Below are 461,373 nucleotides of genomic sequence, written 5' to 3'. Positions count from 1 at the left end.
TGGGCTTCGGGCGCACCGGAACCCTGTCGCTCAAGAAGGCTCTGGAGCGGCTCGGGTTCGGCCCGTGCCATCACATGCTGGGCCTGTTCGAGGACCCGGACACCGTTGCGCTGTGGCAGGCCGCCGCACGCGGGGAGCCGGTCGACTGGACGCGGGTGTACCAGGGTTACCGGTCGGGCGTCGACTGGCCGGGCGCCGCCTTCTGGCGGCAGATCACCGCCGCCTTCCCCGAGGCGAAGGTGATCCTCACCGAACGCGACCCGGACGCCTGGTACGCCAGCGCCGAGAGCAGCATCCACGCCGCCGCCGTGGCGCCGCTGCCCGATGACGCCGATCCGCTGTTCGCCCGGGTGCGGCAGATGTCGCTCGACGTCGTCTGGGACGGCGTCTTCGGCGGTCGGTTCACCGACCGGCAGCACGCCCTGGACGTCTACGAGGGGCATATTGCCGCGGTCAAGCGGGAGTTGGACCCCGCACGGCTGCTGGTCTTCGAGGTCGGCCAGGGCTGGGAGCCGCTGTGTGCGTTCCTCGGGGTGCCCGCCCCCGACGAGCCCTTCCCGCGCAGCAACGACCGGGCGGCCTTCACCGCGCAGCTCGCCCGGCTCAGGGCCGCCGGCAGCACGGCGGAACCGGCCGGGTGAGCGCGTTCCTGGGACAGGCCGACGTGCCCGCGGCGGGGCTCCCCCGCCTCGGGCACGTCGGTTTTTCCTTACGGTGGCGTGCCGTTCTCGTCGGCCCGTGCCGTCACCTCTTGCGAGGCCCGGAGGGTCCGTTGTGGTGGTGGACCGGCCCGGGACCGCCCAGGCCCTGCGCCGTCGGCACCGTCCGGGCCGCCGCCCGGGGGCGGGCCGTGGTGATGGAAGATCGGAGGAGGCCCGCCGGGGACGGCCCGGCTGAGGTCCGGCGCACCGGCCCCGGGACCGAAGTGGTGGTAGCCCGGACCGGGGGCGCCCGCGGGTTCGGGAGTACGCTCGGGCGCCGGCTCCGGCAGCGGCGCGTCGTCGTGCCGCGAGAACTGTGTGCGGTACAGCTCGGCGTAGAGGCCGTTGCGCGCGATCAACTCGTCGTGCGTGCCGCGCTCCTGGACCTGCCCGTCGTCGATGACGAGGATCTGGTCGGCGTCCCGGATGGTGGAGAGCCGGTGTGCGATCACCAGCGAGGTCCGGCCCGCCAGCGCGGTCTTCAGCGCCCGCTGCAGCGCCGCCTCCGACTCGGAGTCGAGATGTGCGGTGGCCTCGTCGAGCACCACGATCGGCGGTGCCTTCAGCAGCAGCCGGGCCATGGCGATGCGCTGTTTCTCCCCGCCCGACAGCCGGTAGCCGCGGTCGCCGACCACGGTGTCGAACCCGTCGGGCAGCGACTCGATCAGCTCCCAGATCTGCGCCGCCCTGCACGCCTCGATCATGTCCTGTTCGGTCGCCTCCGGGCGGGCGTAGAGGAGGTTCTCCCGCAGTGTGGTGTGGAAGAGGTGGGCGTCCTGGGTGACCATGCCGACCGTGTCGTGCAGCGACTCCAGCGTCAGGTCGCGGATGTCGCGCCCGCCGATGCGGACGGTGCCCTCCATCGGGTCGTAGAGCCGTGGCACCAGGTGGGTGATGGTCGTCTTGCCCGCGCCCGACGGGCCGACCAGCGCGGTCAGCTTGCCCGCGGGCGCGGTGAAGTTCAGGTCGCGCAGCACCCATGCGTCACTGTCGCGTTCCCGCGTCGGCATCGCGATGGACTCCAGGGAAGCCAGCGAGACCTCCGACGCCTTCGGGTAACGGAACGACACATTGCCGAACTCGATCTCCGGCGCCTTCTCCTCCGGTGCGGCTCTGGACGGCAGTGCCACCGCGTCCGGCTTCTCCGCGATCAGCGGCTTGAGGTCGAGCACCTCGAAGAGCCGGTCGAAGCTGACCAGCGCGGTCATCACATCCGCCTGGGCATTGGACAGTTGGCCGATCGGCGCGCCCAGCCGGGTGAGCAGCGTGGCCATCGCCACCAGCGTGCCGATCTGGAACGCGCCGTCGATGGCCATGGACCCGCCGAAACCGTAGACCACGGCCGTGGCCAGCGACATCACCAGCATGTTCGTGATGAACAGCATCTTCATGGACACGGAGTTGCGCACTCCGACGTCCCGGCTCCGGCCCGCAAGACCGGCGAAGAGCCGTGTCTCGCTGTGGGGACGGCCGTAGAGCTTCGCCAGGAGCGCCCCGGTGACGTTGAAGCGCTCGTTCATCATCGAGCCCATCTCGGCGTTGATCTGCATGTGCTGGCGCAGCAGCCGTTGCAGTCGGCGGCCGACGATCCTGCCCGGCAGCACGAAGAACGGCAGCAGCAACAGCGAGATGACGGTGATCTCCCACGACAGATAGAACATCGTGACGAGGACGAAGACCAGGGTGAGGCTTGCGGAGACCACCGTGGCGAACAGGTTCGTCAACGCCTGCTGCGCTCCGACCACGTCGGTGTTGAGCCGGCTCACCAGGGCGCCGGTCTGTGCCCGGGTGAAGAACGCGATCGGCTGCCGCTGCACATGGTCGAAGACGCGGGTCCGCAGGTCGTAGACGAGGCCCTCGCTCACCCGTGCCGAGAACCAGGATTCGGCGTAAGCGAGGAAGGCCGCCGCGACGGCCAGTACGCCCACCGCGACGGCGATCCACACGACGACGGACTTGTCGTGGTCGGCGATTCCGTCGTCGATGAGGTACTTGAACATCAGCGGCATCGCCACGGTGATGCCGGCGTTCAGCGTGGTAATGGCCAGGAGAGCGCTGATGATGCCGCGGTATGGCCGTGCGTAGGGGACGATCCGTTTCGCCGTGCCGGGCTTGACCCGCATCTTGCCCGAGGGCGTCTCCGGCCCTTCCCCGTGGATCAACACCGGTCCCGGGCCACCCATCATGGCCACAGATACCACCTCTGTCTTGTCTCGGGATTGCTGTCGGGAACGGGCCGGTTCAGTTGGCGGTCTCGTACTTGCTCATCTCGTCGATGAGGCTCTGCGGACGCATGTCCGTCCAGTTCTCCTCGATGTAGTCGAGGCACTCCTTGCGGCTGCTCTCGCCGAAGACGGTCCGCCAGCCCGCCGGTACCTCGGCGAACACCGGCCAGAGCGAGTGCTGGTTCTCGTCGTTCACGAGCACCAGGAAGGAGCCGTTCTCGTCGTCGAAGGGGTTGGTCATGATCACTCCCGTCAGATGGTTGTCGCACGGAACGTGCGCAAATGCCTTGGGAAACACGTGTGTGTTATGCGGCGAAGAAGTCGACGATCGCGGAATTCACCGCTTCCGGCTTCTCCAGATATCCGTAGTGGCCGCACCCCGCGATCTCGGTGTAGCGGCACCGTGGGATGGCGTCGGCCACTTCCCTGGCCAGACGGGGCCGCATGACCAGGTCGTCGCCGAATCCGATCACCAGGCACGGACATGCGATGGCCCGGTACGCGGGCCGCCGGTCCGGGATCATCTGGAGCGCCAGCTGTCCGCGCACGCTCGCGAGGTCGACCATCGACATCTCGAAGACGTCGAGCCAGTCTCGCAGCCGGGCCTCGTCGTTGAGCGTGGCGGGCGAGAGGTTCTGCAGCGCCTGTACGTAGGCCGCGTAACGCGGCGGGACCTTGATGTCGCTGTCGCAGAGTTCCAGCTCAGCGGCTGTCATGGCGTCGGTGAGGGCGTCGGCTCTGGCCGTGGTGGCCATCAGCACGGCCTGCCGCACCAACTCCGGCCGAGCCACGAGCAGTTCCTGGACGACGACGGCCCCCAGCGAGAAGCCCACGATCCGGCACGCGCCGATGCCGAGGTGGTCGATGAGCGAGGCGACGTCCGCCGCCATGGCGTCGAGCGTGAATCCGTCCGGGCACGGATCGCTCGGCGGGATGCCCCGGTTGTCGAGTGTGATCACCCGGTGGCCCGCCGCTCTGAGGGCGGGCACCTGGTGGGTGCGCCACATCCGGCCCGGCGCTCCGGTGCCGGTGACCATCACGACGGGATCCCCCGTGCCGTGGTCGTCGTAAGCGAGGTTGATCCCGTTGATGCGGGCAACCGGCATGTCCTGTACCCCCTTTCATCCGCCGGGTTCGGTCACCCGGCGCGCCCCGCGAACCTGCCGACCTTGTTGATGACGTCCTCGCCGTACAGACGCAGTGCCTGTTGCAGCGCGAACTCGGCCATGTAGCGCCGGAAGTCCTCCGGCGGGTCCTCGGCGACGCGCAGCATCCTGCGGTTGGGCACCACGGCCGGCGCGCTGAGCCGGTCCGCGGCCCGGGCCGCGGCGGCGTCGAGTTCCTCCGGCTCCACGGCCTCGTCGAACAGGAACCGCGCGTCCGGCTCGGTCGCGAAGACACGGCGGCCCTGGAGGATGATCTGGCGGGAGCCTCGCGGCCCCAGCGCCCGGCCGAGGCGGAAGTTGCCCGCGCCCGGCACGATGCCCTCCCGGGCGGCCGGCAGGCTGAAGTACGCGTCCGACGCGGCCGCCACATGGTCCAGGACAAGGAGCAGTTGGGCCCCGCCGCCGATCGCGAAGGTGTCGACAGCGCCGACCCACGGCTTCTCGATCGTGGGCGACCGCCAGGAAGCCGCCTCGTCGACCAGCACACCGCGCACGAGCTTGTGGATGTAGCCGATCTCGCGGCGGAGCAGAAACCCGACCAGCGAGATGTCTCCGGCGTGCAGGCTCTTGAGGTTGATGCCCGCGCTGAACACCCGCCGCCCACGGTAGCGGGGGTGGGTCATCTTCCCGCCGCGCAGCACGCCCACGGACACGTCCGGGTCGAGCAACGCGATGTCGACGGCCGTCTCCATGTCCTCGACCTGGGCCTCGTCCTCGGCGTTGAGGCAGTCCTGCCGGCACATGGTCAGATGCGCCACGCCGTCGCGCCGCTCGAGCCGCACCGAGCGCAGTTCGAGCCGGCCGGTGGTACGGAACTCCGGCAGCAGCTCCAGCGCCCGCGGCGTCGGCCGCAGCATGGCGTCGAGCAGGTGCGCACCGGCCACCGGCGACCGCAGGACCGCCCTGAGGAAGATCCCCTGGTCGATCTCGTAGCCTTCCTTGCCGGCCTGGCGGTTGGCACGCTCGGACGCCAGCTGCGCTGCCGTCGGCACCAGGCCGGGGCAGGCGTCCGCCGCGGCCTCGACCAGCTCCGGCAGCCGCAGGAAGACCGAGCGGCTGTCGGTGAGTTCGTCGTAGACGGCCTCGGCATGCCGGTCCAGGAACCGGGCCCTCTCGGTGCGGGCCACGTCGTGCGCCGCGGCGATCTCGGCCCGCTGGGCCGGAGTTCGCTCGGCGGGCTCCGGCAGGGCGGCGACCAGCTCCGCCACGCGTGCGGCGGCTTCGCCGATGCCCTGCGGCACACGGAACCCGGTCTGCTCGGCGACCCGTACGACGGTCATGAGGCCTCCTTGGCGGCGATCGTGCGCAGTTGGCGGTCGCAGGCCGCCAGATGGGTGCCCAGCGCGTCCTCGAAGCTCGTGGTCGCGGCGTCGAAGAGCAGCTGCCGCCGGATCGCGATCTCCTTGCCGGACAGGCCGCTGACCAGCCCGGCCGTGGCGGCCACCGCGCTCGCCGGGTCGACGACCAACTCGTCGACGATGCCCAGCGACACCAGTTCGGGCGCTTCGAGCGACAGCCCGAAGAGCACGGCCTTGCGGATCCGGGCGGTGCCGGCGAACCGGACGAGGCGGTAGCCGGCCATACCGGGCCAGGTGGCCTCGCCGTCGTGCGGTATGCGCAGCCGCATACCGGGCGTGGCCACCCGGATGTCCACGGCGAGGAAGGCGTCCAGCGCCGTACCGCCGCAGTCACCGCGGGCCACCGCGACCGTCGCCACGGGCAGCCGCTCCAGTCTGCGCAGGGCACGCTCCCACTTGCTCACCAGCATCACGTCCAGACCGTCGGCCCAGTCGTCGCCGGGGGCGCCGGCCACCTGCACGCAGACGATGCCGCCGCCGCGGTCCTCGGCCTCGTCGCAGAGCGAGGCCAGTGCCGCGACCGTCGTGGCCGTGGGCGGCCTGGTCCCGTCGATCACCAGCGTGAGCGGTTCGCTCATCACGCCCTCCGCGCTCACCATCGGACCAGCGCCGTCTCGATCGTGGAGCCGGGCCCCATCGTCATGAGGACGCCGTACTCGCCGGGCCTGGTGACGCCTTCGTCGAGGAGCCGCTCGTAGGAGAACAGGAACGAGCCGCTGGAGACGTTGCCGTGGTCGCGCAGCACACCGCTGGTGTGGCGCACGTCGTGCCGGGTCAGCCCGAGGTTCACGGTGACGGCGTCGATGACCTTCTTGCCGCCGGAGTGCACCAGCCAGTGCCGGATGTCGCTGCGCCGCAGCCCGGTGTCCTCCAGCAGGCGGTCGACGACGATCTCGGCATGGGCTCCGACCACATACGGGATGAGGGGGTCGAGATAGAAGCTGAACCTGCCCTGGTCGCGGTCCCATTCGTAGCGCATGGCGTCGACCGCTTCGGGGATGATGCAGCTGGCGAACTTCAGGATGCCGGGGCCCTCGCCGCCGGCCGCCCCGCCCGGCCCGTGGGCGCCTTGGCTGATCAGCGCGACGGCGGCGGCGCCGTCGCCGAAGAGGCTGTTGACGACGGCGGTGCGCATCGTCCCGTCCATGGCGTACGCCGAGGAGCACGCCTCGGCGCACAGTACGACGGCGAGCTCGCCCGGGTGCGCGGCGGACCAGCCCGCCACCACGTTCAGGGCGTTCAGGCCCGCGTTGCAGCCCATGCCGACGATGTCGGAGCGGCCGCAGTGGCGGTCGATGCCGAGTTCCTTGATGAGCAAGGCGCTCAGCCCGGGGGTGAGGAAGCCGGTGGAGGTGACGCAGCACAGATGGCGCAGGTCGGACAGCTCGGCGCCGGCCCGCTTCAGACAGGCCCGCAGGGCCTCCGCCCCCATCTCGACCGCCGACCGCTTGTGCTTGTCGAGGAGATCGCCCTGCGGCTCCGAGACCCGCACCCCCGTCTCGTCCGCGGGGGGCAGCACCAGGTGCCGACGCTCGATCGCGCTGTTCATGAAGACCGAGCGGATCCTGAGATCGGTGATGGCGAAGGCGTCGAGCACCTCCTGCTGCGTGTACGAGGTGGCGGGCGCGGCCGTACCGACGCCGATCATCCGCGGACGGGCCGCGGCCGGGTCGAGGCGCACGCCGACCGGGACCGGGGACCCGAGCAGATCCGCTTCCGGCGCTTCAGGAATTGCGACATTGACGGTCATCGGAAAGTCCAACCCCACATTCGCGGCTTGCTGAACAGCCGTCGCCGCCGAGTGACACGAACGCTGATCACGTGCATGCCTTTCTGAATCGATCGCGAATTGGTATGGATACACCTGCGGATAGGTGTGCGAATACGTGTCAGGACGCCTCTGCTTCCGCTTCGATGAAGCGGACGAGCCGCCCGATGCCCTCTTCTATTTCCTCGGGCGTCAGATAGCTGGTGGACAGGCGGAGGGCGCGATGGCCGCCGCCGTGCGGATGAAAGTTGCGCATCGGCGTCCAGATGACACCGAATCCCTCCGCGGACCGGGTCAGAGCCGCGTCGTCCGCCTCGAAGGGCACCTCGACCCGCAGAAAGAATCCGCCGGTGGGCCTGTTCCACCGCACGCCGAGGGTCTCCCTGCGGGCGGCGGGCAGGCGCCGATCGAGCTGTTCGAGCGTGGCGCGCATGGAGCCGCCGTAGTACGCGGCGGGGCCGGAGTTGAGCTCCGACACCCGGCCCCGGGCAGCCAGCAGGGTGCCCGCGACAACGGCCTGGCCGAGGGACGAGGTGTTGACCGTCACCATGCTCTTGATCTTGGCGAGTTCGTCGGCGAGCAGTCCGGTGCGGCCGGAGTCGTCCACGACCCGCTGATCCGCGACGACGAACCCGACCCGGGCGCCGGGGAAGACGGTCTTGGAGAACGAGCCGAGGTGCACGACACGGCACGCTCGGTCGAGCGACTTCAGCGTCGGCAGCGGCGGCCCGGGGCTGACCAGCCGGTACGGGCTGTCCTCCAGGATCAGGATGCCGTGCCGGTCGGCCAGTTCCAGCAGTTCGGTACGGCTTTCGAGGCTCAGCGTGGTCCCGGACGGATTGGAGTGGTCGGGGACCACGTAGAACGCACGGGGCCGGCGCCCTCGGGCGCGCTCATCGTGGATCGCGGCCTCGACGTCGGCACAGTGGACCCCGTCCGCGCGCTCCTCGACGCCACGCACGGGGACGTCGAGCAGCCGGGCCGCGCCGGTGATGCCCACGTAGCACGGGCTGGCGTGCAGCAGCACGTCCTCGGGCCGCGCCATCAGGGCGCGCAGCACGAGCAGCATGGCCTCCTGGGCGCCGACGGTCACCACGAGGGACTCGGCGGGGACGTCGATGCCCTCGTCGACGCGCAGGGAGTCGGCGAGGATCTCACGGATCCGACCGGCGGTCGGGCCGTACTGGTACATCGCGGTGCGGATGTCCTGCTCCGAGGCGCCCTGTTCGGCCAAGTGGTCCAGATAGCCACGGACGTGGGTGAAGATCTGTTCGGTGGCGAAGAACCCGTCGTAGGGGCGGCCGGGTGCGAAGGAGATCGCGTCGGGGTAGCGGAACGTCACCTCGTTGAGGAAGTTCATGGTGTCCAGGACCGGGTCCGAGACGCTGGCGTGCAGGTCTGTCTTGCGCAGGACGGGCGGAGGCTGCGGCCCCGCCGCGGCAGGGGCCGGATGCGCGAAGTGGGCCGCGACCACGGTGCCCAGTCCGGCCACCACCTCGGGCCGTACGTCGGCGACCGTGCCGGTTCCGGTGAACGCCATGGCCTCGGTCAGTTCCGCGACGAGGCGGTCCAGGGCCCGCGGCAGGCCCTCGGGCCCGTCGGCGAGCAGTTCGGCAACGGCCAGGTGGCCGAGCAGCACCGCGTCGGCTCCGTGGGCGAGGGCCACCAGCACATCGGCGCCGCGCCGGATGCCGCCGTCGAGCAGGACGGGGCAACGTCCCGCGACGGTCGCCGCGATCTCCGGCAGCGTGTGCAAGGAGGCGGCCAGGACGCCCTCGGCACCCGCGTCGAGCGCTCGTACGACGTCCACGGCCGTGCCGATGCCCGCGGCGAGGAGCGGAAGTCCAGCGGCCTCGCGTACTGCCACGAGGGCAGGGAGCCCGAGGTGGTCGGGCGTCGCCAGCAGTGCGCCGAACCCGGCTGCCGGCGCGCGGCGGGCGAGGCCCAGGGCCGCCTCCCGGTCATCCACGCCGGGGAGTCGCAGCCAGGGGGCCGGGCCGACGGCCGCCGTCACGTCAGGGAGTTCGCGTGCGCCGTACGCACTGACGACGGCCGGGAGACCAGCGGCGCCGGCCGCCTCGACCACGGCGATCTCGTCCTGAAGACGGGTCGGCGCGGCGAAGGGCCCGACGGCCAGCGGCGCGACCCACGTACGGTCGAGGATCTTGGTCGCCGTATCGGGCAGGCCGGCCGCTCCCGAAGTCCCCTGGCGCAGCCCCGCCCGGGACAGCGCCTCGCGGTTCGACGCCCAGGCGCGCTCCTCTGCGGCCAGGACGTCGTCCGGCACGCGGGCCGTGCCATGCCGTGCCGACGTCGTCCCGCCGGCCCCCCGTACCGCCATGAATTTCCCCCACAAGCAGCGGCCAATTGCGTTCGCTTTCCGGTGATTAGATTTTCATGAGCGACGCGCGTCTACAACGGCGTCCAACTCACCGGAACGCAACAGCACCCATGCGACGGGGGACTGTTCCTGCTTATTCTTGTGGGGGACCCAATTCAGCGGAATCGTAAATTCCGTGAGAGCCGTGGGCCGGGTGTCCAACCGTGAAAGGCGGACGGTTGGACGGCACGGCCGGGCGTCGTGGAGCGGTGGCCGTGCAAGCGGTGCTCCTGCGAACGGGGGGACATTCCGGCACGAGCACCGCGGCCTAGTGGGCGGCCAGCGCCTCGGTCGGAGGCAGTCGGGCCGCTCGTACGGCCGGATAGAAGCCGGCCAGACCGCCGATGACCAGGGTGGCCCCGACGCCCCCCGCCATCGCCCAGACCGGCACGATGGAGGGCCAGTTCTGGTAGGCGGCGTAGCCGCCGGTGACCGCGATGCCCAGCAGCACCCCGCCGACGCCGCCGAGGCCGGACAACAGCAGCGCCTCGGACAGGAACTGGGTGCGGATCTGGCCGCGGGTCGCGCCGAGGGAGCGGCGCAGCCCGATCTCGGCGCGCCGTTCGAGGACGGAGATGACCATGGTGTTGGCCACGCCCACCCCGCCGACCAGCAGCGCCACGCCGCCTAGTCCCAGCAGCAGGCCGCTCAGGGCGTCGTCGGTGGCCTCCTTGGCGGCCAGCGCGTCGGAGGGCCGGGAGACATCGACCTCGCCGGGGCTCTCCGGGTTGGCCGTGGCGCCGAGTACGCCCTGGACCTCGGTGACGGCGGACTCGTCGGCCCGCGTGTAGATCGTCGTCGGGTAGCCGTCGAAGTCCAGCTGCTTCTCGGCGACGGGCCAGCCCACCAGGGCCACGGAGTCCATCGCGGGCAGCAGTTCGTTGGGGGCGAGCAGACCGACGACGGTGTACCAGCGGCCGCCGAGCCAGACCCGTACGTCGGATCCCGCCCGGTAGACCCCCAACTGCTCGGCGGTGTGGGATCCGAGGACCACCGCGGGGTAGCGGCTGCTCGCCTTGTTGAGCCACTGACCGTCGACGACCTCGCCGCCGATGGACTTCAGCAGGTCCAGGCGTGCGGCGTTGACACTGAGGCCGCCGGTCTCCTCCTTCGGCATGTGGTCGTTGCGGTAGATCTTGGCCGTCGTCTTGCCGACGGCCGAGACGGACTCGACGGACGGGTTGTTGGCGATCATCCCGATGGACTCCTCCGGCAGGTGCGCGGAGTCGCCGGCCAGGGTCTGGCCGGGGGTGACCGTCAGCAGGTTGGTGCCGAGTGCGGCGAGGCGGCGGTTGAGGTTCTCGGTGGACGAGCTGGAGATGCCGACCACGCCCACCATGGCGGCGATGCCGATCGCGATGCCCAGCGCCGACAGGAACACCCGCATGGGTCGCGAACGCAGTCCGGAGCCGCCGACCCGCACCACGTCCGCGAACCCCATCCGGGCGGGCTTGGGCCGGCGGGGCGCGGGTGCCGTGGGGCCGTCGGACCCCTCGGGCTTGCTCGTGATGTCCAGCGCGCTCATCCCGCAACCTCCTCGGTGACGCGGGCGAGCGGTATCGGCCGACGTCCGGAATCGTGCTCGATCCGCCCGTCCTTGACCCGTACCTCTCGGGGCAGGGACGCGGCGATGTCGCGGTCGTGGGTGATGACCAGGACCGTCGTCCCGGACGTGTGCAGCTCGTGCAGCAGCGCCATCACGGTCGCTCCGGAGCGGGAGTCCAGCGCGCCGGTCGGTTCGTCGGCGAGCAGCAGCGGCGGGTCACCGACCACGGCCCGGGTGATGGCCACCCGCTGCTTCTCGCCGCCGGACAGCTGGTGCGGCTGGTGGTAGAGCCGGTGGCCGAGGCCCACCCGCCGCAGTGCGCGGGCCGCCAGCCGCCGGCGCTCGGAGCGCGGCATGCCGCTGTAGAGCAGTCCGTCCGCGACGCTGTCGAGTGCGGGGACTCCGGGCGCGAGGTGGAACTGCTGGAAGACGAAGCCGATGGTGCCCGCGCGCAGCGCGGACAGTTCGCGGTCGCTGAGGTCGTCGATGTCGTGGCCGTCGATGCGCACCGTGCCGGCCGTCGGGCGGTCGAGCGTGCCCATGATGTTGAGCATCGTGGACTTGCCCGAGCCCGACGGGCCGACGATGGCGAGCAGTTCGCCGCGCTGGATGACCAGGTCGACGGCGTGCAGCGCGACCACGTCGCCGTACGTCTTGGAGACCCCGGTCAGATCGACGATGGGTCGGGTCACTTGGGGACCCCCACTTCCATCCCTTCGTGGATGCCACTGCCGGACACCTCGACCAGGCCGTCGGCGAACATGCCGGTCTTGACCGGGACGTACTCGACGCCCTTGTCCGTGACGGCCTCCACGGAGTACTGCCCGCCGGGCTGGACGACGAGCGCGTTGATGGGCACGGCGAGCACGTTCTTGCGGGTCTGCGACTTCAGGGTGACGTCGACGCCGGCCGCCTGGTAACTGCCGAGGTCGTGCTGGTTCTTGACCTTCAGTTCCACGGGCAGAGTGGGCGTCTTGCTGTCGTTCGAGTCGCTGCCGCTGCCGGAGGAGTCCTTGTTGGCGGGCGCGGTCGGGCTGCCGACGTCCGTCACCTCGGCATCGACCGTGGTGTCGTCGGGGAGGGCCACGGTGGCTTTGACGCCCTTGTGGACCAGGCCCTCGTACTGGACGTCCAGGTCCACGGTGATGACGCGTTCGGTTCCCGTCCAGGACAGCACGGTGCCGCTCGACTGGTCGCCGGGTGAGGCGTCCACGGCGGAGACCCGCCGTGCGCCGGATGCCACGACGGCATCACCGGGCTGTACGACGCCGGTCTCGTCCCGGCCCAGGTCCTTCTGCCACTCCTTGACGGCGTCGGCGGTGCCGGAGGTGTACTCGTCGTCGACGGTGAATCCGGTGTAGCCGAGCTTGGCGAGGTTCTGCTCCAGGACCTTGACGTCGTTGCCCTCCACACCGTCCTTCAGGGCGCGGTAGAAGGGCACGGATCCGTAGAGCAGCGGCACCGACTCCTCGTCGACCTTGTACACGGGTTTGCCGCGCTTGATGACGTCGCCCTCGCCGGGCGTCCAGGTGATGGTCCCGGAGGAGGAGTCGCCGCCGGAGGTGCCGCTGCCTGCCGAGCCGTCGCCCTGCGAGGACTGCCCGCCACCGCTGGCACCACTGCTCCCGCCGGAGGAGCCCGGGGCCTTGACCGTGGTGACGTCGCCGTAGCCGAGGTTGCCGTCGACGGTCTCCGTGCTGGTGAGCGTGGTGCGCTTCACCTTCGCCGTGGCCGGCGGGCCCGATGGGGCCGCGGCGGCGGACCCGCCGCCGTCACCGCCGAAGGCGCCCGAGGCGGCGGCACCGGCCGCCGCGGCGACCGCGATGGCGATCACCACGATCATCGCGAGACGGGCGGGCCGACGCGGCCGGCGGGCGCCCGGCGCGGGCGTCTCGTCGCCGCCCTCACCGCCCTCGCCGCCGTCCGCGACGGCGAGGGTGCCGTCGTCGCCCTGCGCGGCCAGCGCCTTCGAGGTCTCGCGCGCCGCCTCGGCGTTCTCGTGGAGTTCGAGGGCGCCGCGCTCACCGCCTGCCCGGTTCAGCTCATGCGTGCCTTCGGACGTCACTGGGGACCGCCAGGACCCGCGAGCCTGAGCATGCCGCCGGGGAACTTGTCCTGGCACGCCTGCTGCGCCTTCTGGAACGCGGGGTCGCCAGGCGTGATGCCGGAGTCGCCGACGTTCACGACCAGTTCGTTGCCGTTGATCTCGGGGTCGGGCATCTTGGGCAGACCGTTCTTGCGCATGCACTTGGCCCACTCCGCGGCCTTCGCCGAGTCGACGGTGCCGCCGTTGGGTCCGCCCTGGCCCTGCGGCATCTTGTCGCGGCAGGCCGACATCGCCTTCTGGAACTCCGGTGAGTTCGGGTCCACGCCGCTGCCGGGACCGATGCGGACACGGCCGTTGCTGTCCGGCTCCGGGTCCGGGTACTTGGGCACGCCGTTCTCACGCATGCACTGCGCGAAGGCCACGGCCTGGTCGGCACCGGAAGTGGACGACGAGGAACTGGGATTGTCATTGGTCTGGGCCTCCGACTCACCGGAGCAGCCGCTCAACCCAAACCCGAGGATGACTGCGGACATGGCCACTAAGGTCTGCGAGATGACTCGCTTGCGTGTCGTGAACATGGGCCAAGTTCTACGGTGCGGGCGGTCACACGCCGGGCACAAAGTCCCGGGCACCCGATGAGGGCGAAATCCCGTGGGCGCACATGGCGGCGCCCCCGCCCTCGGATGATCCATCGGGCGGGGGCGCGCGGGCCGGTCAGCTCGCCTCGGAGGCGCTGGGCTGCTTCGTGTGCTCGTCGTCGTGCCGTAGCGTGATCGCGCCGGCCGGGCATCTGGCGGCCGCCATCCGTACCGCCGTGACCTGTCCGGGGCCGGGTGACGCGGTGTGCAGGAGCACCTTGCCGTCGTCGTCGGACTGGTCGAAGACCTCCGGCACCGCCATCATGCACTGGCCGGTGCCCAGGCAGGTGTCGCGGTCGACCCGTACCTCCATCCTCTCTTCTCCTCTCACCAGGTGACGGGCAGGACTTCGAGGCCGTACTGGGGTGCCAGCGGGCGGAAGCGCAGTTCGCCCGGCGGGACGGCCAACCGGAGATCCGGGAAGCGGCGCAGCAGTGCCGCATAGGCGATGCGCAGCTCCATTCTGGCGAGGGCCGCGCCCACGCAGAAGTGGATGCCGTGGCCGAACGCGAGATGGTTGGTCTGTTCGCGGGTGATGTCGAACCGGTCGGGCGGCGCGCCCGGCGGCTGGATGCGATTGGCCGCGAAGAGCGAGACGTCCACGAGGTCACCGGCCTTGATGACCTGGTCACCCATGGGCACATCCGCGAGCGCGGTGCGGGGTGAGGCGGTGGAGACGACCGAGACATGACGCAGCAGCTCCTCCACCGCACCGTCCGTCAACTCCGGCTGTTTCCTGAGCAGTTGGAGCTGATCGGGGTGCTCCAGCAGTACGAGGGTGCCCAGCGCCAGCATCTCGGCGGCGTTCTCGAAGCCGCCCGCGACGAGCGAGGCGCAGACGCCGCCCAGTTCCCTGTCGTCCAGGTCCTCGCCGTGCCCGAGGATCAGCATGCTCAGCAGGTCGTCGCCCGGCGCGCGGCGGCGCTGCGCCACCATCCTGACCATGTAGGCGTTGAACGCCTTCATGGCCTGGATGTTCTTCTTGCCCCGGCCGGAGGAGCGGATGTCGAGGGTGCGGGCCAGCTCGGCCTGGTCGTCCCGGGGCACGCCGACCAGCGCGCAGCCGACCAGGCCGGGCACGGGACGGGCGAAGTGCCGCATGAGGTCGGCGGGCTTTCCGGCCCGCTCCAGGACGTCCAGCCGGTCCTCGACGATCCTCTCGATCAGCGGCTCCATCCGCCGCATCCGCCGCACCGTGAACTCCGGCGTCAGCATCTGCCGCAACCGCGTGTGCTCCGGCGGGTCGTACTGCAACAGGTTGCCCGGCTCGACCAGCCGACGGGAGGCCTCGGCGGTCTCCGCCGGCGGTCTGGTGGTGAACCGCTGTGCGTCACCGAGGACCGCGCGCGCCTCCTCCCGGCCGGAGACGACCCAGTCGTTGGCCCCGGGCCCGTCGTCGCGGACGAGAGGCGTCCGGGCCGCCATCCGACACAGCTCGGGCACGGGGTCCACTCCGTCCCGGATCCGGTGGACGGGCACCTCGGGTGGCTTCGGCATGGCAGGCATCCTCACCAGACGACGGGGAGTGTCTCGACGCCGTACTGGGGCGCCAGCGGTTTGAAGCGCAGCTCCTCCCGGGGCACGGCCAGCCGCAGCCCGGGGAAGCGCCGCACCAGCGCGGCGAAGGCGATACGCAGATTCAGCCGCGCCAGCGCGGCCCCCACGCAGAAGTGGATGCCGTGGCCGAACGCGAGATGGTTGGGGTGCTCACGGGTGATGTCGAGTCCGTCCTGGTCCTCCTCTCCCGGCTGCGCCCGGTTGGCCGCGAACAGGGAGCAGATCACGCTGTCGCCCGCCTTGATCACCTGGTCCCCGATCCTCACGTCCTCCAGTGCGGTGCGCGGGGAGGCCACGGGGATGACGGACACGTAGCGCAGCAGTTCCTCGACCGCCTGGTCCATCAACTCGGGCTTCACCCGCAGCAGTTCGAACTGCTCGGGGTGGGCGAGGAGGGCGAGGGTGCCCAGGCCCAGCATGCCGGCGCTGTTCTCCCAGCCGGCGGCCATCTCCGAGGCACAGATGCCGATCAGCTCCTCGTCGGTGAGTTCGTCGCCGTGCTCGCGGAGCAGCATGCTGAGCTGGTCGTCGGCCGCTCCCGGGTCGCGTCGCTTCTGCGCCACGAGCCGGCCCATGTAGCTTTCGAACGCCTTGGCCGCCGCCTGCTGCCGGGTGCGGTTGGCGCTGCGGCTGAGGTCGAGGTTGCGGGCCAGCTCGGCCTGGTCGTCACGGGGCACTCCGAAGAGCGCGCAGCCGACCAGGCCGGGCACGGGCCGGGCGAAGTGCCTCATCAGGTCGGCCGGTTGTCCGGCCCGCTCCAGCACGTCCAGCCGGTCCTCGACGATCCTCTCGATCAGCGGCTCCATCCGCCGCATCCGCCGCACCGTGAACTCCGGCGTCAGCATCTGCCGCAACCGCGTGTGCTCCGGCGGGTCGTACTGCAACAGGTTGCCGGACTGGGTGCGCCGGGCCAGCGAGGCGCTCGCCTCCGGCGGCCGGTTGCTGAACCGCTCCGCGTCACCGAGGACCGCGCGCACCTCCTCCCGGCCGGAGACGACCCAGTCGTGGAACCCGGAGCCGGAGTCTTCGAGGACCGGCGTCCGCTCGGCCATCCGGCGCAGCCCCGGCAGCGGGTCCATCCCGTCACGGCCCTGGTGCAGGGGAATGTCTGTCGGTTTCGGCATGGGTGGATCCCTTCCTTCATACACCTCGTGGAGCCGCCGGACGTGCCGTTCCGCTACCAGGCGACGGGCAGCTTCTCGACGCCGTACGTGGCCAACAGCGGCGGCCGGAAGCGCAGTTCCTGACGGAGCACGGCCAGGCGCAGACCCGGAAAGCGGCGCAGGAGTCCCGTATAGGCGGTCCGCAGTTCCATCCGGGCCAGTGCCGCGCCGACGCAGAAGTGGATGCCGTGCCCGAAGGCCATGTGCGAGACGTTCTCGCGATCGACCCTGAACTCGTCCCTGTCGGTGTCGTCGAGCTGCGCGCGGTTGACGGCGAGCAGGGAGCAGGAGACGATCTCGCCCTCTTTGATCTCCTGGCCGCCGATGGTCACGTCCTCCAGCGCGGTACGCGGCGAGGCGATCGGTACGACGGCGACGTACCGCAGCACTTCCTCGACCGCCTGATCCATCAACTCAGGCTTCTCCCGAAGCAGTTCGAGTTGGCCGGGGTGGTCGAGGAGTGCCAGGGTGCCGAGGCCGAGCATGCCGGCGACGTTCTCCATGCCGGCGGCGATGACGGACGCGCAGATGCCGACGAGCTCCTTGTCGGTGACGTCGGCGCCGTGGTCCTGGATCAGCATGCCGAGCATGTCGTCGCCCGGGTCGCGGCGCTTCTGCTTGACGAACCTGGCCAGATAGCCGTCGAACGCGTTCACCGCGGCCTGCCGCAGTTGCCAGTTGCGGTTGGCGCGTCGGCTGAGGTCGAGGTTGCGCGCCAGTTCGGGCTGGTCGTCACGGGGCACGCCGAGCAGTGTGCAGCCGACCAGGCCGGGAATGGGCCAGGCGAAGTGCCGCATCAGGTCGGCCGGTTGTCCCGCCCGCTCCAGCACATCCAGCCGGTCCTCGACGATCTTCTCGATCAGCGGCTCCATCCGCCGCATCCGCCGCACCGTGAACTCCGGCGTCAGCATCTGCCGCAACCGGGTGTGCTCCGGCGGGTCGTACTGCAGCGGATTGCCGATCTGGGTGATCTGCCGGGACTCCTCCTCACTGTCCGCGGGCGGCCGGGTGGTGAACCGCTGCGCGTCACCGAGGATGGCCCGCACCTGTTCCCGGCCGGTGACGATCCAGTCGTGGATGCCCGGTCCGGTGTTCTTCAGCATCGGTGTCTCGGCGCTCATCCGGCTCAGTTCGGGCAGCGGTTCGAGACCGTCCCGCGTGTGGTTCTGCAGAACTTCCGGCGGCTTCGGCATTGGCGGATCCCTTTCGTCGACTTCGTCGCGTTCGTCGCCGCGCCCGGTCAGGCGTCGGTCCCGGACCGGAGCGTCTCGGTGATGACGCGCCCGATGTCCGCCAGATGCGCGGACTGCAGCATGTCGTTGTGGGCGGCGGCGATCTCGTGCGCCACGACGTCCCCCGCGGTGTAGGGACGCCAGCTGTCCACCGCCTCCGCCACCGGCAGGTCCTCGGGCCGGTCCTCGGTCGCGACGAACAGCAGGACGTCACCGCCGAAGCGAGGGGGCGTGTGGTTGCGGGAGATGCCGACCGCGTTCCGCATGACCTCCTCCATGCTGGTCATCAGCGGACCGCTCACGCCCATCGGCATTTCGCCGCCGTCCGGGGAGGTGTGGAACTCGCGCCGCTGCTCCGGCGCCGAGTGGGTCTCCCCCGCCTCGTCGTCGCCGACGAGGGCCCGGCCGAGCCCGGCGGGGTACGAGTCGAGCAGGGCGACCAGGGCGGTCTGCTCACCGAGTTCCTCCAGACGAGCGGCGATCGCCTGCGCGATCACACCGCCGAAGGACCAGCCGAGGAGGTGGTACGGGCCGCTGGGCTGCAGCCCCCGGATCTGCTCGACATAGTCGGCGACCATCTCCTCCATGCTCTGCGGCAGCGGCTCGGGCCCGGCCAGCCCACGCGCCTGCACGCCGTAGACCGGCAGGTCCGACGGCAGGTGCTGGAGCAGGGCCGCATAGCCCCAGCTGAGACCGGTGCTGTGGTGCACACAGAACAGCGGCGGGCGGCTGCCCTCGGCCCGCAGCGGCAGCAGCACCTCCAGGTCGTCGCGATTGCGGACCTTGCGGCGCGCCGTCACGGAACCTCCGTACCGGTCCTGCCTCTTGTCCCGCAGGGCGATCAGGCCCTCGGCGGTGCGTTTCGCCCGCTCGCCGGTACGGACCATCCGCGCCCCCGCGGGCCCGAACGGACATGCCACGAAGCGCGAGCCCGTCCGGCCGGGCCAGCCCGCACAGCCGCGGGCCAGCGAGGCACCCGCCACATACAGGTCGCCCACCGCTCCGGGCGGTACCGGGCGCAGGAAGTCGTCCAGCACGAACGCGCGGGTGTTGGCGACAGGACCGCCTGCGAGCGGCTCCGCCGACAGTGTCCCGGAGGAGGCTCGCTCCTCGCCGGAGGAGGCTCGCTCCTCGCCGGAGGGGGTGCGGTTCTCCCACCACGCCCAGCCGGTCTCGGCCGCGCCCTGGACGGTCACCAGCCTGGACTGCGAGTGTTCCGCCCGCCGCCTGTGCAGGTCCTCCGCGACCACCGGGGTGCCGTGACCCATCGCCCACACTTCCGTGAACTCCCGCCCGCCGTCGGGCATCTGCCCGTCCGGCAGCTGACCGGCGGTGGTGACCAGCACCGCGGTGCCGTCCGTCGTGGCCGCCACCGGCCGCGCACCAGGTGCGCCGAGTCGTACGGTCACGCCCGCGCACAGCGCCGCGAGCGCCGGTGCGAGCAGGGCGGCCTGCGCCTGGACCGGGGCCCGCCCGTCGAGCACCAGCTCCGCCGACTCCGACGGCAGGGCCCGCATCCGTTGGGCCACCAGATTGAGCAGTGCCCGGTGCTCGATCACCGTGACCTCGCTGAGGCCGTCCTCCGGCGAGACGGGCAGCAGCAAGGCCGCGCTGCCCGGCCGCGGCCGCCTCGGCACCGCCACACTCTCCCGGACCCCGGTCGCCTCCTGCTCCTCCTCCAGCGCGACCACCGGGATCGTCACGTCCTCGGGCACCACCCCGGCGATGGTCGCAGGGCACACCAGCGCCGCGGCGCCGGACTCGCGCACCAGCTCGCCGACCTCCTCCACGGGCCGGTCCGGTCCCGCGAACAGACAGGCGGCACCGGCCTCGAGCACACCGAGCGCGCCGACCACGACGCCGCTGCTCGGCGGTACGGCCACCATCACGACGTCGTCGGCCCCGATGCCCCGCTCGGCCAGCCGCCGCGCGAGCCGCGAGCCCACGTCCCGCAGTTCCGCGTACGTCAGTGCGCTGTCCTGGCCCTGCTCCACGAGGGCGACGGCGTCCGGGGTCCGGGCCGCCCGGGCTGCCAGCAGCTCGACCACGGTGCCCGTCGGCACCTCGGCCGCGGTGGCGTTCCACGCCTCGACCACCTGTTGGTACTCGGCCGGGTCCAGGAGCACGTCCACCTGGCTCAGGCGCAGCTCGGGATCGGCCGCGACCTGTTCGAGCACCCGCACCAGCCGACCGGCCAGAGCCTGGACAGTGGCCCGGTCGAACAGCTCCGTCGCGTACCGGATCACGCCGTCGATGCCGTCCGGCGTACCGTCGTCGTGGCTCCGCTCGGTGAGGCTGACGGTCAGATCGAGCTCGGAGGACTCCGTCCCCACGTCCAGGCGCCTGGTGCTCAGACCCGGCATCTCGGAGGTGTCCCACTTCTCCGCGTCGTCGTCGTGCACCTCGAGCAGGACCTGGAACACGGGGTGGTGCGGCGCCGCCGGGTCGGGCAGGGGCAGCACCTCCACCATCCGCTCGAACGGCAGGTCCCGGTAGAGCAGCGCCTCCTGGTGGGCGTCCCGTGACCGGCCGATCAGCTCCAGGAAGGTCGGGTCGCCGGAGGTGTCCGTACGCAGCGGCAGCGGGCCGGCGAACGGGCCCACCACACCCTCCAGGCTGTCCTCGGCCTCATGGCGCGGCAGCACGGTACCGAGCGTGACGTCCGTGCCCGCCCCCAGCCGACTGAGCAGCAGCGCGAGCGCCGCGTGCACCACGATGAACGCCGAGGGCGAGCCGCCGGACTGCGCCGCCTCCATCAACCGGTCGTGCGCCTCGGCGCCCAGGCGCACCGGTACCGAGTCCACGCGACGCGACGGCGACGCCTGCCGCGGCCGGTCGGCCGGCAGCTCGGTCTCGGCGCCGACGCCCGCCAAGGTCTCCCGCCAGTAATCCACCTGATCGCTGATCAGGCTGTCAGGCCGCTCCTCGCCCTTGAGCAACTCCCGCTCCCACAGCGCGTAGTCCGCGAACTGCATGGGCAGCGGCGCCCGTTCCGACACCCGGCCCTCGCGCCGCGCGCCGTACGCCGCGGCCAGGTCCCGGACGAGCAGGTCGAGCGACGCGTCGTCCGCGGCGATCCGGTGGACGACGAGGAGCAGCACGCTGTCGTCCTTGGACAGCGGGAAGAGGTACGGCCTCCAGGGTGTCTCCCGCGTCAGGTCGAACCGGTGTGCGGTGTGGGCGGCCAGCAGTTCCGGCAGCTCCTCCTCGGTCGCCGACGTCACCGTGAGCGAGGGCCGGGCCTCATCGGGGTCCAGTACCCGCTGGTGGGGCACGCCGCCGACCTCGGGGAAGAGCGTCCGCAGCATGTCGTGCCGCGCGGCGACGTCCCCGAGCGCCGCCCGGAGTCCGTCCTGGTCCAGTGGGCCGCCCAGGCGCAGCGCGACCGCGGTCTGGTAGGCCGTCGCGTCCTCGAGGCGTCGGTCCATGTCCCAGGTACGGAGCTGGCCTGCCGTGAGGGGGATCTCCGCCGGGCGCTCGTCGGCGGGGCGGAGTGCGGGGCGCACCTTCGAGCCGAGCAGCCGGGCCACGCCGACCGGGGTCGGTGCGCCGAAGAAGTGGCGCATGCTCAGCTCGGCACCGAGCTCGGTGCGGATCCGTCCGGCGAGGCGCATCGCGAGCGCCGAGTTGCCGCCCAGGTCGAAGAAGTTGTCGTCCGCGCCGATGCGTTCGACCTCAAGGACCTCGGCGAACAGTCCGCACAGGATCTCTTCCACCTCACCCTGCGGCATCAGCGCGGACACCTGGCCGCCGAAGTCGGGGGCGGGCAGGGCGTCGCGGTCGAGCTTGCCGTTGGGGGTCAACGGCAGCGCGCCCAGCGGCACGATCACGGCGGGCACCATGTACTCCGGCACGGCCTTGGCGATGTGCTCGCGCAGCAGGGCCGGGGCGAGTTCGTCGCCGGCCGTGGCGGGGACGGCATAGCCGACGAGCTGCGGGTCACCGGGCCCGTCGGTGCGGGCGACGACCGCGGCCTGGCCGACGTCGGGGTGGGCGGCGAGCACCGCCTCGACCTCCCCAGGCTCGATGCGGAAACCGCGGATCTTGACCTGCTCGTCCGCCCGCCCCGCGAAGTGCAGCTGTCCGTCCGCGGTCCAGCGAGCCAGGTCTCCGGAGCGGTACATGCGTCGGCCGGGTGCGAACGGGCAGGCCACGAACCGCTCGGCGGTCTGCCCCGGGCGTCCGACGTAGCCGCGGGCCAGCCCCGGCCCGGCGATGTAGAGCTCGCCCACCGCGCCGACAGGCACCGGCTGGAGGAAGTCGTCCAGCACATACACCCTGGTGTTGGCCAGCGGGCGACCGATCGCGGGCGGCGCGTCCCCGGGGCGGATGCCCTCGTCGAGCGGGACGGCGGTGGTGATCACGGTGGCCTCGGTGGGCCCGTAGGTGTTCCACACCGTCGCCTGCGGCCTCCACCGCGCGGCAAGGTCCGCACTCAACCGCTCGGCACCCAGCACCCAGTTGTCCACGCCGGGCACGGTGGCCGGGTCCAGCACGCCGAGCAGCGACGGCACCACGCTGGCCGCGCCGACCCCGGAGCTACGGATCATCTTCGCCAGCGCGGCCGGGTCGCCCCGCTCCTCACTGGAGGCGATGGCCAGTGTGCCGCCCGCCGCCAGGGTGACAGCCACGTCGAGGACGGCCGCGTCGAAGCTGAACGAGGCGAACTGCAGCGTGGTGATGCCCTGTTCGGCACCGAGCACCGGGCGCATCGCCTCGGCCAGGTTCACCAGACCGCCATGCGCGAGCGCCACTCCCTTCGGACGGCCGGTCGAGCCGGAGGTGTAGATCACATAGGCCAGTTGGTCAGGGGTCGGTGGCGCCTCCAGCGGTCGGCCGGAGCGGGCCGCGACGGCCTCGGCGACCTGGTCGAGCCGCACCACGTGTTCGGCCTCCAACGGCAGCCCGGCCGACGCCTCGGTGGTGGCGAGTATTACCGCCGTACCGCTGTCGGCAACCATGAACGCCAGCCGATCCGCGGGGCATTGCGGATCAAGCGGTACGAACGCACCGCCCGCCTTCCACACCGCCACTTCGCTCACGATCATGTCGACACCGCGGGGCAGACACAGCCCCACCCGGGACTCCCGGCCGATCCCCAGGTCGCGCAGATGGCGGGCCAACCGGTTGGAGCGCGCCTCCAACTCCGCGTACGAGAGCATCTCGTGCCCGCAGCGCACGGCCACCACATCCGGCGCCAGCTCCGCCTGCTCGGCGATCCGCTGCACGAGCGTGCCCGGGGGAACCGGGCCTGTGGTGGCGTTCCACTCCTCCACCACCCGCGCACGCTCGGCCTCGCCGAGGAGGTCGATGGCGCTCAGACGGGTGTCCGGGTCGGCGGCGACCTGCTCCAGCACCCGGGCCAGGCGTACGGCCAGACCCTGGACGGTGCCCTCGTCGAACAGGTCGGCCGCGTACAGGATGCCGCCGCCGAGACCGGCCGGGGTGCCGTCGGCGTCGCGTTCCTCGGCCAGGGTGACCGACAGGTCGAACCGGGCCGGCGGCGCCTCGGCAGCCGGTATCGGGGTGATCTCGAGTCCGGGCAGCTCCCAGCGGGAGTCGGGGACGTTCTGCAGCGTGAGCATCACCTGGAAGAGCGGGTTGCGCGACAGCGAACGGGCCGGGTTCAGCTCGTCCACCAGCCGCTCGAACGGCACGTCCTGATGTGCGTACGCCGCCAGATCCGCCTCGCGCACCCGCCCCAGCAGCTCGGCGAAGGTCGGGTCGCCGCTGAGGTCCGTGCGCAGCACCAGGGTGTTGACGAAGAACCCGGCCAGCTCCTCCAGGTGTGTGTCGCCACGCCCCGCGATCGGAGTGCCCAGCGGGATGTCGTCCCCGGCGCCCATGCGGGACAGCAGCACCGCGAGCGCCGCGTGCACCACCATGAACATCGTCGCCCGGCCCCGCCCCGCCAGCTCCACCAGCGAGGCGTGTGTGGCCGCGTCCACGCCGACCGGTACGCTCCCGCTGCGGAACGAGGAAGCCGCCGGTCGCAACCGGTCGGCCGGTAGCCGCAACTCCTGCGGCGCTCCGGCCAGGACCTGCTTCCAGTAACCCAGTTGACCGCTGACGACGCTGTTCGGATCGTCGAGCTCGCCGAGAGCGTCCCGCTGCCACAGCGCGTAGTCCGCGTACTGCACCGGCAGCGGTTGCCAGTCCGGCAGCCGCCGCTCAAGACGCGCGGCGTACGCGGCCCGCAGATCCCGCGCCAGCACCCCCATCGACCAACCGTCCGACGCGATGTGATGCGTCACGACCAGCAGCACATGCTCACTCGGGGACACCCGCAGCAGCCACACCCGCCAAGGCAGCTCCTTGCTCAGATCGAAGCCCCGCTTGGAGTACGTGGCCAGCCGATCCGCCAGCTCCTCCTCGTTCGTCTCGACCACGGACAGGCGTGGGCGGGCGGCCGGGCCGTGCAGGATGCGCTGTCGCGGCACGCCCTCGGACTGCGGGAAGACCGTGCGCAGGCTCTCGTGCCGCTCCGCGACATCGCCCAGCGCCGCGCGCAAGGCGGTCGCATCCACCTCACCGGACAGCCGGAGCGCCAGCGGCAGGTTGTAGGCGGCGGCCGCGGCCGCGCCGGAGTCGCCCTCGTCCAGCCGGTTGAGGAACCACATCCGCTGCTGGGCGTACGACAGCGGCAGCACCTCCGGCCGTACCCGCGGCCGCAACGGCAACCGGCTGGCCCCGGAGGCACCCTCGATCAGTCGCGCGATCCCGGCCACCGTCGGCGCACCGAACAACTCACGGATGCTCACCTCCGCATCCAGCACCGACCGCACCCGCGCCAACAACCGCATCGCCAGCAGCGAATCACCACCCAGACCGAAGAACGACGCCTCAGCACCGACCCGCTCCAGACCCAGCACCTCCGCGAACAGTCCGCTCAGCACCTCCTCGGTGGGCGTGGCGGGAGCACGGCTCTCGTCGCGGGTGGCCTGGTCGAGGGCGGGCAGGGCGATGCGGTCGAGTTTGCCGTTGACGGTCAGCGGCAGCGCCTCCAGCTCCACCACGGCAGCCGGGACCATGTACTCCGGCAGGGACTTGGCGATGTGTTCGCGCAGCAGGGTGCTGTCGAACTCGGCGTCGGTGGCCGGGACGGCGTACGCGACGAGTTGCCGGTCGCCGGGTCGGTCCTCGCGCACGACGACGGCGGTCTGGCCGACGTCGGGGTGAGCGGCCAGCGCCGCCTCGACCTCGCCCAGCTCGATACGGAACCCTCGGATCTTCACCTGCTCGTCCGCCCGGCCGACGAAGTGCAGCTGCCCGTCGGCCGACCAGCGGGCCAGGTCTCCGGAGCGGTACATCCGCCGGCCCGGTGCGAACGGGCAGGCCACGAACCGCTCCGCGGTCTGCCCCGGGCGTCCGACATAGCCGCGGGCCAGCCCCGGCCCGGCGATGTACACCTCGCCCACCGCGCCGACAGGCACCGGCTGCAGGAAATCGTCCAGCACGTACACCCGGGTGTTGGCCAGGGGGCGACCGATCGGAGGGGGCGCGGCCTCCGGAGACAGAGTGTCCTCCAGGAGAGTGGCGGTGCTGATGACGGTGGCCTCCGTGGGCCCGTAGGTGTTCCACACCCGAGCCTGGGCCCGCCAGCGGGCGGCCAGGTCGGCGCTCAACCGCTCGGCGCCCAGCACCCAGTTGGACACCCCGGGCACAGCAGCCGGGTCGAGTACGCCGAGCAGGGAAGGCACCACACTGGCCACCGAAACGCCCGAGGTGAGCAGCATTTCCGCCAGCGCGGCCGGGTCGCCCCGCTCCTCGCTGGAGGCGATGGCCAGGGTACCGCCCGCGACAAGGGTGACAGCCACGTCGAGGACGGCGGCGTCGAAGCTGAACGAGGCGAACTGCAGCGTGGTGATGCCCTGTTCGGCACCGAGCACCGGGCGCATCGCCTCGGCCAGGTTCACCAGACCGCCATGCGCGAGCGCCACTCCCTTCGGACGGCCGGTCGAGCCGGAGGTGTAGATCACATACGCCAGCTGGTCAGGACTCGGTGACGACCCCAGCGGCTCCTCCGACTCCGCGGCAATCGCCTCCACCGCCTCGTCCAGCAGCAGCACGTGCTCGGCCTCCAACGGCAGCCCGGCCAGCGCCTCGGAGGTGGTGAGCACCACCGCCGTACCGCTGTCGGCCACCATGAACGCCAGCCGGTCGGCCGGGTATTCGGGGTCCAGCGGCACGAACGCGGCGCCCGCCTTCCACACCGCCAGCTCACCCACGACCATGTCCACTGCACGCGGCAGACACAGCCCCACCCGCGACTCCGCGCCAACGCCCAGGCGGCACAGGTGGCGGGCCAACTGGTTCGCGCGCGACTCCAGTTCACCGTACGAGAGCGCCTCGTCCCCGCAGCGCACAGCCGTGGCCTGCGGAGTGTCCTCGGCCCGTGCGGCGATGAGGTCCACTGTCGAGCCGGACGGCAGCGGCCGCGCGGTGTCGTTCCACTCCTCCACCACCCGCGCACGCTCGGCCTCGCCAAGCACGTCGATGTCGCTGAGGCGCAGCTGCGGTGTGGCCGCGATCTGCTCCAACACCCGGGCGAGGCGCTGGGCGAGCCGCTGGGCCGTGTCCTCGTCGAACAGGTCGGCGGCGTAGAGGATGCCGCCGCCGAGACCGGCCGGGGTGCCGTCGGCGTCGCGTTCCTCGGCCAGGGTGACCGACAGATCGAACCGGGCCGGCGGCGCCTGCATGGGCGGCAGCGGCGCCACCCGGAGTCCGGGCAGGTCCCACTGCGCCTCCGGCACGTTCTGCAGCGCCAGCATTACTTGGAACAGCGGGTTCCGTGAGAGGGAGCGCGAGGGGTTGAGCTCGTCCACCAGCCGCTCGAACGGCACGTCCTGATGTGCGTACGCCGCCAGATCCGCCTCGCGCACCCGCCCCAGCAGCTCGGCGAAGGTCGGGTCGCCGCTGAGGTCCGTGCGCAGCACCAGGGTGTTGACGAAGAACCCGGCCAGCTCCTCCAGTTGAGGCTCGCCCCGGCCGGCGACCGGGGTTCCGAGCGGGATGTCGTCGCCCGCGCCCATGCGGGACAGCAGCACCGCGAGCGCCGCGTGCACCACCATGAACATCGTCGCCCGGCCCCGCCCCGCCAGCTCCACCAGCCGGGCGTGCGTGGCCGCGTCCACCCCCACCGGCACGCTCCCACTGCGGAACGAGGCGACCGCGGGCCGCGGCCGGTCGGTGGGGAGGGCGATCTCCTCGCCGAGGCCTGCCAAGGCCTGCTTCCAGTAGCCCAGTTGGCCGCTGATGATGCTGTCCGGGTCGTCGAGGTCGCCGAGCGCCTCGCGCTGCCACAGCGCGTAGTCCGCATACTGCACCGGCAGGGGTTGCCGGTCCGGTGTCCGGCCTTCGAGACGCGCGGCGTACGCGGCCCGCAGATCCCGCGCCAGGACCCCCATCGACCAGCCGTCCGACGCGATGTGATGCGTCACGACCAGCAGCACATGCTCACTCGGCGACACACGCAGCAGCCACACCCGCCACGGCAGTTCCTTGCTCAGCTCGAAGCCCCGCTCGGACAGCTCGGCGAGCACCTGCACGACCTCGTCGGCGGCGGTCTCGACCACCGTCAGTGACGGCCGTGCCGCGTCGCCGTCGAGGATCCGCTGCCGCGGTACGCCCTCGACGCTCGGGAAGACGGTGCGCAGGCTCTCGTGCCGCTCCGCCACATCGCCCAGCGCCGCCTCCAGGGCCGTCGTGTCCAGTTCACCGGACAGCCGGAGCGCCAGCGGCAGGTTGTAGGCGGCGGCCGCCGTGCCGGAGGCGGTCTCCTCCAGCCGGTTCAGGAACCACATGCGCTGCTGGGCGTACGACAGCGGCAGCACCTCCGGCCGTGACTGCGGCCGCAACGGCAACCGGCTGGTGCCGGACGCACCCTCGATCAGTCGCGCGATCCCGGCCACCGTCGGCGCACCGAACAACTCACGGATGCTCACCTCCGCATCCAGCACCGACCGCACCCGCGCCAACAACCGCATCGCCAGCAGCGAGTCACCGCCCAGACCGAAGAACGACGCCTCAGCACCGACCCGCTCCAGACCCAGCACCTCCGCATACAGTCCGCACAGCACTTCCTCGGTCGGGGTCGCCGGTCCCCGTCCGCCCTTGACCACCAGGTCGGGCGCGGGCAGCGCGGCGCGGTCGAGCTTGCCGTTGACGGTCAGCGGCAGCGCGGCCAGCACCACGACCGCGGCCGGGACCATGTAGTCGGGCAACGAGGCCGCCATGAACTCCCGCAGTGCGCCGGTGTCCTGGGTGCCGTCCTGGCCGTTGGGGACGGCGTAGGCGATCAGGCGTGTGTCGCCCGCCCCGTCCTCACGGGCGATGACCGCCGCCTGGCCGACGTCGTGATGGGCGGCGAGCACGGCCTCGACCTCGCCCGGCTCCACTCGGTGCCCTCGGATCTTCACCTGCTCGTCGGCGCGTCCGGCGAAGTGCAGTTGACCGTCCGCGCTCCACCGGGCCAGGTCGCCGGAGCGGTACATGCGCTGACCGGGCAGGAACGGGCAGGCCACGAACCGCTCCGCGGTCAGCTCCGGGCGCCCGACGTAGCCGCGTGCCAGGCCCGGCCCGGCGATGTACAGCTCACCCACCGAGCCCAAGGGGACGGGCTGGAGGAAGCCGTTCAGCACGAACACCCGGGTGTTGGCCAGCGGGCGGCCGATCGGCGGGGGCGGGTCCTCAGGGGTGGTGCCGCCGTCGACGGGGGTGGCGGTGGTGATGACAGTGGCCTCGGTCGGACCGTAGGTGTTCCACACCCGTGCCCGCGCCTGCCAGCGGGCGGCCAGGTCGGCGCTCAACCGCTCGGCGCCCAGCACCCAGTTGGACACCCCGGGCACAGCGGCCGGGTCCAACACCCCGAGCAGCGAAGGCACCACGCTCGCCACGCTCGCACCCGCCGTACGGATCATCTCCGCGAGCGCGCCCGGATCGCCCCGCTCCTCGCTGGAGGCGATGGCCAGCGTACCGCCCGCCCCCAGCGTGACGGCCACATCGAGGACGGCCGCGTCGAAGCTGAACGACGCGAACTGAAGAGCCGACACACCCTGTTCCACGCCCAGCACCGGGCGCATCGCCTCCGCCAGATTCACCAGACCACCGTGCGCGACGGCCACGCCCTTCGGCCAGCCCGTCGAGCCGGAGGTGTAGATGACATACGCCAGCTGGTCGAACTCCGGGGACGACTCCGGCGCGTCCGCGGGTTCCGCGGCAATCGCCTCCGCCACCTCGTCGAGCAGCACCAGGTGTTCAGCTTCCAGCGCCGGCACATCGCCGAGCGTGTCACGAGTGCTGAGCACCACCGCCGTACCGCTGTCGGCGACCATGAACGCCAGCCGGTCCACCGGGTATTCGGGGTCCAGCGGCACGAAGGCACCGCCCGCCTTCCACACCGCCAACTCGCCCACGACCATGTCCACCCCGCGCGGCAGACACAGCCCCACCCGCGACTCAGCCCCAACGCCCAGTCGGCGTAGATGGCGGGACAGCCGGTTGGCGCGGGCCTCCAGATCGCCGTACGAGACCGTCTCGTCCCCGCACCGCAGGGCCACCGTCTCCGGTGAGCGCCGTACCCGGTCCCGGAACAGGTCGAGCAAGGTGTCGGACGACACCGGACGGGCCGTGTCGTTCCACTCCTCCACCACCCGCGAACGCTCGGTCTCGCCGAGCACGTCGATGTCGCAGACCCGGATCCGCGGATCGTCCACGATCTGCTCCAGCACCCGCACCAGCCGGTCGATGACCGACATGGCGGCGTCGCGGTCGAAGAGGTCGGGCCGGTAGTCGAGCTTGAAGTGCATCCGGTCGGCCGGGACCGCGACGAGCGTCAGCGGATAGTGGGCCGCTTCCTGCGCCCCGCCGGCGCGGATGGCGAGGCCGTCCGGGCTGGGCGGTCCGGCGGGCGGGCGGGGGTAGTTCTCGTACACCACAAGGGTGTCGAAGACCGCGCCGGCACCGGCGAGGCGCTGGACCTCGGGCAGCCCGAGGTGCTGGTGCGCCATGAGCGCGGACTGCCGCGCCTGCAGATCGGCCAGCAGCTCGGCGACAGGCTGGGCTGCGTCGAGTCGCGCCCTTACCGGGAGGGTGTTGAGGAAGAGACCGACCATCGACTCCACGCCGGGGAGTTCCGTGGGCCGTCCCGCCGACGTGGCGCCGAAGACCACGTCGGTGCGTCCGGTCAGGTGTGCCAGCACGATCGCCCACGCGCACTGGATCACGGAGTTGACCGTCAGCCCCTGGCCACGGGCGAGTTGCACCACCCTTTGGGTCAGTTCCTCGGAGATCTCGTGGATCAGGTTCTCCGCGGCAACCGGCGGCCTGCCCGGGTCGGCCGGAGCGACCAGAGTAGGCTCCTCGACCCCCGCCAGCTCCGCGCGCCAAGCCGCCCGTGCCGCGGCCTTGTCCTGGCGGTTCAGCCACGCCAGGTACTCACGGTAGGAGGTCGTGCGGGGTAATCCGGCGGTGGTGCCGCCCGCCGCGTACACTGCGGACAACTCGGTGAGCAGGACCGGAATGGACCAGCCGTCCATGAGCACATGGTGACTGGTCATCACCAGCCGGTGCCGGTCCTCGGCCAGCCGGACGAGCAGCAGCCGCAACAGGGGCGCCACCGCCGGATCGAACTTCTCCGCGCGCTCCTGTTCAGCCAACCGCTCCAGTTCGGCGGCCGCATCGGCTGGCGGGAGGCTGGAGACGTCGGCCTCGTGCCACGGCAGGACGACCTCACGCGCGATGACCTGGACCGCCTCGCCGGACTTGCGCCGACGGAAGCTCGCCCGCAGCGCCGCGTGCCTGTCCAGCAACGCATCCCAGGTCACTCGCAGTTGACCGGCGTCGACCGGCCCGATCAGATCGAGCATGCGCTGCCCTTGGTACACATCGGGGCCCTCGTCTCCGAAGGCGGCGTGGAAGAGCAGCCCCTCCTGCAACGGCGACAGCGGCCAGACGTCCTCGACACGAGATCGGGTCACAGCTCCATCTCTCCTTACAGCGACTCAAAGCGCGCGTTAGATGTGGTCCTCGGCGAATTCGGACTCGAGCTCGTCAACTTCTTCTTGTGCAAGGTCGAGGAGGGGGAAGTCGGACGGGGTGTGGCCGCCCGCGGCCGGGTCGGTGGTGTGCGCGGCCAGGCCGTGCAGCATCTCCAGCCACAGCCCACCGAGGCGTTCGGCCTCGGATTCCTCCAGCAGCCCGCCGGCCCAGCTGAGCGTGACGGTCAGCTCGGGGCCGTCCGGGGTGTCGCGGACGACGGCGCCCGCATCGAGGGGGTGCGTGACGGGCGCGTCGGGGTCGGCGGCGCCACCGACCGCCGTCTCGCCGGCCATCTGCCAGGCGCGGACGGGGCCGGACCGCTCACCGGCGGTGAACCGGCCCAGGTAGTTGAACCCGACCTGGGCGGAGGGGAGTTGGGCCAGCACCTCGGCCGTGTCGGGGTTGAGGTGACGCAGCAGACCGTAGCCCAGTCCGTCCCCGGGCACGGCGCCCACCTGCTCCTTGACTGCCTTGAGCAGCGCCCCGGCAGCCGGGCCGCCGGAGCGGGCCTGGGGCAGGTTCACCCCGGCGGTGTCCAGCCGGAGGGGGTGGACGTCGGTGAACCAGCCCATCGTGCGGGACAGGTCCACCCCTTCCACCGGCTCGCGGCCGTGGCCCTCGACGTCGACCAGGACCCGGCCGGCCGGGCCGGGCCGCCAGGAGGAGATCGCCCCGGCCAGGGTCGCGAGCAGCATTTCGTGCAGGCCGCAGTGGAACACGGCCGCCGTCCGCCCGGCCAGCACCGCCGCCTGCTCCACCGGCACCGTCCAGGAGCGGTGCCTGAGCGTTCGTACGGTGTCCCGGGTCGGATCCAACTGCCGGACACCGAGCAGCGGTTCCTCACCCCGGAGCAGTTCGGTCCACCCCCGCAGTTCGGCCCGCCGCTCGTCGCTGCGGGCCCAAGTGGTCAGCAGCTCCGCCCAACGGCGGAACGACGTACCCGTCGGATCGAGAACCGGTGTCTCGCCCGCGGCCACGGCCTCGTACGCGCCCTGTAGGTCCGGCAGCAGGATCCGCCACGAGACGCCGTCCACCGCCAGGTGGTGGACCACCAGCGCCAGGCGGCCCGCTCGTGCCGGCCCGGCATCGGCCCACACCACCTGCAGCAGTACGCCCGAGGTGGGATCCAGCCGCTCCACCGCTTCGCGGGCCGCCCGGCCCACCACCTGATCCAGGTCGCCGTCGGTGGCGTCGACGCGGCTGATCAGTGCGGCCGCGTCCACCGACCCGGGCTCGCGTACCACCAGCCGCGATCCGCCGTCCTCGACGCGGGCGCGGAGCACGCCGTGCGCATCGACGACCGCACCGACGGCCGTGCCGAGCGCAGCCCGGTCCAGCCCAGCCGGAGCGCCGACGACCATCCACTGCGCGAACCGCGGGTCGGCAGCCCGTTCTCCCATGGCCTTCATCGCGGGCGTCCGGGCAAACTCGCCCACGCCGTCGTCGGCGTCATCGTGCGACTGGCCGTCGACGGGCTGGGCAACGAGAGCCAGGCGCTCGACGGACTTCTCCTCGAAGACCTGCCGTGGCGTGATCACCCATCCGGCACGCCGGGCCCGCGACGCCAACTGCATGGACATGATCGAATCGCCGCCCATTTCGAAGAAGTTGGCGTCAGCAGCGACCTCCTCCAGCCCCAGTACCTCGGCGAACAGCCCGCAGAACAGCTCCTCTTCGGGCGTGATCGGAGCCCGACCCGCCATGCCCCTAGGTGCCTCGGGTGCCGGCAGGGCGGCCCGGTCCACCTTCCCGTTGACCGTCAGCGGCAGCGCCTCCAGGGCCACCACCGTGGACGGAACCATGTACTCGGGCAGCGTCTTGGCGACGTGCTCGCGCAGCAGCGCGGTGTCGAGTCCGGCGTCGGTGGCCGGGACGGCGTAGGCGACCAGCCGCTTGTCGCCCGGCCGGTCCTCACGGGCGACGACCACGGCCCGGCCGACGTCGGGGTGAGCGGCGAGCACGGCCTCGACCTCGCCGGGCTCGATACGGAACCCGCGGATCTTCACCTGCCCGTCCGCCCGCCCGGCGAAGTGAAGTTGCCCGTCCCTGCTCCAGCGCGCCAGGTCGCCGGATCGATACATCCGCCCGCCGGGTACCAAGGGACAGGCCACGAACCGCTCCGCGGTCTGTGCCGCGCGGCCGACATAGCCACGGGCCAGACCGGCACCGGCCACATACAACTCGCCGGTGATGTCCGGGGGGACCGGCCGGAGGAAGTCGTCCAGGACGAAGACCCGGGTGTTACCGATGGGGCGGCCGATCGGCGGCGCCGGGTCCTGCGGCCGGATGCCTGGGTCCAAGGCCGTCGCCGTGGTGATCACGGTGGCCTCGGTCGGGCCGTATGTGTTCCACACCTGCGCCTGGGCCGCCCAGCGGGCGGCCAGGTCGGCGCTCAACCGCTCGGCGCCCAGCACCCAGTTCGTCACCCCGGGCACGGCTGCCGGATCCAGCGCACCGAGCAGCGACGGCACCACACTGGCCACGCTCACACCCGCCGTACGGATCATCTCCGCCAACGCGCCCGGGTCGCCCCGCTCCTCGCTCGTCGCGATGGCCAACGTGCCACCGGCGGCAAGGGTGACGGCCACGTCGAGGACGGCCGCGTCGAAGCTGAACGACGCGAACTGCAGTGTGGTGACGTTCTGTTCGGCACCGAGCACCGGGCGCATCGCCTCCGCCAGGTTCGCCACGCCGCCGTGGGCGACGGCGACGCCCTTCGGACGTCCGGTCGAGCCGGAGGTGTAGATCACGTACGCCAGTCGGCCGGGGCTCAGTGACGGCCACAGTGGCTCCGCCGACTCAGCGGCCCTCGCCTGGTCGATCTCGTCGAGCAGCACGACCCGCTCCGATGCCGGCGGCAGACTGTCGAGCGCATCGGTCGTACCCAGGGCCACGGTGACCGCACTGTCGGCGATCATGAACGCCAGCCGGTCGGCCGGGTACTGCGGATCCAGCGGTACGAAGGCACCGCCGGCCTTCCAGACGGCCAGCTCAGCGACGACCATGTCCACCCCGCGCGGCAGGCACAGCGCCACCCGTGACTCCGCACCGACCCCGAGGCGGCACAGATACCGGGCCAGTTGGTTGGAGCGCGCTTCCAGCTCCGCGTACGACAGTTGCTCTGCCCCGCAGCGTACGGCCACGGCTTCCGGCACGCGCCGCGCCCACTCCTCGAACCGCTCCAGCACCGTGCCCGTCGGCATCGGCCGGGCGGTGTCGTTCCACCGCTCCACCACCGAGGCCCGCTCCTCGTCGTCCAGCACGTCGATCTCGCCGACCCGGCGCCGAGGGTTCACCGCGATCTGCCGCAGCACCCGTACGAGCCGACGCCCGGTCCGGGCTGCCGCGTCCCGGTCGAACAGGTCCGGCCGATAGGTCAGTTCGATCTGGAGTCGGTCGTGCGGGGTGATGCCCAGGGTGAGCGGAAAGTTGGTGGCCTGGCGCGTCTCCAGGCCGCAGAAGGTGAGCACGTCGGGATCGGACGGCCGTGCCGGGGGGCGGGGGAAGCTCTCGTACACCACCAGCGTGTCGAAGAGCGCCCCTGCTCCGCCTAGCTTTTGGACCTCGGCCAGGCCGAGGTGCTGGTGTGCCAGCAGAGCGGACTGCCGCGCCTGCAGTTCGGTGAGCAGATCGCCCACCGGCTGGGCGGGGTCGAGCCGCACGCGTACGGGGAGGGTGTTGATGAAGAGGCCGACCATCGACTCGACACCCGGCAGCTCCGGCGGCCGCCCGGCCACGGTCGCGCCGAACACGACGTCGCGGCGGCGGGCAAGGCGCGCCAGCACCAGCGCCCAGGCACACTGGACGACGGTGTTGACCGTCACCCCCTGGGCACGGGCCAGCTCCTCCAGCGCCCCGGTGGCCTCCTCGGACAGCTCGGCGGCGAACTCCTCCGGCAGGACCGCCACCCTGGCCGGGTCGGCCGGCACGATGAGCGTCGGCTCATCGGCCCCGGCCAGTTCCGCCCGCCACGCGGCCCGCGCCGCCTCTTTGTCCTGGCGGTTCAGCCAGACCAGGTGGTCCCGGTACGACGCCGCCGCAGGCAGGGCCCGGGTGTCCCCGCCTGCCGCGTACACCGTGGACAACTCACCCAGCAGGACGGGCATCGACCAGCCGTCCATCAGTATGTGATGGGTCGTCATGACGAGGCGGTGCCGGTCCGCGCCGAGGCGTATCAGCATCAGCCTCAGCAGCGGCGCGACCGCCAGGTCCAGCCGCTGTGCCCGCTCCTCGGCGGCCAGGGCGTCGGCCCGGGCGGACATGTCCGCCTCAGGGAGGTCCGAAAGGTCGACCTGCTGCCAGGGCAGCGTCACATCGCGGGTGATGAGCTGCACGGGCTCGCCCGATTTACGTTCGTGGAAACTCGCTCGCAGGGCGGCATGGCGAGCCACCAGCGCCTCCCACGACGCCCTGAACCGGTCGGCGTCCAGAGGGCCGTCGACCGCCAGGACGCACTGCATGGCGTAGACGTCGGGTCCTTGGTGATCGAAGGCGGCATGAAAGAGCATCCCCTCCTGCAAGGGCGACAGCGGCCACACTTCGGCCAGGGCAGAGCCCTTGGCGGCGGTCGGCGACTTCACAGGGACCGTCCTCCTTCGAGTCGTGCGGCTATTGCTTCGAGTTCTTCGACCTCGTCCTGTGAGAGATCGAGGAGGGGGAAGTCGGATGGGGTGTGGCCGCCCGCGGTGGGTTCGGCGGTGGTGTGTGCGGCCAGGCCATGCAGCATCTCCAGCCAGAGCCCACCGAGGCGTTCGGCCGCCGCGTCGTCGAGGAGGCTGCCGGGCCAGCTGAGCGTGAGGGTCAGTTCCGGGCCGTCCGTGGTGTCGCGTACCACGGCTCCGGCTTCCAGGGCGTGCGCCACGGGCATGTCGGGGTCGGCCGCGCCGCCGACCGCCGTCTCGTAATCCATCTGCCAGGCCCGGGCGGAGCCGGACTGCTCGCCCGCGGTGAACCGGCCCAGGTAGTTGAAGCCGATCTGGGCGGAGGGGAGTTGAGCCAGGACCTCCGCGGTCTCCGGGTTGAGGTGGCGCAGCAGGCCGTAACCGAGTCCGTCACCGGGCACGGAACGCACCTGCTCCTTGACCGCCTTGAGCAACACACCGGCCGCCGGACCCCCCGCCAGCGCCTCAGCCAGGTCAGCAGGTGTCGTGTCCAGGTAGACGGGGTGGACGTTGGTGAACCAGCCCACCGTGCGGGACACGTCCACCCCCGGCAGCGGCTCACGGCCGTGACCCTCGACATCTATCAGCGTGTAGGGGGTGTCAGTGGGGCGCCAGTGGGTGACCGCTCCGGCCAGGGTCGCGAGCAGGACTTCGTGCAGGCCGCAGTGGTACATCGTGGGGGTCTGTCCGGCCAGCACGGCTGCCTGCTCGGCGGGTACGGCCCATGAGTGATGGTGCAGGGTGTGGACGGTGTCCCGGGCCGGGTCCAACGGACGTTCTGCAAGGGGTGGTTCGTCGCCTTGGAGGAGTTCGGTCCAGGCTTGGAGTTCGGCGTGCCGTTCAGCGCTGCGGGCCTGGGTGCTCAGTAGCTCCGCCCACCCGCGGAAGGACGTGCCCACCGGGTCGAGCGCGGGTGCTCCGCCCGCGATCACTGCCTCGTACGCGGCTTGCAGGTCAGGCAGCAGAATCCGCCACGACACGCCGTCCACTGCCAGGTGGTGGACCACCAGCACCAGGCGGCCGGTGCGGCACCGTCCCGCATCCACCCACACGACCTGTGCCATCACGCCAGATACGGGATCCAGGCGCTCCACGGCTTCGCGGGCCGCGCGACCTGCAACCTCGTCCAGGTCGCCGTCCCCCGCATCGGTCGCGTCCACGTCGTGGATCAGCTCGGCTGCCGTCACGGTTCCCGGCTCACCGACCATCAGCCGCGTCCCGTTGTCCTCGACACGGGCGCGCAGCATGTCGTGGGTGTCGATGACCGCGCCCAGGGCGATGGCCAGTGCCTCACGGTCGAGCGCGGCCGGCGCGCCGACGACCGTCCACTGTGCGAAGCGGGATCCGATGACCGTCTGCTCGCCAAGTGTCCGCATCACCGGCGTCCAGGGCACCTCGCCGATTCCGACGTCGCTCGGGGCGACGGACTGGCCGTCCACCGGCTCTGCCACCAGTGCCAGGCGTTCGACGGTCTTCTCCTCGAACACCTGCCGCGGGGTGACCACCCACCCGGCGCGCCGGGCCCGCGACGCCAACTGCATCGACATGATCGAATCGCCGCCCAGCTCGAAGAAGCCGGCGTCGGCCGCCACCTCTTCCAGGTTCAGCGCCTCGGCGAAGAGCCGGCACAGGGTCTCCTCGACCACACCTTCCGGCGCCCGCCCGGATTCCCGCTGCGCGAAGTCCGGTGCGGGCAGGGCAGCCCGGTCGACCTTGCCGTTGACCGTCAGCGGTAGCGCCTCCAGGACCACCACCGCGGACGGGACCATGTACTCCGGCAGCGTCTCGGCCGCGAATGCACGCAGCGTGTCCGACAGATCTTCCTCGATCTGGTCAGAGAGATCCGCGACAACGTAGGCGACGAGTCGGCTGTCACCGGGGGTGTCTCCGCGTGCGATCACGGCCGACTGGGTGACTCGCGGGTGGCTGTCGAGGGCGGCCTCGATTTCGCCGGGTTCGATTCGGTACCCGCGGACCTTGACCTGTGTGTCGGCCCGGCCGAGGAACACCAACTCCCCCTCATCCGTCCACCGCACCACATCCCCGGTCCGATACATCCGCACCCCGGCAACGAACGGACACGCCACAAACCGCAGCCCCGTCAGCCCTGGCCGTCCGGCATACCCACGCGCCAGCCCCGGCCCCGCCACATACAACTCACCCGCCACCCCCGGCGGCACCGGCTGCAAGAACCCATCCAGCACAAACACCCGCACGTTGTCGACCGGCCGCCCGATCGGCACCACACGCCCACCCGGCACCAACACCCCACTCATCGCCGCACAGACCGTCACCTCCGTCGGCCCATACGCATTGACCAAACGCCGCCCCACCGACCACCGCTCCACCAACCCCAACGGCAGCGCCTCCCCGGCAACCACCACCGTCTCCACCCCAGCCGGCAACTCCTCCTCCACCGCCAGCACACTCGGCGGCACCGTCACATGCGTCGCACCCGACCGCTCCAACGCCACACCCAACGGCACCTGAGGAGGCAGCTCCCCTGCCGGTGCCACCACCAAGGCGGCCCCGGACAGCCACGCCATCAACAGCTCGGAAACCGCCGCATCAAAACTCAACGACGCGAACTGCAACACCCGCGCCCGCTCATGCACCCCGAACCGGTCAATCTGCGCCCGCGCCAGATTCCCCAGCCCCGCATGCGACACCACCACACCCTTCGGCCGCCCCGTCGAACCCGACGTATAGATCACATACACCGCATTCGCAGGGGTCAGCGCACCACGCCGCTCACCCGGCAACACGAGACCGGGCGCGCACGCCGCGATGTCGCGGGCGACTGCCGGGTCATCGATCACCAGCACCCGTGCGCCCGGCCGGTCCGGCACCACCGACCGCGTCGCCCGACTGCACACCACCACCACCGGACACGCATCCCCCAACACAAACGAGATCCGCTCCGCCGGATACGCCGGATCCACCGGCACAAACACCCCACCAGCCAGCGAAATCGCAAGCACCACCACCGCCATCTCCACCGACCGCTCAACCACCACCCCCACCCGCACCTCAGGACCCACACCCAAACCCATCAGATACCGAGCAAACCGCCCCGCCTCACCCGCCAACCCGGCATACGACAACGACCGCCCACCCGACACCACCGCCACCGAATCAGGCGAACACCCCACCCGATCCGCAAACAACTCCGGCAACACACCCGACGACACCGACCGCGCCGTCGCATTCCACTCCCCCAACACCCGCTCACGCACCACACCACCCAACACACCAACACGCCCCACCAACCCCCACGGATCCCCCACCACCTGCTCCAACACCCACAGGACTGAGGCAAGGACGTCTCCCGCCCGAGCGCGCTCGAACACGTCCGGCCGGTAGACGAATTCACCTTCCAGCCGCTCGCCGGGGATCACTATCAGGGCCAGGGAGTAGTGGCTCGTGTCCTGGCTCGCGCCTGCCGGGCGAATGGTCAGAGATTCGTCGTCCGACACCGCCAGCGCATGCGGGTAGCTCTCGTACACGACGAGGGTGTCGAATTCCGCGCCCGGACCGGCGAGCCTCTGTATCTCGGCCAGACCGATGTGCTGATGGCCCATCAGCCGTGCTTGCCCTCGCTGGAGTTCGGTCAGCATCTCGATGATCGGCTGTCCCGCGGTCAGGTTCACCCGTACCGGGAGCGTGTTGATGAACAGGCCGACGGCCGAGTCCGCACCGGGCAGGTCTGCGGGGCGTCCGGCCACGGTGGCGCCGAAGACCACGTCGTTGCGCCCGGCCAGCCGTGCCAGCACCAGTGCCCAGACACCCTGGACCACGGTGTTCACGGTCAGGCCATGGCTTCGCGCCACCTCCCCCAGCTTCCGGCTCAGGTGCTCAGGGAACGTGAAGCGGATCGGCTCGGGCAGGACCGATGCGCGTACGAGATCCGCGGGCACCACCCGCGTCGGCTCGTCGGCGCCGGCCAGCTCGGCCTGCCATGCGGTACGGGTCTCTTCCTTGTCCTGCCGGGCCAGCCAGGCCAGGTACTCCCGGTACGACGTCGGCGCAGGCAGTCCCCGAGCGTCGCCGCCCGCCTCGTACGCGGCCGACACCTCGCTGATCAGCAGTGGCAGTGACCAGCCGTCCATGATGATGTGGTGACTTGAGAGGACGAGGTGATGCCGGTCGGCGCCGAGGCGGATGAGCAGGACGCGCAGCAGCGGCGCCGTTGTGAGGTCGAAGCGCCGCGCCCGCTCCTCGGCGGACAGCCGCTCGACCTCGGCCGACGCATCGGCCTCCGCCAGGTCGGAGACATCCGCCTCCCGCCACGGTAGCTCCACACTGCGGGCAATGACCTGAACGGCTTCGCCGGAGGCGCCCCGGTGGAAGCCGGCCCGCAGGATCGGGTGCCGGTCGACGACCGCCTGCCAGGCCGCGCGCAGCCGCGCCGTGTCCAGCGGACCGTCGAGCGCCAGCGCCCGCTGGCTCGCGTACACGTCCGGACCCTCGTCATCGAAGGCTGCGTGAAAGAGCATCCCCTCCTGCAGCGGCGACAGCGGCCAGACGTCCGTCAGGCTCGGGACCGCTGCTTCCAGCTCCTCGACCAGAGCCTGGTCGAGTTCCACCAGCGGGAAGTCGGATGGGGTGTGGCCGCCCGCGGTGGGTTCGGCGGTGGTGTGTGCGGCCAGGCCATGCAGCATCTCCAGCCAGAGCCCACCGAGGCGTTCGGCCGCCGCGTCGTCGAGGAGGCTGCCGGGCCAGCTGAGCGTGAGGGTCAGTTCCGGGCCGTCCGTGGTGTCGCGTACCACGGCTCCGGCTTCCAGGGCGTGCGCCACGGGCATGTCGGGGTCGGCCGCGCTGCCGACCGCCGTCTCGCCGGCCATCTGCCAGGCCCGGGCGGAGCCGGACTGCTCGCCCGCGGTGAACCGGCCCAGGTAGTTGAAGCCGATCTGGGCGGAGGGGAGTTGAGCCAGGACCTCCGCGGTCTCCGGGTTGAGGTGGCGCAGCAGGCCGTAACCGAGTCCGTCACCGGGCACGGAACGCACCTGCTCCTTGACCGCCTTGAGCAACACACCGGCCGCCGGACCCCCCGCCAGCGCCTCAGCCAGGTCAGCAGGTGTCGTGTCCAGGTAGACGGGGTGGACGTTGGTGAACCAGCCCACCGTGCGGGACACGTCCACCCCCGGCAGCGGCTCACGGCCGTGACCCTCGACATCCACCAGCACCCGGCTGGCCGGACCGGGCCGCCAGTGGGTGACCGCTCCGGCCAGCGTCGCGAGCAGCACTTCGTGCAGGCCGCAGCGGTACATCGCCGGTGTCTGTCCGGCCAGCAGCGCCGCCTGTGCTACCGGCACCGTCCAGGAACGGTGCTTGAGCGTTCGTACGGTGTCCAGGGCCGCATCCAACGGGCGGTCACCGAGGGCCAGTTCCTCGCCCTGGAGAAGTTCGGCCCACGCCTGCAGTTCACCGGACCGCTCGTCGCTGCGGGCCTGGGTGCTCAGTAGCTCCGCCCACCCGAGGAAGGACGTGCCCACCGCATCCAGCACCGGTGCCTCACCCGCGACCACAGCCTCGTACGCGGCCTGCAGATCCGGCAGCAGAATCCGCCACGACACTCCGTCCACTGCCAGGTGGTGGACCACCAGCACCAAGCGGCCGGTCCGGGACGATCCCGCATCCACCCACACAACCTGCGCCACCACACCAGATGCGGGATCAAGCCTCTCCACCGCGTCGCGGGCCGCACGACCGGCAACCTCGTCCAGGTCACTGTCCCCTGCGTCGGTCGCGTCCACGTGATGGATCAGCCCGGCTGCCGTCACGGTTCCCCGCTCACCGACCCTCAGCCGCGATCCGCCGCCCGCGACACGAACGCGCAGCATGTCGTGCGCGTCAACAACCGCACCCACAGCCGTGGCCAGCGCCTCCCGGTCCAGCCCCGCCGGTGCACCAACGACCATCCACTGCGCGAACCGCGAGCCGACAGCCCGTTCACCCATGGCCCTCATCGCAGGCGTCCAGGCCACCTCGCCCACACCGTCGTCACCCGAACCACCGGTGGACTGACCCTCCACAGGCTGAGCGACCAGCGCCAGGCGTTCGACGGTCTTCTCCTCGAACACCTGCCGCGGGGTGACCACCCACCCGGCGCGCCTCGCCCTCGACGCCAACTGCATCGACATGATCGAGTCGCCGCCCAGCTCGAAGAAGCCGGCATCCGCCACCACCTGCTCCAGCCCCAGCACCTCGGCGAACAGGCGGCACAAGGTCTCCTCGACCACACCTTCCGGCGCCCGCCCGGACACCTGCTCCGCGAAGTCCGGCGTCGGCAGAGCGGCCCGGTCCACCTTCCCATTGACCGTCAGCGGCAGCGCCTCCAGCACCACGATCGACGACGGCACCATGTACTCCGGCAACCGCGCACCGGCGAACTCCCGCAGTTCCGCGATGTCCACCTCGCAGTGCGCGGCCGGGACGACGTACGCGACCAACCGCCTGTCACCGGCCTGGTCCTCGCGCACGATGACCGACACTTGGCCGACACTGTGGTGCCCGGCGATCACTGAGCCGACTTCCCCGGGCTCGATACGGAACCCACGGATCTTGACCTGCTCATCGGCACGCCCAGCGAAGTGCAGTTCACCGTCGGCCGACCAGCGAGCCAGGTCGCCGGAGCGATACATCCGTTGCCCCGGTACGAACGGGCAGGCCACGAACCGCTCGGCCGTCAGGTCCGGACGTCCCACATAGCCCCGCGCCAGCCCCGCTCCGGAGATGTAGACCTCGCCGACGCCATCGACCGGCATCGGCCGCAGGAACTCGTCCAGGACAAAGACCTGGCTGTTGGCCAGCGGACGGCCGATCGCGGGCGGTGCGTCCTGCGACGTGATGCCCTCACCGAGCGGAGTGGCAGTGGCGGTCGTGATGACGGTGGCCTCGGTAGGACCGTAGGTGTTCCACACCCGCGCCCGCGCCCGCCACCGCGCGGCCAGGTCGGCGCTCAACCGCTCAGCGCCCAAAACCCAGTTGGACACTCCAGGCACCGACGCCGGGTCCAACACCCCGAGCAGCGACGGCACCACACTCGCCACCGACACACCCGCCGCACGGATCATCTCCGCCAGCACCGCAGGATCAGTACGCTCCTCACTCCCGGCAATCGCCAGCGTGCCACCCGCGACAAGCGTCACCGCCACGTCCAGCACCGCCGCGTCAAAGCTGAACGACGCGAACTGCAACGCCGTCACACCCTCATCCACGCCCAGCACCGGCCGCATCGCCTCCGCCAGGTTGGCCACGCCACGGTGCGCAACCGCCACACCCTTCGGCCGGCCGGTGGAACCCGAGGTGTAGATCACGTACGCCAGTTGGTCCGGATCCACGACCGTGTTCAACGGCTCCGCCGATTCCGCGGCCAGCGCCTCCGGCGCCTCATCGAGCAGCACCACGTGCTCGGCCTCCAGGTCCGCCGAGGTGGTGAGCACGACCGAGGCCCCGCTGTCGGTGACCATGTAGGCGAGTCGATCGGCGGGGTACTCCGGATCCAGCGGCACGAACGCGGCCCCGGCCTTCCACACCGCCAACTCGCCCACGACCATGTCCGCCCCGCGCGGCAGGCACAGGCCAACCCGGGACTCCGGCCCAACCCCCAGGCCGATCAGATAGCGCGCCAACTGGTTGGATCGCGCCTCCAACTCCCCGTACCTGATGACCTCTTCACCGCACCGGACAGCCACCGCCGTCGGCGATCGCCGCGCCTGTGCTACGAACAGCTCCAGTACCGACCCCGCCGGAACCGGCCGCGCCGTGGCATTCCACTCCCGGACGACCCGGGTGCGCTCGGCCTCGCTCAGAACCTCTATCCGCCCCACCAGGATCGACGGGTCGGCAGCCAGTTGCTCAAGCACCCGCAGCAGGGAGGCCAGGATCTCCTCCGCCTCGCCGTGCTCGAACACATCCGGGCGATAGGAAAGTTCTGCCTCCAGCGCGTCGCCGGGGTTCACCACCAGACTGAGCGGGTAGTGACTCGCGTCCCGGCTCGCCCCTGCCGGGCGAATGGTCAGCGCGTCCTCGTCGGCTTCAGTGGCTTGGCGCGGGTAGTTCTCGTAGACGATCAGGGTGTCGAAATCCGCGCCGGGGCCGACGAGTCGTTGGATCTCCGCCAGGCCCAGGTGCTGGTGCGCCATCAGCGCAACCTGGCGCGCCTGAAGGTCGGCAAGCAGCTCCGCCGCGGACTGCGCGCCATCGAGCCGCACCCGCACGGGAACGGTGTTGATGAACAGCCCGATCGCCGACTCCGCGCCGGGCAGGTCAGCGGGACGTCCGGCCACGGTGACACCGAAGACCACGTCGTGCCGTCCGGCCAGCCGCGCCAGCACCAGCGCCCAGGCACCCTGCACGACGGTGTTCACGGTCAGACCACGGCTGCGCGCCAACTCCTCCAACTTTTGCGTCAGTTCGTACGAGAACTCGATGCGCGCGGGCTCGGGCATGACCGGCGTCCGTACCAGGTCCGCGGGCACGACACGGGTCGGCTCCTCGGTCCCGGCCAGCTCCGCCCGCCAGACGGTTCGCGTCCCCTCCTTGTCCTGATGGGCCAGCCACGCCAAGTACTCCCGGTAGGAGGTGGGCGCGGGCAGCGTACGCGGGTCGCCTGCCGTCGCGTACAGCGTGGAGAGTTCATTGAGCAGGACCGGCAATGACCAACCGTCGATGACGATGTGATGGGTCGTCATCACCAACAGGTGCCGGTCGGCGGCGAGGCGGATGAGCAGCAGCCGCAGCATTGGTGGCGCCGTCAGATCGAAGCGCTGTGCCCGCTCTTCGGCGGACAACCGCTCGACCTCGGCGGACAACCGCTCGCCCTCGGCCGACGCGTCCTCCTCCAGCAGGCCGGAGACATCCGCCTCCCGCCACGGCAGCTCCACCTCACGGGATATGGCCTGCACGGCATCCCCCGAGGCACCCCGGTGAAAGCCGGCCCGCAGGATCGGATGCCGGTCGACGACCGCCTGCCAGGCCGCCCGCAGCCGGGCCACGTCCAACGGCCCCTCGAGCGCCAGCGCCCGCTGCCCCTCGTAGACGTCCGGGCCGTCGATGTCGAACGCGGCGTGGAAGAGCATGCCCTCCTGGAGCGGCGACAGCGGCCAGACGTCCACCAGGTTCGGGATCGCCGACTCCAGTTCGTCCACGCCCTCCTGCGTCAACTCCACGAGCGGGAAGTCGGAGGGGGTGTAACCGCCCGCGATGGGTGCGTCGGTGGTGTGTGTGGCCAGGCCGTCCAGCAGCTCCAGCCACAGTCCAGCCAGCCGCTCGGCCGCCGCGTCGTCCAGGAGTCCGCTCGGCCAGTTGAGTGTGAGGGTGAGCTCCGGCCCGTGCGCCGTATCGCGTACGACGGCACTCGCTTCGAGGGCGTGCATCACCGGGGTGTCCGGGTCTGCCGCTCCGCCGACCGCGGTCTCGCCGGCCAACTGCCAGGCGCCGATCGGCCCCGTCTGCTCACCGGCGTCGAACCGGCCCAGGTAGTTGAACCCGATCTGGGGGGATGGGAGTTGAGCCAGGGTCGTGGCCGTGTCGGGGTTGAGATGGCGCAGCAGGCCGTAGCCCAGCCCGTCACCGGGCACGGAACGCACCTGCTCCTTCACTCGCTTGACCAGCGCACCCGCCGCCGGGCCGCCCGCGCGTGCCTGGGCCAGATCGATCCCGTGGGGATCGAGCCGGACGGGGTGGATGTCGGTGAACCAGCCCACCGTCCGGGACAGGTCCGTCCCGTCCCCGTCCATCGGCTCTCGACCGTGACCCTCGACATCGATCAGCAGCCCGGGGGCAACGTTCGGACGCCAGTCGATGACAGCACCGGCCAAGGTGGCCAGCAGCACCTCGTGCAGCCCGCAGTGGAACGCCGCTGCCGTGCGCCCGGCCAACACCGCCGCTTGCTGGACCGGCACCACCCACGAGCGGTGCCGTAGCGTCTCGATGGTGTCCCGGGCCGGGTCCAGCACCCTGCTCCCGAGCGACGGCTCCTCGCCGTCCAACAGGGCAGCCCACGCCTTCAGCTCGGCACGGCGCTCTTCGCTCCGGGCCCGGTTGGCCAGCAGCTCCGCCCACCGGCGGAAGGACGTACCCGTCGGATCGAGGACGGGCGCTCCGCCCGCGATCACGGCCTCGTACGCGGCCTGCAGATCCGGCAGCAGAATCCGCCAGGACACACCGTCGACGGCCAAGTGGTGGACCACCAGCACCAGCCGACCGGTGCGGGACGGCCCGGCGTCCGCCCACACGACCTGCGCCATCACGCCAGATACGGGATCCAGCCGGGCCACGGCGGCTTGCGCCTGCTCCTCGACCAGACGATCCAGCTCACCGTCCGCCACATCGGCCGCGTCCACCCGGTGGACCAACCGAGCCGCATCCACCGACCCCGACTCGCCCACCGCCAGGCGCCGTTCGCCGAAGCCCTCGACGCGGGCGCGCAGCATGTCATGCGTATCGAGGACCGCGCCCACAGCCGTGACCAGCGCCTGCAGGTCCAAGTCGGCCGGCGCACCGACGACCGTCCACTGCGCGAACCGCGTGCCGGTCACCGCCGACAGACCGAGCGCCCGCATCACCGGCGTCCAGGGCACCTCGCCGATCCCCACGTCGCCCGGGGCTGCGGCCCGGCCGTCCACCGGCTCCGCCACCAACGCCAGCCGCTCGACGGTCTTCTCCTCGAACACCTGCCGTGCCGTGACCACCCACCCGGCGCGCCGGGCCCGGGACGCCAGTTGCATCGACATGATCGAGTCGCCGCCCAGCTCGAAGAACGAGTCCTCGGCGCTCACCTGTTCCAGCCTCAGCACGTCGGCAAAGAGTGCGCCAAGGGCCTCCTCGACCTCGCCCCGCGGTGCCCGCCCGGACGCCTTGCCCACGAAGTCCGGCGCGGGTAGCGCGGCCCTGTCCACCTTTCCGTTCAGCGTGATCGGCAGCGCGTCCAGCACCACGACCGCGGCCGGGACCATGTATTCCGGCAGTTCGGCCGCCACGAAGTCACGCAGCGCCGCGCCCTCGACCGCACGGGCACCACCGTCGCCGGTCGGGACGACATAGGCGACGAGCCGTTTCTCGCCCGGCCGGTCCTCGCGCACCACGACCGTGACCTGGCCGACGCCGGGGTGTCCGGTCAGGACCGCCTCGACCTCGCCCGGTTCGATCCGATGTCCACGGATCTTCACCTGCGCGTCGGCCCGGCCGACGAACTCCAGCTCGCCCACGCCGGTCCAGCGCACCACGTCTCCGGTCCGGTACATCCGCGCACCCGGCAGGAACGGGGAGGCCACGAACCGCTCGGCGGTCAGACCCGGCCGTGCCGCGTAGCCGCGCGCGAGGCCCGCCCCCGCGATGTACAGCTCGCCTCCGACCCCGACCGGTGCGGGCCGCAGGAAACCGTCGAGCACGTACACGCGCATGTTGTCCAGCGGACGGCCGATGGGCATCTGCAGCGGGGCCGGTGCGTCCGGCTCGATGCGGTACGACGTCGCGAACGTGGTCGTCTCGGTAGGGCCGTAGCCGTCCACGACCACCAGGCCCGGGCACGCCTCCCGCACCCGGTGGACCGCATCCGCCTGCACGGCATCACCGCCGGTCCAGACCTCGCACAGCCCCGCCAGACACCCGGGGTCGTCCTGCGCGAAGAGGTGGAACAGCGCTGCCGTCAGCCACAGCGCGGAGACCCCGTGCCGTCCGATCAACTCCCGCAGTTGCGCCGGCGTCGGCACGCCCGGCGGCGCGACGACGACCCGGCCGCCGGACAGCAGGGGCACCCACAGCTCGTACGTCGACGCGTCGAACGTCTGCGGAGAGTGGAACAGCACGGTCTCGTGCCCGTGTACGAACCGGCTGTCCCGGACGAGCGCGGCCACGTCCGCGTGCGTGACCGCCACACCCTTCGGGACACCGGTCGACCCGGACGTGTACATCACGTACGCCACATCCTCGGGTCCGGCCCCGGCGACGGCCTCGACTCCGTCGTCGGCACCGGTCATCAGCGCACCGACCCGCACCACGTCCGCGGGTTGGTCGGTCAGCTCCTGATCGGCGACGGCCAGCCGAACGCGCTCCAGCACCACACGCCGACGCGCCGCGGGCCAGTTCGCCTCCACCGGGACGAACCCGGCGCCGGCCTTCAGCACACCCAGCAGTACGGCGACCAGCTCGGCCGACCGCTCCATCGCCACGCCGACCAGGTCACCGCGGGACACGCCGCGCTCGGCCAGGCCGTACGCCACTCGGTCGGCGATCCGGTTCAGCTCGGCGTACGACCACTGCGGGCCGCCCTCGCCGACGACCGCGACCGCGTGCGGCGTCCGCCGTGCCTGTGCCGTGAACAGCTCCGGCAGGGATACGGGGGACAGCGGACGCGCGGTGTCGTTCCACTCATCGAGCATGCGCGAGCGCTCGACCTCGCTCAGGCCGTCGATCCGGCCCACCGGCAGCGAGGGGTCGGCCGTCAGCTGGTCGAGGACCCGCAGCAGGGAGGCGAGGATCTCCTCGGCCTCGACGCGCCCGAACACATCCGGCCGATAGGACAGCTCGCCGCCCAACCGGTCACCGGGGTTGACGATGAGGGTGAGGGGGTAGTGGCTGGCGTCCTCCGCCTTGCCCTCCGGGCTGATGGCCAAAGCTTCGGCGTCCGACGCGGCCGGACTGTGCGGGTAGCTCTCGTACACGACCAGGGTGTCGAACTCCGCGCCGAGCCCGGCGAGCCGCTGGATCTCGGCCAGGCCCAGGTGCTGGTGCGCCATCAGCGCCACCTGCCGCGCCTGAACGTCGGCAAGCAGCTCCGCCGCGGACTGCGCGCCATCGAGCCGCACCCGCACGGGAACGGTGTTGATGAACAGCCCGATCGCCGACTCCGCGCCGGGCAGGTCAGCGGGACGTCCGGCCACGGTGGCACCGAAGACCACGTCGTGCCGTCCGGCCAGCCGCGCCAGCACCAGCGCCCAGGCACCCTGCACGACGGTGTTCACGGTCAGACCACGACCGCGGGCCAGCTCCTCCAACGCCCCGGTCTGTTCACCGGTGAGCTCGAACAGCACGGGCTCGGGCATGACCGGCGTCCGTACCAGGTCCGCGGGCACGACGCGGGTCGACTCTTCGGCTCCGGCCAGCTCGGCCTGCCACGCGGCGCGGCTCGATTCCTGGTCCTGGCGGGCCAGCCAGGCCAGGTACTCGCGGTACGACGTCGGCGCAGGCAGTCCCAGAGCGTCGCCGCCCGTCTCGTACGCCCTCAGCAGCTCTTGGAGCAGGACCGGCAGCGACCAGCCATCCATGAGGATGTGGTGGCTGGAGAGGACGAGGCGATGCCGGTCGGCGCCTAGGCGGACGAGCAGGACGCGCAGCAGTGGTGCGGTCGTGAGGTCGAAGCGTTGTGCCCGTTCGTCGGCGGACAGCCGCTCGATCTCGGCCTGCGCGTCGGCTTGCGACAGGCCGGAGACATCCGCCTCCCGCCAGGGCAGCTCCACGTGCCGGGCGATGACCTGGACTGCCTCGCCGGTCCTACGACGGCGGAAGGCGGCCCGCAGGATCGGGTGCCGGTCGACGACCGCCTGCCAGGCCGCCCGCAGCCGGGCCGGGTCCAGCGGTCCGTCGAGTGCCAGCATCCGCTGACCCTCATAGACGTCCGGACCCTCGTCGTCGAAGGCGGCGTGGAAGAGCATGCCCTCCTGCAACGGTGACAGCGGCCAGACGTCCACCAGGTGCGGGACCGCGGCCTCGAGCTCCTCGACTTCGTCCTGTGAGAGGTCGAGGAGGGGGAAGTCGGACGGGGTGTGGCCGCCCGCGGTGGGGGCGTGGGTGGTGTGCGCGGCCAGGCCCTGAAGCATCTGCAGCCACAGCGCGCCGAGGCGTTCGGCGGCCGCCTCGTCCAGGAGTCCGCCCGGCCAGTCCAGGGTGAGGGTCAACTCCGGTCCGTCAGCTGTGTCGCGTACGACGGCGCCTGCGTCGAGGGCGTGCGTGGCAGGAGCGTCCGGATCGGCCGCGCCGCCGACTGCCGTCTCGCCGGCCATCTGCCAGGCGCGGGCGGGGCTGGACTGCTCGCCCGCGGTGAACCGGCCCAGGTAGTTGAAGCCGATCTGGGCGGTGGGGAGTTGGGCGAGGATCTCGGCGGTCTCCGGGTTGAGGTGGCGGAGCAGGCCGTAACCGAGTCCGTCACCGGGGACGGAGCGCGCCTGCTCCTTGACCGCCTTGAGCAGTGCACCGGCCGCTGGGCCGCCCGTCAGGACCTCAGCAAGGTTGCCAGCCGATGTGTCCAGGCGGACGGGGTGGACGTTGGTGAACCAGCCCACCGTGCGGGACAGGTCCACTCCGGCCGCCGACTCACGGCCGTGGCCTTCGATGTCGACCAGCACCTTGCCGGCCGAACCGGACCGCCAGTGGGTGACCGCTCCGGCCAGGGTCGCGAGCAGGACTTCGTGCAGGCCGCAGTGGTACATCGTGGGGATCTGGCCGGCCAGGACCGCCGCCTGCTCTACCGGCACCGTCCAGGAACGTTGCTTGAGCGTTCGTACCGTGTCCAGGGCCGGATCCAACGCGCGGTCGCCGAGCGGCGGTTCGTCGCCTTGGAGGAGTTCGGTCCAGGCTTGGAGTTCGGCGTGCCGGTCGTTGCTGCGGGCCTGGGTGGTCAGCAGCTCCGCCCAGCGGCGGAAGGACGTGCCCACCGGGTCGAGCGCGGGTGGTCCGCCCGCGATCACTGCCTCGTACGCGGCTTGCAGGTCAGGCAGCAGAATCCGCCACGACACGCCGTCCACTGCCAGGTGGTGGACCACCAGCACCAGGCGGCCGGTGCGGCACCGCCCCGCATCCACCCACACGACCTGTGCCATCACGCCAGACACGGGATCCAGCCGGGCCACGGCGGCTTGCGCCTGCTCCTCGGCCAGACGGTCAAGCTCGCCGTCCCCCGCGTCGGTCGCGTCCATGTGGTGGATCAGCTCGGCTGCCGTCACGGTTCCCGGCTCACCGACCATCAGCCGCGTCCCGTTGTCCTCGACACGGGCGCGCAGCATGTCGTGGGTGTCGATGACCGCGCCCAGGGCGATGGCCAGTGCCTCACGGTCGAGCGCGGCCGGCGCGCCAACGACCGTCCACTGTGCGAAGCGGGATCCGATGACCGTCTGCTCGCCGAGTGTCCGCATCACCGGCGTCCAGGGCACCTCGCCGATTCCGACGTCGCTCGGGGCGACGGACTGGCCGTCCACCGGCTCTGCCACCAGTGCCAGGCGTTCGACGGTCTTCTCCTCGAACACCTGCCGCGGGGTGACCACCCACCCGGCGCGCCGGGCCCGCGACGCCAACTGCATCGACATGATCGAATCGCCGCCCAGCTCGAAGAAGCCGGCGTCGGCCGCAATGTGATTCAGACCCAGTACCTCGGCGAACAGCCCGCAGAACAGCTCCTCTTCGGGCGTGGCCGGCGCCCGGCCCACCATGCCGCCAGGTGCCTCGGGCGCGGGCAGTGCGGTCCGGTCGACCTTGCCGTTGACCGTCAGCGGCAGCGCGTCCAGGACCACCACCGCGGACGGGACCATGTACTCCGGCAGCATGTCGGCCGCGTACTCACGCAGCGTCGCACCGTCCACGGCACGGTCCGCGGCAGGCACCACGTATGCGACGAGCCGCTTGTCGCCCGGCCGGTCCTCACGCACAACGACCGCGATGTGAGCGACATCCTCCTGCTCAGACAGGACTGCTTCGATTTCGCCGGGTTCGATTCGGTACCCGCGGACCTTGACCTGTGTGTCGGCCCGGCCGAGGAACACCAACTCCCCCTCATCCGTCCACCGCACCACATCCCCGGTCCGATACATCCGCACCCCGGCAACGAACGGACACGCCACAAACCGCAGCCCCGTCAGCCCTGGCCGTCCGGCATACCCACGCGCCAGCCCCGGCCCCGCCACATACAACTCACCCGCCACCCCCGGCGGCACCGGCTGCAAGAACCCATCCAGCACAAACACCCGCACGTTGTCGACCGGCCGCCCGATCGGCACCACACGCCCACCCGGCACCAACACCCCACTCATCGCCGCACAGACCGTCACCTCCGTCGGCCCATACGCATTGACCAAACGCCGCCCCACCGACCACCGCTCCACCAACCCCAACGGCAGCGCCTCCCCGGCAACCACCACCGTCTCCACCCCAGCCGGCAACTCCTCCTCCACCGCCAGCACACTCGGCGGCACCGTCACATGCGTCGCACCCGACCGCTCCAACGCCACACCCAACGGCACCTGAGGAGGCAGCTCCCCTGCCGGTGCCACCACCAAGGCGGCCCCGGACAGCCACGCCATCAACAGCTCGGAAACCGCCGCATCAAAACTCAACGACGCGAACTGCAACACCCGCGCCCGCTCATGCACCCCGAACCGGTCAATCTGCGCCCGCGCCAGATTCCCCAGCCCCGCATGCGACACCACCACACCCTTCGGCCGCCCCGTCGAACCCGACGTATAGATCACATACACCGCATTCGCAGGGGTCAGCGCACCACGCCGCTCACCCGGCAACACGAGACCGGGCGCGCACGCCGCGATGTCGCGGGCGACTGCCGGGTCATCGATCACCAGCACCCGTGCGCCTGGCCGGTCCGGCACCACCGACCGCGTCGCCCGACTGCACACCACCACCACCGGACACGCATCCCCCAACACAAACGAGATCCGCTCCGCCGGATACGCCGGATCCACCGGCACAAACACCCCACCAGCCAGCGAAATCGCAAGCACCACCACCGCCATCTCCACCGACCGCTCAACCACCACCCCCACCCGCACCTCAGGACCCACACCCAAACCCATCAGATACCGAGCAAACCGCCCCGCCTCACCCGCCAACCCGGCATACGACAACGACCGCCCACCCGACACCACCGCCACCGAATCAGGCGAACACCCCACCCGATCCGCAAACAACTCCGGCAACACACCCGACGACACCGACCGCGCCGTCGCATTCCACTCCCCCAACACCCGCTCACGCACCACACCACCCAACACACCAACACGCCCCACCAACCCCCACGGATCCCCCACCACCTGCTCCAACACCCACAGCAGGCGGTCGATCAGAGCCCGCGCAGCTGTCTCGTCGAAGAGGTCCGTGCGGTAGGTCAGCTCCATCCGCAGTCCGTCGATCGGATCCACCACCAGACCGAGCGGATAGTTCATGGATTCGCGCATCCCGGCCGCGACAAGGCGCAAACCTCCGGACCCGGTGTTCTCCGTGTCCTCGCTCACCGGCTGTAGGCCATTGGCCCCAGAACGGAAGTTCTCGAACGCAAACAGCGTGTCGAACACCGCGCCCTGACCGGCCAGCCGCTGGATCTCCGCAAGGCTCAGATGCTGGTGGTCCAGCAACGCTGCCTGCTGTGACTGCAGTTCGGTCAGCGCATCGGCAATAGGCTGCGCCGGGTTCAGCCGTACCCGTACCGGAATGGTGTTGATGAAGAGGCCGAGCATGTCCTCCATGCCCGGCAGGTCGGCGGGTCGTCCCGCCACTGTGGCACCGAAGACCACGTCGTGCCGCCCGGCCAACTGCCCGATAACCAGCGCCCAGGCAGCCTGCACCACCGTGTTCAGTGTGACGCCCTGCCTTCGAGTCAGCTCGTCGAGGGCTGTGCGCAGCGTGTCGTTCGCCTCGGCCGAGACGACAGCGGAACCGGCTTCCGTGTCCCGGTCGATCGGTGCGATGAGGGTGGGTTCGTCGGTGTCGGCCAGGGCCTGCTGCCAGGCGTCACGTGCGGCGGGCTTGTCCTGCCGCGCCAGCCACGCCAGGTACTGCCGGTAGTCCGGCACCGGCGGCAGACCGGCTCCGCTCCCCTCAGCGTCGTAACACGCCCACAGCTCACGCATCAGGATCGGCAGGGACCACCCGTCCAGCACGATGTGGTGCAGCGTCACGACCATCCGGTGGCGCTGTTCGCCCAGCTTGACCAGCAGCACCCGCAGCAACGGCGGCTGCCCCAGATCGAAGCGCCGCGCCCGCTCCGCAACCTCCAGCCCCTCCAACGCCACCCCGGCCTGCTCCACCCCGAGCCCGGACAGGTCCTCATCCCTCCATGGCAGCTGGACCCGTTCCACGACCACCTGCACCGGCTCAGCCACCCCGGCCAGCTGCCGGAAACCCGCACGCAGACTCGGATGCCGGTCGATCAGCGCCTGCCACGACCCCCGCAACACCGCCCCGTCCAGCGGCCCCTCCAAGTCCAGCAGCATCTGCTCGACATACACATCCCTGCCCTGCTCGTCATACAGGGCATGAAAGAGCAGACCCTCCTGCAACGGCGCCACCGGCAGCACATCCACCAGCCCCGGACACGCCGCCTCCAACTCCTCCACCCGCGCCTGCTCCAACGCCACCAGCGCAAAATCAGAAGGAGTAAACCCACCAGCAGACCCATCAACGGCATGCGCGGCCAGACCGGACAGCATCGCCGCCCAGCCCTCCACCAACCCCCACGCCTCCGCCTCACCCAACAACCGACCCGGCCACGCCACACTCAACACCAACACCGGACCGTCACCGCCCTCGTGGACGGCTGCCATCACTTCCAGGGCGTGCATCACCGGCACGGAACTGTCGGGGCTCTGGCCCAGGCCGATCCCACCGATCGGCTGCCAGTCCTGATCACGGCCTGAGACACGGCCCAGGTAGTTGAAGCCGATCTGCGCCTTGGGCAGCTGTGCCAGGACACCGCCGGTCTCTTGGTTCAGATGGCGCAGCAGGCCAAAGCCCAGTCCATCACCGGGGACGGAACGCACCTGCTCCTTGACCGCCTTGAGCAGCGCACCCGCTGCCGGCCCGCCGGCCCGTACCTCTGTCGTTTCGAACGTCCCGGGCGCCAGTCGCACGGGGTGGACGGCGGTGAACCACCCCACGGTCCGGGACAGTTCCACCCCTGCGGACAACGGCTCACGGCCGTGGCCCTCCACGTCCACCAGGATCCCGCCCTCGATGCCCTGGTCACCGCGCCACGCCGCCACCGCCGCGGCCAGCCCGGTCAGCAGAACGTCGTCGACCCCGGCATGGAAGGCCGCCGGGACGCCGGTCAGCAGGGCCGACGTGATCTCCGCCGACACGGTGATCGAGGCCTGCCGTACGGTGCCCTCGACATCCCGGGCAGGATCCATCGGCTCATCGGTCAGCAGCGCACTCGCGCCTTCCAGCAGCTCGGTCCAGGCCTCCAGCTCCGCCACCCGTTCGTCGGCGTGGGCCTGGGCAGTCAGCTGCCTCGCCCAGTGCCGGAACGGGATCGGCACCGACCCGAGCGCCGCCTCCCGACCATCCGCCGATGCCGCGTAAGCCTCGGCCAGATCCGGGAGCAGCACCTGCCAGGAGACGGTGTCGATCACCAGGTGGTCGGCCACCAGCAGCAGCCGCCCAACGGCCTCCGGCCCGGCGTCGAACCACACCACCTGCAGCATCACTCCGGCCTGCGGATCGAGCCGGCCTGCCGCCGTCCGTGCCTGATCCTCGACCAGCCGGGTCAGTTGCTCGTCGTCCAGGCCCGCCGCGTCCAGGCGCCGCACCCACGAATCAACCGCAACCGTGCCCGGCTCCGGCACCACCAAGCGTCGCGGCACGATCTCCAGGCGCGCCCGCAACACCTCGTGGTGGTCCACCAGGGTCTGGACCGCTGCGGCAAGCGGTGCCAGCCGCACCTCGGCCGGGCTACGCACCACACTTGCCTGGACGACCTGCCGGATCCGGTCGACCCCGACCCGGTCGAGGACTTCGTGCATCACCGGTGTCAGCGGCACGTCACCGATGCCGGGCTCCACGCGGCTCGGTGCAAGCTCCTCCGCCACACCGACGACGGCCGCAAGCCCCTCGGGAGTGCGCCGCTCGAACACCTGCCGAGACGTGATCACCACACCCGCCCGCCGGGCACTGGAAACGAGCAGCATCGACAGAATCGAATCGCCGCCCAGCTCGAAGAAACTCTCCTCGACACCGACTCGCTCCAGGCCCAGCACCTCGGCGAACAGGCCGCACAACAGCTCCTCGACCGGCGTGACAGCGGCACGGCCACTCCGGGCCTCCACGGCAGGCGCGGGCAGGGCCGAGCGGTCGAGCTTGCCGTTGACCGTCAGTGGCAGCGCATCCAGCACTACCACCGCGGACGGAACCATGTACTCAGGCAGACGGGCCGCCACGAACTCCCGCAGCTCCGCGCCATCCGACGCCCGCTCACCAGCCGGGACTACGTACGCGACCAGCCGCTTGTCGCCTCCCTGCTCCTCACGCACGATGACCGCCGCCTGGCCGACGCTCCCGTGCGCACTCAGCACCGATTCGATCTCACCGAGCTCGATACGGAAGCCGCGTATCTTGACCTGCTCGTCGGCGCGTCCGGCGAAGTGCAGCTGACCGTCCGCACTCCAACGGGCCAGGTCGCCGGAACGGTACATCCGCTGACCGGGCAGGAACGGGCAGGCCACAAACCGCTCCGCGGTCTGCCCCGGGCGGCCTACGTAGCCCCGGGCCAGCCCCACTCCAGCGATGTAGACCTCGCCCACGGCACCGATGGGCAGGGGCCGCAGGAGGTCATCGAGCACATACACCTGGGAGTTGGCGAGCGGGCGGCCGATCGCGGGCGGTGCGTCCTGCGACGTGATGCCCTCACCGAGCGGAGTGGCAGTGGCGGTCGTGATGACGGTGGCCTCGGTAGGACCGTAGGTGTTCCACACCCGCGCCCGCGCCCGCCACCGCGCAGCCAGGTCGGCACTCAACCGCTCAGCGCCCAAAACCCAGTTGGACACTCCAGGCACCGACGCCGGGTCCAACACCCCGAGCAGCGACGGCACCACACTCGCCACCGACACACCCGCCGCACGGATCATCTCCGCCAGCACCGCAGGATCAGTACGCTCCTCACTCCCGGCAATCGCCAGCGTGCCACCCGCGACAAGCGTCACCGCCACATCCAGCACCGCCGCGTCAAAGCTGAACGACGCGAACTGCAACGCCGTCACACCCTCATCCACGCCCAGCACCGGCCGCATCGCCTCCGCCAGGTTGGCCACGCCACGGTGCGCAACCGCCACACCCTTCGGCCGGCCGGTGGAACCCGAGGTGTAGATCACGTACGCCAGTTGGTCGAGCTCCGGCAACAACCCCAACCGTTCCCCGGACTCCATGGCAATCGCGTCGGCCACCTCATCCAGGAGCACGGCCTCGAGCGACAGCGCGTCCAGCACCTCGGATGTGCTGAGCACCACCGCCGCACCGCTGTCGGAGACCATGAACGCCAGCCGGTCCGCCGGGTATTCGGGGTCCAGCGGCACAAAAGCGCCCCCGGCCTTCCACACCGCCAACTCGCCGACCACCATGTCCACCCCGCGCGGCAGGCACAGGCCAACCCGGGACTCCGGACCGGCCCCCAGCCCGCTCAGATACCGCGCCAGCCGATTCGCCCGAGCCTCCAACTCCCCGTACGAGACCGCCTCTTCACCGCACCGCACAGCCACCGCCGTCGGTGACCGCCGCGCCTGGTCCTCGAACCGAGCCAGCACCGACCCTGCCGGCACCGCCCGGGTGGTGTCGTTCCACTCCTCCACCACCCGCGCACGCTCGGCCTCACCGAGGACGTCGATGTCGCCGAACCGCGCCTGCGGGTTGTCCGCCATCTGCTCCAGGATGCGCACCAGTCGCTCAGCCAGCGCCCGAACCGTGTCCTCGTCGAGCGCATCGGGGCGGTAGTCCAGCCGCAGCGTCAGGTCATCCGGGTTCACGCCCAGGGTCAGGGCGAAGTTCGTCGACTCACGCAGGCCGGTACCGGTGAGCGTGACCGCGTCCAAGGCGGGAGGGGCCGACGGATCGCCCGGATAGTTCTCGAATGCCATGAGGGTGTCGAAAGTGGCACCCGGCCCGGCGATTCGCTGGATCTCGCTCAGGCTCAAGTGCTGGTGATCCAGCAGCACGGACTGCTGCGCCTGGAGATCGGTCAGCATGTCGGCGATGGTCCGCGCCGGGTCCAGTCGCACCCGTACCGGAACCGTGTTGAGGAACAGCCCGAGCATGTCCTGCATGCCCGGCAGTTCGGCGGGCCGTCCCGCCACCGTTGCGCCGAAGACCACGTCGTGGCGCCGGGCCAGTTGGCCGACCACCACCGCCCAGGCCGCTTGCAGCACGGTGTTCACGGTGACGCCGTGCCTGCGAGCCGACTCCCTCAGGGCCGTGGCCAGCCGCTCACCCGGCTCGGTGGTCAGAATGCGGGTCAGCACAGGGGTGTTGGTCGACACGTGGGGGGCGATGAGGGTGGGTTCGTCGGTGCCGGCCAGGGCCTGCTGCCAGGCCTCACGTGCGGCGGGCTTGTCCTGCCGCGCCAGCCACGCCAGGTACTGCCGGTAGTCCGGCACCGGCGGCAGACCGGCTCCGCTCCCCTCAGCGCCGTAACACGCCCACAGCTCACGCATCAGGATCGGCAGGGACCACCCGTCCAGCACGATGTGGTGCAGCGTCACGACCATGCGGTGGCGCTGTTCGCCCAGCCTGACCAGCAGCACCCGCAGCAACGGCGGCTGCCCCAGATCGAAGCGCCGCGCCCGCTCCGCAACCTCCAGCCCCTCCAACGCCACCCCGGCCTGCTCCACCCCGAGCCCGGACAGGTCCTCATCCCTCCATGGCAGCTGGACCCGTTCCACGACCACCTGCACCGGCTCAGCCACCCCGGCCAGCTGCCGGAAACCCGCACGCAGACTCGGATGCCGGTCGATCAGCGCCTGCCACGACCCCCGCAACACCGCCCCGTCCAGCGGCCCCTCCAAGTCCAGCAGCATCTGCTCGACATACACATCCCTGCCCTGCTCGTCATACAGGGCATGAAAGAGCAGACCCTCCTGCAACGGCGCCACCGGCAGCACATCCACCAGCCCCGGACACGCCGCCTCCAACTCCTCCACCCGCGCCTGCTCCAACGCCACCAGCGCAAAATCAGAAGGAGTGAACCCACCAGCAGACCCATCAACGGCATGCGCGGCCAGACCGGACAGCATCGCCGCCCAGCCCTCCACCAACCCCCACGCCTCCGCCTCACCCAACAACCGACCCGGCCACGCCACACTCAACACCAACACCGGACCACCAGAACGGTCCTGAACCAGCGCCTCCGCCTCCAAGGCATGGAGTACGGGGAACTCTCCGCTCACGCCCTCGCCGGGCTCACTGTCATGGACCGGTGTCCAGTCCCGGTCCAGTCCCTGAGCGGCTCGCATGGCGGCGACGCGGCCCAGGTAGTTGAAGCCGATCTGGGCCGAGGGAAGCTCGGCCAAGACGTCAGCCGTGTCCGGGTTGAGGTGGCGGAGCAGGCCGTAGCCCAGTCCGTCACCAGGGATGGAACGCACCTGCTCCTTGACCCGCTTCAGCAGCGAACCCGCAGCCGAACCACCCGCCAGCACATCGGCCAGATCCACACCCGCGGCATCCACCCGCACCGGATGCACACTGGTGAACCAGCCCACCGTCCGCGACAGATCCATCCCCTCGACCAAAGCCTTGCGGCCATGGCCCTCAACGTCGATCAGGACACCGCCCTCAAGTCCCCGACCGCGGCCTAGCCGCTCACCCAGGGCTCCCGCCAGACCGGCAAGCAGCACATCGTCGACCCCCGCATGGAAGGCCACAGGCACACCGGTCAGCAACGCCGACGTGACCCCCGCCGGCACGGTGACCCTCACCCGCCGGACGGTGGAGTCAAGGTCCCGGGCCGGGTCCACGGGCTCGTCGGTCAGCCCTGTCTCCCGGCCCTCCAACAGCCTGCTCCACGCCGGAAGTTCCGCCACCCGCTCCTCCGCGTGAGCCTGGGCCGACAGCTCCCCCGCCCAGTGCCGGAAAGAGATCGGCACCGACCCCAATTCAGGCTGACTGCCACCGGCCAAAGCCGCATAGGCCTCGGCAAGATCCAGCAGCAGCACTTGCCAGGAGACGGTGTCGATCACCAGGTGGTTGACCACAAACAGCAGCCGCCCAACGGCCTCGGGGCCGGCGTCGAACCACACCGCCCGCACCATCACCCCGGCAACAGGGTCGAGCCGTGCGACAGCCGCCTGCGCCTGCTCCTCGATCAGCCGGGTCAGTTCCTCCTCGTCGAGCCCCACCGCATGCACCCGCCGGACCCACGCATCGACCGCGAGAGTGTCCGTCCCCGGCACCACCAGCCGCCAAGGCCCGGCCTCCAGCCGCGCCCGCAAAATCTCATGCCGATCCACCACAGCACTCAACGCACCTGTGAGAACAGCAAAGTCCGTTCCCGCCGGGGCCGTCACCAGAGCCGACTGAACGACCTCTCTCACCTGCTCTGCCCCGACTCGGTCGAGAACTTCGTGCATCACCGGGGTCACCGGTATCTCGCCGACACCGGGCACAGCACGGCTCGGTACGAGCTCCTCCGCCACGCCGACGACAGCCGCAAGCCCCTCGGGAGTGCGCCGCTCGAACACCTGCCGAGACGTGATCACCACACCCGCCCGCCGCGCGCTGGAGACCAACAGCATCGACAGAATCGAATCGCCGCCCAGCTCGAAGAAGCTGTCGTCGACACCAACCCGTTCCAGGCCCAGCACCTCGGCGAACAGGCCGCACAACAGCTCCTCGAGCGCTGTGGCCGGGGCACGGCCCTCGCCACGGCCGGACACCTCCGGCGCGGGCAGGGCGGCACGGTCGAGCTTGCCGTTGACCGTCAACGGCAGCGCCTCCAACACCACCACCGCGGACGGAACCATGTACTCAGGCAGACAGTCAGCCGCGTACGCCCTGAGCTCCGCGACATCGAGTTCGCCGCTGTCGGCCGGCACCACATAGGCGATCAGCCGCTTCTCGCCCAGTTGGTCCTCGTGCACTACAACCGCCGCCTGACCGACCCGCTCGTGCCCGGCGATGACTGAGGTGATCTCGCCCAGTTCGATGCGGAAGCCACGGATCTTCACCTGCTCGTCCGCGCGACCCGCGAAGTGCAGCTCTCCATCTGCCGACCAACGGGCCAGGTCGCCGGAGCGGTACATCCGCTGCCCCGGCACGAACGGGCAGGCCACGAACCGCTCCGCCGTCTGCCCCGGACGGCCTACGTAGCCCCGGGCCAACCCCAACCCGGCGATATAGACCTCGCCCACGGTGCCGATGGGCGCGGGCTGGAGGAAGTCGTCCAACACGTACATCCGGGTGTTGGCGAGGGGGCGGCCGATGGAGGGTGGTGCGTCCTGCGAGGTGGTGCTCTCACCGAGCGGAGTGGTGGTGGCGGTGGCGATGACGGTGGCCTCGGTCGGCCCATAGGTGTTCCACACCCGAGCCTGTGCCCCCCACCGCGCGGCCAGGTCGGCACTCAACCGCTCGGCTCCCAGAACCCAGTTGGACACTCCGGGCACCGACGCCGGGTCCAACACCCCGAGCAGCGACGGCACCACACTCGCCACGCTCACACCCGCAGCACGGATCATCTCCGCCAACACCGCAGGATCAGTACGCTCCTCACTCCCGGCAATCGCCAACGTCCCGCCCGCAGCCAGGGTGACCACTACATCCAGCACCGCGGCATCGAAACTGAACGACGCGAACTGCAACGCGGTGACACCCACATCCACACCCAGCACCGGCCGCATCGCCTCCGCCAGATTCACCAGGCCGCGGTGCGCAACCGCAACACCCTTCGGGCGCCCCGTCGACCCGGACGTATAGATGACATACGCCAGCTGCTCATCCGTCAGAGAGACATTCAGGGCTTCTGCCGACTCCTCGGCGATGGCCTCCGCGGCCTCGTCCAGCAGCACCACATGCAGGGCCTCCAGCGTCAGCCCTTCCAGTGCCTCGGACGTGCTGAGCACCACGGCTGCCCCACTGTCGGCAACCATGAACGCCAACCGATCCGCCGGATACTCCCGATCCAGCGGCACGAACGCACCGCCCGCCTTCCACACCGCCAACTCGCCGACCACCATGTCGACACCACGCGGCAGACACAGACCAACCCGCGACTCCGGACCAACCCCCAACCCGATCAAATACCGAGCCAACCGATTCGCCCGAACCTCCAACTCCCCATACGAGACCACCTCAGCCCCGCACCGCACCGCAACCACATCCGGCGCAACCCCAACCCGCGCCGCGACAAGGTCCAACACCGAACCCACCGGCACCGACCGCGCCGTGGCATTCCACTCCCCCACCACCACAGACCGCTCCGCCACACCCAGCACATCAATCTCGCTGAGCCCGAGAAGCGGGTTGGCAGCAACCTGCTCCAGCACTCGCAACAGCCGGCCGGCCAGGGTCTGAGCGGCGTTGGTGTCGAAGATGTCCTTGCGATAGTCGAGACGGAGCCTCAGCCCGCCGATCGGCTCCACGCCCAGGGTCAGCGGGTAGTTGGTCGACTCCCGCACGCCGGTCTTGGAAAGCCGCAATGGCTCGGGAGGGGTGTTCTGGCCGGCGCGGTAGTTCTCGAAGGCCATGAGGGTGTCGAAACTCGCGCCTGGCCCGGCGATTCGCTGGATCTCGCTCAGGCTCAAGTGCTGGTGGTCCAACAGCGCGGACTGCTGCGCCTGCAGTTCGCCCAGCATGTCGGCGATGGTCCGCGCCGGGTCCAGTCGCACCCGTACCGGAACGGTATTGATGAAGAGGCCGAGCATGTCCTCCATGCCCGGCAGTTCGGCGGGCCGACCAGCCACTGTGGCACCGAAGACCACGTCGCGGCGGGACGTCAGCTTGCCCACGACAATCGCCCAGGCGCCCTGCACCAAGGTGTTCTGTGTGAGGTCATGCCGGCGAGCCGTCGCTTCGAGGGCACCGGTCAGCTCCTCGTCCGGTGTGATGACCACCTGGCCGGTGTCCCCCGCCGCTTCGGGTTCGTGCGGCGCCACCAGCGTCGGCTCCTCGGCACCGACGAGGGCCTGCTGCCAGGCGTCACGTGCGGCGGGCTTGTCCTGCCGCGCCAGCCACGCCAGGTACTGCCGGTAGTCCGGCACCGGCGGCAGACCGGCTCCGCTCCCCTCAGCGCCGTAACACGCCCACAGCTCACGCATCAGGATCGGCAGGGACCACCCGTCCAGCACGATGTGGTGCAGCGTCACGACCATGCGGTGGCGCTGTTCGCCCAGCTTGACCAGCAGCACCCGCAGCAACGGCGGCTGCCCCAGATCGAAGCGCCGCGCCCGCTCCGCAACCTCCAGCCCCTCCAACGCCACCCCGGCCTGCTCCACCCCGAGCCCGGACAGGTCCTCATCCCTCCATGGCAGCTGGACCCGTTCCACGACCACCTGCACCGGCTCAGCCACCCCGGCCAGCTGCCGGAAACCCGCACGCAGACTCGGATGCCGGTCGATCAGCGCCTGCCACGACCCCCGCAACACCGCCCCGTCCAGCGGCCCCTCCAAGTCCAGCAGCATCTGCTCGACATACACATCCCTGCCCTGCTCGTCATACAGGGCATGAAAGAGCAGACCCTCCTGCAACGGCGCCACCGGCAGCACATCCACCAGCCCCGGACACGCCGCCTCCAACTCCTCCACCCGCGCCTGCTCCAACGCCACCAGCGCAAAATCAGAAGGAGTGAACCCACCAGCCACCGGATCAACGGCATGCGCGGCCAGACCGGACAGCATCGCCGCCCAGCCCTCCACCAACCCCCACGCCTCCGCCTCACCCAACAACCGACCCGGCCACGCCACACTCAACACCAACACCGGACCACCAGAACGGTCCTGAACCAGCGCCTCCGCCTCCAAGGCATGCATCACCGGCGCCTGGGCGGCGATCCCCTCGCCCAGCCCGTCCTCAGCCAGCTGCCATTCCTCCTCACGAGCGGCGAATCGGCCGAGGTAGTTGAAGCCGACCTGCGCGGACGGCAGTGCAGCCAGCTCCGAGGTGGTCTCCGGGTTGAGGTGGCGGAGCAGGCCGTAGCCCAGTCCGTCACCGGGGATGGAACGCACCTGCTCCTTGACCCTCTTCAGCAGGACACCCGCAGCCGTACCACCCGCCACGACATCGGCCAGATCCACACCCGCGGCATCCACCCGCACCGGATGCACACTGGTGAACCAGCCCACCGTCCGCGACAGATCCATCCCTGCGGACAACGGCTCCCGGCCATGGCCCTCAACATCGACGAGAACCCCGCCCTCAGAGGCCCGGCCACCACCGAGCCGCTCACCCAGGGCCCCCGCCAGACCCGCAAGCAGCACATCGTCGACCCCCGCATGGAAGGCCACGGGCACACCGGTCAGCAACGCCGACGTGACCCCCGCCGGCACAGTGACCCTCACCCGCCGGACTTCGGCGCCCCGGTTCAGCTCCTCGTTCAGCGGCCGGTCCGTCAGCAGCGAATCGCCGCCCTGCACCAGCTCTGTCCACGCCTGAAGTTCCGCCACCCGCTCCTCGGCGTGAGCCTGGGCCGACAGCTCCCCCGCCCAGTGCCGGAAAGAGATCGGCACCGACCCCAACTCAGGCTGACCGCCACCGGCCAATGCCGCATAGGCCTCAGCCAGATCCGGTAGCAGGACACGCCACGAGACGCCATCCACCACAAGGTGAGCGACCACCAGCAGCAGCCGGCCACCGGCGTCAGTTCCGGCGTCGAACCACACCGCCTGCACCATCACCCCGGCAAGAGGGTCGAGCCGCGCGACAGCCGCCTGCGCCTGCTCCTCGATCAGACGCGTCCGCCCGGTGTCGTCCAAGCCACTCGCGTCGACCCGCCGGACCCACGAGTCGACCTTCACCGTGCCCGCCTCGGGCACCACCAGCCGCCAGGGCCCGGTCTCCAGCCGCGCCCGCAAAGCCTCATGCCGATCCACCAGCGCCTGTACCGCATCCACCAGCGCTGCCAGATCCAGACCGGTCGGCACTGACACCAGCGCCGACTGGTACACCTCGCCCAGATCCTCCGGGGCCACCCGCGCCAGCAGCTCGTGCATCACCGGCGTCAGGGGCACCTCGCCCGTGCCGGACACCGCCTCGCCGGCCGAGGCGCGGTCGGTCGAAGGAACGGCCACCGCGGCCACCGCGGCCGGGGTGCGCAGCTCGAACACCTCGCGAGTGCTGATCGCCACGCCTGCCCGCCGGGCACTGGAGACCAACAGCATCGACTGGATCGAATCGCCGCCCAGCTCGAAGAAACTCTCCTCAACGCCTACCCGCTCCAGGCCCAACACCTCGGCGAACAGTCGGCAGAACAGCTCCTCGTCGCGCGTCGCCGGTGCACGGCCCTCACTGCGGCCGGACACCTCCGGCGCGGGCAGGGCGGCACGGTCGAGCTTGCCGTTGACCGTCAACGGCAGCGCCTCCAACACCACCACCGCGGACGGAACCATGTACTCAGGCAAACGCTCGGCCGCGACCTCCCGCACCACAGTGCTGTCGAGTGCATCACCGGCAGGGACGACGTAGGCGATCAGCCTCTTCTCGCTCTGCTGGTCCTCACGGACCACTACGGCGGCCTGTCCGACATCGGCATGGGAGGCCAACACGGTCTCGATCTCACCCAGTTCGATACGGAAGCCGCGGATCTTCACCTGCTCGTCCGCGCGACCCGCGAAGTGCAGCTCTCCATCTGCCGACCAACGGGCCAGGTCGCCGGAGCGGTACATCCGCTGCCCCGGCACGAACGGGCAGGCCACGAACCGCTCCGCGGTCAGATCCGCACGTCCCACATAGCCCCGAGCCAGGCCGGAGCCCGCGATGTACACCTCGCCCACGACACCAACCGGTGTCGGCCGCAGGAATGCATCCAGCACATACACCTGGGTGTTGGGTAGCGGTCGGCCAATGGCGGGTGGTGCGTCCTGCGAGGTGGTGCTCTCACCGAGCGGAGTGGTGGTGGCGGTGGCGATGACGGTGGCCTCGGTCGGCCCATAGGTGTTCCACACCCGAGCCTGTGCCCCCCACCGCGCGGCCAGGTCGGCACTCAACCGCTCGGCTCCCAGAACCCAGTTGGACACTCCGGGCACCGACGCCGGGTCCAACACCCCGAGCAGCGACGGCACCACACTCGCCACGCTCACACCCGCAGCACGGATCATCTCCGCCAACACCGCAGGATCAGTACGCTCCTCACTCCCGGCAATCGCCAACGTCCCGCCCGCAGCCAGGGTGACCACTACATCCAGCACCGCGGCATCGAAACTGAACGACGCGAACTGCAACGCGGTGACACCCACATCCACACCCAGCACCGGCCGCATCGCCTCCGCCAGATTCACCACGCCGCGGTGCGCAACCGCAACACCCTTCGGGCGCCCCGTCGACCCGGACGTATAGATGACATACGCCAGCTGGTCGAGCTCCGGCGACGACCCCAGCGATGCCCCGGACTCCGCGGCTATCCCACCCGCCGCCTCATCGAGCAGCAGCACATGCTCCGCGCCCAACTCGAGCCCATCCAGCGCGTCGGATGTGCTGAGCACCACGGCTGTCCCACTGTCGGCAACCATGAACGCCAACCGATCCGCCGGATACTCCCGATCCAGCGGCACGAACGCACCGCCCGCCTTCCACACCGCCAACTCGCCGACCACCATGTCGACACCACGCGGCAGACACAGACCAACCCGCGACTCCGGACCAACCCCCAACCCGATCAAATACCGAGCCAACCGATTCGCCCGAACCTCCAACTCCCCATACGAGACCACCTCAGCCCCGCACCGCACCGCAACCACATCCGGCGCAACCCCAACCCGCGCCGCGACAAGGTCCAACACCGAACCCACCGGCACCGACCGCGCCGTGGCATTCTCATTGAGGTGGAGCCGTGGGTTGGCGGCGACCTGTTCCAGGTAGCCCACGATGTAGCTGTGGGCCGCGCGGGCCCAGTCGGCGTCGTAGCGGTCGGGGTTGACGTCCACGGTGACCCGTACACCGGTCTCGACCGACCAGTCGCTCACGCGCACAGCGAACTCCGCGACCTGCCGAACCGGCAGGTGGTCCACGATGCTGCCGTGCTCCCCGAAGCGGAGTTCCTCATCGATCGGCGTGATGTTCACATGCGGGCCGACGTCCGCTTGTTCGCCGGACGACCGGATCGCCATGAAGGACGCGACCGCCGCGACGATGAGGCTGGACCAGCGTGTCTCACCGTGGGGTGTCGCCGTACGAAGGGTCGCCACCGTTTCGGGCGGTACGAGGCCGGTCTCGCGCAGGACGGAGGCACCGGGCCGCGGATCATGTGCATAGGGCTCGGAGGCCCCATGGAAGGCCGGCTCCCCGCGAAGCAGGTCCGTATAGATCTCCGCGACTCGGCGCGCGATCAGCGAGCAGCCAGAGCCTGAGTCCGAGTCAGAGCCAGAGTTGTCCAGCAAGTCGTTCAGCAGCTGCGGGTTGTAGCAGTGAAACCAGATATGGCATTCCGGGGAGATCCTGAAGAGACCGAATGAGTAGAGCCGGTCGCCGGCTGGGTTCTTGACCTGCTGAAGTTCTACCTGCATCAGCATCTCGGCGACCCCGCGCGGGTCGCTCTCGCCAGTCAGGTCGACGGCCTGGAAGTTCCAGTCGGGAACTGGACCGATGGCCTGTATAACGACCTGCCTGAGCGCCGACTCGAAGGTTGCACTGTCGATCTCACCGAATATCTCGACGCGCTGACCGACATTGATGTGACCGGCGTGGCCGTTCATCGTTCCCCTTCAATAGAAAGACAACCAGCTGAAAAACAACCTGCTGCCGACAAGAGGCAACCCGCTACCAACTGGTCCGGCATTCGGAATCGGACCATGACGTCATCCGGTTTTGGGCATGGGTGAACCGGTCGAAGAACACGGAGACGACTCTGTCTCCGTTTCCGTCGACTGCCCCATTCCTACGCCCGGATTTCCGGCTCTGAGTATCTGTGCTCCAGCGGCCCGCCGTGCCGGCCCTGGCGGGTGGCTCGCCTGGTGGGCACGGTGTCCAACTGGCCGGCTTCCACGCTTGGACGCGCCGGCGGTGAGCTGTGTGTTTCGGCCATCCTGCGTTCCACCCGCAGTACGAGTTCCGCCCACATCCCCGCGCATTCGCTGGCCAGGTCGGCCACGATGCCGCCGCAGTGCGACGGGACGTTGTCGATGATCTCTTGCCACTCCTCGGTGCTCATGGCGTGGATGTTGAGCAACCGCAGCAGCGCGCGACCGGTCTCGCTGAACCTCAGGGCCGGGTCCGCCTTGAGGCGTTCCACGGCCGCGGTGCGGTTCTGTACCGGCGTTCGATCGGTCGCCGCGAGGATTGCGGAAGTTGCGGGACTTGCGGGACTTGCGGTCGTTGTGCCGGGGGCGATTGGTGTGCTCGCGGATGCCTGTTCCGTGCTTCTTCTGCGGCTTGATATGCGCAGAGGATCTTCGCCGCGGCTCATTCGGTTTCTCACATCCCGTGCGGTCTCTGGCGATATGGCGGCCGCGCGGGCGATCTGACGTAGCGACAGACCTGGATCCTGGGCGATGAGTTCGCTGGCGAGCCTGCGCCCCTCGTCGCTGTTGAGTGGACGGACCCTGCCGTCCTTGCCGAGCCGGCTCGGCTGTGTGTTCGGGCCGCCCGATGATTTTCTGCGCAGTTCGGCGATGGTTCCGGGGGCGAGGCCGGTCACCGAGGCGATCATCCGGTCCGACCAGTGCGGGTGAGAGGTGACGATGCGGCCGGCCGCGTGTTTTCGGTCCGTCATCGTCAGAGGGAGTCCGTGAGCGATGTTGGATTCCACTGCCAGTACAAAGGCATCGGATTCGGTGCCGTCGAAGAATCGGACCGCGATCGTTTTCTGACCACGCCGTTCGGCGGCCCGCAGCCGGTGCAGGCCGTCGATGACGCGCATCGTGGCCCGGTGCACGATGATCGGGGGCAGGGTCGTCTCTGCCGCGACCAGTGCTTCCACGTGCTCCGGGTCCGTTCCGCGGCTGCGAGGTGAGTAGGTCGTCGAGAGCGAGTCGATCTCCACCTCGACGACCGTGTTCTGATCGAATTGCGCGTGCTCAGGTTTCAACTGCAGCTCCCCGTTGCCCGTTCGGATTCATCCGCGCCCGTTCACGTCTCCAGAGCGCCGGCAGGCGCAAATATGACGTGCACAAGACACATCAGCCCCGCCGTCGGCCGTGCTGAATCCGAAGGCTGCTGCTCAGCCCGTTCGTTGGCACACATCTCGAATTACTTGATTTTTGTACCCCAGTCGCATCTGGCTGGAGTACCCCCCTACCGCCCCTATCGGCTCCGTTGCGTTTCTGATCAAGCGGGGCCTTCATTGAGCATGGTGAGACGCACGATGAACAAGCGCCTCATGGAACACGGCCCCCGGGCGAAGCCCGGCGTCCGGTCACCGTACGTGATGGCACCGCAAGCCGCGATGCCATTCGGATCACTGTAATCCGCTCATCAAACAGACCGGCACCAACTGCATTTATGCAGCAGGCACATGTCGTATCCTTGTGGTAGTCGCCTATTCGCTGTGGCAGAATCGAGTCGGACACAGCCGAATCCGATAGTTGGCTTCGGTTCCGTGGATCGCTGTCCGACGATCAGGCGTCAGGATGGTTACGACGGGGGACTCATAAATGAGGATGGTTGAACGCGACAAACAATTAACAATCATGGAGGACATGCTTGACGCATGCATTGCGGGGCACGGCGGAGTGGTGTTTGTCAGCGGGCCGGCGGCAAGCGGGAAGACGGCGTTGCTGCACAGTTTCAGGGAGCGCGTCGCCACCTCGGGTGCACTGTTCCTCCAGGCCACGGCCTCGAGTGCGGAACGTGATCTACCGCTCGGCGTAATGGAGCAACTGCTCCTCGGCGCGAATCTGCCGGCGGCTGAGGACGCGCGCACGGCCGAGTTGCTGGAGCGGGCGGCACGCGCTCCGCAGGCATCACCGGATGTCATTTCACGGCTGTGCGGAATTCTTTTGGCGAAAGCCAGGAGAACTCCACTGGTACTGACCATTGATGACAGCCATCATGCTGATGGGCAGTCCATGGAATGCGTGCTTTATCTGGCACGGCGAATCGCGATCAGCCGGGTACTCGTGGTACTCGGAGAGATCAACAGCGTGCCTTCCGGAAATCTTCACTCACGGGCCGAGCTGTTACGACTGCCCGGCTGTCGGAGTATCCGGCTCGATCTCCTCTCGTGGCGCGGAGTGACGGAGATGATCCAGTCGGCCCGGGACGAGTGGCCGGCCCGCGCGTTCCCCGGGGACTTCCACTGGAGGGACTTCCATCGGATCAGCGGCGGCAACCCACTGCTGCTGCGCTCGCTGATCGACGACTACAGCACCGCGGCCGGGGCGGGCGCCGTCGAGCCGGTGCCGGGTGCCTTCTTCGCACAGGCCGTGACGACGTGTCTGTACCGCATCGGCACATCGCTCGGGAACACCGCGTGCGCGCTGGCGGTGCTCGGCCCGCACGCTTCGCCGGCCGAGCTTGCCGACGTACTCGGCATCGACTCGGACTCCGCCCGGCGCAACCTGGGCGCGCTCGCCGAGACGGGCCTGCTGCACTCCGGCTGGTTCCGGCACGAGGCGGCCCGCGACGCGGTGTTGCGGAGCATGGATGCCGCCCAGCGCTCCCAGGTGGAGACGTGTGTGGCCCAGGTGCTCCACGACCACGGCAACTCGGCGACCGATGTGGCGCGTCATCTGATCGCCGCGGTCAAGCCCGGCGAGGCTCCGTGGATGCTGCCCACCCTGCTGGAGGCGGCGGACCGGGCGCTGGCCGATGACGATGTCGACCTGGCCCTCGACTGTCTGCGCGTGGCACGCGACATCTGTACCGACGAGCGGGACGCTCTGGCGATCAGAATCGGGCTGGCCCGGGCGGGCTGGCGGGTCAACCCGTCCGCCGCGGCCGCGCATCTGCCCGAGCTCACCGCCGCCGCGCTCGCGGGCCGCCTCCCGGCCGGGCACGCCCACGCCCTGATCGGCTACCTCCTCTGGTTCGGTCAGGTGGACGAGGCACTCGCGGTCTTCGACACCCTGGGCAAGCGCGGCACCATGGTGGCCGGACCGTCGGCGGAGCCGTGGGAGCCGCAGTCGTCCGACCGCGTCCGGCTCTGGATGGCCTACGGCTATCCAGGGTTGCGGAGCACTGTCCGGCCCGCTGTGCCCGGCGTACCCCAGCAGGGCTCCGCACCGGCCCTGGCCCCGGCGCAGAGCACAGTGCGGCGCGTCGCGGATCTGCTCGGCTCGGTGTTCGGCCGCCGGGCGAGCGACGACGTGGTGGTCCGGACGGAGCAGATACTCCAGGGAGCCCGGCTGGACGACAACGTGCTGGCGTCCGTCCTGACGGCCCTGGGCTCGCTCGTGCTCGCCGACGGACTGATCCGAGCGGCCTACTGGTGCGACACGTTCCTGGCGGAGGCCACGGAACGCCGAGTTCCCATGTGGCAGGCGCTGTTCGCGTCGGTCAAGGCCCTCATCGAGATCAGGCTGGGCAGACTGGAGGCGGCCGAGGAGGCGGCTCGTACTGCGCTCACCCTGGTCTCCCCGGAGGCCTGGGGGGCGGCCGTCGCACTGCCGGTCGCTTCCTTCCTCCAGGCGAAGACGGCGCTGGGGCGGCTGGACGAGGCGGCCGCGCAGCTCAGCATCCCCGTGCCCGAGGCCGCGTTCCAGACCCCGGCCGGGCTGCTCTGTCTCAGGGCACGCGGTCAGTACCGTCTTGCGGCCGGACACCCCTACCCCGCGCTCGACGACTTCCACGCGTGCGGCGAACTGATGGCCCGATGGGATCTCGATCTGCCCGGGCTGGTGCCATGGCGGACCGACGCGGCCGAGGTCTATCTGTCGCTGGGGGACGGCGGCCGTGCTCGTGCGCTGGCGCAGGAGCAGCTCTCCCGAGTGGGCACCGGGCGCCCCTGGACACGTGGCGTCTGTCTGCGTGTGCTCGCCGCCACCGTCGAGCCGCCGCAGCGGCCGAACCTCCTCGGAGAGGCCGTGGAGATCCTCCGGGAGCGGGGGCACCGACTGGAGCTGGCCCGCGCGATGCACGATCTGGCCGGTGCCCACCGGGACCTCGGGGACGAAGGGGGATCGCGGACGCTGGCGCGCCAGGCGCAGCAGTTGATGCGCGAGTGCGGTATACAGCCGGCGGAACCGGAAGGTGCGGCGAGCGGCGACAGGGCGGCGGTTTCCTTCGCCGACCGGACGTGGACACGGGGCGTCCATCCCGAGCTCGTCGGTCAGCTCAGCGATGCCGAGCTCCGCGTGGCGAAGCTCGCCGCGCGGGGGCACACCAACCGGCAGATCGCGAGCAAGCTGTTCATCACGATGAGTACCGTCGAGCAGCATCTGACCCGCGTCTACCGCAAGCTCAGGGTCCGGCGCACCGACCTGGCAGCCCGATTGCAGTCGGAGGAGCCGGACGGCGCGCACTGGACCGGCGACGAGCGGCCGAGTGCCGGTGTCACCGACGCCCGGGAACGCATGCGCTGTTGAGCCCTCGCCACCGAGGTGCGGCGCGACCGGAACTCCGCGCCGCACCTGCGGGCTCTCCGGGGCGTGCGTCACGCCGGTCCTCTCCTCAGCCACTGTGTGAGCCTCCTGGTGGTGGGACGGGAGGTCGACTGGAACCCATTTCTACGGGGCGTCCGGTCACACCGCGGTCCGAAGCCGCCTCGGGACGGCTGAGCGTGACCGTCAGGAGTTGCGAGTCACGAGTTGTGAGGGGCGAGTCGCGAATGGGAGGCGCAGCCCAGCCGGATGTTCCGGCCCTGGCCTCGGGCCGGCGGGTATCGTCTGGAGGCGAAAGGGCCGACACGACGACGCACGACATAGCGACACGAGAGCTGTGACCGGTCTGTGACCGGGCGTTGGGCACTCTTCCCAGAGTGATCTGTCTCCACCGCCCCGTTCCACCGGTCGCGGCACGACTCGCCGGGGGTGGGCGATGAGAGTGCTGGTGGCCGAGGACCATGTCGAACTCGCCGATTCCGTGGCCAGGGTGCTGCGCCGCGAGGGCATGGCCGTGGACGTCGTCTACGACGGCATGGACGCGCTCGAACACACGTCATTGGTCGACTACGACGTCGTCATCCTCGACCGGGACCTGCCCAAGGTGCACGGCGACGAGGTCTGCAGCGCGCTGGTGCGGCAGCCACAGCATGCCCGGGTGCTCATGCTGACCGCGTCGAGCACCATCGCGGACCGGGTCGAGGGACTCAGCATCGGCGCGGACGACTATCTTCCCAAGCCCTTCGCATACGCCGAGTTGGTGGCACGCATCCGTGCGATCGGCCGGCGTCCGCACACGGCCATGCCGACGGTTCTCGTCCGGGGCGAGCTCCGGCTCGACCCCGCCCAGCGGATCGCCACCCGGGCGGGCGAGCGGCTGCCGCTCAACCCCAAGGAGTTCGCCGTACTCGAGTATCTGCTCGGCGCCGACGGCCGGGTCGTATCGGCGGAGGAACTGCTGGAGCGGGTGTGGGACGAGGCGGCGGATCCGTTCACCACGACCGTGAAGGCCACGATCAACCGTCTGCGGTCGAAGCTGGGCGACCCTCCGTTGATCGAGACAGTTCCCAGGGGCGGTTACCGGATTTGAGGGGTCCATGCGTCTGTCAGTCCTGACCAGGGTGCCGCAGTCCGCGTATCGCCTCCTGGTCCCGAAGCGGATTCGGCTGCGTCTGACCCTGCTGTACGGGTTTCTCTTCGTCCTTTCGGGTGCGGTGCTGCTGGTGATCACCTATCTGCTCGTCAGCAACGCCACGAGCAGCTTCATCACGGTCGAGTCGAAGAGTGCCGGGCCGCGATCTTCCGGAGGCGACTCCGACAAGCCGTCCCCCGGCCTGCCGCCGGACATCGGTGGAGTGGCCCGGCAGTTCGGCGAGCAGTCGGTCCGGCAGCACGGGGCCCAGATGCACGACCTGTTGGTCCAGTCGGGGATCGCGCTGGCCATCACCACGGTGATCTCGATCGCGCTCGGCTGGGCGGTGGCCGGGCGCGTGCTGCGCCCGTTGCGCACGATGACCTCCACCATCCGTCGTATCTCCGCACGTAATGTGCACGAGCGGCTGGCCTTCGGCGGACCGCGCGACGAGCTGACCGAACTCGCCGACACCGTCGACGGATTGCTCGGCCGACTGGAGACGGCGCTCGACTCCCACAAGCGTTTCGTCGCCAACGCGGCACACGAGTTGCGCACTCCGCTCACGCTGGAGCACGCGCTGCTGGAGGAGTCGCTGATCGATCGCGAGGCCACTTTGGATTCGTTCCGGGAGAACTTCGAGCGTCTATTGACGATCAGCAAGCAGCAGGCGCGCCTGCTGGAGTCGCTGCTCACCCTGTCCAGCAGCGAGCGCGGCGTGGATCGCCAGGAGCAACTGGACCTGGCGGTACTCACCCGGCAGGTGGTGGACACCTTCCGTCCGCAGATCGAGCGGCGGGGGCTGCGGCTGGAGGCGTCGGTCGAGTCGGCGGCCGTCACGGGAGACTCCGCGCTCGTCGAACGCCTGGTGGCCAACTTGCTGGACAACGCGGTGGACTACAACGTTCCCGGCGGAGTCCTGGAGTTGCGCACGGCGGTCGAGAACGGACGCGCGGTGGTGTCCGTCGCCAATACGGGGCAGGAGATCTCTCCCGAGCAGGTGGACCGGTTGTTCGAGCCGTTCCAGCGGCTGCACCGTACCGCGGGCGACGACCACCACGGCCTGGGCCTGTCGATCGTACGAGCCATCGCCGCCGCGCACGGCGCCACCCTCACCGCGCGCGCCCGCCCGGACGGCGGTCTGTCTGTGGTGGCCGCCTTTCCGCTGCGACGCGCGGACGCGTCTCACGGGCCGCGCGGTCACCAGCCGCCGTATGGGACGAACGCGCGCACCGGCGATTCACTCCTCGCACGGGCGCCGGAGCGCGGCTGAGCAGGTCACAGCGTCTGGGGCACGATCGCCACCGGGCAGTCCGCGTGGTGCAGCAGGGCGTGGCCCACCCGGCCGATCTGGAGACCGGCACGGCCGTGCCTGCGTTCGGCGCCCACGATCACGAGGTCGGCGGCGGCCGAGCGGTTCACCAGGACCCGGTGAGCAGGTCCCTCGACCGTCACACTGCGCACCCTGACGCCGGGGTGGTCGGCCATGGTGTCGTGCAGCAGCGCGTCCAGCAGGGCCGAGGCCCGCTTCTCGTGGTGCCGGGCGGGTTCCTCGGCGAGTGCGGGGTGGTCGGTGCTCTCGTGTGCGGGGCAGCGCCAGGCGCGGACTACGTCCAGGGTGCATCCGCGTGCCTCGGCCTCGCGGAAGGCGAACCGTACGGCCTCCGCGCCGGTGGCCGGGTCCCCCGCGCCGAGCAGGATCCGTTCGTGGCTGCCGGCCAGGCCCGCCTTGTCGCCCCGGACCACGATCACCGGGCACTGCGCACGGGCCGCCACGGCCAGGCTGACCGAGCCGAGGAGCAGACCCTTCAGCTCGCCGCGGCCGCGCGATCCGGTCACCAGGACGGAGGCGTTGTTGCCCTCGTGCAGCAGGGCGTCCACCGGGTCGTCGGGGAGGATGTCGGTGGTGGCCTTCACCTGCGGGTTGCGCCGTGCGGCACGCTCCGCCGCCGAGGCGACGATGTGTTCGGCCAGTACGCGCTCGGAGGCACGTTCCAGGGTGTCCGACGGCGTGCCTGTCTCGTAGCGCTCCCAGCGGGAGGCGTAGACCAGCCGCAGCGGTGCGTCGCGGCGGGCGGCCTCGTCCACCGCCCAGTCGACCGCCAGCAGGCTCCCGTCCGATCCGTCGACGCCTACGACCAGGGGAAACGTCATCGTCCCCACCGCCTTTCGTCGGACTGCCACGTCGTGCAGCAGGGGTCCGATTCCACGGTCGCACCCGGCATCGGCCATGACGAGGGGCAGGCCGGCCCTCGTCGGGGACATTCGGCCCATGCCCGCGTCCGCTGTGTGGGCCGCACGGTCGGGGCGGGGATCGCCGCTCAGCAGTGCGCGGACATCCGGTGGTCGTTCTGTTCCGGCCGGTGCGGTGTCCGCGGCGTCGTGTCGTGCGGGCGGCGGCTGCGCAGACGGACGGTGAGCGCGTCGAAGGCCGTCGTGAACACCGCGGTGAGGATCGCCGTCATGCCCACCGCCACGACCAGCAGCACCGAGAAGCGCTCCCAGAACTCCGGTGTGAGGCTCGTGCCCACTGTCCTCGCCCTCCCTCATCGGGGTCGTTTTCGCTCGCTCACAGCCAACTCCGTCGGCGGGCCGGCCGCATGAGCCGAGCGGTCCCGGACAGGGGCCCGGGACGTCCTTGTCGCGGGGGGCCGTACGGCCCTGGAAGCCGGGTGGCCCGCGGGGAAGGAGCGGCGCAGCGCTCAGGACGCCCCGAGCTTGATCCTTGAGGTGGGGACCGTTCGGCCCTGGTGGCGCGGTCGTTTCCGTGGTGTGCTGGAGGTGGCGGGAAGGACCCGACACAGACGCGGGGAAGCGGCCGGCGGCGGTCGCGCACCGCGCTATCAGGATCCGCGAGAAGCGGGTGAGTCCTTCCCGCCCTGTCATGCCCGACCGTGCCCCCTGTCCCGGACCGTGCCCCGACGGGGCCGAACGGCCCGTTGCCGTGCCCGAGCGGCCCGTGGTCCGCGGGCCCCGGTCGGCACATGCTGGGATGAGGGGGCGGACGGCATTCCGGAGGGGAACGACAGGCCGTCGTACGACCGCTGTCCTGGTCCGGACCGCCCGGTCGGCGATCCGCGAAGGCGACGCGAGCGACGAGGTGTTGTCGGCCCCACCCGGCTCTCCGAGGAGGACACCATGTACGACAGCCCGCGCACCGTGAGCGATGTGATGACACACACCGTCGTCGCCGTCGGCCGCGACGCCGCGTTCAAGGACGTCGTCGAACTGATGGAGCAGTGGAAGGTCAGTGCCCTTCCCGTGCTGGAGGGCGAGGGCAGGGTGATCGGCGTCGTGTCCGAGGCCGATCTGCTCCCCAAGGAGGAGTTCCGGGACAGCGACCCCGACCGGTTCACCCAGCGGCAGCGGCTGGCCGACCTGGCCAAGGCCGGCGCGCTGACCGCTGAGGAGCTGATGAGCGCGCCGGCCATCACGGTGCACGCCGACGCCACGCTGGCGGAGGCGGCGCGCATCATGGCCCAGCGCAAGGTCAAGCGGCTGCCGGTCATCAATGACGTCGGCATGCTCGAAGGCGTGGTCAGTCGCGCCGACCTGCTCAAGGTGTTCCTGCGCAGCGACGAGGAACTCACCGAGGAGGTACGCCAGGAGGTCGTCGAGCGTCTGTTCCCCCTGTCCGCCGATCACATCCAGGTCGAGGTCACCGAGGGTGTCGTGACCCTGACCGGGTGGGTCGACGGCACCACCCTGGTCGGGGTGGCCGAGCGGCTGGCGCGTGCGGTGGAGGGCGTCGTCGACGTCCGCTGCCACCTCGCCCCGGCGTCCGCGCGAAGTGACCCACAGTGATCGCATACGTCGACGAGTGACGTGACCGGCCCTGGTCCGGCGGCTTCGGCCGGGCATCGAGGATCTGCCGGGCGTCGACGGGCAGGGCGGGTGCGCCCGTGCCCTGTCGACCGTTCGACGCCGAGGTGCTCGGAGCCTACAGTCGGACGGAGGAGACCGGTGTCATGGTCCGATATGTGTACAACTTCGCCGAGGGCGGCCGTGACATGGCCGACCTGCTCGGCGGCAAGGGCGCGAACCTCGCCGAGATGACCCGGCTGGGGCTGCCGGTGCCGCCCGGTTTCACCGTGACCACCGAGGCCTGCCGGGCCTTCCTGGCCACCGGCGTCGAGCCGGAGGGCATGGCGGACGAGGTCTCCCGCCGTCTGTCCGACTTGGAGGCCGCCGCCGGGCGGTCGCTTGGGCAGCGGGACGATCCGCTGTTGGTGTCCGTGCGCTCCGGTGCGCGCTTCTCCATGCCCGGCATGATGGAGACGGTCCTGGACATCGGCTTGAACGACGACTCCGTCCTGGGCCTGGCCAAGGCATCGGGCAGCGATCGTTTCGCCTGGGACTCCTACCGGCGTCTCGTCCAGATGTTCGGCAGCACGGTGATGGGTGTCGACGCGGCCCTGTTCGAGGAGGCCATCACGCGGCTCAAGGAAGCCCGCGACGCCCCGGACGACGTCCATCTGGACGCGAGCGACCTCGCCTGGCTCGTGGAGGCGTACCAGCGTCTTGTCCGTGAGGAGACAGGGCGGGACTTCCCCCAGTCCCCTACCGAACAGCTGCGCCTGGCGATCCTCGCGGTGTTCCGCTCCTGGAACGGCGAGCGCGCCCGGCTCTACCGGCGGCGTGAGCACATTTCCGACGACCTGGGCACCGCGGTCACCGTGCAGCGCATGGTGTTCGGCAACCTGGGTCCGGACTCGGGCAGCGGGGTCGCCTTCACCCGTGACCCGGCCACCGGGCGTCCGGGCCTGTACGGCGACTATCTGCCCGACGCCCAGGGCGAGGACGTGGTCGCCGGCATCCGCAACACCGTGACGCTGGCCGAGCTGGAGCGCCTCGACCCGCGCGCGTATCTGCAGCTGCGCGACCATATGCGGACCCTGGAGCGGCACTACCGGGACCTGTGCGACATCGAGTTCACGATCGAGCGTGGCCGGCTGTGGATGCTGCAGACCCGGGTCGGCAAGCGCACCGCCGAGGCCTCGTTCGCCATCGCGGCCGAGCTGGTGGAGGAAGGTCTCATCACCCAGGACGAGGCGCTCGACCGGGTGAGCGGCGAGGGGCTCGCGCGGCTGATGTTTCCCCGCTTCGACGCCGCCGCGACCGGCACCGCCCTCGCCCATGGCATCCCCGCCTCTCCGGGCGCGGCGGTCGGCGCGGCGGTCTTCGACTCCGCGGAGGCCGTACGGCGCGCTGCCGACGGCGAGCGGGTGATTCTCGTACGCCAGGAGACGACCCCCGACGACCTGCCCGGCATGGTCGCCGCGCAGGCCGTGCTGACCAGCCGCGGCGGCAAGACCAGTCACGCGGCCGTCGTCGCCCGCGGCATGGGCAAGGTCTGTGTGTGCGGTGCGGAGGAACTCGCCGTGGACACCGGGGCACGGCGCTTCACCACCCCTGACGGCACGGTCGTGGAGGAGGGCACGGTCATCTCGGTGGACGGCTCCGCCGGCGCGGTGTATCCGGGTTCCCTCACGCTGGTCGCGTCCGCCGCGATGCGGTATCTGGAGACCGGCGAGCTGTCGGACGGTGTCGTCGCGGCGGTGGCCCGTGCTCTGGAACAGGCCGACGCGGTACGGCGGCTGGGGGTGCGGGCCAATGCCGACACCCCCGAGGACGCGGCACGCGCCCGCCGGTTCGGCGCGCAGGGCATCGGGCTGTGCCGCACCGAGCACATGTTCCTCGGCGAGCGGCGCAAGCTGGTGGAGGAGATGATCCTCGCCCGTGACGACGCCGGGCGCGAGCGGGCGCTCGCGGCCCTTCTGCCCCTCCAGCGGCAGGACTTCATCGGCATCCTGGCGGCGATGGACGGCCTGCCGGTCACCATCCGCCTCCTGGACCCACCCCTGCACGAGTTCCTGCCCGACCGCACCGAACTCGCCGTCCGCATCGCCGCCGCCGAGGCGCTTGGTGATCAACCGGCCGCGCACGACAGGGAGTTGCTGGACGCGGTGAACCGTATGCACGAAGAGAACCCGATGCTCGGCCTGCGCGGGGTGCGCCTGGGTCTGGTGGTTCCCGGCCTTGTCGCGATGCAGGTACGGGCGATCGCCGAGGCGGTCGTGACACGCACCCGGGCCGGCGGCTCCCCACGTGCGGAGATCATGGTGCCCCTGGTCGGCGCCGTCGAGGAACTCCGGCTCGCCCGCGCCGAGGTGGAGCGGGTGCTGGCCGAGGTCGCCGAGGAGTCCGGCGTGCCCGTCGCGTGCCCGATCGGTACCATGATCGAGCTGCCGCGGGCCGCGCTGACCGCGGGCCGGATCGCCGAGGCGGCGGAGTTCTTCTCCTTCGGCACCAACGATCTGACCCAGACCACCTGGGGTTTCTCCCGTGACGACGTCGAGGCGGCGTTCTTCTCCGCGTACCTCGACAAGGGCGTCTTCGCCACCTCCCCCTTCGAGACGATCGACCGCGACGGCGTGGGCCGGCTGGTCCGCATCGCCACCGACGAGGGCCGGGCCACTCGCCCCGGCCTGAAGATCGGCGTATGCGGCGAGCACGGCGGCGACCCGGAGTCGGTGCGCTTCTTCCACGCCGCGGGACTGGACTACGTCTCCTGCTCGCCGTTCCGGGTCCCGGTGGCCCGTCTGGAGGCGGGCCGGGCCGCCCTGCCGACGACCGGCAGCAGCGACAGCCGGTGAGCCGCACCGGACACTAGACGCGGCTCAGTTCGTCCGCGACATGCGCCGCCCACGTCTCGATCGCGCCGAAGTCCCGGAAGTCACCGCCCTTTCCGGAGCGGAGGATCATCGCGGCCATCCGCCCCTTGGCGCCGTCCTCGAGGCAGCCGCCGAAGGTGATGTGTTCCCGGACGTCCAGCCGCGTCATCGCGCGCCGCACTCCGGGCACGGGCGGGATGTCCCGCTCGCAGGCGGAGGCGTCGAGCGGACCGCTGCTGAAGAACCACACGGGTCGTTCGGCGAGTGCGCGGCGGTGGCGGCGGACGAACCGGCGGGCGTCCTTCTGCCAGCGGCCTGCGTACAGCCCGCCACCGACCACGACCGCGTCGTACGGCTCCACACTCCCCACGGACCGGGCCGGCAACACCTCGGTCGTCAGGCCGGCCTTGCGCAGGACGGCCTCGATGGTCTCGGCGATCCTCGCCGTCGATCCGTTCGTCGTTCCATAGGTGACCAACACGGTGCCGGTCATGGCGGCACGCCTCCTTTCACGGTCCACGCAGCCAGTCGTCGGCCGCGCCGTGCAGGGCCTGTTCCGCGCGTATGCGCGCGTCGTCCAGGTGGTAGGTCAGGTGGTCCACCACGTCGACCACGCCGTCGATCTGACGGGTCATGGAGACGGCGATCTCCGTGGCGGACTTGCGTTCCATGCGGCCGGTGAGCGTGACGACGCCTTGTGTCACCGAGACGTCGACGCTGCGCGGCGGCAGCCACAGGATGCGTCCCAGGATGCCGTCGATCACCTCGTCGCGGATCTCCCGGTCCGGGCGCAGGAACACCTGGAGCAGGTCGCGCCGGGTGACCATGCCGACCAGCCGGTCCTCCTCGTCGAGCACGGGGAGCCGTTCCACATGCCGAACGGCCATGGTCCGGGCCGCTTCCACGATGGTGTCGTCGGCATGCACCGTGACGGGCGGCCGAGACATCAGCCGCCCGGCCGTACCGGCCTTCGCCTTGGCGGCCTGCCTCCGGGCACCGCGGGTCAGCTGCGCGAGCCCCGCGCGGCGCCTCGGTTCACAGGGCCCGGGTGTGGCCGCCTGCCGCACCACGAGGTCCGTCTCGGAGATGACGCCGATGACCTTGTCGTCCTCGTCGACGACCGGCAGCCCGCTGATCCGGTGGTCCGCGAGAAGCCGCACGACCTCCTTGAACGGGGTGGCGTACTCGGCGTGGACGACGTCCGTCGTCATCACGGAGCCGACCTTGTCGTGCTTCATGTCCGTCAACCTCCTCAGCGGAGCCGGCGCAGATAGGGGTCCTGGGGCCCACGGGGCAGCAGTTGCACGCGCGCGTCGAGGACGGTGACCCCGCCCGGTGCCGCCAGGACCGGGTTGAAGTCGGCCTCGGCGAGCTGCGGCAGGTCCGCCGCCATCCGGGACAGCCGCAGAAGCACCTGCTCCACGCCTTCCAGGTCGATCGGCCGGTGGCCGGCCGTGCCGAACAGCAGGGGCGCGCAGCGCGGGGATGTGATCAGGTCGTGCACGTCGTGGTCGGTGAGCGGGGCGAGCCGGGCCGCGTGGTCGGCCAGCACCTCGGTGGCCGTGCCACCGAGGCCGAACAGGACGAGCGGGCCGAAGACCTGGTCCTGGACGACACCGGCGAACAGTTCGGTGCCACGGTCGGCGAGGGGCTGCACGACCACCCCGGTCAGCAGGCCGGCGAAGCGCGTGTCCAGGTCCCGGAACGCGGCCCGGACCTGGAACTCGCCCCGCAGATCCAGATGGACGGCGTGCTGCTCGCTCTTGTGGACCAGGCCCGGCCAGTGCGCCTTCATCACGACCCGCCCGTCGGCGCCGTGCAGGCGCTCGGCGGCGCGTACGGCCTCGTCCTCGGTCTCGGCCCACGCCCAGGGAATCTGCGGGATGCCGTAGCAGGCCAGAAGGTCGGCGCAGACGTCCGGGTCGAGCCAGCCGCCGTCCGGGTGTTCGGCCAGGTGGGCGTCGACGATCGCGCGGGCCCGATCGGAGTCAACGTCTTCGAGCTTCGGTACGGTGCCCGCGGGGCGGGCGAGCCAGGCCGCGCGATGAGCGGCGTGGGCCAACGCGCGTGCCGCGGCCTGCGGTTCGGCGTAGGCGGGGACGGTGCCCCCGGAGACGGCGGTGAGCAGCCGGACCGGCAGGTCCTGCTCCAGGCGTACGACGGCCACCGGCTTCGCCCGGCGTGCGGGTGCCCCGGTGACGGCCCGCACCAGATCGTCACCCGTGGCGACGGCGACCGCCGTGGGGACGAGGGCGACCAGCACGGCGTCGATGCCCGGGTACCGCATGAGCCGGTCCACGCATTCCGTGAGCTGTTCCTCGGTGACGGAGGCGGTGGCGTCGACGGGGTTGCCGACGGCCGCCCCCTCGGGCAGTACGCCGAGCAGTTCGTCGGTCATCGCGGGGGTGAACGACGGCAGGGCTAGTCCCGCCTCCGCGCAGGCGTCGGCGGCCAGCACTCCGGCTCCGCCCGCGTTGGTGACGATGGCGACATGGGTCCCCGCGGGCAGCGGCTGGGAGTGCAACAGGGCGGCAGTCTCGAGGAGTTCGCCGATCGAGCGGGTGGCGGTGATGCCGGCCTGGGTGAACAGGGCCCCACGGGTCATGGTGGGGGTGGCGGCGGCAGCGGTGTGCGAGGCGGCGGCGCGCCGTCCGGCCACCGACCGGCCGGCGTCCACGGTCAGCACCGGCATACGGCGGGTGACCCGGCGGGCCGTGCGGGAGAACGCCCGCGGGTTGCCGAAGGACTCCAGATGCAGCAGGGCGAGGTCGGTGCGGCAGTCGCTCTCCCACCACTGGAGCAGATCGTTGCCGCTGACGTCGTACTTGTCGCCGAGCGAGACGAAGGACGACACGCCGATGCCGAGCCGGGACAGCCCGTCCAGCAGGGCGATGCCGACACCGCCGGACTGCACGGCGACGCCCGCGGTGCCGGGCCTCGGGTGATCGGCGGCGAAGGTCGCGTCGAGACGCAGTTCGGGGTCCGTGTTGGAGATGCCCAGGCAGTTGGGGCCGACCAGGCGCATGCCGTAGCCGCGGCAGGCGGCCAGCAGTGCCTGCGCCTGGTCGTGGTCGAGTCCCGCCGTGATGACGACGAGCGCGCGCACGCCCGCTGCGCCGCACTCCTCGGCGGTGGCCGGGACCGCCGCGGCCGGGACCGCCACGACCACGAGGTCCGGGGTCCTGGGCAGGGCGCTGATGGACGGGTAGCACTGCACGCCCAGAACCGACGACATGCTCGGGTTCACGGCGAACAGGCGGCGCGTGAAGCCGCCGGAGTGCAGATGGTGCAGGATCGCCCGGCCGACCGAGCCGGGCCTGCGTCCGGCGCCGACGACGGCGATCACGTCGGGGCGCAGCAGCGGTTCGAGGCTGGCCACGTCGGCCGACCGGCCGCGGGCCTCGACCGCCGAGAGGTAGGTGTCGTCCTCGTCGAGGTGGATGGTGCAGCGCACTTCCGGTCCCTCGTAGCGGCGGACGGTGCGCAGGCCGAGGTCGGCGAAGAGCCGGAGCACCTTGTTGTTCTCGCTCAGCGCGTCGGCCGTGAAGGTGGTGATGCCGTCGGCGCGGGCCGCGGAGACCAGGTGCTCGACGAGCAGGGTCCCCACGCCGCGGTGGTGCAGTCCGTCGGCGACCGCGATGGAGATCTCCGCCGGGCCGCCCTCCTGTCCGGCGGTGTCGTATTCGGCGAGGCCGAGCACCTGGTCCTTGGCCTCGGCCAGCAGGGCCCGGTAGCCGGGACGGGCGGGGGCGCAGGCCCGGTCGGCGGCCATGGCGGCCGACCGGCGGCTGGGTACGAAGAACCTCAGACGGAGGTTCTCCGGGGACATCTCCTCGTAGAGCCCTTCCAACTGGTCGTGGTCTGCGAGTGTGACAGGCCGGATGCACACGGTGGTCCCGTCCGCGAGCAGGGCGTGGGCGGGGGGTCGGTCGAGCAGGTGGTCCCTCATCGCGGGTCTCCTCCAAAACCGGTTGCCACTTCGAGCATCCGGCGGGGTGGCGTGTCGTCCCATGGGCTGTCCGGGACGGAGTTTGGGCCGTTCGGCCCTGATATGTACTCCGTCCCGGAGCCGGTCATTCGTCGGCCACGAGGGCCGTGAGGTCGAGGAGCCGGTTGGTGTAGCCCCACTCGTTGTCGTACCAGCCGAAGATCTTGGCCAGGGTTCCGTTGGCCTGGGTCAGGGCGGGGTCGAAGACGCAGGAGGAGGGGTCGCCGATGACGTCGCGGGAGACGATGGGGGCCTTCGAGACGCGCAGGATGCCGTTGAGCGGGCCCTCTGCCGCCGTGTCGAACGCGGCGTTGATCTCCTCCGGTGTCACCTCGCGGTTCAGCACGACCGCGAGGTCGGTCAGTGAGCCGTCCTCGACGGGCACACGGACCGCGATCCCGTCCAGCGCCCCGGCCAGTTCCGGCACCACCAGGCCGACGGCGCGTGCGGCGCCGGTGCTGGTCGGGATGATGCTCAGGGCCGCCGATCGTGCCCGACGCAGGTCCTTGTGCGGGCCGTCGAGGAGGGACTGGTCGTTGGTGTAGCCGTGGATCGTGGTCATCACGCCGCGTTCGATGCCGAAGGCGTCGTCGAGGACCTTGACCATGGGGGCGACGCAGTTGGTGGTGCAGGAGGCGGCGGAGACGATCCGGTCGCGGTGGCGGTCGTAGGTGCTGTCGTTGACGCCCATGACGATGGTGGCGTCCACGTCCTTGCCCGGCGCCGACAGCAGCACGGTGTGGGCTCCGCCCTTGAGGTGCAGGGCGGCGGAGTCCCGGTCGCGGAAGCGTCCGGTGGACTCGATCACGATGCCGGCGCCGTAGTCGGACCAGTGCAGGGCGGCCGGGTCGCGCTCGGCGGTGACGGCGATGCGCCGGCCGTCGACGGTGATCGAGCTGTCGTCGTGTGTGACGTCGCGTCCGATGTGGCCGAACGTGGAGTCGTACTCGAGCAGGTGGGCGAGGGTGGCGGGCGAGGTGATGTCGTTGATCGCGACGACCACGACGTCCTGGGTGCCCGCTTCGGCGCGGTCGAGTGCCGCGCGCAGGTAGGTGCGGCCGATGCGGCCGAATCCGTTGATGCCGACGCGTACGGTCATGGTGGTGGGTTCCTTTCGGCGTCAGGGGTGCGTCAGGGGTGTTCGGGCGTTGCTGCTCCGGTCGGTGACCTCGGCGTCGGTCATGGCTGCTCGGGCACGACGACGACGGGGCAGGCCGCGTGATGCAGGACTCCGTGGGCCACCCGGCCGAGCTGGAGCCCGAGGTGCTCCGGGTGGCGCCGGGCGCCGACGACCAGCAGGTCGGCACCGTGGGAGGCGGCCAGCAGGACTCGGCGGGGGTGACCCTCGACGGCGTGCGGGCGCAGTCGTACGTGCTCCGGCGCGTCTGTCAGCGCCTCCTGGAGCGTTTCCACGGCCCGCTCCTCGTGCAGTCGGGCGGGTTCTCCGGCCAGCAGCGGGTGGTCGGTCGTCTCGTGCGCCGGGCACCGCCAGGCGCGTACGGCCTCCAGCTCGACGCCGCGCAGTTCGGCCTCGCGCAGGGCGAAGCGCACCGCCGCGGAGCCGGCCGCTTTGTCGCCGACGCCCACCACGATGCGGCCGTGCGTCGCGGAGCGGGCCTGGTTGTCGTGGCTGCCGCGGAGCACGACGACCGGGCAGTGGGCGTAGGCGGCCACGGTCAGGCTGACCGAGCCGAGCAGCATCTCGACCATGCCGCTGCGGCCCCGGGTGCCCATCACCAGCGCGGAGGCGTCGCGGCTCGCGCGGACCAGCGCGTATTCGGGTTCCTCGGCCAGGACGTCGGTGGTGATCTTCACGCCGGCCTGGCGCCGCGCCGCGCGGCGGGCCGCGGCGGCGACGATGTCCTCGGCCCTCACCTGCTCCGACGGGCTGCCCACCACGTCCTGCGCCAGCGAGGTGCCCTCGTAGCGCTCCCACAGCGAGGCGTACACCAGCCGCAGCGGCACCCCGCGCATGGCGGCCTCGTCGGCCGCCCAGTCCACCGCGCGCAGGCTCGGCTCGGAGCCGTCGACGCCCACGACCAGTGGCAGATCCACCGCGCTCACCGCCCCGCTCCGAGATCGAACACGATCCGTGCCTTGACCTGTCCGCGCAGCACCTCGTCGATGGACTCGTTGACCGAGGACAGCGGCCGGGTCTCGCAGATGACCCGTGTCCGCCCGGCGGCGTGCAGTTGGAACACCTCGGCCAGGTCCTGCCGGGTGCCCACGATCGAACCGATCACCGACGTCCCGTTCAGCACCGTGTCGAAGATCGGGACGCGCACCGTGCCGTGTGCCGGCAGCGCCACCATGACCAGCCGGCCGCCGCGCCGCAGCCCGGCGTTGGCCGCCTCGAACGCGGCGTCGTTCACCGCCAGCGCCAGCGCCGCGTGCGCCCCGCCGTACCGCTTGAGCACCTCGCCCACGTCCTCCGTACGGGCGTCGATGACCAGGTCCGCGCCCAGTTCGGCGGCCAGTTCCAGCTTGTCGTCGGTGACGTCGATCGCGGCCACCTGCGCGCCGGCGATCTTCGCGTACTGCACCGCCAGATGCCCCAGCCCGCCGATCCCCGAGATGGCGACCAGCTGCGCCGGCCGCACCTGTGCGACCTTCAGCGCCTTGTAGGTGGTCACCCCGGCACAGGTCAGCGGGGCCGCCTCCACCGCGCTGATGCCCGGCGGCACCGGCTGCGCGAAGTCCGCCCAGGCGAGCATCTTCTCCGCATAGCCGCCGTCACAGCCGTACCCGGTGTTGACCTGCCGCTCGCACAGCGTCTCCCAGCCGGACAGGCAGTGCTCGCACCGCCCGCACGCCCAGCCCAGCCAGGGCACCGCCACCCGCTCGCCCACCCTCAGGTGTGTGACGCCCTCGCCGAGTTCCTCCACCACGCCCACGCCCTCGTGGCCGGGCACGAACGGCGGGTTCGGCCGGATGGGCCAGTCGCCGTGTGCCGCGTGGATGTCGGTGTGGCACAGCCCGGAGGCCTCCACCCGGATTCGCACCTGACCGGCGCCCGGCTCGGGATCCGGACGCTCCTCGATCACCAGGGGCTCACCAAAGGCCCGTACGACCGCTGCCTTCATGATGTCTGCTCCTCAGCAAGTGGGTCAGCCGTGGGCCACGACGGCGACGGGGGCGGTGGAGTGGTGCAGGACGGCGTGCGTGACGTGGCCGATGTGCGCGCCGAGGGGGCTGCGGCGGATCCGCCGGCCCACGACCACCAGCGAGGCCGCCTGCGAGGCCTCGACGAGGTGCACGGCGGGGCTGCCGTACCGGGACTCCTCGGTGACCTCGACGTCCGGGTACTTGTGCCGCCAGGGGCGCAGCGCCACGGTCAGGTTCTGGGCGTCGTTCAGGGCCAGCGCTTCGTTGAGGGCGGGATTGGCGGGTGTGCCGTATGCGTAGTACGGCGGCGGGTACCAGGCGTGCACGACGCGCAGGGAGGTACCACGGCGTACGGCTGCGTCGAAGGCGAACCGGATCAGTGTCTCGTCTGGGTGGTCGGTGTCCAGGCCCAGGACCACGGGCTGGAACGGTGTCGCGGCGGACGGGATGCCCGCCGGGTCCATCTCGTGTTCGTCGGCAGCCTGTTCACCGGCTCTGATCAGTACGACGGGGCGTTCGGCGTGGGCGACGACGCTCAGTCCGACGGAGCCGACCATGAAGCCGCCGACCCCGCCGAGGCGGCGCGAGCCGAGGACGAGCAGTTCGGCGCTCTTCCCCGCCTCGGTCAGCGCCTCGCCGGGGCTGCCGGAGAGCTGCTCGCTGGTCACCTCGACGCCGGGGTGGCGCAGACGGAGGCCGTCGGCCGCCTCGCGGGGAATGCGTTCGGTCCAGTGCTGGTGGGTCTCGGTCCCGAGCAGCGGGGCCTGTGCCATGGGCTCGGGGACCGGCTCCCAGACATGGACGATCTTCAGCGGCAGATCGAGCAACTTGGCTTCGCGAGCTGCCCATTCGGCCGCGGCGCGGCTTTGGGGCGAGCCGTCGAGACCTACGGTGACGGTGCGGGGCATGGTCTCCACCTTCTGGCGCGGGGAATCAGGTTCCGGAGTCGTGTTCGGCTGTTGCCTGACACACCTCACTCTGGCGCTCCACGGGGCGGCGCACCGGATGCCGAAGGTCGGTGGCCGTTGGGCTGAACGTCCCGGTGTGCAAGGCCTGTTGCCGAACCGCTGCGGCCTGAGCAGGTCAGTGGGCCGCCACACCCTGGGCACGGAACTGCTCTCGCACCCGCTCGATGAGTTCGGCGGACGGGCGGGGGGTGTTCTCCAGGGGGAAGGGAATGCCGAGCGAGGCGTACTTCGCGGCGCCGAGTCTGTGGAACGGAAGGATGTCGACGCGCTGGACGGCGGGGAGCCCGGCGACGAAGTGGGCCAGGCCGTCGACGGGTTCGGGTGCGTCGGTCCAGCCGGGGACCAGGACGTAGCGGATCCACATCGGGACGCCGAGCCGGTCGAGGCGGGTGGCGAAGTTCAGGGTGGGTGAGAGTTCGCCTCCGGTCAGTTTTCGGTACGTGCCGACGTCGAAGGACTTGATGTCCAGCAGGACCAGGTCGACGTCCGCGAGGAGTTCGTCGGTGGCGCGGGCGCCGAGGAAGCCGGAGGTGTCGAGGGCGGTGTGCAGTCCCGCCTCCTTGCAGCGCCGGAGCACCGCCGCGGCGAAGGCGGACTGGAGGAGCGGCTCACCGCCGGTGAGGGTCACTCCGCCGCCGGCCGCGGTGACGAACGGCCGGTACTTGTCGATCTCGGCCATCACCTCGTCGACCGTGACCTCCTTGCCGTCGCGCATGTGCCAGGTGTCCGGGTTGGCGCAGTACAGGCAGCGCAGCGGGCAGCCGCTGAAGAAGAGGACGAACCGGGTCCCGGGACCGTCCACGCCGGTGGACAGGTCCCAGGAGTGGATCCGGCCTTTCGTCGTCGTGCTCACAGCGATCCGTGGAAGGTACGGCTGATCACGTCGAGCTGCTGCTCACGGGTCAGGCGGACGAAGTTCACGGCGTATCCGGAGACGCGGATGGTCAGGTCCGGGTAGTTCTCCGGGTGTTCCATGGCGTCCTCGAGCTTGGCGCGGTCCAGGACGTTCACGTTCATGTGGAAGCCGCCGGCCGCCGTGTAGGCGTCGAGGATGCCGACCAGGTTCCCGGCGCGTTCCTCCGGGCGGTGGCCCAGGCCTTCCGGGGTGATGGTCGTGGTCAGCGAGATGCCGTCGCGGGCGTGCTCGTAGGGCAGCTTGGCCACCGAGAGCGCGGACGCGGCCACTCCGTGCCGGTCGCGGCCGTTCATCGGGTTGGCGCCGGGTGCGAAGGGCTGACCGGCGCGCCGCCCGTCGGGGGTGTTGCCGGTGTGCTTGCCGTAGACGACGTTGGAGGTGATGGTGAGGACCGACTGGGTGTGTTCGGCGTCGCGGTAGGTGGGGTGCTTGCGCACCTTCGCCATGAAGGAGTCGACCAGGTCGACGGCAAGTGTGTCGGCGCGGTCGTCGTTGTTGCCGTACGCCGGGTAGTCCCCCTCCACCTCGTAGTCCACCGCGAGTCCGGTGGCGTCCCGGACGACCTTCACGCGCGCGTGCTTGACAGCGGAGAGGCTGTCGGCGGCGACGGACAGACCGGCGATGCCACAGGCCATGAAGCGGTGCACGGGGTAGTCGTGGAGGGCCATCTCGAGGCGCTCGTAGGCGTACTTGTCGTGCATGTAGTGGATGACGTTGAGGGCGTTGACGTACGTCCGTGCCAGCCAGTCGAGCATCCGGTCGTACGCGGCGGCCAGCTCCTCGTACTCCAGGTACTCACCCGTCAGCGGCGGTGCGGCGGGGGCGATCTGTTCACCGGTCATCTCGTCCCGGCCGCCGTTGATCGCGTACAGCAGTGCCTTGGCGAGGTTGACCCGCGCCCCGAAGAACTGCATCTGCCGTCCCACCGCCATGGCGGAGACGCAGCAGGCGATCGCGGTGTCGTCGCCGGTGCACGGTCGCATCAGCTCGTCGGACTCGTACTGGACGGCACTGGTGTCGACCGAGACCTGTCCGCAGAACCTCTTGAAGCCGGACGGGAGCCGGGGCGACCACAGCACGGTCAGGTTCGGCTCGGGTGCGGGCCCCAGGTTGTACAGGGTCTGCAGGAAGCGGAACGAGGTGCGGGTGACCAGCGGGCGGCCGTCCGTTCCGATGCCGCCGATGGACTCGGTCACCCAGGTGGGGTCGCCGGAGAACAGGGCGTCGTACTCGGGGGTGCGCAGGAAGCGCACGATCCGCAGCTTGATGACGAAGTCGTCGACCAGTTCCTGGGCGCGTGTCTCGTCGATGATCCCCTCGTCCAGGTCCCGCTGGAGGAAGACGTCCAGGAAGGTCGAGGTGCGGCCCAGCGACATGGCGGCGCCGTTCTGCTCCTTCACCGCGGCCAGGTACGCGAGGTACAGCCACTGGACGGCCTCGTGCGCGGTGGTGGCGGGGCGGGAGACGTCGCAGCCGTATGTCGCCGCCATGCGGGTCAGCTCGCCCAGTGCCTTGATCTGTTCGGCGAGCTCCTCACGGTCGCGGATGATGTGCTCGGTCGACGGCTCACCGTCCAGCCGGGCCTTTTCGGCCAGCTTGGCCTCGATCAGCCGGTCGGTGCCGTAGAGCGCCACGCGCCGGTAGTCGCCGATGATCCGGCCGCGTCCGTAGGCGTCCGGGAGGCCGGTGATGACGGCGGCCTTGCGGGCGGCGCGCATCTCCGGGGTGTAGGCGTCGAAGACGCCGTCGTTGTGGGTCTTGCGGTAGGTGCCGAAGACCTTGGTCACGAAGGGGTCGGGCTCGTAGCCGTACGCCTTGAGGCCGTTTTCCACCATCCGCAGCCCGCCGGCCGGCATGATCGCCCGCTTCAGGGGCGCGTCCGTCTGCAGGCCGACGATCAGCTCGCGGTCCCGGTCGATGTAGCCGGGCGCGTGCGAGGTGATGGTCGACGGGGTGGCGGTGTCGACGTCGAGGATGCCCCTGCGCCGCTCTTCCGGGAAGAGCGCGCTCACCTTGGCCCAGACGGCGCGCGTGCGGTCGGTCGGACCGCTCAGGAAGCGGGCGTCGCCCTCGTACGGGGTGTAGTTGGCCTGTACGAAGTCGCGTACGTCGATGCCCTCGCGCCAGTGGCTGCCCGTGAACCCGCGCCAGGCGTCCGTCGTGCGGTTCCCGACTGACATGGTTGCGGTCATCGTCGGTTCTCTCCTCGCCTCAGCGCTCTCTTGTACTTCGGATCCTTGTCGCTCGTGACGGTCACGGGGAGTGCCGACAGGGACACATGCGGGGGCGCCGGTGGGCCTGTCGGCCTGGTACTTATGGACCGGGCAGGCGACGATCGTCATGGAGGCCGACGGTTTGTCGTCCTTGCATCCGGGGAACAAGGGATCGTCATGACGCAGACACGCACTTTCACAGAGCAGGACCCGATCCGCGTGTTCCTGCTCGACGACCACGAGGTCGTACGACGCGGCCTGACCGACCTGCTCGACGCGGAGCCCGACATCTCGGTCGTCGGTGACGCCGGCACCGTCCAGCAGGCACTCGCCCGGGGCCCCGCCCTGCGGCCGCACGTCGCCGTCCTCGACGTCCGTCTCCCCGACGGCGACGGCATCACGGTCTGCCGGGAGCTGCGCAGCCAGATGCCGGAACTCGCGTGTCTGATGCTGACCTCGTTCGACGACCAGGACGCGCTGCTGGACGCGATCATGGCCGGGGCGTCGGGCTATGTCCTCAAGCAGATCAAGGGCTCCGACCTGATCTCGGCGGTGCGCACCGTCGCCTCGGGCCAGTCGATGCTGGACCCCGCGACCACGGCCCGCCTGATGCGCTCGCTGCGCACCGAGCCCGTGAGCACCCCGGAGGTGCCGGCCGAGCTGGCGAGCCTGTCGCCGCGCGAGCGGGAGATCCTCGCCCTGATCGGCGACGGCCTGACCAACCGCGAGATCGGCAGGAAGCTCTACCTGTCCGAGAAGACGGTCAAGAACCACATCTCACGGATGCTGGCCAAGCTGGGCGTGCAGCGCCGCGTCCAGGCCGCTGTCCTCGCCTCCCACCTGGAACAACCCGATTCCCAGGACCGTCCGCCTCAGCGGTGAAGGCCCGATGGCCCCACCCCCAGGGCCTGACAGCCCTGTACCGCGGAGGGTGCTGGCAGAAGTCTGGATCTGCCCAACGATCTCAAGGAGCGGATCCCATGACTGCCAAGTACACCGGCACTCACGTCAGCACGACCGCCGACCTGCGGGTGCGCACGGAAGGCGAGGTGGGCGAGGAAGAACTCGCGTATCTGCGGGCCAAGGTCGACGCGGTCCTCGGCCGCCCCGGGTTGCCGGCCGCCCGCGGTGCCCTGAGGGTCGTCAAGGCGGTGGCGCACCACGCCGAGCAGCCCTGGTTCGCCGGAGCGGAGCTCGTGGTGGGGAACACCCTCGTCGTGGTGCACGCCCGGGAGGCCACGGCACATGAACTGGCGGACGCGTTGGCGGACCGGCTGCGCGGCCAGCTGAACCGGTTCCTGCACCGCAAGGAGGGGGCGCGCAGGTCGGCCACCCCGCCGCCGTGGCGCGGCGGCCGGGCCGGGGCCGGATCGGACCAGTAGGGCCCCAAGTACCCTGGCCCGCCGTGCCGGTCAGTCCCCGACAGGGACCATCGGCATCTGGGAGCGGCGGGCCGGGCCGCACGAAAGTGGGAAGTACGAGCGGCACCGGCCCTCTCGGTGCCGCTCCGGTCTGCACAGCCGGCCGACCCCGCCGGCTCTCGTCAATGGAGGCGTATCCCCATGACCCGTCACGACGCCGGAATCGAGGCCACGGCCACCGCCGGGGCGCCGTCCGACATCGCCATCGCCGTGGACCAGTTGGTCAACCAGGGACTCAAGGCACTGGCCGACTACGAGGCCTTCACACAGGAGCAGATCGACCACATCGTCAAGAAGGCCTCGGTCGCCGCCCTGGACCAGCACACGGCGCTGGCCCGTCTCGCGGTCGAGGAGACGGGGCGCGGCGTCTTCGAGGACAAGGCGGCCAAGAACATGTTCGCGTGCGAGCACGTCACGCACAGCATCGCGCCCATGAAGACCGTCGGTGTGATCGCCCGTGACGACATCGAGGACATGACCGAGGTGGCCGAACCCGTCGGCGTGGTCTGCGCGATCACGCCCGTCACCAACCCGACCTCCACCACCGTCTTCAAGGCCCTGATGGCGCTGAAGACCCGCAACCCGGTCGTCTTCGCCTTCCACCCCTCGGCACAGCGGTGCAGCACCGAGGCGGCGCGGATCGTACGGGACGCGGCCATCGCCGCCGGCGCGCCGGAGCACTGCATCCAGTGGATCGAGACCCCGTCGGTCGAAGCGACCAGCGTCCTGATGCGGCACCCCGGCGTCTCCCTGATCCTCGCCACCGGCGGCAACGCCATGGTCAGGGCCGCCTATTCGGCGGGCAAGCCGGCCCTCGGCGTCGGCGCGGGCAACGTCCCCGCCTATGTGCACAGGAGCGCGAAGCTGCGCCGGGCCGTCAATGACCTGGTGCTGTCGAAGTCCTTCGACAACGGCATGATCTGCGCCTCCGAACAGGCCGTCATCCTGGACGAGGAGGTCTACGACGCGGCACTGGCCGAGTTCCGCACCCTGCACGCCCATCTGGCGACCGCCGAGGAGAAGGCGAAGCTGGAGGCGTTCCTGTTCCCCGGCCAGGCCGCGAACTCGGGGTGCGAACCCAAGGTCAACGCCGCGGCCGTCGGCCAGAGCCCGGTGTGGATCGCCGAACAGGCCGGCTTCACCGTGCCCGCCGACACCTCGCTGATCCTCGTCCAGGCCGAACACGTCGGTCCGGACGAGCCGTTGACCCGCGAGAAGCTCTGCCCGGTGCTCGCCGTGCTGCGCGCCGGCTCGCAGGCGCAGGGCTTCGACCTCGCCGCCGACATGGTCGCCTTCCACGGGCAGGGCCACAGCGCCGTCATCCACACGGAGGACCGTACGATCGCCGAGGCCTACGGGCGGCGGCTGAAGACCGTACGGATCATCGTCAACTCCCCGTCCTCGCAGGGTGCCATAGGCGGCATCTACAACAACCTGCTGCCGTCGCTCACCCTCGGCTGCGGCTCATGGGGGCATACATCGGTGTCCAACAACGTCTCCGCCGCCCAGCTGCTGAACATCAAGCGGGTCGGCGCGCGCCGCAACAATCTGCAGTGGTTCAAGGTGCCCCCGAAGATCTATTTCGAGCCGCAGTCCATCCGCTATCTGGCCTCCATGCCGGACGTGCACCGTGTCACGATCGTCACGGACGCCACGATGACCCGCCTCGGCTTCGTCGACCGCGTCACCCGTGTCCTGCAGCGGCGCCACGAGCCGACGACGATCCAGGTCATCGACAACGTGGAACCGGAGCCGAGCATCGAATCCGTGCGGCGCGGCGCCCGCCTGATGCACGACTTCCGCCCGGACACGATCATCGCGCTCGGCGGCGGCTCGCCGATGGACGCCGCCAAGGTGATGTGGCTGCTGTACGAGCACCCGGACATCGACTTCGCCGACATGCGGCAGAAGTTCTCCGACATCCGCAAGCGCGCCTTCCGCTTCCCGGTGCTGGGTGCCCGGGCCCGCCTGGTCTGCATCCCCACCACGTCGGGCACCGGCGCCGAGGTCACCCCCTTCGCGGTGATCTCCGACCCGGCCACCGGCAAGAAGTACCCGCTGGCCGACTACGCGCTGACGCCCAGCGTTGCCATCGTCGACCCGCTGCTCACCACGGAGCTGCCGCCCGCGCTGGCCGCCGACAGCGGGTTCGACGCGCTCACCCACGCCATCGAGACGTATGTGTCCGTGTACGCGAACGACTTCACCGACGGCCTGGCCCTGCACGCGATCCGGCTCGTCTTCGAGAACATCGAGGCGGCGGTGAACGACCGCACGGGCCGTCCCGACGCGCGGGAGAAGATGCACAACGCCGGCACCATCGCCGGCATGGCCTTCGGCAATGCCTTCCTCGGCATCGTCCACGCCATGTCCCACACCCTCGGCGCCAGCTTCCACATCGCGCACGGCCGCACCAACGCGGTCCTCCTGCCGCACGTCATCCGCTACAACGGCACGATCCCCACGAAGCTCACCGGCTGGCCCAAGTACGAGAGCTACCGCGCCCCCGAACGCTTCCAGGACATCGCCCGCACCCTCGGGCTGCCCGCCGGCACCCCGCAGGAGGGCGTGGAGTCGCTGGCCGCCGCGGTGGAACGCCTCCGCGACGCCGTGGGCATCGAGCCGTCGTTCCAGGCCCTCGGCATCGACGAACGCTCTTTCCTCGACGCCCTGCCCCAGCAGGCCCTGAACGCGTACGAGGACCAGTGCGCACCCGCCAACCCGCGGATGCCGATGCTCGACGACATGCAGGACATCATGCGCACCGCGTACTACGGCGCCGTACGGAACCGGCCGGACACGGGCCGGGGCCGCAAGACCCCGGCCTGAGGGGATCCACCTGCCGTGATGGACGGCCGGGCCCGTGCACGGCGCGCGGGCTCGGCGGAAGGACGGTAGAAGTGGGATGACGGGGCCGAACGCGGAGAGGCCGGCCATGCGTGCGCCCGGTGGCCTCGGCCGCCGTGTTCTCCCCGCGGTCAGGGTGTCCATGGGGGCAGATTGGGCGATGATCGACATGCACGGTGCCACCCCACGCGGCAGCGGCTCCGAAGCGCTTCCGGAGGCTGCCGCCCCAGCCACCGCGGTCGTCGACGCGCAGGGGATCGTCACCGACTGGAGCGCGGGTGCGGAGCGTCTGCTCGGCTACCCGCGCCAGGAGGTCGTGGGCCGCCCCGTGCACCGTCTGCTGGGCTCGGACGCCGACGCCGAGAAGAGCCTGCACGCCGCTCTCGGCGGGCGGAGCAGGACGACCCTGCTCCGCCACCGGGACGGCCGGCACGTGGAAGTGCAACTGCACGCGTACCCGTCCTTCGACGGCAAGGGCCGCTCCCAGCAGCTCGTCGTGGCCACACCGCCGGAGCAGGTGCCGTCGGACCTGGCGACGGCCGAGGAAGCGTTCGCGCAGTGCCATCTGCCCGTGATGGTGTACGACTCCGCCCTGCGGGCGGTGCGGGCGAGCGCCGGCGCCACACGCGAGCTCGGCATGAGCGAGGAACAGATGCGCGGTCGGCGGGTCACCGACATCCTGCCGCCCCACATCTGCCGGTCGGTCGAGGACGGCATGCGGCGCGTGTTCGTGACCGGAGAACCCGAACGGTTCCATGTGCGCGGCAGGACCCGGCCGGAGGCGCGCGAGCGGGTCTGGTCCATCACTGTGTCCCCGCTCAGGACCCCGGCAGGGCAGGTACGGCACGTCGAGCTGTCCGCGCTGGACGTCACCGAGCAGCACCTGGCCCGGGAGCGGCTCGCGCTGCTGAACGACGTCAGCACACAGGTGGGCAGCACCCTGGACGTGACGCGGACGGCCCAGGAGATGGCCGACGTGGCGGTGGGCCGGCTTGCCGACTTCGTCACCATCGACCTGCTGGACGGCCTCTTCCACGGCATCGAGCCGACACCCTCCTTCTCGGGCATGGTCGCCCTGCGTCGGGTGGCGCAGCAGTCCGTCCTGCCCGGTGTGCCCGAGGCGCTGATCCGGCCCGGGGACGTGGACGAATACCCGCAGTCCGCGCCGCCCGTCCGCTGTCTGGCCACCGGTCGGCCCTCGTTGCACCGCACCCTCGACGAAGCCGTCAGGAGCTGGCAGGAAGCCGACCCCGAGCGGGCGGGAATCGTCCGCGCGTTCGGCATCCACTCGCTCATGGTCATTCCGCTGCGTGCCCGCGGGATCACCCTCGGTGTGGCGGTCCTCGTACGTCACCGGCGCCAGCACCCCTTCGAGGAGGACGATCTCCTCCTCGCCGAGGAGATCGGCGCACGAGCCGCCGTGGCCGTGGACAACGCCCGGCGCTACACCCTCGAACGCAACACCGCCCTGGCCCTGCAGCGCAGCCTGCTCCCCCACCGGCTGGCCGCCCAGGAAGCGGTCGAGGTGGCCTACCGCTACCTTCCGGCCCGCACGCGTGCGGGGCTGGGCGGGGACTGGTTCGACGTGATCCCGCTGTCGGGCGCCCGGGTCGCACTGGTCGTCGGAGACGTGGTGGGACACGGCCTGCAGGCCTCCGCGGCCATGGGGCGCCTGCGGACCGCGGTACGCACGCTGGCCGACGTCGACCTTCCCGCCGACGAGCTCCTCACGCATCTCGACGACCTGGTCACCCACCTCGCAGCACAGCAGGACGGCAGCGAGGAGGACGGGTCCGACCTGGAGATGCCCACCGATTTCGTCGCCACCTGCCTGTACGTGGTCTACGACCCGGTCTCGCGCCGGTGTGCGGCCGCCTCCGCGGGCCACCCCCCGCCCGCCGTCGTCACGACGGACGGCACGGCCGACCTGGTCGAGCTGCCTCCCGGCCCGCCGCTGGGTGTGGGCGGCCTGCCCTTCGAAACCGTCGAGTGGGACCTGCCCCCGGGCAGCCTCCTCGCCCTCTACACCGACGGCCTGATCCAAGGCAGCGAGCACGACCTGGGCACCGGCCTCGCGCTGCTGCGCCGGTGCCTCGAGCGGCCCGCCGAATCACTGGAGGCCATCTGCGACAGCGTGATCCACACCCTGCTCCCCGCACAGCCGCAGGACGACGTCGCCCTGCTGGTCGCCCGCACCCGGGCCCTCGACGCGAGTCAGGTGGCCACCTGGGACCTGCCCTCCGACCCGGCCGCGGTCGCGGGTGCCCGCGCGGAGGTCCTGGCCCGGCTGACCGCGTGGCATCTGCCGGATGTGACCTTCACGGCCGAACTGGTGGTCAGCGAGCTCGTCACGAACGCGATCCGCTACGGGCAGTCGCCCATCCAACTGCGTCTGATCCGCGACCGCACCCTCATCTGCGAGGTGTCCGACGGCACCAGCACCGCCCCGCACCTGCGCCGCGCCCGCACCTTCGACGAGGGCGGCCGTGGCCTGCTGCTCGTCGCCCGGTTCGCCGAACGCTGGGGCACCCGGCACCACGCGAACGGGAAGACCATCTGGGCGGAGATCGAACTTTCCGGCAAGGGGGCGTGACGGCAGGCGCCGTCGACGTCGAACGACCCACCCCGACCCGCCGTTCGGCCCCGGACCGGTGCCGTCCGGTCCCTGTGCGCCCGCCGCCCGGCGCGCTTTGCTGTGAGCGTCGGAGGAGGCAGCCATGAACAACGAAACCCCAGCCTCGCACCCCCGTGGGCGCCACCCGCTGATGCTCACCGCGGCGCTGACCGTGCCACTGCTCGCCGTCGGCGCCTGCGGCACGGGAGGCGGTACGGCCGCGCCGGGGGCCTCGGCACGCCCCGGGCAGTCCACCGTCGGATCGGGAACGTCGGGCGGGACCTCGGGCACACCGGCTCCGTCCGGGACCGCCGGCCCGACGACGACGGCTCCCTCGGGAAGCGGCTCGCCGAGGCAGATTTCGACGAGCGTGTACTTCCTGAACGGCGAGCACATGTCGCCCGCCCCGCGCACCGTGCCCGCCCCCGCCACGGCCACCGGGGCCGTGCGCGCACTGCTGGCCGGCCCCAGCCGCTACGAACGCCTGCACCACCGCACCACGGCCATACCGTCGGGCACGGCCCTGCACTCGATCGCGGTCCACGACCACGTCGCGACCGTGGACCTCTCCAGCAGGTACGACGACGGTGGAGGCACCCTCTCCCTGCGGGCACGCCTGGCCCAGGTCGTGTTCACCGTGACCCGCTACCCCAGCATCGACAAGGTCCGCTTCGAACTCGACGGCAAGCCGGTCTCGTCCTTCGGCGGCGAAGGCATCGTCCTGAACGAACCGGTGGGACGGGCCGACTTCGAGGACGTCTCGCCCGCCGTGCTGGTCGAGTCCCCGCTCATCGGTGACGGCGTCAGCAGCCCCCTGAGGGTGCGGGGAAGCGCCGACACCTTCGAGGCCGAGTTCCGGCTGAAGCTGACCGACACCTCCGGACATACCGCGGCCGACGTGCTGGTCAGGGCCACTTCCGGCACGGGGACGCGCGGGACCTTCGACGTGTCCTTCCCGTACAAGGCGGCCCGCTCCGGACCCGGCCTGCTCACCGCGTACTACGTCTCGCCGAAGAACGGCAGGCCCGTCACCGTCGACACGGTGCCGCTGACCGTGAACCGCTGAGCGCGGTGTCCATGACGGAAGGCTCAGGAGGTCCGGGCTTCCCGGGCGAGTACGTCGGTCACCCGGCGCCGCGGCAGGGAGCGTACGTAGGGCACATACCCCAGGCGGAGGATCATCTGCGGGAACGCGCCCGCGCTCAGTGTCCGCCGGATCCGCAAGCGCAGAGGTTCGATCTCCAACGGCTGGGTGTGGAAGGCCGCCATCACGTCCTGGGCGGCGGCGTGCAGCAGGACCCGTTCGAGTGCCTGGCCGGCCCGGAGCCAGGCCGAGCGGTCGTCGCGGTCCGTGCTCAGCACGGCCACCCGTCCCGAGCGTCCGGTCCAGCGCCGCGGAGGTGTGGGGAACATCCGGGTGAGGTCGGCGTAGTCCCGTCCGGCGAACGGGACGGAGTCCGGGTGATGCCCGTCCGTATGGACCGGAATGCCGTCACGGCGCGCGCGGGCGAGTCGCCAGGTCCACGCGGTCTGCTCGGCGGTGTGCGCCGGATCCGTCCTGTGCACGTCCTCGGCTGCCCGGACCATCTGTGCCAGCTCCCGTCGGCCTGCGCTGTCGTCGATCCAGTGCAGCCTGGCTCCCTCGCGCCTGGCCTCTCGGCCCAGCTCATCGGCGAGCGCGGCGGGCAGCGGGTCCGGGAGGAACGGTCCGCGCGCGCTGTGCCGTAGGCGCAGTGCTTCGAACAGATCCTGCTCGTCGAGGCCCGGACGGACGTACGCGCCCCACATCACCCGGGCGAGGAAGGTGGGGTCGGCAGGACAGGGGAAGGTCTCGACGACCGGGTTGAACCCCAGGTGCCGCATGGCCAGTCGGACGTTGAAGAGCGCCGCGCCGCAACTGACGACCATTTCACGGCCGTGGGGATCGCGGACCAGGAGGCGTCGCGCCGGGTCCGCGTGCAGTTCGAGGCCCTGGCCGTCGTCGTCCATGACGAAGGCCCACGGCTGGGTGTTGTACACCGAAGGCGCGGAAACGGCCGCCCGGACCAGATAGCCGGACGCGTAGCGGGAGTGTGTGCTGCTCACGGACATGACCTGTAACGCCCTTCTCCAGCTATGTACCCTCATGTGCGCCATCGCACCAGCCGGTTGCCTCGTCAGTCGTGCGGCACGAGCGCGACCGGCCGGTGCACGTGGTGGATGAGCGCGTGGGCCACCGGTCCGGTGTGCGACCCGACGGCGATACGGCGCCTGCGACGGCCCACCACCAGCAGCCCGGCCCCCTCCGCGACCCGTGCGAGGACATGGCCGGCGCGGCCTTCGCGGAGCGTCTCCAGGACCCGCACGGAGGGGTACTTCGCACGCCACGGCGCGAGCAGTGCCGCGAGCTCGACAGCCGCCTCCTCGCGGATGCGGTCACGTTCCCCGTCGCCGGGGACGATCCGGCCGAGCGGCACGTGCCAGGCGTGCACGGCCTCCAGCTGCGCCCGCCGGAGCTCGGCGGCGCGGAAGGCGAAGTCCAGGAGGTCGTCGCACGGCCCGTCCACCGCGACGACGACGTCACGGTACGGCGTATGCGTCGACACGTTGCACGAGCCGTCCGGCAGATGCTCGTCCGCCGGCGTCTCACCGGCCCGTACGAGGACGACCGGTCGCTCGGCGTGGGCCATGGTGGCCATGGCGACCGACCCGGACATGAGCCCGCCGACACCGCCGTGGCCCTGGCTGCCGATGACCAGCAGCTCGGCGTCCGCCGCCTCGGCGATCAGTGCGGGACCGGGCTGCCTGCGCACCTGTTCGGCGGCCAGGTACAGCTGTGGGTACCGCTCGTTCAGCCGGTCCAGTGCTCCGCGCAGCACGCGTCGTGCGTGGTACTGGGGTGCCCGCGTCTCGGGCAGGCCCGCGTCGCGGTCGTCCTCGGGCAGTCCTTCCCAGGCGTGCACCAGTCGCAGCGGCAGTCCCCGGCGCAGCGCCTCCCTGGCCGCCCAGTCGGCCGCGGCGAGGCTCTCCCGCGAACCGTCCACTCCGGCCACCACCGGCCTCGTCATGGCCTCCACCTCCTCACCCGCCCTCACCAGTGGGGCACGACGGCCACGGGGCAGTAGACGTGCTGGATGGCGGAGTGGGTGGTGGGCCCGGTGCGCGGGCCGATCCGCCGCTCTGCGAGATGATGTCCCACGACCAGGAGGCTCGCCCCGGTCGCCGCGCGCAGCAGCGCGTTGGCGGGCTTGTCCTCGACCACCGTCTCCAGGACCTCCACCTCGGGATACTTGTCGCGCCACACCTGCAGCACCTCCCGGAGGAAGCCCAGCCACTCCTCGGCCCGCCGCGGATCGTCGACCAGCCCGGTGTCCCGCTCACCCAGGCCCAGCGGCCCCGGCGGCTGCCAGGCGTGCACCGCCCGCAGCCGGGCCCGCCGCAGCCGGGCCGCCTCGAAGGCGAACTCGATGACCTCGTCGCACGGCTCGCTCAGATCGACGCCCAGCACCACGTCCCGGTGGCCGATCGTCGTCGAGGCACTGCCGTCCGGGACCGGCAGATGCTCGTCCGCCGTCTCCGCACCGGCCCGCACCAGCACCACCGGCCGGGTCGCCCGTGCCACCACCCCCGCCGCCACCGAACCCACCAGGAACCCGGTGAAGCCGCTCAGCCCCCGCGACCCCAGCACCAGCAGCTCGGCCCCCTCGGCCGCCTGCCGCAGCGCCTCGACCGCCGGGCCCTCGACCAGTTCGTCGTACAGCCGGACCTCGGGACACGCGGCCCGCACCGCGTCCTCCGCCTCGCGCAGGACACGGCGTGCGAGATGCCGCTGTGCGGCGTTCTCGATCTCACCGTCCCGCGGGCGCGGGTGCCGGTTCCAGGCATGGACCAGACGCAGCGAACGCTCGCTGCGTACGGCCTCGCAGGCCGCCCATTGTGCGGCGGCAAGGCTCTCGGGGGATCCGTCCACCCCTACGACGACGGGCGGAAGCATCATGACATCTCCAGGTGTTGGGCAGGTTCGCACTACCAGCCTCACCGAGCGGTCACCGGGCGGCCAGGGGCCGCCAGGGCCTCACCCGGGACCATCCGGCCCCCGTCCTGGGCTCGACGGCCGAGGGGAGCGGTCCTGGGGGCCGCTCGGCCCGGCGCCGTGCCCGCTCGTCCCGGTGCCGTGCCCGCTCAGCCCATGTGCGCTCGGCGTCCGACGCCGGAGGCTGAAGACGAAGCCCTTCGCGGGGAGTTCGCGACGACCGTCATCCAGGACGCGTGGGTACAAGGCTCCGTTGGCTGACGGCAGACAGGAGGTTCAGCCATGAAGCCCACGAAGATCGGCGCTCTCATGACCGTCGACGTCGTCACGGCGGTTCACGGCACGCCCTTCAAGGAAGTCGTCCGGCTGCTCGGCGAGCACCGCATCAGCGGGCTCCCGGTGATCGACGACGACCACAAGGTCATCGGTGTCATCTCCGAGACCGATCTCATGCTCCACCAGACCCGCCCGGCCGAGTCCCACGGCACCTTCGCCGCCCTGGCCCGCCTCAGCCGCTCCGTACGGGAACGCGCCGCCAAGAGCCGGGCGCGCACGGCCGGCGGGGCGATGTCCGCCCCCGCGATCACCGTGCGGGCCGACGCCACCGTCCCCCAGGCGGCACGGCTGATGACCGAGCACCGCATCGAGCGGCTGCCCGTCGTCGACGTGGAGGACCGGCTCGTCGGCATCGTCACCCGCCGCGACCTGCTGCAGGTCTTCCTGCGCAGCGACAAGGAGATCCAGCGCGACGTACGCCAGGAGGTCTTCGTCAACACGCTCTGGCTCGCCCCGCACATCATCGAGGCGACCGCCCTCAACGGCGTGGTCACCCTCACCGGCCGGTTGGAACGGCGCAGCGACATCCCCATCGCGGTCGGCATGACACGCCGCGTCGACGGTGTCGTGGACGTCGTCGACCACCTGACCTACCGGCTCGACGACACCCGGCTCCAGCCCGCCGAACAGGCCCTGCACGGCCTGGCCGACGACTGGCTGCGCAGGCTGTGAAGCGCGGCGGCTCACATACCGGCGGTACCGATACGACGGCCTGTGAGCCGCGCCGGCCGGATCGACACCCACATGTCACGTCGGCCGCCGGCCCATGTGTCGGTGTGGGCGCTCTCGCTCAGCCGCCGCACGGTGTCTGGCTCCGTGACCACCTGGGCCGGGCCGACGGCGAGCACGCTCCAGCCCTGGCTCAGGGCGTCGTCCACATGGTCGACCTCGAAGGCGACCTCCTTGCCCACGGCGGCCGCGGGCACCGAGTCGGGTGCCGTCCGGAAGGCGATCAGATCGTCGACGACCACGTAGTTGACCGGGACGACCGCCGGGCCCTCGGGTGTCGTCACCGCGATGCGTCCGATGCCGTGCGTGGAGAGCCGGGCACGGCATTCGTCGGGGCTGAGCTGCAGCAGCTGTGGGTGCAGAAGCGCCATGGCCCGGCCGGGTGGAACGTCCATGCCGCCCCCGCGAAGGGCTTCGACGCTGGTGCCCAGCGCGGCGGCCAGCCGGATCAGGGTGGCCAGGGTCGGGTCGGCGGGGTGTTCCTCCAGGTAGGCCAGGTAGTCGGGCGCCATGGCGGCGCGGCGGGCCGCTTCCGTCCGGCTCATCCCCTGCCGCCTGCGCTCGGCGGCCACCCGTCGTCCGATGTCGCCGGGGTTGGGTCCCCGCCCCGGCTGGGCGGCGCCGGACAGGACCTCTTCCTCCGTCGCCCTCCCGAAAGACCCATGAACGCGACCGGGCTCGTACTCGATGTGCCGGATATGAGCGTCGGGCCCGGGAAACACGAGCGTCACCTCGTCGGTGTCCGACCAGCGCACGTCGTAGGGAGGCGATCCGTCCTCGTGGTGGAGTCCGACGATCTCGCCGTCACGCCTGGCGGCGCCCGTCGTCGGACTTTCGATGACGAGGAGATCGCCGAGGTGAGCTCGCATGGCCGCCGCCCTTTCCGCACAGTGCCGCTGTATCCAACGTGCCATGGGCGGCACGCCGCCGCATGGACGGAACGCTCCGCCCGCCCGTCACGAGACCCCCGCGCGGATGATCACGACAGGGCAGTTCGCGTGCTGTGCGAGATGCTGGCTGACGGAGCCCAGCAGCGCCCGGGCGAAGCCGCCCCGCCCATGGCTGCCCACGACCAGGATCTCGGCGCCCTCGGCCGCCCTGAGCAGCACGTCGACGGGGTTGCCCTGCACCAGGTGCGTCCTGACGGCGTCGGCGGCCTCGTCACCGAGTACGTCCCTCAGCTCCTGGGCGAACGCCTGCCGGGCGTTGTCCTCGTCGAGGGTGGCGTCGATGGCCGGGGCCATCCACACACGCCCGCCCGGCAGGTCCCACGCGGACACGACGTCGACGTCGGCGCCGATGAGCCCGGCGTAGCGGACGGCCCACCGCAGCGCGTCGTTCGAGGACGACGACCCGTCGACGCCCACGACGACACGCGGCCTCGAGGCAGCAGTGTCCATGTGTCTCACCTCTTCTGCGGTCCTACCCTCCACGCTGCGCCACTCTGTCCCGGCGCGCCATGAGGAGAGGGCCGGGGCATGGCATATGGGTGGCCGACGGGCTTCCCCTCGACCTGGTGCATGAGCTCCGAGCCGGAGAGTGCCCGGGGGCATTGTCAGTGGTGCCAGGCAGGATGACCTGCATGACGACACCGATTGCGCAGATCGTTGATGCCGCCGCCTACGCGCAGGCGGTCGAGGACGCGGTGAAGGCCGCTGCCGCCTACTACGCGGGCGGCACCTCGCCCTTGGACGACGACGCCTACGACACGCTCGTGCGGGGCATCGCCGCGTGGGAGGCCGGGCATCCCGACCAGGTGCTGCCCGACTCGCCGACCGGGAAGGTCGCCGGCGGTGCGGCCGAGGGCGATGTGCTCCACACGGTGGCGATGCTGAGCCTGGACAACGTGTTCTCGCCCGAGCAGTTCACGGCCTGGGCCGCCTCACTCGCGCGCCGGATCGGCCATGAGGCGGAACGATTCAGCGTCGAGCCGAAGCTCGACGGACTCGCCGTCGCGGCCCGCTACGCCCAGGGCCGGCTGACCCGGCTGATCACCCGTGGCGACGGGACGGCCGGCGAAGACGTCTCGCACGCGATAGGCACCATCGAGGGGCTGCCCGCCACCCTGTCCGAACCGGTCAGCGTGGAGGTGCGCGGTGAAGTCCTCATGACCGGCGCGCAGTTCGAGGAGGCCAACACGGCGCGCACCGCGCACGGCGGGCAGCCGTTCGCCAACGCCCGCAACGCGGCGGCGGGCACGTTGCGTGCCAAGGACCGCGCCTACCCGGTGGCGATGACGTTCTTCGGCTACGGCCTGCTGCCGCTGCCCGACACCGACGCCGCCCTGGCCACACGGCTGGGCGACCTCGCCCACAGTGAGCTCATGACGCTGGCCGCCACGCTCGGTGTGCACACCACCGCCGACACCGCGGTACCCGGCACCACGGCCACCAACACCGACGAGGTGCTGGCCCGCGTGCAGGAGATCGCCGCCCTGCGCGCCCAACTGCCCTTCGGTATCGACGGCATCGTCATCAAGGCCGATCCGGCCGCCGATCAGCGGGCCGCCGGAAACGGTTCGCGGGCCCCGCGCTGGGCGATCGCCTACAAGCTGCCCGCCGTCGAGAAGATCACCCGGCTGCTCGAGGTGGAGTGGAACGTGGGCCGCACCGGCATCATCGCGCCGCGCGCCGTCCTGGAACCGGTGGAGATCGACGGCTCCACCATCACCTACGCGACGCTCCACAACCCGGCCGACATCACGCGCCGTGATCTGCGCCTGGGCGACCATGTCATGGTCCACCGCGCCGGCGACGTGATCCCCCGTGTCGAGGCCCCTGTCGCCCATCTGCGCACCGGCGCCGAGCAGCCGATCGCGTTCCCCGAGGCGTGTCCGCGCTGTGGATCGGGGATCGACACCGGCCAGGAACGCTGGCGCTGCGAGCAGGGCCGTAACTGCCACCTCGTCGCCTCCCTCTCCTACGCCGTGGGCCGCGACCAGCTCGACATCGAGGGCCTTGGCACCACCCGCATCGTGCAGCTCGTCGAGACCGGTCTGGTCGGCGATCTCGCCGACCTGTTCACGCTGACCCGCGACCAGCTCCTCGCGCTGGACCGCATGGGCGAGACCAGCACCGACAATCTGCTGGCCGCCCTGGCCACGGCCAGGACGCGGCCGCTGTCGCGGGTGCTGTGCGCACTCGGAGTCCGCGGCACGGGCCGGTCCATGTCGCGACGCATCGCCCGGTACTTCGCCACCATGGACAACATCCGCACCGCCGACGCCGAGGCGCTGCAACAGGTCGAGGGCATCGGCACCGAGAAGGCGCCGTCCATCGTCGCGGAACTGGCCGAACTCGCCCCGCTGATCGACAAACTCGCCGCGGCCGGGGTGAACATGACCGAACCCGGCGCCACTGCCCCGCCCAGCGCCGACGCCGACACGGAGACCGGCGGTGCCACGTCCGACGCCCCCGCCACCGGTCCGCTCGCCGGGATGACAGTCGTGGTCACCGGCGCGATGACCGGGCCGCTGGAGCGGTTGAGCCGCAACCAGATGAATGAGCTCATCGAGCGGGCGGGCGGCCGTTCGTCCTCCAGCGTCTCCAAGAAGACCAGTCTGGTGGTCGCCGGCGAGAACGCCGGGTCCAAGCGGGCCAAGGCCGAAGACCTCGGCATCCGCCTGGCCACACCCGACGAGTTCGCCGTCCTCGTCGCCGACCACCTCGGCTGACACCGCCGACGCCGACCGGTATCACCAGCGGGACCAGCGCCTCTCCCGCACCGTCACGACGCGGCGTGGCGCTGGGCGCGCAGTCCCTCCAGCAGGCGCAGCCAGACCTCGGAGGCCGTCGGATAGCTCGGGACGACGTGCCACAGCACGGACAGCGGTACGCGTGCCACGATGGCCACCGTCGCGGAGTGCACGAGTTCCGCGATGCCGGACCCGACGAAGGTCGCCCCCACGATGGTGTCCATGGCCCGGTCGACGACCAGTTTGGCGCGGCCGACATAGTCCTCGCGCATCACGTAGGTGCCGGCGAGGCCCGCCATGTCGTACTCGACGGTCTCGACGTCGATGCCCGCCGCGCGGGCCTGCTGCTCGGTCAGGCCCGCCGAGCCCACCTCCGGTTCGGTGAACGTCACTTGCGGAGTGCCGCGGTGACCGTCCGCGGTGGTCAGCGGGTCGACCGGCGGGCGTCCCAGGGCGCGCGCGGCGATCACCTCACCGGCGATCCGCGCCTGGTACTTGCCCATGTGCGTGAGCAGCGCGCGACCGCAGACGTCGCCGATGGCATAGAGCCAGTGCCCGTCCACGCCCTGTACGGCCTGTCCGTCGTCGACGGTGAGGAAGCCGCCGTCGGGCAGACCGACGGTGGACAGGCCGATGTCCTGCGTGTTGGGGGTGCGTCCGGTGCCGAGCACCAGTTCGTCCGCCGTGATCTCGCCGTTGTCGTCGAGCACCAGGGTGACCGGTCCGCCGTGCACCATGCCGACTCCCGTGTCCCGCGGGTTCTTCCGGGACACCGAGTTCACCGACCGGTCAGGGACCAGCTTCACCCCGGCCTCCCGCAGCCGGTCGGCGACCATCCGGCCGGCGAAGGGCTCGACACGGCCGAGCAGGCCCGTACCGCGGTGGACGACGGTCACCTCGACACCGAGGGACTGCAGCCAGGTGGCGGACTCGCAGGCGACCACGCCGCCGCCCACGATCACCACGCTGCGCGGCACCTCGTGCAGATTGGTGACGTCGCGCGAGGTCCACGCCCGGGCGTCGGCCAGACCGGGGACGGGCGGGACCGTCGTGCACGAGCCCGTGTCGATCACCACCGCGTGCCGGGCGGTCAGGGTGCGCTCGTCGCCCTCGGCACCGGTGACCCGCAGGGTGCGCTCGCCGTCGAGCCGACCATGGCCGCGGACCACGTCGATGCCGGTGTTCAGAGCCCACTGGACCTGCGAGCTGTCGTCGAGTCCGTTGACGACCCGGTCCCGGCGGGCCAGGACGGCGGACACGTCCAGCCCGCGTCGGGCGATCAGGGAGGCCACTCCGGGCACATGCCGGGAGTTCTCCAGCATCTCGCCCGGCCGCAGCAGCGCCTTGCTGGGCATGCACGCCCAGTACGAGCACTCACCGCCGACAAGCTCCGCCTCGACCAGCACCGCGTCCAGGCCCGAGAACTGCGTGGCGTACTGCGCGGCGTTCTCCCCGGCGGCGGCGCCGCCCAGAACGATCACATCCCATTCGGTCCGGTCGGGGTCCACGGCTGCACTCATGTAGCTCCTCCGGCGTCCCCCGCAGGCGGTGCCGCTCTCCGGCGCCTACCCTGCGGAACCTCTGTCGTGGGCACGGTCATCGCCCGGGTGCCCGGGTCTTGACCTCCTGCAGGAACCAGGTGTTGCCGTCGGGGGCGGCGAACGTGGCGAACGAGCCGTAGTCACCGGGTGCCGGTGCACGGCCGGGTACGCGCTTGTCGGATCCGCTGTGATGGAAGATCCCGCCGGCGTCATGGAACACCTCGGACACATCGCTCCGCGGTCCACGAGTTCGGACCGGGCCGCGTCGATGTCGGTGACGATGAGATACAGGTTCCGCAGGGAACCCGGTTCCGTCGCGGTGACGTCCTTGCCGAAGATGACCGACGCCTTGGAGCCGGGCGGGGTGAACTGTACGACCCGGAAGCCGTCCTCGCCGGGGAAGTCGGCGTCGAGACGCCATCCCAGCGCCCGATAGAAGTCCTTGGCCAGGTCGACGTCGGCGAACCGGAATCACCACGACCTCGAACTTCATGTCCATCGATGACCGCTCCCTCGAACGCGCGGCGGCTGGACCTGCCGAGGCCCGCGCGGGCGGTGGGCCGCACCGGGCACCACGGCACCTGCTCATTGTCGCGCGGGCCGGCCTGTCCGGCGAGCGGTGCGGGCGGGGGCCCGCACCTACCGGGGTCCTACGGTGACGTCATCGTCGCGGTGGTCGGCGGTCCCTTCCGGCGAGGGCCGGTGAAGTCCCCGCAGGACGCCGGATCACCTGCATGTACGTGACCGCGATGACGAGGGACAGGCCGATCGTCGACGGGACGGCGGCAAGTGCCCACCAGCCCGTGCCGGCGTCGGGGCTCGCGACCGCCCAGAGGCAGAGCGGGACCGAAGCCGCCGTCAGCGCGCAGCCGATGAGGACGGCAACGGCCTTTCGGGGGCGTCCGGGGTCGCGCGGGGGCTGATCGTGACGTAGCTCCGTCCATTGGACTGCGACCTCGCGCCGCTCCCGCCGCTGCTCCACGGCGGCGCGTATCCGAAGGGCCGCCGTGACCGCGATGCCCAACGCGGCCACGGCGGACGGAATCCACCATCCCTCGGCGACGAGAAGCAGCACCGCGACGCACCCCGTTGTGCCCCAGCCGATGAGGCAGGCCGCGGCGGCACTGCGCCGGGAGACGGGCCGGTCCGCGCCGGCGCGCAGGTCGACGAGCGCCGGTACGTACCAGACACAGCCGGACGCGGTGGTGACTGCGACTCCCATGGCGAGGACGGCTTGGGGCATGGCCTACCTCGCCGCCTCGAGCGCGGCGATCTCCGGGTGGTGCAGGTCGAACGCCGGGGACTCGCTGCGAATCTGCGGAAGCTGGACGAAGTTGTGGCGCGGCGGCGGGCAGGACGTCGCCCACTCCAGCGAACGGCCGTATCCCCACGGGTCGTTGACATCGACCGGCTTGCCGTACTTGGCGGTCTTCCAGACGTTGTAGAAGAACGGCAGGATCGACAGGCCCAGCACGAACGAGCTGATCGTCGAGATGGTGTTCAGGGCGGTGAACCCGTCGGCCGCGAGGTAGTCCGCGTACCGGCGCGGCATGCCCTCGGCCCCCAGCCAGTGCTGGACCAGGAACGTGCCGTGGAAGCCGACGGTGAGCGTCCAGAAGGTGATCTTGCCAAGTCGTTCGTCGAGCATCTTGCCGGTGAACTTGGGCCACCAGAAGTGGAATCCGGCGAACATCGCGTACACGACCGTACCGAAGACCGTGTAGTGGAAGTGGGCGACGACGAAGTACGAGTCGGAGATGTGGAAGTCCATCGGCGGTGACGCCAGGATCACGCCCGTCAGGCCTCCGAAGAGGAACGTGATCAGGAAGCCCGTGGTCCACAGCATCGGGGTCTCGAACGACAACGAGCCCTTCCACATGGTGCCGATCCAGTTGAAGAACTTCACCCCGGTCGGCACGGCTATCAGGAAGGTCATGAAGGAGAAGAACGGCAGCAGCACACCGCCGGTGACGTACATGTGGTGCGCCCACACCGTCACCGAGAGACCCGCGATCGCGATCGTCGCGGCGATCAGGCCCATGTAGCCGAACATCGGCTTGCGGGCGAAGACCGGGATGACCTCGGAGACGATGCCGAAGAACGGCAACGCCAGGATGTACACCTCTGGATGGCCGAAGAACCAGAAGAGGTGTTGCCACAGCAGTGCCCCGCCGTTGGCCGCGTCGAAGATGTGACTGCCGAACTTGCGGTCGCACTCGAGCGCGAACAGCGCCGCGGCCAGCACCGGGAACACGATCAGGATCAGGAGCGCGGTCAGCAGCACGTTCCACGCGAAGATCGGCATGCGGAACATCGTCATGCCGGGTGCGCGCATGCAGATGATCGTGGTGATGAAGTTGACCGCACCGAGGATCGATCCGAACCCGGACAGCGCGACGCCCATGATCCACAGATCCGCGCCGAGGCCCGGCGAGTGCACGGCGTCCGACAGCGGCGCGTACAGGAACCACCCGAAGTCGGCCGCGCCGCCCGGGGTGAGGAAGCCGAACGCCGCGATCGAGGAGCCGAACAGGAAGAGCCAGTAGGCGAGCATGTTCAGACGCGGGAAGGCGACGTCCGGGGCGCCGATCTGGAGCGGCATGATCCAGTTCGCGAAGCCGGTGAACAGCGGCATCGCGAACATCAGCAGCATGATCGAGCCGTGCATGGTGAACGCCTGGTTGAACTGCTCGTTCGTCATGACCTGCAGGCCGGGGCGGGCCAGCTCGGCGCGCATCAGCAGTGCCAGCACACCACCGACGATGAAGAACGCGAAGGCGGTCACCAGGTACATCGTGCCGATCTTCTTGTGGTCGGTGGTCGTCAGCCACTGCGCCCACGTCGACCGCCGGCCGGCCGTCTGCTCCGTACCCCCGGATATCGCTCTGGCCGTGGAGACCACCGCGGTCGCCGGCCGCACGGTCTCCAACTGATGTTCCTGCATCTCGCCCACCGGACGGTGCCCTCCTCGTGTCATGTGGAAGCGACCGGGAAGTGCCACAGTGCGGGTGGGTACCGGGCCTTCCCGGCCGCCGCCACATGATCGTCGCAGGGGTGCCGGGGCCGGATAGGGCCGAACAGTCCCAGAACCGTCGGCGACTAGGGCCAAGTGGCCCTCTTCCGGGGACAACAGGGGCAACTTGCCGGTACTTGCGACGTTATCGGCGTACTGCCCGATTCATAGGGCTCCGCGGTGAGCCGTACCCTGACGGCGGCCGGTATCGGGAGCGGCGGCTGCCTCGCCGACATGGGCGGCGATGCGCCTCCGCGCGCCGCCCCTACCAGGTGACTGTGGCGCAAACACCCCTGGTCCTACCGGAATCCGGTCACCTGGCTGGTCATCATGCCGGGGTGACCCCTCCAACACCCCCCACCATGAACCGGCACCGGGCCCTGCTCCCCGTCGGGCTGGGCGCGGTCGCCCTGGCCGCGCTTCTTGCGCCGCTGTCGGTCGCTCCGGCTGCCGCCCGGCCCACCACCGCACGCGTCGACCTGCCTCCGCCGCCGCGGCCGGTGACGGTCGCCGAGTTCCGCACCGACGCCTACCTGCGCTCCCTCGACGGCAACCCCAGCCTGCAGCGGAACTTCTTCCGGCACCTGCCCAAGGGCGGGGACCTGCACAACCACCTCTCCGGCGCGGTGGCGACCGAGTACCTCCTCCAGCTCGCCGCCGAGGAGGGCCTGTGCATCGACACGGCCACGCTGACCGCCGTACAGCCGCCGTGTGGACCGGGCACCCGCCCGGCCGCGGACACCCGCACCGACCCCGCCTTCCGTCAGGCCGTGATCAGGGGCTGGTCCATGCAGGACTTCCCGCCCGACCAGAGCGGGCACGACCACTTCTTCGCCACGTTCGGCAAGTTCGGCGCGGTCACCGGGAGCCATCGGGGCAAGCAGCTCGCCCAGGTCGCCGAGGGCATCGCGGGGCAGAACCAGTTCTACCTCGAGACCATGGTCACCCCCGCCTCCGACGGCGCCCGCCGGCTCGCCGCCGAGGTCGGCTGGGACGACGACCTCGCCCGCCTGCACAGCAAGCTCGTCGCGGGCGGCAAACTGGACAAATTGGTCGCCGACGCACGCAAGGAGGCCGACGACGCCGACGCCGAGTTCCGCGCCGAGGAGCGCTGCGGCACCAACCGCCCGAGGCCCGGCTGCCGTCTGACCGTGCGGTGGATCTCGCAGGTCTCGCGCGGCACCGCGCCCGAGCGCGTCTTCACCCAGATCGCCCTGGGCATGCGGCTGGCCGAGCGCGACGGACGGTTCGTCGCCATCAACCTGGTCCAGCCCGAGGACGGGGAGATCGCGCTGCGCGACTACAGCCTCCAGATGCGCATGATCGCCTATCTGCGCACCCAGTACCCGCGCGCCCATGTGACCCTGCACGCCGGTGAGTTGCGGCCCGGCCTGGTCAAACCGGAAGAGCTCACCTTCCACATCGACGAGGCCGTCGACGTCGCCCACGCCGAGCGCATCGGCCACGGAGTCGACTTCGTCCACGAGAACAACTGGCCGGCGCTCGCCCGCACCATGGCCGCTCGCCAGGTGGCCGTCGAGGTGCCCTTCTCCAGCAACGCCCAGATCCTCGGTGTCAAGGGTGCCGAGCACCCCTTCCAGACGTATCGCGCCTACGGCGTCCCGATCGTCCTGGCCACCGACGACCCCGGCGTCTCCCGCATCGACATCAGCCACGAATACCAGTACGCCCACGACACGTACGCGCTGTCCTACCCCCAGCTCAAGGACTTGGCCCGCGCCTCCGTCCAGTACGCCTTCCTGGGCGGCGCCAGTCTGTGGCGGGGCAACCCGACGGCAGTCGGCTACCACCCCGTCGCCGCCTGCCAGGGGGACTCGCTCGGCACTCCCGCGCCCAGCCGGCGCTGCCGTGACCTGCTCGCGTCCAGCCCCAAGGCGGCAGTCGAGTGGCGCCAGGAGGCCGCCTTCGCGTCCTTCGAACGCACCTTCCGCCGCAACGGCGCCTGACGCTCAGCCACACGGCCGCACGCCCACCCCCAGACGGGTGCACGCCGACGGGCGTGCACCCGGCCCACCCCTACACCTTCACCGGCACCGCTTCACTAGCACTGCGGACGGCGCCCGTGGTTCGCGGCGTGCTTGCGGCGGGACTTCTTCTTCCGGCGTCGCTTCGAGGACATGGCCACCTCCCGCAGATACGGGGCATCCGAAAGCAACCTGCGTTCCGACCACCCACGATTCCACAGAGCCCACGGCGGCGCGATTCGGCGCAGGTCACCCGGCCACCGCGGCTTCCGTGACGGGAGCCGCGGGAAGGTCGTCGAGGAAGGTGACCGTGGGCACGTGGAACAGGCATCCGGTGACCGCGGTCGAGTAGTCGAGGATGCGGTCGTGCCTGGCTCGGCCGTCGCCGAGGAACATGTGCCTGAGCATCTCTTCGGTCACGTCGGGCGTACGGGCGTAGCCGATGAAGTACGTGCCGAACTCACCCTCCGCGATGCTGCCGAACGGCATGTTCTCGCGAATGATCTTGCGCTCGTTGCCGTCCTCGTCGGTGATGGTGTTGAGCGCCACGTGCGAGTCGGCGGGCTTGATGTCGTCGGGGAGTTCGACGTTGGTCAGCTTGGTCCGCCCGATGACCTTGTCCTGCTCCTCCGTCGGCAGGGCGTTCCACGCCGTCATGTCGTGCAGGTACTTCTGCACGATCACATAGCTGCCACCTCTGAAGCCGGGGTCCTCGTCGCCGATGAGCACGGCATCGGCCGCGACCCGGCCGCCGGGGTTCTCGCTGCCGTCGACGAAGCCGAGCAGGTCGCGCTCGTCGAAGTACTTGAAGCCATGCACTTCGTCGACCACCGTGACCGCACCGCTCAGCCGCTCCGCGATCAGCCGGGCCAGTTCGAAACAGAGGTCCGTACGGCGCCCGCGCACATGGAACAGGAGGTCCCCCGGTGTTGCCGGGGCCCGGTGGCGCTCACCGGCCAGTTCCACGAACGGGTGCAACTCCCGTGGGCGCGGTCCGCTGAACAGCCGGTCCCAGGCCCTGGATCCGATGCCGACGACGCAGCTGAGTTCGCCGTCGGGCGCGCGGAAGGCGACCGAGCGGCACAGGCCCGAGACATCCTCCAGCAGGTCCCGGACGGTCTCCTCGCGGCCCGGCGTGATGGTCACCACGAGGAACAGGGCGGCTTGGGCAGGCGGAACGATCACGGGCTGCAACTCGAGCACGGGCCCGCCTCCTCACGGGGTGCGAAGGAAACCTGTCGTCGTCGGAACGAAATGTCCCTCACTTCATGCTGCTCGATTTTCATCCTGCTGCGACTCGGGTGGGTCCGCGCGCGTACGGCCTCAGCCGCTGACGATTCCCACCACGAGGTTGATGGCGGTGGCGAGGATGCTGGTGCCGAAGACGTACGAGATCAGGGCGTGCCGCAGCACGATCGCACGGATGGCCGAACTCGAGACGTTGTTGTCGGACACCTGGTAGGTCATGCCGAGGTTGTAGCTGAAGTAGAAGAAGTCCCGGTACGCCGGTGGGCGGTCCGAGTTGAAGTCGATCCCACCGGCCGTCTCGTAGTACACGGCGGCATAGCGGGTGGCGTACATCAGGTGCAGCGCGGCCCATGCCATGAAGACCCCGCCGAGCGCGGTCGCGGCAGCGGCGTGGCCGGTATCGGACCGGCTGCGCACGAGCATCAGCACGATGGCGATCAGTCCGCACAGGGCCACCGCGACGATCACGAGTTCCTCGGCGAGGGGCCGGAAGTCCTCGCGCCGGGCATTGCGGTGGGTGGCGGTGGCGTCCATCGGCCACAGCACCAGCCAGCCTGCCAGGACGAAGACCAGCCCCGTTGCGGCGATGCCCGCGAGGACACCCAGATACGGATCGATCGGCAGTCCGACGGCCACGCCGACGACGGCCCCGAGGACCACCGCGCCGACTAGGCGGGGTACGGCGTCCAGGGGCAACCAGATCTTCACGGATCACCACGGTAGTCCCAGCGGTTGGATGCCGCCGCCATGGCGGGCTAGCGTGATGCGATGCGCCATGAGGTGACCGAGGCCGATACGGCGATGGCGGTGGGCAGTGGGGACGTGCCCGTGCTGGCCACTCCGCGGCTGATCGCGTGGATGGAGGCGGCGACGATGCGGGCCGCCACGCCGTTCGTCGGGACGGGCCGGACAACGGTGGGGACGGCGCTGCGTGTCGAGCATGTGCGAGCCACCCGGGTCGGCGAGTGCGTGGAGGTCTTCGCCGAACCTCCGGCCGTCGCGGGCCGGCGCCTCACGTTCCGGGTACGGGCCGTCGACGGTTCGGGGAGGCTGGTCGCGCAGGGCGAGATCGACCGGGCGGTCGTCGACCGGGAGCGGTTTCTCTCGAACGGCCGCTGAGCTCCGTCTCACCGATGATCTGCGCCCACCTCACAGGTCTCGGGGTGGGTGACGCCTCACCCGGAGGCCCACTGCCGTGACCAGGAGGACCGCACACCCCGTGAACACCAGACCGGCATCGCGCACTCCCAGTGCCTCCGTCAGGGAACCCACGCCGACGACCGGCAGGGAGATCCCCACATACGCGACGACGAAGAACGCCGAGATGGTGGCGCCACGCTGTGCCTCGGGCGCCGCGGAGCTCACCGCCGTCAGGCCCGCACGGAACGCCATGCCCTGTCCCACGCCGCCCGTCACCGCGCCCACCAGCAGCACCGGGAAGGACGTCACGAGCAGCGAGACCGCGATGACGAGGAGGCCGGTGACGAGCACCAGGCACCCCCATGGCAGGGCCCTGCGCGCCCCGACGCGTCCCATGAGCACCTGGCCGCAGGTCGAGGAGCCGAACACACAGAAGACGACGGCACCGACCACCGCCAGGTTGCGTTCGCCGAGCGTCTGGGCGAGGAAGGCCGGGGCCACCGCCGTGAACAGGCCGAGCAGGGAAAAGCCCGCCAAGGCCGCCAGCGCGCAGGGCGCGAACACGCCGCGCACCTCGGGTGGGACGGTCATGCCCTGCGGCCGCAGCAGGGGCCGGGGCCCGGCGTGGTGCACGGTCTCGGGCAGGAGGCAGGTGACCGCGACGGCGATCGCCACGAGCACCAGATGCACGACGAAGGGCAGCTTGAGCGGCCAGGGTGCGTACTGGGCCAGGAGGCCGGAGACGAGAGGGCCGAGTCCCAGGCCCCCCATGTTGGCCGCGGTCGCCGCCAGTGCGGCACGTGCGCGCCGCCCGGGCGGTGCCAGGTCGAGGACGGTCGCGGTGCCCGTTCCGCTGAGCAGCCCCGCCGAGAAGCCCGACAGCACCCGGCCCACGTACAGCAGTGGCAGTCCGCCCTCGGACAGGAAGCACAGCGCGCTGAGCGCGGCCAGGGCGAGCGCGCCCAGCAGCACCGGGCGCCTCCCCAGCACGTCGGAGAAGCCACCGGCGATCAGCAGAGCGGTGATGACGCCCACCGCATAGACGGCGAACACCACGGTGACGGTGAGCTCGGAGAACCCGATCTGCTGCCGGTACAGCCCGTACAGCGGCGTCGGCAGGGTCGTACCCATCATGCCGACGGCGAAGACACCCGCCGCGGCCTTGTACCCCGGCCGGTGGCCCTGCCGACGGCGGACGGTGTCACTGTTGATCACACCTCACCATAGGCGTCCATACCGGACACGGCAGCCATCTCGGCGGTGGCCGTACGGACCCGGGCCGCCCGCCGGATCATGGGGCCGAAAACACAGGTGCCCTTCGGGAGGGGCCAGTTGTAGCGTGTCCGGGTGGTGAAGAGCGACGCGTACCGGGAGCTGGGAGAGGCCGCCTGGTCATGGGTGCTGAGGCAGGTCCTCGATGACAAGGGCCCGTGGCTGCCGGAGACGGTGCCCGATCCGGCGCCGGAGGAAGGCCAGGACACGGCACCGCCGAAGGATCGCGACTCGCTGTACGCGGGGATCGCCGGCCTCGCTCCGGTGCTGGCGGAGATCGAGCAGTACCGGGCATGGACCGACAGCGAGCATGCCCTTGCGACGGGCATCGTGAACAGACTCTCGGAAGAAGCCGAGGGCAGAACGGAACCATCGCTGTACGACGGCCTGGCAGGCGACACGCTGGCGCTGAAGCTGCTCGCCCCGGGCGAGGAATCGATCGCACTGCGGCGGTTGGCCGGCCTGGCCACCCCCGAAGGCTGGCACAGCACCATCGAATGGGAGCCGGGTTCCCACACGCCCTTCAACGACATCATCATGGGGTCCGCCGGTGTGGTGATGACCGCCGTCTGGGCAGGCGGTGAGTTCGCAAAGGACATCGCGACAACAGGCGGTGAGGCCCTGCTGCGCACGGCGGACCGAACGGAAGCGGGCCTGGACTGGGGGATGGCGCCGGGCATGGAGTCGAGGGCCCCGAACTACTCGCACGGCACCTCCGGAGTGGCCGCCGCGCTGGCCGTGGCCGGTGCGGTGCTGCATCGGGAGGACTTCGTCGAGGCCGCGGTGCGGGGAGCCCAACACGTGCTGTCCGTAGGCTCGTTGGGGGACGGCGGCTTCATCGTCCCGCACACCGTCCCGCCGTCGAAGCGGGAGGTGGAGCCGGTGACGTACACCTGGTGCCATGGGCCGGCGGGCACCTCTCATCTGTTCTCGGCGCTGTCGCACGCGGGCGTGGCCGAGGTGGCAGGCCTCGACGTCGGCGAACTGCGGCAGCGCTGCCTGACCTCGATCCTCACCTCGGGAGTCCCAAAGCGCCTGCGGCCGGGCTTCTGGGACAACGACGGCCGCTGCTGCGGAACGGCCGGCGTGGGGGACGTACTCCTGGACGCGGCACAGGACTGCGCGGGCACGGCAAGAGCCGAAACCCTCCTTCAGGCGGCGCGCACGATGGGCGACGCGCTGGTGGCGCGGGCGATCAGGGACGAGGCGGGCGCCCGCTGGCGCTTCCTGGAACACCGCGAGGACCCACCGCTGCTGCCGCCGGGCACGACATGGATGCAGGGAGCGGCGGGCATCGCGGCGTACCTTTTCCGCCTCGCCCGGTTCCTCGAGACCGGCCCGGACGCCGTGGTGGTGGACCGCCCGGACCAGTGGTGGGCAGTGCCGCCGCAGTTGCGCCGTACGGCCTCGTGAGGGGAACGGCGGTTCGTCCTGTGCCGACGGGGGCCGGACTGCGCACCGACGCGCCGGTGCGGTGATCCGATCGCTTGCGCCCCCGCTGCTGCCACCATGAGCCCGTGGCGGTGATTCCTGGCTGGGTGTGGGAAAGGAAACCGGTCGGCAGGGCACTCGGTGTCGGAGTCCCCACCGGCCTCTTCGCCGGTGCGTTCGCACTCATCGAGTCGGGCGCCTGGCCGATCGCCGCCGTGGTGTTCCTCGTGCTGACCGGCTTCTACGGCCCCATGACGGCCCGTCGGATGAGCAAGGCCTGGCCCGGGGCCCAGGAACTCAGCCGCGCCGGGCGAGCGGCGGTCGTACGCGCCACCCGGCGCGGCGAGGACATCGGCGAGGCCCGCCTGGCTCCCGCCGTCGTCGCCTACGCGGACGGTCTGCGCCGGACCCGGGAACGCGGTGGGTGGGTACGGTGGGTGGTGCTGTTCGCTGCCGTGGTGTCGGTGTTCGTCGCGCTCGACGACACCTTCCATGGGTCGACCGGGGAGGCCGTGTCCTCCTGGCTGGTGGTGGCGCTGTTCATCGCCGACCTGACATGGCGTCCGCGGAGAGAGGCCCGCCTGATGACGCATGCCGATCAGGCGGAGAGATGGGCGCGCCGCCGGCTGCCGGGCCCTCAGCCCCACGACGGCTGAGGCACTGACCGGGCTCCTGGCGCCCTCCCCGTCACCGGCTCAGTGGTGGCCGGCCCGACTCACTACGATCATCAGCCATGGACTGGCTCGAGCGCACCGCGAAGTTGAGGCAGTGGACCAGGAGCGGCACGCGCGCTCCCCACAAGCCGCTGCTCCTCCTGTACGCCCTCGGCCGGTTTCAGGAGGACGCCGACGGCGGACTGCGGTACACCGCCGTGGAGGAGGATCTGCAGCGGCTGTTGACCGAGTACGGGCCGCCGCACAAGACGACGCCCGCCTACCCCTTCCACCACCTGGTCAGTGACGGCGTCTGGGAGGTGCGTACCGACCGTGGGCCAGGCAGTCCCGGAAGCGGGGTGCGGGATCTTCGGGAGACGGGTGCCACCGGGCGGCTCGCGCCGGAGCTGAGGACGGCGTTGCGACGCGAACCGCCGCTGCTCGGCAGGATCGCGCGTCTGCTGCTCGACCTGCACTTCCCGTCCTCGCTCCACACCGAGCTGTGTGAAGCCGTCGGACTGCAGCTGGAGCCGGCGGAGGCCGAGCAACTCGCCACGGCGCGGCGGCAGCGGGACCGGCGGATGCGGGAGCTGGTGCTGACCGCGTACGAGTACCGCTGCGCGTTCTGCGGTTACGACGGCAGGATCGGCGCGGTTCCGGTCGGGCTGGAGGCCGCGCACGTGCGATGGTGGGCGTTCGGCGGTCCGGACGACGTCGAGAACGGTCTGTGTCTGTGCTCGCTGCACCACAAGCTCTTCGACAAGGGTGTCCTCGGTGTCGGTGACGGTCACCGCATCCTGGTCTCGCAGCGCTTCGTCGGCCACAGCCCGGCAGCCCGCGAGCACGTCATAGCGCTCGCGGGCCGACCACTGATCGGCCCCCAGTGCGGCACTCGACCCATCGCGGCGGCCCACCGCGAGTGGCACACCCGCCAGGTCTTCCACGGCATCCCACGCCCTGCCACCGCCGTCTGACAGGAGACGGTGGTTCAGAATCGGGGCATGGACGTCACCGAGCTGCTGGAAGCCGCTTTGCTACTGGTTCCCGAGGAGATCGCCACCGAGAACGACATCACGGTGAACGACGTCTGGGAGTACCTCGTTGGGGACGAGTGGGAGCTTGCCCTCGGGCTGCTGGAAGAACTCGGTGACACCCGACCGCTTCCGCTCGGCTTCTGGGAGACCTTGGCGACCGCGGCCGAACAACTGCGGCTGGAGAAGAGCGCGGCCTGGTGTCACTGGCGCTGTGACGAGACCCGCAACGGCGTTGTCCGAGCCGACCTCACCCTCCGCCCGGCCGCCGAATCCCGACGGCAGACGCCCATCTCGGGCGCCGGTGTACTGCGACCGATGTGGGACATCGGCAGCCGGCCCCCGACCGGTGAACCGGACCTCGCGATCGCCAGGCTGTGGGTGGAACGCACGCCCTTCCTGAAGCCCGGCGGCCGAGCCACCGTGCGCCTCGCTCCTCTTACCCCCTCGCTGTGGCAGCACCTTCGGCCCGGTCATGTGATCACCATGCACGAGGACCGGTCCGTGGCCGGGACGGCGGTTGTCCTGGAGGTACGGCGCCCTGCGGCCATGTCGGCCGTACACCCCCCTAGTGAGCGAGCTCGATGAGGTGAGGTACCACGCGGGTGAGCCGTACGACGCCCCACACGATCAGCAGGGCCCCGGCCACCTCCGGCAGGATCCACCAGCCCGTGCGGATGTGCTCGCTGAACAGGACCACGCCCAGGACGAGGCTCATCGTCGCGTCACCGATGGTCAGCGCGGGCTGTGAAGCGGCCAGTGAGCCGGCCTGCAGGGAGTTCTCCAACAGCAGGACCGCGCAGATGCCGACCAGGGCGAAGCCGTACGTCTGCCAGGTGGTGAGGAACGCGGGCAGGCCCGCGTCGGCGAGCCGCCCCGTGGCGGACTTCATGAGTGCCGCGGTCAGGGCGTTGCCGATCGCGGCGGCCGTGGCGAGCGCGGCCGCGCGAAGGAGCGGCGAGCGGGCCGGTCGGGCCAGCACGACGGCCGCCGCCATCGCTCCCGGCAGCAGCACCAGGACCGGCACCCAGCGCACCATGGCCGCCTGGTTCCGGGTGCCCGCCGGTGCTGCCGCGGCCAGGACCACGGCCAGTCCGGTGACCACGGCCCCGACCGCCCACCAGCCTTTCGCGGGCAGCCTGCGGTGCATCAGCGGAGCGGCCACCAGCAGGGCGAACGGCAGCTCCAGGATGAACAGCGGCTGGACCAGGGCCATGGGCCCGTTCACCAGGGCCAGTGCCTGGAACGCGGCGGCGCCCATGACGCCGGCGATACCGATCAGCCAGGCAGGGCGCCGTACGAGAGCGGCCAGCAGACGAAAGCCGCCGCCCCGGGACACCGAGGAGGCGGCCTTCCGCTGGAAGGCCGTTCCCACCGCATTGCTGGCGGCCCCCAGCACAGCGCACACGACAGCGAGCACGATCACACACCCACCATGCCCCGCCCGCACGCATCCTCCTGCCACAGACCTGCACACGGCGCGGTGTCGCCCCGCGTTCCCTGCGTGGCACAGGTCAGGGTCAGGTGCCGGGAGGCGTCTCGGTGACCGCCTCACCGTCATCGTTCCCTTCTCCTTCGGCGGTGTTGTCCGCGTCGGCTTCAGGAACCGCCTCTGGAGCTTTCGGAGCCTCATGGGAATCGGCCGGTTGCCGGTTGACGCGTGCGTGGACAGGGGGGTGTCGCGGCTGCCTCAGTCCGGCAGGGTGCGCGTCCGGAGGTGCACGGCGTTTCCGGTGCCGAGAGCGGACCTGCCCATGTGGATGCCCCGTCGGTGGCGGTGCGTTTCGGGTGTGCGGCAGAGCGCGATGATCGCGGCGTCGTCCTCGAGGCGTCCGCCGACGTGGGCGAGGAGGTCGCGGCGGACGTGGTGCAGGAGTTCTTCGGGCGCGCTGCCGGCCCACTGCGCTGCCCGTTCCGCGAGCGGGTAGAAGACGCCGCCGGGATCGCGGGCCTCGATGACGCCGTCGGTGTAGAGCAGGAGGGTGTCCTCGGGCTCGAAGGAGAACACGTCGAGGGTGTACTCGGTGGGTGTCGGCGCGCCGACGCCCAGCGGGGGCGCCGGGTGCACCGGAATCGTGACGGTCCCGGCGGGGCTCAGCAGCAGGGGCGGAGGGTGACCGCAGCTGAGGATCCGGGTGAGATGGCCCTCGTCCGGAATCTCCACCAGCAGCACAGTGGCGAACCGCTCCCCCGGCTCCTCCTCGGGCACCAGGTCGGGCAGGTTCCGGGCCACGCTCCGTTCCAGCGCGGCGGCCAGCTCGGGCAGGGAGGTGTGCTGGTGGGCGGCCTCACGGAAGGCCCCGATGATGAGGGCGGCCTCGCCGATGGCGGACAGGCCCTTGCCCCGTACGTCGCCGATCACGACCCGCACGCCGGTGTCGGTCGAGGTCGCGGCGTACAGATCACCGCCGATCTGGGCCTCGTCCTCGGCGGCCAGGTACAGGCAGGCGATCGTCAGCGGACCGATCCGCTCGGGCAGCGGCCACAGCAGGACGTGCTGCGCGGCTTCGGCGACCGCGCGCACCTGGGCCAGTTGGCGCAGTCGTCGCTCACGTACGACGCAGTAGAACACCGTGAGCGCCGACAGCACCGCCAGGGCAAGGATCTGCACCAGCACATTGCGCGAGAACAGCACGCCGAAGTGCCAGCCGATGTACGCCTGCGCCGCCACGGCCAGGAACCCGATCAGCCCGGTCAGCCAGGGTCCCGCGAACGACACGGTGATCGCGGGGGCGATGACCAGGAGCGGACCGAGATGGATGTCGGCCGGGACCAGCTGGTCCACCACCGTGATCACCACGATGAGCGCGATCGGGATCACCAGCAGCGCATGGCTCGACTGCCACGGCTGCCGCAGGCCGGCCATGCCTTGCCGGACATCCACATCTTCCAGACTGCACCGTCCCGGGCACGGCCGCCCGCGGGGTGCTTTCGCGGGCGGCCCTGCCCGGCGCAGGTCAGTGGTCGGCTGTGTGCCAGGGGGCGCCGGGACGGGTGAGGCGCGCGTCGGCGGCCAGCCGTAGGGCGTACACCGTGCGGTCTCCCGGGACGGGGCCGAGGTAGTCGTGGCCGGTCATGTGGCACCAGGCGGGCAGGTCGAGGGGTGCGGCCGGGTCGGTGGCGATGACGTGTACGACGGTGCCGGGCCGTGCGGCGTCGACGGCGGCGCGGAGCTTGAGCAGCAGGGTGACGCAGAGCAGGCCGGTGCCGTCGACGGTGAGGCCGGGTGCCGGGTGGAGGGTCATCGGCTGCTCGCGGTGGCGGCGATGGCGGGCAGGACGGCCAGGGCGAGGATGCCGCCGGTGAGGGCGAGGACGGGGTAGCCCGCGGCGTTGACGACGATGCCGGAGGCGAGGCCGCCGGTGGCGCCGGCGACGGCGATCGAGACATCGACCAGGCCCTGCGTCCTGGCCCGGGCGGCGAGGGGCACGGCGTCGGTGATGATCGCGGTGCCGGAGACGAGGCCGAGGTTCCAGCCGAGTCCGAGCAGGGCGAGCGCGAGGGCCAGCAACGCTACGGAGTCGCCGGGCGCGGCGGCGGCGAGGATGCCGGAGGCGAGGAGCGTGATGCCGGATCCGGCGGCGACCGGGATACGGCCGTAGCGGTCGACGAGCCAGCCGGTGAGCGGTGAGGGGAGGTACATCGCGCCGACGTGGATGGCAATGACGAGCCCGGAGGCGGCGGTGCCGTGACCGTGGTCCTGCATATGGACGGGCGTCATCGTCATGATGGCGACCATCACCAACTGGGTGAGGACCATGACCAGTGCGCCCGGTACGACTCCGGGGCGGCGGCGTTCGTCCGTCGACGCCGCTCGCTCTGTCGCGTCGGTCGACGTCGCCCGTTGCTGGTCGAGGGTGCGGGCGAGCAGGAGGGGGTCGGGGCGCAGCCACACGGCCAGGACGAGGGCTGCCAGCGCGTAGGCGGCGCCGGCCAGCAGGAAGGGTCCGGCCAGGCGGGGAATGCCGAGGACGTGCGCGAGGTCGCCGGTGGGTGAGGCGAGGTTGGGGCCGACGACGCCCCCGAGCGTGGTCGCGACGAGGACGGTGGAGACGGCACGGGCGCGGTGGGCGGGGTCGGCGAGGTCGGCTCCGGCATAGCGGGCCTGGAGGTTGGTGGCGGTGCCGGCGCCGTAGACGAACAGCGCGAGGAACAGCAGAACGGAATTGTCCAGGACAGCGGCGGTGATGACGGCGGCGCTGCCGATGGCTCCGGTGAGGTATCCCGTGGTCAGGCCGGGGCGGCGGCCGCGCGCCTGGGAGATACGGCCGACGGCGACGGCGGCGAGCGCGGACCCGGCGGTGAACAGGGCGCTGGGCAGCCCGGCGAGGCTGGTGGTCCCGAGCATGTCCTGCGCGAGCAGGGCACCGACGGTGACTCCGGCGGCGAGCCCGGCACCACTGAGGACCTGAGAGGCGACCAGCACGCGCAGGACGCGGCGCTGGGCCGGGACGACGTCGGATATGGAGGAGGTGCCGGCTGATTGCGTACTCGTCATGTCTCTTCCGGGTGGCGGTGACGGCTGCGGGCGGGGGTGCGGGGTCGACGTACGGGCGCGAAGCGCCCTGTCATGCCAAGTCCTCGGCCTCGACGGGCAGTTCGGCCAGGCGCCACTCCAGCATGCCGTCGTTCAGACGGATCGCCCGGCGTCCGCGGTCGGTCAGCAGCCGTACAGCGTCATAGGCGAGTACGCAGTACTCGCCCCGGCAGTACACGACGATGTCGGTGTCCTCGGGCAACTCGCTGATCCGGTCGGTGAGTTCGTCGACCGGGATGGAGCGTGCGCCGGGGATGTGTCCCGCCCGGTACTCCTCCATCGGCCGCACGTCCAGCACCAGTACGTCTCCGGCGGCCGCACGGGCACGCAGCTCTTCGTGGGTGACTTCCGCCGCGCCGTCCTCGCCGAGGTAGGCGTCCCGGGCACCGGACACGGTGGCCTGGTGGCGTTCGGCGACCTTGCGCAGCAGCGCGAACAGCTGGGCGACGTCGTCGCCCGCGAGCCGGTAGTGGATGCGGACGCCCTCGCGGCGGGTGGCGACGAACCCGGCCTGCTTGAGCGTCTGCAGATGCGCCGAGGCCGTCGTCAGGTTCAGCCCCGCCGCCTTGGCGAGGGCGTCGACCGTCCGCTCGCCCTGGGCGAGCAGGTCGAGCAGTTCCAGGCGTTTTCCGCTGGCCAGCGCCTTGCCGCTGGTGGCGAACGCGTCGTACAGCTGCGCCTTCGTACCGGCCGAGTCCGCACCGGTGGGGTTCGTACCGGCCGAGTCGCTACCCGCCATGTCATCCTCCATAAATCCATGGAATAGTGTAGATGAAGGAGGGTGCTGTGACCACACGCCGCCTCGCATCCGAATCCTGGAGGACCTGATGGGGTTTGCCGACGACCACCTGATACCCCTGGTCGACGCCGGACTCGGCAACAGCGCCTACCTCGTCGACCTCGGCGACGGGCGCGCCCTGGCCGTGGACGCCGCCCGTGACCTGCGCGCCCTGCGGAAGGCCGCGGACCGGCGCGGCCTGACCGTCGCGTTCGCGGCCGACACGCATCTGCACGCGGACTTCCTCTCCGGCGCCGTCCAGCTGGCGCACGACGACGGCGCGCGCGTGCTGGCCTCCGCCGCCGGCCGGCGGGTCTTCCCCCACACGCCGCTGGCCGACGGCGACGAGACGGACCTCGGCGGACTGACCCTGCGCGCCCTGGCCACGCCCGGCCACACCGACGAACACCTGTCGTTCCTGCTGCTGGACGGCGACCACGAGCTCGGCGTGTTCACCGGCGGCTCGATGATCGTGAACTCCGCCGCCCGCACCGACCTCCTCGGAGCCGACCGCACCGAGGAGCTGGCCCGCACCCAGTACCGCTCACTGCGACGACTGGCCGCGCTGCCCGACGAGACCCGGGTGTGGCCCACCCACGGAGCCGGCTCCTTCTGCTCGGCGCCGCCGGGCAGCGAGCGCACCTCCACCATCGGCGCACAGAAGCGGAGCAATCCGCTCCTGGCCGCCCCGGACGAGGACACCTTCGTACGACGGCTGCTGAGCGGCCTGGGCAGCTACCCGGCGTACTTCGGCCGGCTCGCCGAGGCCAACCGCCGGGGCGCTGGCATCCTGACCGGCACTCCGGCCCTGCCCGACCTCACCGCCGGACAGCTGGCCGACCTGCTCGCACGGGGCGATCAGGTGCTCGACGTCCGCCCGGCCGCGGACTTCGCCGCCGGACACATCCCCGGTGCGCTCTCGATCCCGCTGCGCGATCAGTTCGCCACCTGGCTGGGCTGGCTGCTGCCCGAGTCCGCCCCGATCGCGTTCGTCAGCGCCGAGGACCAGGAGCCGGCCGAGATCGTCTGGCAGGCGTACAAGATCGGTTACGAGCGGCTGTCCGGACGCCTGGCCGGGGGCATGCCGGCCTGGCTCGCGGCCGGCAACGCGCAGGCCACCACCGCGTTCATCACGGCCGACCGCACCGCGGACCGGCCCTATGTCGACGTCCGCCAGAGCTCCGAGTTCACGGCCGGGCATGTCCCGGGAGCCGTGCACATCGAGCTCGCGAGCCTCGGCGCCCGCGCCGTCGACGCCCCCGAGGGCGCGGTCGTGGCCTGTGGACACGGCGAGCGGGCCATGACCGCCGCCAGTCTCCTGGAGCGCGCGGGCCACACCGATGTGGCGGTCCTCGACGGCGGACCCGCCGACTACGCCGCCGCCCATGGTCAGCGGCTCGCCGAGGGCACGGAGGGCATTCAGCCGTGAGCACCTCCCACCACCCGGCCGCCACGACCACTCCCGACCCGCCGATCCGGCTGGGCCTGCGGGAGAACTGGCCGCAGTTCACCCTGCTCGTCGTCGTCAACGTCTGCGTCGGCGGCCTGGTCGGCCTGGAACGCACCACGGTCCCGCTGATCGGCGCCGACGTCTTCCATCTGACCAGTGACCTGGCCGTCTTCTCCTTCATCATCGCCTTCGGTGTCACCAAGGCGCTGACCAACCTCGCCGCCGGGGCACTGACCGCCCGCTTCCGCCGCAAACAGCTCCTGGTCACCGGCTGGCTGATCGGTGTCCCCGTGCCCTTCGCCCTGGCCTGGGCGCCGTCCTGGGGCTGGATCGTCGCCGCGAACGTCCTGCTCGGCATCAACCAGGGTCTGACCTGGTCGATGACCGTCAACATGAAGATCGACCTCGTGGGCCCCGCACGTCGCGGACTGGCCACCGGCGTCAACGAGGCCGCCGGCTACACCGCCGTCGGGGTCACCGCGCTGCTCACCGGCTACCTCGCCACCGCCTATGGCCTGCGCCCCGCCCCCGAACTCATCGGCGTCGTCTTCGTCGCCGCCGGGCTCGGTCTGTCCGTGATCGTCCGTGACACCGCCGCGCACGTCGCCCTCGAGCTCGCCCAGCACGCCAAGCCGCTGCCGGCCGGTGAGGACACCACACTGGCCGCCGTCTTCGCCCGCACCTCCTGGCGCGTCCGCTCCCTGCGCGGCGCCAGCCAGGCCGGCCTCGTCAACAATCTGAACGACGGTCTGACCTGGGGAGTCTTCCCCCTGCTCTTCACCGAACACGGCCTCGGCTTCGCCGCCATCGGCCTGATCAAGGGCCTCTACCCCATCCTGTGGGGCATCGGCCAGATCCCCACGGGCCACCTCGCCGACCGCATCGGCCGCAAGCCCCTCATCGTCACGGGCATGCTCGTCCAGGCCGGCGGCTTCGTGCTCGCCCTGGCACTGCTCGACCGCCCGCTGCTGGCCGGCGTCCTGTCCGCCGCCGCCCTCGGTCTGGGCACCGCCATGGTCTACCCGGCCCTGATCGCCTCGGTCTCCGACCATGCCCACCCCGCCTGGCGCGTCAACGCACTCGGGACCTACCGCTTCTGGCGCGACATCGGCTATGCCGTCGGCGCCCTGGTGGCCGGCCTCCTCGCGGACGCCTTCGGGCTCAACGCGACCGTCATCGCGGCCGCCGTACTCACCGCGGGCTCCGGGCTGCTCGCCGCCCGCTGGATCAGCGAACACCGGCCCGGCACGCGCTGATCCGGCCCCGGCGGGCGCAGGGGTGCCGAGTGGTCCGGCGGCGGGGCCGAAGGGCCCTTGGCAGTGTCCCCGCCATGGACGGACAGTAGGGATCAGAAGCAGCCTCCCGAAGGAGGTGACCTGCAGTGATGTACTGGGACGGCGGTAGTGGCTGGGCCTGGATGGCCTTCATGCCGCTGCTGTGGATCGCACTGATCGGTCTGGTGGTGTGGGCGGTCGCCCGCCTCGCCCAGCATCCCACGTCCCGCCGGGACGACACGGGCCGAGGACCGGCACCGGGGGAGACACCCGAGGAGGTCCTCGACCACCGCTTCGCCTCCGGCGAGATCGACCCCGAAACCTACGCCGAGATGCGCAAGCAGCTGGCCGCTCACCGGCCACGGCCCAGGTGACCGGGGGCCGCGTGGCCGTCGGCTGCCGCTGACCGGTAGTCCATTCGACCGAGTCACCGGCGCCCCAGGGTGAACGGGGCGTCGCTGTACCTCGCGCCGACAGCGGCACGCCGCCCGTGGCCGTTAGCGTCCATCCTTGTGTTGTTCAGCTATGCCTTTGTGAACCTGAAACCGGGTGTGGGAAAGACGACCAGCGCGGTCTGGCTGGCCCACGCACTGCACGAGTCGGGCATGCCACCGCTGCTGGTGGACAGCGACCCCGCCTCCTCAGCGCTGCGCTGGAGCGAATTGGCGGGCGGGTTTCCGTTTCCGGTGATCGCCCTTCCGGTGGGTGATGTGCACCGGCGCGTGAACGACTTCCTCGGCAACCGGCAGTCCGTGGTGTTCGACGCTCCGCAGATGGAGGACCACGCCCACATCGCCCGGAGCATCATGAGGTACGCGAGCGAGTGGATCGTGCCGGTGACCCCGGCCCCCATCGAGCTGGATCGCATGGCCCCCATCGGCGGCGAGATGGGCGACATGCAGTCCCTGCGCGCCCAGCCGGCCCGCGCCGCAGTCCTGCTGAACCGCACCAACCGTCCGGACGCCACCCGCACCGGTCCCGACGCCGACGCCCGTGAGGCACTCACCGAGCGTGGCTTCGACGTGCTGTCCACCCACATTCCGCGGCTCGATCTGTACGCCCAGTCTTTCGGCAGCCCGATCGAGGTCAAGGGCTCGGCCTACATGGAACTCGCGGACGAGCTCATCAAGCGTCAGGACAAGGCGTGAACCAGCGCAAGGACACCTACCGGGCCGCGCTGCAGCGCGGACCCTACCCAGCCGCATCCCGACCCACCAAAGTCACCCACCTGCACACCCGTTACGTCAGGGTGACCATCGAACTCGACCCCAAGTTGCCGGGCGATCTGAGCCGTTGGGTGGGGGCACCGGTGTCCGCGCTCGCGCACGCCGGCGAGTCCGTACTGCGGCCCGTGACGAGTTGGTGCGTGGCAGCCGGTACGACGGCGACCATGGAGGCGTCGTCGCTGGTGGCCGGCATCGCCCGGCTCTGGCGATCCCGCTGAACCCGGGCTTGCGGGGGCCTAGCCGTCCGCGGCGTCCGCGGCAGGCACCGGAAGCAGCATGCAGCTGCTGGTGGCGTGGGCCAGCAGACGGTCCTTCGCGTCGACCAGCCTCGCCTCGGCGAGCGCGGTCTGACGGCCCCGGTTCACCACCGTGCCGATGGCCCGCACCCGGCCCGTGTCCACCGTGATCCGCCTCAGGAACTTCACCGTCAGGTCGAGCGAGGTGTAGCCCATGCCCGGCGGGAGCGTGGAGTGAACGGCGCAGCCCGCCGCCGAGTCGAGGAGGGTGGCGTAGACACCGCCGTGCACGCTGCCGATCGGGTTGTAGTGCTCCTCGCCCGGCAGCAGGGAGAAGACCACCCGGCCCTCGTCCACCTCGTCCAGCGTGAAGTCCACGGTGGACAGGATGGGCGGGCCCGGAAGACGCCCCGTGCGCATCTCACGCAGGAAATCCAGGCCGGAGGTGCGCCCGACGGCGGCCGCCGTGACCGCGGGGTCCTCCCACTCGTACGTCCGTGTCCGTCCCATGTCCTCGGCGCCTCCCAGCTGACTTCGTTGATCGAAGCTAGCTGTTCGGTCGCCTGACTGTCAATGCCGAAGCCAGACCTCTACCATGGCTGGATGGAGTGGCTTGAGGTCAGTACCGAGAACTGCACCGTCCAGCGGACGCTCGACGTGGTCGGGGAGAAGTGGACACTGCTGATCGTGCGCGACGCCGCCAATGGCGTACGACGGTTCGACGACTTCCGGCGCCACATCGGTCTGTCGGAAGCGGTACTGAGCGATCGGCTCAGGAAGCTGACGGCGGCCGGCATCCTCGGCACCGTTCCCTACCAGGAGCCGGGCAGCCGCTCCCGCAACGGGTACCGGCTGACCCGCAAGGGGTGGGACCTCTGGCCGGTCCTCGTCGCCCTTCGCCAGTGGGGTGAGACCTACGCCCCCGATCCCCAGGGCCCTGTGCTGGACCTTCGGCACACCGAGTGCGGGGCACCGGTGCGGGTCGTCGTCGAGTGCGCCGACGACCACACCACCCTGACCCCGAAGGACGTCACCGCACGCCCGGGACCCGGCGCCCGGCGCCTGGCCTGACGACGTACGACGGCGCGGACGCCGACGCGGTATTCCCGGACCCGAGGCAAGATACAAGTACTGGAGTGCACCACGCGTCCGGAGCAGGTGCCCTTGAAACGAGCCCTACGAGGAGCCGGTCGACGAAGACAGGACACCACCATGGGACCGTTGGCACGAACCGGCCTGGCCGGGGCCCTGGCATGCGGCGTACTGGTCACGGCCGTCGGCATCGGAGGGAGCCTGACCAGCGGTGGCGGCGACGGCGGGCGTCCGTCCGGAGGGCTCTACGTCGCGCTCGGCGACTCCTTCACCTCCGGCCCCCGGATTCCCGACCAGACGGGAGAGCCCGTCGGCTGCGAACGATCCTCCCGCAACTACCCCGCACTCGTGGCGAGGCAACTCGGCATCAGTGCGGCCGACTTCAGCGACGCCAGTTGCAGCGCCGCCACGATCAGCAACCTCACCGCGCCCCAGTCCACGGACGACGGCACCAACCCTGCGCAGCTCTCCGGGCTGACGGCCGCGACCGCCCTGGTCACCATCGGGATCGGCGCAAACGACATCGGCTTCAGCATCATGGTCGCCAGGTGCGTCACCACCGGGGCGCTCTACAAAACCGCGGCCGGCGCCATGAACGTCAACGGCCAGGCACCCTGCAAGGAGCGATACGCCCCCGGCGACACCGGCCAAGTCGCCCGGAGGATCCGTACCGCGGGTGACCATCTGACCCGCGCCCTGAACGACGTCAAGCACCGGGCACCCAAGGCCCGCATATACATCGTCGGTTACCCGGCGATCCTGCCCGCCGAGGGCGCCGACTGCGGTTCGGACATGCCCCTCGCACCCGGCGACGTGGCCTTCCTTCGCGAGACGGAGCGACAGCTCAACGCCATGCTCCGGGAACGCGCCGAAGCCGCCGGGGCGACCTATGTCGACACGTTCACCCCGTCCATCGGCCACGACGCCTGCTCCTCGGCGGCCATCCGCTGGATCGAACCCCTCAGACCGAGCAGCCCGGCAGCCGCCGTCCACCCCAACGAACGCGGCGAGCGCGGCATGGCAGCCGCCGTGCTGCGTGCCGTCGGTCCCTGACCAGGCCAATATGTCAACACCACGGTATCGCCATTGACTTCACCGCCCCGGATTGGTTGAGTGGCTCATCCACTGAGCCACTTGGGAGGACGGCGTGGAGGCACTGCCCCGCGAGACCATCGTCGATGTCCTGGAGAACCGGCTGCGCGAGGAGATCCTCGACGGGCAGCATCCAGCGGGAAGCTATCTGCCGCCGGAACGGACGCTCGCGGACGGCTACGGCGTCACCCGCACCACCCTCAAGCACGCCTTCGGCCGCCTCGTGCAGGCGGGACTGCTGGAGACCCGGCACGGTGTGGGCACCCGCGTGCGGGACTATCTGCGCCTCGGCGGGGCGGATCTGCTGCCGATGCTCGTGCGGCACAGCCCCGACTGGATCGGGGAGATCTTCGAAGTCCGGCGCAGCATCGGAGCGTTGATCGCCGAGCGCGCGGCCGCCCGCGCGACCGGACCCCGACGCGCGGAACTGCGCTCCTTGTTGGCGACCGTACGGGAGGCGAAGGACGCCGATGCCGTACAGCTCGCGGACATCGAGGTGCACCGGGCCCTGGCCCGCGCCACCGGCAACCGGGTCTACGTCCTGCTGACGAACACCCTCTTCAACGCCTATCTGCCGGTACGCGCCGCGCTCATAGGCCCGTTCACGGACGCCGCGGTCGCCCACGCGCGTCTGGAGCCGGTGGTCGACGCGATCGACGCCGGTGACGAGGCGGGCGCACGGCGGGCGGCCGAGGAGTACCTGACCACGACCGAACGCATCATGCTGGAGGGCCTCGCATGAGCACGGACGTCCCCTCGGACAGGGACACGGACACGGGCACGAGTGGCAACACCCCCGCGCGCGGCACCGTCTTCACCGAGACGATGCTCGGCACGCTGCGGCTCGACACCGAGGACCGCACCCGCCGCGTCCGCCTGGACCTGAGGGTCTCGGCGGGTCGTGTCATGCGGCTGACGGGGACGACAGAGGCCCGTGCCTCCGGCCGCGTACGGATCGCGGGCTGGGCCGACGACGCGGGCGCCGAGGGTGAGTTGGAGATCTCACCGCTGGCTCGGCGCCGTATCCGCTATCGCATCGCGTTCACCGCCGAAGGCCGCCGGCTGACGCTCGACGGCTGGAAGTCCGTGACACCGCGCAGGCCCGTGGCCTCGATGACCGTACTGCCGTACACGCTGTACGAGGACGGTACGCGGGTCGGCACCGGGACGCTTCGTTTTCCCCTGGCCACGCAGCTCGTTCCGTTCCTCGCGAGTTTCCGCTTTCCACGGCGGGAGGAACCCGGCGCGTTCCTCGCGCCCCGCTGGAAGGGCGAGCCCGGCCGTACCGAGGTCTGGTACACCACCGTCACCGACCCGTCGACCGGCAGCGGGGTGTGGCTCCACCACGAACTCACCGCGCCCGCCGACGGGTCCGAGCCGTACGCGCACGGCTGGGCCGCGGTGTTCCCCAAGGTCGGGCCCGTGCGGCACGCCCGCTTCGGCCCCGCCCGGTGGACCGCGGACGATGCCGGATTCGGCGCCGACGGGGTCACGGCGACCCGCGGACGTCTGACCGGCTCGGCGGAGAACGGCGCCCTGCGCTGGGATCTCGCCGAACACCCCGCGGACGCGCCGCTGTTCACCTTCCCCCGATGGTCCTGGCGTCGGCAGCTGCTGCCCGCCGCCCAGATCCTCCCGGCCGCCCGGGCCTTCTACGACGGGACGTTCACCCATGACGACACGACACTGAAGCTCTCCTCGGCGCCGGGCGCCTCCGCTCGGATCTACGGTCACGGCAATGCCCGCCGCTGGGCCTGGTTGCACGCGGACCTCGGTGGCGGGGACGTCCTGGAGATCGTCGCCGCCGTCTCCATGCGCCCCGGTCTGCGCCGGCTGCCGCCCATGGTCTTCCTCCGCCTGCGCCGAGGCGACCGCACCTGGCCGCGCCGCCCGGAGCGCCCCGCGCTCGGCTGGGCGGGCCTGGGACGGTTCCGTACCGCCATCGGCCTGCCCACCTGGACGACCACCGGCCGCGCCGGCCTGCGCCGGGTCCGCGTCGAGGTCACCCAGCCCGAGGACCGCACGCTCACCCTGGACTACACCGACCCGGACGGCACCCACGCAGTCTGCCGCAACAGCGAGCGCGCCGACGCACACATCCTGCTGGAACGCTGGTGGCTCGGCGGCTGGCGCACCGAGGCCGAGTGGACGCTCGACGGCACGGCCCACGCGGAGGTGGGCACCCGATGAGCCTCGACGGCCTAGTGGCCGCCCTGATCGCCGACGAAGGCACCTCGGACTGGACCGCACGCGTCCCCGCGAGGCTGGAGACGGTCCTCGCCTCGATGCCGCTTCCCGCCCGGGCCGGTCTACGGGCGGCTGCGCGCGGCCTGGACGTCTACGCGCTGGCCCGGACCGGGCGCGCACTGGCCACGCTCACGCCTCACGAGCGCGAGTCCGTGCTCCGGGGACTCGACGCACGGCCGTCGCTGCGCCCGCTCCTGGACGTGCTCAAGGTACCCGTCCTCCTCGCGGCCGGCACGGAGCGGATGCTCCACGACGGCCCCACTGCCCCCGGCCTCACCCGCCAGGACCCTCCGCTCGACTGCACGTCCGCACACGCATGGCCCGCGCGCTCCACCGCCGACGCCGTCGTCATAGGTTCGGGGGCGGGCGGAGCCATGGCCGCGCGGACCCTGGCCCGGGCCGGGCTCGACGTCGTCGTCCTGGAAGAGGGCGAGCACTACTCCACCGAGTGGTTCGGACGGCGCACGCCCCTGGAGCGGTTCACGGAGCTCTACCGGGACGGCGGAGCGACCATCGCTGTCGGCCGCCCTCCGCTACTGCTACCGGTCGGCCGAGCCGTCGGTGGTACGACGGTCGTCAACTCCGGTACCTGCTACCGCACTCCGGACCATGTCCTGGCCCGCTGGAGCAAGGACTTCGGCTTCGCCCTCGCCGACGACTTCGGTGGTCGCCTCGACGAGGTCGAGCGTTCCCTGCGCGTGGCCACCCAGCCCGTGGACGTCCTCGGCAACAACGGCAGCCTCGCGCTCACCGGGGCACATACGCTCGGCTGGCGTGCCGCGCCCCTGCGTCGCAACGCGCCCGGGTGCAAGGGGTCTTGCCAGTGTGTCGTGGGCTGTCCGACCGGTGCCAAGCAGAGCGTGCAGCTGTCCGTGCTGCCCGACGCCTGCGCCGCCGGTGCCCGCATCGTGACCGGTGCGCGGGTTGAGCGCGTCCTCGTCGACCGGGACCGGCCCGGGGGGTCGCGTGCGGCAGGCGTGCGCGTACGCCGCGACGATGACCCCTTCGAGATCCTCGCCCCGTTGGTCGTCGTCGCCGCGGGCGCGCTGCAGTCACCGTCGTTGTTGCGCCGTTCGGGCCTGGGCGGACACCCCCGGCTCGGCCGCAACCTCAGCGTGCACCCGGCCACGAGCGTCGCCGGGCGCTTCGCCGAACCGGTCACCGCCTGGGAGGGCGTGCTGCAGAGCGTCGGCGTGGAGGAGCATCACGGCGCGGGGGTCCTCATCGAGGCCACCGCCACCCCGCCCGGCATGGGCTCGTTCGTGCTGCCCGGGCTGGGCGCCGAGCTGCGCCGCGAACTGGAGGGCGCCGACCGACTCGCCACCCTCGGCGCGATGATCGCCGACCGGCCGTCGGGCCGTGTCCACGGCCGTGACCGCACCCTGCTCCGCTACGACCTCGACGACCGCGACGCCGGCCGTCTGCTGCGGGCGGTACGCGCCATGGGCGAGCTCCTGTTCGCCGCGGGCGCCGAGGAGGTACTCACCGGCGTCCCCAGGACGCCCCGGGTACACACCCTCACGGAACTGGACACCGTCCTCGCCGACACGAGTGCCCGCCAGCTCCACCTCTCGGCCTACCACCCCACGGGCACGGTGGCCGCGGGAGCGGACCCACAGCGCTTCCCGGCGGACGCGAACGGACAACTGCGCGGCATCCAAGGGGTGTTGATCGCGGACGCGGCCGTACTCCCCGGCTGCCCCGAGGTGAATCCGCAGCTGAGCATCATGGCGGCGGCCCTGGCGATCACGGGGGCGTATCTGGAGCGTGTCTAGTCCCGGCAGCCGGGGCACAGGCCCCAGAACGTCACCGCGGCCTCTTGTGTGTCGTACTCCTCGGGCAGTTGCGGGTCCATGCAAGGGGCCGCGCCTTTCGCGCACTTGACGTCGCGGATGTGGCCGCAGTGGCGGCACACGAAGTGGTGGTGATTGTCGTGGCGTTCGGTCTCGTAGCGCGCGGGGTGGCCGGCGATCTGAGTGCAGCGGACCAGTCCGGCGTCGGTGAGGGCGCGCAGCACGTTGTAGGTGGCCTGCAGGGACAGCCGGCCGGTGACCCGTTGGGCGCGCTCGCGCAGGGTGTCGGCGTCGAGGTGGCCGGCCGACTCGTGGACGGCCATCAGCATCGCCATCCGCGGAGCGGTCACCCGCATCCCTGCCGACCGCAATCGCGCCGCGGCCAGTGCCATCGGCTCCTCGGCCTCCGCCGCGGCTGTCATGTCACCCCGACCTTCCGGTCCCAGCCGCCTGCGGGCAGTCCGGGGCGTCGCTTCCGCCCACCCGAGGTGGGTCCACGTCCGCGGAGAGCTCGAACCACACGCTCTTGCCCACCGGCCCAGGCTCGCAGCCCCAGCGCGCGGCCAGCGTGTCCACGAGCGTGAGTCCGCGGCCGCTCTCGTCCTCGACATCGGCGTCGGTCGGGCGGGGAAGGTCCGAAGAGCCGTCGGTGACCACGCAGCGCACCGCCGACACGCGCTCGAGCGTGAGGCTCAGCGGGCCGACGGCATGCCGTAGCGCATTGCACACCAGCTCGCTGACCAGCAGTTCGGCGGTCGGGACGAGTCCGGCGAGGCCCCATCGAGGGAGCACGTCACGCATGGCCGACCGCGCCCGGGCGCAAGCCGTCGAGGACCAGGGGAGCGCCCAGGGTCCGGCCACGAACGATTCCACCCCCGCCGCCGACAGGGGCTCGGGGGAAACTGCGCGGTACATGGGGGCGCCTTCGAGAAACGGACATAAGCACTGCTGAAAACGTAACTCTTTTCTGGAGTCGGTCAAGTGTTTGGATAGCGTCATTTTTTCCTGACTTATTCAAACGATCTCCGGGCCGGCCGGGCGGGTCACGCCGCCGCGCAGCCGGCCTTGGAACGGTTGCTCGTGCCCTGAGCCGTCCGGCGCGCTATCGAGAAGTCCAGGACCAAGCCGTCGTCCCCGGCGTGCGCCGATGTCAGGGCGACACCCCGGGGCAGTCCGGTGACGGCGACGGTGCGTGGCTTCAGCTCGTTCTTCAGGCGGGCGGCGGCCGGCAGGGCGGTCAGATCGTCGACCGGGACGCTGCGCCCGAGGACCGTCACGGTTGTCGGGGTGATGGTGACCGCGTTCGTCCGGGTCGACAGCTTCGCGACGACGGTGACGGGCAGGCCCAGGCTGCCGACGCTTCCGCTGAGGGTGAGGTCGCCGTCCCGGCCGCCCGGTGTCAGCCCGTCGCCCAGCGAGCCCATGTGCCGGTCGAGCTGGTCGTAGCCGATGGTGGCGTCGGCGGTGCCGCCGTCGCTGGCGCCGTCCGTCGTGACGCCCTTCAGGGAGACGGCGACGTCCATCACGACGTCCTGGCGCCGCACCCCTTCGGCATGGACATCGACGTCACCGACGTCACCGCCGAGGGCCCGAAGCCCGGCAAGGGGGGTGGTGAGGTCGGCCTGTACCGGCCCACGCGGCTTCAGCCGGCAGCTCGCCACCTCGGCCACCCGTTGTTCGGCCTGGTGCTCGACCACCAGATTCGTGGCGCAGACGGCTACGGCCACGGCGGCGGCGCCCGCGAGAGCGATGATGGTCTTCCTACGACGGTTCAAGGTCACGTACTCCGGTTCGGTCGGGTCGGGATCGGACGGGACGGCGGGCGGGCGTGCAGGCGGGCGGGCAATGACGCGGCGACCGGCCCAAGGTCAGGCGTGCAGGCGCGGAAGCACGCGGTCGAGGCGGCGGGGCATCCACCAATTGGCCCGCCCCATAAGGAACATGGCGGACGGCACCAGGATCAGGCGGACCACGGTCGCATCCAGGATCACACTGATCGCCAGCCCCAGGGCGAGCATCTTCACAACCACGGTCGGCGAGGCGGTGAAGGACAGGAACACCGCCGTCATGATGAAGGCAGCACTGGAGATCACCCGCGCAGTCGCGGACAGCCCCTCGCCGACCGCGAGCCGGTTGTCCCGCGTGCGCTGCCAGGTCTCGGCGATCCGGGAGAGCAGGAAGATCTCGTAGTCCATGGAGAGCCCGAAGACGATCGCGAACATCATCATCGGCACGTACGACTCGATCGGCACCGGCTCCGACAGGCCCAGCAGAAAGTCGCCCCGGCCCCACTGGAAGACGGCGACCAGGACGCCGTAGGACGCGGCGGTCGTGAACAGGTTCAGGAAGACGGCCTTGAGCGGGATCACCACGCTGCGGAAGACCGCCATGAGCAGCAGGAAGGCGAGGACCAGGACGATGCCGATGACGATCGGCAGCCGCTCGCTGACCGTGCTGCGGAAGTCGGCCTGGCCCGCCACGGTGCCGGTGAGGTAGGCGCGGGCGCCGGTACCGTCGAGGGCTTTCGGCAGTGTCTGCGCGGACAGGGTCTCGAGCAGGGCGCCGGTGGCGGCGTCCTGCGGACCCGTGGTCGGCGTCAGGGTGGTGACGAGGATCCGGCCGTCGCCGCTCGGCCGGACGGAGGTGTACGACGCCACTCCCCGCGTGTCCTTCAGGGCCCGCGTGACGTCGTCGGCGATGCGGTCGGTCGACGTGTCCGTGTGGCGGAGGTCGACGACGGTGACGACCTGGCCGTTCGCACCCGGTCCGAAGCCTCGACCGGGCGCGTCCGCGATCCAGTCGTACGCGGTACGGGTGCTGCTGCCCGGCCGGTCCGCGCCGGCGTCGACATGCCCGAGGCGCATCGACATCAGCGGCGCCGCGCAGACGGTGAGCACGGCGAGACCGACGGCGAGAAACGTCCAGGGCCGCCGGGCGACCAGTTCCGCGTAGCGGTGCCAGCCGTCGCGTTCGCCCGCGCGCTCGGCGACCGGGCGGCGGCGCAGACGCGCCCGGTCGATGTACCGGCCGACCAGGCCCAGTGCCGCCGGCACCAGAGTGAGGGCGGCGGCAGCGGTGACGATCACGGCGACGGTGGCCGCGAGGCCGAGCTTGCCGATGAAAGTCAACCCGCACGCGTAGAGACTGAGCATCGCGACGGCGACGGTCACCGCCGCCACGAGAACGGCACGTCCGCTGGTGCGTGCGGTGCGGGCGGCGGCCTCGACCGGGCCGTGGCCGTCGATGAGGTCCTGTCGGAAGCGGGTGGTCAGGAACAGGGCGTAGTCGATGCCCACGCCCAGTCCGATCATGGTGGCCAGTGTGGTGGCGGACGTCGCGAAGGACGTGGTGGCGGCGACGATGCCGACGACGCCCAGGCCCACACCGACGCTGATCAGCGCGGTCACCAGGGGCAGCAGGGCGGCGAGGACGCTGCCGAAGGCGAGCAGCAGGATCGCGAGAGCGGTGACCATGCCGACGATCTCGCTCAGCTTGTCGTTGGCGGGGGTTCGGACGACCTGTTCGAGGTCACCGCCGTATGCGACACCGAGCCCCGCCGCCCGGGCCGGCTCGGTGGCGGTGTCCAGTTGGGCGGTGTAGGCGTGGCCGAGGTCCTTGAGCTGCCGGTCGAAGGAGACCGCGGTGTAGGCCGTGCGTCCGTCGCCGCTGGTCACCGGCGCGGAGACCGAAGTGACGTGCGGGAGGTCGCGCAGGTCCGTCAGCGTCCGGTCCAGTGCGGACCGCTGCCCGGCCACGGTGCCGGAGTCGGTGTGGAAGACCACCTTGCCGTTGGGCCGGCCGGCTTCGGGCATCGAGGTGGCGAGCAGGTCGGCGCCGGTGTGGGAGGTGGTGCCGGGCAGGCTGACCTGGTCGCTGAAGGTGGGCGAGGCGATATGGCGTCCCGCGAGGGCGGCGGCCAGGACGAGCAGCCAGAGGGCGATCACCGTCACCGGGCGCCGGGCACAGAGAGCCCCGAGGCGACCGAGCCCGGATCGGGCAGCGGGAACCTCGGTGGTCTGCCGGTGCCGGTCGGCGTCCGCCGGTTCAGCCGGTTCAGCCGGTTCCAGGAACGGTTGCTGGGGTCGGGGCACGGTGGTCTCCCAAGGAAAGTGTCACGAGTGACACGAACTCTAGAGACAAAGTGGCACGCATGACAATTGGCATCATGGGCACATGTGCGTCGGGGACCCCGTACGCACTCCGCCGGACGTCGGCGACCCGGCACGCACCCCACTCGTTGTTCATGACACGCGTGTCAATTGACAGCCGGGACACCATGTCGGAGGCTTCCTGACATGCCGAGTGAGAACGCCCCCGCGGGACTGCGTGAACGCAAGAAGGAGGAGACGCGGCGCCTGCTGCTCGAAGGCGGTGCGCGCCTGTTCAAGGAGCGTGGCTTCGAAGGCACCACCGTCGCGGACATCGCCGCTTACGCGAACGTCTCCGTGCGGACGTTCTTCCGCTACTTCGACAGCAAGGAGGCGCTGCTGCTGCCGGGCGGCGTCGAACTGTTCGCATATGTCGAGAACGCCCTGGCCGAGCGGCCCGCCGACGAGGATCCGCTGGACGCGGTGTGCAACGCCCTGCTGGCGGCCGCGAAGCCGTTCGCCGCGTCCACGCTGACCGCTCTCAGCCACCCGCTGGAGGACATCGAGAACGTCGTCACGACACGGCTCGTACAGGCCTTCTCGGACTTCGAGGAGCTCCTGACGGCTCTGGTGCTGCGCCGTCTGCCGCCGGACACGCCCGACGCCGACCTCAGGGCAGCCGTGATCGCGTGCGGAGCCCTGTCGGCGGTGCGAGCGGTACTACGGACCCGCCGCGCACGCCGTGCCTCGGGCATCGAGGACTCGGGCCCGGCACCGCTGCTGCGCGCCTTCGACATCCTGCGCGAACTGGGCGCCCCAGATCCAGCGGCACCTCACGATGCCGGCGGTGTCATGGCGTCGCCGTCCTCCTGACGCCGTCGCCACCGCCAGATCACGTCGGCGCGGTGGTCGTGCTCGAAGTCGGCACCGAGCGGCCCGAGCCGCTCGACCGCCCCGGCGGTGCGCGGATCGTCGCGCAGGGCGAGGCCGTAGGCGGCCTCCAGGCGCGCGAGTCGGCTCTCCTCGTGACTCAATGCCACCAAGGCATCGGCGACGGCCGGCGCACCGTCCCGTGAAACGGCCAGTGCCGCGGCCGCCGCAGCCCGTGTGTCGGCGTCCGGGTCCTCGGCCAGCAGGAGCACTGCTTGAGTGATCTCCGTATGGCGCGCGGCAACATGCATGCCTGCCGTGCACGCCGCGGCCCGTACCTCGGCGTCCGGGTCACGCATGAGCGTGATCAACGCGCTCCTGGCCTCGGACGTATGGGGAACTCCGTACGTGAACAGGGCATAGGGCACTTCGCGTCGCACGCGGGGGTCGGGATGGTCGGTGTAGCGCAGGCCGAGGGCCTCCTGGTCGGCATGCTCGTACTGGGTGAAGGCCGCGAGGACCTTGGCGAGCATCTCGCCGTCGGTCTCTTCGGCCGCCCAGACTGCCAGCAATTCCCGCTCCTTCTTCGCGTAGTAGGGACTGTTGCCCAGCAGGCTTCGCCTGCGCAGGAAATCCACCACGAACCGGCGGTGCGCCTGGTCAGGATGGTGGCGATGGGCCACCACCGCCGACCAGGTCTCGAAGCTGCGGCGCTCGGTGAGAATCCAGTAGGCCGCCGACCAGTCCACATGGATCTCGTCCGGCTGACGGACGGCACGGGTGACGAGTTCGTCGACGGGCGTCAGGACGCGGAAGGCCCACTCCAGCGAGGTCAGAATGGCTCCGTGCCCGGCCCGTACGACGCGTCCGCCGAGCGAGACCTGATCGACGTGGTCGTACTCGTCGTCCTGAACACGGACCGTCGCCGCGGCACCGAACACGCCTGTCCTGCGCCGCAGTTCCTCGGCCGCACCCGTCTCGTACCAGGCTCGGGCCAGGGCGAGAAGTCGTTCCCGGTCGGCCTCCGGAAGGCGCAGCCGGGGCTCCTTGCCCAGGACCGCGGAGAAGACCGCGGGCGAACCGCCGTCAACGGCACGCCACAGCGCATTGGTCCCGTCCGGCAGCGTCCGGTCCGGGTCGGCGCCGCCCTCCACCAACGCCTCGGCAACGGGTGCGTCGTACGCCGCCACCGCAACGCACAGCACCGGCAGCCCGTCCGTGTCCGCCGTGTTCGGATCCGCGCCCTCGTCCAGCAGGGCGCGCACCGCCTCGGCATCCCCTGCCCGGACCGCCGACACGAGCCGACTGTCGAGTCCGCCCTCGCGCATGTTCCCCGTCCCCCGTCCCTCGGTGTTTCAGTGCAGGTCGGCCCGTGCCGGGCTGTCGTCGAGGAAGCCCCCCGACTGGTGCTGCCACAGCTTCGCGTAGGTGCCGTCCGTCGCGAGCAGTTCCTGGTGCGTGCCCTGCTCGACGATCCGTCCGCGGTCCAGGACGATCAGTCGGTCCATGGTGGCGACCGTGCTCAGGCGGTGTGCCACCACGAGCGCCGTCCGCCCGTCCATGAGCCGCCACAGCGCCTCCTGGATCAGGATCTCGCTCTCGGAGTCCAGGGCGCTGGTCGCCTCGTCGAGCAGCAGGATCGGCGCGTCCCGCAGGATCGCCCTGGCGAGGGCCACCCGTTGGCGCTGCCCGCCGGACAGCTTGACGCCGCGCTCCCCCACCATGGTCCCGAAGCCGTCGGGCAGCGCATCGGCGAACTCCGTGACGTGCGCCGCCTCCGCCGCACGCCGGATCTCGGCGTCGGTGGCGTCCGGCCGGGCGAACGCGATGTTGTCCCGCAGGGTCCGGTGGAACATCGCCGGATCCTGCGGCACATAGGCGATCAGACTGCGCAGATCGGCCTGGCGCAGTCTGGCGATGTCCTGTCCTCCGATCACGATGCGGCCGCCGTCGATGTCGGTCATCCGCAGCAACAGCCGGGTGAGCGTGGTCTTTCCCCCGCCCGACCGGCCGACGAGTCCGATCTTCGCCCCGCTCGGCACGTCCAGGTCGAGTCCCTCGAAGAGGGGCTTCGCGCCGCCATGGGCGAAGGTCACCTTCTCGAAGCGGACGTCGGCGGCGGCGCGCAGCAGCGGCTCCGGCGTCGCCGAGTCGAGCACGGTCGGCGGCTCCATCAGCAGTTCGGTGAACTGCGCGGCCTCCGTCATGGAGCTCTCCAGTCGGCGGTAGATCTGGTTGAACTCGAACATGATCCGTGTCGCGTTGGTGTAGTACGTGAAGGCGACGACGACCGCCTCCACGCCGTGGCTGCCTCCGCCGAGCACGATCGCGAGCAGCAGGCCCAGCGCATTGGTCAGCACGGACATCGGCGCGACCAGCGTGTCGATGCGCAGGTTGCCGTAGTCCCACGATCGCAGGGTGAGCCGCCTCGACTCGGCGACACGGGAGCGGTGTTCGGCGGCCTCGCGTTCCTCCGCGGCGAAGGCCCGGACCGTGTCCATGTTCATCAGGCTGTCGGCGACATGGCCCGACACCCGGGCGATCGCCGCCTCGCGCTGGTCGACGAGCGCCTGGCGGCGGCGGATCAGGGGCACGACGCACGTCCCGGTCAGCGCGATCATCACCAGCAGCCCGACGACCAGCATCGGCTCGTAGCGCCACAGCACCACCGATCCGAACAGCAGTGGTACCAGGCTGCCCACGATCTGGAACGTCAGTGTGTCGACGAACTCCTCGAAGCGGGAGGCGAAACTCAGGACCCGCTTGGTCAGCGAGCCGGCGAAGTTGTCGTGGAAGAACGCGGCGTCCTTGGCGAACAGCTCGTCCATACCGATGACGTACATGTGCTCGATGCCCAGCGCGTCGCAGCGGTTGAGGCAGTGCAGGCCGATGCGCCACAGCGCCTCAGAGAGCAGCAGTACGCCGGCGAAGACGAAGACGTAGGTCAGCGTCGAACTCATCGCGATGTCGCTGTCGTCGGCGATGCGTCCGACGAGCTTGGCAACGACCAAGGGCGCCAGGTAGTTGATGCCGATGTTGCCCAGCGCCGGCAGCAGCATGGCGGGCACCGTCCATCGCCGGAGCCGGGCCAACTCCCGTCCGTAATAGCGCAGTGCGAGAAGCACCGAGCCCCTGCGCGGAGGAGCCTCACGTGATTCGGGCGATCCCATCCCAACCCTGTAGGTGTCGTAGGGCGGCCTGCCACGTGCTGCTTCCGTGAGCTGCCTTTGCCTCGGCAGCCGTGCGGAGCTGTCGTTCGGGAAGTGCCCTCGGTCGGTCGTCCTGCGACGCGTGGGCACAACGAGGGCGCCCCCACGCATATGCGTGGAAACGCCGAAGTGTCAGTACGGGGCGGGCCAGGAATCGCAGTGTCCCGCAACGGGGCCCGCACAGTCCAAGCGTTTTCCACGCAGATCGGACACGTTCCGTAGCAGCCGTGCCCGGTCTGCCCGCCCGCAGTGGGCAGGCAGGCCGGGCACGCCGCGGTCAGGAGCTGTAGACGCCGACCTCGTGGAGCGAGTAGCCCCAGCCGGTCCCGCGTTCCACGCCCTGGATGCGGACGTAGCGGGCCGGTGTGCCGGCGAACAGCGCGGTGTCCAGGCCGCCGTCGCCGGAGGTGGTGGACCAGGCGGTCTGCCAGTGCGCGCCGTCGGTGGAGAGCTCGATACGGTACGACTTCCCGTACGCGCGTTCCCAGTCGAGCGTGACGCGACCGACCCGGTCGGTGGAGCCCAGGTCGATGCGCAGCCACTGGTCGTCGCTCCAGCCGCTGGCCCAGCGGGTGTCCCGGGATCCGTCCACGGCCCGGCCCGGCGCATAGCTCGTGAACGGGTTCCACTCCGTCGAACTGGCCGTGGCCCCGGCGCCCTTGGCGAGGTTGACCCCGGCCTGGTGCCGCTCGGTGGCTCCCCAGGTGTGGAGGTAGGACTCGGCACCGCGGAAGAGGTCCTTCACCACGTCCTGGCCGCCGACGAGCCGGATGTCCTCGATCCAGTCCGGGACGAGCCCGTAGTGCGCGGCCCCGTCGGTGTTCAGGTCCCAGGTGCGCTGACCTGTGGTCTGCCGGTCGATGACTGAGCCGCCGTCGACACTGCGGAAGGGGTACACGACCTTGTTGGGGGCATCCGCGCCGCGGGGTCCCGGCCAGCCGCCGACGCCGTTCATGTCGGTGCCGTAGCCGTAGCCGACGTCGTACTTGTCCCGCAGCGCCTTCGTGCGGTCCGCCTCGGCCACGAAGCCCTCGGAGCCGTGCATGTACTGGGCGATGAATCCGCCGAGACCGTAGACCCGTTCGGTCCAGTTCAGGTCCATCCAGCTGTGCGAGGAGATGACGCCGGGGTACGCCTCCGACTCGAAGATGTCGAGCGCGCGGCCGACGGCCTTGACGCTCATGTGGTCGATCTCCAGCATCATCTTGCGTTTCATCATGCCGCGCACGGCGTACTCACCGAGGTCGGTGAGCCCGCGGACGTTGCACTGCGCGTCCGAGGCGTACGAGGGGACGCTCACGCCCGCCGGGAGTTTCGCCTCGGCGCCGGGCGCCGCGGCCGAGCCGATGGGGTTGTCGTGCTGGGGGCCGGTGCACTTCTCGGTCTTCCAGAAGGTGCCGGTGGACAGGAACTGCCCGACATTGATGGCCGTTCCGAGGCTGCCGGAGTCGAAGCGGACCCCGCACAGCGCGTTGTCGAACTTGTGGCACAGGAACATGCTGCGCACGCCCAGCGAGTACAACTCGTCCAGACCGGCGTCGATGTCCGCCTTGCTGCACTGGGAGATGTCCAGGATCTGCTTGCAGCCGAAGGGTTCGGAGGTCTCCACTCCCAGGATGACCGCCAGCTTGCCCTGCTTGATGACGTCCCGGGCCTGCGCACTGTCGGTGACGATCCTGAACCAGCCCTTGCCCGGGCCGCCGTACATCTTGTCGATGTAGGCCTGCAGGTCGTACGTCATCCTCGCCTGCAGTCGGATCGACGTCATCTCGTCGCAGCTGCGGTCCTTGAAGAAGTAGACCGAGCAGATGACACCGTTGGTGACGAGGTCGTTGACGAGCACCCGCTGGCCGCCGCGCCAGGCGCGTTCCACCCAGGCGTAGTAGTTCTGCTGGTGGGTCAGCGAGTCGTGGGCCGGCCAGTCCTTGAACGTGGGCCAGCCGACCGGGTCGTGTCTGCCGTCACCACCCTTGGTGATGAAGTCGAAGATCGCGAGGGAGCCGTCGGGGTAGTGCTCGGGGCAGTCCTTGAGGGCGTCGGCGATCCCGGCCTCGGAGAAGGTCTTGCCGCAGATGAGCCGCCCGCCGAAGGCCTCGTTGGCGAACAGGTGGTCGTGGGCGTCGACGAACCCGCGTACCTCGCCCTTGGCGTCGGTGCCGGTGAACGGCTCGCCGGTGACATTGATCTGGGAGTCCGGCGTGGGTCGTGCGGTCGGATCCCACCAGTGGTTGCCGGCCGCCGAACTCGGGGTGGGGCCGAGGACTGCGGCCAGTACGAGGAGGAGCAGCGAGACGACGGTGACGTCTTTGCGTCTGCGGTACGGGCGTCCGGTCACGGTCACACACCACGTCCCTCGGTCGGGGGGAAGCACGGCCGACGAGCCGGGCCGTGGTCCAAGGTCCGCAGACCCCCACCCGACTTGACATGACCCGCGCAAGACATGCCGACGAGGATCGCCACTGTTGCACGCGGAGTCAATAGCCGTGAACGGTCGACCTGCCGAACGGCGGCCCCCGACTCCCTACTGGAGGTCGCGGTCCTCGAGCGGGGTCAAAGTGCTGCGGATGCCTCCCCACTCGGCGGAGGCGATGGTCACCGCCGGTGTGAAGGCCCGGTCAGGCGGGCTGCCACAGTTCGATTCGGTTGCCCTCGGGGTCGGTGACCCAGCCGAATCGGCCGACGCCCTCCATGTCCTGCGTCTCGTCGGCCACGTCCGCTCCCTTGGCGCGCAGTTGCGCGAGCATCGCGTCCAGGTCGCGGACCCGGAAGTTGAGCATGGTCTGCTGGGCGCGGGACCCGAAGTAGTCGGTCTCGGACTCGAACGGCGCGAACACCGTCGGCCCGGCTCCCTGACGCCACAGGCCGTGCTCATCGGCGTCCAGGCCCAGGCAGTCGCGGTACCACGCGCTCAGGGCCGCAGGGTCGGTGGCCCGCATGAAGTAACCACCGATGCCAAGCACACGTTCCATGCCGCCATCTTGCCAGGACGGCGGGCGTGCGGGCGCTACGACCCCGGCTTGACGTCTGGCCAACGGGCTCCTCCGCTCGTCGCCTCCGTCGGTGTCCCGAGAACGCGAGAGGGCCCCTTGAATCCGCCGGTTCCGAAGGGCCCTCTTGTGTCCTGAAGGTGTGTCCTGAAGGGATCAGTGCGCGGCTGGAACCGCCCGCCCGGACGAGGCTGCCGCGGGCTTGGGATTGAGCATCCGCTCGGCCAACTCGCCGAAGACGAGGCCGAATCCGCCCCACAGCACCGTCTGGATGGCCAGCGCGGAGAGCCGGAACCGCCACAGCAGGGTGGCCGGGAAGTCCTTCGGCACCTCGTTGATGACGGGCAGGAACGCGAACGCGAGCCCGATGACGACGGCGAAGGCCGCCACCGCCGTGACGGTCGCGTACCAGGTGCCCAGCGAGGGCGCGAGCCGCTTGCCCAGGATGGTGGCGGCGATCGCGAGGAGCACGCTGAGCGCCATCATCAGGAAGTACAGAGTCGTCCGCTTGCCGATGGTGTCGGGATCACCCACGGAGGGCGGATTGGCCGGGTACTTGAGGAACGGCACGACGTACACGGCCAGCAGTGCGCAGCCGGACAGCAGCAGCGCGGTCGCCCGGGGGCTGAACCGGCCGACGCGGCCGAGCGCGAAGCAGAACGCGAGCGCCGCGATGCCGCCGAAGGCGACCCCATAGACCAGGACGCCGGTGGCGAGTCCGGCGGTGGACTGCAGGGAGCGGGAGACGACCTCCATCTCGTGCTCGTGGGAGTGCGCCTCCTCGAAGCTGATCGCGTTGCCGACACTCGGCTCACCGAGGAAGTAGGCGACGACGAGGGCGAGCACGCCGGCGGCCAGGCCGGCGAGCATGCCCCGCACGAGGAGGTTTCTTACGGTTGTGGAGTTCATGGTTGTGCGGCGCCCCTCGCGTCAGTGGCAGGGGAAGCCGAGCAGATGGCGGGCGTCGTGCACCCACTCGTGGACGTCCGTGCCGTTGAACACGGAGGTGGCGCCCTGCTCGGCGCCGACGAAGTACAGCAGGACCAGCATCAGGATGCCGAAGAAGACCGCCCAGGGTGCTATCGCCTTCAGCGGCAGCGTGGCGGGAACGACGGGGGTGGTGGCTGTCGGCTGGGCGACGGTCTGCGCCATGGCAGGGCCTCCTCTGGGAGTTCGCGTCCCATCTCGGTGGTGCACTGGACGACGGCCACGGGTCTGACTCACGAAACGCCCCAGGGGCCTCTCGCATACAGTGGCGCGACCGTGCCGGATTCCCACCGGCTTCCGTCTCGCCGTCGTCGATATCGCACCGACGGTACCGCGAGTCGGGAGCATGGCCAAGACCGCGTCCACCAGGCGTGATCTTCCTCTCCCACCGGGTGGCCCGGCGGAGCGAGCGTCCCGTCAACTCCCCGTCACGTGTGACGGGTGGAGGATCGGGGTCGCTGGGGCCATGGCCGGGACGCGTTCCAGGACGCCGCCCGCGAAGACGTCGTACAGGGGCAGCGTCTCCAGGTGCACATAGCCGATGTGGCAGTCGCAGGTGGCGAGTGGGCAGGGGCGGGGGCGCAGGGCGGCGCGGTAGGAGCCGTCGTAGAGGTTGCCCAGCGGGGTGGGTACGAAGTGGCAGCGGCGGACGGTGCCTTCGCCGTCGACGGAGATCACGGAGTCGCCGGTGCGGCAGGGCAGTCCCGCGCTGGTGTGCGGGTGCCGGCTGTACGGGAAGAGTGGGTCCAGGCCCGTCCACCGGGCGGCCTCCGCGTCGGTGTAGGTGTGTCCCTCGGCGGCGTTGACCCACAGGTAGACGTGCTCGGGCAGGTCGGCGCGCAGGCGCCGGGCCGCGTCGAGATGGTCAACCAGGCCGACGATGCCGACGCTGAAGCGGATGCCGTACGCGGTCAGTTCGTGGCATTTGGTGAGGAAGCGGTCGTACGGGGTCTGTCCGGGGTGGTAGGTGCACCACAGGGCCAGCGTGTCGGGGTCGGCCTCGGCGAGCCAGTCGGTACGGCAGCTGAGGTTGGTCTGGATCGCCACGCGCCGGATGTGCGGCAGGTGGGACAGGTCGGCGAGGGTGCGCCGGTACCAGGAGCGGACCAGGCCCTCTCCCCACGGGGTGAACAGGAGGGACAGGCGGTCGCCGGTCTGCCGCCGGGCCCAGGCCGCGAAGCGCTCCAAGGAGGCGCGGTCCACGCGCAGTTGGGCGCCGGTGTCGCGACGCTTGGCGAAGGGACAGTACGGGCAGTCGTAGTCGCAGGAGGCGAGGGGGCCCCGGTAGAGGAGGGTGAGGTCCATGGCGGGCCGGTCACTTCCTCTCGTAGGCGGCCATGGCGGCCCGGACCGCCGGGGAGAACAGGTCGGGGCCGATCGCGTCGGAGTGGGCGAGTCCCTCGGGGGTGAGCCTGAGCGTGGTGCCGTCGTCGGTCAGCCAGCCGCGGTCGGCGAAGCGGGTGAGTTCGGGGCCGAAGTGGTCGGCGGGGGCGGCCCCGAAGCGGGCGCGGTAGTCGTCGGGGCACAGGCCCTCGGCCTGGAGCAGGGACTGCAGGAGGTGACGGCGGCGGGCCTCGTCGGTGTCGATGGGGCGGCCGTACTCGGCGTGGGCCAAGTCGGCGGCCGGGCGGGAGACGTAGTCGTCGATGATCGCGCGTATCTGGTGCATGTCCACGGCGTAGTCGAAGGAATAGTGCAGACGGGCCGTGTAGGAGCGGGCACCGCAGCCCAGGCCGATCATCCCGTCGGTCTGGCAGGCGTGGTCGTCGGCGCCCTGGGGCGGGGCGTCGGTGCGGCGGAACATGCGCATGGACTGCTGGTTGTAGCCGTGCGCGAGGAGGTGGTCGTGGCCTGCGCGATACAGGCGCAGCCGCTGTTCGTCCCAGGCGGGGTCGGGGCCGCTACCGCGTCGGCCCAGGCCGGTCAGGGGGCGGACGTAGAGGGGGTAGAGGTAGAGCTCCTCGGGTCGCCAGGCGAGGGCCGCGTCGAGGGAATGCAGCCAGGTCCGTTCCGTCTGGCCGTCGATGCCGTAGATGAGGTCGATGTTGAGGACGGGGATGCCGGCGTCACGGATGCGGGCGAGGGCCGACTCCACGTCGGCGCGGCGCTGCGGGCGTACGGCGGCACGGGCCTCGGAGTCGACGAAGCTCTGTACGCCCAGGCTCAGCCGGGTGGTGCCGCGCTCGGCGAGGACCGTGAGCCGGTCGGCCGTGGCGGTGGCCGGGGAGGCCTCGACCGACAGCGGGACGGCGCGCAGGTCGGCGCCCATGCGGTGTTCGGCGATGTCACACAGCCGCTCGAGCTCGGGGCGGTGAGGAAGGTCGGGGTGCCGCCGCCGAAGGCCGCCGTGGCGAACCGGACCTCGTCCGTGTCCCCGAGCGCTTCCCGTACGGCCCCCGCCTGGCGCTCCAGCGCGTCCAGGTAGGCGCCGGTCAGGCCGTCGGTGGCGCCAATGCGGGTGAAGAGGTTGCAGAAACCGCAGCGGACTTCGCAGAAGGGGATGTGGAGGTAGAGGGAGAGGGTGTCCTTGGGCTCGGCCGCCCAGAGGGTGTTCAGCAGGGGGCGGTCGTGGAGTCGGCGGTAGGCGGTCTTGTGGGGGTAGGCGTAGACATAGCTCTGGTAGGGGCTGGTTGCCGTCGTCAGCTCGGCGGTGGTCATCGGGCGGCCTCCGTCGGGCGGGATGCGGGGTCCAGGAAGAACTGGGCGTAGGGCACGGTCCAGACGGACTCGTGGCCGAGGCGGTGGCCGGTGTATCCGTCGTCGCCGTAGGCGGTGCCGTGGTCGGAACAGACGACGGCGAAGCAGCGGCGTCTGCTGCTCGCGGCGGCGAAGAGCCGTCCGATGTGTCGGTCCACGTATTCCAGGGCGGCGGCGTGCGTGGCGCGGGTGTCGCCGGCCTCGCGGGTCGCGCCGGGCAGGTGGAACCAGTTCGGCTGGTGCAGGGCGGACACGTTGACGAAGAGGAACAGTCGTTTTTCTGTGGGCAGTTCCCGTACGACGCGTTCGGCGCGGGCCACTTGGTTCCCGAAGGAGTCGGGGTCGGTGACGCCGAACTCCGGTGCCCAGTGGGACTCGTGGAACAGGCCGGGCAGCACCGAGCCCAGCGGGCCCAGCTTGTTGAAGAAACCCACGCCTCCGATGCACACGGTGTGATAGCCCACCTCGGCGAGGCCGGAGACGAGATCCGGGGTGTCGTAGACGAACGTGCCCCGAGCGGTGGTCTCGCTCCCCGCGAAGCTCGCGGCGAACAGGCGCGGATGCGGGCCGGGGGCGGCCGGGGTGGGCAGGAAGCCCGCGAAGATCGCCTGGTGGGAGGCGTAGGTGAAGCTGCCCGGGGCGTGCCGCTTCTCCCAGCGGCCGCCGGGGAGGTGACGGGCCAGGTTCGGCAGGCGGCCCGCCGCGGCCAGTTCGGCGGCCACGTCGTAGCGGAGGGTGTCCAGGGTGACGAGGAGGAGGTCGTGGCTGCCGACGATCTCGTTCATGTCCGGCGCATGCGGAACATACGACTCATATGGCTCACCCGGCGCTTGAGGCGTGGTCGGGGCGCTCCGGGGCGGGAGCGGCTCAGGCGTCGGGGCGGGCGAGGGCATGCGGGTTTCCTTCTCTGTACTGGTGGTGCGAAGAGGCCGTCGGCCGGTCCGGAGCGAAGCGGCGCAGGGCGGCGGCCACCTGGGTGGCGTAGGTGTCTAGGCCCTCGGCGCCGCTGCCGGGCAGGCCGGTGAGGCGCGGCAGCAGGTCGCCGAACGCGTTCACCTCGCCCACCGCGGCTCGGCGCCAGCCCACGGCGGGCAGCAGATCGACGCCGACGCAGAGCGTGCGCGGGAAGCAGGCCGCGGCCCGCTCGCACACGTCGAGCAGATCGGTCCAGTGCGCGCCCGCCGCCTCGACGGCCTGCCGGGCCGCGTCGAGATCGCCCCGGCGGCCGCCGAGGTGGAGATTGGTCAGGGGTGAGCGGCTGGTGCGGACGACCGCGTGGGTGGCGCGGCCGGCCACGACGACGACGCGCAAGTCGGCCGCGCGCCCGTCCTGGGAGGCCTTCGGCAGCCAGCGCTCCAGATGCAGCCCGTCCGGGGCGAGCGCGTCGACGACGGCCGCGATGTCCGACTCGCGTTCGTAGCGGCGTACCTTGAGGGAGTTGTAGAGGCGGCCGTCCGCCGCGCGTTCCACGGATGTGGTCGCCCTGATCCGGCCGCCGCCGCCCGACTCCACGGCGAGCACGCCCGAAGCGGACGAGCCGTGCGCGGGTTTGACGAACAGGCGGGGCATGCGGTGTTCCCGCATCAGCGCCCGTACGTCGTCCCAGCCACGAACGGGTGCGGCTTTGGGTCCCGAGGTGGGTGAGTCGGGCACCGGCACGCCGGCCGCGTCGAGCACGGCATGGCAGCGCCGCTTGTCGAAGAGCACGGGAAGGTCGGTCGGGTCGTCGAGCCGGATGCCGCCGCGCAGCCCCCGCAGCGCGGCCATGAACCCGGTGTACCAGCGTGCCGAACCTTCGACCCGGGTGGGGTCCTGGGCACCGCGCAGCAGCCGGTCGACCTCGGCGTTCTCACCGGGTGAGTCGATCCGGACGATCTCCTCGGCCCCGAACTCGACGCCGAACTCGGCCCTGGACTCGGCTCCGCCCGCGCGCAGCACGTCCGTCCAGGCGACGATGCGCGGGGCGGCGAGTCCGGCCGTGCGCACCGCGTCCCCGAAGAGGGTGACGCGGCGGTTCTCGGGGTTGCCCACGACCGCGAAGCGCGGTCCCGGGTCATTCGCCGACGGCGACATAGCGTGCCTCGGGGTTGTACGAGCTTCGGGGCGCCGGAGTGAGGGCGAGGTCGACTCCGTGCGGCTCCAGCGTCTCGCGCAGGCGCTGGGCCAGTTCGTCGCTCAGGAAGTTGTACCGCAGGTCGAGAGCGCGCAGATGGGTCAGGGGCCGGCCCGACAGGAGTGCGCCCGCGCCCTCGTCCCCGAGGGTGCCCATGCTGAGGTCGACCGAGGTGAGGCCCGCGACGACCGGTGCCTGGGCCACCGCGGCGGCCACGGCGTCCTGGATGTCGCTGTTCTTCACCCCCAGGTGGCGCAGTTCGGGGCAGTGGCCCAGCGCGGTGAGGAGCGCGGTGACGTCCTCGGCCTCGCATTCGCCGCCGAATTCGGGGGTGCCCAGCCACAATTCCAGGTGGCGCAGGGCCGGGAACGTGCAGGCGGCCAGGGCGCGGACGGGCTGCGCGGGCATCCCCCCGGACTCGATGCGCAGGGTGCGCAGCCGCTCGTGGCGCACGGGCTCGATCACCAGCCCCTCCGCCCCGCGCACCCCGATCTCCTCCAGTTCGGGCCAGGCGCGCAGGACGCGGGAAAGGTGCCCCTGACGGATCCAGGAGATCTCCGTCTCCTCGGACTCGACGTCCGCGAGGAACAGGGCGCGCAGCCGGGGGAACCGATGTGCCTCGGCCGTGAGCAGGTCGAGGACGGGGTCGATGCCGTGTTCGTCCCACGACTGCCACCAGGCGCCGATGACGAGCGCGGTGACCTCCTCGGCGTGGACCTCGTCGAGGAATCGCCGCCACAGCGGTTCGAAGGCGTGCTGACGGTCGGCGCTCAGCTTCCATGCGACCGAGGCGGGTTCGGGACGGGGCCGGCCACGGCCGTCACCGTCCGCGTCGAAGAGGTGTACGGGCAGACCGTGGAACTGCTTGAGGTACGAGGGGTAGTGGTTCATGGGGCTCGGGCTCACTCGCCCACGGCCACGTACCGCCACACCGTGCCGTCGTCGTCCTGGTCCTCGTCGGCGTCGTCGCGGTCGAGGTCCACTTCGACGCCGGCGAGCTCCAGGGTCTGACGTATCCGCTCCACAAGCGGCTCGCTGAGGTAGTGATGGTGGAGGTCGAGCCGCTTGAGGTGGGTGAGCGGCTGACCGGCGAGCAGGGCGGCGCCGCCCTCGTCCGAGAGGACACCCATGGACAGGTCCAGCACCTCCAGCCGGGCGACGACCGGTGCGGCGGCGACCGCGGCGGCGACGGCGTCCTGCATCTCGCTGTTGCGCAGCGCCAGATGACGCAGGCGCGGCAGCCGGGCGCCGGACAGGATCGGCTCCAGATCGGCGGCCTCGCTGTCACCGCCGTAGTCGGGGGTGCCCAGCCACAGGTCGAGCTGCTCCAGCGCGGGCAGGTCGCTGGCGCCCACGCCCCGGACGACCTCGGCGGGCAGGCCGCCGCTCTCCATGGTGAGCCCGCGCAGCCCGGTGTGGCGCAGGGCGGGGAAGCTCAGCCCTGATCCGCCGCGCACACCGAACTCCTCCAGGTCCGGGAAGCCGGCGAGGAGCGGGGTGACATCGGTCTGGTTGATCCAGGAGATCTCGCACTCCTCCATGACCATGTCGCCCAGGAACAGCGCCCGCAGGGCGGGGAATCGGTCCCGCGCGGCCAGCAGCGCCTCGATCACGTCGTCCGGGTCGGTGTCGTACGCCTCCTGCCAGGCACCGACTATCAGGGCCCGTACGCGGGTGGTGTCGACGGCGGCGCAGAAGCGGGCGAAGGCCTCCGTCCAGTCCTCGTCCGCGTCGTACACGTCGCTGGTGATGCGCCAGGCGACGGACTCCGCTTCGGGCAGGTCGTCCGTGCGGGCGTCCGGGCCGGGGAAGGTGTGGGCAGGCAGCCGGTACAGCGCGTCGAGGTGGTCACCGATGGTCATGCGGCTGCTCCTGTGGCGAAAGTGGGTCGTCCGTTCCGTGATGCCGCAGTTCTACCAAGAAGCACTGACAACGGGGTGCTGGGGGCCTTGGTACGGCCCGTTGTCAGTGGCGGCTTCTACTGTCTGTGGCATGAGGCCGGTGCGCGGTGCCCCGGCCGGAGGGGAGGCATGCCGTGTACCGGCAGGGAGACGTGCTGATCGTGCCCGTGACCGAGGAAGCGGTGCCGTCGCATGTCGCCGCGGCGCCGAGGGAGCCGCGCGACGGGCGGGGCCGGCTCGTGCTGGCGCTCGGCGAGGTCACCGGTCATGCGCACGCGATCGTCGGGCCGGGCGAACTGGTGCGGGAGCCGGGGCCGTTCGGACCGATGCTGCTGCATCTGCCCCAGGACGGACGGGTGGTCCACGAGGAGCACGCGGCGATCGCCCTGCCCAAGGGGTGGTACCGGGTGATCCGGCAGCGGGAGTACGTGCCGGGGTCCGTGCGGATCGTGGCGGACTGAGCGAGGTACGGCGGAAGGTGACGGAGCAGACGATGAGCAACGTGGACAGCGCGGCGGAACTCGGCACGCGGGCCGGGGTGTTCGAGGAGACCGCGCTGTGGCGCGCGTGTGCCGCGAAGACGGCTCCCGCCGACCGGGAGCGCGCCGAGCGGGGTGTCCGCCTGGCCTATCGACGGGCCGGGCTCGCGGAGCCTGAGCGCGTGGTGTGGGCCGGCTCGCCCCGCGAGGCGATCACCCTGATACGCGGCATGGAGGACACCGGTCCCAGTGTCCGGGAGGCGGTGCGCACCGCTCCGTGGGCGGTCGAACGCGGCCGACTCCACGCGGAGTTGGGGGCGGTGGGCTGGTCGGCGCACTGGGCGGTCACCGGCGGCGTGCTGTGGGAGAACACGCAGGCGCTCGTGGAACGCATCCGCCAAGGCGTGCTGGAGGAGCTCACCGGCACAGCCCCGGGCGGCCCTGGCGGGGCCGCGGGTCCCGGTGCGTCCGAGGAGGACGGAACGCCGGACCGGGCGGCCCGCTCCCGCCAAGAGGCGGAGATCCGGCTGCTCCTGCTGGACGCCGTACTGGGCCAGCACGACGCACCCTGGCTCGCCGCCTTCCCCACCGACCGGGCGCCGCTCGACGGGCTGGGCGAAGTGTGCCGGAGCGCCGGCTGGTGGTGGCCGTTCGCCAAGGTGGCGGTCGTGTGCGAACGCCCCGCCGTCCTGCACCGCGACGAAGCGGGCCGCCTGGACCGTGGGCACGGCCCGGCCCTCGCCTATCCGGACGGTTTCGCCCTGTACGCCTGGCGCGGCATGCCCGTTCCGGCCGCCTTCCTCGCGGAGCTTCGCACCCTGACGCCGGAGCGGATCCGCGCCGAGGAGAACGCCGAGCTGCGCCGGGTGATGCTGGAGTACTACGGCTACGACCGCTACCTCGAGGACTCCGGAGCACGCCCCGTGCACCAGGACGAGACGGGCACGCTCTGGCGGATCGACCTGGACGGTGACGAGGCGGTCGTGATGGTGGAGGTCCTCAACTCCACGCCGGAGCCGGACGGAACCCGGCGCACCTACTGGCTGCGGGTCCCGCCGAGGACCCGGACGGCCCGGGAGGGCGTCGCCTGGACGTTCGGGGTGTCGGCGGAGACGTACGCGCCGCTGCGGGAGACGTGAGCCGGGATGCGCCGGATGAGCGACTCGCTGTGTGCCCGTATCGAGCGGTACTACGCCACCGTGCCCCTGCTGTTCGCGGACGCCGAAGAGCACGGCCCGCTGCGGCTGTTCGTGAGAAAGGAGCCGGGAACCCCTTATTACGGCGGTCCGAACCACGCTCAGCCCACCGAGGAGGGCTCCGGAAGCGTCACCTCGGCCGACATCGACCGCGTACGCGCCCGGCAACGTGAACTCGGCGTACCGGAGGCCTTCGAGTGGCTCGCCGAGGCCGCCCCGACCCTGCGCGCCCACATCGAGGCCGCCGGCCTCCCGGTGGCGGAACGCCCGTTGATGGCCCTCGACCCACACCACCGGCTCCCCGCGCAGCCCCTGCCGGCCGGCGTCACGATCCGTGCGCTGACGGCGGACGATCCGGCCCTGCCCGCAGTCCTCGCCCTGCCCCGCCTGGCCTTCACCAAGAACACGGCAGCGGGCTCCGCAGGGCCGAGGCAACTGCAAGCAGAGGCCGAGAAGTTGATCGCGGACGGCACCGTCGAGACCATCCGCCCCAGCATCCGCGCCGGGCACAAACGACTCGTCGCCGCCCTCGTACCGGACGGCACCCCGCTCGCCGCCGGCCACTACCACCCGGCAGGCGGCACCACCGAGATCGGCGGTGTCGGCACCCTCCCCACCGCACGCCGCCAGGGCCTGGCCGCGGCCGTCACGGCGGCTCTGGCCACCCACGCTCGCGACCACGGGGTGCACACGGTCTTCCTCGCGTATGCGGAGGACACCGTCGCCCGCATCTACGCGCGCCTGGGCTTCCGCCCTGCGGACATCACGCTGCTGATCGCCGACCAGCCCGCGAGGTCGTGAGCGCGCGGCACCGCATCCGCAGCCGACGGAAGGATCAGCCGGCCGCACCGTCCCGTGATCAGGCTGATCAGGCAGGTCGCCCCGGTGTCGGCCGCGGCCTTCCCGACCTCCTCAGTGAAGTGTGCGCCGGACGCAGCGCCCGGGGGCGAATGACGTCGCGCGGCGGGATGCCGGCGCGCGTGTGCGGGGCGCCGTGGCGTTCGGCGGGTCCGTCGGGCAGCGGATGTGTCTCCTGCCGGGCCAGCCACAGGCGCAGCAGGTGGCGTTTGCTCCCTGGCTCGGAGTGGTCCTCGAAGGGGGTGCGGCCATGGAGGACGACGTGGTTGTCCACCAGGAGCAGGTCACCAGCCCGCAGGTCCAGGTCCAGCCGGAGGGCCGCGGAGGCGGCCGTCGCGTCCACGAGGTCGAACAGCTCCCGGTCCGCGTCGGGCGGCCCCGTCCTGCGCCCGTTCTGGAGGAGGGCCTCTCCCGCCTCCAGGCACTCCCGGTCGTACCGCATGCTGGGCCGGGTACCGTGCCGGGTGATGAGCGGGGCGCCCAGATAGGACCGTTCGCCCGGGACGTCCTTCTCCTCGCACTGGGCGAAGAAGTAGGTGTCGTAGAGGCGCCGGGTGAAGTCGGGACGGGCGGCGAGCATCGTGTTGTGCACGGCTGCCGCACTGGCCAGGACCGTGCGTCCGCCGGAGCGGGCCGGCCGCAGGCACAGCAGGCCGAGCAGGTCCGACTCGTCCGTGTGGAGCGGCAGCCCCGGCCGGGTCGGGTAGGAGGGCGGGCGGGCGGAGTCCTCCCTGGGGTCCGCCTCCCGGATGTGGCACAGCGTGCGTCCGTCGGCGGTCTGCGGTACCGGCCGCCCCAGGTACTGGCCGACACCCCGCAGCACGGTGCTCGCGTCCGTGTCGCCGAGCCCGTCCACCGGCAGGCCGCGGATCAGGACGAAGCCGCGGCCTGCGCGCAGCAGCGCGGCCGCGTGCTCCAGCTCGGCACTGACGCCGGGCAGGGGGAAGTCGTCCCTGGTCATCCTGAGCAGGGTGGCGCCCCGGGCACGCGCGGTGCGCAGGGCGGTGCGCAGTTCGTCGCGGTGGTGCGCGGTGAGCCGTACGACCCAGTCCTCGCGGCCCGCGAGGTCGGGGCCGTACCACAGAGCGGGGCCGGTGAAGGGCTGGACCGGGCCGATCCGCGAGTGTGCCGGCTGGGCCATGTGCCGCCTCCCTGTCTGACGCGCCGGTACGGCCGTCGGGCGTGTGGGCGATGGACGTGCGGCCCGTGTGCCGACCGGGCTCGCGTTGCAGGGATGGTATGGATCGGTTGCGCGCGATGCTTGACCCGAGGAGACGGGAAACTTAACTTCTGGGGACCCGTCCCCTGGAGAGTGTCCATGAGGCCCCTGTCCCGCACCGCCGCGCTGAACGGCTATGTGGAGCTGAGCCGGTCCTTCGGTCTCGATCCCCGCGCGCTCATGCGGGGCGTCGGTCTGGACACGGCCGACCTGGCCGTGCAGGACCGGTGGATCTCCGGCGCGGCCGTGGCCCGGCTGCTCGACCTCACGGCCGCCGCCTGCGGCCGCGATGACTTCGGCCTCCTGCTGGCGGAGCGGCGCCGCTTCTCCAATCTGGGCCCCATCAGTCTGCTCGTACGGGAGGAGCCCGACGTCCGCAGCGCCCTGGACCTGCTCATCCGCCACCAGCACACCTACAACGAGGCTCTCAGCACCCGCCTGTCCGAGGCGAACGGGGTCGCCACGCTCAAGGTGGACATCCGGCTGGGTGAGACGGCACCGGTCCGGCAGGCGGTGGAACTCGCCGTGGGCGCATTCCACCGCATCCTGTGCGGGTTCCTGGGCAGCCAGTGGCGACCGGCGTCGGTGTGCTTCGCACACCCGGCGCCGAAGGACACCGGGACGCACCGCCGAATCTTCGGGCCGCTGACGCAGTTCGACCGGTGCTCCAACGGCATCGTCCTGTACACCGAGGACCTGGATGCCCCCAATGCCATGGCGGACGCGCAACTGCGCAGCTACACCCGGCAGCTCTTCGAGCCCATCGCGGCTCCCCCCGAGGGCGGTGAGGCGGATCGGGTGCGCGAGTTGATCGAGGCGCTCCTGCCGACCGGCCGGTGCTCCATCGAACAGGTCGCACGCAGCCTCGGTGTGGACCGGCGCACCGTGCACCGGCATCTGGCCCGATCGGGCCAGACGTTCTCATCGCTGCTCAACTCCACGCGTACGGCGCTCGCCGAACGGTTCGTGGCGAATCCCAACCGGTCGCTGACCGAGGTCTCGACCCTGCTGGGCTTCTCCTCGCTGAGCGCGTTCTCGCGGTGGTTCCGTGATCAGTTCGGGACCGGCCCGCGGGAGTGGCGCAAGGCGCGAGCCGCATCCCGGGACTGACAGGGCAGCCGACGCCCACCGGCCCGGAGGTTCAGGCCGGCCGCGGGCGACGCGTGCGGGCCTCGTGTCCCGAAATGACAAGTCACCTGTCCCTCCAGGGCAAACGGGCCGGAAGTGACCGCCCTACGGTGACACCACCGCACAGCCGGTCGGTCCGGAGGGCACGCTCCGTCACTCCCCTCGGGCGTGCTTCTCCGAACCGACCGCAATTCCCACCCGGGTGCGTCGTGCCCCGTCCCTCTCACGACCGGCGCCGGCAGCTGTCACCCGCGTCCCGGTCGTCGCATCCGCCGATGCCCTCGGCACGCGATCACCCCACTCGACTTATCGACAAGGAGATGCATCGTGCACTTCCACGACGACTCGCTGTTCCCCGAGAACCAGGAAAAGCTGGTGATCCAGGCCGCCCCGTACGGCCCGGAGTGGCTGCCCGGGGACGCGGACGACATTCCGGTCACCATGGACGAGCACGTACAGGCCGCTGTCGACTGCTACAACGCCGGAGCCACGGTGCTGCACATCCATGTGCGCGAGCTCGACGGCCGGGGCTCCAAGCGGATGTCGATGTTCAATGAGCTGCTGGGCCGGCTGCGCGAGGCGGTGCCGGACATGGTCCTGCAGATCGGCGGCTCCATTTCCTTCGCTCCGGAGGGCGAGGGCGGCGACGCGAAGTGGCTCGCCTACGACACCCGCCATCTGCTGGCCGAGCTCGACCCGGCCCCGGACCAGGTCACGATCGCCATCAACACCAGCCAGATGAACATCGTCGAGATCATGAACGACGACGATCTGGAGGGCACCTCGATCGCGAAGCCGGACTACTACCGGGCCTACCGGGACATGGTCGTCGAGGCCGGTCCGGAGTTCTATCTCGAACACCTCAAGCGGCTGCACGCGAACGGCATCCAGCCGCACTTCCAGCTGGCCCACCTGGCACAGCTGGAGACCGTGGAGCGACTGATCCGCGCCGGCCTCTACACCGGTCCGCTGATCCTCAACTACGTCGCCATCGGCGGCGGTTTTGCCGGACGGCACCCCGCCGACCTGGTCGAGTTCATCCGCCGCGTCCCGGACGGCGCCGTCCTCACCATCGAGAGCTCCATGCGCGCCGTGGCCCCCATGAACGCCGTCGCCATCGCCCTCGGCCAGCACGTCCGCGTCGGCAACGAGGACAACCTCTGGCGCGGCAAGGGCGAGCGCATGTCGTCGGTGGAGCAGGTCGAGCAGATGGTCAAGATCTCCGAGGCGCTCGGCCGCGAGATCGCCACCGGGGCCGACGCCAGGCGGATCTACCAGCTCGGCGAGTACTACGCGGACGCCGACGAGACCCTCGCCCGGCTCGGCATGGTGCCCAACCGTGTTCCCGGCCGACGCGGTTTCATGCTGCGCGACGTCTCCGCCTGACCGGCCCGCCCTCCCCCACCCGTACGACCCTTCGGAGCTCTTCGTGGCCAACGCCGTCCGCTTCTACGAAACCGGTGGACCTGACGTCCTGACCTGGGAGGAGGTGAGCGTCGGCGATCCTGGGCCGGGCCAGGTGCGCATCCGGCACGAGGCGGTGGGGCTCAATTTCGCCGACACCTACTTCCGTACCGGGCTCTACCCGGTACGCCTGCCCGACGGCATCGGTGTCGAGGCCGCGGGCGTGGTGGAGGCGGTCGGCGAGGGCGTCACCCACGTGACCGAGGGAGACCGGGTGACGTACACCGGGAGCCCGCTCGGCGCCTACAGCACCGAGCGGGTCATGGACGCCTCGCACCTGATCGGGCTGCCCCCCGAGATCGGCTGCGAGACGGCGGCCGCGATGACCATGCGCGGCCTGACAGCGGCCTATCTGCTGCGTAGGATCCACCCCTTGCGGCCCGGGGACACCGTGCTGCTGCACGCCGCGGCCGGCGGTGTGGGGCTGATCGTGTCGCAGTGGGCCGCGCTGCTCGGCATCCGTGTGATCGGGACGGTCTCCAGCGAGGAGAAGGCGGAGATCGCCCTGGCGCACGGATGCGAGCACGTCATCCGCTACCGGCACGAGGACGTACCCGCCCGGGTCCGCGAGCTGACCGACGGCGCGGGCGTCCGCGTCGTCCTCGACAGCATCGGCAAGGACACCTTCACCGGCTCGCTGGCGTCGCTGGCCCGCCGTGGCCTGCTGGTCTGCTTCGGCACCGCGTCCGGACCCGTGCCACCGATCGACGCCATGCAACTCGCCGTACACGGCTCGCTGTTCGTCACACGCCCCGCCCTTGCCGACTACATCACCGACCCGGCCGAGCGCGACGCCCTGGCCGAGGAACTGTTCGGCCACGTCGCCGCGGGCCGCATCACCATCGAGATCAACCAGCGCTACGGCCTCTCGGACGCCGTACAGGCCCATCGCGATCTGGAAGCCGGCCGGACCACGGGCTCGTCCGTCTTCGTCCTGTGAAACCAGGGAGTGATCACCCATGCCAGACACCCTCTCACCGTCCCAAGGGCGGGCCCCGGCGCTCGTCCGCCCGGCCGCCCTGCGCACCTCGATCGAGGTCGAGCCGCTCACCTGCACCATCGGAGCCGAGCTCAGCGGCGTGAACCTGGCCGACGCCGCCCGAGACGACGACCTGTTCGCACAGCTCAAAAGCCTGCTGCTGCAGTACAAGGTCCTGTTCCTGCGGGACCAGGACATCACGCGCGCCGACCATGTCGCCTTCGCCGAGCGGTTCGGTCCGCTGGAGGAGCACCCCGTCGCCGACAGCGACCCCGACCACCCTGGCCTGGTACGCATCTACAAGGACCTGGACAGCCCGGCCGAGCACTACGAAAACGCCCTGCACACCGACGGCACCTGGCGCACCGACCCGTCCATGGGCGCCGTGCTCCGCTGCATCGAGTCTCCCCCGGTGGGCGGCGACACGATCTGGGTCAACATGGCCGAGGCCTACCGGCGGCTGCCCGAGCACATCAAGACGCAGATCGAGGGGTTGCGCGCCCGGCACAGCATCGAGGCCTCCTTCGGCGCCGTACTGCCCGAGGAGCAGCGCCACGCGCTCAAGGAGCGGTTCCCCGACGCTGAGCACCCCGTCGTCCGCACCCATCCGGAGACCGCCGAGAAGATCCTCTTCGTCAACGCGTTCGCCACCCATTTCGTCAACTACCACACGCCCCGCAACGTCCGCTTCGGGCAGGACTACGCACCGGGCGCGAGTCATCTGCTCACCTATCTGATCAGCCAGGCGGCGATCCCCGAGTACCAGGTGCGCTTCCGCTGGCGGCCGAACAGCGTCGCCATCTGGGACAACCGCTCCACCCAGCACTACGCCGTCCAGGACTACTGGCCCGCCGTCCGCAAGATGGAGCGCGCCGGGATCGTCGGCGACAGACCGTTCTGACCTGCCCCTCAATCAAGCAGTCGAGGTGATGACAATGGAGTTTCACACCACTGCGCCCGCCACGGGCCCGTCCGTACCGGTCTGGCCCGTGTCCCGGGGCTATGCGTGGACCGTCTTCGCGCTCGGTTTCGGCCTGCTCCTGTCCGACTACATGTCCCGACAGGTACTCAACGCCGTCTTCCCGATGCTGAAGGCGCAATGGCTGCTGTCGGACGCCGCACTGGGATCGCTCAGCGGTGTGGTGGCGCTGACGGTCGGGGTGCTCACCTTCCCCATGTCCCTGGTTGCCGACCGGTGGGGGCGGGTCCGCAGCCTGCTCATCGCCGCCCTGCTGTGGAGCCTGGCCACCCTGGGCTGCGCGGTCTCCGCGAACTACGGCGAAATGTTCGTCGGCCGCCTCTTCGTCGGCATCGGTGAGGCCGCGTACGGCAGTGTGGGCATCGCCGTGGTCCTCAGCATCTTCCCGCTCACCATGCGGGCCACCCTCTCCGGCGCGTTCATCGCCGGCGGCGCCTTCGGCTCCGTACTCGGCGTCGCCCTCGGCGGGGCCGTGGCCCAAGTGGCCGGATGGCGCTGGGCGTTCGCGGTGATGGGCCTGTTCGGGTTGGTGCTCGCCGCTGTGTACGGAACAGTCGTCAAGGAGAGCAGACTCAAGCCGCAAGGACGGTCGGCGGACGACGCCGACGGCACGACCGCCCATGAACCCCTGCGCGGTCATCTGCCCCGGCTGTTCTCCTCCGTCTCCGTCATCAGCGCCTACATCGGCAGCGGCCTTCAACTGTTCGTGGCCGCCACGCTCCTGGCCTGGCTGCCCAGTTTCTTCGACCGCTACTACCACATGGCCCCCGCACGGGCGGGCGCGGTCGCGGGCGTCTTCGCGCTGGTCATCGGCATCGGGATGATCGCCGGTGGCATCGCCTCCGACCGAATCAGCGCCACCGCCCCCATCCGCAAGTGGGGCGTGGCCGTCGCCTGCAGCCTGAGCTCACTCGTGCTGCTGTCGCTCGCCTTCCGACTGCCCACCGGCCCGGCCCAGTTGGCCGCTCTGGCCGCCGGGTGCCTGCTGTCGGCCGGCACGGCCGGACCGGCGGCGGCCATGGTCGCCAATCTGACCCCCGCATCCGTCGCCGCGACCGCCTTCGCCACCCTCACCCTCGCCAACAGCCTGCTCGGACTGGCGCCCGGACCCGCCGTCACCGGCGCTCTCGCGGATCGCATCGGACTCCTCGGCGCCCTGCGCGTCGTGCCGCTCACCGCGGTCGCGGCCACCGTCGCCTTCCTCATCGGGCGCCACTGGTACGAACGCGATCTGCTCCGTATCGACGGTCTCGCCGCACGTGCCGAGACGCGGACACCGTCGGAGGTCTCCTCATGACCCACCCCATGGCACCCACCGTGGTGATCGTCCCCGGCCTGCGCGACCACGTGGCAGAACACTGGCAGACGCTGCTGGCCACGCGGCTCGCCGTAGCCGGCCGGAGCGTCCGCGTCACTCCCCCGGTGACGCGGGACCGGCTCAGCCGCGACGCCCAGGTCGCCAACCTGGCCGCAACGCTCGCCACTGTGACCGGGCCCGTCGTCCTCGTCGCCCACAGTGCGGGCGTGATGACCACGGTGCACTGGGCCCAACGGCATCACGCGGACATCCGCGGCGCGCTGCTCGCGACGCCGCCGGACTTCGAGACCCCCCTCCCGGAGGGCTACCCCACCCCCGGTGAACTGGCGGAGAGCGGCTGGACGCCCGTACCCCGCCGACCGCTGCCGTTCCCCAGCGTGGTGGCGGCCAGCGCGAACGACCCGCTCGCCACCGCCGAGCGCGTCGCGGCACTTGCGCGCGACTGGGGCAGCCGCCTCGTGTCCCTCGGCCCCGTCGGGCACCTCAACCCGGCGTCCGGACACGGTGACTGGTCCCTCGCCGAGGACCTCCTGCGCGAGCTGGAGTCCGGTCGTACGACGCCTCGGGCACCGGTCGGCACTCCGCTCCCCATGTCGGCCACAGGACGGCACACATGAACACGGAGGACGAACCGCTCTGGTCGCCTGGCCGCCGTGAACTGGAGGACTCCAATGTCGCGGTGTTCATGGAATGGCTGGCGGAGACCCGGGGGCTGGACTTCCCCGACTACGCCACGCTGTGGCGGTGGAGCGCCACCGACCTGACGGGATTCTGGTCGGCCGTCTGGGAGTTCTACGGGCTCGACTCGGTGTCCGGGTACGACGAGGTACTGGCCGACGCCACCATGCCGGGCGCCCGCTGGTTCACCGGCGCACGACTCAACTTCGCGGAACGCTGCCTCGCCCAGGCCACCGACGTGCGTCCGGCGCTGGTGAGCGTGACCGAGGACGGCGCCCCGGTCGAGACGTCGTGGGAGCAACTGCGCCGTGACGTCGCCGATGCCGCGGCGGCACTGCGCGACATGGGCGTCGGGCCCGGCGACTGCGTCGCCGGATATCTCACCAACCTGCCGCAGGCGGTGGTGGCCCTGCTGGCCACCGCCGCCGTGGGGGCCGTATGGACGGCGTGCTCCCCCGACTTCGGCACGCCCAGCGTGCTCGCCCGCCTCGGACAGGCCCGGCCGGCCGTCCTCGTCGCCGTGGACGGATACCGCTACGGGGGCAAGGAGTACGACAGGCGGACCACGGTCGCCGAGCTGCTGCACGGTCTGCCGACGGTCCGTCACCTGCTGCTCATAGACCACCTGTTCCCCGGCACAACCCTGGAGCGGCCGATGCGCTCCGACGTCGCCGTCCGCGTGTGGTCGGCGCTGCCGACCACCGAGGCGGCGCCGGTCTTCGCCGACGTGCCCTTCGACCATCCGCTGTGGATCCTGTGGTCGTCGGGCACCACCGGCATCCCCAAGGGCATCGTGCAGGGGCACGGCGGCATCGTCGTGGAACTACTGAAGGCGCTGGGGCTGGGCGTCGACCTGCGCCCCGAGGACCGCTACCTGTTCGTCACCTCCACGAGCTGGATGGTGTGGAACTTCCTCGTCGGCGGGCTGCTCCACGGCAGCACGGTCGTCCTGTACGACGGCAGCCCCACCCACCCCGACGCGGCCGGCGTATGGCGGGTCGCGGAGCGCACCCGGGCCACCGTGGTCGGCGTCGGCGCGGCCTACCTCGCGGCCGTGGAACGTTCGGGCCTGCACCCGGCAGCCGACCTCGACCTCGGCGCGCTGCGTTCCGTCGTACAGACCGGGTCGGCGATGGCGCGGAGCACCTGGCACTGGGTGTACGACCGGCTCGCCCCGGGCGGCCGGCTCCAGTCGATCTGCGGCGGAACCGACGTCTGTTCGGCACTCGCGGGCGGCTCACCCCTGCTCCCGGTCCGTGCGGGACGCATTTCGGGTCCCTGCCTGGGCGTGGCCCTGGCCTCGTGGGACGACGCGGGCCGGCCCCTGACCGGTGAGCAGGGTGAACTGGTGGTGAGGGCCCCGCTGCCGTCCATGCCGCTGCGGTTCGTCGACGACCCCGACGACATCCGCTACCGGGCGAGTTACTTCGACACCTATCCCGGCGTCTGGCGTCACGGCGACTGGATCACCATCGACAAGGACCTGTCGCTCGTGGTGTCGGGGCGCTCGGACTCCACGCTCAACCGCATGGGAGTGCGGATGGGGTCGGCCGACATCTACTCCGTGGTGGAACAGGTGCCGGGCGTCGTGGACAGTCTGGTCGTCGGCGTCGAACTGGACGACGGCGACTACTACATGCCGCTGTTCGTGGTGACGGCCGACGGCGCGGCACTCGACGACGGCCTGCGGCAGCGGATCACGGCGGCGATCAGGCGGGAACTGTCCCCGCGGCACGTACCCGACGCGATCGTGCCGGTGCCCGCCGTGCCGCGTACGGTGACCGGAAAGAAGCTGGAGGTGCCGGTCAAACGGATCCTGCAAGGCGCTCGCGTCGCCGACGTCGGCAGCGAAGGGGCGGTCACGCACTTCGGGATGCTGTCGTGGTTCGCCGACTTCGCGGCACGCCGGGCAGCGGATGCGGATGCGGGGCAGCGATGAGCTGACATGTGTGACACACCGCCCGGTCGTCGGTACAGCGCCGTCAGCCAGTCGTCAGTGCAGCACCTTCAGCGCGCCGGGCAGCACCTTCACCGTGACGGGGAGTTCCGCCTCCACCTCGCCGTCGGCGCCGTACGGCACCTGGCGGTCGGCCTCGATGCGGATCTCGCGGCCCCTCAGGATGCGGACCTCCGGGCGCGCGACGTGTGCGCCGGACTTGAGCTCGTTCATCAGGGTGAAGAAGAGGTGGCGCGGGGCCTCGCGGATCATCACGACCTCCAGGAGGCCGTCGTCCACGCGGGCTTCGGGGGCGATCATGCGGCCGGAGCCGTAGTAGGCGGAGTTGGCGGCCACGACGGTGTAGCCGCGCAGGGCGTGCTCCTCTCCGTCCACGGTGATCCGGTAGTCCGCCGGGCGCCATGTGGTCACGGCCCGCAGGCCCCCCGCGTAGTACGACGCGGCGCCCTTGAGCAGTCGCGCGTGGTTGGCGTGGCGGTTGGCCAGCGCGTCGACGCCCGCGTACACGCTGCCGAGGACGACCGTCCCGTCGTGGACGGCCGAGCGCACCTCGATCGTGTCGACCGGGCGCGGCTCCCGGTCGAGCAGGATGCGGGCCAGGGCATCGGGGTCGGAGGGCAGCTCCAGCGCCCGCGCGAAGTCGTTGCCCCGTCCGGCCGGAACGATGCCGAACACGGTGTCGGTGCCGCTGAGCGCGCCGCCGATGCCGCCGGTGATGCCGTCACCGCCGACGGCGAGCACCACCCGGCCCCGCTCCCCCGCGCCGCGGGCGATGTCCTGGGCGTGGGCCAGGCTGCGGCTGTACTCCGTCTCCAGTTCCGCCCCGGCCTCGCGCAGCACGCGTGCCACCTGGATCAGCGCGGCCGCCGCGCTGGATCCGCCCGCGGTGGGGTTGACGACGGCGGTGAACTGTCGCATGGGTGAGCCTCCGGGGGCGGTGATTCGGGAGCCGGTGTGCTGGGGCTGTACGGACGAAGGGCGAGGTGGGTCGGCGGGTCGGGTCAGTCGGTGGGCAGGAGGACGCCGGGGTTGAGCAGCTGGTCGGGGTCCAGTCTGCGCTTGACGGCCCGCAGGGCTTCGATGCCCAGGGTGCCGACCTCCCGGACGTACCAGTCGCGGTGGTCGGTGCCCACGCCGTGGTGGTGGCTGATCGTGCCGCCGGCGGCGAGGATCGCCTCGTTGGCCGCTTCCTTGGCCGGGGCCCAGTGGGCGACGGGGTCGTCGCCCTGTGCGCTGACGACGGTGAAGTACAGCGAGGCGCCGTTCTCGTAGACGTGGGAGATGTGGCACATGACCAAGGGCGGTGTGCCGGCCTCGGTGAGGGCGGTGGTCAGTGCCGTGCGGACCGCGTTGTAGAGCTCGGGGATCCGGGACCAGAAGGCGGCTGTCTCCAGCGTCTCGGCGAACGCGCCCGCGTCCAGCAGCGCGTCCCGCAGGTAGGGCGCCGAGTACCGGCCGTGGGCCCAGCGCTCTCCCGGCTCCGTTCCCACGTAGGTGCCGCCGCACTCGCGCAGGACGGCGGCGGCCGACTCCTTGCGGCGGGCGGTGTCCTTCTCGGTGCCCTCGAACCCGACGATCGCGAGGCATCCGGCGCTCTGCTGCACACCGTCCGCTCCGATCGCGTCGGGCTGGGCGAGACCGATCAGTGTCTCGGTCTCGTCGGACAGGCGCAGCACCGTGGGACGCGGTCCGTCCTGGGCGAGCCGGCGCAGTGCGGCGCCGCCCTCCTCGAAGGAGGCGAAGCGCCAGCCTTCGTAGTGGCGGGCGCGCGGCCGCGGCCGTACGCGCACGGTGACCGAGGTGATCACGCCGAACGCGCCCTCGGAGCCGAGGATCAGCTGGCGCAGGTCGGGGCCCGCGGCGGAGCGCGGAGCGCGGCCGACGTCGAGGGTGCCCTCGGGAGTGGCGAGGGTGAGGCCCAGCACCATCTCGTCGAAGCGGCCGTATCCGGCGGAGGCCTGGCCGCTGGAGCGGGCCGCGGCGAATCCGCCGATGGTGGCCCACTCGTAGGACTGCGGGAAGTGGCCGAGGGTGAAGCCGTGTTCGGCCAGCAGGCGTTCGGCCTCGGGGGCGCGCAGGCCCGGTTGCAGGGTGGCGGTGCGGGAGACCGGGTCGACGGCGACCAGTCGGTCCATGCGGCGCAGATCGAGGGCGATGAAGGGGCCTCGCCGCGCCGGGGCCAGGCCGCCGACGACGGACGTGCCGCCGCCGAACGGGACGGCGCCGAGGCCGTATCGGGCGCACACCCGCAGGACGGCCAGGACCTCGTCGTGTCCGGCGGGGAGGACTACGGCCGCGGGGGTGTCGGCGATGTCTCCGACGCGGATCCGCAGCAGGTCGGGCGTGGACTTGCCGCGCGTGTGCCGGATACGCGTCTCCGCGTCCGTACGGACGTGCGCCTCGCCGCCGACGGCCGCGGACAGTTCTTCGAGTACGGCGGAGTCGAGGGGGGTGCCGGGGACGGCGATCTCCTCCAGCCGCAGCGGGGGTGCGGTACGGGGTTTGACGCCGAGCAGATCGCGCAGCAGCCCGATCACCGTCTCGGGCAGCGGTGCCGCCTTGGCCGGGTCACCCCAGCCACTCCACAGCATGTCCATGGCGGTTTGTCCTCATCGGTCGTTTCCGCGTCGTGCCCGTCTGCCGGGCGCCGCCGCAAGGGCGTTACACTGTTACACATGACGCCTATTCGTCACAACCATGCGGACAGCGATCCGGTGCTCGACGCGGTGCGCGACTGCGTCCTGGCCGTCGGCGTCCGCCGCACCACCCTGACCGATGTGGCCCGCCGCGCGGGCGTCTCGCGCATGACGCTGTACCGGCGCTGGCCGGACGTACGCACACTCGTCGGCGACCTGATGACGCGCGAGTGGGTCGACGTGGCCACCGGCGCCATGCCCGAGCCCAGCCCGGACCGCTCGGCGCGCGAACTGATCGTCGAGGGACTCGTGGGCGGGGTGCGGGCGTTCCGCGACCATCCGCTCTTCCGCAAGATCGTCGATGTCGACCCCGAGCTGCTCCTGCCCTACGTACTGGACCGCCGCGGCGCGAGCCAGAACGCCCTGCTGGAGCTTCTGGCCACCGGCCTGCGCGACGGACACGCCGACGGATCGGTGCGTGCCTGCCACCTCGACAGACAGGCACGGTCCCTGCTTCTGATCGTCCAGTCCTTCACCCTGTCGCTGCGGACCATGACCGACGAGGACGACCCGGACCTGACCACCGCCGCCTTCCTCACGGAGCTGCGGACCATCCTGGAGAGGACCCTCACCCCATGAGCCCCACCAGCAGCCCGGCCCATGCCACCGCACCCGTCCCCGGTTCGTCGCTGTCCGCCGCCCGCCGCACCCGCGACCTGGCCCGGACCGCGGGCGGACCGGCCGTGGACGTCCTGGTCGTCGGTCTCGGCGCCACCGGCGCCGGAGCCGCCCTCGACGCGGCGGCCCGCGGGCTGACGGTCGCCGCCGTCGACGCCCACGACCTGGCCTTCGGCACTTCGCGCTGGAGCTCGAAACTGATCCACGGAGGCCTGCGCTACCTGGCCTCGGGACAGCTCGACGTGGCCCACGAGAGCGCCGTCGAGCGGGGCGTGCTGATGGAGCGGACCGCACCCCATCTGGTTTCCGCCCAGCCGTTCGTCCTCCCCCTGACCCCGCTGGTCTCACGCGCCCAGGCGACCCTGGCCTGGGCCGGGTTCCGGGCCGGTGACGGCCTGCGCCTGGCGGCCCGCACGGCCCGCGCCACCCTGCCGGGCCCGCGTCGGCTGTCCGCGGTCGAGACGCGCAACCTGGCCCCCGCCCTGCGCACCGACGGCCTGCGCGGAGGCCTGCTGTCCTGGGACGGCAGGCTCACCGACGACGCCCGCCTGGTGACCGCCCTCGCCCGCACCGCGGCCGCCAAGGGCGCCCGGATCCTCACCCGGGTCAGGGCACTGGAGCTGACCGGAGCGGGGGCCCGCGTCCGCGACGAACTCACCGGCGAGGAGGGCGAGATCCGCGCCCGTGCCGTGATCAACGCGTCGGGCGTGTGGGCGGGCGACCTGGTCGACGGCATCCGGATCCGGCCCTCGCGGGGCACCCACCTGGTGCTGCGCGCCGAGCGCCTGGGCTCGCTGCCCGCCGGGATGCACATACCGATCCCCGGCGAGACCAACCGCTTCGTCCTCGTCCTGCCGCAGGGTGACGGCCGGGTGTACGTCGGCCTCACCGACGAACCCGTCGACGGCCCCGTCCCCGATGTGCCGGAGGTCCCGGAGACCGACATCGGCTTCCTGCTCGACGTCCTCGGTTCCGTCCTGGACGTCCCGGTCCACCGTGCCGACGTCGTGGGCGCCTTCGCCGGACTGCGGCCCCTGCTGGACACCACGCCCACGGGCTCCGGCGAGCAGTCCCGCACCGCCGACATCTCCCGGCGGCACGCGGTACTGACGTCCCCGGACGGCGTCGTCACCGTGGTCGGCGGCAAACTCACCACCTACCGGCGCATGGCCGAGGACGCCGTCGACGCCGCCGCCTCCGCCGGCCGTCTGCACGCCGGACCCTCCCCCACGGCCACGCTGCCGCTCGTCGGCGCCGCCGCTCCGGCCCGGCTCGCCACCCTGCCCGCACCCCGGCGCCTGGTCCGCCGCTACGGCACCGAGGCGGCGGCCGTCCAGGCCCTGGCCGTACGGACCCCGCACCTGAAAGACCCCGTCCTGCCCGACCACCCCGTCACCCGCGCCGAGTTGCTCTGGGCCGTACGGCACGAAGGCGCACTCGACGCCGCCGACCTGCTCGATCGACGCACGCGCATCGGCCTGGTCACCGAGGACCGCGCCGCGGCCCTGAAAACCGCCGAAGAAGTCCTCGGCGAAGCCCTGGCGGGGCAGGGCTGAGATGGGCACAGGGCGGCCGCCGTGCCCGAGCGCGGCGGCCCCCACGTCACCCGGCGACCCGCACCACCCAGTAGCTCGCGGAGCCGTACCCGAGGCGTCACTCACACCCCTTTGCATGTTCATGCGTTTCCATGCATACTCTTCCCATGTCCAAGGTCCTCACCTCCCTTCCCGTCGGCGAGCGCGTCGGCATCGCCTTCTCGGGCGGCCTCGACACCTCGGTCGCCGTCGCATGGATGCGCGACAAGGGCGCCGTCCCGTGCACCTACACCGCCGACATCGGCCAGTACGACGAGCCCGACATCGCCTCGGTGCCCGGCCGCGCGAAGACCTACGGCGCCGAGATCGCACGCCTGGTCGACTGCCGCGCCGCACTGGTCGAGGAGGGCCTGGCCGCGCTCACCTGCGGGGCGTTCCACATCCGCACGGGCGGGCGCGCCTACTTCAACACCACCCCGCTCGGCCGTGCCGTCACGGGCACGCTCCTGGTCCGGGCGATGCTCGAGGACGACGTACAGATCTGGGGCGACGGGTCGACCTTCAAGGGCAACGACATCGAGCGGTTCTACCGTTACGGCCTGCTCGCCAACCCGCACCTGCGGATCTACAAGCCCTGGCTGGACGCGGCCTTCGTGACCGAACTGGGCGGCCGCAAGGAGATGTCGGAGTGGCTGCTCGCCCACGGGCTGCCCTACCGCGACAGCACCGAGAAGGCGTACTCCACCGACGCCAACATCTGGGGCGCCACGCACGAGGCCAAGACCCTGGAGCACCTGGACAACGGCGTGGAGACCGTGGAGCCGATCATGGGCGTACGGTTCTGGGACCCCGCGGTCGAGATCCTCCCCGAGGACGTGACGATCGGCTTCGAGCAGGGCCGCCCGGTGACGATCAACGGCAAGGAGTTCGGCTCCCCCGTCGACCTGGTGATGGAGGCGAACGCCATCGGCGGCCGCCACGGCCTGGGCATGTCGGACCAGATCGAGAACCGGATCATCGAGGCCAAGAGCCGCGGCATCTACGAGGCGCCCGGCATGGCCCTGCTGCACGCCGCGTACGAGCGCCTGGTCAACGCGATCCACAACGAGGACACCCTCGCCCAGTACCACAGCGAGGGGCGGCGCCTCGGCCGGCTGATGTACGAGGGCCGCTGGCTGGACCCGCAGGCGCTCATGATCCGTGAGTCGCTGCAGCGCTGGGTCGGCGCGGCCGTCACCGGTGAGGTGACGCTGCGGCTGCGGCGCGGCGAGGACTACTCGATCCTCGACACCACGGGCCCGGCGTTCAGCTACCACCCGGACAAGCTGTCCATGGAGCGCACCGAGGACTCGGCGTTCGGTCCCGTGGACCGCATCGGCCAGCTCACCATGCGCAACCTCGACATCGCCGACTCGCGCGCCAAGCTGGAGCAGTACGCCGGGCTCGGGCTGATCGGCACCGCCGGTCCCGCCATCGGTGCCGCCCAGGCGGCCGCGACCGGGCTGATCGGCAGCATGCCGGAGGGCGGCGCCGAGGCCATCGCCTCCCGCGGTGAGGCCGACGACGACGAACTACTGGACCGCGCCGCGATGGAGTCCGGCACGGACTGACCAACCCGCCGCCGAGCGGAACGCTCCGCACGCAGCTCCGCGCGCAGGAGAGGCCGGCTCGACGCCCAAGGCGTGGAGCCGGCCTCTCCGTTGCACAGGTCCGGCAGTCAAAGGGACCCGGCGACACCGTCGCCCCCGCGCGCCCGTAGGGTACGGGCATGGTGACTGCGACCGTACGCGAGTGGCACGACGAGGAAGGGTGGGGTGTGCTCGACTCCCCCGAGACTCCCGGCGGTTGCTGGGGCCACTTCTCCGACATCCAGGTGACCGGGTTCCATACGCTGTCGCCCGGCCAACAGGTCGACCTCACATGGGAAGCCCCCGGCTTCGAACAGGACGGGTACGACTACCGCGCGGTGAGCATCGTGCCTCGGTCCACCTGACACGGACGGGTATCCGGCCGATCAGTCGAGCAGGGCGATGACCTCTACGAAGTCGTCATGCGCCGCGCCGTACTGCTTGACGCCGACCAGGCACATGGAGCGGTCGGTCAGGGCCCTGACCAGCGCCTCCCGGCCCCGTTCCGGGCCGGCGAGATCGACCAGGCGTCGGGCCAGTGCCACGCCTTCGTCGAAGACCGGGCGCAGCAGCTCCGGCCTGCGATGCGTGCGGCTCTCCCAGAAAACCGCCGCGCGGATGGCCAACCTGCCGTGCAGGGCGACCTGTTCGGCGATGTATCGGTGCGGGGCGGCGTCGGCCCCCTCCCTCAGTGTGGCGGCCTCCTGGGCGAGAGTGGCCAGACCGTCGAAGTAGGCCTCCTTGATGTCGGGCGACCAGTGGAGAAGGGCCGAGCCGAACGCGGGTGCCGGTGCGGTCGGGGATGCCGCGGGCTCGGCCGACCGTCCCGACACGGCGAGCAGAGTGACCCAGCACGAAAGGCTGGTGCTCCAGCTCCTGCGTTCCCCTGTCTCCGCCAACTCGGTGAGGAGGGCGAGGACTTCTTTCCGTTCCCCTTGGGCCTCGGCGCGGTGGCCGGCGGCGTCCAGCATGCGCGCGTGCTGGACGAGCGTCCACGCCAGGATGGCCATGGATGTACTACCGGCGTCGACTTCGTCGCGGGTCGCGTCCACGAGTTCCGCGAAGACCTCGAGCGCCGCGTCGTCACATCCGGCGGCCTCCAGAGCGGCCGCCCACTCGACCATGTCCCAGAAGGAGACCTCGTTCGGGCTTCCGGACCCCTGTGCGCGGGCGATTGTTCCGCAGACCTCCGCGGCCTCCGAGTGACGTCCGTCCTCGGCCAGTACGACCGCCAGACGCCCGTGCCCGTACGCGGGGCTCGACACCTGCCCCCGCTCGAAACCCCACCGCCCCGCCGCCGCCATCTCCTCGCACAGCGCGAAGCCCTCCGCTCGCCGACCGGCCTCGTACAACTCGCGCTGATGGGCGTTCAGGACACGAACGAGCAGCTCGGTCCTGTTCGGATCGCTCGCGTCGATACGCCGGGCCGTAGCCGCGGCCTCGGCTCGCAGAGCCAGTCGGACATCCGACCGGTCCCGGAACTCCGGCGCGTATCCGTACGACTCCAGTGCCTGCGCCAGCTTCGGCAGATACGTCAGCGGACTCACCTCGGCCAGCACCCGGTACGCCTCGACCTGCCGGACAAGGCTCAGCCGGCCGGAGCCGAGCAGCGTCGTCCGTGCTCTCATCACCGCGTCCTGATCAACGTTCTCGGAGTGATCCATGACGGAGATTCTGAGAGCCGGACAATGGGCGGGACAATGCCGGCGAGCTGTGCCATTCGTCCTACGAAAACGGCCGCTGAGCTGTCAAGATAGGAATGAACTCACCTCTCGGGACCGACCGCTGACGCATCAGCGGCCCCCGCCGGTATCGAACGGGCCCTCGTCGCACATCGCGTGTACGTCCCTGCCGCCCGCGGAGTTGAGCATGAGCCACGGCCACGGACACGACGACGGTCACCACCACCATCACCACCACGGAAGCGGCGACACCTCCATGCTCCGCCCGCCCTCGACATGTCGGTCCCCGACGAGGGGCAGGTCGACAAGCCGTGCTACGTCCGGCTGCGCGGCACCGACGGCAACCGTACGGCCGTCGGCCTGCGCGGTGCCTCCGTGGACCCGGCGGGACCGGCCATGGACGTGGTCGGGGACGCCGAGCCGTGGAAGGACCTGTGGTTCTACTCCAACCCCATGTGGGTCCTGCCCGCATGAGCGCACCACACGGCGCGCCCGGCGTCCACTCCGTCCTCGGGGTGGACGCCGGGACGGCGAGCCTGCGGGAGGCCGACCACCTGATCCACGACCTGGTGGCACGGCTCGGCCTCCCGCGGGGCACCATCGCCTGCACACACCTGATCCGGACCGACGAGCGTCGGGGACGGCCGTCTCCCTCGCGCTCCCGGACACCCGGACCGCCGACTTCACTTGGTCCCATCTCACCGAGCTGGAAGACCTCAACAGGGGCGCGGCCCTGGCCGGCCGCTAGTACGGCGACGAACCCGCCGCCCACGCGGCGATGCCGGCAGCCGGGGAGCACGCCCACCGCCGAGGCGGGCGAGCGGTGCGTCCGGCGTGCTCGCAGTCCGGCGCGCGTCCGCGGACGGTACTTCGGCTCTCTGCCGCACCCGCATACCTCGCGTCCCTCATATCGAAGACCCTCGCCGAGGACCGCGGCCACCACGGACCACGCCCGAACATCCCGCTTCGGCGGCGGAGCGAAGTCGCGCCCGGCACACCTCAGAGGCCGGGAACAGTTCGGGCACAGGTGCTCCAGCAACGGGTCGCCGAGCCGGCCAACCGTTTTCCGGGCGCGGAAGACGACTCCGGAGCGCAGGGCGGTTGGCGAGCGGCTCAGCGGCTGGTCCGTTGGGCCTCCACGATCTTCTTCATCGTCTGGTCCGGTGCCGCCAGACGCTGTATCCGCTCCGCGAAACCCGGGAACTGCGAAGCGATCTTCGTGAGGAACTTCAGTTCCAGCGGGGCGACGTTGATCTCGGCGACGTCACGCTCGATCGCGCGCATCACGCCCTTGACGACCCGCTCCGGCGCAACGGTGCGTACGCCGCCCGGCGTCGAGGAGCCCGTGTTCGCGAACATGCCCAGCTCGCGTACGAAGCCGGGCTGGACGATCGAGACACCCACGCCCGTGCCGTGCAGATCCTGGCGGAAGGACAGGGAGAAGCCGCGCAGCCCGAACTTCGTCGCGGTGTACATCGACGACGACTTGGTGGCCGCCATTCCTGACAACGATCCGACGAAGCAGATGTGCCCACGGCCCGCCGTCACCATGTCCTCGGCGAGCAGGCGCGCGAGCATCGCGGGCGCGCGCAGGTTGACGGCGATCGACCGGTCGATCTGCTCCGGCGTGTAGTCCAGTACATCGCCGCTGGAGGGCAGGGCCGCGTTGGCGATGAGGATCTGCGTGCCGGCCGCCTCCTCGGCGAGGCGTTGCACGTCGTCCGGATCGGCGAGGTCGGCGAGGATCGTCCGGGCACCGAAGCGCTCGGCCAGCGGGTCCAGCGCCTCACGGCGGCGGCCGGTGAGAACGAGATCCGCGCCCCGGGCCGCCAGCTCGGCGGCCAGTGCCCCGCCGATGCCGCCCGTGACTCCGGTCAGCAGAACGGTTGTCCCAGCGATGTGCACGACTATCCTCCGGTCCTGTTCGTTCGAACGAACAATAGGGAGGGTGGGGGTTCCTGTCCACCGGTGTACCCCGCCAACGCCCTGCGGCCGCAGCGGAGCTGAGGTGCCGTCAGTCCGCCTGCACCGCTGTGACCTCGTACGTCGTCCGGCGCACACCACGGGTGGAACAATGGGCGGCATGCCCAAGGCCGCCCTCACCACCCCGACACGTCAGCGCATCATCACCGCCGTCCTGCAGATCATCGGCGACGGCGGAGTCGCGGCGGTCACCAACAGAAGGATCGCCAGGGAGGCCGGTGTCTCGCTCGGCTCCGTCACCTACCACTTCGAGACGCAGCACGACCTGCTGCGCGAGAGCCTGCTGTACTTCGTGCGCGAGGAGGCCCGGCACTTCACGGAGCTGGCCGACCAGTGCCAGACCGAGAACCTCGACATAGACGACGCGGCGTCCCTGGCCGGCCAGGTGGCCTGCGGTACGGCCCTGGACACCGCGCATCTCGCACCCTTCGAGCTGTACATCCACGCCGGGCGCGACGAGCGGCTGCGCGCGGCGGCGTCGGAGGCGTTCCGGGCCTACGACCGGCTCGCCGCCCAGATCCTCACCGCCCTGGGCGTCCCGGACGCGGAGCGCCTGGCGGCCACCACCGTCGCCGTGGTGATGGGCCTGCAGCTCCGCCGCCTGGCCACCGGCAGCCCGGCGGACGATCTCGTCGACGCCCTTCTGCTGGTGGCGCGGGGAGCCACCGACGAGTCGGCCGGCCAAGGGCTCGTCACACAGAGCTGAGCACGGCGGGAAATTCGAGTGCCGAGCAGATAGTCGAACGTTCCTGGGGGTACTCGAAGTCGGAGACCTCAGTTATCAGCGGAGGAGGCGGTCATGCTTATCCTCGGTCTTGTCCTGCTCGTTGTCGGCTTCGTCACCGGAATCTCGATTCTGTGGACCATCGGAATCATTCTCGTGGTGCTCGGCGCCATTTTCTGGATCCTGGGCTCCATGGGCCACGCGGTGGCCGGTCGACGCCATTACTGGTAGTCACGGAGGACATCTCCCGTGTTCAGGGTGCCCAGGGGCCCTGGACGGCCCAGGTGGTGTCCTCGGTGAAGGTGCCCGGGTCGTCCCAGGCGTGCGAGCCGCCCCGCTGTGCCAGCCACAGCTCGGCGTTCATGTGCCGCAGATACTGGCCCGGGTAGTTGGAAGCCGAGAGCCGGATGCCTTCGCTGCCCTGGACGGGGCACCATGTCGCGTCGGCCTTGTAGAGCGCCGAGTCGTCGCCCGCCTCGCGCCGGACACGGAAGTCGCGGTGGCGCAGGTATTCACCCGGGTAATTGCGGGACTCGAAGGAATAGCACAGCTTGTTGGCGAGGCCCGGCTTCACCTTCCAGGTGGCGTCCTGCTTCAGCAGGGCGCCGCTTGCCCCGGTCACCACCTCGGTGTAGCCGAGCCCGTCGTAGTGACGGATGTAGCGGTCGGTGTAGCCGGGTGTGGTGACTCGGATCGACACATACCTCTCCAGCGGCAGCTTCACCGTCGGCCCGAGCGTACGGGACGCGGCGATCAGCGCCTGGTTGGCCGCTCGGACGCGGGCCTCGTCGACCTTGACGACCTGGCGGTCGTAGGTCATCAGCCCGTTCGCCTCGTTCTCCACATCGGTGATCTGTGTGTAGACGGAGGCCGACAGACCGCCCGCGGGCATGGAGTTCTCCCGGATGCCGTCCAGCAGGCCGACGAGCCGGTCGTCGAGAGCGGCCGGGCTGGGCTGGTCCTCGTAGCTGAAGCCGCCACCCGGGTACCACTCGTGGCCGGGGACCCGGTAGCCGAGGCCGCCGTACTCACCCAGCACCGAGGCACGTACCGACTCCGTCGGGGTGTTTCCGGGGCCGACATAGTTGTGGTTGTCGATCACGTCGCCGTTGCCTCCGTCCTGGGCGGCACAGCAGTTGACCCCGCTCATGTTGTCGACGAGGCGCGAGGGGTCGTACGCCTTGACCATGTCCGCGATGCGCGTCTGGTCGTACTGGCCCCAGCCCTCGTTCTGGTCGACCCACTGGATCAGCGCGGCCGAGCTGCGGTGCTGGTCGATGACGGCCCGGTACTCGCTCTCCCACTGGGTGCGGGCCGCGCCGTCCGGCGTCCTGGCGCTGTCCATGGACGGCATGTCCTGCCACACCAGCAGCCCGAGCCGGTCCGCCCAGTAGAACCAGCGCTGCGGCTCCACCTTGATGTGTTTGCGCACCATGTTGAAGCCGAGGTCCTTGTGCTTCTGGAGGTCGAACCTGAGGGCGTCGTCGGTGGGCGCGGTGTAGATGCCGTCGGGCCAGTAGCCCTGGTCCAGGGTGCCCGTCTGGAAGACGAACCGGCCGTTGAGTACGGGCCGGCGCACCCCGTTCGCCTCCTTCACCGCGATCGAGCGCATGCCGGTGTAACCGCCGACCCGGTCGGCGCCGGGGCTCCCGGTGAGCTGGGCGGTGATGTCGTAGAGGAAGGGGTCGTCGGGCGTCCACAGGTGGGTGTTCGGGACGGGCACGGAGAATTCGGTGCCGACCGTGCCCGTGGCGCTGCCGACGGGGGTGCCCCCGCTGGAGACCGTGACCTTGACGGGCGCGCCCTGGGCCGCGGCGCCGCACACCGTCACGTGCAGTGTGCCGTCCTCCAGATGCGGGACCATGTCGAGCCGGGTGATGTGCGCCGCGGCGGTCGGTTCCAGCCAGACGGTCTGCCAGATGCCCGACGAGGCGGTGTAGACGATGCTGTGGCCGGGGTGCGGGGTGACGTCCTGGACGCGCTGCTTGCCGATGGCCTGGCCGCCGGTCTCCGTCGGGTCGTACACGGACACGACGACGGTGTTGGTGCCGTCGTTCAGCAGGGGCGTGATGTCGTACGAGAAGGAGTCGTAGCCGCCGCGGTGTACGGCGCCCGCCTGCCGGCCGTTGATCCAGACGGTCGTCTCCCCGTCGGAGGCGCCGAAGTTGAGCTGGACGCGACGCCCGCGCCAGCCGGAGGGCACGGTGAAGGAACGCTTGTACCAGAGCTTGTCATTCGCGGTGATCTTGCGCTGGATGCCGGAGAGCGCGGACTCCGGCACGAACGGCACCCGGATCCGCTCGGCGAACGTCGAAGGCTGAGCGGCGTCACGGGAGGTGACGGCGAAGTCCCAAATGCCGTTCAGATCGGCCCAGTCGGGGCGGGTGAGCTGCGGGCGCGGATAGTCCGGCAGGGGGTGGTCCACGGAGACCTGGTCCGTCCATGGGGTGGACATCGGCGCGGGTCTGGGGGTCCAGGCGGCCTCGGCGGCACGGGAGGGGTGAGCGCCGGAGGCCAGCAGGGCGGTGACGGTCAGCGTCAACACCGCGACGGCGGCCGGCAGTTGTCTCCAGGCCCGGCGCGGCCCGGGGGTCGAGGACGCTCGGGGGGACAGGAGTCTCGGCATGATGTCTGCTCCCTGGTCTGTGCGGCACTGCGGTCTGTGGGGTTCCGCCGGACCTCGCGCGGAACCCCGGCAACGCGACCGCAGGGGGCGGTCAGTATGTGTGCAGGGTCAGCCCGTAGCGGTTGAGGATCTCGTTGACCGGCTGGAACCAGGTCTCACCGCCGCCGGTGCAGTTGCCCCAGCCGCCGGAGGTGACGCCCTGCGCCTGGTCTCCGCTGATGAACGACCCTCCGGAGTCGCCGGGTTCGGCGCAGACGCTCGTCTTGGTCAGCTGATACACCGTGCCCTGGCTGTAGTTGACGGTCTCGTTGGTGGCCAGCACCGTCCCGCAGTGCCAGTGCGACGTCGATCCCGAACGGCAGATCGAGGAGCCGACGGGGGCTACGGCCGAGCCGCGCACGAGCTGGTCGGGCACGGTGCCCCAGCCCAGCACGACCGGCACCGTCCACCACCCGCTGCCCACGCTGACCCAGGCGTAGTCGTCGCCCGGGAACGAGGAGCCCCGGAAGGTGCCGATGTACGAGCCGTCCCAGCCGCTGACCCCGGCGCCCGGCCGGCCGCAGTGACCGGCCGTGACGAAGCCGCCGTACACCGAGAACCCGATGGAACAGCGGACGTTGCCCGTGTAGTAGGGATCGCCGCCGACCGTGCCCGCGGCGAAGGTCTGCGGCGCCGCCGAGACGGTCTCGACGGTCACGGGGCCCGCCTCGCGAGCCCGGGACACGAAGCGCTGGACATCGTTGTCAGCACGGCGGTCGCGGACGATGTCGACGACGACGGTGTTGGCCGCCGGATCGACGTGCCAACTGCTCACCGCGTCAGGGGCGGACAGCCGGTCGATGCGCGCCTTCGCCGCGTTCAGCTGCCGCAGGCTGTGCTCGACCGTGCGGATACCGGCCCCGGCGGCTCGGATCGTGCGACGGGTGGCGGCCGACGCGTCCGGGGTGAGCGCCACCGTCAAACGACCGTGTGAGTCGTCGAACCAGGAGCCCGCATAGGCAGCCCCGGCCGCGCGGCGTGCCTTCGGATCGAGCGCCGTGGCGGTCCGCTCGGCCGCGAGCCGAGTCTCGGCCTGGTCCCGGGACAGGCCGAAAGCACGCTGCACGGCGGACAGCACGCCGCCGGAAGCGGGTACGGCGGGCGCTGCGGGCTCGGCGGGACCTGCCTCGGAGCCGCTCGCCGAGGCGGGGAACGTACCTGCCGCGGCCAGGCCACCGAGCATCAGCAGAACAGCCACGCCGACGTGCGCGATTCTCGTGCGTCTCATGGGAGTTGCCCTTCGTCGTTCCAGGAGTGGGGGATGGAACAGCCGATTCCCGAGAGCGCTCTCATTCATGGCGCAGCAGAGCCTAGCCAACCCCTCACCGTCAGGTCCATGCCAATGCGGCGTCGAATCGGATTCGCTTCCCGAGCCGAGGAACTTCACGGCATCATGGGTGGCCGCGACGAGGGGGTGCCGTGGGCAACAGGGAGACGGAACAGGCTGCCATCACGCATGTGATGGCCTTGGAGCGGGCCGCCGGACGTGATCCGAAGGACGTCCGTACCTCGGGCCTCCCGTACGACGTCGAGAGTCCGCCGCGGATGATCGAGGTGAAGGCCTTCAGCCGCTCGGCGCGCAGCGAGGCACTGCCGCTGGAGCAGCGGCAGCTGACAGCCGCGAAGGCCGACCCCGAGCGCTATTACCTTTACGTGGTCGACAACCTCGCTGGCCGCGACGGCGCGGAGGTCGCGGTGCGCGTCGTGCACGGGAAGGCGCTGCTGGCGATGATCGAGCGGTCCAAGCCGCAGATCACGTACTGGCCCACGTTCAAGGCGGCCGAGTACGACGAGGCCGAGCGGCTGCACTGAGTTCCGCGGCACCGGGGCGGCGCCGGGCGCCGCGGGAACTCATCTCACGTCCGTGGTGTGCAGCAGCCGTCGCCCGAGGCGTCGTGCGGCCCCGCGGCCAGACGGCAGAAGCAGGACGCCGTGATCGGTACGTCCGCCGTCGCGGCCGCGAACTTCAGCTGCTGGGCCACGATCTGTGCCTCACCGGTCCTGCCGAGCCGCTGGAGGCATTCGTGGTACCCGTGCAACGACCAGACGTTGTTGGGGTGTTGCTGCGGCCGGGGAAGCGTGTCGTCCAGGCCCAGGTCGGCGCGGTAGACCGCCTCGGCCTCCGCGATCAGGCCCCGCTCCAGCAACAGCGCGCCGTAGGCGTGCCGGGTCGGCTGCATCCAACCCCACGGTTCGTCGTAGGGAAGGTTGTCGTCCAGCTCGATCGAGCGGCGCAGCGCGGCGAAGGCGGCGTCGAAGTCACCCTTGCGGTAGTCCAGTTCGCCGTCGAGCATCTCCGAGGCGATGGCCAGGATGTCCGCGCACGTGTTGTTGAACAGCATGCGTGACCCCGGGACCCGGCTCACCGCCTCCCGGAAGAGCGCACGCTCCGCCTCGGCCTCGGTGATCCGGCCGGTGGCGGAGAGGGCGACGCCGCGCGCGTAATGCAGCATCGCGGTGCTGACGCAGTACAGCCGCGGGTCGGCGGGCATGGGCAGGCGCAGTACGTCGTCCCATCGGCCGAAGCGGATCAGCACGTGCACCCGCATCGCGAGGAACCCCTCCAGCCAGTCGGCCATGGGCGGGCTCTCCACGCGCAGCAGCTCCTCCGGCACGGCGGCCTCGAGCCGATCCGCCGTCTCGAGCGCGTCCTGGAGGCGGCCCAGGAACATCGCGCCGTAGATCCGGAAGTGGTAGTTGTGGCATCGATACAGGGTGTAGAAGTTCAAGGCGCCCTCGCGCGCGTGGAACTTCTCGTCGGCGGCGATCGCCGCGGCGTTGTCGGAAACCACCCTCCGGTAGTCGCCGCACAGCACTTCCAGATGGGACGGCATGTGCTGCAGATGTCCGGCGTCGGGCACCAGGCCCCGCAGCCGATCGGCGACCGGCAGGGCCGCCTCGGGCGTCGGGGACATCTCCATCAGGTGGATGTACATGTGCAGCAGGCCGGGGTGCGAGGTGCCCGCCTCCGTCGCCATCGCCCGCTCGAGCACGTCCTTGGCCTCCGGCGTGCGTGCCTCGGCGGCCGGGAGGCCGGTGCGGATGTCCCACAGCTGCCAGGGGGTGAGGTTCATCAAGGCGTCCGCGTACAGGGTCGCCACGTCGAGGTCGTCGGGCGCCAGCCGGTGGACGGCCCGCATGCTCTCGGCGTAGGCCGCGCTCCACACCGACAGACCCTCGAGGTCCTCGGCCTCCGCCCGCGGGTAGCGGGCGCGCAGCGCCTCGATCAGGGCACGCTCCACCGGGGTGGCGGACGCCGCCGTGGCGTGCGCTCGCTCCACGGCGGCGTGGGTGCGTTCGACGGTCCGCGCCAGGTCGTGCTCGTCGAAGAACTCCCAGGGTTTGTTGTAGTTGGGGCCCAGGGCGTAGGCGACGCCCCAGTGGGCCATGGCGCAGTCGGGATCGGCCTCGGCGGCGCGTTCGAAGCAGCGGACGGCCTCCTCGTGGTTGAAGGCGTACGTCCACACCAGTCCACGGTCGAACCAGGTCTGGGCCTCGGGGGACGCTGTCGTCACACGTCGGCGGTGGCTGCCCAGCTCGTAGTAGTTCACAGTGTTCCGACCCTATCCGGGCCGAGGGAAAACTCGCCGTTCATCCGGAATCATGCGATTTACGCGCGGCGGCCTCGACGGCTTCACCTCTCGGGTCGGCTCACGCGGGTACCGTCGACAGGTCGATGGCCCGGTCGACGTCCTGCGGCTCGAGGACGCGGAGGATGCCCTCGAGCAGGTAGTAGTCGGCGTAGGGGAGCGATATCTCGATCCCGTCCTCGGCCGGACGGTTGCGCGTGCAGCGGGCCACGACCGCTTCGGCGCGGGACGACTTCCTGGTCAGACAGGTCCGCGAGAGCGCGACGAGCAGGCGCGGTGCCGCCTCGCGGTAGCGGTGTCTGCCGGTCGCGGCGGACAGGTCGAGCAGCCCGCAGGCCATGATCGCGCCGGCCGACGCGTCCTTGATGTCAATGGGGCTGCCGGGGCGCACGGTGAGGCGCCAGGCCGTGACCCAGGAGGGAGAGAAGAGGAAGCCCAGGTCGTGGGGGTGGTGTCGTACCGGCGGGGAGCGAGCCGCCCCGCCGATTCGAGGGCCCGTGTGCGGAACGCGTCGTCCCCGCTGTGGAGATACGCCATCCAGAGCGTCCCCGGCCAGAAGCCGCCGACCCAGTCCCCGCTCTGGGAGTACACCCATTTCTCGAACTTCGTCCCGACGGGGAAGGCACTCACTCCGGGCGCGACAGCCGCGATCTTCCCGACCGCGTAGTCGGCCGCGTCCCGCAGGGCGCGCACCGCGTTCACCGACGGCTGTTCGGCTGCCTGGGCGGCCTGCCCGGTAGCGGTACACGTGGCCGCGGTCGTGACTCCGGCGGCCGAGGCCAGCACAGTACGCCGGGAAACACTCATGGGCGCCTTCCCTCAACGAGGCTGCGGTGCAAGGGGTTGGCGGGAGCCTTGCACAGCACCTCCGGAGCTGTACACCTACGCGAGCAATGTTCACGTATAGGAACGTCTCACCTCGCGGCTGACGCTCCGCGACTATCGGACGGCCACGGCCGGTGGCCGCTCACGCAGCGCGCCGTACCCGATGAAGTACGCGGGCAGACGCCGTACGAACCGTGATCCTGTGAGCAGACCGGCCATGCGCTGGGCGCGTTCCACGCTGCCCAGGGGCGGCTGCCCCCGCAGTACGGGAGCGATGACACGGGCATGGGCGATCCGCTGGAGCGTCTGTGTGACGACCGTGGTGAGCAGGCGACGGCGCTGCAGACCGCGTACGTCGTGCAGGCCCACGCCCCCGCGGCGCAGCGGCTCGACGAGATACCGGGCGGCGGCCACCGCGTCCTCCACGGCGAGGTTGATACCGATGCCGAAGACCGGGGACATCGCGTGCGCGGCGTCACCGATGCACAGCAGTCCGGGGCGATGCCAGCGGCGCAGCCGGTCCAGACGTACGTCGAGGAGCTTGACCTCGTCCCATGAGCGCAGCCGGTCCGTACGGTCCGCGACCCACGGGACGGCGGCGGCGAAGTCGGCCCGGAATCGCTCGAGACCGGCGGCCCGGCGCTCCGCGTCGGTGCCCTTGGGAATGAGCGCGGCGCACTGCCAGTAGTCCCCGCGGTCGATCATCGCGGTCAGGAAGTGATCGCCGGCGCCGCCGACGAGCCCGCTCGGATCGCCCTCGTGCCGCGGCAGCCGGAACCACCAGGCGTCCATCGGGCAGCCGAAGCGGCGCAGCCCCAGCTCCGGCCGGGAGCGGGCCAGCGACCCGCGGCCGTCGCAGGCGACCGTGAGGACGGCACGCAGCTCGCCGGTGGCGCCCTCGGCGGTGCGGTAGCGCACTCCGGTCACCCGTCCGCCCTCGACCAGGAAGGAGGTCGCCTCGGTGTTCATCCACAGGTCGAAGGACGGCTCGCGCCGGGCCTCGTCCGCGAGGAGGTCCAGCAGGTCCCACTGGGGCACCATCGCGACGTAGTTGTACGGGCCGCGCAGCACCGCGAGATCCGCGACCGTGACCGGCGACCGGCCGGCCCCGATGGGCAGTTGGACGGTGCGCACCCTGCGCTGCGGCAGTTGCGCGAAGCGCTCGGCCAGACCCAGGTCGTCGAGCAACGCCAGCGTCGAGGGGTGCACGGTGTCACCGCGGAAGTCACGCAGGAAGTCACCGTGCTTCTCCAGCACCGTCACCGCGACACCGGCCCGCGCCAGCAGCAGCGCGAGCACCATGCCGGCGGGGCCACCTCCCACTACACAACACGTGGTCCGCTCCATCACGGCCCTGCCTTTCGGGAGAGCAGTAATTCATCGGCAGTAATTCATCACGCGATGAATATCATACTCCTGCCTGCCGTACCGTGCCCGTGCCCGCCCATGGGCTCGTCGACGCTCCCGAATATCCGCGTACAGCCGATTCGCATCACGTACGGCCGCTTTGAATCGAGCGACAGCCGAGTCAGTCTCCATCTGATTCGTTGATCGTGGGGAGGTGAACTCAGGGCCGCGCAGACGGGCTCGGGGAGTGTGTGTCCCACGTCACGCGCCGACGACAGCTCTCCTGGCGGGATCCGGAAATACCGGCGCGGGCTTCCTCGGTTGTCGTGTGCATCCGCGTTTTTCGCTGGAGGCGGACATGGACCACACCCCAGAGCGCCGGGAGAGGTGACGGCGATGAGCGTCCTCACACCGGGCCTTCTGCACACCCGCCCCGGCCGTCGACGGGCGACCGGGGACCCACGGGCGGCACGGCGCCGTGTCGTACTCGTTCTCCTGGTCGTGGGCCTGGACGCGGCGGCCCTCGTGATGCTGCTGAGCCGGCAGCTCCCGAACGCTCTGGCCGGAGTGCTCCTGGCCACTCTCGGCTGGCTGACCGCCGGGCGCACGGCGAACCGGTACCCCGCACGGGCGCACGGGCCGGTCGACGGACCGGTCCGGCGATGAGCCAGGCAACCAGCACTCCGGCGACGGCCGCCCCGCGCCCGCGCATGGAGACCGCCTCGCCGACACGCTCCGCCGCCGCGCGCCGCCCCGGCCGGGACGAGCCGTTCGAGCGGCGCCGTCGGCACACCATCAAGTTGCTGGCCGCGTCCGCGCTGGGCCTCATTCCCTGGACAGTGATCCTCGGGCTGACGCTCCCCTCCGACTATCAGGTCCACTCCTGGCGGGTGACCTGGGTCGGCTTCGATCTGCTGCTGCTCGCCGCCTTCACGGCCACAGCCGTCCTCGGTTTCCGCCGGCACCGTGCCGTGGTGATCCCGGCACTGGCGACCGCGGTGCTGCTCGTGTGCGACGCGTGGTTCGACGCGTCACTCGCCGTCGGTACGCCCGACGTCTGGGCGTCCGCCGCGCTGGCCGTCTTCGTCGAACTGCCCACGGCGGCCTACATCTTCCGCCGCGCCTACAAGCTCCTGCACCTCCAGTGGTCGTCACGTCAGCTGACGGGCTGCCCCGACGCGGACCCACCAAGCTGACGTTCCGCGTCTCCCGCACGGTGACCAGGTCCGCGGCAGCCCACTCATCGGTCGATTTTCCAGCTCACGGCCCCGGCCAAGTGCCTCGCACAGTGGCACGATGGAGAGCGGCATCACCCTTGTGAGGGGGTGTGGCACATGGCCGTATCGGAAAAGTCGCCGGCCGCGGGAACCCATCGGCCGGGGCTGAGGCGCGAGATCGGCTTCATCGGGCTCATCTGGGCCTCGGAGGGGTCGATCACCGGATCCGGATGGCTGTTCGGCGCGCAGGGGGCCCTGGCGGCGGCCGGGCCCGCGGCGATCATCTCCTGGGGCATCGGCGGCCTCGCGATCCTGATCCTGGCGCTGGTGCACGCCGAGCTCGGCGGGATGTATCCGGTCTCCGGCGGGACCGCCCGCTTCCCCCACTACGCCTACGGCGGCGCCGCGGGCGCTTCCTTCGGCTGGTTCTCCTGGCTGCAGGCTGCCACGGTGGCACCCATCGAGGTGCTGGCGATGATCACCTACGCCCAGCACTACTCCTGGGCGAGCGGCTGGGAGAAGATCAGAGGCGGCGAGCATGTCCTGACCCCGCCCGGCATCGCCGTCGCGGTGGGACTGATGGCGGTCATCACGGCCATCAACTTCCTCAGCATCCGTCTGCTCGCCCGCACCAACAGCGCGGCGACCTGGTGGAAGGTCGGCGTCCCGCTGCTGACGATCTTCGTGCTGGCCGTTGCCCAGTTCCACACCGGCAACTTCACCGCGGCCGACGGATTCGACCCCTACGGGGCCAAGGGCATCCTGTCCGCCGTCTCCACCAGCGGCATCATCTTCGCGCTGCTGGGCTTCGAGCAGGCCGACCAGCTCGCCGGTGAGAGCGCCCACCCCAAGCGCGACATCCCGCGGGCGGTGATCGGATCGATCGTCATCGGCATCGTGATCTACATCCTTCTCCAGGTCACCTTCCTCGCCGCGCTGCCCGCCTCGCAGATCGGCAGCCACTGGGCCACCTCCGCGTTCACCGCCCTGAGCGGTCCGTTCGCCCAGGTCGCCACGCTCATCGGCCTGGGCTGGCTGGCCACGGTCCTCTACCTCGACGCCGTCGTCTCCCCCGCCGGGACCGGCCTGATCTACATCACCGGATCCTCCCGGGTCTCCTACGGCCTCAGCCGCAACGGCTATGTGCCCTCCGCGTTCGAGGCCACCAACCGGCGCGGAGTCCCCTGGATCGGCCTGCTCACCGCGTTCGTCATCGGGTGCGTCTGCTTCCTGCCGTTCCCCAGCTGGCGCTCCCTCGTCGGACTGATCACCAGTGCCAGTGTGCTCATGTACGCCGGTGCTCCGCTGTCCTTCGGTGTGTTCCGCAGGCGGCTGCCCGACGCGCACCGTCCCTACCGGCTGCCCGGCGGCAACTGGATGTCACCGCTGGCCTTCATCGTCGCCAACCTGCTGATCCTGTGGTCCGGTTGGGCCACCGACTGGAAGCTCGGCATCGCGATCCTCATCGGCTACGTCATCCTGATCGCCAACCGGGTGTTCGAGATGAACCCCATCACGCCCCAGCTCGACCTGCGCGCGGCCCAGTGGCTGCCCGCCTACCTGATCGGCATGGGGCTGATCGTCTACCTCAGCGACTTCGGGCCCCTCAAGCACCCGTGGTTCCCGTTGTGGTGGGACATCGCCGTCACGTCCGCGTTCAGCCTCGGCATCTACTACTGGGCCATGGCGGTCGCGCTGCCGACGGAACAGATCCAGCACATGGTCGACCAGGTCGTCGTGCCGGAGGAGGAGGGCGTCGTCTGAGCGTCAGGGCACCAGCTCGGACATCACGGCGAGCGGCAGCGCGGGGTTGGCGGCCGCCGCCTCGACCACCCGCCAGTCGTCGTCGGCGAGCAGGTCGGTCAGCACGTCGGGCGGCAGGGCCGGGTGCTTGGCGGCCATGGGCCGGGCCTGCCGGTCCGCCAGGCAGGCCAGCAGCGCCAGGGGCGTGGCGTTGCGGTGCCGGGCCACCACACGGAAGGCTTTCTGCACCGGCGGTTCGTGCCGTGTCAGCTCCTCCAGCAGCACGGGCGGAGTGTCCGGGTTGGCCGCCACCTTGGCGGCGACCCGGACGCCGTGCCGGTCGACCATGGAGCGCAACTGGGCTTCGGACAGCCCCGGGTGCCCGGCGATCGACTTGAGCACCTTCGCGTCGGGATCGACGGCCAGTGCGTCGCGGATCTCGTCCGGCAGATCACGTCGTTCGGCCACGAGCATCCGTACGCCCGGGTGCGGGGACTTGGCCAGATCCATGACCTCGGCCGGAGAAGCGGCGGCGATGCGGGGCAGCAGGGTCGAGCCGATCTTTGCCGTGCCGGCCAGGTCGGTGAGCAGGTCGAGGGGCACGTTCGGGTTGAGTGCGACGTGGCGCCGCACGTCCGGGCTGGGGTCGGTGGCCAGCGCGCGCATCAGTGCCTCACCGATCACGGGATTCTTCGCGAGGTCGGCCCGGACCCCGGGAGCGGGATCATCGGCAAACCTTTCGCAGAGCTGCGGCGGCAGGTCCGGGCGGGCGGCCAACTCCCAGTGCAGCACCGGTGAGGAGTGGTCGGCAAAGCCGACGAGAACGTCGACGGGCGTGGCCGGATTACGCAGGGCCCTCTCCCGCAGCGCGTGAACGGTGGACTCATGGGAACCGTCGCACGCGGCGCCCGGCGACAGATCGCAGTCGGTCCGTGGGCAGTTCGGATCGTGCACGAAGGGCGTAGCCTCGCGATCGCAGACCAGACACCGCTGGGCCGGCGGTATGCCCTCACCCGTGACCAGCATCGCCAGGACATCCGGCGGCGTCGACTCGTTGGCCGCCACCGCGCTGCGGACTTCGGCGTGCGGGTGCCGCGCGAGCCGGACCGCCATGTCCGGCGTCGTCCACAGCGCGAGTTCCGCGACGACGCGTATGTCCGGGTCGGCGGCGAGTGTCTCCAGGACGTCGGACGGCAGGCCGGGGCAGGCAGCCAGTCTCTCCCGGTGCTCCACGACCGGGTCCGCGGCGAGCAGGCGAGCCCACTCCGCACTACCCGCGTTCTCCTCCAGCAGGGCGAGCGCGGCCCACGGCTGTGCCACCGGATCGATGTCGGCGACGGTCAGCCTCCCTTCGTAGGCGAGATGCACGGCTGCCTCCTCGACGCGCCCGGCCAGCGCGACCGCCTGGGCATGGCTGAGGTCATGGCGGTACGCGAGCGCCTCGGCGACTTCGGTGTCCGCGATCTCGATCAGCCGGTCGACCAGATCGGCCGGGAGGGACGGGTTGACGGCGAGCCCGCACAGCACATGGTTCACGGAGTTGTCCGCTCTTCGTGCAAGGCCTTGAGGGAGAGTGAGACGCGTTCGCGTACCGGGTCGATGTCGAGGATCTTGGCGTTGATCTCCTGACCGACGGAGAGGATGTCGCAGGGGTGGTCGACGTGTCGCCAGGAGAGCTCGGGGAGATTGATCAACGCCACGCAGCCGCCCAGGTCCACGAAGGTGACGCCGATTTCGGCGATGCAGCTCACCGTGCCGGTGACGATGTCGCCTCGCCCAAGGGTCTTTCGGAAGGCCCAGCTCCGGTCGCCCGGTGTCGGATCGGTGCGCCAGAGGGCGCGTACCACTCCGTCCGGGTCGGGCATGACGGCTGCGGACAGAGGCACACGTTCGTCCGCGTACAGGGAAAGGAGCGCCGCGGCCACGGCGCCCGAGATCCGGTCGGCCAACTCCTGATATCCGCTCTCGTCGGTGACGACGCCGTGGATCCGGCCGTCCTCGTCCTGCCAGACGCCTTCCACCAGGCCGTCGGCGGGGAAGACCCCGAGGACCGCGTCGATGTCGGAGGACAGGTCCGGCCACACGGCCAGCCGGGCGCGGGGAGCGATCCCGGCCCGTACCGAGTCGATCGTGTCGGAGGTGAGGCGGTGCCGGCGTGAGGCGCCTTCGACGTAGGTCTCCTCCAGGAGCCCGGCGCGTCCCGAGGTGACCGACCAGTGCAGGGCGGCCCAGAACTCGTCGTCGCCCGGTCGCTGGACCTGCTGTTCCCCGTCGGTGTCCATGTCGTACGGGGAGGCGGTCAGGCGTTCCGGGAACAGGCCGAGGGCGCGGGTCCGTGCCGCCGCCTGCTCGCCGGGCCGGTTGCTGCCGACGTAGAGGTACTGGTCCCGGCCGACGTGCACCGCGAAAACACCCTCCACTTCCAGCCGGCACCAGGCTCCGCCGTCGCGCAGCATGACCCGCACCAGTTCCAGCCCTGTGGCGAGCGGTATCTCCGCTCCGTCGTGGAAGCCGACCGGGCCGGGGAAGAGTCCGTCCAGCCCGAAGTCCCTCATGGGCGGCTCGGCACCGAAGTGCACAAGGCCGGGGATCTGTGGCTCGCGTACGGAGAGGCGGTCGACACCGGCATCCGTGGCGAAGGCCTCGACGGCCGCAAGGTAGGCCGACTCGACCTCGCCGTGATCGCTGACGACGTCCTCATCGCCGGTGTAGTGGCCGTGTTCGTCGCGGTCGGCGGGGTCGTACTTGGTGACGCGGTAGACGTAGGGCAGTGGCACAGCCCCATGTTCCCGTACGAGACCGACGTCGTCCCAAGGGATTTCCGCGGGAAGGAAGGGAACGAGACGTCGATGGGGCGCCGCCGGCCTGGCAGACTGCACGGCGTGAAGACCCTGACACCCGCACGCGCCCTCATGCTGGTGACGGCCGGCATAGCCTGCCTGGTGACCGCATCGGGCGGACTTCTCGGCGCTCTTCTCGGCGGCTGGATCGTGGCACTTGTCGCAGGGGCGGTCGCCGGGGCGGGTTCCGTCGTCGGCGCGTTGCTCGTTCGGCGGCGGGCCATGGCCGGTTTCAGTGCCGCCCGGCGGGAGGCGACGACGCGCGGCTCCGCCGACGGCATCGCGCACGGCGTCCTCGTCGGCGTGGCCAACTACCAGGCGGCCGTCTTCCCGATGAACGTCGGTGGCGTCACGGACGAAGAGCGCGCCGCACGCCGCACCGTCGCCTACCGGCTCGCGGCCGAGGACGAAGTACCCCATCCGGTGCGCCAGGCCGCGGCCAACGCCCTCGCCGCGCTGGACGACGAGGATCTCGAACGGGTCCGGGACGCCATGTCGAAGCTGTATGCCGCGGTGCACGACCAGGTCGTAGCCCGCGGCGATGGCCTCGACGTCCTTTGAATCGCGGCGGGTTCAGTCCCGCAGTGGCCGCACACCGGGAGGCACCTTTTGCTCCCGGTGTCCGCCCCGTCCCCAGCGCCGTCGTACCGCCTCGGACACCCGCTCACGCTCGTATCCGGTGTGGGTGACGAACGCCTCGATCACCTGCGCGGCGGGCCGATGCGGCGGCACGGCCATCAGCACCGCATCGTATCCGTCCGGCAACGGCGGTGCCACCACGGCGACTTCGTCCCCGGAGCGCAGCCGCAGCACCACCGCCCGCAACCGGTCCTCGTCATCGGGCACGGTGCGCAGCCTGGCGTGCAGAGTGTCCTGCGCCGGCGAGTACAGCCGTACGTGAGCCAGGAGCGCCCCGCGTTTGTACTCCTGCCAGCGGTTGAACCCCAGGCTGCGCGAAGGCGGTTCCTGCCATGGCCGCAACGCGTCCAGACGCTCCAGCAGGCGCCGCAGGAAGTCCCGTACGGCCGGCTCGTCATGCGGTTGCCAGGCCAGGTCCTGCTCCCCGGCGTCCTCGGCCAGGGCCGCCTCGATGCCCGCGTACTGCTCCTCGACGGGGAGGTCGTAGATGGGCTGTTCCAGGACCATTCGGGCGATGCGCTCGACTTGCTCGTCATTCAACTCCCGGCTGAACTGCAGGCAGTAGAGGATCGCGGTGACCACCCCGAGACGCATGCGCACAGTATGACCGCCCCGGCTCTTCAGGACGTCCCGATACCGCGGGGACGGACCAGTCCGCTCTCGTAGGCGAGAATCGTGGCCTGGACCCGGTCGCGCAGCCCGAGTTTGGACAGCAGGGCGTTCACATGGGTCTTCACGGTGCCCGTGGTCACGCCCAGTTCGGCTCCGATCTCGGCGTTGGTCAGACCGCCGGCGATCTTCAGCAGCACTTCCCTCTCGCGCGGGGTGAGCCGGCCGAGCGCACCGGTCACCGGGGGCGGTTGTGGGGCGTTGTGCGCGAAGGTGTCGATGAGACGGCGGGTCACGGCCGGGGCCAGGATCCCGTCTCCGGCGGCGACGACGCGGATGGCGGTCAGCAGTTCCTCCGGATGCGCGTCCTTGAGCAGGAACCCGGACGCGCCGGCGCGCAGTGCCTCGTACACATACTCGTCGAGGTCGAACGTGGTGAGCACCAGCACCCGCGGCCCGTTCTCCAGTGCGGTGATCAGGCGGGTCGCGGTGAGTCCGTCCATGCCCGGCATCCGGATGTCCATCATGACGAGGTCGGGTGTCTCGGCGGTGGCGAGCGACACCGCGGCGGCTCCGTCACCGGCCTCGGCCACGACGGTCAGGTCGGGTTCGGCGTCCACGATGGCGGCGAAGCCGGCCCGGACCACGGCTTGGTCGTCGACGACGATCACGCGTATGGCGACGGGGACACCTCCTGGACGGGGGCCGGCGCGGGGCCGACCGGCAATGACACCCGTACAGTACCGGTCGGTTCGAACGTGATCCGTCCCTCTCCCGTGTCGGCCTGCACGCTCAGCCGTTCGGCGACCGGGCCGGCGACGGCCAGCCGCACTCCCGACACCGTGATGTGCACGGTGTCGCGGCGTCGTCTCAGGGTCACCCGGGCCGGGCCCCGGTCGCCCGCGCCGAGCGCCGTTTCGACATTGCGGTACACCGAGACGCTCACGGACGGCGGAAGGCCCCGTGCTGCGTCCGACAGGCCCCGCAGCCGCACGTCCCGCCCCGCGGCCCGAAGGGTGTGGCACAGCATGTCGAGGTCCGCCGCGGTCGGGGACGGGGCGAGCCTGCTGCCGGGCTCCTCCGACTCGCCGCCGAGGTTGTGCAACAGCTCGCGCATGGCGGCGAGGGCGGACCGGGCAGCGGCGGCGACCTCCTCGAGCCCTCCCTGCCGGGCCAGGTCGACGACCGAGGCCGTACGGTCCAGCACGGCGTCGCGCAACTTGAGCGCCAGCCGGTGCCGTTCGGCCTCGGCGGCCCGGTAGGCGTGCCACATCGAGTTGGCGAGCGCGAAGTCGTCATGGGCCAGGACGCGCACCCGGCGCCGGCGTACGAGCAGGCCGCTCGCCCACACAGAGGCGAGGACGGGAGCCAGTACGACGCACAACACGACGACCATCAGCACCGCGTTGGGCCAACTGGCTCTCTCGTCCATCATCGAGCCGTCCGCGGACGCGGTGGCGGTGAGGGTGCCCGCCACGCCGAGCGCCGTCGCGCCCACCGCCGGCCAGGTGCGGGCGGCACCCCGCCCATAGGCGGCAACCGCGTACAGAGCCAGCGTCTCCGTCAGCGTCCCCCCGGTGAAGAACTGCGACACCCGTGAGGACAGGGGCACCGCGACGGCGGCCACGGGCCACAGCCATGCCGTGGCCAGCACGGTGAGGAATGCCGCCCAGGGGGCGCGCCTGCGCCACAGCAGGGGCAGCGCGTGGAGCGCCAGCAGCAGGGCGACCAACAGCAGTCCGGGTGCCTCGGCGCGCCTGATGTGCACGGGCCAGTCCTCCGTGTCCGCGAGGACGAGGACCACCGGGACGATCGTCGCCGTGAACGCCAGCGCGGGGTCGGCCAGGCGCTGTTCCCGCAGGATGTCGCGCCGCCACTCCTGGCCGGGCGGATGCCGGGGCCCTGTGTCGTCGGGCAGCGTCGCACGGACCCGCCAGCCGCCGTCGGAGCGGGGACCGGCGGTCAGCTCGCCTCCCACCGCCGCCGCGCGTTCCCGCATCCCGGCCACTCCGCGTCCTGCGCCCAGGCCGCCGGTGTCGTGCGCCGCGGACGCGCGGGGCGGCGCATTGTCCACGGTCAGTTCCAGCAGACCGCTCTCGCGTCGCACGGTCACCCGCGCGGCGGCGCCGGGGGCGTACCGCAGGACGTTCGTCAGGGCTTCGCGGACGATGCCGTGGATCGCCTCGGCCGCCGGGCCGGCCAGATCGTCGGGGAGTTGTGTGGTGACGGGGCGGCCCAACCGGCCGAACCCCGCGACCAGTTCCTCGATCTGTCCGCTCATCGGCCGCGGGCCCAGATGGTCGGTGTCGCGCAGGAGTCCGACGAGTCGCTGCAACGCGGTCAGCGTCTCGGTGCCGGTGCGCTCCGCGAACGACAGCGCCTCGGCGGTCAGGTCGGGCCTGCTGTCCCCCAGCCGACGCGCGGCGTCGACGGTGACGACGACCGAGGTGAGGTGATGGGCGCTCACATCATGCAGTTCGCGGGCGAGCCGGTGGCGTTCGTGATCGCCGGCCAGCCTGCGGGCGTTCTCCGCCCCGGCCAGCCGTCGCGCCGCGGTCAGCCGGCCCGCGAGCCACTGGCGGCGCGCCTCGCCCAGACCCGCGCACAGGACGTACACGACCGTGGCGATCGCCATCTCCCCAAGGAGCGAGGCGCGGAAACCCAGTTGTACGACGGCCATCAGCCACTCGACGCCCAGCGCCGCGGCAACGGCCCGGCGCGTCACCGGCACCGGGCAGCGGACGGCGACGGAGTACACGGCGATCAGTGTGCCGACACTGACACAGCCGTCCGGCCAGGCCACCTGGCCCAGGACGAGGGCGCCCAGTGCCCAGGTGAGCGCCCGCACGGGGGTCCGCCGTCGCCGGCCCAGCGCGACGGTCTCCACGGAAAGCGCGCACACGACACCGATCACGCCCAGGGTGCCGGGCGGTTCGGCCGGCCCCAGCCCCGGCCACAGCCAGGTCATCTGTACGGCCGCCAGCACGGTCGGCAGAAGCCAGTTGCGTATCGTCTCCATGTCGCCCACGAGCGTATGCGGAACCCGGGCGCAGGACGTCTGCCCTCGGACCGAGACCGGTCCCTACCCAGCGATAGAGGCACCGGTCGTGCCGCAGGGCGATGCCGGAGCAGGGAGCCGGCAGGCAAGCTGCCGGTATGACACATCCGCTGCTTCCCCAACCACTCCCCTACCATCGGCTGGCCCGGCTCTCGGTGCGGTACCGATGGTGGCGTCCGCTGGTGGGGACCCTGTTCATGGCCGTTGCCTACATGATCACGGTGGGCGTGCTCGACGCGGTCATCTCCGGCTGGGGCTCCAGTGAGGGGTACCCCGAAGCGCCGGACGGAACAGTGGAGTTCGGCCCCGTGCCGGACACCGCCGTCAGCCTGCTGCTCATCGCCGCGGGGACACCTGTCGTACTGCTGGCCGTGCGCTGGATCGGTCGACGCCCGGCGGGGACGCTCTCCTCGGTCACCGGGAGGCTGAGATGGCGTTGGCTCGCCCTGTGCGGGGCAGTGGCCGCGCCCGTCTTCGGCCTGGCGATGGGCGGCATGCTCCTGCTGCCCGCGGACGACGGGGCGGAGTCCCGGTGGGCGGGCTGGGATGTGTTCGTGCCCGCGTTGGCCATGCTCGTCGTACTGGTGCCGTTGCAGGCGGCCGCCGAGGAGTATGTCTTCCGTGGCTGGCTGACGCAGGCAGTGGGCGCGTTCCTGCGTTCGCCCTGGTGGGCGCTGCTGCCCCAGGCCTTCCTGTTCGCCGCCGCGCACGGCTGGGGCACGCCCTGGGGCTTCGCCGACCTGGTGGTGGTCGGGATGACGGCGGGCTGGCTGACCTGGCGCACCGGCGGTCTGGAGGCGGCCATAGCGCTGCACACGGTCAACAACCTCGTCGCCTTCGGGCTCTCGGCCGCCGTCGTCGACGGGCTCAAGAGCGACGACACCGCCGCCGACGCGGGCTGGCAGATCGTGGCACTCGACGTCGCGAGCGTGGCCCTGTACACGGCGGCGGTGGTGTGGCTGACGCGCCGCCGTCCGCCGGTCCGTACGGCCCCTGCGCCGCTCCCTCCCCCCGCGCCACCGGTCCCCTTCGCCGCACCGTACGGGCCTTTGCCCGTTGCGCCGACGCCGTTCCCCTGGCCCGGGCAGCCGGCATCCCACATACCTGTTCCGCCCGTTCACCCGGGCGCGGATCCGGAAGCAGGAGGCCCTGGCCGAATGTGAGAGGAAGGGGTGCCGACCCGGCGCTGCGGACGCCGATTCAGCCGGCCTTGCGCGCCACGCCCCCGTAGAAGCCGATCTCGGCGGATCTGGCCGGTGGCGGGACGTCCGGGCGCCAGAACGGGACCTGGGCCAGGCCGGGCTCAATGAGCTCGAAGCCGTCGAGGAATCGCTCCACCTCGGCGCGGGAGCGCAGATTCAGCGTGGCTGTGGCCTTGTTGTAGACAGCCTGCGCTCCACTGCGATCGGCGAAGTCGCCCGTGGCATGCGAGAGCACCAGGAAGCTGCCGGGCGGGAGCGCGTCGCGCAGGGTGGCGACCACCTCCGCGGGCTGCTCCGCGTCGGTGAGGAAGTGCAGGACGGCGACGAGGAGCAGGGCGACCGGCTCGTCGAAGTCGATGACCTGGCGGACGTCGGGGTGATCCACGATGGCGCGCGGGTCGCGCAGGTCGCCGAGCACGATGCTGGTCTTGCCGGAGTGGCTCAGCAGCGCGTTGCCGTGCGCGCTCACGATCGGATCGTTGTCGACGTACGCGACGCGCACGTCCGGTGCCGCCGCCTGAGCGATCTCGTGCACGTTCGGCGAGGTGGGCAGCCCGGTACCGATGTCGAGGATCTGTCGGACACCGCTGCCCACGACGTGCCGGACAGCCCGTTGCATGAAGGCGCGGTTGGCCCGTACACCGATCCGTGCCTCGGGCGCCGCGGCGGCGAGCTCGTCACCGGCCTCGCGGTCCACCTCGTAGTTGTCCTTGCCGCCCAGCAGGTAGTCGTAGATCCGGGCAGGATGCGGCCTGCTGGTGTCTATCTCGTCGGCACGCACGCCGTCCTGGGTCACACCGCGCTCCTCTCAACGGGTACCAACAGTTTCCCACACCAACTTTCCCGCGCAGGCGGGGAGTTGCACGTACGGCGACCTGTTCCGGTCTTCCTGGATCACCGCGTGTGGTGATTCCCTGACTGCTTGTCAGCGCTACCAGGGGGAGGCAGCTGTGCCTGAAGTCCGGTCATACGTGCGGTACGTGAGGTGTCCGGTCCACTTCCGCTCCGCCGGGACGCAGCGGTGACCCGGCGCCGCTCGCCCGCGCGGCGGCGTACTCGGCGGCCCGGCAGGCGGCGACAAAAGCAGCGGGACGCCCAGCTGATCGGCCTTCTCGTGGCAGGCGTCGCAGTGATCGGCGTGGTGGTGACGGTGGTCAACTGGCTGCTGGCGCACTGGTGGGTCCTGGTCGTCGGCCTGGTGCTCGCCGCGCTCGCAGCCGTCGGCTGGTTCTACAACCGGCAACAGCGGGCCCGATGGGAGGCCGTTCGCGCACAGGGCCTGAGGTATGCGCTGCTGCAGTTGGACGCGCTGCATCATGCCCGGTTCGAGGACGCGGTACGGGACCTGATGCGCAGGGACGGCTGTGCGGACGCTCAGCGGGTCGGCGGCGGTGGCGATCTGGGCGCGGACGTGAAGGCGACGGACCCTTACGGGCGGCGCTGGGTGATCCAGTGCAAGCACCGCCGCGACGGGGTCCGGGGCTCGGCCGTTGGCACGCCGGATCTTCAGGTGCTCAACGGGACGGCCCGGCAGGTGCACGGGGCGGACGTCGCGGTGATCGTGACGAACGGAAGAGTCACCGCACCGGCGGTCGCGTTCGCCAAGCAGCAGCGCCTGCATGTCGTCGACCGCCGGACACTGGGCGTGTGGGCCTCCGGCTCGCGCCCCCTGTGGGAACTGCTGCGCGCGATGCCACCACCGCCCAGGCGCTCGGCGCTGTCCTGAACGTCAGGCTGAGGGACTTCAGGTGGCGTAGTGCCGCAAGCAGTCACGCAGTTGCTCCTCGAACGACGGCGCGCACCAGAGGATGGCGGCCCGCTGCTCCTCCGCATCGTCGAGTTCGGTCTCCGTCCCTTCCCCGTCGCACCGTGCCTCGTACTCGTGGTCGAGATGTGCGCCGGGCGGTGGTAGAGGTGACAGATGACGTAGTCCTGCTGATCACGCAGAAACCGCACGAGGAAGGCACCAGGCTCCACTGGACGGGGCAGCGGCTGCGAGACGTCGGACCAGCAGCCGGTCACCGAAACCTCGTCCAGCGCGAGGTACGGGTCGGCGCCGGTCTGAAAGGTCATGAAGTCCCGCGGCAGCGTCAGGTCATGGGCCGCAAGGGCTGCCGCCAGGGCGTTGAGCCCGGTGACCTGTGCGGCAAGTGGTTCGCCCGCGGTGTCGAGTCATGCGAAACGTCCCGTGGGCCAGGCCCGGTACACACCAAGGTCGGTGGCGCACCGTGCGGCGTCGAAACCGGTCGAGGACAAGTCGACCCCTGATCGTTCCTCAGGCATGGGAATTCCCTCTTTGATCAGTGCGAGCGGAGTTGTCGGCGTCGGCATCTCAGGGGGCGATCCCGCGGACACGGGTGGTGATGGGGGGCCGTACACTCGGCAGCCGTTGCAAAGCGGTTGAAACCGCCGATCGGAAGGCCACGTTGCCCATGTTTCAGGACGCCCCCATCTATCACCAGCTCATTGCCGAGCGCGGTGACGTGCCCGCGCGGGTCCGCGACGCTGCCGCGAGCATACGGCGCGACCTCGAGGCAGTGATGCGGACGGGGCACTCCATCGGTTCCTTCGAGACCGGCACGCCGGTTGCCAGACCGGCCATGCCGTCGCACCCTGCGCTTCCCCCCGCCCCACCCCTGCTATGACGGCCCTCGCGGCGAGGACTGCGGGGTGCTTCTCGCTGTCCTCGCCGTAAGTGGGTGTCGGCCGAGTCGCCCTGCGGCCCCCTAGGGGTGTTCGAAGAGCTGGAGCAGGCCCCCGAGCGAGAAGCACACGGCGCCGGTGAGCGTGCCCCAGTTCGGTGTTCATAAAGCCATGAAAGCAGCCGCCACTGACACCGCCGCTGCCATCCATCAGTCCAGGAGCAGAGGGTTGGGCAAGGTGGCCGCGGGGTGCATACGGAGCAGGGTGTGGAGGACGCCTGACAGTCCGGACATGAGGCTGGGTGAGAACGCTTCGCGGGCCAGGCCGCCGACCGGGCCGCGTTGTTCGAGGCCCGTGAGGATCTCGCCGTCGAGGTCGGCCGGGTCACCGAAGTTCATCGACGTCAGAAACTCCCAGAGGCCGAGGTCGCCGTGGCACAGGGTGTGGCTCCAGCCGAACCCCTCGGCGGCGCAGGCGCGTGCCGCGCGCCGGGCCATGTCGAGATGGGCGGGATCGCCCGTACGCCGGTGGAGGTCGAGCATGCCGATGCCGACGCCCGCGCTGCCGTGGCACCAACTGGTGAAGAAGTCCTCCTCGGCGCCGACGCGTACGTCGAGCCAGTTGCCGTGCTCGGGCTGGTAGAGGGACTCCTGGTAGGCGAAGGCCTGTTCAGCGAGGTGGGTCCAGCCGCGCCGTTCCGCCGCGGAACCCGCGTCGCTCAGGGCGAGCCGGGTCAGCGCCCAGCCGATTCCGGTGGCGCCGTGGGCGAACCCGCCGATTCCCTCGGGGTTGAGCCGGGTCATCCAGCGGGCGCCGCTCGCGTCGACCGTGACCAGCCCGGCCAGCCGGCGGCCGATGTGCGCGGCGGCGCCGAGCCAGCGGTCCTGTCCGGTCTCCGCTGCCAGGTTGAGCAGGGGGACGATTCCGCCGGCCGCCCCGTTGAGGAGGTCCACCTCGATGTCGTCCTCGACCAGTCGCCCCTCGGCGAGCAGCAGCGCCCTTTCGGCGGCCCGCTCCAGCAGCCGGTCCTCACCGAGCACCCGGTGCAGCGCGAGCCACGTCCACACCTGGGAGGCGGCACCGCTGAAGGCCCCGGGCGACGGGGTCGGCGTCTTGTCCTCGGTGCCGATCAGCACCCGTAGTGCCCCCTCGTACGTCTCGGCGACGCCCGGCACCTGGTCCGCCCTGCCTGCCCGCGCCTCGGTCACATACTCCGCGAGGGTCAGGGCAACTCCGCCCTGCCCGGTGTAGAGGTCGGCGGGGAGCACCCTGATGGACCACCCGGCCGGGGTGAAGACGGGGCTGATCCAGGTGACCGTGCCGTCCTCGCCGCGCACCGCACCGTCGCACAGCCGCCGTACCATCCGCGCGGCCAGCTCACGGCGGCGCCGCTCCCGGTCACGGGCGTGCGGGTCACGGGCGGCCTCCTGCACCCGCGCGGGCAGGGAACGCTCATTGAGGTAGGCGCCCACCAGCGCGTCCTGGATCACCGACTCCTCCAGCGCCAGGTCGGCGGTGCGCCAGTCCTCGACCGTGGTCCGTACGGCCGCCGCGTCCACGGTGAAGGTGAACATCGGTACGTCGCCGGCGAGGAGTTCAGCGATCTCGCCGTCGATCGCCGCGCGGTCCGTCGGTGCGCCGGGCAGCACCTCCGCGTTGCGCAGCAGGATGTCCCGGGCGCGCTCGACCGCCGCCGCCTCGTCGTGCAACGAGGCTGGGTGCCACAGCATCCGGCCGATGTCGACGTACGCCTGTGTGGGCCGCAGGATCCGTCGCGCCTGAGCGCCTTCGAAGCGGCGCAGCAGCAGATGCGGGTCGATGCCGGGCCCGTACAGATACGCGGTCATCTCGCGGAAGCCCGCCAGGATCCGGTCCCAGTACGTGCTCAACACCGGAGTGGGGCTGGGGTGGTTGCCCGCGCCGGGCATGGCCACCAGGTCCACCTCGAAGCGGGCCTCGGCGGTGCCGCCGTCCGCGATCACCGGATTCGGGATCAGCGGCTGCTGGCCGGGCAGCGCCCCGACTCCGGAGATGTCCACCCCGCCGAGCGCGAAGCCGGTGCCGCGTACGGGCAGCAGTCCGGTACGCAGCACCGTACGGCGGATGGCCGCGGCGGCCACGTCCACGGCGTCGCCCCGGCCGCTGGGCGGGAAGGGCGCGGGGGCGTCGAAGAGTGTCTCGGCGTCCACGATCACCGGCACCGGTCCCGCGGCGATCATGTTCTCGGCGTGCATGTCGGTGCCGCCGGTGAAGCGGAGTACGGCCAGCCAGTGGCCGATGTTGCGGTAGAACGCGGTCAGTTCGGTGTCGTTCGCGCAGTAGCGGTGGCGGACGAACTCGGCCCAGCCGTAGCCCTTGCGCGCCAGCGTGCGCGGCACCCGGATACGCTCGTGCGGCGCCGGGGCACCGGGAAAGCCCTCATACAGCTCGTCCAGCAGGGCGCCCAGCGCCACATCGGCCTCGGACGGCCGGGGCTTGTACATGACGCCTCCGCCGGCGAAGTCCACCCGGCTGACGGTCAGCCCGCCTCGGTGGCTGTCGCCCGCTCCGAACGCGACTTCTCGCAGTTCCCCCGCCGGTGCCCCCAGCAGCGGCCACAGCAACTCGCGGTCCGCGGCGAGCCGTTCGGCGAAGCCCGCTGTCGCCGCCACCGACAGCCGTGCCACGGCCGCGATCCGCGAGCCGACGGTGGGGTATCGGCCGGCCAACTGGTCGAGATAGCCCTCCTCGCAGGCCTGCTCGATGAAGGCGGCCCATGTTCCTGTATCGGGACCGGCCCCTTCCGCGCCCTCGTCGGCTGGCCCGGCCCCCGCCGCCATACGCAGTGCGTGCAGTTCGATCAGGAACATCCGGGACAGCTTCGCGTGCAGGGACCTGAGCAGGGCGGTGTGGCCGGCCTCCAGCACCACGTCCCGCTCCGCCGGGCCCAAGGCGTCGATGGCAGTCAGCCGCCGGGCCAGTTCCTCTCGCCAGGGACGGGCGATGCGGCGTACGGGTTGGGTGAACCACTCCGTCTCGTCGCTCTGTCTTCCCCCTCCCGTCTCGTCAGCCTGATCCGACTGTTCCGTCTGCTCCGGCGCCGATCCGCTCACCCGTCCACCGTCCCCATTCCGCGAGCCGCATCCCGCATTCCGCCTGCCGCATTCCGCCGCGCGTCCGCGCCCTGTCAGGCGCCCCGGACCAACGCGGGGAACCGCGCGACCGGCCGTGCTCGGCAGGCGGTTCCCCACGCTCCTGTCTTCGGACCTCACTGCGTGGTGGCGCCCCAGGGTCTGGTGACGCCCCCGGCGATCAGCAGCACCAACTGCCGCGCGACCCGCTCGGGCTGGAACAGAAGCCGTAGAGGGAGTCGCTCGGGTCGGTGAGCGCAGCCTCGGCGGCGGCACCGCCGACGTAGAGCGGCCCGGCGGGGTTGATCTGGCCGTACGCGCTCTCGGCACCCGACAGCCAGGCGTCGAGCACTGCGGCGGTGTGAACACTGGTCTGGGGCATCAGCAGCCTCCGGACGTAGGAAATCGGGCGGATTGCCCAGCCCTGAGTATCACCGGCTTCGAACACCCGTCAGACGACTAATCCGGCCACAGTCATGCGTTGTTCGTGCGGTGTGTCGTGGTCGGTGAGGCGGCCGGGACGACGGCACGGCCTTCGGCATCGCGTCCGCCCAACTCAGGTGCGCCACATGCCCGATCTTCACAGTCACAACTCTGTTTCCCCACGAGATGATCACCGATCAGGCTCCGCAGCACACGCATAGGGCGCGAACAGCAAGGTGGGGGGGACATGGCCGACGATTTCGCCGAATCCGAGAAGGGCCCGAGTGCGGGGGTCCGGGCAACGGCGGCAGTAGTGCTGGTGGGAGGCCTGATAGGCGGTATGTGGGGGCTGGATGAAGTCTCCGGGAACAGCGGCGGTGACAGCGGACCGGCCGTGCGCTCGAGCACGGACACCTCGAGCGCTCATACAAAAAAGAGGCAGTCGTCGAAGCGTGTGTCCGGGGCGCGGCTGTGCACGGCGCTGAACCGTCCGGACCTGCCCAGGCTGCTGGGAACGCCGGCGGAGCAGGCGGAAACCGCATCGGGCGGCGAAAGCGAGTTCAAGCTCGCCGGCGGCACCAGGATCGCCACTCCCGAGGCGGACGTGGCGCTGCCGACCTACTCCGTGAAGCTCTCGGCTTCCTACGACGATCTCTCGGTCACCGAGACGGCCGACCTCATGGGCCGGAACGCGCAGAAGCAAACCGTCCTGGGGCACCCGGCGGTCCTCTACTCGGACCAGACCATCGCCATCACGTTCAACGGCAACAAGGCCGATACCGGACCCGGGGGCATCGCCCGCTGCCTGACGGTCGCCAGGAACCCCAAGGACGGCGGCGGCACCTTCGAGGTGACCATCTGGCGCCAGGACGACGTGCCGCCCGACGACGCCGCGTTGTTCCGCGTCGAAGAGCGGGTGCTGCCGGCGGTGCCGGGCTGGAACGCCGGCTGACTACGGCACCCCGAGTTCGAAGAGGACATAGCCCGCGTAGGAGCCGGAGGCCAGTGCCGCGATGCCGAGCAGCGTGCACTGGAGGGGCAGGCTCAGACGGCGCAGGGCCATGGCGAGGGGGATGAACAGCGGGAAGGCCGGGAGCAGATAGCGGGAGACGTTGCCGAAGATCTGCTGGCTGCCCAGGACCAGGGCGATGGTGAGGACGGTGTGGACGACCAGCACCACCGGGGGCCGCAGCCGGATCAGCAGGGGGATGAGTGCGAGGGCCAGCAGGACCGTCGCGACGCCGATGACGTCCTCGAAGGGGAACGCGAAGAGGTAGTCGAAGTGGCCCACCGGGACGGATGTCAGCACGTCCAGGGTCTGCCGGCCGTAGTCGAACTCATGCGCCCAGGCACCGGCCTGGAGCTTGAAGTAGCCGCCGTAGTCGCCCATTCGGTGGCCGACCCAGGCCAGGTACCCCAGCAGGCCGAGCGGTGCCAGGGCCATCGCGGCCAGCGGGCGCAGGACACCGTCGCGGCGGTGGCGCAGTGCGCCGGCCGCGGCGACGGCGAGCGCCGCGATCAGGGCGGCGGCCGTCGGGCGGTTGAGTCCCGCCGCGCAGGTGAGAAGACCCGCGGTGAGCCAGCGGTGGGTGAGTACGGCGTAGCAGGCCCAGGCGGCGAGAGCCACGTAGAGGGAGTCGGAGTAGACCGCCCACTCCACGCCGGAACCGGGCCATACGGCCCACAGGCCGGCCGCGGCCAACCCGGCCCGCGGGCCACCGAGCAGTTCGGCCACCGCGAAGATCCCCATGGCCGCGACGAACGAGGCGACGACGGAGACCAGCAAGCCGGCGCCGTACGGGCCGAGTCCGGTGATCTCGGAGGTGAGCCGCATCAACGCGGGGTAGAGCGGGAAGAACGCCGCCGCGTTGCCCTGGAGGGTGATCAGACCCGTGGCACCGGGCACCGGCACGAGCTCCGGGTGGTATCCGTGCATCGCTATCTGCTGGTACCACCAGCCGTCCCAGGTGCCCAGGACGTCCCAGGCATGTGCTCCGCCGCCGAACCGTGGGTGCTTCGTCCGGTAGTCCCCTGCGGAGTGCAGCAGGTACATGAAGGTGCAGAAGCCGATGAGCTTCAGGGCGCCGTACAGGGCCAGGGCGGGAGCGTAGTGACGGGCCGTCTCGCGTATGCGGTGGCTCGGGCCGGGAGTCGGGGGCGACGGGTGTTCTGGTTCCTGGCCGGGCAGAGCAGCCGGAGTGAAGGTCGGCGTCGGGTCGGTACGGGTGTTCATGAAGTGGCGGGTCCCGTCAGGTGTCGGCGGGGCCGGGCGCGGAACGCCCAGGCCCGCATGAGCAGGAACCGCAGCAGCGCCACGGAGAGATGGGCGGCGGCCAGTGCGGCGAGTTCGGCGCCGCGGCCGGCCGTGGGCGCCGCGAGGTGCAGGGCGGCGAGCGAGCCCGCCGTCAGCGTCAGGCCCACGACGAAGGTCACCAGTCCTCTGGCCTGATGGCGCAGGGCGTCGTGCCGACCGCGCAGCCGGAAGGTGAGTCGCCGGTTGGCGGCCGTGTTGACGATCGAACAGGCCAGCAGCGCAAGGGCGTTGGCGGCCTGTTGCCCGGCGGCCGGGCGCAGCGCCATGAACAGCAGCAGATGCGCGAGTGTGCTCGCCACTCCTATGACCGCGCACCACGTCAGTTGCCTGGTCTGCCCGTCGGGTGGATCGTCGGCTCTGCTGCGAGTCAGCGCGGCCCATGGGAGCGTGCCACGGGCCAACGCCCTGGCGACCCGGGCGATGCCGCGCAGATCGGCGAGCACGGTGGCACGGATGTCGACCCGGCTGTCCGGGTCGTCGATCCAGTCGACCGGCACTTCATGGATACGCAGCCCGGCCCGCTCGGCGATCACCAGCAGTTCGGTGTCGAAGAACCAGCCGGAGTCGCGTACGAGGGGCAGCAGCCGCTCGGCGACGTCGCGCCGTACGGCCTTGAATCCGCACTGGGCGTCCGAGAACCCCACGGCGAGCGTGCAGCGCAACAGGGCGTTGTAACCGCGCGAGATGACCTCCCGCTTGGGCCCGCGGACCACGCGTGAGCCGGGGGCCAGACGTGTGCCGATGGCGAGGTCGGAGTGGCCCGAGATCAGCGGGGCGACGAGGGGAAGCAGCGCCGCCAGACCGGTGGACAGATCCACATCGACATACGCGACGACAGGGGCCCGCGACCCCGACCAGGCCGCGTGCAGCGCCCGGCCGCGCCCCTTTTCCCGCAGTCGTATCCACTCCACCTCGGGCAGTTCTTCGGCGAGGCGCGCGGCGATCCGCGGGGTCGCGTCGGTACTGGCGTTGTCCGCGACGGTGATCCGGAACGGGTAGGGGAACGTCTCCCGCAGATGCGCATGCAGCCGCCGTACGTTCGGCTCAAGGTCCGTCTCCTCGTTGAACACCGGCACCGCCACGTCCAGCACGGGCTCGTCATGGTGCGTCGGCAGTGGTGCCCGTGGTGGCAGAGGGGCGATGTCCAGCGCCGAGGCCAACCTTGGATTCGTCACGTTGTTCCTTGTTCGTGATGGTTCGCGGGGCATGCCGAAGGCACGCCGGAGTGCCGGGTGGATGAGGGGTGGTGTACGCGTTCCGGGGACGTGCCGCGCGTGCTAACCGCTCGGGCTGACCACCGACGAAGGTTCGCCCGACGTGTCGACCCGTGCCGTCGAGGACGCCGAGGGCGGGGGTGCGGTGACCGTGCTCCCCGAGGTGGCCGTGTCCGCCGACTCGGTCGCGGCTGGGGTGCTCGGGTCCGAACTCCCTTCCGTGGCAGGCGGTGCGGAGGTCGTCGGCGGGCCGCCGGTGTACGGAGGGATCGTCGTCGCGGACGAGGAGGGAGTCTCGCTCTCGGTGGTGTCCGGCGTGGGTGACGTGGTGGCGGGGTCCGACGGACTGATCGCGGGCCGCGGGTCGGGACCGCTGGGTTCGTTCCTGACCGGGGCGTGGGGCCACAGGAGGATGACGATGCCGAGTCCGGCGACCGCCAGGGCGGAACCGGCGGCCCTCTGCACAGCGCGGACACGCCTGCGGGACCGCACACCGGCCCGCAGTCGCTCCCGCTGCTCGGGCTCGAAGGGGATGTGCTCCTGGGCGCTGTGCATCAGCCGCGCCAACTGCCGCTCGAAGTGGTCCATGGCTCCTTCCTCACCTCACCGGCTCGATGACGTCGGCCAGGAGCTGACGCAGCCGGGCCACTCCACGCGAGGCATGGGACCGCGCGGTGCCCACCGGGCACCCCAGCACCTCGGCGACCTGCCGGTCGGGCAGGTCCTGGTAATAGCGCAGGACCACGGCCGCCCGCTGCCGCGGACTCAGCTGGGCGAGTGCTGCCTCCAGCCGCGAACGCTCGGCCACGGTCGCCGACATGTCGCCCGTCGCCACCACCTCGGGCAGTTCCTCGACGGGACGCTCACCCCACCACCGACGCCGGGCCGAGCGTCCGGCGGCACGGGCCAGCACCTTGCGTACGTACGCCTCCGGCGCCTCGTCGGCGATCTTCGGCCAGACGAACCACAGCTTGACCAATGACTCCTGCAACAGATCCTCGGCCCGATGCCGATCACCTCCGGTGAGCAGACGGGCCAGATGGAACAACCCCGACCAACGGGACGCCACGAACTCGTCGTACTCAGCGGCCCGTGTCTGCTGCTCCATCCCTGCGGTCCCCGTTCTTGCCGGCTGCCTACATCAGAGAAAAGGCACTGGCCTGCCCGCGGCGCTGCACTCGCCGGGCGTGATCCACGTCACGTGAGGCCGGTCCCGGGCATGCCGATGACCTCGGACCGCTCTCACGGTCCGAGGCCATCGAAGTGGACGGGTCGGGGGCCGCTCAGCCCCGGCCCGTCGGCTCGGGCGCACCTTCGGTCAGCCTTGGCGCGCCTTGAAGCGTGGATTCTTCTTGTTCACGACGAAGGTCACGCCCCGGCGGTGTACCACCTGCGTGAGCGTGCGCTGCGGCTGCGTTCAGCGCTCCTCGCGGAACAGGACGTGCGCCCCCGCCACTCGGTCGTACTTGCGCAGTTCGAGCCGGTCAGGGTCGTTGAGACGGCTCTTGCGCGTCACATAGGTGACTCCGGTCCCCGCCGTCGACTTCAGCCTGACCACGGAGCGTGTGCTGGTGCGTGCCATGAGTTCCTCCTTCACTCACATCCCGATCTTGTCCCGGGCATGTCAGCTACGGATGTAACAGCTGCCCTCATCGCCGCATTCCCGGGCACTCTCCGGCCTGGCTGTCCGATTCAGGGCCGTACCTCCAAGGGGACCGGGCGCGCACCCGTCCATCCGAGCAGGACCACCGAGCACACCGCCGCGAGCGCGCACCAGGTCGAGACGAACTCCAGGCGCCACAGGGCCCAGCAGACGAGCGCGCCGACGGCGACCACGATCCCCAGCACCACCAGCCGCCGGTCACCGGACAGGAGCAATGAGCCCACGGTGGCCAGCAGGTAGCCCGCGACGAGTAGTTGCGGATGGGAAAGGTCGACCGCGTAGCCGACCGTGCGGCCGCGGATCTCGGCCGTCACCGGGCCGGTGGCAACGGCGTACACGAGCACCGCGCCCGTCAGCACTCCTACCGCGAGGGGAAGGACCAGCCCGCGCCGGGCCTGCCGTGGGGCGGCGCACACCACGGCCACCGGGACCCAGACGGCCAGCAGCGGCAGCGCGATCACGGCCCAGACGACGGTGGCGGGCCCACTGCCACCGCCCGCTTCCCAGACCATCGACTCGACGATCTGATGGGCCCCGAGCAGCAACGGCAGGGCGGCGAGCGGACGATCCCGGCTTCTGCGCACGCGTGCCACACAGGCCACCCCAACGGCCGCCACACCGGTGCCGGCCACGAGATCGGCCGTCGCACTCCAGCACATCACGCCACCATGAGGTTCCGTCGCCGTGCGCATCCGCCCTCGCCGCGGGCCACGCTACGTCCTTGATACCCAGGCTGATACCCCGGCGGCCGGGGCGACACGACAAGCGCCCCGAGGTACCCATCGGTGCCCGGGGATGATTGGCTGACCCCGGCCATCGCATCCCAGCCCACCCGGGCTGACCCGCAGGAGGACTCCGCACCATGAGCAGCCCCTACACATACCAGTACAAGGTCGTCACCTTCCGGGAGTCGCTGATCGGTGACGCCCTGGACAGCGACAAGCTGGAGAAGGTCCTCAACAAGCACGCCGAGCAGGGTTGGGCCCTCAAGGCCATCACCTCCGCCGACGTCAAGGGCCGCATAGGTCCCGGAGCGGTCGAGGGCCTCCTCCTGACGTTTGAGCGCCCGTCGGCGTAAGTAGACAACGGTCGATCGGGGAGCGGACGCGCGCGACGAGCGGAGCGTTCCTCGCGCTCGCCTGCTCCCCGTTCGAGTGACCGGTGGCCCAGCGGTCACCGAATCAGTCCGAATCAGCCGCTGTTACGCGGCAAGACGCTCGGCAAGTGCCTTCGCCTTGGTCGCCGCATCCTGCAGGGCGCGTTCGCGGGAGGACTCGAAGAGCGGTACGAGCTCGGCCATGGCCGGGTTGTGCGGGGCCAGGGTGAGTTCGGGGACGATGAAGTCCAGGTCCAGGGCGAGTGTGTCGGCGAGGATCGCCTTCAGGTAGTTCTGGACGTACTCGAAGGGCTCACGCGGGGTGCCCGGCGCGTAGGAGCCGCCGCGGCTGGCCACGACGGTGACGGGGATGCCCTTCGCGGAGGGGGCCTCACCAGCGGTGCGGCCGAACAGGATCACGTTGTCCAGCCACGCCTTGAGGGTCGACGGGATCGTGAAGTTGTACATCGGCGCGCCGATCAGCACCGCGTCCGCCTGCTCCAGTTCCTCGATCAGCCTCACGCGCTCGGCGAAGGCCGCCGCCTGCTCGGGGGTGTGCGCCGCGGGATCGGCGAATCCGGCGGTGTGGGCGTCGGCGGTGATGTGCGGGACCGGGTTCGAGGCCAGGTCTCGGTAGATCACCGTGCCCTCGGGGTGCTGCTCCTGCCAGGTCTTGCGAAAGACGTCCGCGACGGCACGGGAGGCGGACCCCCCGCTCGGGAAGACGGACGAGTCGATGTGCAGCAAGGTGGCCATGCGTGTCTCCAGAAGAGCGAGCCCGAGGCGAAGCCGCCGGGCTAAGGTTTCGTACCTAGCTATATCTAACACAGGTACTTACTTTTTTTCACTCCCTCATGGCAGGGCAGTACCCTGATCCCATGGCGGCGGATCAGAACCACGACGTGGCGGCATGCAAGCGAGTGGACGACGGCATCACTCGCGTCTTCCAGCTGCTCGGTAAGCGCTGGAGCGGCCCGATCGTGGCCGTACTCGTGGAACAACCGGCGCATTTCGCCGATCTGCGCCGGGCCGTCCCCGGCATCAGCGAGCGCATGCTCTCCGACCGGCTGGCCGAGCTCGGCGCCGCCGGACTCGTGGTGCGCGAGGTCGACGAAGGACCGCCGCTGCGGGTCTCCTACCGGCTGACCGAGTCCGGGGCCGCGCTGGAGCCCGCGCTGAGGGAGCTCGGAGAGTGGGCGAAGAAGCACTTGCCGGAGGCTCCGCCCTGCGTGGAGACGGCCTGGAAGTGACGGCCGCGGCGAGGCAGGCCAAGGTACCGCGCGAGCTGCTGGAGCACCGTACGGACGGGTGTGGCTCTCCATCGAGACGCAGACCTCCGAGGAGGCACGGCGCACGGATCGCCGTCGCCGGAAGCGCGCCTGAGCGGCGATGCTTGATGACCTGAGCGACGATGCTTGATGAACGGAGTGAATGGATGACCAGCCGGGTGATGTTGATCTCGCCCGCGATGAACGCGGCCCTCCGCCAGGCCCGCTTCGACGACGGATCCCCGCTGGACTCGGCCGGTACGGCCCGTGCCCGGTCGGCCGCCGATGCTCTCCCGGCCGCCGACCGAACCCTCGCCTCCCCCACCGTCCGCTGCCGGGAGACGGCCTCGGCGCTCAACCTCGACGCCACCGACTCGCCTTCGCTGAACGGCATGGACATGGGCCGCTGGCGAGGCCGCACCCTGGACGACGTCAGCACCGCCGAGCCGGACGGAATGGCTCGCTGGCTGACGGACCCTCAGGCGGCGCCGCACGGCGGGGAGTCGGTGCACGAGCTGTGCCTCCGCGTCGCACACTGGCTGGACGAGGCAGCACAGTTCTCCGGCCGTACCGTGGCGGTGGTGGAACCGGAGATCGTCCGCGCCGCGACCGTGCGCGTACTCGGAGCGCCGGAGTCCGCCTTCTGGCGTCTCGACGTACCGCCCCTGACCGCAACCGAGTTCAGCGGTCGCGCGGGACGCTGGAACGTGGGGCTGGGCAGCCGGCTCGGGGCAGCCTGACGTGCTCACGGGTGCCCCTGTCCAGGACTGGGTCTGGGTCGAAGTACGCGGGAAGCATGTCATCCGGTTCGCCCCATGGCAGCACCCAGGACTCCTTCCCCATGACAGCGCCAAGGACTCGTTACGGCACCGAGGACCCTTATAACACTCGTCATAATCCGGTGTGCGCTGCTCCTATAACGACCGTCATAGGGGGTTGCCGTGACCGTGATCACCGTGGTCGCCCGCGAGGGACGCCTGGACCTCGACCAGCGGCGCACGCTGGCCGAGACGCTGACGGACGCCGCGCTGGTACCGGAGGTCGGCCGGTTCGCCCCGGCCGCGCGGGGCGGGTTCCAGGTGCACTTCGTGGAGCGCGAGCCCGGCATGATGGCCATCGGCGGCCGGCTGCTGGCGGACACGGCGGAGAACCTCGACGTCATGGTGATCGACGTGGCCGTCATGGACGGGGACTGGCGCCAGGAGGTCCGCGCCGAGGCCATCGAGCGCATGCTGGCCGCGATGGCGCGGGCCCGCGGTCTCGAGGAGCCGCCACCGACCTGGTGGGTCAACTTCCGAGTCATCGAGGAGGGCAGCTGGGGCTCCCGCGGCGGTGTGCTGTCCATCCTGTCGCTCCTGGACAGCGGCGTGTTCACCGAGGAGAAGATCAAGGCGGTCCGCGCGGCGCTCGTCGAGGGAGGCTTCCGCGGCCAGAACCCCGCGACGCCGGGATGATCCGAACGCCCCCCCAGAGCGCCGGCTCAGTCCTCGATCGCCGCGAGGACCAGCTTCCGCAGTTGCTCGGCGGTGTGGTCGAGCGGCTGAGTGCTGCGCCTGGCGCGACACATGGCGACCGTTCCCTCGACCGCAGCCACGATGAGGGTGGCGAGCTGTGCGGCCTGGTCGGAGTCGGCGCCGTGCTCGCGCAGGGAGGCTGCCAGCAGACCCTCCCACTCGTCGAAGATCTCGGCGGCCGCCGCCACTGCCGCGGGGACCTCGTCGGCCGGCGGCTCCTCGATGGAGACCGCCAGGACCGGGCATCCGGCACGGAACTCGGTGTCGACGACGATCTTGCGCCACAGGTCGAGGAAGGCCCGCAGGCCGGCGGCCGGACCCGCCCGCAGTTCCTTGCGCAGGCTCCGGGCGACGGTCTCACCGGCGTAACGGACGGCCTCCGTGGCGAGTTGCTGCTTGCCGTCCGGGAAGTAGTGGTAGGTCGAGCCGAGCGGAGCCTTGGCATGCTTGGCCATCTCGCGGATGCTGGTCGCATTCAGGCCACGTCGACCGATCATGTCGGCGGCACCGGCCACGATCCGTTCGCGCGTCTGCGGACTGGTCTGGTTCACCTGCGGATTCTCCTCGCACTCCGCTGGATATGACGACCGTCATAGTCTAGCTCGGCAGCAGCGCTCGTCGATCCCTACGCGATCTGGTCAGCGGCCCACCGGGCCCACTCCTGGCGCATCGCGTTGAAGCGCAGGCCGTACTCCAGGGCGATCCGGCCGTAGACGGAGAGGTTGTCGTCGTCCCAGTCGATGGCCCGCGCCAGCTGGTCGAGCTCCGCGTGACTCCGCTCGGACATCTCGGTGAGTTCGGTCAGATACGCGCGCGCCTGCTCCGGCTTGAGCACTCCGAGGAAGAAGACCCGCAGCAGCAGATCACTACGGGTGTTCCGCTGGGGTTTCGTCTCGGTCAGCCAGTGCCGCAGTTCGGCCAGCCCGTCCTCGGTGAGGGCGTATTCCTTGCGGCCGCGCGGCCCCTCGGCCGCCACCGTGATCAGTCCGGCGCCGGCCAGCTTGGTCAGCTCCGTGTAGATCTGGCTCTGTGTGGCCGGCCAGACGTTGGCCAGCGAGGTCTCGAACCGTTTCAGCAGGTCGTAACCGCTGGCGGGGTGCTCCGACAGAAGACCGAGCAGTGCGTGTCTCAGGCTCATGTCTCCACTGTACCTCTTACATTCCAGTATTGACATGTCGTTACTGGACCTTCTACTTTTGACATGTCACGAGAGACACCCCGAAACGGAGAAGATCATGTCCTACCTGCGTACGTTCCTGCCGTGGATCGTCTTCGCCGTACTCCCCTCGGGGGACTGGCAGTGGTCGGCACTAGCCGCACTGGTGGTCGCCGTGGCGCTCATCGTTCAGCAGGTCAGGGCAGGCACCGGATTCGACGCGCTGATCATCGAGTTGGGCTCGGCGGTCTTCTTCGCCGTACTGGCCGCCGTCGCCTTCGCCGATCCGCACTCGGGTGTGCACGACTACTCCGCGGCCCTCTCCTCGGGCACCCTCGCGGTGATCGCCGGCGTCTCGCTGGCCATCGGCAGGCCGTTCACCCTGGGCATCGCCAAGCGCACCACTCCGCCCGAGGTCTGGAAGCTCAAGCCGTTCGTCCGCACCAACGTCGTCATCACCGCCGTATGGACCGCGGCCTTCGTGCTGACCGCCGTCGTCCTCGCCCTGGTGGCACATGCGGGAGATGCCCACTCCACCACCGCGACAGTCATCCAGATCGCCGGCTTCGTCGTCCCGATGGTGTTCACCATCCGCTACGTCGCCCACGTCCAGGCCAAGGCCGGGCAGGTGGCCCGATGACGACCCCGCGTCATCTCGCCGGCAACTACGCCCCGGTCACCGAGGAACTCACCGCGCACGACCTGCCGGTGACCGGCACGATCCCGCCCGAGCTGTCCGGCTGGTACCTGCGCAACGGCCCCAATCCGGCCGACGCCGCCTCCGGGCACTGGTTCTTCGGTGACGGAATGATCCATGGCTTACGGCTCGAGGGCGGTCGCGCCGTCTCGTACCGCAACCGCTGGGTCCGTACCAGCAGCTTCATCGACGGGGCGCGGATGTACGACGCGCAGGGGCGGCGCGATCTGACCGCAGGACCGGCCAACACCCACGTGGTCAGGCACGCGGGCCGCACCCTCGCCCTGGTCGAGACGGCCCTGCCGTACGAACTCGGCTGCGACCTGGACACCAAGGGCACCTACGACTTCGGCGGCAGGCTGCACACCGCCATGACCGCGCACCCCAAGACCTGCCCCACCACCGGAGAGCTGCACTTCTTCGGCTACGGAATCCTGGAGCCCGAGCACCTCACCTACCACCGGGCCGACGCCTGGGGCGAACTGGTCGTCAGCAGGACCGTCGAGGTGCCCGGGCCGACCATGCTGCACGACTTCGCCCTGACCGCCGAGCACGTCGTCTTCATGGACCTGCCCGTCGTCTTCGACCTCGAACTCGCCATGGCCGGCACCACCATGCCCTACTGCTGGGACGACCAGTACGGCGCCCGGCTGGGCGTGCTGCGCCGCGACGATCCGCACGGCGCCGTGCGCTGGTTCGACATCGACCCCTGCTACGTCTTCCACACGCTCAACGCCTACGACGCGCCGGACGGCACCATCGTCGTCCACGTCATGCGCTACGCGGAGATCTGGCGGCGCACCGACCGGGGAACCACCCCGCCCGAGGACGCCGTCCTGTGGACCTGGACCATCGACCCGACCACGGGCACGGTCCGCGAGGAGCAACGCGACGACCGGCCCGGCGAGTTCCCCCGCGTCGACGACCGGCTCACCGGTCTCGCGTCCACGCACGGGCACATGACCTGTGACAACTCCCTCGTGCGGTACGACCTCACCACGGGAGCGGCCTTCGCGCACGACTTCGGCCCGCATCGCACGCCCGGCGAGGCCGCGTTCGCTCCCGCCGACGACACGCCCGGCGGCCCCGGCTGGCTCGTCACGTACGTCCACGACGCCACCACCGACCGCAGCGACCTGGTCATCCTCGACGCCGACGACCTCACGGCCGATCCCGTCGCCACCGTCCAGCTGCCGGCCCGGGTGCCGTTCGGCTTCCACGGCAACTGGCTGCGGGACTGAGCCCAGCGTGCCTGGCCTCCCTCTGACTTCCTCGAGCGCCGCTCGGCTGCGCGGTGTCCGGCCCTTCGGCCATTCGATGAATTGTGCCCACCGGTTCGGGTGACAGGGCGCGTTTCATCGCTCGTCCGCGCATATGCCGCCCCTGAACTAAGCCCTGCATCGAAGCACGGGCGCCTGGCGGCGCCAGTGAGAGAAGGGATACCGGATGCGCGTACTGCGCGCTCTCATGGGGAGCACCCTCGCGTGGCTGCTTCTGATGGTCGGCATCGCACCGGCCACGGCTCAAGCCGCCCAGCAGGGTCCGGTCGGCATCGCCCACTGCCCGACCGAGCACCGCGGCCGCGGGAACAACTCCGCGCCGCCTGCGCTCCAGAAGTACTTCATGGACGACTGGCGGCTGGGACCGGCGGACCTTCCCCGGACGGGCGCCCTCGGCCAGATGCTGAAGGGTTACCACCGCACGGACGGGACGGACGCCTACTGGTTCCTCGGCTGCTACTGGCAGACGGATCCGCAGACGGAGAAGTCCGGCTGGTGGTACCCCGACAACAACGGCTTCGTCCTCCAGAACGGCAAGCCGGTCGAGCGTGACCTGACGCTCCGCGCGGGGCAGTTGCTCGACCTCTTCGGCAGCGGCTTCGGCCGCTTCCTCGCCCCCGCGGGCACGCCGTACGGCAAGCGCGCGATTCCGCCGAGCAACCTCGACACCTTCGACCCCGCGCACCCCTACGGCTATCACCTCTACCGGGTCCTCAAGTCGTTCACCGTGCACGCGGGCCCGATCAGGCCCTGGTTCGGCCAGCCCGGCCTGGGGCTCCAGTATCTGACGGACAAGCCGATCCCCCAGCTCGTCGTGTCGAAGGACCTGGAAGAGCTGCCGGTAACCTGACCCCGGCAGAACCTGGGTGGTCTCGGGCGGCGGAGCCGGAGACCACCAGGGGACCACGGACAGGACCGGCCGACCCGATGGACAGAGCAGAACTCGTCGAAAGACTCCGCGAGGCGGGCGTTCCCGAGGCGTTCTACGAGATTGCCGGTGTCCCCGCCCCACCGGCCCGGCCCGACGCCCATTACTTTCTGCGTCGTACGGCGGACGCCTGGACCGTCGGCCTGAGCGAGCGTTCCCAGGACAGTGTCGTACGGCGATTCGCCACCGAGACCGACGCCTGCGCGTACCTCTACGACACACTCACGCAGGCACTCACTCCGCCGGCCGGCGAGGCAGCGCCCCTGGAGGAGCTGCTCGCGGACGGCGAGGAGATCCAGCGGCAGGCCTGGGAGGACTTCGAACGCGTGGCACGGAACGAGCGCGACGAGGACGCCGACTCCTGAACTCACCGGAAAGGCGGAGCAGGACGTGGAGGACAAGGGCGCGGGTTCTGGAGGCGGTCCACGTATGGGCTCGGGGCTGGACGAGCGGGCGCACGCGCGGCAACGGTGGGCGGCGCGCGCGTCGTTGACGTTCGCCGGGCTGGCCCTGCTCGCACCGCTCGGTACCGCGTCCTCCGCCGGGGTGGTGCTCGTGCTGGTCGGGGGCCTGTCGATCGCCGTGAGTCTGGCGGCACTGTGGTGGACGCTCACCCGGCGGGGTTGGCGCAGGGCCGCCGCCGGAGTGCTCGCGGTCGCCGCGCCCGCCACCGCGATCGCGCTCTTCGCCGTGGCGCGGCTGCTGTGGTTGCCCGTCCTGCTGCTGGCCCTGTGGGTACTGGCCGTATGGACCGGGCAGGTCGCGCTCAGCGGCACGCGGTCGCATGTCGTACGGGTCGTCGAGTACGAGACGCCGCCTCCCGCACGGCCGTATCTGATCATGAACCCGAGGTCCGGGGGCGGGAAGGTCGAGCGGTTCGGGCTGAAGGCGAAGGCCGAGGAGCTCGGAGCCCGTGTGCATCTGCTCGGCTCCGGCCGGGCGGACGGGCCCGAAGACGTCGTCGCGCTGGCCCGTGCCGCCCTCGCGGAAGGCGCCGATCTGCTCGGAGTCGCGGGCGGGGACGGGACGCAGGCGCGGGTCGCGGCCGTCGCGGCGGAGCACGACGTACCGTTCCTGGTGATCTCCGCCGGAACCCGCAACCACTTCGCCATGGACCTCGGGCTCGATCGCGCCGACCCCTCGGGATGCCTGGACGCGCTTCGCGACGGGGTCGAGGTCCGGGTCGACCTCGGCTTCGCGGGCGACCACCCCTTCGTGAACAACGCGTCGTTCGGGGCGTACGCGGCGGTCGTGCAGAGCCCCGCGTACCGGGACGACAAGGTGCGCACGACCCTGGATCTGCTGCCCGAACTGCTCACCCACGAGCGTGGGCCGCGGCTCACCGCGCGCGTCGCGGGCACCGGCGGCCCCGACCTCGTCATCGACACGCCCCAGGCCGTCCTGGTCAGCAACAACCCCTACCGCATGGACGACGTGGCGGGCCTCGGCTATCGGGAGCGGATGGACCTGGGCGTGCTCGGGGTGCTCGGCGTCAAGGTGGAGAGCGCCGCCCAGGCTGCCGGACTGCTGCGCGGACGCAATGCCGAGGGGCTCACCGCGGTCACCGCCCGGCAGGTCGTCGTCGACTGCGACAAAGGGGATGTCGAGGCCGGCGTGGACGGCGAGGCCCTGGTGCTGCCCACACCTGTCGACTGCCGCATCCGGCCCGGCGCCCTGCGGGTCCGAGTCCCCCGCACCCGGCCCGGCGTCCCCGCGGTCACACCGCCCCTGGAGTGGCGGCGGCTGCGCAAACTGGCGGCGACGGTGGGACGGACGGCCCTCCCGAAGCGCCGGCGGGGCCGATAGCGGGCAAGCGCCGGCTTCCGCAAGTGGCCGCTTGTACAAGCCCTTTCCAGACGCCTATAGCTGAACCAACCGCCCCCAAACGGTAGTTGATCCACTCCTCGTCACATGGAATTCCCCGATCGGACGGACGCGAAGAGGGTGCGCAGAAAGCGTTTGCCGCTAGGTTTTGACATGCTCACACTCCAATCGGTTCCACCCCGGATCGGTCCACCTCCCCGTAGGAGAACCCCCATGCGCAGACTCGTCGCCTCTCTGGCGGCCGCGGTCACCGCCCTCGGCGGGCTAACGGCGGCGGCCACGCCGGCCGCGGCTGCCGGCTCGGGCACGTTCAGCGTGCTCACGTACAACGTCGCCGGCCTTCCGGAATCCCTGTCCAGCGCGTCGACACCGCGCGACACCAGCACGACGGAGATCGGCCGCCGCATCGCACCGTACGACATCGTCAACGTCCAGGAGGACTTCAACTACCACGCGTACCTGTACTCCACGGACACCCACCCCTACCGCACCGCCACCAGCGGCGGCGCGGGCATCGGCAGTGGGCTCAACACCGTCTCCGACTACGCCTGGGACACTGACGACTTCGAGCGCGTGAAGTGGAACTCCTGCCAGCTCGACTCCGGCGACTGCCTCACGCCGAAGGGGTTCACCTTCATGCGTGAACGCCTCGCCGAGGGCGTGTACGTCGACTTCTACAACCTGCACACCAACGCGGGCACGAACGATGGTGACCTGGCCTCGCGCGCGGACAACCTGAACCAGCTCACGTCGTTCATCCAGTCGCACTCGGCGGGCAACGCGGTCGTGGTGATGGGCGACACCAACACCCGCTACACCCGCACCGGCGACACCATCGCCGAGTTCGCCGCGGCCAACGGGCTGACCGACGCCTGGGTACGGCTGATCCGCGGCGGCACACCGCCGGCCAAGGGCAGTGACGCGCTGGTCTGCGACCAGACGGGGGCCACCGTGCCGAACACCTGCGAGGTCGTGGACAAGGTCCTGTACCGCGGAAGCAGGCTCGTCACGCTGAACGCCACCTCGTACGACAACGAGCACGCCAAGTTCCTGACCTCCGACGGGCTCATGCTCTCGGACCACGACCCGGTCACGGTCGGCTTCTCCTGGTCGCAGAACCCGGACTTCCAGCTCAGCGACCAGTTCGGCGGTCCGCACGGCGACCACTACCAGGACATCGACAAGGTCCCCGCAGGCGCCCGCGCCACCACCGTCTCGCTGCGCTCCGGGTCCCGGGTCGACCAGGTGGGCCTCACCCTGAGCAACGGCACCACACTCACCCATGGCGGAACCGGCGGCACGGCGTCCTCACTGACTCTGGGCAGCGGCGAATATGTGACGACCGCCTACCTGTGCGAAGGCGTGAAGGACAGTCACACCCGGATCTTCTACGCCAGGTTCACCACCAACCTGGGCCGCACCCTCGCAGGCGGTACGACCACCTCGGACTGCGTGACCCGTACGGCACCGTCCGGCTGGCAGATCGCCGGCTTCCACGGACGTTCGGGCGACGAGCTCGACAAGGTCGGCTTCATCTACACCAAGCGCTGACACCGGGTGCCGGCCCCATGCCGGCCGGTCGGCAGAGCCCGTACACCTGTAGGACGCAAGCGACTCCAGGTGTACGGGCCTCCGGCGGACCGGAGTTCCCCGGTCAAGGCGACTCCGAGGATCTGACCCAGCCCAGCGAGCGCTCGACGGCCCGCTTCCAGTCCGCGTACTCCCGTTCCCTGCGCTCGGGGTCCATGTCCGGCAGCCACTGGGCGGCCCGGTGCCAGTGGCGGCGCAGGACCTCGAGGTCCGACCAGTAGCCGGCGGCCAGCCCGGCGGCGTAGGCGGCGCCGAGGGAGACCGTTTCGGCGACCATGGGCCGCACCACGGGCACGTCGAGGACGTCGGCGACGAACTGCATGAGCAGGTTGTCCGCCGTCATGCCGCCGTCCACCTTGAGCTGCTTGAGGGGGACCGAGAAGTCGGCGTTCATGGCGTCGACGACCTCCCGGGTCTGCCAGCCGGTCGCCTCCAGGACGGCTCGGGCCAGGTGTCCCCTGGTGATGTACGACGTGAGGCCGACGATGACACCGCGCGCGTCGCTGCGCCAGTGAGGTGCGAACAGGCCGGAGAACGCGGGGACGATGTAGCAGCCGCCGTTGTCCTCGACCGTGCGTGCGAGGGTCTCGATCTCCGGGGCGCTGCTGATCAGGCCCAGGCGGTCCCGGAACCACTGGACCAGCGAGCCGGTGACGGCGATCGAGCCCTCCAAGGCGTAGACGGGGGCCTGGTCTCCGATCTTGTAACCCACCGTCGTGAGGAGCCCGTTGCGGGACCGCACGACATCGGTACCGGTGTTGAGCAGCAGGAAGCTGCCGGTGCCGTAGGTGCACTTCACCTCTCCCGGGGAGAAGCACGTCTGGCCGAACAGGGCGGCCTGCTGGTCGCCGAGGGCGGCGGTGATGGGAACGCCCGGGAGCACCAGGCGGGCAGCGCCGTAGCGTTCGGCGGACGACCGGATCTCGGGCAGCATCGCGCGGGGCACCCGGAAGAACTCCAGCAGTTCCTCGTCCCAGGTGAGCGTACGGATGTTCATCAGCATGGTGCGGCTGGCGTTGGTGGGGTCGGTGATGTGCAGTCCGCCCTCCGTTCCCCCGGTGAGGTTCCAGATGAGCCAGGTCTCCATCGTGCCGAAGAGCACCTCGCCGTCCCTGGCACGCTGTTCGAGCCCGTCGACGTGGTCGAACAGCCAGCGGAGCCGCAGTGCGGAAAAGTAGGTCGAGGGGGGCAGACCGCAGCGCTCCACGAAGAACTCCTCGCCGGGGCGCCGGCCGAGTTCCTCGACGAGCGGTGCCGTGCGGACGTCCTGCCAGACGATGGCCCTGTCCAACGGTGCACCCGTGCGCCGGTCCCAGAGCACCGTCGTCTCCCGCTGGTTGGCGATGCCGATCGAGGCGACGTCCTTCGCTCCCATTCCGGTGCCGGACAGGGCCTCGGGCACGATGCGCTGCAGATTGCGCCAGATCTCCAGGGCGTCGTGCTCGACCCATCCGGGCTTGGGGAAGTGCTGCTGGTGCTCACGCTGCGCGACCGTCACCAGCCGCCCCTGCTGGTCGAACAGAATGCATCGAGTGGAGGTGGTGCCCTGATCGATGGACATTACATACCGTTCAACCATGATCAGCTCTGCCTTCCGATGTGTCGAAGAGGCGGTGGCTACCAGCGAGCTGCGCCCAGGTCTCTGGAGATCGCCCGTGCGGCCTCACGGAGCAGGGTGATCAGGTTCGGGAGGGGACGGCCCTGGCTGTCGCAGATCCGCTCGACCGGGCCGGACAGTCCGATGGCGCCCACGACGAGACCTCCGTGCCCTCGGATCGGTGAGGCGACGCCGGCCTCGCCCATGCTCATTTCCTGGACCTCGGCGGCCCAGCCGAGTTCCCGGATCTCGGCGAGCGCCCGGGAGAGCTGCTCCGGGTCGACGATCGTGTGCCGTGTGTAGGTCTCGAGACCGAATTCGAGCACCGACTCCAGGGGGGCGGTCCCGAAGGCCAGCAGAACCTTGCCGAGCGAGGAGGCGTGCAGCGGCAGCAGCGCGCCCACGTCCAGGGTCTGCAGCGTGTCGTCCGGCCGGAAGACATGGTGGACGACCAGGACCCTGCCCTCCAGGGGGGTGCCCAGGCGGACGGCCTCCCCGCTGCGGGCGGCCAGGGCGTCGGCCCAGTTGATGGAGCGCGACCGCAGCTCGTTGACGTCCAGGTAACTGGTGCCGAGATGCAGCAGCGCGGCCCCGAGCTGGTACTTTCCCGTCGCCGCGTCCTGCTCGACGAAATCCACGTGCTGGAGCGTGCGCAGAATGCCGTGAGCGGTGCCCTTCGCCAGCCCGAGCGAGGCCGCCACCTCGCCGAGCCCGAGCCGACGGGGCCCACCAGCGAGCAGCCGCAGAATTGCCGCCGCCCGTTCGATCGACTGGACTGGGCCGGCCATGAAACGAGCCTAATACGCCCGTGGAGGGACCGCCTTACGTGCAGCTCATCGGCTTCGTACCAGGTGGGAGCCACCGTTCGACAATGCCGACCACCGTTCATTGACCGGCTCCGCGCGTCTGCCTACCGTGCGAGGAAGCGCACTGAGCCCCGGCGACCCGCCGGCAGCGCTCACCGGAGGAGAGCACATGGCGGTACAGCTCGAAATCAGGCCTCGGGGGGTAGTCGAACACGTCTTTGCGTTGCCGCCCGTCGCCGGAGCCGTCTCGGCCGTGCGCCGACGTGTGAGGGCGGTCCTGGCCGCCTGGAACGTATCTCCGGAGATCGTCGACGACACGATTCTGGTGGTGACGGAGTTGCTCACCAACGCGCTCGTCCACGCTCTGCCGCCGGCGGAGCTGCGGCTGTCATGGGGCCTGCGTGGCGGACTCAGGACCCTGCGTGTGGAGGTCTCCGACGCCGGGCCCGCGCTGGCGGCGGGGCAGTCGCCCGACGGAATCGACCCGGACGAGCACGGCCGGGGCCAGCAGATCGTCCACGTACTGTCCGCTCGGCACGGCATGCGCATCCACTGCGACGGGGTCACCCGGTGGGCGGACCTGGTGGCTGCCTGACGCTTCTGTCGAGCCGTGTGCGCACGGTCCGCCGAGACTCGGGGCCCCTGCCCGCGACCCGATCGTCGAGAGCGACGCCCTGCCGGATGCGCGTCCGGACCAACCGGCCGATGCTGGTGATGTGACCAGGCAGTTTCGCGTCGTGGTCTCACCGCCCTCGCCGAGCGGAGGCCGCAGGGTGCGCGTGGACGGCGAGATCCTCGGGCTCGCGTACGGCGTGCCGGATGTCGCTGAGTTCCTGCGCCGGGCCGGGCTGGAGATCGACCCGGACGAGGTCGCGCATTCACCTCTGATCGAATGGCGCGAGGTCGGGCCGGATCAGTGGGGCACTCAGCAGACCTGACGCGCCCCGGATGTTCAGAGATCGAAGTCGGCGGCGGCGCACTGTAGGCGTCCTGGGCCGCTGGACGACACCGGCCGGTACCGGCGGCGGGATTTACCAGCCATGACGACGGCGCCCGGGACCCCGCTGCGCCCGCCGCCGCACAGCGCACTCCGGCGACGCCCACCGGTCGGCTCTACCAACTCGTCCATCTGGCGGCCGCGCTCACGGAGACGGTGACCGTGCGCGATGTCACGGCACTGGCCGTCGAGCAGATCCTGCCGGCCTTCGGCGCCCAGGGCCTGGTCATGTCCGTCGCCGAGGCAGGCCGCCTGAAGATCACAGGTCATCACGGCTACCCGGCCGACATCGTCGAGAGCCTCGACGCCCTGCCGCTCGACACCGATCTCACTCCCGCGGGCCAGGTCCTGGCCAGCGGCACCGCCGCCTTCTTCGCGAGCCCCGCCGACCTGGCCCGCTGCTACCCCAGGGCACCCTGGATCAGCGGCAAGAAGGCGTGGGCCTTCCTGCCGCTCGTCATCACGGGACGACCCGTGGGCTGCTTCATCCTCACCTACGAGCAGCCCCACTCCTTCACCGCCGACGAGCGCGCCGTCCTCACCTCACTGGCCGGTCTCATGGCCCAGGCACTGGACCGGGCCCATCTGTACGACACCCAGCACCGCCTCGTCCGCGAACTCCAACGGGCGCTTCTGCCGGGCAGTCTGCCCACACTGCCCGGGCTGGAGGTGGCCGCCCGCTATCTGCCGGCCGGCCGCGGGACCGAGGTCGGCGGCGACTTCTACGATCTGGTGCGCCTGGACGACACCACCGCCGCGGCCGTCATCGGCGATGTCGAAGGCCACAGCATCGCGGCAGCCGCCCTCATGGGGCAGGTCCGCACCGCCATTCACGCCCACGCGACCGCCGGAGCCACACCTGACCAGGTCCTGGCCCGCACCAACCGACTGCTGGTCGACCTGGACTCCGACCTGCTGGTCTCCTGTCTCTACGCCCAGGTCGACCTGCGCCGCGGTGAACTGACCCTCGCCAACGCGGGTCACGTACCTCCCCTCCTGCGCCACGCACCACGCCAGGCCCGCATCCTGGACTTCGAGCCCGGGCCGCTCCTGGGCATCGACACCCACGCCCAGTACCCTCTCGCCGCCACTCCCCTGCCCACGGGCTCCGTCGTCACGCTCCACACCGACGGCCTCGTGGAACGGGCCGGAACCAACCCCGCACAGGTCACCGACGGCCTGGTCCAGCACCTCGCACACGCCGACGACGACAGCCTGGAGGGCCTCATCGACGGCCTGATCGACTGCGCCTGGCCCACCGGCCAGTGCACGGACGATGTCACGGTGCTCCTACTGCGCTCCAAGGGGCAGTCCTCCGCACCCTCTTGACGCCCTGGTGTCCGACACCGGTGCTGCCGATGTGCCTGATGCTGTGGGCCGTCCCCGCGCGACCGGCGCGGGGACGGCCCCGGTCATGAACGGCGCGTACGGCTGGTCAGGTACACCGCGCCGCGCGCTGCCGGCGACGATCACCAGGGCGGCGCCGCCCGCGATCAGGCCGACCGGGGCGCTCGCGCCCGTCTCGGCCAGCGGTGGCCCGCTGTCGCTGGGCGACGGCTTCGGGGTGGTGGGCGGCGTCGACTGGAGCGGGGGCACGTCCGGCGTCGTGGGAGGCGTGGTGGAGGGCTTGGGGGTGGTCGGCGGAGTGGTCGCGTGGCTCGGCGGTGTGCTGTCCGCCGGAGTGGTCGGGGTCGCGGGCGTGGACGGGGTCGGCTCGGACGGTGTGGGGGTGGGCGAGTCCGGGATGCCGGGGGTGCACGCCTTGTCCCCGCCGTTCCACGCGGCTATCAGGTGGTACGGGGTGATGACGTTGTCCGGCTGGTAGGGAACGGGGCCGTGGCCCTCGCCGGTCTTGCCGTCGTACGAGACGTCGTCGCCGTACAGGTCGATCTGGCCGTAGCAGTCGGGCGCCTGCACGGACAGCTTCTGCCAGGTCCGCTTCGCGTCGTCGGAGCCGGCCACGTCGGCGGCGGTGAGGTAGACGGTGGCTTTGTCGACCAGACTCTGGTGACCGGAGGTGTACCAGTTCGAGCCCTCGGTGGTGTACTCGGCGAGGGAGACGGGGTACTTGCAGCCGTCGCCCACGGTCTGGCCCGGGGCGAGCCGGACCTCCACGGTTCCGGGAGCGCTGTCCCACTGGTGGAACCCGCCCTGCGAGGTCCAGTCCGCACCGACGGTCTTTCCGTCGGCGTCGACGATGCGGTACTGGACGGTGGCCGACCGGCAGTCGGCGGCCGTCGTGGCGCTTGCGGCACCGGCCGCGACCAGGGGGACGATCGCGCCGGTGAAAGCGGTTGCCGCAAGGGCGGCCAGAGTTCTCGATTGATGCGAACGCGACAAGATGAGCCTCTGTGAAGGTGAAAGTGTGGGAGGTGGTGGATCGCGAGCGCCGACACGGGCAGACGCCATGAAGGCGTGGACGACCGAGTCGCTCGCGTCACTTCGCTCGCTTCAGGCCCAGCGAAGTAAGCGAATTCTTGCCGCCTTTCACAACTCCCGTCAATTCTTCACCTGTTCGGCACATCGAGCCGTGTGAGCGATCCCTTCCGAGCCGTACGAGCGGTCCCTTCCGAGCCGCGTGAGAGCCCCTTCGGCGCATCGGGTCGGCCGGGCTCCCGCCCCCTGGCCCGCACCCAGGCGCGCCCGACGAAACCGTGCGCCGAGGCTTGTCGCTGGGCGCCGAGTCTGATTGGGTACCCCGGCGCGCGATGGGCGCGGCAGGCAGAACGGGAGCGTGCGGCGTGCGTCCGACGGTACGGCAGGACACCAGGGAGCCCTTGCCCGAAGGGCTCGGGCAGGCGATACGCGAGACCGCCGGTGACATCGCCGCGCTGTTGCGGGGCGTGCCGGACACGACGGTCGCCGTACCGGGATCCGAGTGGACCCTCGGCGAAGCGGCTGCCCATCTGGCGCTGGCCAACGAGTTGATGGCCGACCTCGCGGCCGGACGCGAACGCCCTTATGGGGACGGCACACCCCAGAGCCTGGCCGCCGCCAATGAACAGTCCCTCGCCGCCTACGACGAGCGCCGGGCGGAACCACTGGCGGCGGTGATCACCGAGCAGGCCGACGCCTTCCTGGACGCCGTGGCGCGGGCGGCGGCCGACGGGACCATCGACGACACACCTCTCGACACGCCACTCGACACGCCGCTCGGCCCCCTGACCAGGCCCCTTCTCGCGTCCTACCTGCTCACCCACATGCTGGGCCACGGCTATGACCTCGCTCGCGCGGTGAAGCGCCCGCACATGATCGACCCGGACCGTGTCGGGCTGTGCATGCCGTTCATGTCCTCGGTCATGCCGCGCGTGGCCGACGCGGCCGCCACGGCCGGTCTCACCGCCCGCTACACCGTCCGGCTCAGGGGCGGTACGGCGTTCGGCGTGAGCCTGGCGGACGGCGCCGTGGAGGTGACGCCGGAGCCGCGGGACCGTCCGGACTGCACCATCCTCATCGAGCCCGTCGCCTTCCTGCTCATCGCGCTGGGCCGGCACAACCCGTGGCGGGCCATCGCGCGGGGGCAGATCGTCGCCTGGGGGCGCAGGCCCTGGCTCGCGCCACGCTTCCCGAACCTGTTCACCGCGCCCTGACCCCTGGCGTGACGCCGTCGGCCGCCGGTCCGAGTCAATCGAAGTCGATCGTCCCCCAGTTCAAGATCAGTCGTCTTATGTGATCTATCAGGCATCGGCCGTCAGTCCCGGAGACGCCCCCATCGGGCCGCATATGCATGTCTACGGTGCAACCACCGGGCGGGACGGCAACGCGCCGCGCCGCCGCAGCCGACAACCAAGGGGAGGCACGATGGCGAATGTCGAAGTGTCGTTGAAGGAGATCATGGCCTCGGTCGAGGGGGCGCTCGGGGCAGCGGTCGTCGACTACACCAGCGGCATGGCGCTGGGCACTCTGGGCGGGAACAAGGATCTCGACCTGAACATCGCCTCGGCGGGCAACACGGATGTCATCCGCGCGAAAGTGCGCACGATGGATCAGCTGGGCCTGAAGGGCGACATCCAGGACATCCTGATCACGCTCGAGGGGCAGTACCACCTGATCCGCCTGGTCAGCGGGCGCAACGGCAACGGCCTCTTCCTCTATCTCGTGCTCGACAAGTCCCGGTCCAATCTGGCCATGGCCCGGCACCAGCTGAAGCGGGTGGAGGAACAGCTCGAGGTCTGAAGTGGTCATGAGCCCGGGCACACGCATGCCCAGAACGTGAAGACTTCTTCAAGTCACGAGATCATCATGACCCCAACTCGTGGATGCTCACGGTCCCGGGCGACAAGGATCGGCTCATGAAGCCGGATCGAGCGGCGGCACCTTCACGGTGCCGCCGCGTCCTGGCGACCACTCCGACCCGGCAGAGAGCGAACGCGCATGCAAGTCCCCCTTTACCAGGCCAAGGCGGAGTTCTTCCGCATGCTCGGGCACCCGGTACGCATCAGGGTCCTGGAACTGCTGCAGCACGGCCCCGTCCCCGTACGGGATCTGCTGGCGGACATCGAGATCGAGCCGTCCAGCCTTTCGCAGCAGTTGGCGGTGCTGAGACGATCGGGGATCGTCGTGTCCACCCGGGAGGGCTCCACGGTCCTCTACGCGCTGGCCGGCGGTGATGTCGCCGAGCTGCTGGCCGCCGCCCGGCGCATCCTCACCGAACTGCTCGTCGGCCGGAACGAGTTGCTGGCCGCGCTGCAACAGGCTCCGTCGTCCCCACCACCGGCGACCACCACCAGCGGTCACCGGTGACGGCCGGGGTCATCCCCGCGCCGGCGCGTCGGCGTACAGATGGCCCCGTACACGGCGCAGCCACACTTCGGCGGCCGCCTCGTCCGGTCGCTCCGGGAGCACGCTGGTCGTCTCGTCGAACGCGGCCTGGTAGGCCCGGAGCACGGGCAGAGCCGCGGACGCGTCGGCGGCCACGCGCTCGCCGAATTCGTGGTACTCCTGCGGGTTCTCGACCCGGATGGTCAGCCGGCCGGTGGCGTACAGCTCCAGTCCCTGGTGGCACAGCCGCTTCAGGTGGCGGGCGTGCTTGGCGGTGCGCTTGCGGGTGTCCGCGGAGAACGATCCGTCGCCGCGGGCCTCCAGGCGTCGGAACTGCTGTGTGGCATAGCCGAGATAGGCGTCCCTGACGCGCTTGGCGCACAGCAGCGAGGACCGTATGCCGATCAGCTCGTCCCCGAACGGCGTCCGCACCTCGTACAACTCGTCCGGAAGCCAGACCAGTTCCATCGCGGTCGGATTGCCGCCGAGGGCGAGGCGGCACCACTTGGCGGCCTCGTGCAGGGTGCGGTCGGGCTTGGTGGTGACGTGGGACTCCTTCGGCCGGTGCAGACCGTGCAGTTCCGCGGTGGGTACGGCGAAGACGCCGAGGCGGTCGATGTCGGAGCCCTCGTGAGCGAGTCCGTACGCGGTGGAACCGACGATCCCGGACAGGATGACGTTCGGGACGGTCACGGGCGGCCGCCTTCCTTGTGCTTGCGCCCTTGTACTCGCGAGGTGAGCTTGGGTGCGTGGGGCTCCATTGTCATGACGTGCCGGGCGGCGGTCACCCGGATATTCGCCGACGGCCGCCGACCCATCTGATGCATACACGCCATGTAGCATGAGCGCCCATGTAATCGGCGGGATTGCCCGGAGATGCTCATGAGGAATCTGGATCCCACCGATCCGCCCGCCATAGGCGGTTATCCCCTGCTGGCACGGCTCGGGGCCGGCGGCATGGGGCAGGTGTTCCTCTCCCGCACCCCGTCCGGCCGCCCGCTGGCCCTGAAGACGGTGCGGCCCGAGTTCGGTGCGGACCCGTCCTTCGAGGAGCGGTTCGCCCGCGAGATCGCCAGCAGCGATCAGGTGCGCTCTGCCTGGGCGGTTGCGGTGGTCGACTACAGCCCGCCCGGTCAGCGGCCGCAGTGGCTGGCCACGGAGTACGTCGCCGCGCCCTCCCTCACCGACTGGGTGCAGCGCTACGGCCCACTGCCCGAGCCCGCCGTACGGGCGCTGGCCGCGGAACTCACCGAGGGGCTGCGGGCCGTGCACCGGGCGGGGCTGGCCCACCGGGACGTGAAGCCGTCCAACGTGCTGCTCGGCCGCCGTCACCCCCTGCTCATCGACTTCGGCATCGCGCGTGCGGCAGACGACACCCGCCATACCCGTACCGGCGGTGTGGTCGGCTCACCCGGGTACATGGCACCGGAACAGGTCACCGGAGGCGGCGCGGCCGAACCCGGGGACATCTTTGCGCTGGGCGCCGTGCTGGTGTACGCGGCCACCGGGGAGGGCCCGTTCCTGCGGCCCGGCGAGGATTCGTCGGCCGCGCAACTGCTGTACCGGATCGTGCACGAGGAGCCGGTCCTGGACGGCGTTGCGCCATCACTACGACCGCTGCTGGCCGCCTGCCTGCAGAAGTCACCTCAAGACCGCCCGACCGCAGAAGCGCTCCTGGAGCGGATCGGCGCCGGGTCAGCCGGCTGGACATCCGCGCCGCTGCCTGGCCTGGAGACGGAACTCACCGCCAGGGAAGCCGAGTTGCGGACCCGGCTGGAACAGCCGGCGCCCCGAGCTTCTCAGACCACCATGCCCCCGAGTCCGGCGCCCGTGGCCGTGCTTGAACCCATTTCCGCCACACCGATCGCACCCGTCGGATTCGGACCGCCCGTCCCGTACGCGTCTCCGGCCGCCGTGTCCGCCGCGCCGCTTCCCGTGCGACGCACGCCCCGCGCCCGGACGTTGGCCGTTGCCGCGGGTGTGGTGACGGCCGTGGCCGTCGTCACCGCGCTGTCCTGGCCGGACGGCGGCGACGGCGACACGGGGGACAAAAGACACGGTTCGTCACCCTCCCCGTCCACGTCGGCCGCTCTGCCCGCCTCGTGGGTCGGCACTTGGAAGGGCACCGGGCCGGGCAGCAAGTCGGCCGACGGCGTCGTCAACTCCCGTACGAACGGTGTCACCGTCGTCGTCACGCTGCACGCGGCGGCACGTGGTGAACTCGTGGGCCGGCAGGTCAGCCACATCACCGAGGCCGGCAGCGGCCGGGACATCGGGTGCACCGAGACGCTGCTCCTGCGGGAAACCCACCGGACATCCATGGTCTTCGAGGCGGCGACGAGCACGCCCAGCGATCCGTCGGCCGGAGTGGTCTGTGTGCGCGGCAACGTCTACACGCTGACCGAGGCGGGTGCCGACACCCTCGCCCTCGTCGATGAGGGAAGCCAGGCGGCCGGCTCACCGTCCCGGCTGAACCGCTCGTCGTCCTAGTCCGACTTTGCCCGGTGAACTGCGGCTGGCCCCGAGGGGGGTGGGACGGTCACCTGATCGGCTCCAGCATCTCGGAGCGGATCCGGAGGGTGGCCCTCGCGGCGGCCTTCAGGTCGTCGTTCAGCGAGGTGATGAAGGTCATGTCCGCCACCCGGGCAGTTGATTTCGATGCGGGAGCCGGACGGAGTGCCATCTTCCGGCGGCACGAGCACCTTCACCCTGGTGTTCTGGCGAGGGAGGGGCGGACGACTGCTGCGGCACGGGCAACGGGCATCGCCCACGTTGCATGCAACGCAACTGGCAACGATGTACGGACGGGGCGTTCTGACCTGGCCAAACGCCGTTCCATGTCAGGGGGTTGGCGTCTGCAACACCCGTTTCGGGTGCTGCGCCGAGGATTATGGCGTGCAACAGGTGCGTGACACTCCATGCTTTGTATCCCAGGCGGCGAACCGCCGTTCGCGCCGATGACAGGCCTTCTTGCCCTCGGCCAGGGGCCCTGACGGGGAAGGTCCCATGGATAAGCCCTTGTTAACAGCCCGATCCGCTCTCGTGCTCCTGCTCGCCGTGCTCAGTGGCGCCATCGCCACGGCCCTGTCCCTGACGGCTGGTGAGGTCGCATCCCGCAGCGCCCTTGCCGGACTGGGCGCCGCCGCACTGGCAGTTCCGTTCTTCAACCGGCTCATCGAGCACGACCAGGTACACGACTGCCGGCACACGACAGAGCGGGAAGAAGGAGAGGGCCGTGGGTGAGCTCAGGCCGCTCGGCAACGACCTGCCCGAGGCGTCGCGTGCCCTTGCCCAGGCGCTCAGAGAGCTGTTCGAAGGGCTGGACGTCTCCGTACGCCGCTATGCCGCCCGTCGCCAGTGGGATCCCGGCACACTCTCGAGGTACCTCAACGGCAGCCGGATCCCGCCGTGGAAGGTCGTTCAGGAACTACTGGCCGATCTGGGGGAGCACCGGGGCGTGGCCGTCACCACCGATGCCGTCGAGATGGTCCGTGAGCTCTACCGGGCCGCGGTCGACTGCGGGTCCTCGCAGCATCACGCGATGGAGGTGATCGAGGAGCAGTTGGCAGACGCGGACCGCCGGTCTCGGCGCTCCAGTGTGCAAGGAGATGTGCTGGGCGATGCGCTCCTGGACCGGACCAGCCGGATCCATGACCTGGAGGTGCGTCTGTCGCAACTGGAGGCGGACTGGAAGGCCGAGCGCGACCGTGCGGACGAACTCGCAGCCGCGCACCCCAACGTCTCCCAGCTCCTCGAGGAACGCGGTCTGCTGCAGCAGCAAATCACGCGGCTGGGCGCCGAACTGCAGAACATGCGGGAGGAGAAAGCCGCTGCCGAAGAACGCTGCAGGCTGCTCGAGCGGCAGCTCGAAACGCTCGAACGCCCCCACGCGCTGCCGACGGCGCCGGACGCCGCAATGCCGAAGATCCTGGTCGTCGATGACCAGCCGGACAATCTTCTGGCCCTCACCGCCGTGCTCGGCACGTTGGACCAAGAGCTGGTCACCGTCTCGTCCGGGCGTGAGGCGCTGAAAGCTCTGCTGGACAACGATGACTTCGCCGTCATCATCATGGACGTGCAGATGCCCGAGATGGACGGCTATGAGACAGCCGCTCAGATCAAGCGCCGTCATCGCAACCGAGACGTTCCCATCATCTTCTTGACCGCCATGGGCGCGGACCCCGTGCACGCGAATCAGGGATACCTTGTGGGCGGAGTGGACTACATCACCAAGCCGTTCGACCCCTGGGCCCTGCGGGCCAAGGTCGCGGTGTTCACCCAGATCCACATTGAGCGGCGGATGAAGCTCTCTACTCCCAGCTGAACCAAGAGCTCTGGCGGAGGGTGCCGATCACGGCCACTCGTTGCCTGGCGATGGCCCGTTGCCTCTTGAGGCGGTTGATCCCGCACTCGACCGCATGGCGCTTGCGGTAGTCGTCCGGGCCGAAGCGCGGCGCCCGGCCGCCGCGGGGGCCGAGTTGAGATCCGCTTCCGGCACAGGGCCTAGCGGACGATGTCCAACCCGGGATGGTGACGGCGCATGGCCGCCAGCACCTCGTCCGCGCCGACCGGGAGTGTGGTCGCGGAGATGGTCGCCGGGCTGTAGCCAAGGCGCAGGTTGGCCCTGCCGGTGATGCGCGCCATGCGTGGTGCGCGTGCCAGATAGGCACCCGGGTCGTGGAGGACCAGCTCGATCATGCGCTGGGGCCTTGAGCTGACCTTGATCTCCCGGATCCCCACGGCGGCGATCTCGGTCCAGCTGATCGAGCCCAGCATCGCGTGCGTCAAACCCTCACCGGTGATGACCAGCTCGGGCCGCCGTCGCACGAGACGGCCGATCGCGACCGCGGCGCACAGACCGAAGAACGGCACGCCCACCGCGCCCGCGAGTACGGCCTTGATGCTGGAATGGCTGATCAGAGCCCATGCGCACAGCACCACGAACACGATCGAGCCTAGGGCGACGAGTGCGGTGCGACGTATGGAGGACGGGTAGGCGGTTCTGGGCGGATCCGCGGGTTCGTTGGTCACGGGGTCACTTTAGACAGTCGACGAGCGTCGGCCGGGGCTGGATTCCCGCGAGGGCAAGGCGGCCCGGATCTTCACCCGTTGGTTCAGTCGTCGGTCTGCCGTGTGTCTTCGGTGCACCTGCTGAGCGGCGCCGGCGTCGCCGGGGCGGGTGGCGTCGGCTGGGGCTTGGCGGCGCGGCGGTTGCGCAGGAGCAGTCGCCTCGCGGGACGTTCCACCGCCTCGTACAGGACCCAGGACAGGACGAGGGCGACCGTGAACAGGGCGGCGGTGACGGCCAGGCCCGCCGCCACGCCGAAGTGCGGGTACTTGCCGAGCACGCTGATGGCGGCGCGCAGCACCAGCAGGTGGGCCATGTAGAAGGCGAACGAGAGTTCGCCGAGCCGGACCATCCGCCGGCCGCGCCACAGCGAGGGCAGGCCGCGCAGATCCGCCACGGCGGCTGCGGGGATGAGCAGCGCGAAGCCGGTGAGGGTGCAGGCGGTGGCGGGGTATCCAGCGGTGACCTGGGGGACGAAGAAGTAACCGATGATGGCGAGGGCCAGGGATGCTTCCAGGCCGGGACCGCGCCACCGGCCCAGCAGCACCAGCCTGGCCGAGGCGGCGCCCAGGACGAACTCGGGCAGCCGGGCGGCGGGGAAGGAACTGATCGGCTGGTCCGCCCAGTGGTGGGCCTCCGCCCAGGCCAGCACGAGGACCGACAGGGCCGAGACCCCGACCAGAGCCGTCAGTCCCCGGGGGCCGAGGCGGCGCAGGAGAAGTGCCAGCAGCGGGAAGGCGGCGTAGAAGAACGCCTCGCAGGCCAGTGACCAGCTGACCGGATCCAGCGTCTGCCACCACGGACGCCACCAGGAATGCACCAGCAGGACGTTGGCCAGGGCCTGGGGCAGCGTCGGCTTCGGCTGGCGGGCCAGCGTGTACGCCATCAGCAGCGCGATCGCGGCGGTGGCCAGATGGACCGGGTAGATACGGGCGATACGGCGCCGCCAGAAGGCGAGCGCGCGGTCGTTCGGCCGTGCGGACCAAGTCAGTACGAACCCGGACAGAACGAAGAAGAACGAGACGCCGACGGCGCCTGCCCCCAGTCCCCATGTCACGATCCGGCCGCCGTCGCCTCCGAAGTAGCCGAAGTTGCGCACATGCAGCCCGAAGACCAGCAGCGCGGCCACCCACCGCAGTCCGGTGAGGGACGGCAGCGAGGGCATCGCGGCGGGCTGGGAAGTCGTGGGGTCGGCTGAGGTGGCAGTGCTGGACGGTGGCCTCGGCACCCTGGTCGCCGTCGTCATCGTGTCACCTGCCGGGGGAGGTTCGTTTGGGGCATGAAAGGGAACGTTGCCCATTCGCCCCCTTTCATTCCGGCGTTTTAACAAACATCACACCTGCGCCGAAGCACATCGTCGCCCTCACACGCCCCACGGCGGGGAACACACCCGAATGGCTGACCGAGCCGGAGGGTGGGGCAGCGGCGCAGAGCAGCGGCACTAGGCGCCGGGACGGTCCGACTGCGGTCGGGCCTCCCGGCGCCTCGTGTTGTCCTCGCGCCCCTGCGATCAGCCGATGTGATAACTGTCGCCGTAGACCTTCCAGTCCAGCGGCGTGTTCAGGTCGAAGTTGCCCTTGCGCAGGAAGACGCGCTGCTCGGTGTCGACCCGGCTGGTGTCGCTGTGGGCCTCCTCCTGCTTCATGGCCCACACCCGGGCATCGAGGAAGGCATTGAGGTACGTCGTCTCGTTGCCGCCCTGCGCCGGCGGCTTGGCCTGGCGCAGCGCCCGCTTGCGGATGCTGCTGAAGCTGGTGGGGTCGCTGCCGTCGCCGTGCATGACGATGGCGTCGTAGTACGTGAACTGGCCGAGCGCCCGCAGTCCGTCCGTCTTGCCCTGCCGCACCGCGGGGTTGAAGTAGACGCGGTCGCGCTCGTCGTTCTGCGCCTGCTGGAACGCCGAGTCCTGTGCGGCCTTGCGCCAGTCCCGGGGGAAGTTCGGGTCGAGCCCGTCGTGCGAGTCGCTGCCGTTGACACGGCGCAGTGCGGGCAGGTACTTGGCGAGGACGTTGCCGGGCCTGCGGTCGGTGTAGAGCTGTACGAGGTCGAGCATGTCGCCGGTGCCGGAGCAGAAGCCGATGATGCCCGCGGTGTAGCCGCGGCCGTCGCCTATGTCCTCGATGTACTTGTACTGCGCCTTCCAGTCGAGCGAGGAGTTCTCCGCGCTCGACACGAGCTTCATGGCGATTTCCTTCTTCGCCGGGTCGTCGAGGCCCGGGGCGGCCCCTTGTGCCGCCGTGGCGTGCTGTGCGGCCAGGAAACCGCCCAGGGCCACGGCGCCGGTCAGGGCGACGAAGGTCCGGCGGGAGGGGCCGGACGGGGATGCTGCATGATGGTCGAGTTGCACCACGGGGGCTCCAACTGGATGTGGGGGGTGGGACGTTGTCCCGCCTAGCGTACTGATAGGAAGCTTTCCTATTGGATGCTCTGCCGGAAGCCCTACGGCAGAAGTTCGTAGCATCGGACAAGCCGAAGTCGGGACTCAAGGGGGCAAGTCGGCTCGCCTGGACGGCCTGTGCGGCGACATGGCGGGCTGCTAGGAGCGGGCAGCAACCTCAAAGGCGTCGGCGCCCAGTTGCCCTTCGCCCCTGTCCGGTCCGTTACTCCGTTCCGACCTCTGGCCCCCGGGCCATACCGAACGGTATACAAGCCTGATCGAACGCGCGAAAGGCCGTTCCTGGTGTCGGCTGCGCGCGATGTTCCGTGCTCAGGGGGGTCTTCGATGCTGAACGACACGAAGCCGGAAGAAGCGGCGAGACGTCGGCGGTGGCCGGTCGCGATGGGGGCGGCGCTCGGCGGCTGCACCCTGGTCGCCGCTTCCGCCGTACCGGCCTCCGCACACGACGCGGGACACGGCCACGACACGCAGTACGTGTCGCTCGGGGACTCCTACACTTCGGGCCCGCTCATCCCGCAGCAGGTGGACGCGAACTGCGCACGCTCCGACCACAATTACCCCTCCCTCGTGGCGGCGCAGCGCGGTGTGTCCGCGTTCAAGGACGTGAGCTGCGCCGGAGCGACCACCGAGGAGATGTGGAAGCCGCAGGGCACCAACGGCCCCCAACTCGACGCGGTGCGGCGGGACACCGACCTGGTGACGGTCCAGATCGGCGGCAACGACGTCGGCTTCGGCTCCATCATCCAGACCTGCGCCCGGCTCGCCTCCCAGGACCTCACGGGAAACCCGTGCCAGCGCTACTACTCTTCGTCCGGGTTGGACCAGTTGACGCTCAACATCGTGCGGACCGCGCCGAAGGTCGACCGAGTGCTGCGCGCCGTGCACGCCAGGGCACCCCACGCCCGGGTGCTCGTCGTCGGCTACCCGGACCTCCTGCCCGACGACGGCAACGGCTGCTACCCCTCGGTGCCGTTCGCGTCGAAGGACTTCCCCTACCTGCGGGACACCGAGAAGCAGCTGAACGTCATGCTGCGCCTGGTCGCCGCCTGGAACCACGCGGAGTACGTCGACACCTACGCGCCCACGCGCGGCCACGACATGTGCAAGGCCCCGGCCGACCGCTGGATCGAACCGCTGCAGCCGGCCGCGCCCGCGGCCCCTGCGCACCCCAACGCCACGGGTGAGCAGGCCATGGCGGGCGCGGTACTGGAACGCCTGGGGAAGGGACGTGGACGCGACTGAGCCCACTCGCCGCTCACCAGGAGCGGGGCGGCGTGCTGTCCGCTCGCCTCTTGGACATGGGTGGGGTGCTGCTGTTTACCTCTGTGCATGACCACTTCCGCATCCGTGCCGCGGCGCGGCCTGTTCAAGGCGGGCCTCGCCGCCTCGGCCGCCGTACTCACCCCCGCTGTCACGACGTCGTCGGCCTCGGCGCAGACGTCACACCAACTTCGCAGTGTCGAAAGCGAGTTACGTGAGCTCGAACAGCGGTACGTCGCACGCCTCGGCGTGTACGCCCGTAACGTCCGCACCGGGCAGGTGGTGTCCCATCGGGCGCGGGAGCGGTTCGCGATGTGCTCGACGTTCAAGGCGGTCGCCGCCGCCGCGGTCCTGCGCGCTCATGGCCACTGCTCACCGCTGGACAAGGTGATCCACTACCCGCCCGCGGACCTCCTGCCGAACTCCCCGAGGACCGAGGCGCACGTCGACACCGGCATGTCGGTGGCCGACCTGTGCGCGGCCGCGATCCAGTACAGCGACAACACGGCGGGAAACCTGCTGCTGCGCGAGATCGGCGGGCCGGCCGGGCTCACCGGGTTCTTCCGCTCGATCGGCGACCGGGTGAGCCGTCTCGACCGCTGGGAGACCGACCTGAACACGGCCGTGCCCGGTGACCTCCGCGACACCACCACCCCGGCGGCGATCGGCGGATGCGTCGAGCGGTTGGCGCTGGGCCGGGCCCTGGCCGACGCCGATCGCGAGCGACTGGTCACCTGGCTGAAGGGCAACACCACCAGCGGCCAACGGTTCCGCGCGGGCCTGCCCGGCGACTGGGTCGTAGCGGACAAGACAGGCACCGGCGACTATGCGACCGCGAACGACATCGGCGTCGCCTGGACCACACGGCGCACACCGCTCGTACTGGCCGTGCTGTCGTCGAAGACCACCCGGGACGCACCCGTGGACAACGCACTGATCGAGTCCGCGGCGCGGATTCTGGCGCACGCGCTCGCGCCGGGCGAGTGAGGCGGTCACTGCCGGACGCGCTCACGCCGGGGCTCCGCCCGGTCTCCGTACGTAACACCGACGGTTACGCGGCGCCGCCGATCACGGTCGGCGCAGGCCGCTCGTGATGCGCTGCCAGCGGGAGCGGGTCGCGCCGAAGCCGGTCTCGTGCTCCCAGATGTGGCTGCACGACGGGCACTGCAGATGGAGCAGGCTGCCGGTGTTACGGAGCAGATACCGCCAGTGCTCGGAGCAGGTGCGGCGCTGCTCGCAGGTGTCGCACCCCTGGCTGTCGTCGCAGTTCGGGCAGCTCACCCAGGCGCGGCGCCCGATGTCGGCCTGCGGGTCAAGCGGCAGCACTGCCCTCTCCCCTCCTCGGCAGCACACCGGCCGCGACCAGGTCGTCGTAGACCTGTCGCTGCTCCTCGCTGAGGCCGGAGTACAGCAGGTCGTAGGCCGCCTCCTCGCCCTGGAGCACGGCGACGGGATCCCAGTCGGGGCCGAGGGCGTCCAGGACATGGGCCCGTCGCAGCACCTCGTGGGCGCCGAGGTCGACGGAGAAGTCGACCGGCGCGGAGGTGTCCTGCCGTCCGGCGCCGTTCCCGCGCACCGCGTCGGGTTCGTCCGGATCGACAGGATCGGTGGGGCCATGGGAGGACATGTCACCGAACCTAGGTAGGCCCCCTGGCCTGCGGCAAGGGCAGGTGGGGGAAGTCACAGCCCGCCCACGGCGCCGTACCTAGGGAACCCGGGAGGGATCGTCCGGTCCCCTCAGGAATTCGAGGTGGGCGAGGTCGCCGGGCGGAGGGGTGGTGACCGACCACAGCGGGGCGGCTGTCCCGTCGGCCACGGCGGCCGGGGCGTCGGTCAGGTTCATCCGCTCGCGCAGACGGCCGTAGAAGTCCATCGGCCCGAGCCGTACGGCCCGCAGTCGCTGGGGCGCGGCGTACACCCCGATCCAGTCCCCCGGATCGAGCACGCCGCGCACCTGACCGTCCACACTGACCGCCGCCCGGCCGGAGCGTTCGAGCACCCGCAGTCCGATGGGCTCGTCGGGGGCCGTGACGACCGACCGGTTGAACGTCATGTGCGGAGCAACGGGTGTGAAGACCAGCACCTCCGAGCGGGGCGACACGACCGGGCCGCCGGCGGCGAAGCTGTAGGCGGTCGAGCCCGTGGGCGTGGCGACCAGCAGCGCGTCGGCGGAGTAGGACGCCAGGAGTCTGCCGGAGATGTAGACGCCGACCGAGACCTGCCGGTCCCGGGACAGCTTCTCGACGACGACGTCGTTGAGCGCCGTGACGTGCAGGGGGATGCCCCAGTCCCGGTCGGCCTCACACTCGGGGCGCACACTCGGTGGCGGCAGCAGCGGGCCGCGGCCGTACTGCAACAGCCCCTCCACGTCCGAGGGCACTTCCAGGCGGCACGACGCGCGCATCGTGAGCAGCATGCGCTTCTCGACCTCGTGCCGCCCCTCCCGTACGGAGTCCAGAGCCGAACGCACCGCCGCCACGGGGGCCTCCGTGAGGAAGCCCACCCGTCCCAGGTCGAAGCCCAGGACCAGGGAGTCGTTCGCGGCGGCCAGCCGGGCGCCGCGCAGGAACGTGCCGTCGCCCCCGAGTGTGACGATGAGGTCCGGGTCGCCCGCGGAGTCGAGTTCGTCACGCGTACTGTGTCTGCCGCCGTCGCGCCACACATCGATGTCCGTGCACGGCACGTCGTGCTCGGCGCACCACGCGCGTACGGTCCGTGCGGCCTCCACGGCTTCCGGACGCCCGCTGTGGACGACCAGACCGAGCCGATTCACCGTCATATGTGCCTCCAGACAACCCAGCGGAACGGCCAGTAATCCTCACCGGCAACGGGTGTACCGCGGTGGGTGCCACGCCGCTGGGGACGGGAGTCTCACGAGCATGCTGCTCCGGCACCCGCCGAGAAACAGCATGTCGACGGCAACCGACGTCGACCCGAACCGCTTCCCATCCCTACGCTGGTGGCGAATCGTCAGTCTCCCCACCACCCGCCCGCAGAGGACCGGATGCCGACCTTCAGACTTGTCCAGTACCTGACAGGCACTGCCACGGTACTCACCCTCCTCGCCACCACCCCGACGGCAGTCGCCGCCACCCCGGAGCCGGCCACCTCCCGGACCGCCTCCCAAGCCTCGGTCCCGGCGGCCGACACCTGGCAGCCGCCGCTCTCCACCCGAGGCCGCTACATCGTCGACGCCCGGGGCAACCGCTTCCGGCTGCGGTCGGCCAACTGGGACGGCGCCCAGGGCTCCTGGACCGGAAGCGGCAGCGTCACCGATCCGGCCGACCACCACGCAGGCCAGAACTCCTACGGCATACCCCTCGGCCTGGACCGCGCACCCCTGTCCGCGCTCCTGGCCGACTTCCACACGCTCGGCATCAACAGCGTCCGGCTGCCGTTCTCCAACGAGATGATCCACTCGACGACGCCCGTCCCGGACGCCGCCGTCACGGCCAATCCGCAGCTGCGCGGCAAGACACCCCTGCAGGTGTACGACTCCGTCGTGACCGCCCTCACCCAGGACGGGTTCGCGGTCATCCTCAACAACCACACCAACACGTCCCGTTGGTGCTGCGGCATCGACGGCAACGAACGCTGGAACAGCAGTCAGTCCACCCAGCAGTGGGCCGACGACTGGGTCTTCATGGCCCACCGGTATGCCGCCGACTCCCTTGTCGTGGGCGCGGATCTCTACAACGAGGTACGGCGTGACGTCTGGGACGACCCCAACTGGGGCTCGGGCGACGGGCACGACTGGTTCGCCGCGGCCCAACTCGCCGCCGACCGCGTCCTCACCGAGGCGAACCCGCACCTGCTCATCATCGTCGAAGGCATCAACTGGACCGGTGTACCCGTCGACGGACTGCCGCACGACCGCCCGACCCTCACCCCGGTACGCACGCTCTCGCACACCCTCGTGGACGCCCACAAGCTGGTCTACTCGGCCCACTTCTACGGCTACACCGGCCCCCGGCACAGCGGCGCGACCGGACTCGGCGAGACCCATGATCCCCGCTACCAGGACCTGGCCCGCGACCAGCTCTACCAAGTCCTCGCCGATCAGGCCTTCTTCGTCACCACCGAGGGGCAGCACTACACCGCGCCCGTGTGGATCAGCGAGTTCGGGATCGGAGCCGATGAGACAGGTACCGCGGCCCGCACCTGGTTCGGCAACATCACCGACTACTTCGCCGACCACGACACCGACTTCGCCTACTGGCCTCTGGTCGGCTGGGAGGGCCACGACGACTGGGCCCTGCTGCGCTACGACAGCGCGGGGCGACGGTACGGCATTCTCGACCAGGGCGACTGGCGCGGTATCGCCTGGAACCATCTGATGACCTCGGCTTCTCGCACCGGGTACATCGCCCCGACCACCACCTGGCGCATGCTCACCACCGACCACGGCGACCAGGTGCAGTCCCTGCGCGTGCGGGCCGGCGGCGACTGGGACTCCGGGGCCTACAAGGCCGCGTGCCCCGACGGCCTCCGGCTCATCGGCCTCAGCCACACCGCCGGCCGCGGCCTGTGCACCGACGCGACCGCCGGTGACCTGCGTGCCTCGGGCAACGCCCAGACGGTCGTCACCGATGAACGCTACGTTCCCTCGGGCGGAGACTGGGCCGGCGGCTACACCAAACTCCAGTGCCCGGCGGGGCAGTTCGTCATCGGTTACAGCCGCCGCGGTGAGCGTGTGTCGGCGGCCCTGTGCGCACCCGCCGGCACTGCGCTGGGCCGTACGGGTCGTACGGTCTGGTTCGACCGTTCCGACAACCGCCCCTCCGATGCCGCAGGCGGCGACTTCGCCCACGGCAACTACAAGGGCCAGTGCGCCGCCGACGAGTACACCGCGGGTATCGCCTTCACCACCCGCTTCGGCAGCTCCCAGGGCCCGGCCGCGCTGCTGTGCTCGCCACTGCGGTCGTAGTTGTGCGGTAGTCAGCCGTCGTAGGGCATCGTCCTGGTCACTTTGCCCTGCGGCGAGGCTTGCAGATAGCCGCTCTGGTCGTAGTCGTTGCTGATGTAGACCGCCATGCCCGCCGGGCTGTTGAATACCGTGTTCGGCTGATTGAGCACGAGATAGCGGGTCGTGGGCTTGTCGACGTTCAGCTTCTTCTCCGCTTGGGCGAGCAGGGACGGAAGGGCGTCCCAGTTGAAGTTCCTCAGGCTCACCGGCTGGTCGCCGCCCATCAGGGAGCTGCTGATGATGCCCTTCTCCACGCCCCCGTCGGTGCGGTAGGTATAGGTGTCGTACTGGGTCCGGCTGCCCGCGACCATGACCTCCGCCGACACATATTCGGGGTAGACCGTGAGGTCGCCGTAGGAGTGGCGGCCCGTCTCGTCCTCGATGGCCTTCAGCGCGGTGCGGATGCCGTCGGGGGTGAGCAGGTCCTTCGTCTTGCCGGGTGTCCGGTGTTCCGCCGGGCTCGTCGTCGCCGCGGTCGCGTGGGAGGTGGCTCCGGCCGGCGTGCCCGTCACGCGGGGAGAGTCCGAGGCGTCGTCGTGGTTGCCATCGGCCAGCTGCCCCCGTATCAGGCTGCCGGCCACGACCGCGGCGACGACCGAACCGACAATGACGACGCTCCGTATCCGCCACTGCCGCCTGACGGTCTTCTCGGCCGGGGAGAGCGCGACATTCGCCGTGGTCATGCCCGGAGGGGGCCCGAAGGTCGCCGTACCGTACGGCGGAGGGGGCGTCGGGGGTGCGAGCGGGTACGAGGTGGGTGCCTGCTCGGGAGTCGGCTGGGCAGCGGCGGCAAGCATGCGCTCGACGGTCTCGCCGTCCGGCCGCGCCGCCGGGTCGCGCACCAGGAGTGCGTTCAGTACGGCGGTCAGGGGGCCGGCGTGGGTGGGAGGCGGTACCTCGTCGTAGAGCACGGCTGCGAGCGTGGCCAGCGTCGTGGCCTTGCGCAGCGGATGGTGGCCCTCGACCGCCACGTACAGCATCATCGCCAGGGACCACAGGTCCGCCTCGGGGCCGCCCGGCTGACCCGAGATGCGCTCGGGTGCCATGTAGTCGGGCGTGCCGATCAGTGCTCCGGTGACCGTGAGCGTCGTCGACTCGCGCACCGCGGCGATGCCGAAGTCGGTGAGGACCGGGCGGCCGTCGCGGCGCAGCAGAACGTTGGCGGGCTTCACGTCGCGGTGCTGGACGCCGGCGGCATGGGCCGCGCGCAGCGCCGACAGAACACCCTGGCCGATACGGGCCGCCTCCGCGGGGGCCATGGTGCCTCGGTCGAGCCGGTCGGCGAGCGAGCCGCCCTCGACCAGCTCCATGACGATCCAGGGGTACGAGTCCCCGCCTCCGTCGACGATGTGGTGGATGGTCACGACGTTCGGGTGCTCGACCCTGGCGAGCGCGCGGGCCTCGCGCAGGACCCGCTCCCGCAGCATCCTGGCGGCCTTGGGGTCGGACTCGGCGAGACCGGGATCCTGTGGCCGTACTTCCTTGACGGCCACGCTGCGGTGCAGCAGCAGGTCGTGGGCGCGCCACACCGTGCCCATACCGCCGCCACCGAGCCTGACCTGCAGTTCGAAGCGGCCGTCGACGATACGTCTGCCGCTGTCCCCCTCACTCATGCCGAGGAGAATAGCCCGCGTCACGCCACCTTGGCCGTGACACGGAACGTGCGCCGGTACGCGGTGGGCGTGACACCGAGCGCCACCTGCAGATGCTGGCGCATCGACTGGGCGGTGCCGAAGCCCGCGTCCCTGGCCACCTGGTCGACGGAGAGGTCGGTGGACTCCAGCAGATGCCGGGCGCGTTCGACGCGCTGCTGGGTGAGCCACTGGCCGGGGCTGACGCCGACCTCCTCACGGAAGCGGCGGGTGAAGGTGCGTACGGACATGGACTCCTGCTCGGCCATGTCCCGCAGTTGGATCGGCTCGTGGAGCCGGTCGAGCGCCCAGGCGCGGGCGGCGGTCGTGGTGGCCAGTTGCGGGTCCGGCATCGGGCGGTGGATGTACTGCGCCTGACCGCCGTCGCGGTGGGGCGGTACGACGGTGCTGCGGGCGACGCTGTTGGCGACGGCGGTGCCGTGGTCGCGGCGCACGATGTGCAGGCACAGGTCGATGCCGGCGGCGACCCCCGCGGAGGTCAGCACGTCGCCGTCGTCGATGAACAGGACGTCGGCGTCCACCTTCACCCGGGGGAACGTCCGCTGGAAGTGGTCGGCGTGCGCCCAGTGCGTGGTCGCCGGGCGGCCGTCGAGGTGGCCGGCCGCCGCGAGGACGTACCCGCCGGTGCAGATCGCGGCGAGCCGGGTGCCGGGGCGGATGTGTGCGAGCGCGGCGGCCAGCTCGTCGGTCAGTACGCCCTCGTCGAAGACCGGCCCCAGTTCGTACGAGGCCGGGACGACGACCGTGTCGGCCGTGGCCAGGGCCTGAGGGCCGTGCCCGACCTGGATGGCGAAGTCGGCGTCGGTCTGGACCGGGCCGGGCGGCCGGATGGAGCAGGTGATCACCTCGTACAGGTGGCGCCCCCGCGCGTCCTTGGGCCGCTCGAAGATCCGGTGCGGGATGCCCAGCTCGAAGGGGAGCAGGCCGTCGAGGGCGAGGACGACGACGCGATGCGGACGGAAGCCGGAGGCACGGTCGCTGCTGCGCATGGCCCGATCCTAACGGATGGTGCCGATCACGCCAGGTAGACTGGGGTCACCCTGGGGGGCCGGCCGTTCCAGGAGGAAGCGATGTTGCGGCAGACCCGACTGTCCGGCGAGTCCGACGACTATCTCGCCGCCCGCGAGGAACTCCGCCGCGCCGAGATCGACCTCATGCGTCGACGCGAGGAGGTCGCGGCCCGGCGACGGGCACTCCCCCAGGGGCCGGTCGTCGACGACTACGTCTTCCTCGAGGGCCCGGCCGATCTCGACGCGGGCGACACGCCTGTCCGCGAGGTCACGTTGAGCGGGTTGTTCACCTCCCCGGACCGGCCGCTGATCGTCTACCACCTCATGTACGGCAAGCTGCAGACCGAGCCGTGCCCGATGTGCACCCTGTGGATCGACGGCTTCAGCGGCGTCACCCACCACGTGACCCAGAACGCCGACTTCGTCATCGCCGCGGCCGCCGACCTGCCCGCCCTCCGGCAGCACGCCCGCAACCGCGGCTGGTCCCGGCTGCGCCTGCTGAGCTGCGCGGACAGCACCTTCAAGTACGACCTCGGCAGCGAGGACGAGGACGGTGCGCAGGACTCCACGGTCTCCGTCTTCACACGCGACGACGACGGCACGGTCCGGCACCGCTACTCCGCCCATCCGCGCATGGCCGAGGACATCGCCGAGCGCGGCATCGACCTGCTCGCCCCCGTCTGGCACCTCCTCGATCTGACACCGGCCGGACGCGGCGACTGGTACCCGCGACTGTCCTACTGACGCAGGCTCGCAAGCTCGCGGGCCGCACAACGCGCCTGACAGATCGCCATGACGGCGCTATGCTCGCCGCGATGACCACTCACTCTGTTGACAGATCGGGGGTCCCGTCCGCGCAAGGTGAGTGCTGATGCTCACCCAAGCCGCGAACGGGGATTCCCGTACTTCCTTCTGGCTGCGCGTGCGCGAGTTCGCCGTGCCGCCCTCCATGATCGAGACCGCGACCGCCCGCCGCCAGGCCGGGGACTGGGCCGGGGCCTGTGCCGCCGCGGGCATCGACGTCGATCTCAACCTACGTTCCGTGGCACGCTCGCACGGCCGGGAGCTGATGGCCCGACTCCGGGCCGATCTACGGCATGTGGCGCCGGACCTGTTGCGCTGGCACATGCCGCGGATCGCTCCCGACGGGCTGCTGCGCCCCGGTCTCACCGTCGCTCTGGCCCGCTACGAGGCACCGGGGCGCGACGGCCCGTACCCGGTGCACCTCGTGGCCCGTACTCCCCCGGCCTGGGCGGATGCCGGGCAGCGGATCAGCCTCGCGCTGTGGGACGGGTCCCACAGTGAACCGAGCGCCCGCCGCCATCCGCACCCCCATCCCAGCGCACGGTTCCGCCTCGACCTGCACCGCCATCTGTGGGACGCGCGCAGAACCGATGAGTTGGGAGTCCGGTCGGGGTTCGACGGGCCGCCCGCGGGCGGTTCTCCCGGCGTGGACCCCGATCTGCTGGGGATGCTGCCGCAGGACCGCAGTTGTGCCGTCCACCGGTGGGCGGCCGAGGCGGGAATCCTGCTGCGCGACGAGGGGCATCCGGCCGGCTGCGGCGTGACCGTGCGACTGGGCGGCCGGCGTCGGCTGACCCTGGACCTGGTCGCGGACGGGTGCGGCGTCGGGCCGCCCGGCCCGCGGATCGTGGGGGTGTCCGCGTGTGGCGGTGACCCCGGGCTGCCGGTGCTGCCCGACGCGGCGACCTGGGTGCCGCCCGACCTCGAGCTGCTCCGCGCGGGTCTGATCGAGGTCGATCAGCTGCACCCGCTGGTCGCCTCGGCACTGGTACCGGGCCGTTCACCGGTCCGTCCGGTCCGTGACGCGGACCCGGCGGGACAGCCGCGCATCGTGGAGTGCCGGGGAGCTCGGCACCGGATCGGTCTCGTCGACGGGGTCCTGGCCCCGTTGGACCACGACCCCGCCGAGGTCCGGCGGGAGGAGCTGCTGGCCGCGCTGACCGGTACTCCGCTCCCCTGTCTGCGGGCCATCGACGAGGCGCACCGTCATCCGGACTGTCTCACGGGCGTACGGGAACGCCTTGACCACGGCGACACCGCCGGCGCGCTCGCCGTCGTCGAGGGGCTGCTGGGCCCCGCCGCGGTGCTGCGCAGCGGCGCGCTGCGTGACGAACTGGAGGTGGCCGCTCAACGGCGGATCACCTACGGGCTGTTCAGGGCCGGCCTGATCGGACCGGGGCCCGACCGTCTCCGCCCGCAAGGGCGCCGTCCCGGTGGCCGCCGCACGCGCCCGCGCCACGCGGTCGCTCGCTGACCCGGGGACTTCGGTCTCCCCCTCACCCACACGTCTCACCGCACACCCAAAGGTGATCAAACATGTCTGCATGCAGCCCGTTCGCCATGACCGACTCCCACTCCGGCTCCCTCTCCGACCCCGTCCGCACCACCCAACTCGACATCGCCGGCGACCTGTTGGCGCTGCTGCGGGACACCACGACCGAACCGCGCCCCGACACCCAGCTGGAGGCCCTGACGCTGGCCGTGGCCGCCGACCTGCCCGTACTGCTGTGGGGTGAGCCGGGCATCGGCAAGACCGCCGCCCTGACCCAGCTCGCCGAGGCGCTGGACCTGCCGCTGACCACGGTGATCGCCAGCGTGCACGAGCCGTCGGACTTCTCGGGGCTGCCCATCGTCGGGGACGACCCCGCGGAACAGGGTGTCCCGATGGCCCCGCCGGACTGGGCGGTACGACTGGTCCGGGCCGGCCGGGGGCTGCTGTTCCTGGACGAGCTGTCCACCGCACCGCCGGCCGTGCAGGCCGCTCTGCTGCGTCTTGTGCTCGAGCGCCGGATCGGCACCCTGCGACTGCCGCCCGGGGTCCGGATCGTGGCCGCCGCCAATCCGCGGTCCTCGGCGGCCGACGGCTGGGAGCTGAGCCCGCCGCTGGCCAACCGGTTCGTGCATCTGCAGTGGACCCACGACCACGAGGTCGTGGTGCGCGGCCTCGGCGGGACCTGGCCCCGGGCGACCCTGCCCCGGCTCGATCCGCTCAGGCTGCCCGAGGCGGTCGACCTGGCCCGCCGTGCGGTGTGCGGGCTGCTGTCCGCCCGTCCCGCTCTTGTGCACCGGCTGCCAAGCAGTGAGACGCGCCGGGGCGGCGCATGGCCGTCGCCCCGCAGCTGGGACATGACGGTGTGCCTGATCGCCTTCGCGACGGCGGCAGGCTCCTCGAGGGAGGTGCTTTCGCTGCTGGTCAGGGGCACGGTGGGGGACGGTCCGGGGCTGGAGCTGCTGGCCTGTCTGGACCGGATGGACCTTCCGGACCCCGAACTCCTGCTCGCCGATCCGGTGGGTGCCGAGCTGCCCGAGCGCGGGGACCGGCGCCAGGCCACGCTCGAAGGTGTGGTGGAGGCGGTCCGCAACCGCCCGGAGAAGTCCCGCTGGGACGCGGCCTGGGCCCTGCTGGTCCATGCGCTGGAGACCGGAGCCCCGGACCTGGTGGTCGTTCCCGCGACCACCCTCGCCTCGCTGCGGCAGGAGGACTGGGACGTACCGGAATCGATCGAGCGGCTCGCCGGAGTGGTGTCGCTGTCGCGGCGTGCGGACCAGGCCACGGCTCGGGCCGCCGCGCTCACCTCGCAGGCGGGCCGATGACGACGGACGCGCCCGGGACGCTGGACTTCGACAAGCTCTTTGCCGCCCGGCTGCACGCCGCCCGCGTCCGGCCGTACTTGGCGACGGCGCTGTTCGCCCTGCACCCCGTCGAGTCGCGGCGGGTACCGACGATGGCCGTCGACCGGTACTGGCGGTGCTATGTCTCGCCGGTGTTCGTGGACCGGATGCCGGTGGAGGAACTGGCCGGGGTCTGGGTGCACGAGGTGTCGCATCTGTTGCGCGACCACCACGGGCGCAGTGACAGGGTCGCCCGGGAGCGTGGGCTGACCGGTCCTGGGGAACGGCTGCGGATGAACATCGCCGCGGATCTGGAGATCAACGACGATGTGTTCGGTCATGGGCTGGTCCAGCCCGAAGACGCTGTCCGGCCGGAGTCGATGGGGCTGCCCGAAGGGGAGCTCATGGAGGACTATCTGCGCCTGTTCCGGCTCGGACCGTGGCTGGACAACCTCTCCTGGCTGGACTGCGGCAGCGGTGCCGATGGGCTGGACCGGGAGTGGGACCTGGGTCCGGACGGCGCGCACGGGCTGAGTGAGCAGGAGCGGGACGGCGTCCGGTTCCGGGTGGCGCAGGGCATCAACGGCCGTCCCGGCAACGCCCCGAAGGGGTGGCGGCGCTGGGCGGAGGAGGCGTTCCATCCGCCGCAGCCGTGGCGGGAGTTGCTGGGGGCCGCGGTCCGCTCGGCGGCGTCCGGCTCCGGCGCGGGCGAGGACTACTCGTACGGCCGGCTGTCGCGGCGCTCGGCCTCGGTGCCCGGCACGGTGCTCCCGAGCCTGAGGCGGATGCCGCCCCGGGTCGCCGTGGTCATCGACACGTCCGGGTCGGTCAGCGACGCCGAACTGGGCAGCGCGCTCCTGGAGGTCACCGCGATCTCCCGGGCCGTGGGCGGCCGCCGTGACCTGGTCACCGTGTTGCCGTGCGACGCGTCGGCCCGGATCGTGCACCCGCTGTGCCGTGGTGAGGGCATTCCGCTGATGGGCGGTGGCGGCACAGATCTGCGCACGGGCTTCGCCAGGGCCCTGCGCGCCCGGCCGCGGCCGGATGTCATCGTGGCCCTCACCGACGGACAGACCCCGTGGCCGACCACGCGTCCGCCGTGCCGGACCGTGGTGGGTCTGTTTCCTCGCTCACGGCCGTCGTGGGACGAGGGCGATCCCGACCATGTGCCGGATTCACCACCCGCGTGGGCGCGGGTGGTCGACATCGGGTGAGTTCACCACGGATCAGGATCTGCGTCGGCGTGCCGACTCCTGTGAGACCGTCTTGGCCTTGCGGGAGGCGGTCAGGGCCTCGGAGTCGAGGATGTCGTCCCCGTACAGGTCCTGGAGCCAGTTGATCTGGTAGATGGTGTCGAGATAGCGCTCGCCGAGGTCCGGCGCGACGGCCACCGCGGTGATGTCCCGGGTGTCGTGCCGGGTCAGCCAGTCCAGCGCGCCGCTCACCACCGTTCCCGTGGAGCCGCCGAACAGGAACCCGCGCCGGGCCAGCCGGTGGCACATACGGATGGTGTCGGCCTCCTCGACCCGGATCACCTCGTCCACGTACGCCTCGTTCAGCAGCGGTGGGCGCATGCTCATGCCCAGGCCCGGAATCATCCGGCGGCCCGGCTCCCCGCCGAAGGCCACGGAGCCTACGCTGTCGACGGCGACGATCCGCACGGGGCGGTGCCACCGCCGGAAGTAGCGGGCGCAGCCCATCAGGGTTCCGGTGGTGCCCGCCCCGATGAACAGCACATCGAGCTGCGGGAACTGAGTGGCGATCTCCGGGGCGGTGGTGAGGAAGTGCGCCCGCCAGTTGCCGGGGTTGGTGTACTGACTGAGCCACACGTACCGGTCGTCGGACGCGCACAGCGAACGGACGTAGTCGATCCGTTTGCCGAGGAAGCCGCCGTTGGAGTCGAGGTCGGCCACGATGTGCACCTCGCTGCCCAGCGCCTCCATCAGCAGACGGGTGGACAGGTTGCAGCGGGAGTCCGTCACACACAGGAACCGGTATCCCTTGCTCGCGGCGATCATGCTGAGCGCCACTCCCAGGTTTCCCGACGAGGACTCGACGAGGATCGAGTCGGGCGTCAGGATTCCCTCACGCTCGGCGCTCTCCACCATCTCGTTCGCCGCCTTCAGCTTGATGGAGCCGGCGAAGTTGAAGCCCTCGCACTTCAGGTAGAAACGCACCCCGAGGATCGACTCGAGGTCGACGTAGAGCGCGCCTTCGTTGAAGGCTTGCGGCGCGGATATGACGGGCACTTGGGCCTCCTGGTGCCAGGGCCGACGAAGTGGGGTTTCAGCCGTACCGGCGCAGGTCGTGGAAGAAGTTGTCGATGAGGCGGAGTTGTCCCGCCCGGGCCACCTCGTCGTAGACGTACTTGCCGACGGCGAGGTCGAGGACGCCGAGTCCGAAGGGCGAGAAGATCACCGTCCGGTCGGTCGGCAGAATGTGCCGTGCGGACATGACGTCGTCGAGGGTGCCGTCGAGGAAGTCGCGGCTGCCGGTGAGCTGTTCGGCCAGATGCGGTGAGGTGTCCGCCTTCAGGCAGTGCTCGACGTCGTCGACGATGTTGGCCGAGGCGAGCAGGATCTCCGGGGCGAGGTCGCGCAGGGACACATGCAGGACGAGCGGGTGGTGCGCGAACCAGGCCTGGTCGGTGACATGCGGCTCGCCGGCGACGGTGGCGAAGACCACCAGGTCGCTGGAGCGGATCAGGTCCTCGGCGGTGTCGTGGACCTGGACCTGTGCCGTGGTGTCGGTCTGCCGCAGATATCCGGTGAAGCCGGCGGCGCTGTCGGCGGACACATCGTGCACACCGATCGTGTCGAACGACCAGCCGGTGCCGGCCAGGAAGGTGTGGATGTAGCGGGCGATCAGGCCCGTACCGAAGAATCCGATCCGGGTGGGGCGGGGCCGGTTGCGGCTGAGCCAGTCGGCTGCCAGTGCGGCGGATGCCGCGGTTCGCGTGGCGCTGATGATGGAGCTCTCCAGGCAGGCGAACGGGTAGCCGGTGTCATGGTCGTTGAGGATGAGGACCGCGGAGGCCCGTGGCAGGCCCGCCGTCACATTGTCCGGGAAGCTGGAGATCCACTTCAGGCCGTCCACATGGTCCTCGCCGCCGATGGAGGCGGGCAGCGCGATGATCCGCGACGTGGGGCGGTCGGGGAAGCGCAGGAAGTACGACGGGGGGTTGACCGAGTCTCCGGCGCCGTGCAGCCGGTAGGTGGACTCGACGAGCTCCACGATCTCCTTCTCGCGGCCGGCGAGTGCCTGTTGCACCTGTGCGCCGGAGATCACCGCGAACGTCGGCGTCGTGGCCGCGTGGGGCTTGGTCCGCCGTGTGGCGGGTGACAGTGTGTTGCTCATCGCCGGCTTGCCTCCGGGGTCGGGGCGCAGTCGCTCAGGCGGCAGGGCTCGGCCATGCCGACCAGCACCTGACGTTCTCCGCCGTAGGGCTCTCTGCTGTGTGCGGTGCGGATGTTGTCCACGAGCATCAGGTCACCGGCCTGCCAGGGCTCGCGGCGGGTGTGCTCCTCGTAGGTGGAGTTGAGGAGCTGGACGACGTCCTCGTCGATCGGAGTGCCGTCTCCGAAGCGGGTGTTGAACGGCAGGCCCTCGTCGCCGTAGACGTCCACGAGGTACTCGCGCACCTCCGGGGCCAGCGTCCACTCGTTGAGGAAGGCGATCTGGTTGAACCAGCAGCGCCGGCCGGTGACCGGGTGCCGCACCACGGCGCTGCGGCGCTGCCGGGTGCGCAGTGAGCCGTCGGGCTGCCAGGCGAAGTCGATGGCATGGGCCCCGCAGTAGCGTTCGACGGCGGCGGGGTCGTCGGTGCCGAAGGACTCCGCGAGGGACGCCCCGATCTCGTCGTTGTAGCTGCGGGTGAGCAGCCAGCCCTCGTGCTCGAACCGCTCGCTCAGTGTGGTGGGCAGCGCCTGGAGCATCTGTTCGGCGTCGGCGACCGCGGTCGCCCCGCCCTCGGCGGGGGCGGTCAGACACGCGAACAGCATCAGGCCGGGAACCTCGACGGTGTAGCTCAGTTCGTGGTGCATGCACATCGGCTGGTTGGCCGGCCAGGCCGTCGAGGAGTACAGCCCCGGGCCGTACGCCTCTCGGGGGGCGAAGGCTTCTCGCTCCGTCATCAGACCGCCCGACAGGGCGCCGAAGACGGCACCGACCTGATCCGTCTCGCGCAGTCCCAGGCCGCGGACGAGCAGTGCGCCGTGCTCGGTCACCTGCGCACGCAGTGCCTCGCGGTACTGGGCCGCCCAACTCGCAGCGTCGCCGGGGGAGTCGATGTGCAGGATCGGAGGTCTGTCCGGTTTCAGCTCCACGTCGAGTGGTGCGGCCAGCGGTGAGGACGACATCTCGGTTTCCCTTCGGTTGCCCATCTGGGGCTGGAGGTTCAGGAGGAGGCGAGCGATTCGGCCGCGCCCAGGACAATCTGCGCGGCTTCGGCCGGACGGGTGCGCAGGAAGTAGTGGCCGCCGTCGGTGAGTTCGCTAAGGTCCACGTGCTCGGCCAGCAGCTGCCAGGCGCGGTGCCGGTCGCGGGGGCCGGGCGTACTCGGGTCGTCGGCGGCGATGACCACGGTGACCGGTGCGGACAGCTTCACAGCCGGCGGGTCCTCCAGGGCGTCGGCGAAGTAGCGGTGCGCGGACACGCAGTCGTGGCGGTAGGCGGCGCCGATGTGCCGGGCGTGCTGTGCGTTGAGTTCACCGAGTTCGGTGTAGCCGCTGTCGGCCGTCAGCCGGGCGGCGATCTCGGCGTCGCTGCGGCCGGTCAGCTCGTCGACGGCGGCGCGGCGGTCGGCGGCGGTGCCGGGCAGCTGCGCGCCGAGGAACACCCGGGAGACCTCGGTCCCCCGTTCCTGCAGTCGTCGCGCCGTCTCCACGGCGAGGGCCGCGCCCGAGGAGTGGCCCCACAGCAGGACCCTGGCCGGGCCGAGTGCGGTGATCTCGGTGACGACCTGTTCGGCCACCTGGGTGAGCGCCGCGAACGGCTCGTTGTGGGCGGCCAGGTCGTGACCGGGCAGCTCCACCGCGTAGACCGCGGTCCCGCTGCCCGCCAGGGCGGTGGCCATGGGCTGGTAGTTGACGGCGTTGCCGCCCGCGTAGGGGAAGCAGACCAGTGCGCACTCCGGCGCGGCGCCCGCGTCGGACAGTGGCTGGAGCAGTTCCTGGCGCTTGTGGCCGGCGCCGTCGAGGAGCGCGGCCAGGTCGGCGAGCACCGGGTGCCGGGTGATGTCCTTGAGGGACACCGCGCGGTCGAGGGCGATGGTGAGTTTCACCGCCGACAGTGAGGTGCCTCCGGAGTCGAAGAAGTGGTCTCTTCGGCCGATGCGTTCCTCGGGAACCCCTAGCAGTTCCGCCCAGGCGGCCGCCAGCTTCCGCTCGGTGGGGGTGAGGGCGCAGCGGTCGGGCTGCCCGACGGTCTCGCTCTCGGCGGTCGGCTGCGTCTGTTCGGCGAGCGCGGTCAGGGCCTTCTTGTCGGTCTTGCCGTTGGGGGTCAGCGGCAGGCCCGACTGCCAGTGGAAGGCCGAGGGGACCATGTAGGCGGGCAGTGCCGCACCGAGCGCCTCGCGCAGTGCCTCGGTCTCCTGACGGCGGCCGGTGTAGAAGGCGATGAGGTGCTTGCTCTGGTCGGCCCGCTCGGCGACGACCACGGCGCCGTCCCGCACGCCCTTCACCCGCAGGAGGGTGTTCTCGATCTCTCCGATCTCGATCCTGAAGCCGCGGATCTTGACCTGGTTGTCGCGTCGGCCGAGGAACTCCAGCTTGCCGCCGGGATGCCAGCGGCCCCAGTCACCGCCGAGGTAGAGCCGTTCCCCCGGGAAGTAGGGGTTGTCCCGGTACGCCTCGCGGGTCCGTTCGGGGTCGTTGACATACCCCCGCCCCACGCAGACACCGGAGAACGCGATCAGTCCTGGTGCGCCCAGCGGTACGAGTGACAGGTGCTCGTCGACGACGTGGACGTGCACGTTGTTGACCGCGCGGCCCAGCAGCACGCGTTCGGGCACCTCGGTCATGACCTCGTGGTTGGTGTCGTCCGAAGTCTCGGTCAGGCCATAGGCGTTGACCAGCTTGATGCCCGGCTGGATCGCGAACCAGCGCTGGACCAGCTCCCGTTTGAGCGCCTCACCGGTCACCGACACACACCGCAGGTCCGGCAGCTCCCGGGGGTGCCGTTCGAGATACGACACCACCACTTCCAGGTAGGAGGGCACGACCTGCACCGCGCGGGCACGGCCGCGGACGATCGTGTCGAGGAACCGCTCCACGTCCGTGATCGCGTCCTGCGGGACCAGCAGCGTCCGCCCGCCGACCAGCAGCGCGGAGATCAGCTGCCACAGGGAGATGTCGAAGCACTGCGGTGCCGTCTGCGCCACCACGTGCCCCTGGGCGATGTCCAGGTCGTCGATCTTGGCGTACAGGTGGTTGAGCATGCCCGCGTGCTCGCACATCGCTCCCTTCGGTTCGCCGGTGGAGCCGGAGGTGAAGTAGATGTACGCCAGTTGATCGGCGGTGACCTTCAACCCGAGGTCGCCGTCGACGTGTTGCTCCGCGCAGGCCGCCTCGATGAGCAGCTTCTCGACTCCGGGCAGGCCGGTGAGGGCCTCGTCGAGGGTGTCGGTGCTGCCGGGCTCGGTCAGCACCAGCCGGCATTCGGCGCGCGCGAGGGTCGCGGTGATACGGCCGGGGGGGAAGTGCGGTTCGATCGGCAGGTACACGCCTCCGGCCTTGAACACCGCCAGTACCGCGGCCAGCCAGTCGAGATTGCGTTCGGTGACCACCGCGACGACGTCTTCCCGGCCCAGTCCCCGCCGCACCAGCGCCCGCGCCAGCCGGTTGGCACGTGCATTGAGCTCCGTGTACGTCCACTCGCGCTCGCCGTGGACCGCCGCCACCGCCTGCGGATGCGCGCGTACCCGCTGCTCGAACAGTTCGTGTGCCCGGCCCTGCGGGAGTCTGCGGTGAGGTCCGGCCAGCCCGTCGAGCTGCTCATGCACCTCGTCGTCCGACAGGAGGCTCTGCCGCGAGTGATCGGCATCGATGTCATCCGTCATCAACCGCAGTGCGGCCAGGTGGTAGCCCCCGATCCGGGCCGCGCACTCGGAGTCCAGCGTCTGGGTGCGGTACCGCAGCCGTACGAACAGCCGCCCGCCCTCGTCGCACCAGGCGACACCGAGTGCGGCCTCGTCGACCAGCCCGCTCTCGGCCCCGGCGGGATCGAACACGATCTCGTACGACGGTCCGGTCACCCCCAGCTCCCGGCGCAGCTCGGTCACCGGGAAGTCGCGGAACGCCAGCAGTTCGGCCTCGACGTGATGAGCCCGCGACAGCAGCGCGCGCCAGGTCCCCGGTGCGACGGTCAGCCGGCAGGGCAGCGGGCCGCCCCGGGCCCCGGCGGCATAACCCGTCACCACTTCCCGCTCACCGGACAGCGCGGTCAGCACCTTGGCATGGGCGGCCAGCAGTACCGCGCTCAGCGGGACACCCGACTCCCGGGCCAGCCCGCGCACCGCCGCCGCGACGTCCTGCGGGACCGCCGCCTCGTACTCGGCCACTGAGGCCACCGGCTGGCGGACCCACCGCGGTACGGCGGTGAAACCACCGGCGGTCAGCACGCCGGTCCAGAACTCCCGGTCGGCCTCCACGCGCGCTCCCATCGAATGGCCCTCCTCAACTCATCGTCTTCGCGGCGCCGTTGGGCGCGGGCAGTGCGGTTGCCGGGCCGATGCCACAGGACTGTTCGGAGGCGTCGGGCATGTCCACGGCGGGGTTGCCGCCCCACCGTGCGTTCGGGGGGACTTCCTCGCCCTTCATGAGGAAGGAGTCGGCCGCCAGTACGGCACCGTCGCCCATCGTCACGCCGTAGTGCACATGGGCGCCGACGCCGAGCGTGCACCCGGCACCGAGCGTGGTGGTGTCGGACTTGAAGGTGCCGTCCTCCTGAGAGTGGCACTGGATCTTGCTCCCGGCGTTCAGGGTGCAGCCGTCGCCGATGGTGCTGAGCGTCCGCTCGGTCATGTAGCAGCCGTCGTCGAACACCCTGCTGCCGACGCGGGCACCGGTCATCCGCCAGATCAGGGTCTTGAAGGGGGTCCCGTTGAAGATGTTCAGGTAGTGGTCCGGGACCTTCCACAGGCGCTCGTGCCACCAGAAGTACGGGTCGTAGATGGAGCACAGTTTGGGGCGCAGTGCGCGGAACGAGGTGATGCAGCGCTCCAGCAGCACGTAGTAGAGGGCGGTGAAGGCGAGCGTGCAGGCCAGATACAGGGCGATCACCGCATGTCCGAGCCAGCCGTACACTTCGACGGACTGCAGGGCGAACAGCGTGAGCGCGAAGGTGAACAGCCACCGCACGAACAGCATGACGGCCATCGAGCGAAGGTTGTAGCGGTTCTTCGCGGCGAGACGGTGGCGCAGGGTGTCCCCGGTCCTGAGGTCGTCGAACCGTGAATCCCGTTCCACCGACCGGGGTATCTCGAAGCTGGGCGATCCGAGGAGACCCACGCCTTGGCGGATCTCGCCGTCGAGAGGGATCAACACCTTCGTCGCGAGAAGGCAGTTGTCGCCCGTTCTGCCGCCGGCCGGGTAGACGATGTTGTTGCCGAGGAAGTTGTGCGGACCGATCGTCGTCCGGGACACCCGGAAGGATGTGCTGGAGAACTCCGCGTTGGCGATGGAGAGTCCGTCGGCCACCATGGTTCCGCTGCCGATGGAGGCCAGGAACGGGGTCTCGTGCTGCACCTCGGTGCCGAAGTTCGAGCCGGTCTGCTCGACCTTGGACAGGTCGTACCCGAGACCGCGCAGGTAGTACACGATGAACGAGCTGTCACCGAAGAGCCAGGCGAAGAACTTGATGTTCGTCATGCGCGCCGTCGCCAGGTGCAGCGCGTAGTGAAAGCCGTACAGGGGATAGACCTTGTCGGGTTTGATGGCCCGGGCCACCAACCGCGGAACGGTGAACAGCGCGGCGAGGCCCAGGACGACGAACCCGAAGAACGTCACGAAGGACAGCAGCAGCGCGTCGCTGAGCAGCGTTCCCGTCGTGATTCCGGCCGAGTCCGGTCCCAGTCGTGAGCCCAGCGCCGGAACCACGGAGAACAGCATGTACAGCCCGCCGACGGCCAGCGGTATGTAGAGGAGGAACAACTGGAACAGGGTGCCCAGGCCGAACCAGACCCGGCGCGCGGTGCCGCACCTCGCCGGAGCGACCCGCACATGGTCGACCTCGGTGGGCTCCGCCGGGGATCCGTGCCAGCGCTCTCCGTCCGGGATCGACTGACCGCGGTGCAGGGCGGACGAGTGACCGAGCTGCGCCCGGTCGCCCACGGCCGTATCGATGTCGAGGACCGACTTCTCCCCGATGAACGCATCCCGGCCGAGGGTGACCCTGCCGGTCTGGATACGACCCGCGTGGGCCCGGTAGCCGACGAAGAACGAGTCCTTGCGGATCACCGTGCCGGCCCCGATGGTGATGAGGTCGGTGCAGACCGGGACGGTGCGGGAGAGGATCGTGACTCCCTTGCCGATGTGTGCGCCGAGCGCCCGGAGGTACAGCACATACAGCGGATTCCCGATGAAGAGGACCATCGGATTGCCGTGGAGCAGTACCTTGACGAGCCAGAAACGCAGATAGGTCAGACCCCAGACGGGGAACTCACGGGGTTTCCAGCGGCCGATGAGAATCCATTTGGCGGCGATCGGGAACAGGCACATCGCCAGAAAACCGAGGCCGCCGAAGGCCAGCGAGCGCAGATAGATGTCGGCCAGGTCCGAACCGGTCGCGACCCATTCGTAGCCGCGGGCGGTGACGACTCCGAAGACCAGGGAGTATGCCAGGAAGAACAACAACTGGGCTGTTCCGCACAGGACATAGGTGGGCCGGCTCGCCAGCGTGACCGGCGTCGGTGCGGCCGGCTGCGCCGATGGCTTCGAGAGAAGCGACGAGGCGGCGGGAGCGGGATCCGTCACCGCGAGAGCCGCGGCGAGTCTTTCGATCGTCGGGTTCCGGTAGATGTCCTTCATGGACGCGGACGGCAGGTCCGGTATTTTCCTGACCCGCGCACAGAATTGCGCCATCACCAGCGAGTTGGCACCGAGGTCGTCGAAGAAGTGACCGTCGACCGGAACTCGTTCCACGGAAGTGACATCTGCCAGCACTTCCGCAAGTCGGTCGACGACCGACGCGCTCGTCCCGGATATATGGACCCCGGAGGACTGCTCGACCATCCGACCTCCTGGAGGACGTTTTCAACTGGGCATTGCGCCCGTTACTGATCACGAACCGTGGATCTCAGTTTCAGTCGATCACCGTGCGGGTGCCACTCCTGATCGATCGCCCGGGGCGACGGCAGCGCGCGACAGGCCCGTGTTCCCTGGTTTCCGGCAGGTTGGGCATGCCTCGGAGATCACCCGGATGGCGGTCCACGCATGCAGGCCGGACATGCCGTTGAGTGGAGCAATCGCCGGTGCGCCGCGGCCCGGCACTGGACGCTGGCCTTTCTGCTGAGATCGTGTCCGGGAGTTCGGTGTGTGGAGGCTGCGTCAGTCGGACCGTCATGGGTCCCGGGCACAGACCGGGCCCGGGGCTCAACCGTCCGAGCCGGCGTGGCTGCGCCGGCTTCCGGTCCTCTACGTGGTGGGTGTCCTGGTGCTGGAGCCCATCACGCCCGTGCGGTGGCCGGTCAGTTTCGTGCTGATCGCCCTGCCTCTGGTGGCCGCCTTCGCCCACGGACCCGCTGTCGTCGCCCTCACCACGGTGTTCGCCATCGTCTTCCTGGGGATCCTGGCCGGTACCCCGTGCTGCGCGGGCCGTGAGGTCGGATATCTGTGGGAGCGGCACTATGTGGCGGCCTACATCTGTACCGCCCTGGTGGGCACCCTGGGAACGATCCTGGCCGCCCACCGGATCCGACGGGAGCGCACCCTGGCCGATGTGCGCTTCGTGGCCGAGATGGCGCAACGCGTCCTGCTCCGGCCGGTTCCGCGCCGGATCGGCGACCTGGTGCTGGAGAGCTTCTATCTCTCCGCCTCGGCGGAGGCGCGGATCGGCGGTGACCTCTACGAGGCCGTGCCCACCGTGCACGGGGTGCGGCTGCTCATCGGCGACGTCCGCGGCAAGGGCCTGCTCGCGGTGGAGACCGCCGCCACCCTGCTCGGCGCGTTCCGGGAGGCCGCGCACGACGAACCCGACCTGCCCGCCCTGGTGGGCCGGGTGGAGACCAGCATGTCGCGCAGGGCCGAGCAGATCCCCGGGAGCGATCTGAGCGAACGGTTCGTCACCGCCGTCTTCGCGGAGGTCCACGCCGACGAGCAGGCCGTCCGCGTCGTCAACTGCGGCCATCCGCCGCCGTTGCTCATCCGTGCCGAGGAGGTGCGCGAACTGGACCTGGGGCAGTCCTCTCCGCCGCTGAACCTCGGCGTGCTCGTCGGGGAGCCGTACCACGTGGAGACCTACGCCTTCCGCCCCGGCGACCAGTTGCTGCTCTACACGGACGGCGTCACGGAGACCCGCGCCCCGGACGGCTCCTTCTATCCCCTCGTCGAGCGCGTCCGCGCCTGGGGCCCGCTACCGCCCCGACAGCTCCTGGAAAGGCTCCATCACGACCTGCTCGCCTACAGTGAGCACGGCCTGCACGACGACACCGCCGCGCTCACCGCGTGTCTCCTGCCGGACTAGTACCTGCGCAGTGGGAGTACGACCTGCTCGGTGACCAACTGCCGGGCCACCGCTACTGAGGCACGGCACGAGCCGACCGCGGGCGACGCCCTGGGGCGTCGGCCGCGGCCGGCCGCCGCGGGTCAGCTGTCGATGCGGTGCTGGGTCCAGAACGAGGTCAGGTCCGTGCTGGTGGCGGCCTGGGCCGCCGCCTTGAACTCGGCCGTGGTCGAGACGCCGTACCAGTGCGAAGTGGCGTAGTCCTTCAGGACTTTGGTCATCGCGGTATCACCGAGGACGCGTCGCAGATCGTGCAGGGCGCACTTGCCGTAGCCGTAGACCACGGTGGAGTACCGGGACGAGTGGGCGTCCCAGTAGGCCATCGAGTTGGTGATCTTCTCGGCGGACGAGGCCCACGAGACGCTGTTCCAGCAGTTGGTGCCGGTCTTGCCCAGGGCCAGGTCGGTGGCGTAGTCGGTGAACGCCTCGTCGAGCCAGGGGCTGTTGTACTCGTCGTCACCGACGATGCCGTACCACCACTGGTGGCCGATCTCATGGGTGAGCGCCGTGGTGCTGACCAGGTCGAGGACGAACCCCGGGTACTCCATGCCGCCGAACCAGAAGTTGTTGTCGATCACCGCGTCCAGTTCGCCGTACGGGTAGGCGCCGAACCGTGACGCGTGGGCGTCCACGGCGGACTTTGCGGTGGTGAGCATCGACTGGGCGCTGGAGGAGCTGATGCCCGAGACGGAATAGACGTTCACCGGGACTCCGGCCGTCGAGGTGCCGGAGATCTTGCTGAAGGGCCCGGCGGCCCAGGCGAAGTCCCGCACCTTGGCGGCGGTTGCGGTGGTGACCGTACGGCCGCTGGAGCCGGGGGTGTCGACCGATGTGCCGGTCGCCGGCACGAGCAGGGTGCTGGGGTGGTCGAGGGTCACCTTGAAGTCGGCGGCCAGCGAGTAGAACGACTCGCCGTTGTTGGTGTACGGGTCGAGGTGCCAGCCGGCCCCGTCCTTGACCGCGAGGACCGGCAGGGCGTTGCCGATGAAGCTGAAGGCCCCGTCGTGACCGAAGCGGTCGGCGCCGCTGGGCACGGTGATGCCCACGTCGAAGCCGATCGTCGCGCTCTGGCCCTGCGCCAGCGGCGAGGACAGGTCGATCTTGAGCGCCGTACAGGCGACGGAGAGGGCACCCGCGGTGCCGCCGGTGACATTGCTGACGGTGATCGGCGGGGCCGAGCAGGTGCCGTGGTAGTTGTCCCACAGCCTCAGATACACCTCGCTGAGCGCGGTGGAGGAGGCGTTGGTGAAGGCCACGCTCTCATGGCCGGTCCACACCGTGCCGCCGGCGTTGCTGCTCAGGCTGACGGTGTACGAGGGTGCGGCCGGGGTCCGGGTGGAGTCGGCCGGAGGTGTCGGACCGCCGGAGGTGTCGAGGGCGATGTCGTCGAGGACGAAGCTCGTCTGCAGGCTGGAGTCCTCGGTGCCGGTGAAGGCGAGGTTCACGGTCTGGCCCGCGAACGCCGACACGTCGAACGACTTCTGCACGTAGCCGGTGTTCTCGTTGAGGTTCGAGTACGTCGCCAGGGTGGTGGAGCCGATCTTCGCCGTGAGCTTGTCGTAGGCGATCGACGAGGTCGTCTCGGCGGTGTCGATGTGCAGCCAGAAAGTGAGAGTGGCGGTGCTGCACCCGGAGGGGATCGTGACGCTCTGCGAGAGCGTGTCGGTGTGGGTGCTGCCGACGCCGTTCAGCCAGGCGAAGCTGGTGCCGCCGTGGGCGGTCTGACCGCTGCGGCTGGTGATCACGCCGGACGAGGACGGGGTCCAGGGCGAAGTCCCGCTCTCGAAACCGCCGTTGGTGACCACCTGGGCCGGGGTGCACTCGGCGGCGAGCGGGGCTGTGGGCGGTGCGGCACCGGCCGGGGTGGCGGGAAGCGAGACGGCGGCCAGTGCGGCGACGGCCGCTGCGCCGACGGCGAGGGCCTTGTGGGGGGTCGATCTCACACGAAACTCCTTTGCGGCGGCCGGGATTCCGGCCTGCTCGGTGGCCGCCCGCCCGGCTGGGGTGCGCCGGTGGACGACCTCGGGTTTGCGCGTTTGGGTCGGACTGTTCGCTCGGGGAGTGTTCCACCGCGGCCCTTGGGGTCGGGGCAACGGCTGCCGGAAAGCGTGACAGATTTGACCAGAGCATGCCATCAAGATGTCAAAAGTGGTCGTGCCACCCGGACTCGACCGGATTCAGGGACGGCCGGCGGACGTGGCGACGGTCGAGGGTCGCGTCCTCGATGGCTCGGCCCCCGCCTCGGTCGGTGTAACCGACGGGCCACGGGTGGGCGTTGCCGAGCGGCTCGGGGCACGGGTGTTGTCGTCCCGCCGCGTGGCGCCGGGGTGAGGGCCGGCCGACTCCGGCATCGACGACTCGGAGGGTGACGGCGGGTCGGAGGGTGACGCCGACGGGGTGGGCGGCGCCGTACGGCCGCTCGCGGGGGCGGTGCGAGCGGCACCGCGGGCGACGCGGGCGCCCCGGGTGACGCCAGATGGAGCTGGAGCGCGATGAGCGCGGCCACGCCGCAGGACAGGCCCACTCCGGCCGCGGCGCGCAGCCGTCGGCGGCGGCTCGCGGCGCGGCGGATCGCCTCGTACCGGCCCGGAGGTGCGCCGAGGTAGTCGGACGGGGGCCGCAGGATCACCGCGATCGGGTCGTCGGGTTCAAACTCCGGGCCCTCGTCAAAGCGTGTGGTCAAGGCTTCTCCTCAAGTGGGCGCGGAGCAGTTCTCGGGCCGCGTGGAGGTCGGCCTTGACGGTTCCTTCCTTACGTCCGGTCAGCGCGGACACCTCCCGGATCGGCATGTCAGCGTAGTAGTGCAGCAGGATCGGGACGCGCAGTCGTTCCGGGAGCGACTGCACGAGCAGCCGTACCGAGGGATCGGTCTGTTCGTCGTGGGGGCGGACGGCGGCCTCCGAGGTGGCGCGGTGCATGGCCCTGCGCTCGCGCTCCAGCTTGCGCCAGTGGTCCCGGACCAGGTTGGCGGCGGTGACGTAGAGGAAGCCGCGGGGCTCCTCCACGGTCGTCCAGCGGGCCCAGAGCCGGGTGAACGCCTCCGAGGCGACCTCGTGGGCCGTCTCGTCGTCGTCGACGAGACGGCGGCACCAGCCGGCGAGGCGCGGATAGAGGGCGGCGAACAGCTCGGACGCTGCCCTGTCGCGGGACCGTTTCAACGCTCTCCATGGTCGTGTCGCATGCACGGGGAAGGATGCCGGGCCGCCGGCGTACGTTCCGAGGCCCGGCATCCGTGCGGGCGGTCAGGGGCTCGTGGAGCTCAGCGCGGCGAAGACGATCACGTTGTCGAGATAGCCGTCGCCGGTGTGGGAACCGCCGCAGGTGATGACCCGCAGCTCCGGACGGCCGACGTTCCCGTAGACCTCGTCCGCCGGGAAGTCCGCCTTGGCCACTGTCCGTACGGCACCGACGGTGAACTCCGCCGCCGTGCCGTTCTCCAGGCGCGCCACGACCCGGTCACCGCGGTGCAGCCGCGCGAGGTGACGGAAGACCCCGTCCCCGTAGGCGCCGACCGTCACATGGCCGAGGATGACCGACGGACCGACCTGCCCCGGCGTCGGCGAGTGCCGGTACCAGCCCGCCCGGTCGTGCGCCGTGACGGGAGGTACCTGCACCGTGCCGTCGGGCTCCAGCCCCAGCCGGATGAGCGGGGTGTCGACCCCGATGGCCGGGATCTGCAGCCGGACCGGGACCGACCGCGCGAGGGCCCGCACCGTTCTCGCCGAGGCCGAGGCCGAGGCCGGGGAGGCTCTGGCGTGCTCGCGGCACGTGCGGTCGAGGCCCGGTGGGTCGCCGGACCCGCGCAGCCGACGAGCAGCGTGGCGCTCACCGCGCTGACGAAGGCGCGCCTGGAGAGCGGGGTCATGCCCCGGTCGCCCGCCGGCGGCGTACGACGAGGACCGCGCCGCCGCCCGCGAGGAGCACAGTGGCAGCGGCTCCGCCGATCAGGCCGCCCTCGGTCCCGGAGCCGGACCCGGCGGACGCCGCCCGCACCCCGGTGTCGGGGGCGCCCGAAGGCACGACGGAGACCTGGCTCGGCGCGGGCGCCGGCGCCGTGGTCGGCCGGGTGCCCGGCGCGCGGGAGGGTTCGGCGCTGGGCATCTCGGTGGGGGCGGCGCTCGACGCCCGGGTCGGCGCGGCGGAGGGGGTCGCGGTCGCCCCGTCGGCGAACGCGGGCACGGCGCTCGCCAGCACCGCCGTGCACGCAAGTGCCATGCCCTTGGGGACAGTTCGGCGCATCGAATCGCTCTCTTTCGTCGGCCCGCCCGGTGGCCGGGAGGCTGGGTGACAGATCGAGCGGAGAGACGAGGCGGCACAGGGGCAGGTTGCAAAGAGAAGGCAAAGTCGCCCGCGCGGTCCGGTGGGCCGCCGCGGGACCGTGCCGGACCTGCCGGACCGCCGGGATCCTCGTCCATGGCCGCGTCGGGGCCGAGTTGAGCGAGTACGGCTTCACCGATGGGCAGCACTGCTTCGCCGATGAGTTCCGCGACTGTCGACCCAAACCCGGCTTGACCTGCACATGCAGACCCCGCGTGGCTGGGCAAGCCGCGGAACCCCGAGGCAGCATGGAAGTACCGGGAGCCAGAACCCAGGCGTGCGGCAACGCCGGCGGAGACCGGCCTGTCCTTCCGACCGGTCGAGGAGGATCTGGGATGACAGCCGAATCCTTCAAGCCCAACAGTGATGTTCCGGGCCCCGAGACGGTCCGGCCGACCGGTCTGCTGGATCTGCTGAGCGTGGCCGCGATCGTCCTGGACGCCGAGGGGCGCATCGTGTTCTGGACCCCGCAGGCCCAGGAGCTCTTCGGCTACACCGCGGAAGAGGCCCTGGGCATGGAAGCGGCGCGGCTGCTGATCCGCCCGGAGCACCTGCAGGCCGTCATGAGCCTGTTCGCGGAGGTGCTGGCCACCGGCCGGGCCTGGGCCGGCGCCTTCCCCGTCCGGCACAAGGACGGCAGCACCCGCCTGATGGAGTTCCGCAACATGCGGCTGCTGGACGACCACGGCGACGTCTACGCCCTCGGCATAGCGGCCGACCACACCCTGCTCCAGCGCGTCGAGACCGACCTGGCCCTGGGCGAGCGGCTGATCAACCAGTCTCCGATCGGCCTGGCCCTGCTCGACCCCGACCTGCACTATCTCCTGGTCAACCCGGCCCTGGAGCGGATCGACGGCATACCCGCCGAGGACCACATCGGCCGCCATCTGAGAGAGACCCTGCCCTTCTCCGACGTCGACACCATCGAGTCCGCCCTGCGCCAGGTGCTCACCACCGGCACCCCGCTGCTCGACCAGTACCACGTGGGCCGCCCCACGGCCGACCCCGACCACGATCACGCCTGGTCGCTCTCGTTCTACCGGCTGGAGGACCCCGGCGGACGCGTCCTGGGCGCGGCCGCCTCGGTCGTGGACGTCACGGAGCGGCACCGCGCGGCCACCGAGGCGGACCGGGCCCGGCGCCGTCTGGCACTTATCGCCGACGCCTCCACCCGGGTCGGCACCACGCTGGAAGTGGAGCAGACCGCCCATGAACTGGCCGACATCGCGATCCCCGAGCTCGCCGACATCGTCGCCGTGGACGTGCTGGACTCCGCCCTGGCCTTCCGCCGCAACAGCAAACCCGAGAACGGCCCGGAGCTCTTCCGGGCACTGGCCCTGAAAGCGTCCCGCCCCACCGTGGCGCTGCAGGCCGCCGACCGTCCCGGCGACCTCGCCGCCTACGACGGGGACCGTCTGGTCACCCTGTGCGTCCACTCCGGCAGGCCGGTGCTGGTCCGCCATGTGGGCAGCGACGATCTACGGCGCATCGCCCGCTCCCCCGATGTCAGCGAGCTGCTGGCCCGGGCCGGCGTCCACTCCTATCTCGCGGTGCCGCTCATCGCGCACGGCGAGGTCCTCGGCGCACTCGACCTCAAACGCACCGTCAACCCGCTCCCGTTCGACCAGGACGACGTCGTCCTGGCCAGTGAGCTCGCCAGCCGCGCCGCGATGTCCATCGACAACGCCCGGTGGTTCCAGAGCGTGCGCAACACCGCCCTCACCCTCCAGCGCAGTCTGCTGCCCGACCATCCGCCGCACCACACCGGCCTGGAACTCGCCTCCCGCTATCAGCCCGCCCTGGCGACCAGCGAGGTCGGCGGCGACTGGTACGACGTGCTCCCCCTGGCCGGCGGCAAGACCGCGCTGGTCGTCGGGGACGTCATGGGCAACGGCATCGACGCCGCCGCCACCATGGGCCGGCTGCGCACCGCCACCTGCGCCTACGCGGACCTCGACCTGCCGCCGAACGCGGTGCTCCAGCACCTGGACAAGATCACCTGCGATCTGGAGCACTACATCGTCACCTGCCTCTACGCCGTCTACGACCCGCACACCAGGGAGTGCCACATCGCCAACGCCGGACACCTGCCGCCGGCGCTGGCCGGCCCCGGCCGTGCCCCCGAGCTGCTGGACCTGCCCGCCGGAGTGCCGCTCGGCGTCGGTGGCATCTCCTTCGAGACCACGACGGCGGATCTCGGCTCCGGCGATCTGCTGGTCCTGTACACCGACGGTCTGGTCGAGACCCGACAGCACCCGATCGACGACCGGCTGAATGTCCTGCTCAGCTTCCTCGACGAGCCGCACCGGCCCCTGGAGGAGACCTGCGACCTCCTCCTGTACGGTCTGCGCCACCCCGACGACCACGACGACGTCGCCCTCCTCGTCGCCCGGACCCTGTAGGCGGTGGGCGTCGCCGAGCCGGCCGGCCCGCGCGGGCTGCCCCGTCGGCAACCCGTCCGGGTGAACAGCGGGCCGTGGTAGCCCATTGGGGCGCCGGACATGAAGGCATGAACAGTCAATACGACCATCTGCTGACATAGTGCGGCCATGGAGATCACGACCGTCGGCAGCCGAGGGTGAAGGCGTCGTTCACACGTCGCCGCACGGCCCTGGCCCTGGGCCTCACCGGTGCCGCCGGGGTCGCCGGCGCGGTCGTGCTCGGCGGTGCGCTCCCCCACACGGGCCACCGCACCCCCGCCGGCGGTCCTTCCGCCGTCTCCTCGGCAGCGGTCCCCTCCCCCGGTGCCAGGGGCATCGGCGATCCGCTCATGCCGCTCGACGGCAACGGCGGTTACGAGGTCCGCCACTACACGCTCGACTTCGACTGGAGGGCCCCGCGAACGCCCTTCGACGCGAGCGCCACCATCAGCGCCGCCGCCACCCAGGCCCTCTCCCGCTTCGACCTCGACTTCGCCGGCAACACGCTGCACGCCGTCACCGTGGACGGCGCACCGGCGGCCTTCGTCCGCGACGGCGACGAACTCGTCGTCACCCCCGCGAAGCCCATCCCGCGCGGCGGAGCGTTCACGGTACGCGTCGCCTACACCGCCGACCCGACGCAACAACGGCACCGCGACGACGCGATCCAGGACTACGGCTGGATGCCCACGCCCGACGGCACCCTGATCTACGCGCAGCCCGACGGCGCCAAGATGGTCTTCCCGGCGAACGACCACCCGAGCCTGCGGGCGCGCTTCACCTTCCGCATCACCACGCCGCCCGGCCTCGGCGCGGTGGCCAACGGCCGGCTCGTCGAGCGTGTCCGACGGCCCGACGGACACACCCGGTGGACGTACGACTCCGAGCAGCCGGTCGCGGCACAACTGGTCCAGATGGCGATCGGGAGGTTCACGTTCGTCGACAGCACCGGCCCGCGCGGGCTGCCCGTGCGGGACGTGGTCCCCGGCGGCATGGTCGACGACACCGCGGCGTACCGCTCCCTGACGACCGAACACCTCGCGTGGCTGGAACAGCGGCTCGGGCCGTACCCGTTCGGCCGCTACGGCGTGCTGGTCGGCGACACCGATCTGCCGGTGGCGCTGGAGACGCAGTCGCTGTCCGTCGTACCCCGGGACAACCTGCTGGGCGACCGGGTCGACGCGGAGCGGGACCTCGTACACGAACTGACCCACCACTGGACGGGTGACAGCGTCGCCGTCCGGCGGTGGTCCGACCTGTGGCTGAGTGAGGGTCACGCCCGCTACTACGAACGCCTCTACTCCGACGCGCACGGCGGCCCCGACCTCGAGTCCGCCATGCGGGCCGCGTACGAGCAGCACGACCAGTGGCGGCACGACGACGGAGCGCCCGCCGAACCCACCGGGCCCACCCTGTTCAGGAACATTCGGTACGACGGCTCGGCACTGGTGCTCTACGCCCTCCGGGAGAGGGTCGGGGCGCAGACCTTCGAGAGGATCGAGCGGTCCTGGGTGACGAGGTTCCGGGGGCGGGCCGCCGGAACCCGGGACTTCATCGCCCTGGCCTCCGAGGTCGCGGGCCATGACCTGGCCTCTTTCCTGACCCCGTGGCTGTACGGGGCGCACACCCCGCCCATGCCGGGGCACCCCGACTGGCGGGTGGACCCCGTTCAGGACTGACCGTCACGCCCCGGGTGCGGGAGCGGACTTGGTGCCGCCGACCGGGTGGCCTCTGCCGGACGGCTGGTCCACGCCAGTGACCCTCGGCGCGACGGGGCGTGCCGGGCACGGAATCGTACGAGGGGTGGCGTAAGGGGCAACTCCCTGTCCTGGCCGCGTCCTGTCGAGACGAGCCTGGTTGGAGACACCTGCAATGAAGAAACGCTTCTCCCCCCGTGTCCCCAGTGCCGTTCGCAGGCACCGCCGGACGGTCCTCGTGACGGCGTCGGCGGCACTCATGGCCCCCCTGCTGGCTCCGCTGATGTCCGGCGCACCGGGCCGTGTGGCGGCCGACCAGCGGCTGGAGAACGACTTCACGGCCGCCGCGGACGAGTACGACGTGCCGCGGAGTGTGCTCATGGGCGTGTCCTATCTGCAGTCGCGCTGGGACTCCCACAGGGGCGCGCCGAGCGTCGGCGGCGGCTTTGGACCGATGCATCTGGTGGACACACGGCTGGCCCAGAAGGCTGACCCGGCGGCGCAGCAGCGCGGGGGTGCCGTGGCACTCGCGGGACCGTCCCCCTCCCAGGCGGCCAAGCCCCCGGGCAAGCGATCCGGGCAGCCGTCCGACCTGCAGCAGGCCGCCCGACTGACCGGGGAGAAAGAGGACCGGCTGCGGAAGGACGCCGCCGCCAATGTGCGCGGCGGTGCGGCGCTCCTGGCGGAGACGCAACGGCTGCTCGGCAAGCCGCTCAGCGACAACCCGGCGGACTGGTGGGAGGCCGTGGCGCGGTTCCCCGGCCTGGACGACACCACCGAGGCGGCGACCTACGCCAACGACGTCTTCGGAGTGATCCACGAGGGAGCGCATCGCACCACCGACGCCGGACAGTCCGTCACCCTGCCCGCCAGCCCGGACGTTCGCCCGCGCGCCCTGAAGAACGCGGCACGGTCCAAGGAGGTCGAGTGCCCGACCGAGCTGTCCTGCTCCTGGCTCAGCGCGCCGTACACGGAGATCGACGACGACGCGTACGGCAATCATGACCTGGGCGACCGGCCCAAGGACCAGAAGATCGAGTACATCGTCATCCACGACACCGAGGCGTCCCTGCGGTCCATGTTCCAGACGGTGCAGGACCCGACCGAGGCATCGTGGCACTACTCGATCCGCTCCAAGGACGGCCATGTCACACAGCACATCAGGACCAAGGACATGGCCTGGCACTCGGGCAGCCAGTTCGTCAACGCCCGCTCCATCGGCATCGAGCACGAAGGTTTCCTCACACAGCCCGACACCTGGTACACGGAGCAGATGTACCGGGCCTCGGCCCGTCTGGTGCGCTATCTGGCCAAGAAGTACGGCGTCCCGCTGGACCGGCAGCACATCTTCGGTCACGACAACGTGCCGGCCCCGACGGCCGAAAGCATCCCCGACATGCACGAGGACCCGGGCCCCTTCTGGGACTGGCGGCACTACTTCGACCTGCTGGGCGCGCCCCTGCGGGCCACGGCCGGGCCGGACAGCCCCATGGTGACCGTGCTGCCGGACTACTCCACCTACAAGCCGCGCTACACGGGATGCGGCGGGCACGGTGTGCCGTGCGCTCCGCACGGTTCCAGCGCCGTCCGCCTCCACACCGAGCCGGCCGACAACGCCCCGCTGATCCAGGACCCGGGCCGGCGCCCGGACGGTGAGGACTCCACGGAGGACGTCAGCGATCTGGGTTCGCGGATCTCCGCCGGCCAGACCTACGCCGTCGCCGAGCGCCGGGGCGACTGGACGGCGATCTGGTTCCTGGGCAAGAAGGCCTGGTTCAAGAACCCGAAGAAGCACCCCACGGCCGTCGGCGCGGCGGGCCGGATGGTCACTCCCAAGGAAGGTCTGAGCGAGGTCCCGGTGTACGGGCGCGCCCTCCCGGAGGAGGACGCCTACCCGGACGGGATCACGGAGCCGACCGAGTCGCCGCTGCCGTACACCCTCGGCGAAGGACAGCGGTACGTGACGATGTCCCACACGACCGGTTCCTATATCGACAGGTCGACCTTCGAGTACACGCCGAGCCCGGTGGTGAAGGGCCAGGAGAAGTACTACGAGATCCAGATCGGCTACCGGCTCGGCTACGTCCGGGCCAGTGACGTGGACGTGGTGGACGCACCGGTCCTCGCGGGCCCGCAGGGACAGGCCGGCGGCCGTTCCCGGCGGTGACGGGGCGGCGGCCAGGTCGCATCGGAGCGGGAGCAGCCGGGACGCATCAGAGCGGGAGCACCGGCCGGACGGAGAACCCGTCGGAGACGTCGTCACCCTCCGGGCCGTACACGAACTCGACCATGGAGGGGTTGCGGTTGGCGGTCGCCAGCGGCAGCCACGCCAGCAGGTGGCCGTAACCGCCGCACACCGACTCACCACCGTCCCCGCCGTGTATCGCCGTGACATCGCTCGTCAGCTCCGCACGATAGGTGTCGTAGGCGATGCGCAGGCCGAACGCGTTCGGCTGCTCGTGCGGCCCGGTGCGGTCCCCGTACGGGATACGGTCCAGGGGGCAGTCGTTCCCCCACCGGAACAGGGTGTCCGCCCCGGCTCCGCAGGCGTGCTCCCACTCGTCGGAGCTCGGCATGCGCAGTCCGCGGGCCGCGAGCGCGGCCGACACGTCGGCGGGCAGTTCGGTCGGCTCCTCGTCCAGGTCCTCGTCCTCGACCGCCATGAGCACCGTGGGCAGGACGGCGCTGCGGCGGGGGCTGAGCACCTGCGCGAGATGGGCCCGCAGATCGGGGCCGTACCCGAATCCCTGCTGCACGCTCTCGTCGTAGTCGGCGCTCTGCTCGGGCGTCGGACACCAGGCTTCGAGGTCGAATCCCAGCATCACCGGGCCCCCGGGGACCAGTGCGAACTCCTGCCCGTCGCGCTCGATCCGGACGCGGTGCAGCGGGCCACCCAGATGATCGACCGTCTCGAAGGCGGTCACACGGCCGTGCACCAGGTCGGCGGCCTCCTGGGCGAAGCGTCGTGCGGTCGACGGGTCGAAGGACCGCCACTGGTCGAGCGTGAGATCAGCAAGTGCCATGCGCGCAGTGTGGCACGCGGGTCTGACAGTGATGCCGATACCCAGGTTCGGTCCGCCGTCGGCCAAGGGCTTCCGACGGGGCAGCCCTGAGCACCGCCCGTTTCGCATACTGAGCGGCATGGCCACCTATGACACGCTCGGCGCCACGTATGCCCGGACTCGACGGCCGGATCCGAGGATCGCCGCCCAGATCCACACCGCACTCGGGAACACGACGGACGTGATCAACGTCGGAGCCGGCACCGGCTCGTACGAGCCGCCGGGGACCGTTCTCGCGGTCGAGCCCAGCCAGGTCATGCTCACCCAGCGTCCGCCGGGCTCCGCCCCCGCCGTGCAGGCGGTGGCGGAACGGCTCCCGCTGCGTGACGACGCCGCCGACGCCGTCATGGCGCTGCTGACCATCCATCACTGGGCCGACCTGGCGGCCGGGATCGCCGAGCTGCGCCGGGTCGCCCGCCGTCGTGTCGTCGTCCTGACCTGGGATCAGGACGTCTTCCGCGAGCGGTTCTGGCTCGTACGGGAGTATCTGCCCGAGGCGGCCGCACTCGACGACGCCCGCGCGGTGCCGATCGACCGGCTCGTCGAACTGCTCGGCGGGGCCGGCCAGGAGCCGGTTCCGGTCCCCCACGACTGCGTGGACGGGTTCGGCGCCGCGTACTGGCGCCGCCCCCACGCCTACCTCGACCCTCAGGTGCGCGCCGGGATATCCCTGTTCACCCAGGCCGGCGACGGCCTGATCACGCCAGGCCTGAACCGGCTCGCGGACGACCTGACGACCGGCCGCTGGCACACCCGTCACGCCGGTCTCCTCGCCCTCGACAGCGTCGACGTCGGCTACCGGCTCCTGGTGGCGGACCTCTGACGGATCTCTGACGGACCCGTTGTCAGTGCCCTCCCGTATGTTTCGATCATCGAAGGGCGCACCGCGGGGCGGTGCCGCCGGTGGGGTCGTGCACGGGAGGGACCGGTCGTGGCGGAGACGACGTATCTGGAGCTGTCCGAGGACGGCGGCGGGGCGCACAAGTTCTACGAGGTGACGGTCGACGGCGCCTCCGTCACCGTGCGCTACGGCCGCATCGGGGCGTCCGGCCAGGTGCAGACGTCGTCGTTCGCGACACCTGCCAAGGCACAGGCGGCCGCGGCGAAGAAGATCGACCAGAAGGTCCGCAAGGGGTACGCGGTGGCCGTGCGCGGTCAGCGTGCGCCCCGTTCCGTGACACGGCGCCAGGTCGGCTCCGCGCCGTCGACGGCGCGCGCCACGGCGCCGGTGCTGTGGCGCTTCCGCACCGGTTCGGCCGCGTTCGGCATCCATGTCGACGAGGACCGCGTGTGGGTGGGCAACCAGGCGGGCGAGGTCTACAACCTGGGCCACGACGGCGAGGTGATGGCCCGCTACCTGCTCCCCGACGGCGTCAAGTGCCTGGTCGCGGACGACTTCTGGATCTACGCGGGCTGCGACGACGGCCGGGTGTACGACCTGTCCTCGAAGCTGCCGTTCGCCGCGTACGAGATCGCCGCGAACGTCGACATCTTCTGGCTGGACATCCACGAAGGAGTGCTGAACGTCTCGGACGCGGCGGGCGGCCTCACCGTGATCGACCACGAGGACGAACACCAGTGGTCCCGGCGGTCGTCCGGCAACATGGCCTGGATGGTGCGGGCCGACGAACACGCCGTGTACCACGGGCACGGCGAGGGTGTGACGGCCTACGCCCCGGACGGGGGCGGCGAGTTGTGGCACACCGACACGCGCGGGGGCGTGCTGTTCGGATGGCAGGAGGCGACGTCGGTCTACGCGGGCACGGACCGTCATGTGGTGCAGCGCCTGTCGAAGGCCACCGGACGGGTCGAGGGTGTCTACACCTGTGACGCCGTGGTGTACTCGTGTGCCACCGCCCCGGGCGGCCGCTATGTCTTCGCCGGCGACAACTCCTCGTCCGTCTACTGCTTCGACGCGTCCGGCACCCGGCTGTGGAAGCTGCGCACGGGCAACGGCTCGGCCCTGTCCATGCAGTACTTCGACGAGCGGCTGTATCTGGTCACCACCGACGGGTCGCTGGTGTGCGTGGACACGTCGGAGGCGGCCATCGCGGCCGCCCAGCAGGGCTCGGTGCCCGTCGCCGTCGATGTGAAGTCGGCCGCCGCCCTGCCCACCTACAACCCGGCGACGTCGCTGTCCGCTCTGGCGACCGTCAGCACGCCGCCCGCGGGCGGGGTGGTCGTCGAGTGCGTCGATCACGGCGGGCGACTGCGCGTCCACGTGGTGTCCGAGGGCTTCGAGCCCGGCTGGAACGTGCAGTTCCCGCGGGAGATACGGCAGGCGGGGGCGCGCTATGTGGTCGATGCCGTCCACGCCGCGGCCGGCGGCTTCTACCGTGTACGGGGCGAGATCCGCCGCGTGCGGTGAGCCGACACACCCACTGACACCGGGCATCGGCCGGCTTCGAGCGCGCGCCGAGCCGGGCCGACGGTCGGCCGTACGGGTTCCTCCGTACGGGTTCGTTCCTCCGTTCGGGTCCGAGTGGGCCACGGCACCGACGGTGAGCCGTCGCCGCCGATCACGCTTGGACGGTGTCAGCTGGTTCGGCACGTCCCGTGACGAAGGAGAACAAGGATGGCGATCGATATGGTGGAACGATTCCTGGCCGCCCTGAGCCCGCACGACCGGGAACTCGTCCAGCAGCAGCCGCATGCGGAGCAGGTGAGGCTCGCCGACGCCTGGGAGCGGGAGCTCGCCGAGGACACGGACCTCGACACGCTGAGCGAGCTGTCTCCCCCCGCGGCCGAGAGCGAGGCCGCGGCACGGGTCGTCAAAGGCCGCTTCGCGTAGGTAGGGAGAAACGTGGACAGGAGGGGGAATCAGGCCCGGCCGCACACCCCCTCCTCATCATTTCTGCACGACTGTAGAAGATTACGACCGACCGTATGGAGTTCGCATGGCCCTGTGGGACCGCGTCAAGGAGTCCGCGTCTCAGATGCAGACCCAGTTGGTGGCGAAGAAGAACGATCTGAAGAGCGGTGCCTTCCGCGACGCGAGCATGGCGATGTGCGCGCTGGTCGCCGCGGCCGACGGCACCGTGGACCCCTCCGAGCGGCAGCGCGTGGCTCAACTGATCGCCACGAATGAGGTTCTGCAGAACTTCCCGGCCGACGACCTGCGCCGCAGGTTCGAGGACAACCTCGACAAGCTGACGGCCGACTTCGCCTTCGGCAAGGTGAGTGTGTTGCAGGAGGTCGCCAAGGCCAAGAAGAAGCCCGCCGAGGCCCGTGCCGTGATCCAGATCGGCATCGTCATCGGCGGCGCCGACGGCAACTTCGACAAGGACGAGCAGGCGATCGTCCGCGAGGCGTGCTTCACCCTCGAGCTGCCGCCGCACGAGTTCGACCTCTGACCGGCAGCAGTCCGCCCGGCCCCGGTCGGCGGGGCGGGGCGGGCCGGCCGACCACCATCGGGATTCAGTCGTCGCTCTCCGCGTCGGCGTGGCCTAGCAGTTCGCGCAGCAGCCGTTCGTCGTCCGGGGCGAGGCCCGTGACGAAGCCGGCCAGCACGGCCTCACGGTAGCTCTCGGCGTCCAGCACCTTGCGCATCTTGCGGGCGGCGAGGCCGGCCTGGTCCGACGTGGGCGTCCAGGCGAAGGACCGGCCCGCCCGCTCCCGGGTGACCGCTCCCCTCGCCAGCGGCCGGGTGAGGATCGTGATCACCGTCGTATGGGCGAGGTCTGCGCCCAGGCGCTCCTGCACCCAGCCCGCGGTCGCCGGGCCGTCCGCCTCCCGCAGCGTCGACAGGACCATCGCCTCCAGCTCGCCCTGCCCCCGCCGCCGGGCACGCTGCCGGTGATCCGTCACGCCCCGTCTCCCTTCCGCCGCCGCCCGTCTCCCGGACGGCCATCGTATGTCGGCCGGGACTCCGCCCCACCGGGCCCACCGGGGCGGCCTCCGGCTTCGCGGTGAACGCCGGGCAGGGGCTACGACGGGGTGAGAGGAAGGTCGTCCGTGAACGCGTTGACCGGCTGGGCCATGGGCTGGAGCCGGCGTACGTCGAGGGCCGCTTCCGCGGTTCTCGTACCGAGGGTGCCCTTGGGGTGCCATGTGCCGGTCACCGCCAGCCAGCTGTTGGCGGGCGGGGCCGGGGTCCCGTACACGCGGACCTTGACCGTCTGCGAGTCGGCGGCGCAGCAGGTGAAGATGATCCGGGTCAGATACCAGCCGCCGCCCGGCCCGGCCGGGGAGGCGAAGCCGGTCAGCCGGACGCTGCGGCCCTTGATGGCGAGGGTGCGGTCCTGCTGGACGCGGCTGGTGAAGTCCGTGAGCGTCATGGGCAGGGGTGAGGCGGCGGGCAGGGGGTCGAACCGCTTCTGCGCCTTGACCGCCTTGTTGTTCGAGTGAGCCGCGGTGTAGGCACCCAGGGCGGGCGGGGCGTAGAGCAGAAGGCTCACGGCGGGGAGGAAGAGCAGCCAGGCGATGCGAGGTGCGGTGGAGTGGTCGTGGCCGTGTGCGTGACCGGCGTGTTCCTCGCGCCCGCGGTCCAGGGCCGCGCTCGCGAGGCCCAGGAGGGTGAGCAGTACGCCGGAGGCGATGAGCAGCGGGCGCAGACCTTCTTTGACGTAGCGCAGGTACAGGTCGGTGAACAGGGCGGCGTGCAGCAGGCCGAGGCCGGTCAGCACCAGCAGCGCTGTCTGGGCGTGGCGTTTCACAGCAGTACGCCTCCGATCAGGACGCCTGCTGCGATCGCCACCACGGTGGTCGCCGTGGAGAAGCGCCAGGCGAAGGCACGGCCGAAGGTGCCCGCCTGAAGGGCGATCAGTTTCAGGTCGACCATCGGGCCGACGACCATGAACACGAGGCGGGCGGTCGGCGAGAAGCCGGTGAGCGAAGCCGCGACGAAGGCGTCGGCCTCCGAGCACACCGCCAGGAGGACGGCGAGCGCGGCCAGGAAGAGCACCGAGAGCCAGGGCGAGCCGGAGAACGCGTCGAGGACCGAGCGCGGCACCAGGACGTTGAAGGTGGCCGCGGCCATGGCACCGAGGACGAGGAAGCCGCCGGCGTGCAGGAAGTCGTGCTGGAAGCCGAGCCGGAACTCGGTCCAGCGGCTGTGACCGTGCCGGTGGCCCGAGTACCGGACGGCCGGACGCAGCCATTTCTCCTTGCCCAGCCAGAGCCACAGCCAGCCCATCAGCGCGGCGGTGACGAGCGAGGCGAGCATCCGGGCGGCGACCATCGCGGGGCTGCCCGGGAAGGCCACGGCGGTGGCGGTCAGCACCACCGGGTTGATCGCGGGGGCGGAAAGCAGGAAGGCGAAGGCCGCGGCCGGAGTGACACCCCGCCGGATCAGGCTGTTCGCGACGGGTACCGAGGCACATTCACAGCCCGGCAGGACCGCTCCGGCCACCCCGGCCACCGGAACGGCGAGGGCCGGGCGCCGGGGCAGCGCCCTGGTGAACAGGTCGGCCGGTACGAAGGCGTTGATCGCGCCTGACAGCACCGTGCCCAGCAGCAGGAACGGCAGTGCCTGGACGGTGATGGCCAGGCAGACGGTGCGCCAGGCCTCAACTGCGGGGTGGTTGAGCCACTGGGTTCCGGCGAGCGCGAACGCCACCGCCACCGCGCCGGCCGCTGTCGCGGCCCCGGCGACGTAGGGCCGCGGGAGCAGCCGCCGTCGTGGTGGGCTGACGGGTACGACCGCCACCCCTCCCGCCGCATCAACCAGTTCATCCGTTTTTGGCATTTTCACTCCAAATATCGGATCCGTGGCTGAACATAAGCGACGAGGACGGCCGGTGCTGCGCGCACACGCCGCCGGGCGCGAACGGAGCATCGCGGAACGGGCGTTGACGGGCCGTTCAGCCGGCGGCCAGCTCTTTCAGCCGGTCCGTGGATCCGTTGAACCTGTCGCGGTCGCCCACGAGCTCCCCGGTGGAGGTGTACTGCCACATCGTGTGCGTCGACCAGCCCGCCGGCAGTTCCCCGACGGAGGAGGCGTAGCGCGCGACCCACAGGGGGTTGGTCGCCGCGAAGCCGCCGTAGCTGCCGGTGCAGGTGTTCCACCAGCTGGTGGCGGTGTAGATCACGGCGTTGCGGCCGGTGCGGGACTTGTACCGGTTCAGGAAGTTACGGATCCATGTGACCATCGCGCTCGGCGACTTGCCGTAGCAGTCGTCGCCGTAGGGGTTCCATTCGATGTCGAGCACACCGGGCAGCGTGGTGCCGTCGTCCTTCCAGCCGCCGCCGTGGTCGACGAAGTAGTCGGCCTGGGAGGCGCCGGTGCCGGTGTCGGGCGTGGCGAAGTGGTACGCGCCGCGGATCATGCCGACCTTCCGCGAGCCGTTGTACTGGTCGGAGAAGGAGGGGTTGGTGTAGTAGGTGCCTTCGCTCGCCTTGGTGTAGGCCCACTTGACCCCGCTGCTCCACAGCTTCGACCAGGCGACGTCACCCTGGTAGCTGGCGACGTCGACACCTTCGGTCTGACCGGCGCGCGCGTCGCCGGGCGTTCCGCTGCTGCCGTCGTGGGTCATGACTCCCATGCCCATATGGGCAGAGCCGCGCACCGGGGTGCCGTCGGCCGAGGCGGGTACGGCCGCCGACGGCACGAGCAGCGCCAGAACGGCGGACGGGACGGCGGCCGCGGCAAGACGGGTGCGGCGGGCACGTGTGGCTGTGGCCATGGCTGTGTGTATGGATGATCGTTGCACGCAGACCATCTGACCCGCGGCCGGCGGCCGCCGCACGCCAAGCGCCGCCCAACGGAGGGCAATCGGGGCCGGATGGCTCCGATCGAGTGACCTCCGGGGTTACCCGAAGGACGGCGCGGCACCGCTCACCCGGGTCGATCCATGAACCGCCGCACGACCGGGCCCAGGTAGTCCACCTGAGGTCCGCCGAGTCCGGCCAGTTCGGCCTCGGAGCCGACCAGGACGATCCGGTCCAGCTCGGGCTCACGCCCGTGTGCCGTCTCCGCGGCGGCCAGAGCCGCGAAGCGCCGGTGCAGCAGTCCGGCCGGCCGGGACGGAGCGCGGAACAGGAAACCGACGTTTCCGCGCTCACCGCGGGTGACCAGCCAGAGGGTCAGGTCCTCGGGCGGTGTGTCGAGGCCCGTCTCCTCGACCAGTTCCCGGGCGGCATGGGCACGGAGCGCGGCCACGTCGAGCGGCTCGCCGTGCGGCGGCGGCTCCATCGAACCGCCGGGCAACTGCAGCCGCCCCGGGGCGGCCGTCGAGGCGGACATACGGCCCACCAGGAGACGTCCGTCGTCCGTCGGCTGCGCCAGGGCGACGAACACCGAGGACACCGAGGGCGCCTCCGGTATCCGGCGCAGGCCGCGGTACCGGTACGTGGCCCTCGCCCAGGACAGCACGAGGCTCCCCGCCTCCTGCCGCAGACCCGTGCAGGCCACGGCCGGACCGTCGAAGAGGTTCGGGTCGGCCCGGACCGCCTCGTCCCAGACACGGTCCATGACCAGCCGGACGCCGGCCGACAGCGGGGGCGCCTCGCCCTCGACGAAGCTGATCGCGGGCGCGTCGTAGAGCTCCGTCGGGGCGACGTTCCACTCGGGCGGCAGGTCCGTGTCGCACAGGACGCAGACGAAGTGGTCCTCGCGTACGACATTGACCTGTCCGCACGACACACAGCGGCGGAAGACCACCTCGTGCGTGAAGCCACGGGGACGGACGAGCCCGGCCCGGTCCAGGGCGTCCGCGACGGCCTGCCATGAGCCGGCGTCCGGGCAGTAGCCGGTCGACTGGTTGCTGACCTCGTCGACCGCCCACCGTCCGGAGTCCTGGCAAAAGCTCATCTCGCCGGCGCTCAGCACCGGCCCGCCTCCGGCGCAGACCACATGCTCGCCGCGGCGCGGCGCCAGGCGCAGTACGCCCTCGGCATCGACCACGAAGGTGAACGGCTCGGCCAGTTCCGCCGCGTCACGCGCCGACACCCATCGGGCGAAGTCCGCCGCGCAGCGAATGCCCTCGCCTTCTCCGCCCGGCCGCACGAGCCCCCTCAGATCACCGGGTCCGACATAGCCGTATGTCCGTGCCGCCATGCCCATGCCCCCGTACACTCCGTGCCGCCGTCTACGGACCGATCATGCACGAGGCGCCGCATCGGCGCCCATTACTCCGTGCGAGTGGTGCATCGGCCGGGACGGTCGTAGCGTCGATACAGAGGCGATCGCCCACTACCGGGAGCGACGATGGCAAGACCAGCGGTGTACACAGCGATCATTCTCGGGGCGGGCACGCTGCTCACAGCGTCGATGACAACGGCCTCCGCCACCCCGCCCGCATCGGCACAGGCTGCCCCGCGGGTGGTGGCGCAGCAGTCGGCCCCGGTGCTCGTCGACTGCACGTTCCGCTCGAACACGCAGCCCGTGAACTTCATCCTGGCCTGCGGAGACGGCAACAGCCGGCTGGTCGCGATGCACTGGTCGCAGTGGGGCCCGACGTCGGCGACGGCCGTGGGTGTGAACGTGGTGAACGACTGCAAGCCGTACTGCGCGGCGGGTACGTTCCACGGATACCCGGTGGTCATCCGGCTGGAGCGACCGGAGACCTGGAAGAGGGACCCGCGGGTGGAGCACTTCACGCGGATGAGCCTCACGTACACCGACACCCGGCCGGAGGGCTACAACCGGGTCATGACCGTTCCCCTGTGGGACTGACCGCGGCGGCCGACACCACCGAACGAGTCGCCCCCGGTTAACGGACATATCACCACAAAACGTGTGTTATTCAGTCATGCACACACCTTCGCGCCGTACCTTGCTCCGTGCCCCGATCGCGGCCGTCGGCTTGGGAGTACTCGCCGGCTGCACCGAATCCGGCCCGGACCCGCAAACCAGACCCCACCTCGGTAACGGGGCAGGCGTGGACAGCGGCGGTTTCGTCCCCAAAGGTCCCAAGGGCTATGTCCTGCCCTCGGGTCCCGAGGTCCGCGCCACCGAGCGAAGGCGCGGGTCAGGCCCTGTGCGCACGTACAAGTTCACCGCCGAACCGGTGACCGTGGACCTGGGCGGACGAAGGGTGAACACCTGGGGTTACGCCGACACCCTGCCCGGGCCGCTGGTCCGTCTCACCGCCGGGGACGTCCTCAGCCTCACCCTGGCCAACCGCCTGCCGACCACGACCACCCTCCACTCCCACGGCGTGCGCCTGCGCTGCGACATGGACGGCGTGCCCGACCTGACCCAGCCGCCCATCCCGGCCGGAACGGACTTCACCTACCGGTTCACCGCCAGCCACCCGGGCACGTACCTGCTGCACTCCCACGTCGGAATGCAGCCCGACCGCGGCCTGTACGCCCCCCTCATCATCGACGACCCCAAGGAGCCCCTCGCCTACGACAAGGAGTGGCTGATCGTCCTGGACGACTGGCTCGACGGCGTCCGCGGCTCCACCCCCGACAACGTCCTGTCGCAGCTCATCCCCCCGGGCAAGCACGTGACGATGGAAGGCATGGGCGTGGCCAGGGGTGCCGAACACGGACATGCGGGACCCGAGGGCAGCGGTCCCTCCCGCCTCCTCCACCACTCCTTCAGCCGCATCCTGCACAGCGAGGGCGGCAGTGTCGCCTACCCCCACTACCTCATCAACGGACGCGTGCCCTCGGCTCCGTCCGTGTTCAAGGCCAAGCCCGGCGACCGCATCCGGCTCCGGATCGTCAACGCGGGCTCCGAAACCGCCTTCCGCGTCGCACTCGGCGGCCACAGCATGACCGTCACCCACACCGACGGCTACCCGATCGAGCACAAGCGCACCGACGCGCTCATCGTGGGCATGGCCGAGCGCTACGACGTCCTGGTCACCGTGAAGGACGGCGTCTTCCCGTTCGTCGCCCTCGCCGAGGGCAAGAACGGCCAGGGCATCGCCCTGCTGCGCACCGGCAAGGGAAGAACCGTTCCGCCGGCCAATGTCCACCCCGCCGAACTCGACGGAGAACTGGTACCCGCCCGCCGTATGAGACCGCACGAGTCCGTGGACCTCGGCAAACGCGAGCCCGACCGGGAACTGCGCGTCAGACTCACCGGCAACATGAAACGGTACGACTGGGGTTTCGACCACAAGCCCTACTCGGTCACCCAACGCCACCCCGTCCGTCAGGGCGAACGCGTCCGGCTCACCATCGTCAACGCCACTGATATGTGGCACCCCCTGCATCTGCACGGCCACACCTTCGCCCTCGCCGCCCTCTGGGACGCCGGAGCCCGCAAGGACACCTCGATCGTGCTTCCCCACCGCAAACTCGTCGTCGACTTCGACGCCGACAATCCCGGCCTCTGGATGCTCCACTGCCACAACCAGTACCACTCGGAAAGTGGCATGATGACGGTCCTCGGCTACCGCGCATAACCGCGCCGCCACGCCCGACCGCCGCTCCCCACCAGGGAGCGGCGGCCCAGGTCGCGCCCGTACAACTCGCGCGCACCGCCCGGATCGTCACGATGCGGCAGCGACAACGTACTAACGCTGATCGCTCACTTGACTACCTGCGGTCACACACGATTGGCTCCGGCCAGGAGAGTCGCCGGTCGGCACACATATGTGCCGCGTCGCGATCCATCCCCCCTCATGCACGGCCGCACAGCGAGGTGCCGCACCCTCATGAACACTCCTCCCCCGAGTCCAGCCCACCGCAGACCGGAGCACGGCCGCATACCGGCCGCGGTGCTGGTCGTCACCTGTCTGCTCATATCCGGCTGCTCCGGATCCGACGGCACACGGTCGGAGCCGAGCGCCGGCAGGGCGGGCACCGCCCGGATCAAGATCACCCTGGTCAGCCACGGCGACCGGGGTGACACCTTCTGGGACCTGGTGCGCAAGGGCGCGGAGGCCGCCGCGGCCAAGGACAACGTCGAACTGACCTATGCCGGCGACCTGGACGCCGCCGGACAGGCCGAACTGGTGCGGGACGCGATCCGGGACAAGGCCGACGGCATCGCGGTGACCCTGGCCAAGCCGGAGGCGATGAAGGGCCCGATCGGCGAGGCAAGGGCGGCGGGCATACCGGTGGTGGCCCTCAACTCCGGTATAGATGTGTGGAAGTCTGAGGGAGTCCTGGAGTACTTCGGCCAGGACGAGAGCGTCGCGGGCCGGGCTGTCGGCGACAAGCTGGACGGCCTCAAGGCCGGACACGCCCTGTGCGTCATCCACGAGCGCGGCAATATCGCCCTGGAAGCGCGCTGCGCCGGAGTGAAGAAGACGTTCACCGGCCGCACCGACATGCTCTATGTGGACGGCACCGACCTGTCAGCCGTGACCGACTCCATCGCGTTCCGGCTGCGGCAGGACCCGAGCATCGACGAAGTCGTCACCAACGGCGCCCAGTTCGCACTCGCCGCGGTGAACTCCGTGAAGCAGGCGGGCAGCAGGGCGCACATCGCGACCTTCGACGTCAACAAGGACCTGGTCAAGGCCGTGCGGAGCGGGGACGTGCAGTTCGCCGTGGACCAACAGCCGTATCTCCAGGGCTATCTGGCCGTTGACTCACTGTGGCTGTACCGGACCAACGGCAATGTCAGCGGTGGCGGAGTGGCCCCCGTGCTCACCGGCCCCGCATTCGTGACCAGGACGAACGTGGCGGCAGTGGCCAAGTACGCCGCCAATGGCACACGTTGACCGGGCCGGCCCCCGACCCGCCGCGCTCCGCGCGCACTTCCCCGACCCGCTGACCGCTCTCTAGGACGACGATGTCTCCACGGACAGGTGCCCGGCGCCGTCTCGGCTCCATACGTCTCTCCCTGATCCTGCTGGCGCTCGTGCCGAGCGTCACCCTTGCAGCCATGTGGGGCGTGACGACGACACAGATGCTCTCCGAAGGACTTCGGCTGCGCTCGCAGACGCAGCTGAGCAGGTCCACCGGGGCCATGGGCACCGAGGCCACGCTCGCCCTGCAGCAGGAGCGCAGTCTGTCGGCCGTATGGGTGGCCTCGGGGCACGGTTCCCGGGCCGCACTGGACGCCCAGCGGAAGAGGACCGACGCGGCGGTCGCCAAGCTGGTCGGCCGGGCCGACGCGATCAAGAAGGCGCCGGCCCGTGTCAAGGACCGGCTGTACTCGGTCGTCGCCTCGGTGAGCAGCCTGGAGTACTACCGCGGCCAGGTGGACGACCCCACCGACATCACCGCCGCACAGTCGCTGGGCCAGTACACCTCGATCATCGAGGACCAGATCCAGGGCTTCCAGGAGCTCTCCCAGGTCGACGACGGCGACCTCACCTCGCAGGCCGGTCCGCTGGTCGCCCTGGAGCACGCGGCCGAGCTGGTGTCCGAGGAGGACACACAGCTCACCCTGGCCGGGCCCGCAGGGTCCATGGACGAGAAGACCTGGGCCGAGTTCGCGCAGTTGGTGAACGCCCGCCGCTGGCTTGTGCAGGACCAGATCGTCCCCTCGCTCACCGGTGACGCCAAGCGGCAGACCGAGCGGATCCTGCAGAGCGCCGACTGGAAGACGCTGGAGTCCATCGAGGCCAAGGTGCTCGCGGCCCGCGCGACCATGGGCAAGGACCACAGGATCGCCCTGCCGGACGTGCAGAAGCAGTGGCGTGTCGCGCTGATCAAGGTCTCCGACGCGTACTCGGCCCTCATCCGGCAGCGGACGACCGACCTGCTCCACCAGAGCGCCGAAAGGGCGCACGACCTGCTGGTCACCGCTGCCTGGCTGAGCGTCGGCGGACTCGTCGCGCTGCTGCTGTGCGTCGGCATGTCCTGGCGCATCACCCGCTCGCTGTCCCGGCGGCTGCACGGTCTCAGGATGGCCACCCTCGGCCTGGCCGAGGACCGGCTGCCCGACGTCGTCGCCCGGCTGGACCGCGGCGAGCGGGTCGACGTGGAGCTGGCGACACCGCCGCTGGACTACGGCGAGGACGAACTCGGCCAGGTGGCCGAGGCGTTCAACACCGCACAGCGCACGGCCGTGCACACCGCGGTCGAACTCGCCGACATCCGGCGCGGCTTCCAGAAGGTCATCCTCGGCATCGCCCGGCAGAGCCAGAACCTGGTCAACCTTCAGCTCAGCAGGCTCGACCAGCTGGAACGGCAGCACACCGACCCGGACGTCCTCAAGGGCCTGTACGAACTCGACTCCACCGCGAGCCAGTTGCGCCGCTACGAGGAGAACCTCGTCGTCATCAGCGGTGAGCGGCCCGGACGCAGCTGGACCGAACCGGTCGCGCTGGTCGACATCCTGCGCAGCGCCGTCGGCGAGGTCGCCGAGTACCAGCGGGTGGACGTGCGCACCGACGAGGAGGTGAGCCTCGCCCCGCCCGCGGTCGCGGACGTGATCCATCTGCTGGCCGAACTCATCGACAACGCGACCGTGTACTCCCCCGCGCCCAGCCCCGTCGAGGTGCGCGCGGCGATGGTGGCCAAGGGCTTGGCCATCGAGGTCGAGGACCGCGGGCTCGGCATGTCCGAGGAGGACTACGCCTCGCTCAACGCCCAGTTGGCGGTGGAGCCCAAGTTCGACGTCGTGGCCCTGGCCGACGACCTTCGCCTCGGCATGTTCGTGATTGCCCGGCTCGCCACCCGGCACGGCATCGCCGTCACCCTGCGCCCGTCGCCGTTCGGCGGCACCACGGCGATCGTCCTCGTCCCGCACGACATCGTCGTACGGGAGACTCCCGCCCCGCCCGCGCCGGACGCCACGGACGAGACGGCGGGTGAGAAGGAGACCGAGGCGCCCCTCCCCCAGCGAGCGCGGCAGGCGAAGCCGGCCCGGACCGCCGACGCCCGCGAGGAGCCGCCCGGGTCCGACGGGACCGGCCGTTCCGGTGGCCCCGACCCGCTGCCGCGCCGCGTGCCCCAGACGAGCCTGGTGCCCGAGCTGCGCGAGGAGTCGGCGCCGGCCGGGGAGGAAGGCTTCCCGGACGACTTCACCGCGGAACACGCCGCCTCGTCGTTGGCCGGCTTCCAGCGCGGCACGCACAAGGCGCGTGACGAGGAGGGGGATCCGCAGTACGACCAGGCAGAGAAGGATCCGCAGTACGACCTGGCAGAGGAAACCGCACCACAGGACCCGGAGGTGGACGTCCCCGCCACAGCCGAGCTCCCGGCACCGCCCGAGCAGCCGGACCCCGCCCCTCGACTCAGCCCGCCGACCGTTCATGAAGGACGCTGACATGACCCGCCCCACCCCCGCCACGCACACCCAGCTCGACCAACTGCTCACCGGACTCGTCGACCGGGTCGCCGAGGTGAACCACGCCGTCGTCCTGTCCGAGGACGGACTCGTGGTCAGCAAGTCCACCGGGTTCCTGCGCGACGACGCCGAACGCCTGGCCGCGACCGCGTCCGGCCTGATGAGCCTCAGCAAGGGCGTCAGCATGGACTTCCGCGGCGGCCCGGTGCGCCAGGCCCTCATCGAGATGGCCAACAGCTATCTGATCATGACCGCCGCCGGACCCGGCGCCCATCTCGTCGTCCTCACCAGCCAGGGCGCCGACGTGGGTGTGGTGGCGTACCAGATGAACATGCTGGTGAAGAAGATCGGCGAACACCTCAGCGCGGCACCGCGCACGGGCCTCGTCGTGTCCGAACACGGCGAGTGAGGTGAGCGGGGGCGACGCGGCGGGCCGTCTCGTACGGCCGTTCACCCTGACCGGCGGACGGACCCGGCCCAGCCGCGCCGACTTCACGCTGATCACGACGGTGACCGCGGTGGACCCGCAGCCCGCGTGGGCCGACCGGCTGCAGCCCGAGCACACCCGCATCCTGCGGCAGTGCGCTCGGCCGGTCGCCGTCGCCGAACTCGCCGCCCGCCTCGACCTGCCCATGAGCGTCGTCGTCATCCTGCTCTGCGACCTGCTGGAGTCCGGCCGGATCACCGCCCACCCACCGCACCCCCTCTGCCACGCGGAACCCGATCTGGAACTGCTGCAGAAGGTGCGGGACGGCCTCGGGCACCTGTGAGACCCACCGAAGACGAAAGGGCACCGCCACTCATGGCCAGCCAGATCCGCCGGACGGGCCCCGGCTCCGCCGCCGGGGCGGTCGCCGCCCCCGACACCGTCAAGATCCTGATCGCGGGGGGATTCGGTGTCGGCAAGACCACCATGGTCGGGTCGGTCAGCGAGATCGTCCCCCTGCGCACCGAGGAACCGCTCACCACCGCGGGCCTCGACGTCGACGACCTCGACGGGATCGAGGCGAAACGGTCCACCACGGTGGCCCTGGACTTCGGCCGGATCACCATTGGCAGCGATCTGGTGCTGTACCTGTTCGGCACCCCCGGGCAGCAGCGGTTCTGGTTCATGTGGAACGACCTGGCGGTGGGGGCGCTGGGTGCCGTGGTGCTGGTCGATGTCCGCCGGCCGCGGGCCAGCTTCGCCGCCATCGACTTCTTCGAGCGGCGGCACATCCCGTTCGTGGTCGGCGTCAACGGCTTTGACGGGCTCCACCCGTACACGCCCGAGGAGGTCCGGGACGCCCTGGCACTGCCCGAGGACACCCCGGTGCTGCTGTGCGACGCGCGGGAGCGTGAGTCGTCGCGTGACGTGCTGATCGCCCTGATCGACCGGCTGATCGCCGCGGCCGTCCGGGCGGGCGGGAACAGCTGAGGGGAGCGCGGACGCGGGCCAGGGCCTTCTTACGGAGCGGTGACGTGCCGGGCGCGCTCGTGTCGGCCGGTGGTGGTGCGGACCTAGCGTGTGGGTATGCGTGTACTGGTCACCGGCGGTGCCGGGTTCATCGGGTCCCATGTCGTCGAGGCGCTGGCGGCGCGCGGGCACGAGCCCGTGGTGTTCGACGTGCGGTCGGACGCGGGCGGCGACGTGCGTGACGGGGCTTCGGTCACCCGCGCCCTGTCCGGCGTCGACGCCGTCTGCCACCAGGCGGCCATGGTCGGTCTGGGCCTGGGCTTCGCCGATGCGGCGGAGTACGTCTCCCGCAACGACCTGGGCACCGCCGTACTGCTCACCGCCATGGCGGACGCGGGGGTACGGCACCTGGTGCTGGCCGGGTCGATGGTGGTCTACGGGGAGGGCCGCTACGAGTGCCCTCGGCACGGGGTCGTGCGACCCGGCGCGCGGGCCGTGGCCGACCTGGACGCGGGGCGCTTCGAGCCGGTGTGCCCCAGGTGCGGTCAGGCGCTGTCCCCCGGGCTGGTCGGTGAGGACGCCCCTGTCGACCCGCGGAACGTGTACGCCTCGACCAAGCTCGCCCAGGAGCATCTGGCGGCCGCCTGGGCGAGGGCGACGGGCGGGTCTGCCGTGTCGCTGCGCTACCACAACGTGTACGGGCCCGGGATGCCCCGGGACACCCCGTACGCAGGGGTGGCCTCCTTCTTCCGGTCCGCGCTGGCCCGGGGCGAGGCTCCGCGGGTCTTCGAGGACGGGCGCCAGCGGCGGGACTTCGTACACGTACGGGACGTGGCGGCGGCCAATGTGGCGGCGCTGGAGGTGGATTCGGCCGCCGGCGCGCTCACCGCGTACAACACGGGCAGCGGGGAGCCGCACACCGTCGGCGAGATGGCGCGGGCACTGACCGTCGCGTACGGCGGCCCCGAACCCGTCGTCACCGGGGAGTACCGGCTGGGCGACGTACGGCACATCACGGCGGACTCGTCGCGGCTGCGGGCCGCGCTGGGCTGGAAGCCCGAGGTCGGGTTCGAGGCGGGGATGCGCGAGTTCGCCCGGGCGCGGCTGCGCGGGAAGGAGCCCGGCGCACGGTGACCGTCGCGCGGGGCGTCATCGCCAGGGCCTGTCCGGCGGATCAGGTCGCAGGAAAGAAGCGGCATCCGATCGGCGCGGGTGAGCGGGGGCGTGGGGGTACCCCTTGCGCGAGCGAAGCCGAGCACTTGGGGGAGCGTCCAGCTGCAAGGCGGAGGAGGGAGTCGACGCGATGGGGGACTCCTGCTCGAAGAGCATGCGGGAGGGCGTGCCAGACGTCGCGCCGGCATGATCCGCCGGACAGGCCTACGCCACGGGCAGAGTCACCTCGAAGCGGCAGCCGCCCGGGATGTTGTGCACGGCGGCCCGGCCCTGGTGGGCCTCGACGATACCGCGGACGATGGCCAGGCCCAGGCCCGCACCCGCGGGCGGGGTCCGCGCGTGCGTGCCGCGCCAGCCGGTGTCGAAGACCCGTGGCAGGTCCTCCTCCGGAATACCGCCGCAGCCGTCGGACACCGACACCACGACACCGTCCGGACAGCGTTCGGCGGCCACCGCGACCGTCCCGTCGGCCGGTGTCCGCCGGATCGCGTTGACCAGGAGGTTGCCCAGCACCCGGCTCATCTCCTTGCCGTCCACTTCGACGGGCACGGGTTCGACGCGGTCGCCGACGAGCCGTACCCCGAGTTCGCGGGCGAGCGGATCGGCTCCCGCGAGGGCGTCGCCGACCAGGTCGTACAGGGAGATCCGGGACGGTGACAGGGCCAGGGTGCCGGCGTGGATGCGGGAGAGTTCGAACAGGTCGCCGACCATGTCGTTGAGCCGTTCCACCTCGGTGCGGATCTGCTTGAAGTAGCGGTCCGGGTCGGCGGCCACGCCGTCCTCGAGGGCCTCCGCCATGGCCCGCAGGCCGGCCAGCGGAGTGCGCAGGTCGTGCGAGATCCAGGCGACCAGGTCGCGGCGGGAGGCCTCCAGGGCGCGCTCGCGGTCGCGGGACTCGGCGAGCCGTGCGCTGGTGGCCGCCAGTTCCCGGCTCAGGGCGGCGAGTTCGGCGGTCGCCGGAGCGTCGGGGGCGGCGAAGTCGCCGTCGTCGCCGAAGGAGCGGGCGGCGAGCTGGAGTTCACGGCTGCGGGCGACGACCCAGCGGCCGAGCAGCAGCGCGGTGACGAGGGAGACGACGGCCGCCATCGCGACGACCGTCGTCACGACACTCAGGTCGTGCGCCGACAGGAACATCGCCTCCGCCACGGCCAGGGTCCCGGCGAGCATCGCGAACACCGCGACGGAGGCCACCACGGTGAGCGAGGCGGTGAAGGACCGTTTGCGGATGAGCCGCAGGACGAGCGCTCCGGCCAAGCCGGTCGCGGCGGCGCCGAGGAAAGCGTACAGAGCGATGAGGAGGGCGTCCCGCACGATCAACTCCCTTCCATTCCACCGGCGTCGAAGCGGTAGCCGACGCCCCACACGGTCTGGATGAGGCGGGGGCTCGCCGGGTCGTCCTCGACCTTGCCGCGCAGCCGGCGGACATGGACGGTGACCGTGGACAGATCACCGAAGTCCCAGCCCCACACCTCGCGCATCAGATCCTCGCGGCTGTAGGCCCGGCCGGGATGGCGCAGGAAGAAGGCGAGCAGGTCGAACTCGCGGAGTGTGAGGGCGAGTTCGACGCCGTTCTTGGTGGCGCGGCGGGCGCCGGGGTCGACCTGGAGGCCGGCCGCGCCGAGCGGGCCCGTCCCGGCGCCGGGGCGGGTGCGCCGCAGCACCGACTCCACCCTGAGGACCAGTTCGCGGGGGCTGAAGGGTTTGGTGACGTAGTCGTCCGCCCCCACCTCCAGGCCCAGGATGCGATCGTCCTCGTCGCCACGCGCGGTGAGCATGATCACCGGCACCGGGCCGTGTCCGCGCAGCCGGCGGCACACCTCCAGGCCGTCCATGCCGGGCAGCATCAGGTCCAGGACCACCAGGTCCGGCCAGTGCGCGCCCGCCCGGGCGAGCGCCGACGGCCCGTCCGGGGCCCGGTCCACGGCAAAGCCCGCGCGGTCCAGATAGCCGAAGACGACCTCGGCGACGGTGGGATCGTCCTCAACGACCAGGACGCGGGCGCCCTCGCCCGACCGCCTGCCTGCGGTCGTCGGCTCATCGGCTTCGTACGGCTGCTGCATGCGTCCAGCCTCGCACCACCCCGGCCGCCCGTGCGGCCCACCAGGGCGGTCCGGCCCCGGACGTCCGTGTTTCGTAAGCAGTGGATGCCCGATATGCGCCATTTGCATTCGTAGGGTGAAGGCCGTGACGACCTCTCCCTTCTCCCCGGACGTCGACGTTGTCCTGCCCTGTCTCAACGAGGCCGAGGCCCTTCCCTGGGTTCTCGCCCGGATTCCGCGGGGCTGGCGCGCACTCGTCGTGGACAACGGCTCCACCGACGGCTCGGCGGACATCGCCCGCGCGCTGGGCGCGACCGTGGTGCACGAACCCCGGCGCGGGTTCGGCTCCGCCTGCCACGCGGGCCTGGCCGCCGCCACCGCGGACATCGTGTGCTTCTGCGACTGCGACGCCTCGCTCGACCCCTCGCTGCTGGCGCCCTTCGTCGGCGAGGTGTGCACCGGCGAGGCGGACCTGGTGCTCGGCCGACGGCGGCCGCAGAGCCGGGGCACGTGGCCGCCGCACGCCCGCGTGGGCAACCTCGCGCTGACACTGATACTGCGCCGCCGCACCGGACTGCGCCTGCACGACCTCGGCCCGCTGCGCGCCGCCCGCCGCGAAGGACTGCTGGCCCTCGCCCTGACCGACCGGCGCAACGGCTACCCCCTGCAGATGGTCGTGCGTGCCGCCGACGCGGGCTGGCGCATCGCCGAGCACGACGTGCCGTATCTGCCGCGGTCCGGCGTCTCCAAGGTGACGGGCACCTGGCGCGGCACCTGGCAGGCGGTACGGGACATGCGCCGCGTCCTGGCCGAGCCGCCCGTCCGAGAGGGGATCCCCCGGTGACCACGCTCCTCGTCATCGCCAAGGAGCCGCTTCCGGGACGGGTCAAGACCCGGCTGACGCCTCCGTTCACCGCCCGGCAGGCGGCAGCGCTCGCCGAGGCGGCCCTCGCGGACACCCTGCACACCGTGGCGGCCACTCCCGCCGCCCGGCGCGTCCTCGTCCTGGACGGGGCGCCCGGCCCCTGGCTGCCGCCCGGCTTCGAGGTCGTACCGCAGTGCGCGGGCGGGCTGGACGAGCGGCTGGCCGCCGCCTTCGCCCGGTGCGACGGCCCGGCCCTGCTCATCGGCATGGACACACCACAGGTGACCCCGGATCTGCTCACGGTGGACTTCGCCGGCTGCGACGCGTACTTCGGTCCCGCCGAGGACGGCGGGTTCTGGGCGCTGGGGCTGGCCGAGCCCGAGCCCGGACTGCTGCGGGGCGTACCCATGTCGACGCCGGTGACCGGCGCCGTCCAGCGGGAGCGGCTGGTCACCGCGGGCCTACGGGTGCGCGACCTGCCCCGGCTGCGCGACGTCGACACCGCCGCCGACGCACAGGCCGTCGCCGCCGCGGCACCGTACGGCCGGTTCGCGGCCCGGCTCGCCCGGCTGACGGCGGTCACGGGCCGCTGAGCACCGCACTCGAACTCGGTGCTCAGTGGGTCCCTGGCGACCGGTGCTTCGCGGCCCTGCGCAGTCGCAGCACCAGCAGCGATGCCGAGCCGCCGAACAGTACGGCGGTGATCAGCAGCCAGCGGGTCAGGAAGCCGTCCGCCGAGAGGCCGGCGGCCAGCTGGTAGGTGCTGTCCATCCGACCGCTGATCAGGGGGAACCACATCAGGAGCAGGAGCAGGGACAGGGCCGCCGGGATCCGGACGTACATCGCCCGTTCCCGGTGGTCCGTCGCGTCCAGCCCCCGTACGACGGCACGGTCGGCCGACGAGTACAGCGGCAGCAGCACCAGGTCGTGCAGCAGTGCCGCGCCGACGAACCACAGCGTCACGCCGAGCCAGTCACCCGCCAGCAGGCGCACCCCGGCGTATCCGGCCAGCGCGAACGAGCAGCCGAGCAGCAGGAGTTGCAGCGGGCTACCGAGGGGGACCGGGCGGATCATCCGAGGTTTCCGAAGGTCATCCGGGCCACCCACTTGGTGTTGAGGACACCGGGCGCCGCGGGGACGATGATCCGCGCCGGGTAGCCGTGGTCGAGGGTCAGGTCCTCGCCGTTGGCGTACAGGGCGAGCAGTGAGCGCGGGTCCGCCACCTGGTTGGCGCGCAGCGCGGCCTTGCGGAACGCGCCGTGTCGCTGCAGGGACTCGACGAATACGTCCGGTGGACGGCCGTCGTGTCCGACGAGGGCCGCGAGGTCGCGCAGACGCACTCCGCGCCACCACTGGTCGCCGGTGGACCAGCCCTCGACGCAGGCGATGGGCAGCGCGGAGCTGTGCAGGGGCAGCCGGGCCAGTTCGGCGCGGCCGAGCCGGACGGTTCCGGTGCGGCCGGTGACCACGAGGCGCCAGGTGTCTTCGCTCGTCTCCGCCGTGGTGATGTGCGCGTACGCGGCCGTCTTGTTGATCTGGAAGCCGCCGGGGCCGCTACCCGGGTCGGCCCAGCCGTGCGGTGCGAGCAGGGCGGTCGCGCGCAGCGGCTGGTCGAAGTTGCGGCCGGCGCTGGTCGCGAACAGGAGCAGGGAGCCGCCGCCGACGAACCACAGCGCGCCACGCCGGGAGACGGTGGGGGGACCGGGCCGTGGCGATACCAGCTCGCTCTCCTCCCGCCGCCCGCGCAGGGTCCGTACGGCCGTGGGCAGTTTGAGCAGGGCGTGCGCGACGAAGGCCGCGAAGAAGACCCAGGCGCCGTAGAAGTGCAGGGGGTAGAAGGAGCCGGGAAAGACGTAGTCGAGCTGGATGTTGAGGACGCCCGTCGTGAACTCGAACAGCGCGCCTCCGACCAGCAGTAGCAAGGAGATCCGCTCCAGCGCGTGGGCCACGGAGCGGGCCGGCGGCAGCGTGAACAGCTTCGGCACGACCGACCAGAGCTTGGCCAGCAGGACCGGGATCAGGGTGAGCCCGAGGGTGACGTGCACACCCTGGGTGAACCGGTAGAGCCAGTGCGGGCTCGTCGGCCAGGAGAAGAGGTAGAAGCCGAGGATGCCCTTGTCGGGGGTCGTGTCGTTCACGGGCGACAGGTCCGGGTTGTACGAGGCGTACGAGACGAGCCCGGTCACGAACAGCACGGTGATGCCCGCGAGCAGGACGACGCCGAGCACGGAGGTGAACCAGGGGCCGCGCACGGCGCTGCGCCAGAAGCCGGGCGAGGTGGGGAGCCGTTGGTCGCGCATGATCAGACCGTAGGGCGGGAGTACCCCCGCACCGGGCGCGCAACCCCTGACGAAACGCTGACGTCCGGCCCATGCGCCGACATCACGGCCGCCTTTCGGCCTAGCGTTCCGCTGTGACCCGCGCCCACCTCCGCGACCTGTGTGCCGTCGCGGCCGCCGCCCTGCTCGTCCTGGCGGCCGTCGTCGTCGGCCGCCACATCCAGGACTCCCATCGCACCCTGTTCGTCCACTGGCCGCCGCTGTTCGCCGACTGGGACCCCCATGTGGGGCCGGGCACCCCGGCAGCCCTGGTCGTGGCGGTGGCCGTGATCGCATACGGTCCGCGTCTCGCCCTGCGGCTGCCGTGGCGGGCGCTGCTCGCGGCGGCCTGGGGCGCCTCGCTCGCCTGGACCTGGTCGCTGGCGCTGGTCGACGGCTGGCACCGGGGCGTCGCGGGCCGGCTCACCACCACCAATGAGTACCTCCGGGTCGTCGACCGCTTCGACGACATCCCGGGCACCCTGCGCGACTTCACCCACCACATCCTGGCCCAGTCGCCCGCGCCCTGGCCCGCCCATATCGCCGGCCACCCCCCGGCCGCGACGGTGACCTTCGTTCTGCTCGACCACGTCGGTCTGCGGGGCGGGGGCTGGGCGGGAGCCTGGTGCATCACCGTCAGCACCACCGCCTGTGCGGCCGTGCTGGTGACGGTGGGGCTGCTGGCGGGACGGGAACTCGCCCGGCGGGCCGCGCCGTTCCTGGTGCTGGCACCGGCCGCGGTGTGGGTCGGGACGTCCGCCGACGGATACTTCGCGGCCGTGGCCGCCTGGTCCGTCGCGCTGCTCGCGGTGGCGGTGGCCGGGCGGTCGGGGGCCGGTGCGCGGGCCGCGGCCACGTTCGGCGCGGGGCTGCTGTTCGGTCTGACCTGCTATCTCTCGTACGGCCTGACGCTGTTCGCGCTGATCGGTGCCACGGTGGTGCTGCTCGGCCGGGTCCGGGCCCATCACCTTCTCCGAGGGCTGCCGTTCCTCCTGGCGGGCCTCGCCGTGGTGCCGCTGCTGTTCACCCTCGCCGGCTTCGACTGGTGGGCGGGGTACCGGCTGCTGGTCACGCGCTACTACCAAGGGGTCGGCGGCATCCGTCCCTACGGCTACTGGGTCTGGGCGAACCTGGCCTGCGCCGTGCTGACCATCGGATTCGCGACCGCGGCCGGTCTCGGCCGGGCCGGTTCCGCTCTCGTCCGCGACCGCACCGCCCTGCTGCCCCGTCGGTCACGGAAAACCGCCGACGTGGCCGACCCGGCCGACCCGGCCGCCGCGCGCCTCGCCCTGCTCGTGTTCAGTGCGCTGGCGGCACTGCTCGTCGCCGACCTCTCCGGCATGAGCAAGGCGGAGACGGAACGCATCTGGCTGCCGTTCGCCCTGTGGCTGCTGCCCTCGTGCGCGCTCCTCACCGGTCCGCGGGCCTGGCTCACCGCGCAGGCTGTCCTGGCCCTGCTCATCAACCATCTGCTGTTCACGGGTTGGTGATGGATCATCAGTGGCGAGCGCGGACGATGCGGCGGCAACCTTCCGGTCGCCGCCGCTGTCCGCGGCGATCGGACTACGGAGTGGCGCAGGCGCCGCTCGCGCACGCCGTGAGCCACTGGTCGAAGTCGCCGTCGTAGCGGGTGCCGATGCCGGTGGCGTAGACGTCGTATCCGCCCTGGTAGTCACCCACCCGGAAGCGGGCGAGCATGCTCTGGATGTCCGCCGGGTGCTTCTCGAACATATAGCGGGCCGCCAGATAGCCCCATGGATAGGTGCGGGTCACATCGCTGTTGGCGTAGGTGTTCTGGAACAGCGTGCTCAGCCGGTAGGTGTGCTTGCCCGCCTCGGTGACCGCCTGGTCGTCGGTGATTCCGCGGTAGCCGTAGGAGGCGTACTCGGCCAGGCCCTCGATCCACCAGACGTCCGGGACCGACGTCTGCCGGTCGAAGTCGCCCATCATGTCGTCACGGGCGTCGAGGAAGTGCGTGTACTCGTGGTTGAGGTTCCATATCCGGGCCGGGAAGCCGTTGTCGTAGTCCTTCTGGTACATGATCGAAAGCGGCTGGTTGGCCGGGTCGGACGGGTCTCCTTCCAGGGTGATGCCGCCGTTGTCCGTGCTGACGCCGTAGATCGCCCCGGCATAGGTCTGGTAGTCGGCCCGGCCGGCGAAGACGACGAGGTGGATGGTCGACACATACTGGCCGGGTATGGGTCCGTCGTCCTTGACCAGGCCGTGGAAGTAGGCGTCCTGGCCCAGCACGCTGGCGCAGGCGGCGTCGAGGTCGGCCGCGGTGAGCGACTGCGCGCGGATGGTGTGCGCGGAGTCGCAGGTGTGGGTGATCGGCAGGGCGGCCCTGGTCAGCAGGCCGGGCAGGTCGCACACGCCGTAGTACGAGCAGTTGGCGCGGTCGTAGGCGTCCGCCTGCGTCGCCACCGCGACCCACAGCCCGGCCGTCGGGCCGGTGATCGCCGAGGTGTCCAGCAGGTCCTTGGCCAGGGGCCGGACCATCGCCTGCAGCGCCGGGTGCTCGACATAGCGGGCGAGGTTCATCCCGGCGTTGGAGTCCAGGTAGGCGCGGTCGGTGCCGAGCAGGTCGAGGTGGTCGTGCGCGAAGGTGTCGAGGGTCTCGACGACGCTCGGGTCCGCGGCGACCGCGTCGACGTACTCCGGGTTCCAATTGCCGCGCCAGAGAGGGGTGTAGACGTCGTTGACGGCCGCGACCATGGCGGCGATGTCGTCGTAGGAGCTGTCGTAGTCCTGGAGCATCCGCTGGTAGACGCTCAGATAGCGGGCCTGCTGGTCGGCGCTGTCGGTGAGGATGACGACCTCGCCCAGCACATCGCCGTTGGCCGCGGTGACGTCCCGCGAGTGCCGGCGGGCGAAGAAGGCGTCCAGCCCGCTCGTGGTGGCCGAGGTCAGGCGCGGGCCGTAGGGGCCGACGTCGGTCGGGTGGTTGAACTGCACGTAGTAGCCGGCGCGCAGGAACAGGACGAGTTGCCACACGCGGTCCGTGTTGTCACCACGGTAGGTGCGTGCGGCGCGGGTGAAGGCGTTCGCGACGGTGACCATCTGGGGCTGGCGGAAGACATCGTGCGCGGCCGAACCGGTCACCGCGAACAGGGTGTTGACGCAGTCCGTGGTCGAGGTCTTGACCAGCGCGACAAGTGCGGCACCGGTTCTGCCGCCGAAGTCGGCGGGTGTGCACGAAGCCGCCTTCTCGGTGGTTCGCGGACGGTCGGGCGCCGGCCGCAGAGGTGGCAACTGGGCGGGGCTGAGCCGCCGTTCCCGTACGGCGGGACGGTCGGCGGTGCGGACGGTCGAGCCGGTCGGCGGCGGGGGCGCCGTCGGCCTGTGCGGGGCGGTGACTGCGGTGCCGTCGGCCGGGGCGGGGGGCGCCGCGAGAGCCGGCGTCGACAACAGGCCGGCCAGGGTGACGAAGACGGCGAGAACGCCGGCCTTGCGTCCGGGCAGCGCGGAGCGATAGCGCATCTGGGCTCCTCCACGGATGGATGCGCCTCTATGGGGGTTGGTGAGGCGTGTCCAGCACTGTGCCAAGGCCCGCGCGCGCCAACAATGGCATGTGACATAGCACATGGCGTCCGACGGCCCATAACATCCGTCGCCGATGGTCCCGGCTACTTGCCGGCGCCGCTCCAGGTGCGCGCGGCCCAGGACCTCAAGTGCGGTGACTGCGCGACGAGTTCACGATGCGCGGCGACGGCCGACTGGAACAGCGTCTCCGCCAGCTCCTGGGCCACCGCGCCCGGCCGCCAGGCCAGTACGTAGCGGCACCACAACGGCGTACCGACCAGCGGTTTGACCACGACCTGCGGGATCGGCCGCATGGTCGGCTGCACGAGGGACACACCGAGTCCGTCGGCGATCATCCGCTGCAACTGCAGCTGGTCACCGAGGAATTCATGCACGGTCACCGGGGTGAAACCGGCCGCCTCGCAGGCCGTGTGGAAGACTCCCGGCCACCCGGCGCCGTCGTCCGGAGTCACGAACCACGCGTCCTCGGCCAGGTCGGCCAGCGCCACCTGGGCGCGGTGCCGCAGCCGGTGGCGGGACGGAAGGGCCACGAAGGTCGGCTCGGTGACGATCCCGCGGTGCGTCACCGCGGCCGAATGCCTCAGCTCCATGCCGGGGTAGTCGGCGGCGATGGCCGCGTCCACCGCGCCCTCCTCCAGCAGCTCGACGATCCGCGAGGACGCGTACACGCTGTTCACCGAAAGGTCGACGTCCGGCAGCCGGGCCCGGAACCGGGACACCGCACCGGACAGGACCGGCGAATTGGTCGCCGCCACCCGCAGGGTCCTGCGTGCCTTCGGGGCACCGGGGGCCGGACGGTGGCCGATCGCCTCGACACGGGCCAGGACGTCGCGGGCCTGGGTGAGCACCTCCGCGCCGTACGGTGTGGGCCGTACCCCGGTCGCCCCGCGCTCGAACAGGGGCTCGCCGAAGTGACCCTCGATCCGGCGGAGCTGGGTGCTGATGGCCGGCTGTGAGTACCCCAGGTCCGCGGCGGCCCGGCCCACGCTCCCCGCGTCGGCGATCGCGCACAACACGCGCAGATGCCGAAGCTCCAGCTCCATCCGTCCACTCCTCGTCCATCGGTCCGCCGGCCGAGTCCCTCGGCTCCGCCGCCGGTCAGGAAGCGTTTCATCCCGCCGTGGGGCACACAAGGCGGGGACGTGCACCGTGTCCGGCGCGCCTTGCTCCTCGTTGGACGGGCCGTAGCACCCCAGCACCACGGGCGCGTGCCAGGCGCGCCCGGTGAGGAGAGACAGAACGTGACGAAGCACACGATGCACGTACCGGCGGCCCTGCTGCTGGCCGGCGCCGCTCTGGCCACCGCCGCGACGCCGGTCCTGGCGGCCGGCTCGGGGGCGGGGGCGCCCGATCAGCCCGTCGCCAAGCTGATCGGCCAGGTGAGCGGGCCGTTGGTCGAGTGCGCCGTCGACCGTGGGCTCCAGCACTGCCGGCCGATGAGCCTCAATCCCTGACCGGGACACTCACGGGGGGCACCGGGGCACTCACAGCGGTCCGGCGATTCACTCCGATGACCCGTTTGAATGATGAAAGCAGGGTGGCGCTAGCATATGAGCGCCACCTAGCTCGAAAGAGATTCCTGTGACTGTCAACGACGACTCGTTCACCGACTGGAAGAACCGCGAAGAGATCGCGGAGTCCATGATCCCGATCATCGGAAAGCTCCACCGGGAGCGGGACGTGACGGTCCTGCTCCACAGCCGCTCCTTGGTGAACAAGTCGGTGGTCAGCATCCTCAAGACGCACCGGTTCGCGCGGCAGATCGACGGCGAGGAGCTCACGGTCACGGAGACGCTGCCGTTCCTGCGGGCTCTCACCACGCTCGACCTCGGCCCGTCCCAGATCGACATCGGCATGCTGGCCGCGACGTACAAGGCCGACGACCGCGGCCTCACGGTGGAGGCGTTCACCGCCGAGGCCGTCGCGGGTGCCACGGGCGCCAACAAGATCGAGGGCGGCGAGGGCCGTGACGTCGTCCTCTACGGCTTCGGCCGCATCGGCCGCCTGGTCGCCCGGCTGCTGATCGAGAAGTCCGGCTCCGGCAACGGCCTGCGGCTGCGCGCCATCGTGGTGCGCGGAGGCGGGGGCCGGGCCGACGAGGATCTCGTGAAGCGTGCCTCGCTGCTGCGCCGCGACTCCATCCACGGCCAGTTCCAGGGCACGATCACCGTCGACGAGGCGAACAGCACGATCGTCGCCAACGGCAACGCGATCAAGGTGATCTACGCCGACGACCCGACCGAGGTCGACTACACGGCGTACGGCATCAGGAACGCCATCCTCATCGACAACACGGGCAAGTGGCGCGACCGCGAGGGCCTGTCGCAGCACCTGCGCCCCGGTGTCGACAAGGTCGTCCTGACGGCGCCCGGCAAGGGCGACGTCCCGAACATCGTCCACGGCGTCAACCACGACATGATCAAGCCGGACGAGCAGATCCTGTCGTGCGCGTCCTGCACCACCAACGCGATCGTGCCGCCGCTGAAGGCGATGGACGACCGGTTCGGCGTGCTGCGCGGCCATGTGGAGACCGTCCACTCGTTCACCAACGACCAGAACCTGCTGGACAATTACCACAAGGCCGACCGCCGCGGCCGCTCCGCGCCGCTCAACATGGTCATCACCGAGACCGGTGCCGCCTCCGCCGTGGCGAAGGCCCTGCCCGACCTCAAGGCGAAGATCACCGGCAGCTCGATCCGGGTGCCCGTGCCGGACGTCTCGATCGCGATCCTCAACCTGCAGCTCGCGGGCGAGACCACCCGTGAGGAGGTCCTCGACCACCTCCGCGACGTGTCGCTGACCTCGCCGCTCAAGCGCCAGATCGACTTCACCACGGCCCCCGACGCGGTCTCCAGCGACTTCATCGGCTCGCGCCACGCCTCGATCATCGACGCCGGCGCCACGAAGGTGGAGGGCGACAACGCGATCCTCTACCTCTGGTACGACAACGAGTTCGGCTACTCCTGTCAGGTCGTCCGCGTCGTCCAGCACGTCTCCGGGGTGGAGTACCCGACCTACCCGGCCCCGGCGGTCTGATCCGGTCCCTCGCTGCCACCGTGCCCCGGCCGAGACCACGGCCGGGGCACCGCCTTCATCCGTTGTCGTCGGTCCACGTCGTCGACTTCCAGACCGATCACCACGCCCGGCCCACGTGGTCCCGCCTTCGACCGACCGAACGGAAGCCGCCTGCCCCACGCATCCTCCACCCCGCCGCGGAATCGATGCGGACAGCGTCGGGGCACCGGCCGAACCCCCAGGAAACGCCGCCCCCGGCGCCGTGACCACGGCGTCGGGGGCTCCCTCACCTGGTGTGTGGCAGTTGCTAGGCGGTTCGTGACGGCTGTTCGGTCGGGGACACGCACAGCGCCCAGATGACGAAGCCCGAGAAGGCGATCATCACGATCGACCAGATCGGGTAGTACGGCAGGGAGAGGAAGTTGGCGATGATGATGAGCCCGGCGATGGTCACGCCCGCGACCCGCGCCCACATCGACCTCTGGAACAGGCCGAGACCGACGATCACGGCGACCGCGCCCAGGATCAGGTGGACCCAGCCCCAGCCGGAGAGGTCGAACTTGAAGGCGTAGTTGGGTGTCGTGACGAACACGTCGTCCTGGGCGATCGCCATGATGCCCCGAAAGATGTCCAGGATCCCGGCGATCATCAGCATGACGGCCGCGAACGCCGTCAGGCCGCCGGCCCATTGCTGCTTGGTCGTCTGCACTTGCGTCGTGCTGCGTGGAGCGGTCATGCCCGTGCCTCGTTTCCCTATCGTCGGATGTGCTCAGCGACCGGAGGTGGACTGGACGGTTCCGCTCGGGCCGCCCACCGGTCCAAAGTCGCTCAGGACCAGTGCCTTCGCCCTGCCGTACTCCTCGTCCGTGATGTCACCGCGGGCGCGCATCTCGGACAGCCTGGCCAGCTCGTCCACGCTGCTGGGCCGTCCCCCGCCGCCCTTGGCCGTCTCGCGGACGTACGAGTCGAAGGCCTGCTGCTGTGCGTGTGCCCGCTCCAGCTCCCGGCGCCCCATGCTCCTGCCGCGGGCGATCACGTAGACGAACACGCCCAGGAAGGGCACCAGGACCACGAACACCAGCCAGCCGGCCTTGCCCCAGCCGCTCATGGAGTCGTCATTGAAGATGTCCACGACGATCCGGAACAGCAGGATGAACCACAGGATCCACAGGAAGAACCACAGCATGGTCCAGAAGGCGCTCAGCAGCGGATAGTCGTACGCCAGGTACATCTGCGCGCTCATTTGGTCTCCTCTGTTCCGGGCGCTCGCCCGGCAGCCGGTTTGTGCCGAATTCAGCGTGCCCACGGCAAGGACGGGTCGGCCTCACCCGGGGAGGGTGATCGTGCGCGCCCCGCTCGGGGCACCGGCGCGGTGTGCGGTCCCCGCTGCTGTGGAGGCCGCCCCGTCGGGAGTGTGCTCCGGTCCGGGACCCGGCTCCGGGCCGCGTGACTCGGTCATGGCTCCTCCTCACGCGATCGGACGGGTCGCCCCCGGACCGCCGACGGGGCGGTGTGCGAGGGCCTCGCCCGGCCAGAGTCCCCCCTGCCGTCGCCCACCGGGTCACCCTCGGCGGGTGAACCCGCCGCACCGCGGTGACGATGAGGGGTAGGCGGACGACTCCGCCGGGTTCCGGCCGATCGGAAACGAGGAGATGTCCGGCGCGATGGAGCGTGGAGACACGAGATGAGCGGTCCGCTGGCCGTCCCGGGGCGGCCGTCGATTCTGGCAGTGACGCGTATGGTCCTCATCACGGCCGGACTCGTCACCGCCTACTATGTGGTTCCCCTAAGCGAGCACAGCACGGCCGCCGCCTCGGCACTGCTGCTGGGCGGTGTGCTGGGGGTGTTCCTGGTCTTCGCGTGGGAGGTCTGGGCCATCCTGCGCTCGCCCCACCCGCGGCTGAAGGCCGTCGAGGCACTGGTCATCACGCTGGCGCTCTTCGTGGTGCTCTTCGCCAGCACCTACTACGTGCTGGACGACACCCGCCCGGGGTCCTTCAGCGAGGCGCTGACGAAGACGGACGCCCTGTACTTCGCGCTCAGCACGTTCGCCACCGTCGGCTATGGCGACATCACCGCCATCTCCCAGCTGGGACGTGTGGTGACAATGCTCCAGATGACCTGCGGTCTTCTACTCGCCGGCGTCGCCGTGCGGATCCTTACGAGTGCGATGGAACTGGGGCTGCGCCGGCGGGCGAAGGAGCCGCCGCCCGAGCCGGGCGCGGGGAGAAGCGCCGGACAGGACAGGCCGTGACGGTCACGGCCACGCCGGCCGTTCCGGCAGCCGCCGCATCTCCAGCACGCGCAGCCCCAGCGACTGGCAGCGCTTCAGCAGCCGGTAGAAGTGGGCCTCGTCGACGACCGGGCCGATCAGGACCGTCTGACCGGCCAGCGCCGCGTGGTCGAGCTCGGGGAAGGCCTTGGCCAGCGTCTCGGACAGATGTCCTTCGATGCGGATCTCATAGCGCATGGGCGGCTCTCCCGCGGGCTGTCCGGGGCAGGCGGACCGTTCCCCCCTGTCTGTGATCGTCCGCCTCGGGGTGTCCTCCGGCCTCACCCGGTTCGGGTGACCTGACACTGCCAGGGCTTTGCGGCTTCGGTCACTCGGTCCTTCGGGCGTTCAGGCTTTCAGTGCCAGCTTGAACGCGATGATCAGCAACCCGAGGACCAGGTTGACCGCGGCCGTCGTGGCCGACTGCCGCCAGGAGGCGCCCGCACGCCGGGCCGCCGCCACCGACCAGCCCACCTGCCCGGCCACGGCCACCGCGAGCGCCAGCCAGAGCGTGCCCGGCAGGTCGAAGCCCAGCAGCGGGCTCATGGCCACGGCCGCGGCGGGCGGGACGGCGGCCTTGACGATGGGCCATTCGTTGCGGCACACGTGCAGGACGGTCCGGCGGTCCAGGGCCATCTGTGCCAGACGCTCCCCGAACAGCTCGGCATGCACATGCGCGATCCAGAACACCACGCCCGTGAGCAGCAGCAACAGCACGAGCTCCACGCGCGGGAACGCGCCCAGGAGGCCGGCGCCGGCCACCACGGAGGCGGCGAGCATGGAGCCGTAGACGCCTCCCGTGTAGTCGGCGTGGGCCCGGCGTGCCGGGGAGTTGACGCGTTCGGACGAGGCCATGGTGGTCTCCGCGGGTTCTCAGCGGCCCCGGGCTGCCGGTGGAGTCACAGCAGCCCCAGTTCGCGGGCCCGGCGTACGGCGTCGCTGCGCCGGTTCACCGCGAGCTTCCGGTAGACGCTCTTGAGGTGGGTCTTGACGGTGTTCACCGAGACGAACAGGTCGGCGGCGATCTCCTCCGTGGACATCATCTGGGCCAGCCGGTGCAGCACGTCGCGCTCGCGTCCGCTCAGCTCCTCCACGATGAACGGCGCGGGCTCCACCGTGATCCGCTGCGGCCCGCCGTGCCGTGGACCGTCGGAGGTGAGCCAGCCCTCGGTCAGTCCCTGGAGCGGGGCCGTGCACAGGAGCCGCCGGACGCGTGGTCCGGCTTCGAGGAACGGCCGCCGCAGCCGCTCCCGCCGGGCCTCCCGGAGTGCCTGGGCGACGAGTCTGCGGGCGGTGTCGCTGTCCCCCTCCTCGTCGGCGGCCTGGGCGCGTACCAGTGCGGCCGGGACGGTGACCGCGGGACCGGCCCGGCCCTTGGTGCACAGACGGTCGAGCAGATCGATCGCCTCCCTGCGGTGTCCCGCGGCGAGATGGACGCGCGCCACCTGAACGGCGCACGCCGGCTGCTCGTCGTAGGGCACCTGCTCCAGCACCTCCGCGGCGCTGTCGGGCCGTCCTTCGGCGAGGTGGGCGGCGGACGTGATGAGCGCCGCGTGGCCCCTTGCCCAGGGCGAGGGAACGTCGGCGGGAACGGCGGGGTCGGCCGCCGCCACCGCGGCCTGGGCGTCTCCCCGGGCCAGCAGCAGACGCGCCGCCGCGATGGACCGGCCCGCCGCGGTCACCGGGTCCTGGATGTCGGGGCTGGCATCGGCCGCCTCGTCGAGGAACGCCTGGGCCCGGACGAGTTCGTCACGGTCGACGGCCACGGCGGCCAGGACCAGCCGCCCGATACCGCAGCCGGACGGCTGGGGCAGGCCGACCCGCTCCGTCTCCGCCATCGCCGCCAGGGCCTTGCGCTCGGCCCGGCCGGGCCAGCCGTTGAGGTAGTCGATCAGTGCCAGATGGCCCAGGGACTCCTCCCGGGGCAGCGCCGTCGAGGCTCCGCCGGGCCCGCCGACCACCGAGGACAGGGCGGCGCACGCGTCGTCGAAGCGCCCGGCCCACAGGCGCGCCGAACCCAGGTGCGTCAGCAGCAGGGCGGTGAGCTCGGGGTGCTTCTCCAGCAGGTGGGCGGGTATCTCGTGGCGCAGTTCCGCGGCCGTCTCCACGGCCTTCTCGGCCTTGCCGGGAGAACCCGTGAGCCGGGCCGCCAGGGCCTCCAGCAGCGCACAGCTCAGCCACGCCGTCAGATCGGACCCGCCCGCGGCGAGCCGCTCCTCGGCCTGGCGCAGATGGGTCAGGCCCCGGTCGAGGTCGTGCCGGGACAGATCGCGCGCGGCGCGGACCAGCTCCGCCGCGGGGCTGATGGTCTCCGGTCCCATCCGGGAGAACAGTTCGGTCAGGTCGTCGCAGCGCAGGCCGGTGAAGAGCTGCCCGATGGCCAGGTCGTCGACGAGGGCGCCCGCGGTGAACTCCCAGTCGCCCGCGGCCGCGCCATGGGCGAGGGTCTCCGGCAGGGAGCCGGAGCCGCGCAGCCACTGTGCCGCCCGCCGGTGGAGTTCCGGTTCCAGGCCGGGCGAACGCGCCCGCAGATGGGCCCTGAGGATCTCCGCGAACAGCGGGTGGAGCCGGTACCAGGTGTGTCCGAGGTGCTCGACGAAGGCGTTCTGGCGGTGCAGCTCGGCCAGGACGGGCGCGGCACCGGCCTGCCCGGTCAGTGCATCGGCGAGGTCGGGACAGAACCGGTCCAGGACGCTGACGCGCAGCAGGAGGTCCTGTGTCCGGTCCGTCTGCTGTCTGAGCACCTCCGCGAGGAGGAAGTCGGCGACCGCGCTGCGGTCGGCCTCGAACTCCTTCAGGTACGTCGCGGGATCGGGGCTCTCCTGGGCGGCCAGGGCGCACAGGCGCAGCCCCGCGGCCCATCCCCGGGTGCGGTCCACGAGGGAGCCTGCGGCCTCCACGGGCAGGGTCAGACCGTGCAGCTCCAGCAGGGTGGCCGCCTCCTCGGGGGTGAAGGCGAGCTCGGCGTTGCGGATCTCGGTCATGGCGTCCGCAGCCCGGTAGCGGTGCAGCGGCAGCAGCGGTTCGGTGCGGGTGACCAGGACCAGCCGCATGCCGCTCCCCGCGTGGTGCAGGACGAATTCCAGCTGGTCCGCGATCTCCGGCGCGCTCACGTGGTCGTACTCGTCGAGCACGACGATCACCGGGCGCTCACGGCCGCTCAGCTCGGCGGCGAGCCGCGCCAGGAGCTTGTGGTCCACCCGGGTCGCGTCCGCCGGGCAGCCGACCTCGCCGGACACCGGCACGCCGACGGCGCGCAGGGCCTGCAGCAGATAGGCCCAGAACATGCCGGGGCCCTGGTCGCCCGCGTCGTTGGTGAGCCAGGCGACCGTCTCGTCGAGGCCCGCGGCCCAGTCGGCGACCAGCAGGGTCTTGCCGGCACCGGCCGCCCCGTTGACGACCGTCAGGGGCGTGTGCAGCGCCTGGTCGAGATGGCCCGCCAGGCGCTCGCGCCGCAGGAAGGTGGCAGGCACCGTCGGGAGGGCGAACCGCGTCTGAAGAAACGGTTCTCCCAGGGGATCGACGTACGCGTCGGTCGCCGATCCCTCCTCGTTCTCATCGACTGCGGCCACTGCGCTCACCACCCCGTCCATCAGGCCATGGGCAGCGCTTTCCCGCTCAATGATCCCATTCATCCCACATATGCGCAGAACTCACATGGCTGCGCCATCCGGTCTCGTCCGGCAGCGCCGTCCGGCCGATCGGGTCCGATCGACCGGTGGGACACCGTGGAGGAACGTGGCCACAGAGGTGCACCAGCACTCAGGCGTCTTTGCGCACGAACACCGCGAACCCTCGCCTTGACTTCGAGAGCACTCCAAGTCCTAACGTCCCGGACGTAACGGCACGACGATCGATTTCGCAAGGAAAGGCTGGGACTCCCATGGAACAGCGCACTCTGCGAGACCTCCGGGTATCCGCCATCGGCCTCGGCTGCATGGGCATGTCCGCGTTCTACGGCTCCACCGATCATGACGAGGGCATCAGGACCATCCGGCGCGCACTCGAACTGGGCGTCGACTTCCTCGACACCGCGCAGCTGTACGGGCCGCTCACCAACGAGAGCCTGGTCGGCGAGGCGATCAAGGGACATCGCGACGAGTACGTCATCGCCACCAAGTTCAACTACCGGATGGACGACGCCGTTCCGGGCGACATGAGCACCGTCGGCCGGCAGGACGGCTCCGCAGAGCATGTACGCAGCTCGGTCCACGGCTCGCTCAAGCGGCTCGGGACCGACTACATCGACCTCTACTACCAGCACCGCGTCGACCCCGAAGTGCCGATCGAGGAGACCGTCGGCGCCCTCGGGGAGCTGGTCGCGGAGGGCAAGATCCGTCACATCGGCCTGAGCGAGGCCGGGCCGGAGACCCTCCGCCGCGCGAACGCCGTCCACCCGATCACGGCGCTGCAGACCGAGTACTCGCTGTGGACGCGGGACCCGGAGGCCGAGGTGCTGCCCACGTGCCGGGAACTCGGGATCGGGTTCGTCCCCTACTCGCCACTGGGCCGCGGCTTCCTCGCGGGCCGGTTCTCCTCCCCCGAGGACCTCGACGAGGGTGACTTCCGCCGCACCGGTCCGCGCTTCACCGGCGACAACCTGGACGCCAACCTCCGGCTCGCCGCGAAGGTGAAGGAGATCGCCGCCGAGAAGGACGTGACCCCGGCACAGCTGGCGATCGCCTGGGTCCTGGCACAGGGCGACCACCTGGTCCCGATCCCGGGCACCAAGCGACGCACCTACCTGGAGCAGAACGCGGCGGCGGTCGATGTCGAACTGACCGAGGAAGACCTGTCCCGCATCGACGCCGAACTCCCCCAGGTGTCGGGCGAGCGCTACAACGAGGCCGGCATGAGGACCCTGAACCTGTAGCGCGGGCCCGGTCAAGAGCTGTCACGCCAAACAGGTCAAGCTGAACATCGAGACGAGGGTCGAGGCCGGCGAGCCCGAACAGACCGCGCCGCGCGAGCTGTTCGTCCGCCGGGTGTACGAGGAGATCCACCGCTCGGGCATCGAGAACCAGGTCACCATCCAGTCCTTCGACTGGGGTGCCCTGAAGGTGATGCTCCGGCTCGCCCCCAGGTGGCCCCTGGTGGCTCTGACCAACTACGACTTCCTGCAGGTCGGTCGGCCCGGTGCCTCGCCGTGGCTCGGCGGGATCGACGCGGACGACCACGACGGTGACTTCGGCAGGGCCGCCGCCACGATCCCGGGTGTCACGACCCTCTCCCCCAACTACGGCTTCCCGCAGAGCGGCAAGGTCGGCGACCCGGGCTTCCGCTTCTACTCGGACGCCGCCATGGTCGCCGAGGCACACGCCCGGGGTCTCAAGGTCGTGCCCTGGACCTGCGACGACCTGGCCACCGTGGAGGCGCTGATGGACTTCGGCGTCGACGGCATCATCACCGACTACCCCAATCGCGTACGGCAGATCATGGCCGACCGTGGCATGCGCCTGCCCCGGCCGTACCACCCGCACCGGGAAGCCTGAGCACGCACGACGGAGCCCGTCCCCGGCACGGGGGGCCGGCTCCCGGGCCTCGCCCGGGTCAACCGGCCTGCTCCAGGTCAGGCGTTGGCCGCCGGCCCGGTCCGCTCGACCAGCCGGGCAAGCTTGTCGAGGGCCATGCGGGTACCGAGCTCATTGTCCGCCCGGGGGATCTCGTCGGGGATCCCGTCGTGCACCATGACGACGTCCGTCCCGCCGCCGTCGGCACGGGTCAGCGAGGTGGTCAGGGTCATCGGGCGGCGCAGGGCGTCGTCGTCCGACTCGAACTCGCTCTCCTCGACGACCAGTCGGTCCGGTACCAGGCGCGCGAAGTGCCCTCGGTACGTGTCCGTGCGTCCGCCGGACTTTCCGGGGGTGCCGGGTTCGTCGTAGACGAGGGAGACACGGAAGGCGCCGCCTTCGCGGGCGTCGAACGCGTGGACGTGGGCGGTCATGCCGTCGGGCACGCGCCAGGCGGCGACCGCGTCCGGGTCGGTAAGGGCCCGGTAGACGACGGCCGGGGGCGCCTGCAGATGCCGGGTGGCTCGCGTGGCGTACATGCCCTCAAGCTACTCCGCCCGGCCTCTCACCGGGCTCACCGAAAGCACTTCGGCATTTCTGGTTTTCCGCATCCCCGCTCGCTTCCCCCTTTCCGCATACAGAGTTGCGGCATGGCAACACGCATCTCCCCCGCCCGCGTCGCCCTCAAGAAAGTCACCCCCGCCGTTTCCGGAGCAATGGGTGCCCTGCACGGCGCTGCCGTGGCCGCCGCTCAGGAGGCCAAGGTGGAACCGGAACTGCTGGAGCTCGTGAAGCGCGGCCTCGGTGTCGTCGGCCATGAACTCCAGCTCGGGCGGGGTGAGTTCGGGGTTGACCAGGACGGCGACAGCGCCGAGGCGGGCGGTGGCGAGGAAGGCCGTCACCCAGGCGATGGAGTCGGGCAGGGCGAGCAGTACCCGGTCGCCGGGTCCGACGCCGTGTCCGGCGAGCACGGTGGCCGCGCGGGCGGCGAGGTCGTGCACCTCGGCGTGGGTCCAGGAGCCCTGGCCCTGGTGGAAGGCGGGCCGCCCGGTCCACCCGCGCCGCTCGGCGAGCTCGGCGAGGTGGGCGGCCAGGTTTTCGGGCGCGCCGGTGTCGGTGGGGCTCAGGGTGGGCTGCGGTGTTGTCATCGGGTCCGCTCCTGTTCGGGGGCCGGGACCGAGCTGTGTTCCCGGTGGGCGCGCATCGGCGCGGCGGCTTTGAGCAGCATCTCGTCGTACTCGGCGGCCGGGTCGGAGTCGAGGACGATCGCGCCGCCTGCCCCGAGGTGCATCCGGCCGCCGCTGAACACGGCGGTGCGGATGACGATGCCGAGGTCGGCGCCGCCGCCGCAGCCGAAGTAGCCGAGGGCGCCGGAGTACACACCGCGGGCCTCGGTCTCCAGCGCGTCGATGATCTCCATGGTGCGGAGCTTGGGTGCGCCGGTCATGGAGCCGCCGGGGAAGCAGGCGCGTACGCAGTCCACGGCGGCGGTGCCCTCGCGCAGCCGTCCCTCGACGGTGGACACCAGCTGGTGCACGGTGGCGTAGGTCTCGGTGGCCATGAGCCGCGGGACCCGTACCGTTCCGGTCTCGCAGACCCGGCCCAGGTCGTTGCGGAGCAGGTCGACGATCATCAGGTTCTCGGCACGGGTCTTGTCGTCCGTGGCCAGCGCGTCCCGCAGGCTGTCGTCCTCCTCCGGGGTGACGCCGCGGGCGGCGGTGCCCTTGATCGGCTTGGCCTGTGCGATGCCGTCCGGGGTGATCCGCAGGAAGCGCTCGGGCGAGGAGCCGGCCACGTCGAGTTCCCCGAAGCGCAGGAAGGCGGCGTACGGCGCCGGGTTGACGCGCCGCAGCACCCGGTAGAAGTCGTACGGGTCGTACGGTGCCGGGAGCCGGGCGGCGTTGGTGAGGCAGAGCTCGTAGCTGGTGCCCGCCCGCAGTTCCCGTTGGCACGCCTCGATGTCCGCGAGGTAGGTGGCCCGGTCGCGCACCAGCCAGGGTTCGGCGGCGCGGGCGTAGGGGACGGCCGGTGCGGTTGCGGCGGCCGGGTCGGAGGCCACGAAGGTGAGCTGGGCGAGGGTCTGGTCGAGCCAGTCCTCGGCCTCGCGCGCGGCCTGTGGGGTGTCCTCGGTCAGACAGACGGCGTAGGTGGTCTCCTCCTCGTGGTCCACGACGACCAGCCGGTCGGCGAACAGCCAGCAGGCGTCGGGGGTTCGGGCCCGGTGGCGGTTGGGGGAGCCGCAGTCGGCCTTCGTCTCGTAGCCGAAGTAGCCGACGTATCCGCCGGTGAAGTCGAAGGGCAGCCCGGTGCCGTCGACCTGCCGGGTCGCCAACTGCCTTTTCAGGTAGTCGAATACGCTCGCCCGGACCTTGCGCGGCGGGCGTCCGGGCCGTTCGACCTCGCAGATGCCGGCGTCGACGTCGTACCGCACGAACTCGCTGAGCGGACCGGAGCCGTCTCCTAAGAACGAGAAGCGGGAGCGGCCCTGTTCGACGAGGGAGCTGTCGAGCCAGAAGGCCCTCGGCGCCTCGGCGTGGAGCCGGGTGAAGGCCGCCTCGGTGTCGACGGCGGTGGCGATGCTGCGGTGGTGCAGCCGGTAGGCGGGGACGACGGACCGGCGGGGGCGGGGGATCGCCGCGGCGGTCGGGGTGATCGTGGTGTTCTTCGTACGGGTCCTGTGGGTGCGTTCCGCCGTGAGGTTGCGGAAGTTCATCAGCAGGCGGTGGCCGTGGTCGGTGAGCACGGACTCGGGGTGGAACTGCACGCCCCACAGGGGCCGGGTGCGGTGCCGCAGGCCCATGAGGACCCCGTCCTCGGCCCAGGCCGTGGCCTGGAGGGTGTCGGGCAGTGGCTCGGCGACGGCCAGCGAGTGGTAGCGCACGGCGGTGAAGTTCTGCGGGAGTCCTTGGAACAGGCCCTGGCCGTCGTGCCGTACCGCGGTGAGGTGCCCGTGCCGGGGCTGTGGCGCGGGCTCCACGCGGGCTCCTTCCCCCGCCGCGATGCCCTGGTGGCCCAGGCAGACGCCGAGCACGGGGATCGGGGCCTGCGCGACGACCTGGGCGGCGATCCCGAAGTCCCGTGGCTCGGCGGGGTGTCCCGGCCCCGGCGACACCACGATGTTGTCGAAACCGCGCAGGTCGGGGAGGTCACCGGCCGGGGTGTCGTTGAGGACGACCACCGGTTCCTCGCCGTTCACGTCGGCGATCAGCTGGAACAGGTTGTACGTGTACGAGTCGTAATTGTCGATGAGCAGGGTCTTCACCCGCTCACCTCCCTTGCGTCGTTCTCGGGCCTGGGCGGTACGGCGTTTGTGCCGGCCGCGCAATGCCTGCAGCGGCGGATACAGCCATTTCTTGAAGAAACGCTGAAGTCGCGGCATCAGAATCCAGGTGACGATCGCCGTCACGCACAGACAGAGCGCCAGCGTGCGGATGAGCGGGGTGAGGCCGCCGAGATAGGGGAGCGCTATCAGATTGAATAAGAGAACCGGCGGGAAAACCGCGCTCATATTCACGAACCACAGTTTCCATTTCGGTGGCGGGCGGGGTGCCTCCGGCGCCGGATTCCGGGCGGTCTGGGAGTCGAACCAGGTCTTGGACCCCTCCGTGACCCGGCGTCCGGTCTCCCGCGCCAGCCCGTCGACCCGTGCCGACCACTGGGCCCACGACGTGGAGTTCTCCCAGGTCCGGGCATCGTTGGAAGTGCGGAAGCGGTAGACCACATGCCACTCCGCGCCTCCGTCGACGAGCACACCCCCTCCGAGGAACCCCGGCTGACCGCCACCCGCGCGCAGCACGGCCCACCCCCAGGCATGGAAGTCGGCCTCACGGCCCGGCATCACGTGATATGCCACGGTGACGGTTACGGGATTCCTGGTCACGCCATGGATTACGCACAACCGTCACAGCACGTTCAACCATTCAACGAGTATTTTCGACTGTCCGGAACGGAACCCTTTGCTGGCTTTTCTGGGGCGTCTGCGGCATTCAAAGTTCGACCACCCGAACAAAAGCGACCGCCCCGGCCCGCCGTCCTTGGGGACGGGGCGGGCGCGGGGCGGGTGGTCGGGGGGCGGACGGTCAGACGAGGTGGGCGAAGACGACGAGGTTCTCGGTGTAGTCCCCGACCGAACGGTCGTAGTCCCCCGCGCAGGTGATGAGGCGCGCCTCGGCGCGGGGCGTGTCGCCGTACACCCGGTGGCTGGGGAACTGGTCCTTCTCGAAGGTCTCGGCGCTGTCGACCACGAAGGTCGCGTTCTTCCCGTCGGCCCGTGCCACCGAGAAGTGGTCCCCGGCCTCGAGCTCGCCGAGGTCGGCGAAGACGGCGGCGGACGTGGTCGTGTCGACGTGCCCGGCGATGATGGCGGTGCCCGCCTCTCCGGGCGAGACTCCCTTGGCGTACCAGCCGACGAGGTTCACATCGCCGCCGGGCGGTGGCAGGAGCTGTCCCGACGGGCCGATGGTGAGGGTGGTGAAGGGTGCGTCCACGTCAATCTTCGGGATGAGCAGGCGCGTCGGCGAGGAGCGGGGCAGGTGTTTGCCGACCGGGTGGGCGGTGGGCGAGGACCCTCCGGCCTGCGAGGCGTCGGTCGGCCTGCCATGGCCGCCGATCGCGCCGGCGGCCAGGAGCAGGATCGCGACACCCCACATCACCATGCGCATGCCGGAGCGGGCGTCCGGTTCGGCCGGCTCCGGCTCGCCGGGGGTCGCGGACGGAGAAGCTGCCATCGGACTCCACCTCACTAGGTCACGGCAGCACGGTGGTCACGGCGAAGGGGAAGCCGGCCGCCGGCACGGTGCGCACACGGCGGCGGCCTCGGCTCGGTCGGACGCGGGTCAGGAGGCCTACTCGGCGACGCGCTTGCGGCGCAGCGCGTACAGGCCGGTGGCACCGACGGCCAGGACCGCCACCCCGCCCGTGGTGACGCCGCCCGGCGCGGCGAGGCCGCCGCCTCCGGTGTGCATGCCGCCACTGGGCTTGTCGGAGTCGTCGCCCCACGAGTCCTTGCCGCCGCGGTCGCTGTCCGACCCCTCGTCGCTGTTGTTGTCGGAGTCCTTGTTCTTGTAGGTCTCGGGGTCGTACTTGCTGTTGTCGCCGTCCGAGCTCCTGTCGTCGGCGCTCAGCATGGTGAGCGCACCGCCACCCGTGTGCATACCGCCGCGTGGCTCGTCGCGGCTGCCGTCGTCCTCGTCCTCCTTGCTGTAAGAATCGCCTTTGCCGTGAGAGTCACCCTTGCTCTGGGAGTCGCCCTTGCCGTGCGAATCGCTGTCCTCCTTGCTGTAGGAGGAGTCGTCATGGCTTTCGTCACCTCCGGAGGCAAGGGCCACTGGAGCGGCGATCGCGAGGGCGGCGGTCGCGGCCGCCGTGGCCATGATCATGCGGGCAGAACGCATGTGGGAGTCCTTCCGCCGTGGCCCGGGCAGCCGACACTCCATCAGCTGGAATCACCCGGCCCCGACATGAACCACCGTCAGTCAGGCCCCCGAAGCACACCATCCGGGCCGCCCAGCCGGGTTACCAACACACCCCGGCCAGCCCCTTCCGCGCCGGGATCCGAGACACGGATGGCGGTATGAGCCAGGACGGCAGAAACCCTCTGGCCGAAGGGCGCGTGGCGACCCGGCTGCCCGCCGCGGACCTGGACCGGGCGCGGCGCTTCTACGCCGAGAAGCTCGGCCTCGAGCCCGTCGACGAACGGCCCGGCGGGCTGCTGTACCGGTGCGGAGGCGTGGACTTCGTGGTGTTCCGGTCGGCAGGCGCTTCGCCCGGCACGTTCACCCAGATGGCGTGGGAGGTCGACGACATCGAGGCCGTCGTGTCGGAACTGAGGCGGCGCGGGGTGGTGTTCGAGGAGGTGGATCTGCCGGGGCTCCGGACGAGGGACGGGATCGCCGAGATCGAGGGGAACTACCCGAGCAAGGGCGCGCGGGGTGAACGCGGCGCCTGGTTCCGGGACAGTGAGGGGAACATGATCGGCATCGGTCAGCCGGTCTGCTGAGCGGCGCACGCCGAACTGCTCCGTTCGGGTCGACGTCCCCGTTTTCCGGGAGCACCATGAAGTCAGGGGTAGTTCGCGCCGCGGGCCGGACGCGGGTCCGCGGTCGGCTCGAGGAGGCAAGCCATGACCGTCGCTCCCACGCGAGGGAGGTCCCGGAAACCGGTCACGCTCCCGCTCGGCGGAGTCGAGTCGGAGAACCATCCGTGGCGCATACGTCTGGTCGAGCATCCCAAGCGCTTCGAGTCCTCCTTCTTCCGCGCGGCCAAGCGGGCCGCGCAGCAGATCCTGCGTGAGGTGAGCGACGACGACCTGCCCTACGGTCCGCGGCCGACCGCCCCGGAGCACTGGGAGATGCACCACGGCGGCAGCCTCTGGGTCAAGGGGAACAGCGGCTGGCGGATGTACCGCGCCCGGGTGGGCATCGAGTGGAGCATGCAGTTCTGCGCGGAACCGGTGAAGGTCGACCGGCTCCGGCGGGAGGCCGCCGAACTCGTCGACGCCTTCCCGCTGACCCTGCCCGCACTGCGGGACCTGGGCTACGAGGAGGCGGAGGAACTGCTGCGCACGCCCGTCAGGGACGCCGACGGCGTCGAGGCGTGGACCGACTCCCTCTTCAACGCGTGCGTGCCGATGAGCCGCGGCAACCACCAGGGGATCCTGCCCAAGGTGCCCGGCGAGCACCACTACCCGTGGCCGGTCAAGGGCGCGGACTTCGTCCGGTACGACGACTTCCAGCTGTGGGTGACCCTCCCCGACGGTACTCATGGCGCCGTCGCTCCGGTGGACCGGCGCGGCTCCGGCGACGGGCATGTGCGGCTGGCCTTCGTGCCCGAGGGCAGCGAGGCGGCCCCGGCGCTGGCGCGGGCGCAGGACCTCGGGCTGATGGCGGTGCTGCCGCCCAACAGCTCGGCCGCCCTCCAGGCGTTCTCGGCGCAGATCACCCCCGGCAGCCGCACCGCGGCCGCCGCACCGGCGGCCGGCCACACGGCACGACACGGCGGCGCGCACCATCCGAGGAACCGGCGCTCCACCTAGGACCTGCCGCCTCGAACCTCCTGGATCCAGCCCCTTCGCTCTCCACACCACGGGCCTCGTCGGCCTCGCCGACGCGGCCCGATGTGTCGGTGTCCGGTGGACTATGGTCGCTTGCGTGAGACTACGCCCCCACCAGCGCGAAGCCGTGGACGCGGTGGTACGCGCACTCCAACCGCCGGCAGGAGCGTCCCTGCCCCCGCGTGGGCTCAGGACCCAGGTGGTCATGGCGACCGGGTCCGGGAAGACCCTCGTGGCGGTCCGTGGTGCCGAGGAGCTCCGGGCGGGCCAGGTGCTGGTGCTGGTGCCGTCGCTCGACCTCCTCGCCCAGACCGAGGAGGCGTGGCGTGCGGGCGGCCGCCGGGGGCCGATGATCGGGGTGTCCTCGCTCCGTGGCGAGCAGGCGGTGTTCCCCAACACCACGGACGCGGAGGAACTGGTCGCCTGGGTGCGCCCCTTCGACAAGGTCACGGTCTTCGCGACGTACGCCTCCCTCGGGCTTGGCACGCTGGAGCGGGCGCACGCCGCCGGTCTGCCGGGCTGGGATCTGATCGTGGTCGACGAGGCGCACCGGACCTCGGGGCGGATCGGCAAGCCGTGGGCGGTCGTGCACGACAACGCGAGGATCCCGTCGCTGCGACGGCTGTACATGACCGCGACGCCCCGGCTGTGGCAGCCGGAGGAGGACCAGCAGGAGCAGGGGGTGCCCGGTGAACTGGTCGCCTCCATGGACGACGACCCGGACGGCCCCTTCGGCGCCCGCTGCCACACACTGACGCTGTCGGCGGCGATCGACCGGGGGATCTGCGCGCCGTACCAGGTCGTGTGCGTCGACGTCACCGACACCCAGCTGCAGGCCGCCCAGCTGCTCGGCATGGAGGGCCGCACCGACGAGATGCGCGGGGCCCGGCTCGCCGCGCTGCAGGCAGCGCTGGTGAAGGCGGCCGGCGAGGAGGGGCTGCGGCGCACTCTCGTGTTCCACCACCTCGTGCGGGAGGCCGAGGCCTTCGCGGCCGGTCTGCCTGCGGTCGCGGCACAGCTGCACACGGCCGAGCCGGGCCGCTACCCGCGCACGGTGTGGGCCGACTGGCTGTGCGGCGACCACGCGCCCCAGCACCGGCGCCGGGTCCTGGACGACTTCGCCCGTCTCGGCGGCCGGGCCGACAGGGCGTTCCTGAGCTCGGTGCGGGTGCTCGGCGAGGGCGTCGACACCAAGCACTGCGACTCGGTGTACTTCGCCGACGTCCGCGGCTCCATGCCCGACCTCGTGCAGGCCGTGGGGCGCGCGCTGCGCATCCGGCCCGGTGAGGGCAAGACGGCGTCACTGGTGGTGCCGGTGCTGCTCGGGCCGGGCGAGACCCCCGACAACATGCTCACCAGCCGGGCCTATGCGGGCCTTGCCCGGCTCCTGGAGGCGCTGCGCGCCCATGACGCTCGGATCGTGGAGCGTCTGGCGGAGCCGCAGGTGCCCAGCCACTCCCCCAAGGGCCGCAACGTGGGCGGCGCGGGCGAGGAGCACGGCGACGCGGAACTCCCGGGCGTGAGCGCCCCCGCCAGGGCCCTGCTGAAGTTCTCCACTCCGCGTGATCCGGCCCGGCTGGCCGCCTTCATCGAACTGCGGGTGATCAACCCGGAGCACGCGCACTGGCGGCGCGGCGTGGAGGCGGCCGGTCTCTACGCGCGCGTGCACGGCGATCTCCGGGTGCCGTTCACGTTCCGGGTGCCCGGGGGCGAGGAGGCGGAGAAAGAGAGGTGGCCGGTCTCGCTCGCCGGGTTCCCGCTCGGGCAGTGGATCGCCGACGCCCGCCGCTTCCGTGCCCGCGGCACCCTCGACGACGACCGCGCCCGTCTGCTCGAGCGGCTCGGCATGGTCTGGTCCCACTTCGACCTCGCCTGGGAGGAGGGGCTCACCGCCGCCCGCGCGTGGGCGGCCGAGCACGGGCACCTGCTGGCGCCCCATGACGCCACGCACCAGGGGTTCAGGGTCGGTATCTGGCTGAAGAACCAGCGCGCCGCCGCCCGGAGGGCGGCCGAGGACGCGGAGCGGCCGGAGGAGGACGCGACGGTGACGCCGGCGGCGGGTGCGCTGTCCGAGGAGCGCCGCGAGCAGCTCGACGAGATCGACCCCGCCTGGTGCCCCGCCTGGCCGGTGGAGTGGCAACGCCGCTTCCATCTCACCCGGCTCCACCTGGAGGAGGGCGGACAGCTGCCCACCGCCGCGGGTGAGGCCGTACGGCAGGGAGAGGACCTCGGCCGGTGGGTGGGCGCACAGCGCCTCGGCTGGGACGGGCTGACCGTCGGTCAGCAGTGGCTGTGCGAACACGTGCTGGGCATCGAGCCCGCCGCCGCGGAGGAACGGCCGAAGCCACGTGTGCCGCACGCCGCCACATGGGCGGTCAATCTGGCCGCCGCCACGCAGTTCTTCGAGCGCGAGGGCCACCTCGGCGTCCCGCGCAAGCACGTGGAGACCGTCACCGTCGGCTCCGGCGAGGACCGCCAGGTCAAGCTCGGCGCCTGGATCAGCAACCAGCGCAGCCGCGCCGCCACGCTCACCCCCGAACGGGTACGGCAGCTGACCGACCTCGGCATGCGCTGGGCCTAGACCGGTACCGGAGGATCAGGTAGGCGCACACTGGCCGGCGGCGGTGAAGGCGAGTACGGCGTTCTGCCCGCCGAATCCGAAGGAGTTGCTCACCGCGTGCTCCATCCGGTGCTGCCGGGGCGCCTTGGCCACGACGTCCAGGTCCATGGCCGGGTCGAGTGTGTCGAGGTTGGCGGTGGGCGGGATGACCTGGTGCCGGAGCGTCAGCACGGTACAGGCCGCCTCGATGGCACCGGCGCCGCCGATGGCATGGCCGATGGTGCCCTTGACAGCGGTGACGGGCGGCGGCCGCCGGAAGACCTGGCGGAGCGCGTTGTGTTCGGCCGTGTCTCCCTGCGGGGTGGAGGTGCCGTGCGCATTGATGTGATCGATGTCCTCGGGGGCCAGTCCGGCGTCGGTCAGTGCGCCGCTGATGGCGCGTGCCGCGCCGTCGCCGTCGGGGTGCGGGGAGGTGAAGTGGTGGGCGTCGCAGGACGCGCCGAAGCCCGACAGCAGGGCCTGCGGGCGTACGCCCCGGGCGCGGGCGTCCTCCGTGCGCTCCAGGACGAGGACCGCGGCCCCTTCGCCGAGCACGAATCCGTCGCGGTCCCGGTCGAACGGGCGCGACGCGGCACGCGGCTCGCCCGCCCGGCGGGACAGGGCCCGCATCTGGGCGAAACAGGCGGCGGTCATCCGCAGCCGGGCCGACTCGCTGCCCCCGGCGAGTACGAGGTCGCAGTGACCGGACAGCAGCCAGTCGCGGGCCAGGCCGATGGCGCTGGTGCCCGAGGCACACGCCGTGCTGACCGCCATGTTGGGGCCGGTCGCGCCGAGGTCGAGCGCGATCTCGGCCGCGGCCATGTTGGGCACGCTGCGGGGCAGGGCGAGGGGCGAGATCCGTTCCGGCTCCAGGTCCGCGAGCCGGTCGAACTCGGCCTGCCAGCTCTGCATGGACCCGGTGCCGACGCCCATCACGACGCCCACGCGCGCCCCGTCCCAGTCCTCCGGGCGGAGCCCGGCGTCGGCCACGGCCTCCCGGGCGGCGAGCAGCGCGAAGGTGGTGAAGCGGTCGAGGCGGCGGCTGAGCCGGTGCCCCAGCAGGGTGCGTACGTCGACGTCCGGAACCCGGCAGGAGAAGGCGACGGGCAGCCCGTCGAGGCCCGGGTCGGCCGAGGCGGTGGAGATCCCGGCACACAGGCCCGCCCAGGCCTCGTCCCTGCCGACACCGGCCGGAGTGACCAGCCCCAGACCCGTGACGGCCACCGGCGGCCGCCGCGGGGAACGCCGTGGATTCACCAGCTGCATGAGCGGTGATTATCGATGGCCCGTGTGCTTGTGCCCGCCTCGGCCACTCCGTTCGGCCGAGAGGCGGACGCGCTACCACCCGGATGCGGTAACGACCGCCTGGACGCGGCTCGTCAGTCCTCGGACATCAGTCCCGCCGCGATGGTCGCGCCCAGTTCCCAGCACGCCTCGATGTCGGACTTGGCGGGCTCACCGGTCACGGTCACCGCGTCCGCCGTACGCCGCCAGCCGAGGCCCGTGGTGATCGACTCGATCCCCCTTGCGGCTCCCGTGACGTCGTTGCCTCCGTGCACGTAGTAGCCGAAGGGCCGGCCCCGGGTCTCGTCCAGGCAGGGGTAGTAGACCTGGTCGAAGAAATGCTTGAGGGCGCCGGACATATAGCCGAGGTTCGCCGGTGTGCCGAGCAGATAGCCGTCGGCGGCGAGCACGTCGGACGCGGTCGCCGACAGCGCCGCTCGCCGCACGACCCGTACGCCCTCGATCTCGGGCGTCGTCGCACCGGACACGACGGCCTCCAGCATCGCCTGGCAGTTGGGCGACGGCGTGTGATGAACGATCAGCAAGGTAGCCACGCCCCGAACCCTGCCGTGGCGGCCCTGCCGTCCGCAAACGGCGGTGGAGACCGTGCTCTCCGACGCCTGCCCCGGGACTCGTACGGCGCTGTCGGTGCCCTCGGATACAGTGTCCCACCTGGATCGATGGGGTGGGAGACGGTGTTGCGGATCACGATGGGGACCGTGCAGGGCGGACTGGCGCCCGTGCTGTTGCTGGCGGGTGTGCTGACGGGTTGCGGCGAGTCGCCGGAGGAGGACCCGAAGGCTTCGGCGACGGCTCAGGCCGAAGGGGCGACGGGCGGGGCGGGCGCGACGGGTACGGCGGCCAAGAGCGGTGGCACCATCGGCGCCGCCGGCTCGGCCTGTGAGCTGCCGGTCACCTTCGACATCGCCAAGGGCTGGAAGGCCAAGGCGGTCGACTCCGGTGCGGCTTCGGGCGGTTCGGGCGGCGCCGACGACGAGTTCGCGCAGGAGGTCGCCGACGCCATCCTCCACCAGGGTCCCGTCACCGCCGCGTGCGAGATCGATGCCAAGCCCGCCGGGCACATCGGCTTCCTGCGCGTGTGGACCGGCTCCCCGGCCGACGCCGACGCACGCACCGTGCTGCGGGCCTTCGTGGCGGCCGAGGACAACACGAGCAAGGAGAAGTACCGCACGTTCAAGGCGGGCGACCTCTCCGGCGTCGAAGTGGAGTACCTCTACACCAGCAAGCTCCTGGACGAGGTGAAGAAGGAACGCGCCCTCGCCGTCAGCACCCCGGACGGCCCGGTCGTGCTGCACCTCGGCGGGATGGACACGGAGGAGCACGAGGCGATGCTCCCGGCGTACGAACTCGCCAAGCACACGCTGCGCGTGGCCTGAGCCCCGCACGATCGGGTCCGCGGAAACGGCAGGGCCGTCGCCGTCCGGGTGCGCGAAGGGGCACCCGGACCGCGACGGCCGACCGTCCGCGGCGGACGTCACATGGAACGGCGTCCCATCCGGCGCAGCACCACGAAGCCCGCGATCACCAGCAGCGCGCCGATCCCGGCGGGCCACAGGTTGGCGCCCGTCTCCGCAAGTCCGCCCTGGGCCTGCGGCTGGGTCTGTACGGCGGCTGCCGACGGGTCGTTCGCGCCCTCGGCCGAGGGCTGGGCGGGCTCACCGATCTCGGCGGGCTGAGTCGCCTGACCGCCGTCGCCCTTGCCCGAGGCGCTGCCGCCCGAGCCTGCCTTGTCCGAACCGCTGTTGCTCGAACCACCCTTGTCCGAACCGCTCGTGCCCGAGTCGGTCTTCGCGGAACCACCCTTCCCGGAGCCGGAGTTCTGCGAACCACCCTTGTCGGAGTGGCCCTTGTCCGATGTGGCGTGCGTGGGTGACGAGGAGCTGTACACCCGGGGCAGCTCGCTCGCGGGAGCGGTCGCCGTGGCGTCGTCCGTCGGCTCGGCGGACGGCGGGTCGGCCGGGGCCTGAGAGGGCTGCTCGGTCGCGGTGTCGCCGGGAGCCGGCTCCCCGCCGTTGCCGGGCGAGGCCGGGCTGGAGGCCGGCGGCTCGCTGGGGTTCCCGCTCGGGTCCTGACCGGGGTCGGCGCCGGCACCGCAGGTGCGGCCGGAGTTGATGCAGCCGACCATCTCCTTCATCAGGCCCTCGTCGAAGACGTTGATGAAGTCACCGTGGTCCGTGACCGGCTTGTGCAGCTGCTCGGGGAAGGAGTCCACGGCGAACAGCGGCACCGTCCGCCCGCCGTCCTGGAGGCTCGGCGCGTCGACGTCGTAGACGATGCGCTGCACCAGCTGCGGAATGGCCTCGAACCCGTTCGGGCAGTTGCCCTCGGCGTCGGCGAACGCCACATGGGTACGGTGGTTGGCGCTGTCGATGTTGCGGCCGTCCCAGCAGCTCTGGAATTTGAAGGAGCGCACGACGTCGCTGCCGGAGGGGCACAGCGGGTACTTGTCCTTCAGCTGCCGGTCCTCGAAGCCGGTGCAGCTCCACGACGCGTTGGCGTTGGCGGGGCCGTTGACGAACGCCTTGGCGTCGCCGGTGATGATGCGCAGCAGGCGCGGCATTTCCGTGACCTTGCTGCGGGGGTTGCCCACGAAGGTCAGCGTGACCTGCTTGGGCGTGACGATCTGACCGGCGTTGCCTTCGGTTCCGCCGCCGGGGGCGCCGGCGTCCCGCTCCTGCTTGCCGTTCTGCAGGCGCAGCACGGGCCAGTAGTACGTGGACCTGTCGCCCTTGTCCACACAGCTCGTGTCGCCGTTCGCCAGGTCGTCGTCGCTGGCGAAGGCGTTGTTGGCCTGGTTTCCGACGTAGTCGTGGAAGTGGTGGGCGCCGTTGGAGACACCGGGGGCGACGATCACGTTGTCGGAGTTGAACACGCCGTTGGCGTTGACGCCGCAGCTGCTGCTGAAGGTGCCTCGGGAGGCGTCGGACTGCGGGGCCGGGGTCTGCACGTTGGGCTGGACGGAGGTGATGTCCGCGTAGTCCGCGACCACGGGGCCGTTGCCGGCCTGGCCGCCGTTGCCCTGACCGCCCCCGGTCTGCCCCTGGCCGCCGTCGGCCGGGCTCTGGCTAGGAGCGCCCTGCCCGGTGTCGCCGCCACCCTGGCTCTGGTTGCCTGAAGGCTGCAGCGTGCACGCCGCCATGTCGTCCAGACCCTGCGGGCGGTCACCCACCTGGTCGATGGCGTCCGAGATGCGCCCGATGGCCTCGTCGCGCTTCTCCTTCAGCGGGTTCATGATCGCGTCGTCGGCGGACCCGGAGTTCTGCTGCTGGGCCTGTCCCCACTGCTGCAGTTGCTGATAGGCCGCGGCAACCTGCTGGTCGAGGAGGGCGAGTTCCTTGTCGACGCTCTCCCTCGCCCCGTCCGGCACATCGGTCAGCCGGCTGCCCACGTCCGGGCAGTCGATCGTCGCGCCGGCGGCCAGCACCTGGCCGGTCTGGCTCGACTGGTCCGAGCCGCTCTCGGTGGCGGAGGCGTAGACGTTCGCCGCGATCAACCCCCCTCCACCCAGCATCAGTGCGACCGCTGCGAAGGTCGCGCGTCGTGCGCCTGTCGGGCGTCTGCGCGTATTGCGTCCCACGGAAGTACCCCTGGTCTGGTCGAGGCCGGCTCGGCATGGAAATCCCCCGCCTCATACGGACCCGAGGGTGACCGTGTTCAACGGCCCCGGAGATTCATCGCAACCTCACAGAGAACGCGGGCACCGGCACGGGGCGCCGACTCCCTCCGGGGAAGGCGCCACCGACGACACGGCGTCGATCGTCGTACGGCTCTGTGTCACCGAGGCCCCGTTCGCACCGAACCTCCAGGCGGATATCACAAATACGTATCGGACATTTCACACGTCAACCTTCACACGAGGCACACAAGTTGGCTAGGTTGACGACCAGGCCGCACGGCTTCCCCCGGCGAACCCCGCCGGACCGCGTGGCCTCCGCCGAGTCCGCGCCCTTCGGGGCAGCAGGAGCCGGGGACCCGACCGACTTTGGGGTGAATCGGCCCAACTGCCCACCAGGGCAAGGGCCGTAGGGCACGCCTTCCGGAAACGACCGCCCGAACCCGACAGCTAACTCGGTAGGCGGAGTACGGAAGGAGTACGTCTCCCATGGCGACGGAGAGCCGCGACGAGGTTCGGCAGCGGATCGACAACCTCTACGACCGGGCCGAGAACGCCACGGGGAACTACAACGCGACCCGCGCGATGTCCGCGGGGAACCGTGGCCGCGGAGTTCCGCTCCGCAAGCGGCCGGGCGGGGGCGCCGATCCCGAACTCGACGAGGTCACCCGGCAGTGGTTCGACGCGGCGCGGGCGAAGTTGGGTCCGACCGTGCCCGCCGTACTGCCTGCCGACCGGATGCCCCAGCAGCGCTCGTCCGGGAATCGTGGCACCGCTCCGGCACGGGGCGGCTTTTCCGGCGGTGAACTGGAGAAGGCCGCCCGGCCTCTGCCGCCGGAGCTGACCGCCGGGTCGAGCGGTCGGCCCATCGCGGAGTTGCCAACCCGGTCCGTGCCGGAGTTGCCTGGTCGTGCCATCGCCGAGCTGACCGCCCGGCCGGTCGCGGCACTGCCGGCCGTACCCGAGCCGCGGCTGGAGCTGGAGGCGGCCCCAGGCGCACTGCTGCCCGCGGCCGCGGCCGGGCCGCGCCACCTCGCCGGCCGACTCCAAGGGGCGCAACCAGCGCAAGCTCACCGCGGCGCGCGACCTCCTGAGCCGCTACGCCGCCCCGAGCGGCGCCCCGACGGCCGCGATCGAGTCCCGGCCGGCCGCCCAGGAATCCTGGTTCCCGCAGACGGCCCTCGGCACGACGGACTCCCTCACCACCGGCACCCTGCCCGTCCAGCCGACCGTCACCGGCACGGCAATGGGCCCGTTCGCCGCGGACCCTCTCACCGACACGGGCTCCTTCGCGACCGGCTCCCTGCCCGTCCGGACAGACATGACGGCCACGCCCATCGGCATGGGCGCCCTCACCGACACCGGGACCTTCGCGACCGCTCCCCTGCCCACGCAGGCAGCCATGCCGACGGTCACGGCCGCCCCCTACACAACCGGTTCCTTCGCCATCGGCGCCCTCACCGACACCGGGACCTTCGCGACCGCTCCCCTGCCCACGCAGGCAGCCATGCCGACGGTCACGGCCGCCCCCTACACAACCGGTTCCTTCGCCATCGGCGCCCTCACGGACACCGGTTCCTTCGCCGCCCCCGTCGGCGCGGGCGGCGTGCCGGAGTCGGCCTACGGCGGCAAGGCCATGAAGGCGCTCGCCTTCGCCCGCGCGCAGATCGGCAGGCCGTGTGTCTGGGGAGCGATGGGGCCGGACTCGTACGACTGCTCCAGCCTCACCCAGGCCGCGTGGAAGGCCGCCGGGGTCGCGCTGCCGCGTGGCGCGGCGGAACAGGCCCACGCGGGGACGCCGGTCGCGGTGACCGACATCCAGGTCGGTGACCTCGTCGTCTTCTTCGACAACGCGAGCCATGTCGGCCTCTGCACGGGCAACGGCATGATGATCCACGCGCCGGGCCCGGGATCGTCCATCCGCGAGGAGTCGATCTACGGCGCCGGGGAGTCGGCGATCCACCGGGTGATCCGGCCCGCGTGAGGCCCGGGGCGCCGTACCGGGGCACGGCCGTGCCGGGGACGACTCATCCGCGTCGGCCGCGCCGGCTCTCGTAGTGGTCCAGGAGGGTCTCCTCGATCGGACGGTAGGTGATGCCCAGTTCGCGCACGCTCCTGCCGTTGTCGACCCGGAAGCGGATGCCGAGGTGTTTGCGGATGTAGTTCTGGGTCAGGCCGAAGGCGGGTCCAAGGACGCGCACCGGCCAGTGCGGGAGCGCGGTGCACGGCAGGCGGAGGTCGCGGGGATGGCGGGTGCGGATGATGCGGGACATCTCGAGGAAGGACGTCATGGTCTCGGCCGCGACGATGTAACGCCCCTCGGCCTCGGGGTTCTCCGCCGCCGCTATGTGCGCGTCGGCCACATCGCGTACGTCCGCCGTCGTGAAGCTGAAGTCCGGGGCGCCGTAGCAGAAGTAGCCCTTGAACAGCTCGTCGAGCAGGAACAGGCTGCCGGACTCCGACGCCGGGGTGAGTGAAGGGCCCAGGACCAGGCCGGGGTTGACCGAGACCATGCGCCAGCGGTCCTGGGCGGCCTCGGCCTCCCAGGCGGCGCGTTCGGCGACGGTCTTGGCGTAGTGGTAGGGGTTGTCGGCCACCGTGCTGGAGGTGTTGAAGTACCGCTCCGAGAGCACCTGGCCGTCCATGTCGAGGACGTCCGCGTAGTCACCGAACATCGCCCCGACCGTCGAGGTGAAGACCAGTGTCGTGACCGTCGGCGTCCGCTCCACGCTGCCCAGGACGTTGCGGGTGCCGAGCAGGGCAGGGTCCACCATGTCCCGTTGGCCGTCCTCGATCTTCTCCGGCATGAAGAACGGCGAGGCGACGTGGAAGACGACGGAGCAGCCGCGCAGCGCCTCGTCGAAGGAGCCCTCGGTCAGCAAGTCCGCCTGGAAGAGGGTGAGTTGGTCGGGGAAGGCCTCCTGAAGGTCCCACAGCGGCCGTACCTTCGCCGGGTTCGCGATGTTACGCACGGTGGTGTGGACCCGGTATCCCCGTTCCAGCAGACGCCGTACCAGATGGCTGCCTACGAACCCGCTGCCGCCGGTCACCGCGACCGTCGTCTCCCCGCGTCCACCCACGCTGTCGCTCCTCGGTTCCGGCCGGCGGTTCGTCGTGGAGCGGGATGATCCCGGTCCCGGGCCCCAGCCTCGGGCATGCCCATGACCGGTGTCCACCCGCCTGCCGCGAGCCCCGCGACCTGCGCATCTCCCCGACGGGTCATAAGCACAACTTCCCAGGGGCATAAGATCGACTTATGGGGTCATAGACCGAACCCGCGTACTGACCTGGAACTGCCCCGGATTAGGCTCCCCGTACGAGTCGCCTGATTTCACTCGAAGGGAACCTGATCATGCCGCGCCCCCTGCGGGTAGCCATCGTCGGAGCCGGCCCCGCCGGGATCTACGCCGCCGACGCCCTGCTCAAATCCGAGGTGGCCGCCGAACGCGGTGTGTCCATCGACCTATTCGAGCGGATGCCCGCCCCCTTCGGCCTGATCCGCTACGGCGTCGCTCCCGACCACCCCCGCATCAAGGGCATCGTCACGGCCCTGCACCAGGTGCTCGACAAGCCGCAGATCCGCCTGTTCGGCAACGTCGACTACCCGACGGACCTCAACCTCGACGATCTGCGCGCCTTCTACGACGCCGTGATCTTCTCGACCGGCGCGACGGCCGACCGTGACCTGTCCATACCCGGCATCGACCTCGACGGTTCCTACGGCGCCGCGGACTTCGTCTCCTGGTACGACGGCCACCCGGACGTGCCGCGCACCTGGCCGCTGGAGGCCGAGAAGGTCGCGGTCCTCGGCGTCGGCAACGTCGCCCTCGACGTGGCCCGCATCCTCGCCAAGACGGCCGACGAGTTGCTGCCGACGGAGATCCCGCCGAACGTCCACGACGGCCTCAAGGCCAACAAGGCGCTGGAGATCCACGTCTTCGGCCGACGCGGCCCGGCGCAGGCGAAGTTCAGCCCGATGGAGCTGCGGGAGCTGGACCACTCCCCCAACATCGAGGTCATCGTCGACCCCGAGGACATCGACTACGACGCGGGGTCGATCGAGACGCGGCGCGGCAACAAGCAGGCCGACATGGTCGCCAAGACCCTGGAGAACTGGGCCATCCGCGACGTCGGCGACCGGCCGCACAAGCTGTTCCTCCACTTCTTCGAGTCGCCCGCGGAGATCCTCGGCGAGGACGGCAAGGTCGTCGGCCTGCGCACCGAGCGCACCGCACTCGACGGAACGGGCAACGTCAAGGGCACCGGCGAGTTCAAGGACTGGGACGTCACGGCCGTCTACCGCGCCGTCGGCTACCTGTCCGAGAAGCTGCCCAAGCTGCCCTGGGACCTCGGCTCCGGCACGGTCCCGGACGAGGGCGGCCGTGTCATCGAGGACGGCGGCGCGTACCTGCAGTCCACGTACGTCACCGGCTGGATCCGGCGCGGCCCGATCGGTCTGATCGGCCACACCAAGGGCGACGCCAACGAGACGGTGTCCAACCTCCTGGACGACTTCGCCAACGGCCGTCTGCACACGCCCGCCTCGCCCGAGCCGGAGGCCGTGGACGCCTTCCTCGCCGAGCGGAACGTCCGCTTCACCACGTGGGAGGGCTGGTACCGCCTCGACGCCGCCGAGAAGGCGCTGGGCGAGCCGCAGGGCCGCGAGCGCGTGAAGATCGTCGAGCGCGAGGACATGCTCAGGGAGAGCGGGGCGTAAGTCTCCGACCGGGTGAGCGGCGGGGGTCGGCGGCTGGTGGCCGCCGACCCCCGCTCGTCCATCACTCCCGTACGGCCCGGCCATTCTGCCGGTCCGCACCGGGCCGACGGCCACCAGCTCCGCCTGGGTCCCGGGGAGGCGGCCCAGGCCGTGCGGACCGCCACGAACTCCTCGTGCACCTCGGCCGGGGCCGACTGCTGCGCCGACCGGCGCTGATGCTCGCTCAGTTCCTCGACGGGCAGCGCTCCCGCGGCCGCGAACAGCATCACACCGGTCCGGCGCGCGGCGTGAGCGAGCATGCGACCGGTCCTGACATGCGCCACGGACAGCCCGCACGGGCCGGTGGAAAACTCCAAAGGCCGTGTCCCGGAGGTCTGTTAACGTCCTGCGGTGATCTCCCTCCGTGAACCCGCATTCTTCACCCGCCTGCGTGACGCGCGGCGGGTGCTCGTCGTCGGAGCGGGCGGGGGTTTCGACGTCTACGCCGGGCTTCCGCTGGCCCTCGCCCTGCGGGCGGAGGGCAAGGAGGTGCATCTGGCGAACCTGTCCTTCGCCGACCTGTACGGCCTGGACCTGGAGGTGTGGGTGGACCAGGACGTCGCGGCGGTCCGCCCGGACACACCGCTGCGCGGCGACTACTTCCCGGAGCGGGCGCTCGCCCAGTGGCTCTCGGCGCAGGAGCTGCCGTCCACCGTGTACGCGTTCGCCCGCACGGGTGTCGGCCCGCTGCGGGCCGCCTACCGCGCGCTCCTCGCGCATCTGGGCGGTGTCGACGCGGTCGTGCTGGTGGACGGCGGGACGGACATCCTGATGCGGGGCGACGAGCACGGGCTGGGCACTCCGGAGGAGGACATGGCCAGCCTGGCCGCCGTGGACGGGCTCGACGAGGTCCCGCACCGGCTGGTGGCGTGCCTGGGCTTCGGAGTGGACGCGTATCACGGCGTCAACCACTCGCTGGTCCTGGAGAACCTGGCCTCCCTGGACCGCGAGGGCGCCTATCTGGGCGCGTTCTCGCTGCCGAGGGAGAGTCGCGAGGGCGCCCTCTACCTCGACGCGGTGGCCCACGCCCAGCAGGCCACCGCGAGCCATCCCAGCATTGTCCACGGGTCCGTCGCCGCCGCCGTGCGCGGCGACTTCGGTGACGTGCGTTTCACCGAGCGGACCAGGAACAGCGAGTTGTTCGTCAACCCGCTGATGGCCCTGTACTTCTGCGTGGACCTGCCCGGACTCGCCCGGCGCAATCTCTACCTCGGCCGCCTGGCCGACACGTCCCTGATGCGGCAGATCAGCACGGCCATCGCGGAGTTCCGCGACGAGCTGCCACGGCAGCGGCCGCCGCGGGCCTTCCCGCACTGAGGGGCCATCAGCACGGCCCCACGTGGCACAGCAAGCGAACAGGGCCCTCCCCTAAGCGGATGGGCGGGCGGGCCCCGTTCACCGGATCCATTGTCGTGGTCCGGACAGGTCACCGGCACGGGTGAACGACGATCACGTGAAGTGCGGCATACGCACCCCGAGTGAGGCGCGCACGTCCCGTGTGCGCGGGGCGGTACCCCCGGGGGGCCGCCGGGCCGGGTCCCGGGGGTACGGTGCTCCGGCGCTCAGGGCCCGTCGTCGGCGACCCCCGCCGACGTGCCACGATCGCCGAGAGTGATACTGGAAGGCCCACCCCGCCCCCGACGCAGATTGGCCCATGTCGAACTCCGCCACCGACAGCCCCACGACCCCCGACACGGTGTGGCCGGCCCGCGGCCGCCACATCGGCCCCGACGCCGAGGACGTCCTGCTGCGGCACCTGCGCCGGCTCAAGGACGACGAGGTCCTCGACGACTTCACGGAACCCAAGCCGGCCGAGGACACCCCGGAGCGCGTCTTCGAGGCACGCTGGCGGGTCGCCGACGAGGTGACAGTGCGGGCCCGCCTGACACTCGCGCCCCCGCAGGAGCAGGAAGAGGGGCGGGTGTGGCAGCTGCTGGCCGAGGCGGAGCAGCCCTGGAGCGAGTGGTGGCCCTCCCCCGCCACCATGTTCTGGCCCGACGGGGACGACGCCTCCTGGGACCACCACCACGCCGTGGCCGGCCTGCGCCTGGGCGGTGTCGGCCCGCTCCCGTCCGACGACAAGGACATGCGGCGCGTCATCAGGGACGCCGCGCGCGAGTCCTGGTCCGTCAACGTCGTCGTGCACGAGGCCATGACCCCGGACGAGCGCGGCCGGCGGCCGCTCGCGCAGCTGCTGCCTCCGGGGCTGCGGCACCGTGTGGTGGAGCACCGTGCCGCGCCGCAGCAGCTGCGCGCCGTCAACTGGGCGCTGCGCGACCTCGGCGTCTGGGTGCCGCGCGGCGGAGCCGTGATCGTACCCCCGGATCCGGCACCGGCCGGCTACGACGGCCCGGAGTACTCGGTGCGCAGCGTGTTCCTGGACGGCTCCGAACCCACCGAACTGCTGGACGTGCTGCGGCGCTTCGCGGCCCTGCCGAAGCCGATGCCGCGGGGCGTCGAGGAGGCGCTGACCGGGCTGCGCGAGCAGTGGACGCTGATGACCCTGGAGGAGGAGCTGGCCCGCGAGCGCAGGCTCGTGGCCATGTACGCCGAGGCGCTCGAGGCGATGACCAAGTCCCGGGACCTCTACCGGGACGCCGCCGAGAGAGCCCACGAGGCTCTGGCGGCCTACAAGGACACGCCTGCCCCGGCCGCCGGGCGGCCCGGCGCGCCGGCGGCCTCCCCGTTCCGGCAGCTGACCCGTACCTTTGAACGGTGGAAGGGCACCGCCAAGGGGCTGCGCCCGGCCCCCACCGCCACTGATCCCTCGCAGGACGGGGACGACACCGGCGAGGCGGGGCGGGTGTCGTAGTCCCGACCGCTCACGGAGGCCGCATGGACACCACCAGGACCGTGCTCGTGGTCGTCGCCGTGGTCGCGGCGGCCCTGCTCGTCGTGGCCGTACGTCTGCTGGTGCGGCTGGTCGGCGCCCGGCGGACGCTGCGGCGGGCCGGTCTGCCGACGGGGCCGCGCTGGGTCTTCTGGGGTGCCGTCCTCTATCTGGTCCTGCCGACCGATCTGCTGCCCGACCCGGTGTATCTGGACGACATCGGCGTCCTGCTGCTGGCCCTGCGCTCCCTGCGCGCCGCACGCACGCTGCCGACGGACGGGACCGAGTCCTGAACCGGCTCACCCGCCACGTTCTCGGATGCCTCACCATGGGGTGATGCAACCGACCTTCACCGGTGTGTCCGGTCTCTCCGCGACGCCCGAAGTCGCCGTGGTCATCGATGTGATGCGCGCGTTCACCGTGGCCGCCTGGGCCTTCCGGCGCGGGGCGGAGAAGATCGTCTTCACCGGCACGCTCGACGAGGCCCTGGAGCTGAAGGCCCGCAACCCGGGCTGGCTGGCCTTCCAGGACGGCCCGCCGGTGCCGGGGTTCGACCTCGCCAACTCACCGGCCCGGCTGCGTTCGCTCGACGTCGCGGGCTGCACGGTGGTGCAGAAGACCACCGCCGGGACCGTGGGCGCGCTGGCGGTGGCCGACGCCCGGCTCCTGCTGTGCGCGAGCTTCGTGGTGGCGGAGGCGACGGCGCGGGTGCTGCGGCGCGCGCGGCCGGACGCGGTCACCTACGTGGTCACGGGGGACGGCGGGCAGGCGGAGGAGGACCTGGCGTGCGCGCAGCACATCGCGGCACGAGCCGTGTCCGGACCCACCGAAGCCTCGCCGTTCGTCGACCGGGCCAGACGTTCGGACGCCGCCGCACGCCTCGCCGACGGGGTGCGCCGCGGCTGGCGCGGTGTCCACCCCGAGGACGTGGACCTGTGCCTGGAGGTCGACACCTTCCCGTTCGCCATGGCGGCCGCCCGCGAGGACACCCACCTGGTGCTGCGCCCGGTCCGGAACGGGCTGCCGCACTGACCTGCCCGGTACCGTCAGCGTGAGCGCAGTGTCTCCGAGGGGAGTTCGCCGAACCGGGCGCGGTACTTCTCGGCGAACCGGCCCAGATGGCCGAAGCCCCAGCGGTAGGCCACCGCGCCCACGGTCGTCGCCTCGGGGTCGGCGGCGGCGAGTTCGGCGCGGACCCGGTCCATGCGCACGTCCCGCAGATACGTCATGGGCGAGCTGCCCACCTGACGGCGGAACCCCTCCTGCAGCCAGCGCGCGCTCACCCCGGCGAGGTCCGCGAGTTCCGTGGTGGTGTACGGGTGCTCCGGCCGTGCGTGGATGGCGTCCACGACGCGCTTGACCGGCCGGGCGAAGCCTCCCTGGACCGGCCGGTCCAGGGCCTCCCGATAGGCGTGGTCGGTGGCCAGCAGCAGTCCGGTGAGCAGTGAGTCCCGCATCCGGGCGGCGAGCAGCGGCTGCCGCAGGAGCCCGCGGTCGTCCATGGTCTCGTCGACCACGAGCCGCAGCAGCCGCCCCCAGGTGCGGCCCGGCCCGGTGGTGAGGTCCATGGCCGGTGCCAGCCGCAGCGAGGGGCCGACGGCGTCGCCGGTGAGCGCCTCCAGGTGCCGTACGAGCGCGCGGGGCTCTATCTTCACGGCGAGCACCCGGCAGTGGCGGTCCCATCGCTCCAGCGTCGTGCGCCCCTCCGGCTGGAACACCCCCGCCCGTGCGGGGCTGGCCACGGCCACGTCCTGTGCGGCCTGCCGCCAGGCCAGGTGGCCCGTCAGGGGGACGTCGACGTGGTAGGCGCCGAGGTCGTCGAAGCGCATCCGGACGTCCGCGCCGCAGCGCAGCTCACCGAGGGTCAGCGGGCCGAGGCGGGCCATCTCGAAGTCCGCGTCGAGGCTCTGCCCCGGCTCCAGCAGGTCCATGACGGTGTCGTAGAACATGGCACCGATCGCGGCACGGGCCTCGTCGAGGTCCGCCGTGCGCAGAGTGAGACGTATGCGTGCCGGGTCCGTGCGCTTCGGAAAGTCAGCGGTCTCCGCCACGGGACGCGGCCTCCTCTCGATGACTGGGCCGACCCGTTCCGCCAGCCTAGGGGCCGGATCCCGAGCGGCATACAGGGCGTCACGGCAGCGGCACACAGGGCGGTCACGGCCCCGACGGCGTCCGCACACGGCCCGCGCCCACGTCGCACGTCGCACGAACCCCTCCCGGCTCAGGACCATCCGGACGGCGGCCCTCGCGGGGAGGCCGAGCCGGGGGTGCGGGTGCGGCTGTCGTGTCCTGTCCGCCCAGGTGCGTTCCGCGGGCGTCGTGACGCATTCTTGCTGTGTCACCCACTCGGGCGGCGCACGGACGAGGTAGGACCGATGGCTGTGAGCGGGGAGCACGCAGGCCGGACGCGCGGAACGCTGGCCGCGCTGCTGGTCGACGTCTGCACCCGGGCACTCGACGCGGCCGACGGCCGTGTCGCGGGGGTGTACCTGCGCTCGGGCACCCCCGGCATGCTGCGCCTCGCGGTGCTCGCGGGGCTCCCCGGTCCGCTGTTCCGCCCCTGGTGGCGGCTTCATGTGAACGCCCCGTTCCCCGTCGGCGACGCCTACCGGCTGGGCGTTCAGGTCACCCTGGCGAACGCCACGGAGATGGTGCGCCGCTATCCGCAGTTCGCGGCCGGTCTGCCGTTCCAGTTCGGCTCGGTCTACGTGCCCGTGCCGGGAGCGTCGACGCCGTACGGCGTGCTCGCGGTGCTGCGCCCGACGCCCCCTGACGCGGTCGACGAGATACCGGGCCAGGAGATCCTCACTCAGCTGGCCGAGGATCTGGGCGCCGGGATGCGCGGACTGGCCGAGGGGGACGAGCGGTCTGTTCTGTGGGACGGCGAGCCGCTGTGCGTACGGCCGCCGGCGGCACGTCCCAGCGTGGGGCGCATCGGACGGTTCACCTGGGATCCGGCCAGCTCGGCGGTGACCGCGGACGACCGGCTGCACGACCTGCTGGGGGTGCGGCCGGGCGACTTCGCCGGCACCGCGCAGGCGCTCGCGGACGCCGTCGCGCCCGCCGACGCCCATCAGCTGCTGGCCGCGCTGAGCGGCACGGCCGCCGGAAAACCCCCGCCCGCACCGCTGCTGGTGCGAGCCGCGGACGGCAGTCCGCGTCTGCTGGAGCTGTGGCCCGCGCCGAGCCCGGCCGACCCGTGCGTGGTGAGCGGGATCGTCCTCGACCCGGGTCCGGCGCCGTCCGCCGACGGCGCGGCCGACCTGCTCCCGCAGGGCGTGTTCTGCCTGGACCGGATGGGCCTGATCGTGTACGCCAACCCGGCCGCGGAACGCCTGCTGGGCCCCGACCGCGCCGAGCTCCTCGGCCGCCCCCTGTGGGAGGCCCTGCCCTGGCTGAACCAGTCCCCGTACGAGGACCACCTGCGGGGCGCCCTGCTCTCCCCGGACCCGGTGTACTTCCACGTCCGGCGCCCGGCCGACGACGAGCCCGACTGGCTCGCGCTGTCCCTCCATCCGGGCCCGGACACACTCACCTGCACCGTCGTGGCCGCGAACCGCGTGGACACCCCGGTCGGCCTGACGCCCGTCGACCCCGCGACGGCCGAGGTTCCCGGCACCGACCCCACCGTGGCCGCGGGCCCCTCGTTGGCCCCGCTGTACCGGCCCATCGCCCTGGCCATCGCGCTGACCGACGCGGTCACCGCCCGCCAGGTGTCGGCGGTCGTCACACAGGAACTGCTCCCCGCGTTCGACGGCCGCCGCCTCGCCATCTATCTGCTCCAGGAGCGGCATCTCTTCCTGGCCTGGGAGACCGGCTTCCCGCAGGGCTTCCTCGCGCCCTTCGAAGGCGTCGGCCTCGACGCCCATATTCCGGGCGTGGAGACGCTCACCCACGGCCGCCCGATCTTCTTCGAATCCATGCAGCAGCTGGAAGCCGCCTACCCCGGCATACCCCTGGACGCGGTCGAGGGTGCCCGCGCCTTCCTCCCGCTGATCGCCTCGGGGCGGCCGGTGGGTTCCTGTATCCTCGGCTTCGACCGCTCCCGCAGCTTCAGCGCGGAGGAACGTACGCTCCTGACCGCGCTCGCCGGGCTGATCGCGCACGCGATGGAGAAGGCGCAGCGCTACGACACCGAGGCCGCGCTCGCCCGAGGCCTCCAGCAGGCCCTGCTGCCCCGGCGGCTGTCCGCGCACCCGCTGGTGGAGACCGCCGGACGCTATCTGCCCGGTACCCAGGGCATGGACGTGGGCGGTGACTGGTACGACGTCGTCGAGGCCGGGGACGGCCTGGCGCTGGTGATCGGAGACGTCCAGGGACACGGTGTCCAGGCGGCGGCCACCATGGGCCAGCTGCGCAGCGCCGTACGGGCCTTCGCGCTCGGCGACCATCCGCCCGACGAGGTCATGAGCGGCACGAACCGCCTGCTCATCGACCTCGATCCCGGCCAGTTCGCCAGCTGCTGCTACCTCCGGCTCGACCCGGCCACCGGTCTGGCCCGGGTCGCCCGCGCCGGACACCTCCCTCCGCTGCTGCGCGCCCCCGACGGCCAGACCCATGTGCTGCAGATTCCCGGCGGGGTCGTGCTCGGCGTGGACCCGCACGCGCACTACCCGGTGGCGCGGCTGCGCCTGGAGCCCGACGCCATCCTCGCGCTGTACACCGACGGGCTCGTGGAGAAGCCCGGCACCGACATCGACGAGGGCATCACGGCGCTGCGCACGGTGCTGGAGAAGGCCGGAACGTTCACGGGGCGGCGCGGCGGCCGCTCGCTGGCGGGGGTCGCCGACCGGCTCACCGCGACGGCCCGGCAGGCCACCGACCGGCCCGACGACGTGGCACTGCTGCTCGCCACCCGGCGCACGGCACCCGGGCAGCGTCGCTGACCCGCCGTGGAACCGGTCCGATCAGGGCGGTCACCTCGTGCGACGCCCCTCGCCTACGGGGGCCGGGCAGTGTAGACATGGCACATGGTCCGACTGCCCGGCCGGCCCGATGCCCGGCCGCCCCGTCGTCCCGGGGATCCGCATGCGCCGCTCGACGCGCGTCAGCAGGAGGAGACCGGGCCGCACCGTACCAGGGCCGGGAGGCTGTGGTCGGCGCTGAGCGGCCGCAGCGTCGCCGGACAGGTGTTCGTACTGCAAGTGGTGATCGTGCTGCTGCTGGTCGTGGCGGCCGTGGTGGCACAGGTTCTGCAAGTACGGCACGACACCACCCAGGAGGCCCACAACCGCTCCCTCGCCGTGGCCGAGACCTTCGCCAACGCACCCGGCACGGCCGCGGCGTTGCAGAGCCCCGACCCGACGGCGATCCTCCAGCCGAAGGCCGAGGCCGCCCGCAAGGCGTCCGGGGTGGACTTCATCGTCGCGATGAACACCGAGGGGATCCGCTACACCCACCCCAAGCCGGACCGCATCGGGAAGAAGTTCGTGGGGACCATCGCGCCCGCGGTGGCCGGCGGAACCGTCGAAGAGGAGATCAACGGGACCATCGGACGGCTGGTCCAGGTCGTGGTCCCGGTCAAGGCGGCCGACGGCACCGTGGTCGGCCTGGTCTCCTCCGGCATCACGACCGAGCATGTGGGCGGCACCGCCGACCAGCAACTGCCGCTCCTGCTCGCCGCGGCCGCGGCGGCGATGGCCCTGGCCACGGCGGGCACGGCGCTGGTGAGCAGACGGCTGCTGCGGCAGACGCACGGCCTGGGCCCGCACGAGATGACCCGGATGTACGAGCACCACGACGCGGTGCTGCACGCCGTGCGGGAGGGCGTGCTCATCGTCAGCGGCGAGGGCCGTCTGCTGCTCGCCAACGACGAGGCGCACCGCCTGCTGGAGCTGCCCGAGGACGCCGAGCGGCGCGATGTGCGGGAGCTGGGCCTCGACGCCGACACGGCGGACCTGCTGGCCTCGGGACGCGAGGCCACCGACGAGGTGCACCTCGTCAAGGACCGGCTGCTGGCCGTCAACCAGCGGCCCACGGACGCGCGCGGCGGCCCGCCCGGCAGCGTCACCACACTGCGCGACTCCACGGAGCTGCGCGCCCTGTCGGGCCGCGCCGAGGTGGCGCGCGAACGGCTCAACATGCTGTACGACGCCGGTGTCGGCATCGGCACCAGCCTGGACGTGACCCGCACCGCCGGGGAGCTGGCGCGGCTGGCCGTGCCCCGGTTCGCGGACTTCGCCACCGTCGACCTGTACGAGGCGGTGCTGCGCGGGGAGGAGCCGCAGCCCGGGAACGCGCTGCGCCGGGCGGCCCTCAGCGGTGTCCGCGAGGACGCCCCGCTCTACCCGGTGGGTGAGCGCATCCGGTTCGTGGACTCCTCGCCGCAGACCGACAGCCTGTCCTCCGGCCGGTCCGTGGTCGAGCCACGGCTGCGCGAGGCGCCGGGCTGGCTCGCACAGGACCTCGAACGCACCGGGCAGGTGGTGGAGTACGGCATCCACTCGCTGATCACCGTGCCGCTGCGCGCGGGCAGCCTGGTCCTGGGTGTGGCCAACTTCTGGCGCTCGGAGAAGCCCGAGCCGTTCGACACGGACGAGCTGGCCCTCGCCGAGGAGCTCGCCGCCCGCGCCGCGGTGTCCATCGACAACGCCCGCCGCTACACCCGCGAGCACGGCATGGCGGTGACGCTGCAGCGCAGTCTGCTGCCCCGCAGCCTGCCCGAGCAGAGCGCCCTGGAGATCGCCTACCGCTATCTGCCCGCGCAGGCGGGGGTGGGCGGTGACTGGTTCGACGTACTGCCGCTGTCCGGCACCCGGGTGGCCCTCGTGGTCGGGGACGTCGTGGGGCACGGGCTGCATGCCGCGGCAACCATGGGACGGCTGCGTACGGCGGTGCACAATTTCACCGCCCTCGATCTGCCGCCCGATGAACTCCTGGGTCTTCTGGACGAGTTGGTGGCCCGCATCGACCAGGACGAGACTCCCGCGGACGGCGCGGCGGCGGTCACCGGCGCGACCTGTCTGTACGCGATCTACGATCCGGTCGCCCGCAGCTGCACCGTCGCCCGGGCCGGCCATCCGCCGCCGGCCGTGATCCGGCCCGACGGCGACGTGGACTTCCCCGAGGTGCCCGCGGGGCCCCCGCTGGGTCTGGGGGGCCTGCCGTTCGAGACGGCCGAGCTGGAGCTGGCCGAGGGCAGCCGCCTGGTCCTGTACACAGACGGGCTCGTCGAGGACCGGGACCGGGACATCGACGAGGGTCTCGAGCTGCTGCGCACCGCCCTGGAGCAGTCCGGCGACGCGCCCGAGGACACCTGCCGGGCCGTACTCGACCTGCTGCCGGAGCGGCCCGGCGACGACATCGCCCTGATCGTCGCCCGCACCCGTGTGCTCGGGTCCGACCGGGTCGCGCAGTGGCAGGTGCCGTCCGATCCGGCGGCCGTCTCCGAGATACGGGCCTCGGTGACACGGCAGTTGGCGCGGTGGAAGCTGGAGGAGCTCACGTTCACCACGGAGCTGATCCTCAGCGAGCTGGTGACCAACGCGATCCGCTACGGCCGTGCGCCCATCCGGGTACGGCTGCTGCTCGACCGCACCCTGATCTGCGAGGTCTCCGACTGCAGCACGACCTCACCGCATCTGCGCTACGCGACGACCACGGACGAGGGCGGACGCGGCCTCTTCCTCGTCGCGCAGCTCGCCGAGCGCTGGGGCACCCGGTACATCCCCGGGGGCAAGGTCATCTGGGCCGAGCAGACCCTGCCCTGAGGCCGTCGCAGCGGGCGCGGAATTGTGTTGAGGGCGGTCGGGGGATCGGAGATGATCTCCGTCATGTTCTCGCGCAGAAATCGCCGTCCCAAGACCCCCGAACTGCTCAAGGCCTGGGAGTGCCTGGACTCCGGAGACATACCCGGGGCGCTGCGGCAGTTGCGGGCCGGCGGGGAGGAGCAGCCTCTCGGTGAGGTGGCCCTGGTGGTCGGCCGGGCGGCGGGCAGCGCAGGGTTCGACGATCTTCAGCAGGCCGCGGCGGCGCTGGTGGCGCGGCCCGGACATGCCCAGGCCCTCTTCGACTTCGGGTACGCGTGCGTGGAACGCGGGCTGTCCTACCTGGCGATCCCCGCGCTGCGCGAGGTCCTGCGCGGCAACCCGGGCCGCCTCGGTGTCGTACGGGAGCTGGTGTCGGCGTACGAGCGCGAGGGGCGGCACCGCGAGGCGGCCGAGGAACTGGCCCGGCACGAGGCCGACTTCACCGACTGGCCGGACCGCTACCTCCTGGTGTTCAACGCGATCATGTCGGGCGATCTCGCCCTGGCCCGGCGCCAGCACGCGCTGCTGCCGGACCCGGAGGACCCCATGTGGCTGCCCACACAGGCCCGGCAGAGCCGCATGCTGGAACGCGCCGCCGCCGTCGGAGCCGCGACCGCGCTGGACCTCACCGATCTGCGCGGCTGGCAGTACGTGATCGGCGGCACCGTGCTCGGCACGCTCTCGCCGTACGGCTTCGACGGGGGGATGACGGGGCGTTACGCCTGGCTGCAGGACACCCCCGACCAGTGCCTGCGCGGCCTGCTGCGGCTGCGGACACTGCTCGAGACCACCGAGGTGCGCCCCCGGTCCGTGTCGCTGCTGCCCGACCGGGGCTCGCGGATCCTCGGCCTGGCCGCCGCCGAGGTGCTGGGGCTGCCCGCGGAGCCGTTCGCGGCCGGGCGTGAGGACACCGTGGTCGTGGCGTACGACCTGAACGACGTCGCCGATCCCGAGATCCTCGGGCAGCTCTTCGAGCGGACCCCGGGGCAGGTGCTGCACGAGCACGCGAGCTCCTGGACGGACACCCCGGTCGTCACCGCCGACAGCGTGACGCTGCTCCACCAGTCGGTGGTGGCGCCGTGGGGCGAGCAGACGCACCAGGGTGCCGACGGCGGCGTCGAGCACGGACCGGCCGACGACCGCCCGGAGAAGGAACTCGCCGCCGAGATCACCGGTGCGGACCCGACCCCGGACGAGGACGACGGTCAGGCCCCGCCGGACTCGGACGAGGTGTTCACGGCCTTCGTCACGGCGACACGCGCCACCTGGCTGCGCGGCGACCGGGCCCGCCTGTCGTCATCGGGCCCGGTCCCCAGCTCCCGCTTCGCCTGACCCGCACCGGAGACCGACGACAGCACCCGCACCGGCCACTGCCCCGGTGCGGGCACGCGGACTACTCGTCGATCACCGCGCCGAACCGGGCCGCGTGGGCGTTTCCGCCGAGGGCTCCGGCGTTGTACGACCATGAGCCGGGGGCCAGCAGGCCGTTGTTGCTCGCGGGCAGGAGCCACAGCGCGCCGTCGCCCGCGTTCTCGCCGGGGGCCGCCGCGAGGAGTTCGGCGCGGCCGTCCGCGTCGGTGTCCGCCAGCCTTACCTGGGCGCCCCAGGCGTCGTCCATCTCCGCGGTGCCGGGGATGTGCGGGGTGTTCTGGTCGAAGGACTGGGCGTGTGCCGCGGTCAGGCCCTTGTGGGAGCCGCGCAGCAGCCAGACCGCGCCCGCGTCGGCGACACTGCCCACGTCCTCGCCGGGCGCGCCGACGGCCACGTCCGCGAAGCCGTCGCCGTTCACGTCGGCGACGGACAGGTCGGCGCCCCAGGAGTCCCCGGCCTCGGACGCGCCCGGGACACCCGGGGAGTTCTGCGACCACCACTGCGGGCCGGTGCCGGGGCCGTCCACGCCCGCGGGGCCTTCCTCGCCGCCGTAGTACACGCCGATCTTGCCGCCCGCGTCGCCCTCCGCCTGGTCGTCGGCGCTGCTGAGCCGGCCGACGACCAGGTCGTCGAAGCCGTCCTTGTCGATGTCGCCGGAGGCGGTGCCCAGGCCGCCGGGCAGGTCCCGTCGGTAGGTCACACCGTTGCTGCCGCCCGCGTAGTACGCGGACCAGCCCTTGGTGTAGTCGTCGTCGGGGCTGTAGCCGGAGACGACCAGGTCGGCGTAGCCGTTGTGATCGTAGTCACCGGTGGTGAGATATCCGGGCCGGAGCTTGTGGCCGGTGGAGCGCGGTGCGCCGACGAGTCGCAGGACGCCCGCGTGGTAGGTGAACACGTGCAGGCCCACCTTCTGGTCGGCCACGACGAGCTGGTCGGCGTCGGTGTCGCCGGTGAACCGGGCGGCGGCCGCCCCGAGGCCGAACCGGGCGCCCGCGGCCGGCTTCGCGGCGGTGACGGAGGCGGTGCGCGCGGTGCTCAGGCCGGCCTTGGAGCCGTACAGGACGGTCACCCGGCCGGCGTCCGCGACGCGGCCCTCGTCCTCCCCGGGCGCGCCGATGATCGCGTCGTCGTAGCCGTCGCCGTCCAGGTCGCCGGTGGCGACGGCCTGCCCGAAGTCGTCCCAGGCCTCGGAGGTGCCGGGCACCCCCTTGGTGGACTGGCTGATGACCGCCGTACGGCCCTTGGGCACGGTCTTGTCGGTGCCGATGCCGTTGGGGGCGCCGTACTGCACGGTGACGTACCCGGCGCCTTCCTTGCCGTCCACGGTGCCTTCCGGGACACCGGTGAGGATGTCGGTGTAGCCGTCGCCGTTGAAGTCGCTGTTGCGGTCGGCGGCGGAGGTGCCGCCCGGGACGCCCGCGAACGCGGACGGCGCGGCCAGGATGCCGGCGCCGGCCAGCAGCAGGAAGGAGGCCGCGGTGACGGCGGTGGGGACTCCAAAGCGGCGTGCGGGGTGTGCGCTGTTACTCATCTTCGTTCCCCCCGGGGGATGTTGATGGGTCGTCAGGTCGGCTGGTCGTGCCGACACCGGGTTCGACCCAAATGTCCCGGAGGGAGTTGTGGCGCCGCGAAGGGCTGTGACGATTCGGTTACATCTCGGGCGGAGCCCGGACCGGCGCGGTGCCGGGGCGAATCTCGGCCGACCTCGCCCCGTCGTCCGCGCGGCCGACGGCTGCGCGGACGCGGGAAGCACCCCCGTATCGCGCCGGGGGTGCTTCGCCGTCTTTCTGCACCGAGGCATCCCGTGGCGAGGGAAGCCTCCTGGTCTTCGTGCATGCCTATCAGAGGCTCTCCTCTCTGTCGTCACGTCGGTTGTCCGTGGTGTCGGTGGCCACCTGTCGGCCAGTTTAGACGAGGCCCCCTGTTAAATACCAATCCTGATTGGTATTACTCTCCCTGCAGTGCACGACACCCGCGACGACGGGTGTCGGATCTCGAGGAGGGCACAGGAGATGGGAAGATCACCAGCGGGCGTCAGCCCCGGTGAAAACAAGCGGCCACGGATGATCGCCAGGGGATGGGTCCAGGCGGCCATCCTCGTCACGCTCGGCGGATTCCTGGTCCTCGGACTGCTGGCGATGCGGACCTACCAGGCCCAGCCCCCGATACCGGAGAAGACCGTCACGGCCTCCGGCCAGGTCGTCTTCACCGGCGACGACGTCCGCGAGGGCCAGAAGGTGTTCCTGCGCACCGGCCTGATGCAGTACGGCTCGATCTACGGCCACGGCGCCTATCTGGGACCGGACTTCACGGCCGACTACCTGCACCGCAGCGCCACCATGGTGCACAAGCAGTACGTCGATTCCGGCGTCGCGAACGCCGACGAGCGCACCGCCGCGGAATACCGGACCAACCGCTACGACAAGGCGACCGGCACCCTGGTGTGGAGCGACGCCCAGGCCGCCGCCTTCACCGAGCTGACGAAGCACTACGCCGACCTGCTCGGCCGGCCCGACGGCAAGCAGGGCCTCAAGCCGAACGCGATCACCGATCCGGGCGAGATCCACGACGTCACGGCCTACTTCGGCTGGACGGCGTGGACCTCCGCGGCCGACCGCCCCGGCGAGGCCTACTCGTACACCAACAACTGGCCGTCGGAGCCCCTGGTCCACAACAAGCCGACCGGTCACACCGTGACCTGGAGCGTGCTGTCGCTGATCTTCCTGCTGGTGGGCACCGGCGCGCTGTTCGCCGCCTTCGGACGCTGGAACTTCCTGGGCTGGCACCGGCGTGACCACCGGGAACTGCGCTTCCACGCGCCCGACACCGTCCGGCTCACCCCGGCACAGCGCACCACGGCCTGGTTCTTCTTCGCGATGGCCGGACTGTTCCTGGTCCAGGCGCTGCTGGGCTCGGCCGCCCAGCACTACCGGGCCGACCTCGGCAGCTTCTTCGGCATCCCGCTCGACCGCTGGCTGCCGTACAACCTGGTCCGCACCTGGCACACCCAGCTGGCGATCTTCTGGGTGGTCACCTCGTTCCTGGCCATCGGCATCTTCATCACCCCGCTGATCGCCCGCGGCTGGGAGCCCCGCAAGCAGGCCCTGCTCAGCCGGATCCTGCTCGGCGCGCTGGTCGTCGTGGTCGTCGGCAGCCTGCTGGGCGAACTGGCCGGACAGCGCGGCTGGCTCGGCAACCTGTGGAGCGCGCTGGGCAACCAGGGCTGGGAGTATCTGGACCTCGGCCGGGTGTGGCAGGTCCTGCTGACCCTCGGCATGGTGATCTGGGTCGTGATCCTCTTCCGCGGACTGCGCCGCAGGCTGCGCCGGGAGAGCGTCGCGAACATGCCGTGGCTGTTCTTCCTGGCCGCGCTCGCGCTGCCCGCGTTCTACGCCGTCGGCCTGCTGGCCAGTCCCGAATCGCAGTTCACCGCGGCCGACTTCTGGCGCTTCATCGTGGTGCACCTGTGGGTCGAGGACTTCATGGAGCTCTTCACCACCGCGACCGTCGCCTACCTGTTCGTGCTGCTGGGTGTCGTCCGTGAGCGGGTGGCGCTGTCCGTGATCTTCCTCGACGTCGTGCTGTACGGCGCGGGCGGCGTGATCGGCACCATGCACCACCTGTACTTCTCGGGTGAGCCCGCCGAGCACCTGGCGCTGGGCGCGACGTTCTCCGCCCTCGAGGTGGTGCCGCTGCTCTTCCTCACCGTCGAGGCGTGGAGCTTCCTGCAGATCGGCGCCCGTCGGCACAGCCCGTCGAGCACCCCGTTCCCGCACCGCTGGGCCGTGATGTTCCTGGCCGCCGTCGGCTTCTGGAACTTCCTGGGTGCCGGTGTGTTCGGCTTCCTGGTCAACCTGCCCATCGTGTCGTACTACGAGATGGGCACGGGCCTGACGGCGAACCACGCGCACGCCGCGATGATGGGCGTGTACGGCATGCTGGCGGTCGGATTCGCGGTGTTCGCGCTGCGCTACCTGATCCCCGAGAACAAGTGGTCGGACCGCTGGCCCCGGATGGCGTTCTGGTCGCTCAACCTCGGCCTGGCGTGGATGTCGTTCGCCACGCTGCTGCCCGGTGGCGCCCTTCAGCTGTACAAGGTCGTCGAGAGCGGCTACGCGGACGCGCGCAGCCTCGGCTATCTGCACTCGGACACCAATGTCTTCCTGGAGTGGCTGCGCCTGCCCGGAGACGTGGTGTTCCTGGTCGGCGGCGTACTGCCGCTGCTGTGGCTGACCTGGCTGGGCGTGCGTCATCGCGCCGGCCGGACCAGGCAGCCGGCGGACGCCGAGCTGAGCCTGCTGTTCACCGCGGTGGGACCCGTCGGGGCCGACGGCAGCGTGTCGGACGACGACCTGGACGAGGACGAGGACGGCGGGCGCGCCCCCGAACCTCCCGCCGCAGAGGCGGTGGCCCCGTGAGCGGGGAGACCCTGCTCACCACCGGATACCTCGGGGTGCTCCTGCTGGTCGTGATCGGCCTCGACCTCTACGGCCGGCAGAGCACCGGCGCCTGGGAGTCGCGTATCTTCGCCGGCTACCACCGGGCGGCCGGGCAGACCCCCGAACCGGTCAGCAGCGACGAGTGGCCGCACTCGGAGGTGCACCGCTTCCACCGGGCCCTGTCGCTGTTCGTGTCCGTGGTCGCGCTCGTCCTGGCGGGCGGGGAGGCGCTCCGTCACCACTCCCCGGCGGAGCTCGCGCTCCTCGGGGCGGTGGCCGTCCCGCACGGCGTGCTCCTCGCCCTGCTGGGCCGCAGGCTGCGGCACGCCAAGGTCTCGCCACCGGAGTGACCGACGCGCCACCATCCTGCCGCGAGGGTTAGAAACGAGACATCTTGTTTCTAACCCTCGCGGTCGTATCATTTCTCCATGGCTCCACGACGACAGCTCATCGACGCGGGTACCGGCGCTCCGGTACAAAGGGGAAGGCGCGCTGCCGTCCTGCAACTGCTGCGCGCGGAGGACGGCCGCCCGCTGGGTGTGGCCGAGACCGCCGAGCGCGTGGGGGTCCACCTCAACACCGCCCGCTTCCATCTGGACGCGCTGGTCGCCGACGGCCTGGCGATCCGTGACAGCGCGCCCCGCAGTGAACCGGGGCGACCGAAGATCGTCTACTCGGCCGTCGCCTCGGACGGGCTGGACGGTTCGCGCAGTTTCCAGTTGCTGTCCGACATCCTGCTCGGTGTCGTGTCCTCCTCGGTGGAGGACCCGGTGGGCGCGGCGACCCGGGCCGGCCGCTCCTGGGGCTCGTACCTGACCAACGCTCCCGCGCCCACCGAGCGCATCGGCGCGGAGGAAGGGGAGCGCCGGCTGGTGGCGACCCTGGAGGGCATGGGCTTCGTCACCGAAGCGGAGCAGGAGCACGATCAGGAGCACCAGCCGGAGCTTGAGCGGGAACCCGAGGCGGGCACGGAGCCGGAGGCCGCGGGCACGGTCATCGGCGATGCAGCCGATGACGCCCAGGCCGGGGCCGCCGACCTGCGGCGGCTGCGTCTGCACCACTGCCCGTTCCGCGAGGTGGCCCAGCGCCGCCCCGACATCGTCTGCGCGATCCATCTCGGCCTGATGCAGGGCACGGTGGAGACACTGCGGGCCCCGCTGACGGCGGAGAGCCTGGAGCCCTTCGTCACCCCGCACCTGTGCGTGGCCACCCTGCGGCGCGCCGAGGGGGCCTGAACTCCCGTCAGGAGTGCGGCTGCGAGCCGGTCTCCTCGGTGATGCGGGCGATGATGCCGTCGAGCACCTGCTCGGCCTGCTCCGGGTCGAAGTCCTCGCCCAGCCGCTTGCGCACCCCGTCGTCGCTGAGGAGATGGTGCACCACCGGCTCCACCTCGTGCCGGGCGAGACAGTTGCGGGCGCACTGGAGCACACAGCCGTCCACGGCGATGACGGGGCGACCGCTGCGGGCCTTGCGAACCAGGCTCGGCACGTCCCCGCCGACACCGGCGATGCACGACATCTCGGCGATGCCGCGCCGGTCGAGCTGCACGGCGATCCAGTTGGTCATCTGGGCCGCGCTCGAACAGCCCGAGCAGGAGTAGACAAGGGGCAGATCACGACGACGGTTCACCCGGGGGGCCTCGCTGGTTGCGGTGGACGGTGAGCGGCGCGGCGGCAAGCGGCACGCGCCTTCGCGAGCCTAGGCCGGACGACCGTCGGCCGCGTGGGCCCAACGGGGTAGGTATGGGCCCATTGGACTCCCCCCGTGGTGCCGAAAGACCCCCCGGGGAGGTCAGCCGAGGGCGCGGTCCAGGTTGAACGCCGCGCTGATCAGTGCCAGGTGGGTGAACGCCTGGGGGAAGTTGCCCTGCTGCTCGCCGGTGCGGCCGATCTCCTCGGCGTACAGGCCGAGGTGGTTGGCGTAGGTGAGCATCTTCTCGAAGGCCAGCCGCGCCTCGTCCAGCCGCCCGGCGCGCACCAGCGCCTCGACGTACCAGAAGGAGCAGATCGAGAAGGTGCCCTCGTCGCCGCGGAGCCCGTCGGGGCTGGCCTGCGGGTCGTAGCGGTAGACGAGGGAGTCGGAGACCAGGTCGTCGGTGAGGGCGTCCAGGGTGGACAGCCACTTGGGGTCGGTGGGTGCGATGAACTTCGCCAGCGGCATCATCAGGAGCGAGGCGTCCAGGACCTCGCCGCCCTCGTGCTGGACGAAGGCGCGGCGCACCGGCGACCAGCCGAGGTCCATGATCCGCCGGTAGACGGCGTCACGGCTCGTCCGCCAGCGGCGGTGGTCGGCCGGCAGGCCTCGCCGGTTGGCCAGGCGGATGGCGCGCTCGATCGCCACCCAGCACATCAGGCGCGAGTACAGGAAGTTCTTGCGGCCGCCGCGGGTCTCCCACACGCCCTCGTCGGGCTGGTCCCAGTGGTCGCAGACCCAGTCGACCAGCCGGCAGACGTTGTCCCACTGGTCGCTGGAGATGGGCTCGGCCCACTTGTCGTAGAGGTAGATCGAGTCGATGAGGGCGCCGTAGATGTCGAGCTGGAGCTGGTCGGCGGCGGCGTTGCCGACCCGGACCGGAGCGGATCCCAGGTGGCCCTCCAGGTGATCGAGTTCGCGTTCGGGCAGGTCGGTGCGGCCGTCGATGCCGTACATGATCTGCAGCGGGCCCGAGGCCGAGCCGTCGCCCGGGCCGATGAGGCCGGTCAGGAAGTTCATGAACGCCCGGGCCTCGCCGCTGAAGCCCAGCCGCAGCAGCGCGTAGACGCAGAACGCGGCGTCCCGGATCCACACATAGCGGTAGTCCCAGTTGCGCTCACCGCCGAGCTGTTCGGGGAGGCTGGTGGTCGGCGCGGCCACGATGGCGCCGGTCGGCGCGTAGGTGAGCAGTTTCAGGGTGAGGGCGGAGCGGTGCACCATCTCCCGCCAGCGCCCGCGGTAGCGGGACTGGTGCAGCCAGCGCCGCCAGTAGCAGACCGTGGCCTCGAATTCGTGCTCGGCCTCGGTGCGGGCGCAGCCGCGCGGCGCTATGGCGTCGCCGACCCGGTCGAGGGCGAACACCGCGGACTCGCCCTCGGCGAGCTTGAAGTCGGCGCGCACGTCCACGCCGTCGCTCTCCGGGGTCACCGTGGAGGTGAGCGCGAGGGCCATCTCCGGGGACTCGAAGACGGCCGTGTCGCCGAGCAGCCTCAGCGTGTGCGGGGCGGCGCCGTAGTCGAAGCGCGGGGCCACCCGGACCCGGAAGGGGATGGTGCCGCGGACGCACAGGACGCGGCGGATCAGCCGGTGCCGGTCGACCTCCGCGGACTCCCCGGTGACGGGCATGAAGTCCTGGACCTCGCCGACCCCGTCGTCGGTGAAGAACCGGGTGATCAGCACGTTGGTGTCGGGGAAGTAGAACTGCTTGGTGCGGGCCGGCACGGAGGCGGCGAGCTCGAAGCAGCCGCCGCGCTCGGCGTCCAGGATCGACGCGAAGACGCTCGGGGAGTCGAAGGAGGGGCTGCAGTACCAGTCGATCGTGCCGTTGCTGCCCACCAGGGCCACGCTCCGCAGGTCCCCGATCAGTCCGTGTTCGGCGATCGGCAGATAGCGGGGGCTCCCGGGTGCGTCCCGGTACGGCGTCTCGGTCATCGCGGCAGCCTCCCGGATTCGGGCGTGCGGGCTGTCTCCAGCTTAGGAGGGAAGGGGGCCGTGGGCTCTTCCGGATGCAGGGCGGGCTCCGGCGGGGAATCGTGAGAGTGGGCCGGTTTCGCGGCACCGGCAGCGGTGCGGGCGGCCGGATCCGGAGGAGGAGGCATCATGTCGACGTCGCAACCCGAAGAGTCCCGGTCCGCCGACGACCGGGCGACCCCGGACGCCCTGCTCCACATCCACCCCGAATCCGGCGTGGCGCCCGAGGACCTGGTGCTCGCCACGGGACGGGACATCACTCCGGCCAATCTGGAATGGGCACGGCGCAAGCTGGAGACCGAGGGCCCGATCGCCATCGAGAAGCTGCTGCCCTGAGGGCCGTCCGGGGTCGTCTCACAGACGGGGGAAGCCGACTCGGCACGACTGACCGGAGACGGGAGAACCCGGCTCGGCGCGACCGACCGGAGACGCGGCACACGCCCGGCCCGCGACTGCCAAGGAGACGCGGACCGGGCGCTCGGCGCTGTCCTGGAGGCGGACGCGGGCCCTGTCGTCAAAGGGCCTGGCCGGTGTCGTCACCGGCGTCGTCCGCGGGCACGCACACGACCCGGACGCGGTGGATCGCGTTGTTGGCGAAGCCGCCGCGGTTCCAGTGCTGGTCCGAGGGCTGGGTGCGGCCGTCGGCGTCGGTCGCGCGGGCGGCGAGGACATGGCGTCCCGGGGTGGCCGTCCAGGTCCAGTGCCATCGGCGCCAGGCCCAGCGGTGCCGGTCCGCCGGGTCGAGGCCGGCCGGGTGCCAGTTCGCTCCCCCGTCGGTGCTGACCTCGACGGCCGTCACCGGCGCCTGCCCGGACCAGGCCCGGCCCTCCAGCGGTACCGGTCCCGGCGGGACCACCCGGGTCCGGGACATGAAGTCCGGGAAGCCCGGCGGCACCAGCAGGGCCCGCGGCGCGATACGGGTGACCGGCTCGCCCTCGTCCCCGGGGCGCTGCCGGAGCCGGTAGGCCACGGCCTGCTGGAATCCCGTGAACGCTCGCGCACTGACCGTGATGTCCCGCAGCCACTTCACGTGCGCCATGCCGTACCAGCCGGGGACCACCAGCCGGACCGGGTGGCCGTGCTGCGGGGGCAGCGGGCCGCCGTTCATGCCGTAGGCCACCAGCACCTCGGGGTCGTCGCCCATGGCCACGGCCACCGGCAGGGCGCGCTGGTAGTCCTGCTCGATCCCGCGCTCCACTCCGTGGTCGGCTCCGGTGAGGACCACGTCGACGGCCGTCGGGCCCACGCCCGCCTCGGCGAGCAGCAGCCGCAGTGGTACGCCGGTCCACTCGGCCGTGCCGACGGCCTCGACCAGCCAGGGCTGGCTCACCGGGCGCGGTGCCAGCAGCGCACGGCCGTTCCCGGCGCACTCCAGGGTGACCCGGGTGGTGACCGCGGGGAACGCCCGCAGATCGGCCGGGGTGAGCCGCAGCGGGCGGCGGACCAGGCCGTCCACCGTCAGGCGCCAGCGGGTGGCGTCGGGGACGTACGGGATGTCGTAGTGGGTGAGGACGTAGTGCAGGCCGGGCGGGGTGATGTCGTGGCGCAGGGCTTCCAGCGGGAGGCCGTGGTTGCGGGCGGCGAGCGTGAGTTCGTCCGGGCCGATGCCCTCCTCGGGTCCGGCCAGCCGGGCGGGTGCGCTCACATCGTCGAGTCGACGGCCCATGACCGTATTGTCCCTCCGGTGGGTGCGGTACGGCGAGGACGGTGAGGGGCGGCCGACAACTCCCGCGGGCCGGACGGGGGTTCCGTTCGGGCGGACGGTTTCCCGTTCTCCCTTTCGAAGAGAGCCCGTGGGCTGACACACTCCGGAAGGTGCCTGACTTCGACTTCGACATGCTCGTCATCGGTTCCGGTCCGGGCGGTCAGAAGGCCGCCATCGCCGCGGCCAAGCTCGGCCGCCGGGTCGCCGTCGTCGACCGCCCCGACATGGTCGGTGGGGTCTCCATCCACACCGGCACCATCCCCTCCAAGACCCTGCGCGAGGCGGTGCTGTACCTCACCGGTCTCACCCAGCGCGATCTGTACGGGCAGAGCTACCGGCTGAAAGAGGACATCACCGTCGCCGATCTGACCGCGCGCACCCAGCACGTGGTCGGCCGGGAGGTCGACGTCATCCGCAGCCAGCTGTCCCGCAACCACGTCTCCCTCTACGCCGGCACGGGCCGATTCGTCGACCCGCACACGATCGGGCTGCGCGACGTCACCGGCCACGAGAGCCTGTTGAGCGCGGAGCACATCGTGATCGCCACCGGCACGCGGCCGGCCCGGCCGGACAGCGTCGAGTTCGACGGGCGCACGATCATGGACTCGGACAATGTGCTCACGCTCGAGCGGGTGCCGCGGTCCATGGTCATCGTGGGCGCCGGCGTGATCGGAATGGAATACGCCAGCATGTTCGCCGCGCTGGGCAGCAAGGTGACCGTGGTGGAAAGGCGCCCGGGGATGCTGGACCTGTGCGACGTCGAGGTCATCGAGTCGCTCAAGTACCACCTGCGGGACCTCGCCGTCACCTTCCGCTTCGGGGAGACCGTCGCCGCCGTGGAGCGGCACGCCCATGGCACCCTGACCGTCCTGGAGAGCGGCAAGAAGATCCCCGCCGACGCGGTGATGTACTCCGCGGGCCGCCAGGGGCTCACCGATGAACTCGACCTGGCCAAGGCGGGGCTGACCGCGGACCCGCGCGGCCGGATCCGCGTGGACGAGCACTACCGCACCGAGGTGCCGCACATCTACGCCGTCGGCGACGTCATCGGCTTCCCGGCGCTCGCCGCGACCTCGATGGAACAGGGCCGGGCCGCCGCGTACCACGCCTTCGGGGAGCCCGTCGGACGCATGCACCACCTCCAGCCGATCGGTATCTACACCATTCCGGAGATCAGCTTCGTGGGCCGGACGGAGGACCAACTCACCGAGGACTGCGTGCCGTTCGAGGTCGGCATAGCCCGCTACCGGGAACTGGCCCGGGGGCAGATCATCGGCGACTCCCACGGCATGCTCAAGCTGCTGGTCTCGCCCGAGGACCGCACGCTGCTCGGCGTGCACTGCTTCGGTGCGGGTGCCACCGAGCTGATCCACATCGGGCAGTCCGTGATGGGCTGCGGCGGCACGGTCGACTATCTGGTCGACGCGGTGTTCAACTACCCGACGCTGGCGGAGTCGTACAAGGTCGCGGCGCTCGACGCCACCAACAAGCTGCGGCAGATCGACCACCTGGAGGAGTGACCGAGGCGCGGAAGGGGCGCTTCCGGGGCGGGAGTTGGGCCCTCGCCCGGCGAGGGAGAATACCGGCTGGTCAATCTTGAAAGGTCAAAGAGGGCCGCTATCATCGCAGCCACACGCGGTGTGACCGACTGCCGACGCAGGGCTGATCGGAATTCACCGGTCTTTCTCTTCTCCTGGCCGGCCACTGACCCGAGGCCATCCCTCTACGGGTTCGAGGCGGGTCCCACACCCCCCACCCGTGCGCCGCGGGCCGGCCCGTCCGTGCGCGCGCACAACCGGAAAGCAGCACATCCATGAGCAAGAACAGGGGCAGAGGGCTGCAGGCCAATGCCCTCGGGACGTTCGACACCGTGGTCATGGCCGTCGCGGGCAGCGCACCCGCCTACTCGCTGGCCGCGACCACGGCGGCGCTGGTCGGCACGGTGGGCCTGGCCAGTCCGGCGGCCCTGCTGTACTGCGCGATACCCATGCTGGGCATCGCGCTGGCGTTCAGCTACCTGAGCCGGATCGATGTGAACGCGGGCGCCAGTTACTCCTGGGTGGGCCGCACCCTGCACCCGTTCCTGGGCTTCGTCAGCGGCTGGGCGCTGGTGGTCTCCGCGACCATCTTCATGGTGGCCGGTTCGCTGCCCGCCGGTTCGATGACGCTCGCGCTGTTCGACGAGAACCTCGCCGACGACACGGCCCTGTCGACGGTGATCGGCGCGGCCTGGTTCCTGATCATGCTGGGCGTGGTGCTCGGCGGCGCGCGGCTCACCGTCCGCGCGCAGCTGCTGATGTCCGGCGTCGAGCTGGTCGTTCTGGGCCTGTTCGCGGTGCTGGCGCTCTTCCACACCGGCGACGCCCGCGCCTTCGACTGGTCCTGGCTCGGCTTCTCCCACTTCGACGGGACGGCCGGGTTCGCCTCGGGCGCGCTGATCGCCGCGTTCTACTACTGGGGCTGGGACGTCACCAGCAACCTCAGCGAGGAGACCCGCGACAGCCGTCGTACGACCGGACTCGCGGGCCTGATCGGCGTGGGTGTCGTATTCCTGCTGTTCGAGGTGTTCACGATCGCGGTGAACGTGATCCTTTCCTCGAAACAGATCGAGGAGAACGACGCCAACGTGCTGGCCGTGCTCGGCGAGGAGGTCTGGCCCGGCTGGGGCGGCAAGCTGCTGATCGTCGCCGTGATGCTGTCCACCATCGCCACGCTGGAGACCACACTCATCCAGGTCACGCGCTCGCTGTTCGCGATGGGCCGCGACCGTACGATGCCGTCCGCGCTGGGCCGGGTGCACCGCACCTGGAACACGCCCTGGGTCGCCATCACCGTGGTCGGCGGCGTGGCGCTGGTGATGCTCATCGCCTCCAACGCCCTGGGCACGGTGGGCGACATCCTCTCCGACGCCATCTCGGCGATCGGACTGCAGATCGCCGTCTACTACGGTCTCGCGGGTCTCGCGGTGGTCGTCGCCTACCGCAAGACGCTGCTGAAGTCCGTGGGCAACCTCGTTCTCGGCGGGCTGTGGCCGCTGTTCGGCTCCCTGTTCATGTTCTGGATCTTCGTCGAGTCCCTGGGCGAGCTGAGCGGCGCGGCGATCGCGATCGGGCTCGGCGGTCTGGCCGTCGGGCTGGTCCCGATGCTCTGGTACTGGAAGCAGGGCAGCGACTACTACCGGCCCGCCAAGCTCGACGCGACGCGCACGGTCGAGGCCGGCTACATCCCCGACGACCGCACGGCCGCGCGGGCCGGCGCCTACGAGGGTCTCCCCACCGACTTCTGAGGGAGAGCCCGATGGCGCGCGACCGCTACACGCCCGACTTCGATCCCGACTGCGGGGACTCACCCCTCGGCTCGGCACGCCACGACATCGTGATCGGCCGCTGGCAGGGCCTGCGGGAACTGCTGCGGGCCACCGGCACCGACTGGCTCTCCCGGGGACACCGGATCCGGCAGCTCGCCCAGGCCTGCACGGGGAGTTCGACGGTCGAGTCCTGGCTGGCCGCCGAGCCCCACAGCGCCGACGCACTGGTGCTGCGGGCGGCCACGGAGACGGCCAGAGCCTTCACTCTGGCCATCGCCGCGGGCCGGGGGGTGCCGATCGACCGGGACCGTATCGACACCGCCGTACTGGCCTGTCTGCAGGCCACCGAGGCGTGGCCGGAGGACCCCACGCCCTGGATCTCGCTGATCTCGGTCGCGCGCCTGTATCCGGCAGGGGTGCGCCGGCAGGAACTGGCGCGCTGGTGGGACGAGTTGCACCGGCGCGATCCGTACAGCGTGGAGGGCCACCTCCAGGTGCTGCACTACTACTCCGCACGCTGGCACGGCACCCACGGCCTCATGTACGACTTCGCCCGCGACGCGGCCGGGGTCGCGCCGGACGGCTGCGCGCTGCCGGTGCTGGTGCAGTACGCCCGGGTCGAGGAGTACCGGTACGTCCTCGACGGCGCCCAGGGGCAGCACTCCGCGGTGGCGATGGGCCACCACTGGAGCCACGACGGCGCCGTCAGCGACGTACGCCGCAGCTGGCAGCGCTGGATCACGGGCCGGGGGGACGTTCCCGTCGCCCCGGGTGAGCTGCGTGACCTGAACTACCTGACCCATGCGGCCTGCCTCGCGGGTACGAAGGACATCGCGGCCGCGCTGCTGCGCCTGCAGGGCCGCAGGGTGACGCGTACTCCGTGGTCGTTCACGGGGGATCCGGAGAAGCAACTGGTGAAGTGGCGCAGTGACCTGCGGCTGCGCGGGTGATACCGCCCCTCGCCCATCGGTTCGCGGGTGGTGCGGCGCCGGCCCGGAGGCGGCCGTCCCACCGACCCTGATCCACTCCTGCCGCGTCATCGAGGTGCGGACGCGGTGCCAGGCCGAGCGCTTCGCCTCGGGCTGTGCCGGGAGGGGCGGAGCGGAATCAGGGGCGGCCGTCATCGGAAGGGTCTTTCCTTCGGTCGAACGTCGGCGGCTGCCGCCCACAGCCTTGCGCCCCTTCATCAGCACCTGCAACCCATATGCAGTAATGGCCGGTAAATGTGCGGGCAAAACCGGGGAGCCCGACCGGGAAACGATGGGGAATCGCCGACGGGGAACCGATGAGGAATCCATGGAGAACGAACCACCCCAGTTGGTCGTCTACAGTTACGTAGACCGTCTACAAAAATGTAGTCAGGACTGACCTGTTGTCGAACGAGACGAAAGCGGAGGGCCGGCGACTATGACCACTCCCCCACACCTGTCGTCGCAGCTCGCCGTCAATGTGCTGGACGCCCACTCGCTGCTGGCCGCCTTCGGCGTGCTGGGCGTCGGCGTGGTGATGTTCGCCGAGACGGGACTGCTGATCGGTTTCTTCCTGCCCGGCGACTCGCTGCTGTTCACGGCCGGCCTGCTGTGTTCCGGCACGGCCGACCGGGGCCTGAAGCTGTCGCTGGCGCCGCTGCTGGTCGCGGCGGCGGTGGGCGCGCTGGCCGGCTCGCAGTGCGGGTATCTGCTGGGCCGCAAGGCGGGCGGAGCCCTGCTCGTGCGCAGCCGCTCGGCCCGGCTGCACGAGGGTGCGCGACGCGCCGAGGAACTGCTGGAGCGGTACGGCCACGCGAAGGCGATCGTGCTGGCCCGCTTCGTCCCCGTCGTACGGACGGTGCTGAACCCGATGGCCGGGGCGCTCGGCGTGCCCGCCCGGAGCTTCACCCTGTGGCAGGTGACCGGCGGGCTCGTGTGGAGCGTCGGACTGACCCTCGCCGGGTATGCGCTCGGCTCCTCGATCACCGGTGTCGACAAGTACCTGCTGCCGGTGATCGCGCTGATCGTGGTGGTCTCGCTGCTCCCGCTCGCCGCCGAGGTGCTGCGCTCCCGCAAGGCAGCCAAGGAGGCCCGCGGATGATGCTCGCGTTCCAGGCTTCGTCGATCGACGGGGAGGCCTACCAGGACGTGGTGGAGGTGGCGCACCACTCGCCCGGATGGCTGGACCAGGTGGTGAGCACATGGGCGACGTACGGGCTTGCCGTCTTCGCGGTGCTCATGGTCGTGGGCTGGTGGCGGGCGCGCCGGGTGGGCGCGGCGGCGGCACTGACGGCGCTGGCCGTCCCCGCGGCCGTACTGGTGGCCTTCGCCGTGGATGCCGGGCTGAAGCTGGTGGTGCGGGAGGACCGGCCCTGTCAGAGCCTGCGTGTGAGCACGCTGGAGGTGTGTCCGGGGCCGGGCGACTGGTCGTTCCCGAGCAATCACGCGGCAATCGCCGCCGCGGCCGCGGTGGCCCTGTTCTTCGTCTCCCGGCGGCTGGGCGTCATGGCGGCGGTCGCGGCCTGCGCCATGGCGGCCTCGCGGGTCTGGGTCGGGGTCCACTATCCGCACGACGTGGTCGTGGGGGTGCTGGTCGGTGCGGCCGTCGCGTTCGCGTCGATGTCGGTGCTGCGGCGCGGGCCGAAGGACCTGGCCGGGCGGCTGTCCGCGACCTGGCTGCGCCCCGTCCTGGTGTCATGAACCGCAGAGGGCGGGTGTCATGAGCCGCAAGGGCGTCGCGGAACTCGCGGGCAGTGTCGGGCTCGGTGCCTGGACGGCATTCGTGGTGCTGACCATGGTCGTCGTCGGCAGCCATGGGGCTCCGCTGTTCCTGGACGGGGACCTGCTGTCCTGGTCGCTCGCCCACCGGCCGGACGTCGCGGTGGCGTTGGCCCGTGGGGTGACGGCCACGGGGACGGGGATCATCCCGTACGCGCTGGTGGTACTGGCCGGACTGTTCGTGGGCCGCACACCGCGCCGGCGGCTGGTCGCGGCCCTGTCGTGGGCCGTCTGCCTCGGTGCCGGTCAGGCCGTGCGGTACGGCGTGATGGAACTGGTCGCCAGGGCCCGCCCGCCGATGGCCGACTGGCAGACGCACGCCTCGGACTGGGCGTTTCCGTCCGGGCATGCCACCACGTCGGCGCTCACGGCCGGGTTGGTGATCCTCGCGATCTGGATACGCGCCCCGCGCGGCCGGACACCGATCTGCCTCGCCGTGGGCTGCTGGGCCGCGTTGGTCGGGCTGACCCGGGTCTTTCTCGGCGTGCACTGGTTCACCGACGTACTGGGCGGCTGGCTGTTCGCCGTGGGCTGGCTCGGGGTCTGCGTATGCGCGGCGGCCTGGTGGCTCCCCGCGGGGCTCATCGCGGACATGACCCCGCACCGGGATACGGCCGATGCGCCGCCGGAGGAGCACACACCCCGAGGTCCGGGTCGTCGATGACGATCACGCCCCGCGTGACGTTCCGCGACGCGCCCGGGGTGTGACACCGGGGCATGCCTCTGCGCTGTACGGAGTGGCCTGACGGGGCCCGTGGTGCTCGCTCCCCCCGAATGGACGAGTGACCACGCGCCGGGCAGGCAGGCGTCCCCCCGTCGTCTGCCTGCCCGGCGCGAACTTCCGGGCCTGGATCCGGTCGGCTTGACGGCCCGGGTAACCTGGGCACGCCGCACCCAAATGATCTTTAACGGTGATAATTCGGGTCTTTCGGTGTTCAGGTGTTGTCGTGAGTCGGGGTGGGTGCACACGTGCTGCTGGCGGACCGCTACGAGCTGGAAGAGCTACTGGGACGCGGCGCGATGGGCGAGGTGTGGCGGTCTGCCGACCAGGTCCTCGGACGCCCCGTCGCGGTCAAGCTCCTGCGGGCGGAAGAGGCGACGGACACGGAGCGGTTCCGGATGGAGGCGCAGATCGCGGGCCGCCTGAACCACCCCAATGTGGTGGGCGTGTACGACTTCGGCTCCTACGACGGTCAGCTGTACCTGGTCATGGAACTCGTCGACGGCTGGAGTCTGGCCCAGGAGCGCTCGCTGCGCGGCACGCTGGACCCGCGGGAGGCGGCCGCCGTCGCGGCGCAGGTGGCCGCGGGCCTGTCGGCCGCGCACCGCGAGGGGGTGATCCACCGGGACATCAAACCCGCCAACGTCATGCTGACCTCCGGTCGCGCCGCGAAGATCGCCGACTTCGGGATCGCCCGCTTCACCGGCGACGCCGGCAGCACGCTCACCGCCACCGGCAAGGTCCTCGGCACCGCAGACTATCTGGCCCCCGAGCGCGCCCTGGGACGCCCGGCACAGCCCGCCTCCGACGTCTACTCGCTCGGCTGCGTGCTGTACGAACTACTCACCGGGCAGCCCCCGTTCCGCGGCTCGACCTCGCTGGCCGTGGTGCAGCAGCACGTCGACGTCCAGCCCCCGCCGCCGACCCGACTGCGCCCGGAGATACCCCAGCTCCTCTCCGAGTATCTGCTGCACCTGCTCGCCAAGGATCCGGCGCACCGGCCGACCGCGGGGCAGGCGGCCAACTGGCTCGCCACGCAGGAGTGGACGCCTTCCAGCACGGAACCGGCCGACACCGCCGCCATGCCCGCTCCGATCGTCCCGTCTGCCGTGCCCCCGCAAACCGATGACGCCGACGCCCCGTACTCCCGGCAGCGCGGCTCCCGGAAACTGGCCTCGCGGGCCGTTCTGGGCGGTGCGGCCATCGCCGTGTTCGGCGCGGCCGTCGCCCTTGGCGCATCGCTCGGCTCGGGCGACAACGGCCCGTCGTCACCCGGTTCGCCCACCCCGGTGACCGTCAAGTCCGCACCTGTCGACGAGACTCCGAGCGCCGCGGCGACATCAGCCGCCCCGTCCCCCACGGAGCCGCAAGGAGGGGATCAGGAGGGCGACCAGGGCAACGGCGGGCACGGCAGGGACAAGCACAAGAAGGACCGAAACTCCGACGACTGAGCCGACACGGCCGAACCCGAACGCGCCGAAACGGCAACCCGCTACAGCGACTTGCGCCGGATCAGCAGGGCGAGCACCAGCAGGCCCGGGAGCAGGGGCAGCCAGACGGTCAGGAGGCGGTAGCCGAGCACCACGGACGCCGCCGTGGCGCCCGGGGCTCCGGAAGAGGTGAGCGCGAGGGCGAGGGCCGCGTCGAGGGAGCCGAGGCCGCCCGGGGTGGGCAGCAGGGCGGCGGCGCTGCTGGCGGCGAGGTACAGCAGTGCCACCCGGACCGGGGGCAGTGGGAGGGCGACGGCCCGGGTGACGGCGATCAGCACCAGGGAATGCAGGGCGGCGAAGGCCAGCGAGCCGCCCCACAGCGCGGCCGCGCGTCGTGGATCGGCGTGCGCGGCGCGGATGTCGGCGAGTACGGCCGCCAGAGCGCACCGGCACCGGGGCCACAGCGGGCTGTTGAGCAGGAGGATCACGAGGGCGGCCGCGGCGGGTACGGCGACGAGCGCGGCCGGGGGGACGTGCGGGATGCGCAGCAGGCCGGGGCAGGCCGGGGCGAGCGCCGCGATCAGCGCGCCGCGGGCCACCGCACCGGCCGTCGCCTTGACCGCGAGGGCGCTGGCCGAGCGGCCCGCCGGAAGTCCACAGCGCATCAGGAACCGCAGGTTGACCGCGCCCGCCCCGAGACCGGCGGGCAGGACGTGATTGGCGGCCGAGGCGGCGAACTGGGCGGCGACCAGGCGCCTGCCGGGCAGTGGCCGGGTGACCGCGCCCTGCTGGGCGAGTGCCGAGGACACCCAGGTCGCGACCGCCGCCGTGGCGCCCACCAGCAGCCAGCCCTGGTCCGCGACGGCCAGCCGCAGGGCCCCGGTGTGGAGCGCCGGCCAGTGCCGCAGCGCCAGGTAGGTCGCGCACATCAGGACGGCGAGACAGGCGGCGGCGTGCCAGTAGGCCCGGCGGCGGACGAGGGCGGGCGCGAGGTCCGTCGAGGACGTCATGAGCCGGCTGCCGGACCGGCGTAGTAGAGGCGGAGCGCGCCCAAGGGCACGAACTGCCAGTCGCGGGCGTAGGCGGGCGGGCGCCTGCCCGTGGTGACGAGCGCGGCGACCGGCATACGGCGTGCGGTCCCGGCGATGAGTGCCGCCGTGCTGTTGGCGTTGTGGCCCGTGGTCGCGGCGGAGGAGCAGCCGGCGTAGAACGCGATGGGGATCGCGTCGTGCCCGGTGACGAGGCAGGGCGGGCCGACGCCGAGGTGGTGCAGTTCGGCGGCGGTGCGGGCCCAGTCTCGGCGGGTGGCCGTGGTCCGGCCGACGGTGTGCTCCAGGACGGCGTACTGCACCGCCAGATGACCGGCGAGACCGAGCGCGACCAGGGTGACGGCCACCGGCCGCCAGGCTCGGCGGGGCGCGGTCACCAGGTGGACGAGCGCGTCGGCGACGGGGAGGGCGAGCAGGGCGTAGGCGGGCAGCAGGAAGCGGGGGGCCGCGTATCCGATCATGAACAGGTACGGGAATGCGGCCGTGGCGCCACAGGCCAGCGGCACGAGGGTGGCGGCGGTGCGGTGGGCCCGGACGGCGACGACCAGGCCGAGCACGGCGAACAGGGGCAGGACGAGCCACCAGACGGTGACCACGGGCTCGGGCATGGGCCCGGTGCACGGGCGGCACAGGGCCCGCCCGCCCAGGCTGCGCAGTTGGTCGGCGACGGCGACGTGCCAGCCGAGGCCGCCCTGGATCGCGGAGCCGTCCGAGAGCCGCTGCGCGAGGCCGCCGTAAGCGACGTACGCCTCGATCACCCACTCCGCGGCCCCGGACGCGAGCCCGGCCAGCAGGAAGGCGAGCGGGCGCCACAGCCGTCGGTACAGCGCGAGGGCGAGCAGGGGCAGGGTCGCCCAGACCGCGTCGGTGGGCCGCATCCACGCCATCAGCGCCCCGCTCGCGGCCAGGCCCCACAGTGCGGCGCGGTCGCGGCGGTCGGCGCCGGCCCGCAGGAAGCAGGCGGCAGCGGCGAGTGCGCCGACGGCGACCCAGTAGTTGGGCATGGCCTGTGGGCCGTAGAAGAGCGTCACCCAGAGCGAGGCGAACAGGCCGCCCGCCAGGGCCAGAACGCGGACGGGGAAGATGCCTCGCCATGCGCGCAGCGCCAGGAACAGGGCGATGCCGGACAGCAGGGCGAGGTAGATCCGCAGCAGTGCGGTGGACGACGACCAGGCGGTGATCGGCGCCACGAGCAAGGAGATGCCACGGGCGCGGGGTGCGCTGAAGTAGGCCGCCGGGGCCTGTGAGCTCAACTGGCTGACGTACACCGTCTCGTCCCAGCCGAGGCCCATCCCGGGGTGCACGATGAAGAGCTGGGCGAGGGTGAAGGCGGCGGCCACGGCGGCGAGGGGGCCTGTGGCGCGAGCGCCTCGGGTGCCGCCGGACACCTCTCCGGCTCGGCCGCGTCGGGCCCCGGCGAGCATGGCGTTCGTGCTGCCGGCCATCGTCCACCCCTCTGCCCCTACAGCGCGTAGGAGCCTCATCACCCTACAGCCTGTAGTGCTGAGGGCGGAAATCACGGAGAAAAGAGAAACGCGGAGAAGAAGAGAAATACGGGATTCACGAGAATCATGGTCAAACTAGCCCGCATCGGAGGAGTGTGCAGCAGGGGTACGGCCATACGAATGACGGCCCTACGCGCTGTAAGGTTGGGCCATGGCTGGCACAGGGTCCCGCGGCAGGGTGGAGCGGCGCAGCGCCGGGGAGCTGGAGAGCGAGGTCCTGGCCACGCTGTGGGCCACCGAGCGGCCGCTGACGCCCGCCGAGATCCAGGCGGAGCTCGACAGCGGACTGGCCTACAACACGGTGCACACCATCCTCAAGCGGCTGTACGACAAGAAACTCGTCCTGCGTGACGCGGCCGGGCGGCGCGGCGCGTACCGGCCCGCGAAGAACGCCGCGGAGCTGACCGCCGCGGCGATGCACGAGGCCCTGGACCGCGGCCCCGACCCGATCGCCGCACTGCAGCAGTTCGTGTCCGGGCTGAGCGCCGAGGAGGAGCGGGCACTGCGCGATCTGCTCGGCGGAGGCGGCGCATGAGGTTCGACGTCTACACCCCACTGCTGTTGGCCCTGCTGCTCCCCGCCGTCAGCCCGTTGATCGGCCGACGGGTGGCCCCCGCGCTCGCCGCGCGCGTCCTGGTCTGCGCGGCCGTCCTGACCGCGGCGGCCACCACCTGGTCCCTGGTCCTGCTCGCCACCGCGCTGCTCGGGGACGCGCCGCCGGTGGTCCGGGAGGCCCGCGAGGACGGGCACCGTATCGCCGATCCGGTGCCCGAGGTGATCGGGGTCGCCGCGTGTCTGGCCCTGGCCGTCGTCGCCTGGCGCGTGCACCGGGCCCTGCGGGCTGAGCGCCGCACACGCCGGGCGCTCCGACGGCTGTGCGAAGGGCAGTCGGCGGACACCGAGTTGATCGTCGCCGCGTCTTCCGTGCCGCAGGCCTTCGCGATCCCCGGCCGTCCGGGCCGGATCCTGGTCACCTCCGCCATGCTGTGCGCGCTCGAACCCGCGGAGCGCCGGGTCCTGCTCGCTCACGAGCGTGCCCATCTGACGGACCGGCACGGTCTGCTGGTGACCGCGGCCACGCTCGCCGCCGCGGCGAACCCCCTGCTCTCACCGGTCCGTGACGCCGTGGCCTTCCTCGTGGAACGCGGGGCGGACGAGCGGGCGGCGGACGCCGTCGGGGACCGTGCGACCACCGCCCGCGCCCTGGCCCGCGCCGCCCTCACCGCGGGCCGGGTCCGGCCCACGTGCGCGCTGCACTTCACCGACCGTGCCGTCACCCGCCGTATCGCGGCCCTCCAGACGGCCCCGCCGCCGCGTATGCGGTCGGCCGCCGCGGCCGTCCTCGCCCTGGGCGCCCTCCCGGCCCTCCTGGCCGCGGACGCGACGGGCGACCTGTACGGCCTGCTGGCGAGCGTGCTGACCTGACCTCGTGCACCGGAGCGGAGCGGCTACCGCGCTGATCCCGCTCAGCCGCTGTTCGGGCCGCGGTGCGGTGGCTGTTCGGGGGCCGGGCGGAGCGGCGTGGCGGGTACCGGGCGCACGGCGGGGCCGTCGGTGTCGAGGGTGAGCGGGTCGCCGTGATGGTGGATCGTCAGCGGCTCACCGTCCAGGAGCGTGTAGACGGCCTTGTCGGCCTCGATCTCCACCCGCAGCCGACGGCCGAGGAACTCCAGGCCGAAGGCCAGCCGCCGGAATTTCTCCGGCAGCCGCGGGGCGAACCGCAGCCCGTCGCCGGACCGGCGCAGCCCGCCGAACCCCGCCACCAGCACCATCCAGGTGCCGGCCAGGGACGCGATGTGCAGTCCGTCCCGGGTGTTGTGCTCGAGGTCCTCCAGGTCCATCAGGGCGGCCTCGGCCGCGTAGTCGTAGGCGAGCCGCAGATGGCCCGCCTGTGCGGCGATGACCCCCTGGCAGCACGCGGACAGCGAGGAGTCCCGTACGGTCAGCGGCTCGTAGTAGGCGAAGTTGCGGGCGATGTGGTCGTCGTCGAAGAACGCGCCGCAGGTGTACATGGCCAGCACCAGGTCGGCCTGCTTGACGACCTGCTTGCGGTAGAGGTCGAAGTACGGGAAGTTCAGCAGCAGCGGGTACTGGTCGGGGCGGGTGCCGGCGAAGTCCCAGCGCTGGTAGCGGGTGAACCCGGCGTGCTGTTCGTGGACGCCCAGTTCGCGGTTGTAGGGGAGGTGCACGGCCTCGGCGGCGTCCCGCCAGGCGGCGCTCTCCTCCTCGTCGACGCCGAGCCGGTCGGCCTCCTGCGGATACCGGGCGACGGCGTCGGCCGCCGCGAGCAGGTTCGCGCGCGCCATCAGATTCGTGTACGTGTTGTCGTCGGCGACCGCGCTGTACTCGTCGGGGCCGGTGACGCCGTCGATGTGGAAGGCGCCGTGCGGGTCGTGGTGGCCCAGCGACCGCCACAGCCGGGCCGTCTCCACCAACAGCTCGACACCGGCCTCCCGCTCGAAGTCCGTGTCCCCCGTGGCCTCGACATAGCGGAGGACCGCGTCGGCTATGTCGGCGTTCACATGGAAGGCCGCGGTACCGGCCGGCCAGTACGCCGACCCTTCGGAGCCCTCGATGGTCCGCCAGGGGAACGCTGCGCCGTCCAGGCCGAGCTGGGTCGCCCGCTCCCGGGCCGCGGGCAGCGTGTTGTGCCGCCAGCGCAGCGCCTCGGCGACGGTCGCCGGGGCGGTGTAGGTGAGGACGGGCAGCACGAACATCTCGGTGTCCCAGAAGGCGTGCCCGTCGTATCCGGACCCGGTCAGCCCCTTGGCCGGGATCGCTCGCTGCTCGGCGCGGGCCCCTGCCTGCAGGACGTGGAACAGGGCGAACCGGACGGCCTGCTGGATCTCCTCGTCGCCGTCCACCTCGATGTCCGCGCGGCCCCAGAAGTCGTCCAGAAAGGCGCGCTGTTCGTCCAGCAGCCCCTGCCAGCCGTCGTGCGCGGCGGCGGCCAGGGCGGCGTCCACCTGGTCGGCCATGGCGGGCAGGGAGCGGTTGCCGGACCAGCCGTGGGCGACGAACTTCTCCACGCGCAGCCGTTGTCCCGGCTCCAGTACGGAGGTGACGGTCAGCCGGGCCACGTCCGTGTCGCTCTCGCTCCGGGTCGTGGTCCGCTCGGGGCCGGTGACGACATGGTCGGCGGCCGCCGCCACGCGCAGACCGCTGCGCCGGGTGCGGTGCACCAGCCGCAGCCGCAGCCCGGAGGCGAAGTCGTCCTCCTGTTCCAGCGGCGAGTGGAGGGCGAGCGCGGCGCGCGGGTCGCCGTTGGATCCGGGCAGTTGCTCGTTGGCGACCAGCTCCGACTGGATCACCACCCGGGAGCGGCCGCCGACGGCCTCCACCTCGTACGCCACGGCCGCCACCGCCCGCTGGGTGAGCGACACCAGCCGGGTGGAGCGCACCCGGACCGTCGAACCCGCCGGGGAGGTCCACTCGCAGGTCCGCTCCAGTACGCCCCGGCGCAGGTCCAGCGTGCGTTCGTGGGCGACGAGCCGGCCGTAGCGCAGGTCGAACGGTTCGTCGTCGACCAGCAGCCGCAGGATCTTGCCGTTGGTGACGTTGATGACCGTCTGGCCGGACTCCGGATAGCCGTAGCCCGCCTCGGCGTACGGCAGCGGATGCACCTCGTGCACACCGTTGAGATAGCTGCCGGGCAGGCCGTGCGGCTCGCCCTCGTCGAGGTTTCCGCGCCAGCCGACATGGCCGTTGGACAGGGCGAACACGGACTCGCTCTGCGCGAGGACGTCCAGGTTGAGGTCCGTCTCGCGCACCGCCCACGGTTCGACCGTGTACGCCCGGTGGGTGATCACTGCTTGCCTCCCAGCTCGGCGAGGTCCTCGACGACGGTGTCCGCGCCGTGCGCGTACAGCGCGGCGGCCTGTCCGACGCGGTCGACGCCGACGACGTATCCGAAGCTGCCCGCGCGGCCCGCGTCCATGCCGGCCAGCGCGTCCTCGAAGACGGCTGCCGCGGAGGGCTCGACGCCGAGGTCGCGGGCGGCGGCGAGGAAGGTGTCCGGGTGCGGTTTGCCGGGCAGCTTACGTTCGCTCGCGACGATCCCGTCGATCCGTACGTCGAAGAGGTGCTCGGCGCCGACGGAACGCAGTACGTCACGGCAGTTGGCGCTGGAGGAGACGATCGCGGTGCGCAGCCCGTGGGCGCGGACGGCCTCGAGGTAGCGCAGGGTGCCCTCGTAGGCCTCGACGCCAAAGGTGCGGATCTTCGCCAGGAGCAGGTCGTTCTTGCGGTTGCCGAGGCCGTGGACGGTGCGGGCGTCGGGCGGGTCGTCGGGGGCGCCCTCGGGCAGTGCGATGCCGCGGGAGTCGAGGAAGGCACGGACCCCGTCGGCGCGTGGACGTCCGTCGACGTACTCGTCGTACTCCGCGTCGGCGTCGAACGGCCGGCCCCGCTGGCCGTCGTAGTCGCGCAGGAACGCGTCGAACGTCTCCTTCCAGGCGGCCGCGTGGACGACGGCCGTCTTGGTGACGACCCCGTCGAGGTCGAAGAGACAGGCCAGGATGGTGTCGGGCAGACCGAGCTCAGTCATACCCAGCACCCTTCCCCCGACGGGTGGCTTCCAGTGGGTGGCGAAGGCCACAGGGCGGGAACCCGGAACGGGCTGCGGTGCGACACTCTCCTGCGTGTCCCTGACTTTCGACGATCTGCTCGCCCGCGCCCGCCGCCTCGCCGAGCGCGGATCACGCGCTCTCCTCGGCATCACGGGCAGCCCCGGTTCGGGCAAGACGAGCCTCGCCGAGCACCTGGTCCGCGCACTGAACGGCACCGGCGCACCCTGGGTGGCGCAGGTCCCCATGGACGGCTTCCACCTCGCCGACGTCGAACTGGACCGGCTGGGCCGCCGCGACCGCAAGGGCGCGCCGGACACCTTCGACGCGGCGGGATACGCGGCGCTGCTGCGGCGGCTGCGCGAGGAGACCGACGAGGTGGTGTACGCGCCGGGATTCGAGCGGGTGCTGGAACAGCCGATCGCGGGCGCGATCCCGGTGCCGCCGACGGCCCGGCTGGTGGTGACGGAGGGCAACTACCTGCTGCTGGAGGCGGGTTCCTGGGCCCGGGTGCGGCCCTGCCTGGACGAGGTGTGGTTCTGCGAGATCGACGAGGACGAGCGGATCCGCCGACTGGTCGCCCGGCACGAGGAGTTCGGCAAGGAGCACGAGGCCGCCGTGGCCTGGGTCCTGGGCACGGACCAGCGCAACGCGGACCTCGTCGCGACGACACGGGAGCGGGCGGATCTGGTGGTGCGGGACGTCGTAGGGTGGCCGGATGGGATTGGACATCACGGTACTGGCCCTGGGCTGGGGGGAGTTGAAGCGGACCCCGGCCGCTGAGCGCGACATCCTGCTCTACGAGGCCGCTTGCCCGGACGATGCTCCCCTGGACGCGGAGCCGGAGGTGGGCTGGGTGTTCCCCGCGTCGCCGAGGGTGCTCTGGTCCGGTCGGTACGAGTTCCATGGCACCCTCGGCTCGTACAAGCCGCACTTCTGGGCGGCGAACGGCTGGGACACCGCCCGCCGGTACGCCGATCCCGCGCTGCGGGAGCCGCTGGACGCGTTTCTGCACGGTCTGATCTGGTGGGGAGAAGACCTGGAAGACGAGGACGACGATCCGGAACCCGGCGTCTTCGCCTCGGACCCCACCCCATGGCGCCCGCACGGACTCGTGGTGCCTCCGCGTACCGTGCCCGCCCTCGCCGCCCACTGGACGCGCGCCGAACCCCTGCTGGACGGCCTGGGCGAGGCATACGACCGGCACGCGGCCCGGGACGGCTGGATTCGGGACTTCGACGAGTTCGCGGCGCTTGTCCGGGAGTGGGCCGTCGTCGTCGCCGAAACCGGACGACGTGGCTGGGGACTGATCGGGCTGACCGGCTGAGCGTCTCCTCAGACGACCGCGCTCAACGTCAACTCCGGTTCCGCGTGGGCGTCGCCCGCCGGGTCCCCGATGACGGCGGTGAAGGCTTGTGTCCGTACGATCAGCCCCTCCTCTCCCCACTCGAAGGACACGGGCAGCGGCTCCGCGGAGCCGTACCGGGCCGCGAAGACGTGCAGGTCCTCCGGTCCGCCCGGCGCCGGGCCCGCCTCCAGGGCCGTCGAGCTCACCAGATGCCGCCAGCCCTCGTCGGGGTTGCCGTAGCCGCGCGGGTCGGCCGCGAGCGCGAACGCCGCCTGTTCCTGCGTGATGTCGGCACGGGCGTCGAAGTGGTCCTTGCCCCGCGCCTCCGGATGCGTCAGACGCAGCGCGCCCGCCGAGGTCACCTCGCCCTCGGCGACGCGGCGCACCCGGTCGCCGTCGTCCACCGCGTACGGCAGCCCGGCCAGCAGATACGGCGCCCCGTCGAGCCGCTCGACCGCCACGGTCACCCACAGGCTCGTGCCGTCCGTGACATACAGGGACCGCACATGGCGCAGCACATGGTCGCGGCCGACGACCGGCTTGGTGACCAGCTTGGCCGTCAGTCCGTCGGCGCGTACGTCCCGGACGCGGACCTCGCCCATGGGGCGGCACAGCAGGAATCCGTCGGTGACGGGGCCGAAGCCGTGCTGCCTGTTGACCGCCGCAGGGAGGTAGTACGTCCCGGCCGCCTCGATCAGCGACGGGGTCATACGGCCGTCGAAGGCCACCGACACGGTGCCCGCGCGCAGTTGATGCCGAGAGGTCGAGGTGGACGGCGTACGGTGCCAGCGCGCGGTGTCCTGGATCTGCCACACCAGCATCCACGCGAAGTGGCCGTCCACCACCGGGCTGCCCTCCGGGTACGTGCTGCTCGACGGCGCCGAGCAGTGGGGCCGGCTCAACCTCTTCGCGGCGGCGGACGGTTACGGTGCCTTCGACTCCGACGTCACGGTCACGCTGGACGCGGCCGCCGGGGGCTTCGCCGCCGCCGACAACTGGCGCAACGACATCGACGGGTGCGGCGCTCTGACCAAGCGGGGCACCGGCACGCTGACGCTGACCGGCCGCAACCGGTACACGGGCGGGCGTACTGGGCGCGGGCACGCTGGTGGCCGGGGCGGAGGACGCGCTGGGCCACGGTGATGTGCGGGTCTCGGGCGGAACGCTGCGGGTGGACGAGCGCCTGCGGGTCCGGGGTGTCTACGCACAGGACTCCGGCACGCTGGAGCTCACGCTGCGCGCCGGCCGCAAGGCGCCCCTCGTGGTCAAGCACCGGGCGGTGCTGGGCCGGGGCACCGTGCTGTCGCCGCGCCTCGACGCCGAGCACCTGCGGTCGCGGGCAGCACGGTGCCGGTCGTGGACGTTCCCATGCTGAGCGGCCAGTTCGACCGCGTCGAGGTGAACTCCGACCGGCTCCGGGCCGTACCGGTCCATACGGCAGAGGGTCTGTCGGTACGACTCGTGAAGCGGTGACGCGCCTGGTGGCGGGAGCGCTGCGACAGTAGGGCCATGACACGGCAACTGATCGCTCCCGCCACTCTGCGGCGGCTGTCGGCGCAGGGCGGATGATGGCGCGGGAACAGCAACCGGTCCTCGAACCCGAGGTCCGTGACGGCGGTGGACAGCAGGCACACTGGGCGACCGCGCCCGCGCGCCTGTACGACGGCCTGCGGCGGCGTCGGCGGTGGCTGGTGCCGCTGCTCGTGGTGCTGATGCTCACCCAGATGGCCGTGGCGATGGTGACCGCGGCGGCGGAGCAGACGCCGACGATCGACGAACCGGTGTACGTCGCCACGGCCACCGACTATCTGCACGAGCACCGGCTGCGCTACAACCCCGAGCACCCGCCGCTCGGCAAGCTCGTGATCATGGCGGGGGTGGCGATCTCCGACCCGCACTACGACGCCTCGTTCCCCGGCAGTCAGGGGCAGGTGGGGCGGCATCTGCTGTACGAGTCGGGGAACGACCCGTGGCGGCTGATGCTGTGGGCCCGGCTGCCGGTGATCGCGCTGACGCTGCTGTTCGGGCTGGTCGTCCTGGCCTTCGCGCGCGAGCTCGCCGGTACGGCGGCCGGGCTGACGGCGCTGGCCCTGTACGCCTTCTCCCCCGATGTCATCGCGCACGGATCACTGGCCACACTGGACGTGCCCACGGCCGGGTTCGTGCTGACGTCGGCGTGGCTGGTGTGGCGGGCCCGCCGCGCACCCCGGCGGTATCTGCCGCTCGCCGGGGCGGCACTCGGCGCGGCGCTGGCCACCAAGATGAGCGCGCTGCCCGCGATTCCGGTGCTGATGGCGCTGGCCGTCGTGTCCGTGTGGCGCGCCCGCCGTCCGGAGGGTCGTGCCGAGCGCCGCAGGGCTCTCGCGCTCGGTCTGGCGGGCGCGGCCGTGGTGGCGTTCGTCGCGGTCGCCGTCGTATGGGCGACGTATCTCGCGGTCGACCCGCGGCTGCGGTTCTCCCCCGCCGAGCCGGTGCCGGTCATCCGCGGACTGCACGAGCGCCTGGTCGAACTCATGCCGTTCCCGGGGGCGTTCCGGGCCGGGATGCGTGCCCAGTTCGGCCTGGAGAACCTCCCGTGGCAGGGCTATCTGTTCGGCCGCCTCTACACCGGCTCGCTCTGGTACTACCTCCCGGCCGCCCTGCTGGTGAAGACCCCGCTCGGCATGCTCGCGCTGTGGGCGGCGGGTGCCGTCGTGGTCGTCGCGGTGCGACGGCTGCGGCCCGCCGCGCCGTATCTGCTCGTCCCGCCCGCCGCGCTGCTGTTCGCCGCGATGACCGGCTCGCGGGACTTCGGCACGCGGTACGCCCTTTTCATGCCGATGTTCCTCGCGGTTGCGGGCGGCTGTGTCCTCGCGGTCGCGGGCGGCTGCGTCCTCGCCGTGCGGTGGCGGTGGGCGCCGCTGGCTGCCGGGGCGCTGGTGGCCTTCGCCGCCGTCAGTTCGCTGCGCACGTACCCGTATTACCTGCCGTACTCCAACGAGGCGTTCGGCGGACCGGCGAAGACCCATCTGCGGCTGCACGACTCCAACGTGGACTGGGGTCAGGACCTCGGCAGGCTCGCCGACCGGCTGGAGCATCGGTACCGGGGCGAGCGGGTCTGGCTCGTGTACAAGGGCAGTGCGGTGCCGTCGTACTACGGTGTCCACGCGTCGGATCCGCGCAAGGTGCCGGAGGACGACGTTCACGGACTGCTGGTGGTGTCGGACTCATGGGTCGCCAAGGCCCGCGGAAAACTGGCCGAATTGATCAAGACCGCTCATCCGATCGACGAGGTCGGGCACTCGATCACGATCTACCGACGCTGACCCGGGGACCGCTCCCCACCCGCAGGCTGTGAGTCCGCCTCGGAGCCGATCCGGGCACTCGCGCACCCCCTGGTCACCACGGTCCGTGAGCTATGTTGAGGTTTCGTGGGAGACAAAGGAGGCGCACCGGTGTCATCGCCGCAGCAGGCACGCGCGCAGGCGTCCGCGATCACCTCGGGCAAGACCGTTCCGGAGGCGGTAGCTGCACCGACCTCCCAGCTCAGGGAGCTCTTCGACGGTCCGCGACTGTCTCCGGGGCAGCGCCGCATCGCCCAGTACCTGATCGAGCACATCACCGAGGCCGCGTTCCTGTCGATCACCGATCTCGCCGAGCGGGTGGGTGTCAGCCAGCCGTCGGTGACCCGGTTCGCCGCCGCCGTCGGCTTCAGCGGTTACCCCGCGCTACGGGAGAAGCTCCAGTCGATCGCCCTGCGCACCCTCGCCGGCGGCCCCGGCGCGGCCGACGAGGACCGCAGCAACGAACTCCAGGCCGCCGTCGACGCCGAGATCCAGAACCTGGAGAACCTCCGGCGCGACTTCGCCGACCCCGACCGGGTCATCCGGCTCGGCCGCGAGCTGTCCCGCTCGACCCCGCTGACCGTGCTCGGGCTGCGCATCTCCGTGTCGCTGGCCGAGTACTTCGCCTACGCCGCCCGCCGCATCCACCCCGACGTACGGCTGGTGACCCGGGGCGGCACCGTCGCCTACGACGCGCTGCTGCAGTCGCGCGAGGCGGGCGGCACGTGGGTGCTGGCGTTCGCGATGCCGCGGCACGCGCAGGAGACGCTGACCGCGATCCAGGTCGCGCGCGGCGCGGGCCTGCGGGTCGCCCTGATCACCGACCTTGCGCTCGGGCCGCTGGCCGACGAGGCCGATGTCACCTTCACCACCGGCACCGGCTCCCGCCTGGTCTTCGACTCCTATGCCGCACCGGGCCTGATGTCCGCCGCGCTGCTCCAGGCCATGACCGACGCCGACCCGGAGCGCACCCAGGCCCGCCTCGAGGACTACGAGCAGGTCGCCGAGCAGCACCAGTTCTTCCTCAAGGACTGACACCCGGTCCGGCCGCCACCGACCCGGCGGTTCCCCTCCCCTTTCGCCCACAAGGCTTTGTACGGGGACTATTCACCTCATATCGCGCATGAATGTTTTCATACGTCTTGCAAAGGCGACGGCATATATAAATACTGCTCACGGATCGCACCCGCCCCGAGAAAGCCGACGGACCGCCCATGCGCACGCAGCCCCACCCGCCGCGCCGGCACCCGACGCCCGGGGCCCCAGAACGGACACCCCCAGCCGCCGTCCCTACCCACGTCGGTGCCAGGGGTGTTCGGTCGGGCGACGCCCGCACGGCTCGCCCGTGGTGGCGGCCCCGGTCATCCCCTAGACCGGGGCCGCCCCAGAACCCGTCGGACCACCCCTCACGACGCCGCACACCGCACACCCGGAAGCGATGATCATGACCCTGACGACCACCACGCGCATCAGCCAGGACTGGCCCTGCCAGGTCAAGACGCCCGGCAGCTATGACTGGGAGCGCTCGGCTGCCAAGTGGCTCCGGGAGCTGGTACCGGCCCGCTACGCCAGCTATCCGGCGCTCATCCGCCACCCCGTGCTGCTCGCCCGGCACGCGCAGATCCAGGTCCAGCACGAGGTCCGGGTGGCACGGACGGCGCTGCAGACCGCGCGGGCCGAACTGCCCGTGCTGGGGATACCCGAGTCGGTCATCGAGCACACGATCAAGCTGTACGCGGCCGAGGTCATGCAGCTGCAGCACATCGCCCGCAGCGTCCGGGCGGTCACCGAGGCCCTCGTCGGACACAGCACGGGCCGCTGACCCGCCGGTCCCCGGCCGGCGGAGCGAAGCCGGACGCCCAGGGGCATCGATCCCCAGAGGTGTGAACGGACTGACCCAGGTGTGCGATGCTCGCTTCGTGACGAGTGAACCCGCACCACAGGCGGAGAGCGGCACCGTCCCCGACCTGGCGGCGCTGGCCAAGGTGGTGGCCAGACAGCGCGCGGAGATGGACCGGCTGCGGGAGCAGGCGGCGACCTCGGCCGTACTGGAGCGCGCCAAGGGTGCGCTGATGGCCATGACGGGCTGCTCCCCGGACACCGCACACGACGAACTCGTCGAACGCGCCAGGACCGGGCACCGCACCCTCGTCGAGGAGTGCTGGCTCACGCTCGGCGCGCTGATGCCACCGCAGGCCCCCGCCCTCGACGCCACGGACTCCACCGGGGTCGCGGCCGTCACCGGGTCCGCTCCCGTCCGGCCCGAGGGGACCGCCCTGTGGGAGGCCCCGGCCACCGAACCCGACGACCGCTCCGAGGTGCTCGCCCGCCTCGGCAAGGCCCTGGTCCACATCGACTCGCCCCTGGAACTCGCCGAGTCCCTGCTGGCTCATCTCGGTCCGGACGTGGGCGCCGATGCCGTCGTGCTCTATGCGCTGCGGCCCGACGGCGGACTCGAACTCGTCGGGCACGCGGGCCTCGACGAGACCTCCGCGGGCCAGTGGCGCCATGTGCCGCCGCTGAGCGGAGTCGCCGCGCTGGACGCGCTGCGGGCCCGGGAGCCGCGCTGGCTGGAGGACTTCGCCACGGACCGGGACCGGTACCTGCTGATCGGTGATCCGCCCGAGCGGTGGCTGTCGCGAGCCTGGCTGCCCGTGCCGACGGGCGGCACGGCCGACGTCGTGCTGGGCGTCCTGCGCCGGCCCGCCGGCCCCTTCACCGCGCGCGACCGGGAACTTCTGCGGGCCGCGGCGCGGCTCTGCGCCGGCCGGCTGCGCGCCTTCGACCAGGCGCAGGAGCGCACCGCCGAGGGTGTCTCCGACACGGTGCAGACGGTGTTCGACGCCCTGCCGGGCGCGGCGGTGCTGCTGACCCCGCTGCGCGGCACAGCGGGTGAGGTGGAGGACTACCGGATCGACGCCGCGACCCCACAGGCCGTCGACGTCCTCGGCCGGACCGGGCGTGAGCTGCTCGGCCTGCGCATCCTCGAGTGCTACCCGTCGGTCGCGGGCGAGCCGCTGTGGCAGGGGTACCTGACGGCGCTCGGCGGCCACGAGCCGTATCAGAGCGAGCCGTTCGTCTATCACGAGGTCGTCGACGGGGTGCGGGAGACCGCCACGTATTCGGTGCACGCGACGCGGCTGGGCGACGCACTGCTGGTCAGCTGGGTCCGGCACGACCCCACGACCCGGCAGGAGCAGCGGCTGGCGGACGTGCAGCGGCTGGGCAACCTCGGCTGGGCGAGCTGGAACCTGGCCACCCGTGAGGCGACCTGGTCGCCCCAGGTCTACGCCCTGCTGGGCCGGGACCCCGCACGCGGCCCGGTCCGCCTGCGGCAGCTGCCGGACCTCGCGCTGCCCGAGGACGCTCCCGCGCTGTCCCACGCCGTCACCGAACTCGTCCGCGCCGGGGAGCCGTTCGACGTCCCCTTCCGGATCAGGTCCGCCTCCGGCACACGGCATCTGCGCGCCGTCGCCGAGGCGGTGGCGGACCCGGACGGCACGCCCGTCGAGGTGCACGGCTTCGTACAGGACCTCACCGCGCAGCGCAACGCCGAACTCGCGCTGGTGGAGAGCGAGCGGGCCGTCCTGCTGCAGCGCGGGATCCTGCAGGCCGAGCGGGCACTGGCCACCCGGCTCCAGCACGCGCTGCTGCCGCTGCCCAAGGCACCCGTGCGACTGGCCGGGCTGCGGGTCGAAGTCGCCTATCTTCCCGCCCGGTCGGAGATCCATGTCGGCGGCGACTGGTTCAGCGCCATCGAACTGCCCGACGCGGACGCGCTGTTCGTGATCGGCGACGTGGCGGGCCACGGCATCGACGCGGTGGCCACCATGGCCCAGCTCCGCTTCACCGCCAAAGGCATGGTCAGCACGGGTTCCTCGCTGACCGGCGCGCTCGCCCGGCTGAACACCCTGCTGCTGCACTCCAGGGACAGCAACACGACCGCCACCATGGTCCTCGCCCGGTACGCAAGGCAGGATCACCGGCTGAAGTGGGCCCAGGCGGGCCACCTGCCGCCGCTGCTCGTGCGCCGGGGCGAGGCACGCTATCTGGACCGGCCCGACGGCATCCTGCTCGGGGCGAGCACGTCCCCGGAGTTTGAATCCGCGGAGTGCCCCCTGGAGCCCGGGGACCGGCTGCTGCTGTTCACCGACGGTCTGGTCGAGCGGCCGGGCGAGCATCTCGACACGGGCCTGGACCGTCTCGCCGAGGCCGTCCTCACCCATGACAGTACGGGGGCCCGCGCAACGGACGACGACAAGGGGACCGACTCCCTGGACGCGCTGCTCACCGCGATGCTGGAGGGCGAGCGCCGGGACGACGTGTGCGTCCTGGACATCCGGGTGCCTCGGGCCAAGACGTAGGGCGCGGCCGTCAGTCCTCGTCGCGGTGCCACCAGTACCAGCACAGGCCCACGACGAGGGCGATCAGGAAAACGGCGGGCAGCACGAGGCCCGGGATGCGGGAGCCGCTCATCGGGGACGCCTTCGGATCAGGGCGGCAAGAAGCCGTACGTCAGGTGCCCCATGGTGACGTACGGGGGGATTTCGGTCACCGCGCTTTTCCGCAGTCGTTGCCGGGCGTTCGAGTATCCGGCAATGATGTCATTCCACCGGGTGACCAGGTACGACGCCCCGTCCGCCCAGCCGCCCGTCAGCCGCCGTCGGTGCTCGTGCGGGACTCCAGTACCCGGCGGGTGTCGTTGCCGTAGACCCCGGTCTCGTCCCCGGATATGCCGTACCAGAGCTGGAAGCGGGCCACGGCCTCGGTGAGGACGGTGTCGTAGTGACCGTCGGTGGAGCCGTCACGGTAGACGTCCGGGACGGCCAGCAGGCGCTGCTGGAGTTCGGTGACCTCGGGGCCGCTGTCGCCCTGGCGCAGGGTGCCCGGACCGTCCGGGTCGGTGGCCGAGGTGGCGGTGGCCGTGGCCGTAGCAGTACTGGGTGCGGCGGGTGCGGTCGTGGGCGGAGAGGCGGATGGGGCGGGGGTGGCGGCGTCTCCTCGGCCGGGCAGCAGCAGCGCGCCGCCGAAGCCGACCAGTGCGGCCGCGGACACCGCGACCACGACGCCCACCCGGCGCAGTCCGGTGCCGAGGCCGAAACGGCCGCCGACCGGTGTCGCGTGCCGGGCGTGGCCGAGGGGCGGCAGTTCCTGGGTCTCGTCCTCGGCTACGTCGCGCCACCGCGGGTTCGCGACGGCCTCGTAGCTCTCCGCGTCCGCCGTGCCCTCGGCGTCCTGCCGCATCTCCCGCATCAACTCCGCGAGGGCGTCGAAGCGGCGCAGGCGCAGGACGCGGACGGGTTCCAGGACCGGGCCGTGGGGCGGCTGTTCAGGGTCGGGCGGTGTCGACACACTGCTCTCCTTCCGCGATCCCCGTGAGGAGATACGGAAGGGGCGTCGCGCCGGTTCAGCGTCGGGCCGAGCCGGGCCCGCTCCCGAGGAAACGGCGCAGGGACTTCGTCATCGCGGCGACGAAGGCGTCCCTGGTCCCGTCCGTGAGGGCGTCCAGGGACAGATACGGGTTGAGATCCTCCAGCTCGACCAGCAGGAGACCGCCGTCCGGGGCGCGGCAGGCGTCGACGCGCTGGATGCCGTGTTCGAGGCCGTTCCAGTCGATGAAGCGCCGGGCGAACTCCAGGTCCTCGGGCGTGGGTTCGTAGGGCTCCAGCCGCCAGCGCCGCGCGGCGTCCGGCGCGTACAGGGCGTACTGGAAGTCGTGGTCGACGAAGTAGAACGACACCTCGTAGGAGAAGTCCACGCACGGCTGGACGAGCACGGTCCCGTCGGCCGGGTCTCGCAGCCGGTCGGCGAGCACGGTCCCGTCGGCGGGGACGATCTCCATGCCTATCGAGTCCGCGCCGAGCTTGGGCTTGACCACGTAGCGGTCGGCGGCCGGCAGCCGGTGCAGGTCCTCGGCCCGGTCCACGGTGGGGATGACGGGGAAACCGGCCGCGGTGAGATCGAGCAGATACTGCTTGCCTGCCATGTCCGCCCGGCCGGTGAGCGGGTTGTACACCCGCGTCCCGTCGCTCAGCGCGCGTGCGCGGAAGGCGTCGTACGCCTCCTGGTACCCGAGGACCGGGCCGCTGTTGCGGATCACCACGGCGTCGAAGCCGTCCATCAGCGCCACCGTGTCCAGCGGATGGCAGAGCGCCAGGTCGAAGTGCTCGCGCAGCCGGGAGGTAAGAAAGATGTCCTCGTCGCAGTAGCGCCGCCCGCGGGCCGGGTATGCCAGGTCGGTGACGTAGAGGACACGGGGGCCGACGGCGGGCATGGGGGCTCCTCGGGCATCGGGGCGGGCAGGTGCAGAAAGGTTACGTCGCCGAGTCTGGCCTGAATGTGCCGACACTCAGTTCCCCCTCAAGTGTGCACTGAGTGCCATATGCGGCGGTCGAGTGCTACGTTCGCGTCCATGAGCTCCAGCAGCGCGGCAGCGTCCGCGAAGCCGCCCATGCGGGACGCCCTGGTCGCGGCGGCATTCCAGCTGTTCCTGGAACGCGGGTACGAGCAGACCACCGTCGACGACATCGTGGCACTCGCCGGAGTGGGCCGACGCTCGTTCTTCCGCTACTTCCCCTCCAAGGAGGACGTGGTCTTCCCCGACCACGAGCGCTGCCTGGCCGACATGACCGCCTTTCTGGCGGGGAGCGAGGCGGACGCGGAGCCCGTGCGGCGGGTCTGCGACGCGGCCCGGCTGGTGCTGCGGATGTACGCCGAGAACCCCACCTTCTCCGTGCAGCGCTACCGGCTCACCAAGAAGGTGCCGGGACTGCGGGCCTACGAGCTGTCGGTGGTGTGGCGCTACGAGCGGGCGCTCGCGGAGTACCTTCGCGGGCGCTTCGCGGGGCGGCCCGACGGGACCCTCCAGGCCGACGTGATCGCGGCCGCGGTGGTCGCCGCGCACAACAACGCGCTGCGCTCGTGGCTGCGTTCGGACGGCCAGGGCGACGCCGGCGCCACGGTGGATCACGCACTGGGCTACGTACAGTCCGCCTTCGGCCGGCCCGGGACGCCGGAGCCCGCCGAGAAGATCCCGGTACGCCCGGAAGGCCCCTTCGTGTCCGTGGGGGCGGGGCGGTCCGGGGATCCCGAGGACGTGGTCGTGCTCGTCTCCCGGCGCGGGGCCCCGCTGTGGCGCATGGTGCAGGAGATCGAGTCGACCCTCGGTCGCGACTGAAAATTCTGGGTACCGAGTGCCTTTACGAGTGGCACTCAGTGCCATACTCTGTGGGCGTGCACGGTGGCACGGTGAGCCGCGCACATGCGTGCACGGCCCGCGCCGGCACGCGGGATTCCGGCCGAGCGCAGGGAGTTGACCAGCGTGTACCACCACTCAGGAAGCGTCGTTCATTCGGCGGCCGGCTCCGCGACGAGCGTCCTCGACCCCGTGTCCGCGCCCGTGTCCGCGTCCAAGTCCGCGTCCAAGTCCGTGTCCGCGGACACCAGGGACGCCATCGTCTACCAGCGCTGCACCTGGTGCGGCACCGCGATGTACCAGCGGCTGCTGTGTCCGGTGTGCCAGGGCAGCGAGCTGCGGACGGAGCGCAGTGAGGGCACGGGCACGGTCCGGCACTCCACGGTGGTGCACCGCAACACGCCCGCCGCGCGCAACGTCTCGCTGATCGAGATGGCCGAGGGGTTCGTCGTACGGGGCCGGGTCATGGGCCATCCGGTGGGCATCCACAGCGGGGACCGCGTCCGGCTGTCCACGGCCAAGGATCCCGTCCGCAGCGAGCCGGTCTTCCAGCTCCTCGACGAGCCGTACCGCGCCTGGACCTGACGCCTCCGCACCGGCTCCCCACCAGTCTCGGCCATTGTCGCGATCACCCCTTCTTCACAGGCAACCCACAACCTCTTCTCTCCGTCCTCCGGGGCGCGAGGGACCCCCGGGACGGCCGGGGCGTCCGAACTCGCCGTGCGAGGAGGGGAAACAGTGGTCCGTGCCCGGCGAATATGGGTCACCGCCGCCGCGGTGCTCGCGGTGGCGGGAGGATCCTCGGGATGGTCGGCGCAGGCTCAACAGCCGCCTGAGAGCAAGCCCTTGGCGGCCGCGACCGACGGGAGCCTGCCACCCGGCTGGCGCATCGCCGGGAAGCCCACGGCACCCCAGTTGGTGTGGCGGTCCCCGGCTCCGGTGCCGATGGGCGACGCCCGGGTCGAATTCCGGTCCGAAGGCCGGTTGTTGGGAGTCCCGGCACCGGGGAAGGACGAGCACACCTTCCGGCTCGACGTCGACGGCGTCCGGCCGGGCGATCTGAAGAGCCTCGAAGTCTGGTCCGGCGGACGACGGCTGGACGCCGCGGGAGCCGGCCGAGCGAGCGGCGCCCGGTCGGCGGCAAGGCCTCCGGCCCCGCTGCCCGCGAACTCCGTGGACCCCGGCAAGCCGGGCTCGTACCGTACGGTGACCGGTGAGTACAGCCTCAAGTCCGTGCGTCTGCCCGGGTTCTCGGCACCCGTGGAGATGCGTGCCGTGGTGGTGGCGCCGGCCGGTGCCACCGGCCGCCGCCCGCTCGCGCTGTTCCTGCACGGCCGCCACGCCACCTGCTACGTCCCGCACGGCGAGGTCACCGGCGATTGGCCCTGCCCGCGAGGCAGCAAGCCGGTGCCGAGCCACCGCGGCTATCTGAGCGACCAGAAGCTGCTGGCCTCGCAGGGCTATGTGACGGTGTCGATCGCGGCCAACGGCATCAACGGTCAGGACTTCGCCGCCGAGGACGGCGGAGCGCAGGCCCGTTCGTCGCTGGTGCGGCTGCACCTGGCCCAGTGGGCCGACTGGGCCGACCACCCCGGCTCGGCACCGGCGGTCGTACGGAACGCGCCGCGCGCCGATCTGTCCCGGGTGCTGCTGATCGGGCACTCCCGCGGTGGCGAGGGCGTGAACCGGGCTGCGCTGGACAGCCTGTACCCGCCGCCCGCCGGCCAGGACGGCTACCACGGCAAGGTGCGCTGGCACATCAGCGGCACCGTCCTCATCGGCCCCACCGTCTTCGGCCAGAACCCGGTGGCCGACGTGCCCTCGACGACGATCCTGCCCGGCTGTGACGGCGATGTCTCCGACCTCCAGGGCGAGGTGTACATCGACGGCACCCGCGCGGTCAGCAACGGCACCGCCCTGCACAGCGCGGTCTATGTCATCGGCGCCAACCACAACTACTTCAACACCGAGTGGACTCCGGGCAAGGCACAGGCCCCCGCGGAGGACGACTTCTGGGACGACCCGAACCACCGGGACCCGGTGTGCTCGAAGCGCGCCGCCACCCGGCTGACCCCCGACCAGCAGCACAAGGCCGGTTCCACGTACATCGCGGCCGCGGCCCGGCTGTTCGTCGCCGGTGACGACCGGGTGCGTCCGCTGCTCGACGGCTCGGGACGGCGCGCCCCGTCCGCGGATCCCGCGCGCGTCCTCAGCCACGCGGTCGGTGCCGGCCGCGGTGCCGGGTTCCTCCCGGACGGCAAGGTGTCCGTGACCGGCGGCAAGCTCTGCTCCGCGGTGGATCCCAGCCCGGCCGTGGCCTGCCTGGGCCGGGGCGCCACGGGGGCTTCGCCGCACTTCGCGATGTGGGAGCCGGACAAGGAGGCCGGGCGGCACGCGATCGCGCTGCGCTGGACGTCCGCCGGTTCCGCCGTGCGGGTGAAGACGGCCGAGCCGCTGTCCCTGGCCGGGTCCAAGGAACTGGCGCTGCGGCTGTTCGTGCCGCCGAACTCGAAGGGGACGCAGCTGGACGTGTCCGTCACCGACACCCACGGCCGCCGGGCGACCCTCGGCCGCGCCCATGCGGACGGGCTGCCGGGCAGCGACCGGACCGCGTCGTACTGGGCCCGCGAGGTGCGGGTGCCGCTGACGGCGGCCACCCGGGCCGGGCTCGATCTGCGCCACGTCAAGTCGCTGGAGCTGACGCCGCGTTCACGCAAGGGGCAGGCCTGGCTGATGGACGCCTGGGGCTGGCGCCCCGGCACTCCCGCGGTACGGGCGGCCGCGCTGCCGCGCGTCGACGTGGGCCGTACGACGGTGGACGAGGGTGACTCGGGCGTGCGCACCTACCGGGTGCCGGTCCAGGTGTCCGGGCAGGGCAGCGGCCAGGTCCGGGTGTATGTCTTCGACCCGGCGACCGGCAGCGCCAGGAACCGGGTCGTGACCGTACGGCCCGGCGGCCACGACATCGACGTACCGGTCGAGGTGAAGGGCAACACGCGCTACGGCTCGGAGGTCCAGCACAACATTGCGGTGAAGGCGATCCACCGTGCGGTCGTCGGCTCCTACCGGGGCGGGATCACCGTGCGCGACGACGACCCCGCGCCCAAGGTCACCGTGACCCCGGTCGCCGACAAGGTGAAGGAGGGCAAGACCCTGAAGTGGCGGCTGTCGCTGTCCGAGGCCGCCGACAACGACCTCACGACGGTGTTCACCGCGGTCCCGGTCTCCGGAACGGAGCTGTCCACCAAGGACGTGGACCCGCACTGGCTCGCTGAGGCCTCCGTCGCGGAGCCCGACCCGGAACGCCCGCTGTCCAAGGCGTCCGTCCATCTGTGGGTGAACATCCCGGCCGGCCGGACGAGCACCGAGGTGACCCTGCCCACGGTCAAGGACCGGGTCACCGAGCCCGAGGAGTCCGTGAGCCTGAGGCAGCTGGACGACAACGGCGCGCCGCTGCCCGACGGACTGGTGCTGGGCGGCACGGTGCTGAACGCGTCCTGACCTGCCCTGCCCTGAGGGAGCGACGGCTCCCTCAGGGCGTCAGGGTCACCCGGATCCCGACTGTGCCGTCCCGCCCGTTGCGCAGCCGGCTGCCCAGCAGTGTGAGGCGGCCGAGGATGCCGTACTTGCGGGCGATGAGGGCGCGGTAGAGGCCGGCCGTGGCCGCGTCGCCGATCTCCGCGGTCGCGGGGACCTGGTCCCCGGTCGGGTTCCCGCGCACGTCGCAGGCCCCGACGACGACGTCCGCGCGGCGGCGGATCCGCTTGACCTTCCAGGAACCGGCCGCCGTCCACACACCGAGCGCGTCCCCGTCCCGGACCACCCAGACCGGGGTGGCGACCGGCGTTCCGTCCTTGCGGTAACTGGTGACCAGCAGGTACTTGCCCGATGCGAGCCGGTCCAGCGACGTGTCATCCATGAGCGGCAGTCTAGGCGGAGGCCCGCCGTCCGAGCAGTTCGAGATAGCGCCGGGCGAAGAGATAGGCGTCTCCCGGCCAGCGTGCCGACAGATAGGTGCCGTCCTGGACGACGAAGGCGTGCGTGTCGTCGGCGGCGGTTCCCCGTCGGGTGAGCACTTTGGGCCCTCGCTCGAACTGGGCGCCCGGGTCGGCGAGCGCGGAGCGCACCTCGTCCTCCACATACGCCGGGTAGGTGCGGTAGTAGCGGCCGAGGCGCCAGGCGGTCGTGAGATAGGCGGTGCGTTCCATGTACTTGGGCAGACAGGTCGTACGGCGGCCGGCCAGCACGCTGCGGCCGGTCCCCGGGTCCTGGGCCCGGGCCAGCACCAGCACCCCGTGACAGATGGCACCCACGGGCCTGCCGAGCGCCCAGAACCGGGCGACCTGCCGCTGGAGCTCGGGCGAACCGAGGTACTGCCGCATACCGGGCGCGTGTCCGCCGGGCAGCAGCAGCCCGTCGAAGTCGTCCACCGTCACCTCCGCCCAGGCGGCCGTGGCCGTGAACTCCGGTGCCGCGGTGAGCTGTTCGTACCAGCGCTTGGGCTCGCCCGCCGCTCCCAGCTGTCCGAAGAGCACTCCGGTGAGCAGCCGGGGATCGGCGGCGGGCCGGGTCCCGGCGCGTTCGGTGGCGAGCACCACTTCGTGTCCCGCCTCGGTGAGCAGCCGCCAGGGCACGGCCACCTCGGTCACGTCGAAGTCCTGGTCGGGGACCGGCATCAGCACGCGCATGGGCCCATGATGGCAGCCGGGCCATGTGTCCATGACACGGCGGTCCGTCTCACCCGAGAGCGGCCGCCATCCTGCGCACGCCGTCCGTGATCAGCTCCGGCGACGTGCCCAGATTCAGGCGTACGTGTCCGGCGCCGCCCGTGCCGAAGGGGATCCCGGAGGTGAGGGCGACCCGGCCGCGCGCCAGGAAGACCTGGGCCGGATCGTCGCCCAGACCCAGGGCTCGGCAGTCGAGCCAGGCGAGGTAGGTGGCCTCCGCCGGGCGGTGGCGGACGCCAGGCAGGTGTTCGGCCAGCAGCGCGGTGAGCAGCCGCCGGTTGTCGTCGAGGCCGGCCAGCAGCGCGTCCAGCCAGGCGCCGCCGTCCGCCAGTGCGGCGGTGTGGGCGATGATCCCGAGGTGGCTGGGGCCGTGGCTCACCTCCTCGGGCAGCCGGGCCAGGTCGGCGGCCGCCCGGGGCCCGGCGATCGCGAGCGCGGCCTTCAGGCCGGCCAGGTTCCAGGCCTTCGACGCCGACATCAGTGACAGACCGCTCTCGCCGCCCGGCACGCTCAGATACGGCACGAAGGCGGCCCCCGCGGCGGTCAGCGGGGCGTGGATCTCGTCCGCCACGACGCGCACGCCGTGGCGTTCGGCGAGGGCGGCGACGGCGGCCAGCTCTTCGGCGGTGTGCACGGTTCCGGTCGGGTTGTGCGGGCTGCACAGCAGGTACGCGGCCCGCCCGCCCCCGGCGACGGCCCGCCGGAACGCCTCCTCCAGCCCGTCGAGGTCGATGCGCAGGTCGGAGCCGAGCGGGGCCTGAAGCACCCGCCGGTCCATGTGCTCGACGAACTGGAAGAACGGCGGATAGACCGGCGAGTTGACGACCACCGGGTCCCCGGGCCCGGTGACAAGCCTGAGCATCTCGACGACGCCCAGCATCACGTCCGGCACGATCGCGGTGCGCTCCACGGCCAGACCGTCCCAGCTCCACCGTTTGGCGGCGAACGCGGCCAGCGCCTCGGCGTAGGCGGTGCCCGCCGGGTAGCCGGTGTCCCCGAGTTCGAGCGCCTCGGTGAGCGCGCGGACGACGGGCGCGGCGAGCGGCACGTCCATCTCGGCCACCCACAGCGGCAGCACGTCTTCGGGATAGGCGCGCCATTTCATGCTCGTGCGACGTCGGAGGCGGTCGAGGGTGAGTGCGCGCAGGGGGTTCGGTTCACCTGTCGTCTCGTGCGGGATGCTGGTCATGGGGCTCAAGATAGGGGGGCGGCGGGGTGCGCCGGAATCAGGCGGACGGGGTCCTTGCGGCGCACATCCCGGTGCGACCGGCCGCGGCCCGGCTCCGCGCGGCCTCCTGCCGGGGCGGAAAACCCCGGACGTGCGGCAAAGATCAACTCGGGCGTCTAGATTGCCTGTTGACCCTGTTCTCGCACCAGGCCCCAGGAGCTGACTCCGTGACCGACAACCCGGCAGCCACGAACGACGTCGCCGCCTCGCTGCGCGCCCGCATCCACACCGACCAGCCGCACACCGCGCGGATCTGGAACTATTGGCTCGGCGGCAAGGACAACTACGAGGTCGACCGCGCGGCCGGCGACCAGATCCGGCAGCTGCACCCCGGCATCGGCGAGTACGCCCGCGCGGACCGGCTCTTCCTGGGGCGTGCCGTGCGGCATCTGGTCGGCGACGTCGGCATACGCCAGTTCCTCGACATCGGCACCGGGCTGCCCACCGCCGACAACACGCACGAGGTCGCCCAGCGCGTCGCCCCGGACTCCCGGATCGTGTACGTCGACAACGACCCGCTCGTCCTCGCCCACGCGCGTGCCCTGCTCACCAGCACGCCCGAGGGCCGTACCGACTATCTGGACGAGGACCTCCGCAACATCGACGCGATCCTCGAGCACGCCTCCAGGACGCTGGACTTCAGCAAGCCCGTCGCGCTGATGCTGCTCGGCGTGGTCATCTTCATCGGCGACGACGAGGACCCGTACGGCCTGGTGCGACGGCTGGTGGACCGGCTGCCGTCCGGCAGCCACCTCGTGCTGTCGCACACCATCACCAGCCCGTCGATGCCGGACGTGGACGAGGCGGTGAAGTTCTGGAACGAGCACGGCACGCCCAAGCTCACCCAGCGCACCCCCGAGGACGTCGCCCGGTTCTTCGACGGCCTGGAACTGCTGGAGCCCGGCGTGGTGTCCTGCTCGCGCTGGCGGCCGGACGACACGAACGGCGCCGAGCCGGAGGAAGTGGCCATGTTCAGCGGGGTGGCCCGCAAGGCCTGAGAAGATCACCCACGGGGTGAACGCCGTCGCGCCGGGCCACGTATGCATGGAAGGGCGCTCAACGACCGGAGGGCCCCGCGGTGTTGACACCGCGCGTTCACGGTTCGGGAGCCATGCATGAGGCACGCACGACGACGGGTCGTCCGGCGGGTGACGCAGCTGGCGGCGGTCGGCGGACTCCTTCTGGGAGGCGCGATGGTCACCACGGCCATGGCGAGCGAGACTCCCGGTACGTCCGCCCGCCCGCTCAGCTCGGCGGACACGGCCGGGGAGACCGGCGCCGCCCTGGTGTCCAGGCTGGGCACCGCCCGTACGGCGGGCAGCTGGATCGGCGCCGACGGCCGCCCGGTCGTCGCGGTCACCGACGAGCGGGCCGCGGCGGAGGTGAAGCGGGCGGGGGCCGAGGCGAAGATCGTGTCGCACAGCATGAACGAGCTCAAGTCGGCCACCGCCACACTGCGTTCGGCGCCCCGGGTGGCGGGCACGGCCTGGGTGATGGACTACCGGACCAACCGGGTGGTGGTCGAGGCGGACAAGACCGTCTCCGCCGCCGACTGGTCCCGGATGACCCGGGTCGCCACGGGCATCGGCAGCTTCGTGCGGATGGAGCGCACCGAGGGCACATTCACCACGCGCCTGAACGGGGCGCAGCCGATCCTGTCGACCGGCGGCCGCTGTTCTCTGGGCTTCAACGTCACCAACGGGCGGAGCGACTTCATCCTCACCGCCGGGCACTGCGGTCCCCCCAACACCATCTGGTTCGGGGACGACCAGGGGAACCAGCAGCTGGGTACGACGGTCAACACGAACTTCCCGGGCAGCGACTTCTCGCTCATCCAGTACGCGTCCGGCAAGGCCGGCCAGGGGGCCGACGTGGTCGCCGTCGGTGGCGGGAAGGGCGTGCTGATCACCGGGGCGGCCGATCCGACGGTCGGGCAGCGGGTGTTCCGCAGCGGAAGCACCAGCGGGCTGCACGACGGCCAGGTGACCGCGCTCAACGCGACCGTGAACTATCCCGAGGGCACGGTCACCGGGCTCATCCAGACCAATGTGTGCGCCGAACCGGGCGACAGCGGTGGCCCGCTCTTCTCCGAGGGCATCGCGCTCGGCGTGACCTCGGGCGGCAGCGGCGACTGCACCACGGGCGGTACGACGTTCTTCCAGCCGGTGACGAAGGCGATGTCCGCGCTCGGCGTCCAGCTGATCGTCTCGAAGCAGAACGCCGGCGGCGGCCAGAACGCCGCACCGTCCGGCGCGCCGTCCACCGCGGCCACCCAGGGCGCCGTCGCGCCCAGCGCGGCCTCGCCGGGGTCCGCGGCCCCGGTCACCGACACCACGGACGGCTCGACGCTGCTGTCCCGGCTCACCGACACCCGCAACGTCGGTCCGGGTCTGTTGGTCATCGCGGGCAGTCTGATCGCGCTGGTGGCGACCCGGTACTTCCGCGCGGAGGCGGACCGCCGGGCGTATCAGCGGTATTACTCGGCGACCTGGGGTTGATCCACCGCGGCGTGCGCATACTCTTGGTGATCGCTCCGGCACGAGCTTGTGAAAAAGTCACATCAAGAGGTCTCCAAAGGGGAGATTATTCGTGAACAGCCCCACCGGCGAGCACGGTTACGGGAACCTGCAGGTCGACCGTACGGGTCAGGCAGAGGCCTTCGACGCCATCGGCGACCGCTACGACGAGGTGTTCCCGCACAAGGACGGGCAGATCGCCGCCACCGAGTGGCTCATCGAGTCCCTCCCGGCCGGGTCCCGCGCGCTGGACCTGGGCTGCGGCACCGGGCTTCCCACGGCACGTCAACTGGCGGACTCCGGCTTGCAGGTCGTCGGCGTCGACCTGTCGGGCGGCATGCTCGACCTGGCCCGCCGGAACGTGCCCGAGGCGCGGTTCCATCAGCTCGACCTCGCGGACCTGCGCCCCGGCGGCCCCCGCGACCTCGGCCGCTTCGAGGCGGTCGCGGCCTTCTTCTCCCTGCTCATGCTGCCGCGCGCGGAGATCCCCCTCGCACTGCGCACCATCCACCATCTGCTGACTCCCGGCGGCCTCTTCGCGCTGTCGATGGTGGAGGCGGACGTGGACGACTTCACGATCCCGTTCATCGGAAGCACCATCCGGGTGTCCGGCTACCTGCGGGAGGACCTCCGCGAGGTGGTCACGACGGCGGGCTTCGAGATCATCGAGGAGACCTCGTACAGCTACGCGCCGGCGAGCGTGGACGTGCAGCCGGAGGAACAGATCTTCCTGCGCTGCAAACGAATGCAACACACGTGACGAAGCACCTCGGAGCCTTCGGAGGACGGGCGTTCGCGAGGCGGGGCGGGCAGCATGGCGGGATGCCGGATCTGCTGTGGGACGACGTCAGGAAGTTCTTCGACCCTGACTTGATGGGTGCTCTGCCGGATGTGTCCGTGGCGGGCACCTCGGTGGAGGACTGGCAGGCGGTGTTCGATCCGGTCCGGTCGAGCGGTTGGGCGTGGGAGTACCTGGAGGGCGGCGTCGCCGGGCCGCTGCCTCCCGCTGTGGACGTGCTGACGCGTCCCGCCGATGCCGAGACGGTGGACCTTCGGGGCTGGCCGGTTCCGGGCGTGCTGGCCGTTTTCCGTCCGATGGCTGCCGAGGAGATCGACTTCGATGTCGACCTTCGCGAGCTGCAGGGCCAGGAAGGAGTGGACGTCCTGTGCCGGTTGCTCGCCGCGCTGGGCCGTCGGCTGCGCAAGCCGGTGATCATGACGGCCGAGGGCGACCACGGGAACCCGGTGCTCGGATTCGATCCCGCGGCCGGCCAAGTGGTACTCATGGCGGGCCCGCGGCTCAGTCGGCTGTGGTAGTCGGCCGGGGCTGTGCTCAGGCCGCCCGGGACGGGGACGGGGTCGCTGTGGACCACTCCAGGACGAGGCGTCGGTACTCCTCGCGCTGTTCGACGCTCAGTGTCCCGCCCGACCGGAGCCACAGGGCCCGGATCTCCTCGTTGACCTCCGCGGCCGATCGCTCGGAAGCGGCTTCAACAGTGGTGGACATGGCGTGAAGCATATGTCGGTGGGCGTGAAGGCGATGTGAGTAAGTACGAGCGATCCGGGCATTTCGGACCGTGTTACTCATCACGTCCATCTGTCAAGGCGTACAGGGGAGTTCATCCCTCGGCGGAACCGCGCGCAAGGACCTGGACCGCGAGAACGGTACTGCCGGGGATCTTCGCCCACGAGTCCGCCCGGCAGGGCGGGACACGGCTGGTGATCCCCGACTTCGGTGATGCCCCGGAGGCATGATGTGTCCGCGCTGCCGCCGACCGGGGCCCGCTGTGCTCAGGTGCCCGGCTTGCGGCCGTACACGAAGACGTCGTCGCCGGTCTTCAGGAGCGACCAGTACTTCTTGGCGGTGGTGGTGGTCATGTTGACGCAGCCGTGCGAGCCCGGGGGGTTCCACATACTGAGCCCCACCGAGTGGAAGGCCTGGCCGCCGTCGAAGAACTGGCTGTAGGGCATCGGCACGTTGTAGACGGACGAGACGTGGTCGATGTCCCTCCAGTAGATCTTCTTCAGACCCGTGCGCGTCTCGTACCCGTTACGCCCGGTACGCACCGGCACCGGCCCGTAGACCAGCTTCCTGCCGTCCTGGATCCAGCTCAGCTGGAGCGTCAGGTTCACGCAGGCGATACGGCCCTTGTTCACCGGGCACTTGCCATCCCTGTTGGGGTTGGTCCCGACGGCCTTCTGCTTGTTCATGAGGTCCATCACGCCCCAGGTGACGGGACCCGCGTAGCCGATGGCGGGGGTGATGCCGTGCTTGTTCTGGAACGCCTGTATGGCCTTGCAGTCGGCGGCGGACTGCTTGCCGTCGACCGGGCGGCCGAGGAACTTCTCCACCTGCTTCTGGTACGGCCCGGCCTGTGTGGTGCAGCTCGCGGCCGCCTGGGCCGGTGCCGTGCTGAGCGCGATGGTGAGCGGCGCCACCAGTGCGGTGATGCCGAGCGCCACGACGCCTCGTCTGCGTATGTCCCCCATGACGGGTGCATTCCTTCCGCGATGCCTACGGTCTCCGAGAACTAGACCAGCGGGCGACGCCATTGGTTGCGGGGGTCGGCCAGGTTGTGACAAAACGGTTGACTTCACTCGTCCGGGGATGACCCCAGCGCCGCACGGAATCCGGTGTTGACGGCGGTGAGGCCGCCGTCGACCCGGAGCGTCGTGCCGGTGATCCAGGCCGCGTCGCGGGAGGCGAGGAAGGCCACGGCGGCGGCGATGTCCTCCGGTTCTCCGACGCGGCCGAGCGGGTACAGGGCGCGGACGGCTTCGAGTTCGTCGTCCCGCCCCTCCCAGGCGGAGGTGCGGACCGTGCCCGGCTGCACCAGATTGACCCGGACGCCACGGGCCGCCGCGTGTCCGGCGAGGGTGCGGGTCAGGGAGCCGAGGCCGGCCTTGGCGGCGCTGTAGGCGTGGTTGCCGAAGTCCTGTTCGGCGTTGACGGAGCCGATGCTCACGACGGCACCCCGGCCGGACGCGGCCAGGTGCGGGAGGGCGGCGCGGCAGCAGCGGTAGGCGCCGGTGAGGGTGACGTCGAGATCGCGGGCCCAGGCGTCGTCCGGCTCGTCCTCGAAGAGGGGGACGTCGGGGGTGCAGTGCGCGGCACTGTTGACCAGCACATCGAGCGAGCCGAGGGTCGCCACGGCATGGGCGACGGCCGCCTCCACGGAGCCCCGGTCGGCGACGTCGCAGACGAACGCCCGTACCGCCAGGCCCTGTTCGGTCAACGCGGCCGCCGTCCTCTGCGCCTCGGGCAGGTCCCGGTCGGTCACCAGCACCCGTCCGCCCTCCTCGGCCAGCCGCCGGGCGACGGCCGCGCCGATGCCGCGGGCGGCGCCCGTGACGAGAACTCCGTGTCCTTCGAACCGCTTGAGGTCAGTCATGGGCGAAACCTAGTCCCACGCCGGGCGGCAGGGCCGCTAGCGTGCGCCCATGTCCGCGTTCATGCAGCAACTCCCCGCCCTGATAGGCGTCGTGATCGGCGCGCTCGGCTCGTACCTGGCGGTCGTCAGGGGTGATCGGGCCCGGTTCCGGCGCGAGCAGGCGGCGCGCTGGGAGGAGCGGAGGTTCGCGGTGTACGCCGACTACGCCCGCACGCTGAAGACATCGGTCACGCTGACGTACCGGCTGGCCGCCCACTTCGAGATCGACCCGCATCCGCATCCTCTGACGCCGGAAGAGGCGAAGCCGCTGCTGGCCGAGGCGGCCGTCGCCCGGGATCCGTCCGGGGAGGCGCTGATCCTGCTGGGCAGCCCGGCGGTGGTGGAGAAGGCCCGGACGTGGGTCGTGCTGGTGATGGAGATGGAACGGTACCTGCGGGAGGGGCAGCGGGATCCGGAGACATGGCAGGCGTTGCTGGAGCGGCAGCGCGCCGGCCGCGAGGGCTACTACACCGCTGTTCGCGAAGATCTCGCGCTGCCGCCCGGTCACTCCGCGCGCTGGCCTCTCCCCCAGCCGTGAGTCACCGGTATCCGGTCACGTCCGCCGGTCTGCCCGCGTCCTGTACCTCGACGAGGTAACGCCACGCGTCGGGGCGGCTGCCGTCCAGGTCCGTGAAGCCGTACTCCTGGGCGAGTCCGCCGCTGGACAGGGACTGTCCGTTCCAGCGAGCCACCTCGGGGTCGGTGGCGAGGGCGGTGACGGCGCGGCCGACGAAGCGCGGGGTCTCCGAGATGGCGAAGTGCGGAACCCGGCCGAGGGCGTCCGGCCAGTTGTCCTCGGTGACCCCGAACTGTTCGAGCATGATCTCCGAGCGCAGCCAGCCGGGGGTCAGCGCGACGGCGGTGGCACCGCGCGGGCCCAGTTCATGGGCCAGGGCGAAGCCCATGCGCAGGACGGACGCCTTGGCCAGGTCGTAGAAGAAGTTCACCCGGTAGGTGTCGCGGTTGTACTCGGCGGTCCCGTCGGTGACCTCCACGACCAGACCACCCGGGTGCCGCAGGAGGAGCGGCAGGGCGTGGTGGCTGGTGATGGCGTGGGTCTCGACCGCGAGCCGGAGCAGTCGGAGCCCGTTGTCCAGGTCGTGCTCCCAGACCGGGGTGTCCCACTCGAAGAGGTTCTCGCCGCCCCAGATGTCGTTGACCAGCACGTCCAGGCGGCCCTGCTCGTCCGCGACACGGTCCACGAGCGCGCGTACCGCGGCCGGTCGCAGATGGTCCATCGGTACGGCGATGCCGTGGCCGCCGGCCGCGGTGACCAGGTCGGCGGTGTCCTCGACGGTCTCGGGGCGGTCGTACTCCGAGCGCCGGGCGCGGGTGCTGCGTCCGGTGACATAGACGGTGGCGCCGGCCGCGCCGAGTTCCACCGCGATCCCGCGTCCCGCGCCCCGTGTCGCCCCGGCGACCAGCGCGACCTTTCCCTCCAGCGGACCTGGCATGTCCGGCCTCCCGTACCCGTACGACTGCTGTCGCCGTCCACACTGACGGGAAAGCCGGACATCTTCTGTCGCCTTTTCGCCGGGGCGCTCAGTGGCCCCGGGCGATCCACTCCTCCAGGTGAGGCGCCTCGGCGCCGATGGTCGTCGAGTCGCCGTGGCCGGTCAGGACCTTCGTCTCGGGCGGGAGGGTGAGGAGCTTGTCGCGGATCGACTCGATGATCGTCGGGAAGTGCGAGTAGGTGCGGCCGGTGGCGCCGGGGCCGCCCTTGAAGAGGGTGTCGCCGGTGAAGACGGTGGCCAGGCCGGGGTCGTACAGACACACCGCGCCCAGTGAGTGGCCGGGGGTGTGCAGCACCGTCAGGTCGAGGCCGGGCCCCTCGATGACCTGTCCGTCGGCCAGATGGGCGTCGGGCTCCCGGTCCGGGTGGGTCAGCTTCCACAGCGGCAGGTCGTCCGGGTGGAGCCAGATGGTGGCGCCGGTCAGTTCCGCGAGGGCGGGCGCCGCGTTGATGTGGTCGTTGTGGGCGTGCGTGCACACGATGGCGGTCAGCCGGCGGTCGGCCACGGCGTCGGCGATGGCCTCGGCGTCGTGCGCGGCGTCGATGACGACCACATCGCGTTCGTCGCCCACGATCCACACGTTGTTCTCGACGTCCCAGGTGCCGCCGTCGAGCGTGAACCGGCCGGAGGTGACGAGGCGTTCGATGCGCGTGGTCATCAGAGCACCACCACCGAGCGCAGGACGTCGCCCTGGTGCATCCGGTCGAACGCCTTCTCCACCTCGTCGAGCCGGATGGTCTCGGTCACGAACGCCTCCAGGTCGAGACGGCCCTGGAGATGCAGGTCGATCAGCATGGGGAAGTCGCGCGAGGGCAGGCAGTCGCCGTACCAGGACGACTTCAAAGCGCCGCCGCGGCCGAAGACGTCCAGGAGCGGGAGTTCGAGCTTCATCTCCGGGGTGGGCACCCCCACGAGGACGACCGTGCCGGCCAGGTCGCGGGCGTAGAAGGCCTGCTTGTACGTCTCCGGGCGACCGACCGCCTCGATGACGACGTCGGCCCCGAAGCCGCCGGTGAGCTCGCGGATCGCCTCGACGGGGTCGGTCTCCTTCGAGTTGACCGTGTGCGTGGCACCCATGCCGCGCGCCCTGTCCAGCTTCCGGCCGTCGATGTCGACGGCGATGATCTTCCCCGCGCCGGCCAGCCGCGACCCGGCGACGGCCGCGTTCCCGACGCCTCCACAGCCGATGACGGCGACCGAGTCCCCACGGCCGACGTTGCCGGTGTTGATCGCGGCACCGATGCCGGCCATCACACCGCAGCCCAGCAGTCCGGCGACCGCCGGGGAGACGGCCGGGTCGACCTTGGTGCACTGCCCGGCCGCGACCAGGGTCTTCTCGGCGAAGGCGCCGATACCGAGCGCCGGGGAGAGTTCCTGGCCGCTCGAAGCCAGGGTCATCCGCCGGCCGGCATTGTGGGTGTTGAAGCAGTACCAGGGGCGGCCACGCAGACAGGCCCGGCAGTTCCCGCACACCGCACGCCAGTTGAGGATCACGAAGTCGCCCGGCGCCACATCGGTGACGCCCTCGCCGACCGACTCCACGACCCCGGCCGCCTCGTGGCCGAGCAGGAAGGGGAACTCGTCGGAGATGCCCCCCTGCTTGTAGTGCAGGTCGGTATGGCAGACGCCGCAGGCCTGGACGCGTACGACCGCTTCTCCCGGCCCCGGGTCCGGCACCACGATCGTCTCGACCCGCACCGGCTGGTCCTTCCCGGGTGCGATCACGCCGCGTACTTCCTGCGCCATGGCCTGGCCCCTTCCCTCGCTGTGCCTGTCCTTCGACCCTACGCGTGATCGATCGGTGAGGGCGCGGAGCGCAACGGCCGTCATGGATCTTTCGTCCATGCCGGCCGACGCGTCGTCCAGGACACCGCTACGCCAGCGACAGGAACAGCTTCTCCAGCCGGGCCTTCATCTGCTCCGTCGTCTGGCCGTCCGACGGGTTCCCCTCGGCGTCGGTCAGGCACTGCTGCAGTCCGGTCGCGATGATCGCGAAACCGGCCCGGTCCAGGGCGCGCGAGGCCGCGGCGAGCTGGGTGACCACGTCCTCGCAGTCACGCCCCTCCTCGATCATCTTGATCACGCCGGAGATCTGCCCCTGCGCCCGGCGCAGCCGGTTCAGCACCGACTTGAGCTCATCACCCTCGAACCGCAGCTCCACAGCCCACTCCATTCATATACCCTCAGGGGTATTTTACCCGCCCCTGGGGTCACCGGCCCCTCACCCGTCACCAGGAAGGATCGCATCCACCGTGCCGAGCGCGGCGTACGGGCGACGGTGGGGCCGCAGCAGCCCTCCAGCCGCCCGACGTAGCCTGAGTGCTCCACCCGACTCCGGACGAGGAGCACCGTGAGCGACGCTGCGACGGACAGGGAGAGCGAGCCGCCCGCGTGGCGGCTCCTTCTCGGATACGTACGGCCCCACCGTTGGGCCCTGTTGACGGGCGCGCTGCTCGCACTCGTCACCGGGGCGACCGGGCTGCTGCTGCCGCTCGTGGCCCGGGGACTGATCGACGACCTGGCGCACGACCGGTCCATCACCGGGCCGTTGCTCGCGATGGCGTGCCTGGTCGTCGCCAACGCGGCGCTGGGCGCGCTGGGTTCGTATGTGCTGCGCCGCACCGCGGAGTCGGTCGTGCTCGGCGCCCGGCGCTCCCTGTCCTCGTATCTGCTGCGGCTGCGGATCACGGCCGTGGACCGCACCGAGCCGGGCGATCTGATGGCCCGCATCACCTCGGACACCACCCTGCTGCGCGAGGTCACCACCGACTCGCTGGTCGCCCTCGGCACCGGCGGGCTCACACTCGTCGCCACGGTGGTGATGATGGGCGTCGTCGATCCCGTGCTGCTCGCGGTCACGATGGCGGTGATCGCGGGCGCGGGCACGGTGCTCGGCGCGATCGTGCCGCGCATCAACCGGGCGAGCCGGCAGGCGCAGGACGCGGTCGGTGTGATGGGCGCCGCACTGGAGAGGACCCTCGGCGCGCTGCGCACGGTGAAGGCGTCGGGCGCCGAGCACCGCGAGGAACGGACCCTGCACGCGGCCGCCGAGGAGTCGTGGCGGCAGAGTGTGCGCGCCGCCAAGTGGTCGGCCGCGGCGGGCAACACGGCCGGGCTGGCGATGCAGATCGCCTTCATCACCGTCCTCGCCGTGGGCGGGGCACGGGTGGCGACCGGGGCGGTCGGCATCGGCACCCTGGTGGCGTTCCTGCTCTACGTCTTCTATCTGATGTCGCCGATCCAGGATGTCGTCGGCGCGATCACGCAGTACCAGACCGGCGCCGGGGCACTCGCCCGTATCCAGGAGGCGCTGCGGCTGCCCGCCGAACCGGCCGCCGACCCGGCCCCGTTGCCGTCCGCGGGGGCCGAACCCGCCTCCCTCGCCTTCACGGGCGTCCGCTTCCGGTACGCCGACGACCTGCCCCATGTGCACCACGGGGTCAGCTTCGCGATACCGGCGCGCGGGATGACGGCGTTCGTCGGACCGTCCGGCGCGGGCAAGACGACGGTGTTCTCCCTCATCGAGAGGTTCTACGACCCCGAGTCCGGGGACATCACGCTGGACGGCCGGAGCCTGGCGGACTGGGAGCTGCCCCGGCTGCGCTCGGCCATCGGGTATGTGGAGCAGGACGCGCCGGTGCTGTCCGGATCGCTCAGGGACAACCTTCTGCTCGGCAATCCGGAGGCGGACGAGGACAGCGTGGCACGGGTGGTGAAGACGACGCGGCTGGACGACCTGGTCGCCAGACTGCCGCTGGGACTGGACACGCTGGTCGGGCACCGTGGGACCAAGCTGTCGGGCGGTGAGCGCCAGCGCGTCGCCATCGCCCGCGCCCTGCTGCGCCGCCCCCGGCTGCTGCTCCTGGACGAGGCGACCTCGCAGCTGGACGCGGTGAACGAGGCGGCGCTGCGCGACACGGTCGCGGACGTGGCGCGGTCGACCACCGTCCTGGTGGTCGCGCACCGGCTGTCCACGGTGACGATGGCCGACCGGATCGTCGTGATGGACGCGGGCCGGGTGCGCGCGGTGGGCACGCACCGGGAGCTGGTGGCCGCCGATCCGCTCTACGCGGAACTGGCGGCGACGCAGTTCCTCGCGACGGCGGGCTGACGCGCGCCCGTCGGTCGAGGACACGGTCGTGGGCGCCTCGGTCCCGGACAGGGCGCGTGAGCCACTCGGTCCCGTACACGGCTTGTGGGCCGCCCGATTCCGGACGGCCCACGATGCGGGGGGGGTGGCGCGGCGCCGGCTACTGGACGGCGGGCAGCAGCCCGGTCACCGGGGCGACCAGGTCGGTGACCTGGTGCAGCTGGTTCAGATCGTTCAGCCGGTTCATCGAGTGCAGCTGGTCGGAGACCCGGGGCAGCTCCGCCCTGTGCTCCGCCGGGATGTCGCTGACGGCGAGCGAGTCGAGCATGGTGATCGGGTTGATCTTCGCGTTGTCCGGTGCGCTCGCCTCGGCCGCGTTCGCCAGCGGTGCGGCGAGGCCCGTGACCCCGGCGGCAAGACCGACGGCGGCGACGATACGTCGTGTTGAGATCATGCTTTCAGCAACGTGCCGCGGCCCCGCGCGGACACGGGCGCACGGCTCCCCTCACCCGACAGGCGGAGCGCCCGGCTGCGCTTGCCGAGCCCGCCGGGGCGGAGGAGGCTCGTAGCAGGGGTCCTCACGGCTCGTCCCCCGTCGGGCCGCGGGCTCTCGAAGGAGGTCACCATGGGCACCGCGACAGGCTCCACCTTCGACACCGAGACACTGCGCCGGGGCATAGAGGGGAACACCGGGAACACCCTGCTGGCGCTCTACGCGGACGACGCCGAGATCCGCATCATCGACCGCAACACCCAGCCCAGCCATCCCAAGGTCCTGCACGGCCGGCCCGCGATAGCCGAACTGCTCGACGACGTCTACAGCCGCGACATGACCCACAAGCTGGAGCAGTGCATCATCCAGGGCGACCACGCCGCCTTCACCGAGTCCTGCGAGTACGCCGACGGCGTCCGTGTGCTCGCCGAGTCGATGATCACGCTGCGCGAGGGCAAGATCACCGAACAGATCATGATCCAGGCATGGGACGAGTAGGCAAAGGGGTCGCGAGAGTCCAGGTCACGTCTCGACTGACCTGGACCTTCTCGGCCCGGGCGGTCGCAGGGCGGGCGCGGGGTGCCCGGCCTCGGCGGCCACGTCCGTTTTCCGCGGCGGACCGGCTGGTGTCCGCCGCTCTCCTTCGGTCGGTGCTGCGAGCGGCGCGCCCTCGCCCGCGTCCCGCGACACCGCGTGCGCTTCGAACGCGGCATGGCCGGCGGTGATGAGCCGCACCCGTACCGTGGACGCGGCCGCCCGGCAGCTGGGGCTGTGATCAGCGCATCCACGCGCTGTAGTCCATGACGTCGCCGGCCCGCACGCCGTACTCGGGGTCGTCCTCGGTGAACGTGGACTCCAGTCCCAGGACGGCGCCGGTGGCCGGGTCCAGGACCAGCATCCGGCGGATGCCCTTCGTGTCGTACACATACACCTGACCGGTCCGCCCGAGCCGGTCCGTCACCCTCCCCACGGCCCGCAGGCCCTTGGCGTCCGCCAGGAGCCGGGCGAGCGCCGCCGACTCGCGGGCACCGAGCGTCCAGTGGTCGAGCAACTCCCTGGTGGCGTCGAGGAGTTCTGGAGTGGTCAGCGCTTCGCTGTGAAGCGTCTCCGCCAGATACGAGCGCAGTCGTACGGCATCGTGCGGAGGCGTGGCCTCGGGCGGGGCGTCGCTCCAGCTCGGCGGATACGTCTGCCGGTCGAGGACATGGCCGTCCTCGACCAGGCGTGGCTCGCCGCCCTCGTCGGTGAGGACCGGGCGGCCCGGGTGACGCGGGTCGGTGGCCACGACGAGTTCCGTGTGGCTGTCGTCCGCCCGCCAGCGCACGATGCGTTCCTCGGGGAGGGTGATGGGCGGCTTGTCGTCGCTCATCCCGAGGCTCCAGGACTGCACATGCGTGCCCTTGCGGAGCTTCGGGGAGCCGTCCGCGGCGGTCACCTCGGCCAGCTCGGCCAGTTGCCTGAGCGGTACGGGGGTGGAGTGGGCCCGCACGGTCAGCGGACGGGGCGCGGCGACGGCGGGAGCGGTGCCGGGCCCGCTGAACAGCACGGCCAGGGCGGTCCCCAACACGACGACGGTGGCACCGAGACCCCACACCAGCCGCGGGCGCCAACGGCGGCGGCCGGGCTCCGCATCGTGCAGCAGCCGATTCAGCCGCCGCTCGGCCCGGTGGTCCAGCGGCCCGTCACCGAAGTGGGCACCGTCGACCGGCACCGGGTTGGCGCGGCGCAGCAGTTCGAGTTCATCAGCCATGGCGGTGTTCCTTCGAGGGGGCCGTGCTCGCGGGCGGCGGTGTCGGGCACATGGTGTCGATCTCGGCCTTCAGCCGACGGCGGGCGCGGTGCAGCCGCATCGCCGCCGCCCGGCTGCCGCAGCCGAGGACCACGGCGACCTCGTCGATGCCGAGTTCCTCCCAGGCCGTCAGGCGCAGCACCTCCTGGTCCGCGGAAGAGAGCCGGGCCAGCGCGTCGTGCACCCAGGCGCCGGGCCCCTCGGTGTCGTGGCTGTCCACGATCTGCCGACCGTGCGCGGTCTCGTCGTTGCCCAGCCGGTCCACCAGCCTGCGCCGGCGTCCAAAACCGCGTACCGCGTTCGCCAGGCAGTTGCGTGCCACGCCGTACAGCCAGGGCAGCGGCGACGCAGGCAGGTCCGCCCGGCGCCGCCAGGCCACCGTGAACACCTCCGCCACCACTTCCTCGACGTCGTCGGCCCGCCCGTCCAGTCGCCGCGCGACATAGCGGCTGACCGCCCAGTAGTGCTCGCGATAGGCAGCGGCGAAGTTCTCGTCGTTGCTCATGTTCCGTTCGTGTCCGGCACCCTCGGGATCGTCACACCCTTTTCCGTGATTCTCGTCGCGTCGTCCGAGTGTGACCGGTGGGGCCGACGCGGACACAGGCGGGACGTGAAGAGGATCAAAAACGTCAAGGCCGTCCAGTGGCTGACGACCACCGACCACAAGACCATCGGAACGCTCTATCTGCTCACGGCGTTCGGATTCTTCTGCCTGGGCGGCGTGATGGCACTGCTCATGCGCGCCGAACTGGCCCGTCCAGGACTGCAGTTCATGTCGAACGAGCAGTTCAACCAGGCGTTCACGATGCACGGCACGATCATGCTGCTGATGTTCGCGACGCCGCTGTTCGCCGGCTTCGCCAACTGGATCATGCCGCTCCAGATCGGCGCCCCGGACGTCGCCTTCCCCCGCCTGAACATGTTCGCCTACTGGCTGTACCTGTTCGGCTCGACGATCGCGGTCGGTGGCTTCCTCACCCCCGAGGGGGCGGCCGACTTCGGCTGGTTCGCCTACTCCCCGCTGTCGGACGCGGTCCGCTCGCCGGGCATCGGCGCCGACATGTGGATCATGGGTCTGGCCTTCTCCGGCTTCGGCACCATCCTCGGCGCGGTCAACTTCATCACCACGATCATCTGCATGCGGGCCCCGGGCATGACGATGTTCCGCATGCCGATCTTCGTGTGGAACGTGCTGCTGACCGCCGTCCTGATCCTGCTCGCCTTCCCGGTCCTGGCGGCCGCGCTGTTCGCCCTGGAGGCGGACCGCAAGTTCGGCGCCCATGTGTTTGATTCCGCCAACGGCGGAGCCCTGTTGTGGCAACACCTCTTCTGGTTCTTCGGCCACCCGGAGGTGTACATCATCGCGCTGCCGTTCTTCGGCATCATCTCCGAGGTCATCCCGGTCTTCGCCCGCAAGCCGATGTTCGGCTACATGGGCCTGATCGCGGCGACCATCGCGATCGCCGGTCTGTCCGTGACCGTGTGGGCCCACCACATGTATGTCACCGGCGGTGTGCTGCTGCCGTTCTTCTCCTTCATGACCTTCCTGATCGCGGTCCCGACCGGTGTGAAGTTCTTCAACTGGATCGGCACCATGTGGCGGGGAAGCCTGTCCTTCGAGACCCCGATGCTCTGGGTCCTGGGCTTCCTCGTCACCTTCGTCTTCGGCGGACTGACCGGCGTTCTCCTCGCCGAGCCCCCGATCGACTTCCATGTCTCCGACACGTACTTCGTGGTGGCGCACTTCCACTACGTGGTCTTCGGTACGGTCGTCTTCGCCATGTTCGCCGGATTCCACTTCTGGTGGCCCAAGTTCACCGGCAAGATGCTCGACGAACGCCTCGGCAAGATCACCTTCTGGACGCTGTTCATCGGCTTCCACGGCACCTTCCTGGTCCAGCACTGGCTGGGTGCCCAGGGCATGCTGCGCCGTATACCCGACTACCTGGCGGTGGAGGGTTTCGCGACGCTCAACACGGTCTCGACGATCTTCTCGTTCCTGCTGGGTTCGTCCCTGCTCCCGTTCTTCTACAACGTCTGGAAGACCGCCAGGTACGGCGAGAAGGTCGAGGTCGACGACCCCTGGGGCTACGGCCGTTCGCTGGAGTGGGCCACCTCCTGCCCGCCGCCGCGCCACAACTTCGTCACCCTGCCCCGGATCCGCAGCGAGTCGCCGGCGTTCGACCTGCACCATCCACAGGTGCGGTCGACGGAACGGGAGTTGACCGCACGATGAACACCAGGGAGGAGCGGACGCTCGTCCAGCAGATAGAGGGCCATCTGCTGCTCGCCGCCGCACGGGAGGAGGGCCGAGCGGCGGCGGCTCGTACGGCCTCCCGGCTGGGCTGGCTCACCGACGGTCAACGGGAGGATCTGGAGCGGCACTTCGAGACGGAGTACCTGGCGCTGGCCCGCACCTCGTGGCAGCGCACCGCCGGACGCGCGGAGGAGCTGCGGCACATGTACGAGGCCAGATACCGGGCGCTGAGGCAGCGGCTGGTGGCCTGGTGCGTACTGGGCGGTGCCCTGCTGGCGGCGACGGGTCTGCTGGTGCTCGCCGCCGCTTAGGAGCGGTGTCAGGTCCGGGACCACTGCTGGTAGCCGGTGCTCGCGGTGCTCACGCCGGTGTACTTGCCGGTGGAGGTGGCGCTGTAGCTCGTGCTCGCCGCCTCGGTGCCGCCGCCGACCTTGAGCATCACCGAGCCGCCCGCGGGGACGCTGGTGGTGTAGCCGGTGGCGTACGAGCCCAGGTCCTTCTTCGTCCACAGGTCGCGGACGGTCGCGGAGGCGCCGGTCAGACCGAGGTCGGACCAGCGGACCGTGATGTTCTGCGCGGAGGAGGTACGGTTGAGCAGCACGGCCGCACGGTTGCCGGTGCCCGCGAGCACCTTGCCGTAGACCTGGAGGCCGCTGGTGTCCTCGGCGACCTTGACGCCCTGGAGCCCTCGCGGGTCCTGGTCGACGGCGATGACGTCGGAGTTCTTAAGGATGGCGGCCGTCTCGGCGGTCGTCGTGGTGAGGTCGTTGCCGGCCAGCAGCGGCGCGCCGGAGATCGCCCACAGCGCCATGTGGGTGCGGTTCTGGGCGGCAGTGAAGCCTGACATGCCGACCGTCGGCGTGTCGGGGTCGTTCGACGAGGCCCAACTCCCCCACCGACCACGGAAGTCCCTGGACGCGGGCCCGCCACCGGCGTTCGAGGGGTTGGGCAGCGCCACCGTTCCCGACGCCGGGCTGCTGAGCGCACTGGTTCTGGCGGCGCTGCGGCGGGCCGGGCTGCGCGGGGTGATCCGGCTGGGCTGGGGCGGGCTCGCGGCCGACGGCGACAACATGCTGACCATTGGTTCACCGAACGCGCGCGAGCCCTGGGCGCCCGCATTCGCACGCAGGACGAGGTGGGCCCGGTACTGGCCGCGGTGGAGCGGCCGGGCGGCTGGGCGGTGGCTTGGATCATCCCGGCGTCGCGGGCCCTGCATCACCGTCTCAGGCCGTCCCCTCCCAGCCCCCCGGCCGCAGTATCCCCAGCAGTTGGCGGACCAGTTCGTCGACCACCTCGTCCAGGGTGGCGTCCACCCAGCCCGCGCTCCAGTCGTGGATCACGCCGTTGACGCTGCCGATGAACGCCGCCGCGGCGATGCGGTAGTCGCGGGGCGCGGCCTCGCCGCGTGCGGCGGCCGCTCTCGCCTCCGCGCAGATCAGTTCGACCCAGCGGGCCCGGCGGGCGAGGCGCTGTTCCTCCAGGCGCGGGCTGACGCCGATGATCTCGACGAAGGTGATGCGGATGCGGCGTGGGTCGGCGGTGACGTTCGCCGCGTACGCGCGGAAGATCATGGCGGCGCGCTCGGCGAGCGACAGCCCCTCCGCCTCGGCGAGCGCGGCCAGTACGGCCTGTTCGGCCCAGCTGTTGACCTGCAGATGCAGTGCGGCGAGGACGTCCTCGAGGGTGCGGAACTCCTCGTAGAACTGACGGGTCGACAGTCCCGCGGCCTCACTGAGGGACGCGACGGTCGCGGCGCGGAAGCCCGGCGCGTCGCCGAAGAGCTGGAGCGCCGCGTCCAGGAAGCGCCGGCGGCGTTCCGCCTGCCGCTCCTCCGCGGACTTGCCCGCATAGCGGCCGGTCGGCTGCCTGAGCCTGCCCCCCACGATCCTCTCCCGTCCCCAACTCGCCTACCAGGCAGCCAATTTTGTCGCGCCCACGGTCTTGTGGAGAAGGCCACCCCACCTTACTTTTCAGTAAGTTAACTCTGAATGCCCATGTGTTCAGATTCATCGCCCTGTCATGGCACCGCTCCCACCACACCCCACCCAGAGGAGAGAGCAGTCATGCCTGCCTTCAGACCCAGGCACCTTTGCTCCGCAGCCGCAGCCGCCCTCGTCCTGACCCTCACCGCCCCCGCGACCGCCGCCACGGCCGCCACCGATGCCGCCTCCCTGCGCGAGGTGCTGTTCGTCGGCAACAACTGGGACGGCACCGCGGACGTCATCAAGTCCAGCGGCGACTTCGCGAAGGTCGGCCGGATCAATGTCATCCCGGACAAGGACGCCCGGATGGCGGAGATCAACGCCGATCCGATCAAATGGATCTACTTCATGGCCATCCGCAACAGCGTCGGCGAGGGCCACGACCAGTTCGCCGACGACATGTACTCCACGCCGGACGGCCGATCCGTGGTGGTCTCCAGGCCGAGCTTCGCCGACGTCGTCTCGATCGACCTGGCCACCGGAAAGATCAACTGGCGTTTCCCGGTGGCCGGTTACCGCGCCGACCACATGGCCGTCTCCCCCGACGGCACACGCGTCGCGGTCTCCGCCTCGACCGCGAACACCGTGCATGTGCTGGACATCGACACCGGCAAGCAGCTGGGGTCGTTCGCCACCGGCGACAAACCGCACGAGAACATCTTCACCAAGGACGGCAAGTACATCTGGAACATGTCCATCGGGGACGTCAACACCGCCCTCGACGACCCAGGTTGGGACTGGACGAAGGGCGACCGGCACATCACGGTCGTGGACGCGACGACGTACAAGCAGGTCAAGGTCATCGACATGCGGGACCGGCTGGACGCGTTCGGCCTCAAGAACTTCTCCGACGCGGTCCGCCCCGCGGTGTTCTCCCCCGACGAGTCGAAGCTCTACTTCCAGGTCTCGTTCTTCAACGGCTTCCTCGAGTACGACGTCGCCACCGACAAGATCACCCGGATGAAAACCCTGCCGAAGAACCCCGCGACCAGTGAGGACCGCACCACCTGGGTCAACGACTCGCGCCACCACGGCATTTCGATGAACCCCGCAGGCACCGAGCTGTGTGTGGCGGGCACCATGGACGACTACGCGACGGTGGTGGACCGCGCCACCCTCCAGGAGGGCCCGCTGATCACCACCTCCAAGCCCTACTGGGCCACGGTCAGCGGCGACGGCAAGGACTGCATCGTCTCCGAGAGCGGCGCGGACCAGGTCACCGCCATCGACTTCGCGACCGGGCAGAAGGTGACGTCCGTCGCGGTCGGCGACCATCCGCAGCGGGTCCGGCTGGGCCACGTCCAGTCCGACTGGACCGGTCCGTCGTCGAGTTGACCTCATGTCGTCGAGTTGAGCTCATGAGGAGCCGCCGTCCGGCCTCCGGGGTGCACACGCACCACCCCGGAGGCCGGTCCGCTGTCAGAAGTGGGCCGCCGCCCACGCCGCCAGCTCGGACCGCGCGGCGCTCAGCAGGTCCGCGGTCGGGGCCGTGGCCCCGTTGGTCACCAGCGCGTAGTGCAAGGCGCCCGAGTCGGAGTCGGTGAGCAGCAGGCGGCGGCTGCCGGTGCCGCCCGGTTCGGGGGTCACGCCGACCGGGGTCGAGGCGGTGTACGACGGGGGCGCGTACGCCGTGCCCAGGTCGGAGACGACGGTAGTGGCCGACGCCGGGAAGGAGGCCGGCAGATGCAGCTCGGTGGGTGCCGTACCGCTGCCCGAGCGCCACACCAGGACGCCGTACTGGCCGGAGCCCACCAGGCGCGACACATTCGGGAGCGAGCTCGGCACCGGGTTCCACGTCAGGGTGGTCGAGCCGTCCCGGGAGCGGTCCTCGTAGGTGAAGGCGGCCGTGGTGCCCGAGGTGGCGCTCGGGTAGATCCGGTCGAGCAGGCGGGAATCCTGCCGGAGGGCCGCCGCGCCGGAGTCGTCCAGCCGCACGGCGGAGAGGTCCTCGTCGTTCCAGGCGTCGCCGGCGGTGAGGACCTTGTCGGGGTTGCCGTTCATCAGCTCGTGGTGGCGTCCGTTGTAGAGGTCCCACTGCCACTGGGAGCCGGACAGGACCGGACCGGAGGACGCCGGGACGGACCACCAACTCGCCCCGGGAAGGCGGGAGTCGAGGGACTGGTACATCGCCTTGAGGACGGTCGGCGCCTTGTCCGACACCGTCCCGGACAAGGGGTGGCCGTACTCGCTGACCACGGCCGCGGTCCCGGCGGCCGAGGCACGGTCGCGGATGGTGCCGAAGTCGGCCGTGTACTGGCCGTCGGCCGCCTTGCCCCACATCAGGACACCGGAGATGGCCTTCTGGTCGTAGAAGTGGGTGTTGAAGACATAGCGCGACCCGAGCGTGCCCGCGTCCAGCAGTCCGCCCTCCTGCTTCTGGGAGGAGATGTCGGCGTTCCAGAAGAGGTTGGGCTCGACGAAGGCGGGCTTGGCCTGCCAGCCGGCCGCGTCCATGCGGGCCCGGAACCTCTGGTAGAAGGGCCACAGCAGGTCCCGCTCCCAGGTACGGCTGGTCTGGCCGGAGTCGTAGCTGCCCGCGTACGGCTCGTTGTACGGGTCGAAGCCGACGACGCCCGTGAACTCGGTGTCCGTCAGATGCTGGGCGAGGTACGCCATCGTCGACTGCGCCGTGTCCAGGAAGGCGTCCTGGAGGCCGTAGTTGTTGTGCCAGAAGTCGTACTGCGCCTTCGTCACGGCCGAGTTCTGGGCGATGTTCTGGCCCCAGAAGAAGCAGATCCCGCAGGACTCGGTGGGGTAACCGCCGAGGTCCACCGCCCACTCGGGGGCGCCGTCGCCGGTGTACCAGCTGCCCGCGTCGAACAGGTGGCGGGAGTAGAGGTCCTGATGGAAGTCGGGGTAGACGCGGATGCCGACGTCGAGGAAGGCGCGCATCTGGTCGGTGGCGGCGGCCAGATACGCGGTGTCCACCTGGCCCCGCACGGGCTCGGCGCGGGCCCAGGAGAGCAGGAAGCGGACCGCGTTGCCGCCGCCGAGGGCACGCAGCGCGGTGGCCGACTTCCGTGCGTCGGCGACCGAGGCGAAGGGCAGGCCGCCGTTCTCCTCCAGCTTGGTCTCGCCGGAGACGTTGTAGCCGCGCAGCACGACCTCGCGGCCCTGGCCGTCGACGAAGCGGCCGCTGTGCACCGTGAGGGCGGTGCCGTCGAACCAGAGGGAGTCGGAAGGGGTGGCGGCGGTGGCGGGCGAGGTGCCCGCCACCACCAGGAATCCACAGAGGACAACCAGGACAACGAACAAACGCGCCCGGATATTTGCCATGTCCATTACAGTCCGGTGATTTCCGGACACCGTCAACCCTCCTGACTCCGAAGTAAGTTCTGTTTCGGCCGCACCTCGCCGGGCCGAGGCCGGGGACGAAGCGGCACCGCTGGAGCCGGGTCCCGCGGCCGCGCCCATCAGTACGACCACCCGGGTGGACTGCCGGACCGAGGTCGACGGTCACGCCGTCGAGCGGGAAGTCGAGCGGCCGGGTGGACATGCACGCAGCGTGCACCCATGACCCCTCCGAGTGACGACCGGCCCCGTGCGGTGGACCAGTATCCGGGCCCGAGCGGGGATGGATTAACGCTCAACGAAACCCGGTCACAGCACTCGCCGCATCCAAGGGGTGGCCATAGAGTGACCTACATCACGTTAGGTCGCTGATTTCCCTCTCCCACGCCCGCACGGTCTGGAGGGCACATGACCCACATCAAGGTGAAGGTGGACGGCACGACGTACGAGGACGACGTGGAACCCCGTCTGCTGCTGGCCCACTACCTGCGCGACCGCCTCGGTCTGACCGGCACCACGATCGGCTGCGACACCTCGAACTGCGGGGCGTGCACGGTCGCCCTGGACGGGGCGAGCGTCAAGAGCTGCTCGGTGCTGGCCGTACAGGCGGACGGGAGCGAGGTGACCACCGTCCAGGGGCTGGCCGAGAACGGCGAGTGGACGGCGCTGCAGCGCGCGTTCCACGAGCGGCACGGCCTGCAGTGCGGCTACTGCACCCCGGGGATGATCATGGCCGCTCGCGATCTGCTGAACGAGAACCCGCACCCCGGCCCGCACGAGGTGCGCCAGGCCCTGGAGGGCAACCTCTGCCGCTGCACCGGTTACCAGAACATCGTCCGCGCGGTGCTCGCCGCCTCCGGGGAACAGCTGGCCGAGGAGGTGACGGCATGACCGATCAGGCCGTCGAAGGCGAGGTCGGACGCGCCCGGCTGCGCAAGGAGGACGCCCGGCTGATCACCGGCCAGACCAACTGGACCGACAACATCCAGGTCACCGGGCTGCTGCACCTGGCGATTCTGCGCAGCCCGATGGCGCACGCCCGCATCGCGCGGGTCGACGTCTCCCCCGCGCTGGAACGCCCCGGTGTCGTCGCGGCGTTCAGCGGCGCCGACCTCGCCGAGGGAATGGGTTCGCTGCCGTGCGCCTGGCCGGTGACCGAGGACATCGTGCTGCCCGATCACCCGCCGATCGCCGTCGACGAGGTGCGCTACGCCGGTGACCCGGTGGCGGTCGTGGTGGCCCGCGACCGGTACGCGGCCGCCGACGCGCTCGAGGCCATCGAGGTCGACTACGACCCGCTGCCCCCGGTGCTCGACCTGGAGGCCGCGCTGGCCGAGGGCTCCCCCCTGGTCCACTCCGACAAGGGCACCAACCGCAGCTATCTCTGGCCGCTCGCCACCGGCGAGAGCTTCGACACGGTCCGGGAACGCGCCGAGGTCACGGTGAAGCGCCGCTACCACCAGCAGCGGCTCATCCCCAACGCGATGGAGCCGCGCGCGGTGGTCGTCACCCCGCTCGCCGCCTCCGGCGAGTACACCGTCTACTCGGCCACGCAGATCCCGCACATCCTGCGGATCATGCTGGCGATGGTCACCGGCGTCCCCGAGCACAAGCTCCGGGTGATCGCCCCGGACGTGGGCGGCGGCTTCGGCTCCAAACTCCAGGTGTACGGCGAGGAGGCCATCGCGGTCGCGGTCGCCCGGCGTCTCGGCCGGCCGGTGAAGTGGACCGAGTCCCGCTCCGAGGGCTATCTCGCCACCCATCACGGACGCGGCATGATCCAGGACATCGAGGTCGCCGCCACCCGTGACGGCAAGCTGCTCGGCCTGAAGGTGGACCTGATCGCCGACATGGGCGCGTATCTGATGCTCGTCACACCGGGCATCCCGATCCTCGGTGCCTTCATGTACCCGGGGATCTACAAGATGGACGCCTACGAATTCAACTGCACCGGCGTCTTCACCACCCGCACCCCCACCGACGCCTACCGCGGCGCCGGGCGCCCGGAGGCGACGTTCGCCATCGAGCGGATCATGGACGAGCTGGCGGCCGAACTCGGCCTGGACCCGGTGGAGCTGCGGCGCCGGAACTGGATCCGGCACGAGGAGTTCCCGCACACGTCGATCGCCGGACTGACCTACGACAGCGGCAACTACGAGGCGGCCACCGAGAAGGCGCTCGCCCTGTTCGGGTACGACGACCTGCGCGCCGAGCAGCACAAGCGCAACGAGCGCGGCGACCCCGTACGCCTCGGCATCGGCGTGTCGACGTACACCGAGATGTGCGGCCTGGCACCGAGCCGGGTGCTGCGCGACCTCAGGTACGCGGCCGGCGGCTGGGAGGCGGCCAGCATCCGCATGCTGCCCACCGGCAAGGTCGAGGTGGTCACCGGCACCAGCCCGCACGGCCAGGGGCACGTCACCTGCTGGAGCCAGATCGCCGCCGATGTGCTGGGCGTCCCGTTCGAGGACGTCGAGGTGGTGCACGGCGACACCAAGGCGGCCCCGCAGGGCATGGACACCTACGGCTCACGGTCCCTGGTCGTCGGCGGGGCGGCCGTGCACCGGGCGGCCGAGAAGGTGGTGGAGAAGGCGCGGAAGGTCGCGGCCCATCTACTCGAAGCCAGCGAGCAGGACCTGGACTTCAGCGGCGGCGTGTTCTCCGTGAAGGGCTCGCCGGAGGCACGCAGGACCATTCAAGAGGTCGCCTTCGAGACGTTCTCCTCGCACGATCTGCCCGACGGCATGGAACCCACCATCAACGCCGAGCACCTGGTCGACCCGGAGAACTTCTCCTACCCGCACGGCACCCACCTGTGCGCGGTCGAGGTCGACACCGAGACCGGGCGGACGACCATCCGGTCGTACGTCTGCGTCGACGACGTCGGCCGGGTCATCAACCCGATGATCGTCGAGGGACAGGTGCACGGCGGCATCGCGCAGGGCATCGCCCAGGCGCTGTACGAGGAGGCCGTGTACGACGACGAGGGCAACCTCGTCACCGGCACCATGGCCGACTACCTCGTGCCGTCGGCCGCTGACCTGCCGGACTTCGTGACCGACCGGACGGAGACGCCGGCGACCTCCAACCCGCTCGGGGCCAAGGGAGTCGGGGAGTCGGGGACGATCGCCTCGACCCCGGCCGTCGTCAACGCCGTGGTGGACGCGCTCAGGCCGCTGGGCGTGCAGGACGTACGGATGCCATGCACTCCGGAGCGGGTCTGGCAGGCCGTGCGGGCAGCGGGTTCCGGTAAGGAGGCCTCGGCATGATTCCCCCCGCATTCGACTACGCCCGTCCGTCGAGCGTCGACGAGGCGGTGCGCACGCTCGCGGAAGCGGGCGAGGACGCGAAGGTGCTGGCCGGCGGGCAGAGCCTGCTGCCGCTGCTGAGGCTGCGGCTGGCCTTCCCGGAGCTGGTCGTGGACGTCGGCCGGATCCCGGAGCTGCGCGGGGTCCGCGAGGACGGCGACACGCTCGTCATCGGCGCGATGACCACGCACCACGACGTGATCCGCGACCCGCTGGTGCGCCGGCACGCCGGTCTGCTGGCGGCCGCCACAGCCACGGTCGCCGACCCGGCGGTACGGCACCGGGGCACCCTCGGCGGCTCGCTCGCGCACGCCGACCCGGCCGGCGACCTCCCGGCCGTGGTACTGGCCCTGGACGGCGAACTGGTCGCCGTCGGACCGGGCGGACGGCGCACGATCCCGGCGCGCGAGTTCTTCCTCGACTACCTCCAGTCGGCGCTGGCCCCCGACGAACTCCTGGTGGAGGTGCGGGTACCGAAGAAGGTCGGCTGGAGCTTCCACTACGAGAAGTTCCACCGGGTCGCCCAGGCCTACGCGATCGTCGGTGTGGCGGCCCTGGTACGGCGCGACGACGGGCACATCGCCGAGGCACGCGTCGGGCTGACCAACATGGGCGCCACCCCGCTGCGGGCCACCGCGGCCGAGCAGGCCCTGGCCGGTGCCGGGGACCCGCAGGCCGTGGCGCGGGCCGCCGAGGCGGCCGCCGAGGGCACCCAGCCGTCGCGGGACGTGTCGGCCTCGCCCGAGTACCGCGCGCACCTCGCACGGGTGCTGACCAAGCGGGCGGTGCTGACCGCCACCGGAATGGGGTGAGCGCCGATCACCCGGATGGACGACCCGGAGCAGGTGCGGGCCCGGCTGGAGGAGACCGGATACCTCCTCGACGACGGTCTGGCCATCGCCTGCTTCCTGGCGGTGAGGCTGCACCGGCCGCTCTTCTGCGAGGGCGACGCGGGCGTGGGCAAGACCGCGCTCGCGTCCGCCCTCGCCCAGGCGCTCGACGCGCCGCTGATCCGGTTGCAGTGCCACGAGGGCATCGACGCCTCGCAGGCCCTGTACGACTGGGACTTCCCGCGTCAGCTGCTGCATCTGCGGGCCGCCGAGGCGGCCGGGGTGAAGGACGCGGAACAGCTGGAGAGCGAGCTGTACGACCGGCGCTTCCTGATCGCCCGGCCACTGCTGCGGGCGCTGCAGACACAGCCGTCGGTGCTGCTGGTCGACGAGATCGACCGGGCCGACGACGAGTTCGAGGCGTTCCTGCTGGAGCTGCTGTCCGAGTTCTCGGTGACGATCCCGGAGCTCGGCACCCTGCGCGCCGAGGTGCCCCCGGTCGTCGTCCTGACCTCGAACCGCACCCGGGAGGTGCACGACGCGCTCAAGCGCCGGTGCCTGTATCACTGGTTCGACCACCCCGGGTTCGCCCGTGAACTCGCCATCGTGCGCAGCCGGTTGCCGCAGGTGTCGGCGCGCCTGGCCGAGCAGGTCACCGGCCTGGTGCAGGCGCTGCGGGCGGCGGACCTGGTCAAGCCGCCGGGGGTGGCCGAGACGATCGACTGGGCGCAGGCCCTGGACGCGCTGGGGGCGAGCGAGGTGGACGCCGAGCTGGCCGTGGCGACTCTGGGGTCGGTGCTCAAGTACCGGGAGGACGCCGAGCGGGCCCGGGGGCTCGATCTCGCGGCGGTACTCGCCGCGAAGGGAGCGTGAGGGGCGTGCCTGCCGCGGATGCCGTCCTGCTGGGTTTCGCCCGTGCCCTGCGCGCGGCGGGCATCGACGCGAGCGCCGACCGGCTGCAGGCGTTCCTGCGGGCCCTGGACGCGCTGCGGCCCGGGATGCGGGCGGATGTGTACTGGGCGGGCCGGCTGACACTGTGCGGCGGACGGGACGACCTGGAGCGCTACGACCGGGTGTTCGCCGCGTACTTCGGGCCGGGCGGCGAGCCCACGCCCCGGCCGGTACGGGCCGCTCCCCGCCCCGGCTGCGCCCCCGCCTGCGAGACGCACCCGCCGGCGCCCGTGCCCCCGGCGACGGCAGGCCCCAGGGTCCGCCCACCGCCACGCTGGCCAGTTCCGCCGAGGTGCTGCGGCACCGTGACGTCGCCGGGCTGGACGCCGCCGAGCGGGCCCAGCTCGACCGGCTGCTGGCCGCGTTCGCGCTGCGCGCGCAGACACGGCGCACCGCGCGGCGGCGGCCGGCCCGGCGCGGGGACGTCGATCCGCGCCGGACGGTCCGGGAGCTGCTGCGGCGCGGTGGTGAGCCGGCCCGGCTGCGGCGGCACGCGCGGGTCGAGCGGCCCCGCCGGGTCGTGCTGCTGGTGGACGTGAGCGGCTCCATGGCGCCGTACGCCGACGCGCTGCTGCGGTTCGCCCACGCCGCGGCCCGAGGGGGACGTACGGAGGTGTTCACGATCGGCACCCGGCTGACCCGGGTGACCCGCGAACTCGCGCACCGCGACCCGGACCTGGCGATGGCCGCGGTCGCGGACGCGGTGCCCGACTGGCGCGGCGGTACGCGGCTGGGCGAGCTGCTGCGCGAGTTCCTGAACCGCTGGGGGCAGCGGGGCATGGCACGCGGGGCGGTGGTGGTGCTGCTGTCGGACGGGTGGGAGCGTGGCGATCCGGAGCTGCTCGGGGCACAGATGCGACGCTTGCACGGGCTGGCGCACCGGGTGATCTGGGCCAATCCGCGCAAGGCACGTCCCGGCTATGCGCCCCTGGCCGCCGGGATGGCGGCGGCGCTGCCGAGCGTGGACGCCTTCGTCGAGGGGCACAGCCTGGCGGCGCTGGAACGGCTCGCGGCGGTGGTGCGCGGGGCGGAGGCGGCCTCCGTCGAGGTGGCGTATGCGGAGCTGGCCCATGCGGAGGGGGCCTCGGAACGGGTGTGACCGGAACGGTGTGAGAGGAGCGGATCGTGCGTGAGATTCTGCCGGCGCTGAACCGCTGGTACGCGGCGCGGGCCCCGTTCGGTCTGGCCACGGTCGTCGCGGTCAGCCGCAGCGCGCCGCGCGGCCCCGGTGCCGCCATGGCGGTGGGGCCCGACGACGAGGTCGTGGGCAGCGTGTCCGGGGGCTGTGTGGAGGGGGCGGTGTACGAGCTCGCGCAGGAGGTGGTGGCGAGCGGGGAGCCACGCCTGGAGACCTTCGGGTACAGCGACGAGGACGCCTTCGCGGTCGGTCTCACCTGCGGCGGCGAGATCACCCTGCTGGTGCGGCCCGTCACGGCCGAGTCCGACCCCGCCTTCGGCGCGGTCGCCGCGTCGGTCGCCGCGGGCGAACCGGTGACGGTGGCCACGGTGGTCGACGGGCCCGCGCCGCGCGGGGCCACGCTGGCCGTCTGGCCCGACAGGGTGACCGGCACGCTCGGCACGAGTGGTCTGGACGTCGCGGTCACCGCCGACGCGCGCGGTGAACTCGCCCTCGGTGCCACGGGCCTGCGCCACTACGGCGCGCACGGCGAGCGGCGCGAGGACGACGTCACCGTGTTCCTCCACTCCTTCGCGCCGCCCCCGCGGATGCTGGTCTTCGGCGCCATCGACTACGCGGCCGCGGTGGCCCGCCTCGGCGACTTCCTCGGCTACCGGGTCACCGTGTGCGACGCCCGGCCGGTCTTCGCGACACCCAAGCGGTTCCCGCAGGGCGTGGAGGTCGTCGTGGACTGGCCGCACCGCTATCTGAGCGGCACGGAGACCGACGAGCGGACGGTGATCTGCGTGCTGACCCACGACCCGAAGTTCGATGTGCCGCTGCTGGAGGAGGCGCTGCGCCGGCCGGCCGCCTACATCGGGGCGATGGGCAGCCGACGTACCCACGACGAACGCCGCGAGCGGCTGGTCGACGCCGGTCTCACGGAGGCTGAACTGGCCCGGCTGCGCTCGCCGGTCGGGCTCGACCTCGGCGCCCGTACGCCCGAGGAGGTCGCGATCTCCGTCGCCGCCGAGATCGTCGCGCTGCGCTGGGGCGGCACCGGCGCGCCGCTGACCCTGACCGCGGGGGCGATCCACCCCGCCGGATCCGCGTGACCACGAGGAGCCCGAACGCGAGGAGTAAGTCATGGAACTGCAGCACGAGTTCACCGTCCCCGTCCCGGTCCCGGACGCCTGGCGGGCGCTCCTCGACATCGAGCGCGTCGCGCCGTGCATGCCCGGGGCGACCGTGGAGGACTACGACGGCAAGACCATCACCGGGTCGGTGAAGGTCAAGGTCGGGCCGATCACGGTGACGTACAAGGGAACCGCCGTCTTCGAGGAACAGGACGAGTCCGCCCACCGCATCGTCCTGATCGCCAGCGGGCGCGAGACCCGCGGCCAGGGCACGGCCCGCGCCACGGTGACCGGCACGCTCAGCGAACAGAACGGCGGAACGGCCGTGTCGGTCCGCACCGATCTGACGGTGACCGGACGCCCGGCCCAGTTCGGCCGCGGGGTGATGGCGGAGGTGGGCGACCGGGTGGTGGGCCAGTTCGCGGCCTGTCTGTCGGAACGCCTGGCCGAACCGGCCACCGCCACGGCCACCGTCACCGATGAGCTCCCGCCCGAGACCGAGCCACTGGACCTGCTCCGCACGGCCGGCGTCCCGGTGGCGAAACGGGCCGGCATCGCGGCGGGGATCGCCGCGGCGGTGGCGCTGGTGGTGGCGGGAATCCGGGCATGCGTACGACGCCGTAAGCGGCACTGACGGCCATCGCCCTCGACGGGTTCAGATGTCGCCGTCGCCCCGGACGAGGGCGTGCAGATGCTGGTCGTGCCAGCCGTCCGCGTGCAGCAGTGCTCCGCGCATGGTGCCTTCCAGCGGATAGCCCGCCTTCTCGGCCACCCGGCAGGACGCCGGGTTGGCGACGGAGTGGCACAGCCGCAGTCGGTGCAGGCCGAGTTCGTCCAGCGCCCAGCGGCTGAGCCGCCGCGTCGCCTCGACGACGATGCCACCACCACGGGCCTTCGGCAGGACCCAGTAGACGATCTCGGCACTGCCGCCCGCGAGATCGATGTCGTTCCAGCCGATGAGCCCCGTCACCGCCGCGCCCGGCCGGGCGACGGCCCAGACGGCACCCGTCTCGGCCCGCCAGCGCTCATGCATGCGCTCGATCCGGCGGCAGGCCTCGGCGCGGCTCTCGACGGTGAAGAGGTTCCACCGGCGGATCGCGGGGTCTCGCCCGGCGGCCATCAGCGCGTCGGCGTCGTCGGGGCGCCACGGCCGCAGCTCCAGGCCGCTGGGCAGCGCCAGAACTGGCTGGTTGTCACGGGCCATACGGCCTGCGGGGACGACCGGCGGGATGCCTGAGCTGGAGATCATCGCGGCATCCTGCCACACGGTCCCTACCGCTGCGGCAGACGGTGCAGCGTCACGTCCTCGAGCGCACCGTCGGCGACGGTCGCCGTCAGATAGGTGCAGTGGGGCTGGCGACGGCGGTCGGTCGGCGAGCCGGGGTTGACCAGCCGCAGTCCGGACGGGGCGGTGGTGTCCCAGGGGATGTGGCTGTGCCCGAAGACCAGCACGTCGAGGTCGGGGAAGCGGGCCGCGCTGCGGGCTTCCCGGCCCTCGGCGGGGCCGGTCTCGTGGACGACACCGAAGCGCAGGCCGCCGAGTTCGGCGTACGCCACCTCGGGCAGCCGGGCGCGCAGCTCCGGGCCGTCGTTGTTGCCGTACACCCCGATCAGCCGGCGGCTGTGGCTCTCCAGCAGGTCCAGGGTGGCGGTGTCGACCCAGTCGCCGGCGTGGAACACCACGTCGACGTGCGGGAGTTCGGCGAGCAGTTGCTCCGGCAGGCGCTTGGCACGCGCGGGGACATGGGTGTCGGACATCAGCAGCAGGCGCACATGGACAGGCTAGGGCAGGTCGGGGGGCGTGGCTCGGCAGGCCTCCGGCAGCCCGGTCCGGATGCTGCTCACCGTCGGGGCCGTGCTGGGCGTGCCGCAGGGGCTCATCGGCCTCGCCGCCCAGACGTCCTGTACCGGCAGGCCGACCCCGCGCGCATCGCCTCCGCCGCCGGACTGCTGCGGACCTTCATGTACCTCGGCGCGCTGGGCGCCTCCGCCGCGACCGCGGCGTTCTTCCCGCACCGCGCCGACACGCCCGGGCTGCACGCCCTGGCACTTTTCATGCTCGCCGGTTCGTCACGGTTGCCGGCGACCACCCTCCCCGACCGTTCACTCGGTGACCTCACCCCCCGAAAGGCCTGATCGACCCATGTCGCTCACCACCCTCGACCCGCGCACCGCCCTCGTCGCGATCGACCTGCAGCACGGCATCGTGGGCATGCCGACCCAGCCGTACACCGCCTCCGACGTGGTGGCCCGCACGGCCGAACTCGCCGACACCTTCCGGGCCCGGAACCTCCCCGTGGTCCTGGTCCGGGTGTCCTTCGTCCCGGACGGGGCCGACGCCGTCCCCGGCCGCACCGAGCGCGGTCCCGGCGGCCTCGCGTTCGCCGAGGGCTGGGACACCGTCGTGGATGAACTTTCCGGGCACCCCTGCGACATCCTGGTCACCAAGCGTAACTGGAACGCCTTCCACGGCACTGACCTCGATGTCCAGCTGCGCCGCCGCGGCATCACCCAGATCGTCCTCACCGGCATCGCCACCAGCATCGGCGTCGAGTCCACCGCCCGCGCCGCGTACGAGCACGGCTACCACGTCACCCTCGCCACGGACGCCATGGCCGACCGCGACCCGGAGGCGCACCGGGGCAGCGTCGAGCGCATCTTCCCGCGGCTGGGCGAGTCGGGGACGACCACCGACATCCTCGACCTCCTGGCCAAAACTCACGACGGACAGTGACGAACCCCGGCTCCTGTGTGCCGGGCGGAGCTTTTCCGCCCGCGCAAGGGGCCGGGTTAGCATTCGGCCACGCGCACGTGCCGCCTGGGCAACGGGTGGCGAACCAAGGGGGATTGGAAGCCGGATGCCGGTCAAGGTCAGCGTCATCGTCCCCGTCTACAACCCAGGGCCCTACATCGAGGACTGCATCGCCTCGATGCTGCGGCAGTCGCTGCCTCCCGACGAGTTCGAAGTGGTCTTCGTCGACGACGGCTCCACCGACCGGACCCCGGCCACACTGGACGCGCTCGCCGCCGAGCACCCGCACATCCGGGTCATCCACCAGGAGAACTCCGGCTGGTCGGGCAAGCCGCGGAACGTGGGGATCGCCGCGTCCGAGGGCGAGTTCGTGATGTTCGTCGACAACGACGACTACCTCGGCGACGAAGCCCTCGAGCGGATGTACGAGTACGGGGTGGAGAACAAGGCCGATGTGATCGTCGGCAAGATGGCCGGGAAGGGCCGCCCGGTGCCGGTGGAGCTGTTCCGCCGCAACCATCCGCACGCGACCGTCGAGAACGCGCCGCTGATCGACAGCCTCACCCCGCACAAGATGGTCCGGCGGGCCTTCCTGGACCGCGTCGGCCTGCGCTTCCCCGAGGGACGGCGCCGCCTGGAGGACCACGTCTTCATCACCGAGGCGTATCTGCGCGCCGACAACGTCTCGGTGCTCTCCGACTACGTCTGCTACTACCACGTCAAACGGCACGACGCCTCGAACGCGGGCTTCCAGCGCTTCGAGCCGGTCGGCTACTTCAAGAACCTCCGTGAGGCCCTGGACGTCGTCGAGCGGTACACCGAGCCGGGCCCGCTGCGCGACCGTCTGCTGCGCCGCTGGCTGCGCGTCGAGATGGTGGACCGGATGAGCGGGCGCAGGCTGCTCGCGATGCCCGACGACTACCGGCGTGAGCTGTTCCACGAGATGCGCGCCGTGATCCTTGAGCGCTTCGGTCCCGGCGTAGCGCCCAAACTGCGGCCCGGGCAGCGGATCGTGGCATCACTGATCAGGGACGACCGTTACGACGACCTCGTCGCCCACGCCCAGTGGGAGTCCGGGGTGGGGCCCAAGGCCGACCCCACCGGTGTCGAATGGCGGGACGGGACCCTGCGTGTCGGCTTCACCGCCGAGTACAGGTCCGGCGGACAGCCGCTGACCTTCCCGGCCGACGGGCCCGGCACTCCGGTCACGGACACCGCGCCGCGGGACCTGGAGGAGGCGGTGGCCTGGCTGGGCGCGGACGCCGTCGGCGGCTTCGAGAAGGCCACCGTCGACCTGATCCTGCGCGACCGGGCCACCTCCGCCTCGTTCTTCCAGCCGGTGGAGGTCACCCGCGAGCGGGTCCCGGCCGACGACGGGCGGGTCCGGCTGGTGCTGCGCGGCACGGCGACCGTGGACCCCGGCACCGCGGCGGGCGGTACCGCGCTGCACGCCGGCCTGTGGGACGCGTACGTCCGCGTCGGCCTCGGCGGCTGGTCCAAGGAGTGCCGCCTCGGTCCGGCACCGCGGCAGGGCCGTCCCGTGCCGCCCGCCGGTGTGGTCGCGGGCCGTGTGGTGCTGCCCTACTGGACGAAGCAGTACGACAACTTCTCACTCGACGTCGACCGCGCGGGCAAGGCCCTCGGCCTGGGCCGGCTCACCCCCGAGGACGCGGCGGTCTCGGCCGACCACCAGCTCAGCGTCGCGCTGCCCCTGCACGTCCCCGACCGCGCCGAGGTGCAGGTGCGGCTGACCGATCCCACGACGGGCCGGTCCCTGCGGCGGACGGGGACGCTCACCCCGGCGGACGGGGCCGGCTCGCTGCTGGAGGCGTCGGTGCCGGGGCACGAGCTGACGGGAGCGTCGTGGCGGACGGACGTGTGCCTGCTCCCGGAGGCGGAGGCACCTCGCTTCCATACGCTGCCGCTCGCCCTGCATGTGACCCGCGCCGGCGGGGTCCGCGTGGCCGGGCCCACGGCGCCGGGCCTGCTGCTGCGGCTGGCGCGCAAGGCGCGACGCGTCATGGGCACGGTCCGGGGTAGGAAGGCGTAGCAGAACATGACACGGAGGACGTGACGGCGTGCGACCACTGGACATTGCGGGCGCCTGGGTGCTGGAGCCCAAGGTGTTCCCGGACGACCGGGGAAGCTTCCACGAGTGGTTCCGGGGCGAGGAGTTCCGCGAGGCCACCGGGTACGACCTGGACCTGGCCCAGGCCAACTGCTCGGTGTCCCGGCGGGGCGTCCTGCGCGGGGTGCACTTCGCGGACGTGCCGCCGGGTCAGGCCAAGTACCTCACGTGTGTGCGCGGAGCCGTGCTCGACGTGGTGGTGGACATCCGCGTCGGCTCGCCCACGTACGGCGCGTGGGAGGCCGTACGGCTGGACGACGAGACGCACCACGCCATCTTCCTCGCGGAGGGGCTCGGGCACGCCTTCATGGCGCTGACCGACGACGCCACGGTGGTCTACCTGTGCTCCACGGGCTACGCGCCGGGACGCGAGCACGGGGTGCACCCGCTCGACCCCGACCTCGGCATCGCCTGGCCCCAGGGCATCGAGCCGGTGCTCTCCGAGAAGGACGCCGCCGCGCCCACCCTGGCCGAGGCGGAGCGATCCGGTCTGCTTCCCGCATACACGGACTGCTCCGCCCACTACGAGCGGCTGCGCTCGGGCCCGTTCGACCAGCCCTCGGCCGGCCGGGGTCAGGACTTGGCGTAGCGCTGCTTCAGCGCCTTGCGCTTGTTGGTGCCTTCGGCGTTCCTGCCTTTTTCGATGATCACCAGATTGTGGTAGAAGTGCACGGCGACGACGTTGAGGTCCGTATAGGACGGCTGATAGTTCTCGTCCACGAATTCCTCGTAATTCAGCCCGTCCGCCAGTCGCTTCAGCATCGCCATGCTGGTGTTCGGGGCGTCGCGGTCCTCGCTGCCCATCCATTCGGGCCAGTACGACGACTGGGTGTCCTCGACGGCGTAGATGCCACCGTCCTTGAGCCGGGGGAAGAGTGTGGCGAACGTCGTGAGCACATGCGGGCTGCGGTGACTGCCGTCGTCGATGATGACGTCGAGCTCGCCGATCTTGTCGGCGACGGCATTCAGGGACGAGGGGTCGGACTGGTCGCCGATGAAGGTCGTGATGCGGTCCTCGTCGACAAATGACTTGTCCTGGATGTCCATTCCGAAGATCTGCGCCTTCGGGAAGAACTGCTTCCACATGCGCAGCGACGCACCACCCTGGCCAGGCCGGCTGTAACCACCGATCCCGATCTCCAGAAGGTTGAACTGCTCCTTCTTCAAATGCTGCAGATGACGCTGGTAGTGCTGGGTGTAACGGTGCGTTCCCCATTTGTCCGTCTTGAAATGAACGGCAAGTTTGTTGAGATCGTTGGAGATCGCGTCAAGTCCGCTCGGCTTGGCCGACTTGGTCCAATTGGCGGAGAGGCGCCGCTTCAGCCGGCGCAGGACCCGCACTTTCTCCTCGCCCAATACGGACTTCACGGCTGCTCGAATCGACATCACGAGATATTCCTTCCATGCGGCCTACCAGGGTGCAGCATCGTAGTGACGAAGCCGGACGGGGTCCGCCGGTTTCACTGAGACATCTCCTTGCGGATATGGGGCAGTGCTTCGTGCAGGGCGGAGCGCCAGTTGCGCGGTGGTTGCAGGCCGATCTCCCGCCATCGGGCGTGCCCGAGGGCGCTGTAGGCGGGGCGCGGCGCGGGGCGGGGGAAGGCCGCGCTGCTGGTGGGCCGTACCCGGGCCGGATCGGCGCCGATGAGCAGGAACACCTCCCGGGCCAGTTCGTACCAGCTGGCCTCGCCGGAACTGGTGGCGTGGAAGATGCCGCGCGCGCCCTCGTTGCGGCCGAGCGCGGTACCGAGGTCCGCGATCCGGGCGGCGACGTCCGCGCTCCAGGTGGGCTGGCCGCGCTGGTCGTCGACGACGTCCAGGGAGTCCCGGCGGGCCTCCAGTTCGAGCATCGTGCGCACGAAACTGCGGCCGTGGGCGCCGTACAGCCAGGCCGTGCGGACGACGGCGGCCGCGCCGGGGAGTTCCTCCAGGACCGCGCGCTCGCCGGCCAGTTTGGTGCGGCCGTAGGCGGTGCGCGGGGCGGGCGGGTGGTTCTCCGGGTACGGGGTGCCTCGGGCCTCGCCGTCGAAGACGTAGTCGGTGGAGACATGGACCAGGCGGGCGCCCCGCTCCGCGCAGGCGCGGGCGAGCAGCCGGGGGCCGTCACCGTTGATCCGCAGCGCCCGCGCCTCGTCGGTCTCGGCGTCGTCGACGGCCGTGTACGCGGCACAGTTGACGACGACATCGGGGCGGTGCTCGTCGAACACCCGCCGTACGGCGTCGGGTTCGGTGATTTCCAGCGCGGCGCGGTCCAGGCCCGTCACCTGCGCACCGCGCCGGAGCAGCTCCGCGACCGTGTCGAGGCCGAGCATGCCGGCGGCGCCGGTGACCAGCCACCTCATCGGGACTCCCGCTGCTTCAGCGGCTCCCACCAGGCCCGGTTGTCCCGGTACCAGGCGACCGTCTCGGCCAGCCCGGTGGCGAAGTCGTGGCGCGGGCGGTAGCCCAGTTCGTCGCGGGCCTTGCTCCAGTCGACGGAGTAGCGCAGGTCGTGGCCCTTGCGGTCGGTGACGTACTCGACCCGGTCCCAGTCCGCCCCGCAGGCCCGCAGAAGCAGACCGGTGAGCTCCTTGTTGCTCAACTCGGTGCCGCCGCCGATGTTGTAGACCTCGCCGGGTCGGCCTTTTGTGCGGACCAGTTCCACGCCCTGGCAGTGGTCCTCGACGTGCAGCCAGTCGCGCACGTTGCGCCCGTCGCCGTACAGCGGGACCTTCGCGCCGTCGAGCAGGTTGGTCACGAACAGCGGGACGACCTTCTCGGGGAACTGGTGCGGGCCGTAGTTGTTGGAGCAGCGGGTGACCCGGACGTCCAGGCCGTGGGTGCGGTGATGGGCGAGGGCGAGCAGGTCGGAGGAGGCCTTGGAGGCGGAGTAGGGGGAGTTGGGGGCGAGCGGATGGGTCTCGGGCCAGGAGCCGGAATCGATGGAGCCGTAGACCTCGTCGGTGGAGATGTGCACGAACGGGCCGATGCCGTGGCGCAGCGCGGCGTCCAGGAGCGTCTGGGTGCCCAGCACATTGGTGAGGACGAACTCGCCCGCCCCGTCGATCGACCGGTCGACATGGGACTCGGCGGCGAAGTGCACGACCTGGTCGGCCTGGGCCATGAGCTTGTCGACCAGATCGGCATCACAGATGTCGCCCTGGACGAACTCCAGGCGGGGATGCCCGGTGGGGAGGTTGGTGAGCGTGCCTGCGTAGGTGAGCTTGTCCAGCACGGTGATGTGCGGCGCGTCCGGGGTGTCCTCGGCGAGGAGCGTACGGACGTACGTGGAACCGATGAACCCGGCGGCGCCGGTGACGAGGAGATTCATGAACGGATCTGCACCTTGCTGTGGTCTCCGAGGACGAGGCGGTGGGCACTGGGCACGCCGGCTGCCGGGGTCACCTCCACATGCCGGCCGATCAGCGAGGACTCGATCCTGCCCACTCCGTCGATGGAGGAGTCCCGCAGCACGATGGAGAACTCCAGCTCGCTGTCCGTGATCCGGCAGTTCTCGGCGATGGAGGTGTAGGGGCCGACGTACGAGTCGCTGACCACGGTCCCCGCGCCGATGACGACGGGGCCGACGATGCGCGAGTTCGCGACCCGCGCCCCTTCCTCGACGACCACCCGGCCCACGGTCTCGGTCCGCTCGTCCACCTCGCCGTCGATCCGCCGCTGCATCCCTTCCAGGACGGTGCGGTTGACCTCCAGCATGTCGTCGACGTTGCCGGTGTCCTTCCAGTAGCCCTGGATGACCGTGGAGCGCACGTCGGCGCGGATGTCGATGAGGTGCTGGAGGGCGTGGGTGATCTCCAGTTCGCCCCGCCAGGACGGCCTGATGGCGCGCACCGCGTCGTGGATCAGCGGGGTGAGGAGGTAGACGCCGACCAGCGCGAGGTCGCTCTTGGGCTGCTCCGGCTTCTCCTCCAGGCCGATCACCTGCCCCGACGCGTCGAGTTCGGCGACGCCGAAGGAGCGCGGGTCGGGGACATGGGTGAGCAGGATCTGGGCGTCGGGTCGGCTGGCGCGGAACTCGTCGACGAGGGTGCTGATGCCGCCGACGATGAAGTTGTCCCCGAGGTACATCACGAAGTCGTCGTCGCCGAGGAAGTCCCGTGCGATCAGCACCGCGTGGGCGAGGCCCAGGGGTCTGTCCTGGGGTATGTAGGTGATCTCCAGGCCGAACTTCGAACCGTCGCCGACCGCCTCCTCTATCTCGGCCGCGGTGTCGCCCACGACCACTCCCACCTCGGTGATCCCGGCCGCGGCTATCGACTCCAGGCCGTAGAAGAGGACGGGCTTGTTGGCCACCGGCACGAGCTGTTTCGCCGACGTGTGTGTGATCGGACGCAGCCGGGTTCCGGCACCGCCGGACAGGACCAGAGCCTTCATCTGCCACACCCTATCGGCGATCGTCAGGATCGGACCTATGTTTGCTCTGCTGGGTCGTTCATGGCAGTACGTCCCCTGTCCCGCGAGCGGCTTCCGGGTACGCGGCCCGGTGACCAGGGCGTGGCGCGGGCAGGCCGTGGTGGCGCCGGGGTAGCGTCCCCGGCGATGACGGAACTACCAGAAATTTCGGAAAAGTACGAGATCGCCGAGCGGTACGCCGCCACCGCGCCGCGGCCCGGCCGGGCCCTGCTGCGCTGGGCCTCGACGACCGACCACAAGGTGATCGGCCGCCTCTACATGGTCACGGCGTTCTGCTTCTTCCTCCTGGCCGGGCTGCTCGCCCTGGGCATGCGCGGCGAACTCGCCCGCCCCGGGCTGCAGTTCCTGAGCGCGCAGGGCTACGACCAGTTCTTCACGATCCATGGCACGATCATGATGCTGCTGTTCGCCACCCCGATGTTCGCCGGGTTCGCGAACGCCGTGATGCCGTTGCAGATCGGTTCCCCCGATGTGGCCTTCCCCCGTCTGAACGCGCTGTCGTACTGGATGTATCTGTTCGGCGGGCTGATGGTGGTCTCGGGCTTCGTGGTGCCCGGCGGCGCGGCCGCGTTCGGGTGGTTCGCCTACGCGCCGCTCAACAGCGCCTTCTACTCCCCCGGCGCGGGCGGCGACCTGTGGGTGATGGGGCTCGTGGTGACCGGTGTGTCGACGACGCTGGGTGCCGTCAACTTCATCAGCACGATCCTGTGTCTGCGCGCCCCGGGCATGACCATGTTCCGGATGCCGATGTTCACGTGGAACGTGCTGTTCACGTCGATCCTGGTGCTGCCCGCGTTCCCGGTGCTCACCGCGACGCTGCTGGTCCTGGAGTCGGACCGGAAGTTCGGCTCGCTCGTCTTCGAATCGGCGAACGGCGGCGCGCTGCTGTGGCAGCACCTGTTCTGGTTCTTCGGGCACCCCGAGGTCTACATCGTGGCGCTGCCGTTCTTCGGCATCGTCTCCGAGATCATCCCGGTGTTCTCGCGCAAGCCGCTGTTCGGGTATCTGCCGATGATCGGCGCGACGATCACGATCACCATGCTGTCCGCGGTGGTGTGGGCGCACCACATGTTCGCCACCGGCGCGGTGCTGCTGCCGTTCTTCTCGATCATGTCGTTCCTGATCGCGGTGCCCACCGGGATCAAGTTCTTCGCCTGGATCGGGACGATGTGGCACGGGTCGGTCTCGTTCGAGACGCCGATGCTGTGGTCGCTCGGCTTTCTGGTGTCGTTCCTGCTGGGCGGGCTCAGCGGGGTGCTGATCGCCTCGCCGCCGCTCGACTTCCATCTGACCGACTCGTACTTCATCGTGGCGCACCTGCACTATGTGCTGTTCGGAACGGTGGTGTTCGCGATGTTCGCCGGCTTCTACTTCTGGTGGCCCAAGTTCACCGGCAAGATGCTCGACGAACGCCTCGGCAAGCTGCACTTCTGGCTGCTCTTCCCGGGGTTCCAGCTCACGTTCCTCGTCCAGCACTGGCTCGGCGAGGCCGGCATGCCCCGCCGGTACGCCGACTATCTGCCCCAGGACGGCTTCGCCCTGCTCAACTCCCTGTCCTCCGCGGGCGCGTTCCTGCTCGGCGCCTCCACACTGCCCTTCCTGTACAACGTCTGGCGCACCGCGCACCGGGCGCCGATGGTCACCGAGAACGACCCCTGGGGCTACGGCCGGGCCCTGGAGTGGGCGACGTCCTGCCCGCCGCCCCGGCACAACTTCGTCGCCCTGCCCCGGGTGCGGTCGGAATCGCCCGCCTTCGACCTGCACCACCCCGAGTTCGCCAAGCAGACGGTGGAGGAGGGAACGCGATGAAGGTCGAGGCGTTGCTGTTCGGCGGTGTCGCCCTGTTCTTCGCGGGTGTCGCCGCCCTGTACGGCGTGTGGTCGCACGAATCGGCGGGCACGGCGGCGCTGATCGTCGCGGGCGGGATGGCCGCGGTCATCGCGTTCTTCTGCGCGGTGCAGTACGTGCGCAAGGGACGGCGCCCCCAGGACCGCACCGACGCCGAAGTGGCCGACGGCGCGGGGCCCCTGGAGTTCTTCCCCGCCGAGAGCATCTGGCCGCTGGTCACCGCGTTGGGCTTCGCGCTCGCGGCGACCGGGGTGGTGTTCGGGCTGTGGCTGTTCCTCATCGGTTTCGGCGTGCTGGCGCGCGGTGTCCTCGGGATGGTCTTCCAGTACGTGCACCGGTGATCGGCCGCCTGGGCGCACCGGGGCGGAAGTCGCCGGCCGGGCGGTGGTCGCTCTCGTAGCCACCCGCGAGGGTCTGCCGTACGTCGCCCGTCGGCACACCCTTCGTCAGCCGCTCCCGTTCCGCCTCCACCAGGGCCAGACACAGCCACCGGGCGACCAGGAACGCGACGACCGGGGCCACCACCAGGGAGACGCGCAGTACCCAGGTCAGGGCGTTGACGGAGATCCGGAAGGACTGGGCGATGACGTCGTTGGCGCCGGCGAGGAGCAGCACGGCGAAGAAGACGGTGCCGGCGACGCCCAGGCCGGTGCGCACGGGACGCTCGCGGGGCCGGTCGCACAGATGCCGTTCGTGGTCCCACTCCCCCGTCAGGCGCTGCTCCACGAAGGGGTATGCGTACAGGACGCCGAACAGCAGTCCGGGCAGGACTACGGCCGGCAGCAGCACGTTCCACATGAGGGTGTGACCGGCGAGGTTGGTCTCCCACGGCGGTACGAGGCGCAGCGCGCCCTCCAGGAAGCCGACGTACCAGTCGGGCTGGGATCCGGTCGAGTCCTGGTCGGGGCGGTAGGGGCCGTACACCCAGACCGGGTTGATCTGGGCGACGGCGGACATCAGGACGAGCACGCCGAAGACGGCGAAGGACAGCCCGCCGGACGCGGCCGTGAACCGGGGGAAGAGCGGCCTGCCGATGACGTTGCGGTTCGAGCGGCCCGGTCCGCGCCACTGCGTGTGCTTGAGGTGGAACACCAGGATCAGGTGCACGGTGACCAGGGCGATCAGCGCGCCGGGCAGCAGCAGGATGTGCATCGAGTACAGGCGGGTGACGATCTCGTGGCTGGGGTACGGCCCGCCGAAGGCGAAGAAGGCCACGTACGTTCCGACCACCGGGATGGACAGCATGATGCCCTGGGCGATCCTCAGGCCCGTGCCGGAGAGCAGGTCGTCGGGGAGCGAGTAGCCGGCGAACCCCTCGGCGAGGGCGAGCACGAACAGCGTGAGCCCGATGACCCAGTTCAGCTCGCGGGGCCTGCGGAAGGCGCCGGTGAAGAAGATCCGGAGCATGTGCACGCCGATCGCGGCGACGAAGACGAGCGCCGCCCAGTGGTGCGCCTGCCGCATCAGCAGACCGCCGCGCACGTCGAAGCTGATGTGCAGTGTGGAGTCGAAGGCGGCCGACATGCGCACCCCCTGCAGCGGGACGTACGGGCCCGTGTAGACGACCTCCCGCATCTCCGGCTTGAAGAAGAAGGTCAGCCACACCCCGGTCAGCACCAGGGCGAGCAGGCTGTACAGCGCCAACTCGCCCAGCAGGAAAGACCAGTGGTCGGGGAACGCCTTGCGCAGCAGCGCCCCGCCCTCCAGCACCGGCAACCGCGCGTCCGCCGCCTCGACCAGCCGCTCGGCGGGGTGTGCGGAGCGGCGCGCGGTACCGGTGGCGGAATCGGTGCCGGGGGCGGGTTCGGAGTCGGGGCGGGTCACGTGCTCTCCGGGGTCTCCGCCGCTCGCTCCACCTCCGCCTCGACGTCACCCCGCGGCCGGCCCGCTTCCTTCGCGTACTCGCTCAGCGCGGTCTGCACCTCCCGGGCCAGGTCGCGCCAGGCCCGCAGGGCGGTCTCGTAGGTCTCCTTCTGGGCACCGGTCAGTTGCGCCTCGGCGGGCGGGCCGTAGGCATCCCGCAGTTCCAGGACCTGCGCGTGGGCCATGTCCGACGCGCGCTGCTTCGCCACGAGCTCTTCGAAGGTGTGTGCCACGGCAAGGACCCTAGGCACGGCGGCGGCCCGGAGCCCTCACGACCTGCCGTGCGGCTTTCGCACCCACACCCGTGTGGCGGTCAGTCCTCGAGCGCGATGTCGGCCCACACCTGCTTGCCGCCGCTCACCGGCAGCGTCCCCCAGGCGACCGACACGGCCTCCACGAGCAGGATGCCGCGGCCGCCGGTGGCCTCCCAGCCGATGTTGGTGGGTTTCATCGGGGTGCGCGGCGAGGCGTCGGCGACGGCGACCCGGAGCCGGTGGTTGACCAGGGTGAGGTCGAGGCGGACCTGGCCGTCGGTGTGCACGAGGGCGTTGGTGACGAGCTCGGAGACCACGAGCAGCACGGTGTCCAGGTCGTCCGCGGGTACGCCCCAGGCGCGCAGGGTGCGCTTGGTGAAGCGGCGGGCGTGCCGGGCGGCCTCCGGCACCCGCCACACCGTCCAGCTCTCCCTGAGCGGGCGCACGGCCATGCCGTCGTAGCGCATCAGGAGCAGGGCGACGTCGTCGCTGCGGTGGGCGTTGCCGAGCAGGGCGTCGGCGACCAGACCGAGGTGGGCGGGGTCGGACGCGGCCAGGTCGTGGGCGAACCGGTCCATGCCGACGTCGATGTCGGCGTCGGCTGACTCCACCAGGCCGTCGGTGGTCAGCGCGAGCACGGTGCCGGGCATGAGATGCAGCGGGGCCATGGGGAAGTCGGCCCGGTCGACCACGCCGAGCGGCGGGCCGCCCTCGGTCTCGACGACCTCCGTTACGCCGTCCGGGTGACGCAGCACCGGGGGCAGGTGTCCGGCGCGCACGCACCAGGCTGTGCCCTCCTCCATGTCCACGTCGACGTAGCAGCAGGTGGCGAAGAGGTCAGACTCCATGTCCATGAGGAGCCGGTTGGCGTGCGAGACCACCACGTCCGGGGTGTGGCCCTCGGCGGCGTAGGCACGCAGGGCGGTGCGCATCTGGCCCATGAGGGTGGCGGCGGCCGCGCTGTGGCCCTGGACGTCGCCGATGACGAGGGCGACGTGGTTGTCGGGCAGCGGGATCACGTCGTACCAGTCGCCGCCCACCTCCAGCCCGGCGGTGGTGGGCAGATAGCGGGCCACGGCGACCGCGCCGGCCAGCTTGGGCAGGCGGCGTGGCAGGAGGGTGCGCTGGAGCATGCCGACGAGCTCGTGCTCGGCGTCGAAGGCGTGGGCGCGCATCAGGGCCTGGCCGGCCAGTCCGGCGGAGGCGGTGAGCAGGGCGCGTTCGTCGGGGCCGAACTCGTGCGGGCTGTCCCAGCCGATCAGGCAGGCGCCGGCCATGCGGCCGCCGGCGGGCAGCGGCAGCACCGCGAGGCCACCGGGACCGACCTCGGCGAGGGCGGGTTCCAGGGTGGTGCCGGCGGCCCAGATCTGGGCGCGGCCCTCGCGCAGGGCGGCGGCGAGGGTGGGCATGGCCCGGACGGGGGCGTCGGGCCACTCCGTGCGCCACTCGGAGCGCCACACCTCGGGCCAGACGTCGGGTTCTGGCGGGTCGAGGACGGTGACCACGAGACGGTCGTTCTCCAGCTCGGCGAGGGCGAGCCGGTCGGCCTGGAGCGGCTTGCGCAGGGCGTTGACGACGGCCTGACCGACGTCCTTGACGGTGCCGGCGGTGGCGAGCGCCGCGGCCAGGCGCTGGACGCGGGCCACGTCGGTGACGTCGGAGCGCAGCTTGGAGGTGTCCGTCACGGTGCCGACCAGGAGCGCGGGCCGGCCCTCGCCGCCCGGGACCATCCGTCCGCGCAGCCGGAGCCACTTGGGCGGCCCGGAGGGCTGCAGGACGCGGAACTCCAGCTCGCGGTCGCCGATGGACATGTGGTCGGCCTCGACGACGGACATCAGCGCGGGCAGGTCCTCGGGCACGGTCATCCCGAGCAGGGTCTCGACCTTGCCGTCGAACTCGTCGCGGCCGATCCCGAACAGCTCCAGGATCTCGTCGCCGACATCCACGCGGCCGGTGTCCATGGCCAGGCTGAAGGCGTCGGCGGGCAGCTCACCGGTGGCGGTGGCCCCGGGCGGGGCGGGCAGGGCGACCGAGTCGGCGATCAGTTCCAGGCACCGGCGGTCCTCGGAGTCGAAGCCGCCGACGCGCTCGCTCACGGCGAGGAGACAGCCGTCGCCCGCCCGCACCGGCAGGGCCGCCACGAAGAACTCCCGGGACGGTGTGCGGCGCGCCTCGGGGCAGGCCGCCAGTTCCTCGGGGCCGAGCCACATCGGCTGCCCGGTGCGGTGGGCCTCGGCGAGCGGGGACTGCGCGGAGGCGGGATAGCCGTCGCGCAGCCCGTACAGCGTGCGCGGCAGCCCCGCGGACTCCGCGAGGCGGAGCACGGCACCGTCCTCGCTCGGCGTGTACACGCCGACAAAGGACGCCCCGGCGAAAACGAGTGCCTGTTCGATGACGCGGTGCAGTCGATCGGGCGCGTCGGGGCCGGTCATGACCGTTTCAAGGGCAACTTCGGCACGCTCCCTCCTCGTTCTGCGTACCGCAGCGCCCTCACTGACCACGTCCGCCATTACAGCGCTTATGGGCCGTCCGCGCAGCCCCTGCGACCGTTCCGTGGAGCTCACGGGGGTCCGGCGCGGCCCGCTCGCCGTGCGCCGCGCGCCGCCAGGAGAGAGCCTTGACCCCTGGGGGGTGAGACGCGCGGCCGTACGAGGAGGTGGTCGGCGTGTCCGACGGGCAGAAGCCCGCGCAGGCGCCGGAGGCCACCGGTACGCGGGTCGGCCGACCGCTGCTCTCCTTGTCGCTGGCCACGATGATGGACGAGGTCCACGCCCACTCCGGGGCGGTGTACCTGCTGGCGAACGACGAGCCGGTACTGGAGATGGCGGTGGTGGCTGGGCTGCCCCGGGCGTTCGCGGCGCCGTGGGAGCGGGTGGGGCTGAGCGCGCCGATCCCGGTCGCGGAGGCGGTCCGCGGCCGGCGGCTGGTCTGGGTGGGCGGCGAGGACGACATGGCCCGGCGCTACCCCCGTATCGCGGTGGTCCTGCCCTATCCCTTCGCGCTGGCCGCCCTGCCCGTGGCCACCGCGGCCAAGGCGTACGGCGCGGTCTTCGTGACCTGGCCCGGTTCGCATCCGCCGGAACTGTCCGACCGGGAGCGTGAGCATCTGACCGCGGCCTGTGACCGGCTCGCGGTGCGCCTGGAGCGGGCGGCGCAGGACAACCGGCCGATCCCGCGCGAGCCCGATCTGCTGGCGTCGACCGTGACGGGGGTCGCGGGCACCCTGGGCACGGTCGAGGCCGCGCGGATGGTGGCACGGCTGCCGTACGGGCTGGTGTCGCTCGATCTGCACGGCCAGGTCGGGTTCGCCAACGCGGCGGCGGCCGAGCTGCTCGACACACCCGCCGGTGAGCTCCTCGGCACCCATCTGTGGGCCTCGGTGCCCTGGCTGAACGACCCGATGTACGAGGACCGGTACCGGGCCGCCCTGATCAGCCAGCACGTGACGTCGTTCGTGGCGCTGCGCCCGCCGGGCGACTGGCTGTCGTTCCGGCTCTACCCGAGCACGACCGGGCTGAGCGTGCGCATCAGCAGGGCACGGGCGGTGGCGGAGATGGGGCGGGCCGCTCCGCAGACCGGTGCGGGACGGTCCCGTCTGGTCACCATCTCCCAGGTGCTGAGCCTGGCCGGAGCGCTGACCGAGGCGGTGGGCGTGCAGGACGTGGTGCAGCTGGTCGCGGACGAGATCGTCCCGTCCGTGGGTAGTCAGGCCGTGGTGCTGCTCGGGTCGCAGGGCGGGCGGCTGCACGTGCTGGGGCACCGCGGGTATGCGAACCCGCACCATGTCGAGCGGTTCGACGGTATTGCGCTGTCCGAGCGGATGCCGGGCACCCACGTCCTGACCACGGGGGTGCCGGCGTTCTTCGACACCCGGCAGCAGCTGGACCGCCTGTATCCGGGGCTGACCGGGCTGCCGGGCGGCTTCGCGGCCTGGGCCTATCTGCCGCTGATCGCGTCAGGGCGGCCGGTGGGGACCTGTGTGCTCGCCTACACGGAGCCGCATGTCTTCCCAGCGGACGAGCGGGCCGTTCTGACAAGCCTGGGCGGGCTGATCGCGCAGGCCCTGGCGCGGGCACTGCTGTACGACGCCAAGAACCAGTTGGCGCACGGTCTGCAGGAGGCCCTGCTGCCGCGCTCCTTGATGCCGCCGCCGGGCATCGAGGCGGCCGCGCGCTATCTGCCGGCCACTCAGGGCATGGAGATCGGCGGCGACTTCTACGACGTGGTGCCGACCCGGCCGTTCGCGGCGGCGGTGATCGGGGACGTCCAGGGACACAACGTGACGGCGGCCGGGCTGATGGGGCAGATCCGCACCGGGGTACGCGCGTTCGCCACCGGCGGCCAGGCGCCGCAGGAGGTGATGGCCAGCACCAACCGGCTGCTCGTCGACCTCGGCGCCGATCTGTTCGCGAGCTGTCTGTATCTGCGGCTCGATCCGGTCAACGAGCGTGCCGTGATGGCCCGTGCGGGGCATCCGCCACCGCTGCTGAGACGGCCGGACGGGCGGGTGCGCGTCCTGGACCTGGCCGGGGGGCCGCTGCTCGGTATCGACGCGGAGGCGACGTACCCGACGACGGAGGTCGACCTCGCCACGGGCTCGGTCCTCGTCCTGTACACCGACGGCCTCGTCGAATCGCCCGGCGTGGACATCGAGGACGCCCTGGCCGACATGGGTGACCTGCTGAACACGATCGGGGAACGGCCGCTGGAGCAACTGGCCGACGAACTCGTCGCGCACAGCGTGGCGGCACGGGAGCGGGCCGACGACGTGGCGGTGCTGCTGCTGCGGGCGCTGGGGCCCGCCTGAGCCGCGGCGGACCCGCCTCGTACGACGACGCGGTCCGGCCCTCCCGCCGGAGAGCCGGACCGTCCACCGCCGGCCGGAACCGCTGGTGAGGCCGATCAGTGGGTCTGGGTTCAGCCGATCTGCGTCTTCAGCCGGTCCAGGCTCGACCGGCCCTGGTTCAGTGGCCCTGGTTGACGGCCGAGCCGTCGCCCGCGCCGGTACCCGGCTGGTGGCCCGTACCGGTCGCGTCACCGGTGCCGGACTGGTCGCCCGCACCCGCACCGGACTGGTCGCCCGCACCCGCACCGGACTGGTCGCCCGCACCCGCACCGGACTGGTCGCCCGTACCCGCCGGGTTGGTCGCCGTCGCGGACGGGTCGGCCGTGGCGGACGGGTCAGCCGTGGCGGACGGGTCGGCCGTGGCGCCGGACTGGTCGCCGCCGCCCACCGCGTCACCGCCGGCACCGGACTGGTCCCCGGCACCCGCACCGGCACCCGCACCGGCGTCGCCGAGCGTCGCGCCGGTCGCCTGCAGGGCGGCGGTCACCGGCTGGAAGAAGGTCTCGCCGCCGCTGGTGCAGTCGCCGCTGCCACCGGAGGTCAGGCCGACCGCGCCGCCGTCCTGGGTGAACAGGGAGCCGCCGCTGTCGCCGGCCTCGGCGCAGACGTTGGTCTGGATGAGTCCGGTGACCGTGTCGACGCCGTTGGGGTCGGTCTCGCTCTGGAAGTTGACGGTGGCGTCGAGGCCGGTCACCTGGCCGTCGTGCAGACCGGTGGTGGAGCCCATCCGGAAGACCGTCGTGCCGACGGTGGCGTCCACGGCCTGCTTGATCTGGACGGGTGCCTGGCCGTTGCCGACGTTGACCTCGCTCGGCGCCTGGGTGGTGGCGTCGTTGTACTTGACGAGCGAGAAGTCGCCCTGGCCGGGGAAGGTGGCCTGGTCCACGGTGGCGATGGGCTGCCCGTTCTGGGAGTCGGACCAGTCCTTGGCCGCGACACCGCAGTGACCGGCCGTCAGGAAGGCGGGGCTGCCGTCGGACGCCTTGACGTTGAAGCCGAGGGAGCAGCGGACGTTGCCGCCCTGCACCTGGGAGAAGATGGCGTCGCCGCCCGACACGAAGGTCTTGAACGTGCCGGCGGACTTCTTGATGGTCGCCATGCCCGAGCCGAGGCCCTGGACCGTCGACTCCAGTCTGTTCCACTTTGCGCCCGTGACGGTGCTGTCGGCGGTGACCAGGACCTTGTTGGTCCTGGGGTCGACGGCCCAGGAGGTGCCCGGGATGGTCGCCTTGGTCTTCAGGGTCTGGGCGGCGGCCTTGAGTTCGGAGGTGCTGTTCTCCACCTGGCGGACGACCGCGCCCGCCTTCTTGGCCTGGACGATGAGATTGTTGTCGCCGCTGACCACGTTGACGACGAGCTGCTGCTTGCCGGAGTCGTAGTAGGAGCCGGCGAAGGCGTCACCGAGCGCCTTCTGGAGCTGCGCGGCCAGGTCCGAGGCGTCATTGGCCTTCATGGTCCTGGGAGCGCCGGCGGCATCCGCCGAGCCGCCGTCCTGGGACGCCATCGCGTTCGGCAGCAGAAGGGCCGCCGCTCCGAGCGCCGCGACACCGCCCACCGCTATCGCGGCCTTGCGCTTCGGCATTCGCTTGTGACTCAAACTTCTCGACCTCCAAGGGACGGGGTCTCTGCCGATGTCCGGCAGTTGATCGGGGGGCGCCTGGATGGCTGTAGGTACGGACGGGTCGAGCGCGGCGTTCAATTCCGTTTGCCAACTTGCTTTGCGTGACGGTGAATCGGCCACGCCGCGCGTGTCGCGGGGCACGGTCGGGAACAATCGCCCATATGACGATGACGACCGCCGAAGCCGACAAGATCCTCTCCGCCAACTTCGCCCCGTGGGTCCTTGAACTCGGGCTGTCGGTCCAAGCATTGGACGAGAGGCGTGCGGTGCTGCGTCTGCCCTGGTCGGATCGGCTTTCCCGGGAGGGCGGAGGGATGTCGGGACAGGCCCTGATGGCCGCCGCCGACACCGCGACGGTGATCGCCGTGTCGGCCGCGCGCGGTGGCTTCGTCCCGATGACGACGGTGCAGCAGTCGACGTCGTTCCAGCGGGCGGTGGCCGGTTCGGATGTCCTGATCGAAGCGGTGCTGAGCAAGCTGGGCCGGCGGATGGCGTTCGCGGACATCACGATGACCGACGAGGGCTCCGGGCAGATCGCCGCGCGGGCGAGCACGGTCTACGCACTGCTGGACTGACACGGCCTGCGCTGCCGCGCTGACACGGTCGGCGACCTCTGGGACCTCCGAATCGACACGGTCGGCAACCGTCCGGACACGGTCCGTTCCGGACCCGGACCGGAATCCCTGCTTCAGGGAATCTGCACATTGAATACTCAACCAAGTCACCGGGTCCGGCGGTTCTGCACAATCGCGTGCCCCTCCTCGCGCCTTCGGCGCGGAGTGCCGGATTGCCCGCCCCGGGGCAAGCGTTTGTCTGCGCCGATGCCGTGCGCCATGTGAAGGAGTCGCCGACAAGCCGTGCGCGCGCCCTCACCGATGGGTCCCTGCGAAGGTCAAGTTCCCAGGTGAGACGCCTGGTTGATTGGCTGCGCGAGCCGCGTGCGTGCTTTGATCCATCGCGTCGCGGGAGCCGCGAAGGGCTTCCCGAAAGGGTGCCCGGCGCCCGCGGTCGCGGCCGTCCATCTGTTCTCGGAGGGGGCCGCTCTCCCCCTTGTGAAATATTCGTATGAAGGGAAGTTCCATCATGAACTCCACCCCCCAGGTCGAGACCGTCGAGATCTCGGACGCCGAGCTGGACAACGTCTCCGGCGGCCTTTCCGTGAACGCCCTCAACACCGTCACCGGTGCCGTGAACGGCATTGCCCCGGTTTCCGGCCTGGCGGACACGGCCGTCGGCACCGTCGAGGGTGTCACCGGTCTGAACACCGCCCCGGTCGCCGGCCTGGTCGCCGGTCTCTGATCGCACCTCGCTGCCGTTGAGTCCCGGAGCCGTATCCCGGCTCCGGGACTCTCGGATGCCCAGAACCATGTCGTGGCGCAGCCTCTCCCACAGGTGAGGGAAGTTCCGTGCAGTTCCGTCAACAGGCCCTCGCCAAGCTCCAGTCGCCGGAGGAGCTCGACCTTCCGGTGCGTCTCGCCCGCCCGCAGGGCTGGCTGGCGCTCTGCGTCGCCGTCGTCGTGATGGCGGCCGCCTCCGTCTGGGCGGTGACCGGCTCGGTCGCCTCCACGGTGAGCGCGCAGGCCATCCTCACGCACGGGCAGGGCAGTTACATCCTGCAGAGCCCCGTCGCCGGCCAGGTCACCGCCGTCCTCGCCCGGCAGGGTGAGCGGCTGCCCGCAGGCTCGCCCGTCCTGAAGGTCCGTACGAGCCAGGGCGACTCGGTCGTCCGCACGGTCGCCGCGGGCCGCGTCACCGCACTCGCCGCCACCATCGGGCAGATCATCAGGACCGGCGCGAACGTGGCCGCGGTGGAGAAGGTCGCCCATTCCTCGGACCCGCTGTACGCGACGGTGTACGTCCCCGCCGAGAACGCGGCCTCCGTCCCCGCCGACGCCACGGTCGACCTCACCGTGTCCTCGGTGTCCGCGCAGCGGTACGGCGTGCTGCGCGGCCATGTGAAGTCGGTGGACCGCACCGCCCAGTCCGCCCAGTCGATCGCCGCGTTCCTCGGGGACAGCCAGCTGGGCGAGCAGTTCACCGGGAAGGGCCGCCCGGTGGCCGTCCTGGTGAGGCTGGACCGGTCGCCCTCGACGAGGAGCGGCTACCGGTGGTCGTCCGCGAGCGGCCCGCCGTACCGGCTCGACTCCATGACCCTGGCCACGGCCTCGATCCGGCTGGCCGACCAGCGACCCGTCGATTGGCTGCTCCCGTGACGACCGCTCAGCAGACCCGCGGCCGCCGGCGCGCCGCACCGGCCGGGCGCCCGGTCCCCAAGGGCCGCGGGCGGACCGTCCGTACGCCCACCGTGCTCCAGATGGAGGCGGTGGAGTGCGGTGCCGCCTCCCTCGCCATGGTGCTCGGGCACCACGGCCGCCATGTCCCGCTGGAGGAGCTGCGCATCGCCTGCGGTGTCTCCCGTGACGGCTCGCGCGCCAGCAATCTGCTGAAGGCGGCGCGCGGTTACGGCCTGACCGCCAAGGGCATGCAGATGGACCTGGCCGCCCTCGCGGAGGTGACGGCACCGGCCATCCTCTTCTGGGAGTTCAACCACTACGTCGTCTACGACGGCATGGGGCGCCGCTTCGGACGGCGCGGCGTCCATATCAACGACCCCGCCAAGGGCCGCCGTTTCGTGCCCTTCGAGGAGTTCGACGGGAGCTTCACCGGGGTCGTCCTGGTCATGGAGCCGGGGGAAGGCTTCGCGAAGGGCGGGCGCAGGCCTGGCGTCCTCGGCGCGATGCCGGCCCGGCTGCGCGGCACTGCGGGCACCATGCCCGCCGCGGTGCTGGCGAGCCTGCTGCTGGTCGCGGTCGGCGCGGCGGTGCCGGCGCTCAGCCGTACCTATATCGACATGTTCCTGATCGGCGGCCAGACCTCGCTGCTGGGTGTGCTGTTCGCGTCGATGGGCACCTGCGTGCTGCTCACGCTGGTGCTGACCTGGCTCCAGCAGGCCAACCTGCTGCACGGCCGCATCATCTCCTCCACCCTCTCCAGCGCCCGCTTCCTGCGGCATCTGCTGCGGCTGCCGGTGACGTTCTTCGCCCAGCGCAGCCCCGCCGACCTGGTGCAGCGGCTCCAGTCCAACGACCAGGTGGCCGAGACCCTGGCCCGTGACCTCGCGGCGGCGGGTGTGGACGCGATCGTGGTCGTGCTCTACGCGGTGCTGCTCTACGCCTACGACCCGCAGCTCACTCTCGTCGGCATCGGTGTGGCGCTGCTCAACGTCGTGGCGATGCGCCTCGTCGTACGGCTGCGCGCGACCCGTACGGCGAAGCTGCGGGCGGACACCGCACGGCTCACCAACACGGCCTACACCGGGCTCCAGTTGATCGAGACGATGAAGGCGACAGGCGGCGAGGACGGCTATTTCCGCAAGTGGGCGGGACAGCACGCCACCACCCTGGAGGAGCAGCAGCGGCTCGGGGCGCCCAGCGCCTGGCTCGGCGTGGTCGCGCCCACGCTGGCCACCCTGAACAGCGCGCTGATCCTCTGGATCGGCGGTATGCGGGCGGTGGAGGGCCATATCTCGGTCGGTCTGCTGGTCGCCTTCCAGGCACTTGTCACCCGCTTCACGGCGCCGCTCACCCGGCTGAACGGCGTGGCGGGCCGCATCCAGGACTTCGCGGCCGACGTGGCCCGTCTGAAGGACGTGGAGAACTTCCAGGCGGACCCGCTCTACGCCCGCCCCGGCGGCGGTGACTCCACGCGTCGGCTGCACGGCCATGTCGAGCTGGAGAACATCTCCTTCGGCTACAGCCCCCTGGACAAGCCCCTGCTCACCGGCTTCGACCTGACCGTCGGACCCGGGCAGCAGGTGGCGCTGGTCGGCGGCTCGGGCAGCGGCAAGTCGACGGTCTCCCGGCTGATCTCGGGCCTGTACGCGCCCTGGGAGGGGGTGATCCGCATCGACGGGCAGCGGCTGGAGGACATTCCGCGGGGCGCGCTCGCGTCCTCGGTGTCCTTCGTCGACCAGGACGTGTTCCTCTTCGAGGGCTCGGTCCGCGACAACGTGGCGCTGTGGGACCCGTCGATCCCGGACGACGCGGTGGTGGAGGCGCTGCGGGACGCGGCCCTGTACGACGTCGTCGTGCGGCGGCCCGGCGGTATCCACAGCAAGGTCGAGCAGGACGGCCGGAACTTCTCCGGCGGTCAGCGTCAACGTCTGGAGATCGCACGGGCGTTGGTCCGCCGGCCCAGCATCCTGGTGCTGGACGAGGTGACCAGCGCGCTGGACGCGGAGACCGAGCTGGTCGTCATGGACAATCTGCGCCGGCGCGGCTGTGCCTGTGTGGTGATCGCCCACCGGCTGAGCACCGTGCGCGACAGCGACGAGATCGTCGTCCTCCAGCACGGCACGATCGTGGAACGCGGCCGGCACGACGAGCTGGTGGCGCGCGGCGGAGCATATGCCGCGCTGGTCAGGGAGCGGTGAGATGACCTCCGTGCACGAAGGCGACCTCGTCCTGGGCGCGCTCGGCTCGCTGGGCACGCCCCTCGACCGCAGCGGCTTCAACCGCCTCGACCTCGAGGGCCCGCAGGTGCTGTGGCTGGTCGCGGCGGGCGCCCTGGACCTGTTCGCGGTGGACGCCGGACAGCAGGGCCACTGGCACCACCTGGGCCGTCTGGAGGCGGGCTCGCTGCTGCTCGGCCCGGTCGCCGGTCCGCAGCACACCCTGGTCGCACGCCCGTTGCGCGACTGCGTGGTGCACCGCATCGGGCTGCGCGAGCTGTACCAGCCCGCGCCCACCCAGACCTGGTCGTACGACGAGTACGGCAACCCCCAGTACGTGCCCCCGACGTCGAGCCCGCTGGAGTACGCCCTCGCGCTGGGCGTCGGCCGCGGCCTGTCCATCCTCTTCCAGGCACCGATGACGACCGAACGCGCGGCCGACGATGGGGGCGCCCCCGCGCGAGTTCATTCGAGCGTGGGGGACGACGACGTGTTCTGGATGCAGGTGCCGCCGGGCAGCGTCCAGTACGGGTCGCTGTACGGTGCGGAGGCCGCAGCCGACCTGCTGATGGACCCGGCCGTGTGGCAGAGCATGGTCGACCAGCAGTACCGGCTGCTCACCACCCTGGACCGGTGGATCGAGCAGCTGGAGCACACCCACGAGACGCGCACGGCGGCCGGGATCAAGGCGGGTGAGGCGGTCCGCGCCCAGGCCGACCGCACGCTGCTCGCGTCGATCGGCAAGGCGCCTGGGAGACGCACGACGGCCGCCGACGCCGACGCCACGTACACCGTCTGCAAGCTGGTCGCCCGGGCCGCCGGGATCACGCTCGCCGAACCCGCGCAGAGCGGCACCGAGAGCGACCGGCTCGACCCGGTCGAGCGGGTGGCGCTCGCATCCCGGGTGCGCACCAGGGCCGTACGCCTGGACGGCCGCTGGTGGCGGGACGACATCGGCCCGCTGGTCGGGCACCGGGCCCTGTCCGGGGCGCCGGTCGCGCTGCTGTGGCGGCGGGGCGGCTATGTGGCCGTCCATCCGGCGACCGGTCGCGAGACCCCTGTCGAGAAGGCCAACGCGGAGGAGTTCGAACCGCGCGCGGTGATGTTCTACCGCCCGCTGCCCGAGCGGAGGCTCGGTCCGCTCGGGCTGCTGCGGTTCAGCATGCGGGGCACGCGCGGTGACGTGCTGCGTCTGCTGCTCGCCGGTCTGGTGACGGTGGCGATCGGTGCGCTGGTGCCGATCGCCACCGGCAAGGTGCTCGGCGAGTACGTACCGAAGGCTCAGCAGGGGCTGATCGTGCAGGCCTGTCTGGCCGTGATGGTCAGCGGCGCGGTGGCGGCCGCGTTCATGCTGCTGGAGAACCTGACCATCCTGCGTCTGGAGGGCCGTATCGAGGCGACGCTCCAACCGGCGGTATGGGACCGGCTGTTGCGTCTGCCGACGAAGTTCTTCACCCAGCGGTCCACGGGCGAGCTGGCGAGCGCGGCCATGGGGATCAGCGCGATACGGCGACTGCTTGCGGGAGTCGGCCCGGTGGTCGCCCAGTCGGTGACCGTCGGCGCGATGAACCTGGCCCTGCTGTTCTGGTACAGCGTGCCCATGGCGCTCGCCGCGATCGGCATGCTCACGGTCATCGCCGCCGTGTTCCTGGGGCTCGGGCTGTGGCAGGTCCGTTGGCAGCGACGGCTCGTGGTGCTCGGCAACAAGCTGAACAACCAGGCCTTCCAGACGCTGCGCGGGCTGCCGAAGCTGCGGGTGGCGGCGGCCGAGAACTATGCGTACGCCGCCTGGGCGGGCGAGTTCGCGCGCAGCCGTGAGCTCCAGCAGAAGGTGGGCCGTATCAAGAACCTGACGACGGTGCTGGGCGCGGTGTACCTGCCGGTCTGCACCCTGCTGATGTTCATGCTGCTGGCGGGCCCGGCGAGGGGGGCGATGTCGGCGGCGGCGTTCCTCACCTTCAACACGTCGGTGACGATGCTGCTGACCTCGGTCACCCAGCTCACCGGCGCGTTCGTCTCGGCCGTGGCCGCGCTGCCGCTGTTCGAGGAGATCCGGCCGGTGCTGGACGCGACGCCCGAGGTGCGCACGGCCAGTACCCGGCCGAGCCCGCTGTCTGGCGCGATCGAGGCCCGCCGGCTGTCGTTCCGGTACGCGGACGACGGCCCGCTCGTCCTGGACGATGTCACCTTCGAGGTGCGGCCGGGCGAGTTCGTCGCGGTCGTCGGGCCCAGCGGCTGCGGCAAGTCCACCCTGCTGCGGCTGCTCATCGGCTTCGACAGGCCGGTCTCGGGCAGTGTGCTGTACGACGGGCAGGACCTCGCGGCGCTGGACCGGTCGGCCGTGCGCCGCCAGTGCGGGGTGGTGCTCCAGCACGCGCAGCCGTTCACCGGCTCGATCCTGGACGTCATCTGCGGCACCGAGCCCTGCACGCCGGAGGAGGCGATGGCGGCTGCCGAGATGGCCGGGCTGGCGGAGGACATCAAGCGGATGCCGATGGGCCTGCACACGATCGTCTCGGGCGGCGGGGCGGTCTCGGGCGGCCAGCGCCAGCGTCTGATGATCGCCCAGGCCCTGATCCGCCGCCCGCGCATCCTCTTCTTCGACGAGGCGACCAGTGCCCTGGACAACGACACCCAGCGCATCGTCATCGACAGCACACGCAAGCTCAACGCCACGCGGATCGTCATCGCCCACCGGCTGTCGACAGTGCTGGACGCCGACCGGGTCATCGTGATGGAGGACGGCAAGGTCGCTCAGCAGGGCACGCCCGCCGAACTCCTCGCGGACACCGGCGGCCGGCTGCACGAGCTGGTGCGACGGCAGCTGGCCTGACCGGTCAGCCGAGGCCGGGAACCGGTGCGCCGGAGGGCACCCCGGCCTCGATGTAGCCCGCGTAGAACTCCTTCCAGGGCGCGCTCGCCCCGCCGTGCGGTCCCTCGAACCGCTCGCCGCGTGCCTTGGCGTCCAGGGCGGCGAGGCACACCTCCCAGCCCGCGCCGTTGCGGGCGGCGGTGTTCTCGGCGCCGAGCACATTGGTGAGGGTGAAGCGGGTGCGCCCGCCCTCGGCCTCCTCCAGGTCGAAGCGGAGTTCGTCGCCGCCCCACTCGAAGGACAGGTGCCGCGGCGGGTTCACGGCGAGCACGCGGCCGGTCGACTCGGGCATGTTCGGATCGCCGCTGAACCGGATGGTGCCGCCGGGGCGCAGCTCCATGTCGGCGCGGGAGGGGAACCACTGGACGAGTTCGCCGGGGTTGGTGACGAAGTGCCAGACACGGTCGAGCGGGTGGTCGTACACACGGGTGAAGCGGACGGCCGGGCGGCCGTCGTCCAGGGTCACAAAGGTGCCGGTGGGTTCGGCGGACATGGTGGATCAGTCCTTCGGGGGGTGGGGTTGGCCGCTGTCGTCCGACGTCTCGTCGAGCCGCCGGCCCAGTGCGTCCAGGCTGCTGTTCCAGAGCCTGCGGTAGGGGGCCAGCCACGCGTCGAGGGCCGCGATCGGTACCGGGTCGAGGGCGTAGACGCGGCGCTGGGCGTCCTGTCGTACGCGCACCAGCCCGGCCTCACGCAGCACCTTCAGGTGCTTGGAGGTGCTCGGCTGGCTCAGACCGCATGCCTCCACGATCTCCCCGACGGACCGGGGCCGCTCCAGGAGGAGCGCGACGATGGCCCGCCGGTGGGGGTCGGCGAGGGCGGTCCAGAGCGCGGAGTCGGACATGAGACTCAATATGCCTCGGCAGTTATATGCCAGTCAAGGCATACAAGACGGGTCCGGCAACACCCCCGAACGAAACGTTGCCGTTTCGCTGAAAGTGCTCTGGCCTCGATGTGCACGAAACCGTTTCGTTTAGGTTCGGCGCAGCCCGGACGACTTCCCTGGAGTGGGTTCCCGATGCCCGAGAAGACCCTGACCGACAGCACCCACGCGGGTGCCGAAGCCATCGAGGCGGCGCCCGCCGCCTCCCCGAAGCGGTGGTGGATCCTCGCGATCATCTCCGTCGCGCAGCTGATGGTGGTGCTCGACGCCACGATCGTGAACATCGCCCTGCCCTCCGCCCAGGCCGACCTCGGCTTCTCGGACGGCAACCGGCAGTGGATCGTCACCGCGTACGCCCTGGCCTTCGCCTCCCTGCTGCTGCTCGGCGGGCGGACAGCAGACCTCTTCGGCCGCAAGCCGGCCTTCCTCGTCGGCGTCGTCGGCTTCGCCGTGGCCTCCGCACTCGGCGGTGCCGCGACCGGCTTCGGCATGCTGGTCGCCGCACGTGCCCTGCAGGGTGCCTTCGGCGCGCTCCTCGCGCCCGCCGCGCTGTCGCTGCTCAACACGACCTTCACCGACGCCCGGCAACGGGCGCGGGCGTTCAGCGTGTACGGCGCCATCGCCGGCGCCGGTGGAGCGGTCGGTCTGCTGCTCGGCGGCGTCCTGACGGACGCGTTCGACTGGCGCTGGACGCTCTATGTGAACGTGGCCATCGCCTTCGTCGCCTTCGCGGGCGGCTGGATCCTGCTGAGCAACCACCGTGACGCCGCCGGCGCCAAGCTGGACGTGCCGGGCACGATCCTGGTCGCCACCGGTCTGTTCGCCCTGGTCCACGGGTTCTCCAACGCCGAGACCCATGACTGGGGTTCGCCGCTGACCTGGGGCTTTCTGATCGCGGGCGGTCTGCTCCTGGCGGCCTTCGCCTGGTGGCAGACGCGGGCCGAGCACCCGCTGCTGCCGCTGCGGATCCTGCTCGACAGTGACCGGGCGGCCTCGTTCATCGCGGTGCTGATCACCGGCGCGGGCATGTTCGGCGTGTTCCTCTTCCTCACCTACTACCTGCAGCTCAACCTCGGCTTCAGCCCGACGAAGACGGGCGTGGGGTTCCTGCCGATGGTCGGCGCGCTGATGGTGGCCGCGCAGCTCGGCACCACCGTGCCGCTGCCCCGGATCGGCCCGAAGGTGGTCATCCCGCTGGGCTTCGCCGTGGCCACGGGCGGCATGGCCTGGCTGACCGGCATCGGCGTCGGCGTCGGCTCCCACTACATGAGCGCGGTGCTGCCGCAGCTGGTCGTCATCGGCGTGGGCCTGGGCCTGGTCATGCCGACCGCCATGCAGCCGGCCACCGGCGGGGTCGCCGCGGAGGACGCGGGTGTCGCCTCGGCGACCGTCAACGCGACGCAGCAGGTGGGCGGTTCGATCGGTACGGCCCTGCTGAACACGCTCGCCGCGAGCGCCGCGACCGACTACCTGGCCGGCCGTGACGCGACCAGCAAGCTGGTCCGGGCGCAGGCGACCATCGAGAGCTACACCACCGCCTTCTGGTGGTCGGCCGGCTTCTTCGCCGGGGGCGCGCCGATCACGTTCCTGCTCCACCGCCGCGGGGTGCCGCGGCAGGACGTCGCTGCCGCACCGGTCGTCCATATGTGACGGGCGCACATATGTGACCACCGCACCGGCTCCGCGGAGCCGCCGACCGGAGCCGCACAGCCGAGGGGCCGCCGTCCACAGGGAGACAGCGGCCCCTCTTCGTACGAGCGAAGTCAAGAACAGCGACGGGGAATTCACTCTTTCGAGTGCAGCTGATCTTGCGGGCCGTGTCGCAGGGATGGCCATGCCCCCACCGGGGTAGCTACCCGGACCCATGCCCGGGGCGAGGTGAGACAGTCATGACACCGGAAACCGACGACCCAGGCACGCGCCGGCTTGCCGGTGCCGAGTGCCCCCTTGCGCAGCCGCCCGCACCCAACTCCTGCGCCCGCACCCGGGCCCTCGGCCCGGTCGTCGTGATCGAGGCGTACGGAGAGATCGACATCGCGACTGCGGGTCTCCTGGGCGAACATCTGGACGCCGCGACCGCCGGGCCCGAGCCGGACGTGCTGGTCGATCTGCGATCCGTGGACTTCTTCGACTGCTCCGGGCTGCGTGTGCTGTGCCGGGCCGAGACGAGGGCCAGACAGCGCGGAGGCCGGCTGCGCCTGGTGGGCGTCGGAGCCGGCCTGGAGCGGCTGTTGCGCGGGTCGGGGCTGCTGGAACGCTTTCGGCCGCTCCCCCGGATTCCCGGTGAGCGGCCATGATGCCGGGGGTCGGCGGGCGGCCCCACTCCGCCCGTCCGACCCCCGGTGCGAGATCGCCGGTCCCCGCGACAGGGGCTCGCACTCCCCATTTGCGGGCCTGTTCCGGCATGTCCGGGAACCGGGCGATCCCGGTCCTAGAACGCGAAGACGCTGGAGCCGTTGGCGTTCTTCACGCATTCGTTGCCGAAGGTGCGCTCATAGGAGACGCGCTTGCCCTGCCAGACACCCTGGGCCGTGACCAGCACCGGGTTGTACTCCCTCGTACAGGGCACGTCGTCTCTGCCCGCAAGGGCATCGAAATCGCCGTCGACGCCCCGTAGTTCGGCGCAGGCCAGGGCCGCGGCCGGATGAGTTCCGGAGGCCTTGGGGGCGCAGGTCAAAGTGACGGCACGCTCCGGGGTCACGGTGGCCACGTTGTCACCGTGGCCGATGGTGAGCACGAGGGCCGAGGGCGCGTAGAGCGAAGCCGGGGCGCTGCCCGGGGAAGCGACGGAGGCCCCGGTCAGGGGTCCGCAGACGGCGGCGGCCGAGAGGCCGAGGGTCGCTGCCCAGCGCGCGGTGTTCCGCATTGTGTGCATCCTTCCGCTTGATTCGACAGGGTGCCGCCCTCGACCCGGTGGGTGCCGGAGCGGCGGGCCACACTCTGCCGAGTCCGTCGCCGAAACACACATCGCACCCATGGATTTCAGTAACATTGCGTATTGAATCAGTGGCGTGAAGTTACGGAGTTCGAACGTTACAACCCCGAAACTTGGCGGCTCTTGATCGCACGAAGCGGCCAAGTGGCTGGTTTTCACCCCCTCGTTAATAGTCCTGAAACATTCCGCTTCAGCTCTCGGCTGACCCCTCCGCGACCCCTTGTGTTCATGTTCGGACGGAGTAATCGTGATTACATGATTACCGCAGAGCAGCGAGAGAAGATACGAGGCTGGTTCGCCGGCCGTCTGCCCGACGATCTCTTCGAGGAACTGGTCGAGGTGACCGCCGACCGCGAGGAGATCACCGTGATCGGCCGCATCTCCGGCCCCCGGCTCGCCGACGACGTCTCGGAGGCCGAGCGGGACGCGGCCGTCCAGGGCCGGATCGAGGAGTTCCGGGAGCGCACCCGGGAGGCCCGGATCCTGGTGGCCCGCGAGGCCGAGCACCGTTTCCGCAGGAAGGTCTCCTGGGGCGTGGAGTGCGAGGGCCGGCGAGGCCTGTTCACACATGTGGCCGCGCCCGTGATGACCCGGCTGCGCCAGCCCGAGCGCCAGGTGCTCGACACACTGATCGCCGGAGGAGTCGCCCGCAGCCGCAGCGACGCCCTCGCCTGGTGCGTGCGTCTGGTCCAGCGTCACGCCGACGACTGGCTCGGCGAATTGAGCGCCTCCCTCGAGCGCGTCCAGCGGGTAAGGGCCCAGGGACCGGACGTCGAGGAGGTGACCGATTCATCCGGCGAAGACGGAGAAGATACCGGCGCGCAGAACGGCCTGGCCGACTGACGGAATCCCCGCTGGACGGACCCGCTACTACCCGCGAGTATCGTCGGCGCGACGCATGCTCGACGAGGAGAGGCGGGACGTACAGATGGCGAAGCACTGGGCCGACTTCCAGTACGAGATCTATCTGAACGGGATGTCGGGGACCGTGCCCCGGCTCCCCACTGATCTGTCCCGGCTGGAGGAGCTGGCCGAGCACCGGCTCGGGCCCGGCCCGGTCGGCTATGTGGCGGGCGGCGCGGGCAACGGCGGTACGGTGCGCGCCAACCGGGCCGCGCTGGACCGGCGGCGGATCGTCCCGCGCCTGCTGCGGGACGTGCACGAGCGGGACCTTTCGGTCGAGGTCCTTGGCCGCGCACTGCCCGCGCCGCTGGCGCTCGCGCCCGTCGGCGTGCTGTCGATCATGCATCCGGAGGCGGAGACCGCCGCCGCGCGGGCGGCCGCCGCACAGGGCGTGCCGTACATCCTGTCGTCCGCCTCCAGCACGCCGATGGAGCAGGTCGCGGAGGCGATGGGGGACGCCGAGCGGTGGTTCCAGCTGTACTGGGGCAAGGACCGCGAGGTGACCCGGAGTTTCCTCGGCCGGGCGAGGTCCGCCGGGTTCACCGTGCTGGTCGTCACGCTGGACACGCCGATCCTGGCCTGGCGGCCGCGCGACCTCGACCAGGCCTATCTGCCGTTCCTGCACGGGGTGGGAACCGCCAACTACTTCTCCGACCCGGCCTTCCAGGCAGGGCTGGCCAAGCCGGTGCACGAGGATCCCGACGCGGCCGTACGGCACTTCCTCGGACTGTTCGGGGACGCGAGCCACACCTGGCCCGACCTGGCGTTCCTGCGTGAGCACTGGGGCGGGCCGATCGTCCTCAAGGGCGTCCTGCACCCGGACGACGCCCGGCTGGCCGCCGACGCCGGCGTGGACGGGGTGGTGGTGTCCAACCACGGGGGCCGGCAGGTGGCCGGATCGATCGCGGCGGCCGATGCGCTGCCGCGGGTCGTGGCGGCGGTCGGCGACCGGCTGACCGTGCTGTTCGACAGCGGGATCCGCACCGGCGACGACGTCTTCAAGGCCCTCGCCCTCGGCGCACGGGCGGTCCTGCTGGGGCGGCCGTACGTCTACGGGCTGGGCCTCGACGGCCAGGCGGGCGTCGAGCACGTGATCCGCTGTCTGCTCGCGGAGTTCGACCTCACTTTCGCCCTGTCCGGCCACGCCGGCCCCGCGACGATCGGCACCGCCGACCTCGTCGAGGACGTCGTGTGAGGGCCGGGCGGGCCCCGGCGTCTTCGCCCCGGGGCCCGCCCGGCCGTCCTAACCGCCGGCGACCTGGTCCGACAGCCGCGCCGGCTGTGCCGACGGGCCGCCGGTCCCGGCGATCGACAGCGAACCGGGGCTCGCCGACGGCGGGTCGGTCAGCCAGCGCCGGCCGGCGGAGCCGTCGCGGACCTTGACCACGATGTCAGCTCCCGGTTTCTCACCGGCGGATGCCAGGGCGAGGGTCTCGTCCCAGCGGGGCAGCAACTCGCCCTGGACGGTCAGGTCGTAGCGCACGTCGTTGCCCCGCTCGGACTTCTTGCCCGCGCAGGTGCCGAGGATGACCACGCCCGCGTCCGCGCGCGAGTCCAGGCACAGAGCGGGGTCAGCCACACTGCGCAACTGCCCGTCCGTCTCGTACGTCCACTGCTGGGTCGACGCCGAGGAACACGCCGCCAGCACCGCGCCCGCACCCTCCTTCGGCTTGCCGTCGATGTCGAGGCACAGGCCGGTCGCGGCGTTGCGCAGCCGCGTCCGCCGGGTGGCGGTGGGCAGAGCCGTGGCGGAACCGGCGGGTGGGGACTGGGTGTCGGCGCCGGGCACCGTGCCACGGGCGCCCGAGACTCCGGTGGAGGCGACCGGATCGGTGCCGTCACCGCCGTCCGGCCAGACGCTGACGGCGAGGACGGTCGCGAGCAGTCCGGCCCCGGCGATGCCGACGCCGGTGAGCAGGGTCCGGGACGACCAGGTCTCCCCCGGAGCACGGCGCGCGGGCGCGGGGATCCGCGCCAGTAGCCAGTTCCGTGTCCCCCCGTGCCGGGGTCCGCCCCCGCGGCGGGACGCGCTGCGCATACCGGTCGGCGTCACGTGCGCACGGCCCGGGCGCGAGTCGAGGTAACGGCGGGCTCCCCAGCCGAGTATCGCCTCGGCGAGGAGCGTTCCCATTCGGGCCTCGACATGGCCGAGTTGCTCGGCCGCGTGGCGGCAGTAGGGGCACTGCGCCAGGTGCTGCTGGACGTCCGGCAGCAGCGCGCCGCCGCGCCGGATCGGCACGTCGAGAAGGCGGTTGTAGAAACGGCATTCCTTGCTCGGCGCGAGTTCCCGGTGGGCGCGTACACAGCCTTCACGGAATTTCTCGCGCGCCTGTGCGAGTGCGACCGTCGCGGTGTCGCCGTCCATGCCCAGCAGACCGGCGGGGACATTTATCGACTCCGCCTCGACCTCGGTGTGCCACAGCAGACACTGGGCGAGCGCCGGAAGGCTCAGAAATGACCGCTCGGCGAGTTTGCGGTTTTCGGGTGACATGGACTTCACGGCGCGCATACCGCGGCCCCCGGCGGGTTTCCCCAGGTCCGGCAGAACCTCCGATATTCGGTCCTCCGCGGACCAGTTGGCGACCGTGTCCCGGACGGCGACCAGCAGCCGGGGCCGGATCGCCTCGGCGGACTCGCCCAGCACCAGCCGGTCGAGGATGTGATGGAAGGCGGTGGCGGTGACCATGTGGGCGAGCGGGCCCGAGGTGGCCAGGCAGATGGCCGCGTACTCGTGGGCCGGCTGCCAGTGCCGCGCCATCAGCAGCGCGACGGACCGGGAGGCCACGGCGTCCGAGCCGGCTCGCAGCGGGGCGGCGAGTGCCTCGTCGGATTCCTCCGTCACCCCGCCGGGCGGCGGATAGGGAGGACGCGGGGGGTGGGGGGTGGGCACGGAGCGGGTTCCTTTGTTGCGTATGGTGCGTACCTATTAGGTGCGCGTGCGGAGAGCGGGAATTCGGTGGTCTCTCGTCGGACCGGGTTCCTCGGCCGTGGAATGAGCCCCGGCACTTTACCCCCCGCACGGGAGTTTCACCCTTGCACACCTTCCTCACGGCCAACAAGGCGCCCGCCCCACATCGACGGGGTTTGAAGGAAAGTCAGAAAGCGGTTGTGCGTACGCCATTCGCACCCGTATTCGACATTTCATGCGCCCCGTGTGAAGCACACGCACGTGGCGGGCCGTCGCGCACGCTCCCGGCGCACGCGACCGGGTAGTGCACTGGGACTCGGCCCTTCTCGGAGGCCCCGCGCAGGACGGCGGCTCTCCCGCGCGAAACCGGCCGCCGGTCCCGTTCCTCCCGCCCTCGGCCGGCGGCCCCGGGGCGGGGCGGCTTCCCCCTTCACGCCCCGGCCCGGGGGGTGTCAGATCTGCCAGGAGCGGAGCCGGTCGGCCGCGCCGTACACATCCTTCTTGCCGGAGATCAGATCCCGGGCGAGGTCCACGAGGGCACCGTAGGGCGGGTCGATGCCGACGCCGCTGACGAACATGTAGGCGACGGCGGTCGCGCAGGCGAAACGGGCGTTGGCCGCCGGGAGCGGTTTGAGCAGGGCGAGGGTGTGCAGCAGCGCGGCGGCCCGCCAGGCCGCGTCGGAGTTCACGCCGAGGCGGGGCGGGTCGACCCGGTGCCGGGCGACGGCGGCGACCAGCGCGGAGAAGTCGTTGACGGCGGGCTGGTCCGGCAGCACTTCCTCATGGCGCTGGAGCAGCCAGGGCACGTCTATGTGGATGACAGGCGGCATCGGTCAGGCGACCTCGCCCTTCGTGGGCGGTTCATCGTCGGGGAACGCGGCCGCGAACTCGTCGGCGTGCGCGGCGAAGAAGCGACGGAAGGCGTCCGCGCCCTCCTGCAGCGCACGGTGCCGGGCGATGTCGGCCGCGGCCGCCTCGCGCACGAGTGCCTTCATCGACGTACCGCGCTCCTTGGCGATCTGGCGCAGGTCCTCTAGCTCACGCTCGCTGAACTCCACGTTGAGGGCTGGCATGACCACACGGTACCGCTTGGGTACTCGACCGTAAATACCCCCAGGTCACAAGGCATGTCCAGCGGTACCTACGGGGACCGAGCGCCAGGTCCGATTCCCGCCGGTGACACGGCGCGCGGCGCGGCAGACTCGTTACCGGACCGCACGAGTTGCCGGACTGCACGAGAGCGAGGAGGAACCGATGACCGTGTACACCGTCCACGACAGCCCGCTGGGCGAACTGCTCCTGACCGGCGAGGAGTCGGCGGGCGTCATCACGCTGGCCTCCCTGTCCGTGCCGGGGCAGCCGGGCGCCCCCGCCCTCGGGCCCGGCGTGCGCCGCGACGACGGCGCCTTCGCCGAGGTGACCCGTCGGCTCGACGCGTACTTCGCGGGCCGGCTCACCCGGTTCGAGCTGCCGCTCGCCGACGAGGGAAGCGAGTTCCGGCGGCGGGTGTGGCAGGCGCTGGACGGCATCCCGTACGGCTCCACGACGACGTACGGCGCCCTCGCCGAGCGCCTGGGTGTGCCGCGTGCCGAGATCCGGGCGCTCGGCGCGGCGGTGGGCGCCAATCCGCTGCTGCTGGTCCGCCCCTGCCATCGCGTGATCGGCGCGGACGGTTCGATGCGCGGGTACGCGGGCGGTGTCGAGCGCAAGGTCTGGCTGCTCACGCACGAGGGTGCGCTCCCGCCGACGCTCGTCTGACGCAAGGAGCGTACCCGCCTCGCCGCCGAGGTGAGGCGGCGAGGCGAGGTGGCGAGGTGACCGTTCCCGGGCGGCTCAGCCCGCGGGCACCTCCAGCCTGCTGATGCGCACGGCACCCCGTGTCTCGTCCGGGTGGCCGCTGGTCAGGGTGAGCCGGATCCGGGAGCCGCGCACCGGGCCGAAGGTGATCACCGTCGGGGTGTCCGAGGAGGCCGCCCAGTCCACCGTCGCGCCGTCCACCGGAAGGTAGGTGTGCCCGTCCCACACCGCGACCTCGACGGACGCGGGCAGCGAGTGGGTCGTGTCCACAGCGCCATCAAGGCCGCCGATGATCCGGTCGGCCATCGCGAGCCCGGCCGTGCTGGTGGAGTCGGGGATCTCGTTGCCGATGGACCACAGCACGACGGCGGGCGAGTTGCGGGCCGCCAGGACCATCTCGGTGGCGTCCTTCTCGCACCACTCGTCGAAGAACCGACCGTAGTCGTACGTGGTCTTGCCGGTCCGCCAGCAGTCGAAGGCCTCCACCATCATCACGATGCCCAGTTCCTCGCAGACCTGGATCATCTGCGGCGAGGGCGGGTTGTGGGAGGTGCGGAAGGCGTTGACCCCCATCGACTTCATGACGGTCATCTGTCTGCGCACCGCGTCGATGCTGATCGCCGCGCCGAGGGCGCCCAGGTCGTGGTGCAGGTCGACGCCCTTGATCTTGGCGTGGGTGCCGTTGAGGGAGAAGCCCTCGTCGGGGTCGAAGCGGTAGGTGCGGATCCCGAAGGTGGTGCGGTGGGTGTCGGTGGTCGTGCCGTCGACGCGGAGTTCGGTCTCCAGGGTGTAGCGGTGCGGGGCGGCGAAGTCCCACAGCCGGGGTTCGGGGACGGTGAGTTCATGGGTCGCGGCCGCCTCGTCGGCGACGGTCACGGTGGAGGACGTACGGGCGACCGTGCGCCCGTCGGGGTCCACGATCCGCGAGTGGATCTGGACGTCCGCGCCGTTCCCGGACGCGTTGACGACGGCCGTCCGCACCCGGACCAGGGCCCGCTCGGCGGTGATGTCCGGTGTCGTGACGCGGGTGCCCCAGCGGGCCACGTGCACGGGCTCGGTCACCACCAGCCTGGCCTCGCGGTAGATGCCGCTGCCCGAGTACCAGCGACTGCTGGGCAGCCGGTTCCGGACCTTGACCGCGATGACGTTCTCGGTGCTGCCGTCGGTGTGCAGCAGGTCGGTGAGGTCGAAGGCGAAGCCCGTGTAGCCGTGGGGGTGGCGGCCGACCTCGGTGCCGTTGCAGTAGACGTACGCGTCCATGTAGACGCCGTCGAACTCCACCGAGACCCGGCTGCCCGCCCGGCCGGGCGACAGGGTGAACGCGGTCCGGTACCAGCCGAGGCCGCCCGGGAAGAACCCGGTGCCGCTGGTGGTGCCGTTCTCCGTGGTGGGGGTCTGCTCGATGCTCCAGTCGTGCGGCACGGCGACCTGGCGCCAGCCCGAGTCGTCGTACCCGGGGTCGGCGGCGTTCGCGTAGGCGCCGGTCGGGTCGGTGATCCCGCCCGGGTTGACCAGCGCGAAGCGCCAGCCGTCCCGGAGCGCGACGGTGCGGCGTCCCCCGGCACGCCCGGACGCCTCGGCCGCCCGTGCGTCCGGGGCGCCCAGGAGCGCTGCGGCCGTGGGGGCTGCCGCCCCGGCGACCAAAACCGATCTGCGAGTGACCGTCATGACGGCTCTCCCTCATCAGGGCCCAGAAGTACTCACAACTGATCGTGAACGAACGGATTCTGACGGTGTGACACACCGGGCCGTCAAGGGTGCGGAACCGTACCGCGGCCCCGGGCACCACATCGGCCGAATCGACCGCTCGGCCATCACGCCCGGTCACCGGGGGATTGCCGGTCGTGGAAGAGGCGGACGCACTAGGCTGGAACACAAGTGACGCACCTGTTCACTGTGAGTGTGCGCTTGGGAGCGGCGACGATGAGCCCGGACTATCCGTTCGACGATGCGGCTACGGCCCGGGCTGTCATCGGCGAGGACGGCACGCTGGTCGAGTGGAACGAGGGCGCCCGCCGGCTGCTCGGCCACCCGGCCGCCGCCGTCGTGGGCCACCCCGCGGCACAGCTGCTGGCCGGCGACGGGGTCCCGCCCCTGCCCACCGGCTCACGCTGGGACGGAACGGTCGCCCTGCGCCACCGCGACGGCCGTACGGTCTCGGTGTGGCTGCTGGCCCACCACCGTCCGCCGCGCGAGGACCGCCCCGCCGACTGGCTCGTCGTCACCCCGCTCACTGGCGGCCCGCCCGCACCGGACGACCCGCTGGCCGGCGCCGCGCTGATGCAGTCCCCGTGCGCCGTCTCGGTGTACGACGACCAGCTCCGGCTGCGCACCATGAACGCCGCCATGGCCGAGGTGATCGGGCTGCCCCTGGAGCACGCCCAGGGACTTCGGATGTCCGAGATCGGCGGCAAGCCGGAGAGCGACGAACTCGAGAGCCAGCTGCTCCGGGTGCTCGGCACCGGGCGGCCGCAGGACGCCGAGACCTTGATGCGGGCCGGCCGCGAGGACCGGGCGCACGCCTGGCTGGCCCGGATGGCCCCGGTCACCGACGCCGAGGGGCGAGTGCGCGGGGTGTCCCTGACCGCCCACGACTTCACCGACAACTACCGGGCCCGGGAACGGCTGCAACTGGTCAACGAGGCGAGTGCCCGCATCGGCACCACCCTCGACGTCACCCGCACGGCCCAGGAGCTGGCGGACGTGTGCGTACCGGCGCTCGCCGACTTCGTCCGCGTCGACCTGCTGGATCCGCAGGAGCACGGCGGCGAGCCCCCGGCCCGGATCACCGCGCCGGTCCCGCTGCGCCGGGCCGCGCACCGGTCGGTGCTCCGGGGCACCCCCGAGGCGGTGATCAGGCCCGGCCACGTCGAGGTCTACCCCGCCTCGTCCCCGCAGGCCGACTCGCTCACGGCAGGCCGCACGATCGTGGCATCGGTGCCGTCCGACATCGAGCAGTGGCTGGCCGCGGACACGGCGCGCGGCGAGCGGGCGCGGGAGTTCGGCATCCACTCCGTGATGTCCGTGCCGATCCGGGCGCGCGGGCTGACCCTGGGGGTCGCCGTGCTGGCCCGGCACCACCGCCCGGACCCCTTCACCCCGGACGACGTGCTGCTGGCCGAGGACATCACGGCCCGCGCCGCCGTGTGCGTCGACAACGCCCGCCGCTACTCCCGCGAGCGCGACACCGCCCTCGCCCTGCAGCGCAGTCTGCTGCCCCGCTCGCTGCCGCGCACGGCCGCCGTGCAGGCCGCCTCGCGCTATCTGCCGGCGGCGAGCGCCGGGGTGGGCGGTGACTGGTTCGACGTGATCCCGCTGTCCGGGATGCGGGTCGCCATGGTCGTCGGGGACGTCCTCGGCCATGGCATCCAGGCCTCGGCCACCATGGGCCGGCTGCGCACCGCCGTACGCACCCTCGCGGACATCGACCTGGCCCCGGACGAGCTGCTCACCCACCTCGACGACCTGGTGGTGCGGCTGTCCGAGGAGTCGGGCGGGGACAGCAGCCCCGGCGAGGTCGGCGCGACCTGCCTGTACGCCGTGTACGACCCGGTCTCGCGCCGCTGCACCCTGGCCCGCGCCGGGCACCCCCAGCCCGTCCTGATCCCGCCCGGCGGGCCGCCCCGTCGGCTCGACATGCCGGCCGGTCCCCCGCTGGGCCTCGGCGGGCTGCCGTTCGAGTCCACCGAGATCGAGCTCCGCGAGGGCAGCGTGCTCTCGCTGTACACCGACGGTCTGATCGAGGCCCTCGACCGGGACGTCGACACCGGTCACCGGCTGCTGCACCAGGCGCTGGCGTCGTACGCGGACTCCCTGGACGAGACCTGCGACCGGGTCCTGCGGGCCCTGCTGCCGCCGGGCGGCGCCCAGGACGACGTGGCCCTGCTGCTCGCGCGCACCCAGGGGCTGCCCGCCTCCCGGGTGGCGACCTGGGACATCCCGGCCGACCCGGCGCTCGTCGCGCCGATCCGCAAGCAGGCCGTGGAGCAGCTCGACACCTGGCGGCTGAGCCATGCCGCGTTCACCACGGAACTGGTGGTGAGCGAGCTCGTCACCAACGCCATCCGGTACGGCGCGCATCCCGTCCGGCTGCGGCTGATCCACGACGCGGCCATCCTGATCTGCGAGGTCTCCGACGCCAGCCACACCGCACCCCACCTGCGCCGCGCCAAGACCTGGGACGAGGGCGGGCGCGGTCTGCTCCTGGTCGCGCAGCTCACCGAGCGCTGGGGCAGCCGGCACACGGCCGACGGCAAGACGATCTGGGCGGAGATCGGTCTGTTCGAGGAGGAGGACGAGTAGCCGCCCGCCGCGATCGGGTCAGGAGGCCGTCAGCCAGGGCCGCACCTGTTTGCGGGCCTCGTGCAGCCGCGACTTGAGCGTGCCCAGCGGGATACCGACGCGCTCGGCGACCTCGGCGTACTCCAGCTGGCAGATGTCCCGGTAGATCAGCGGCGCGACCAGGTGCGGGTGCTCGCGCTCCAGGCGGTCCAGCGCCTCCAGGAGGTCCACCCGGGAACCCGCGATCACGCTGGTCGTGCGCGGGTCGACGTACTGCGACGGCTCGATCGAGGCGGGCTGCTCGGCCGCCCGGCGCTTGAGCTCGCGGTACTTCTGGCGGGCGCAGTTCGCAACGACCGTGTAGAGCCAGGTACTGAAGCGGCTGCGGCCCTCGAAGGTGGATATCTTCCGGGCTATCTGGAGCAGCACGTCCTGCGCCGCCTCCTCCGCGTCCTCCCGGCAGGGCAGAAAGCGCCCGCAGCGCCGGACGACCTCGGGCCGGACCTCGCTCAGCAGCCGGTCCAGGGCCGCCGGGTCACCCGCGGCGGCCCGCCGGGCGAGGTCTTCGGTCAGCACCGCGTCGTCCACGGAAGGTCCCTCTCGGAGTCGATCTCAGGGCAGGCATGATAGTCGCATGCAACCCCCGGAGCGGATCGGCCGCTACCGCCTCGAACGACCCCTGGGCAGTGGTGCCTTCGGCACGGTCTGGCTCGCCCACGACGATGTGCTCCAGGCACCGGTCGCGGTGAAGGTCCTCGCCGACAACTGGTCGCACCGCCTGGACATCCGCGACCGGTTCCTGTCCGAGGCGCGGCTGCTGCGCAAGGCCGACTCCAATCGCGTGGTGCAGGTCTACGACATCGGGGAACTGCCGGACGGCAGGCCGTACTTCGTGATGGAGTACGGCGACGCCGGGACCCTCGCCGACCGGGTCGCCGCCGGTCCGCTCCCGGTGCCCGAGGCGCTGCGGCTGACGGCCGAGGCCGCCCGGAGCGCGGCGGCACTGCACGAGGCCGGGATCGTGCACCGGGACATCAAGCCCAGCAACGTCCTGCTGCGCGGCGCGCCGGGCGGCACCCACCGCGTCCTGCTCGCCGACCTGGGCCTCGCCAAGAGCCTGGCGCAGGCCTCGGGGCTGACCCTGGCCGCCGGGTCGGCCGGATACCAGCCGCCGGAACAGGCGCAGCCCGGCGCGGGCATCGACGCGCGTGCCGACGTCTACAGCCTGGGCGCGGTCGGCTACGAGCTGGTCACCGGCACCGTGCCGGGAGCGCCGGGGAAGGTGGTCCGCCCGCAGCGGCTGCGTCCGGATCTCGGCGACGACGTGCAGCGGGCACTGATGCGCGCCCTGGAGCCGGACCGGGAGCGGCGCTGGCCGGGCGCCGGGGCCTTCGCCGACGAGCTGGACCGGCTGGCCGCGCGGGCGTCGGCACCGCCGGCGACGCCGCAGGGCCGGCCTACCAGGTCCGCGCGTGCCGCCCGCCCCGGGTCACAGGCCCCGGTGGTGGCGACCGGCGGATCCTCACATGCGGCGTCCGCCGCCCGGCTCCCGGCCGGGCAGTCGCCTCACCCCGCGCCCGCCGGACCACGCCGGCGCAGGCTCGACATCGTCCGCAGCCGGCTCAACGCGCTCACGCTGTCCCTGGCCGCGGTGCTCGCCGCGCTGCTCGCGGCCGGTACGGTCACCTGGCTGCAGCGGCACTCCGCGGCGGACGGGAACGTGCCGGTGGCGGACTCCACCGGGCGGGTGGTGGCCGAGGTACCCGCCGACTGGGGCCGCGAGCTGCGCGACTCCGGCTGGAACCCGCGGGCGCTGGGGCTGAAGTCCGGGCACGAGCCGGGGCTTGAGGTCGCCGACGACCTGTCGAAGTGGCCGGACCTCACGGCCGCGGTCAACGGAGTCTTCATCGGCCTGAGCGAGCACGGTGACGTCACCGCCCGGGTGAACGCCCTCGGCCACTCCGGCTGCCACTACACCGGCGCCCGCGCCTTCACCGGTACGGACTGGCACGGCCGTATCCGTGCCTGGAGCGACTGCCCGGACGGCGGCTCCCTCACGGAGACCGCGCTGACCCCGGCAAACGGCGCCGCGCAGCCGCAGGTGTATGTGCAGGTGCGCGGGGACGGCGCCGCGACCGAGGGCATACTCCGCTCGCTCCGGGTCACCTGACGGGCAAGGATCGTAAAAGAACCGCGCGGGCCGCGAACCTTTCCGGTGGCCCGTGCATCGCAGAGTCATGACGGCGCACACGGCGCCGCGGGCACGCGTCCGCCGTGTGCCTCGAAGATCCAGGAGTGTTGAGAGACATGGTGCACACACCCTCCTTGCAGCACGGGACCCTGCTCGTGAGCGCTGTCGCCGTACTGGGCCTCCTGACCGCCTGCGGCAGTCCCGCGGCGCAGACGACGCCCTCGCACACGGCGTCCGGCACCGCGGGGCCCGCCACCGAGGACACGGCGGGCTCCACCGCGCCGTCCTCCGGCAGCGCGTCGGCCGCGACCGGCGGGGCGGCGGCGTCCTCCGCCAAGGCGACCGGCGGCACGAGCGGCGCCACGACCACCACCGGCACGACCGCCCGCTGCCACACTTCCGAGCTGAGTGCCTCGGTGGGCCGCAACAACCCGGGCGCCGGGCAGGAGAACTTCCCGATCGTGCTCACCAACAAGTCCGCTCACACCTGCACCCTGCGCGGCTACCCCGGCGCCGCGTTCGTGAGCGCCTCGGGCGCCCAGCTCGGCCCGGACCCCAAGCGCTCCTCCGGTTCGCCCGCCACGGTCGCCCTGAAGCCCGGCCAGAGCGCCTGGGCGGGGCTGTCCTTCTCCAACCCGGAGATCAGCGGCGCGAAGACGGCGACCCCGGCCGCGCTGGTCGTCACCCCGCCGGACGAACGGGACTCGCTCAAAGTGACGTGGACGGCCGGCGAGGTGCCCGTCTCCGGGAACGCCTCCTCCGTCTTCCTGACGGTCTTCAGCGCCGGTACCGGCGCCTGACCCACCCGACCCGGACCCCGCTGCCCCTCCCCCCGGCAGCGGGGTTCGTCATTGCTCCGCCACAACTGTCACAGGACCGCAACAGGCCTCGGCCGCCGCGATCTTTCCGCCGTGACCGCCCATCGAAACCCGTCGACCGCACAGCACGAAGGCTCCGTCCGGAGCCGCGACGAGGAATCGGGGACGAACATGAGCGGCATCTCACGCAGAGGTCTGCTGACCGCGGGGGCGACGGCGGGCGCGCTGGGTGCTCTGTCGGCCTGTTCGGCCGGGGGCTGGTCCCTGAGTGGTGACGAGGACTCCGGCGACGGCAAGGGCGCACAGCAGCAGGCCCGGCCCGTGAAGACGATCGGCGACGGCTCCACCGCCGACACCGGCGCCCAGCCCAAGCAGCCGAAGGCCACCCGGCTGAAGCCCGGGGAGCAGCCGCCCCAGTTCGTGGTGTTCTCCTGGGACGGGGCCGGCGAGATCAGCAACAAGCTCTTCTCCCGGTTCCGCCGGACAGCCGCCGACCACGGTGCCGCGATGACCTTCTTCCTCAGCGGCATCTACACGCTGCCCGAGTCCAAGAAGCATCTCTACCGTCCGCCGCAGCACCCGGTCGGCGCCTCCGCGATCGGCTACCTCGCCGACCGTCACATCCACGCCACCCTCCAGCAGGTGCGCGCGGCCTGGCTCGAGGGGCATGAGATCGGCACCCACTTCAACGGGCACTTCTGCGGCGCGGACGGCGTGCGCAACTGGTCGTCGGCCGAATGGCGCAGCGAGATCGACCAGGCCGTCTCGTTCGTGACCCGGTGGAAGACCAACACCGGCTTCACCGACCTCGAGCCGCTCCCGTTCGACTACCGCAAGGAGCTGATCGGCGGCCGCACCCCGTGCCTGGAGGGCCAGGCCGCGCTGCTGCCCACGGCTGCCGCGCTGGGCTGGAAGTACGACGCCAGCTCCCCGGGCGGGCTGCAGATCTGGCCGGGCAAGGTGCAGGGCGGCCGGATCTGGGACTTCCCGCTGCAGTCCATACCGTTCTCCGGCCACTCCTTCCAGGTGCTGTCGATGGACTACAACATGATGTTCAACCAGTCCGCCGGCAACCCGGTGGGCGACCGCTCCCAGTACGACGCCTGGCGCACCCAGGCCCGCGACACGTACCTGGCCGGGTTCCAGCGCGCCTACACCACCAACCGGGCGCCCTTCTTCATCGGCAACCACTTCGAGCGCTGGAACGGCGGCATCTACATGGACGCCGTGGAGGAGGCCATCGGCCGCATGGCCGAGCACGACGACGTGCGCTTCGTCTCCTTCAAGCAGCTCGTGGCCTGGCTGGAGGCCCAGGACCCGGCGGTGCTGCGCAAGCTGCGCACGCTCAACCCCGGTCAGTCCCCCACGGGCGGCTGGGCGGAGTTCCTGGGCGCGGTGGGCACGCCGTCCGCGTGACCCGCCCCGTCACCCCTGAGCGGGGGGCGCGGTTCCTCAGCGGCCGCGGCGGCCGTAGCCGCCGTCGTGCCAACCGCCGTCCAGGCCGCCCCAGGAGCAGGCGTACGGCGAGTTGGCACAGACGTCCGCGGAGTCGGAGGCCGACGGCGTCGGCCGCGGGGTCGACGCGGTCCCCGACGGGGTCCTCGCGGCCTTGGGGGTGGCTGCGGGCGCCGATGACGGCGGGGTGTCGGCGCCCCAGTTGACCACCTCCATCTGGAGGTCGGGCTTGGAGGTGTCGATCACCCAGTGCTGGTCCGCGGTGTTCGCGCGGGTCTTGACGACAAGGGCGCCCCCGCCGTCGGTGGCGGCCGGGGTGAGGGCCAGGTCCTGGTCCCAGCGGGGCACCAGGGCGCCCTGAAGGGTGAAGTCGTAGCGGACGTTCTTGGCGCTCTGCCGGGCGGCGCCGGTGCACGAGGCGAGCCGGACCGCGTAGCCGAGGTGGGAGTCCAGGCACAGGTCGGGGGCGGCGGCGCTGCGCAGCCGTCCGTCGGTCTCGTACGTCCATCGCTGGCTCGCGGCCGAGGAGCACGTGGCGAGTTCGGTCTCCGCGCCCTCGACGGCCTTCTTGCCCACGACGGCGACGCACAGACCGGAGCCGACGTTGTGCAGCCGGCCGCTCAGGGTGCCCTGGGAGGTCTCGCTCGCGCCGGCCCAGGAGGGACCTCGTGTCGAGGAGCCGGAGCCGGGTGACTCGGCGGACTTGCCGCCCGGGGCCGCGGCGGAGCCGTCGCCGGAGGAGAGGACGGACCACAGGATCAGCGGCAGGACCACGAGTCCGCTCACGGTCGCCACGGCCGCGGCGAGGTTCCGCCGCCGGGCGCGCCGGGCCGCCCGGTGTGCGGAGCGGGGGAGCGGGCGCCGCCCGCGGGGGCGGAAGGGCGGGCCGCGGCACGGAGTCCGGCGGCCGCGCGGCGGGCGCCGGTGTGGGGTCCCGGAGCCGGGCGCCCGGAGGCCGCGGGGGCGTACGGCCCATGGCCGGTGAGGGCTGATGTGTCGCCGTCGGCGGTGCCGGGGACCGTCCCGGTGAAGGCCTCGCCCACGGCGGACATGAACGGTTCGCCGCCCGCCGGGGCCACGCCCTGCGGCTGCGGGGGCTCGGGGGCGGCGGGCTCCCCGGTCAGTCCGGGCCTGGACTCCACGTAGGCCTGTGCGCCCCAGCCGAGCACGGCCTCGGCCAGGGCGGCGCCGAGGAATCCGTTGAACGTGTCCAGTTGGTCGGCGGTGTGGCGGCAGTGCGTGCAGCGGTTGAGGTGCTGCTGGAGGTCCGGGTCGACGGTGATCGCGCCGCGCCGGAAGGTCACGTCCAGCATCCGGATGTAGCGCAGGCACTCGTCCTCGGTGGCGAGTTCACGGTGGACCTGCAGGGCCTCCTCGCGCAGCCGCACGCGGGCCCGGTGGAGCTCGGCACGGGCCCCTTCCTCGTCCAGTCCGAGCAGGGCCGCCGGCATCGCGAGCGGTTCGGCCTCGACCTCGGTGTGCCACAGGATGGCGCGGGAGGACTGGGGCAGGCGCTGGAACGCCCTGGAGAGCAGGCGCCGGTTCGCGGGCGGCAGCAGCCGGGCGGCCGCGCGGTCCCCGGGGCCGGTGCCGGTGAGGAGGGCGGGGTGCAGCAGTTCCTGGCGGCCGTCGCTGTCCCACTCCGCCGCGATGCGGCGCACGGTGACCAGCAGATGGGGCCGCCAGGCGGAGGTGGGGCCCGCCTGGCGGAGCGACTCCCCGAAGAGCCTGGTGAACGCGGCGGTGGTGAGCATCCCCGCGGCGCGTGGTCCGTGGGTGCACAGCCGGGCGTAGGCGAAGGCCGCTTCCCAATGCCGGTCGAGGAGTTCGCCCACGGGATGCAGCGCGGGCATCGTCCCCGTCCACTTCTTCAGCTCGGCGCTCAGTTGCTCGTCCGTGACGTCGAACGGTCTGGCCGGGCTCGGCGAATTCGACGAGCCTGCGTCATTCACGGCTGCATTCCTCCCAGACGCAACACGGCATTTAGTCCATACCAATGGGCATGCGGCCGCGTCGACATGACCCGAACGGAGTTCGGCATCTCGAACGTTCGCCTTCGGCAGCTCTTTTGAAGCGTGGGGGGCGTACGGGAGCGGCCTCGCGTGTACAGCGGCAAAAACAATTGTCTGCGCGCCGACAGCGCACACTTTTGCACAGGCCAGCCTGTATGAACAAGAGATCCAGACGTTTTGACATTGCCCGGCCGTCCGGATGGATTGACGAATCGTCAATAGGCCACGTGGGCAAGATCTTGCCGTGGCGAATCGCCCGGTAATTGGGGAATCGATACGCCCCGGCGGCACTCCGTAGCGTTCACGGAACACCCGGTGAAAGGGGAACGGCTCAAAAACGTGGGCCGCCCCCGGAGTGTGAGGGGCCGGTCCGCGCGGCGCCGGGTTCGCACCGCACGGACCTCACTGACGGGCCGTCAGTGGCCGCTGATGGCGTGCGGGGCGTAGGGCGCCTCCAGCTCCTCGATCTCCTTCTCGCTCAGTTCGAGCTCAACGGCGGCCACCGCGTCCTCGATGTGCTGCGGCCTGGCGGCACCGACGATCGGCGCGGCCACCGTGTCCCGGTGCAGCAGCCAGGCGAGGGCGACCTGGGCGCGCGGGACGCCCCGGTCGCCGGCGATGCGGGTGACGGCCTCGACGATCGCGTGGTCGCCCTCCAGGTACAGCCGGCTGCCGAAGTTGTCGTTCGCGCTGCGCTCGGTGACCGTGCCCCAGTCGCGGGTGAGACGGCCACGGGCCAGCGGGCTCCAGGGCAGCACACCGACGCCTTGGTCCGCGCACAGCGGCAGCATCTCCCGCTCCTCCTCGCGGTAGAGCAGGTTGTAGTGGTTCTGCATGGACACGAATCTGGTCCAACCGTGCCGCTCGGCGGTGTACTGGGCCTTGGAGAACTCCCAGGCGTACATCGAACTGGCCCCGAGGTAGCGGACCTTGCCCGCCTTGACCAGGTCGTGCAGCGCCTCCATCGTCTCCTCGACCGGAGTGGCGTGGTCGTAGCGGTGGATCTGGTAGAGGTCGACGTAGTCGGTGCCGAGGCGGCGCAGGCTGTGGTCGATCTCCGACATGATCGCCTTGCGGGACAGCCCGCCCCCGTTCGGTCCCGGGCGCATCCGGCCGTGCACCTTGGTGGCAAGCACGACCTCGTCGCGGGACGCGAAGTCGCGCAGCGCCTTCCCCACGATCTCCTCGCTGGTGCCATCCGAGTAGACGTTGGCCGTGTCGAAGAAGTTGATGCCCGCCTCCAGCGCCTGCCGGATCAGCGGGCGTGACGCCTCCTCGTCGAGGGTCCACTCGTGCACTCCGCGGTCGGGCAGGCCGTAGGTCATGCAGCCCAGACAGATCCGCGACACGTCCAGGCCCGTCGAACCGAGCTTCACGTACAGCATCGTTGCTGCCCCTGCCTTCGGGTCGTCATCGACTGGGAGCGTCCGACGTCGAACCACCCCCACTTGACGACCATCGTGTACGGACGGTTGGATCCTGAAACATGTGTCGCCGCGCTCGGCGCGGGCACGCAGAGGTGCGCCCAGCCGGTGACGGACACGTTCTCAGCCCGGCCCGAGTCGCCAGGACCGCCGGTCCGAGGCGGGGCCGTACCCGCGATCGATGGAGCGGAGTACGGAGTACATGCCCGCCAAGGGTGTTTCCCACGTCGGGGGTCCCGCGACGACCGCGGGCGCCGTCATGCTTGCCGTCGCCGTGGGGCTGACGGGATGCGGATCGGGCGGCTCACCCCACCCGTCGCGGAGCACCTCCGCGCAGGTTCGGCTCCCACCGCGGCACGCCGGTTTCGACTACCAGATCGGCGGTGCCTATCCCCCGCCGAAGGGCGTGCGCATCGTCAGCCGCGACCGCTCCTCGTCCCCCGCGCCCGGCCTCTACAGCATCTGCTACGTCAACGCGTTCCAGGCCCAGCCGGAGGAGCGCGCCGCCTGGCCCGCCGACCTGCTGCTGCGCGACGCCGACGGCGAGGTGGTCATCGACGAGGACTGGAACGAGCCGCTGCTCGACATCCGCACCCCGGCCAAGCGCGAGCGCGTCGCCGAGCGAGTCGACCGCTGGATCGACGAGTGCGCCACCAAGGGCTTCGACGCCGTCGAGCCGGACAACTACGACAGCTACTCGCGCTCCCACGACCTGCTCACCGCCGACGACGCGACCGCGTTCATCACCCTGCTCGCCCGGCACGCGCACGCCCGGCACCTGGCCGTCGGCCAGAAGAACACACCGGAGTTGGCCGGCGTCCGGAAGAAGGCCGGGCTGGACTTCGCGGTGGCCGAGGAGTGCGGTGAGTACGACGAGTGCGGCACCTATGCCAAGGCGTTCGACGACCGGGTGGTCGTCGTCGAGTACTCGGACAAGGGCCTGCGCAAGGCCGTCGCGGGCTTCGGCGACAGGCTGAGCATCGTGCGCCGGGACCGGACGGTGTCGACGCCGGGCAGTGCCGGCTATGTGCGCAAGGTGCGCCCGTGACCGGGCCGCGCCTGCCCGGCCGTGCCGCTCACCAGCCGCGCTCCAACAGCTCCAGTGCGTCCTCCCACGGGAACTCCGGCCGCCTGCCGGACTCGTCGGGCTCACCGGAGTAGGGCTCGCCGAACCTGACGCCCATTCCGCGCAGCCGTATCAGGCTGTCCTGGTAGGCGGGATGGGCGGCCAGCGCGTCCGCCACGCACGGCAGGGCGGCGATCGGGACGCCCAGACCGTAGGCCTCGCAGAGCGTGCCCAGGGCGAGGGTGTCGGCGATCCCGGCCGCCCACTTGTTGACCGTGTTGAAGGTGGCCGGCGCGACCACCACGGCGTCCGGCGCCGGGAAGGGGCGCGGATCGGCCGGGGTCCGCCAGGCGGAGCGGACGGGACGGCCGGTCTGCGCCTCGACGGCGGCGAGGTCGAAGAACCCGCCCGTCGCGACCGGCGTCGCTATGACGCCGACCTCCCAGTCCCGCTCCTGCGCGGCGGTGATCAGCTTGCTGACGCCCGCGGCGATCCCGGCGGCGCAGACGACGAGGTAGAGGAAGGGTTTCTCGGCCTGTTCGGTCACTCGGGCACCCTACTCGGGCGCTGGGCACGGCTCCCGCCCGCGCCCTGGGGCGGCACAGGGTGTCAGCCGGTGGCGGCTTCGGTCACCTTGATGGCGCCGACCGGGCAGGCGCGGGCCGCGTCCCGCACCATCGGGTCGCCGGCGCCGTCCTCCTTGCGGGGGACGAGCATGCTGTAGCCGTCGTCGTCCTGGGTGAAGACGTTCGGGGCGGCCAGGGCACACTGGCCCGCGCCGATACAGACGTCCCTGTCGATCTCGATGTCGATGCGCATGGCACGAGCCTCTTACCAGGTAACGGGGAGTTCCAGCATCCCCTGGATCGTGTCGCCGGGTTTGAAGGGAATCTCCTCCGGCGGGGCGGCAAGACGCAGTCCCGGCAGCCGCGTGAACAGCGTGCCCAGAGCGATCGCCATCTCGGCGCGGGCCAGGTTCTGGCCGAGGCACTGATGGATGCCGAAGCCGAAGCCGACGTGATGGCGGGCGGGCCGGTGCCAGTCCAGGGTGTCGGGCTCGGGGTACACGGAGTCGTCGCGGTTGATGACGGAGGTCGCGAAGACCACGCCCTCGCCCTTGCGGATCGTCGCCCCCTCCACCTCGATGTCCTCCAGGGCGATC

Annotated in this window: 364 protein-coding genes, 14 pseudogenes and 2 riboswitches (2 of these 380 cut by a window edge); of the genes and pseudogenes, 183 read left to right on the top strand and 195 right to left on the bottom strand. The window is 71.2% G+C overall.

Annotated elements, in window-relative coordinates; all coding sequences use genetic code 11:
- Window positions 1-641: the 3' portion of a sulfotransferase family protein gene (locus tag N8I87_RS38045; protein WP_263215419.1), read on the top strand. The gene continues 19 nt to the left of window position 1, outside the view; only the last 641 of its 660 coding nucleotides appear in the window; the start codon falls outside the window, past its left edge; it ends in the stop codon at window positions 639-641.
- Window positions 642-709: 68 nt separating this feature from the next.
- Here the strand turns inward: N8I87_RS38045 and N8I87_RS38040 are convergent, their stop codons facing one another.
- The 19 genes from N8I87_RS38040 to N8I87_RS37950 all read right to left on the bottom strand — a co-directional run bounded on the left by N8I87_RS38040 (window position 710) and on the right by N8I87_RS37950 (window position 68,412).
- Window positions 710-2,887, bottom strand: coding sequence for an ABC transporter ATP-binding protein (locus N8I87_RS38040; protein ID WP_263216868.1), 2,178 nt, complete (start codon window positions 2,885-2,887; stop codon window positions 710-712).
- Window positions 2,888-2,942: 55 nt separating this feature from the next.
- A complete protein-coding gene (locus N8I87_RS38035) occupies window positions 2,943-3,167 on the bottom strand; it encodes an MbtH family protein (protein ID WP_317633528.1) in 225 nt (74 codons plus the stop codon).
- A 64-nt stretch (window positions 3,168-3,231) separates the two neighbouring features.
- Window positions 3,232-4,032 (bottom strand): alpha/beta fold hydrolase, encoded by an 801-nt coding sequence (locus N8I87_RS38030; protein ID WP_263215417.1) that lies wholly within the window; start codon window positions 4,030-4,032, stop codon window positions 3,232-3,234.
- 32 nt (window positions 4,033-4,064) lie between these two features.
- Window positions 4,065-5,372, bottom strand: a complete 1,308-nt coding sequence (dpgC, locus tag N8I87_RS38025) for a (3,5-dihydroxyphenyl)acetyl-CoA 1,2-dioxygenase DpgC (RefSeq protein ID WP_263215408.1) — start codon at window positions 5,370-5,372, stop codon at window positions 4,065-4,067.
- Entirely contained in the window at window positions 5,369-6,028 is a 660-nt protein-coding gene (dpgB, locus tag N8I87_RS38020) for an enoyl-CoA-hydratase DpgB (RefSeq protein ID WP_263215407.1), read from the bottom strand. The genes dpgC and dpgB overlap by 4 nt, the downstream gene beginning before the upstream one ends.
- A 14-nt stretch (window positions 6,029-6,042) precedes the next feature.
- The gene (gene dpgA / locus N8I87_RS38015; protein ID WP_263216866.1) at window positions 6,043-7,098 is read right to left on the bottom strand and encodes a 3,5-dihydroxyphenylacetyl-CoA synthase DpgA; all 1,056 of its coding nucleotides are present in this window, start codon (window positions 7,096-7,098) and stop codon (window positions 6,043-6,045) included.
- A gap of 241 nt (window positions 7,099-7,339) precedes the next feature.
- Window positions 7,340-9,559 carry an aminotransferase class I/II-fold pyridoxal phosphate-dependent enzyme gene (locus tag N8I87_RS38010; protein ID WP_263215406.1) on the bottom strand — a complete coding sequence of 740 codons (2,220 nt, stop codon included), beginning with the start codon at window positions 9,557-9,559 and terminating at the stop codon, window positions 7,340-7,342.
- Between the two features lie 307 nt (window positions 9,560-9,866).
- Window positions 9,867-11,123, bottom strand: coding sequence for an ABC transporter permease (locus tag N8I87_RS38005; protein WP_263215405.1), 1,257 nt, complete (start codon window positions 11,121-11,123; stop codon window positions 9,867-9,869).
- Window positions 11,120-11,836: an ABC transporter ATP-binding protein gene (locus N8I87_RS38000; RefSeq protein ID WP_263215404.1), complete on the bottom strand. Its 717-nt coding sequence runs from the start codon at window positions 11,834-11,836 to the stop codon at window positions 11,120-11,122. Before N8I87_RS38000 ends, N8I87_RS38005 begins: the two co-directional genes overlap by 4 nt.
- Window positions 11,833-13,209 (bottom strand): peptidoglycan-binding protein, encoded by a 1,377-nt coding sequence (locus tag N8I87_RS37995; RefSeq protein ID WP_263215402.1) that lies wholly within the window; start codon window positions 13,207-13,209, stop codon window positions 11,833-11,835. The genes N8I87_RS38000 and N8I87_RS37995 overlap by 4 nt, the downstream gene beginning before the upstream one ends.
- The gene (locus N8I87_RS37990) at window positions 13,206-13,724 is read right to left on the bottom strand and encodes a hypothetical protein (RefSeq protein WP_263215401.1); all 519 of its coding nucleotides are present in this window, start codon (window positions 13,722-13,724) and stop codon (window positions 13,206-13,208) included. Before N8I87_RS37990 ends, N8I87_RS37995 begins: the two co-directional genes overlap by 4 nt.
- 181 nt (window positions 13,725-13,905) lie before the next feature.
- Window positions 13,906-14,142, bottom strand: coding sequence for a ferredoxin (locus N8I87_RS37985; RefSeq protein ID WP_263215400.1), 237 nt, complete (start codon window positions 14,140-14,142; stop codon window positions 13,906-13,908).
- 14 nt (window positions 14,143-14,156) lie between these two features.
- On the bottom strand, window positions 14,157-15,326 hold the full coding sequence (locus N8I87_RS37980; RefSeq protein ID WP_263215399.1) for a cytochrome P450: 1,170 nt from the start codon (window positions 15,324-15,326) through the stop codon (window positions 14,157-14,159).
- Between the two features lie 11 nt (window positions 15,327-15,337).
- Entirely contained in the window at window positions 15,338-16,510 is a 1,173-nt protein-coding gene (locus N8I87_RS37975; protein ID WP_263215398.1) for a cytochrome P450, read from the bottom strand.
- Between the two features lie 53 nt (window positions 16,511-16,563).
- The gene (locus N8I87_RS37970; protein ID WP_263215397.1) at window positions 16,564-17,742 is read right to left on the bottom strand and encodes a cytochrome P450; all 1,179 of its coding nucleotides are present in this window, start codon (window positions 17,740-17,742) and stop codon (window positions 16,564-16,566) included.
- Window positions 17,743-17,789: 47 nt separating this feature from the next.
- On the bottom strand, window positions 17,790-30,758 hold the full coding sequence (locus N8I87_RS37965; RefSeq protein ID WP_263215396.1) for a non-ribosomal peptide synthetase: 12,969 nt from the start codon (window positions 30,756-30,758) through the stop codon (window positions 17,790-17,792).
- Between the two features lie 36 nt (window positions 30,759-30,794).
- On the bottom strand, window positions 30,795-35,399 hold the full coding sequence (locus tag N8I87_RS37960) for a non-ribosomal peptide synthetase (protein WP_263215395.1): 4,605 nt from the start codon (window positions 35,397-35,399) through the stop codon (window positions 30,795-30,797).
- Window positions 35,396-67,081, bottom strand: coding sequence for a non-ribosomal peptide synthase/polyketide synthase (locus N8I87_RS37955; protein ID WP_263215394.1), 31,686 nt, complete (start codon window positions 67,079-67,081; stop codon window positions 35,396-35,398). The genes N8I87_RS37960 and N8I87_RS37955 overlap by 4 nt, the downstream gene beginning before the upstream one ends.
- 182 nt (window positions 67,082-67,263) lie before the next feature.
- Entirely contained in the window at window positions 67,264-68,412 is a 1,149-nt protein-coding gene (locus tag N8I87_RS37950) for a ParB/RepB/Spo0J family partition protein (protein WP_263215393.1), read from the bottom strand.
- 565 nt (window positions 68,413-68,977) lie between these two features.
- Here N8I87_RS37950 and N8I87_RS44545 point away from each other — a divergent pair.
- From N8I87_RS44545 to N8I87_RS37935, 4 genes and pseudogenes are all read left to right on the top strand, one after another.
- A pseudogene (locus N8I87_RS44545) lies at window positions 68,978-69,436 on the top strand (ATP-binding protein); the annotation flags it as partial.
- Between the two features lie 129 nt (window positions 69,437-69,565).
- Window positions 69,566-71,848, top strand: coding sequence for a LuxR family transcriptional regulator (locus N8I87_RS37945; RefSeq protein ID WP_263215392.1), 2,283 nt, complete (start codon window positions 69,566-69,568; stop codon window positions 71,846-71,848).
- Between the two features lie 451 nt (window positions 71,849-72,299).
- A complete protein-coding gene (locus N8I87_RS37940) occupies window positions 72,300-72,953 on the top strand; it encodes a response regulator transcription factor (protein WP_263215391.1) in 654 nt (217 codons plus the stop codon).
- Between the two features lie 7 nt (window positions 72,954-72,960).
- Window positions 72,961-74,268, top strand: coding sequence for a sensor histidine kinase (locus N8I87_RS37935; protein ID WP_263215390.1), 1,308 nt, complete (start codon window positions 72,961-72,963; stop codon window positions 74,266-74,268).
- Between the two features lie 5 nt (window positions 74,269-74,273).
- On the opposite strand, the gene N8I87_RS37930 is transcribed toward N8I87_RS37935, so the two are convergent.
- Both N8I87_RS37930 and N8I87_RS37925 read right to left on the bottom strand, forming a co-directional pair.
- On the bottom strand, window positions 74,274-75,149 hold the full coding sequence (locus N8I87_RS37930; RefSeq protein WP_263215389.1) for a universal stress protein: 876 nt from the start codon (window positions 75,147-75,149) through the stop codon (window positions 74,274-74,276).
- Between the two features lie 167 nt (window positions 75,150-75,316).
- Window positions 75,317-75,526, bottom strand: coding sequence for a hypothetical protein (locus N8I87_RS37925; RefSeq protein ID WP_263215388.1), 210 nt, complete (start codon window positions 75,524-75,526; stop codon window positions 75,317-75,319).
- A 607-nt stretch (window positions 75,527-76,133) separates the two neighbouring features.
- Here N8I87_RS37925 and N8I87_RS37920 point away from each other — a divergent pair.
- Window positions 76,134-76,799 (top strand): CBS domain-containing protein, encoded by a 666-nt coding sequence (locus N8I87_RS37920; RefSeq protein WP_263215387.1) that lies wholly within the window; start codon window positions 76,134-76,136, stop codon window positions 76,797-76,799.
- A 164-nt stretch (window positions 76,800-76,963) separates the two neighbouring features.
- Entirely contained in the window at window positions 76,964-79,651 is a 2,688-nt protein-coding gene (gene ppdK / locus N8I87_RS37915) for a pyruvate, phosphate dikinase (protein WP_263215385.1), read from the top strand.
- Window positions 79,652-79,664: 13 nt separating this feature from the next.
- On the opposite strand, the gene N8I87_RS37910 is transcribed toward ppdK, so the two are convergent.
- From N8I87_RS37910 to pflB, 9 genes are all read right to left on the bottom strand, one after another.
- Complete coding sequence (locus N8I87_RS37910; RefSeq protein WP_263215384.1) at window positions 79,665-80,162, bottom strand: flavodoxin domain-containing protein; 498 nt, start codon at window positions 80,160-80,162, stop codon at window positions 79,665-79,667.
- 16 nt (window positions 80,163-80,178) lie between these two features.
- A complete protein-coding gene (locus tag N8I87_RS37905) occupies window positions 80,179-80,907 on the bottom strand; it encodes a CBS domain-containing protein (protein ID WP_263215383.1) in 729 nt (242 codons plus the stop codon).
- Window positions 80,908-80,921: 14 nt separating this feature from the next.
- Window positions 80,922-83,618 carry a bifunctional acetate--CoA ligase family protein/GNAT family N-acetyltransferase gene (locus N8I87_RS37900; protein WP_263215382.1) on the bottom strand — a complete coding sequence of 899 codons (2,697 nt, stop codon included), beginning with the start codon at window positions 83,616-83,618 and terminating at the stop codon, window positions 80,922-80,924.
- A 124-nt stretch (window positions 83,619-83,742) separates the two neighbouring features.
- Complete coding sequence (gap, locus tag N8I87_RS37895) at window positions 83,743-84,756, bottom strand: type I glyceraldehyde-3-phosphate dehydrogenase (RefSeq protein WP_263215381.1); 1,014 nt, start codon at window positions 84,754-84,756, stop codon at window positions 83,743-83,745.
- An 80-nt stretch (window positions 84,757-84,836) separates the two neighbouring features.
- Complete coding sequence (locus N8I87_RS37890) at window positions 84,837-85,721, bottom strand: universal stress protein (protein ID WP_263215380.1); 885 nt, start codon at window positions 85,719-85,721, stop codon at window positions 84,837-84,839.
- The gene (gene adhP / locus N8I87_RS37885) at window positions 85,718-86,740 is read right to left on the bottom strand and encodes an alcohol dehydrogenase AdhP (RefSeq protein ID WP_263215379.1); all 1,023 of its coding nucleotides are present in this window, start codon (window positions 86,738-86,740) and stop codon (window positions 85,718-85,720) included. Before adhP ends, N8I87_RS37890 begins: the two co-directional genes overlap by 4 nt.
- 24 nt (window positions 86,741-86,764) lie before the next feature.
- Window positions 86,765-87,670, bottom strand: a complete 906-nt coding sequence (locus N8I87_RS37880) for a universal stress protein (RefSeq protein ID WP_263215378.1) — start codon at window positions 87,668-87,670, stop codon at window positions 86,765-86,767.
- Between the two features lie 175 nt (window positions 87,671-87,845).
- On the bottom strand, window positions 87,846-88,583 hold the full coding sequence (gene pflA, locus N8I87_RS37875; RefSeq protein ID WP_263215377.1) for a pyruvate formate-lyase-activating protein: 738 nt from the start codon (window positions 88,581-88,583) through the stop codon (window positions 87,846-87,848).
- On the bottom strand, window positions 88,580-90,838 hold the full coding sequence (pflB, locus tag N8I87_RS37870; RefSeq protein ID WP_263215376.1) for a formate C-acetyltransferase: 2,259 nt from the start codon (window positions 90,836-90,838) through the stop codon (window positions 88,580-88,582). The genes pflA and pflB overlap by 4 nt, the downstream gene beginning before the upstream one ends.
- A gap of 198 nt (window positions 90,839-91,036) precedes the next feature.
- On the opposite strand from pflB, the gene N8I87_RS37865 reads away from it, so the two are divergent.
- From N8I87_RS37865 to N8I87_RS37845, 5 genes are all read left to right on the top strand, one after another.
- A complete protein-coding gene (locus N8I87_RS37865) occupies window positions 91,037-91,741 on the top strand; it encodes a response regulator (protein WP_263215375.1) in 705 nt (234 codons plus the stop codon).
- A gap of 98 nt (window positions 91,742-91,839) precedes the next feature.
- On the top strand, window positions 91,840-92,241 hold the full coding sequence (locus N8I87_RS37860; protein ID WP_263215374.1) for a hypothetical protein: 402 nt from the start codon (window positions 91,840-91,842) through the stop codon (window positions 92,239-92,241).
- A 180-nt stretch (window positions 92,242-92,421) separates the two neighbouring features.
- Entirely contained in the window at window positions 92,422-95,109 is a 2,688-nt protein-coding gene (gene adhE, locus N8I87_RS37855; protein WP_263215373.1) for a bifunctional acetaldehyde-CoA/alcohol dehydrogenase, read from the top strand.
- Window positions 95,110-95,287: 178 nt separating this feature from the next.
- Window positions 95,288-97,720, top strand: coding sequence for a SpoIIE family protein phosphatase (locus N8I87_RS37850; protein ID WP_317633527.1), 2,433 nt, complete (start codon window positions 95,288-95,290; stop codon window positions 97,718-97,720).
- Window positions 97,721-97,844: 124 nt separating this feature from the next.
- On the top strand, window positions 97,845-98,807 hold the full coding sequence (locus N8I87_RS37845) for a GerMN domain-containing protein (RefSeq protein WP_263215371.1): 963 nt from the start codon (window positions 97,845-97,847) through the stop codon (window positions 98,805-98,807).
- Window positions 98,808-98,830: 23 nt separating this feature from the next.
- Here N8I87_RS37845 and N8I87_RS37840 read toward each other — a convergent pair whose 3' ends face one another.
- From N8I87_RS37840 to N8I87_RS37830, 3 genes are all read right to left on the bottom strand, one after another.
- The gene (locus N8I87_RS37840) at window positions 98,831-99,826 is read right to left on the bottom strand and encodes an Acg family FMN-binding oxidoreductase (protein WP_411577335.1); all 996 of its coding nucleotides are present in this window, start codon (window positions 99,824-99,826) and stop codon (window positions 98,831-98,833) included.
- A 71-nt stretch (window positions 99,827-99,897) separates the two neighbouring features.
- On the bottom strand, window positions 99,898-100,788 hold the full coding sequence (locus N8I87_RS37835) for a universal stress protein (RefSeq protein WP_263215367.1): 891 nt from the start codon (window positions 100,786-100,788) through the stop codon (window positions 99,898-99,900).
- A gap of 23 nt (window positions 100,789-100,811) precedes the next feature.
- Window positions 100,812-101,714, bottom strand: coding sequence for a universal stress protein (locus N8I87_RS37830; protein ID WP_263216863.1), 903 nt, complete (start codon window positions 101,712-101,714; stop codon window positions 100,812-100,814).
- 321 nt (window positions 101,715-102,035) lie between these two features.
- Between N8I87_RS37830 and N8I87_RS37825 the strand changes: the two genes are divergently transcribed.
- Window positions 102,036-102,761 (top strand): CBS domain-containing protein, encoded by a 726-nt coding sequence (locus tag N8I87_RS37825; protein WP_263215366.1) that lies wholly within the window; start codon window positions 102,036-102,038, stop codon window positions 102,759-102,761.
- 11 nt (window positions 102,762-102,772) lie between these two features.
- On the opposite strand, the gene N8I87_RS37820 is transcribed toward N8I87_RS37825, so the two are convergent.
- Together N8I87_RS37820 and N8I87_RS37815 are read right to left on the bottom strand one after the other, a co-directional pair.
- Window positions 102,773-103,687, bottom strand: a complete 915-nt coding sequence (locus tag N8I87_RS37820; protein WP_263215365.1) for a pyridoxamine 5'-phosphate oxidase family protein — start codon at window positions 103,685-103,687, stop codon at window positions 102,773-102,775.
- Window positions 103,688-103,774: 87 nt separating this feature from the next.
- Window positions 103,775-104,218, bottom strand: a complete 444-nt coding sequence (locus N8I87_RS37815; RefSeq protein WP_263215364.1) for a universal stress protein — start codon at window positions 104,216-104,218, stop codon at window positions 103,775-103,777.
- Window positions 104,219-104,400: 182 nt separating this feature from the next.
- Between N8I87_RS37815 and ligA the strand changes: the two genes are divergently transcribed.
- Window positions 104,401-106,491, top strand: a complete 2,091-nt coding sequence (ligA, locus tag N8I87_RS37810) for an NAD-dependent DNA ligase LigA (protein WP_263215363.1) — start codon at window positions 104,401-104,403, stop codon at window positions 106,489-106,491.
- Window positions 106,492-106,544: 53 nt separating this feature from the next.
- Here the strand turns inward: ligA and N8I87_RS37805 are convergent, their stop codons facing one another.
- The 4 genes from N8I87_RS37805 to ctaD (N8I87_RS37790) all read right to left on the bottom strand — a co-directional run bounded on the left by N8I87_RS37805 (window position 106,545) and on the right by ctaD (N8I87_RS37790) (window position 110,997).
- On the bottom strand, window positions 106,545-108,032 hold the full coding sequence (locus N8I87_RS37805) for a dihydrolipoyl dehydrogenase family protein (RefSeq protein WP_263215362.1): 1,488 nt from the start codon (window positions 108,030-108,032) through the stop codon (window positions 106,545-106,547).
- Between the two features lie 76 nt (window positions 108,033-108,108).
- Window positions 108,109-108,282 carry a hypothetical protein gene (locus tag N8I87_RS44145; RefSeq protein ID WP_317633526.1) on the bottom strand — a complete coding sequence of 58 codons (174 nt, stop codon included), beginning with the start codon at window positions 108,280-108,282 and terminating at the stop codon, window positions 108,109-108,111.
- A 432-nt stretch (window positions 108,283-108,714) separates the two neighbouring features.
- Window positions 108,715-109,296: a hypothetical protein gene (locus N8I87_RS37795; RefSeq protein ID WP_263215361.1), complete on the bottom strand. Its 582-nt coding sequence runs from the start codon at window positions 109,294-109,296 to the stop codon at window positions 108,715-108,717.
- 3 nt (window positions 109,297-109,299) lie between these two features.
- Complete coding sequence (gene ctaD, locus N8I87_RS37790; RefSeq protein WP_263216861.1) at window positions 109,300-110,997, bottom strand: aa3-type cytochrome oxidase subunit I; 1,698 nt, start codon at window positions 110,995-110,997, stop codon at window positions 109,300-109,302.
- A gap of 431 nt (window positions 110,998-111,428) precedes the next feature.
- Here ctaD (N8I87_RS37790) and N8I87_RS37785 point away from each other — a divergent pair, with 431 nt between their 5' ends.
- The gene (locus N8I87_RS37785; RefSeq protein WP_263215360.1) at window positions 111,429-113,033 is read left to right on the top strand and encodes an adenosine deaminase family protein; all 1,605 of its coding nucleotides are present in this window, start codon (window positions 111,429-111,431) and stop codon (window positions 113,031-113,033) included.
- Window positions 113,034-113,128: 95 nt separating this feature from the next.
- Here N8I87_RS37785 and N8I87_RS44880 read toward each other — a convergent pair whose 3' ends face one another.
- The 3 genes from N8I87_RS44880 to N8I87_RS37775 all read right to left on the bottom strand — a co-directional run bounded on the left by N8I87_RS44880 (window position 113,129) and on the right by N8I87_RS37775 (window position 115,007).
- Window positions 113,129-113,206, bottom strand: coding sequence for a hypothetical protein (locus N8I87_RS44880; RefSeq protein WP_466330927.1), 78 nt, complete (start codon window positions 113,204-113,206; stop codon window positions 113,129-113,131).
- Between the two features lie 94 nt (window positions 113,207-113,300).
- Window positions 113,301-114,254, bottom strand: a complete 954-nt coding sequence (locus tag N8I87_RS37780) for a Dyp-type peroxidase (protein ID WP_263215359.1) — start codon at window positions 114,252-114,254, stop codon at window positions 113,301-113,303.
- 120 nt (window positions 114,255-114,374) lie between these two features.
- A complete protein-coding gene (locus N8I87_RS37775; RefSeq protein WP_263215358.1) occupies window positions 114,375-115,007 on the bottom strand; it encodes a DUF1345 domain-containing protein in 633 nt (210 codons plus the stop codon).
- A gap of 60 nt (window positions 115,008-115,067) precedes the next feature.
- On the opposite strand from N8I87_RS37775, the gene N8I87_RS37770 reads away from it, so the two are divergent.
- A complete protein-coding gene (locus tag N8I87_RS37770) occupies window positions 115,068-115,418 on the top strand; it encodes a thioesterase family protein (protein ID WP_263215357.1) in 351 nt (116 codons plus the stop codon).
- Window positions 115,419-115,448: 30 nt separating this feature from the next.
- Here N8I87_RS37770 and N8I87_RS37765 read toward each other — a convergent pair whose 3' ends face one another.
- Window positions 115,449-116,654 carry an MFS transporter gene (locus N8I87_RS37765; protein ID WP_411577334.1) on the bottom strand — a complete coding sequence of 402 codons (1,206 nt, stop codon included), beginning with the start codon at window positions 116,652-116,654 and terminating at the stop codon, window positions 115,449-115,451.
- Between the two features lie 132 nt (window positions 116,655-116,786).
- On the opposite strand from N8I87_RS37765, the gene N8I87_RS37760 reads away from it, so the two are divergent.
- From N8I87_RS37760 to N8I87_RS37745, 4 genes are all read left to right on the top strand, one after another.
- On the top strand, window positions 116,787-118,124 hold the full coding sequence (locus N8I87_RS37760; RefSeq protein ID WP_263215356.1) for a lanthionine synthetase LanC family protein: 1,338 nt from the start codon (window positions 116,787-116,789) through the stop codon (window positions 118,122-118,124).
- A 104-nt stretch (window positions 118,125-118,228) separates the two neighbouring features.
- Window positions 118,229-118,798 carry a hypothetical protein gene (locus N8I87_RS37755; RefSeq protein ID WP_263215355.1) on the top strand — a complete coding sequence of 190 codons (570 nt, stop codon included), beginning with the start codon at window positions 118,229-118,231 and terminating at the stop codon, window positions 118,796-118,798.
- Between the two features lie 77 nt (window positions 118,799-118,875).
- Window positions 118,876-119,769 (top strand): phosphorothioated DNA-binding restriction endonuclease, encoded by an 894-nt coding sequence (locus N8I87_RS37750; protein WP_263215353.1) that lies wholly within the window; start codon window positions 118,876-118,878, stop codon window positions 119,767-119,769.
- Between the two features lie 27 nt (window positions 119,770-119,796).
- A complete protein-coding gene (locus N8I87_RS37745) occupies window positions 119,797-120,414 on the top strand; it encodes a hypothetical protein (protein WP_263215352.1) in 618 nt (205 codons plus the stop codon).
- Here N8I87_RS37745 and N8I87_RS37740 read toward each other — a convergent pair.
- The 5 genes from N8I87_RS37740 to N8I87_RS37720 all read right to left on the bottom strand — a co-directional run bounded on the left by N8I87_RS37740 (window position 120,395) and on the right by N8I87_RS37720 (window position 125,102).
- Window positions 120,395-121,252 (bottom strand): DMT family transporter, encoded by an 858-nt coding sequence (locus N8I87_RS37740; protein WP_263215351.1) that lies wholly within the window; start codon window positions 121,250-121,252, stop codon window positions 120,395-120,397. The genes N8I87_RS37745 and N8I87_RS37740 overlap by 20 nt on opposite strands.
- A gap of 264 nt (window positions 121,253-121,516) precedes the next feature.
- Entirely contained in the window at window positions 121,517-122,692 is a 1,176-nt protein-coding gene (locus tag N8I87_RS37735; protein ID WP_263216859.1) for a PP2C family protein-serine/threonine phosphatase, read from the bottom strand.
- Window positions 122,693-122,783: 91 nt separating this feature from the next.
- The gene (locus N8I87_RS37730; RefSeq protein WP_263215350.1) at window positions 122,784-123,071 is read right to left on the bottom strand and encodes a sulfurtransferase TusA family protein; all 288 of its coding nucleotides are present in this window, start codon (window positions 123,069-123,071) and stop codon (window positions 122,784-122,786) included.
- Window positions 123,068-124,324 (bottom strand): MFS transporter, encoded by a 1,257-nt coding sequence (locus N8I87_RS37725; protein WP_263215349.1) that lies wholly within the window; start codon window positions 124,322-124,324, stop codon window positions 123,068-123,070. Before N8I87_RS37725 ends, N8I87_RS37730 begins: the two co-directional genes overlap by 4 nt.
- A 70-nt stretch (window positions 124,325-124,394) precedes the next feature.
- Entirely contained in the window at window positions 124,395-125,102 is a 708-nt protein-coding gene (locus N8I87_RS37720) for an ArsR/SmtB family transcription factor (RefSeq protein WP_263215348.1), read from the bottom strand.
- Between the two features lie 88 nt (window positions 125,103-125,190).
- On the opposite strand from N8I87_RS37720, the gene N8I87_RS37715 reads away from it, so the two are divergent.
- The 5 genes from N8I87_RS37715 (at window position 125,191) to N8I87_RS37695 (ending at window position 129,309) form a co-directional block, all read left to right on the top strand.
- Complete coding sequence (locus tag N8I87_RS37715) at window positions 125,191-126,570, top strand: MBL fold metallo-hydrolase (protein ID WP_263215347.1); 1,380 nt, start codon at window positions 125,191-125,193, stop codon at window positions 126,568-126,570.
- Window positions 126,567-127,847 (top strand): MFS transporter, encoded by a 1,281-nt coding sequence (locus tag N8I87_RS37710; protein ID WP_263215346.1) that lies wholly within the window; start codon window positions 126,567-126,569, stop codon window positions 127,845-127,847. Before N8I87_RS37715 ends, N8I87_RS37710 begins: the two co-directional genes overlap by 4 nt.
- Before the next feature lie 128 nt (window positions 127,848-127,975).
- A complete protein-coding gene (locus tag N8I87_RS37705) occupies window positions 127,976-128,239 on the top strand; it encodes an SHOCT domain-containing protein (RefSeq protein ID WP_263216858.1) in 264 nt (87 codons plus the stop codon).
- A gap of 69 nt (window positions 128,240-128,308) precedes the next feature.
- Window positions 128,309-129,013: a nucleotide-binding protein gene (locus tag N8I87_RS37700; protein ID WP_317633525.1), complete on the top strand. Its 705-nt coding sequence runs from the start codon at window positions 128,309-128,311 to the stop codon at window positions 129,011-129,013.
- Window positions 129,010-129,309 (top strand): hypothetical protein, encoded by a 300-nt coding sequence (locus N8I87_RS37695; protein WP_263215344.1) that lies wholly within the window; start codon window positions 129,010-129,012, stop codon window positions 129,307-129,309. The genes N8I87_RS37700 and N8I87_RS37695 overlap by 4 nt, the downstream gene beginning before the upstream one ends.
- An 18-nt stretch (window positions 129,310-129,327) precedes the next feature.
- On the opposite strand, the gene N8I87_RS37690 is transcribed toward N8I87_RS37695, so the two are convergent.
- Window positions 129,328-129,837, bottom strand: a complete 510-nt coding sequence (locus N8I87_RS37690) for a PaaI family thioesterase (protein WP_263215343.1) — start codon at window positions 129,835-129,837, stop codon at window positions 129,328-129,330.
- A 93-nt stretch (window positions 129,838-129,930) separates the two neighbouring features.
- Between N8I87_RS37690 and N8I87_RS37685 the strand changes: the two genes are divergently transcribed.
- The 5 genes from N8I87_RS37685 to N8I87_RS37665 all read left to right on the top strand — a co-directional run bounded on the left by N8I87_RS37685 (window position 129,931) and on the right by N8I87_RS37665 (window position 135,533).
- A complete protein-coding gene (locus N8I87_RS37685; RefSeq protein WP_263215342.1) occupies window positions 129,931-130,398 on the top strand; it encodes a winged helix-turn-helix transcriptional regulator in 468 nt (155 codons plus the stop codon).
- Between the two features lie 141 nt (window positions 130,399-130,539).
- A complete protein-coding gene (locus N8I87_RS37680; RefSeq protein ID WP_263215341.1) occupies window positions 130,540-131,472 on the top strand; it encodes an SGNH/GDSL hydrolase family protein in 933 nt (310 codons plus the stop codon).
- A 94-nt stretch (window positions 131,473-131,566) separates the two neighbouring features.
- Window positions 131,567-132,253, top strand: a complete 687-nt coding sequence (locus tag N8I87_RS37675) for a FadR/GntR family transcriptional regulator (RefSeq protein ID WP_263215340.1) — start codon at window positions 131,567-131,569, stop codon at window positions 132,251-132,253.
- The gene (locus tag N8I87_RS37670; RefSeq protein WP_263215339.1) at window positions 132,250-133,701 is read left to right on the top strand and encodes a tocopherol cyclase family protein; all 1,452 of its coding nucleotides are present in this window, start codon (window positions 132,250-132,252) and stop codon (window positions 133,699-133,701) included. The genes N8I87_RS37675 and N8I87_RS37670 overlap by 4 nt, the downstream gene beginning before the upstream one ends.
- On the top strand, window positions 133,698-135,533 hold the full coding sequence (locus N8I87_RS37665; RefSeq protein WP_263215338.1) for a GMC family oxidoreductase: 1,836 nt from the start codon (window positions 133,698-133,700) through the stop codon (window positions 135,531-135,533). Before N8I87_RS37670 ends, N8I87_RS37665 begins: the two co-directional genes overlap by 4 nt.
- Here N8I87_RS37665 and N8I87_RS37660 read toward each other — a convergent pair.
- From N8I87_RS37660 to N8I87_RS37645, 4 genes are all read right to left on the bottom strand, one after another.
- A complete protein-coding gene (locus N8I87_RS37660; protein ID WP_263215337.1) occupies window positions 135,530-135,973 on the bottom strand; it encodes a Fur family transcriptional regulator in 444 nt (147 codons plus the stop codon). The genes N8I87_RS37665 and N8I87_RS37660 overlap by 4 nt on opposite strands.
- Before the next feature lies 1 nt (window position 135,974).
- On the bottom strand, window positions 135,975-136,466 hold the full coding sequence (locus N8I87_RS37655) for an ATP-binding protein (RefSeq protein ID WP_263215336.1): 492 nt from the start codon (window positions 136,464-136,466) through the stop codon (window positions 135,975-135,977).
- Between the two features lie 128 nt (window positions 136,467-136,594).
- Window positions 136,595-137,326 carry a DUF2993 domain-containing protein gene (locus N8I87_RS37650; RefSeq protein ID WP_263215335.1) on the bottom strand — a complete coding sequence of 244 codons (732 nt, stop codon included), beginning with the start codon at window positions 137,324-137,326 and terminating at the stop codon, window positions 136,595-136,597.
- Between the two features lie 93 nt (window positions 137,327-137,419).
- Window positions 137,420-139,501 carry an MMPL family transporter gene (locus N8I87_RS37645; RefSeq protein WP_263215334.1) on the bottom strand — a complete coding sequence of 694 codons (2,082 nt, stop codon included), beginning with the start codon at window positions 139,499-139,501 and terminating at the stop codon, window positions 137,420-137,422.
- 345 nt (window positions 139,502-139,846) lie between these two features.
- On the opposite strand from N8I87_RS37645, the gene N8I87_RS37640 reads away from it, so the two are divergent.
- Entirely contained in the window at window positions 139,847-140,512 is a 666-nt protein-coding gene (locus N8I87_RS37640; protein ID WP_263215333.1) for a TetR/AcrR family transcriptional regulator, read from the top strand.
- Here the strand turns inward: N8I87_RS37640 and N8I87_RS37635 are convergent.
- The 12 genes and pseudogenes from N8I87_RS37635 to N8I87_RS37580 all read right to left on the bottom strand — a co-directional run bounded on the left by N8I87_RS37635 (window position 140,473) and on the right by N8I87_RS37580 (window position 154,364).
- Window positions 140,473-141,837 carry an ankyrin repeat domain-containing protein gene (locus N8I87_RS37635; RefSeq protein ID WP_263215332.1) on the bottom strand — a complete coding sequence of 455 codons (1,365 nt, stop codon included), beginning with the start codon at window positions 141,835-141,837 and terminating at the stop codon, window positions 140,473-140,475. The two genes, N8I87_RS37640 and N8I87_RS37635, sit on opposite strands and share 40 nt — an antisense overlap.
- Before the next feature lie 27 nt (window positions 141,838-141,864).
- The gene (locus N8I87_RS37630; protein ID WP_263215331.1) at window positions 141,865-143,679 is read right to left on the bottom strand and encodes an ABC transporter ATP-binding protein; all 1,815 of its coding nucleotides are present in this window, start codon (window positions 143,677-143,679) and stop codon (window positions 141,865-141,867) included.
- A 316-nt stretch (window positions 143,680-143,995) separates the two neighbouring features.
- Window positions 143,996-146,059: a galactose-binding domain-containing protein gene (locus N8I87_RS37625; protein WP_263215330.1), complete on the bottom strand. Its 2,064-nt coding sequence runs from the start codon at window positions 146,057-146,059 to the stop codon at window positions 143,996-143,998.
- Window positions 146,060-146,333: 274 nt separating this feature from the next.
- Entirely contained in the window at window positions 146,334-146,687 is a 354-nt protein-coding gene (locus tag N8I87_RS37620; protein ID WP_263215329.1) for a VOC family protein, read from the bottom strand.
- Window positions 146,688-146,861: 174 nt separating this feature from the next.
- On the bottom strand, window positions 146,862-147,614 hold the full coding sequence (locus tag N8I87_RS37615; RefSeq protein ID WP_263215328.1) for a CbtA family protein: 753 nt from the start codon (window positions 147,612-147,614) through the stop codon (window positions 146,862-146,864).
- A gap of 21 nt (window positions 147,615-147,635) precedes the next feature.
- Window positions 147,636-147,857 carry a CbtB domain-containing protein gene (locus N8I87_RS37610; RefSeq protein WP_031170427.1) on the bottom strand — a complete coding sequence of 74 codons (222 nt, stop codon included), beginning with the start codon at window positions 147,855-147,857 and terminating at the stop codon, window positions 147,636-147,638.
- 36 nt (window positions 147,858-147,893) lie between these two features.
- A riboswitch (cobalamin riboswitch) is annotated at window positions 147,894-148,043 on the bottom strand.
- Window positions 148,044-148,109: 66 nt separating this feature from the next.
- A complete protein-coding gene (locus N8I87_RS37605) occupies window positions 148,110-148,997 on the bottom strand; it encodes an STM4011 family radical SAM protein (protein WP_263215327.1) in 888 nt (295 codons plus the stop codon).
- Window positions 148,998-149,007: 10 nt separating this feature from the next.
- Window positions 149,008-150,350: pseudogene (locus tag N8I87_RS37600) on the bottom strand (STM4012 family radical SAM protein).
- Entirely contained in the window at window positions 150,347-151,174 is an 828-nt protein-coding gene (locus N8I87_RS37595) for an STM4013/SEN3800 family hydrolase (RefSeq protein WP_263215326.1), read from the bottom strand. Before N8I87_RS37595 ends, N8I87_RS37600 begins: the two are co-directional and overlap by 4 nt.
- 82 nt (window positions 151,175-151,256) lie before the next feature.
- Complete coding sequence (locus N8I87_RS37590) at window positions 151,257-152,462, bottom strand: STM4014 family protein (protein WP_263215325.1); 1,206 nt, start codon at window positions 152,460-152,462, stop codon at window positions 151,257-151,259.
- The gene (locus N8I87_RS37585) at window positions 152,443-153,393 is read right to left on the bottom strand and encodes an STM4015 family protein (protein ID WP_263215324.1); all 951 of its coding nucleotides are present in this window, start codon (window positions 153,391-153,393) and stop codon (window positions 152,443-152,445) included. Before N8I87_RS37585 ends, N8I87_RS37590 begins: the two co-directional genes overlap by 20 nt.
- Window positions 153,394-153,404: 11 nt before the next feature.
- Window positions 153,405-154,364, bottom strand: coding sequence for an STM4015 family protein (locus tag N8I87_RS37580; RefSeq protein ID WP_263215323.1), 960 nt, complete (start codon window positions 154,362-154,364; stop codon window positions 153,405-153,407).
- Window positions 154,365-154,537: 173 nt separating this feature from the next.
- Here N8I87_RS37580 and N8I87_RS37575 point away from each other — a divergent pair, with 173 nt between their 5' ends.
- From N8I87_RS37575 to N8I87_RS37565, 3 genes are read left to right on the top strand one after another with little or no spacing between them, the layout of a single operon-like run.
- A complete protein-coding gene (locus N8I87_RS37575) occupies window positions 154,538-154,864 on the top strand; it encodes a DUF8820 family protein (RefSeq protein WP_263215322.1) in 327 nt (108 codons plus the stop codon).
- 32 nt (window positions 154,865-154,896) lie between these two features.
- A complete protein-coding gene (locus N8I87_RS37570) occupies window positions 154,897-156,021 on the top strand; it encodes a DUF6745 domain-containing protein (protein ID WP_263215321.1) in 1,125 nt (374 codons plus the stop codon).
- Window positions 156,022-156,027: 6 nt separating this feature from the next.
- Window positions 156,028-156,879 (top strand): GNAT family N-acetyltransferase, encoded by an 852-nt coding sequence (locus N8I87_RS37565; protein ID WP_411577332.1) that lies wholly within the window; start codon window positions 156,028-156,030, stop codon window positions 156,877-156,879.
- A gap of 67 nt (window positions 156,880-156,946) precedes the next feature.
- On the opposite strand, the gene N8I87_RS37560 is transcribed toward N8I87_RS37565, so the two are convergent.
- Window positions 156,947-158,077, bottom strand: coding sequence for a TauD/TfdA family dioxygenase (locus N8I87_RS37560; RefSeq protein WP_263215319.1), 1,131 nt, complete (start codon window positions 158,075-158,077; stop codon window positions 156,947-156,949).
- Between the two features lie 177 nt (window positions 158,078-158,254).
- On the opposite strand from N8I87_RS37560, the gene N8I87_RS37555 reads away from it, so the two are divergent.
- The 7 genes from N8I87_RS37555 to N8I87_RS37525 all read left to right on the top strand — a co-directional run bounded on the left by N8I87_RS37555 (window position 158,255) and on the right by N8I87_RS37525 (window position 166,640).
- Entirely contained in the window at window positions 158,255-159,265 is a 1,011-nt protein-coding gene (locus tag N8I87_RS37555; protein WP_263215318.1) for an AraC family transcriptional regulator, read from the top strand.
- A 345-nt stretch (window positions 159,266-159,610) separates the two neighbouring features.
- Entirely contained in the window at window positions 159,611-160,669 is a 1,059-nt protein-coding gene (locus tag N8I87_RS37550; RefSeq protein ID WP_263215317.1) for a beta-keto acid cleavage family enzyme, read from the top strand.
- 43 nt (window positions 160,670-160,712) lie between these two features.
- Window positions 160,713-161,687 carry a quinone oxidoreductase family protein gene (locus N8I87_RS37545; protein ID WP_263215316.1) on the top strand — a complete coding sequence of 325 codons (975 nt, stop codon included), beginning with the start codon at window positions 160,713-160,715 and terminating at the stop codon, window positions 161,685-161,687.
- Window positions 161,688-161,706: 19 nt separating this feature from the next.
- On the top strand, window positions 161,707-162,627 hold the full coding sequence (locus tag N8I87_RS37540; protein WP_263215315.1) for a TauD/TfdA dioxygenase family protein: 921 nt from the start codon (window positions 161,707-161,709) through the stop codon (window positions 162,625-162,627).
- Between the two features lie 34 nt (window positions 162,628-162,661).
- Entirely contained in the window at window positions 162,662-164,002 is a 1,341-nt protein-coding gene (locus tag N8I87_RS37535) for an MFS transporter (RefSeq protein ID WP_263215314.1), read from the top strand.
- A complete protein-coding gene (locus N8I87_RS37530; protein ID WP_263215313.1) occupies window positions 163,999-164,640 on the top strand; it encodes an RBBP9/YdeN family alpha/beta hydrolase in 642 nt (213 codons plus the stop codon). Before N8I87_RS37535 ends, N8I87_RS37530 begins: the two co-directional genes overlap by 4 nt.
- Window positions 164,637-166,640: an acetoacetate--CoA ligase gene (locus N8I87_RS37525; protein WP_263215312.1), complete on the top strand. Its 2,004-nt coding sequence runs from the start codon at window positions 164,637-164,639 to the stop codon at window positions 166,638-166,640. Before N8I87_RS37530 ends, N8I87_RS37525 begins: the two co-directional genes overlap by 4 nt.
- A gap of 54 nt (window positions 166,641-166,694) precedes the next feature.
- Here the strand turns inward: N8I87_RS37525 and N8I87_RS37520 are convergent, their stop codons facing one another.
- Together N8I87_RS37520 and N8I87_RS37515 are read right to left on the bottom strand one after the other, a co-directional pair.
- The gene (locus tag N8I87_RS37520) at window positions 166,695-167,576 is read right to left on the bottom strand and encodes a YegS/Rv2252/BmrU family lipid kinase (protein ID WP_263215311.1); all 882 of its coding nucleotides are present in this window, start codon (window positions 167,574-167,576) and stop codon (window positions 166,695-166,697) included.
- Between the two features lie 83 nt (window positions 167,577-167,659).
- The gene (locus N8I87_RS37515; RefSeq protein WP_263215310.1) at window positions 167,660-169,255 is read right to left on the bottom strand and encodes an FAD-binding oxidoreductase; all 1,596 of its coding nucleotides are present in this window, start codon (window positions 169,253-169,255) and stop codon (window positions 167,660-167,662) included.
- 78 nt (window positions 169,256-169,333) lie between these two features.
- On the opposite strand from N8I87_RS37515, the gene N8I87_RS37510 reads away from it, so the two are divergent.
- The 4 genes from N8I87_RS37510 (at window position 169,334) to N8I87_RS37495 (ending at window position 173,500) form a co-directional block, all read left to right on the top strand.
- A complete protein-coding gene (locus N8I87_RS37510) occupies window positions 169,334-169,933 on the top strand; it encodes a TetR/AcrR family transcriptional regulator (protein WP_263215309.1) in 600 nt (199 codons plus the stop codon).
- Window positions 169,930-171,528, top strand: a complete 1,599-nt coding sequence (locus N8I87_RS37505; protein ID WP_263215308.1) for a glycerol-3-phosphate dehydrogenase/oxidase — start codon at window positions 169,930-169,932, stop codon at window positions 171,526-171,528. Before N8I87_RS37510 ends, N8I87_RS37505 begins: the two co-directional genes overlap by 4 nt.
- Window positions 171,529-171,674: 146 nt before the next feature.
- Window positions 171,675-173,117, top strand: coding sequence for an argininosuccinate synthase (gene argG / locus N8I87_RS37500; protein ID WP_263215307.1), 1,443 nt, complete (start codon window positions 171,675-171,677; stop codon window positions 173,115-173,117).
- Window positions 173,118-173,275: 158 nt separating this feature from the next.
- Window positions 173,276-173,500: a cold-shock protein gene (locus N8I87_RS37495; RefSeq protein WP_263215306.1), complete on the top strand. Its 225-nt coding sequence runs from the start codon at window positions 173,276-173,278 to the stop codon at window positions 173,498-173,500.
- 21 nt (window positions 173,501-173,521) lie between these two features.
- On the opposite strand, the gene N8I87_RS37490 is transcribed toward N8I87_RS37495, so the two are convergent.
- Window positions 173,522-174,799, bottom strand: coding sequence for a hypothetical protein (locus tag N8I87_RS37490; protein ID WP_263215305.1), 1,278 nt, complete (start codon window positions 174,797-174,799; stop codon window positions 173,522-173,524).
- Between the two features lie 306 nt (window positions 174,800-175,105).
- Between N8I87_RS37490 and N8I87_RS37485 the strand changes: the two are divergent.
- Window positions 175,106-175,291 (top strand): annotated as a pseudogene (locus N8I87_RS37485) (histidinol-phosphatase); the annotation flags it as partial.
- Between the two features lie 639 nt (window positions 175,292-175,930).
- Here the strand turns inward: N8I87_RS37485 and N8I87_RS37480 are convergent.
- Window positions 175,931-176,722 carry an SDR family NAD(P)-dependent oxidoreductase gene (locus N8I87_RS37480; protein WP_263215304.1) on the bottom strand — a complete coding sequence of 264 codons (792 nt, stop codon included), beginning with the start codon at window positions 176,720-176,722 and terminating at the stop codon, window positions 175,931-175,933.
- 178 nt (window positions 176,723-176,900) lie between these two features.
- Here N8I87_RS37480 and N8I87_RS37475 point away from each other — a divergent pair, with 178 nt between their 5' ends.
- Both N8I87_RS37475 and N8I87_RS37470 read left to right on the top strand, forming a co-directional pair.
- Window positions 176,901-177,506: a TetR/AcrR family transcriptional regulator gene (locus N8I87_RS37475; RefSeq protein WP_263215303.1), complete on the top strand. Its 606-nt coding sequence runs from the start codon at window positions 176,901-176,903 to the stop codon at window positions 177,504-177,506.
- A 93-nt stretch (window positions 177,507-177,599) separates the two neighbouring features.
- Window positions 177,600-177,755: a DUF6131 family protein gene (locus N8I87_RS37470; protein WP_263215302.1), complete on the top strand. Its 156-nt coding sequence runs from the start codon at window positions 177,600-177,602 to the stop codon at window positions 177,753-177,755.
- A gap of 22 nt (window positions 177,756-177,777) precedes the next feature.
- Here the strand turns inward: N8I87_RS37470 and N8I87_RS37465 are convergent, their stop codons facing one another.
- The gene (locus tag N8I87_RS37465; protein ID WP_263215301.1) at window positions 177,778-180,150 is read right to left on the bottom strand and encodes an AbfB domain-containing protein; all 2,373 of its coding nucleotides are present in this window, start codon (window positions 180,148-180,150) and stop codon (window positions 177,778-177,780) included.
- 91 nt (window positions 180,151-180,241) lie between these two features.
- Complete coding sequence (locus tag N8I87_RS37460) at window positions 180,242-181,417, bottom strand: S1 family peptidase (protein WP_263215300.1); 1,176 nt, start codon at window positions 181,415-181,417, stop codon at window positions 180,242-180,244.
- A 191-nt stretch (window positions 181,418-181,608) separates the two neighbouring features.
- Between N8I87_RS37460 and N8I87_RS37455 the strand changes: the two genes are divergently transcribed.
- Window positions 181,609-182,001 (top strand): protein NO VEIN domain-containing protein, encoded by a 393-nt coding sequence (locus N8I87_RS37455; protein WP_263215299.1) that lies wholly within the window; start codon window positions 181,609-181,611, stop codon window positions 181,999-182,001.
- Window positions 182,002-182,045: 44 nt separating this feature from the next.
- Here the strand turns inward: N8I87_RS37455 and N8I87_RS37450 are convergent, their stop codons facing one another.
- From N8I87_RS37450 to N8I87_RS37440, 3 genes are all read right to left on the bottom strand, one after another.
- On the bottom strand, window positions 182,046-183,740 hold the full coding sequence (locus tag N8I87_RS37450) for a tetratricopeptide repeat protein (RefSeq protein ID WP_263215298.1): 1,695 nt from the start codon (window positions 183,738-183,740) through the stop codon (window positions 182,046-182,048).
- Between the two features lie 100 nt (window positions 183,741-183,840).
- Window positions 183,841-184,170, bottom strand: coding sequence for a hypothetical protein (locus tag N8I87_RS37445; protein WP_263215297.1), 330 nt, complete (start codon window positions 184,168-184,170; stop codon window positions 183,841-183,843).
- A 548-nt stretch (window positions 184,171-184,718) separates the two neighbouring features.
- Window positions 184,719-185,951 carry an FAD-dependent oxidoreductase gene (locus N8I87_RS37440; protein WP_263215296.1) on the bottom strand — a complete coding sequence of 411 codons (1,233 nt, stop codon included), beginning with the start codon at window positions 185,949-185,951 and terminating at the stop codon, window positions 184,719-184,721.
- A 396-nt stretch (window positions 185,952-186,347) separates the two neighbouring features.
- Between N8I87_RS37440 and N8I87_RS37435 the strand changes: the two genes are divergently transcribed.
- From N8I87_RS37435 to N8I87_RS37425, 3 genes are all read left to right on the top strand, one after another.
- Complete coding sequence (locus N8I87_RS37435; protein WP_263215295.1) at window positions 186,348-186,617, top strand: hypothetical protein; 270 nt, start codon at window positions 186,348-186,350, stop codon at window positions 186,615-186,617.
- Window positions 186,614-187,147 (top strand): hypothetical protein, encoded by a 534-nt coding sequence (locus N8I87_RS37430; RefSeq protein ID WP_263215294.1) that lies wholly within the window; start codon window positions 186,614-186,616, stop codon window positions 187,145-187,147. The genes N8I87_RS37435 and N8I87_RS37430 overlap by 4 nt, the downstream gene beginning before the upstream one ends.
- A 138-nt stretch (window positions 187,148-187,285) precedes the next feature.
- Window positions 187,286-188,932 (top strand): APC family permease, encoded by a 1,647-nt coding sequence (locus tag N8I87_RS37425; RefSeq protein ID WP_263215293.1) that lies wholly within the window; start codon window positions 187,286-187,288, stop codon window positions 188,930-188,932.
- A 3-nt stretch (window positions 188,933-188,935) separates the two neighbouring features.
- Here N8I87_RS37425 and N8I87_RS37420 read toward each other — a convergent pair whose 3' ends face one another.
- Window positions 188,936-190,447, bottom strand: a complete 1,512-nt coding sequence (locus tag N8I87_RS37420; RefSeq protein WP_263215292.1) for a hypothetical protein — start codon at window positions 190,445-190,447, stop codon at window positions 188,936-188,938.
- Window positions 190,444-191,688: a S1 RNA-binding domain-containing protein gene (locus N8I87_RS37415; RefSeq protein ID WP_263215291.1), complete on the bottom strand. Its 1,245-nt coding sequence runs from the start codon at window positions 191,686-191,688 to the stop codon at window positions 190,444-190,446. The genes N8I87_RS37420 and N8I87_RS37415 overlap by 4 nt, the downstream gene beginning before the upstream one ends.
- A 105-nt stretch (window positions 191,689-191,793) precedes the next feature.
- Here N8I87_RS37415 and N8I87_RS37410 point away from each other — a divergent pair, with 105 nt between their 5' ends.
- Window positions 191,794-192,312, top strand: a complete 519-nt coding sequence (locus N8I87_RS37410) for a hypothetical protein (RefSeq protein WP_263215290.1) — start codon at window positions 191,794-191,796, stop codon at window positions 192,310-192,312.
- Window positions 192,313-192,324: 12 nt separating this feature from the next.
- On the opposite strand, the gene N8I87_RS37405 is transcribed toward N8I87_RS37410, so the two are convergent.
- The 3 genes from N8I87_RS37405 to N8I87_RS37395 are packed head-to-tail and all read right to left on the bottom strand — an operon-like array spanning window position 192,325 to window position 196,018.
- Window positions 192,325-192,984 carry a hypothetical protein gene (locus tag N8I87_RS37405; RefSeq protein ID WP_263215289.1) on the bottom strand — a complete coding sequence of 220 codons (660 nt, stop codon included), beginning with the start codon at window positions 192,982-192,984 and terminating at the stop codon, window positions 192,325-192,327.
- Window positions 192,985-193,010: 26 nt separating this feature from the next.
- Entirely contained in the window at window positions 193,011-193,676 is a 666-nt protein-coding gene (locus N8I87_RS37400; protein WP_491743951.1) for a response regulator, read from the bottom strand.
- Window positions 193,667-196,018 carry a histidine kinase gene (locus N8I87_RS37395; RefSeq protein WP_263215287.1) on the bottom strand — a complete coding sequence of 784 codons (2,352 nt, stop codon included), beginning with the start codon at window positions 196,016-196,018 and terminating at the stop codon, window positions 193,667-193,669. The genes N8I87_RS37400 and N8I87_RS37395 overlap by 10 nt, the downstream gene beginning before the upstream one ends.
- A 236-nt stretch (window positions 196,019-196,254) precedes the next feature.
- Between N8I87_RS37395 and N8I87_RS37390 the strand changes: the two genes are divergently transcribed.
- Entirely contained in the window at window positions 196,255-197,220 is a 966-nt protein-coding gene (locus tag N8I87_RS37390; RefSeq protein WP_263215286.1) for a CPBP family intramembrane glutamic endopeptidase, read from the top strand.
- 37 nt (window positions 197,221-197,257) lie between these two features.
- Here the strand turns inward: N8I87_RS37390 and N8I87_RS37385 are convergent, their stop codons facing one another.
- Entirely contained in the window at window positions 197,258-198,055 is a 798-nt protein-coding gene (locus tag N8I87_RS37385; RefSeq protein WP_263215285.1) for an SAM-dependent methyltransferase, read from the bottom strand.
- A 225-nt stretch (window positions 198,056-198,280) separates the two neighbouring features.
- On the opposite strand from N8I87_RS37385, the gene N8I87_RS37380 reads away from it, so the two are divergent.
- Window positions 198,281-198,985 carry a restriction endonuclease gene (locus N8I87_RS37380; RefSeq protein WP_263216857.1) on the top strand — a complete coding sequence of 235 codons (705 nt, stop codon included), beginning with the start codon at window positions 198,281-198,283 and terminating at the stop codon, window positions 198,983-198,985.
- Between the two features lie 1,126 nt (window positions 198,986-200,111).
- Here N8I87_RS37380 and N8I87_RS37370 read toward each other — a convergent pair.
- Both N8I87_RS37370 and N8I87_RS37365 read right to left on the bottom strand, forming a co-directional pair.
- Complete coding sequence (locus tag N8I87_RS37370; protein WP_263215283.1) at window positions 200,112-202,994, bottom strand: type 2 lanthipeptide synthetase LanM family protein; 2,883 nt, start codon at window positions 202,992-202,994, stop codon at window positions 200,112-200,114.
- Window positions 202,995-203,193: 199 nt separating this feature from the next.
- Window positions 203,194-203,394 carry a DUF6229 family protein gene (locus N8I87_RS37365; RefSeq protein ID WP_235453360.1) on the bottom strand — a complete coding sequence of 67 codons (201 nt, stop codon included), beginning with the start codon at window positions 203,392-203,394 and terminating at the stop codon, window positions 203,194-203,196.
- Between the two features lie 288 nt (window positions 203,395-203,682).
- Here N8I87_RS37365 and N8I87_RS37360 point away from each other — a divergent pair, with 288 nt between their 5' ends.
- On the top strand, window positions 203,683-204,387 hold the full coding sequence (locus tag N8I87_RS37360; protein ID WP_263215282.1) for a DUF6215 domain-containing protein: 705 nt from the start codon (window positions 203,683-203,685) through the stop codon (window positions 204,385-204,387).
- On the opposite strand, the gene N8I87_RS37355 is transcribed toward N8I87_RS37360, so the two are convergent.
- From N8I87_RS37355 to N8I87_RS37325, 7 genes and pseudogenes are all read right to left on the bottom strand, one after another.
- A complete protein-coding gene (locus tag N8I87_RS37355) occupies window positions 204,388-205,668 on the bottom strand; it encodes a hypothetical protein (protein WP_263215281.1) in 1,281 nt (426 codons plus the stop codon).
- Window positions 205,665-206,924: a bifunctional glycosyltransferase family 2/GtrA family protein gene (locus tag N8I87_RS37350; protein ID WP_411577331.1), complete on the bottom strand. Its 1,260-nt coding sequence runs from the start codon at window positions 206,922-206,924 to the stop codon at window positions 205,665-205,667. The genes N8I87_RS37355 and N8I87_RS37350 overlap by 4 nt, the downstream gene beginning before the upstream one ends.
- Window positions 206,925-207,026: 102 nt before the next feature.
- Window positions 207,027-207,551 carry a hypothetical protein gene (locus tag N8I87_RS37345; protein ID WP_263215280.1) on the bottom strand — a complete coding sequence of 175 codons (525 nt, stop codon included), beginning with the start codon at window positions 207,549-207,551 and terminating at the stop codon, window positions 207,027-207,029.
- 10 nt (window positions 207,552-207,561) lie between these two features.
- Complete coding sequence (locus tag N8I87_RS37340) at window positions 207,562-208,071, bottom strand: SigE family RNA polymerase sigma factor (RefSeq protein ID WP_263215279.1); 510 nt, start codon at window positions 208,069-208,071, stop codon at window positions 207,562-207,564.
- Between the two features lie 210 nt (window positions 208,072-208,281).
- Window positions 208,282-208,356: pseudogene (locus N8I87_RS37335) on the bottom strand (ribosomal protein bL36); the annotation flags it as partial.
- Window positions 208,357-208,380: 24 nt separating this feature from the next.
- Entirely contained in the window at window positions 208,381-208,545 is a 165-nt protein-coding gene (rpmG, locus tag N8I87_RS37330; protein WP_263215278.1) for a 50S ribosomal protein L33, read from the bottom strand.
- Window positions 208,546-208,655: 110 nt separating this feature from the next.
- Window positions 208,656-209,285: a DUF6629 family protein gene (locus N8I87_RS37325; RefSeq protein WP_263215277.1), complete on the bottom strand. Its 630-nt coding sequence runs from the start codon at window positions 209,283-209,285 to the stop codon at window positions 208,656-208,658.
- 203 nt (window positions 209,286-209,488) lie between these two features.
- Here N8I87_RS37325 and N8I87_RS37320 point away from each other — a divergent pair, with 203 nt between their 5' ends.
- Window positions 209,489-209,704: a DUF4177 domain-containing protein gene (locus N8I87_RS37320; RefSeq protein ID WP_263215276.1), complete on the top strand. Its 216-nt coding sequence runs from the start codon at window positions 209,489-209,491 to the stop codon at window positions 209,702-209,704.
- A 123-nt stretch (window positions 209,705-209,827) separates the two neighbouring features.
- On the opposite strand, the gene N8I87_RS37315 is transcribed toward N8I87_RS37320, so the two are convergent.
- Window positions 209,828-210,478: an FMN-dependent NADH-azoreductase gene (locus N8I87_RS37315; RefSeq protein ID WP_263215275.1), complete on the bottom strand. Its 651-nt coding sequence runs from the start codon at window positions 210,476-210,478 to the stop codon at window positions 209,828-209,830.
- A gap of 122 nt (window positions 210,479-210,600) precedes the next feature.
- Between N8I87_RS37315 and N8I87_RS37310 the strand changes: the two genes are divergently transcribed.
- The 3 genes from N8I87_RS37310 (at window position 210,601) to N8I87_RS37300 (ending at window position 212,444) form a co-directional block, all read left to right on the top strand.
- Complete coding sequence (locus N8I87_RS37310) at window positions 210,601-210,972, top strand: winged helix-turn-helix transcriptional regulator (RefSeq protein ID WP_263215274.1); 372 nt, start codon at window positions 210,601-210,603, stop codon at window positions 210,970-210,972.
- Between the two features lie 185 nt (window positions 210,973-211,157).
- On the top strand, window positions 211,158-211,730 hold the full coding sequence (locus N8I87_RS37305) for a histidine phosphatase family protein (protein ID WP_263215273.1): 573 nt from the start codon (window positions 211,158-211,160) through the stop codon (window positions 211,728-211,730).
- Between the two features lie 201 nt (window positions 211,731-211,931).
- Entirely contained in the window at window positions 211,932-212,444 is a 513-nt protein-coding gene (locus tag N8I87_RS37300; RefSeq protein WP_263215272.1) for a tautomerase enzyme, read from the top strand.
- A gap of 26 nt (window positions 212,445-212,470) precedes the next feature.
- Here N8I87_RS37300 and N8I87_RS37295 read toward each other — a convergent pair whose 3' ends face one another.
- Window positions 212,471-213,055: a TetR/AcrR family transcriptional regulator gene (locus N8I87_RS37295; protein WP_263215271.1), complete on the bottom strand. Its 585-nt coding sequence runs from the start codon at window positions 213,053-213,055 to the stop codon at window positions 212,471-212,473.
- A 74-nt stretch (window positions 213,056-213,129) separates the two neighbouring features.
- Entirely contained in the window at window positions 213,130-213,642 is a 513-nt protein-coding gene (locus N8I87_RS37290) for a PadR family transcriptional regulator (protein WP_263215270.1), read from the bottom strand.
- Window positions 213,643-213,739: 97 nt separating this feature from the next.
- Between N8I87_RS37290 and N8I87_RS37285 the strand changes: the two genes are divergently transcribed.
- The 6 genes from N8I87_RS37285 (at window position 213,740) to N8I87_RS37260 (ending at window position 219,940) form a co-directional block, all read left to right on the top strand.
- Complete coding sequence (locus tag N8I87_RS37285; protein ID WP_263215269.1) at window positions 213,740-214,300, top strand: hypothetical protein; 561 nt, start codon at window positions 213,740-213,742, stop codon at window positions 214,298-214,300.
- Window positions 214,297-215,598: a carotenoid oxygenase family protein gene (locus N8I87_RS37280; protein ID WP_263215268.1), complete on the top strand. Its 1,302-nt coding sequence runs from the start codon at window positions 214,297-214,299 to the stop codon at window positions 215,596-215,598. The genes N8I87_RS37285 and N8I87_RS37280 overlap by 4 nt, the downstream gene beginning before the upstream one ends.
- A 205-nt stretch (window positions 215,599-215,803) precedes the next feature.
- Entirely contained in the window at window positions 215,804-216,487 is a 684-nt protein-coding gene (locus N8I87_RS37275; protein WP_263215267.1) for a TNT domain-containing protein, read from the top strand.
- A gap of 77 nt (window positions 216,488-216,564) precedes the next feature.
- Complete coding sequence (locus N8I87_RS37270; RefSeq protein ID WP_263215266.1) at window positions 216,565-216,930, top strand: hypothetical protein; 366 nt, start codon at window positions 216,565-216,567, stop codon at window positions 216,928-216,930.
- A gap of 64 nt (window positions 216,931-216,994) precedes the next feature.
- On the top strand, window positions 216,995-218,371 hold the full coding sequence (locus N8I87_RS37265; RefSeq protein ID WP_263215265.1) for a diacylglycerol/lipid kinase family protein: 1,377 nt from the start codon (window positions 216,995-216,997) through the stop codon (window positions 218,369-218,371).
- Between the two features lie 231 nt (window positions 218,372-218,602).
- Window positions 218,603-219,940 carry a jacalin-like lectin gene (locus N8I87_RS37260; RefSeq protein ID WP_263215264.1) on the top strand — a complete coding sequence of 446 codons (1,338 nt, stop codon included), beginning with the start codon at window positions 218,603-218,605 and terminating at the stop codon, window positions 219,938-219,940.
- A gap of 103 nt (window positions 219,941-220,043) precedes the next feature.
- Here N8I87_RS37260 and glpK read toward each other — a convergent pair whose 3' ends face one another.
- Together glpK and N8I87_RS37250 are read right to left on the bottom strand one after the other, a co-directional pair.
- The gene (gene glpK / locus N8I87_RS37255; RefSeq protein ID WP_263215263.1) at window positions 220,044-221,558 is read right to left on the bottom strand and encodes a glycerol kinase GlpK; all 1,515 of its coding nucleotides are present in this window, start codon (window positions 221,556-221,558) and stop codon (window positions 220,044-220,046) included.
- Window positions 221,559-221,596: 38 nt separating this feature from the next.
- Entirely contained in the window at window positions 221,597-222,364 is a 768-nt protein-coding gene (locus N8I87_RS37250) for an IclR family transcriptional regulator (RefSeq protein WP_263215262.1), read from the bottom strand.
- A 187-nt stretch (window positions 222,365-222,551) separates the two neighbouring features.
- On the opposite strand from N8I87_RS37250, the gene N8I87_RS37245 reads away from it, so the two are divergent.
- From N8I87_RS37245 to N8I87_RS37235, 3 genes are all read left to right on the top strand, one after another.
- Window positions 222,552-222,977 carry an ATP-binding protein gene (locus tag N8I87_RS37245; RefSeq protein ID WP_263215261.1) on the top strand — a complete coding sequence of 142 codons (426 nt, stop codon included), beginning with the start codon at window positions 222,552-222,554 and terminating at the stop codon, window positions 222,975-222,977.
- 121 nt (window positions 222,978-223,098) lie between these two features.
- Window positions 223,099-223,320: a hypothetical protein gene (locus N8I87_RS37240; protein ID WP_263215260.1), complete on the top strand. Its 222-nt coding sequence runs from the start codon at window positions 223,099-223,101 to the stop codon at window positions 223,318-223,320.
- A 221-nt stretch (window positions 223,321-223,541) separates the two neighbouring features.
- Window positions 223,542-224,708 (top strand): PP2C family protein-serine/threonine phosphatase, encoded by a 1,167-nt coding sequence (locus N8I87_RS37235; RefSeq protein ID WP_317633524.1) that lies wholly within the window; start codon window positions 223,542-223,544, stop codon window positions 224,706-224,708.
- On the opposite strand, the gene N8I87_RS37230 is transcribed toward N8I87_RS37235, so the two are convergent.
- Window positions 224,670-225,719: a hypothetical protein gene (locus tag N8I87_RS37230; RefSeq protein WP_263215259.1), complete on the bottom strand. Its 1,050-nt coding sequence runs from the start codon at window positions 225,717-225,719 to the stop codon at window positions 224,670-224,672. The genes N8I87_RS37235 and N8I87_RS37230 overlap by 39 nt on opposite strands.
- A gap of 401 nt (window positions 225,720-226,120) precedes the next feature.
- On the opposite strand from N8I87_RS37230, the gene N8I87_RS37225 reads away from it, so the two are divergent.
- From N8I87_RS37225 to N8I87_RS37215, 3 genes are all read left to right on the top strand, one after another.
- On the top strand, window positions 226,121-226,969 hold the full coding sequence (locus N8I87_RS37225) for a maleylpyruvate isomerase family mycothiol-dependent enzyme (protein WP_263215258.1): 849 nt from the start codon (window positions 226,121-226,123) through the stop codon (window positions 226,967-226,969).
- A gap of 211 nt (window positions 226,970-227,180) precedes the next feature.
- A complete protein-coding gene (locus N8I87_RS37220) occupies window positions 227,181-227,555 on the top strand; it encodes a roadblock/LC7 domain-containing protein (protein WP_263215257.1) in 375 nt (124 codons plus the stop codon).
- 198 nt (window positions 227,556-227,753) lie between these two features.
- Complete coding sequence (locus N8I87_RS37215; RefSeq protein ID WP_263215256.1) at window positions 227,754-228,122, top strand: ArsR/SmtB family transcription factor; 369 nt, start codon at window positions 227,754-227,756, stop codon at window positions 228,120-228,122.
- A gap of 9 nt (window positions 228,123-228,131) precedes the next feature.
- On the opposite strand, the gene N8I87_RS37210 is transcribed toward N8I87_RS37215, so the two are convergent.
- Complete coding sequence (locus N8I87_RS37210; RefSeq protein WP_263215255.1) at window positions 228,132-228,833, bottom strand: nucleotidyltransferase domain-containing protein; 702 nt, start codon at window positions 228,831-228,833, stop codon at window positions 228,132-228,134.
- 189 nt (window positions 228,834-229,022) lie between these two features.
- Here N8I87_RS37210 and N8I87_RS37205 point away from each other — a divergent pair, with 189 nt between their 5' ends.
- The 3 genes from N8I87_RS37205 to N8I87_RS37195 all read left to right on the top strand — a co-directional run bounded on the left by N8I87_RS37205 (window position 229,023) and on the right by N8I87_RS37195 (window position 232,464).
- A complete protein-coding gene (locus tag N8I87_RS37205) occupies window positions 229,023-230,630 on the top strand; it encodes a serine/threonine-protein kinase (RefSeq protein ID WP_263215254.1) in 1,608 nt (535 codons plus the stop codon).
- 528 nt (window positions 230,631-231,158) lie between these two features.
- On the top strand, window positions 231,159-231,383 hold the full coding sequence (locus N8I87_RS37200) for a hypothetical protein (protein WP_263215253.1): 225 nt from the start codon (window positions 231,159-231,161) through the stop codon (window positions 231,381-231,383).
- Complete coding sequence (locus N8I87_RS37195) at window positions 231,376-232,464, top strand: response regulator (protein ID WP_263215252.1); 1,089 nt, start codon at window positions 231,376-231,378, stop codon at window positions 232,462-232,464. The genes N8I87_RS37200 and N8I87_RS37195 overlap by 8 nt, the downstream gene beginning before the upstream one ends.
- Before the next feature lie 179 nt (window positions 232,465-232,643).
- On the opposite strand, the gene N8I87_RS37190 is transcribed toward N8I87_RS37195, so the two are convergent.
- The 3 genes from N8I87_RS37190 to N8I87_RS37180 form a co-directional block, all read right to left on the bottom strand.
- A complete protein-coding gene (locus N8I87_RS37190) occupies window positions 232,644-233,171 on the bottom strand; it encodes an STM3941 family protein (protein ID WP_263215251.1) in 528 nt (175 codons plus the stop codon).
- A gap of 83 nt (window positions 233,172-233,254) precedes the next feature.
- Entirely contained in the window at window positions 233,255-234,454 is a 1,200-nt protein-coding gene (locus N8I87_RS37185) for an acyltransferase family protein (protein ID WP_263215250.1), read from the bottom strand.
- A 264-nt stretch (window positions 234,455-234,718) separates the two neighbouring features.
- Window positions 234,719-235,558, bottom strand: a complete 840-nt coding sequence (locus tag N8I87_RS37180) for a chitosanase (RefSeq protein ID WP_263215249.1) — start codon at window positions 235,556-235,558, stop codon at window positions 234,719-234,721.
- 372 nt (window positions 235,559-235,930) lie between these two features.
- Here N8I87_RS37180 and N8I87_RS37175 point away from each other — a divergent pair, with 372 nt between their 5' ends.
- Both N8I87_RS37175 and bla read left to right on the top strand, forming a co-directional pair.
- Window positions 235,931-236,848 carry an SGNH/GDSL hydrolase family protein gene (locus N8I87_RS37175; RefSeq protein ID WP_263215248.1) on the top strand — a complete coding sequence of 306 codons (918 nt, stop codon included), beginning with the start codon at window positions 235,931-235,933 and terminating at the stop codon, window positions 236,846-236,848.
- Between the two features lie 87 nt (window positions 236,849-236,935).
- The gene (gene bla / locus N8I87_RS37170) at window positions 236,936-237,853 is read left to right on the top strand and encodes a class A beta-lactamase (RefSeq protein ID WP_263215247.1); all 918 of its coding nucleotides are present in this window, start codon (window positions 236,936-236,938) and stop codon (window positions 237,851-237,853) included.
- A gap of 81 nt (window positions 237,854-237,934) precedes the next feature.
- Here the strand turns inward: bla and N8I87_RS37165 are convergent, their stop codons facing one another.
- The 3 genes from N8I87_RS37165 to N8I87_RS37155 form a co-directional block, all read right to left on the bottom strand.
- On the bottom strand, window positions 237,935-238,192 hold the full coding sequence (locus N8I87_RS37165; protein WP_263215246.1) for a hypothetical protein: 258 nt from the start codon (window positions 238,190-238,192) through the stop codon (window positions 237,935-237,937).
- Entirely contained in the window at window positions 238,179-238,493 is a 315-nt protein-coding gene (locus N8I87_RS37160; protein WP_263215245.1) for a DUF6400 family protein, read from the bottom strand. Before N8I87_RS37160 ends, N8I87_RS37165 begins: the two co-directional genes overlap by 14 nt.
- 78 nt (window positions 238,494-238,571) lie before the next feature.
- Window positions 238,572-239,645, bottom strand: a complete 1,074-nt coding sequence (locus N8I87_RS37155) for an NAD(+)/NADH kinase (RefSeq protein WP_263215244.1) — start codon at window positions 239,643-239,645, stop codon at window positions 238,572-238,574.
- A gap of 225 nt (window positions 239,646-239,870) precedes the next feature.
- Here N8I87_RS37155 and N8I87_RS37150 point away from each other — a divergent pair, with 225 nt between their 5' ends.
- On the top strand, window positions 239,871-241,793 hold the full coding sequence (locus N8I87_RS37150; protein WP_263215243.1) for a cellulase family glycosylhydrolase: 1,923 nt from the start codon (window positions 239,871-239,873) through the stop codon (window positions 241,791-241,793).
- An 11-nt stretch (window positions 241,794-241,804) separates the two neighbouring features.
- Here N8I87_RS37150 and N8I87_RS37145 read toward each other — a convergent pair whose 3' ends face one another.
- Entirely contained in the window at window positions 241,805-243,445 is a 1,641-nt protein-coding gene (locus N8I87_RS37145; RefSeq protein WP_263215242.1) for a serine/threonine-protein kinase, read from the bottom strand.
- Between the two features lie 20 nt (window positions 243,446-243,465).
- Entirely contained in the window at window positions 243,466-244,473 is a 1,008-nt protein-coding gene (locus tag N8I87_RS37140) for a GlxA family transcriptional regulator (RefSeq protein ID WP_263215241.1), read from the bottom strand.
- 81 nt (window positions 244,474-244,554) lie between these two features.
- Between N8I87_RS37140 and N8I87_RS37135 the strand changes: the two genes are divergently transcribed.
- From N8I87_RS37135 to N8I87_RS37120, 4 genes are all read left to right on the top strand, one after another.
- Window positions 244,555-245,238 (top strand): DUF899 family protein, encoded by a 684-nt coding sequence (locus N8I87_RS37135; RefSeq protein WP_263215240.1) that lies wholly within the window; start codon window positions 244,555-244,557, stop codon window positions 245,236-245,238.
- A 127-nt stretch (window positions 245,239-245,365) separates the two neighbouring features.
- A complete protein-coding gene (locus tag N8I87_RS37130) occupies window positions 245,366-246,772 on the top strand; it encodes a hypothetical protein (RefSeq protein WP_263215239.1) in 1,407 nt (468 codons plus the stop codon).
- Window positions 246,773-246,834: 62 nt separating this feature from the next.
- Window positions 246,835-248,112, top strand: a complete 1,278-nt coding sequence (locus N8I87_RS37125; RefSeq protein WP_411577330.1) for an AAA family ATPase — start codon at window positions 246,835-246,837, stop codon at window positions 248,110-248,112.
- A complete protein-coding gene (locus N8I87_RS37120) occupies window positions 248,109-249,344 on the top strand; it encodes a vWA domain-containing protein (protein ID WP_263215238.1) in 1,236 nt (411 codons plus the stop codon). The genes N8I87_RS37125 and N8I87_RS37120 overlap by 4 nt, the downstream gene beginning before the upstream one ends.
- A 12-nt stretch (window positions 249,345-249,356) precedes the next feature.
- Here N8I87_RS37120 and sbnA read toward each other — a convergent pair whose 3' ends face one another.
- Genes sbnA through N8I87_RS37095 form a run of 5 tightly spaced genes read right to left on the bottom strand, consistent with a single transcriptional unit; the run spans window position 249,357 to window position 258,359 of the window.
- Window positions 249,357-250,379 carry a 2,3-diaminopropionate biosynthesis protein SbnA gene (gene sbnA / locus N8I87_RS37115; protein ID WP_263215237.1) on the bottom strand — a complete coding sequence of 341 codons (1,023 nt, stop codon included), beginning with the start codon at window positions 250,377-250,379 and terminating at the stop codon, window positions 249,357-249,359.
- A gap of 37 nt (window positions 250,380-250,416) precedes the next feature.
- Window positions 250,417-251,487: a 2,3-diaminopropionate biosynthesis protein SbnB gene (gene sbnB, locus N8I87_RS37110; protein WP_263215236.1), complete on the bottom strand. Its 1,071-nt coding sequence runs from the start codon at window positions 251,485-251,487 to the stop codon at window positions 250,417-250,419.
- Window positions 251,484-252,488, bottom strand: coding sequence for a TauD/TfdA family dioxygenase (locus N8I87_RS37105; protein ID WP_263215235.1), 1,005 nt, complete (start codon window positions 252,486-252,488; stop codon window positions 251,484-251,486). The genes sbnB and N8I87_RS37105 overlap by 4 nt, the downstream gene beginning before the upstream one ends.
- A gap of 38 nt (window positions 252,489-252,526) precedes the next feature.
- Window positions 252,527-255,790 carry a non-ribosomal peptide synthetase gene (locus tag N8I87_RS37100; protein WP_263215234.1) on the bottom strand — a complete coding sequence of 1,088 codons (3,264 nt, stop codon included), beginning with the start codon at window positions 255,788-255,790 and terminating at the stop codon, window positions 252,527-252,529.
- 13 nt (window positions 255,791-255,803) lie between these two features.
- Window positions 255,804-258,359, bottom strand: coding sequence for a Pls/PosA family non-ribosomal peptide synthetase (locus tag N8I87_RS37095; RefSeq protein ID WP_263215233.1), 2,556 nt, complete (start codon window positions 258,357-258,359; stop codon window positions 255,804-255,806).
- Between the two features lie 406 nt (window positions 258,360-258,765).
- On the opposite strand from N8I87_RS37095, the gene N8I87_RS37090 reads away from it, so the two are divergent.
- Window positions 258,766-259,809: a PP2C family protein-serine/threonine phosphatase gene (locus N8I87_RS37090; protein WP_263215232.1), complete on the top strand. Its 1,044-nt coding sequence runs from the start codon at window positions 258,766-258,768 to the stop codon at window positions 259,807-259,809.
- Window positions 259,810-259,931: 122 nt separating this feature from the next.
- Here the strand turns inward: N8I87_RS37090 and N8I87_RS37085 are convergent, their stop codons facing one another.
- The 4 genes and pseudogenes from N8I87_RS37085 to N8I87_RS37070 all read right to left on the bottom strand — a co-directional run bounded on the left by N8I87_RS37085 (window position 259,932) and on the right by N8I87_RS37070 (window position 264,087).
- A complete protein-coding gene (locus N8I87_RS37085; RefSeq protein ID WP_263215231.1) occupies window positions 259,932-261,791 on the bottom strand; it encodes a M1 family aminopeptidase in 1,860 nt (619 codons plus the stop codon).
- A 723-nt stretch (window positions 261,792-262,514) separates the two neighbouring features.
- Window positions 262,515-263,006, bottom strand: coding sequence for an RNA polymerase sigma factor (locus N8I87_RS37080; protein ID WP_263215230.1), 492 nt, complete (start codon window positions 263,004-263,006; stop codon window positions 262,515-262,517).
- An 84-nt stretch (window positions 263,007-263,090) separates the two neighbouring features.
- Window positions 263,091-263,713, bottom strand: a pseudogene (locus tag N8I87_RS37075) (class F sortase).
- Complete coding sequence (locus N8I87_RS37070; RefSeq protein ID WP_263215229.1) at window positions 263,710-264,087, bottom strand: Tat pathway signal sequence domain protein; 378 nt, start codon at window positions 264,085-264,087, stop codon at window positions 263,710-263,712. The pseudogene N8I87_RS37075 and the gene N8I87_RS37070 overlap by 4 nt, the downstream one beginning before the upstream one ends.
- Before the next feature lie 413 nt (window positions 264,088-264,500).
- On the opposite strand from N8I87_RS37070, the gene N8I87_RS37065 reads away from it, so the two are divergent.
- The 3 genes from N8I87_RS37065 to N8I87_RS37055 all read left to right on the top strand — a co-directional run bounded on the left by N8I87_RS37065 (window position 264,501) and on the right by N8I87_RS37055 (window position 270,449).
- A complete protein-coding gene (locus N8I87_RS37065) occupies window positions 264,501-266,567 on the top strand; it encodes a SpoIIE family protein phosphatase (RefSeq protein WP_263215228.1) in 2,067 nt (688 codons plus the stop codon).
- 176 nt (window positions 266,568-266,743) lie between these two features.
- Window positions 266,744-268,264, top strand: coding sequence for a M1 family metallopeptidase (locus N8I87_RS37060; RefSeq protein WP_263215227.1), 1,521 nt, complete (start codon window positions 266,744-266,746; stop codon window positions 268,262-268,264).
- A gap of 193 nt (window positions 268,265-268,457) precedes the next feature.
- Complete coding sequence (locus tag N8I87_RS37055) at window positions 268,458-270,449, top strand: N-acetylmuramoyl-L-alanine amidase (protein WP_263215226.1); 1,992 nt, start codon at window positions 268,458-268,460, stop codon at window positions 270,447-270,449.
- Between the two features lie 46 nt (window positions 270,450-270,495).
- On the opposite strand, the gene N8I87_RS37050 is transcribed toward N8I87_RS37055, so the two are convergent.
- The gene (locus N8I87_RS37050; RefSeq protein WP_263215225.1) at window positions 270,496-271,305 is read right to left on the bottom strand and encodes a hypothetical protein; all 810 of its coding nucleotides are present in this window, start codon (window positions 271,303-271,305) and stop codon (window positions 270,496-270,498) included.
- A 118-nt stretch (window positions 271,306-271,423) separates the two neighbouring features.
- Here N8I87_RS37050 and N8I87_RS37045 point away from each other — a divergent pair, with 118 nt between their 5' ends.
- The 4 genes from N8I87_RS37045 (at window position 271,424) to N8I87_RS37030 (ending at window position 274,697) form a co-directional block, all read left to right on the top strand.
- Entirely contained in the window at window positions 271,424-272,167 is a 744-nt protein-coding gene (locus N8I87_RS37045) for a class I SAM-dependent methyltransferase (protein ID WP_263215224.1), read from the top strand.
- Window positions 272,168-272,275: 108 nt separating this feature from the next.
- Window positions 272,276-273,712, top strand: coding sequence for a WGR domain-containing protein (locus tag N8I87_RS37040; RefSeq protein ID WP_263215223.1), 1,437 nt, complete (start codon window positions 272,276-272,278; stop codon window positions 273,710-273,712).
- Window positions 273,713-273,919: 207 nt separating this feature from the next.
- A complete protein-coding gene (locus N8I87_RS37035) occupies window positions 273,920-274,135 on the top strand; it encodes a hypothetical protein (protein WP_263215222.1) in 216 nt (71 codons plus the stop codon).
- A gap of 106 nt (window positions 274,136-274,241) precedes the next feature.
- A complete protein-coding gene (locus tag N8I87_RS37030) occupies window positions 274,242-274,697 on the top strand; it encodes a tellurite resistance TerB family protein (RefSeq protein WP_263215221.1) in 456 nt (151 codons plus the stop codon).
- Between the two features lie 64 nt (window positions 274,698-274,761).
- Here N8I87_RS37030 and N8I87_RS37025 read toward each other — a convergent pair whose 3' ends face one another.
- The 5 genes from N8I87_RS37025 to N8I87_RS44140 all read right to left on the bottom strand — a co-directional run bounded on the left by N8I87_RS37025 (window position 274,762) and on the right by N8I87_RS44140 (window position 279,340).
- On the bottom strand, window positions 274,762-275,151 hold the full coding sequence (locus tag N8I87_RS37025) for a BlaI/MecI/CopY family transcriptional regulator (RefSeq protein ID WP_263215220.1): 390 nt from the start codon (window positions 275,149-275,151) through the stop codon (window positions 274,762-274,764).
- A gap of 119 nt (window positions 275,152-275,270) precedes the next feature.
- Window positions 275,271-275,999, bottom strand: a complete 729-nt coding sequence (locus N8I87_RS37020; protein ID WP_263215219.1) for a TIGR03943 family putative permease subunit — start codon at window positions 275,997-275,999, stop codon at window positions 275,271-275,273.
- Window positions 275,996-277,030, bottom strand: a complete 1,035-nt coding sequence (locus N8I87_RS37015) for a permease (RefSeq protein WP_263215218.1) — start codon at window positions 277,028-277,030, stop codon at window positions 275,996-275,998. Before N8I87_RS37015 ends, N8I87_RS37020 begins: the two co-directional genes overlap by 4 nt.
- Before the next feature lie 115 nt (window positions 277,031-277,145).
- Window positions 277,146-277,967: a lysozyme gene (locus N8I87_RS37010; protein ID WP_263215217.1), complete on the bottom strand. Its 822-nt coding sequence runs from the start codon at window positions 277,965-277,967 to the stop codon at window positions 277,146-277,148.
- 152 nt (window positions 277,968-278,119) lie between these two features.
- A complete protein-coding gene (locus N8I87_RS44140) occupies window positions 278,120-279,340 on the bottom strand; it encodes an NUDIX hydrolase (protein ID WP_317633523.1) in 1,221 nt (406 codons plus the stop codon).
- 150 nt (window positions 279,341-279,490) lie between these two features.
- Between N8I87_RS44140 and N8I87_RS37000 the strand changes: the two genes are divergently transcribed.
- The 8 genes from N8I87_RS37000 (at window position 279,491) to N8I87_RS36965 (ending at window position 287,960) form a co-directional block, all read left to right on the top strand.
- On the top strand, window positions 279,491-279,958 hold the full coding sequence (locus tag N8I87_RS37000) for a hypothetical protein (RefSeq protein WP_263215216.1): 468 nt from the start codon (window positions 279,491-279,493) through the stop codon (window positions 279,956-279,958).
- A gap of 76 nt (window positions 279,959-280,034) precedes the next feature.
- Window positions 280,035-281,645, top strand: a complete 1,611-nt coding sequence (locus tag N8I87_RS36995) for a multicopper oxidase family protein (protein ID WP_263215215.1) — start codon at window positions 280,035-280,037, stop codon at window positions 281,643-281,645.
- A 252-nt stretch (window positions 281,646-281,897) separates the two neighbouring features.
- Window positions 281,898-282,911: a substrate-binding domain-containing protein gene (locus N8I87_RS36990; RefSeq protein WP_263215214.1), complete on the top strand. Its 1,014-nt coding sequence runs from the start codon at window positions 281,898-281,900 to the stop codon at window positions 282,909-282,911.
- A gap of 71 nt (window positions 282,912-282,982) precedes the next feature.
- Window positions 282,983-285,409 carry a sensor histidine kinase gene (locus N8I87_RS36985; RefSeq protein WP_263215213.1) on the top strand — a complete coding sequence of 809 codons (2,427 nt, stop codon included), beginning with the start codon at window positions 282,983-282,985 and terminating at the stop codon, window positions 285,407-285,409.
- Between the two features lies 1 nt (window position 285,410).
- Window positions 285,411-285,839 carry a roadblock/LC7 domain-containing protein gene (locus N8I87_RS36980; RefSeq protein WP_263215212.1) on the top strand — a complete coding sequence of 143 codons (429 nt, stop codon included), beginning with the start codon at window positions 285,411-285,413 and terminating at the stop codon, window positions 285,837-285,839.
- Between the two features lies 1 nt (window position 285,840).
- Window positions 285,841-286,200 (top strand): DUF742 domain-containing protein, encoded by a 360-nt coding sequence (locus N8I87_RS36975; protein ID WP_263215211.1) that lies wholly within the window; start codon window positions 285,841-285,843, stop codon window positions 286,198-286,200.
- A 32-nt stretch (window positions 286,201-286,232) separates the two neighbouring features.
- Window positions 286,233-286,847 (top strand): GTP-binding protein, encoded by a 615-nt coding sequence (locus N8I87_RS36970; RefSeq protein WP_263215210.1) that lies wholly within the window; start codon window positions 286,233-286,235, stop codon window positions 286,845-286,847.
- Window positions 286,848-286,943: 96 nt separating this feature from the next.
- Window positions 286,944-287,960: an NAD-dependent epimerase/dehydratase family protein gene (locus N8I87_RS36965; RefSeq protein WP_263215209.1), complete on the top strand. Its 1,017-nt coding sequence runs from the start codon at window positions 286,944-286,946 to the stop codon at window positions 287,958-287,960.
- A gap of 243 nt (window positions 287,961-288,203) precedes the next feature.
- On the opposite strand, the gene N8I87_RS36960 is transcribed toward N8I87_RS36965, so the two are convergent.
- Both N8I87_RS36960 and N8I87_RS36955 read right to left on the bottom strand, forming a co-directional pair.
- Complete coding sequence (locus N8I87_RS36960; RefSeq protein WP_263215208.1) at window positions 288,204-289,310, bottom strand: sensor histidine kinase; 1,107 nt, start codon at window positions 289,308-289,310, stop codon at window positions 288,204-288,206.
- 2 nt (window positions 289,311-289,312) lie between these two features.
- Window positions 289,313-290,059, bottom strand: a complete 747-nt coding sequence (locus N8I87_RS36955) for a response regulator transcription factor (RefSeq protein WP_263215207.1) — start codon at window positions 290,057-290,059, stop codon at window positions 289,313-289,315.
- Window positions 290,060-290,174: 115 nt separating this feature from the next.
- Between N8I87_RS36955 and N8I87_RS36950 the strand changes: the two genes are divergently transcribed.
- The gene (locus N8I87_RS36950; protein ID WP_263215206.1) at window positions 290,175-290,882 is read left to right on the top strand and encodes a glycosyltransferase family 2 protein; all 708 of its coding nucleotides are present in this window, start codon (window positions 290,175-290,177) and stop codon (window positions 290,880-290,882) included.
- Window positions 290,879-291,496 (top strand): TIGR04282 family arsenosugar biosynthesis glycosyltransferase, encoded by a 618-nt coding sequence (locus N8I87_RS36945; RefSeq protein ID WP_263215205.1) that lies wholly within the window; start codon window positions 290,879-290,881, stop codon window positions 291,494-291,496. The genes N8I87_RS36950 and N8I87_RS36945 overlap by 4 nt, the downstream gene beginning before the upstream one ends.
- Window positions 291,497-291,518: 22 nt before the next feature.
- Here the strand turns inward: N8I87_RS36945 and N8I87_RS36940 are convergent, their stop codons facing one another.
- A complete protein-coding gene (locus N8I87_RS36940) occupies window positions 291,519-291,977 on the bottom strand; it encodes a hypothetical protein (RefSeq protein WP_263215204.1) in 459 nt (152 codons plus the stop codon).
- Window positions 291,974-293,203, bottom strand: a complete 1,230-nt coding sequence (locus N8I87_RS36935; RefSeq protein ID WP_263215203.1) for a molybdopterin-dependent oxidoreductase — start codon at window positions 293,201-293,203, stop codon at window positions 291,974-291,976. The genes N8I87_RS36940 and N8I87_RS36935 overlap by 4 nt, the downstream gene beginning before the upstream one ends.
- A 113-nt stretch (window positions 293,204-293,316) precedes the next feature.
- On the opposite strand from N8I87_RS36935, the gene N8I87_RS36930 reads away from it, so the two are divergent.
- Window positions 293,317-294,711 carry a hypothetical protein gene (locus tag N8I87_RS36930; RefSeq protein ID WP_263215202.1) on the top strand — a complete coding sequence of 465 codons (1,395 nt, stop codon included), beginning with the start codon at window positions 293,317-293,319 and terminating at the stop codon, window positions 294,709-294,711.
- Between the two features lie 73 nt (window positions 294,712-294,784).
- Here N8I87_RS36930 and N8I87_RS36925 read toward each other — a convergent pair whose 3' ends face one another.
- On the bottom strand, window positions 294,785-296,701 hold the full coding sequence (locus N8I87_RS36925; RefSeq protein ID WP_263215201.1) for a collagenase: 1,917 nt from the start codon (window positions 296,699-296,701) through the stop codon (window positions 294,785-294,787).
- 146 nt (window positions 296,702-296,847) lie between these two features.
- Window positions 296,848-297,807: a LysR family transcriptional regulator gene (locus N8I87_RS36920; RefSeq protein WP_263215200.1), complete on the bottom strand. Its 960-nt coding sequence runs from the start codon at window positions 297,805-297,807 to the stop codon at window positions 296,848-296,850.
- A 198-nt stretch (window positions 297,808-298,005) separates the two neighbouring features.
- Here N8I87_RS36920 and N8I87_RS36915 point away from each other — a divergent pair, with 198 nt between their 5' ends.
- Both N8I87_RS36915 and N8I87_RS36910 read left to right on the top strand, forming a co-directional pair.
- Entirely contained in the window at window positions 298,006-298,218 is a 213-nt protein-coding gene (locus N8I87_RS36915; protein ID WP_263215199.1) for a hypothetical protein, read from the top strand.
- 127 nt (window positions 298,219-298,345) lie between these two features.
- Window positions 298,346-299,800: a glyceraldehyde-3-phosphate dehydrogenase gene (locus N8I87_RS36910; protein ID WP_263215198.1), complete on the top strand. Its 1,455-nt coding sequence runs from the start codon at window positions 298,346-298,348 to the stop codon at window positions 299,798-299,800.
- A 286-nt stretch (window positions 299,801-300,086) separates the two neighbouring features.
- Here N8I87_RS36910 and N8I87_RS36905 read toward each other — a convergent pair whose 3' ends face one another.
- The 3 genes from N8I87_RS36905 to N8I87_RS36895 form a co-directional block, all read right to left on the bottom strand.
- Window positions 300,087-300,515 carry a DUF7144 family membrane protein gene (locus N8I87_RS36905; protein WP_263215197.1) on the bottom strand — a complete coding sequence of 143 codons (429 nt, stop codon included), beginning with the start codon at window positions 300,513-300,515 and terminating at the stop codon, window positions 300,087-300,089.
- A 33-nt stretch (window positions 300,516-300,548) separates the two neighbouring features.
- Window positions 300,549-301,022, bottom strand: a complete 474-nt coding sequence (locus tag N8I87_RS36900; protein WP_263215196.1) for an SHOCT domain-containing protein — start codon at window positions 301,020-301,022, stop codon at window positions 300,549-300,551.
- A gap of 81 nt (window positions 301,023-301,103) precedes the next feature.
- Complete coding sequence (locus N8I87_RS36895) at window positions 301,104-301,238, bottom strand: hypothetical protein (protein WP_263215195.1); 135 nt, start codon at window positions 301,236-301,238, stop codon at window positions 301,104-301,106.
- A 225-nt stretch (window positions 301,239-301,463) separates the two neighbouring features.
- Here N8I87_RS36895 and N8I87_RS36890 point away from each other — a divergent pair, with 225 nt between their 5' ends.
- Window positions 301,464-302,033 (top strand): potassium channel family protein, encoded by a 570-nt coding sequence (locus N8I87_RS36890; protein ID WP_263215194.1) that lies wholly within the window; start codon window positions 301,464-301,466, stop codon window positions 302,031-302,033.
- A gap of 3 nt (window positions 302,034-302,036) precedes the next feature.
- Here N8I87_RS36890 and N8I87_RS36885 read toward each other — a convergent pair whose 3' ends face one another.
- From N8I87_RS36885 to N8I87_RS36875, 3 genes are all read right to left on the bottom strand, one after another.
- Window positions 302,037-302,249 carry a DUF8691 family protein gene (locus tag N8I87_RS36885; RefSeq protein ID WP_263215193.1) on the bottom strand — a complete coding sequence of 71 codons (213 nt, stop codon included), beginning with the start codon at window positions 302,247-302,249 and terminating at the stop codon, window positions 302,037-302,039.
- Window positions 302,250-302,399: 150 nt separating this feature from the next.
- Window positions 302,400-302,906 carry a hypothetical protein gene (locus N8I87_RS36880; protein ID WP_263215192.1) on the bottom strand — a complete coding sequence of 169 codons (507 nt, stop codon included), beginning with the start codon at window positions 302,904-302,906 and terminating at the stop codon, window positions 302,400-302,402.
- A gap of 44 nt (window positions 302,907-302,950) precedes the next feature.
- Window positions 302,951-305,644 carry a winged helix-turn-helix domain-containing protein gene (locus N8I87_RS36875; protein ID WP_263216852.1) on the bottom strand — a complete coding sequence of 898 codons (2,694 nt, stop codon included), beginning with the start codon at window positions 305,642-305,644 and terminating at the stop codon, window positions 302,951-302,953.
- Between the two features lie 290 nt (window positions 305,645-305,934).
- Between N8I87_RS36875 and N8I87_RS36870 the strand changes: the two genes are divergently transcribed.
- Window positions 305,935-306,924 (top strand): aldo/keto reductase, encoded by a 990-nt coding sequence (locus tag N8I87_RS36870; RefSeq protein ID WP_263215191.1) that lies wholly within the window; start codon window positions 305,935-305,937, stop codon window positions 306,922-306,924.
- Window positions 306,925-306,934: 10 nt separating this feature from the next.
- Window positions 306,935-307,543 (top strand): annotated as a pseudogene (locus N8I87_RS36865) (glycerophosphodiester phosphodiesterase family protein); the annotation flags it as partial.
- Window positions 307,544-307,620: 77 nt separating this feature from the next.
- Here N8I87_RS36865 and N8I87_RS36860 read toward each other — a convergent pair.
- The 6 genes and pseudogenes from N8I87_RS36860 to N8I87_RS36830 form a co-directional block, all read right to left on the bottom strand.
- A complete protein-coding gene (locus N8I87_RS36860) occupies window positions 307,621-308,100 on the bottom strand; it encodes an SRPBCC domain-containing protein (RefSeq protein ID WP_263215190.1) in 480 nt (159 codons plus the stop codon).
- A 252-nt stretch (window positions 308,101-308,352) separates the two neighbouring features.
- Window positions 308,353-308,709 (bottom strand): annotated as a pseudogene (locus N8I87_RS36850) (AMP-binding protein); the annotation flags it as partial.
- Window positions 308,706-310,823 carry an aminodeoxychorismate synthase component I gene (pabB, locus tag N8I87_RS36845; protein WP_263216849.1) on the bottom strand — a complete coding sequence of 706 codons (2,118 nt, stop codon included), beginning with the start codon at window positions 310,821-310,823 and terminating at the stop codon, window positions 308,706-308,708. The gene pabB and the pseudogene N8I87_RS36850, both read right to left, overlap by 4 nt.
- A 33-nt stretch (window positions 310,824-310,856) precedes the next feature.
- Window positions 310,857-311,399 (bottom strand): annotated as a pseudogene (locus N8I87_RS36840) (hypothetical protein); the annotation flags it as partial.
- Window positions 311,400-311,640: 241 nt separating this feature from the next.
- Window positions 311,641-312,288, bottom strand: a complete 648-nt coding sequence (locus N8I87_RS36835) for a class F sortase (protein ID WP_263215189.1) — start codon at window positions 312,286-312,288, stop codon at window positions 311,641-311,643.
- A 117-nt stretch (window positions 312,289-312,405) separates the two neighbouring features.
- Complete coding sequence (locus N8I87_RS36830; protein ID WP_263215188.1) at window positions 312,406-312,954, bottom strand: hypothetical protein; 549 nt, start codon at window positions 312,952-312,954, stop codon at window positions 312,406-312,408.
- A 179-nt stretch (window positions 312,955-313,133) separates the two neighbouring features.
- Between N8I87_RS36830 and N8I87_RS36825 the strand changes: the two genes are divergently transcribed.
- From N8I87_RS36825 to N8I87_RS36815, 3 genes are all read left to right on the top strand, one after another.
- Entirely contained in the window at window positions 313,134-313,559 is a 426-nt protein-coding gene (locus tag N8I87_RS36825; protein ID WP_263215187.1) for a VOC family protein, read from the top strand.
- Between the two features lie 123 nt (window positions 313,560-313,682).
- Window positions 313,683-314,594, top strand: a complete 912-nt coding sequence (locus tag N8I87_RS36820) for a DUF6424 family protein (RefSeq protein WP_263215186.1) — start codon at window positions 313,683-313,685, stop codon at window positions 314,592-314,594.
- A 103-nt stretch (window positions 314,595-314,697) separates the two neighbouring features.
- The gene (locus tag N8I87_RS36815; RefSeq protein ID WP_263215185.1) at window positions 314,698-317,193 is read left to right on the top strand and encodes a DEAD/DEAH box helicase; all 2,496 of its coding nucleotides are present in this window, start codon (window positions 314,698-314,700) and stop codon (window positions 317,191-317,193) included.
- Window positions 317,194-317,208: 15 nt separating this feature from the next.
- Here the strand turns inward: N8I87_RS36815 and N8I87_RS36810 are convergent, their stop codons facing one another.
- The gene (locus N8I87_RS36810) at window positions 317,209-318,477 is read right to left on the bottom strand and encodes a beta-ketoacyl-[acyl-carrier-protein] synthase family protein (RefSeq protein WP_263215184.1); all 1,269 of its coding nucleotides are present in this window, start codon (window positions 318,475-318,477) and stop codon (window positions 317,209-317,211) included.
- 113 nt (window positions 318,478-318,590) lie between these two features.
- Window positions 318,591-319,049 (bottom strand): flavodoxin family protein, encoded by a 459-nt coding sequence (locus N8I87_RS36805; RefSeq protein ID WP_263215183.1) that lies wholly within the window; start codon window positions 319,047-319,049, stop codon window positions 318,591-318,593.
- Between the two features lie 156 nt (window positions 319,050-319,205).
- Between N8I87_RS36805 and N8I87_RS36800 the strand changes: the two genes are divergently transcribed.
- A complete protein-coding gene (locus tag N8I87_RS36800; RefSeq protein WP_263216847.1) occupies window positions 319,206-319,892 on the top strand; it encodes a lipoprotein in 687 nt (228 codons plus the stop codon).
- Window positions 319,893-319,990: 98 nt separating this feature from the next.
- On the opposite strand, the gene N8I87_RS36795 is transcribed toward N8I87_RS36800, so the two are convergent.
- A complete protein-coding gene (locus tag N8I87_RS36795; protein ID WP_263215182.1) occupies window positions 319,991-322,027 on the bottom strand; it encodes a DUF1996 domain-containing protein in 2,037 nt (678 codons plus the stop codon).
- A 411-nt stretch (window positions 322,028-322,438) separates the two neighbouring features.
- A riboswitch (cyclic di-AMP (ydaO/yuaA leader) is annotated at window positions 322,439-322,610 on the top strand.
- A 617-nt stretch (window positions 322,611-323,227) separates the two neighbouring features.
- Window positions 323,228-323,404: a hypothetical protein gene (locus N8I87_RS36790; RefSeq protein ID WP_263215181.1), complete on the bottom strand. Its 177-nt coding sequence runs from the start codon at window positions 323,402-323,404 to the stop codon at window positions 323,228-323,230.
- 46 nt (window positions 323,405-323,450) lie between these two features.
- On the opposite strand from N8I87_RS36790, the gene N8I87_RS36785 reads away from it, so the two are divergent.
- Complete coding sequence (locus N8I87_RS36785; protein WP_263215180.1) at window positions 323,451-324,113, top strand: C40 family peptidase; 663 nt, start codon at window positions 323,451-323,453, stop codon at window positions 324,111-324,113.
- A gap of 43 nt (window positions 324,114-324,156) precedes the next feature.
- On the opposite strand, the gene N8I87_RS36780 is transcribed toward N8I87_RS36785, so the two are convergent.
- On the bottom strand, window positions 324,157-325,209 hold the full coding sequence (locus tag N8I87_RS36780) for an NAD-dependent epimerase/dehydratase family protein (protein ID WP_263215179.1): 1,053 nt from the start codon (window positions 325,207-325,209) through the stop codon (window positions 324,157-324,159).
- A gap of 272 nt (window positions 325,210-325,481) precedes the next feature.
- On the opposite strand from N8I87_RS36780, the gene N8I87_RS36775 reads away from it, so the two are divergent.
- The 6 genes from N8I87_RS36775 to N8I87_RS36750 all read left to right on the top strand — a co-directional run bounded on the left by N8I87_RS36775 (window position 325,482) and on the right by N8I87_RS36750 (window position 330,747).
- The gene (locus tag N8I87_RS36775) at window positions 325,482-326,846 is read left to right on the top strand and encodes an FAD-dependent oxidoreductase (RefSeq protein WP_263215178.1); all 1,365 of its coding nucleotides are present in this window, start codon (window positions 325,482-325,484) and stop codon (window positions 326,844-326,846) included.
- A gap of 12 nt (window positions 326,847-326,858) precedes the next feature.
- On the top strand, window positions 326,859-327,062 hold the full coding sequence (locus N8I87_RS36770) for a hypothetical protein (protein WP_263215177.1): 204 nt from the start codon (window positions 326,859-326,861) through the stop codon (window positions 327,060-327,062).
- A 174-nt stretch (window positions 327,063-327,236) separates the two neighbouring features.
- Entirely contained in the window at window positions 327,237-328,202 is a 966-nt protein-coding gene (locus N8I87_RS36765) for a DUF1152 domain-containing protein (RefSeq protein WP_263215176.1), read from the top strand.
- Window positions 328,203-328,539: 337 nt separating this feature from the next.
- A complete protein-coding gene (locus N8I87_RS36760; RefSeq protein ID WP_263215175.1) occupies window positions 328,540-329,697 on the top strand; it encodes a hypothetical protein in 1,158 nt (385 codons plus the stop codon).
- Between the two features lie 23 nt (window positions 329,698-329,720).
- The gene (locus N8I87_RS36755) at window positions 329,721-330,008 is read left to right on the top strand and encodes a DUF1232 domain-containing protein (RefSeq protein WP_263215174.1); all 288 of its coding nucleotides are present in this window, start codon (window positions 329,721-329,723) and stop codon (window positions 330,006-330,008) included.
- Window positions 330,009-330,051: 43 nt separating this feature from the next.
- Window positions 330,052-330,747 (top strand): 2-phosphosulfolactate phosphatase, encoded by a 696-nt coding sequence (locus tag N8I87_RS36750; RefSeq protein ID WP_263215173.1) that lies wholly within the window; start codon window positions 330,052-330,054, stop codon window positions 330,745-330,747.
- A 14-nt stretch (window positions 330,748-330,761) separates the two neighbouring features.
- Here N8I87_RS36750 and N8I87_RS36745 read toward each other — a convergent pair whose 3' ends face one another.
- On the bottom strand, window positions 330,762-331,766 hold the full coding sequence (locus N8I87_RS36745; RefSeq protein WP_263215172.1) for an AraC family transcriptional regulator: 1,005 nt from the start codon (window positions 331,764-331,766) through the stop codon (window positions 330,762-330,764).
- A 324-nt stretch (window positions 331,767-332,090) separates the two neighbouring features.
- Here N8I87_RS36745 and N8I87_RS36740 point away from each other — a divergent pair, with 324 nt between their 5' ends.
- The 3 genes from N8I87_RS36740 (at window position 332,091) to N8I87_RS36730 (ending at window position 338,795) form a co-directional block, all read left to right on the top strand.
- Window positions 332,091-334,601, top strand: a complete 2,511-nt coding sequence (locus N8I87_RS36740; RefSeq protein WP_263215171.1) for a SpoIIE family protein phosphatase — start codon at window positions 332,091-332,093, stop codon at window positions 334,599-334,601.
- 84 nt (window positions 334,602-334,685) lie between these two features.
- Window positions 334,686-337,424 (top strand): SpoIIE family protein phosphatase, encoded by a 2,739-nt coding sequence (locus N8I87_RS36735; protein ID WP_263215170.1) that lies wholly within the window; start codon window positions 334,686-334,688, stop codon window positions 337,422-337,424.
- Window positions 337,425-337,487: 63 nt separating this feature from the next.
- A complete protein-coding gene (locus N8I87_RS36730) occupies window positions 337,488-338,795 on the top strand; it encodes a tetratricopeptide repeat protein (RefSeq protein WP_263216846.1) in 1,308 nt (435 codons plus the stop codon).
- Window positions 338,796-338,856: 61 nt separating this feature from the next.
- Here the strand turns inward: N8I87_RS36730 and N8I87_RS36725 are convergent, their stop codons facing one another.
- Window positions 338,857-340,365, bottom strand: a complete 1,509-nt coding sequence (locus tag N8I87_RS36725) for an FG-GAP repeat protein (RefSeq protein ID WP_263215169.1) — start codon at window positions 340,363-340,365, stop codon at window positions 338,857-338,859.
- A 481-nt stretch (window positions 340,366-340,846) separates the two neighbouring features.
- Between N8I87_RS36725 and N8I87_RS36720 the strand changes: the two genes are divergently transcribed.
- From N8I87_RS36720 to N8I87_RS36710, 3 genes are all read left to right on the top strand, one after another.
- Window positions 340,847-343,252, top strand: a complete 2,406-nt coding sequence (locus tag N8I87_RS36720) for a nitric-oxide reductase large subunit (RefSeq protein WP_263215168.1) — start codon at window positions 340,847-340,849, stop codon at window positions 343,250-343,252.
- Window positions 343,249-343,623, top strand: a complete 375-nt coding sequence (locus N8I87_RS36715) for a hypothetical protein (protein ID WP_263215167.1) — start codon at window positions 343,249-343,251, stop codon at window positions 343,621-343,623. The genes N8I87_RS36720 and N8I87_RS36715 overlap by 4 nt, the downstream gene beginning before the upstream one ends.
- A gap of 78 nt (window positions 343,624-343,701) precedes the next feature.
- Window positions 343,702-344,508, top strand: a complete 807-nt coding sequence (locus N8I87_RS36710) for a helix-turn-helix transcriptional regulator (protein ID WP_263215166.1) — start codon at window positions 343,702-343,704, stop codon at window positions 344,506-344,508.
- A 7-nt stretch (window positions 344,509-344,515) separates the two neighbouring features.
- Here N8I87_RS36710 and N8I87_RS36705 read toward each other — a convergent pair whose 3' ends face one another.
- Together N8I87_RS36705 and N8I87_RS36700 are read right to left on the bottom strand one after the other, a co-directional pair.
- Window positions 344,516-344,902 (bottom strand): putative zinc-binding protein, encoded by a 387-nt coding sequence (locus N8I87_RS36705; RefSeq protein ID WP_263215165.1) that lies wholly within the window; start codon window positions 344,900-344,902, stop codon window positions 344,516-344,518.
- A gap of 162 nt (window positions 344,903-345,064) precedes the next feature.
- Entirely contained in the window at window positions 345,065-346,897 is a 1,833-nt protein-coding gene (locus tag N8I87_RS36700; RefSeq protein ID WP_263215164.1) for a glycoside hydrolase family 15 protein, read from the bottom strand.
- A 168-nt stretch (window positions 346,898-347,065) separates the two neighbouring features.
- Here N8I87_RS36700 and N8I87_RS36695 point away from each other — a divergent pair, with 168 nt between their 5' ends.
- Window positions 347,066-347,272 carry a hypothetical protein gene (locus tag N8I87_RS36695; RefSeq protein WP_263215163.1) on the top strand — a complete coding sequence of 69 codons (207 nt, stop codon included), beginning with the start codon at window positions 347,066-347,068 and terminating at the stop codon, window positions 347,270-347,272.
- Between the two features lie 178 nt (window positions 347,273-347,450).
- Here the strand turns inward: N8I87_RS36695 and N8I87_RS36690 are convergent, their stop codons facing one another.
- Window positions 347,451-348,602 (bottom strand): sulfite oxidase, encoded by a 1,152-nt coding sequence (locus tag N8I87_RS36690; protein ID WP_263215162.1) that lies wholly within the window; start codon window positions 348,600-348,602, stop codon window positions 347,451-347,453.
- A gap of 149 nt (window positions 348,603-348,751) precedes the next feature.
- Here N8I87_RS36690 and sthA point away from each other — a divergent pair, with 149 nt between their 5' ends.
- The 7 genes from sthA to N8I87_RS36655 all read left to right on the top strand — a co-directional run bounded on the left by sthA (window position 348,752) and on the right by N8I87_RS36655 (window position 356,867).
- A complete protein-coding gene (sthA, locus tag N8I87_RS36685) occupies window positions 348,752-350,161 on the top strand; it encodes a Si-specific NAD(P)(+) transhydrogenase (RefSeq protein WP_263215161.1) in 1,410 nt (469 codons plus the stop codon).
- A gap of 293 nt (window positions 350,162-350,454) precedes the next feature.
- Window positions 350,455-351,927, top strand: coding sequence for an APC family permease (locus N8I87_RS36680; RefSeq protein WP_263215160.1), 1,473 nt, complete (start codon window positions 350,455-350,457; stop codon window positions 351,925-351,927).
- A gap of 11 nt (window positions 351,928-351,938) precedes the next feature.
- Complete coding sequence (locus N8I87_RS36675) at window positions 351,939-352,898, top strand: hypothetical protein (protein ID WP_263215159.1); 960 nt, start codon at window positions 351,939-351,941, stop codon at window positions 352,896-352,898.
- Between the two features lie 457 nt (window positions 352,899-353,355).
- Window positions 353,356-354,018, top strand: a complete 663-nt coding sequence (locus N8I87_RS36670; RefSeq protein ID WP_263215158.1) for a DedA family protein — start codon at window positions 353,356-353,358, stop codon at window positions 354,016-354,018.
- On the top strand, window positions 354,015-354,617 hold the full coding sequence (locus N8I87_RS36665) for a phosphatase PAP2 family protein (protein WP_263215157.1): 603 nt from the start codon (window positions 354,015-354,017) through the stop codon (window positions 354,615-354,617). Before N8I87_RS36670 ends, N8I87_RS36665 begins: the two co-directional genes overlap by 4 nt.
- A 19-nt stretch (window positions 354,618-354,636) precedes the next feature.
- On the top strand, window positions 354,637-355,359 hold the full coding sequence (locus N8I87_RS36660; RefSeq protein WP_263215156.1) for a phosphatase PAP2 family protein: 723 nt from the start codon (window positions 354,637-354,639) through the stop codon (window positions 355,357-355,359).
- A gap of 293 nt (window positions 355,360-355,652) precedes the next feature.
- Window positions 355,653-356,867 carry a protein kinase domain-containing protein gene (locus tag N8I87_RS36655; RefSeq protein WP_263215155.1) on the top strand — a complete coding sequence of 405 codons (1,215 nt, stop codon included), beginning with the start codon at window positions 355,653-355,655 and terminating at the stop codon, window positions 356,865-356,867.
- A 41-nt stretch (window positions 356,868-356,908) separates the two neighbouring features.
- On the opposite strand, the gene N8I87_RS36650 is transcribed toward N8I87_RS36655, so the two are convergent.
- Together N8I87_RS36650 and N8I87_RS36645 are read right to left on the bottom strand one after the other, a co-directional pair.
- Window positions 356,909-357,856: a lysylphosphatidylglycerol synthase domain-containing protein gene (locus N8I87_RS36650; protein ID WP_263215154.1), complete on the bottom strand. Its 948-nt coding sequence runs from the start codon at window positions 357,854-357,856 to the stop codon at window positions 356,909-356,911.
- Complete coding sequence (locus N8I87_RS36645) at window positions 357,853-359,340, bottom strand: hypothetical protein (RefSeq protein ID WP_263215153.1); 1,488 nt, start codon at window positions 359,338-359,340, stop codon at window positions 357,853-357,855. Before N8I87_RS36645 ends, N8I87_RS36650 begins: the two co-directional genes overlap by 4 nt.
- A gap of 211 nt (window positions 359,341-359,551) precedes the next feature.
- Here N8I87_RS36645 and N8I87_RS36640 point away from each other — a divergent pair, with 211 nt between their 5' ends.
- Both N8I87_RS36640 and N8I87_RS36635 read left to right on the top strand, forming a co-directional pair.
- The gene (locus N8I87_RS36640) at window positions 359,552-359,935 is read left to right on the top strand and encodes a BlaI/MecI/CopY family transcriptional regulator (RefSeq protein WP_263215152.1); all 384 of its coding nucleotides are present in this window, start codon (window positions 359,552-359,554) and stop codon (window positions 359,933-359,935) included.
- Complete coding sequence (locus tag N8I87_RS36635) at window positions 359,932-360,825, top strand: M48 family metalloprotease (RefSeq protein WP_263215151.1); 894 nt, start codon at window positions 359,932-359,934, stop codon at window positions 360,823-360,825. Before N8I87_RS36640 ends, N8I87_RS36635 begins: the two co-directional genes overlap by 4 nt.
- A 41-nt stretch (window positions 360,826-360,866) precedes the next feature.
- Here the strand turns inward: N8I87_RS36635 and N8I87_RS36630 are convergent, their stop codons facing one another.
- Both N8I87_RS36630 and N8I87_RS36625 read right to left on the bottom strand, forming a co-directional pair.
- Window positions 360,867-363,209, bottom strand: a complete 2,343-nt coding sequence (locus tag N8I87_RS36630; protein ID WP_263215150.1) for a glycoside hydrolase family 65 protein — start codon at window positions 363,207-363,209, stop codon at window positions 360,867-360,869.
- Window positions 363,206-363,946, bottom strand: a complete 741-nt coding sequence (locus N8I87_RS36625; RefSeq protein ID WP_263215149.1) for an HAD family hydrolase — start codon at window positions 363,944-363,946, stop codon at window positions 363,206-363,208. The genes N8I87_RS36630 and N8I87_RS36625 overlap by 4 nt, the downstream gene beginning before the upstream one ends.
- 94 nt (window positions 363,947-364,040) lie before the next feature.
- Between N8I87_RS36625 and N8I87_RS36620 the strand changes: the two genes are divergently transcribed.
- Together N8I87_RS36620 and N8I87_RS36615 are read left to right on the top strand one after the other, a co-directional pair.
- Window positions 364,041-364,748, top strand: coding sequence for a nucleoside/nucleotide kinase family protein (locus N8I87_RS36620; protein ID WP_263215148.1), 708 nt, complete (start codon window positions 364,041-364,043; stop codon window positions 364,746-364,748).
- Entirely contained in the window at window positions 364,684-365,292 is a 609-nt protein-coding gene (locus N8I87_RS36615; protein ID WP_263215147.1) for a hypothetical protein, read from the top strand. The genes N8I87_RS36620 and N8I87_RS36615 overlap by 65 nt, the downstream gene beginning before the upstream one ends.
- Before the next feature lie 8 nt (window positions 365,293-365,300).
- Here the strand turns inward: N8I87_RS36615 and N8I87_RS36610 are convergent.
- Window positions 365,301-366,155 (bottom strand): annotated as a pseudogene (locus N8I87_RS36610) (hypothetical protein); the annotation flags it as partial.
- On the opposite strand from N8I87_RS36610, the pseudogene N8I87_RS44540 reads away from it, so the two are divergent.
- From N8I87_RS44540 to N8I87_RS36585, 5 genes and pseudogenes are all read left to right on the top strand, one after another.
- Window positions 366,154-366,786 (top strand): annotated as a pseudogene (locus tag N8I87_RS44540) (autotransporter-associated beta strand repeat-containing protein); the annotation flags it as partial. The pseudogenes N8I87_RS36610 and N8I87_RS44540 overlap by 2 nt on opposite strands.
- Window positions 366,787-367,025: 239 nt before the next feature.
- Window positions 367,026-368,618, top strand: coding sequence for a phospholipid carrier-dependent glycosyltransferase (locus N8I87_RS36600; RefSeq protein WP_411577407.1), 1,593 nt, complete (start codon window positions 367,026-367,028; stop codon window positions 368,616-368,618).
- A 129-nt stretch (window positions 368,619-368,747) separates the two neighbouring features.
- Complete coding sequence (locus N8I87_RS36595) at window positions 368,748-369,671, top strand: MurR/RpiR family transcriptional regulator (protein ID WP_263215145.1); 924 nt, start codon at window positions 368,748-368,750, stop codon at window positions 369,669-369,671.
- Between the two features lie 403 nt (window positions 369,672-370,074).
- Window positions 370,075-370,458: a hypothetical protein gene (locus N8I87_RS36590; RefSeq protein WP_263215144.1), complete on the top strand. Its 384-nt coding sequence runs from the start codon at window positions 370,075-370,077 to the stop codon at window positions 370,456-370,458.
- A gap of 97 nt (window positions 370,459-370,555) precedes the next feature.
- Window positions 370,556-373,000, top strand: a complete 2,445-nt coding sequence (locus tag N8I87_RS36585) for a SpoIIE family protein phosphatase (protein WP_411577329.1) — start codon at window positions 370,556-370,558, stop codon at window positions 372,998-373,000.
- A 289-nt stretch (window positions 373,001-373,289) separates the two neighbouring features.
- On the opposite strand, the gene N8I87_RS36580 is transcribed toward N8I87_RS36585, so the two are convergent.
- Both N8I87_RS36580 and N8I87_RS36575 read right to left on the bottom strand, forming a co-directional pair.
- Entirely contained in the window at window positions 373,290-373,988 is a 699-nt protein-coding gene (locus tag N8I87_RS36580; protein ID WP_263215143.1) for a peptidoglycan-binding domain-containing protein, read from the bottom strand.
- 55 nt (window positions 373,989-374,043) lie between these two features.
- A complete protein-coding gene (locus N8I87_RS36575; protein ID WP_263215142.1) occupies window positions 374,044-374,910 on the bottom strand; it encodes an ATP-grasp domain-containing protein in 867 nt (288 codons plus the stop codon).
- Between the two features lie 177 nt (window positions 374,911-375,087).
- Between N8I87_RS36575 and N8I87_RS36570 the strand changes: the two genes are divergently transcribed.
- The 3 genes from N8I87_RS36570 (at window position 375,088) to N8I87_RS36560 (ending at window position 379,332) form a co-directional block, all read left to right on the top strand.
- Window positions 375,088-375,813, top strand: a complete 726-nt coding sequence (locus tag N8I87_RS36570) for a TetR family transcriptional regulator (RefSeq protein WP_411577406.1) — start codon at window positions 375,088-375,090, stop codon at window positions 375,811-375,813.
- Window positions 375,814-375,957: 144 nt separating this feature from the next.
- Window positions 375,958-376,416, top strand: coding sequence for a Zn-ribbon domain-containing OB-fold protein (locus N8I87_RS36565; protein WP_263216843.1), 459 nt, complete (start codon window positions 375,958-375,960; stop codon window positions 376,414-376,416).
- A 153-nt stretch (window positions 376,417-376,569) separates the two neighbouring features.
- The gene (locus N8I87_RS36560; RefSeq protein WP_263215140.1) at window positions 376,570-379,332 is read left to right on the top strand and encodes an alpha/beta hydrolase; all 2,763 of its coding nucleotides are present in this window, start codon (window positions 376,570-376,572) and stop codon (window positions 379,330-379,332) included.
- A gap of 31 nt (window positions 379,333-379,363) precedes the next feature.
- Here the strand turns inward: N8I87_RS36560 and N8I87_RS36555 are convergent, their stop codons facing one another.
- From N8I87_RS36555 to N8I87_RS36545, 3 genes are read right to left on the bottom strand one after another with little or no spacing between them, the layout of a single operon-like run.
- Entirely contained in the window at window positions 379,364-379,750 is a 387-nt protein-coding gene (locus tag N8I87_RS36555) for a PPOX class F420-dependent oxidoreductase (RefSeq protein WP_263215139.1), read from the bottom strand.
- 10 nt (window positions 379,751-379,760) lie between these two features.
- Window positions 379,761-380,519 carry a type 1 glutamine amidotransferase domain-containing protein gene (locus N8I87_RS36550; RefSeq protein ID WP_263215138.1) on the bottom strand — a complete coding sequence of 253 codons (759 nt, stop codon included), beginning with the start codon at window positions 380,517-380,519 and terminating at the stop codon, window positions 379,761-379,763.
- Window positions 380,520-380,568: 49 nt separating this feature from the next.
- Window positions 380,569-381,747, bottom strand: coding sequence for a MalY/PatB family protein (locus tag N8I87_RS36545; protein ID WP_263215137.1), 1,179 nt, complete (start codon window positions 381,745-381,747; stop codon window positions 380,569-380,571).
- A gap of 206 nt (window positions 381,748-381,953) precedes the next feature.
- Between N8I87_RS36545 and N8I87_RS36540 the strand changes: the two genes are divergently transcribed.
- From N8I87_RS36540 to N8I87_RS36525, 4 genes are all read left to right on the top strand, one after another.
- Window positions 381,954-382,784: an SAM-dependent methyltransferase gene (locus N8I87_RS36540; protein ID WP_263215136.1), complete on the top strand. Its 831-nt coding sequence runs from the start codon at window positions 381,954-381,956 to the stop codon at window positions 382,782-382,784.
- 117 nt (window positions 382,785-382,901) lie between these two features.
- Window positions 382,902-384,284: a S1 family peptidase gene (locus N8I87_RS36535; protein ID WP_263215135.1), complete on the top strand. Its 1,383-nt coding sequence runs from the start codon at window positions 382,902-382,904 to the stop codon at window positions 384,282-384,284.
- 91 nt (window positions 384,285-384,375) lie between these two features.
- Window positions 384,376-385,062, top strand: coding sequence for a class I SAM-dependent DNA methyltransferase (locus tag N8I87_RS36530; protein ID WP_263215134.1), 687 nt, complete (start codon window positions 384,376-384,378; stop codon window positions 385,060-385,062).
- Window positions 385,063-385,124: 62 nt separating this feature from the next.
- On the top strand, window positions 385,125-385,619 hold the full coding sequence (locus N8I87_RS36525; RefSeq protein WP_263215133.1) for a hypothetical protein: 495 nt from the start codon (window positions 385,125-385,127) through the stop codon (window positions 385,617-385,619).
- 16 nt (window positions 385,620-385,635) lie between these two features.
- Here N8I87_RS36525 and N8I87_RS36520 read toward each other — a convergent pair whose 3' ends face one another.
- From N8I87_RS36520 to N8I87_RS36510, 3 genes are all read right to left on the bottom strand, one after another.
- Window positions 385,636-385,821: a hypothetical protein gene (locus N8I87_RS36520; protein ID WP_263215132.1), complete on the bottom strand. Its 186-nt coding sequence runs from the start codon at window positions 385,819-385,821 to the stop codon at window positions 385,636-385,638.
- A gap of 272 nt (window positions 385,822-386,093) precedes the next feature.
- Window positions 386,094-386,792 (bottom strand): L,D-transpeptidase family protein, encoded by a 699-nt coding sequence (locus tag N8I87_RS36515; RefSeq protein WP_263215131.1) that lies wholly within the window; start codon window positions 386,790-386,792, stop codon window positions 386,094-386,096.
- A 104-nt stretch (window positions 386,793-386,896) separates the two neighbouring features.
- Window positions 386,897-387,694, bottom strand: coding sequence for an SDR family NAD(P)-dependent oxidoreductase (locus tag N8I87_RS36510; RefSeq protein ID WP_263215130.1), 798 nt, complete (start codon window positions 387,692-387,694; stop codon window positions 386,897-386,899).
- 49 nt (window positions 387,695-387,743) lie between these two features.
- On the opposite strand from N8I87_RS36510, the gene N8I87_RS36505 reads away from it, so the two are divergent.
- Complete coding sequence (locus N8I87_RS36505) at window positions 387,744-388,271, top strand: hypothetical protein (protein WP_263215129.1); 528 nt, start codon at window positions 387,744-387,746, stop codon at window positions 388,269-388,271.
- 1 nt (window position 388,272) lies between these two features.
- On the opposite strand, the gene N8I87_RS36500 is transcribed toward N8I87_RS36505, so the two are convergent.
- The 4 genes from N8I87_RS36500 to N8I87_RS36485 all read right to left on the bottom strand — a co-directional run bounded on the left by N8I87_RS36500 (window position 388,273) and on the right by N8I87_RS36485 (window position 391,408).
- Window positions 388,273-389,187: an SDR family oxidoreductase gene (locus N8I87_RS36500; RefSeq protein ID WP_263215128.1), complete on the bottom strand. Its 915-nt coding sequence runs from the start codon at window positions 389,185-389,187 to the stop codon at window positions 388,273-388,275.
- 88 nt (window positions 389,188-389,275) lie between these two features.
- Window positions 389,276-389,905, bottom strand: a complete 630-nt coding sequence (locus tag N8I87_RS36495) for an MBL fold metallo-hydrolase (protein ID WP_263215127.1) — start codon at window positions 389,903-389,905, stop codon at window positions 389,276-389,278.
- Window positions 389,905-390,993, bottom strand: a complete 1,089-nt coding sequence (locus N8I87_RS36490) for an S-(hydroxymethyl)mycothiol dehydrogenase (RefSeq protein ID WP_263215126.1) — start codon at window positions 390,991-390,993, stop codon at window positions 389,905-389,907. Before N8I87_RS36490 ends, N8I87_RS36495 begins: the two co-directional genes overlap by 1 nt.
- Before the next feature lie 127 nt (window positions 390,994-391,120).
- Window positions 391,121-391,408 carry a metal-sensitive transcriptional regulator gene (locus N8I87_RS36485; protein WP_263216841.1) on the bottom strand — a complete coding sequence of 96 codons (288 nt, stop codon included), beginning with the start codon at window positions 391,406-391,408 and terminating at the stop codon, window positions 391,121-391,123.
- Between the two features lie 189 nt (window positions 391,409-391,597).
- Between N8I87_RS36485 and N8I87_RS36480 the strand changes: the two genes are divergently transcribed.
- On the top strand, window positions 391,598-393,358 hold the full coding sequence (locus N8I87_RS36480) for an ABC transporter ATP-binding protein (RefSeq protein WP_263215125.1): 1,761 nt from the start codon (window positions 391,598-391,600) through the stop codon (window positions 393,356-393,358).
- A 139-nt stretch (window positions 393,359-393,497) separates the two neighbouring features.
- Here N8I87_RS36480 and N8I87_RS36475 read toward each other — a convergent pair whose 3' ends face one another.
- Window positions 393,498-393,791: a hypothetical protein gene (locus N8I87_RS36475; protein WP_263215124.1), complete on the bottom strand. Its 294-nt coding sequence runs from the start codon at window positions 393,789-393,791 to the stop codon at window positions 393,498-393,500.
- 171 nt (window positions 393,792-393,962) lie between these two features.
- Between N8I87_RS36475 and N8I87_RS36470 the strand changes: the two genes are divergently transcribed.
- A complete protein-coding gene (locus N8I87_RS36470; RefSeq protein WP_263215123.1) occupies window positions 393,963-394,328 on the top strand; it encodes a nuclear transport factor 2 family protein in 366 nt (121 codons plus the stop codon).
- 277 nt (window positions 394,329-394,605) lie between these two features.
- Here N8I87_RS36470 and N8I87_RS36465 read toward each other — a convergent pair whose 3' ends face one another.
- Together N8I87_RS36465 and N8I87_RS36460 are read right to left on the bottom strand one after the other, a co-directional pair.
- Window positions 394,606-395,580 (bottom strand): CU044_5270 family protein, encoded by a 975-nt coding sequence (locus tag N8I87_RS36465; protein ID WP_263215122.1) that lies wholly within the window; start codon window positions 395,578-395,580, stop codon window positions 394,606-394,608.
- Entirely contained in the window at window positions 395,573-396,124 is a 552-nt protein-coding gene (locus tag N8I87_RS36460) for an RNA polymerase sigma factor (protein ID WP_263215121.1), read from the bottom strand. Before N8I87_RS36460 ends, N8I87_RS36465 begins: the two co-directional genes overlap by 8 nt.
- Before the next feature lie 105 nt (window positions 396,125-396,229).
- On the opposite strand from N8I87_RS36460, the gene ctaD (N8I87_RS36455) reads away from it, so the two are divergent.
- Window positions 396,230-397,855, top strand: coding sequence for an aa3-type cytochrome oxidase subunit I (gene ctaD, locus N8I87_RS36455; protein ID WP_263215120.1), 1,626 nt, complete (start codon window positions 396,230-396,232; stop codon window positions 397,853-397,855).
- Window positions 397,852-398,187: a hypothetical protein gene (locus tag N8I87_RS36450; RefSeq protein WP_263215119.1), complete on the top strand. Its 336-nt coding sequence runs from the start codon at window positions 397,852-397,854 to the stop codon at window positions 398,185-398,187. The genes ctaD (N8I87_RS36455) and N8I87_RS36450 overlap by 4 nt, the downstream gene beginning before the upstream one ends.
- Before the next feature lie 32 nt (window positions 398,188-398,219).
- Here the strand turns inward: N8I87_RS36450 and N8I87_RS36445 are convergent.
- Together N8I87_RS36445 and N8I87_RS36435 are read right to left on the bottom strand one after the other, a co-directional pair.
- A pseudogene (locus tag N8I87_RS36445) lies at window positions 398,220-398,750 on the bottom strand (alpha-galactosidase); the annotation flags it as partial.
- A 349-nt stretch (window positions 398,751-399,099) separates the two neighbouring features.
- Window positions 399,100-399,759 carry a TetR/AcrR family transcriptional regulator gene (locus N8I87_RS36435; RefSeq protein WP_263215118.1) on the bottom strand — a complete coding sequence of 220 codons (660 nt, stop codon included), beginning with the start codon at window positions 399,757-399,759 and terminating at the stop codon, window positions 399,100-399,102.
- 180 nt (window positions 399,760-399,939) lie between these two features.
- On the opposite strand from N8I87_RS36435, the gene N8I87_RS36430 reads away from it, so the two are divergent.
- Window positions 399,940-401,193, top strand: coding sequence for a YncE family protein (locus N8I87_RS36430; protein WP_263215117.1), 1,254 nt, complete (start codon window positions 399,940-399,942; stop codon window positions 401,191-401,193).
- Window positions 401,194-401,277: 84 nt separating this feature from the next.
- On the opposite strand, the gene N8I87_RS36425 is transcribed toward N8I87_RS36430, so the two are convergent.
- Complete coding sequence (locus N8I87_RS36425) at window positions 401,278-403,140, bottom strand: glycoside hydrolase family 5 protein (protein WP_263215116.1); 1,863 nt, start codon at window positions 403,138-403,140, stop codon at window positions 401,278-401,280.
- 417 nt (window positions 403,141-403,557) lie between these two features.
- Between N8I87_RS36425 and N8I87_RS36420 the strand changes: the two genes are divergently transcribed.
- The 8 genes and pseudogenes from N8I87_RS36420 (at window position 403,558) to N8I87_RS36390 (ending at window position 411,125) form a co-directional block, all read left to right on the top strand.
- On the top strand, window positions 403,558-404,040 hold the full coding sequence (locus tag N8I87_RS36420) for a (2Fe-2S)-binding protein (RefSeq protein WP_263215115.1): 483 nt from the start codon (window positions 403,558-403,560) through the stop codon (window positions 404,038-404,040).
- Window positions 404,037-406,418, top strand: coding sequence for a xanthine dehydrogenase family protein molybdopterin-binding subunit (locus tag N8I87_RS36415; RefSeq protein ID WP_263215114.1), 2,382 nt, complete (start codon window positions 404,037-404,039; stop codon window positions 406,416-406,418). Before N8I87_RS36420 ends, N8I87_RS36415 begins: the two co-directional genes overlap by 4 nt.
- Complete coding sequence (locus tag N8I87_RS36410) at window positions 406,415-407,269, top strand: FAD binding domain-containing protein (protein WP_263215113.1); 855 nt, start codon at window positions 406,415-406,417, stop codon at window positions 407,267-407,269. Before N8I87_RS36415 ends, N8I87_RS36410 begins: the two co-directional genes overlap by 4 nt.
- 15 nt (window positions 407,270-407,284) lie before the next feature.
- Window positions 407,285-408,160, top strand: a complete 876-nt coding sequence (locus tag N8I87_RS36405) for an AAA family ATPase (RefSeq protein ID WP_263215112.1) — start codon at window positions 407,285-407,287, stop codon at window positions 408,158-408,160.
- Window positions 408,157-408,324 (top strand): annotated as a pseudogene (locus tag N8I87_RS44875) (hypothetical protein); the annotation flags it as partial. The gene N8I87_RS36405 and the pseudogene N8I87_RS44875, both read left to right, overlap by 4 nt.
- 206 nt (window positions 408,325-408,530) lie before the next feature.
- Complete coding sequence (locus N8I87_RS36400) at window positions 408,531-409,337, top strand: vWA domain-containing protein (RefSeq protein WP_263215111.1); 807 nt, start codon at window positions 408,531-408,533, stop codon at window positions 409,335-409,337.
- 26 nt (window positions 409,338-409,363) lie between these two features.
- Window positions 409,364-410,470, top strand: coding sequence for an XdhC family protein (locus tag N8I87_RS36395; RefSeq protein WP_263215110.1), 1,107 nt, complete (start codon window positions 409,364-409,366; stop codon window positions 410,468-410,470).
- Window positions 410,471-410,501: 31 nt separating this feature from the next.
- Window positions 410,502-411,125, top strand: coding sequence for an SRPBCC family protein (locus N8I87_RS36390; RefSeq protein WP_263215109.1), 624 nt, complete (start codon window positions 410,502-410,504; stop codon window positions 411,123-411,125).
- A gap of 21 nt (window positions 411,126-411,146) precedes the next feature.
- Here the strand turns inward: N8I87_RS36390 and N8I87_RS36385 are convergent, their stop codons facing one another.
- Together N8I87_RS36385 and N8I87_RS36380 are read right to left on the bottom strand one after the other, a co-directional pair.
- Complete coding sequence (locus tag N8I87_RS36385; RefSeq protein ID WP_263215108.1) at window positions 411,147-411,740, bottom strand: GNAT family N-acetyltransferase; 594 nt, start codon at window positions 411,738-411,740, stop codon at window positions 411,147-411,149.
- Window positions 411,741-411,763: 23 nt separating this feature from the next.
- On the bottom strand, window positions 411,764-412,264 hold the full coding sequence (locus N8I87_RS36380; protein ID WP_263215107.1) for a metallophosphoesterase family protein: 501 nt from the start codon (window positions 412,262-412,264) through the stop codon (window positions 411,764-411,766).
- Window positions 412,265-412,313: 49 nt separating this feature from the next.
- Here N8I87_RS36380 and N8I87_RS36375 point away from each other — a divergent pair.
- From N8I87_RS36375 to rfbC, 4 genes and pseudogenes are all read left to right on the top strand, one after another.
- A pseudogene (locus N8I87_RS36375) lies at window positions 412,314-412,627 on the top strand (MFS transporter); the annotation flags it as partial.
- Window positions 412,628-412,634: 7 nt separating this feature from the next.
- A complete protein-coding gene (locus tag N8I87_RS36370) occupies window positions 412,635-413,225 on the top strand; it encodes a hydrolase (protein ID WP_263215106.1) in 591 nt (196 codons plus the stop codon).
- Window positions 413,226-413,349: 124 nt separating this feature from the next.
- Entirely contained in the window at window positions 413,350-415,293 is a 1,944-nt protein-coding gene (locus N8I87_RS36365) for a glycosyltransferase family 2 protein (RefSeq protein ID WP_263215105.1), read from the top strand.
- Window positions 415,294-415,321: 28 nt separating this feature from the next.
- The gene (rfbC, locus tag N8I87_RS36360; protein ID WP_263215104.1) at window positions 415,322-415,960 is read left to right on the top strand and encodes a dTDP-4-dehydrorhamnose 3,5-epimerase; all 639 of its coding nucleotides are present in this window, start codon (window positions 415,322-415,324) and stop codon (window positions 415,958-415,960) included.
- Here rfbC and N8I87_RS36355 read toward each other — a convergent pair.
- The 4 genes from N8I87_RS36355 to N8I87_RS36340 form a co-directional block, all read right to left on the bottom strand.
- A complete protein-coding gene (locus tag N8I87_RS36355) occupies window positions 415,945-416,757 on the bottom strand; it encodes a class I SAM-dependent methyltransferase (RefSeq protein ID WP_263215103.1) in 813 nt (270 codons plus the stop codon). The two genes, rfbC and N8I87_RS36355, sit on opposite strands and share 16 nt — an antisense overlap.
- Before the next feature lie 74 nt (window positions 416,758-416,831).
- Window positions 416,832-417,713, bottom strand: coding sequence for a dTDP-4-dehydrorhamnose reductase (gene rfbD, locus N8I87_RS36350; protein ID WP_263215102.1), 882 nt, complete (start codon window positions 417,711-417,713; stop codon window positions 416,832-416,834).
- Window positions 417,710-418,681 carry a dTDP-glucose 4,6-dehydratase gene (gene rfbB, locus N8I87_RS36345; RefSeq protein ID WP_263215101.1) on the bottom strand — a complete coding sequence of 324 codons (972 nt, stop codon included), beginning with the start codon at window positions 418,679-418,681 and terminating at the stop codon, window positions 417,710-417,712. The genes rfbD and rfbB overlap by 4 nt, the downstream gene beginning before the upstream one ends.
- Entirely contained in the window at window positions 418,678-419,745 is a 1,068-nt protein-coding gene (locus N8I87_RS36340; RefSeq protein ID WP_263215100.1) for a glucose-1-phosphate thymidylyltransferase, read from the bottom strand. Before N8I87_RS36340 ends, rfbB begins: the two co-directional genes overlap by 4 nt.
- Before the next feature lie 165 nt (window positions 419,746-419,910).
- On the opposite strand from N8I87_RS36340, the gene ctaD (N8I87_RS36335) reads away from it, so the two are divergent.
- Both ctaD (N8I87_RS36335) and ctaF read left to right on the top strand, forming a co-directional pair.
- Window positions 419,911-421,593, top strand: coding sequence for an aa3-type cytochrome oxidase subunit I (ctaD, locus tag N8I87_RS36335; RefSeq protein ID WP_411577328.1), 1,683 nt, complete (start codon window positions 419,911-419,913; stop codon window positions 421,591-421,593).
- Window positions 421,590-421,973 (top strand): aa3-type cytochrome oxidase subunit IV, encoded by a 384-nt coding sequence (ctaF, locus tag N8I87_RS36330; RefSeq protein ID WP_263215099.1) that lies wholly within the window; start codon window positions 421,590-421,592, stop codon window positions 421,971-421,973. Before ctaD (N8I87_RS36335) ends, ctaF begins: the two co-directional genes overlap by 4 nt.
- Here ctaF and qcrB read toward each other — a convergent pair.
- The 3 genes from qcrB to N8I87_RS36315 all read right to left on the bottom strand — a co-directional run bounded on the left by qcrB (window position 421,909) and on the right by N8I87_RS36315 (window position 426,259).
- On the bottom strand, window positions 421,909-423,456 hold the full coding sequence (gene qcrB, locus N8I87_RS36325; RefSeq protein ID WP_411577327.1) for a cytochrome bc1 complex cytochrome b subunit: 1,548 nt from the start codon (window positions 423,454-423,456) through the stop codon (window positions 421,909-421,911). The genes ctaF and qcrB overlap by 65 nt on opposite strands.
- Window positions 423,453-423,728, bottom strand: coding sequence for a hypothetical protein (locus N8I87_RS36320; protein WP_263215098.1), 276 nt, complete (start codon window positions 423,726-423,728; stop codon window positions 423,453-423,455). Before N8I87_RS36320 ends, qcrB begins: the two co-directional genes overlap by 4 nt.
- Window positions 423,729-423,808: 80 nt before the next feature.
- Window positions 423,809-426,259, bottom strand: a complete 2,451-nt coding sequence (locus N8I87_RS36315; protein WP_263215097.1) for a SpoIIE family protein phosphatase — start codon at window positions 426,257-426,259, stop codon at window positions 423,809-423,811.
- Between the two features lie 146 nt (window positions 426,260-426,405).
- Between N8I87_RS36315 and N8I87_RS36310 the strand changes: the two genes are divergently transcribed.
- Window positions 426,406-428,556 (top strand): SpoIIE family protein phosphatase, encoded by a 2,151-nt coding sequence (locus N8I87_RS36310; RefSeq protein ID WP_411577326.1) that lies wholly within the window; start codon window positions 426,406-426,408, stop codon window positions 428,554-428,556.
- A 157-nt stretch (window positions 428,557-428,713) separates the two neighbouring features.
- On the opposite strand, the gene N8I87_RS36305 is transcribed toward N8I87_RS36310, so the two are convergent.
- The gene (locus tag N8I87_RS36305; RefSeq protein WP_263215095.1) at window positions 428,714-430,177 is read right to left on the bottom strand and encodes a S1 family peptidase; all 1,464 of its coding nucleotides are present in this window, start codon (window positions 430,175-430,177) and stop codon (window positions 428,714-428,716) included.
- 200 nt (window positions 430,178-430,377) lie between these two features.
- Between N8I87_RS36305 and N8I87_RS36300 the strand changes: the two genes are divergently transcribed.
- From N8I87_RS36300 to N8I87_RS36280, 5 genes are all read left to right on the top strand, one after another.
- Entirely contained in the window at window positions 430,378-430,791 is a 414-nt protein-coding gene (locus N8I87_RS36300; protein ID WP_263215094.1) for a PaaI family thioesterase, read from the top strand.
- A gap of 508 nt (window positions 430,792-431,299) precedes the next feature.
- Window positions 431,300-431,515: a type A2 lantipeptide gene (locus N8I87_RS36295; protein ID WP_263215093.1), complete on the top strand. Its 216-nt coding sequence runs from the start codon at window positions 431,300-431,302 to the stop codon at window positions 431,513-431,515.
- A 107-nt stretch (window positions 431,516-431,622) separates the two neighbouring features.
- Window positions 431,623-432,429 (top strand): HlyD family efflux transporter periplasmic adaptor subunit, encoded by an 807-nt coding sequence (locus N8I87_RS36290; RefSeq protein ID WP_263215092.1) that lies wholly within the window; start codon window positions 431,623-431,625, stop codon window positions 432,427-432,429.
- Window positions 432,426-434,648 carry an NHLP family bacteriocin export ABC transporter peptidase/permease/ATPase subunit gene (locus N8I87_RS36285; RefSeq protein WP_263215091.1) on the top strand — a complete coding sequence of 741 codons (2,223 nt, stop codon included), beginning with the start codon at window positions 432,426-432,428 and terminating at the stop codon, window positions 434,646-434,648. The genes N8I87_RS36290 and N8I87_RS36285 overlap by 4 nt, the downstream gene beginning before the upstream one ends.
- A gap of 1 nt (window position 434,649) precedes the next feature.
- Entirely contained in the window at window positions 434,650-437,499 is a 2,850-nt protein-coding gene (locus tag N8I87_RS36280; protein ID WP_263215090.1) for an NHLP bacteriocin export ABC transporter permease/ATPase subunit, read from the top strand.
- A 4-nt stretch (window positions 437,500-437,503) separates the two neighbouring features.
- On the opposite strand, the gene N8I87_RS36275 is transcribed toward N8I87_RS36280, so the two are convergent.
- Together N8I87_RS36275 and N8I87_RS36270 are read right to left on the bottom strand one after the other, a co-directional pair.
- The gene (locus N8I87_RS36275) at window positions 437,504-438,031 is read right to left on the bottom strand and encodes an SRPBCC family protein (RefSeq protein WP_263215089.1); all 528 of its coding nucleotides are present in this window, start codon (window positions 438,029-438,031) and stop codon (window positions 437,504-437,506) included.
- Window positions 438,032-438,037: 6 nt separating this feature from the next.
- Complete coding sequence (locus N8I87_RS36270; RefSeq protein WP_263215088.1) at window positions 438,038-438,382, bottom strand: ArsR/SmtB family transcription factor; 345 nt, start codon at window positions 438,380-438,382, stop codon at window positions 438,038-438,040.
- A 174-nt stretch (window positions 438,383-438,556) separates the two neighbouring features.
- Here N8I87_RS36270 and N8I87_RS36265 point away from each other — a divergent pair, with 174 nt between their 5' ends.
- Window positions 438,557-440,071 carry an MFS transporter gene (locus tag N8I87_RS36265; RefSeq protein ID WP_263215087.1) on the top strand — a complete coding sequence of 505 codons (1,515 nt, stop codon included), beginning with the start codon at window positions 438,557-438,559 and terminating at the stop codon, window positions 440,069-440,071.
- Between the two features lie 239 nt (window positions 440,072-440,310).
- Window positions 440,311-440,718 (top strand): STAS domain-containing protein, encoded by a 408-nt coding sequence (locus N8I87_RS36260; RefSeq protein ID WP_263215086.1) that lies wholly within the window; start codon window positions 440,311-440,313, stop codon window positions 440,716-440,718.
- A gap of 134 nt (window positions 440,719-440,852) precedes the next feature.
- Here N8I87_RS36260 and N8I87_RS36255 read toward each other — a convergent pair whose 3' ends face one another.
- Window positions 440,853-441,287 (bottom strand): protease inhibitor, encoded by a 435-nt coding sequence (locus tag N8I87_RS36255; protein ID WP_263215085.1) that lies wholly within the window; start codon window positions 441,285-441,287, stop codon window positions 440,853-440,855.
- Window positions 441,288-441,611: 324 nt separating this feature from the next.
- On the opposite strand from N8I87_RS36255, the gene abmR reads away from it, so the two are divergent.
- Together abmR and N8I87_RS36245 are read left to right on the top strand one after the other, a co-directional pair.
- Window positions 441,612-442,199 (top strand): ATP-binding transcription factor AbmR, encoded by a 588-nt coding sequence (gene abmR, locus N8I87_RS36250; RefSeq protein WP_263215084.1) that lies wholly within the window; start codon window positions 441,612-441,614, stop codon window positions 442,197-442,199.
- 85 nt (window positions 442,200-442,284) lie between these two features.
- Window positions 442,285-443,454, top strand: a complete 1,170-nt coding sequence (locus tag N8I87_RS36245) for a lactate 2-monooxygenase (RefSeq protein WP_263216835.1) — start codon at window positions 442,285-442,287, stop codon at window positions 443,452-443,454.
- A gap of 48 nt (window positions 443,455-443,502) precedes the next feature.
- Here the strand turns inward: N8I87_RS36245 and N8I87_RS36240 are convergent, their stop codons facing one another.
- From N8I87_RS36240 to N8I87_RS36230, 3 genes are all read right to left on the bottom strand, one after another.
- Window positions 443,503-445,149 carry an RICIN domain-containing protein gene (locus N8I87_RS36240; RefSeq protein WP_263215083.1) on the bottom strand — a complete coding sequence of 549 codons (1,647 nt, stop codon included), beginning with the start codon at window positions 445,147-445,149 and terminating at the stop codon, window positions 443,503-443,505.
- 470 nt (window positions 445,150-445,619) lie between these two features.
- Entirely contained in the window at window positions 445,620-445,997 is a 378-nt protein-coding gene (locus tag N8I87_RS36235; protein ID WP_263215082.1) for a toxin Doc, read from the bottom strand.
- 3 nt (window positions 445,998-446,000) lie between these two features.
- Window positions 446,001-446,240 (bottom strand): hypothetical protein, encoded by a 240-nt coding sequence (locus N8I87_RS36230; RefSeq protein ID WP_263215081.1) that lies wholly within the window; start codon window positions 446,238-446,240, stop codon window positions 446,001-446,003.
- 181 nt (window positions 446,241-446,421) lie between these two features.
- On the opposite strand from N8I87_RS36230, the gene N8I87_RS36225 reads away from it, so the two are divergent.
- The gene (locus N8I87_RS36225) at window positions 446,422-446,925 is read left to right on the top strand and encodes a methylated-DNA--[protein]-cysteine S-methyltransferase (protein ID WP_263215080.1); all 504 of its coding nucleotides are present in this window, start codon (window positions 446,422-446,424) and stop codon (window positions 446,923-446,925) included.
- Window positions 446,926-447,225: 300 nt separating this feature from the next.
- Here N8I87_RS36225 and N8I87_RS36220 read toward each other — a convergent pair.
- Window positions 447,226-448,632: pseudogene (locus N8I87_RS36220) on the bottom strand (glycoside hydrolase family 2 TIM barrel-domain containing protein); the annotation flags it as partial.
- A gap of 255 nt (window positions 448,633-448,887) precedes the next feature.
- On the opposite strand from N8I87_RS36220, the gene N8I87_RS36215 reads away from it, so the two are divergent.
- Window positions 448,888-451,266 carry a SpoIIE family protein phosphatase gene (locus N8I87_RS36215; RefSeq protein WP_263215079.1) on the top strand — a complete coding sequence of 793 codons (2,379 nt, stop codon included), beginning with the start codon at window positions 448,888-448,890 and terminating at the stop codon, window positions 451,264-451,266.
- An 18-nt stretch (window positions 451,267-451,284) separates the two neighbouring features.
- On the opposite strand, the gene N8I87_RS36210 is transcribed toward N8I87_RS36215, so the two are convergent.
- Window positions 451,285-451,833: an RNA polymerase sigma factor gene (locus tag N8I87_RS36210; protein WP_263215078.1), complete on the bottom strand. Its 549-nt coding sequence runs from the start codon at window positions 451,831-451,833 to the stop codon at window positions 451,285-451,287.
- Window positions 451,834-451,879: 46 nt separating this feature from the next.
- On the opposite strand from N8I87_RS36210, the gene N8I87_RS36205 reads away from it, so the two are divergent.
- The 3 genes from N8I87_RS36205 to N8I87_RS36195 all read left to right on the top strand — a co-directional run bounded on the left by N8I87_RS36205 (window position 451,880) and on the right by N8I87_RS36195 (window position 455,670).
- Window positions 451,880-453,415, top strand: a complete 1,536-nt coding sequence (locus N8I87_RS36205; protein ID WP_263215077.1) for a serine/threonine-protein kinase — start codon at window positions 451,880-451,882, stop codon at window positions 453,413-453,415.
- A gap of 137 nt (window positions 453,416-453,552) precedes the next feature.
- On the top strand, window positions 453,553-454,236 hold the full coding sequence (locus N8I87_RS36200) for a DUF4232 domain-containing protein (RefSeq protein WP_263215076.1): 684 nt from the start codon (window positions 453,553-453,555) through the stop codon (window positions 454,234-454,236).
- A 189-nt stretch (window positions 454,237-454,425) separates the two neighbouring features.
- Complete coding sequence (locus N8I87_RS36195) at window positions 454,426-455,670, top strand: polysaccharide deacetylase family protein (RefSeq protein WP_263215075.1); 1,245 nt, start codon at window positions 454,426-454,428, stop codon at window positions 455,668-455,670.
- 36 nt (window positions 455,671-455,706) lie between these two features.
- Here the strand turns inward: N8I87_RS36195 and N8I87_RS44535 are convergent, their stop codons facing one another.
- The 3 genes from N8I87_RS44535 to N8I87_RS36185 form a co-directional block, all read right to left on the bottom strand.
- A complete protein-coding gene (locus tag N8I87_RS44535) occupies window positions 455,707-456,495 on the bottom strand; it encodes an RICIN domain-containing protein (RefSeq protein WP_411577325.1) in 789 nt (262 codons plus the stop codon).
- Window positions 456,492-457,661 (bottom strand): RNA polymerase sigma factor, encoded by a 1,170-nt coding sequence (locus N8I87_RS44530; RefSeq protein WP_411577324.1) that lies wholly within the window; start codon window positions 457,659-457,661, stop codon window positions 456,492-456,494. Before N8I87_RS44530 ends, N8I87_RS44535 begins: the two co-directional genes overlap by 4 nt.
- A 476-nt stretch (window positions 457,662-458,137) precedes the next feature.
- Window positions 458,138-459,106: an aldo/keto reductase gene (locus tag N8I87_RS36185; RefSeq protein ID WP_263215074.1), complete on the bottom strand. Its 969-nt coding sequence runs from the start codon at window positions 459,104-459,106 to the stop codon at window positions 458,138-458,140.
- A 241-nt stretch (window positions 459,107-459,347) separates the two neighbouring features.
- Between N8I87_RS36185 and N8I87_RS36180 the strand changes: the two genes are divergently transcribed.
- Window positions 459,348-460,193, top strand: a complete 846-nt coding sequence (locus N8I87_RS36180; protein WP_263216834.1) for an endo alpha-1,4 polygalactosaminidase — start codon at window positions 459,348-459,350, stop codon at window positions 460,191-460,193.
- 28 nt (window positions 460,194-460,221) lie between these two features.
- Here N8I87_RS36180 and N8I87_RS36175 read toward each other — a convergent pair whose 3' ends face one another.
- The 3 genes from N8I87_RS36175 to N8I87_RS36165 form a co-directional block, all read right to left on the bottom strand.
- Window positions 460,222-460,758, bottom strand: coding sequence for a flavoprotein (locus N8I87_RS36175; protein WP_263215073.1), 537 nt, complete (start codon window positions 460,756-460,758; stop codon window positions 460,222-460,224).
- Window positions 460,759-460,820: 62 nt separating this feature from the next.
- The gene (locus N8I87_RS36170; protein WP_263215072.1) at window positions 460,821-461,030 is read right to left on the bottom strand and encodes a ferredoxin; all 210 of its coding nucleotides are present in this window, start codon (window positions 461,028-461,030) and stop codon (window positions 460,821-460,823) included.
- Between the two features lie 12 nt (window positions 461,031-461,042).
- A protein-coding gene (locus N8I87_RS36165) for a cytochrome P450 (protein WP_263215071.1) crosses the window boundary here: on the bottom strand, window positions 461,043-461,373 show its end. It continues 899 nt past the right edge of the window; only the last 331 of its 1,230 coding nucleotides appear in the window; the start codon falls outside the window, past its right edge — the gene reads right to left on this strand; its stop codon occupies window positions 461,043-461,045.

The sequence above is a fragment of the Streptomyces sp. HUAS 15-9 genome (genome assembly GCF_025642155.1).
Classification (GTDB): domain Bacteria; phylum Actinomycetota; class Actinomycetes; order Streptomycetales; family Streptomycetaceae; genus Streptomyces.
This window is presented reverse-complemented; position numbering and strand designations above follow the sequence as displayed.

What these genes read in the sequence shown, in the direction of transcription:
- N8I87_RS36410 (WP_263215113.1), top strand. Translation starts at nt 406,415, where the DNA reads ATGATTCCCCCCGCATTCGACTACGCCCGTCCGTCGAGCGTCGACGAG.
- N8I87_RS37815 (WP_263215364.1), bottom strand. Translation starts at nt 104,218, where the DNA reads ATGGACACTGCTGCCTCGAGGCCGCGTGTCGTCGTGGGCGTCGACGGG.
- N8I87_RS36940 (WP_263215204.1), bottom strand. Translation starts at nt 291,977, where the DNA reads ATGATCCGCCCGGTCCCCCTCGGTAGCCCGCTGCAACTCCTGCTGCTC.
- N8I87_RS37125 (WP_411577330.1), top strand. Translation starts at nt 246,835, where the DNA reads ATGTCTGCATGCAGCCCGTTCGCCATGACCGACTCCCACTCCGGCTCC.
- N8I87_RS37955 (WP_263215394.1), bottom strand. Translation starts at nt 67,081, where the DNA reads ATGAACGGCCACGCCGGTCACATCAATGTCGGTCAGCGCGTCGAGATA.
- N8I87_RS37320 (WP_263215276.1), top strand. Translation starts at nt 209,489, where the DNA reads ATGAGCAGCCCCTACACATACCAGTACAAGGTCGTCACCTTCCGGGAG.
- N8I87_RS36995 (WP_263215215.1), top strand. Translation starts at nt 280,035, where the DNA reads ATGCACACACCTTCGCGCCGTACCTTGCTCCGTGCCCCGATCGCGGCC.
- N8I87_RS37820 (WP_263215365.1), bottom strand. Translation starts at nt 103,687, where the DNA reads ATGCGAGCTCACCTCGGCGATCTCCTCGTCATCGAAAGTCCGACGACG.
- N8I87_RS37990 (WP_263215401.1), bottom strand. Translation starts at nt 13,724, where the DNA reads ATGTCCGCAGTCATCCTCGGGTTTGGGTTGAGCGGCTGCTCCGGTGAG.
- N8I87_RS36495 (WP_263215127.1), bottom strand. Translation starts at nt 389,905, where the DNA reads ATGACCACGCGCATCGAACGCCTCGTCACCTCCGGCCGGTTCACGCTC.
- argG (WP_263215307.1), top strand. Translation starts at nt 171,675, where the DNA reads ATGTCCAAGGTCCTCACCTCCCTTCCCGTCGGCGAGCGCGTCGGCATC.
- N8I87_RS36490 (WP_263215126.1), bottom strand. Translation starts at nt 390,993, where the DNA reads ATGGCGCAGGAAGTACGCGGCGTGATCGCACCCGGGAAGGACCAGCCG.
- N8I87_RS36835 (WP_263215189.1), bottom strand. Translation starts at nt 312,288, where the DNA reads ATGGCAGCTTCTCCGTCCGCGACCCCCGGCGAGCCGGAGCCGGCCGAA.
- N8I87_RS36385 (WP_263215108.1), bottom strand. Translation starts at nt 411,740, where the DNA reads ATGATCTCCAGCTCAGGCATCCCGCCGGTCGTCCCCGCAGGCCGTATG.
- N8I87_RS37205 (WP_263215254.1), top strand. Translation starts at nt 229,023, where the DNA reads ATGAGGAATCTGGATCCCACCGATCCGCCCGCCATAGGCGGTTATCCC.
- N8I87_RS36755 (WP_263215174.1), top strand. Translation starts at nt 329,721, where the DNA reads ATGGACACCACCAGGACCGTGCTCGTGGTCGTCGCCGTGGTCGCGGCG.
- N8I87_RS37405 (WP_263215289.1), bottom strand. Translation starts at nt 192,984, where the DNA reads ATGCGTCTCGGGGTGGTCACCGCGATCCTCTACTGCCTGCAGTTCAGC.
- N8I87_RS37530 (WP_263215313.1), top strand. Translation starts at nt 163,999, where the DNA reads ATGACCCACCCCATGGCACCCACCGTGGTGATCGTCCCCGGCCTGCGC.
- N8I87_RS36710 (WP_263215166.1), top strand. Translation starts at nt 343,702, where the DNA reads ATGGCTCCACGACGACAGCTCATCGACGCGGGTACCGGCGCTCCGGTA.
- N8I87_RS37565 (WP_411577332.1), top strand. Translation starts at nt 156,028, where the DNA reads ATGCGCCGGATGAGCGACTCGCTGTGTGCCCGTATCGAGCGGTACTAC.
- N8I87_RS37395 (WP_263215287.1), bottom strand. Translation starts at nt 196,018, where the DNA reads ATGGAGACGATACGCAACTGGCTTCTGCCGACCGTGCTGGCGGCCGTA.
- N8I87_RS36885 (WP_263215193.1), bottom strand. Translation starts at nt 302,249, where the DNA reads ATGCGCTATGAGATCCGCATCGAAGGACATCTGTCCGAGACGCTGGCC.
- N8I87_RS36760 (WP_263215175.1), top strand. Translation starts at nt 328,540, where the DNA reads ATGTCGAACTCCGCCACCGACAGCCCCACGACCCCCGACACGGTGTGG.
- N8I87_RS37340 (WP_263215279.1), bottom strand. Translation starts at nt 208,071, where the DNA reads ATGGAGCAGCAGACACGGGCCGCTGAGTACGACGAGTTCGTGGCGTCC.
- N8I87_RS36555 (WP_263215139.1), bottom strand. Translation starts at nt 379,750, where the DNA reads ATGGATGACACGTCGCTGGACCGGCTCGCATCGGGCAAGTACCTGCTG.
- abmR (WP_263215084.1), top strand. Translation starts at nt 441,612, where the DNA reads ATGATTACCGCAGAGCAGCGAGAGAAGATACGAGGCTGGTTCGCCGGC.
- N8I87_RS36545 (WP_263215137.1), bottom strand. Translation starts at nt 381,747, where the DNA reads ATGACCAGCATCCCGCACGAGACGACAGGTGAACCGAACCCCCTGCGC.
- N8I87_RS36255 (WP_263215085.1), bottom strand. Translation starts at nt 441,287, where the DNA reads ATGCGGAACACCGCGCGCTGGGCAGCGACCCTCGGCCTCTCGGCCGCC.
- N8I87_RS37670 (WP_263215339.1), top strand. Translation starts at nt 132,250, where the DNA reads ATGAGCACGGACGTCCCCTCGGACAGGGACACGGACACGGGCACGAGT.
- N8I87_RS37365 (WP_235453360.1), bottom strand. Translation starts at nt 203,394, where the DNA reads ATGCCCCAGACCAGTGTTCACACCGCCGCAGTGCTCGACGCCTGGCTG.
- N8I87_RS37900 (WP_263215382.1), bottom strand. Translation starts at nt 83,618, where the DNA reads ATGAGGGACCACCTGCTCGACCGACCCCCCGCCCACGCCCTGCTCGCG.
- N8I87_RS37590 (WP_263215325.1), bottom strand. Translation starts at nt 152,462, where the DNA reads ATGTCGCCGTCGGCGAATGACCCGGGACCGCGCTTCGCGGTCGTGGGC.
- N8I87_RS37260 (WP_263215264.1), top strand. Translation starts at nt 218,603, where the DNA reads ATGCGCAGACTCGTCGCCTCTCTGGCGGCCGCGGTCACCGCCCTCGGC.
- N8I87_RS36825 (WP_263215187.1), top strand. Translation starts at nt 313,134, where the DNA reads ATGAGCCAGGACGGCAGAAACCCTCTGGCCGAAGGGCGCGTGGCGACC.
- N8I87_RS36390 (WP_263215109.1), top strand. Translation starts at nt 410,502, where the DNA reads ATGGAACTGCAGCACGAGTTCACCGTCCCCGTCCCGGTCCCGGACGCC.
- N8I87_RS37795 (WP_263215361.1), bottom strand. Translation starts at nt 109,296, where the DNA reads ATGCCCCAAGCCGTCCTCGCCATGGGAGTCGCAGTCACCACCGCGTCC.
- N8I87_RS37715 (WP_263215347.1), top strand. Translation starts at nt 125,191, where the DNA reads ATGGGGTTTGCCGACGACCACCTGATACCCCTGGTCGACGCCGGACTC.
- N8I87_RS36690 (WP_263215162.1), bottom strand. Translation starts at nt 348,602, where the DNA reads ATGGGCCGTCGACTCGACGATGTGAGCGCACCCGCCCGGCTGGCCGGA.
- pflB (WP_263215376.1), bottom strand. Translation starts at nt 90,838, where the DNA reads ATGACCGCAACCATGTCAGTCGGGAACCGCACGACGGACGCCTGGCGC.
- N8I87_RS37155 (WP_263215244.1), bottom strand. Translation starts at nt 239,645, where the DNA reads ATGACGGTGAATCGGCTCGGTCTGGTCGTCCACAGCGGGCGTCCGGAA.
- N8I87_RS37935 (WP_263215390.1), top strand. Translation starts at nt 72,961, where the DNA reads ATGCGTCTGTCAGTCCTGACCAGGGTGCCGCAGTCCGCGTATCGCCTC.
- N8I87_RS36370 (WP_263215106.1), top strand. Translation starts at nt 412,635, where the DNA reads ATGTCGCTCACCACCCTCGACCCGCGCACCGCCCTCGTCGCGATCGAC.
- N8I87_RS37540 (WP_263215315.1), top strand. Translation starts at nt 161,707, where the DNA reads ATGCCAGACACCCTCTCACCGTCCCAAGGGCGGGCCCCGGCGCTCGTC.
- N8I87_RS37440 (WP_263215296.1), bottom strand. Translation starts at nt 185,951, where the DNA reads ATGGAGCGGACCACGTGTTGTGTAGTGGGAGGTGGCCCCGCCGGCATG.
- N8I87_RS37215 (WP_263215256.1), top strand. Translation starts at nt 227,754, where the DNA reads ATGCAAGTCCCCCTTTACCAGGCCAAGGCGGAGTTCTTCCGCATGCTC.
- N8I87_RS36185 (WP_263215074.1), bottom strand. Translation starts at nt 459,106, where the DNA reads ATGCTGTACGTGAAGCTCGGTTCGACGGGCCTGGACGTGTCGCGGATC.
- N8I87_RS36725 (WP_263215169.1), bottom strand. Translation starts at nt 340,365, where the DNA reads ATGAGTAACAGCGCACACCCCGCACGCCGCTTTGGAGTCCCCACCGCC.
- N8I87_RS36660 (WP_263215156.1), top strand. Translation starts at nt 354,637, where the DNA reads ATGAGCCGCAAGGGCGTCGCGGAACTCGCGGGCAGTGTCGGGCTCGGT.
- N8I87_RS38030 (WP_263215417.1), bottom strand. Translation starts at nt 4,032, where the DNA reads ATGCCGGTTGCCCGCATCAACGGGATCAACCTCGCTTACGACGACCAC.
- N8I87_RS36615 (WP_263215147.1), top strand. Translation starts at nt 364,684, where the DNA reads ATGGGATTGGACATCACGGTACTGGCCCTGGGCTGGGGGGAGTTGAAG.
- N8I87_RS37470 (WP_263215302.1), top strand. Translation starts at nt 177,600, where the DNA reads ATGCTTATCCTCGGTCTTGTCCTGCTCGTTGTCGGCTTCGTCACCGGA.
- N8I87_RS37515 (WP_263215310.1), bottom strand. Translation starts at nt 169,255, where the DNA reads ATGGACATGCTGTGGAGTGGCTGGGGTGACCCGGCCAAGGCGGCACCG.
- N8I87_RS37725 (WP_263215349.1), bottom strand. Translation starts at nt 124,324, where the DNA reads ATGACGAGTACGCAATCAGCCGGCACCTCCTCCATATCCGACGTCGTC.
- N8I87_RS37745 (WP_263215352.1), top strand. Translation starts at nt 119,797, where the DNA reads ATGGACGTCACCGAGCTGCTGGAAGCCGCTTTGCTACTGGTTCCCGAG.
- N8I87_RS37220 (WP_263215257.1), top strand. Translation starts at nt 227,181, where the DNA reads ATGGCGAATGTCGAAGTGTCGTTGAAGGAGATCATGGCCTCGGTCGAG.
- N8I87_RS37305 (WP_263215273.1), top strand. Translation starts at nt 211,158, where the DNA reads ATGACCAGCCGGGTGATGTTGATCTCGCCCGCGATGAACGCGGCCCTC.
- N8I87_RS37910 (WP_263215384.1), bottom strand. Translation starts at nt 80,162, where the DNA reads ATGACCGGCACCGTGTTGGTCACCTATGGAACGACGAACGGATCGACG.
- N8I87_RS36225 (WP_263215080.1), top strand. Translation starts at nt 446,422, where the DNA reads ATGACCGTGTACACCGTCCACGACAGCCCGCTGGGCGAACTGCTCCTG.
- N8I87_RS37750 (WP_263215353.1), top strand. Translation starts at nt 118,876, where the DNA reads ATGGACTGGCTCGAGCGCACCGCGAAGTTGAGGCAGTGGACCAGGAGC.
- N8I87_RS37035 (WP_263215222.1), top strand. Translation starts at nt 273,920, where the DNA reads ATGGCGATCGATATGGTGGAACGATTCCTGGCCGCCCTGAGCCCGCAC.
- N8I87_RS37135 (WP_263215240.1), top strand. Translation starts at nt 244,555, where the DNA reads ATGTTGCGGCAGACCCGACTGTCCGGCGAGTCCGACGACTATCTCGCC.
- N8I87_RS37160 (WP_263215245.1), bottom strand. Translation starts at nt 238,493, where the DNA reads ATGTCCTCCCATGGCCCCACCGATCCTGTCGATCCGGACGAACCCGAC.
- N8I87_RS37580 (WP_263215323.1), bottom strand. Translation starts at nt 154,364, where the DNA reads ATGACCATCGGTGACCACCTCGACGCGCTGTACCGGCTGCCTGCCCAC.
- N8I87_RS37610 (WP_031170427.1), bottom strand. Translation starts at nt 147,857, where the DNA reads ATGGCGCAGACCGTCGCCCAGCCGACAGCCACCACCCCCGTCGTTCCC.
- N8I87_RS37525 (WP_263215312.1), top strand. Translation starts at nt 164,637, where the DNA reads ATGAACACGGAGGACGAACCGCTCTGGTCGCCTGGCCGCCGTGAACTG.
- N8I87_RS38010 (WP_263215406.1), bottom strand. Translation starts at nt 9,559, where the DNA reads ATGGCGGTACGGGGGGCCGGCGGGACGACGTCGGCACGGCATGGCACG.
- N8I87_RS36200 (WP_263215076.1), top strand. Translation starts at nt 453,553, where the DNA reads ATGGTGCACACACCCTCCTTGCAGCACGGGACCCTGCTCGTGAGCGCT.
- N8I87_RS38005 (WP_263215405.1), bottom strand. Translation starts at nt 11,123, where the DNA reads ATGAGCGCGCTGGACATCACGAGCAAGCCCGAGGGGTCCGACGGCCCC.
- N8I87_RS36815 (WP_263215185.1), top strand. Translation starts at nt 314,698, where the DNA reads ATGGTCGCTTGCGTGAGACTACGCCCCCACCAGCGCGAAGCCGTGGAC.
- N8I87_RS44880 (WP_466330927.1), bottom strand. Translation starts at nt 113,206, where the DNA reads ATGTCCTCGAAGCGACGCCGGAAGAAGAAGTCCCGCCGCAAGCACGCC.
- N8I87_RS36295 (WP_263215093.1), top strand. Translation starts at nt 431,300, where the DNA reads ATGAACTCCACCCCCCAGGTCGAGACCGTCGAGATCTCGGACGCCGAG.
- N8I87_RS36550 (WP_263215138.1), bottom strand. Translation starts at nt 380,519, where the DNA reads ATGCGCGTGCTGATGCCGGTCCCCGACCAGGACTTCGACGTGACCGAG.
- N8I87_RS37980 (WP_263215399.1), bottom strand. Translation starts at nt 15,326, where the DNA reads ATGCCGAAGCCACCCGAGGTGCCCGTCCACCGGATCCGGGACGGAGTG.
- dpgB (WP_263215407.1), bottom strand. Translation starts at nt 6,028, where the DNA reads ATGAGCGAACCGCTCACGCTGGTGATCGACGGGACCAGGCCGCCCACG.
- N8I87_RS37045 (WP_263215224.1), top strand. Translation starts at nt 271,424, where the DNA reads ATGGCCACCTATGACACGCTCGGCGCCACGTATGCCCGGACTCGACGG.
- N8I87_RS37905 (WP_263215383.1), bottom strand. Translation starts at nt 80,907, where the DNA reads ATGAAGCACGACAAGGTCGGCTCCGTGATGACGACGGACGTCGTCCAC.
- N8I87_RS36785 (WP_263215180.1), top strand. Translation starts at nt 323,451, where the DNA reads ATGACGGCCACGCCCATCGGCATGGGCGCCCTCACCGACACCGGGACC.
- ctaD (WP_263216861.1), bottom strand. Translation starts at nt 110,997, where the DNA reads ATGCAGGAACATCAGTTGGAGACCGTGCGGCCGGCGACCGCGGTGGTC.
- N8I87_RS37315 (WP_263215275.1), bottom strand. Translation starts at nt 210,478, where the DNA reads ATGGCCACCTTGCTGCACATCGACTCGTCCGTCTTCCCGAGCGGGGGG.
- N8I87_RS37030 (WP_263215221.1), top strand. Translation starts at nt 274,242, where the DNA reads ATGGCCCTGTGGGACCGCGTCAAGGAGTCCGCGTCTCAGATGCAGACC.
- N8I87_RS37245 (WP_263215261.1), top strand. Translation starts at nt 222,552, where the DNA reads ATGGCGGTACAGCTCGAAATCAGGCCTCGGGGGGTAGTCGAACACGTC.
- N8I87_RS36860 (WP_263215190.1), bottom strand. Translation starts at nt 308,100, where the DNA reads ATGTACGCCACGCGAGCCACCCGGCATCTGCAGGCGCCCCCGGCCGTC.
- N8I87_RS37535 (WP_263215314.1), top strand. Translation starts at nt 162,662, where the DNA reads ATGGAGTTTCACACCACTGCGCCCGCCACGGGCCCGTCCGTACCGGTC.
- N8I87_RS37000 (WP_263215216.1), top strand. Translation starts at nt 279,491, where the DNA reads ATGGCAAGACCAGCGGTGTACACAGCGATCATTCTCGGGGCGGGCACG.
- N8I87_RS36460 (WP_263215121.1), bottom strand. Translation starts at nt 396,124, where the DNA reads ATGAGCAACGACGAGAACTTCGCCGCTGCCTATCGCGAGCACTACTGG.
- N8I87_RS36280 (WP_263215090.1), top strand. Translation starts at nt 434,650, where the DNA reads ATGACCTCCGTGCACGAAGGCGACCTCGTCCTGGGCGCGCTCGGCTCG.
- N8I87_RS36515 (WP_263215131.1), bottom strand. Translation starts at nt 386,792, where the DNA reads ATGGGGGACATACGCAGACGAGGCGTCGTGGCGCTCGGCATCACCGCA.
- N8I87_RS36775 (WP_263215178.1), top strand. Translation starts at nt 325,482, where the DNA reads ATGCCGCGCCCCCTGCGGGTAGCCATCGTCGGAGCCGGCCCCGCCGGG.
- N8I87_RS36680 (WP_263215160.1), top strand. Translation starts at nt 350,455, where the DNA reads ATGAGCAAGAACAGGGGCAGAGGGCTGCAGGCCAATGCCCTCGGGACG.
- N8I87_RS37865 (WP_263215375.1), top strand. Translation starts at nt 91,037, where the DNA reads ATGACGCAGACACGCACTTTCACAGAGCAGGACCCGATCCGCGTGTTC.
- N8I87_RS36720 (WP_263215168.1), top strand. Translation starts at nt 340,847, where the DNA reads ATGGGAAGATCACCAGCGGGCGTCAGCCCCGGTGAAAACAAGCGGCCA.
- N8I87_RS36890 (WP_263215194.1), top strand. Translation starts at nt 301,464, where the DNA reads ATGAGCGGTCCGCTGGCCGTCCCGGGGCGGCCGTCGATTCTGGCAGTG.
- N8I87_RS37010 (WP_263215217.1), bottom strand. Translation starts at nt 277,967, where the DNA reads ATGGCCACAGCCACACGTGCCCGCCGCACCCGTCTTGCCGCGGCCGCC.
- N8I87_RS36505 (WP_263215129.1), top strand. Translation starts at nt 387,744, where the DNA reads ATGTCCGCGTTCATGCAGCAACTCCCCGCCCTGATAGGCGTCGTGATC.
- N8I87_RS36205 (WP_263215077.1), top strand. Translation starts at nt 451,880, where the DNA reads ATGCAACCCCCGGAGCGGATCGGCCGCTACCGCCTCGAACGACCCCTG.
- N8I87_RS37880 (WP_263215378.1), bottom strand. Translation starts at nt 87,670, where the DNA reads ATGCCCCGCACCGTCACCGTAGGTCTCGACGGCTCGCCCCAAAGCCGC.
- N8I87_RS36895 (WP_263215195.1), bottom strand. Translation starts at nt 301,238, where the DNA reads ATGACCGAGTCACGCGGCCCGGAGCCGGGTCCCGGACCGGAGCACACT.
- adhE (WP_263215373.1), top strand. Translation starts at nt 92,422, where the DNA reads ATGACCCGTCACGACGCCGGAATCGAGGCCACGGCCACCGCCGGGGCG.
- N8I87_RS36730 (WP_263216846.1), top strand. Translation starts at nt 337,488, where the DNA reads ATGTTCTCGCGCAGAAATCGCCGTCCCAAGACCCCCGAACTGCTCAAG.
- N8I87_RS37640 (WP_263215333.1), top strand. Translation starts at nt 139,847, where the DNA reads ATGCCGAGTGAGAACGCCCCCGCGGGACTGCGTGAACGCAAGAAGGAG.
- N8I87_RS37250 (WP_263215262.1), bottom strand. Translation starts at nt 222,364, where the DNA reads ATGGCCGGCCCAGTCCAGTCGATCGAACGGGCGGCGGCAATTCTGCGG.
- rfbB (WP_263215101.1), bottom strand. Translation starts at nt 418,681, where the DNA reads ATGAATCTCCTCGTCACCGGCGCCGCCGGGTTCATCGGTTCCACGTAC.
- N8I87_RS37785 (WP_263215360.1), top strand. Translation starts at nt 111,429, where the DNA reads ATGAACCGGCACCGGGCCCTGCTCCCCGTCGGGCTGGGCGCGGTCGCC.
- rfbD (WP_263215102.1), bottom strand. Translation starts at nt 417,713, where the DNA reads ATGAGGTGGCTGGTCACCGGCGCCGCCGGCATGCTCGGCCTCGACACG.
- N8I87_RS36270 (WP_263215088.1), bottom strand. Translation starts at nt 438,382, where the DNA reads ATGTCCGACTCCGCGCTCTGGACCGCCCTCGCCGACCCCCACCGGCGG.
- N8I87_RS37660 (WP_263215337.1), bottom strand. Translation starts at nt 135,973, where the DNA reads ATGACAGCCGCGGCGGAGGCCGAGGAGCCGATGGCACTGGCCGCGGCG.
- N8I87_RS36635 (WP_263215151.1), top strand. Translation starts at nt 359,932, where the DNA reads ATGAGGTTCGACGTCTACACCCCACTGCTGTTGGCCCTGCTGCTCCCC.
- N8I87_RS36985 (WP_263215213.1), top strand. Translation starts at nt 282,983, where the DNA reads ATGTCTCCACGGACAGGTGCCCGGCGCCGTCTCGGCTCCATACGTCTC.
- N8I87_RS36590 (WP_263215144.1), top strand. Translation starts at nt 370,075, where the DNA reads ATGATCATGACCCTGACGACCACCACGCGCATCAGCCAGGACTGGCCC.
- glpK (WP_263215263.1), bottom strand. Translation starts at nt 221,558, where the DNA reads ATGGTTGAACGGTATGTAATGTCCATCGATCAGGGCACCACCTCCACT.
- N8I87_RS36340 (WP_263215100.1), bottom strand. Translation starts at nt 419,745, where the DNA reads ATGAAGGCTCTGGTCCTGTCCGGCGGTGCCGGAACCCGGCTGCGTCCG.
- N8I87_RS37685 (WP_263215342.1), top strand. Translation starts at nt 129,931, where the DNA reads ATGGAGTGGCTTGAGGTCAGTACCGAGAACTGCACCGTCCAGCGGACG.
- N8I87_RS36315 (WP_263215097.1), bottom strand. Translation starts at nt 426,259, where the DNA reads ATGGCGGACGTGGTCAGTGAGGGCGCTGCGGTACGCAGAACGAGGAGG.
- N8I87_RS37435 (WP_263215295.1), top strand. Translation starts at nt 186,348, where the DNA reads ATGAGCGTCCTCACACCGGGCCTTCTGCACACCCGCCCCGGCCGTCGA.
- N8I87_RS37460 (WP_263215300.1), bottom strand. Translation starts at nt 181,417, where the DNA reads ATGAGACGCACGAGAATCGCGCACGTCGGCGTGGCTGTTCTGCTGATG.
- N8I87_RS36740 (WP_263215171.1), top strand. Translation starts at nt 332,091, where the DNA reads ATGGCTGTGAGCGGGGAGCACGCAGGCCGGACGCGCGGAACGCTGGCC.
- N8I87_RS36800 (WP_263216847.1), top strand. Translation starts at nt 319,206, where the DNA reads ATGGGGACCGTGCAGGGCGGACTGGCGCCCGTGCTGTTGCTGGCGGGT.
- sbnB (WP_263215236.1), bottom strand. Translation starts at nt 251,487, where the DNA reads ATGAGCAACACACTGTCACCCGCCACACGGCGGACCAAGCCCCACGCG.
- N8I87_RS36465 (WP_263215122.1), bottom strand. Translation starts at nt 395,580, where the DNA reads ATGGCTGATGAACTCGAACTGCTGCGCCGCGCCAACCCGGTGCCGGTC.
- N8I87_RS37605 (WP_263215327.1), bottom strand. Translation starts at nt 148,997, where the DNA reads ATGGACCTCACCCTCCTCTACCGGGGCCCCCTCGCCTCCTGCGACTAC.
- N8I87_RS37510 (WP_263215309.1), top strand. Translation starts at nt 169,334, where the DNA reads ATGACGCCTATTCGTCACAACCATGCGGACAGCGATCCGGTGCTCGAC.
- N8I87_RS38035 (WP_317633528.1), bottom strand. Translation starts at nt 3,167, where the DNA reads ATGACCAACCCCTTCGACGACGAGAACGGCTCCTTCCTGGTGCTCGTG.
- N8I87_RS37850 (WP_317633527.1), top strand. Translation starts at nt 95,288, where the DNA reads ATGATCGACATGCACGGTGCCACCCCACGCGGCAGCGGCTCCGAAGCG.
- N8I87_RS37720 (WP_263215348.1), bottom strand. Translation starts at nt 125,102, where the DNA reads ATGGCGGGTAGCGACTCGGCCGGTACGAACCCCACCGGTGCGGACTCG.
- N8I87_RS36275 (WP_263215089.1), bottom strand. Translation starts at nt 438,031, where the DNA reads ATGTCCGCCGAACCCACCGGCACCTTTGTGACCCTGGACGACGGCCGC.
- N8I87_RS36420 (WP_263215115.1), top strand. Translation starts at nt 403,558, where the DNA reads ATGACCCACATCAAGGTGAAGGTGGACGGCACGACGTACGAGGACGAC.
- N8I87_RS37475 (WP_263215303.1), top strand. Translation starts at nt 176,901, where the DNA reads ATGCCCAAGGCCGCCCTCACCACCCCGACACGTCAGCGCATCATCACC.
- N8I87_RS37185 (WP_263215250.1), bottom strand. Translation starts at nt 234,454, where the DNA reads ATGACGACGGCGACCAGGGTGCCGAGGCCACCGTCCAGCACTGCCACC.
- N8I87_RS37690 (WP_263215343.1), bottom strand. Translation starts at nt 129,837, where the DNA reads ATGGGACGGACACGGACGTACGAGTGGGAGGACCCCGCGGTCACGGCG.
- N8I87_RS37145 (WP_263215242.1), bottom strand. Translation starts at nt 243,445, where the DNA reads ATGAGTGAGGGGGACAGCGGCAGACGTATCGTCGACGGCCGCTTCGAA.
- N8I87_RS36525 (WP_263215133.1), top strand. Translation starts at nt 385,125, where the DNA reads ATGCCGGATCTGCTGTGGGACGACGTCAGGAAGTTCTTCGACCCTGAC.
- N8I87_RS36665 (WP_263215157.1), top strand. Translation starts at nt 354,015, where the DNA reads ATGATGCTCGCGTTCCAGGCTTCGTCGATCGACGGGGAGGCCTACCAG.
- N8I87_RS37280 (WP_263215268.1), top strand. Translation starts at nt 214,297, where the DNA reads ATGACGACCCCGCGTCATCTCGCCGGCAACTACGCCCCGGTCACCGAG.
- N8I87_RS37585 (WP_263215324.1), bottom strand. Translation starts at nt 153,393, where the DNA reads ATGAACCACTACCCCTCGTACCTCAAGCAGTTCCACGGTCTGCCCGTA.
- N8I87_RS37285 (WP_263215269.1), top strand. Translation starts at nt 213,740, where the DNA reads ATGTCCTACCTGCGTACGTTCCTGCCGTGGATCGTCTTCGCCGTACTC.
- N8I87_RS37975 (WP_263215398.1), bottom strand. Translation starts at nt 16,510, where the DNA reads ATGCCGAAACCGACAGACATTCCCCTGCACCAGGGCCGTGACGGGATG.
- N8I87_RS37620 (WP_263215329.1), bottom strand. Translation starts at nt 146,687, where the DNA reads ATGGAACGTGTGCTTGGCATCGGTGGTTACTTCATGCGGGCCACCGAC.
- N8I87_RS37310 (WP_263215274.1), top strand. Translation starts at nt 210,601, where the DNA reads ATGGCGGCGGATCAGAACCACGACGTGGCGGCATGCAAGCGAGTGGAC.
- N8I87_RS37805 (WP_263215362.1), bottom strand. Translation starts at nt 108,032, where the DNA reads ATGAGTGCAGCCGTGGACCCCGACCGGACCGAATGGGATGTGATCGTT.
- N8I87_RS37655 (WP_263215336.1), bottom strand. Translation starts at nt 136,466, where the DNA reads ATGTACCGCGCAGTTTCCCCCGAGCCCCTGTCGGCGGCGGGGGTGGAA.
- N8I87_RS37985 (WP_263215400.1), bottom strand. Translation starts at nt 14,142, where the DNA reads ATGGAGGTACGGGTCGACCGCGACACCTGCCTGGGCACCGGCCAGTGC.
- N8I87_RS36795 (WP_263215182.1), bottom strand. Translation starts at nt 322,027, where the DNA reads ATGCTGGGTGGAGGGGGGTTGATCGCGGCGAACGTCTACGCCTCCGCC.
- N8I87_RS37835 (WP_263215367.1), bottom strand. Translation starts at nt 100,788, where the DNA reads ATGACGAGGCCGGTGGTGGCCGGAGTGGACGGTTCGCGGGAGAGCCTC.
- N8I87_RS37465 (WP_263215301.1), bottom strand. Translation starts at nt 180,150, where the DNA reads ATGCCGAGACTCCTGTCCCCCCGAGCGTCCTCGACCCCCGGGCCGCGC.
- N8I87_RS37860 (WP_263215374.1), top strand. Translation starts at nt 91,840, where the DNA reads ATGACTGCCAAGTACACCGGCACTCACGTCAGCACGACCGCCGACCTG.
- N8I87_RS36675 (WP_263215159.1), top strand. Translation starts at nt 351,939, where the DNA reads ATGGCGCGCGACCGCTACACGCCCGACTTCGATCCCGACTGCGGGGAC.
- dpgC (WP_263215408.1), bottom strand. Translation starts at nt 5,372, where the DNA reads ATGACCGTCGTACGGGTCGCCGAGCAGACCGGGTTCCGTGTGCCGCAG.
- N8I87_RS36670 (WP_263215158.1), top strand. Translation starts at nt 353,356, where the DNA reads ATGACCACTCCCCCACACCTGTCGTCGCAGCTCGCCGTCAATGTGCTG.
- N8I87_RS37970 (WP_263215397.1), bottom strand. Translation starts at nt 17,742, where the DNA reads ATGCCGAAGCCGCCGGAAGTTCTGCAGAACCACACGCGGGACGGTCTC.
- N8I87_RS37325 (WP_263215277.1), bottom strand. Translation starts at nt 209,285, where the DNA reads ATGTGCTGGAGTGCGACGGCCGATCTCGTGGCCGGCACCGGTGTGGCG.
- N8I87_RS36970 (WP_263215210.1), top strand. Translation starts at nt 286,233, where the DNA reads ATGGCCAGCCAGATCCGCCGGACGGGCCCCGGCTCCGCCGCCGGGGCG.
- N8I87_RS37845 (WP_263215371.1), top strand. Translation starts at nt 97,845, where the DNA reads ATGAACAACGAAACCCCAGCCTCGCACCCCCGTGGGCGCCACCCGCTG.
- N8I87_RS37360 (WP_263215282.1), top strand. Translation starts at nt 203,683, where the DNA reads ATGGCCGACGATTTCGCCGAATCCGAGAAGGGCCCGAGTGCGGGGGTC.
- N8I87_RS37050 (WP_263215225.1), bottom strand. Translation starts at nt 271,305, where the DNA reads ATGGCACTTGCTGATCTCACGCTCGACCAGTGGCGGTCCTTCGACCCG.
- N8I87_RS37595 (WP_263215326.1), bottom strand. Translation starts at nt 151,174, where the DNA reads ATGAACGAGATCGTCGGCAGCCACGACCTCCTCCTCGTCACCCTGGAC.
- N8I87_RS36695 (WP_263215163.1), top strand. Translation starts at nt 347,066, where the DNA reads ATGTCGACGTCGCAACCCGAAGAGTCCCGGTCCGCCGACGACCGGGCG.
- N8I87_RS36870 (WP_263215191.1), top strand. Translation starts at nt 305,935, where the DNA reads ATGGAACAGCGCACTCTGCGAGACCTCCGGGTATCCGCCATCGGCCTC.
- N8I87_RS36925 (WP_263215201.1), bottom strand. Translation starts at nt 296,701, where the DNA reads ATGCGCTATCGCTCCGCGCTGCCCGGACGCAAGGCCGGCGTTCTCGCC.
- ligA (WP_263215363.1), top strand. Translation starts at nt 104,401, where the DNA reads ATGACGACACCGATTGCGCAGATCGTTGATGCCGCCGCCTACGCGCAG.
- N8I87_RS36470 (WP_263215123.1), top strand. Translation starts at nt 393,963, where the DNA reads ATGGGCACCGCGACAGGCTCCACCTTCGACACCGAGACACTGCGCCGG.
- N8I87_RS37665 (WP_263215338.1), top strand. Translation starts at nt 133,698, where the DNA reads ATGAGCCTCGACGGCCTAGTGGCCGCCCTGATCGCCGACGAAGGCACC.
- N8I87_RS37120 (WP_263215238.1), top strand. Translation starts at nt 248,109, where the DNA reads ATGACGACGGACGCGCCCGGGACGCTGGACTTCGACAAGCTCTTTGCC.
- N8I87_RS36500 (WP_263215128.1), bottom strand. Translation starts at nt 389,187, where the DNA reads ATGCCAGGTCCGCTGGAGGGAAAGGTCGCGCTGGTCGCCGGGGCGACA.
- N8I87_RS37945 (WP_263215392.1), top strand. Translation starts at nt 69,566, where the DNA reads ATGATCCAGTCGGCCCGGGACGAGTGGCCGGCCCGCGCGTTCCCCGGG.
- N8I87_RS37495 (WP_263215306.1), top strand. Translation starts at nt 173,276, where the DNA reads ATGGTGACTGCGACCGTACGCGAGTGGCACGACGAGGAAGGGTGGGGT.
- N8I87_RS37425 (WP_263215293.1), top strand. Translation starts at nt 187,286, where the DNA reads ATGGCCGTATCGGAAAAGTCGCCGGCCGCGGGAACCCATCGGCCGGGG.
- N8I87_RS36965 (WP_263215209.1), top strand. Translation starts at nt 286,944, where the DNA reads ATGCGTGTACTGGTCACCGGCGGTGCCGGGTTCATCGGGTCCCATGTC.
- N8I87_RS36235 (WP_263215082.1), bottom strand. Translation starts at nt 445,997, where the DNA reads ATGCCGCCTGTCATCCACATAGACGTGCCCTGGCTGCTCCAGCGCCAT.
- N8I87_RS36450 (WP_263215119.1), top strand. Translation starts at nt 397,852, where the DNA reads ATGAACACCAGGGAGGAGCGGACGCTCGTCCAGCAGATAGAGGGCCAT.
- N8I87_RS36820 (WP_263215186.1), top strand. Translation starts at nt 313,683, where the DNA reads ATGACCGTCGCTCCCACGCGAGGGAGGTCCCGGAAACCGGTCACGCTC.
- ctaD (WP_411577328.1), top strand. Translation starts at nt 419,911, where the DNA reads ATGACGGAACTACCAGAAATTTCGGAAAAGTACGAGATCGCCGAGCGG.
- N8I87_RS37555 (WP_263215318.1), top strand. Translation starts at nt 158,255, where the DNA reads ATGAGGCCCCTGTCCCGCACCGCCGCGCTGAACGGCTATGTGGAGCTG.
- N8I87_RS36215 (WP_263215079.1), top strand. Translation starts at nt 448,888, where the DNA reads ATGAGCCCGGACTATCCGTTCGACGATGCGGCTACGGCCCGGGCTGTC.
- N8I87_RS36645 (WP_263215153.1), bottom strand. Translation starts at nt 359,340, where the DNA reads ATGGCCGGCAGCACGAACGCCATGCTCGCCGGGGCCCGACGCGGCCGA.
- N8I87_RS37270 (WP_263215266.1), top strand. Translation starts at nt 216,565, where the DNA reads ATGGACAGAGCAGAACTCGTCGAAAGACTCCGCGAGGCGGGCGTTCCC.
- N8I87_RS36230 (WP_263215081.1), bottom strand. Translation starts at nt 446,240, where the DNA reads ATGCCAGCCCTCAACGTGGAGTTCAGCGAGCGTGAGCTAGAGGACCTG.
- bla (WP_263215247.1), top strand. Translation starts at nt 236,936, where the DNA reads ATGACCACTTCCGCATCCGTGCCGCGGCGCGGCCTGTTCAAGGCGGGC.
- N8I87_RS37825 (WP_263215366.1), top strand. Translation starts at nt 102,036, where the DNA reads ATGAAGCCCACGAAGATCGGCGCTCTCATGACCGTCGACGTCGTCACG.
- N8I87_RS37635 (WP_263215332.1), bottom strand. Translation starts at nt 141,837, where the DNA reads ATGCGCGAGGGCGGACTCGACAGTCGGCTCGTGTCGGCGGTCCGGGCA.
- N8I87_RS36980 (WP_263215212.1), top strand. Translation starts at nt 285,411, where the DNA reads ATGACCCGCCCCACCCCCGCCACGCACACCCAGCTCGACCAACTGCTC.
- N8I87_RS37175 (WP_263215248.1), top strand. Translation starts at nt 235,931, where the DNA reads ATGCTGAACGACACGAAGCCGGAAGAAGCGGCGAGACGTCGGCGGTGG.
- N8I87_RS37265 (WP_263215265.1), top strand. Translation starts at nt 216,995, where the DNA reads ATGGGCTCGGGGCTGGACGAGCGGGCGCACGCGCGGCAACGGTGGGCG.
- N8I87_RS36510 (WP_263215130.1), bottom strand. Translation starts at nt 387,694, where the DNA reads ATGACTGACCTCAAGCGGTTCGAAGGACACGGAGTTCTCGTCACGGGC.
- N8I87_RS37275 (WP_263215267.1), top strand. Translation starts at nt 215,804, where the DNA reads ATGCGCGTACTGCGCGCTCTCATGGGGAGCACCCTCGCGTGGCTGCTT.
- N8I87_RS36425 (WP_263215116.1), bottom strand. Translation starts at nt 403,140, where the DNA reads ATGGACATGGCAAATATCCGGGCGCGTTTGTTCGTTGTCCTGGTTGTC.
- N8I87_RS37130 (WP_263215239.1), top strand. Translation starts at nt 245,366, where the DNA reads ATGCTCACCCAAGCCGCGAACGGGGATTCCCGTACTTCCTTCTGGCTG.
- dpgA (WP_263216866.1), bottom strand. Translation starts at nt 7,098, where the DNA reads ATGATCGGCGTCGGTACGGCCGCGCCCGCCACCTCGTACACGCAGCAG.
- N8I87_RS36810 (WP_263215184.1), bottom strand. Translation starts at nt 318,477, where the DNA reads ATGCAGCTGGTGAATCCACGGCGTTCCCCGCGGCGGCCGCCGGTGGCC.
- N8I87_RS36170 (WP_263215072.1), bottom strand. Translation starts at nt 461,030, where the DNA reads ATGCGCATCGACATCGAGATCGACAGGGACGTCTGTATCGGCGCGGGC.
- N8I87_RS37490 (WP_263215305.1), bottom strand. Translation starts at nt 174,799, where the DNA reads ATGGATCACTCCGAGAACGTTGATCAGGACGCGGTGATGAGAGCACGG.
- N8I87_RS37705 (WP_263216858.1), top strand. Translation starts at nt 127,976, where the DNA reads ATGTACTGGGACGGCGGTAGTGGCTGGGCCTGGATGGCCTTCATGCCG.
- ppdK (WP_263215385.1), top strand. Translation starts at nt 76,964, where the DNA reads ATGGTCCGATATGTGTACAACTTCGCCGAGGGCGGCCGTGACATGGCC.
- N8I87_RS36875 (WP_263216852.1), bottom strand. Translation starts at nt 305,644, where the DNA reads ATGGACGGGGTGGTGAGCGCAGTGGCCGCAGTCGATGAGAACGAGGAG.
- N8I87_RS36880 (WP_263215192.1), bottom strand. Translation starts at nt 302,906, where the DNA reads ATGGCCTCGTCCGAACGCGTCAACTCCCCGGCACGCCGGGCCCACGCC.
- N8I87_RS37065 (WP_263215228.1), top strand. Translation starts at nt 264,501, where the DNA reads ATGACAGCCGAATCCTTCAAGCCCAACAGTGATGTTCCGGGCCCCGAG.
- N8I87_RS36180 (WP_263216834.1), top strand. Translation starts at nt 459,348, where the DNA reads ATGCCCGCCAAGGGTGTTTCCCACGTCGGGGGTCCCGCGACGACCGCG.
- N8I87_RS36990 (WP_263215214.1), top strand. Translation starts at nt 281,898, where the DNA reads ATGAACACTCCTCCCCCGAGTCCAGCCCACCGCAGACCGGAGCACGGC.
- adhP (WP_263215379.1), bottom strand. Translation starts at nt 86,740, where the DNA reads ATGAAGGCAGCGGTCGTACGGGCCTTTGGTGAGCCCCTGGTGATCGAG.
- N8I87_RS36830 (WP_263215188.1), bottom strand. Translation starts at nt 312,954, where the DNA reads ATGCGTTCTGCCCGCATGATCATGGCCACGGCGGCCGCGACCGCCGCC.
- N8I87_RS36900 (WP_263215196.1), bottom strand. Translation starts at nt 301,022, where the DNA reads ATGAGCGCGCAGATGTACCTGGCGTACGACTATCCGCTGCTGAGCGCC.
- N8I87_RS37505 (WP_263215308.1), top strand. Translation starts at nt 169,930, where the DNA reads ATGAGCCCCACCAGCAGCCCGGCCCATGCCACCGCACCCGTCCCCGGT.
- N8I87_RS36305 (WP_263215095.1), bottom strand. Translation starts at nt 430,177, where the DNA reads ATGCCGAAGCGCAAGGCCGCGATAGCGGTGGGCGGTGTCGCGGCGCTC.
- N8I87_RS36300 (WP_263215094.1), top strand. Translation starts at nt 430,378, where the DNA reads ATGACGATGACGACCGCCGAAGCCGACAAGATCCTCTCCGCCAACTTC.
- N8I87_RS36265 (WP_263215087.1), top strand. Translation starts at nt 438,557, where the DNA reads ATGCCCGAGAAGACCCTGACCGACAGCACCCACGCGGGTGCCGAAGCC.
- N8I87_RS36650 (WP_263215154.1), bottom strand. Translation starts at nt 357,856, where the DNA reads ATGACGTCCTCGACGGACCTCGCGCCCGCCCTCGTCCGCCGCCGGGCC.
- N8I87_RS36260 (WP_263215086.1), top strand. Translation starts at nt 440,311, where the DNA reads ATGACACCGGAAACCGACGACCCAGGCACGCGCCGGCTTGCCGGTGCC.
- N8I87_RS37560 (WP_263215319.1), bottom strand. Translation starts at nt 158,077, where the DNA reads ATGGCCCAGCCGGCACACTCGCGGATCGGCCCGGTCCAGCCCTTCACC.
- N8I87_RS36905 (WP_263215197.1), bottom strand. Translation starts at nt 300,515, where the DNA reads ATGACCGCTCCACGCAGCACGACGCAAGTGCAGACGACCAAGCAGCAA.
- N8I87_RS37430 (WP_263215294.1), top strand. Translation starts at nt 186,614, where the DNA reads ATGAGCCAGGCAACCAGCACTCCGGCGACGGCCGCCCCGCGCCCGCGC.
- N8I87_RS38040 (WP_263216868.1), bottom strand. Translation starts at nt 2,887, where the DNA reads ATGATGGGTGGCCCGGGACCGGTGTTGATCCACGGGGAAGGGCCGGAG.
- N8I87_RS36625 (WP_263215149.1), bottom strand. Translation starts at nt 363,946, where the DNA reads ATGACTGAGCTCGGTCTGCCCGACACCATCCTGGCCTGTCTCTTCGAC.
- N8I87_RS36570 (WP_411577406.1), top strand. Translation starts at nt 375,088, where the DNA reads ATGCGGGACGCCCTGGTCGCGGCGGCATTCCAGCTGTTCCTGGAACGC.
- N8I87_RS37095 (WP_263215233.1), bottom strand. Translation starts at nt 258,359, where the DNA reads ATGGTCGAGCAGTCCTCCGGGGTCCATATATCCGGGACGAGCGCGTCG.
- N8I87_RS37630 (WP_263215331.1), bottom strand. Translation starts at nt 143,679, where the DNA reads ATGGGATCGCCCGAATCACGTGAGGCTCCTCCGCGCAGGGGCTCGGTG.
- N8I87_RS37055 (WP_263215226.1), top strand. Translation starts at nt 268,458, where the DNA reads ATGAAGAAACGCTTCTCCCCCCGTGTCCCCAGTGCCGTTCGCAGGCAC.
- rpmG (WP_263215278.1), bottom strand. Translation starts at nt 208,545, where the DNA reads ATGGCACGCACCAGCACACGCTCCGTGGTCAGGCTGAAGTCGACGGCG.
- ctaF (WP_263215099.1), top strand. Translation starts at nt 421,590, where the DNA reads ATGAAGGTCGAGGCGTTGCTGTTCGGCGGTGTCGCCCTGTTCTTCGCG.
- N8I87_RS37140 (WP_263215241.1), bottom strand. Translation starts at nt 244,473, where the DNA reads ATGCGCAGCAGCGACCGTGCCTCCGGCTTCCGTCCGCATCGCGTCGTC.
- N8I87_RS36355 (WP_263215103.1), bottom strand. Translation starts at nt 416,757, where the DNA reads ATGTCGATTCGAGCAGCCGTGAAGTCCGTATTGGGCGAGGAGAAAGTG.
- N8I87_RS36365 (WP_263215105.1), top strand. Translation starts at nt 413,350, where the DNA reads ATGCCGGTCAAGGTCAGCGTCATCGTCCCCGTCTACAACCCAGGGCCC.
- N8I87_RS36735 (WP_263215170.1), top strand. Translation starts at nt 334,686, where the DNA reads ATGGTCCGACTGCCCGGCCGGCCCGATGCCCGGCCGCCCCGTCGTCCC.
- N8I87_RS37105 (WP_263215235.1), bottom strand. Translation starts at nt 252,488, where the DNA reads ATGTCGTCCTCACCGCTGGCCGCACCACTCGACGTGGAGCTGAAACCG.
- N8I87_RS37015 (WP_263215218.1), bottom strand. Translation starts at nt 277,030, where the DNA reads ATGCCAAAAACGGATGAACTGGTTGATGCGGCGGGAGGGGTGGCGGTC.
- N8I87_RS37290 (WP_263215270.1), bottom strand. Translation starts at nt 213,642, where the DNA reads ATGAGCCTGAGACACGCACTGCTCGGTCTTCTGTCGGAGCACCCCGCC.
- N8I87_RS37100 (WP_263215234.1), bottom strand. Translation starts at nt 255,790, where the DNA reads ATGGGAGCGCGCGTGGAGGCCGACCGGGAGTTCTGGACCGGCGTGCTG.
- N8I87_RS37345 (WP_263215280.1), bottom strand. Translation starts at nt 207,551, where the DNA reads ATGGACCACTTCGAGCGGCAGTTGGCGCGGCTGATGCACAGCGCCCAG.
- N8I87_RS37680 (WP_263215341.1), top strand. Translation starts at nt 130,540, where the DNA reads ATGGGACCGTTGGCACGAACCGGCCTGGCCGGGGCCCTGGCATGCGGC.
- N8I87_RS37070 (WP_263215229.1), bottom strand. Translation starts at nt 264,087, where the DNA reads ATGCGCCGAACTGTCCCCAAGGGCATGGCACTTGCGTGCACGGCGGTG.
- N8I87_RS37930 (WP_263215389.1), bottom strand. Translation starts at nt 75,149, where the DNA reads ATGACGTTTCCCCTGGTCGTAGGCGTCGACGGATCGGACGGGAGCCTG.
- N8I87_RS36640 (WP_263215152.1), top strand. Translation starts at nt 359,552, where the DNA reads ATGGCTGGCACAGGGTCCCGCGGCAGGGTGGAGCGGCGCAGCGCCGGG.
- N8I87_RS37390 (WP_263215286.1), top strand. Translation starts at nt 196,255, where the DNA reads ATGGCCGTTGCCTACATGATCACGGTGGGCGTGCTCGACGCGGTCATC.
- N8I87_RS37570 (WP_263215321.1), top strand. Translation starts at nt 154,897, where the DNA reads ATGAGCAACGTGGACAGCGCGGCGGAACTCGGCACGCGGGCCGGGGTG.
- N8I87_RS37735 (WP_263216859.1), bottom strand. Translation starts at nt 122,692, where the DNA reads ATGGCCGGCCTGCGGCAGCCGTGGCAGTCGAGCCATGCGCTGCTGGTG.
- N8I87_RS37830 (WP_263216863.1), bottom strand. Translation starts at nt 101,714, where the DNA reads ATGCTTCCGCCCGTCGTCGTAGGGGTGGACGGATCCCCCGAGAGCCTT.
- N8I87_RS36750 (WP_263215173.1), top strand. Translation starts at nt 330,052, where the DNA reads ATGCAACCGACCTTCACCGGTGTGTCCGGTCTCTCCGCGACGCCCGAA.
- N8I87_RS36245 (WP_263216835.1), top strand. Translation starts at nt 442,285, where the DNA reads ATGGCGAAGCACTGGGCCGACTTCCAGTACGAGATCTATCTGAACGGG.
- N8I87_RS36575 (WP_263215142.1), bottom strand. Translation starts at nt 374,910, where the DNA reads ATGCCCGCCGTCGGCCCCCGTGTCCTCTACGTCACCGACCTGGCATAC.
- N8I87_RS37920 (WP_263215387.1), top strand. Translation starts at nt 76,134, where the DNA reads ATGTACGACAGCCCGCGCACCGTGAGCGATGTGATGACACACACCGTC.
- N8I87_RS37770 (WP_263215357.1), top strand. Translation starts at nt 115,068, where the DNA reads ATGCGCCATGAGGTGACCGAGGCCGATACGGCGATGGCGGTGGGCAGT.
- N8I87_RS36955 (WP_263215207.1), bottom strand. Translation starts at nt 290,059, where the DNA reads ATGCAGCAGCCGTACGAAGCCGATGAGCCGACGACCGCAGGCAGGCGG.
- N8I87_RS44140 (WP_317633523.1), bottom strand. Translation starts at nt 279,340, where the DNA reads ATGGCGGCACGGACATACGGCTATGTCGGACCCGGTGATCTGAGGGGG.
- N8I87_RS36935 (WP_263215203.1), bottom strand. Translation starts at nt 293,203, where the DNA reads ATGCGCGACCAACGGCTCCCCACCTCGCCCGGCTTCTGGCGCAGCGCC.
- N8I87_RS37355 (WP_263215281.1), bottom strand. Translation starts at nt 205,668, where the DNA reads ATGAACACCCGTACCGACCCGACGCCGACCTTCACTCCGGCTGCTCTG.
- gap (WP_263215381.1), bottom strand. Translation starts at nt 84,756, where the DNA reads ATGACCGTACGCGTCGGCATCAACGGATTCGGCCGCATCGGCCGCACC.
- N8I87_RS36520 (WP_263215132.1), bottom strand. Translation starts at nt 385,821, where the DNA reads ATGCTTCACGCCATGTCCACCACTGTTGAAGCCGCTTCCGAGCGATCG.
- N8I87_RS36920 (WP_263215200.1), bottom strand. Translation starts at nt 297,807, where the DNA reads ATGGAGCTGGAGCTTCGGCATCTGCGCGTGTTGTGCGCGATCGCCGAC.
- N8I87_RS36475 (WP_263215124.1), bottom strand. Translation starts at nt 393,791, where the DNA reads ATGATCTCAACACGACGTATCGTCGCCGCCGTCGGTCTTGCCGCCGGG.
- N8I87_RS36195 (WP_263215075.1), top strand. Translation starts at nt 454,426, where the DNA reads ATGAGCGGCATCTCACGCAGAGGTCTGCTGACCGCGGGGGCGACGGCG.
- N8I87_RS37520 (WP_263215311.1), bottom strand. Translation starts at nt 167,576, where the DNA reads ATGCGACAGTTCACCGCCGTCGTCAACCCCACCGCGGGCGGATCCAGC.
- N8I87_RS36600 (WP_411577407.1), top strand. Translation starts at nt 367,026, where the DNA reads ATGCTCACCCAGATGGCCGTGGCGATGGTGACCGCGGCGGCGGAGCAG.
- N8I87_RS36415 (WP_263215114.1), top strand. Translation starts at nt 404,037, where the DNA reads ATGACCGATCAGGCCGTCGAAGGCGAGGTCGGACGCGCCCGGCTGCGC.
- N8I87_RS37615 (WP_263215328.1), bottom strand. Translation starts at nt 147,614, where the DNA reads ATGAACTCCACAACCGTAAGAAACCTCCTCGTGCGGGGCATGCTCGCC.
- N8I87_RS37150 (WP_263215243.1), top strand. Translation starts at nt 239,871, where the DNA reads ATGCCGACCTTCAGACTTGTCCAGTACCTGACAGGCACTGCCACGGTA.
- N8I87_RS37730 (WP_263215350.1), bottom strand. Translation starts at nt 123,071, where the DNA reads ATGACCCTCCACCCGGCACCCGGCCTCACCGTCGACGGCACCGGCCTG.
- N8I87_RS36405 (WP_263215112.1), top strand. Translation starts at nt 407,285, where the DNA reads ATGGACGACCCGGAGCAGGTGCGGGCCCGGCTGGAGGAGACCGGATAC.
- N8I87_RS36535 (WP_263215135.1), top strand. Translation starts at nt 382,902, where the DNA reads ATGAGGCACGCACGACGACGGGTCGTCCGGCGGGTGACGCAGCTGGCG.
- N8I87_RS37940 (WP_263215391.1), top strand. Translation starts at nt 72,300, where the DNA reads ATGAGAGTGCTGGTGGCCGAGGACCATGTCGAACTCGCCGATTCCGTG.
- N8I87_RS36700 (WP_263215164.1), bottom strand. Translation starts at nt 346,897, where the DNA reads ATGACCGAGACGCCGTACCGGGACGCACCCGGGAGCCCCCGCTATCTG.
- N8I87_RS36430 (WP_263215117.1), top strand. Translation starts at nt 399,940, where the DNA reads ATGCCTGCCTTCAGACCCAGGCACCTTTGCTCCGCAGCCGCAGCCGCC.